Origin of the sequence: Nocardia sp. NPDC050712 (assembly GCF_040654295.1) — a bacterium.
Taxonomy (GTDB): domain Bacteria; phylum Actinomycetota; class Actinomycetes; order Mycobacteriales; family Mycobacteriaceae; genus Nocardia.
Genome location: NZ_JBFAHT010000002.1, coordinates 626,744 through 1,074,947, shown reverse-complemented (window position 1 = coordinate 1,074,947; position 448,204 = coordinate 626,744). Strand labels below are relative to the sequence as shown.

Genomic DNA, 448,204 nt, shown 5'->3' with positions numbered 1-448,204 from the left:
GGAACTCTGCGTGCCGACGGCTGACCGTGACGTCGTCGAGAAAGATGTCACTGTCGGGGTGGCGGCCGGCCGAGGTGGTCGGCTGATCCAGCAGGAACCGCGAGCCCGCGTTCGGGCCGCGCTTGACGACCAAGAGGGCCGCACCCACCGGCAGACCCTCGACCCCTTGGACCGGCTGCTCGCCGGTCGCCTCTGCGGAGCGCGACGCGTCGACCTCGTTCAGGAAATCCGCGCGGAAGACCGACGTCGTCTCGGCCGCGGTCTCCTGGTAACCCGGGTCTTTGTTCTCGCTCACCGTTTCTCTCCTCCTCGAACCTGATTATCCATGCAAGCAGGTGATGCCATCTTCGACCCGAACGCTGGGCTCGAGTCGCTAGTACGCCGATGTCGCGACCCCGGCGAAACTGTTGGCATTGACCGTACCCTGCCAGGGCGTACCCGTGCAGGTAGAACTGGGAAGGGACCTTCAGCCCCCGATAACTCCTTGATAACCTGCGGAATCCAGCAATTCGGCAAGTGTCTTGTCGAGTGCTTCGACGTCCTCGACCTCGAGCTCGAACATCCAACCCTCACCGTAGGGGTCGGTGTTCAGCGTCTCCGGCTCGGCGTCCAAAACCTGGTTCACCGCAACGACTTTCGCCGCCAAGGGAGCGTAGATATCGGAAACGCTCTTGGTGGACTCCACTTCCGCGATGCTGTCACCTGCGGCAACGTCGGAATCCGACTCCGGCAGCTGCACGAAAACGACATCGCCGAGCTGCGACTGGGCGTAGTCGGTGATGCCGACCCGGACCCGGGTGGGGGCCACGCGGCGCACCCACTCGTGCTCCTCGGTGTAGCGCAGATCATCGGGCAGATCGGTCACTAGCCGTCCTTTCCTATCGAAGGTTGCACGCAACTCTAATGGGGGATGGCATACCGACGCAGTCGGCGGGGTGGATTTAAGCGTCGAACTATGGGGTGCGGTGTGCCGCAGCGGGTATCGCCCGCGCCACGGCGACGGCCTTGGCGGTATAGAGGATGCCGGTCCAGACATACACCGCCGTACCCCAGACGAGGAAGGCCCAGCCGAAGGCTCGTCCGAAACCTGCCAGGGCCCAGTCCATCTGGCCGGCCAGCACCCACGGGAACGCCGACATCAGCGCGAAGGTGGCGGCCTTGCCCAGGTAGATCACGTCCGGCGGATCGAGGTCGCGGCGTTTGTAAACCACCAGGGTCAGGGTGAGGACCAGTTCGCGGGCGACCAAGATCACTGCGAGCCACCAGGGAATCAGGTCGCGCAGGACGAAGGCCAGCAGGGTCGCCACCATGTACAGCCGGTCCACGAACGGGTCCAGCAGCGCGCCCAGGCGCGAGGACTGATCCAGCAGCCGGGCCAGCTTGCCGTCCAGGAAGTCGGTGAAGCCGCTGGCGACCAGCAGCGCGAACGCCCAGCCATCGGCGTGCTGGACCAGCAGCAACCACAGGAACAGCGGCACGCCGAGCAGGCGGATCACGCTCAGCACGTTCGGGACGGTCACGATGCGGTCGGCCAGGACCGCCCGAATGCCGGTGGGTTCGGTTGTCACTGCCCGTGCATACCGCACCACACCCCCACAGCGCCATCCAGGCACGCCACGAGTGGCCGAACATCTCTATCGGTGAGAGACCGAGCGTGAAACCATCTCAGGAGATCGGCTCGCTGAGTGAGAGGAAGCCATGCCCGCCTTCGACTACGACGTGGTAGTGATCGGTTCCGGTTTCGGCGGCAGCGTGAGTGCGCTGCGGCTGACCGAGAAGGGGTACCGGGTCGGCGTGCTGGAGGCCGGCCGCCGCTGGACGGCGGCCGATCTGCCCAAGACCAACTGGAATGTGCGCAAATCGATCTGGGCCCCGCGCCTGGGCCTGACCGGCACCCAGCGGATCAGCCTGCTCGGCAAGTGCGCGGTGTTCTCCGGCGCGGGCGTCGGCGGCGGCTCGCTGATCTACGGCAACACCCTCTACGAGCCGCTGCCGAACTTCTACACCGACCGGCAGTGGGCGCACATCACCGACTGGAAAGCCGAGCTCGCGCCCTACTACGACCAGGCCAAGCGCATGCTGGGCGTGGCGCCCAATCCGCGCCTGTCCCCCGCCGACGAGGTGATCCGCGAGATCGCCGAGGACCTGGGCGTCGGCGAGACCTTCCACGCCACCAACGTGGGCGTGTTCTTCAACGAGGCCGACCCGGGCACCGAGGTGGACGACCCGTACTTCGGCGGCGTCGGCCCGCGCCGGCGCGGTTGCGTGCACTGCGCGCAATGTTTCACCGGCTGCCCGCACAACGCCAAGAACACCACCCCCACCAACTACCTGTACCTGGCCGAGCAGGCCGGCGCCGAGGTGCATCAGCTGACCAGCGCCACCGCGGTGCGGCCGCTGCCCGAGGGCGGCTACGCCATCGACACCGCGCGCCCGGACCGCTGGATCCGCAAGGAGTCCAGGACCTTCACCGCGCAGCAGGTGGTCTTCGCGGGCGCCGCGCTGGGCACCCAGAAGCTGCTGCACAAGATGCGCGACGAGCGGGTGCTGCCGGAGCTGTCGCCGCGGCTGGGCGAACTCGCCCGCAGTAATTCCGAGGCGATCCTGAATGTGGTGAGCCGCACCCGCACGGATTTCGCCGAGGGCATCGCGATCACCTCCTCGATCCATCCCGAAGCCGACACCCACATCGAGGTCTGCCACTACGGCAAGGGCCAGAACGCGCTGTTCCCGCTGTCGGCGCCGATCGTGGACGGCGGGGCGTTCCGGTTCCTGCGCTTCCTGCTCGCGATGGTGGTGCATCCGCTGGCGTTCCTGCGCAGCCTCAATGCCCGGCGGGCCTCGGAGAAGTCGGTGATCCTGCTGGTCATGCAGTCGCTGGACAACTCGCTGACCTCGTTCCGGCAGCGCGGTCAGCTCAAGACCAAGGCCGGCGGCGGGGAACCGAACCCGACCTGGATCCCGCTGGCGCACGATGTCGGCCGGCGGTTCGCCGACAAGGTCGGCGGCGACACCCACGGCATGATCATGGACGTCTTCAACATCCCGGCGACCGCGCACTACATCGGCGGCTGCGTGATCGGCGAGGGTCCGGAAACCGGAGTGGTGGATCCCTACCAGCGGATCTTCGGCCATCCCGGGCTGCACGTCGCGGACGGCTCGGCGGTCACCGCCAACCTCGGGGTGAACCCGTCGCTGACCATCACCGCGCAGGCCGAGCGGGCGATGGCGTTCTGGCCCAACAAGGGCGAGGCCGATCCGCGGCCCGCGCTCGGCACGGACTACCGGCGGATCGGCGCGGTCGCCCCGAAGCAGCCGACCGTCCCCGTCGCCGCGTTCGGTGCGCTGCGGCTGCCTATCACCCCAGTTTCGTGACGGGAACGACAGCGCGGCGGTGACGTGGGCACGCTAGCGTGATCCGTTGTGTCCGACAGTGGTATCGATCTACGCAGTTACGTCCCCGAGGAGGAGGTGCGCGCCCGCGGCCGCGCGCTGCGGGAGGCGACCCCGGTGGCGGCGCGCGACCGGGAGGCGGCGAGTCCGGATCGCCCGGAGGTGCTGGCGTTCCTGAAGGACGCGCACGCGAATCGATTGCCACACCTGGTGCCGTTGCGGGTCGGGCGGATGCTGTCGGGCCCGTTCAGCTTCTTCCGCGGTGCCGCCGGGCTGATGGCGGCCGACCTGCACCGCGGCCCGGTCTCCGGTCTGACCGCGCAGATCTGCGGTGACGCGCACGCCGCGAACTTCGGCCTGTTCGGCACGCCGCAGGGCGAGATAGTCATGGATATCAACGATTTCGACGAGAGCGTGCCCGGGCCCTGGGAATGGGATCTGGAGCGGCTGGCGGCCAGCCTGGTGCTGGCCGGGCGGGAATCCGGCGTGGACGCCGACGGCTGCCGCGCCGCCGCACGTGACGCGGCCCGCACCTACCGCCTGGAGATCGACCAGCTGGCCCGGATGCATTTCCTGCAGGCCTGGACGGCGCTGCCGGACGAGTCGGTGCTCGGCACCGCCAAGGCCGACGATCTGCTGGACAACTTCAAGAAGGCCGCCAAGAAGGCCCGCAAGAACACCAGCGCCAAGGTGGCGGCCAAGTGGACCCAGCTCGACGACCACGAGACCGGCATCCGTAAGCACCGCTTCGTCAGCGATCCACCGGTGCTGACCGGAGTCGAGGACCGGGTCGCCGAGGCGGTCATCGACGGCCTGCAGCGCTACGCGGACACGCTGCGGGATTCGCGCGCCAACCTGCTGGCCCGATTCGCGGTGTCCGACATCGCTTTCCGCGTCGTCGGCACCGGCAGCGTCGGCCTGCACAGCTATGTGGCGCTGCTGCACGGCAACGACGGCGAGGTGCTGGTGCTGCAACTCAAGCAGTCGATCCCCTCGGCGCTGACGCCGTACCTGCCGGTGCCGCCGGTGCCGCACGAGGGCGAGCGCATCGTGCGGGCCGCGGGGCTGGTGCAGGCGCAGAGCGACATCCTGCTCGGCTGGACCTCGGTGGAATTGGCCGATCCGCACGACGGCGCGCTCGAGGAACTGCCGTTCCTGGTGCGCCAGTTCCGCAACTTCAAGGGCAGCATCGACCCGGCCGAGCTGTCCGGCGACGATCTCGACGACTACGGCCGCCTCGCGGGCGCGCTGCTGGCCCGCGCGCACTCGCGCTCCCTGGATCCGCGGCTGACCGCGGGCTATCTGGACGGCGACGAGCGCTTCGACGACGCGATCGCCGCCTTCGCCGTGCGCTACGCCGACCGCACCGAGCAGGACCACGCGCAACTCGTCGCGGCCGTCGACGCCGGGCAGTTGACCGCCGAGCTGCCGGCGGATTGAACACGCCGGGCCGCGTGCAGCAGTGCAGCCGGGCATGGTCCTCGTATTCTTAGGTTGACGCCGCGGTGTGAGCTCAGCGCCCGGAGGCGGTAGCGCAGCGTGGCCATGGAGGGCGTTGTGAGCACCGCAAATTGATACTGAAGGGCGGTCCCCATGCTGGTACGGGTGCAGAATCCGGCGGGCACGAATGCCGAACGGGCGCTGATCGACTGGCTGCGCACCTGGAAGGAACCGGAGAACCCCAAGGGCGTCGCCACCATCAACTGCAGCCTGTTCCACAACGATCGGCTGCAGCAGTTCGACGCGGTGGTGTGGACACCGACCAGTTGCGTGGCGATCGAGGCCGAGGCGCTGGTCGCCCGCCAGGACGGCGTGCTGGAGATCCCGCTGAACGGTCCGTGGACCATCAACGAGGAACCCGTCGTCATGGAGGGCCGGGATCGGCGCACCCCGCTGGAGAAGTCCCGTGAGCACACCTTCGCGTTGCAGAGCTGGCTGGCCGCGCGCGGGCTCGGGCAGCGCGCGGTGCACGGTGTCGCGCTCATCGTCCCGTTGCGTGGCGCCGACCTGACCGTCGAACAGGCCTGGAGCGACCCGAGTTTCGATGTCATCCTCGGCAACGACCCGGTGGCGCTGGAGCAGTACTTCGAGGCGCTCGCCGAGTCCGAGAAGCATCTGTGGACGGCCAACGATGTCGCGGTCGCCTTCCGCGCGATGGGCATCCTGCCCTACCTGCCCGCGCCGCAGGATCTGCTGGCCGAGGGCTTCCTGGGCCCGATCGACATCACGCTGTGGCACGGCGGGCCCGCTCAGGCCCAGGCCGAGGCCTACGCCGAAGAGCTGGCCATCGCCGAGCGCGAGGCCGCGCGCGGCGGCCGGGTGTACACCGCGCCCTGGTACAGCCCGTGGAAGTTGTATCCGGTGGAGACCGGTCAGGTGAAGATGGGCAGCGGCTGCCTGCGCACCGCCCTGTTTCTCGGCATGCTCGTCGCGTTCGCCTGGGTGCTGTGGTTCGTCATCACAGCGCTGCTCACCTACGGGCCCTGAGCACCGTGCTCGGCCGGGTGCTCGTGGTCGCGCTGTGTGCGCTGGTCACGATGACCGTGCCGTTGAGTTTCCCGCCGGGCGGCGGCCCGACCGGCGTGGACCGCGCGGTCGCCACCGGGGTGCACGACGTGCTCGACGGCGACAGCGGCCTCTACCAGGCGCTGGCATTTCCCAGTAACGGCTATGTGGTGCTGCCGCTGCTGCTGGCCGCGGTGGCCTGGTTCGGCTTTCGCCGCCAATGGCGGCGGGCCGCAACGATGTTGGCGGTCCCCGAGCTCACCCTGGCGCTGAACACTTGGGTGCTCAAGCCGCTGTGGAATCGCCCCCTGGACGACTATCTCGCCTATCCCAGCGGCCATACCGTGCACCTGGTCGCCGTCGCGACAACCTTTGCCCTGCTGACGGATTCGGCGCGCACCCGCGCCGTGGTCGCCGCGGTGACCGCGCTCACCATGGCGGCGGTCACCGTCGGCATGATCGGCCTCGGCTATCACTACGCTACCGACGTGCTCGGCGGAATCGCGGCGGCCATCGCGCTGCCGATCGTAATGTGCTGGGCGGCAGCGGCTCTGGCGCCCGACCGTACCGGGCGCCCCCGGACGCCCGCTATGCCGTGATTCTTCGCACGACACGCTTCACTTACTGTGAAGCGCCTGGGAATTCATTGTCCCGGTGGCTCCCCCGCACGTACGGTGAAGGCGGGAAGGGAGCTCGATATGTCCGGAAAGACACCGTGGTGGGCCCTGGTGGCCGGCGCGTTCATGTTCATGCTGCTCGCGTCGAGCCTGCTCCAGGCGGTGCGTGACCTATTCACCTACGCGGTGATTCTCGTGCTGATCGTCGCGATCGCCCGGCTGGTGTACGTCATCCGGCACGAGCGCGCGGTCGCGGAACGGCGGGCCGCACGGGCGCGCCTGGAACGGCGCGGCCCGCGCCGGCAGGGCGCGATGCTGCTGGGCGGCCTGGACGCCGCCACCTACCCGTCCGCGCGCGAACCGCGCCGCCGGGAGTGGCGCACCCAGAGCTGACTCAGGACGGCTTGCGCGCCGGGAACTCCTCGGCGAGCTCGACGAACATCGCCGTGTTCATGGCGAAGGCGCGCTGTGCCTCGTCCAGGGCGCGGCGGCGGTCCAGGTCGTCGAGCGGGAGTTCGTCCAGCAGCGTGCGGTATTCGCGCTTGAACGCGGCCGGATTGCTGATGCCGTCGAAGACGTAGAAGCGCACGCCGTCGCCGCGGCGCGGCAGATCCCACAGCTTCTCGGCGGTGCCGCGGATGACCTGCCCGCCCGACAGATCGCCCAGGTAGCGGGTGTAGTGGTGCGCGATGTAGCCGGCCGGCCAGTCCCGCGCGCACTCCTCGATGCGGGCCGCGTAGGCGGCGGTCGAGGGCAGGGCCTGCAATTCGTCACGCCACCGCGGGCCGATCAGCGCCGTGAGATCGCGCTCCAGCTCGGCCGTGCGGGCCAGCTCCGGGCGGATGAACGGGCCCGCGATCGGGTCCTGGGCCAGGGTGTCCCAGTGCGCTTCCAGCGCCCGGTAGACGAACCACAGCTGGCCGGTGTAGCGATGGTAGGAGTCGATCGGCAGGCCGCCGCCGAGCATGTCGCTGATGAAGGTGGAGCTCTCCGCCTCGGCATGTTGCGCCTCGGTCGCGGTCCGGATCTGCGCCGAGAACGGCACCACCTCGGGAACTTCCTGCTGCACCACGAACCACCTCACCGATCACCCGACGCCCGGCAACCGACTTTGGTTACCCTAACTACTCGACCATACCGACCGGGCGCACTCGCCGGTATCCATCTTTCGGTGGAATCGGTTCGATCATTGGGCGGAGGGGCCGCGCCGGATGATCCGGCGCGGACGGCGGGCCACCCGCACCACGATGGGCCGGCGCAGCGACCCGAAGCGGCTGAGAATGACCGGGCGCAACTGCGTGCGGTCGAACCATTCACCCAGTGTCACACCGGCGGCCAGCGCGCAGCCGATGCCGAACGCGCCGATCAGCTGGTTCAGTCCGACGATCAGCTGATCGTTGAGCAGCCCGTACAACCCGCGATAGACGCTCAGGCCGGGCAGCAGCGGTGTGATGCCCGCGAGCGCGACGACCAGCGGCGGCGTCAGCGCGCGGCGCGCCATCAGACCACCGGCCAGGCCGACCACCGTCGCGGCCACACCGGAGGACACGACCGCGCCGAAACCGATGTACTGCACCAGCAGAAAGACGATGATGCCCGCCGCGCCGCCGAGCGCGGCCGCGGCCAGCGCCCGTTTCTCCGCGTAGCAGGCGAGCGAGAAGGCCAGCGCCGCGACGGCGCCGGCCAGGATCTTGACGGGCAGATCGGTGATGTCGCGGCCCGCGGCCAGATCGATCGAGGGCACCGTCGCGCCGAACGCCTCGCCCAGCCGCAGCGCGAGCGCGATGCCCGCGACGATGCCGCCGGTCATCATCACCACCTCGAGCATGCGCGCGGTCGCGGTGATCGGCGCGCCGGTGATCGCGTCCTGTACCGCGCCGAACAGTTGCAGACCCGAGAGCAGCACGGTGATCCCGGCCGCGACGATCAACGTGGGATTGGTAGATATTCCGAGCGGTTCGACGAAGGTCGCCAGCACGATCGCCGGCGCCACCGCGATCGCGCCACCGACCATGTGCTGGAAGAAGAACGGCAGGCCGAAGCGGTTGAGCACGCGGTTGGTCCGGTCGATCGCCGCGGTGGTCGCGAAGCTGACCGCGGCGACGAGCAGGTTGCCGCCGAGCAGCGCGGCGATCGAGGCGGCCAGCAGCGACCAGCCCACGGTGGCGGTCCAGCGGTGGTACGGATGGTCGGCCCTGGTGATGTCGTCGAGTGCCGCGCGGGCCTCGTCGGGCGGTACCACCTGGTTGCGGATCCGACGGGTGAGGCGGTCGACGGCGGCCAGGCGGGTGAAGTCCAGCGAGCGCTGCCGGACGACGCGCATGCTGCTGGCCGGGGGCAGTTGCAGGCCGCGGTCGGCCCAGATGCGGATCGCGTCGTAGGTGACGTCGACGTCGCAGCGCGCCAGGCCGTAGGTGGCGGCGATGAACCGCACCTGATTGGTCGTGTCCATCACGCCGGTGCCCGAAGCCAGCACCACCTCGCCCACCCGCACTGCCAGATCGAGCACCTCGGCCACCCGGGCGTCGTCGGTGAGATCGATCGGCTGCAGAGGCGTCGGCGCCGAGACGAGCGTGTCGACGGTGGCCTGGCGATCGCCGACGAGGACGCCGACGGCCTGGCTGAGCCCCGGAATGTGAGCGCGGCGCGGTCGCAACCGTTTACGCCACCCTCTCCGGTCGGCCGGCTCCTGTAGTTCCTCTCCTCCCGAGGCGGTATCCAAACCCATGACCGTCGAAGGTAGTCGAAGGCGTGCACCCCAACCGCCAACCGTGGTAGAACTTGTTCCAGTTTCGGTGATGGGAGTGCAAGCTGTGCGGTACGGAATTGTGTTGTTCACCAGCGATCGAGGCATCATGCCCGCGGACGCGGCGGCCACGGCGGAGCGGGCCGGTTTCGACTCGTTCTATGTCCCAGAACACACCCACATCCCGGTCGTGCGGGCCGCGGCGCACCCGACCACCGGCGATGCCACCCTCCCCGACGACCGCTACCTGCGCACGCTGGACCCCTGGGTCGCGCTGGCCACCGCGGCCGCGGTGACCGAGCGGATCACGCTGTCCACCGCGGTGGCGCTGCCCGCCGAGCACCATCCGATCACGCTCGCGAAAACGCTTGCCTCGCTGGATTTCCTGTCCGGCGGGCGGGTCAGCCTGGGCGTCGGGTTCGGCTGGAACACCGACGAGCTGGCCCACCACGGTGTGCCCGCCAACAAGCGCCGCACCGTGCTGCGCGAGCACTTGGACGCGATGCGCGCCATCTGGACCACCGAAGAGGCCAGTTTCGCAGGCGATTTCGTGAACTTCGGGCCGAGCTGGTCCTGGCCCAAGCCGGTGCAGAAGTCCATCCCGGTGCTGCTGGGCGCGGCCGGCGGCGAGAAGTCGTTCACCTGGCTGGCCAAGAACGCCGACGGCTGGATCACCACCCCGACCGAGGGCGAGCTGAGCGGCAAGATCGAACTGCTGCAGCGCATCTGGCGCGAGCAGGGCCGCACCGGATCACCGGAGATCATCGCGCTGGCCGGGCCGCACAATGCCGAGCAGCTCGCGCAGTGGGCCGATCTCGGCGTCACCGAGGTGGTGTTCGGCATGCCCGACCGCGACGCCGACGTGGTGCGCGGCTACCTGGGCAAGCTCGCGGGCAAGCTCGGCTTGAACTCCTGAACGCGAAGCACCGCTCGGACCACAGGGTCCGAGCGGTGCTCTGTGTCCGGCGTCAGCGCAGGTCGCGCCGCCGGAAGGCCGCCACACCGACCGCGACCAGCGCGGCCGCGATACCGGTCAGCCACAGCAGCGGCGCGGCCTGGAACGGCGCACCCGGCACCTTCGGCGGGTGCACGAACGGGACCAGGTCCACCAGCCACTGCGGCAGGCCGTCCAGCGAGCCGACCAGGAACAGCACGATGACCCCGCTCAGTACGCCCCAGGCGACCGGGGTGAACCGCGGCGCCAGGCCGTAGATCGCGACCGTGATGCCGGTGATCACCCACACGGCGGGCACCTGCACCGCCGCCCCGCCGAGGGCGTCGGGCAGTTTGCTCATCTCCCCCGTCGACGCGCCCCACACGATGCCGACGGCCGCGCCCGCCACCAGCAGCAGCACCGCCGGGCCGAGCAGCGCGAAACCGATGTGGCTCAACGCGTATCGTGACCGCGCGACCGCGCCGGCCAGCGTGACCTCGACGCGGCTGCTGGATTCCTCGTCGTGCAGGCGCAGCGCCGCCGAGATGGAGTACGCGGCGGCCGCCGCGGCCAGCATGGTGAGCGCGTAGCTGACGAACGAGTTCTCCAGCGCGCTGGAGCCACCCATGCGTTCGATCAGGTCGCGCACGGTGCTGTTCTCGTTGAGCATGTCGCCGACGCTGTTGACCGCGCCGCCGATCAGCATGCCGTAGAGCGCGAAGCCGACGGCCCAGCCCAGCAGCGAACCGCGTTGCAGCCGCCAGGCCAGCCCGACCGGACCCGACAGCGCGGGCGCCGCGGCGGCGGGGCCGGGCCGCTCGGCGATCAGCCCGGAGCCGGTGTCGCGGTTGCGCAGCAGGGTGTAGGCGGCGACGGTGCCGAGCACCACCACGGCCAGCAGCGGCAGCAGCACCCACCAGCGTTCCCCGGCGTACGGGCGGATCTGCAAGGCCCAGCCCAGCGGTGAGAACCAGCTCAGCACACCGTTTCCGGCGTCACCGACCGCGCGCAGCGCGAAGGCCGCGCCCAGCGCGCCGAAGGCGACGCCGCGAGCGACCCGCGCCCCGGCGCTCACCTGCGCGGCGATCGCCGCGACCGCGGCCCAGGCCAGACCCGAGGCGGCCAGCGCCGCGCCCCACGCCACCGAACCCGCGGCGGGCAGGTCGGCGCTGTAGAGCGTTGCGGTGCAGATGATTCCGGCCACGACGGCACCGCCGAAGGTCATGATCAACGCGGCGGTCAGGCCCGCGTAGCGGCCGATCGCGGTGGCGCCCACCAGTTCCGCGCGCCCGGTCTCCTCCTCGACGCGGGTGTGCCGGATGACGGTCAGGATCGTCGCGATGGCGATCATCGTGTACATCGCCCCGGCTTTCCAGGTGCCGACCGAACCGAGCGAGCTGTCGAACACCGGCCCGTACATGGCGGCCAGTGCCGGGCTCTTCTCCAGCGACACCGCGTACTGGTCCAGGTCCGCCTGGGTTTTGTACAGGCCCTTGATGCTGAGCACCTGGATGGCCGGCATGGCGCCGAGCAGGAGCACCCACAGCGGCAGCACGACGCGGTCGCGGCGCAGGAACAGCCGCAGCAGCTGCCCGGTGCCGGTGAAATCCGCTGCGGCACCGAAACTCGGTGTGGCCGCGGGACGTTCGGCGGTGATCGTGGTCATGCCCGTACCTTCTCCCCGGCGGCGGGAACCTCGCCGTCGACGTGGTAATGCCGCAGGAACAGCTCCTCCAGCGTCGGCGGCGCGCTGGTCAGGCTGCGCACACCGGTGTCGCCGAGCACCCGGATCAGCTCGCCGAGGTGCTCGCCGTCGACCTGGCAGCGCAGCGTCGATCCGTCGCGCTCGATGTCCTCGACGCCCGCGATCCGGCTCAGATCGCCCGGGTCGCCGAGCAATTCGGCGGTGATGGCGGTGCGCGACAGATGCCGCAGCTCCGAGAGCGACCCGCTCTCCACGGTGCGCCCGGCCCGGATGATGGTCACCCGGTCACACAGCGCCTCCACCTCGGAGAGGATGTGGCTGGACAGCAGCACGGTGGTGCCGCGCTCGCGCGCCTCGGCGGTGCACTCGCGAAAGACCTGCTCCATCAACGGATCCAGGCCGGAGGTCGGTTCGTCGAGCAGCAGTAGCGAGACGTCGGAGGCGAAGGCGGAGACCAGTGCGACCTTCTGCCGGTTGCCCTTGGAGTAGGTGCGGGCCTTCTTGCGCGGGTCCAGATCGAAGCGCTCGATCAGCTCGGCCCGGCGCTCGGTGTTGATGCCGCCGCGCATGCGCGCCATCAGGTCGATGGTCTCCCCGCCCGACAGCGACGGCCACAGCGTGACATCGCCTGGCACGTAAGCGATTCGGCGATGCAAGCCGACCGCGTCGGACCAGGGGTCGCGGCCGAAGAGGGTGGCCTGCCCGGAGGTCGCGCGCAGAATGCCGAGCAGCACCCGGATGGTGGTGGACTTGCCGGCCCCGTTGGGGCCGAGGAAGCCGTGGATTTCCCCTTCGGTGACGGCGAGATTCAGCCCGTCCAGGGCGGTGACGTGACCGAAGGTCTTGACCAGATCGTGGACTTCGATGACCTCGGACATCGGTCCTCCTATTGTCGAGATTCAGGTGGTAGCACCGTCTCCAGCAGGCTGGAATCGGTGAGCAGGCCCTGGGTATAGAACTCGAGGGCCGGTGGCGTGAGTTCTTCGCTGAGTTCACGAATCGCGGCGCCGTAGTCGGTTTTTCCGCTGCGCTGCTCGCGCATCTGCATCCACAGCACGGTGGCGCCGACATTGAGCAGCAGGATGTATCTGGCGCGGGCGGCCGGATCGCGGCTGGGCTTGATGGTCCCCGCCTCGACTCCGGCCTGCAGGTAGGCCTCGGCGTCGGAAACCATGTGCTCGAACAGGGATTCCGCGAGTGGGCCGCCGGCCTGCAGGCTGCGCACCATGTACGCCACCAGCGGGCCGTATTCCTCGATTTCGGCCAGGGCGGCCAGCATGCCCTTGCCGACGTTGTCGGAGGTGATCGTCTGGACCTTCTTGTCCCGGATCAGTTGCAGCACCCGGTCGTCGCAGACGGTGCGCAGGCCGTCCTTCGAGCCGAAGTGGTGGTTCACCAACCCGGGCGAGACGCCGGCGGCGGCGGCGATCGCGCGGACACCGACGCCGAAGCCGTGTTCGCCGAACACCTCGATCGCCGCGTCCCGGATGCGGGCCGCTGTCGACAGATCCGAAACGGTCATGGCAGCGGGGGGTCTTTGCGGAACGGGCTGTTGATTAAACACATGTTCAATATACTAAACACGTGTTCAATGTGTGACAAGGGTTGCATCCCGAATAACCGTCGCGCTCGGGGCTAATGTCGGAGGCATGACAGACGGCGCCTCGACAACGGCAGATCACCTACGCACGGCCCTGGACGGGCCTTGGGCGGCGGTCCGGGAGGAAGCCCGGCTCCAGCTCGCCGACGACCGTTTCACCGGCGATCCCTACCTGGACTACAAAGCCGCCCGGGCTCGCGTACTGGATCAGATGAAGGCCATCGCCGGCATGGGCCTGGCCGAGCGCGGCTTCCGCCGCGAGAACGGCGGCACCAGCGAACCCGGGGCGGCCGTCACCGGCCTGGAGATGCTCGCCTACGCCGATCTGTCGCTGTGGGTCAAGGCCGGCGTGCAGTGGGGCCTGTTCGGTGGCGCCGTGGAGAACCTCGGCACCGAGCGCCACCGCGACCACATCACCCGGCTGCTGTCGCTGGACCTGCTCGGCTGCTTCGCGATGACCGAATCCGGGCACGGCAGCGATGTGGCCAATCTGGAGACCACGGCCACCTACGATCCGGCCACCCAGGAATTCGTCATCCACACCCCGACGCCGTCGGCCCGTAAGGACTACATCGGCGGCGCCGCCGAACATGCCCGCATGGCCGCGGTTTTCGCGCAGTTGATCACCCAGGGCGAGAACCGCGGCGTGCACTGCCTGCTGGTGCCGATCCGCGACGAGCACGGCGCGGACCTGCCGGGCGTCACCACCTACGACGACGGCCTCAAGGGCGGGCTGCCCGGCGTCGACAACGGCCGCATCGTGTTCGACCAGGTGCGGATTCCGCGCGAGAACCTGCTCAACCGCTACGCCGACGTCGCACCCGACGGCACCTACAGCTCCGATATCGAGAACCCGAGCCGGCGCTTCTTCACCACCCTGGGCACGCTGGTGCGCGGGCGCGTCAGCGTCGGCGGCGCCGCGGCGGCCGGTGCGCGGGTCGGGCTGAGCATCGCGGTGCGCTACGCCCTCAAGCGCCGTCAGTTCTCCGATCCCGACACCGGCAAGGAAACCTTGCTGCTGGATTACCGCAGCCATCAGCGCCGGCTGCTGCCGCTGGTCGCCAAGTCGTGGGCGCTCTCGTTCGCGCAGAACGACCTGGTCCGGCGCATGCATCTGGTGCAGACCGGCCAGGATCTGGACTCGAGCTCACAGCGCGCCCTGGAGAAGCGGGCCGCCGGCCTGAAGGTCGCCCAGACCCGGCACGCCACCCACGCCATCCAGGAGTGCCGCGAAGCCTGCGGCGGCGCCGGGTATCTCACCGAGAACCGGCTCACCACGCTCAAGGCCGACACCGACGTGTTCACCACCTTCGAGGGTGACAACGTGGTGCTGACCCAGCTGGTGGCCAAGGAACTGCTCACCTCCTACTCCGACGAGGTCCGCGACCTCGACGCGCTCGGGTGGGTGCGCTTCGCCGCCACCATGGCCGGTGACGTGGTGCGCAAGCGCTCGGGCGTGCGCCAGATGATCCAGACCCTGAGCGACCGCAACGGCGAAAGCGTCGACGAGGCCGACCTGTCCCGGCGCTCGGTGCAGCTCAAGCTGTTCGCCGACCGCGAGGACTACCTCGTGCGCACCGCCGCGCATCGACTTCGGGCCCGCGCCAACGAAACCGATCCCTTCGAGGCGTTCAACAACGCGCAGGATCACATCCTCACCGCCGGCACCGCGCACATCGATCGCCTCGTGCTCGAGGCGTTCATCGACGGCATCGCCGATATCGAGGATCCCGAGGCCCGGGCGCTGGCCGAGGATGTCTGCGACCTCTATGTGTACTCGCTGCTCGAGGAGCACACGGCCTGGTTCATCATGCATCGCTTCATGTCGGTCGAGCGCGCGAAGACAGTGCGGCGCGGGGTCAACGAGCTGGTCGACCGGTTGCGGCCGCACGCGCTGACCATGATCGAGGCGCTGGGCGTGCCGGAGGGCATGCTGCGGGCCGCCATGCTGGACGACGCCAGCGTGTACGAACGGGCCTGAGCCACAGCCGTTTCCACCCCCGTCCGAGTTCGGGCGGGGGTGGTTTGTGTACTCAGGGTCGCGCTTCGGCGGCGGCCTTCAGATCCCGCAGCCAGGCCTCCAAACCCATGCCGAGGAATGCGGTCGAGGTGGGCACGTCGGCCTCGACCTGCGCCCCGCTCCAGTTCTCCTCCGTGCGGACGAGCACCTTGCCATCGACCTCGGTGAAATTCCAGACGTGCACGCCGTTGTCGATGCCGAGCCCTTCGCCCACCGCGGGCCCGCTCCAGCGGAGGCAGGAGTTGCCGCGATCCAGCTGCTGCACCGAGGACGTGATGGCCAGGGTGGTCGCGGGAGTGGTGGCGGTGGCGGGCACCGGAGTTGTCCAGTGGAATTGCGAGCCGGGCCGCAGCCCTGATCCAGGCGCTCGATGGTGGCGACCGCCGGCTGCCAGGCGGACCAGCGCTCCACGTCGGTCTGCAGCTCCCAGATCTTGTCCAGCGGCGCGTCGATCAACGCCTCGGTCCGGTACCGGATCTTCGCGTTGCCGTCGATGCCGAGGCCGCCGCAGGTCAACCCCGCCGGTGCGGCGGCCGTCGTGGTTTCGGGCGCCGCCACGTCGGCTTTGTCGTTGGCCGAGCACGCGGCGAGCGCGACGGCGGCCAGCGGGATCAAAACTGGGCGGTCCGGCGGGTGCGCGAACGGAACATGATGACTCTCCTCAGCAGGCGATTTATCGTCTCTCGATTTACTTAGACCCTATAAGCAGACTGAGTGACTGTCAATCGGAAATCCGAGATGCCGTCGAGACGGTGATAGCCTCTAACCTGTCGAGTACAGGAGGCTTCAGACGATGGCCGCAGGTGGAACGGGTTCCCGGGAGCGCTACCGCACCCAGGTGCGCGCGGAGATCAAGCAGTACGCGTGGGAGCAGATCGGCACGGCGGGCGTCTCGGCGTTGTCGCTCAACGCGATCGCCAAACGTGTCGGCATGAGCGGCCCCGCCCTCTACGGCTACTTCGCGAACCGCGACGAGCTGATCACCGAGCTCATCCGCGACGCCTACCGCAGCCTCGCCGACGCCGTCCGCGCCGCCTACGACACCGGCGGCGACATCGCCGCCGTCGCCCAGGCCATCCGGGCCTGGGCCCTGGCCGACCCCCAGCGCTACTTTCTCCTCTACGGCACCCCCGTGCCCGGCTATCACGCCCCCGAGGACACCACCGCGATCTCCAACGAGGTCATGACCGTCCTCATCGCGGCCTTCACGGCCTTATCCCCCGAGACCGCCACCCCGTTCGACAGCCACCTCGAAACCCACCGCCACTGGGCCCCCGACGCGGCGACTCCCACCACCCTGCGCCGCGCCCTGACCTTCTGGACCCGCCTGCACGGCGTCCTCTCCCTCGAACTCGCCGGCCACTTCACCGGCATGGGCTTCGACCCCGCCCTGTTGTTCGCCGAGGAACTGAGCGCCTTCCGCGCCGACTAACCGGTCGGCGCGTCCGGGGCCGGGGGGATGCGGACGGCGATTTCGCCACCGAGCTCGTAGCCGTCGCCGAGGCGGAGTTCGTCGCCGCTCCAGAAGCGGCCCGGGTCATACCAATTGGGGCTGCGGTCCTGTGGCAGCAGACCCATCGACTGGTAGGTGGTGGCCACGATTTCGGCGCAGTAGGCGCTTTCCAGTTCCCGAGGGGCCGCGCGGCGCAGCGGCAGGCGCGCGCCGCGGCCGCGGAGCCAGCGGCCCGCGAGGCTCGCGGTGGACGGGAAGGGCGTGCCGTCCAGGCGGGCGACGGTGCGCAGCAGCCCGTCTTCCATGGCCGGCGTGGCCGGGCGGTTCAATTGGCGCAGCCAGGCCTGCTGGCCGTAGCGGTGCGCCCACACCAGGACCGCGTCGCGCAGATTGTGTAGTTGCACGCCGCGATGCGTACTACCCGACCACATGTCCGGCAGTGAGTGGCCCAGCTCCGCGTGCCAGATCAGCGCCGGCAGATCATCGAGCACGACCGACATGCCGACATGATTCACCGGACTGTTCGTCGTCATCCGAATCGCCCGGTCAGCGGCCGAATGCCCACGAAACAACCAGATATCGCCAGTCCTGGTGAGCTCGAGCGCTCGATCGAGACTGATGCTCGTCCCCGTCATGGACGTAGCCTATGCGGTATGCGGTGGTGGAAGGCAGTGGGTTTGGCGGGTGCGGCCGGTGTAGTCGCCACCGGAGTGGTGGTGGTGCGCGCCGAACGGCGGCGCCGCGCCTACACCCCGGACGAGGTCCGCGAGCAACTCCATGAGCGATTCGCGCAGGCCACGGCGGCCGCGGCCACCGCCGCTCCCCCGGCTCCGGAGGCCGGCGGCTTCCGCGCGCGCCTGCGTCGCCTGTTCCGGCGCTGACACACGCATCGGCCGACCCCGGGTGGGGATCGGCCGATGCGGTGCTGTCAGTTAGTGATTCGCGACGATCGACAGGTCGCGGTCGAGCCCGCGGCTCGCGGCCGTGCTCTTACGCAGATCGGCGCCGGCCGGAATGCGGGGCAGCCGCGCACAATCCAGCGCCGCGTAGTAGGACGCCTCATATCCGGCGCCGAGGCGGTCGACCGAGAAGTGCTCGACGACCCGGCGCCGGCACGCCATCGGATCCAGGTGCGCCGCCGCGGCCATGGCCTCGGGCAGCTCGGCGGGATCGTCGCAGATGAAGCCGGTGACGCCGTGCTCGACGACCTCCGAGACCGCGCCGCCCCGCATCGCCACCACGGGGGTACCGCAGGCCATCGCCTCGATCATCACGATGCCGAACGGCTCCTCCCAGCGAATGGGGAACAGCAGGCAGCGCGCCTGAGATAGCAGCAACCTCTTGGCAATCGCATTGGCCTCGCCGAAGACGAAGTCTTTCTCGCCCAGCATCGGCCGCACGGTCCGCTTGAAATAGTCCTTTTCCGCAGGCTCGTTCATCTTCGCCGCCAGGACCAGCGGAATATCCGCGGTATGGGCGGCTTCCAGCGCCAGATCCAGGCCCTTGGTATGCGAGTAGCGGCCCAGGAACAGCGCGAAGTCCTGTTTCTCGCGCTGGAACGGCCAGTCGCTCGGCAGTACCGCGTTGTAAACCCGTCCGAGCCAATTCAAGTGGGTCGCCAGGCTGCGCTGCCGGTCGCTGATCGCGATCAGCTGCGCCGACTCGCCCAGTGCGCTGTAGTACTCCTGCTCCTCGCCGTCGACGGGACCGTGCACGGTCACCACCGTCGGGATGCCCATCGCCTCGTACACCGGCGCGTTCAGCGGCCCGGCGAACGTGTGATCGTGGATCACGTCGATGTGCTCGGTGCGCGCCAGTTCGGCGATGGTGTGCCGCACCTTGAGCGCGTTGACGACCTCGGGATACGGATCGCCCAGGCGATGGGCCAGGATCTCGTCCCACACCCGGATGAACCGGGTGGCGGTCGTGCCGGCTCGGCCCGCGCCGAGCAGGGTGACCCGGTGCCCGCGTGCGACCAGTGCGTCCACCAGCTGAGCAACCACCGCTTCCACGCCGCCGTAACCCGCGGGTGGAATTTCGAAATACGGTGGCGCCACCATCACGATATTGAGTGACTTACCGGATTCCCGGATGTTGTAAATCAGCGAATTGGAGCCGGACGGACTACTGATCATGGACTGCCTCCTCAACGGTGTGAAGCTGCGACCAAAACGGAATGCGGCGCGATTCGCCGCATTCCGCAACTCGGTAGGTTTCATCAGGGCACCCGCCAGGTGTGATACCCAGCAAGGTGCCAGCTAACCATTAGTGTCCGAATTCGATGGCGGACACCACGTCAGCGGTAGGTGTCGCGCGCGATTCGGACGAACGACCGGGTCAAAGGATTGGTATCGCCCAGGTTCCAGACCACGACAACCCGGCTCGGCGCCATGTCGGCCAGCGGCACGGCGACCAGTCCGTCCGGTACCGGATGACCCAGCGGCGTGATACCGACGGTCGCGTTCCAGAGCACGGCCTGCACACATTCCTGGACCACTCGCACGATCGGCCCGCCACGCGCCGCACCGCCGTGCCAATAGCGTTGCCACAGCGGGTCGGTGCCGTCCGGGAACCGGAACCAGCGGCGGTCGGCCAGATCTGCGAGCGTGAGGTGGGCGCGGCCCGCCAGGGGGTCGTCGGCCCGCAGCAACGCACCGACCGGGTCGGCGCGCAGTGTCTGGACGGACAGCGCGGTCTCGTCGAACGGCGCGCGGGTCAGCGCCACGTCTACCAGCCCGGCCCGCAGCCCGCAGGTGGGGTCGGTGAAATCGGTGTCCCGGATGCGAATGTCGACCTCGGGGTGGCGGCGGCGATAGGCGGCGGCCAGGGTGGTGACGTCCGGGTCGGTGCCATCGCCCAGGATGCCGACGGTGAGCTGCGCGGTTCCGGCCGCGGCGGCGACCCGCGACCGGACCTGGTCGGCATGTTCGAGCAGGGCGCGCGCCTCATCGAGCAGGACCGCGCCCACGCCGGTGAGCGTGACGCCGGAGGGCGACCGGGCGAACAGCGGTGCGCCGATCTCGGCCTCCAGGCGCTGGATCGCCCGGCTGAGCGGCGGCTGACTCATCCGCAGCCGGGCCGCGGCCCGGCCGAAATGGCGTTCCTCGGCCACAGCCACGAAGTAGCGCAGCAGTCGTAGCTCCACGCAGCGACAATACCCATTCGGTATCGGCGTGCCAGAACAGGTCTTGGACGGGACTACCGCGCTGACGCTGCAATTGGCAGGTGAGAATCGCCTTTTGGATCGCCGCCGCCCTGCTCGCCCTCTTCTATCTCTACGCCGGAGGCGTGAAGCTCGTCCGGAGCCGCGATCAGCTGCGGCCCATGATGGCCTGGGTGGACCGCGTGCCGCTCCCGGCACTGCGCGCCCTCGGCGCGGTCGAGGTGCTCGGTGCGCTCGGGCTCGTCCTGCCGCCGCTGACCGGTCTCGCGCCCGGGCTCGCGGTGGCTGCGGCCGTGGGCTTCGTGCTGCTGCAACTCGCCGCGATCCCGGTGCACCTGACCGGCGGCGACCGCCGGATCGAGCTCAATATCGCCCTGTTGCTCGTCGCGGCGCTCACCGCCTGGCTTGCCACCACGTGGTACTGACCACGAATCGGGTTAACGGCGAGCGAACGGGTACTCGCCGAGCATGACCAGCGTCAGCGATACGGCACTGTCTTATCTCCCCGAACCGCGCGGTGACCTCTCCGCAGCGGTGGTGGAGATTTTGCGCCGATCGCCCGACGACACCGCCGCCCTCCCGAGCGGCGCGAACGCCGACCCCTTCGGCGAAGACCTGCAACTGGCCCTGCACACGTGCTACGAGTTGCACTATCGCGGATTCGAGGGTGTCGATCCGGGGTGGGAGTGGAATCCCGATCTGCTGCGCTTGCGCGCCACCCTGGAAAAGCCGTTCCGCGCCGCGCTCCACGCGGAGGTGGCCGGCGGCGCCGATATCGACGCCGAACTCGACGCGCTGCTGGTCGAGCCGGTGGAGCCGACGGGGCTGAGCCAGTTCCTGCTCGACGAGGGCGAATGGTGGCAGGTGCGCGAGTATTTCGCGCACCGGTCCATCTACCACCACAAGGAAGCCGACCCGCAGGCCTGGGTGATCCCGCGGCTGCGGGGGCAGGCCAAGGCCTCGGTGGTCGCCGTCGAGTTCGACGAATTCGGTGGTGGACGCGGTGAACGGGTGCATGCCCGCCTGTTCGCGGAGCTGCTGACCGGCGCGGGCCTCGAGTCCGGATACCTGCGCTACTTGGACGTGGTGCCCGCGCCGATGCTGATCGAGGTCAACATGATGTCGCTGTTCGGCCTGCACCGGGAGCTGCGCGGCGCGCTGATCGGGCAGTTCGCGGAAGTGGAGATCACCTCGCCGACGGGGTCCCGGCGCATGGTGGGGGCGCTGGAGCGGCTCGGCGCGGATCCCGCCTGCTTGCGGTTCTACCAGGAGCACGTCGAGGCCGACGCCGTGCACGAGCAGGTGCTGCGCCGCGATGTCATCGGCACCTTGCTGAACGAGGAACCGGAGCTGACCGAATCGGTGGTCTTCGGCATCCAGGCGACGAACTGGATCGCCGATCGCTTCGCCGATCATGTGCTGGAACAGAATTGGCGCAAGGGCCGGACGTCGCTGCGGCGCGAGCTGCCCGCGGCCTAGTCCTCGGCGTCGCGCCGGGCGCGCTTGCGATGACTGGTGTCGCAGAACGGAAAGGTCTTACTGCGTCGGCACATACACAGGGCGACGAGGAATCGGTCGGAGGTGACGACGGTCCCGTCCTCGGTGACCACTTCGACCGGGCCTTCGATCAGCGCGGGTCCGCCCGCGACCAGGGTGACCCGCCGGCGATCGGGTTCAGTGTTCGATGCGGTCGGCACGGATCACCACCAATTCCTCGTGCCGCCGGCCGGGCGGAATGAGGCCGACGTCCTCCAACCAGGTTGCGCGACTGCGTAATACGGGGCCGAAGCCGATGGTCTGCCGGGCGACGATCGCCGCCTTCAACTGGTGCGCGCGCAGCAGATCCAGGGTGGTCTCGGAACCGCACAGCTCCGAGTGCACGATCAGCGCGACGCCACCGGGTGCCAGCAGGGTGGGCAGGAGACCGCAGAGCCGATCCAGAATTACCCGGCCGTCGCCGCCCGCGTCCCAGGCCCGGGCCGCGCCGCGCACGGGCACCGGCGCGGCGCACGGCACGTAGGGCGGATTGGCCAGCACCACGTCGAAGGTTCGCCCGTTCAGCACCTGGGAGAAGTCGCCGTGGATCAACTCGATCGGCAGACCTTGCCTGCGGCTGTTGGCCCACGCCGTCATGATCGCCCGCCGCGAAACGTCGACGGCGGCGACCTGCGCCGCGCCCCCGCGCGCCGCGGCCAGGGCGAGTGCACCGGTTCCCGTGCAAGGGTCGAGCACGCGGGCGTCGGCGGGCAATGCGGCATCGGCCGCCGTCCGGGCCAGCAGCCAGGTGTCCGATTGCGGACGGTAAACGCCCGGCACACGTAATAGTCGCATCGGTCGCGGAATACCTCGATCGGAAAGATCGAAACGTTCCGGCAAAACCCCTGCCGAACTGCGACGATGACGATCGCGGGCCAGTGCCCGGACCCGTGCGCGCGATTTGCCCGGAATGCGCTGATTCGGACGCGGCTTATCCGGGCAGCTCCGCGAAAATGTCGTCCAGCTTGCGTCGCGGTGTCTCCGGCAGCGGTGCCACCTGGGCGGTGCGCCCGGCACGAACCATGACCTGTGGATAAGCGCCCTCGCACATCGAGAACCGGATCTCGTCCCGCAGTTCGGGGAGCCCGAGCGGTTCGGTCTGGATGCAGGTGGCCAGTCCGAGATCGGTGGCCGCGAGCAGTAGCGCGCTCAGTGATTCGCCGGCGCGCAGCTGGGCCAGGCGGTCGTCGTTCGGAGTCGAGATCATCAGCCAGGTCGCCGCGTCCGGTGCGGGATCAGGGTCGATCAGGACGGGGTCGTTGAACGCACGGCCCGGGAGCTCGTCCGCGGTTCGAATGGCGGTCGAGTTCCGCGCGGGCACGCCCTCGCGGGTGCCGCGGCGGCCACTCCATTCCGCGAGTTCGATCTGGTAGAGCACGTCGTCCTCGTGGTGGCGGGCGGCCCGGCGGATCAGCGTGCGTAGCGCGGAGTGGTCGGCGGGCGAGACGGGGCGGACGGCCGCGCCGAACCGGGTGCCGTACTGGGCGGCCGCCTTCAGGTAGACCTCGGGCACCTCGACCGACGCGAACCGGCGGCGATCGCTGCGGCGGCGCATCATGGCCGCCGCCATGTCGATATCGGCCTCGCTGGACCGGCGCGGGGCCAGCCGCAGCACCGCGAGATGTTCGGGCACTTGGGGATTCGGGAGCCGCTCGACCGCGCTGCTCCACCCCAGCGCGCACAGCGCCACCTGGACGTGATGCAGCACCGCACCACAACTGAGGAGCAGCGCCCGCTGCTGCGGATCGGTGGCGGTGAGATGCCGGGACATGTCGGCGTAGAGATGCAGCTCGTCGTTGCTCAGCTGCCAGCGCCAGGGTTGTGAATTGTGTACCGAGGGCGCCCGCTGGGCCAGTCCGACGGCCGCTCTGATCGTCTCGAAACCGGGATAACCGCTGGTCATCGGGAACACTCATCCTTTCGCCTCGGATTGTTCCCTCCAGGGTGCCGCTCGGAGCGCAGTCGGGGCATCGGCCGATGGTCCCGGATCGGCAGGACCTTCGGCCTAGTGCGCGGAAGGATCGGCGGTACCAACGATCGGGATCGCTGCGAGCGCGCTGATCCGAGTCGGTGGAGTCGACGCGTGCGGTCAGGGCACCGTCGTTGGCGGATTCGGGGTGCTGATCGGCGGCTCGGGGGCTTCGGCGAGGATCGACTCTCCCGTGCGCAGGTAGTGCAGGACCGCGTCGTTCAAGACCGGATTGTCGCGGCTGAACTGGCCGTGGTCTCCCCCGCCGACCCAGGTGATGGTGCCGTTGACGGCGGCGGCCAAGGCCGGAGCACCGGAGGTGGCCGGGTCGTGACGGCTCTGCAACAGCAGTGGCCGGGTTGCCAGCCGGCTGCCGTCGACGGTGACGCGCCGGGTGGTCTGGGGCCAGCCCGCGCAGGTGATTCCGGCCCGCATCACCGCCGCCTGCTGCCGCAACGGGTCGGATTCGCTGAGCAGGGTGAGCGCCGCGCCCGCCAAGGCGGCGAGATCCAAACCGCTGTCCTCGTTGCACCGGGTCGCGTCGCGCATCCACCCCGAGGTGGCATCGGCGACGGCGGCCGGTCGCGCCAAATAGGTCAGGAACCGCAGCTGTTTCGGATCGTCGCGGTACTCCCGCATCCCCTGGGCCAGGTAGGGCCACATGTTGCGGGTGTAGGCGGCATAGGTGGTGGCCTGTAGCGTCGGCGCGAACCAGCCGCCGGGCTGCGCGTCGACCTGTCGGTTCCACTCGGCGAGCACCGTCTCGCGGGTGGCGCCGAGGCCGTAGATCGGGTCTTGCGCGGCGATCCACTCGAAGATCTCGACCATGCGATCGGAGATGGCGACCGGCACCCGGGCGGTCTGCTCGACCCAGCTCATACCCGGATCGACGTTGGAGTCCAGCACCAGCTTGTCGGTGTGTTCCGGGAACAGGGTGGCGTACACGGCACCCAGGTAGGTCCCCCAGGACACACCGAGAAAGCTGATCCGCTCCAGACCGAGTGCCCGCCGCACCTCATCCATGTCGCGGGCGACCGCCTCGGTCGTGACGGTCGCGGGATAGCCCGGCTGCCGCGCCTCACACGCCAACCGGATCGTGACCGGCGCGCCGTCGACCGGAGACGAGCACTGCAACGGCGTCGACCAGCGCAGCCCGCGCGGTTGCACGGCGATCAGGTCGAACTGCCGCAGCTGCGGCACGCGCTTGCTCGCCGCCGACCAGAAGCCCACCGCGTCACCGCCCGGACCGCCCGGATTACCGAACAGCGTGCCCTGCGCACGCCCCTGCGCCGGTATCCGGCTGACCATCACCTCGATCCGGGCACCACTCGGATCCGCGTAGCTCCTGGGCACCGAAACCGTTGCACACAAAGCACTTTCGGCACGCGCCTCAGCGGGGCAGGCCCCCCACTCCAGGCCCGCATCCGGCGCGGCGAACACGCTCGCGCCCGGCACGAGGACAACCACGAGAGCCGCGACCACCGTCGCCCGCCACACCACCCGTCGCCGCAACCGCACGTCCCCTCGTCGCATGTCGCGCCCATGCTAGTGCGGCGATCCGGCATCTCCAGGACGACATCGGCGTTTCGCGAGACGAACTTCCACGCGTGCTCGATGCCGCGGCGTGGCGGGCCGAGCCGCCGTCACCCTCCCCGCGTCCGCAGCCAACGCCGCCAGCCGAACACGCCCACCAGCGTCAACGGAATCGTCGCGATCGCGGCACCGGCGAAAAGCGCTGTGTAGTGGCCGTATTGCACCGCGGGCGCCCCGGCTGCCGTCGCGGCGGCGCTGCCGAGGAACAGGGCGCCCGCGAAGAGAGAGACAGCCGTGCCGCGTGCGCCGGGCGCGACCTCGGTCGACCACGTTTGCAGGGAGGAGTGCAGGAAGGCCCAGCCACCGCCGAGCAGCAGCGTGGTGGCGATGACGGCGGCGGGGTCGATCCGGGCGGCGGCGATGACGTAGCCCAGGCACATCTGGGCGCCGCCCAGCGCCATCAGAACCGCTACCGGCAGTGTCCGGGTGAGGGCCCGGACCACCCGGGAGAACACCAGCACGCCGACACCGTAGGCGGCGGTGGCCAGTCCGGCGAGCGCGGCGCGGGTGCCGTGCGCTTGCAGCGCCGCGGCGAGGAAGGTCATGACGCCGAGCAGGACCGCGCCCTCGACGAAGGCGAGCGCGAAAACCAGCAGGGCCCAGCGATTGCGCAGCACCGACCCCATCTGCGCGCCCATGGACGCGATCGGCGCCCGAGCGGGTTCGGGCAGGGCGCGCAGGGCGAACACACCGGCCACCGCGAGCACCGCCGGTCCCGCGAATACCGCGCGCCAGTCGAGCAGTTCGGCGGCGACCCCGGCCAGCCCGGTCGCCAGCGCGGTGCCGACGGCGGCCACGGCCATCACGTCCGACAGCGCCCGCTGCCGATGCGCGGAATCCACGGTGTCGCCGACGTAGGTGATCGACGTCGGCAGCACCGCACCGAAACACGCGCCCGCCACCACGCGTGCCCCGATCAGCACCGCCAGATTCGGCGCCGCCGCGGAGGCGAGGCCCGCGACCGCGGCGCCCAGCAACGCGACCCGCATCACTCGCAGCCGGCCGAACCGATCCGAGAGCAGCCCCCACAACGGCTGGGACAGACCGTAGGCGAGGAAGTATCCGCCCGCCAGCACGACCACCGAGGCCAGCGGCACCCGCAGCGCGAGGGCGATCAGCACCAGCATCGGACTGATCGCGAACCGATCGAAACTGCTCACGAACACCGCGGCCAGCAGTGGCGGCGCCGGCCGCTCCGTCCTCGGCAGCGTCTCGACCCGCACCGCGATCACCCTCGTTCTCCCATCACACGAGCCGACCACCGTGGGATCACGATCACCGCCGAAGTCGTCCTATGAATTCAGGCTAGGCCATGCGTGATTCACCGCCAGCGCAGGTCCCCCAGCGCCGCCGCCTCCGAACCCCCGTCGGCGAAAACGACCTGCCCGGTGACGAACCGGTTCTCCGGCCCGGCCAGCCAGCAGAGCAGTTCCGCGACCCACTCCGGCCGCCCCGGGAAGCCGCCGAAGGGTTGCGGCGCGGCGGTTTCCACGGCCGCGCGCACCTCCGCGTCGGTGAGGATGTACGCGGCCGCGGGCGTGTCGAAGCAGCGCCACGGTCGCGGCCCCGATGCCGGATGCGGAACCGGTGACCACATAGGTGCGCCCGGCCGGACTCGTGTTCGACGTCATCGCCTCATCTCCTTCTCCTCGCCCACCTTCTTACCTCGCTTTGTCATCGGCCTGTCCCGGCTTTCACCTGGGCACCGCACGATCGTCACAACGCCCGGGAGGCACCGGGCGACGAAGATCGGATGGGAGCGACTATGCGCACCGGTATGCGCTCGATACTGAGCCTGACCCTGGCGGCGGCGGTCCTCGGCGGCGTGGTCGCGGGCTGTGGGCAGAACGAAACCGGCACGGCGGGTGGGCAATCCGTGCGGCCCGAGTGGTGCCCGACGGTGCCGGACTACGCCGTGGACTGCGGGACGGTGCAGCGGCCGCTGGTCGCGGGGACACCGGAGCTGGGAACGATCGAGGTGGGATTCGCTCGCATCCGGCACAGCCGGAGCGAGGTGCCGGCGGCGGGCACGCTGCTGCCGAATCCCGGCGGGCCGGGCGTGCCGATGATCGCGCACGCGGCCGAGGCCACCATGCTGGCCGCCGGTCTGCTGGACGACCACGACGTCCTGCTCATCGACCCGCGCGGCACCGGAGTGTCGGCCGCGCTGGACTGCGGCGTGGACGAGAACAGCTATCAGCTGGGCACGCGGGCACAGCAGCAGGAGATGATCGGCCGCTGCGGCGAGCAACTCGGCCCGAAGGCGGCGGGATACACCTCCGCGGCCACGGTCGACGACTTCGACGCCGTCCGTGCGCAACTCGGCATCGACAAGGTGGTCCCCTACGGAATCTCCTACGGCACTTACCTTTTGCCCATCTACGCCCAGCGGCACCCCGAGCACGTGCAGTCGATGGTGCTCTCCGGCGCCTACCCGGCCGGATTCGATCCCCTGCAACGACCCAATGCCGAGGCGGTGTCACTCGCCCTGCAACGGATCTGCGAGCGCAGCCGAGTCTGCGACGGCGACACCGCCGTCCGCGATCTGCGGACCGTCGCGGCCCGCCTGCGCACCCAGCCGCTCACGGTCGAGGGCAAGGCGAGCATCGTGCTGGACGAGGCGAAGCTGGGCAATCTGATCTTCGAGGCCGCCACCAGCAATGTCGGCGCCGACCCGGGCGCGATGACACCGCTCGGCACGCTCCCGGCGGCCCTGCGCGCGGCCGTGCGCGGCGACGACGAGCCACTGCGCGAGTTCACCCGCGCCACCACCGACGCGGACGGCTACGAGAACATCGACCTGTACCTGACGGTCGCCTGCAACGACTACCGGACGCTGTGGTCGCCCGAAACGCCTGTCGCGCAACGCGAACAGCAGTATCGCGCGGCGCTGGCCCAGCAGGCGCCCGACGGCCTCGGGGCCTTCAGCGCCGAGGGCTTCGGCGGCGCACAGCGCGACGGCGGTGACGCCTGCCTGCGCTGGCCCGGCCTGCCCGGCCACGAGCGTCCGGACCAGCTGCGCGCGCCCATGCCCGATGTGCCCGTGCTCGTCCTGTCCGGCGACCTCGACGCGATTACCCCGGACGCCAACGGCAAACTCGCGGCGGCGAGGTTCCCGCGCTCGACCTTCCTCTCGGTACCCAACACCGGGCACGTGCCGGATCTGGAACCGACCGGCTGCGTCACCGGCCTGATCACCACGTTCGTCCGGACCGGCGCTCCCGGCCCGACCGCCTGCGTGGCCGCCGTTCCGCCCGTCGCCGTGGCCCCGGTCACCAACTGACCGGCCATGAGCAACACCGCAGCCGCCACCGGCCAGAATGAGCCCGTGAACCCAGTGACGACCGTGCTCGTGGTCGAGGACGACCCCCATGTGCGCAGCACCCTGGACCAGTTGCTGCGCTTCGAGGGCTACACCGTGCGGCTGGCCGCCGACGGCCAGGAGGCGCTCGAAATGCTGGACCGGGACCGCCCGGATCTGGCGGTGGTGGATGTGGTGATGCCGCGGCTGGACGGCCTGTCCCTGTGCCGCATGCTGCGCCGGCGCGGCGACCGGCTGCCGATCCTGGTGCTGACCGCCCGGCATCAGGTCGGCGACCGGGTCGCCGGGCTGGACGCGGGCGCCGACGACTACCTGTCCAAACCGTTCGACACCGAAGAACTCCTGGCGCGACTACGCGCGCTGTTGCGCCGCAGCGCACCGGATTCCGAGCTCGACAGCGAACTGCTGACCATCGCCGACCTGAGCTTGGATCCGGCCGCCCGCGAGGTCCGGCGCGGCGCGCGCCTGCTGGATCTGACCCGCACCGAGTTCGACGTGCTGGAGCTGCTGCTGCGCAATCAGCGCATCGTGCTCACCAGAAGCCGGATCTACGAGGACATCTGGGGTTTCGACTTCGACACCGAGTCGCGCTCGCTGGATGTCTACATCGGGTATCTGCGCCGCAAGACCGAGGAGGGCGGCGCGCCGCGACTCATTCACACGGTGCGCAATGTCGGCTACATCGTCCGGGTGCCGTGATGCTGCGCGCCCGGCTCACCCTGGTGGCCGTGCTCACCGCGGTCGCCGCCATCCTGGTCACCCTCATCGCGTCGTATCGGAGCGTGTCGCCCCTGGTCGCCGAGCAGGTGGACCGCGGCCTGGCCGATCGCGCCGATACGGTGCTGGCGCTGCTCGGCACCGATGCGCCGATACCGGTGCGACCGGACATGACCGAGCAGCTGCTGCTGGCCGACGGCACCGTGCGCGTGCTCACGCCCGGCCGTAATGCCTTGCCCGTCACCGAGATCGACCGCACGATCGCGCGCACCGGCGTCGGCACCGCGGACACCAACATCATGGTCGACGGCGTCGAACACGGCGTGGTCACCAAGCCCCATCCCGGCGGTGGCGCCGTCATGGTCAGCCAGAACTACGCGGACGTCATCCGGGTAGACCGCGAATTCTTCTGGCGCACACTCGGTATCACGGGAGTGGCGGTCCTGGCCGCGGCGCTGATCGGCTGGCTCGCCATCGGCCGCATCCTGCGCCCGATCCGCCGGCTGGCCACCGCGACCCGGCAGGTCGCCACCACCCAGGATCTCTCGACCCTGCTCCCCCGGACCACCCGCGGCGAGGTCGGCGACCTGACCGAGAGCTTCAACACCATGCTCGCCGCCCTGCGCCTGTCCCGCGCGCAACAGCGGCGCCTGGTCGAGGACGCGAGCCACGAACTCCGCACCCCACTCACCTCGGTGCGCGGCAGCGCGGAGTTGCTGCAACGCGCCGACGGCCGCCTGGACCCCGCCGACGAAACCCGCGTCATCGCCACGCTCGTCCAAGAGGCCAAGGCCCTGGACGCCCTGGTCGGCGAACTGGTCGACCTGTCCACGAACCAGCGCACCACCGAGGAACCGGCCGTCGTCGACCTGACCGAACTGGCCGACGAGCGCGCCGAACGCTGCCGCCGCCGCACCGGCCGCGACATCACCCGCACCGGCGCCGAGTCCGTGCTCGTCACCGCCCGCCCGCAAGCCCTGGCCCGCTGCCTCGACAATCTGCTCGACAACGTCGTCAAGTACAGCCCGCCCGATACCGCGATCGCGATCCATCTCGATGGCACCCGCCTGTCGGTCCGCGATCACGGTCCCGGCATCGACCCGACCGATCAGCGTTCGATCTTCGACCGCTTCTATCGCGCCGGCCGCACCCGCGCCACCCCCGGTTCCGGCCTGGGCCTGGCCATCGTGCACGACATCGTCACCGCCCACCACGGGACCGTCTTCGCCGGGAACCGCCCCGGCGGCGGCGCCGAAGTCGGCTTCCAGCTGCCACCGGGCGGCTGAGCGGCGGCGTGGCGCACGAGACCGAGGCCGGGCGGTAGCTGATAATCCCAGCCCATGACACCGCCTCCCGGACCCCGCTATCTCAGCGCGCGGGCGCTCGGCTTCACCACCGCCGCGGCCATCGTGACGAGTCTGAGCGGACTGCCCGCGATGGCCCAGGAAGAACTGACCATGTTCTTCTACATCGGGTTCTCGGTGCTGCTCTATCTCATTCCGGCGGGTCTGGTCTCGGCCGAACTCGGCAGCGCGTTCGGCCGCCAGGCCGGCGGGCTCTACGCCTGGATCGGCGGCGCGTTCGGGAAGCCGGTCGGGTTCGGCGTGATGTTCCTGTCCTGGATCCAGGCGATGGTGTTCCTGCCCGCGGGCATGAGCTTCGCCGCCGCGGGGGTGGCCTACGCGATCGATCGGCCGCAGCTGGCGCACAACCATGTGTTCGTGGGAGTGTTCGCGGTCGCCATGACCTGGGCCTGCACCCTGGTGGCGCTGCGCGGAAATCAGTTCTCCGCCAAGGTCGCCCAGGCAGGCTTCCTCCTCGGAACGGCGCTGCCCGGCCTGGTGCTGGTGGCCCTGTTCGCGGCGTGGCTGCTCGGCGGTCATTCCATCGGCTGGGAACACACCACCGACCCGGCCGTCACCGTCCAGCACGACGGCCACGACGCACCCCGCTGGCTGCCCGCGATCGTCGGCCTGGCGGGGCTCGCCTATCTCGGGAACATCCTGGAGAACTTCACCGGCGTGGAATCCCAGGCCGTGCACGCGAGCGAGCTGCGCAACCCGGGCCGCGAGTATCCGATCGCGATCCTGATCGCCGCGGTGACCTCGGCGGTGCTGTTCGCGCTCGGCGCGCTGGCGGTCGCGGGCATCCTGCCCTACCAGCAGATCACCCTGACCTCGGGCGTCTTCGATGCTCTGCGCACGGGTTTCAGCACGCTGCTCGGCATCGGCTGGCCGGTCCTGATTCTGGGCGCGCTGTGCGCCTACGGCACCTTCGCGGGCGCGCTGGCCTGGGTCGGCGGCCCCAGTCGCGGCGTGCTGGCGACCGCGCACGACGGCATGCTCCCGCCACTGCTGCAAAAGGTGAATCCGCGTGGTGTGCAGGTGAATATCCTGCTCACCCAGGCGATCATCGTGACGGCGCTGTGCGCGCCCTACTTCCTCGTGGCCGACGTCGGCACCGCGTTCTTCCTGATCATGGCGATGGCCGCCGGTCTGGACATGATCATCTATCTGTTCCTCTACGCCGCCGGTATCCGGCTGCGGCACACCCGGCCGGATCTGCCGCGCCCGTTCCGGGTACCGGGCGGCCGCGCGGGCATGTGGGTGATCGCCGGAATCGGTTTCGCCGCCATGGCTTTCGCCCTGACCACCGCCTTCGTGCCGCCGAGTCAGCTGCCGGTCGGCAGCCCCGGGCTGTACGTGCTGGTGGTCGCGGGCGGTGCGGCACTGTGCTGTGCCGCACCGCTGATCGTGCGTTGCTTCCGGAAACCCTCCTGGGCGCCCGCGCCGGAGGAGGTCAAGACGAAAGCGCTGGGGCCCGGCGCCGTCAGGACACCGTCGTGAGGTGGGAGGTGTCGGCGCTCGGCCCGAGCGCCTTGGCCTTCACCTCGTCCGGCGGCACCCAGGACGGCTTCTTCATCCGCTCGATGATCAGCGGAATCGCGCTGAAGACGACCGCGCCGCCCGCCACCAGTCCGATATAGGTGGCCTTGTTGCCGATCGGCAGCTGCGACGGCGGGACGAAAGCCAGCACGAACGCGAAAGCCACCGCCGCGAAACCGATTCCGGCGAAGATCCACATGCCGGCGGTGCCGCCCGGGATCTTGAAGGCGCGCGGCAGATCCGGCCGGGTGTAGCGCAGGCGGATGGCCGCCGCGTACATGACCATGTAGATGATCAGGTACAGGCTCACCGCCATCGCGGAGATCAGGAAGAACGCCGAGCTGACGTCGTCCATGAACAGGTAGATCGAGGACAGCAGGGTGACGATCACGGCCTGGATGAGCAGGATATTGGTCTGCACGCCACGGTTGTTCACCTTCTGCAGCACGGGCGGCAACATCCCGTCGTGCGCGGTCGCCAGCACGCCGCGGCTGGGGCCCATGATCCAGGCGAGCACGCCCGCGAGCGCGCCGTAGGCGATCAGCGCCGCCAGGATCCGCACCGGCCAGGCAGTGTGGATCAGCTCGGTGAAGCCGAGCGTGAAAGCGTCGAAGACACCGGTATTGAGGTCGATCTTGTCGTAGGGCACGATCCCGGCGACCGCGAGCGCGCCGAGGGTGAAGATGCCGAATGCCGTCGCCGCGGCGATCATGATGGCCGCGGGGTACCCCCGGGCCGGGTTCTTCAGCTCGGTCGAGTGCACGCCCTGGGATTCGACGCCGGCGAAATTCAGCAGAATGCCGGCCAGGAACGCCAGCCCGGACAGCCCCGCGAGATAGGGGAAGAACCGGGGCGAATCGTGGCCGTTCTCGGCCACGGTGACGGCCTGGTCGGTGGTGTGCTCCCAGCCGATGGAATGCCCGGTCGCGATCCACCAGAGGAAGATACCGACCAGCACCAGGCCCGGCAGTGCGGTACCGGCCAGGAACCCGGCCCGGGTCACCTTCAGCGCGAACTGATTGCTGACGAAGGCCACCGCCGTGCACACCCAGAACGCGACGATCGCGAAAATGCCTACGTAGATATGATTTTGGGCGAGTTCGGGCCGGTCGATGGCGAACGCCACGCCGGCGGCGGCGAAGCTCATGCCGGTCGGATAGAAGACGATCACCTGGATCCAGGACAGGAAGATGATGGCGAAACCGGTCCGCTTGCCGAACGCCCCGCTGATCCAGGCGTAGAGCCCGCCCGCCTTGTCGGCGAACATACTGCCGAGCTCGGCCGCCACCAAACCGGCCGGAATCAGGAACAGCACCGTCGAGAAGCCGATGTAGAAGAACATCGTCATCTCTTCCTTGGCCATCATCGGCAGGCCGCGCAAGCTCGTGACAATGGAGGCGGCCGTGGTGAATCCGAGCGCGGAGACGGCCAGGTACTTGGTCGGTGCCGGTGCTCGGTGCGCGCCGGTCATTTCTTCCCTCCGCCGGAAACCTTCGCGCCCACGGTCGATCCCGGCTCCGGCACGGCCGCCTTCGCGCTGTGGGTGAACCCGCCCGCGTCCTCCTTGGTGAGCGGCTTGGCCATCGGATTCTTCTGCAGCGCTGCGATACTGCGCTCGAAGTCGGCCAGCAGCATGTCGATGATGTCGACGGTGAAACCGTGCCGCAGCACCGCGCGCATGATCACCTGGTCCTCGCGGTCCGCGGGCAGCGGGTAGGCCGCGATGAGCCAGCCGCGGGTGCGCAGGCGATCGGACAGGTCGTAGAGATTGAACCCGGGGTCCTTGCCGGTCAGCTTCCACGACACCGCGGTGATCCCGTGCCGCGGATCGCCGTCATGGATCATCTCGAAGTAGCCGAGCCGCACCAGGCCCGCCGCCAAATGCTGTGACACGGCGTAGATCTGCTCCTGCACGCGCCGATATCCGGTCCGGCCCAGGCGGATGAAGTCGTAGTACTGGGTGATGGTCTGGCTGCCCGGCCGGGAGAAGTTCAGGTTGAAGGTGGCCATGCTGCCGCCGAGGTAGTTCACGTTGAAGATGAGTTCCTCGGGCAGGTCGGCGGCCTCGCGCCAGATCGCCCAGCCCGCGCCCAAGGGCGCGAGCCCGGTCTTGTGGCCGGAGGCGTTGATGGATTTCACCCGGGGCAGCCGGAAGTCCCACACCACCTCCGGCGCGCAGAACGGCGCCAGGAAGCCACCGCTGGCGGCGTCGACGTGCAGCGGGATGTCCAGGCCGGTCCCGGCCTGAATGTCGTCGAGCGCCTTGCTGATTGCCGCGACGTCCTCGAACAGGCCGGTGAAGGTCTGGCCGAAGGTGGCCACCACCATGATGGTGTTCTCGTCGACGTGTGCGGCGATATCGTCGGGGTGCATGGTGAGCCGGTCGCCGCGCAGCGGAATCTGGCGGATCTCGACATCGAAATAGCGGGCGAACTTCTCCCAGGAGAAGTTAAGTAACCCCGCCCATAATGTCCCCGCAGGTCACGGCGCTGATCGATCAATTCACCGGCGGAATATCTTCGACCAGCACGCGAGTCAGCGGCAGCACCTCGATGCCAGGGCCGGTGGCCAAGTGCTCGAACTCTTCCGGTGTCATCCGGCCCGTGAACCGGCCATTGACAGGCAGCCAGCTGCCGTCGTTCAGCCGCCGGGCACCGTGCTCCCACAGGCTGTCGTCGTCGAGCAGCCAGAGATCGCCTTGCGTGTCCCGGTAGGGTCCGGGCTCGGTAGGCAAGGACATCAGTCGACCAGCCCGGCCGAATGCGCAAGCGAGCGGTACCGATCCGTTGGCCGCCACAGCTTCTCGCCGGTCGACTCCACAACTACTTTCACCGCGCTGCTGTTCCGGAAGTGCTCAGGCGCAACAGCTCGACATTCCCACAACTCATCGATTGCCTGGTCCGGCATGCCCTTCAGCAAGGCCAAGCGGGCCCGGTCGAGCTGGCCGTAGGTCTGGCGTTCGCGCGGATAGTCCTTGGGCATATTGATGCTCGCAGAGATGTCGGTCGCGGTCCCAGCCTCGCCGAGGTCCACCTCCGCAGCGAGCCTGTACAGCTTGACGGCCGTCTCGCCGGCCACGGTGTCGTAGACCACCCGACCATCTGTGAATCGCCTTGCCAGGTCGGCCGCCTCGGTGAGGTGACTGCGAGTGAGGTCCGTGTTGCCGACCGTCGCGGCGATCGTCCCAGCCCGCATATGCAGCGTGCTGTAGACGGCGGCCGCGGTGACATCTTTGCCTACCAAGTCTTCGATCGCGGCCATCTCCCGCTCGAGGAGCTTGAGCGCCTTGCGGGTCAAGCCAATACGAGCGAGCGTGGCCGCCTTCAGGTACCCCACTGTTGCAACTCGTAGTGGATCGCCGGATAGCTTGGCCGCCCACTCCATACGCTCGGTAGCCGTCAATCCGAGATTGTGGTTACCGGTCTTGTGCGCCAGCGTGTTCGCCGCACGGTACACGTCCGTCAGCAAGGCATAAGCCTGCTCGCCGTCCTCACGGCCGCGCACCAGCAGGTGATCTACCAGTTCTGGAAGGATGGGAACGATCTTGCGGTACTGAGTTCCCCGACGCCACTTGCCCACTTGCACCACGCGGGAACGCAAAGCGTCCAGGGATTCCAGTTCGAGGTCGTCATCCATGAGATCCACGCTGGCGAGGGCCCGTTGGAGTGCCGGCACGATCTCGAGGGCCGCCTCTGGTTGGAGCCCTTTCCGTAGGCGTTCGGCGTCGACGCCGAGGCCATCAGCCAGCTTCCCGATCATGAACTGCGACGGGTTCATCTTGCCGATCGCGATCTTCTTGATGGAACTTTCGCTTACCTCGGAGCGCGCGGCCAGGTCAGCGTAGGTTAGGCCGCGATCCTTGCACGCCGTCTTTAGGCGATCGGCGAAGGTCTTGTCTTTGGTCACAGGTTCTACCGTACCAGGGACATTTTGAACTTTTATTGAACTTTCAGGGTCGTTCGGGCGCTTAACGTGATTGTTGCATCCAGTGCCGGACGGACTTCGCACAGCTTGTGACCTGCGAAGCGTTAGTAGCCATACTCTCCGTCCGCGCTGGGTGCCTCCTAACAAACACACACCCCTGGGGTACCGCCCATGCCCGCACTCATCATCACCTGTATCGCCATCGTCCTCGGCCTGCTGATAGTCGCCGCTGTCGGACGCCCGGTCCAAGAATGCAACCACCCGGCACCCGACCGGTCGTACACGGTCGACGAAGCCCACCACGCGATGCAGGCCTACCGGGACTGCGATCACCAAACGTGCGAAGCCAAGTTCGTTGCCTTTCACACCCTCGTCGACGCCGGCAAGCTCATCCCCGTCGAACGGACCAGCCGATGACCCGAGCCGTCACCGGCGCCGCCACCACCCTCCGCCTCCAAGCCATCGTCACCTCCGAGGCACCCCGCTACATCAGCCTCACCAGCCTGGCCCAGCGCAAGAAGGTCGAGGTGCCCGTCCTGACGCGGTGGCGTCACACCGGCTCGACTCCGGTACTGGGCGAAGACATTCGCCTCGGCACCGACCCCGGCTGGGATCCCGAGCGCGCCGACCCCTGGACGCCCGGCTGCGTCCCGGACGCACCTCCGACGCCGGTCCTCTACTGGCCCGCTGCGGAAATGCTGCGCCGCTACCACGTCTCGCTCGACACCTTGTGGACCATGATCATGCTCGACCGCCGGCTGCCGATGCCCGCGATCTGGCTCGACGACCGCCCCGGCTGGGAGCCGGAGCAGTGAGCGAGATCTGGACCACCGAGGCTGGCGGCGCCGTAGCCGATTGGTACGACGACGCAGGCGTGATTCGCGTCCGCGCCATCAAACACAACGGCACAACCACCACCCTGTCCGACGTCGCGCTGGGGCAGTGCCGCGAACTCATGCCCGACGCCCTCTGGAACATGATCCGCAGAGAACACGCCCGCGACGGCGACCCCCGCACCGCCGACTGCCTCGCCGTTCACAACCTGGCCTGGCATCCGAGCACAGCGCGACTCGCAGCACCCCTGAACCCCTGACGTGCTGGTGTGCCCCAGCACGTCAGGGGCCTAGCACGACAAGAGATTTCGTTGCGTGATGCGGAACCGCGCAGCGAGTAAGCGCCCCGGCACTGGGTGGCCGGGGCGCTCAAACTTCCAGCACAGAGCTGGGGAACGAGAAAAAGGAAAAGAACAATGGCTCAAGGCACCGTCAAGTGGTTCAACGCGGAGAAGGGCTTCGGGTTCATCGCCCAGGCCGCCGACGCTGGCCCCGACGTCTTCGTCCACTACTCCTCGATCACCGGCGGGGGCTTCCGCTCCCTCGAGGAGGGTCAGCAGGTGGAGTTCGAGATCGGTGAGGGCACCAAGGGCCCGCAGGCCACGGACGTCCGCGTCATCGCGTGACCAGCCGCCGCTAGACCCCGGGCATGACGAAACGCCCCGACCCTCACGTGAGGGTCGGGGCGTTGTCGTACCAGCCGGATAGTGTGGCCGGGTGGCATTTCAGGTGGGTGACAAGGTGCAGGTGAAAGCGTCGCCGGTAACGGTGTTCAAGGTGTTGGAGATCCTCGAGACCGACGAGAACCGTGAACCCACTCGGGTGCTGGTCGAACCAGTCCTGGACGCTCCCGGCGCCTACCCGTACAGCTACAAGGTTGCGGACCTCGTCGCGTACCAGCCTGAGGACTAGGGCGGGTTGATGCGAACACACCGCCGAAAGCAGGAGTGCCTCTAGCGCGTCGAGCATCGATGCTGGACTATGGCCGGGCGACGACTCCTGTCGGGGGGAGCCGCCCAGAAGGCGATGTCGCATCGAAGCTCAGGAGAGACACGATGAGAATCCGCCTCGCTGTGGCATTGATTGCCGTGGTCGCGCTAGCTGGCTGCGGCGCCGACAACAGCGCCTCTGAGCCCGCGCCTTCTACGACAACGTCGATCACAGTCAGCGAAGATGCGCTCGAGGCGATGGCGCGTGGCGTCATCAGCGGGCAAGCGACCGAGTCGGGCTTGGTAGTCGCCGACTACGGCCGGCCTGAATTCGTCAACGAGTTGCTCGTCTTGATGTGGGCGGAGGTAGTGCGCGTTTCAGACAGCTATCGGACACGCATGTGGTTTCAGGTCGCTTTCGCGAAGGCCGGCGACTCCGTTGTGCCTTTCGGAGGTGCCAAGGTCGCGCTCACTCGGGCTGATCTGGTGAAGTGACCGCGTTGCAGCTCGACCCTTATGCGGCGGGGATAACGATCGAGGACTCGATCCCGCCGACGCTGCTCAGCGTCCCCGACACGGTGAACGTCTTGGTGCCAGTCGGATTGGTCGGTCCATCCAATGAGGCCACGGACTGGGTGACCCAGGTCGTTGACTGCACGTCAGCGCGTTCGGTCATCCCCGCCGGCGGGGCGTAGCTGCACGCGGTGTTCTGCGGCTCGATCATCGAGTGGGCCAGCATGATCGCGCCCGTCCCGGCACCGGTCACGCTCGCCGCTACCCGGGAGGCTGCGGCCGCGGCGAACACGGGAGTCGCGAACAGCCAGGTGCCGGTGTTGGTGTTGACATTACGTAGCGTGACGATCGAGACGCACCCGTCGACTCCGGAGCCCTGCGGCCACGCGTACGTCGACGCCTCCGAGGAGCCTGCAACCTTCGACCATATTTTGAGGTGGAGGTTGTCACTGCCGCGATCCAGCCCGGTCAGCAAGGTCCACCCGGCGGGCGCGGTGAGCGCGGCGTAGGTCCCCCAGTCCGAGCACTGATACGCGATCATCACGTGACCCTCGAGGGTGCCCGTGGGCTTCGCGCAGGTCAGCGATGTAGTGCCGCCGCTGATCGACGCTGCGGCCACCACCGCCGCTGGAGCCGCGGTCGCCAGGGCGGGAGTGACCATGATGCACGGCATTACGCCAACCCGAGGATGTCGGCGATCAAACCCTTGCCGGGAGTGGTTCCGACGCCGGTGATCTGGACGGTCAGGATGTCGCCCGCTGCGAAAGCGTAGGTGCCGGTAGCGGTTCCGCCGGCGACCTGATTGGCGGCGGCGATCGTGGCGCTCGAACCCGAGACGGCCGAGCCATTCTTGCGCAGCTCAACCACGAGGTTGCCGGAGGCGTCCGCGGTCGCCACGCGGTAGGTGACGGACGTGAACGTCACGGCGCGTTGCAGCTTCAGCCCGAACGGATTGTCACCGGTGCCAGTCGCTCTGGTGGTGTCCTTGCCGAATGCAATGAAGCTGACGTCGTAAGGGACGGTGCCCGTCGTCGGCGTGCGGGTGTCGGTCAGGCGAGAGTCGCCGCTAGAGATGGTGCTGATCGCGGTGCGGACTGCAGCGGCGTCGGCAGCGGTGAGGATCGTGCGGCCGATCGACGTGGAGTCGGAAATGCCGGTCGCGGTGTGGGTGTGCGTGGTGGGCGTGCGGGCGTCGGAGAGCCGGGCATCATCGCCGCGACAAGCCGTCGTCGAGCTGGTGCCATAGGCGACCGCGAAACTGCGGTCCGCGGTGAGGTCGCCACCGCCGGTGAGGCCGGTCCCGGCGGTGAGGGTAAGGCTGGTTGCGACGGCGCTGATCACCGCGCGGGCGGCCGCCGCGTTGGCGCCAGCGGCAATGACCGCAGGCTTGTCGACGATGTCGGTCCACGAGTCGTGACCCGGATAGAAGATCGACCAGGTGCCCCAGCTGCCACCGAGCCGGAACCGCAGACCGTAGGGGCCGGTGACCGAGTAGGCCAGTTGGCCGCGCGCGGTGTCGTCTTCGTTTCTGAAGGTGCTCGATAGACCGTCGCCGAGGCTGGGGTGATGTGATACCGAGCCCTGCGCCCACGAGCGCCAGCCGAGGGACACCGAATCGAGATCGCCGGTATAGGTCGGCGCGGTGAAGATCGTGTCGATGTCGGCGTCTTCGCCCGGATCGCCTTGCGGCCCTGTGGGTCCGGTTGGACCTGTGGCCCCGGTCGCGCCGATCGCACCCGCGGCACCGGTAGCGCCTGTCGCGCCGGTCGGCCCGGCTGGGCCGCGGATGACGACACCGGAACCTTCGGCCGGCCAGCCGCCGCTGTAGATGTAGAGCAGGGCATCCGCCCCAACCGCCCAGGCTTCACCCTCGTCGGCAGTCCCCGGCAGCTCCGCGTAGGTGTCGACTTGTCCGTCGACGTGGAGCCCTTCGCCCTGCGGACCTTCGGGCCCTGTCGCGCCGGTCGCGCCTTGAATGCCTTGGATTCCTTGCGGCCCTTGAGCGCCTGTCGCACCGGTTGCCCCGGTGGGACCTGTCGCGCCGGTGTCACCTTGCGGGCCTTCGGGACCTTCGGGTCCTTCTGGTCCCGTCTCGCCCTGGGGCCCGGTGGCGCCGGCTGCTCCTGTCGCGCCTGTGGATCCGGTGGGACCAGCCACGCCCTGAGCACCTTGCGCGCCTGTCGCACCTGTCGAACCGGTGGCACCTGTCGGGCCGACGAACTGCGCGCCGGTACCGTTCGCGGGCCAAGCACTGCCGGTCCAGAAATACGCTTTGCCGTCCGCGTTGACGACGTAGCCCTTGCCCTCGTCGTCGACGCCGAGGCCTGCGGGCAGGGCGGCGTAGGTGGCGACAGCGCCGACGATTTCGACGCTGCGCCCGTCACGGCCGCGGGCAGGAACGAGGATCGCACCGGTTGGGGTTTCGGTCGCGCCGAGGATGATGGCGTCGGGAGTGGATCCGATTAAGGTCATCGCGGCTCGACTCTCCTCACCAGCCCGTACACCAGAACCGTCTCGGTGGTTGGGGTGGTGTCCTCTTTGAATAGAAGGCGGAACGGTGTCCGGTGCGCGACCACGTCAGCGACCGTGGATTCCTTCTTGATGGTGGCGGTGTCGCCGTCGATGACGAAGTCCCACTGCGCCGGACTGGGGTTCGACATGGCGCCGATCAGGTAGTACAGCTCGGCACCGTCGGGGAAGTCCGCCGCTTCACCGGTGTCGGGGTCGGTCCAGTGGAAGACGTACTGGTAGTCCGAGCCGGTGACCAGCGGTAGTTCACCCTTGGCGCTGGTCATGCCCAGTACCACTGTCACGGTGCCTCCTGCAGCGAATAGCCCAGCACGCCAAGTACTTCCGCGTGGGTCATGACGACATAGGTTTGATAGACGGCGACGACGTAAGCGCCCGGCACGAGCCCTTCGGCGGTGCAGCCGACGACGTCGACCCCGGCGTTCTGCCACTCCCCGCCCGCGACCGGATGCACGGTGATGGCCACGTGCTCGTGTCCCTCATACGGTGGGTCGAGCCGATAGATTTTCGCGTCGCCGATCCACGAATCATGCTCAGGGAAAACCAGTTCCGCGATCATGTGGTGATCTCCTCGTAGTAGACCCAGATCGCCGCCCCGCCGTTGGCGCCCGCCCCACCGGAGGGCCAGCTGGCGTTGCTGTTCTTGATGCCGCCACCGCCGCCACCGCCACCACCGCCAGGCGCGGCACCTGCTCCGCCGCCACCAGGTCGCTGTCCGCTAGGAAGACCGACGCCACCGGACGCGCTCGAGCCGCCGCCGCCACCACCTCCACCGCCTCCGGAGAAGATGTGCGCATCAGTGCCGGTCGTGCCTGCAGCGGAGCCATCCCCTGCGACGCTGCCGCCGGCGCCTCCCACGCCGAGGGCGGTGGACTGGCCGCGGTATCCGGGTGAGCGGTAGTTGTACTCCGACGAGTTGCCGCCTCCGCCGCCGGTGCCGCCTCTACCCGGTGCGGTAGTCGCGCCCAACGCCCCTTGGGAGGTCTGCACATTGGAGGTGGCGGGCACGCCGACAACGAGGCTGCCGACGCTGGTGACGCCACCGGTTGTCCCGGACGCACCTTGCCCACCACCGGACCCGCCCGCGCCGATCGTGACCGTCAGCGAGGATCCGACCGCGGAGTCGACGAATTCCTTGTAGAGGTAGCCGCCGCCCTCGCCGCCTTCGGAGCCGTCGCCGTTGCTGCCGGTGGGGCCGTTGCCTCCGTTGCCGCCGCAGATGACCGCGATCCCGATGCGGGAGATGCGTTTCCCTGACGCCGGTGTGGGTTTCGTCCATGTCCCGCCGGAGGTGTACAGGTAGCGGGTGACGGTTTGGCCGCCGATCACACCGGTCGTGACAGCGACTGCTTGGGTTTGCACGATCGGGGTTTTGATCTGCCCGTTGATGCCGGTCTGCACGCCGCTGAAGGAGACCTTGGCTCCGCCGGTGGCGATGGCCTTGATGGTGGATTCGTTCAGGTCATCGCCGAAATATCCAACCACGAACGCGTTCTCGGGCGGAGTGGGGAGATTCGGTGTAGTCACTACGCCTCACCTCCCCGGCAACTGCCGAGCTTCACGTACACCCCAATTTTTCGAGGCCCGCGATGATCGCGTCGGCGGCGGCCTGCCGGGCTTTCGCCTGCTCTGCCGTCAGATTGGGGCTCGGCGGGTTCACCTTCATGCTGGTGGCCAGCACGGCGTAGAGCGGGCACAGGATTTCTGTGGAGGTGCGCTCCTGCACCTCGCGAACACCGTCGGAGTTCGCGTCGACCCGGCCGTATAAAACCGCGACCGCCACGACGACGACAGCGACCACGCCCAGGATGATTCGGGTGGTGTTCAAGCCTTTGCGTTGCTGGTCCAGGCCCTTGCGTTGCCTCTCGATCTCGTCGAGCATCTTCTGCTGCTGATCGAGATTCTCTTGCTGTACGTCCAGGCGTTCGGATAGCTCGCCCACTGCCGCCGTCAATGCTTCGACGGCACCGACGAGCTCACTGGGTTCCATCACGCGGCACCTCCCTCTGGGGCTGATTGGCTGTCTCTGCCCGCAGGTCTGTGACCACCCGCGATAGGACGTCGATGAGCGCGCCCAACCTGCCGTGGGCTTCGCGTGTATCCGCCAAGATCGCTTCGATGTTGTCGTGATCTCGCGCGTACTTTTCCGGCATCATGGCCGCCTGCGGTCCCGCGTCATTTCCAGCGCCTCCCGGATGGCGTCTGTCGCGTTGGCCATCGCGCCGGCCAGCTTGTTATTGACCAGTGAGTTGAGATCCCGCAGGCCGGTTTCCATGCGGTCCCCGCGCGCGACTTCCTTGTCGTAGGCGGCGTCGGCGCGGGCGAGCGCGGCCACATGGGCGGCCTGCACTCGCTCCAGTTCAGATGCGTGCGCCGCCTGGAGCCGCTCGAGCTCCGCACTTCGAGATGCCTCAAGACTGCTGAACAGCCGGTACACGGCGTAGATGCAGACGGCCGCGATCGCACCGACAGCCCCGTATTGCCAGAGTGGTTCGACGGGCAACGCCGATCCGTTCTCGTTCTGGGCGTCAGTGATCAGCAGCCACGCCAGCACCGCCGGAGCCCTCACCCGCCTGCGGGATCATGCGGTCGAGCAGGTCCATCCACGGCGTGGCCTTCTGGAGAAATACCAGGATCGGCGTCAGGAAGATCGCGGCGGCGGCCGCCCAACCGCCGACTGTTGCGAACGTGCCGTCAGCGAAGGTAGTGGCGGCCAAGCCGAGAAGCGCCACGATCGAGGTGAGCAGCGCGATGAGGGCCTTTGCGATCTGAGAGGGCCGGTACTGGAACGGATTCTTGCTGTTCACTTCGCATCTCCCAGCAGTCGATCGAGCTTGTTCTCGATGACGGTCATCCGCTGAGCGCCCACCTCGATGTCGGCGAGGATCTTCGCGACGGCGTCGACGAGGGTGCGTTCCGGGACATCGCCGTCGCCGAGCTGCGGCCAGCCGTCGAACGGCTCAGGGCCGCCGAGCTGCTCGCGAACCTCGTTGAGGTGCTTGTCCACGTAATGCAGGACAGTGCCGACAGTGACGGTGTCGCCCAGGTAGTTGGTGAGGGTCTCCTCGAGCATGGCCATGTTCTTGCCTCCTTTGGATTTGCCGTCGATGAATGCTTGGACGTCGCTGCGGAAGTCGTCCATGTCGATGCCGGCGGGGTCGATTTTTCCTTCGCTGCTGTACTCGCGATGGGCCACACAGTCGTCAGCGTCGCGGCCGAGGCGTCGCAAGATGGCGGCGCATCCGCGCTTGTAGGCGTCGAGTTGCACTGGGGTCCAGTCGGATCCATCGCCGCGTGACACGGCCTCGATGCCGATGACGTGGAAGTTGGCATTGTTGGACGGCCAGCCGGGATGCCAGCCGCGGCCGGCATGCCAGCACACCCCGGCGGCGATCACGCGGTAGGTGCCGTCCTTTTCGAGGACCAGTTGCGCGAGCGGGCCGTCGAGATCGGGGCGCCCGTTCTGGACGATCTTCCAGTCATTCACCCCGCCGCCAGCGGTGTGGTGACACAGGACGCCGCGGATGTCGGCGAAGTCGCCGTGGCCGCGGTCGCGCCAGCCGTCGTGTTCGATGACCTTCAGGCCTTCAGCTCGCAGGACGTCGGCCAGCCAGGTTGGGTCAGCCATGGTCACACTCCCTTGTTGCGTTTGAGGATTCCGTTGCGCGCCTGACCGTTCCGTTCGGCGTGCAGGACACGGCCATACTCGATCCGGTCGTCGATGCCCCGCAGGTAGGCGTTGACCTCGGAGACGGTGTGGCCAGCGGGGTCGAACCGCGGTGGCTCGTCGAGGGTGTCGACGACCTGCGCTGTCGGCGCCTTCGGCTCGGGCTCGTTGATGCGGTAGCCCTGATACCGCAGCCGTTCCACGACCGCGTCGCGTTCGCGCACGGTCATCGAGGCAGGATCCTGAATCACCACCGGATCCGGGGCAGGGTCCGATCCCTTGGGCACCCAGCCGCCCATCCCGTTGAAGCGTGACTGCTCACCGCGGTACGGCGGCCGGTACTCGATCGTCGCCGTCTCCGGATCTATCGGGGGCACACCGGCTTCGGTCAGGTGTTTGGAGATGGCGCGGGCGATCGGCTCCGGCCAGATGATCCGGTTCTTACCGGCGGCATCGGACCCGAACCCGATCGGAATGCTTTGCAGCGCAGGGAGGAATCGCTCCTCCGGGTTGTCCGGGTCGATGTCCTCGAGCCGCCAGATCTTTCCCACTCAGCCTCCTACGCGACGCCCAGGTCACGGGCGATGGATGAGATTTCCTGGATCATTTCGAGGATCTGCATCATCGGGTCCTCGGGTTCGCGGTGGCCGACGACGATGTCCCAGTGCGGTGTGGTTTTGCGGTCCCACCACAGGGTCAGTTCGGTGATGCGGTCCACGTACACCCGGCCGGGTGCGCCCCAGTCCTGGACGGTGGTGCCGATGCGAGTTCCGAGGTAGGCGTTGCCTTTTCCGCGTTGGCCGACCCGCAGGTTCTCGACGCCGTCAGCGACGGTGACGGAGTGGGTGGTTTGCTCCCTGGTCCGCCACATCCCGGTGCGTAGCGCGATCAACGCGGACAGGGTGTAGGCGCGGTCTGCTCCGTCGCACCAGGTTTCGTGGTAGTGCGACCAGCCGAGCCGGTTCGCTCTCGGGATGTCCTGCCATTTCATGAACGCCAGGAACACATCCGTGTACAGCGGTTTCAGCAGGGCGTCGACCATGCCGCCGATGGGTGGCACGAACAACGCCGCGGCGATCAGGTCGCCGAGCATGTTGACCGCCGCGGAGATGGCTTCGTTGACTTGGTTTCAGGTTGTGGGTGCCCCTCCGGTTAGCCCGGAAGGGCACCCACAACCCCCGGCATCGAGTGCCCGCCTGTGACGAATTCCGTGTCCGTCGCCGGTTTCCAATGGAATGAATTCGATTGGATGCCGGTGCGTTCGCCGTCGCGCAGGATGATGCCGGGCGCTTTCGGCAGGGTGCCTTTCCAGCCGGGCTGGGAGTATTCCGGCGGGAAGGTGGGATCGCTGATCACGGTGGTGCCCGACGAGATACCATCGCCACCGATCGTGGTGAACGCCCGGATCAACCCGGTGAAGAGGTTGCCACCGAACGAGGTTTCGGTGTCCCACCCGCTGTTGTCGACGAGATCCCACACCAGACACCCGTGGCGTAAGTCCGCGCCAACCCATGGCGGGTCGTCGCCGTCGAGGTATCTGCGTGGCTCCCACGTCAGTTGAGCATCGGCGGCGATCCGTTTGCTGACGTCGTGGATGTATTTGAACCGGGAGTGCCCGAGGCAGAACTGGGAGTTGTCGTCCTCGATGGACAGCGGGGCGACGACCTGCGACCACGTCGACTGGTCCAGGTCGAACCATCCGGCGCCGTTGATCGGATCGTCGGGGACCGTCCAGAGGTTGCCTTCGAGGCGAAGAATGTTGAGGAACAGCGTCAACTTCAAAGCCCACTTCGCGGGCCCGAACAGAATCCAGATCCGAGGGAACTGAATCTCCGGCGGCAGGAACGGATTGCTGTACGCCAGAATGTGTTTCAGGTGCTCGTAGTCGGATTTGAATACCGCTTTGACGATGCGCTGGCCGGTGTCGTCCTTGTATTGCTCGAGGTCGTCGAGCATCCCCGCCCATCGGGATCCGTCTTTGTCGACCGTGATGAAGACATTGGCGGTGTCGCGGGCATCGTGGTCGGTGAGCCAGCGGGACAGGTAGTAGTGGGCGGGCATCTGGATTTCGCCGAGCCCGGTTTCGTTCTCCGGGAGTGTGAATTTCGCGCTGATTTCGTTGTGGACTTCGCCGCGCAGTACCCAGTCGCCGTCCCAGATCCGAACCAGCGGCGGTTTGATGCGGCGCTCGTTGTCGGCCTTGAGCCGGTCGGTGATCTCGGTGAAGACCTGATCGAAGTCGATTGTCGCGACCATCGTCTACTCCAATCCCCATGGGCGCGGCCACGGCCGCGGGCACTTCACCTGAATGCCGGCGCCTATCGGTGCTTTGCTGACGGTGACCGGGATCTGTGTGGCCGGAGTACGGCCGGGCAGGTGGTACATGAACCGCTTGCCGCCCATGCGCTGATACACCTCGGTGTCCAGCGAACTGTTGACTTGGCCGTTGCGGGCCATCTTGTCCGTGTCGATCAGCAGGTGCTCGCCGTTGATCAGCGGCGGCATCACGACCTTGCGAGCCACGTCGGTGGCGGCCCGCTCGAATTCGTCGTTGCCCCAAGAGAAGTCGGGGATCGTCCAGATGATGCCGGCGGTCCCAGCTTGCACGACCCACTGCAGCCAGATCTCGTAGTCCACCGGCAGCGGGTTGGACACGGTCACGTACCCGGTTTCGGTGCCGGAGACCGTGGTGTTGGTGACCGTGACGAACGAGCTGACCGCGGACTCTTCGATCCACCGCGGATACGCGCCCACCAGTGGCAGCAACACCAGGCCGTACTGTTCGCTGTCGGGGTCGTTGACCGCCTTGATCTTCGGCTTCGCACCCAGCCGGATCGGCAGATACCGGCGCGAATCCTCCGTGGTCACCCACAGTTTCGCGTCACGCTTGGCCGAGAGCGCATTGCGGAAGTTCGAGTCCACGTACCGCCACGGGTTCTCGCGAGTACCCATGATGTGGATCGCGAGGATGAAGTCGTACTTCTCTTCCCGGATCCCGCCGTAGGTGGCGCCCACCTCGAACGCCGTGCTGTTGTAGATGGCGGTGATCGGCGGGTCGTACATGGCATCGAAGTCGGTGCCGTCGTCCTCGTCGGCCAGGGCGACGCCGTCGTCCCACTGCCCCTCACCGGACAGCGTCCACCAACTGCCGTCGCAGCCCTCCAACTCGATCAGGACGCCACCGCGGGGTTCGATCACCGCGGCACCAACGCCCGGCTACGAGTCCGGCGCCCGATCTCCACCATCTTCATTTCCCGCTGGAACTCCCCCGCCGACATGCCGGTGTTCAGGTTCTCGATGATCAAGCGGTTGTCGACGTTCTGTGTGCGGCCAGCCTTCTGTGCCGCCGCCGAGCGCCACTGCGGGCCGGTGAGCATCCACTCCGTCTCGCCGGAGGTGTTGATGGCGACCGTGCCGTCCGGGACCGGTCCGCCCTGGTCGCGCACGACCGCAGGGATACGCAACGTCTTCATCAACTCCTCGAGCCAGTTCGCCGAACCCGGCACGACCGGGCCCTGCTTGGCCAGTTCTTCGGATGAGGGGGTCGCCGGTTTGGCCTTCTTCGCTTTCTCGGCTTCGCTGGCCGCGATACCGATCGCCGCGCCGGTGACACCGCCGATGTCCCCACCGAGGCCGACGACGTTGAGAACGTCGGAGACCTGGCCCTCCACGAACGCCTTGGCGACATTGCCGAGGAGGGTGACCGGACTGGAATATCCGGAGCTACCGCCGGAGGTGTCCGAGTCGTCTTCGCGCTGCTCCTTCTGCTCGGCGGCCAGTGAGTTGATGGCCTTCTGCAGGGACAGGTCCGCAGCGCGGCGTTCGTCTTCGCTGGCGGCGGGGTCGTCGTAGATCTCGTTGCGTTCCTCGCGGGCGTTGCGGATCGCCAGCTGCAGTTCTTCGAGGCGAATCTGGTCGTCGGTGAGATCACCGGTCAGCTCCGGCGCCTCGGGTACGGGCCCGAGGGTGGTGTTGGCTTGGTCGCGCTGCTGCTCGAGCTGCTGCACCCGCAGCTCGGCCTTCTGCACATCGATCTCGGCTTGGCGCTTGTCGTCGGCAGAGCGTTTCGGGTCCTTGAGTTCTTCGTCGCGCTGAGACTTCGCCTTGTTCAGGCTGATTCGCGCGGACTCCAACTCGAGGTCTTTCTCGGCGTCCCACTCATCGCGCGAGGAAGACCGCGAGGACCGCGAGGTACGGCTGTTACTCGAGGACTCGGGCGGGTTCCACGACGAGGTGGGCAAATAGAACTTGAGCGGCAGATCACCTGAGGCTGCGGACTGCGCGCCCGAGCCGACGCGGACGCCGTTGGATCCGGACTCCAGCGGGGTCCCGGCGAGGGTGCCGGCCATGTGCGAGTACTGGCCGCCGCCGCCGCGGTAGATGCCCACCGACAGGCCACGCCTGGTCGGGTCTTGGCCGGTCTTGAATCCCAGCCCGGCGAAATCGGATTCGGTGGTGAACCATCGGGTGTAGGGGCTCAAACCCTTGAGCAGCGCGTAGGCAGCGGAGATGAAGCCGGAGCAGTCCCAGGACGGGTTGCCGACGCCACCGTATTGGTAGTCCTTGCCGGACTGGCCGCGCAGGAATCCCATAGCCCGGGAGAGGGCGATACCGCCGTCGGCCATCTTGGTCAGCCCGAACCCGAAGTGCCCCGCGACCTCGCTCAAGATCTTCGTGGAGCGTGACCGTTTCGCCGGCGCCAGGGGGATGAAAGCCTCACCGCCGGTTTCGGGTTCGCTGACCTGGTAGAGCCGGGTTTGTGGCGTCCAGACCGTAGCCTCACCTGGCAGGTTGTCGATGCCGCCTTCGGCGCGTGGCGCGATCGGGATACCCGAGATGTCCTCATGCAACTTCTGGCGGGTCTCGACCGGCAGCGAGTAGTTGCTCGTGTCGTATTCGAGCTTGACCTTCTGCACCTTGTCCGGCAAGTTCTTCGCGATCAGCTCATTGAGCTTCGCGTTCACCGCGGGGAGATCGGGCGCACTGATATGGACGGTGCCCGGCTTGGCGTTGATGGTGTCGATGAGGACACCCGCTTCGAGCAGCTTGTCCCTCGCCTTATCGGTGAGCGCCTCGACCGGGATATCGACGCCTTCGCCGTTCACCCGGAGAAGCCCTTGCATCACAATGAGCTGCTGCTCCACCGAATCCGCGCCACGCAGCGACGCGAGGATCTCGATGTCCTTGGGCAGGTAGCCGAGCTGCGCCGCCATCACAGTCACCTGGTCGGCGGTGAGGCCGGCGGCTTGGGCGAGGGCAGCGAAGTCGCGTTCGTTCTGGGCGAGGATCGGTGCCATGTTCGCGCCGGATTCCGCCGCGCCGATCGTGGCGTCGCGGATCCCGTTGAGGCGGTCGGAGAGTAGCTGGCCGTTCTCGGTGACCGTGCTGACCTGACCATTCTGGCCGATGAGTGCGGCGCCGAATCCCTCGGCGGCGTCCCAGGCTTCGGCGGTGACCTTCGCGGTCTCGCGGACTTGGGCGTTGTATTTCGATAGCGCTTGCTGCTCGGAGATCGGCTTCCCGGACAGGATGTCCAAGGCGGACTTCATCGCGTCGATCCGGTCGGTAGCCGAGGCCGACTCGTCGGAGAGGACCTTCACCGCTTGCGACAGCGATGCAAAGCCGGGCGTTGTATTCTTCGCTACCGCTTGGGATTTGACGATCTCATCACGCAGCGCGGCGAGCTCGGACAGCGCGAACCGCCCGTGCGTGCCCATCCCCTGCAACTTCGTGGCCAGGGTGTCGAACGCGGCCTGATCGGACAGGGTCGCGGCGAGCTGCTCGGACGACATCTTCAGGTCGTCCATGACCTGCTTGGCGCCCTTCCACTGGTCGGCGCGCCAATTCTTGTCGAACTCCTCCTGGAGTTCGCCGGTGAAGAATCCCTTGGTCTTGCCCCAGAATCCGCTCGTGTTCTTGCCGGCGTCCTCCATGGCCTTTTCCATGGTGCCGATCTGGGCGGTGACATTGGAGATGGCGCGGTCGTCGAACGCGCCGCCGTTGAGAGAGAAGATCTCGGCCAGCGCGGCGCGTTCCTTGCCGATCTCGCTGAGCGAGGTCCGCAGGTTCTTCGCGTAGTCGGAACCCTTCTTCATCTCGGAATACAGGGTGTAGACGGCGACAGCCGCAGCGAGAACACCGACGACCAGCGGGCCGCCGAGCAGGCTGATCAGGCCGTTGGTTGCTGAGCGCACACCGACCGTGGCCGCGGCGAGCGCGCCTTGAGTGCGCGCCAGGTTGCTCGCTGCGACGGAGGTGTCCATGAACGCGGACTGCATCCGGCCGATCACTGGCACGTGTGTGCCGAGCTGGGCGATCACCGAACCGAATCGGCCCAGTGCGACCTGCCCGATCGTGGCGACTTGGATCATCCGGCCGGTCGCGGTCGCTACACCCACGGCGGCGGTTCCGAACCCGTAGAGCGCGGTGGCAGCGGTTCCGATTGCGGCGGCACCTGTTGCCAACCATGTCCCCAGCACGGTGGCGCGCAGCGCGACGAACGCGGCGGTTGCTACGTATAGGACCGGCGGCAGGTCGCCCAGTTGGCTGACTACCGGGCCGACTGCGCGTCCGACGCTGATCGCCGCGTCGGCGGCGCTGTGCATGACGGAGGTGATCTTCGGTGTCGCGTCGCCGATCCGTTCGGCCGCCCCGGTCGCGAAGTCTTCGAGCGGGCCTTTGATCAGGTCGTACACGCCGAGGGCCAGCACCTGCGCGGCGTTGGTCGCCTTCTGCATGGCGCCGGGCAGGCCCTCCATCTTCGCTGCGGCGACTGCGGCGGCCGAGCCTTGGCGCGACATGGCCTGGTGCAGGGAGTCGTATCCGATGACCCCCTTCTCCGCGGCGATCGACGCCAACCGCATCGCGTCCGAACCGAACAGGGTCGCGGTCGCGGCCTGGTACATCTCGGGCGTCATCTTCTTCGACGCGCCCTGTAGCTGGTCGAACAGCTTGCGCAGGCCAACGAACTTGCCCGACGAGTCGTAGACCGTCAGGCCGAGTTCGTGGATGGCTTCACGAGCGGGCTTGCCCTGATCTGTCAGCGCGAGCAGCGCGGACTTGAGCAGGGTGCCGGCGTCGGAGCCCTTGATGCCGCTGTTGGCCATGAGGCCGATCGCCGCGGCGGTGTCCTCGATCGTCAGACCGAACTGTTTGGCGACCGCGCCACCACTCTGCAACGCCCATGCGACGTCGGTGATTTCAGCGCTCGAAGCATTCGCCGTGTTGGCGAGAACATCCGCGACCCGGCCTGCATCCGCGGCCTTCAGGCCGAACGCCTGCAAGGCTTGGCTTTGGATGGTCGCGGCCTGGGCTGCGTCGATCTGCGCCGCGGCCGCCAACTGCAGGCTGCCCTTCGCGGCGTCCATCGACTGCTTCACCGAGAAGCCACCCTTGGCCAACTCGGTCATCGCCGCCGCGGCATCCGATGCACTGGTGCCGGGCAGGGAGGCGTCGTTGCCGAGCTGCTTGGCGCGTTCGGAGACCTTCGCCATCTCGTCGGCGGTCGCGGAGGCGACGGCTTTCATGGTGTTCAGCGAGGTCGTGAACTCGTTGCCGATCTTCACGATCTTCTCGAACGCCATGCCCGCGCCCATGGCCAAACCCAGGGATGCGCCGACCGCGCCGGCGGCCGCCACCGCGGGAGCAAGACCCGAACGCATCTGGGAGACGAAGTTTCTCAGGTCGGGGGCGACGAGGATGTCGATCCGTCCACCGGGCATTAGCTCACCTCCCCGCTTGTGCGCGCGCTTGAGTCAGTTGCGCGAGTTTGGATTTCGGTCCGGAATTGTTGGGGTCGGGGATCTCGTAGGGCTTGTGCGCGTCGCGGTAGCGCTGCACCAGCTCGGCGGTGATCTCCGGCGGCCGTTGAGCGACGGGTGCGAAGATCGGCAGCGGCGGCGCCTTGATGCCGTGCTTGGCGCGCAAGGCACGTTCCCGTTTGACTTCGGGGTCCTCGGGATCGGTGACGCCGGAGATGTAGTCGAAGGTCGTATCGAAGTCCGACCGGTCGACGAGCATGGCCAGGTTCTCGGAATCCCTGGCCTGCTGCGCGTCTCGCTTCTCCGCGTCTTCGATGAGAGCGGCGATGTCCAGGTGGGGCATCGTCACCAGTGCTTCGCGGAGGTTTACTCCGTGGTGTCGGTAGACAGCGGCGAAGGCTGCGCCCCAGCGAGATCCATCCCGTATCCCGGCAAGGGCGCGAGCAAGTTTCCCTCATGCAACTCGCTGAGGTTGATGACCTTGTTGAGGATCGCCGAGCAATGCTCGGGCGGGAGCTTTCCGACGAACTCCCACAGCCCCTCGCCGTCGGTGGTGATCAGCGCGAGCATGCCCGCGAAGTCCATCGCCGCGACGAGGCGGTAGAACTCGATGGCCTGTTCACCGGAGAATCCACGCAGAACGTCGGCTTCGATCGTGCCGAGCTTGATCGGTACCGGCGTCTTCTCCTCGGTGCGGAACTCGGCGAGCAGGTCCAGCGGTTCCGGGGTAGGGACGGCGGCGAGCTTGGGCCGGCGGGCAGCCGCGGACCGGTTAGGTCGCGCGGCTGCCTTCCGTGGAGTGGATGCGGCCATCAGGAGATGGTGACCGTTCCGGACGGGGTCAGGCTGGCACCGGAGCCGGTGAGGGTGCCGGGCAGGTCGATGGTGACCGAGTAGGGGCCACCGTTGGAGCCGGTGACGGTCGCGTTGCCGGAGCCGACGCTCGACAGGGCGATGAGCGCGGACTGCACCGCCGACGCCGCGGCGTTGTAGGCGATGGCCGAGGTGGTCTGGCCACCGAAGGTGAGCGTGAACGTACCGCCCGAGGGGCTGCCACCGATGGTGACGGTGCCCTCGGTCGCCAGCGGGTTGAAGCTGGTGAGCGGCACGAAAGGCTCCAGCGCGAGCAGTTCGAGCTCGAACCCATCCAGGTCCTCACCGCCGAAGGTGCGCGGCGGCGGCGTGGTCAGGGTGACCCGCTTGGAGTAGAACGCCTGCGAGGCGTCCTCGTCGCGCAGCACCAGCAGCAGCGCGAATTCCTCGTCGTCGCCCGGATTCCACTGGTAGACACCGGCGGTCAGCTCGGAGATCGAACCGCCCTGCAGCGTGGTGAGCACGGTCGCGACCGAGTAGTCCACGGGACGCAACTTCACGCGCTCCTCCGACGGGGACTTGATCACCTTGTACGGTGCCAACCTGCGGTTCCAGACCCGCTTCGGGTTGACGTCCCGGGTCGCGGTCACCTCGAAGCCCGCTTCGATGCCGCCGTAGGCCAGCCACGACACACCGCTCGTGACGGGCGACAGGGCGAACGGATCGGTGGGGATCGCGGTGCCGGCGGGGGCGCGGAATCCGTCGCCGTCCAACCAGATATATGCCTTTTCGGGATCAGCGTGAGTGCTCACGATGCCTCCAAATTCTGTGCAGCGCCCACGCGTTCGGGGCGGAAGGGGTTCAGGCGCGCGGGGCGCGCAGCTTCATCTCGACGCGGACCAGCGCCCGGTACAGGGGCTGGTCTTTGCCGCGAGTGGTGTCGATGTCGTTGATCGGTCCGTCGGTCCAGCGCGCCGTCCACGCCGAGCCCCGGAATTCCTGAGCCTTGGCGCGGCCGAGCAGGGTTCCCGCCATCGCGGCGATATCCCAGGCGGCTTCTTCGGGATCCTTTGTGTCGCCCGAGATTTGGAGTTTGGGTACCCAGGCGTCGATCTGGATCAGCGGCTTGCGCAGCATCGGATCCACGCCGACGTTCCCGGGGCCGCGGATGGTGACGAACGGTCCGACGATCGGGTCCGGCGCTTCGCGCGTCGTCACCGAGGCCGCAGGAACCAGGGCCGTGAACTCCGGATGCCCGATCAGGAACATTCGTGCCGCACCGGGCGCGAACGGCACCGGATGTGTGGTCATCCGCCGAGCCCGGTGTTAGCCCGGAACGCGCCGGCCTGGTTGTACTGGGCGAGGGTGCGGGCCGCGTCTGTGAGGATCGCGTGCGCCGGAGTATCGACGGTGCCGAACTCTTTAATGAACGCCAACGGGTCGTTGTCGACGAGGAACACCTTGTCGCCGTCGACCTCCACAGCGACACCATCGCGGTATGCGCCGGAGTGGACAGGGGCGATCTGGCGGGCCTTCGCGGCCGCCCGTTCCGCCATCACCTTGCGTTCAGCCGTCGAACCCTGACGGGCTCCCCGGTAGGTTTGGGCCGCGAAGATCTCCAGCCGCGCACGGCCGCCGGAAACCTCATTGGCTGAGGCCATCAGCCCGCGGCGGTCTCGTCGGTCTTGGTGCGCGCCCGCCGGGTGTCGGTGGGTTCGGCGGGCGTATCGACGACCACCGTCGTCTGCGCCTTCCCTTCGCCGGGTTCGGTGCGCTTGCGGTAGGCCTTGCTGTGCTCGTCGGCGTAGTGGGTGACGCCGGCCTCGTCGGTCCAGGTCTTGATCATGGATGCACTTCTTTCAGATCGCTCGAATGCCGCACCACGGCGGCGATGTAGGCGGGACGGCGAGAACCGCGGGCGGGGCGGCGAACTCGCGGAATGCCCTGCACGGTGACGGTGTCGCCGACCTTCACCAGATCCGACACCTCGGCGGGGCCGTCGAAACGGAACACGTCCCGGCGGTCGACTCCGCCCGGGAGTCCGGGGTTGAGCAGCAGCGTCAGCCGTTGAGTGACATGGCCGTCCTCGAACTCCTCGAGCACCGTGTAGTCGGTGAGGATCCGGATCTGCAGCAGACCCCACCACGGGACAACGACCGGATCGCCCGGAATCTTGTTGCCCGTCAGGAGGTCTTCGGTAGGCGTTCCTGCCCGGAGCAGGGTCCAGCGCTCAGGGAAACTCATGCTGCGGGGCCCGGCATGATCGTGAAGCTGTTGCCCTCGGACTCGGTGTCGACGAGATCGGCAACGTCGGCATCGGAGACGTACACCAGAGAACGCCCGGAATCGCTCACGGGCTCGTACTCGGTGGAGATCTCCGGGTACTCGGTGCGTCGCACACCGAGGCCCCTGCGGACGGTAGCGAGGGCGCGCATCACGATCTCGGCGCCGGCGCCTTTCACCAGATCGGCATCGAGGGTGCCGGCGGTGATCCGGTCATCGATCTTGGAGACCTTCGCCCGGATCTTCGCCGAGGCGATCGTGATGAACCTGGCCACCTGCGTGAGTTCCGGATCCACGAACGTCTCGCCCGAAATCTCCTGGACGTCCTCCAGGTCAAACAGCGGGGCTGCCATCGCCCTCGGAAGCCCGGATCGCGGCCAGAATGTCGGCCTTCTTCGTCGCCTCGCCCAGATCGAAATCGCGCAGATCGGCGTAGGCCTTCAAATCCGCGACGGTCCACGAATCCGACGGCCGTTCCTCCGACGGCTCGGGATCGCCACCGGCCCATACGCCCGGGTTGGTGATCGCCTTGACCGCCCATACGCCCGGGTTGGTGATCGCCTTGACCGCCCATACGCCCGGGTTGGTGATCGCCTTGACCGCCCACGCGGGGACATCGTCGTCCGGGCCGAAGACGTGGTATTCGCCATCGGCGTCGGGGACGTGCACGTAGGTGGCCAGCTTGCGGGACATCACAGCACCTTGGCGACAAACGTGGCGTTGGCGTTGAGCAGCATCGGCAGGCCGATGCCCGACGCCTTGGTCCACCGGGCGACCGGGTCGTTGTCGATGTAGGAGCCGACCACGATGCCGGGGGCGTCGTTGGCGTCGATGCCGTACTCCGGCTCGATCGCCTCCGCGGTGGTGCCCCACAGGGTTTCGCCGATCTTGTTCGCGCCGACGTAGATGATCACGTCGTCGGGGATCAGGCGAGTGGTGTTGCCCGCAGCGTCCTCGACCTGGGCGTCGAAGATCTCGAACGCCGGATGACCGAACGACGTGAACAGAGCGTTGACCTGGTCGCGGGTGACGATGCCCGCGGTCGAGCCCGGCGGCAGGGCGTAGGCGCGGATCTTGTCCTGCTTCATCAGCGTGGACATGACCCGCTGGGAGGTGATCGCCCGAATCGGGTTGCCGGACTGGGTCGCCCGGAACGTCGAGAACCAGGTTTCCTGGTTGGCGATCGGGTCCGCGGCGGAACCGCCGGTGACACTCCACAGAGTGCCCGCGGTGACCGAGTGGCCTCCCAGGCGGCCGAAGTCGGCCTCCAAATCCAAGCCGTTCTCCGCCAGGGTGATCTTGCCGTTCACCACCGCCGACGCCTTGGCCATGATGATGCGGGTCCGCAACGCCTGGGCCAGATCGACGGCGTCGTTGTAGATCAGATCCTGGATCGCCTGGTCCGCCTTGCGCAGACGCAGCCGGTCGTACTCGCCGAGTCGCCGCTTCTCCGACATCGGGGGCAGCTCGCCGGAAATCCGGGTCACACCCTTGCGGCCGGTGATCGGCGCCTCGGTGTCCCACGAACGGAACTGGCCGGCGCGACGAAGACCGTGCTGGGTGATGTTGGCCCGGAACTCGACGTCGTCGATCAGGGTGTCGGGCAGCAGGTTGTCGATCAGGGTCAGGTCGTTGATCGGGTTGTCAGCCAGAGCTTCCCGGACGTAGCCGGTCAGCTCGGCAGGACTGACGTAGTCACTGTTGATGACGAGAGCCATTGCTTACGCCTCCTCTCAGAAGTAGCTGATCTGCTGGGCCGTAGCCTGGCCAGCCGCGTTGACGGTGTGAGGGCACTTGGCCGCGATGACAGCGCCGTGCCAGAGCAGAGCGCCGGCGACCTTGGTGGCGCCAGTGGAGATCTTCACCGCGGTCAGCAGGTGACCGGCGATGATCTCGTCGTCGTGGTCGCCCGCGGTGAACAGCCCGTACTTGCCGGACACGAGCTTCTTCAGAGCGAAGCCGCTCTTGAGGTAGCCGTTGGGGTAGTGGGTGTTCGCGGTGAAGGTGGTCAAGTCGAGGGTGATCGTGCGTGCACGATCGGTGCCCTCGGCCGAGGCCAGCCAGGACTGATCGTCCTGACCGAAAGTCTCGGTGGTCAGCTTGAGATCCATTGCGCCCCTCCTTTTCTGGGGTCGTGAGAATTACTTGCGGGATTTGCGCGCTTCGTACGCCGCGCGGCCGGCGGCCATGGATCCCGCCGAGTCGGCCGCGCCGCCGCCTTGGCGACGGTCGGGCCGCGGTGCGGGCGGGGTGGCCGGTTCTTGGGTTGCCGGGGCGGTAGCACCGATGAGCGTCTTTAGCTCCTCGGCGTCGGCCACCATTTCCTCGAGGGTGGAGCCCTTCAGCCGACCGGCCAATGCCAATGGGATACCGGACTTTTCGGCGGCCTCGTAGCTGCGGGCTTTGACGGCGTCCTTCTCCAGTGCTGCGATCCGTTCGGCGGTCCGTTCGGCCTCGGTCTTCTGGGCGTCCTCGAACGCCTTGACCTTGGCTTGCAGGGCCGTCTGTTCCTTCTCGGCCGCTGCGCGGGCTTTGCGCTCGGCCTTCAAAGCGGCCAGGCCGGACTCGCCGAGATCACCGTCGGTCGAACCCGTCGCGGGCTCTACGGTCGGCGTCGCAGGTGGCGTGGGCTCTGTCGATCCGGGAACGGATGTTCCGGTGGCAGGTGCCGTCATTGGTGATCCTCCATCGCGGGGGAAATCCGTCCGGCCTCGCGCCGAGCGGGAGTGTGAGGGGCTACAGGATGTAGCCGTAGTCGCGGAGCAACTTGAGTGCTTCCGCCCGGTTGCCCTTGGCGATCTCGTAGATCGCCTCGGGCATGAGCCGTGGTGTAGCGCGGGTGTTTCGGCCGCGGCGCCGGGCGGCCGCGGAGGCGACACTGCGGCGGGTGGCGCCTTCGCGGGTGGTGAGCAGTTGCTGGCCGTAGACCTCGGTCCGTTGTGCGCGGCCGCCGATGACCGTCAGGCCGCGGCGAGCGTTGACTACCTGGTTCAGGTCGGCGCCGTCCCGGATCGCCTGCGCGCCAGCAACAGTGAATGCCCGGCGCTGCTCGGCCTCGGTCAAGCTCTCGAAGTACTTCTTCGGGTCGGTGGTCTTGTCCCCGGCGCGGTCCTCGCGCGATGGGATGTGTTTGCAGTTGCAGTTCGGATGCCGCCGAAACCCGCTGGACCAGTGGTAATACCGTCCAGCGAGAACGACGCAGCGTGCGCAGGAGGGCGGGACCAGCATCCGCACGTACCCGACGCCGAGCCGGGACACGATCCCCACCCCGGTGGCGGTCCGGCCGGCGTCGGCGAATTCGTTGCTGATCACCCGCCGCACCTCGAGGCCCGCTGCCTGCCACGCCTGGTAGGCGGGCATGCCCTCCGCGATCCGCGCTCTGGCGCCGATCACCGACTGCGCCAGCAGTCCTTCGATCGTGCGCCCGTCCGCGGTCACACCTACGAGCCGTGAGGGATTAGGTTCCGCGACTCGCGGTGCCCGGATGTTCTGCTCCTCCAGGGCATCCGAGACGTATCGGTCGGTGTTGCGCACCGCGGCCGCCTGCCCGGCCTCCACAGTTCGTGTCAGTCGGTCGACGTTGCGGGCGAACCAGGCGTCGAAGTCCTTGGGTGGCGTGCTCGCCCACTGCTTGGCGATTTCCTCGATCGCGGCGACCGAGGCTTTGCGCTGGGCCTCGTCGAACTCCGCCGCGGACTGCAGCACAGCCATCGGCTACTCGAGTACGCCGACCGGCAGCCCGTTGTCCTCCGGCTGCGAGCGGTCCGCGGCCAGCTCGGCGCGCAGATTGCGGACCTCGGGGTCGGTCTCCTGGTCGTCGAAGTAGCCGCGTTCGCGCGTCTTGCGGGCTTCGTCCCAGCCCATCTCATCCCAAGAACCCTCCCGGGACAGGACAGGGGTGCCGCCGTTCAACTTCTGGATCGCGTCCGCCATCTCGGCCTTCGTCGGCGTGGCCGGGTCGCGCCACTCGATCGCGATCTGCTCCCCCGCCTCCGGCCACGCGGTGGTGCGGAACCGTTCATAGAGGGCGAACACCCATGACAACCCGACGCCGAGCACGGCGTTCTTCGACTCCGCGTTGGAGATCACCCGGGACTCATCCGCCCGGATCGCGCCTTCGGCCGCCGGATTCGCTGTGTTGGCACCGAAGTAGCGGAACGGCAGGCCGGTCACGCTGGAAGCCAGCTCGGCGTACATCCTGACCGTGTCGTGAAAGTTCGACAGGTCCGCGCCGGGCAGCTGGCCGATAGACACATCCTTGGAGGACTTCTGGGTCGCCCACATCGCCTGGTAGTACGACTGCCACGCCGGCAACGGGTTCCCATCCTTGTCGACGAAGTCGCCCTTGCTGATGCCGATGGCGTACCGCTTCGGCACGGCCACCGTTTCCACGCCGTACTGCAGATCCGTCAGCGTGCGGGCGCAGGCGTCGGTGATGGGGATGATGTCGCGCATCTCCGTGGTGCCGGTCCACTTCCCGAGCCGACGGCGATTCAGGAACATCACCGCCGGCACCTTGCCTAGATTGTGCTGGTCGACACCGTTGTCGTCGCCGACCTCGTCGATATCCCAGCCATTGCTGGTCGCCCTCAGCTGAATCGTCTTGTCGGGCAGCATCAGCGTCGCGACGTGAGTGCCGTCCTCCTCCTGATACTTCCGCAGCGCAGCATCCATTCGGCGTCGCCGCTGGTTCACCAGACACGACATCTGCCGCGGCGACTCCACAGTGATGAGAGGGTGTTCCGGGTCGTCCTCATTGCTGCCGACGGTCATGAAAACCCGCCCGAAAATCATGTTCTCGGTGGCCAGAATCGGGATCTCCGCGGCGAGGTTATTGACGTCGAACGCCTCCTGCAGCGTCGAATCCACCTGCTCCGCGCCGGGGCGGTAGACGCGCTTGACCTTCTGCCGGCGTGCCACCTCGTCGAGGTAGGAGCACGGCCAGTTCACCACCAGCTCGAAGATCCGGAGATCTTCCGGCACGGCGAGGCCGATGTGCTTGAGGCGTTGCGCACCTTCGTAATACGCGTCGTACAGCTTGTCCTCACGCGACCGGTTGGCCAATCGGCCAGTCAGCTTGTTCACCATGTCGCGTTCGTCGTCAGCGAGCTTCGTACGCAGTACTACCGCCATGCTCACCTCCTCAGCTGAAGCAGAACATCCGGCCGTCGACGTCTTCCCAGCCCGCGGCGCGCGCATCACAGGCGGCTTCATGGGCGAGGATCGAAGTGATCGCGGCGTCGATCTTCTGGTGGTCGTTGGGTTTTCCGAGCACGTAGGTGTCGCCGGGCTTGGGCACCTTGCGGCAGTTGTCCATATGGGTTTGCGTGATCGGGCACCCGTCCTGGGTGATCCGAGTCTTCAGGTCGGCCTCGAACCGGCGGATCGACTCATACATCTGGCGGGGTCGGTTGGTCGCCCATTCGAAGACCTTTTCCTCGCCGTAAGTCAGTGCCCACTCGCTGATCTCGGTGCGCCAATCGTGCGGGTCCGCGTACAGCCGGGCTACCTCGTAGGTCGTGAACACCTTGTCGATCGCCGCATGAACCTCGCCGCGGCGAATCTGGCCGCCCGAGGTCGCCGGGTTCCAGATCGTCGGCTGCTCATCGGGCCCGAACCGTGGAGTGAACTGCAGTCCGTCGCGGGTCTCGCAGCGCAGAGCCGTCCAGTCGTTGTTCTCCGACCCGTCGAACCCCACACACACCGGCGTTCCCGGCGGCGGGTTAGGAAGCCACAGCGTCGACATGACGGCCCTCCCAGAGGCCTTGCGGCAGCCACGACCCGGACCGGGCCACCAGCCGGTTACCGAAGAACCGTTCCGCCTGCGCCGGGTCCAATTCGTTCAGCTCGAGCGCCTCTGCTTCGATCGAATCGAGGTTGACCCACGGGCTTCCGTCGTAGACGTAGCGCAGGATCTTGCGGCGGTCCCGCTTGTTTCCCCAGCTCAGACCCTTGGGAGGCTGCCGGAAGAACTTCCAGATATCCGGGGCCTGCGCCTCGTAGGTGCGTTGCGCGGTCGAATGCTGGGCCGGATCCCACGCGTTCGTGGTTTCCATCGTCCGCCCGCCCATGCCGGCCGCGCCGCGACGCTGGGTCTCAGCCACCCCGACCATCTTGTTCTGCTTCGTGTACAGCCCCGACTCGTCCTGGAACGCGAAACTAATCGGGTTACCGACACGGCCGGTAGCCGAGGACGTGACGGCGTCGATGCGGTCGAAATCATCGCCACCGACCTCACCCATAATCCGGATGAAGCCTTCCCGCACCGCCATCAGGTCCGAGAGCGGCCCGAGCTTGATCATCGCGGTGAGAGGCCGGTAGATGTTGGCGACCTGGTCTTCGTTGGTGGCAGTCAGCTGGATGACCGGTGACGGGTGACGCATCGCCATCGGCTCACCGGTCAGGTACTCGTACTCCCAGCCGCACCCGCAACCCCACTCGGAGCACGCCCACCCATCGCCCTTGTCCGCCCAGCCAAGGAACTGCGACGGGCCAACAGCTTCCAGGCAGGTGACCGACGCCGACCATGGGCCTTTGCCGGTCTTCTGCGGGGCGACGACCTGGCCGCGGCGGTAGGTGAATGCCTGGTTCAGCAGCGGCTCATCGTCGGTCCGCCATTGCGCGCCGGGCCGAATTCGGTAGAAGTTGGCGCCGTTCCAGAACTGCCAATCCGACCACACGAACTCCGCGCCGCGCCGGTAGCCGTCCGGGATGCAGCAGTGCCGCCGCGTCCACGCCTCCGCGATATCGCCGAGGGTCGGGAAGTCGACGACGAAGCCGTCAGTCGGCTCCACCGGCCACCGGCCTGAGCCGACGCGGTGTCGGTGTCGAACTCGGCGCCTTCGGCTTCTTCTCCGCTCGGGCCGCCGCCACTTCGTCCGCGGCGATTTGCCAGCAGTTCTCTTTCAGCCCGGCCGGGGTGAGTCCGATCTGATCGGCGAACCGGTGCAGCGAACCGCGGTCCGACGCCATGGCCTCATCGGATTCGCAGATGACCGAGGTCCGTACCCAGTGGGCGATTGCCTGCCACCGCCAGGATTCGTTGGCCCAGGCCACCGCTTGGGGTGTGGTCCAAGCCCACGCCCACAGCTGCGCTTCACGCTCGGCGACGAATGCCGTCGCTTCCTCGTCGACGGTTTGCCAGCGGGCGCCCTTCTCGCCGTACTCCCAGCGCATCACCCGCCGCGGCATCAACGGATACTCCGGCACGACGCCGGTGTAGCCCTCCGCCGGCAGCGCCGTGAAGCTCAGCTGGCGCCGGTCCGAGCGACCCGACTTCGGATCAGCTTGCGGCCCGGAACGATTCCTTGCGCCACCACGCATTTCAGTTACCTCCTGGCAGCATCGCGCCGCCCTGGACGAACCCCCGAACGGCATCGCGCCGGCCGGAGACAGTGACCCACCCAGTGGATGGGGAGAACATGAGCCGCGACCAGACCGTCGAGTCCTAATCAGGTCTGCGCGACCAACACCCGAATAGGACTGCTCGGTCCTAATGCGGTCTCCAGCACCAACACCCCATTAGGACCGGCCGGTCTTAATGCAGTGATGTTGATCGAGGCCCTCTGAACCCGTCGCGCGGGTGAGCGCCCTCCCCGAAGGTGGGCGGCGGGGCCCTGTCAAGGGGTGCCCCCCTGGGTCTTGTGGGGGTCTCGGCTGACGAGACCCGATTAGGACCGCTTGGTTCGGTTTCGCTAATCGGGCCTGGTCTGACTTCACTGCATTAGTGGTTACCGATCGGCTACCCCACGCGTCTGGCTCACAGCGTGCGGCCGGTGTCAACCTGTGGATAACCCTGTGCCTGTGGATAACTCGGCCGGCTGATTGGGCCTCGATGATGATGACCCGATTAGCGTTCGACCGATGTGTCTCGAGGTCATCGTGATCGAAGGTGTTGTGCATCGAGTTGCGACGCTTTGACCTGCACTTATGTAGATAGTGTGGCGTTCGTGCAGGTCAGAGGGCTGCGGTCACGAGAGGATCTGCGGTTCGGTCGACACTCACCTGATCGCACGGCTCTGACCTGCGGCTATGCAGCGCGCGTGTCATATGTGCAGGTCAGCGTGTTGCAACAGGGTGCGTGTGGCCTTGCTATCTCGCGCCCTTGCTGGCGTTGCATGCCCGGCACAGCACCTGTAGCGGGCCGTCTGGTCTGCCTCCGCCGGCGATGGCGTCGCGGTGGTCCGCTGTCAGGTCCGTACTCGGGTGGGCGGGTCGCTTCCATCCGGGGCACCAGTCGCCATGCTGTGCTCGATGGGCTGTGACCGCGGCTGCTCGGCGTGCCCGCTCGGCCCTGTCCCTCGTCGCCTTGGTGGGTGTGGTCGCCTGGTAGTAGCGGTCTCGCTCAGCCCTGTGAGTGGGACAGCGGGGCTCGTATTGGGTAGCGGGACAGCGAGGCTCGGAGCAGACACGGAGCCTTGCTCGAGCCATCAGCGCCGTGGTTGGTGCCGGACGACTAGTCCGTTGGTGCGGAGCTGGTCGAACCACTCGGTGTCGTGCTGCTCCATCGCATCCCAAAGCCATCCGGGGACGATGATGGGCGGCTGCTCTGTGCCGCAGACGTAGCGCTGCGGGTACGACTGGCACGCCTGTGCCCATTCCTCGATCTGCTCGGGCGTGAGTGGCTGCGTGGTTGTCATTAGACTGGCCGCCACTCCCGCACCGTGACTGTGAGCGCCGGCTGCGTGCAGTGTTCGCACTTGGCGCATGGCCCGGTCTTGTGCAGCGTCCAGTCATTCACCACACCCCATCGGCGCTGGCCGTTGTCGTCGACCGTGACATGCACGATCGGGTGGTCTTCATTGACGAGGAAGCGGGCGGCGTCGCTGTCCGCCGGGATCGTGAAGCTGAGACCGCCCTCGGCCAGGTAAGCGGTGAGGCCACCCATGTCGTAGCGGAGCTGCCAGGCGCCGTCCCACATGCACACTCGGGCGTTGGCGATGGCGAGCTGGGGCTCTGTGGTTGTCACAGCGCGCGTCTTTCACATAGGTCGACTGCCTGCCGTAGGTCCGTCAGCGCGCCGGCGAGGGGGTGATCGTGGCCTGTGCGGAGGAGGTAGTCGGCGAGGGCGGGGTTGGCGATCTCGCGGTAGTCCAAGACTTCCTTGGCCGCGGCGAGGAGAGTGCGGTACGGGATCGGCGAGGGCTCAAGGGGTTCGGTCACCGAAGCGTGCTGACGATCTCGATAGCGGCGCGGATCAGGATGGTCGCGATCGTGCCAGCGGTGAGGATGGTGTCCAGATCGACGCTACCCATCAGTTATCTCCTGTCACAAAACATACCGCCGATTCGATTGCGACCAGTGAACTCTCGGCACAAACAGCTGTAGCGCCCCGCCGGCGAGGGCGGGGCGACAGGGTCACTCGGTCGGTTCGGTCGGCTCCGCCGGCGGCGCGTCCGGGGTGAGCGCGTCCACGGCGTTGATGCCGTCCTTCACCGCCTGCAGAGCGGCCAGATCGTCGGCGTCCAGCTCGCCCTTGCGGCTCACCTCGGCCTGGATCTTGTCCAGCTGGTCCTTCACGCCGGCGAGCTGGTTAGCTACAGCACCCATTTTCTTATCCAATCTCTCTGTTGCGTAACGTGATTCGTTGACGGCGTCGATGACGTCAGCGTTAGTGAAGAATCCGAAGATCATTCGCGCCTCCTATCCGAGCTTCACGCCGAGGCGGTGGAGCAGCGCCTGCACGATCCGCAGCCAGACGGCTTCGAGGCGCTCGGTCATCGTCAGTCGTCCAAGCGGTCGAGCAGCGTCGCCCAGCGCTTCGCCTGCTTGTCAGCGATCCGCATGACCTCAGCAGGGTCAGCGAAGTGGATGGAGGAGACGGCCGGGCCTCCATGGCCACCCAGCCCCGCGGTGACGTCCACGGCGGGCAGGTAGGTCACCTGCGGCCTGTAGATGCGGTGGGCGAGGCGGATCAACGCGCCAGCCAACGCTTTACGCGTAGCCATGGGTGTGCATCCATCGCAACTCGTCCGCTGCCTGGCCCGCCTTGACGGGGTCCGGTTCGGACATAGCCACCTCGATCAGCTTGCGGCGCTTCCCCTCGTCCATCCAGCGTGCCTGCGCCAGCATGACGTCCTCGTAGACGGGCATTGCGGCCGCCGGCGCAGGCCCTGCGGGGGCGAACGCCTCGACATATGGCGTGGGCCGCCGTAGCCACCATGGGGGCAGGGGCGGGTCGATAACGTCCGCGAGGCGCTGCAGACGGATTACCCTGAGCCCTCGGCCTACCTGGCGGCGTGCGCGCCTCGCCAGCCATGCAAGGCGGCGGTCGCTCAGGGTGGGCTCGTCCACGCCGCCCCAATCGCTCACCATGTCCACCAGCCCATCGGGGCGGTGTACACCATCGGGTCCTGCAGTGTCCGTGGGGCGGGATGACACCAGGAGCGGATCAGGGCGGCGAGGTCGATCACTTGGTCCTCCAATGTCGTGTCGCGCCCTGCCCGACCTTCTCGACGGGGCCGAGACCGAGCGCAGCGCGGAGGCGGTTGAGCACGTCGGCCTCTGCGTCGCTGAAGCAGTCGGCCATCGACAATGCGACGTGCTCGATGTCGCGGCGGCTCAACATCACCTCATGCGATTTCGGCAGGATCTTGTCCGCGACAGCTGCAGCGAGCGTGTCGATGTCGATTTCGAGTGACGCGGTTGCCATCACGCCTCCTCGGGAAGGGGTCCGGGAATCCCGGACGGATGGGCGTTGCCGGGTCCGACCGCTTACGAGGGAGAGGTGGCAGCACCTCGGGATACCCGGCCAACGAGGGTCGCAGCGTTCGACCGAACGGCAAGGGAAGGCTGAGCGCTGCGAGATCAGGGGAGCCGGAACAACGTCCGGAGAATGGCACAGCTGTGCCCGCTGATCATCGTGCCTGGCACGCCCGCTATTGTCCAGCCGCCGCGCGAACAGGTGTGCCACTGCGGTGTCGCGCTTGGACAGCGAGGACTTCTCGCGGCAGGTAGCGGGGACCATGTGAGCCTCTGTGTTGGGGCAGCAACGGCTTCGAGGGGTCGTCAGGATCGCGGCGGCTTGCACGCGCCCAGCTGCGCACTGTGGACGCAGGGATGCCGAGGAGCTGCTCGATCTGGCCTGCGGTGAGTTCCTTGTCCATCGACTCCTCCACCGAGCCGACAGCGACCAAAGTGGTTCCGATCCAGCGTTGCCCGCGGGCGCGAGCCAAGGTGTCTAGCTCGGCGCATTTGGCGGGGTCGACTGCACGGAGGGCTGCTCGGTAGGCGCGGGCGATGTCACGGGCCCACTCGAGGTTGTTGCGGCGGATCTCGGTCATACAGGCCGCCATTCGGTTTCGTGGCGTTCATACATCCGCTCAACGACCTCGCCGGGTTGGGCCGACTCGCGGGCGTCCTGCTCGCTTGCGTCGAGGTCAGCCCGCGTCGTGCCGTCTGGTTTACGGATGCGGTAGCGGCGGGTGGCGTTCCACTCCCCCTGCTGTGCCGCGAACCATGCCGTGCGGGCCACGATGTCGCGGATGTCTTCGGGCTCCCACACGAGGTACCGGCAATGGTCCTGGTACATCCCCTCGCGGTCGGTGGCGAGGTCGACAGGGTAGGCGGCGCCCTGCTGCTCCATCTCGCCCTGGCGGTCGAACAGGACCTCCGTGCTTTCCGCGTCGGGGGTGCCGATGCCGATCATGTAGAAGTCGTCGATGTAGCCGCAGTCGCCGATGAACAGCGAGTCGGGCCCGAAGGGCCAACCCTTCTTGCCGTCCTCGTGGAACTCGGTGTAGAGCGTCCCGATAGGCATGGCCTTCAGCTCGGCGCGGGTGACGATTTTCATGCCGCAGCCAAGGGATTGTTGAGTCTGCTGAATTCGTCCTGATGCCATACGTTGTGGCAGCGGTGGCAGGTCACCAGCTGGGTCTTCACCGACACCGTGACCGCGGCCCACCCGCACACGTGGCAGGGTTCGTCCAGTTTCTGATCGCGTTCGGGTTCCAAACCGAGGACCTTGGTCGCCCGCTGATGCAGCGCGGCGAGGGCTAGGACAGCGTCGACACCGTCCATCACCGTCTCACGGATGTCGTCTCCGCCGTCGGGGTGAGGTGCCCACACAGTCACCCGTTGCGGCGGGAGACCTACCAGGACGCCGAGGTTTGAGGAGATCACGGTCAGTTCCCAGCCTTCGCCGGGTAGTCGACGCGCCCAGCGGGCGGACTCCTCCTCGATCGCGGTCACCAGGGTGTCAGCGGCGAGGTTGATCGGAATCGAGGGTTCGCTGGACCCGGACACTTTCGGGCCGCCGCGTTGCGATTGCGGCTTGCCGGATGCGGCGGCGAGCAGGCTGTAGTCATCGCCGAGTTCGCGGATGTCAGCGAACGCGGACTGTTCGCATGCCCGGCAGAGGGATTCGGGTTTCTCGACGCCTGCGCCGTGCCAGTGGTCGTCGGCGGTGCGGGTGCGGGCTTTGCAGCGGCGGCCTTGCCGGCATTCATGCTCCACCGTTTCCATCGCACACCCTCGCTACTCGATTAGCCGACCAGTAGCGAGCGTAGCGATTTCGGGCGCGGATCTCGAGCCGCCACACGCACAGGCGTTCGAGATGGTGAAGGCCGCCGGTGCGAATCACGAGGGAAGCACGTAGCCCCTCCTCCCGGTCCGCTGGAAGGGCTCGCCGGGAACCTTTCCGAGGTTGAAGATGACCTCGTCCTTCCAGGGCCTCCAGATGATCTCGGTGACGGTCTCGATCGCCACCTCCTCTGTCATCTGCACCTGGTCGCCGACACTCGGGGTCCAGGGCAGTGAGGTGAACGGGTAGCGCTCCTGGGTGGCCTGGTCGATGAAGATGTAGTTCATGCGCCGATGCTCGCAGGCTGTGGGCAAGCGTCGTTGCAGCTCAGGTCAGCTCGGGGATTCGTCTGCCGTCGCCTCGCACGCGACCCGATGTATCCCCACCAGCTCCCCCAGATCCGTCGCGGAGATCTGGCGGCCGTCGTACACCACCTCACCGCAAGCAGGGCACTCCCAATGAGTCCAACCGGCTTCGGCCGCAGGCTGGCTGGCGGTCTCGTCGCTCATGGCTTCTCCCGCATGGCCTGCACGACGGCGCGCATCTTCTCTATGGCAGCGCCGAACGCCGATTGAGCAGCATCACCCAACACCGACATCTTCGCGTTGAAATCAGCGCTGGCGGCGTCGATTCCGGCGTTGATTCCGGCGATCTGCTCGGCAGTGAATGGGGCCTTGAGGGTCATGGCTTCTCCTCGGTGGGGTCGGCCAGACGCCATTCGCCTACCGTTGGCGGATCTGTAGCGAACACGTCAACCATCGGCATGCCATCCACAATCGTGGTGCGGCCGTGGATCTCCCCGTACTGAGTATCGGGACAGGCGCGTAAGTCGAATGTTCGCCACGCCCCGTACACACGCTTCCAAGCGCCTTCGAACCAGTCGTCCTTGTAGGGACGCAGGCTGATGCACCGCCTCGATGCCAGCGTCCGAGATGGAGCGGTCAGTGAGAATTCCTCGACGTCGCGGTTGTGATCGGACCAATCCAGTTCGACTGGCGATCGCGGGTCCAGACGCCACCAGCGCGGCGCAATCGGGTAGCTCATCTCAGCTCTCCTCGGTGGGGTCGGGGTAGATGGAGGCCAGGATCTCCAGCGCGCGGCTGAGACCTTCGACGTACCCCCGCTCGTAGTCATCGACAACGACCATGTCATCGCGCTCCGCGATCAGCTTCCGTATCGCCTCTACCTGCCCCAGGACGCGGGCCGGGTCGAACGCCGCGATGTGGAGCGCCTCGGCCGCAAGCGGCCAGCCCTCGTCGTAGACGATGGTGTGCTCGCCGGCCTCGAGGATCCCCCACTCCGGGTCGGCGGGCGTGAACGGTCCACCTTCCACGCCCTTGCCGTCTGAACGCCACTCTGCCGCGCGCCCGGCCGCCGCCCGAGCGATGCGCTCGTCTGCGTCCAGGCCAGCCCGCAGCCGGGCCAGAACATCCTCAGCCGACATGAACCCTCCCCAGAAGGCGCGTTAAGACGATCAGTGCCGCCAGCGTCGCGGCGAGCACAGCAATCTCCCAGGCAGGCCGCTGTTCGATCACCACAGTCCAGACAGCGAACATTGCCCAGCCGAACAACATCCGCGCACGGTAGCCGGTCATGTCTCATCCTCTCTCGTCGCCAGCTCGGGCGGCAGGCAGTTGTCGAAGTACACCCCGGCCCTCCACTGCCACCACCGGGCGAGCACCAGCGGTCGGGCTTCCGGGGTACAGCGGGCGAGATGGGCTCGTTGCGCCGGCGTCAACCAATCGATGTCCATGCCGGGACTGGACGCGCCGCGCCGGCGGGGTGGTTCCAGGCGGCGGCGGGAATGTCCTCACGGTGTCCCCTCCTTCATGAGCAGGCGGAGTGTTTCGCGGGTGTAGCCGGTCCGGCGGGACACGTCGGCCTGTGCGCCTCGTTCGTCTGCGCGTTCGGTGAGCACCTTCCGGATGACGGCGTGTAGCTCTGCGCGCGTGTCGTTCTCGGCTCTCTTGGCGCGTTCGTGTTTGGCGACGGCGCGGTCTAGTTCGTCCACAGGTTTAGCATAACTGGTTGGCCAAACAGGGTTGCATATATGCCAATCTATTTGGCATACTGAGTTGGCACCCCCGCCGCAAGGAGAAGTCGATGACCACCACATACACCACCGATGAGCGCCAGGTAATCGCCCGCACGATCATCGAGCAGCTCGCCGGGAGCCAGCGCCGTCTGGTCGCGGTCGTTGCCGCGAAGGACTTCCTGGTCCTGGAGAACGGCGTGGCGTTCACGATCATGGCCAACGCAGGCAAGGTCCGCACGGTCCGGATCCTGCTCGCCGACGACGACACCTACAGCATGGAATTCGGCAACATCCGCGGCTTTGAGTTCAAGGTGCGCAAGTCCTTCGAGGGGCTGCACGTCGACCAGCTGCGCGGGGTCTTCGAGCAAACCACCGAGCTGTACCTCACCATCCTCTGACCGAGTCGTCTGCGTGGCGCCCGGCACGCTCCGGGCGCGGCGCTGACCACTAGGCCACCACGGGGCAGGCGACAACGACTGTCGCCATGGGGAGCAACGGCGCTCCCCCACGCCCAAACCCTCACCCGCCAACAACGATCCGAGGAGGATCCCCGTCATGCAACTCACCTACACCGGCGACTGGAAGTCGGACCGCCCCGAAGCCGCAGTCCTGGACATCGGCACCTACTTCGCTTCCGTGCACTGGAACACGGGCCGCGATGCGTGGACGTGGACAGTGCACTGGGTCGACATCGCCGCCGAGTTCGATATCGAGTCAGTGCAGATCGCCCAGGGTCACGTCGACAGCCAGGAACTGGCGCGGACTGCTGCCGAGGCGGCTATCCGTCAGTGCCACGCTGTCCAGTAGCCGGGTGTCCGCACGCCGCGCCTCCTCGTCGACGGCGTACGCCTCAGCCACCCGAGCCAGAATCAGTCGGCCGAAGGTCACCTCGAGCCGGGCCTCGCGGGCTTCCTCGTCACGCTGGAAGCTCACGGCTAATCCTCCGCCAGTAGTTCGTCCACCATGTCCAGCAGGATCAACGCCGCGCCCGGGAATCCCAGCCCGCCTGTCATGTGCGCCAGCATCGCGTCACCGATCGGTAGCGGCATACCGGCGGCCAGTTCTTTGTCCGCTGCTGCCGCGAGGGTGCGTAGGCTGGCCAGGGCTTCGGCCCCTTCGGGGGTGCGCAGGTGATAGCGGGCGGTCACGGCCGCACCTCCCGAGCGGCCAGCATGCGGGCCTTCCGCTGCTCGTCCGTCGGCTCGATCCACCCGTGCCAGTCGACCTCGGGCACCCAACGCTGCAAATGTGCATCGCGGTCGACGTCGCAGTAGCGGCAAGAATTCGGGCTCGGCACGGTCACGGCCGAACCTCCCGAACCTCGTACACGCGATACTCGGTCCACTCCTGCGCCTCTTGTAGCGTCTTCGCTTCAGCCTCGGCGCCTTCGCGCGTCGGGTGCACGTCCTCGATGTTGGGTGGGAACGGCGCGCTGGTGCGCGGCCCGACGGCGTACCCGAGCGGGGGACGCTGCGCCGCCTCCAACGCCGCGGTCATCCGCTCGATCTTCCGGTGTGCCTTGGCGAGCGCCTTGGCTTGCCGGGTGAGCTGCTGCTCGTGCGCGGTCTGCATGACCTCGATCGCGGCCAGGGCGTTGTCGCGCTCGGCCTCGAGCTCGGCGACCCAACGCAACGGATGGCCCGGGTCCCGGGATCCCGTGGGGAGCTGACTCATTCGCCGGCCTCGCTCTCCAGGCGGGCGACCTCACGCTCACGCTCACGCTCCCGGCACGGCGCCCAGTAAGCGCACTGCCACTCCGCCCTACCGGTTGCCGGGTTGGCGGCTCTCCGGAACTGCTGGGTGCCCTCACGGCCGCAGCGGACGCAGGTCTTGGTGTCGCTCATCGGTGCTCGCTTTCTGCGGCGTCGCCATCGGCGAAGTCCTCGGCCAAGAAGATCTCGCGGACGGGAGGACGCCAACCCGCCTCCAAGATCGCGGTAATGAATCGCAGCGCGAACGTCACAGGAGCGCGGAAGTGGTCCGACTGCAACACCTGCTCCGCGAGCGCTTCCAATGCGAGCCGGTCGGGATTGTCGAACGCCAGTGTGTCGCGGTCACTCGCCATCGGAACACCCGCAACCGCAGTTGACCGTGTACGCGGCCAGCTCCTCGGTGCTCCCGCTGTACATCAGCGCGGCCCCGCCGTCATCGCGGACGACTACCCAGTCCGCGCCGATCGCCTCGACGCGCTTGTCGGCGTACGAGTCGCGGCCGAACGCGCCATGGCAGAAGCCCTTCAGGAGGGTGCCGACCTGAATCTCAGCCATCGGAACGAACCTCCTCGGCGGCGCGGGCGACAACGAACAGGTCCCGGGCGAACAGTCCGGGCTGTCCAGGGTGGTCGGTCTCGATCTCGATCCGGCCGTCACCGAACCAGGAGATGTACTCGTTGATGCGGGCGGCGGCGGCCGCGAGGTCCGGGAGCGAGGTCATGTCGTCGCCGTCGACCTCGGGCGGCTGGTCGTCGGTGACGGTGTGCAGGTGCTCAGGCATTCGGCACCTCCGCCGCCTTGGACAGTGGACGCCACGACAGCATCGGACGCTCCTCAGCCACCCCTGCCGTGCCTGACATGGCCGACATTCGCTGCGCCATCTGCTCGGCATGCTCGCGCGTGTCAGCCTCGTAGCGGCGGTAGCCGAGACCGTCAGCGGTGGACACCCGGTAGGCGTACTCGACGCCCTCAACTTCGCAGCCATCGAGCGCGCCCTCCAGCTCGGCGATACGGGCGCGGGCCACATCGATTTCGTGCTGTTCGACCAGGAGGTCCGCAGGCTGATAGCAGGTGGCCAGCCGGTGCAGGCGGTCCGACTTCTGCTTGGTCGTATGCCCATCCCAAACCGTCCGACTACCGGGATCTTCGTCGTTCACCATGGCGTATCTGTCGGTGTCGAACAGGTCCAGATCCCCCGGGTTGATATGCCAGGACACCTGACCTTCAGGAGTGGTCAGGAACAGGACTGGCCAGTCGCCGGGGGCTTCCGGCCATGGCATCTGCGAGGGAAAGATCTGCGCGAGGACAGCAAGGACTTCGGCGCGGCCCCGGTAACCGGTGTCTCGCTCGCGCTCCAGCTCGGCGATACGGGCACGGGCGGCCACCAACTCCGTGACCGTGGCGCGAGGGTCCACCAGGGTCCAGTCCTCGGTCGCGATCACTTCGGCCAGCTGGTCATCGGTGGGGATGCATGGGTCAGGCATGGCCGGCCTCCTGATCGAAGAGCGCTAGGGCGGCGTCGTACTGGGCAGCGAACCGAGGCTCGGTGGCCCGATCTCGCCACCCCTGGACATCCGCGCGGGTGTCGGTGTTGCGGGCGACGAGCACTCCGCGGCCTCCGTGCAGTCGGATGTGGCCCTCGCCGTCGCGGGCGGCCTGCTGCCGCGGCTCGATCAGATCCCAGATCCGCCGAGTCAGCGGGCGGTGCTCCAGTGCGACCAGCTCGTCCCACGCCGGCACCAGCGCAGCCCATTCCGGTGATACATGGGCCATCACCGCGAGGTGCTCACGAGCTTCGGGCACGGCGCGCAGCAACTCCTCGCATCGCCAAAAGTCACCGGCGTCGCCTGGTGCGTCGGTGCCCGCGAAGACCCGCTTGCCGGGTAGTGCACTGTGCCCGGTCAGGGCGCGGACAATCGCGTTCGAGCTGAGTCCGCGGCTGCCGGACTCCAGCCAGTCACGAAACACGCTGAGCGGCATCGCCGCGCCGGGTTTCTGCGCGCCCTCCAGCGCGGCGATGCGGGCACGGGATGCGATCAGCTCGACGGCCATCGACCTCAGCCACGGTTGGACGTAATCGCCGGCCTCGTCGGTGTGGACGTAGGCGGTGAGCGCGGCCAGCTGCTCATCAGACAGGCGGTCAGGCATTGGCTTCGCCTTCCTCGGCGAGCAGGTACGCGGTCGCGGCCGGCTCGAGCACAGCCACATCCGGTGCGTCAGCATGGATCTGGGCGAGCCGCTGCAGCCGGTCGTGCCGGTACCCGGACCAATGCAGGTCCCCGACCGTGACCACGGGCAGCGACTGATAGCCGAGGGCCGTGACGGTGTCCGCCCACAGCGGGTCCTGGGTGACGTCGCGGTAGGCGTAGGGCAGCCCGAGGCGCGCGAGGTGGCGGGTCGTGGCGGTGCATTGCTGGCAGCCGGGCTTGCCGTAGACGTTGATTTCAAGCATTGGTCATCTCCGGGATTCGGGGGTGTCGGTCAGGTCGGTCTTGCCGGTCAGGCGGGCAAGGCAGGGCATCCGGGTGGGTCGGCTGTTGGACGGGTCCACGCACGCGTCGTTGGCCTGCGCGCGGCAGTGCGGGCACGGTCGGTTGATCGCGTCGTTCACCTCGTAGGCCGGCCACACCGGCTGCCCGATGGTCGGGATCGGCAGGCCGCCGAGCGCCTTGTTGCCGCCTATCCCGAGGCGTTGATCGCGGTGGTCCTCGAACGCGGCGCGGGCTTCGGCGTCGGCGTTCTCCCGCTCGGCGCGGTCGCGGCGGATCTGCTTGGCGATACCGATCAGGTGGGCGGGTTTGATCCGGTCGGTGTTGGTCTTGTGGTGCACGACAACGGCTTCCAGCGCCAGCGTCTTGTCTAGGTCGCCGATCACGGCGTGCCAGGCGATGATGTCGGCCTCGCCGATGGTGCGCAGGTCGAGCGAGGCGATGGCGGCGAGGACGTCGGCGGTCTCCAGTGGGGTCATGACATCAGCGCTTTCTGCTCGTTCTCCATGCGGGCGGCGAGGGCGGCCCCGGCGGCTTGGGCTTGGGCGACTCGCTGGTCAGCGGTCGAGCCGTTGGCCGGTGTGGCGGTCTTGCGCTCGTACTCGTCGAGCGCGTTGAGCCGAAGGCGGTCGTACTGCTCGCGAAACTTCGCCATCGACAGGATGTTCCTGCGCCAGAAGTGGTTCGACTGACTCCAGTCGATGAGGTTCAGGCACTTGCCCAGCTCATGCCCGTCCTTGTCGAGCAGTAGCCGCGCCTCTCGACGCCAGGCGTCGGTGACAGTCGCCTTCGAGCCGTTACCTCGGACCCCGTCGCGAAGCCGGGCGCAGAGGGCTTCGACGTCATCGCGTCTGGGTTCAGTCTTCCTCGGCGGTTTCACCGACGAAGAAATCTTTTGATCTTTCTTTGGTTCATCTGGCTTTAGTTCATGCGTCACCGGTGACGACACCCCTCTCGTCATGGGTGACGAGACCCCTTCTGTCACTGGTGACGACACCCTCTCGTCATGGGTGACGACAGGGGTGTCGTCATGGGTGACGACACCCCCCGACGCAGCGACGCGTCGGGCAGGGGCGCTATGCAGGATGTATCGGCTCGCAGCCCGCATCGGATGATCGGAATCTTTGGCATAGGTGAAGCTGGACAGGCTCGTATTCGTCCACCGGTGACGAACAGTGACCGCACCGATGGCCTGCAGCTCCGACAGCGCCCGATCCACCGAACTGAGGGACGTACGGAGGCGCGCGGCCAGCTTCTTCCGGGACGGACGCGCCTTCAAATCACCGCCGGCGAAGCGCCGCAACACCGCATACAGACGCACCGCCCGATCGGAGATGTCCGCGTCGATGATCCACTCCGGCAGGATCGCGAAGTAGCCGTCGACGGTGACATCGAACTCGTCGGTCTCACTCACTCGATGGACTCCAGCCCCGGCGAATCCTTCGCACGCCGGACCGCTTGCCGCACGGCGGGTTCGCTCATTGCGAGGACCGCCGCGATCTCGGCATGCGATAGCCCGTATTTGCGAGCGAGCAGCATGAGGCGAGGGCGATGGAATTGAATGTGCTCGGCCTGGCGACGGAGGTCATCGAGCATGCCGATGACTTGCCGTTGCGCTTCTTCAGGCTCAAGGTCAGCCAGAGTGGGTACACTCATGGACGCCTCATCTCCTGGTTCAAGGGATGTGCTGAGGTAAGACCCCGGAATTGGCGTGCCAGCGCCTCCGGGGTCATTCTCAATTCTACCCCAGTTACGTGACAGCACTCGACTTGCGATGTCACGAATGCGCGTGTCGGACAACATTTTTGAGGTACAGATCTGCACACGCTCGCACCCGCTAGCAACCGCCATCACGGCACCTCCGATGAATCACCAGATGGCCGCACGGAATTCGGTTCACTCCCCGGCGCAGACACATCGTCGATGCCTTGGCGCTCCATCTCTGGAGCGTCCTCGCGGTTGTCCGAATCCATATCCGCCGTGAGGACCTCGACGGCCTCCAGCACGAGTGGGCCGCCGATGCGTCGAAGCTCCAACGCCAAGCACTGCCGAAGAAACGGACTGGCCACATCCTGTGCCGAATTCAGAGCGCCCCGAAAATGGTTGGGATTACGCCACACTCCGCAGTCGCGAATGAAGTTGCGGATCAACACCTCGAACGTCTTCAGATCCACAACCACGCGGTCCACCGCGGACAACAGGGCGAGGTCTTCCATCGCCGACCGCTCGGTGGTGTCCAGCGAACCCGCGGCCCACTTCGCGGGCATCAGCGGAAGGACTCCCGCGCTGCTGGTCGGACCAAGGATGAGCATCTCGGCGAACAGGGCGCGCGCCGAGGCCGGCAGGGCGCGGAACTTGTCGTCCCGCAACGCTGCGCGGAGAACGTCATCGCGGGGCATCACGACACCTCGCAACGCCGGCGGCGCTCGTCGAGCAGGCCGACCTGACGATCGCGAATCTCAGCATCAGTGAGCCCCTGATGAGGGGCGGCTAAGATAGCTGGTACCTCGCCTTCTATTTCTGGCAGGAATGGAGCGTGGTAGGCCCCGGCATTGGTGTGTCCAGCACCGTCGGGGCCGTTCCTTATTCTAGCGGAGTTACCGCACAGCATTGTTTCCGCGAGTTTGTGAATCTTCGTATCTCGCAGGGGTTTTGCGGTCAACGGACTGTCCGCTGACCGGTTAACGGACAATCCGATATCCACCATCCAGCAACCCGCACAGAGGCCGGGCTCAGCGTTTCCTATTGCAGGCCACCATGTTTCCGCGTCCGCCGGAAACAGAGTGTCCTGCGGAACCAGTTTCGGAAATTCGAAAACCCGCGCCATCACGACACCTCCCGGTTGATGCACTCGGCGAGGCGCTGGCAATGCCCGTGCAGGACGTAGTCGTTGGTGTGGCGCCCGTCGACCACATAGCCGCGGGCGTAGGCGATAGCGCCGTTCCAGGAGCGCACGTTCTCCCACGACCACCAGCGCTGCCACCGCCCATGGATGGCGTCTTTCACAAGCTCCGCACCCCACCGGTGGGCGGCGACAGGGTCGTCGATCGCCATGAATTTGGTGAAGTCCGCGATGCTGCGCAACGGATTCCCCGCCGGCAGTGCGGTGATCGGATCGCCTTCAGCCGCGGCCCAAAAGGTCGGGACGCCACCGATCGCGCGAGGCCCGGAGATACCGAACCCCGACGCTGGCATCACACCGGGCATCCCGGCGCCGGGCATGCGCATCGGGTCCGCGATCAACGCACACGCCCGCACCCGCGACATGCTGTGACCGATATCCGCGGCAATGTCTCCAGCAATACCGGCACCTTGGCTGTAGCCCCCGATGACGATCGGGCCCGGACTCGACTTGATCGCCGCCCGCAACGCTCGGCGTCCAGCCGCACGGCTATCCCCGTAGGACTGGCCGGCGCCATAGGTAGCCGGGTACTCGATGAAACCGAACGCGAACCGCTTCGGGTCCAGGTGCTTGGCGAACGTCTCGGAGATCCCGTCGCCGCCGCGGCCCCAACCGGTGCCGCCCAGCCAGAGAACGTTGATGGTCATGATGCGGCTCCTTCGACAGGGCAGCAGCTGCCAGTCCGATCCAACGGTTGATGGCAGGTCCCGCAATGCCATCCCAGACACGGGGTTTCGGATGTTCGGTTGGCGTGGCGTGTGCAGCGCACGTCGTCACAGCCGGGTCGGCCCTGATAGGCGGTCATGACGGGGGTGGTCATGCCGCACCCCCAGATGCCTCGGTGTGCGCCACCAGCACCTCGAGCAGCCTCGCCAACGGAGGCAGTTGGTGGTCGTCGAGTCCGTCGAACACCAGGGTTTGTACGAGCTTCTGGTAGCCAGGTGTGGCCTCGGCGACAACAGCGTGCCCAGCCTCGGTGAGGACCGCGCGGACACCGCGCCCGAACGCTGGACGTTCACGCCGCACCCAGCCGGCTCGCTCCAACTTGTTCAGCACATGCGAGAGCCGCGACAGCGACCCGTGGGTTTGCTCCGCCAGCACGACAAGCCGCACGCGATGACCTGGTGTTTGCGACAGCGTCGACAACACGCGGTACTCGAAATGGGTGAGACCGTCGCTGCGGTGCAGGTGTGAGTCGATCTCCGCTGGCAGGCGGGATGTCAGTGTGACCAGGCTCTGCCACACACGTTGTTCGATCGGGGTCATGCGGCACCTCCGACCGGCTCCAGGCCGCCGTCATCGGAGAGCAGCACGACACCGTGCAACGCCGAGTGGATCGCTACCGCCGATGGTTCGGCGTTGCGCAGCACCAGCCAGCCGTCCTCACGGGCAGCGTTGCGGTAGGACTCGATCCATCGATGGCAGTCACCGCAGAGCAAGACCAGCGCGGACACGAGGTTGACGCGAGGGTCACGCGTTCCACCCATACCGCGCGGGATCCGGTGATGCACCTCGGCGTCGATCGGCACCGAACGGCCGCAGCGTTCGCAGCAGCCGCGGGCCCGATCCTTGACGAGGATGATCGTGGTCGGGTGCGCACCGGTGTAGCGGCGCTTCGGCTTCGGCGGGGAGACGGGTTTCGGGGCCGGCCTGTTGGCGAAGCCCATGACAGCGTCCTTGGCCATGTTCTGCAGGGAGGGTTGGACGCTCACTCCGGATCACCGCCCTCGGGGTCCGCCTCGACCTGGTCAGCCTCTTCGTCTGCCGACGGCGTCTCTTCGACCTCCACGTCCACCCACTCCTCGGCAGGCTCCGGCTCGAGCGCCTGTTCGGGTTCCTGCGGGGCGGCGATGATGTCGGCGGCCGTCACCCGCTCCGAGGTGGCCTGGGTGGGGCCGATGTCGCGCAGCTCGTTCGGGTCGTACTCGATGCCGATCAGCAGCTCCGGCGCGGTTCGGCGGCAGGTCTCAGCGAGCGCGCGGGCGTAGAGCATGTTCGTCGGCTCGGTGCGGTACTTCTCGTTGCGCTTCTCGTAGCCGGCCTTGCGGACACGTTCCATGTCCCACACCGATTCCTCGTCCTGCTCGTCGCTGTCGGCGTCGGCGCGGCGCCCGCGCACGACGGCTCGTTCGGCGGTGGTCTCGACGGTCCAGACCTTGTGGCCGTGGGCGAGGAGCACGGCGCGCATGGTGCGTGCCTCGAGGGAGGGTTTGCCGTGGATGACGATCACGTTCTGCAGCGACTGCACCGCGTCCAAGCCGAGCTTCTGCCCGAACAGGATCGCGACGGCACCGTCCTGGGGTTTGCCGCGGTAATCCTTCGGCGCGAAGGTCGTCTTGCACAGCGACTGCGCCAGCCGGTATGCGGCGTCGAGCGCAGCGACCTGGTCCTGCAGGCTGACCACCATCGCGCTGGTCAGTGCGACAGGCGAGTTGCGTTCGGGCACAGCGATGTCGGTGCTCACGCGAGCGACTCCTCATCTTGATAGGCCGACCACTTGGGCAGGCTCAGGTAATGGATCTCGTTCGGGTAGCCGGGCCATTCACCGGTGGTGTGGCACTCGGCGAAGATGTCGATGGCGCGCCGGTTCAGCTCGCGACCGCGCTGTATGTCGTGTTCTTCCAGGCCGATGACCGACACGAGGTAGGGCGGGTTCTTGTCCTGCACCACGAACAGCAGGTCCGGTTCGTAGTCCAGATCGAGGACCGCTTGCAGCCCTTCGCTGTACCAGGGTTGTTGCTGGTGGTAGCCGTATCTCGCTGCCGAAGCGGCGAACGCGCGCGGGTCGGCGGATCGGCTGGATTTGTAGTCGACGATCAGCTTGCGGCCGTCGCGGGTTTCGGTGATGTAGTCCGGTCGGAACCGCAACATGACACCGGTGGCCGGGTCGATGTGATAGCCGGACTGTTCGGCGAGGCCGCGGCTGAGCAGCGCACCGGCCAACGGATGCGCGCGGACCGCGGCGGCCATAGCGCGCACGGCGCTGTAGTCGTGGCTCAGCAGCGGCGTCGAACCCTCGGCGTAGCACTCCTCGCGTTCTTCCCTCGCCGCTTTGCTGCGCCAGTCCTCGTGCCGCACCTCGTGTATCGGCGCGCCGACACCGAGCACCAGCGAGTGCGCGGCATGGCCGACGTCGAAGTAGTCCCGGCGCTCGGGCGGGCTGTCCTGCATCCACCGGAACGACGCCGGCGAGTACGGGGGCAGCAGCTTCCGGGCACCCGAGGAAGACAGCGAACCGCGGTCCGCGTGATAGACCTCCTCGGGCACGGCATCGTAGAGGCCAGGTTCAGTGGGAGCCTGGTCCATCACAGCACCTCGTCTCGCGGATCGAATTGGTCGCGCCGGTAGTGGTCCGGCCGCGTGGGGAACAGGCGCGCGGGTCGGAGGAACGCGATGATCTCGGCGGTGTTGTGGCGGCCGGCGGTGAAGGTGCAGCCGGTCTCACCCTCGTCGCCGATGGTCAGGCGAACCGAGCCGTCAGGATCACGCGCCAAACGCAGACGCGAGAAGCCATCGGAGAGAAAAAGTTCGCTCATGTTGTCGCCCCGGGAATCTCGAGGGCGAGGATCCGTGCCTCGGTTTCCGGCGCGATATGCGTGCGCGCCAGGTGGACATCAGGGCTGCCGATGCGGCGGATCGTGTCCTCACTGAAGCCGGACATCGCCCTGATCTGTTTCAGCGTCAGGCGCGCTCGCAGCAATTTCACGTGCTCGCGGGCGGGACCGACTGGCACCTGTCCGAGCAGGCAGTGCGTGCAGCGCTGGTTGCCGTTCGCGCGGCGGGCGAACGTTGCTCCGCACTCGCACTCCACAATCGGCGGTGCGCAGTCCTCAACAGTGACAGCGAGGATCGCGTCCACCGTGCTCTGCAGCGAGGTCTCGCTACGCAGGATTTCGCCGACTGTGTGGTTTCGCAGGCCGGCGGCGAGCGCGATCCGTGCCAGCGAAATATCGTGCGCATCCCGCAAGGAGATGATGTGCCGCCGGGCCGGGCCGTTCCTGGCGAAGCGAGGAGTAGTCGGCGCCGGCGGGATGGGCGCGGGCTTCGGCTCGGCCAGCCCGAGCATCGCCAGCAGCTCGGCAGCGTCGGCGGTGTCGGTGGCGTAGTGGCAGACCGTCAGGGCGGCGCGTTCTCGCTCCTCGGCAGTGATGTGCTTCATCGGCCCCGTCACGGCGTCGAGATCCGCTGATCCGATGGTTGTCATTCGTGGCTCCCGCCTGCGCATGTGCCGCAAGAGATTTCGCCGTGCATGTCCAGGCCGCGGCGCACCGTCACCTGAGTCGGCCGCTGGCAGTAGAAGCACAGGATCGCGACGTTGGTGTCGAGGATCAGAGCGACGTTCGCGTCGGCCTGCTTCGAGGTCCGGCACGCCGGGCACTGACACGTCTTGCCTGCGGCGGTGTCATGGGTGACGTTGCGGTAGGTCTTGCCGGTGACGATGTTGTGGATCGTCGACGGGTGAGCTTTGAACAGGCGCGCGATCTCGGAGATATTCATCCGCTGGTGCTGGTCGATGATCTCGCGAACCTCGTCGTCGGTGAACCGGCGTTGCAGTTGCTTGCTCACCACACACCCGCCTCGTAGTCGAGACGTTCGGCGCGGGCACGGTCGCCGGCATCATCATCCGGATCGATCTCCGCACCGCTACCCCAGCAGGTAGGGCACTCCTCGTCCTCGAAACCGCCAGCACCAGCAGCGGATCCGCTGCCTTCGCAGTCGGAGCAGGCAATCGCGAACACGTGGATCTTGACCCACTCATGCCAGGCCACAGCACCGATCAGGCAGGCCGTCGCGACAACGACCACGAGGATCACGCCGTAGCAGAACAGGATCATCACAACGTCTCCTTCAACAGCAGGAGCGACAGCTCGCCACCGATCAGGCGATGTGTCGGAATTTCGCTGACCAGCAGCGCGTCCACATACCGGCGAACATGCTCGAGGCACTGCCGGATCGCGGCATCCTCGGCCACATGGGCGCGCTCGTAGGCGATGGGGTCGATCACCAGTTTCGACGGATCGGTCATGCGCCGACCTCCGATTGGAATTGGATCAGCCAGGTGCGCAGCGTGTCTCGCACCCAGGGCCCGATCGATGCTCCGTCGCCTGTGTATTCACGGTCGGCGATGATCACCGTGCCGCCCTCACAGGACAGCTGTGCGCGCCGGGCTTCACCGTCCGCCGTCCACTGCACAGCCAGCCAACGCCCGCTGTAGGCGAACACGGTGGCGTCGCTGGAGATCTGGTTCATCACCCAACCGAGTTCGACAGCCTCGGCCGTGATCGACACACGCTCGGTCAGCTCAACCATCACCGGGCTCCTGGTTCGCGGGTTGAATGATCTGGGACTGATCGACGGGGATGAACGATGTGCCGGCGGTGTGCATGACAGCGCCGAGCTTGGCGGCGGCCTCGCACGCGCTGAACCAGGGCGCACCATCACGGTCCGGCCGCGTCGAGGGCCGGCGGAGGCGGGCCTGCTCGGCGTCCGTCATCGGCTGCGGCTCATCAGGATCCGGCTCGCTGGCGGGCAGCGTGGCAGCGTCGCTGAGCAGCCGCTCCATCCCCACCGCGACGACGCCGGCCAGCTCCGCCGGATTCACCGCTCCTCCTCTACGAAATCGAGGAGATTGGTGACCTTGTCATTGCTGAACCGCCAGCGATCCGGGAAGTCCTCGGGAACCTCGCGGATCGACGGATCCATCGGGTTGAGGACCAACGGCTGTCCGCAGCGGTTGGTCAGCGGGCGTCCGCGGGCGGCTTGGCGCGCCAACTCCGGCATATCCCCCGAGTTCAGCGGTACCGAGTTGCCGGTGATGCAGTCCGTACAGCCGCAGCCGGCTGGGTCGATGCCGACGGAGTTGTCGATGAAGTCGGTGTAGTCGCGGATCACTGGTGGCTCCTTCCGGTGTGCTCGTCCTCCCACTGCTCCGGGGTCAGCCACTCGCCCCACCGAGCGACCGCGGCCGGGTCGATATGTGCGACTTTCGGCCGGGCCAGATGCAGGCGCGTCTCCACCAGGACGCGTGCAGCGACCTCGGCGATGTCGGGCAGGTGCGGATGAGGGAGATGCAGATGCCTGCTCATGCCAGCAACCCCCGCCTGCGCAGGAGCGCCAGAAAGCCAGCGCCGCCATCCGCATTCCGCGCTGTCCGGCCCGGCGTCGCCGCGTAACCGCCGAGCAGCAACCACAGCTCGTAACCCAGCTCCGCCTCCCGCGACTGCCGGGGGCCGGGCTCCCCGTACACATCCATCAACCCCTGCGCCGCCCACAGGGCGTCCTCGCGGGTGCCGTTGAAGATGGCCGGGCGGACCAGCTCACCAACGAAAAGCGGGACCGAACCGGCGGGCCTGCGCAGCAAGTCCGCGACGAACGCCAGCGCGTCCTCCGGGACCGGGTCGGAAGCGGTTGGGATGGGGACGGTTTCGGGTGCGCTCATGCCGTCACCGCCCCGTCCGCAAGGCGCTTCGCGCGTCCGATGCACGACTTGCAGTCGACCTGCCCTTCGACGGCGGCCGGCTGAACGGACCAGGAGTAGGCGTCCGCTCTGCCACACACCGCCGCTACGCGGTCATCGTTGATCACGTAACCGTTCTTCTCGATGACGAGCGGGACCAGGTGCAAGCCGCGTCCCCCGCGCTTGGCCGCCCACGTGTGGCCGTCGAGTTTCGGGCGCGGCTCCACACCCCACTTCGGCGTGTGGGTGGTGCAGTCGGCCATTTGGACGTCACTGCGCCGCTTGACCGTCATCCGGTAGCCGAGCTGCTCGTCCCGCCGACGAACGGCCGTAGGCCGCGAAAAGTCCTCCCACGCCTGGTCCTCGGTCGCGGTGTATTCCGTCAGCGCCCAGGCACACTCGCAGCCGCAGGGTGCGATGAGCACCCACATGCACAGGGATGCCGGGACCGGCTGGCCGTCGACCTCGTAATAGATGGTGGTGGTCATCGCGCCACCTCGGCGTTCAGCAGCGGCCACAAGCGGCGGGCACCGACCGTGTCCTGCGGCGCGTCCTCCAAGATCGCCGTCAGCACGAGCGTCCAGCCCTCGGCAGGCGAGTGAGCACGCACGTAGGCGGCGATGTCGTGGTCCACGGAACCCTTTGGAGTGGAAAGCAATTCGGCCAGTAGGCGCTGGCACGCGGGCGAATGAGTGCTCATCCGGTAAACTCGTTCCTCGTGTTGTGTTAGGCGGCCGTCGGGCGGGACCCCGGCGGCCAATCCCCGTTCAGGGGAGGTTGGGGGCACGCCCTGGCCCGCAGACGCCATCACCAGGTGACAGGCCAGGGCGTGCGACCTCACCGCGCGGAGCTACGTCAGCTCGCGGTGAGGGGGTCGGAGAGGTCAGCGCTTCGATAGCGCCTTGAGCGATGCAGGGCTTGCAGCAGGAGTTGATGCTCAGCCCGTCAGTGCAGCGGCCGGGCGCATAGACCTCACACGGGCCGGTGAGACGCTCCAGCGAATCCAGCACGATGAGAAGCGCATACGGGCGCAGCGCGGCGCAGTACTCGCCGACCTCGCCGCCGAGCATCCCGTAGACGTTGCCTGCCCAATCCCCCGAGCCGCCGAACGGCCATCCCGGTTCACGGGTCGCGGCCTCGGATCGCTCGGCCAGGTCCCGCAGGTGAGCAGTAACTCGCCTCGCATCGGCGCGACGCACAACCTTCGCAACTTCCTCGTCCGACACCGACGCACGAAGGCGACACGCTTCCGGGGTGCCGAGCGAGGACGCCTCGATCAGCTCCTCCATCGAGGGTCGGGGGTGGGACACATCCCGGGCGGGCGAAGGGGGGCCGCCTGCCTCGGGATGTGCCCCGTCCTCGCCGCGGGCGGGGTGGGGTGCCGCCGGCGAGGAGTCGATACCCGCACGCGACGCGTACGAGGAGCTGGAAAGACCTGTAGCAGCCCAGATGTCACGCAGAAGCTGACGCAGACTCATGCCGCACCGTCCTTGGGGCCGCAATCGCCCTCGTGGCCGCGCGGCTTCCGGCAGCTCTGCCGGTGACCGCAACAGCTGCACGGGTAGCCACGCGCGCAATCGCCATGGAGCGAGCCGTATTCATCGACCGCGATCAGGTCATGGCTGTGATGCTGCTGAGCGAACAGGAGTAGCCCCTGCGGGTACTGCAGGTCGTAGGCGTAATCACTCAAAAGGTCGAGCGCAGGCTCTGCCGCAGCAAGCGCAGCCAGGTGCGGGATCAGCTGTTGGATGGTGTCCCCGCCGTGGTTCCAGCCGAGGTCGCAGTCCGTCTCGCACGTCAGGCAGCGGAGATCCCAATGGTTGCTCATGAGACCTTCTCCTCGCCGTCGGCGGGCCACACGATGGGAGCCGAGCGCTGGATGATCGCGGTCGCGCCGTAGCTCTCGATCAGCCGCTTCAACCGCCGCGCCGAGGATCGCGCCCGATACTCACGCTCGGTCGACGGCCAAAAGAAGGCGTCGCCGGTGTCCTTGCCGTACCGCTCGACCCACTCCGGGGCCGGCGCCCAACCTTCGGGCTTCCAGTCGCGGTTGATCAGGTGGCAGATGTCCTCGACCGGGCAGACCGTGCAGGTCTTCACGCACTTCGCGTCGGGACGGAACGCGCCCTTGGGGTAGGCCGTGATGCGGACGCGGTACAGGTACTGCTTCATGCGGCATCGCCGCCGTCGAGTTGGAGCTGCATCGGCAGCCCGCATTTGCCGGCGATCTGCAACGCGAACTGCTGACGGACATACAGCGTCTGCCGGACCTGTCCGTTGTGATGGCGGGGTGCGTCATGCTGCGGACGCAGATCGAACCAGTCCAGATACTTCGCGTAGGCGCGGTACTCGAACTCTTCGACCTTGCGGCCCAGAGTTTTCGAGTAGCGCACCCCCAACGACACCCGATAGATCAGGCGGTACTCGACCAGCAGCGCGTACGCCTCCGGCTGAGTCAGTCCGTGCGGGGCACCCCACACCTTCACCGTCGCGGCGTCACCGTTGGCGATGTACCGATCGTGGTAGGCGATCGCCGGCGCGGCCGACTCCAGAGCGGCGGCCATGACCGCCTTCTCTTCCTCGGACTCCAACACCATGCGGGCGAGGTCGGCGCGCGTCAGCAACTCGGCACGAGCCTGCGGCGCAACCTCGGCCTCGCGGGTGCGGATTGCGAAATACTGTTGTGCCGCAGCAATTTTCGGCTTGCGGGGGTCGCCGTTCATCAGCACCATGTACGCGCCGAAGCGGGACAATTCGTAGTCTTCGCTGTGGATGCTGCCGCCCTGTGGCCGCTCGACCAGCTTGCTGGCGTCGACAACGTGGCTGGTCAGGTCCAGATTCTGGTTCTGGATGGCGATCTTGGCGCGGTCGATCGCGCCGACGAAGTTGCGCCACGACTCGTACTCCACGACCTTGCACAGCTCGCGGGCCAGCCAGTACTCAGAACCGTTGGGCCGGACACGGCGGATCTCATCGAACGAGGAGGCGTCAAACGGCATCAGGCCGGAGTTCATGCGGCACCTCGCTGCGCCGACTCCTGCGCGCGGCGGCGGTCGGACCGTTCGAAGGCGCGCATCATGCGCACGGCAGCGTCCATGCAGCCGGGCCGGTAGTTCGCGACCTGCGCGTCCAGCCAGTCCGGGTCGATCGCGATGCCGTCGCGGATGATGGGCGGGCGCTTCGCGGTGCTCATGACGCCCTCGCCCGGCGACGCGGCGGGAGGAAGTCCGCCGGGTCGACGTCGATGACCTCGGCGATGCCTTCCAGGTCGGCGATGGTGAGGGGGTAGTGACAGTTCATCCGCCGGCTGAAGGTCGCATTGGGAACGCCGATTTGATCGCCGACGAACTCTTCAGTCTTTCCAGCGGCCTTGATGGCTGAGCGGACTCGCGCTGTGACCTGTTGCGTCCAGGTCTGCCGTGTCTCCATATAGAGACTGTATCTCCATTTGGAGACGTTAGCAACCGTCCAGCGCGGTCTTCAGGCGACTAGGCGTCAATGATGTCCGCTTGCCCGCGTCTCCAAATGGAAACTAGGCTGGACCAATGGCTACCAACGCACGAGGCACGGGCGCGCTTACAGAGGCGGTCGCGGAGGAGATGCGAGCGCTACTCGGCGCACGTAACATGAACCAAGCCGCATTAAGCAGGGCCACGGGAATTCACAAAGCGACCGTGTCATCCATGCTCAACGCTCGGACCGCAATCGACGTAGAACAGATCGCGGCCATCGCCACCGCCCTCGGTGTCGACCCCTCTGAACTAATGCGTTCAGCCCTTGAGCGGTACCACCGCATCATCGGCAGCAACCCCGGCGCGGACGATTCGGATGTGGGGCCGCTGCTCACCTCTACAGGCAGCGTCATGGCCCGATCCACCGACGAACAACACGCGGAAATCACGGAGTGGGCTCGCTCCAGAGCGGAGCAGGCTCGAGGATCGAGCACGCCCAGCCCTCCCCGGGAACCCTCATCCACCGAGGACCCTTAGGTCCGTCGAGCCGAGCGACTTCCGCCTGCCGCAGTATCTCGCTGATCTGCAGGGCGGTCGCGTCTTCGCATGGCACCGCGACCACCCCGCCGGCGTCGAGGACCATGACGAATCCCACACGGAAGTAACGACACTCGCGCTCGGCCGTCACCCGGCCGAGCGGGGCCGCTACTTCGATGCCCGCCTCTGCCATGGCCGCGACGAAGCCCACGCTGACGTCGTTCAGTGATGGAGGCAGGGAGGTCACCAGCTCCCTGTCGCTGGATCCGGAATCTGCGGTCATGTCCTGACCTGTAAACGAGCGCTGCCTTGCGTCGGCATCGAAGTCCCTCTTCGCTGTACTGAAACCCAAACTGTAGCCGCCCATCTGGAGACTACTCGAACACTAGTGCGATGCGCCCAGGCGGCGCGGGTGCGCGCCGAAATCTCCTCGGACGACTGGCGAATGGACGGCGATGCGACAGGCGGAATCGGGCGGAGTCGGGGGCGGAGTGCCAGGGACTGGGACACTCCGCTATCAACCGGCGATGCCGCCCCGACGCGACATTGCCGTTTCGATTCAAATTCGATTCAACCCTGACACAACGACATTCGCGTCAGGTTATCTTCGTTAAGCTAAGGTTCCGCGTTCACGGACACCCTCCCAGTTACTCGGAAGATTGAGATGCATTATGCGTCAATCGTTTGACTCTGGATCATAGAACGCCCTTGGCACAGCGCCTAGAGGTTCCGCGCTTAAACCGCTGAAAATTTCCAACTGGCACATCGGTTGATCAACGGCAAACATCCAGCAAGACATCGCAATTGGGCGTTCGCCCGGACGTCTCAATTGCGACATGCCGTGCGCACCAGGCTGACCCCGGCGCACCGCAAGATCGAATAGAGGATATCCGGCAAAGGGCAGGACATCTTTAGCAAATAGTGGTGCGACTGTGCCGGTTTCGAGCAATTCAGGTCACCGTTCCATTACGTGGCTGAACCGTTACACCCACGTCGGCGCTCCGCCCCCGCGTCTCGCATGGGCGAATGGTCACCACGGCGGTCGCACGAATGACCGCGCGCTTCTCCATCAAGTTGCGAGTCGCCCAGCGTGCTCGCGCATCAGGTCCGAAGCTGTCGCGGACCAAGGTGTCCACCTTCGCGGTCGCCGACGAGATCCGATCCTGCGCTTCAGCGATCTGCGTCTCCAACTCCTCGACGTAGGTCGCCACCGAATCCGCTGACATCCGCCTGCGCGCGGCATCCCGCATGAATGTCGTCACCTCCGCACGCAATTGTTCGATCGTCGCCATCTCGACATCGACCGACACTTGCCCTCCGTCGCCCTCCTCGGCTGCCGAAAGCAGCGCCAATGCGTCGGGCTTCTCAAGCCACCGCATCAACACTTCCTGCACGTGCACGTCTACCTTCGCGACAGCCCGCGAAACATGGCTGGCTTCTTCGCACCGATAGATCTCCAAGTAGCGATCACCTGACTTGACCCGCCGGAAACAGATCGCCCCCCGCTTCTCAGCCTTCACGCACACACCACAGACCGCGATATAGCTCAGGAGATGCGATGGTTGCGTCCCCCGAGTGGTTGTCTTCTCCCGCTCGAGGGCGCTCGCCAGCCGTGGCATCAGGGCTGGATCCAGTGCAGGCTCCCACGTGCCTTTGCCAAGGACCTTTTCGTCGTGGACGTACATCCCGAACGTGCTGGGGTTTCGCAGTATCCGGGCGACATCCTCCGGACGGAACGCGCCGACACCACCAGCCTTGATCCATGCGGGTTTCAGCGTGCGGCTGATGTTGCTGAGGCTGGCGACCGTGATGTCGGGATCGAGTGCCATGTCGGCGGCTCTCGCGAGTACCCGCACCTGAGCCGGGACCGGTTTGCGGCCAAGCGATTTGCCGGTGCGTGGATCGCGGTCGATCCGATATCCGGCGCCGGCCTTTCCGTGCGGTTTGAGTTCGGTACGGTTGTCCGACAACGCCCTCAGCACTCGCTTGCGTGTCTTGCCGACCTGCTTCGCTCCATCAAGGATGTCCTGCCACACGCGGTTTCGATCATCGTCGTCGTCCATGTCGTAGACGTGGCCGCCGTAGTAGAGCAGGACGCCGCGGGCAGCGAGCAGGTCGCAGAAGGTGCTGAACTCGCTCATGGTTCGCGTGATGCGCGATGGCTCCCACACCACCAGTACGTCACCCGCGCGCAGGATCTCCGGGAGCTTGGCGAAGTTCTCGCGTTCGCGTTTGCTGAACCTCGAGGCACCGCGGTCGTTGTCCTGCAGGACAACACCGACGGTCCAGGCTTCGTACTCGCAGTCCCTCCTGCAGCTCTTGACTTGCTCGCGGCAGGAGCGCCCACCCGCCTCGTCTTTGCTGACCCGCGCGTAGATGATCGCCCGCAGGATGGAGATTGCCTTTATGCCCCCGGAACGTGCTGTCACGCAGCCGATTCTAACAGGCGGGGTTATCTAATTTCTCCCAGCACACCTGCACCGGGCCGCACACGAAATTCGGAATGCCCTTGCCGCCCCGCTTGCGCCAGCGGAACTTCGCCGCCAGCCCGCCGAGCATCGCGGCCTCGCTGGAGCCGGTGGTCGAGGTCCCGAGTGTGCCCAGTGGCTCGGGTGAATTCCACAGGTCCGCGATCATGTGCACGCAGCGCTCTTCGATTTCCGCGGTCTGCGGGTACTCGTCCTTGTCGACGATGTTCTTGTCCAGCGACTCGTTCATCAGCCGCCGGGCCTGGTCGTCGACCCAGGTGGTGCAGAACGTCGCGAGATTCATCCGCGAGACACCGTCGAGCATGAGTTCGTCGTGCACGAGTTCGTAGGCGACCTGCGGGAACATCTCCGGTTCGGGGAATTTCCCTTTGGGGGCGCTGCGGCGGATGCCGGGCATCGAGAACAGATCATCGGGCTCGAGCGGTTCGGACATCTCGCCTCCAAATAGTCGCGGCAAATTTGCTAACGCCGAGTAATGGCGGGCATCGCACCTAAAGCTAATGATTGACGTCGGTGTTTCCTTCGCATTTAGAAGTTGCTAAACGATTACTATTCGACGCCATGGACTATCCACATGTCGTCGAGCAGGTGCTGTCCGCGGTCCAGCCGCACATCGGCGCGGGCCAGGTCGCCGACTACATTCCCGACCTGGCGCGGGTGGATCCGAAGCAATTCGGCTTCGCCGTCGCCACGGTCGACGGGAAGGTCTTCAGCGGCGGCGACGTGGACGTCCCGTTCGCCATCGAGAGCATCTCCAAGGTCTTCGCGCTGGCGCTGGTGCTGTCCCAGCGCGACACCAAGATCTGGGATCGGGTCCGGCGCGAACCGTCCGGCCTGGCGTTCAACGATCTCATCGAGCTGGAGATCGAGGAGGGCATCCCGCGCAATCCCTTCATCAACCCGGGCGCCATCGTGGTCACCGATCAACTGCTGGCCGATACCGGCGACGCCGTGGCCGCCCTGCGCGCCCTGCTGCGCGCCGAGACCGGCAACGCCCATCTCGAAGTCGACAGTGTCACCGCCGAATCCGAGCTGCGCACCGGCGATCGCAACCGCTCCATCGCCTACCTGATGTCCAGCTTCGGCAATATGCTCAGCCCGGTCGACCTCGCGCTCGACCACTACTTCCGGCAGTGCTCGTTCAGCATCACCTGCGCCGAGCTGGCCAAAGCCGGCCTGTTCATCGCCCGGCACGGCGTGCGCGCCGACGGATCGCGACTGCTGGAATACGGCGACACCCGCCACATCATCGCCCTCATGGCCACCTGCGGGACCTACGACGAGGCGGGCAATTTCGCCTACCGGGTCGGCTTGCCCATCAAGAGCGGCGTCGGCGGCGGCATGCTCGCCATCGTGCCCGGCCACTGCGCGGTCGCGGCCTGGGGCCCCGGCCTCGATCCCAAGGGCAATTCCGTCGCCGGCGGAGTCGCGCTCGAAACCTTTGCCCAAGTCAGCGAATTGGCGGTGTTCTGATGACCGAGACAACCCCACTGGGCGCCACTGCCCGCACTACCCTGAGCAGCCTCACCGACCGCGCCCGCACCGACCGCGCGGACCTCTACGCCGTGCTCGACGGCAGCCTGGTCTGCCACCTCGGCGTGCTGCTCGACGGCGGCCCGATGGTGCTGCCCAGCACCTACGGCCGCGACGGCGACACCCTGTACCTGCACGGCTTCTCGCGCGCGGCGCATCTGCGGGCCGCGCTCAGCGGTGCCGTGTCGATCGCGGTCACCCTGGTCGACGGCATCGTCTACGCCCGGGCCGCCGTGCACTGCTCCCTGAACTATCGATCGGCCGTGATCTTCGCTCGCCCAACGGAAGTGACCGATTCCGAGGAGCGGCTGCACGGACTGCGCACGATCGCCGACCACGTCGTGCCCGGCTCGTGGGACGCCATGCGCGCCGCCACCGCGAAGGAGCTCGACGCGACGCTGGTGCTGTCCGTCGATCTCACCGAAGCCTCGGTCAAGGTGCGCACCGGCTTCGCCGGCGACGAACCCGCCGATATCGCCGCGGGCGGCGTCTGGGCGGGCGTGGTTCCGCTGCGCCAGATTCCCGGCACCCCGCAACCCGCACCGGATCTGTTGCCCGGCATCGAGATTCCCGCCTACGTCCGCGACCGCGAGGTCTAGACCTCGGCGAAGCTCCGCTGCACCTCGGCGGGGTCGGTGGTGCCGTCGGACAGCAACAGCTGCAACAGAATTCGGGACTTGGCCGGGTTCAGTCCGAGCGCGGAGACCGTGCCGAGCTGATCGTCGTTCAGCTCGGCATTGCGCACCACGCTGCCGGAACCGACTCGGCTGGACCGCACTATGAGCACGCCCTTCTTCGCGGCCGCGCTCAGGGCGTCGACCACCGGCTTGGCGGTGTTGCCGTCGCCGACGCCCGCAAGCACGATGCCCTGCGCGCCGTGGCCCACCGAGTCGTTGACCTGGGTGGCGTCCACGCCCGCGTGCGAGTAGACGATGTCGACGCGGGGCAGCGGCGCCTTGCCCGGCACCGGGAACGTCAGGCGATCCTGCTGGGTGGCGGGCTCGGCGAACTGCACGGCGGCGGCATCGACGTGACCGATCGGCCCGCTGTTCGGCGAGGCGAAGGTCTGCACGCTGGTGGTGTTGGTCTTGGTCACGTCCTTCGCCCCGTGGATGGTGTCGTTCAGGACGACCATGGTGCCGCGCCCCCGCGCCTCCGGGACCGCCGCCACCTGAACCGCCGAGCGCAGGTTGGCCGGGCCGTCGGCGCTGAGCGCGGTGGACGGGCGCATCGAACCGACCAGCACCACCGGCTTCTCGCTCGCGACCACGTGGTCGAGGAAGAACGCGGTCTCCTCGATGGTGTCGGTGCCGTGCGTGACCACGATCCCGTCGGCCTGATCGTCGGCGAAGATCTGGTTGATCTTGTTGGCCAGGTCCAGCCAGACCTGGTCGTTCATGTCCTGGCTGCCGATATTGGCGACCTGCACGGCGTCCAGCTTCGCGATCTTGTCGAGCCCGGGGACGGCGTCGATGAGGTCCTGGGCGCTGGCCTGACCCGCCGTGTAGCCGACCGCGGAGTTCGCGTTGGCCTTGCCGGCGATGGTGCCGCCCGTGGCCAGGATCGAGACGCGCGGCAGATTCGCGGGCGCCGGCGCGGCCGGTGACGACGACGCCGGGGCCGCGGCGGCCGATGATTGCGCCGCCGGGGCCGGGGTGCCGGCGTCGTCGTTCGCGCAGCCCGCGACCAGCACGGCCGCGCAGGCCGCCAGGCCCGCGATACGGAGAATTGAATGTCGCGCCATGGTGAACCCCTTCGGTGGATACCGCGAGCCTGGGAATCATTCAGCAGCGGTGGAAATGCTAGTGGAAAACACCGTCCTCGATATGACGACCCGGTCTCGATCTTCGGGAAACAGCCGCAAAGCCCATCGGACATGATCTTGTCGTGTCACGGTATCTGCTTCGGATACGGATCGACCGGACTTCGACATGCGGAGGGTTGGACGATGAGTATTGACCATGGGGTCGATCGCGCTACCGAGAAGAAGTACGAACAACTCAGCCCGTTCGAGCTGAAGGACGAACTCATCGAACTGGCCGATGAGAACATGAAGAAGACCGCGCACGCGATGATCAACGCCGGCCGCGGCAATCCGAATTGGACCTCCGTGGTCGCCCGCGAAGCCTTCTACCTGCTCGGCCGATTCGCCGTCGCCGAGGCCAAGCGCGACTGGGACGAATTCCCCGGCCTGGCCGGCATGCCGCAGCCCAGCGGCATCGCGGCGCGATTCGACGAATTCCTCACCGCCGAAACCGAAAGCGACGCGGTGAAACTGCTGCGCGGCGCGGTCGAGTACGGCACCGCGACCCTGAACTTCGAGGCCGACGCCTGGGTCGGCGAGCTGGCCGACGCCATCCACGGCGACCACTACCCGGTCCCGGACCGCATGCTGACCCACATCGAGCAGGTGGTGCACGCCTACCTCGACCTCGCCATGGGCGGTGCGCCGGCGGGCGGCTGGGATCTGTTCGCCACCGAGGGCGGCACCGCGGCCATGTGCTACCTGTTCGACAGCTGCGTGGTCAACGGCATCCTCGCCCCCGGCGACCGGATCGCGATCATGACCCCGATCTTCACGCCGTATCTGGAGATCCCGCACCTGGACCGCTTCCATTTCGACGTGGTCGAGGTGAAAGCGGAGAAGACGACACCCGAGGGCGTGCACACCTGGCAGTATCCGGCCGAGGAAATCGAGAAGCTGACCGACCCCAGCGTAAAGGCGCTGTTTCTGGTCAATCCCTCGAATCCCCCCTCGGTCATGCTGGATTCGGCCACGCTCGCGCGCATCGCCGAGATCGCGTCGAAGTACAATCCGAATATCACCATCATCACCGACGACGTGTACGGGACATTCGTCGAGGGTTTTCAGTCGCTGATGTCGGCGGCGGCGTCGAACACCATCGGCGTCTATTCGTTCAGTAAGTATTTCGGCTGCACCGGCTGGCGCCTGGGCGTCATCGCGGTGGCCAAGGACAATGTCTTCGACAGCCGCATCGCGAATTTGCCTGCCGCGGAACGGGACAAGCTCACCAATCGCTATTCGACCATCTCCCTCGATCCGGCGAATCTCAAATTCATCGATCGGATGGTGGCCGATTCGCGTGACGTCGCGCTCAATCACACCGCGGGGCTGTCCACGCCTCAGCAGGTGCAGATGGCGCTGTTCGCGATCGGGGACCTGCTCGACAAGAATCTCGAGCATCGGAAGAACTGCGAGGCGATCATCGCCCGCCGCTTGCGGACACTGTGCGACAGCCTGCAGATCCCGGTGCCCCAGGACGCGAACGCCGCCAACTACTACGTCGAACTCGACCTGATGGTGTGGGTGAAACAGCACTGGACCCCCGAGTTCGCGAAGTGGCTCGAGTCCGAGCACGAACCCGTCGACCCGGTGTTCCGTCTGGCCGAGCAGGGCTCGATCGTGTTGCTCAACGGCGGCGGCTTCGACGGGCCGCAATGGTCGGTGCGCGTCTCGCTGGCCAACCTGCGCCAGGAGGCCTACGCCGAGATCGGGCACTGGCTGCGCGAGATCATGGGTGAGTACCACCGCGAGTTCCAGAGCCGCACTACCACGCACTGATTCGGCCCGCTCTCACGGAGGACGACGCCCCATGCATGCGATCAAGGACTTCCTGCAGGACACTCCCGAGGCCGCGCTGTTCCTGTGCCTGGCCCTGGGCTACGCGATCGGCAAGATCCGGATCTGGAAGCTGTCCCTCGGCGGGGTGGCGGGCACGCTGATCGTGGCGATCTTCGTCGGCATGGCGGGCCACATCACGGTCAACGAGCAGGTGAAGAACATCGCGTTCGCGTTGTTCATCTTCACCCTCGGCTACATCTCCGGCCCGACCTTCTTCGCCAGCCTGAACCGGAAGAGCCTGAAATACGGCACGTTCACGGCCATCGAGGTCGCCAGCGTGCTGGCGGTCACCGCGGCCGCGACCCTGATCATGAAGCTCGACCCGGGCACCGCCGCCGGTCTGCTGGCCGGCGGCGCCACCGAATCCGCGGCGGTCGGTACCGCCACCGACGCCATCGCCCGGCTGGATCGGCCGGCGAACGAGATCGCGGACCTGCAAGCCAATGTCGGCACCGCCTACTCGATCTCCTACATCTGCGGTCTGATCGTCGTGGTGCTGCTGACGAGCCAGATCTTCCCGCTGATCATGCGGATCAACCTGCGCGACGAGGCCGACAAGCTCTGGAAGCAACTCGGTGGCGGCAGCGACGACGCCGAGGGGCAGGTGCCCGCCGCACCGGATCTCATCGGCCGCGCCTTCCAGGTCGAGCGGGTGAGCGGGCAGACCGTCGCCGCGGTGACCGCGGCGCTCGGCGGTCATCTGACCATCGAGCGAATCCTGCGCGGCGGCAAGGTCATTGCCGTCGCCGACGAGCTCACCCTGCGCAGCGGTGATCAGGTGCTGGTGGTCGGGCCGCGCTCGGCCATGGTGCCCGCCGAGGACTCGATCGGCCCCGAGATCGTGCCGGGCAAGGATCTCGAGACCACCCTCGAGGTCGACCAGGTGGTCCTCGATCACCGGCAGGACCCCTCCACCACCCTCGGCGATCTCGAGCGCAAGCTGGGCGACCGCCTGTATGTGACCGGCGTGGTCCGCGAGGACAAGGAGCTGCCGCTGCGGCCGAGCATGCCGGTGCAGCGCGGGGACACCCTCAAGCTGACCGGCGCGAAGAGCGATCTCGCCAAAACCGTTCCCGCCCTGGGCTATCGCCTCGATCCCACGGTCAAGGCCGACATCATCTACATCGCGCTGGGCGTCATGCTCGGCTTCATGATCGGCAAGATCGTGGTGCCGGTCGGCAGCATCCCGATGACGCTGGGCACCGGCGGCGGCTGCTTGCTCACCGGCCTACTGTTCGGCTGGTTCCGTTCCCGCAACCCCAAGATCGGCCAGTACGCGCCCGCCGCGGCCGACGTCATCAAAACGCTCGGCCTGTCGGTCTTCATCGCCGTCGTCGGCCTGACCTCCGGTCCGCAGGCGGTGGAGCTGGTCAAGAAGTTCGGCTGGGGCCTGCCGATCGCCGGTGTGCTCATGACGGCCATTCCCGCCTGCATTTCGCTGGTGGTCGCCTGGAAGCTGATGAAGCTGCCCGCTCCCTTGGCGCTGGGCGCCATTACCGGACAGCAGTGTTCGACGCCCGGTATCACCGCGGTGCAGCAGGTGGCCGGCAACGCCACGCCGCTGATGTCGTACACGATCGTCTACGCGCTCTCCAATGTCGCGCTGCCGCTGCTGGGCCCGATTGCCGTCGCGATGACCGAGGCCCTGTCGTAACCCGCGGACGGGCCCACTCCCCGTAGTGTGGCAAATGTTCAGCTATCACTTCGACAGCGATCCCGAAAGAGGTAGAACATGGCGAAGGCGTATCTGGTGGGCAGCGGTGTTGCCGCCCTCTCCGCGGCGGCATTCCTGATCCGGGACGGCGGTTTCGCCGGCTCCGACATCGTGATTCTCGAGGAGCAGAGCCGCGAAGGCGGCAGCCTGGACGCCGCGGGTTCCCCGGAGACCGGCTACACGATGCGCGGCGGCCGGATGTTCGAGATCCACTTCGACTGCACCTACAACCTGCTGCGCTCTATCCCGTCGCTGGACGATCCGTCGGTCTCGGTCACCGACGACACCTTCGCCTTCCACAAGGATTTCGCGTGGAACGACCACGCCCGCCTGGTCGATGACAGCGGTGTCCCGATCGACGCCCACACCATGGGCTTCACCGAGCGTGACCGCCTGGAACTGATCAAGTGCGTCGGCACGCCCGAGCGGCTGCTCGACGGCAAGCGCATCACCGACTGTTTCAGCCCGGAGTTCTTCACCACCAACTTCTGGTGGATGTGGTGCACCACCTTCGCGTTCGAGCCGTGGCACTCGGCGATCGAGTTCCGGCGCTACCTGAACCGGTTCATCCACCTGTTCAAGACCTTCGACTCCATGTCGGGGATCTACCGCACGAAGTTCAACCAGTTCGACTCGATCGTGCGCCCGATGCTGAAGTGGCTCACCGACCAGGGCGTCACCATCCGCCTCGGCGCGAGTGTCACCGACGTGACACTGGCCGAGGGCGACGACCTGACCGCGACCGCGCTCACCGTCGACAGTGGCGGCAAGACCGAGCAGATCACCGTCGGTTTCGACGACCTGGTGTTCATCACCAACGGCTCGATGACCGCGGACTCGACACTGGGCTCCACCGATTCGGCTGCGGCCCTGGACACTTCGCGCTCCTCGGGCGCCTGGAAGCTGTGGCGGACCCTGGCCGCCAAGCGCCCGGGCCTGGGCCATCCGGAGAACTTCGACTCCTCGATCAAGGATTCGACCTGGGAGTCGTTCACCGTCACCACCAAGGATCCGACCTTCTTCGCCGAGATGGAGAAGTTCAGCGGCAGCGAGGCGGGCAAGGGTGGGCTGATCACCTTCAAGGACTCCAACTGGCTGATGACGATCGTGCTCAATCACCAGCCGCACTTCCGCGAGCAGCCCGCCGACACCTTCGTGTGGTGGGGCTACGCCCTGTTCCCGGACAAGCCCGGCAACACCGTCACCAAGACCATGGCCGAGTGCACCGGCCGCGAGATTCTCCAGGAAGCGCTCTCGCACTTGAAGATCGAGAACCGCGAGCAGATCCTGGCGAACTCGATCGTCATCCCGGCGCTGATGCCCTACATCACCAGCCAGTTCCTGGTGCGCAAGCACGGTGACCGGCCCGAGGTGGTGCCGACCGGCTCGACCAACCTGGCCTTCATCGGCCAGTACGCCGAGGTGCCCGACGATGTCGTGTTCACCGTCGAGTACTCGGTGCGCACCGCGCAGACCGCCGTGGCGACCCTGCTGAGCCTGGATACCCAGCCGCAGCCGGTCTACAAGGGCAATCACGATCCGAAGGTGCTGGTCGAGGCGCTCGAAACCATGCACCGCAAGGGTAGTCAGCCGGTTTCGGCCCGATAGGCGAATCGGTGCCCGGGGCCACGCCCCGGGCACCGCTGGCACGCCCCGAAAACCAGGAGATACGCTGCGCCGCACCGTGCTACCGTTCGCAGGCGACCGCGACGGGGGGTCGCTGATCGGCGAAGGATTTCACGATGCGGCGTTGGATGATCGCGGGCGCCTGTGCGTTGACTCTGGTCGGCGCCACCGCCTGTGGCAGCGAGAATTCGGGCGGCGGCGGGTCCGCCGACTCCACCTATAAACCGCCCGCGGTGAGCAACGCCTGCGATCTGCTCGACCTTTCCGCGCTGAACAAGTGGGAGAGCACGCCCGGCAAGCGCGAGCCGAAGAAGCAGGAGAACATCCTCGGCACCGAGCTGAACTGCGAGGCGGAGAACGAATCCACCACGACGGGCCGGTTGGCGGCGTTCTTCCTCCAGACCACCACGCACAAGAACATCGGCGAGGCGCGCTCCGGCTACGAAATGGGCGTGCGGTTCGCCAAGAACGCCTCCGATGTCACCTCCAGCGGTGCGCTGCCCGGCATGGGCTCCGAGGCCTTCTTCGTCTGGACCAGACGGGACTTCGATGCCGACGGCATGCTGAATATGGCGTCCGCGTACCAGGTTTCGGTGCTCGATGGCGCGCTCGAGGTGCACCTCGTGCTCAGTGTCGCGGCGCCGGTCACCGAATCCGAGGCCGCGACGGTCGCGCAGCAACAGGTGCGGCGCGTCCTCGAGCAGTTGAAGGGATAGTCATGCGTCGAACCAGCTTCGCGGCGGTCGTCCTCGCCGTGGGCGCCGCCGTCCTCACCGCCTGTGGCGGTGGCGACGACGACGGTAGCGGCAAGTACTGCACCGCCCTCAAGGACATGGGCAGCGGCAGCTACGTACGCAATATCGCCAACTCCGAGAGCGCCGGCAAAATGCGCAAGGTCGCCGAGGTCTCGCCGGCCGACATCAAGGCCGACTGGCTCAAGCTCGCGGAATGGCAGGAACAGGCGATGAAGTCCGCCGACGCCGGCGATATCCCCAACGCCCAGCTCGATACCAGCGCGCTCGAGCGCATCGTGGCCTACAACGAGAAGACCTGCATGAAGTAGGGCCTGCCCGCGGTTACTCCCCGGCCAGTGCGGCCAGGACCGCCGTCGTATCGTGGTAGTAGGGACGGAACGCGGTGATCAGTCCGTCCCGGAAGGTAATCCACTGCAGCAGTGAGGTTTCCAGTGTTCGCCCGGTGCGCCGGGCGCGCAGGCGGCCCCGGCTGTAGACCACGACGCGTTCGGCGTCGCTGACGAAATGCTGCTCGTCGAACCAGAGGCCGTCCCAGTTCTCGCCCATCGCGGCGATGAAGTCGCGGAAGCCGTCGTGCCCTCGCCATTCGCCGCCGTAGGGCAGGCTCGACGCCTGGTACATGACGATGTCCGGATCCAGGTGCCGAGCCATGTGCTCGAATCCGGCGCCCTCGGTCAGGTAGGCGGCCTCGGCCGCGTAGAAGGCGCGCAGGGTGGTCATCACGTCGGCTGTCATGCGCACCATCCTGGTGACCGCGGTGGCCGGGCGCTGGCAGTAATCGGACGGGGCGGTCGGTCACCGACCCCGGACGCGACTGCCGCGCGCGCTGAGCGCGCGGATCGGCCCGATCAGCGACCGGTAGAGCGGTCGTACCGCGCGTCCGGGCAGGTAGCGGTGCCGCTCTTCGGCCCAGACCCGCGCCCGGGCGTGCGAGGCGATGAGCGAGAAGCGGTCCGGGCTGGGCGGCGCGACCGTATGAAACTCGATGCGGCACAGGTGCTTGGTGTTGATGAAGCCGTATTGACCGGGGCTGACCAGGCGCACGGGTGCGCCGTGGTCACTGTCCAGCGGTCGGCCGTCGAGCCGGTCGGCGAGTAGCACGTCGTCGGCCAGCGCGTCTTCCAGTGTCACGATCGAGCCGAAGCCGTCGAGACCTTCGAAGCTCACATGGCTGATCGCGGCGCCGGGTTCGAGTGCGGGTTCGATCCGTGTGCGATAGAAGGTCGCGAACGGGACGCCTTCCCACCGCAGGTTCGTCGCCGACCAGCCGGCGACGCAGTGGAAGTCGGCGCGGATCTCGCGCCGCGGCAGTCGCGCCAGGTCCGGCAGCGACAGCGTGAGCGGCTCGGTCAGGTGACCGCTGATCGCGATGGCCGGGTCCGCGGGGATGGCCGGCGGCGGGTGATGCAGGTGCGTCCCGAAGCGCGGGAAGCCCTCGACAGCGCGTTGACCCGGGGGCAGTGTCATGACGATCCTCCTCTTATACGGTACCGTATAAGAGGAACGCTACCGCCATCCAGGACCACCGCAAACAACCGAGATGGCATGTGTCGCAGGTCATTTCAGATACACAGCGGCGATCACGCGCGCCCTCGTCCGTTCACCCTCAGCAGAAATCCGGGCCGGCACGGCCTCCGGGCTCCTACCATCCGAGCATGGAAACGATCACCGGCACCGCCGCAGGCGTCCCCTTCACCGCGTTGCCGCCCGAAGGCGCCGCCGGCCCCGCTCCCCTGCTGGTGGCCTGGCACATGCTCGACGCACCACGCTCGGACGCCGCGTTCGCCGCCGCGCTGCCGTTGACGGGATTGCCGGTCTGGCGGGTGTATCTCGGCATGCCGATGTGCGGTGCGCGCATGGTCGACGGCACCATGGACGCCGGCCTCGAACTCGTCCGCCGGGATGCGCTGCGGTCCTACGCCGACATGATGATCAGCGACGCCGCCGCCGAGTTCCCGGCGGCCCTGGCCGCCCTGCGCACACAATTGCCCATCGCGGACGGGCCGATCGGCATTCTCGGCGGTTCGCTCGGCGGCGGCGTCGCCCTGCTGACGCTCGCGCGCGGCGAGATCCCGGTGCGCGCGGCGGCGCTGGTCAATCCCGCGATCCGCGCACGCTCGGTGGTCGGTCTGATCGAAGGGTTCCTCGGTAGTCCCTACCCCTGGGACGCGGAGGCCGAGACCGTCGCCGACCGGCTGGACTTCGTCGCCAGGGCCGATGAGATCGGCGCCCGCGCACCACTTCTGGTGGTCAGCGGCGAGCTGGACGCCCCGTCGTTCCGCGCCGACGCCGCCGACCTGGTGGCCGCGCTGCGCACCCGCGGCGCGGCAGCCGAGCTCGAGACCGTCGCGGACCTGGCCCACCCGCTGGCCGAGGAACCCGGCCTCGAGCCGGCCCCGCAGCTGCCGATCGCCAAGACGGTGGACGACATCCTCACGTCCTGGTTCGCCGCGAAACTCGGCGGGCCGAACTAGCGCCGCGGCCGCAGCGCGGTGGCGACCAGGTACCCGCCACCGCCGGCCACGGCCAGCACCCAGTACAGCCCGGCCCCGCCGAAATACAGGGCGATCGACGACGTCACGGCGAGCCACGCGCCGAGCACATACTGCGGCACATCGCGGTAGGCGAGCCCACCCGCGAGGTAGATCATGCCGACCACCAGCCCGGCCCCGGTCGGCCACAGCAGCGTCTGCACCTGCGGCTCGTCCAGTGCCGCGCTCAGCGCGCTGATCAGCACCGTCAGCGCGCCGAAACCCAGCACCCAGGCGGCTGCCAGCAATTTTCCGACAACCGCCGCGTGGCCGTCGGCCTCGCGGTGCGCGCGCACGGCGACCACACCGGTGACCACCAGTCCGGCCAGCAGACCGCCGAACAGGAGCACCCCGGCCACGGCGGCCGGGAACGGCGGATCAGCACCGTGGGTCAGCGCGAACGCGCCGTACCCCAGCAGCCAGGCCAGGCCGAAACTCAGATACGAGAGCCGGTTGTCCGGGAGAGCGGTCGCGCGGGACGTCGCGCGTACATTGTTCTGGGACATGGTGTCCTCCTTGTCCGACAGAACAAGTAGAACCCGGGCCCGCGGTGGCACTCCATGAGCGAGACCCTCGCACCCATGTCCCAGCGTCTACGCCCTACGCGGAGTCCACCGCCAGCATCCCGAACCGGCTGACATTCGCGTGATTGCCCCCGTCCGCGCTGGTGATGACCACCTCGGTCGGATTGGTCAGCGCGATGGCGCAGTAGTTCTCCCGATCCTGCTGCACGCTGATCTGCAGCAGCCGCTTGTTGTGCTCCTGCTGCCACTCCTCCATGTTGTCGTACAGCCCACGCATGGAAGCGTTTTCGAAGTAGATCAGATTCCGCTTGTTCATGTCCGACATGAGCCCGGTCTCCATTCATCTCGTAGGGCGCGTCCACAACGTCACCCTCGGTTCCACCGTAGAGTTTTGACCGGCCCCGCGTGACACCCTTGCGCTGCGACCGCTCCCGCGGAATTGCCTGCTAATCTCGGGCAAACATTCGGCGGCGCGGGAGGTTGGGCACAGTGGAGGCTTCTGACAATCCGTTCGGCCATCGACTATCGCGGCGCTGGGTGCTCGGCACGGCGGCCCTCGGCGGGTTCGGGCTGGCCGCGTGCGGGTCGAACGACCAATCCTCGTCGTCGCGTCCGGCGCCGGCCTCCGATGACTCCGAAGATCCGAAAGATATTGCGGCCGACGCCTATACGTTCGGGTATCCGCTGGTGCTGATGGATGCGACCCGGATCGCGGCCGGGGCGCCCAACCAGTTCGCCAACGCGGTCGCCCTGCCCGATCCGGACGAGCGGCTGGTCGTGCGACTGAACCTGGACACGCTCTACTCCCAGGCCTGGCTGGCGCTGGCGGCCGAACCGCTCGTGCTGCAGGTGCCCGCCGTCGAACCGGACCGCTACTGGCTGATGCAGCTGCTCGATGCCTGGAGCAATACCCGGCACAATCCCAGCAGCGTCCACGCGCAGGTCCGCCCCGGGGTCACCACGCCGCCCTACACCTATCTGGTGACCGGCCCCCAGTGGCAGGGCGAGGTCCCCGAGGGCATGACGCAGTTGGCGATGCCCACCGAGACGGCCTGGATCCTCGGCCGGATCGAGGTGAAGGACTCGCACGACGTCGCGAAGGTCCTGGGCTTGCAGAACGAGCTCAAGCTGGTCCCGCTCTCGGCCTGGCTGCGCGGGGAAACCGCGTCGACCGGCCGCCCCTACGCGCCGACTCCGGGTGCGATCCCGCCGCCCAAGCAGGTCGCGGCGCTGGACGGCCCGGACTTCTTCGACCGCATGTGCGCCCTCATGGCCGCCAATCCGCCCGCCGCCGAGGACGCCCCGGCACTGCGGCGCTTCGCGACCCTCGGTATCGCGCCGGGCGCGACCGTGGATCTCGCGATCACCGATGTGCTCGATGCCGGTGTGGCCCAAGCGAAAACGCGGATCCCGGAGTACGACGACCCGGGCACCAAGGACGAGAACGGCTGGGTGGTCGCCACCGATCTGGGCGCCTACGGCACGAACTACGCGCTGCGGGCCCGCACTGCCATGCAGGGCCTCGGCGCGAACCTCGCCGAGGACGCGATCTATCCGACGATCTACGCCAAGGCCGACAGCAACGGCAAGCCGCTGCGCTACCGGATGCGCTTCCCCGCCGGCCGGCTGCCCCCGGTGGATGCCTTCTGGTCACTGACCGCCTACGACACCGACAACTACCTGGTCCCGAACACCGCGGGCATCTACGCCATCGGCCACGAGATTCCGGTGGTGCCCGGCGCCGACGGCTCGGTCGACCTCGCCGTGCAGTGCGCGGACCCAGGATCGGCTGTCCCCCGGGGCAATTGGCTGCCGATCCCGGCCTCGGGCCAGTTCTCCCTCAGCCTGCGGCTCTACGAGCCCCGGCCCGAGGCGATCGACGGCACCTGGCAGATTCCGGCGCTCACCCAGGTGACCTGACCCGGGTGCGCGCCGGGATCGTCAGTACGCGCCCTCGCCCTTGGCGACGGCGCTGATCGTGCGGGCGATGAGCAGCAGATCCAGCACCATCGACCAGTTCTCGACGTAGGACAGGTCCAGCCGGACCGAATCCTCGGGGCTCAGGTCCGAGCGCCCGCTGACCTGCCACAGCCCGGTGATGCCGGGCTTCACCAGCAGCCGCCGGCGCATCTCGCCGTCGTAGGTGTCGACCTCGCGCTGCACCTGGGGCCGCGGCCCCACCACGCTCATGTCGCCGCGCAGCACGTTCAGGAACTGCGGCAGCTCGTCCAGGCTGAACTTGCGAATCACCTTGCCGAACGGGGTGATTCGCGGGTCATCCTTCATCTTCCAGGTGAGCGGGTTGGCGCCCTGCTGCTCGATCAGCGCCGCCGCCTCCAGGTCCGCCCCGACGAACATGCTGCGGAACTTGATCATCTGGAACGGCTTGCCGCCGCGCCCGATCCGCTCGGACAGGTAGAACACCGGTCCCGAGCTGGTCAGCTTCACCAGCAGGGCGATGACCAGCAGCGCCGGCAGGATCGCCAGCAGCACGCCGCCCGCGAAGCAGACGTCGAAGGTGGCCTTCTTGGTCGACTTGGCGCGGTCGTACTGCGGTTTGGCGATGTGCAGCATCGGCATGCCCGCGACCAGGCGGTTGGTCAGCCGGGTGCCGGCGATGTCCACCACGCCCGGCGTCACGATGAGCTCGATCCCGAGCGGATCGAGTTCCCAGGCCATGCGCCGCAATTCGGCCGGGCCGAGATAGTCGGTCGCGGTGACCGCCACGGTGTCGGCCCGGCTGTGCCGGACGGCCTGCAGGACCGACCGGTCGTCACCGACCACCGAGAAGCTCCGCCCGGAGGCGGCCAGCTCGTATTCGGTGGTCGAGGCCGGACCGTCCGGAATGCACACGCCGACAACGCGATAGCCGGAGGCCGGATCCTCGGAGAAGGCGGCCGCCATCGCCTTGGCCGCCGCCGGGGAGCCGACCACCAGCACCGAGGCCAGGTACTCCCCGCGGTCGCGCCGGCGCCGGCGGGCGTGCACCCGCCAGCCCAGCCGGCTGAGCATCAGCCCGAACAGGCCGAGCGGGAACGCGATCGCCAGATAGCCGCGGGCGAATTCGACATGCATGATCAGCGACAGGATCGCGATCAACCCGAATAGCCGCAGCGTCGCCGACACCAGGCGCCGATATTCCTCGGTGCCGCTGCCGACCACCTGCGGTGACCGGGTATTGCTGCTGGCCAGAAAGACCATCCAGGCCAGCGCCAGCAGCAGCGAGACCACGGTGTAGCCGACCTCGTAGGGCATCGGCATGGCCAGCGTCTCGGCGGCCGGACCGCCGAAGCGAATCACCTGCGCCAGACCCACGGCGGCGATGATGACAGCGAAATCGGTTGCGCCCAAACGTTTTATATACTCGGACTGCCAGCGTTCACGTTCCGAACGCGGCAGTACCCGCGAGCGTCTCGATACCTCGAGATCGTCGTTGTCGGTGAGCTCGAAGCTCATGGAACACGCACCTCCCCCTGGGAGAGAGAATTGTCACCCCCGATCACCATCGACCGGCCCGTGCGGCAAGCATCGACCGCCTGGGTGTTCGGTCATTCGGCGGCCAACAGGAAATTGTTACAGAACACAAACGGGTTCATCTATGGAATGAACTGGGGCGCAAAGTATCCCGCAAGGTAGCCAAAATGCGGACGGTCGGTTTCTAACCCGGCTCTGAAATGATCTTCGCGACGAAAAGTCGCCTGGTGACAGATCTTCGGTGTTGCGGGCAGCCGCTGGCAATAGGGGAAACCGCGGCGGGAATCCGGGTAGCGGCCGGTATGCTACTGGCCGGAACCACCCCCAACTCGTCCGGAACCCGCTATCGCCCAGTTGATTTCACCCCCGACACGCAGGGCGTTCGTTGTAACGTCTCACTGGATCGAGTCGAACTAACCGGCGTGCCGGCGATGCGCCGGGCGTACAACTTCTCCGGCGATGGTGGGTGCTGCATGCGTTGTCGACTGTGTGATTCCGAGCGGGTCTCGAGCGTGCTCGACCTGGGTGCCACACCGCCGTGCGAAAAGTTCCTCACGGCAGCCGAACTCGATCTTGCCGAGCCGACCTACCCTTTGCACCTACGCCTGTGCGAGGACTGCCTGCTATTGCAGATTCCCGCGCTGATCACGCCCGAGGAGACATTTACCGAGTACGCCTATTTCGCGTCGTATTCGGAAAGCTGGGTGCGTCACGCCGAATCCTTCGTCGCGCAAGCCATCACGAAGCTCGGCCTGGGCGCCGAGTCCTTCGTGGTGGAGGCCGCCAGCAACGACGGCTACCTGCTCCAGCACCTGGTCCGAGCCGGGGTGCCGTGCCTGGGCATCGAGCCCTCGGTGAACGTCGGCGCCGCCGCCCGCGCCGCGGGGGTGCCCACGGAAACCGCCTTCCTGGACGAGGATTCGGCCGCGAAGGTGCGCTACGCGCACGGCCCGGCGAACCTGGTGGTCGCCAACAACGTCTACGCCCACGTGCCCGACCTGCGCGGTTTCACGCGCTCGCTGCGCGCCCTGATGGCCGACGACGGCTGGCTCTCGATCGAGGTGCACCACGCCTACAACCTGATCCGGCTCGGCCAGTTCGACACCATCTACCACGAGCATTTCCAGTACTACACGGTGCTGGCGGCGCAACGTGCCCTGGCCACCGCCGGGCTCACCGTGGTCGAGGTCGAACTGCTCGGCACCCACGGCGGCTCGATCCGGCTCTGGGCCCGCCCCGAGACGGTCGCCGAGCCGCAGGCCTCGGTCGAGCAGGTGCTCGAGCTCGAGCGCGCCGCCGGCCTGCACTCCCCCGCCGGTTACGCCGACTTCGCCCCGCGCGCGCAGCAGGTCCGCCAGGACGTGTTGCGCTTCCTGCTCGACATGCGCGCCGCGGGCAAACGCGTGATCGGTTACGGCGCGCCCGGCAAGGGCAACACGCTGCTCAACTATTGCGGGATCCGGCCCGACCTGCTGGAGTACACAGTCGACCGAAACCCTTACAAGCACGGCCGATTCACCCCCGGCACCCGGATCCCGATCCACGCGCCCGAGCGAATCGATGCCGACCGGCCCGATGTGGTGCTGGTCCTGCCGTGGAATCTGGAAGCCGAGATCACCGCACAGTTGCGGCATATCACCGATTGGGGCGGCGAGCTCGTCTATCCGCTGCCCACTTTGCATCACGCGGACCTGACGGTCAGTGCTGACCGATACCCCGGTGCTGGGTCCACCGGAACCACCTAATTCCCGGGGAGGGAATACACATGAAGGTAGTGCTCTTTTGTGGCGGCTACGGCATGCGGATGCGCGACGGCTCCGACATGCTCCCGAAACCGATGCAACTGGTGGGTCCGCGCCCGCTGCTGTGGCACGTGATGCGCTACTACGCGCACTACGGGCACAAGGAGTTCGTGCTGTGCCTGGGCTACGGCGCCACCCACATCAAGAACTTCTTCCGCACCTACGACGAGTCGGTCTCCAATGACTTCGTCATCCGCGAGGGGCAGGTCGAGCTGCTGCGCGAGGACATCAGCGACTGGTCGATCACCTTCGTCGACACCGGCGTGGAATCGGCGATCGGTGAACGCCTGCGCCGCGTGCGCGAGCACCTCGACGGCGACGAGACCTTCCTGGCCAACTACGCCGACGTCCTCACCGACGCCCCGCTGGACCTGATGATCGACAAATTCGAGGCCTCCGGCGCGGCCGCCTCGATGATGGTGGTGCCACCGCAGCAGTCGTTCCACTGCGTGGACGTCACCCCGACCGGCGAGGTCAAGGACATCATGCCGGTCTCGCGGATGCCGCTGTGGGAGAACGGCGGCTACTTCGTGCTCACCCAGGAGGTCTTCGATCTGCTGCCGCCGGGCGGCGACCTGGTCGCCGACGCCTGCGGCGCGCTCGCCGGGCAGGGCCGGCTCTTCGGCTACCAGCACCTGGGGTTCTGGAAGCCGGCCGACACCTTCAAGGAACGCGCCGAGCTCGACGACGCCTACCGCACCGGCAAGCGCCCGTGGATGGTGTGGGAGCAGCACAGGTGAGAGCCCTCTCCGCCGCGCCCGTGGCGGAAATCGCGGTGCTCGGCGCGCATTGCGACGACATCGCGATCGGCATGGGCGCGACCCTGCTCACCCTGGCCCGGGCGCGGCCGGGCCTGCGGGTCCGCGCCCTGGTGCTCTCCGGGGCCGGAACACCGCGCGCCGACGAGGAACTGTCGGCGCTGCGGGCGTTCTGCCCCGACGCCGACCTCACGCTGACCGTGCTCGACCTGCCCGACGGCCGGGCGCCCGCGCACTGGGACCGGGTCAAGGACGCGCTGCACACCTTTCGCGGCCGCACCGCGCCCGATCTGGTGTTCGCACCGCATCGCGAGGACGCGCACCAAGATCATCGGCTGCTGGCGGAGCTGATTCCCACCGAATTCCGGGACCAGCTCATCCTCGGCTACGAGATACTCAAGTGGGAGACCGATACACCGCGGCCGGCCTTCTTCCACCCGGTGAGCACCGAAGTCGCCGAGGAGAAGGCGCGGCTGCTGCACAAACACTACCCGTCCCAGGCCGGCCGGGACTGGTTCGACGAGCAGGCGTTCACCGGGCTGTCCCGGTTGCGCGGGGTGCAGTGCCACGCACAGCACGCCGAAGCGTTCGTCGTGGAAAAAGCCGTTATCGCGTTGGGAGGCAAGTGAATGCGGATCTTGGTCACTGGACATCAGGGTTACCTCGGCACCGTCATGGTGCCGGTGCTGCGCGCCGCGGGCCACGAGGTGGTCGGGCTGGACACCGGATACTTCGAGGATTGCGTACTGGGTGAGCTGCCGGGCGATCCGCCCGGTCTAGCGGTGGATCTACGCGACGTCAGCGCCGAGCAGCTACAGGGCTTCGACGCGGTGATCCATCTGGCCGCGCTGTCCAACGATCCGCTGGGCGCGCTGGCGCCGCAGATCACCTACGACATCAACCATCACGCCTCGGTACGGCTGGCCCGGCTGGCCAAACAGGCCGGGGTGCGGCGGTTCCTGTACGCCTCGACCTGCTCGGTGTACGGCGCGGGCGGCGCCGACCTGGTCACCGAGGACGCGCCGCTGCGCCCGCTGACGCCGTACGCGGAGAGCAAGGTGCGCGTCGAGGACGACGTCGCGGCCCTGGCCGACGACAGCTTCTCCCCCGTATTCCTGCGCAACGCAACGGCTTTCGGTTTCTCGCCGCGCTTGCGCGCGGATATCGTGCTGAACAATCTGGTCGGCTACGCCGTGCTCACCGGCGAGGTGAAGGTGCTCTCGGACGGGACGCCGTGGCGGCCGCTGGTGCACGCCGGCGATATCGCCTGGGCCTTCGCCGCCTGCCTGACCGCGCCGATCGAGGCGATCCACTGCCGGGCCTACAACGTCGGCACCGAGGAGAACAATCTGACGGTCGCGCAGATCGCGGAGGCGGTGGTCGAGGCGGTACCCGGGTCCCGGTTGCTGATCACCGGGGAGAGCGGGGCCGACCCGCGCTCCTACCGGGTCGACTTCTCGGCCGCGCGCCGCGGGCTCGGCTTCAAGGCGTGGTGGAGTGTGCCCGCCGGGGCGGCACAGCTGTTCCAGGAGTACACGACTCGCGGGCTCACCAGCGCCGACTTCTTCCAGAAGTTCACCCGGCTGGCCCACCTGGAGCGGCTCCGCGACACCGGCGTCCTGGACGCCTCGATGCGCCGGCTCACCCCCTCCACACGGTCCTGAGCAGATGCTCCCAGCTACCGGCGGCGGCGTCGCGGGGCGAGACGATGCTCGCGGGCATCGGCCACTCGATGCCGAGTTCGGGATCGTGGTAGGCCACGCCCAGGTCCTCGGCCGGGTCGTGCGGGCGGTCGATGCGGTAGCAGACATCGGCCGTGGCCGAGATCGCCTGGAAGCCGTGCAGGAAGCCCGGCGGCACGAACAGGGTGTGGAAGTCGTTGTCGTCCAGGCGGAATGCCTGCTGCTGCCCGAACGTCGGGGAGTTCGGGCGGATGTCGACCAGCACGTCGTGCACGGCTCCGTTGGCGCAGCGCACCAGCTTCGCCTCGCCGCGCCCGGACCGGCCGTGCATGCCGCGGACCACGCCGCGGGCGGACCGGGATTGCGAGTCCTGCACGAAACTCGCGGCGGCGCCGGAGGTTTGCAAGTAGTCGTCGAAGATCTCGGCGTCGAAGGTCCGGGTGAACAGACCGCGGTCGTCCCGATGGGGCTGTGGGATCAGCAGCAGGACGTCCGCCAGATCGCATCGCTCGATACGCACCGGGTCATCGTCGCATGAGGAAGGGTCAGTTGTGGTGATTGTCTGCCGCGGATGCGGGAGCGGCGGTCTGACGCCGGTGCTGGATCTGGGGAAAGTTCCTGCGGCCGATCACTTTCCGGCGGCCGGATCACCTGTCGACGCGAGCGAGACCGCGCATCCGCTGCGCATGGACCTGTGCCTGGAGTGCGATTTGGCGCAGCTGGCCGAGGACGACACCCGCGCCGAGGAGCCGCGCGGGGTGGAGCCGCAGGCGTTGCGGGATCAGGCCGCGGCCGCGGTCGAGCGGGTCGCCGGGTCGCTGCGCGGGCGCACGGTGCGTGAATTCGGCAGTCCGCATGGCGGGACCTGGGTTCCGCTGCTGGCGGCACGCGGGTTCAGCGAGGTCACCGGCACCGCGGACGTGGTGCTCGACTGCTTCGGCATCATGCACGAGCCGGATCAGCGGGCGGCGTTCGCCGAACGGGCCGCGGCGACCGCGCCCGGGGGCCTGCTCCTGCTGCAATACCACTCGCTGGCCACGATTGTGGCGGCCGGACAGTGGAACGCGCTGCGACACGGCCACTTTGCCTACTATTCACTCGCGGCCGTGCAGCGATTGCTGGCCACCGCGGGCATGAGCGTCAGCGGCGCGTGGGAGTTCGACCTCTACGGTGGCACCGTGCTGCTCGCCGCCGAGCACGGGGCCGTCGAGCCCGGGGAAACGGTGGCCGCCGTCCTGGCCGCCGAGGCCGCGCAGCTCGACCTCGCCGCGCTGCGGCGCTTGCAACAGGTCACCGACGAGCATGCTCGCGCTCTGCGCGCGTGGCTGGAATCACAGTCTGCACAGGGTCTTCGGGTGTACGCCTACGGCGCGGCCTCGCGCGCGGTCGCCCTGTTCAGCCTGGCCGGCGTGCACGCCGGCCTGCTCACGGCGGTCGCCGACGCCTCGCCGGCCAAGCACGGCCGCCGCATGCCGGGCACCGATGTGCCCATCGTCGCCCCGGCCGAACTGCTGGCGGCGCAACCGGATTCGGTACTGCTCACCCTGCCCGACCTGCTACCCGAGGTCCGCGAGCGCTTTCCAGAACTCGCGGGCCGATGGTTTCTGGACGACCCGACCGGACCGGTGAAAGGAGTATGATCGCCCTGAATTCGCTGCACCGCAGCGGATTTGTAGCTCGCTCGGCTCATATCTGTTGATACGACACACACTATTTACTGTCACCCTGATGAAGCTGGACGATGGAATGTTGCCTCGTGTGCTCGAGGGCGGGGAGACAACGGGCGCGGCAGGGCGCCGGTCAGGCGCTCATCGGGGCGCGGGGATATTAAGGGGATTCAGATGAGGGAAACCAAGCTCCGGGTGCGGAGCGCGCGCATGTTCGCGTTGGCCTCGATCCTGGCAACAGGATTGACGCTCGGGAACGGGTCGGCCGTCGCGGCGGTCGACAGCTCCAACAGCATCGTCGATCAGAGTTCGCGTTCGGTCGAGGCGATTCAATCCGATACTCGCATAGATTTCGTGCCGCCGCTGGACGGCAACCCGCTCACCCGGGAATGGTTCCACAACGGCACGGCGGCGTACCGCATCTCCGGTCCGGACGCCGACAAGTGGAGCGGCCACATCACCATCGGCTATCAGGTCGGTTTCCCGGCCACGCTCAACGGCCGGCTCAAGTTCGAGTACTCGACCCCCGGCCTGGGCGTCGATCTCGGCAACGACTCGGTCCTGAAGATCGACAGCCTGATCCCGCGTGCGGGGATCGTGCTGGAGGTCGGCTTCGGGCCGGGCATCAAGACGGTCGAGGTGGCCGGCGCCGACGTGTCCGGGGCCGAGGGGTTCCTGCGGCTCGGCTCCTTCCACGGCACTGTGACCGGGGTGCTCGGGCCGACCAATATCCGGCCGTTCGTCGCGGTGTCCAGCTCCAGCGGCGACACCGTGATCACCTACGGGCAGCTCTGGACCATCTAGGCCCGGCTACCCGAACGATGGGCATCGCCCGGATCTCACAGGAGGTCCGGGCGATTTCGTACCGTCGCCACGGTGCGCACCCGCAGGCGATGCAGCGCCTGGCGGGCCAGCCGGGAATCACCGGCCAGCACGTCACCGCGGCTGACGAACTCCGGGTAGTCCCCGGCCAGGCGGTGGTGGAACTTGAGCATGTCGGTCAGCTTGCTCACCGTCGAAGTCTGGCTGCACAGGTTGAACGACGAATTGCGCCAGGCCGCCAGGATTTCGGTCATCCCGAAGAAGACGCCGAAGGAGGCGACGCGGGCGAACAGGTCGACATCCATCGGGAAGACCAGATCACCGCGCAGGCCGCCGACCTTGTCGAAGTGTGCGCGGTAGAACATGCCCGCGGCGGTCGGCCCGAAGTCGGCGGGGCCGCGGCGGACGATGGCCCGGGCCAGGGCCCGCGGAGATTGCCGGCCGAGCAGGCCGGGCAGCCCCAGGTCGGTTTCGAGCAGCTCGCCGGCCTCGCCGATCACCTCGAATCGACTGGAGGAGATGGCGATCGAGGCATCCGACATCACCTCGAGCTGCGCGGCCAGGGCGCCGGGACGCAGCACGTCGTCGGCGCAGACCACCTTCACCAGCTCGCCGGTGGACGCGCGGATCGCGGTGTTCCAGTTGTCCCCGATCGGCAGCACCGTCTCGTTGCGCAGCACCCGCACGCGCGGATCGTCGAATGAGTGCGCTACCTCGCCGGTCTCGTCGGTGCTGGCGTTGTCGAGCACCAGCAATTCGAAGTCGACGTCTTGTTCGAGCACGGTGCACAGCGTTGTCGCCAAGGTACGACCGGCGTTGTATGCCGGGACAACCACGGACAGCGTGGACATATCAGCCCCCTAAACGTTGCACCGGTCGCAGCGGCCCGTCCTCCACCAATCCGAAGACGCGCTCCAATCCGGCTCTGCTGGCGTCGATCTGGTCCATGGCCCGCTGTTGCAGCGGGTCACGCAGTGCGGGCGCGGTATCCCAGAGTTCGGTGATCGCGCCGGTCAATTGTTCGGACAGGTCCGCGTCGTCCAGATGCACGACGCGCAGCCCGGCGCCGAACATGCCCGCCAGGCCGTGGAACTTGTCGTCGTAGTACTCCGAGGCGGTGATCCCGACGGCCGGAATACCCTGGGACAGCGCGAACACCGCGAGGTGGTACGCGCTGGTGACCAGCACCCGGCAGCGCGCCACCTGGCGGGCCACGTCGTGGGCGTCGGCGCCGCGACCCACCGGCGCCGCGGCGCGTTCGGCCCCGTCCAGCAGCGGCAGCGTGGAAAGCCGGTCCTCGGAGGCGTATTCGGAGATGATCAGCGGGATCAGCCCGGCATCGAGCTCGGCGGCCCGCGCGCGCACGACCTTGCCGAGAGTGTCCTGCGCGGCGGCGCTGACCTTCGAGTAGTCGGCCACCCGCAGGCACAGCCCGATGTCGGCGCCGATCCGGGGATCGCGCAACCGGTAGGCGAATTCGACGGCGTCGTCACCGGTGACCAGCACCTGGTCCCGGGGAACACCTAGTTGCGCAAGCAGTTCCGGGCCCCGCCGCGCCTCGCGCAACCCGATGAAATCCACGCCGGGCAATACCTCCCCGGCCCGGCGCCACAGCTGCTTGTCGTGCATCGGGCCGAGCCCCTGGCCGACCAGGGCGGTCGGAATGCCCAGCCCGCGCGCGTGTTCGAGCAGATCCATGGTGCGGTGCGCCTGATAGCGATCGACATCGGTGAGATAGCCGCCGCCCAGGGCGAGCACCAGCGAGGCCGCTCGGACCGCGTCGGGAATCTGCACCGGGAACTCCTCTGGAATCTCCTCGGTGTCATCGGCGGAAACCGGCCCGGCATTACCGCCGGCGGCCCGCAGGGCCCGGAGCCGGTCCTTGGGGCCGTCGGTGGTCGCGCGCCACCAGAGCGCGGCGGGACCGACCAGTTTTGTTGCGGCCGTGCGGGTCAGCCAGCCGTCGGAGCCCCAGTCCCAGTCGGGACCGCTGATCGGCTCGACATCGGGCAGCAGGCCGCGCAGGATGGCGGGTTGATGGGTGAGCAGCCCGATGCGGGCATGCGGCCAGCGAGCGCGTATTCGCTCGATGGTGACCGACATCATCGCGATGTCGCCACGATTGCGCAGCCAGTACTCCCCGTTCTCGACGAGTACGCGAATTTCGCGCTCGTCGACGTCGGTTCGTTGCGCCACAGACGATCCAATCCCCACAGTTATTGATCCTCCCGCTGGCCCCCCGCGGGTCGGCTCGTCGGCGAGCTCGAACTCGCTGTGCAATTTACACCCGCAAAGCTCTTGCAGGCCAGAGTACTCGGACCTCCTTGTTGTCGACCCGAGCGCGCCGCATTCACCTAGACTGTTGCGCGGGAAGCTAGTTCGGCATTGTGCTGCGAAAACGTCCGCACGCAGGAACGATCGATGCGAGGGAATTAGGGGGCTGGGGTGTCGACAGGGCCCGAGTTTGTTTCTGTCCATATGACAGGTTCGGAATGGTTCGCCTCGGCTCCCGGCGGACTGAACCGGTATTTCACCGACCTGTTTCACGCGCTGGCCCGCAATCCCGAGGCATCGGTGTCCGCGGCGGCTTTCGGCACCGCTCCGGAACTGCCGGGCGCGAAATCCTGGGGGCCGCTCGGCGGTTCGACCGCACGGCGGGCGCGCACCGCCTTTCTGGATCGGCGCGCCCTGCATCCGGACACGGTGCTGGACCGGCATTTCTGCCTCTACGGTCCGCCCGCGGTCGACCGGCGCGGCGGCCTGCCGCTGGTGGTGCATTTCCACGGGCCGTGGGCGGCCGAGAGCAGGCTCACCGGCCAGCGTGAAATCGCCACGCGGGCAAAGTATCTCGTGGAGCGGCTGCGCTACCTGCGCGCGGATCGGTTCGTGGTGCTTTCGCACTACTTCCGCGATGTGCTCAGTAATGACTACGGCGTCCGCGCCGATCGCATCGAGGTGATACCTCCCGGCGTAGACCTGACCCGGTTCACCGCGGCCCCGCCGCCGAGCGACACCGGCTCCCGCACCGTGCTGTGCGTGCGCCGGCTGGAACGGCGCATGGGCATCGACAATCTGCTGCGCTGCTGGCCCGAGGTGCTGGCCGCGCATCCCACCGCGCGGCTGGTGATCGTCGGCACCGGCACCGCCGAGCCCGAATTGCGTGCGCAGGCAACGCCGCTCGGCGCTTCCGTGCGGTTCGCCGGGCACATCGACGACACGGAGCTGACCGCCCTGTACGAAAGCGCAGCCCTGACCGTCGTGCCCACCGTCGCACTGGAGGGCTTCGGCCTGATCGCGCTGGAATCCCTGGCCGCGGGCCGGGCCCCGATCGTCACCGACTGCGGCGGGCTCCCGGATTCGGTTCGCGGACTGGATCCTTCGCTGATCGTGCCCGCGGGCGACGCCGCCGCGCTCGGTGCGCGCATCGTCGACGCGCTCGACGGTGACCTGCCCGGAACCGCGAAATGCCGGGCGCACGCGGAGACTTTTTCGTGGGATGTCACAGCGGAGCGTCATCTGACGATGTACCGGGATATCAGACGATGACTCGGGTTCTCTTCCTGGCGCATACCGCCGCCCCCTCCGGTGCCGAGCTGGCCACGATGCGGCTGGCGTCGGCCTTGCGGGACCTCCCGGGGTTCACACCGAGCGTGATCTACACCGAGGACGGGCCGATGGTCGAGCGCATGCGAGCACGCGGGGTCGAAACCCGGGTGCTGCGTGGCGCTTTCGACAGCCGCGCGATGACGATCGGGGCGGGGCCGCTGCGCCTGCTGGCCGGGTTCGTCGCGCTGCTGCGGCTGGGCTGGTCGGTGGGTGACGCGGCGCGGTCCGCGGACGTGCTCGTCGCCGAGAGCACCAAGGCCCTGGTGATGGGCAGCATCGCCGCGCGCCGCGCGCGGATTCCCCTGGTCTGGCAGGTGCACGATCGCATCGCGGCCGACTACTTCGGGCGGCTGCCCACCCTGGTCATCCGGACGCTCGGGCGGCTGGTCGCGCAGGGCTACCTCGCCAACAGCAGAGCCACGCTGGCGACGCTGTCCACGGGGCGCAAGCCGGCCGTAGTCGCCTATCCCGGTGTGGAACTCGGCACCGAGCGCACCCGGGCGGCGCAGCGCGCCCCGCAGGACACGGTGGTCGCCGTCGTCGGGCGGCTGAGCCCGTGGAAGGGCCAGGATCTGCTGCTGCGCGCACTGGCCGAGACGAAGGTCCGCCCGCACCGGGTACTGCTGGTCGGCGGGACCTTCTTCGACGAGCAGCCCTACCGGGCCGACCTGGAACGCCTCGCCGCCGAACTCGCCCTGCCCGTGACCTTCACCGGGCACGTCGAGGATCCCGGCCCCTACCTGCGTGACGCCGACGTGCTGGTGCACTGCTCGGTGCTGCCCGAACCGTTCGGCCAGGTGGTCGTGGAGGGCATGCACGCGGGGTGCGCCGTCATCGCCTCCGGCCCCGGCGGCCCCACCGAGATCGTCGAGGACGGCGTCGACGGCCTCCTCGTCACCGGCGGCGCGCAAGCGCAGCTCACCGCCGCCCTGGACACCCTGCTACTGGATCCCGCCCTGCGCTCCCGGCTCGCCGCGGCGGGCCGGACCACAGCCGACGACTTCGCAATCGGCGCGACGGCGCGCACGGTCGCCTCTTTTTTGGAGCACCTGCGCCATGACTGAACCCAAGCACCGCCGAACCGACGAAGTCCGTGGCAGCGCGGGAGGTGGTACGCATCGCTCCCAGGGGGCGTTCGGCCTGCTCCGCGACATCGGCTTCGTCATGTTCGGCAAGTACGGCCAATACCTGATCACCATCGTGACGGTGCCGCTGATCGCCCGCCTGCTCGGCACGCACGGCATGGGCCTGATCGCGATCGGCATGTCGGCGTACTTCCTCGGGTCGCTGCTGGTCGACCTCGGGATCACGCAGTTCCTGGCCGCCCGCGTGCACGATTCGATGGACGGGCAGACCGGCGCCGAGCGGCACGCGCAGATCAACCAGTTGCGCGGCGACTACCTCGCGATCCGGCTCAGCATTCTGGCCGTCCTCGGTGCGGCCCTGCTGCTGAGCCTGGTGATCCGGATGCCCGAAACGCTCGGCATGGTGCTGCTGGGCCTGTTCGCGGGCGGCTTCTGGTCGATCTCGGAGGATTGGCTGCTCATCGGGCAGGGCCGGTTCGGCACCTCCACCGCGTATCAGGCGGTCGGCCGGATCGGCTATCTCATCCTGTTGGTCGCGCTGCTGCCGCGGCTGCCGAGCGCGCAGCTGGCGCTGCTGTGCCTGCTGGTGTCCTCGGTGCCCACCGTGGCCCTGACCTGGTGGGATTCGATCCGCACCTATGGCAGGCCGTCCCGGCCGCACCTGTTCCTGGGCGTATTGCGCACGGGCGCACCGGTTCTCACCTCGCGACTGCTGGTCACCCTGTACGGCCAGGGCGCGGCGGCGGTGTATTCGGCGGTGCTGAACACCGTGGCGCTCGGCCTCTACTCGGCCAGCGACCGGCTGGTCCGCGCCATCCAGTCCACGCTGGACCCGATCGGGTTCGCGCTGCTGCCCCGTATGGCCCGGCGCAGCGCCGATCACCGGTTCTGGCGGCACGCCCTGCAAGCCCTCGCGCTGTGCGTGGGCGCGGCGATCCTCGCGGCGGGCGCGGTGTGGCTGGCCGCGCCGATGCTGATCCATCTCGTGTTCGGCCACGAATTCGACTCCGCCATCGCGCTTTTGCGGGTGGAAGTGTTCATCCTGCCCGCCACCACGGTGACCTCGTTCGTCACCACCGCGCTGCTACCGGTCCGCCAGGACACCACCGGCGTGCTGGTCGGGGCGATCCTGGGTACCTGCGTCGCGGCGGTCGCGCTGGCGATCGCCTTCCGCACACACTCGGTGTGGACGCTGGTCTACGGGACCGTGGTCATCGAATTCACCGTCGCCGCCTGGTATCTCGCGCGCGTGCGCTGGCTCATCGTGCGCGAGCGCACCGCCTTGGCCGGCGCGGCACTGAAGGAGGGTTCGACGTGAAGATCCTCTACCTCGGCGACGACTGGGTCGGCAGCAACGCGCGCTCGCTGGCCGACGGGTTCCGCCAGGCCGGGCACGAGGTGGTGGCGCTCGATTCCACCCCCGTGACGTTGCCCGCGCGGGGGTCGGCCCCCTGGGTCTACTCGAAACTCGCGCACCGCCGAGCGCCGTGGCGGGTCGAGGCGCTGCACGCCGAGATCGACCGGGCCGCGGCGGAATTCCGGCCGGACCTGCTCTTCGTCTTCAAAGGCGTACACCTGGATCAGCGGCGGCTGCTGGACGTGCCGGCGCGCTGGCACGTCCACTACAGCCCCGACGATGTCGCCAACCCGGAGAACATCAGCCCGGCGTACCTGGCGCACGAGACCGGCTGGGACCTGGTGGTGACCACCAAGCGGCACAACGTGCCCGAGCTGCGCGCCCGCGGCGCCCAGCAGGTCCTGTTCGTGCGCAGCGCCTACGACCCGGCCTGGCACCAGCGCACCGCACGCCGCGGCACCCGCGAGTACCTCGCCGGATTCATCGGCGTGTGCCGCCCGGACCGGCGCGACCAGCTGGTCGACCTGGCCCGGCACTACGGCGACCGGATGATCGTGCGCGGCCCCGGCTGGCGCCGCATCCCCGAACTGCGCACCACCGGCGCGACCATCGCCGGGCCGGTCTACGGGCAGCAGTACTCCACCGTGGTCGCGAGCATCACCGCGAATCTGGTCCTGCTCAACTCCGGTAACCGCGACACCCACACCTGCCGCACCTTCGAGGTGCCCGCCGCGGGCGGACTGTTCGTCGGCGAGCGCACCGACGAGCACGCGGAACTGCTGCGTGACACGGTCGAGTGCTTCCTGTTCGACGAACCGGCGGAGCTACACGGCATCCTCGACTGGTGCGCGACCCACCCCGACAAGGCCGCCGCCGTCGCCGAGGCGGGCTATCAGCGCATCACCGGGGACGGGCACCGCTATGTCGACCGGGCCCGGGAGATCCTCGGCGCGCTGCCGCGGGGCGCGTCATGAGAGCCGCCGTCGATGTCGCCCTGATCGCGATCGCACTGCTCACCATTGTGGTTGCCGCACTGCGGATTCCGGGTGTGGCGCGAGTGTTCCTGATCGGGCAGGCCGCGTTCTGGTCGCTGTCCTACGTGGCGCGCCCGGTGGTACTGCTGGCGGTGCAGCCCCAGACCCATTACGGCGACAATGTCCCCGATCCGCGCCTGGCCGACCTCGGCTACGACCGGATCATGGCGCTGGTCCTGGATCACGTCGTCTTCGGGTTGTGGGTCTACGCGGGCCTGGTGCTGGCCTACGCGCTCTGGGCGCGCAACCGCCCGGCGCCGGCCGAACCGGCCATCACCGCCAACGCGGACTTCGTCCCGGCGCTGGCCACCATGTACGCCGTCGGGCTGCTCGGCCGGGGCGCCACCATGGCCACCGGCGCGGTCGGCCAGGCCGGTGATGTGGGCAGCGCCAACCCGATCCTGAGTTTCGTCACCATCCTGGCGACCATCGCCGCCATGGGGCTGATCATCTTCCTGCGGCCCGACCGCACCCAGACCACCGTGCTGATACTCGGCGGGCTGCTGGCCGTCGAACTGATGTGGACCGTGATCGTCGAGTCCAAGACCCCGGTCCTGGGCGCCGCCATGGCCGTGGCCGTGCGCTTCGCGATCGTCGGCTGGAATCGCGCCAAGGCGTACGGCGTCGGCGCGATCGGCGTGGTCGGCATCGTCGGCTTCGGCTGGTTGCAGTCGTTCAAGACCACCGAGTTCGCCAAATCCGAAGCCGCTCTCACCGATTCGCAGTATCCGGCGATGGTGCGGCCGTTCCTGTCCATCCTGCGGCGCTTCGATCTGCTCGAAGCCGCCACCGACGCCTACTATCACGGGCCCGACTACTGGCTGACCGCCACCGAGGTGCTGCGCCACGGCCTGCTCAGCCTGATCCCCGGGCAGCTGCTGGGCACCCAGAAGTTCCAGTCCGGCGTGGCCTGGGCCAACGACATCCGCGGCGCCTCGGTCGACATGAGTCAGGTGTCGGTGTCGCTGGCCGAGGGCAATGTCAACGAGGGCTATGTCATCGGCGGCTACACCGGGGTACTGCTCGGCGTCGGCTTCACCTTCCTGCTGCTGCTCGCCTGGGCGAAATCGCTGTACTCGCGCCATTTTCCGCTGGTCGTCCTGGCCCTGGCCATGACCGGATCCTCGGCGCTGTTCGAACGCGGCTTCCTCGGCAGCATGGAGAACCTGGGCAAGTTCCTGCAGGCCGCGGTCCTGGCCTGGCTGATCTACCTGGTGGTCAAGGAATTCCGGCGGCGCGCCAAGCCGCTGCCGCCGCGCACCGACGTTCGACCTGTTCCAGTAGGGAAAAGAGGTTCCGCGCAATGGGATTGACCGACTATCTGAAGATCGCGCGGCGGCGCTGGCTCATCATCGCCGTCGCGCTCGCGGTAGGCCTGCTGGCGGCGGGAGCGTATCTACGGAGTCAACCCACCACCTACGTCGCCTCCAGCAGCACCTACGTCTCGATGGCGACCGGAACCTCGGTCAACGACTCCTACCAGGGCGGGCTCGCGGCGCAGGGGCGGGTGCGGTCCTATCTCGGGCTGGCCACCAGCGCCACGGTGGCGCAGCGGGTCATCGACGACCTGAGCATCAAGATGTCGGTGGAGGAGGTGCGCGGCAAGATCACCGCGTCCTCGCCGCCGGCCACCGCCACCATCATCATCTCGGTCACCGACGAGAATCCGCAGCTGGCCCGCGATCTGGCCAATACCGTGGTGGCGCACTTCCGCCGCCTGGTCGCCGAGCTGGAGACGATCGAGCAGACCGCCGCGCCCGCCGCGCGGGTGGAGGTCATCGACAAAGCCGAGCTGCCGACCGATCCGGCCGGGCCGCAGGGCACCCGGATCTATCTCGTCGGGCTGTTGGCGGGACTCGCCATCGGCGGGCTGGCGGCGTTCCTGCGCGATCGCACCGACCGGACGCTGCGCACCTCCAATGATCTCGAAGGCGTACTGGGCGGCCGGGTTCCGATCCTCGGCATCATCGACGAGGGCCGGCCCGGCGCGATCGGCGAAACCCGTCGCCTGCGCACCCGGCTGCTGCGCGACGGGGAGGCGCGCACCGTCCTGGTGACCAGTCTGTCGCCGCATTCCCGGCCGGAAGTGGCGCAGACCCTGGCCCAGGCCTTCGCCGACACCGGGCGCTCGGTGGTGCTCGTGGACGCCGACACTTCGGGTGCTGGAAGTTCGCGGGAAGACACGAGTCCGGGGCTATCGGCGGTGCTGCGCGGGTCGACGCCGGTGCCCGAGGCGCTCACCGCGTGGCCGGAAACGGGGCTTACCGTGCTGCCGCTGGGCGCGGCGGACGGCCAGACCGCCGACCTGCTGGCCTCCGATCGGTTCGCGAGCACCCTGGCGAAACTGCGCACCGAGTTCGACCATGTGCTGGTAGAGGTCGCGCCGGTGGCTCAGGCCGCCGACGCTCTCGCGCTCGCCCCGCTCTGCGAGCAGACCCTGGGCATTGTCGAACTCGGCGCCACCAATATCCCCCAATTGCGCGGCGCGGTCGCGACATTCGGTGCCGATCGGCTGACCGGCGCGGTAGCGTACAGCAAGCCGGGCAACAGCCTGAAACGGTTGATCGGGAAGACAACACGGAGATGACAGACGATGGTCTCGGCCGCCGCAGAATGCTCGTCACCGCGCTCGGCGCTGCCGCCGCGCTCCCGCTGGCGGCCTGCGCCGCCCCGGAATCCCCGGGGCTCGAATTCCGGTCGCCACACGTGACCGATGCCCCCTCGGCCCGCAACGTCAAGGACTTCGGCGCCGTCGGTGACGGCGTCGCCGACGACACCGAGGCGCTCGCGCGCGCCGCCGAGGTGGGCGATGCCTCGCTGGTGCTGTACCTGCCCGCGGGCAAGTACCGGGTGACGGCATTCCCCAAGCTGCCCGATTACGCCACCGTGCTCGGCGACGGCGGCGATGTCTCGCTGATCACCTGCGACACCGACACCACCCTGATCGAACTGCGCAAGCAGAACCGGGTGCGTTTCTCCCGCCTCGGCATCTTCATGTCGGGGCCGGCGTCCACGGCGGTGCTGCTGTCGAACTGCTTCCGGTGCTCCTTCGACGCGGTGGTGCTGCGCGGTAATCACCTCAGCGACAATCATCCGAAGTTCGTGCAGCAGCGCGGGGTGGTGCTGGAGGGCGACACCGGCGGCACCGCGTTCATCAACTGCGACATCAACAACTTCGGCACCGGCATCGTCACCTCCTGCATCCAGAACTATGTGACCTCGTCCAAGCTGACCAGCAACTACGTCGGCGTGCTCGGCACCGGCAACGACCACAACGCCGGATTGGCGCTGACCAACGTGGAATTCGTCTCCGACCGGGACCCGCGCACCACGGTCAACCACATCCGGGTCGACGGCGCGGCCAACGACTGGTGGCTGACCAATGTCTGGTTCGAGGGCGCCGAGATCGCCTTGTCCATCGGCGATTTGAAGCGCGGCGGCCCGTCCCAGTTCGGCATGACCAATTGCAAGGTCGCGGCCCGCACCGTCGGCGTGGACCTGATCTATTGCCGCCAGCCGTACCTGGCGAACGTCATCTTCGACAAGGATCTGGACCGCGCGCCGACCGACGTCCGGGTGGATCCCACCGGCTGTCCCGAGGGCACCGCGATCAATCTCATCTCCACCAATACCGACGATCTACCACCGGGCATCTTCCCGGACGGCTGGACCGTGATCAGCCGCAACAGCATGCACACACCGCACTTCGCCGGGACGATGGTCGGGCGGGCCGGCGCCAGCGACGCCGATATCTTCCAGGCGCAGGGCCCGGACAACGCGGTGCGCTCGGCGATCTTGTCCAGCGGCGCTTGGCTTTCCGAACGACCGGAGGCCGGCGTCGTCCTGAAGGACACGGCCGGGGCCTACTGGCGGCTGACCGTGTCCACCGACGGGGCGCTGGGCGCCGCTCCGCTGGGCCGGCAGCGCCCCAGGGGGTGAGGCGTGCCCGACGGTGAGGTCTCGCTGTCCCGGATTCACCTGGGCCCCGCGCGGTTACCGAGCGCGGCGGTCGTACTACGCCCACCCCGATTCGACGACTACGCCCAGTGGCGGCGGATCCGGTTGCGCGATCAGCGCTACATCGAGCCGTTCTGGACCACCTCGCCCCTGCCCTGGGCCGAGCGGCACACCGGAAAGCTTTGGGTGCGTGAGGTTTTCGACAGCCGCGCCGATGCCCGCGCCGGGCGTCGGCTCGGCACCGTGATCGAGGTGGACGGACGGTTCGCCGGGCAGATCGAGCTCGGCTCGCTCGCGGCCGGCACCGGCGAACTGGGCATCTGGGTGGACGCGCAGCTGGCCCGGCACGGCATCGGCGGGCTCGCGGTCGCGATGATGCTGGACTTCGGGTTCCGGCGGGCCGGGCTGCACCGGATCACCGCGCCCATCTCCCCCGCCAACAAGGGGACCGCCGCCGGGGCCGCCGCGCTCGGGATGCGCCGGGAAGCCCGGATGACGCGATACTTCGACGTCGACGGCGAACGGCGCGATCACGATCTGTGGGCGGTGCTCGCCTCCGACCTACCGGCCGAGGGCGCGACCGCGAACTGGATCGCCCGCCATTCCGGCAGCGAGCCGCTGCCGCCCGTGCCCGCCGACGACACCGCGGCCCCGAGCCGTTCCACGATCGCCGTCGCCACCGCCCGCTACTACGCTGGCCGGACCCGGCACGCCGCCGACCCGCTGCGCACGTCCCCGGAGGTGCGGTTGACCGATCCGGCGCACCCGGAGGTGGTGGTCCGGACCCGCCGGTTCACGGACTGGACGCGGTGGCGCGAGAGCCGGGCCCGGGCCCGATCGACCTCGGCCGAGAGCCACGCGCCGCCTCGATATCCGCGGTGGCTCCGCGAATACCTGGGCGCCCGAGCGGGATTGCGCTCGCCCGCCGGGCTGGTGCTGGCGATCGAGGTGGACGGGGTGTACACCGGCGAGGCCCGCCTGTTCGAGCTGGACATGTTCGACCGCAACGCCCGGATGTTCGTCTGGACCGAGCCGCTGCTGAACCGGGTGCGGGAAACCGTCATGCGGCTGCTGATCGCGCACGGCTTCCAGACACTGGGCCTGCGCCGGATCGCCACCGAGATCGAGGCGGCCGACGCCGCCTCCGCCGAGATCGCCGGGCGGGTCGGAATGATCCGGGAGGGCCGGATGCGCGAATTCGTCGGACCGACCGGTCGCCGGGCGGACCACGATCTGTGGGCCGTCACGCTGCGCGAATGAACCGGTTACCCCGCCCGCACGTTCAGCCGAGTGTGTCGCGTGGCGCGCGGTGTCCCGGTAACGAAAGGACAGCGCCACCCGACGGGTTTACAGTGGTCCGTAGATCCTTCGCGCACAATGCGATTGGTGTTGCGGGCTTTCGAGTGCGCGTGTGTCACCCACCGTCGGAGGAGCCCCTCATGTCGTCTGTGTCCAGCGAAGAACCCCCCGCCCGCCCGCGCGGCTACACCCGCAGCAATCAGCTTCAGGCGCAGTTACACGCGCTGGTGCCCGGCGGCGCGCACACCTACGCGCGCGGATCCGATCAATATCCGGAGCACATGGCGCCGATCCTGGTGCGCGGCAAGGGCGCCCGGGTCTGGGACGCCGACGGCAACAGCTACGTCGAGTACGGGATGGGGCTGCGCTCGGTCACCCTGGGGCACGGCTTCGAGCCGGTGCTGACGGCGGTCGGCCACGCCATCGCCGACGGGGTCAGCTTCAGCCGCCCCACCGAGCTGGAACTACTCGCCGCTCAAGACTTCCTGGACCTGGTGCCCGGCGCCGACATGGTGAAGTTCGCCAAGAACGGGTCCGATGCCACCACCGCCGCGGTGCGCCTGGCGCGCGCGGCCACCGGGCGGACCGCGGTCGCGATCTGCGAGCAGCCGTTCTTCTCCGTCGACGACTGGTTCATCGGGACCACCGCCATGGACAGCGGAATCCCCGCGACCGGCAGCACGGTGACATTCCGATACAACGACCTGCCGTCCCTGGCGGCGGTGCTGGCGGCGCAGCCGGTGGCCGCGGTGATCCTCGAGGCGGCCACCGCGCTCGCCGAACCGGAACCCGGTTTCCTGCAAGGGGTTCGGGAGCTGTGCGATGAACACGGCGCGCTGCTCGTCTTCGACGAGATGATCACCGGGTTCCGCTGGTCGGCGCGCGGCGCGCAGACGCTGTACGGCGTGCGGCCCGACCTGTCGTGCTGGGGCAAGGCCATGGGCAACGGGTTTCCGCTCTCGGCGCTGGCGGGCAAGCGCGAGTACATGGAACTGGGCGGGCTGAACACCGACCGGGAGCGGGTGTTCCTGCTGTCCACCACGCACGGACCCGAGACGGCCGCGCTGGCGGCCTTCCGGGCGGTGGTGCGGGAGTACACCGACAACGATCCGATCGCGCGCATGGAGCACGCCGGGCGGCTGCTCGCCGACGGTGTCAACGCTGTCGCGGCCGATTACGGCATCGGCGAATACCTCCAGGTCCTCGGCCGCCCGTCCTGCCTGATCTTCGCCACCCGCGACCCCGAAGGCCAACCCTCCCAGCCGTTCCGGACGCTGTTCCTCCAGGAGCTGCTCGAGCGCGGGGTGCTCGGGCAATCCTTCGTGACCTCGGCGGCGCATACCGAGGCCGACATCGCCCAGACCGTCGCCGCCTGCCGGGAAGCGGCCCTGGTCTACCGCAAAGCACTCGACCAGGGCAGCGTGGACGGTCTGCTGAACGGCCGGCCGGTGGCGCCGGCCATCCGCCGCTACGCGGCGCCGCGAAGATTGGAATTCTGATGGGTTTTCCGCGCATGGCGATCGTGCACGAACGGTTCACCGAGCTCGGCGGCTCCGAGACCTGCGTCGCGCAATTCTTCGAGAACTGGCCGCGCGCCGAGGTTTTCGCACCGATCGTCGAACCCGACAGCGTGCGGCCGCCGCTGCACACGGTGCACGACACCTGGCTGAGCAAGGCGCACTCGGTCACCCGCTCGCACGCGCCGCTGATGCCCTTCGTGCCCCGCGCGCTGCGAAAACTGCCGCTGCGCAACCGGTTCGACGCGGTGCTCATCAGCCATTTCGCCTTCGCCACCCAGGCGGTGTTCGCCACCGACGCCCCGACCATCGCCTATGTGCACAGCCCCGCCCGCTGGGCCTGGGACCCGGCCTTCCGCGCGCAGGAGGCGGGCGGGCGCACCGGCCAGGCCGCGCTCTCGGTACTCGGCGAGTTCGCCCGGCGCAACGAACTCCGGGCCGCGCTGCACCTGAGCCACGTCATCGCCAACTCCCGCGCCGTCGCCGAACGCGTGCACGACTGGTGGGGCCTGCCCGCCTCGGTCATCAACCCGCCGGTGCACGTCGATCGCTTCACCCCCGCCCCCGCGATCCCCCGTGAGGACTTCTTTCTCTACGCCGGCCGCCTCGTCCCCTACAAGCGCGCCGACCTGGCCATCCGGGCCGCTCAGCAGGCCGGTGTGCGCCTGGTCGTCCTGGGCGACGGCCGCTATCGCCAGCACCTGGAATCGATCGCGGGCCCCGAGACCACCTTCCTCGGCGCCACCTCCTTCGAGGTCCTGCTCGATACCTACCGCCGGGCCCGCGCCCTGCTCATGCCCGGCGTCGAGGATTTCGGCATCGTGCCCGTGGAGGCGATGGCCTGCGGCACCCCGGTGATCGCGGTCGGCGCGGGCGGGGCGCTGGACACCGTCATCCCCGGGGTCAGCGGCGAGCACGTCCCGTTCGGCTCCGACGCGGCGGTGATCGAGGGCTTCGCCAAGGCCATGGCCGCCTTCGGGATCGCCGACTACGACCCGTCCACCATCCGCGACCACGCGATCACCTTCTCCCCCAACACCTTCCGCAATCGGATCGCCGCGACCGTCGACGAGGTGCTGGCCGGCTGACGGGTTACCGGGTGATCGTCACCGAGGGGCAGTAGTGCCGGATCGTGTGCAGGATGACATCGGAGCTGGCGCGGAGTTCGCCGGTGCGGATGGTGTGCAGGTCGCGGACGCCCGGCAGGATGGTGAGGCGGGCGCCGCCGGCGTGGATGAGGGCGATCTCGGGCCAGGCGAAGGCGGTGACCGCGCCGTCGGTGATGTGCGTCAGCCCCTCCGGCGTGATGATCAAACAGGTTGTCGTGCGCCGGATTTCGCGTGCCAGCCAGAGCGCGCCAAGGCCGAGGGTGGCCCACAGCAGCCCGAGCACCAGGCCGAAGGCCGCGCCGAAATGGTCGAAGGCGGGATCGTTGCGGTCCGCGACGGCGCCGAGCGCCGAGAGCACGACCAGGGTGCCGCCGCCAGCGAAGACAATCCCGACGAGCAGGCAGAACCAGTAGTCGAGCAGCATCGTGTGCGATTGCCGATACGTCGTGGACGCCCCGTACCTCACCGCCACCGCCGAACCACCCGGACGCGAACGGACCACCCGCCCGCCGATCGCCCAGTCTACGGGCGCACGGCCGACAGTTCAGCAGACCGCGGGTAACTGGAAAGTCTTGTCACACATACCCTCTGACCTGGGCCGACAGGGTGACCAGTTCCACACCGTGTCGTTTTGCCGCAGACTCCTCCGACCTATTACAGTTTCTTATCAGTCGGGCCGAAGGTGTTCCCCGGCTTCTTTCATCCGCATCCACTGCTGCATGTCGGATCGGCGTTGTGCCACAAGGCGATTCATGACAAGCAGGAGGAGCGATGGTTTCCTACATCGTTACGGGCGGTACCGGATTTCTCGGGCGGCGATTCGTGCAGGGCTTGCTCGACGCCGAACCCGAGGCGATCGTGCACGTGCTCATCCGCGCGGCGTCGCGGGCCAAGTTCGACGAGCTCGCGGCCGGCTGGCACGGCGGCGAGCGGGTGTTCGCGCTGCTCGGCGACCTGACGGCGCCGAATCTCGGGCTGCTCGACAACGCGCCCGCGGCCGACCACGTGGTGCACCTGGGCGCCGTATACGACATGAGCGCCGACGAGGCGACCGCGCACGCGGCCAATGTCGCGGGCACCGAATCGGTCATCGCGCTGGCGCGCGAGCTCGGCGCCGTACTGCATCACGTGTCGTCGGTGGCGGTCGCCGGTGACCACAAGGGCAAGTTCTTCGAGGAGGACTTCGACCTCGGACAACAGCTGACCTCGCCGTATCACCGCACCAAGTTCGCGGCCGAGAAGCTGGTCCGGCAGGCGGCGGGTGTGCGGTGGCGGGTCTACCGGCCCGCGATCGTGGTCGGCGATTCCCGCACCGGCGAGATGGACAAGATCGACGGCCCGTACTACTTTTTCCCCGCCATCGCGAAGCTGGCGGGGCTGCCCGCCGACCTGCCGATGCCGCTGCCGGATCTGGGCGCCACCAATATCGTGCCGGTCGACTACGTCGCCGCGGCGATGGTCGAACTGGTGCGCCGGCCCGGCCTGGACGGCCGCACCTTCCACCTGGTCAACCCGGATCCGCAGCCGTTCAGCGAGGTCTACCGCGCGCTGGCCACCGCGGCGGGCGGCCCGGCCGGCATCGGCGTCGTGCCCGGCAGCGGACGCGCGCTGAGCGGTCTCGGGCACCTGCCCGGCGTGCCCGCCGTCCGCGACTTCCTGTTCGAGCAGGCCGGGATTCCCGCGGCCGTCGCCCCGCACGTCGGCTTCACCGCCGAGTTCGTCGCCGACTCCACCCAGGCCCAGCTGCGCGAGTCCGGCCTGACCGTGCCGGCTTTCGAGAGCTACGCCGAGCGCCTGTGGCAGTACTGGCGGGAGAACCTGAACCCGGACCGCGGCCGTCCCGTCGCGGGTGACCCGTTCGCCGGGCGCATCGTGCTGATCACCGGCGCCTCCTCCGGCATCGGCCTGGCCAGCGCGCAGTCGGTCGCGCGCCGCGGCGCCACCGTGCTGATGGTGGCCCGCGGCCGAGACGACCTCGACGCCGCGGTCGCCTCGGTGCGCGCCGAGGGCGGTTCCGCCTACGGCTACCCGTGCGACATCACCGACCCCGAAGCGGTCGAACTGCTGGTCAAAACCGTGCTGCACGACCACGACCACATCGACTACCTGGTCAACAACGCGGGCCGCTCGATCCGCCGCTCGGTGCTCAACTCCACCGACCGCATGCACGACTTCGAGCGCACCATGGCGGTCAACTACTTCGGCGCGGTCCGTCTGATCCTGGCCCTGCTCCCCTCGATGCGGGCGCGGCGCTTCGGTCACATCGTCAACATCTCCTCGATCGCGGTGCAGACCAAGGTGCCCCGCTTCGCCGCCTACGTCGCGAGCAAGTCCGCCCTGGACAACTTCTCCGAGATCGCCGCGGTCGAAAACCGGGACGCGGGCATCACTTTCACCTCGGTCCGGATGCCGCTGGTGCGCACCCCGATGATCGCGCCCACCGACCTCTACCGCTCGCTGCCGGTACACGACCTGGACCAGGCGTCCGCGATCGTGCTGCGCGCGCTCGAGCAGCGCCCGCACCGGATCGACACCCCCGTGGGCACTTTCGCCCAGGCGGTCGATCTGCTGATGCCCTCGGTGAAGCGCTCCATCCTGCACCAGGGGTACCGGATGTTCGGGGAATCCCGTGCGGCACAGGGCGCGAAGCCCGAGGCGGATCAGCCCAGCGGGTCCCGCAGCCCGCTGGCCATGCTCGCGCCGGTGCTGCTCCCGCTGATGGCGCTGCCCACTCCCGCGGCGCGCGTCACGAGGGTGATTCCGGGCCTGCACTGGTAACCCCTGCGGTGGCAGAATCGTGCAATTTCCGGGCCATCCGCCCGCGCCCGCGCGCGTTTTCCCGGAGATCTGCACGATTCTGCCGATCCGCTCACCGGGACACCCGCTATCCGTCCTAGCTAGGAATATTTCTACTAGGCATATGGAAATCATGGGTCGCGGACAGCTGGACACGGTCGAGGTGGGGATTGCCGCGATCGCCGCGGGCGGGCTGGTGGTGGTCGTCGATGACGAGGATCGGGAGAACGAGGGCGATCTCGTGCTCGCGGCGTCGCTGGCCACGCCCGAGGCGATCGGGTTCATGGTCCGGCACACCAGTGGGGTGCTGTGCGTCCCGATGACGGGCGCCGAGCTGGATCGGCTGCGGCTGCCGCCGATGACGGTGGTCAACGAGGATCCGAAAGGCACCGCGTTCACGGTGTCGGTGGACGCGGCCACGGGGATCAGCACCGGGATCTCGGCCGCCGATCGGGCCCGGACCGTGCGGGTGCTGGCGGATTCGCGCACGATGCCGAGCGAACTGACCCGGCCTGGCCATGTGTTCCCGCTGCGGGCCGACCCGGACGGCGTGCTCGGCCGGCCGGGACACACCGAAGCCGCTGTCGACCTGACCCGGCTGGCGGGGCTACCGGCCGCCGGGGTCATCGCCGAGATCGTGCGTGACGACGGCGCCATGGCACGGCTGCCGGAACTGCGAGAATTCGCCCGGACCCATGGGTTGCCGATCATCTCCATCGCCGATCTCATCGACTATCGCCGCCGGCTGGAGCGCACCCTGCGCCGCGTCGTCGAGACCCGCCTGCCCACCAGATTCGGAGAGTTCCGGCTCCTCGGCTACTGCGACGACGTCACCGGAACCGAAACCCTCGCACTGGTTTTCGGCGAGCCGGGCCCGGAAGGCGCACTGGCCCGGTTGCATTCGGAGTGCCTGACCGGCGACGCGCTGGGCTCGCTGCGCTGCGACTGCGGCGATCAACTGGACGCCGCGCTGCGGCTGGTAGCCGAGGCCGGCAGCGGCGTCGTGGTCTACCTGCGCGGACAGGAGGGCCGCGGCATCGGTTTGCTGAACAAGCTGCGCGCCTACCAACTCCAGGATCACGGAGCCGACACCGTGTCCGCGAACCTGGCCCTGGGACTCCCCGTCGACGCGCGCGAGTACACCGCCGGCGCACAGGTGCTCGCCGACCTGGGCATCCACTCGGTGCGTTTGCTGAGCAATAATCCGGCCAAACAGGCCGGGCTCGAAGAATACGGCATCGAGGTGCTGCAACGGCTACCGCTCCAGGCAACCCCCACCGAACACAACATCCGCTATCTCCGCACCAAGCGGGACCGCATGGACCATCAACTGGGCGGCATGGACGTCGTCCACGAGCGCGCCACCTCGTAGAATTACTCGCCGGTCTCCCGGCCACGCTCGCAGATCTTCGGCACGTGCCGTGTCGGCGTCCAACGGCCCCGAGAGATGCTCGAACTCCCGGCCAAGCTCGCAGATCTTCAGCAGGTGCCGTGCCGTCGCCCAACCGACCTCCTAAAGTTGCTCGCGGGTCTTGCCGCCACGCTCACAGATCTTCGGCCGGCAGGTGCTGCGGCGTTGCCCAACGGACCTCGTAGGGTTTGCTCGCGGGTTTCCCGGCCTCGGTCGAGATCCTCCGGAAGATGCCGGTACGACGCCGACGTGGGTTTGGCTGGGTGGAGCTTTTCCGATTTTCGGTGGCACCGGCGGGTAGGCCTCGGGGCGATTTGCCCCGGGATTGCCGAATCGGCTCTGTTTCACACTGGAGTATTTACGTTCGCATCGTGCGCGCACGGCCCCCCTGGTTTCCTGAGCACGTCAGGATGGAGAGTCCGCGAGTTGGGTGAGCCGGAAGCCGGGGACAACGGTGCACCGAATACCTCTGAGGCAACATCACTTTCGCTCGGGCTGGGCTTGGACCGTGCTCGGCGCGCTGCTCGCCGTCGTCGGCGTGGTGGTCTGGGTCGCGCGGCCCGAACCGGTTGCCTGCGGGGCTGCCCGCACCGCCACCGACACCATGGCCACCACCCAGGTCGCGTTCCCGCCGAGCAGTTCCGGCGTCGCGACCAAGCGGACCACCACACCCCCGCCGACGGCCGCGCCGTCCGCCGCGGTGCCCGGTGAGGCGCGCTACTACTCCTTCACACCGAGCGTCGCCTGCTCCTATCCGGATCTGCCGCTGGACGGCTTCTACGCCGGCATCTCCACCCACGAGTACGGCACCGCCGATCTGTGCGGCGCCTTCCTCGACGTGCACGGCCCCAACGGTGACGTCCGCGTCCTCATCGCCGACCGCTGCCCGGGCTGCTCGCCGGGGCAGCTGGATCTGAGCACCGCCGCCTTCGAGCGGATCGCCGACCCGACCCACGGCGTCGCCGACATCCGCTACAGCGTGGTCCGCGATCCAGATCCGGCACCCGAGATGATCTACGAGGTGAAGCCCGACTCCTCGGCGAGCTGGCTCGCGATCCTGTTCAGCAATACCGGTAATCCGTTGCACCAGGTCGCGATCCGCGCGTCCGACGCCGACGACTGGCGGCCCCTGACGCGCGGCCCGGACAATCACTGGACCATCTCCGGCGCGGGCGAAGGCCCCTTCGCGGTCCGCGTCACCGACCTCTACGACCAGACCACCGAGATCTACGGCCTCACCCTCGATCCTGGGCCGCACCAGACTGGAGCCCGCCTCTACACGAACGAACCCCCGCCCGTGGAGCCCGCGCAGCCCATCGTCACGCCGGCCGCCCCGACGCTGCCGCCGCCCACCCCGGCCCAGGCGAACACCGGTCAGGCGCTCGCCGAATGCCGTGCGCGCTAACGCTTTAAATCGCGCGGCCTGGTTCGGCGCCGCGATCAGCGATCTCGCTTACGACATCCACCACACCGCCGCCGAGGGCGATCTCGTCGCGGTCAACTCCACGATGCGCGGCCGCCACACCGGCCCGATCGTCTTCTACTCCGAACAAGGCGAGGTCGAGCAGGCCTTCGCCACGACCGGCAAGCCTTTCGCCATCACCCAGTCGCACTGGTTCCGGATGCGCGACGGCAAGATCGGCGAGCACTGGGCCAACCGCGACGACCTGGGTATGGCCGTGCAGCTGGGCTGGGTGCCGCCGACGCCGATCTACCTGCTGCGCTGCGCCAAGGTGAAGCGCGCGGCGCGAAAAGCCTTGCGGGCCTGACATTCTGCCGATCAGCCGGCGCTGAGCCGCGCGGCCAGCGCCCGGCCCGCCGCGCGGCCCGAGAAGATGCAGCCGCCGAGGAAGGTGCCCTCCAGGGCGTTGTACCCGTGCACGCCACCGCCGCCGAAACCGGCGACCTCACCGGCGGCGTACAGGCCGGGGAAGGGCTCGCCGTCGGGGCGGACGACCTGGGATTCCAGGGTGGTCTGCAACCCGCCGAGCGTCTTGCGGGTCAGGATATTGAGGCGGACCGCGATGAGCGGCCCGGCCGCCGGATCCAGGATGCGGTGCGGCTTGGCGACGCGGCCCGCCTTGTCGCCGAAGTACTGGCGGGCGTTGGTGATCGCCATCAGCTGACTGTCCTTGCTGTACTTGTTGCCGATCTCGCGGTCCCGCGCGACGATCTGGCGTTCCAGCGCGTCGTAGTCCAGCCGGGGGCCGCGGGCGATCTTGTTCATGCCGTCCACCAGGTCGCGCAGGTTGTCGGCGACCACGAAGTCGGCGCCGTGCTGCTTGAAGGCCTCGACCGGTCCGGGCGCGCCCTTGGCGACCCGGCTCTTGAGCGTGAGCTTGAGATCCTTGCCGGTGATGTCGGGATTCTGCTCGGAGCCCGAGAGCGCGAATTCCTTCTCGATGATCGACTGGGTGAGCACGAACCACGAGTAGTCCTCGCCCGTGGACAGGATCGCCTTCATCGTGGTGTTGGTGTCGAATCCGGGGAAACACGGTGCGGGCAGGCGCTTTCCGTGCGCGTCGAACCACATCGAGGACGGGCCCGGGATGATGCGGATGGCGTGATCGGGCCAGATCGGATCCCAGTTCATGATGCCCTCGGTGTAATGCCACATCCGGTCGCGGTTGACGATCGCGCCGCCCGCGGCCTCCGTGATGCCCAGCATCCGGCCGTCCACGTGCGCGGGCACACCCGAGATCATGGTCTGCGGGCACGGCCCGAGGCGGTCGACCGGCCAGTTGCGGCGGATCAGTTCGTGGTTGTGCCCGATGCCGCCGGAGGTGACGACGACCGCCTTCGCACGGAATTCGAAGTGCTCCAACACCTCTCGCGAGGAGGCCTGACCGCGCTCCAGATCGGAGTCGGCCAGGATGCTGCCGGCGACGCCGACCACCGCGCCGTCCTCCACGATCAGCTCATCGACGCGATGCCGGAAGCTGAAGCCCACCAGTCCCTTTCGCTCCGCTTCCAGAACCGGCTCGGCGAAAACCCGCACCACCTCGGGCCCGGTGCCCCAGGTCAGGTGGAAGCGCGGCACCGAATTGCCGTGCCCGTCCGCGAAACCGCCGCCGCGCTCGGCCCAGCCGACCAGCGGGGTCACCCGCAAACCCAGCTCGTGCAGGTAATCCCGCTTCTCGGTGGCGGCGAAGCGGACGTAGGCCTGCGCCCACTGCCGGGCCCAGTGGTCCTCGTCCTCGCGGTCGAAGCCGGCCGAGCCGAGCCAATCCTGCAGGGCCAGCTCGTAGGAGTCGTGGATGCCGAGGCGGCGCTGCTCCGGGCTGTCGACGAAGAACAGCCCGCCCAGCGACCAGAACGCCTGACCGCCGAGGTTGTTGCTGTTCTCCTGATCCAGCAGGTGCACCTTGTGGCCGGCCTTGCTCAGTTCGTAGGCGGCGACCAGCCCGGCCAAGCCCGCGCCGACGACGATGACCTCGGCCGCGTCGGCGAATTCGGGAGTGCAGTTCTTCATTTCGATCCTTCGGTGGAGGGGATGCTGTACGCCAGCACCACGTGACAGAAAAGGTCGGTGCGCCGGCGCTGGACGCGGCGGCTGCGCGGTTCCATCAGGACTTGCACGGCGGTGCCGTCGTGCACGGCGACCAGCGCCTGCCCGAGCCCGGTGGGGTCGGGGACGGTGCGGCCGGCCCGCGCGAGCGCGGACACGATGGTCGGGATCAGCGCGGCGACGATGGCCTCCTCGCGCGCGGCCATCACCCGGCGCAGGGCCGGGTTGCGTAGCGCGTGCGCGGTGAACTCCGCGGTGATGCGGAACCAGGCCTCATCCAGCGGTACGGCGCGCACCAGGCGCGTCACCGCCGCGGCGATGTCCTCGGTGCCGTCGACGGAGATGTCGTCCAGGGTGGCGCGGACGTCGGCGAGCAGGTCGGCGGAGCGCTGCTCCCACATGGCCAGGAACAGTTCGTCCAGCGAGGTGAAGTTCGAGTAGAACGCGCCCCGGGTGAATCCGGCGCGCTCGCACACCCGCTCTACCGAGGCCCGGCCGAAACCCTCCTCGGCGAAGACCTCGTAGGCGGCCGTGAGCAGCCGGTTCCTGGTCTCCACCCGCCTGCGGGTGACCCGCGGCGCTCCCGTCGGCGACGCCATACGAACCTCCTCCGCCGTTCGATACAGAAGTGTATTCGATACAGGAACGTATCATAAGTGAACTGAGGTCGAGTCAAAACGCGGCAAGTCACCGTCGCCCGTGGATCGCGGAGCCGTTGCTCGGCGGCGGTGCCCGAGCCTCGAGCCACCGGCTCGAGGTGATCGCTCAGCGAGCAGCGCGCCGCGACATCGGATCAGCAACTTTGTGGCCACCTTGCCGCGTCGACATCGATTCTCGCGGTGTGATATTCACTCCACGGCTGCCGAACCACCGTGCCGAGCGCTGGATTTCAGTGCTTCCGTAGGCCGATTGGGAGATAGCTGATCGTGCGCGACGGCGCGGCCGGACGGTGACATATCGGCTCGGTATCGACTTGGCGCGCGGATGTTTAACGGCCGCAACACCTCTGGATGCGCAAGCAAAATGCCCGCATACAACGATTGCGTGCCGGGCGGGTCTCGCTTGGCTCGGATTGCTTGACGGTCGCTTCGCCGATTCTTACCTTCGCGGATATACAGCCGGGTGATAGTCATCGACTATCACTGCCCGGCATCTCACAACGGCGTGAGTTGGGTGATCACAATGGTAAACCGGAAGATAATTGGCTTCGAAAGGCGGCGACTGGTAAGGGCATTCGCAGTGCTGATGTTCATTACCGGAATCGCGACGGCGAGTCTGGGCAGCACGGCCTGGGCGAACCCCTGTACCGCGGTGGAGGTGATAGTCGCCAGGGGCACCAGCGAACCGGGCTGGCTCGGCAGCGCCGTCGGCGATCCGCTGTACGGCACACTGCTGCAGGCGCTTCCGGTGGACGCCACGGCGTACCGGGTGAACTACCCGGCGGACCTGACGGTTCCGACCTCGATCAGCGACGGCACCCGCGACATGGCCGCGCACCTCGCGCATCAGGCCGCGATCTGCCCCGGCCAGCGTTTCGTCCTCGTCGGATACTCGCAGGGCGCGCTCGTCGTGCACGGCGTGCTCGGCACCGGCAACGTCAGCTCGATGGGCGGCATCCACCAGATGCCGGGCTGGATCGAGCCGCGGGTCGCCGCGGTACTGCTCTTCGGTGACCCCAACCGGCTGGCCGGCTGGGGTGTACCCGGCGAATACGGCTGGCGCACCGGAAGTTACTGCACCACAGGCGATCCGATCTGCGGCGCGGGCCTGGACTGGGGCGCGCACGCCAACTACGGCTGGGCACTGTGGCCCGCGGCCAACTACGCGGCCGCGCGGGTATAGCCCCGATCGGGCAGTGGGGTCGGCGATTGCCGACCCCACTGTCGCGTGTGCCCCAGCACAGCCGTCGCCGGGGGCGCGTACCCGCTGTCGCGTCTACCCCTGCACGGACAGCGCCTGTGCCCGCCAAGCCCGCAGCCCGCGCCGCCGCTGCCGAATGACCGCCGCGACTTCGTCCGCACAGCCCTCGAGCTCACGAAACACATCCGCCGCCGCGTACCGCAGCACCAGTCGATGGCTCAGCACCAACCAGTTCTGCCGCCGGCGGTCCTGGCGGAATACCTCCGGCTGACTGTGGAACTCCCGGCCATCGATCTCGACCACGGTGCGAGTCTCCTCGTGCACCAGGTCGCAGACGAACGGACCCACCGGATGGTTGGCCAGCATCGGTAGCCCACGCCGCCGCATCGCCCTCGCGAACAACCGTTCCGGCTCCGAAGCCGCATGCAACGCGGCCTCGCGCAACTGCCGCCGCATCGCCACCGTGCCGTGTTTCCCTGATCGGCACAGTTCCACGATTTCGGGCGGGGAGACAGTCCGGCCGAGGTGTTTGTCGACCAGCCGATCCGCGGCTTCGCGCGGCAGGACCGATACGCAGTCGAACAGCGTGAGCGCCGCGGACGCCATCGGCACCTCGCGCGATTCATCGACCGAGCCCGCCGGCAACTCGCGCCGATACAACCGCAGCCAGTGGGGCGTCTTGCGATAGGAGCCGGGCGGAACCGTCGCCTCGAAGACCTCCGGCTCGGGCTGCATGTCGCGCAGCCAAGCCGCGGTCCGGTGACTCAGGACCGCCAGCGGCTGCCAAGCCACAATCGCCCGGCACCGGTCCCACCCGGTCGGCGGGCCGGAACAATACGTTCCGGGCAGTAGGCGGGTGTACATACCACGTCGGCAACGGTCGGTGATCGCGCTCTGCGACAACCCCTGGGCCAGTAGTTCCGCGCGCGTGACAACCATGCGGCGAGCCTGCCCCAGCGGCATCCGCATCCTTGGGCGCTCACCTGGAAAAAGTGATCGGTTGTGGATAGCTAGCCGCTTGTGGACAACGAAGACGGGACTGGCAAAACCGTGCACGGATGCGCTGATCGGACGCCGCCGGTCCGCGCAAGGCTTTGAAAATGCACGATTTTGCCCACCCAGCCCACAACCCCTCAGGACACCTTGCGACTCCTCGACCGCGGAGGCCGCTTCGGGGCGTCGGCGAGTTTGGCGATGTCGGTGAGGAGTTCCTTGGCGAAGTCGCGTTCGGCTTCGTAGTGGCGGACGCACCAGCGCAGGACGGCGCCGGGGTAGGCCCAGTCGGGGTTCTCGTCGGCGCCTTCGGCGTCCATCTCGGCCAGCTTGCGCATGCGTTCGGCGTAATCGATGTGCTCGGTGAGGATTCCGCGCAGGCGGTCCGGTTCGGCGAGGTGGCCGAGCCAGACGCGCAGCATGACGCTGTGCTTGAGGACGGGGGCTTCCACGGGTGCGTGGTTGACCCACTGGGCGGCGGCGGCCCGGCCGGCTTCGGTGATGGCGTACATGCGTTTGCCGCGGACGCCGTCGTCCTGGAGCACGGTGCGCGAGGTGGCGTAGCCGTGCTTCTCCAGGCGTTTCAGCTCGGCGTAGATCTGGCTGAAGGAGGGGCTCCAGTAGAAGAACTGCAGGCTCCAGTCGGCCCACTTCTTCAGGTCGTAGCCCGACAATTCCTCGGCGTGCGAGAGCATTCCGAGCACGGCCCAGCTCGTGGTCGGCAGCTCCGGCACCTTGGCTTCACTCATCGCTCACTCACGAATCGGACTATATCGCCCAGGCATATTCCTGACCAGAAGAATCTGGTCAGCGCCACCGGGCATGCCGCGGGAACAGGCTGCGGCCCGCTTCGTGCGCCACCTCCACCAGCACCCGGGCCAGCCGGGCGGTGTCCAGACCTGTTCGCTCCCCGGTGATCTGCGCGGTCAGCGAGAGCGCGGCGACGGCGGCGCCTCGGCCGCGCACGGGGACCGCGACGCAGGCGATGCCGGCCACCGCTTCCTCGTTGTCGACGGCCACGCCCTGGCGATGCCGGATGCGCGCCAGTTCGCGATGCAGTTCGGCGCGGTCGCAGATGGTGCGGGGCGTCAGCTGGGGTAGCGGATCCCGGAAGGAGGCTTCGACGATGCTCGGTTCCAGCGAGGCCAGCAGGGCCTTGCCCAAAGCCGTGCTGTGCGCGGGCATCCGGCCGCCCAGCCGGGTCGGCACGTTGGCGGTGCCGCGACCGCCGGCCTTGTCCAGGTAGAGCACCTCGCGCCCGTCGAGCACCCCGAGGTGCCCGACCATGCCGGTACGCTGCGCCAGATCGTGCAGCAGCGGGCTGACCACGTCGCGAATCTCGTTGTGGTCGGCGGCGAGTCCGCCGAGTTCGAGGGTGCGCATCCCGAGCCGGTAGCCGCCGGGCGCGTGCGCGAGCCAGCGCAGGCGAATCATCTGGTCCAGGATGCGGTGCACGGTGGAGCGCGGCAGGCCGGTGCGCTCGGCCAGTCCGAGCAGGGTGAGCGTCGGCGTGGAACCGTCGAACGCGTCCAGTATCAACGTCATTCGCTCGATCATGGACACCGGTGGTTGCGCCGGCTTGGCGGCCGCTCGACCCGTGCCCGTCCATGCTTCGCCGGACTCGGGATGGGTCAGCATCTCGACCGTCATGGTTACCTCCAGTGGTGTAGCGCGTCCAAGCTTAGGAGTATTTCGACTAGGCATATGCAGTTTCGACACTCCTTGTTGTGTCCCCCATCACAGTGCCGACCCGGGCGGGCCGCCGAATCCCGGAAACTACGTAGATCGCTACGGATCTTCTCGGTAGCCGGAATTCGTTGTTGACACCCCTGCGGCACCCCAGCTTACTTTCATGGCGAAAAGGAATATGTCTAGTCGAAACTTCGTCGTGAAAGGATGGCAGCCCGTATGGCCGTCGACCTCGACTTCAAGGCCGTCCTCGGCCGGTTCTGCACCGGCGTCACCGCCGTCACCGCCCTGGACGGCGACCGCCCGCTGGGCTTCGCCTGCCAATCGTTCTCCGCGCTCTCCCTCGATCCCCTTGCGGTGGCGATCTTTCCGGCCCGCACCTCGACCACCTGGCCGCGCATCCGCGAGGTCGGCCGGTTCTGCGTCAACATCCTGGCCGACGATCAGCAACAGGTGTGCCGGCAGCTGAGCCGCAGCGGTACGGACAAATTCGCGGATCTCACCTGGACCCCGTCCCCCAACGGCGCACCGCTGCTGAGCGGCGCGCTCGCCTGGATCGACTGCACCCTCGCGCAGGAGGTCGACGGCGGCGACCACACCATCGTGGTCGGGCACGTCACGGCGCTCGGCGAACTCCGCGAGGCTCCGCCGCTGCTGTTCTACCGCTCGGCCTTCGAGCGCCTGGCACCGCGCCCGTTGAGTGAGACCCCCGCTACCGGTCTCCGACCGGCCGTCACAGCATCGAAATAGCCCGGCCCGAAATAGACCTGACCGAAATAGCTTCGGAGGAAACACTCATGACCGACGACCAGGTCCGCGTGATCGACACCGGCGCGCCGCCCGCGCGGTACGCCCGCGGCTGGCACTGCCTCGGCCTCGCGGAGGCCTTCCGCGACGGAAAGCCGCATACCATCGCGGCTTTCGGCACCGAGCTCGTCGTCTTCGCCGCGAGCGACGGCACGCTCAACGTGCTCGACGCCTACTGCCGCCACATGGGCGGCAACCTCGGCGACGGCACCATCAAGGGCGACACGCTCGCGTGCCCATTCCACGACTGGCGCTGGAAGGGCAACGGCCGCTGCGCCGGAATCCCGTACGGCCGCCGGGTGCCGCCGCTCGCGCGCACCAAGTCCTGGCCCACGCTCGAGCAGAACAGGCAGCTGTTCGTCTGGAACGACCCGCAGGGCAAACCGCCCACCGACGAGGTCACCATTCCCCGCCTGGAAGGCGCGTTCAGCGACGAGTGGAGCGACTGGACCTGGAACCAGATCGTCATCGAGGGCGCCAACTGCCGCGAGGTGATCGACAACGTCGTCGACATGGCGCACTTCTTCTACGTGCACTTCGCCTTCCCGACCTACTTCAAGAACGTCTTCGAAGGCCATGTCGCCAGTCAGTACATGACCTCGCTCGGGCGCGCGGATGTCCAGGGCGAAACGGCCAAGGAGGTGGGCGGGCCGAACGTACTGCGCTCGGAGGCGCACTACTACGGCCCCTCCTACATGATCGACCACCTGGTCAGCGAGGCCGGCGGCGACACCGTCGAGGCGGTGCTGATCAATTGCCACTACCCGGTGACGCCGACGAAGTTCGTGCTGCAATACGGCGCGATCGTGAGGAAGCGGCCTGGCCTCGCACCCGAGGAGGCCGATGCCATGGCGGTGCGATTCGCCAGTGGGCTGGGCCGCGGCTTCGAGCAGGATGTCGCGATCTGGGAGCGCAAGACCCGCATCGACAATCCGCTGCTGTGCGAGGAGGACGGGCCGGTCTACCAGCTGCGGCGCTGGTACGAACAGTTCTATCGCGATGTCGAGGACATCGACGAGAACATGACCGCCCGTTTCGAATTCGAGGTCGACACCACCCGCGCGGTCAGCGCCTGGGAGGCCGAGGTCGCCGAGAATCTCGCCGCGCGGCAGGGCGTCTGACCGTGGCCACCGTCGCCTGCGGGCAGTGCGGGAACCAGGTCGGCGTGGTCAAGTTCAGCCCCGCCCACACCAGCGTGCAGTGGACCGGCGCCGCCGCGCGCACCTGCCCCGAGGCGGGCCCTGGGCCGTTCCAGGGTTGCCCGGCGCTGCGCCACAGCATCGACGCCGCCGTCACCGCGGGCGCGCTGGGCCTGCACACCCGCGAGCAGGATCTCCTGTGAGCGCCCCTCTCTTCTATTAAGGATCATCATGGCTGTCATCAGCTCGCTCGGTTATGTGAAGGTCGCGGTGAGCGATCCGCACGCGTGGCGCACCTTCGCCTTCGATGTCATCGGTTTCGCGGAAGGCGCCGGGCCGGACCCGGACGCCGTCTATCTGCGCATGGACGAGCGCGCCGCCCGGCTGGTCCTGGTGCCCGGCGAGACCGACAAGGTGCTCGCCATCGGCTGGGAGGTGCGCGACTACCGGGCACTGGCCGAGGTGCGAGCGGCGGTGCGGGCGTTCGGGATCGAGGTCACCGAGTTGCCGCTGGCGGAGGCCGATGCGCGCCGGGTGGAAGAGGTGATCAGCTTCCTCGATCCCTCCGGCACCACGGTCGAGGTGTTCCACGGGCCGGTGCTGGACCACTCCCCCGTCGTCAGTCCGCACGGCAATTGTTTCGTCACAGCGGGATTGGGTCTTGGCCACGCGGTCTTGCCGGTGCCCGATCTGGATGTCGCGTTCCGCTTCTACACCGAGGTGCTGGGCTTCCTGCCGCGCGGCGCGTTCCGCCTGCCGACGCCGCCGGAGTACGGGCCGATGCGGGTGCGCTTCCTCGGCGTGAATAGCCGGCACCACAGTCTGGCGTTGATTCCCTCGGGCGGAGAAGAAGGTTCGGGTCTGGTGCACATCATGGTCGAGGTGGACGCACTCGACGATGTGGGGCGGGCGCTGGACCGGGTCGGCAAGGCCGGATATCACCTGTCCTCGACGCTGGGCCGGCACACCAACGACAAGATGATCTCCTTCTACGTCCGCACGCCCGGCGGCTGGGACCTCGAATTCGGCACCGAGGGCATGCAGGTGGACGAGGCCACGTACACGGCGGAGGAGATCACCGCCGACAGCTACTGGGGCCACGACTGGTCACGCTGACCGGTCGCGGCCCCGGCCGCCGTCACCCCGGGACGGACTGCACGCGCTCCTCCGCGATCGCACGCAGGAATTCCCGGGTGTACCGCTCGGCCAGCAGCGGCAGGAAGTTGTCGAGGGTGGCGCCGGCGGCGAGATAGTTGTAGGCGGCATGCAGCATGCCCGCGACGGCGGCCTCGTCGGCCAGGCCGTGGAACTCCTCTTCCAGCCGGTCGGCGGCCACGCCCAGCGCGACCTCCTGATCGAGCGCGGCATCGGTGGGACGGGTGACGGGACTCTCGGTCACGGCGGTCTCCTCGGCGTGGACGGGATTCCGGGCGCGGGTCTCGCGCCCTCTAGGCGAGTACCCCCGCCTAACCGTCGTCCCAACACTCGATCGCGGGTCTATATCGATAGTTCACCGATTGTTCACCGTTTAGTTGCCACGCGCAGTCGCTCGCGCCGGTGGCGGTGCGCCGGTGAGACGGTGCGGCGGATAGGCTCTCATGGTCTTGTACGTGCGTCCCGGAAGTGCCCCGCTATGCCCGCCCACCCGGCACTCACCCGCCGCACGCTGCTCCGCGCGGCGCTGGCCGCCCCCCTGGCCGTCGCCGCGCCCCGTGCGCAGGCCGACGAGATTCCCTGGCCGCCGACGATCCCCGGCGTGCCGCTGATCCACCGGTCGCCGGTGCTGACCCCGTATGTCGACGAGTTGCCGATCCCGCCCACCCGCGGGCTGGGCGGGATCATCCCGGTGCGCGAGGGCCGGCATTCCTTCCATCGGGATCTGCCCCCGGCGCGCTCCTGGGGGTACGACGGGCTGGCGCATCTCGGTCCCACCATCGAGGTCCGCTCCGGCGAGCCCGCACCGCACACCGTCTTCGCGAACGAGCTGGGCGAGCACATTCTGGCCGGCGATATCGACCTCGATCTGCACGGCTCCGAGCACAGCGACCTGACCCGGCCGAAGATCGTGGTCCACCTGCACGGTGCGCCGAACGAACCCGGCAGCGACGGGCACCCCTACAACACCTTCACCCCCGGCGAGTCCGGCGGCTACGACTTCAACAACGACCTGCCCGCCACCACGCTGTGGTACCACGATCACGCCATGGGCGTGACCCGGCTCAACATGTACGCGGGCCTGGCCGGAATGTACTGGGTCCGCGACGAATTCGACACCGGGGCCGTCGGCAATCCACTCGGCCTGCCGGCCGGGGAGTTCGAGATCCCGCTGATTCTGCAGGATCGGCTGTTCTATCCGAACGGCGAGCAGCGCTTCCATCTGTCGGCGGTCCTGCCGCGCAACTTCTGGGGCGGCGGGTTCAGCGGTGACGTCATGTGCGTCAACGGCAAGGCCTGGCCGAAGCTCACCGTCGGCCGCGGGCTGTACCGGTTCCGGATGGTCAATGCCTCGGCCATGGACGACTACCACCTGTTCTTCGGCAACGGCATGCCGTTCTGGATCATCGGCGGCGACGGCGGGCTGCTGGCCGCCCCGCACCGGGTGACGAGCCTGCGGATCGGGGCGGGCGAACGCTACGACCTGCTGGCCGACTTCTCCGGCCTGCGGCCGGGCGAGCGGGTGGAGTTGCGCAACGACGCGCAGATCAACGCCTTCTCGCAGCTGTCGGGTTCCCGGCTGATTCCGAACATCATGCAGTTCGTCGTGGACGAGCGCCCGGCGTTCACCGGGCCGGTGCCCCGCACCCTGCGCGGCGAGCCGGGCTTGCCGCCGGCGATCGTGCCGATCGACCGCGCCGCGATCACCCGGATCCGCACGGCCACCCTCAACGAACCGGTCGAGGTCAAGCCGCCGTTCCTCTACTTCAACATCAACAACCTGATGTTCGACTCCGAGGACATCGAGCTGCCCGAGGAGGGCGCGGTCGAGCAGTGGAACCTGGTGAATGTCACCGAGACCGCGCACACCGTGCACATCCACCTGGTGCAGTTCCAGATCGTGGGCCGTCAGCTCTACGACGTCGCCGGTTACAAGCTCGCGCACCCGAGCCCGCCGCCGCACACCCGGTGGACCCCGGACGCGGAACCCTTTCTGCTGGGCGAGATGTCGGGCCCCGGCGGTCACGAGGCCGGCTGGAAGGACACGGTGCACTGCCCGCCGTTCCAGGTCACCAAGGTGCTGATGCGCTTCCCGACCCAGGCCGAGCTGGGTTTCGACCCGGATCGCGAATTCGGCGCCGACCGGCACGGCCGACCGCTGCGCGGCTACGTCTGGCACTGCCATCTCGGCGATCACGAGGACCACGACATGATGCTGCGCTACCGGCTGGTGAAACCGGGTGCCCCCCAGCCCGTTCCGCACCAGCACGGCCACGCGCACTGAGCGAGGATGGGCAGATGATCATCGCAGCAGCGCAGTTCGCCCCGGTTCCGGGCGCCGTCGTGCCCAACATCGAGACCATCGCGGCCCTGATCGCGGCCGCCGCGGCGGCGGGCGCGCGGGTCGTCGTCTTCCCCGAGCTGGCGGTGCACGGCTACGCGCCGGCGCTGATTCGCGACGAGCCGGACAGCTGGCTGGCGCAGGATGATCCGCGCCTGGATCCGATCCGCGCGGCCTGCCGGGCCGGTGCCGCCGCCGCGGTCGTGAACGCGGCCGTGCGCACCGCGGGTGGCCGGCCCGCCATCACCTCGCTGGTCATCGGCCCCGACGGCGCGCTGCTGACCCGCTACGACAAGCAGCACCTCTACCGTCCGGAGGACGAGATCTTCGCGACCGGGGACCGGGACGGCGGCTTCGAGCTCGACGGCCTCCGCTTCGCGCTGGCGACCTGCTACGACAACCGCTTCCCCGAGCTCGCGGCGCGCGCGAAAGCCGCAGGGCGCCAGGTCTATCTGGCGAGTTCGGTGCTGGATGTGGACAACGATTCGTTCGAGCAGGTCTACCCGATCCGGGCCCGCGACAACGGGCTCTATGTCGTGCTCGCCAATGCCACCGGAACCAACGCGGCGGGCGTGTGCGAAGGCGGCAGCGGGGCCTGGGGTCCGGACGGCGCGCGGATCGCCGACGCGGGCACCCAGCACACCGGGTACGCCCTCGTCGAGGTGCCGTCCTGATCACCGGAACGGCGCTGGTGAACCTGTTGTCCCGGCCGGGCGCGCGTGCGAGCCTGAGCGGATGGATCTCGCTGCCCTGGAAGCCATCCGCCGGCTGAAGTACCGCTACTTCCGCACCCTCGATCTGAAGCTGTGGGACGAGTTCGCCGACACCCTCGCCGTCGACGCCGAGGGCCGCTACGGCACGCACGCGCTCGGCAAGGCGCTGGTGCTGGACGGGCGCGCGGCGATCACCGACTTCATGCGGCAGAACCTCGGCCCGTCGGTGGTCACCACCCACGTGGCGACCCAGCCGGAGATCGATGTCGAGGGCGACACCGCCACCGGCTCCTGGCTTTTCGAGGACACCGTGATCGCGACCGAATACGGTGTGCTGATTCGCGGCTCGGGCTACTACTCCGATACCTACCGCCGCGACGGCGACGGGCAGTGGCGCATCACCAGCACCGGCTATCAGCGCATCTACGAGGCGTCGCAATCGCTCGCGGACACACCGAGTTTCCATCTGCTGACGAACATGTGGGCCACCGCCGGAACCGACTGATTTCGCGGCCCGATTGGCAGGAGATCGGTCCAGTTTGGCAGTAGTGGCGCTGGACGGTGCCGGGGCGCGGAGCCATGCTCGGGGTATGTCCCTAGCACCTGCCGAATTCGCCCCGGAGACCGCCTATCTCAATACCGCCTCGCACGGCCTGCCGCCCGCTCGGGCGCTGGCGGCCCTGCGCGAAGCCCAGGATCGTTCCGCGGCCGGACGCGGCGCGCCGATGGTGCACGACCACCTGGTACCCGAGCTCCGGGCCGGGTTCGCGCGGCTGCTGGACGGGGCCGCCGCCACGGATATCGCGCTGGGCGCCACGGTGTCCGCGCTCATCGCGCCGGTCGCCGAGGCCCTGCCCGCGGGCGCGGAGGTATTGGTGGCCGCGGGAGAATTCGCGTCGGTGACGATGCCGTTCCTGTTCCGCGGCGACCTCGCGGTGCGCACGGTGCCGCTGGAGCGGCTGGCCGCGGAGGTGCGGCCGGAGACGGCGCTGGTCGCGGTGAGCGTGGTGCAGTCCGCCGACGGGCGGATCGCGGACACCGCGCTGCTGCGCGAGGCCACCCGGGCCAACGGCGCGCGCCTGCTGCTCGACGCCACGCAGGCGGCGGGCTGGTTGCCGCTGCGCTTCGCCGAGGCCGACTACTGGGTGTGCGCGAGCTTCAAATGGCTGGCCGGCGCGCGCAGCGTCGCGTTCCTGGCCGCCACGCCCGAGGCCACCGCGGCCCTGCGCCCGATCGGGCCCAGTTGGTATGCCGCCGAGGATCGCTGGGCCGAGCTGTACAACCCGGTCGCCCTGGCCGCCACCACCCGGCGTTTCGATCAGACCCCGGACTGGCTGGGCGTGGTCTTCGCCTCGGCGGCGCTGGAATTGTTCGAGGAACTGACCATCGACAAGATCCACGCACACAACCTCGGCCTGGCCGAGCGCTTCCGCACCGGCGTCCGCGGCCTCGGCTACCAGCCGCTCGAGCAGGCGTCGGCGATCGTCGCCGTCCCCGATGCCGGCCCGGCAGCGGACCGCCTCGAACAGGCCGCGGTCATCGCCTCGGCCCGGGCCGGCGGCCTACGGTTCTCCTTCCACCTCTACAACTCCGACGCCGACGTCGACCGGGCGCTCGCCGCGCTGGGCGAGCGCCGGTAGCCGACTCACAGATCGGGCAGCGGGATGGCCAGATTGGGGACGATCAGGCCACCGTCGGGTTCCAGGATCTTGCCGGTGAGGTACTTGCCCGCCGGGGAGACCAGGTAGAGGGCCGCGGCGGCGATGTCCTCCGGTTCGCCGATGGTGTGCAGCGGCGTCTTGGTCTCGAGTTCGGTCCGCATGGCGTCGTTCCCGGCGACCACCTCCAGGGCCGAGGTGAGGATCGCGCCCGGCGCGATGCCGTTCACCCGGATCCGCGGGCTCAGGTCCGCCGCCGCGAGCCGGGTGTAGTGCGCCAGTGCCGCTTTGGCGGTGCCGTACGCCGCGAACGCGCGCCCGGGCAGTCGCCCCATGGCCGAGGTGATGTTGACGATCGAACCGCCGCCGGCGGTCTCCAAGATCAGTGGCACCGCGGCGCGGACCAGGGCGTGCGCGTTGGCCACGTTGAACGCGAACGCCTCCGAGAGCGCCGCCGGCGTCGTGTCCAGCAGCGGGCTCGGCATCGCACCGCCGACATTGTTGACCACGATGTCGAGCCGGTCGAATTCCTCGACGGCCGCCACGGCCAGCCCGGCCGCGGCCTCGGGATCCCGCAGGTCCACCGGCACCACGTGGGCCCGGCGGCCGAGCGCTTCGACCCGTTCGGCCACCTCGTCGAGCTGGTCCTTGGTGCGCGCGGCGATCACCACATCCGCGCCCGCCTCGGCGAATGCCAGCGCGATGGCCGCACCCAGCCCGCGACCCGCGCCCGTGACCACGGCGACCTGCCCGTCGATCCGAAACCGATCCAAAATCATTTCAGCTCACCACATCCACGTCGATGCCAACCGTGCGCCCCCGATTGTGCGCGACGGCATCGTGATGGGCGACTCGGGATCTCGGTAACCGGTCGCTATCCCACGCCGCGGGTGGCCCAGCCGCGCTCGATCATGGCCAGCAGCGCGGGATAGACCAGCAGATACCGGAACGGCAGGATCAAGGCCATGTACACCTTGCCGAACAGCCCGTTCGGCTTGGTCAGCACCGCCAGCTGGCCGCGGTAGCCGCCCGCGCCGTCGGGCACCCAGCCGATGTGCATGACGCCGTGGACGGTCCGGTTGCCCATCTCGGCCACCCATTCGGTGTCGGTCAGATACACCGAGGTGAACGGCACCGTGGCCAGATCCGGGCCGCGCGGTCCGTCGCGCAGATCCGCGGGCAGCCGGTCGCGCAGCGTCGGCACGCGGGCGCCGACACCGGAACGCTCGGAGTCCCAGCCGAGCAGTGCCCCCAGCTTCCAGCGCGTCGCGAACAGCGCCCGATAGACCCGCGACGGCTGGGCGCCGCGGTCGTCGGCGGCGAACCAGTCGACGAGTTCGCGCAGCTCGTCCGGGCCGCCCGGGGTGGGCAGCGCCCAGACGTCCTCGATCACGAAATCGCCGGCGACCGCGTGGATCCGCCACGGCAGGTCGGTGTGCGCGCTCTTGGGGAGTCTCATCGTGCGGCCTTCCGATCGAATGCAACCATGGACCCATGGTCGAGCTGGCCGGGTCCTGGCGTATTGAACGAAACGGCAACGCGGCCTTCGCCGCGGTCGGCGCCGAGTTCGCCTGCATCGGCGAGAGTTCCGCGGCCGAACCGGGCGGGTTCCGGCACCCGGCCTGGCAGCTGGTGCTGGCCACGGGCGCACCGATCCGGGCCCGCGGCGGTGCCGGTGCGCCGGTGACCGGGCCCGCGATCCTGGTGTCCCCCGGCCTCTTTCGTACCTTTCGCTACCCCGCCGGTTACGTCTCGCTGTGGATCGATCCGCATCGACTCTCGGGCCCGCCGGGCATCCACGCGCTCGACCACACCCAGGCCCGGCGGCTGTGCGCGGGCTTCGGCGGCGAACTCGAGCCGGACCGGCTGCGCGCGGCGATCGAGCACACCCTCGGCCCGGCCGCACCGCTGGATCCCCGCCTGCGCCACGCCCTGGAACTCCTCGATCACGACTTGCCCGCCGCGGCCATCGCCACTCGAGTGGGGTTGTCGCCCCGCCGCTTACGGCAACTGGGCGCGGCGGCGATCGGCTGCCCGCTGGCGACCCTGCGGCGCTGGCATCGGCTGCGCGAAGCAGTCGTCCAGCTACCGTTCCGTCCCGCCGCCGAGGTGGCGGCGCGCACCGGGTTCTCCGACCAGTCGCACCTGGTGCGCACCACCGTCGCGATGGGCGGGGTGACCCCGGGTTCGATGGGCGCGCGGTGGCGGGCGCTGCCCGAAATGTGTGTCCAGCCGCACACCTAAGGAAAAGTTAAGGTTCAGGACCACTAGTTTCGAAACTCTGTGATCTTGACCTAGGGCGTTGATATCGTCGCGCCATGTTGGACTCGCAGGACGCTCGATCGGGGGACGAGGCGTCGGCTGCGCGCCGTCAGTTACCCGAGCAACCCGAGCTGGAGAACGCCCCGCCCGGCCCGGACGAGCCGGTCGAACCCGGAAAGTTCGAGACCACGCGGATCGAATTGCCGGACGAGCCACGGCAATTGCCGGAAACGATCGAGGTCGACGACGAGGAGCGACCGGCCCGCGAACTGACCGGATGGGCCGAGCGCGTGGTGGCCACCGTGGCGTTCGCGGTGGCGCTGCTGGCGCTGTGGCAGGTGTTCCGCCCGCTGCCGCAGGGCAGTCAGTACTACCTGGTGGTGTTCCTGGCGGGCACGCTGCCGCTGGCGTTCCTGGCCTACCGCTCCGGAATCAAGCGCCTGGACCGCGAATCCGGCCCCGGGCCACTGGACTGGGCGCTGGCCGTGGTGACCCTGCTGGTGTGCCTGTACCCGATCCTGCCGTTCCAGATCGGTTCCGGCGGCGGCGGTTACGACGAGTTCCTGGATCGCCAGGCGCTGTTCGACCCGGTCGACGTCGCCATGGGCGCGATCCTGCTGGTCCTGGTGCTCGAAGCCTGCCGCCGCACCACCGGGTGGGTGCTGCCGCTGGTGTGCCTGGTGTTCGTCGCCTACGGCTACTACGGCGGGCTGATGCCGCAGAACTGGTCCATCGCCCATGCGGGGCTGGACTTCTCGCAGGTCATCGACGCGCTGTACAACTCGGCGAGCGGCTTCTTCGGCACCCCGCTGGACGTGGCGGCGACCTACATCGTCCTGTTCACCCTCTACGGCGCGGTGCTCGAATTCTCCGGGGCCGCACAGTTCTTCGTGGATCTGTCGGTCTCGGCGTTCCGGCGCTCGCGCACCGCCGCCGGGCGCACCACCGTCGCCTCCGGATTCCTGCTCGGCACCGTGTCGGGCTCGGGCACCGCGACCGCGGTCAGTGTCGGCGCGGTCACCTGGCCGATCCTGCGCAAGGCCGGCTACCCGCCCGAGCAGGCCGGCGGCATGCTGGCCGCCGCGGGCGTCGGCGCGATCCTGTCCCCGCCCACGTTGGGTGTGGCGGCGTTCATCGTCGCCGAGTATCTCGATGTCTCCTACGTGACGGTGCTCGGCTGGGCGCTGATCCCGACCCTGCTGTACTACTTGGGAATTCTGCTCGCGGTCGAGATCGACGCGCGCCGGCTGGGCACCCGGCCGGTGGAGGTCGCCACCACCTCGATCTGGCGGCTACTGGGCCGGTTCGGCTACCACTTCCTGTCGCTGATCGTCATCGTCGTGCTGCTGCTGGCCGGTGTCAGCGCCACCAAGTCGGTGGTCTACGCGACCGCGCTGGCCTTCGTCCTGGCGTTCCTGGACAGCAAGACCCGGGCCCGCGCGCGCTCGCCGCGGCTGATCTTCACCGCGCTCAGCTCCGGGGTGCGCTCGGCGCTGCCGGTGGTCGCGGTGTGTACCGCGGCCGGTGTGATCACCGCGATGACCACCAAGACCGGGCTCGGCGCGCAACTGGCCGCGCTGCTGGTCAAGGCGGCCGGCTCGATCTCGGACAACCAGACCGTGATCCTCGCGCTGACAGTGATTTTCGCGGCGATCGCGCTCGCCATGCTCGGGCTGGCGATTCCGGTGACCGCCTCGTTCATCATCGGCTGGGCCATCATCGGGCCCGCGCTGCTGGCCCTCGACGTGCCCGCGCCCGCGGCGGCGATGTTCGTCTTCTACTACTCGGTGCTCTCGGAGGTGACGCCGCCGACGGCGCTGGCCGCGGTCGGCGCCGCCGCGATCACCGGCGGGCGCACCATGCCGACGATGTGGCAGACGCTGAAGTACGCGCTGCCCGCGTTCCTGGTGCCCGTGGTGTTCGTGATGACCGACAACGGCGAATCCCTTTTGGGCCGTGGGCCTTTGCTCGGCGTGCTGTGGACTACGGTAGTCGCGTGCCTGGCCGTAGCCGCGCTTGCCACCGCCACCGGCGGCTGGATTCTCGGCGTCGGCCCGGCCGGCACACCGGCCCGCGTGCTCGCGGCGCTGGGCGGGCTTACGCTGCTGTACCTGGAGCCCGGCGCGATCATCGCCGGGCTGGTCGCGGTGGTCGCGGCCGTAGGGGTCACTGCCCTGTCAACAAGGAGGACGACATGAGCGCAGTCGCAAAGGGTTTCGTCAGGTCAAGACCGGCAGGGGTGATCGCCGTGCTGGCCGTGGCGACCCTGTCGGCCGGGCTGCTCACCGGCTGCGGTGGGCGCCGCGACGCGCCACAGACCGACGCGGGCGGGGAGGTGAATTGCGAAGTGCACCAGGAGACCCGGGTCGGCATCGCCACCGGCAACGCGACCGGCGTCTACTTCGCGCTCGGCAACGCCTACGCCGAGCAGATCTCGCAGGCCACCAACGGCACCGTGAAGGCGACCGCCGCGGAGACCGGCGCCTCGGTGCAGAACATCCAGCAACTGGTGGCCGGCACCTATCAGGTCGCGTTCTCGCTGGCCGACTCCGCCGCCGACGCCGTGCTCGGAGCGGGCAGCTTCGACGGGAAAAAGCAACCGGTACAGGCGCTTACGCGGCTCTACCCGAACTACACCCAGGTGGTCGTGCGCAAGGGCGCGAACATCAACTCGGTCGCCGACATGCGCGGTAAGCGGGTCTCCACCGGGTCGCCGAAATCCGGCACCGAGGTGATCGCGAACCGGGTGCTGCAAGCCGCGGGCCTGAACCCCGACAGCGACATCTCCGCCCAGCGCCTCGATCTCACCAAGACCGTGGATGGTATGAAGGACGGCTCCATCGACGCCATGTTCTTCTCCGGCGGCCTGCCCACCCCGGGCATCACCGACCTGTTCACCTCTGCGCGCGACCAGGTCAAGTTCCTCGACATCGCCGGCCTGAACCCGGCGATGCAGAAGATCAGCCCCGTCTACGAGGAAGGGGCCATCCCCGCCGCCACCTACGGGCTGACGGCCGACGCCAAAACCATCGTTGTCCCCAACGTGCTGCTGGTCCGCGACGATCTCGACGCCAACCTGGCCTGCGTCCTGGCCAAGACCGTGTTCGACCGCAAAACCCAGCTGGAGCAAGCGAATTCGGCCGCCAAGGGCATCGTCAAGGACGATGCCAAGAAGACCGAACCGGTCCCGCTGCACCGCGGCGCCACCAAAGCCCTGACCAGCTGACACCACACCCACCGAAGCCCCCTGCCCAGGTCGGCAGGGGGCTTCGTCGGGCCCGCGCCGGGCTACGAGCCCCCGAGCGCCCGGCGGAGTGCGGAATAGGCCGCGGCGGCAGCGACTTTCGCGTCCGGCAGGTGATCGCCCATGCTGAAGAAGCCGTGGAACTCGCCGTCGTAGCGAATCACCTCGGCCGCCACGCCCGCCGCGCGCAGGCGCGCGCCGTAGGCCTCGCCCTCGTCCCGCAGCGGGTCGTATTCGGCGGTGACGATGTGGGCCGGGGGCAGGCCGGTGAGATCGATGGCGCGGGCGGGGGCCGCGTAGGGGTCGTCGCCGTTGCCGTCCGGGCCGAGGTATTGCGCCCAGTACCACCGCAAATGGTCGGCGGTGACGAAGTAGCCGTCGGCGTTGTCCCGGTAGGAGCCGCTGTCGCACGCCGGGTCGAGCATCGGGTAGATCAGCAGTTGGTGTGCGAGCGCCGGGCCACCCCGGTCGCGTGCCAGGAGCGCGGTGACCGCGGCCAGGTTGCCGCCGGAGCTGTCGCCCGCGACCGCGATCCGGCCCGGGTCGCCGCCCAGCGACGCCTTGAGTTCGGCGACCCAGCACAGCACCGCGTAGGCATCCTCGGCGGCGGCCGGGAAGCGCTGCTCGGGAGCCTGGCGGTAGTCGACCGAGACGACGATCGCGCCCACCTCGTTGGCCATGGCGCGGCACAGCTGGTCGTGGGAATCCAGGCTGCAGATGGTGAATCCGCCGCCGTGGCAGAAGATTACGGCGGGCAGCTCGCCGGTGGCGCCGGCCGGGTGATAGATCCGGACCCGGACCGGTGGCGCGCCTTCGGGCCCGGGGACCAGTCGCTCCTCGACCTTGCGGACCGGTATCGGCGTCACCGCGGCGGCCGGGCGGGCGGCGAGCATCCGGCGCGCCTCGGCGGCGTCCAGGACCTGGGTGCCCAGTCGCGGGAACGACGCCGCGGCCGCGTCGACGATGACCTGGGCTTCGGGTTTCAGCGGCATCGGGTCACCGCTCGCCCGGCGGGAGGAACGGCCCCGCCGAGAGGCCGCCGTCGATGGCGAGTTCCGCGCCGGTGATGAAAGCCGCCTCGTCGGAGGCCAGGAAGGCGACCAGGCTGCCGACCTCGGACGGCAGACCGACCCGGCCGAGCGGCAGCGTCGGGAAGCTACCCGGACCGGTGCTCAGGCCGAGGTGGCCGATCATCGGGGTGGCGATCGGGCCCGGGTGCACGGAATTGACGCGGATACCGGCCGGACCCAGTTCCAGGGCCGCGGTTTTGGTAAGGCCGCGCAGGCCCCATTTCGAGGCGCCGTAGGCGGCATGCCCCGGCAGTCCTTGCAGCCCGGCCTGCGAGGAGATGTTGACGATGGACCCGCCGCCCGCGGCCGCCATCGGCGCGACCACGGCCTGGATGCCGAGGAACGAGCCGACCAGGTTGACCCGCAGGATCCGTTCCAGCTCGTCGGCCCCGGTCTCGGTCAGGGGTTTCGCGGTGTAGATGGCGGCGTTGTTGACCAAGACGTGCAGCCCGCCGAACTCGTCGGCCGCAGTGGCTACCACCCGCGCCCAGTCCTCGGCGCTGCCGACGTCGTGGTGCACGAATCGTGCGGCGGCACCGAGGGATTCGGCGACCGCCGCGCCCTCGGCGTCGAGAACGTCGGTCAGGACCACCCGGGCGCCGCGCGCGACGAACAGGCGGGCCTCGGCCTCGCCCTGACCCCGGGCGGCCCCGGTGATGACGGCGACTTTGCCGGTCAGATCGGTCATGTCGATAACTCCCTGTTACTTCGCACTGTCACGGAAATGCGGGATGACCTTCTCGCCCCAGTGGCGGATGGTCTCCAGGCACGCCTCCTGCGGCACCGTGCCCATCTGGATCAGGCACAGGATCTCGTCGGCGCCGGCCGCCTGGAGCCGCTCGACGTAGGCGATGGCGTCCTCGGGGCTGCCGTAGGCGTGTTCGGCGTTGAACACCGAGGTGGCGCCGGGCTTCACCGGGATCTTGGCCTCGTGCAGGTAGGCCAGGTGCTCCTCGGCGGCCTTCTGGATACCGGCCACCTCGTCCACCGTGGGGTCGATGGCCTCGTCCGGGACCGGGCCCGCGCCGTACCAGTGCTTGATGGACTGGGCGAAGAAGCGCTGGCCGCGCGCGCCGATCTGCTGGGCCCGCTCCCGATCGTCGAGCACGATGGTCGGGCACAGCGCCGCGAAGTGGTCGTTGACCACGGTGGAGACGAACCGCTCCCCCGTGCGCTCGGCGATGGCCGCGTCGTAGGTGCGGCGCAACTCGGCGATCTCCTCGATGCCCGCGAAGCCCAGCACCAGCGCGCCGATGCCGTACTCGGCGGCCAGCTTCAGGGTGTCCTTCTTGGTGCACGCCATGAACAGCGGCGGGTGCGGCAGCTGCACCGGGCGGGGCAGCAGCGGGTGCGGATCGATGTCGAGCAGCTCACCGTGCCACTCGAATTCGCCCTCCGGGTCCTGCCACGCCTTGCCGATGATCCGCAGCGACTCCTCGACCTCCTGATAGGTGCGGTCGGGGTCGACACCGCACATGGAGGTCTCCTGCGGGGTGGCGCCGCGGCCCGCGCCGAGGTTGACCCGGCCGCCGGAGAGCACGTCGAGCATGGCGGCCCGTTCGGCCGCGCGCACCGGATGGTTGAAGTTGAACGGCATGCACACCACGCCGTGCCCGATCCGGATCCGGGAGGTCCGCGCCGCGACCCAGGTCAGGAAGATCTCCGGGGCGCTCATGTGCGCGTACCACTTCAGGCCGTGGTGTTCGACGGCCCACACGGTGTCGAAGCCCATTTCCTCGGCCAGTACCGCCTGCTCGACACAGTCCCGCAACACCTGGCGTTCGTGATCGGCCGACGGGTTGGTCATCTGCGCCTCGAAGATCATCGAGAACTTCATGCACTGCCTCCAAGTCTGTATATGCCTAGTAGAAATATTTCCGATGCTTGCGTGGAGGTCAGGGGTATGTCTCGGTGGCTGAGACTGCACCCACCCCCGTCCCGAGCCCGGACCTAGCGTTCGAGGCGTCAGGGGTAGCGGAAAGGCAGGATCGAGTGGGTCGTCTCGCAGGCAAGGTCGCGTTGATCACCGGTGGCGCGCGCGGAATGGGCGCCGAGCATGTGCGGCGGTTCGTCGCCGAGGGCGCACGGGTGGTTTTCGGTGACGTACTGGACGACGCGGGGCGGCAGCTCGCGGCCGAGATCGGCGCGGACTGCCACTATCTGCATCACGACGTGACGAGCGAAAGCGACTGGGCGGCAGCGGTTGCCGAGGCGCGGGAGCGGTTCGGGCGGCTGGACGTCCTGGTCAACAATGCGGGGATCTTGCGGTTCCAGTCCATCGCGGAGATGTCCGTGCGGGATTTCAGCACGATTCTGAATGTCAATGTGACCGGCAGCTGGCTGGGCATCAAGACCGCCGCCCCGGCGCTGACCGCGGCCGGCGGCGGGTCCGTCGTCAACGTCTCCTCGGTCGAGGGGTTCGTCGGCGCGGCGGGGCTGTCCGCCTACAGCGCGAGCAAGTTCGCGCTGCGCGGTGTCACCAAGTCGGCGGCACGCGAACTGGGCAAGCACGGAATCCGGGTCAACTCGGTGCACCCCGGCGGCATCGCCACGCCGATGACCGAGGCCGCGGGCTCCGGCGTCGACGGCGGCACGTTCTTCGCGGGCCTGCCCATTCCGCGGTGGGGCCGGCCCGCCGAGGTCACCGAGGCGGTGGTCTTCCTGGCCTCGGACGCCGCGAGCTATTGCACCGGCACCGAGGTCGTGGTCGACGGCGGCATGCTGACCGGCGCCGGTTACTGAGCGAAGGAGCACAGATGGAATACGACGTTGTAGTGGTCGGCTCGGGCGCGGCCGGAATGACCGCCGCGCTCACCGCGGCCTATCGCGGGCTCTCGGTGGTGCTGATCGAGAAGAGCGGCAAGTTCGGCGGGTCCACCGCGCGCTCCGGCGGTGGCGTGTGGATCCCGAACAATCCGGTGCTGGTGCGCGAGGGCGTACCCGACAGTCCCGACCTGGCCCGGGTGTATCTCAAAGAAGTTGTGGGCGAACGGGTTCCGCAGGAAAAGCAGGACGCGTTCCTGGACAACGGCCCACGCATGCTGACCTACCTCCAGGCGCGCACCCCGCACCTGCGCTTCGTCTACGACCGCGGCTACTCCGACTACCACCCGGAGAAGCCGGGCGGCCTGGCACAGGGCCGCAGCATCGAACCGGAGATCGTCGACGGCCGCCTGCTCGGCGCGGATCTGGCCCTGATCAATCAGCCGACCATGTCCGGGCCGAAGGGCATCGCGTTCACGGTCAGCGATTTTCACGATCTGAACATGATCGGGCGCACCTGGAAGGGCAAGCGCACCGCGCTGCGGGTGGGCGCCAAGGCGGTCGGCAACCGGCTGCGCGGACGGATCCCGCTGAGCCTGGGTAAGGCGCTGGTGGCGCGGCTGTGGCTGGCGCTGCGCGACGCCCAGGTGCCGGTCTGGCTGAACACGCCGCTGTCCGAGCTGATCGTCGCCGACGGCGCGGTGGTCGGGGTGCGCGCCGAACGCGACGGCACGCCGATCGAGATCCGGGCGCGCCGCGGTGTCGTGCTGGCCGCGGGCGGTTTCGAGCACAACCTCGAGATGCGCCGGCAGTACTTCACCGGGCCCGTCAGCACGGACTGGACCGTGGGCGCGGTCGAGAACGTCGGTGAGGGCATCCGGGCGGGTGAAACCGCGGGCGCGGCACTGGATTTGATGGACGACGCCTGGTGGGGCCCGTCGGTGCGCAACCCGGACGGGCCGCCGTTCTTCTGCCTGGCCGAGCGGTCCCAGCCCGGCGGGATCATGGTCAACGCCGCGGGTGAGCGGTTCACCAACGAATCGGCCAGCTATGTCGACGTGGTGCACACCATGTACGAGAAGCACGCCACCGGCGTGGGGCACGTGCCCGCGCACTTCATCATGGATCAGCGCTTCCGGGACCGGTATCTGTTCCTGGGCACCTTCCCGAAACGGCCGGTCCCGCAGAAGTATTTCGACGCGGGCATCATCAAGAAGGCCGACACCCTCGCCGAGCTCGCCGCCCAGATCGGGGTGCCCGCCGACACCCTGACCGCGACCGTCCAGCGGTTCAACGGGTTCGCCCGCGCGGGCCGCGACGCGGACTTCCAGCGCGGCGAATCCGCCTACGACCGGTACTACGGCGATCCGACCGTGCGGCCCAATCCCTGTCTCGCGCCGATCGATCAGGGCCCGTTCTACGCGGTCGAGATGGTGCCCGGCGACCTGGGCACCAAGGGCGGGCTGGTCACCGACGAGCACTCCCGGGTGCTGCGCGCCGACGGCGCGACGATCCCGGGTCTCTATGCGGCGGGCAACAATTCGGCCGCCGTCATGGGCAACAGCTACGCCGGCGCGGGCGCGACCATCGGACCGGCCATGGTGTTCGGTTTCCTCGCCGCCCAGCATCTGGCCGACCTCGAGCAGTAAGGAACAGGACATGGACAGGGTCAACGGTAAGACGGTCATCGTCACCGGCGGTGCGCGCGGTATGGGTGCGGCCTTCGCGCGGCGCCTGGTCGCCGAGGGCGCGTCGGTGGTGCTCACCGACGTCCTCGTCGAGGAGGGCGCGGCGGTGGCGGCCGAGCTCGGCGCGCGAGCGGTGTTCCTGCCACTCGATGTCACCGACGAATCCGCCTGGCAGGACGTGGTTTCCGAGACCGAGCGGCGCTTCGGCCCGGTCTCCGGGCTGATCAACAACGCCGGCATCGTGCACGTCGATCCGATCGAGAAGCTCGCCGAGGCGGACTTCCGCAAGGTGCTCGACGTGAACCAGATCGGCGTCTTCCTCGGCATGAAGGCCGTGGTCGGCTCGATGCGCCGGGCCGGCGGCGGCTCGATCGTCAACATCTCCTCGATCGGCGGCATCATCGCCTTCAGCAACATCCTGGGCTACGTCGCCTCCAAGTGGGCGGTGCGCGGGATGACCAAGGCGGCCGCGCAGGAGTTCGGCGCCGACGGCATCCGCGTCAATTCGGTGCATCCGGGTGTGGTCGCCACCGAGATGACCTCCGAATCCGATCGCTCGCACTCGATGGTGCACGACCAGCCGCTGCCGCGCGCCGCGGACCCGGCCGAGCTGGCCAGTCTGGTGCTGTTCCTGATCTCCGACGAAGCCGGCTACTGCACGGGCTCCGAATTCGTCGCCGACGGCGGCTACACCACCAAGTAAGGGAACACCGTGAAGAACTTTCAGGACAAAGTCGCCGTCATCACCGGGGCGGGCGCGGGCATCGGGCGGGCGCTGGCGCTCGAATTGGCCCGCGACGGCGCGCGTTTGGCGCTGTCCGGGCGCAACCTGGACAACGTCGCCGAGACGGCCGCGCTGTGCGAGCAGGCGGGCGCGCGGGCCCGCGCCTACCGGCTCGACGTCAGCGACCGGGCCGCCGTCTACGCGCACGCCGCCGACGTCCAGGCCGATTTCGGTCCCGCCAACCTGCTGATCAACAACGCCGGGGTCTCGCTGACCGCGAACGTGGACGAGCTCAGCTGGGAGGACTTCGAATGGATCGTCGCCATCAACTTCTGGGGCGTCATGTACGGCACCAAAGCCTTTCTGCCCCAGCTGATCGCCTCCGGTGACGGCCACATCGCGAACGTCTCCTCGATGTTCGGCCTGGCCGCCTGCCCGAGCCAGAGTGCCTACAACGCCACGAAATTCGGCATCCGCGGCTTCACCGACGCGCTGCGCCAGGAAATGAAAATCGCCGACCACCCCGTCGGCGTCAGCTCCGTACACCCCGGCATGGTCAAAACCGGCATCGCCTGGAAGGCCCGCGCCGGCGGCGACCGCGACCGCGACGCCTTGGCCGCCAACTTCGACAGCCTCGCCAAGACCACCCCCGAATCCGCCGCCAAAACCATGCTCAAGGGCATCCGCAAGGACAAGGCCCAAATCCTCATCGGCGCCGACGCCCGCGTAATCGCCCTGCTCCCCCGCCTCTTCGGCGCCGGCTACCAGATGATCATCACCGCCCAGATGAAGAAGGAAGTCGCCTGAGCGACCTCGTCGCGGCGATCCCCTGTCACCCGTTGTGGTGGCCGTACTCGAAATCGAAGGAGTGACATGTCAACCGGAGTGGGCCCTGTGGCGTCGACGGAGACCGGTGCCGGCGCGCCCGCCGTGGCCGAGCTGGATGGGGGGTGCGCGCTGGCGCCGCGGCGGATCGGGGGGAAGGCGTGGAGCGTGAATCATATGCGGGCGCTGGGGTTGCCGGTGCCGCCCGCGTTCGTGGTGACCACCGAGGCGTGGGCGGAATTCGCGGCGCGAGGTGAGTTGAGTGCGGCGGTCTGGGATGGGGTGCGGGACGGGATCGTGGCGTTGGAGCGGGGTACCGGGCGCAGGTTCGGGGGTGCGACGCGGCCGCTGCTGGTGTCGGTGCGATCCGGGGCGGCGGTGAGCATGCCCGGGATGATGGACACCGTGCTCAATCTCGGGATGAGTACGCGGGCCGAGCAGGCGTTGCTGGCCGAGACCGGCAGTCCCGCCTACGCGAGCGATACGCATCGGCGTTTCCTGGCGCAGTATCGCGAGATCGTGCTCGGGGATCCGCGGGCCGACGTGCCGGAGGATCCGTGGGAGCAGTTGCGGGCGGCGATCACGGCCGTGTTCCGCTCCTGGGATTCCACGCGGGCCCAGGCCTACCGCCGCAATCGCGGCGTCTCCGATCGGCTCGGCACCGCCGTGACCGTGCAGGCGATGGTGTTCGGCAACCTCGACGCCCAGTCCGGGACCGGGGTGCTGTTCAGCCGGAACCCGAATACCGGTGCGCCGCAAGTCTTCGGTGAGTGGCTGGCCGGCGGGCAGGGCGAGGACGTGGTGTCGGGACGAACGACACCGCGCCCGCTCGACGACCTCGCGCAGGCCCTGCCCCAGGCACACGCCCAACTCCTCGACGCGGCCGCGCTGCTGGAACGCGACGGCCGCGATATCCAGGACATCGAGTTCACAGTGGAGTCCGGACGACTGTGGCTGCTCCAGTCGCGCCCGGCGAAACGCTCTGCGCGCGCGGCGGTCCGGGCGGCCGTGGCGATGGCCGAGGAGGGCCTGATCCGGCCCGAGGAGGCCCTGCGCCGGGTCACCGCCGATCAACTGCGCATCGTGCTGCGCCCGGAATCCGGCGCCGACACCGGCGCGATGCCGTTGGCGCGCGGCGAATCCGCCTGCCCCGGCCTGGCATCCGGGCTCGTGGTCACCGACCCCGACGAGGCCGAGGCCCGGGCCGCCGCGGGCGAGGACGTGATCCTGGCCCGCGCCACCACCAGCCCCGACGACCTGCCCGGCATGATCGCCGCCCGCGCCATCGTCACCGAACTGGGCGGCGCCACCTCGCACGCGGCGCTGGTCAGCCGGGAACTGGGGCGGCCCTGCGTGGTCGGCTGCGGGCCCGGGGTGGTCGCGGCGCTGGCCGGGCGCACGGTCACCGTGGACGGCGGCGCGGGCGTGGTGCTGCTCGGCGAGGTCAGCGGAAAACCGGTGGAGCGCGCCGTCATCGAGGACGTGGCGCGGCTCGCCGCGTGGGCCGCCGTGGATCCCGGCGAGCTGCCCGCCGTCCTGGCCGGGCGCACCGAGCCTGGCGAAAGCGGTTCATCGGCAGTCGATTCGGCCGACAATGGAACGATGACAGCAGGAACCCTGCCTGCGTCTGCTCTCGCTCTGCCGCGCAATACCCCGCCCGACAGCCAGACGCAGCCGACCATCGCCCACTCCGATCTGGCGCTGCTGCGGCTGATCGGCATCAAGGGGCGGGTGCGCCCGGAAGCCGTGGCCACCAGCCTCGGTGCCCCCGAATACGAAACCGTGTGCCGCTGCGCCGATCTCGTCGACCAGGGTTGGTGCGCGAGCACCCCGGCGGGTTTGCGCCTGACCCCGGAGGGCCGCGCACACGTGGCCACCCTGCTGGATCGGGAACGCCACGAGGTCGACGCGAACGAGGTCGCGACCATCTACACCGAATTCTGCGGCTACAACGGCGAACTCAAGGAGATCATCACCGCCTGGCAGATGAAGGACCCCGGCACGCCGAACGATCACAGCGACACCGGCTACGACGAGCAGGTGCTGGCGCGCCTGCGTGCCCTGCACGACAGGGTGACGCCGCTGATCCGGTGGATCGGTACGATCGCGCGGCGCCTGCGCCCCTACCCGGCCCGCTTCGACACCGCCATCGCGAATATCACCGCGGGCGAGCACCTCTGGGTGGCGCGCCCGATCATCGACAGCTACCACACGGTGTGGTTCGAACTGCACGAAGACCTGATCGGTCTGTGCGGCCTGAACCGCGCCGACGAAGCCGCGGCGGGACGGGCGCACTGAGATCATGCACAGCGAGACCAACGTTCGGCGCTGGATCGACTTCGCCGAGATCGACAACGTCCGTGACCTGGGCGGGCTACCGGCAGCCGACGGCGGCACCACCCGTTTCGGCGTCGTCTACCGCGCGAGCACCCCGCAGCATCTCACCGCCGCGGATCTGGACATCCTGCTCGGCCCGCTCGGCCTGCGCACCCTGATCGACCTGCGCAACCCGGACGAGGCGGAGCGAGAGGGCTACGGCCTGCTCGCGACCGCCGCGGTGGAGGTGGTCAATCTACCGGTCCGCAAGCCGACCCAGACCACGCTGACCCCGGCCGACCTGGTGCCCGACGGCCGGCACTACGACCTGGTCGGGCTCTATCGCGAATTGCTCGGCGGCAGCGCCGAATCCGTGGTGACCGCGGCCCGCATCATCGCCGACCCGGCCCGGCACTCGGTGATATTTCATTGCGCCGCGGGCAAAGACCGCACCGGCCTGGTCGCGGCGGTCCTGCTGGACGCGGTCGGCGTCCCGGCCGAGGCGATCGCCACCGACTACGCGCTGACCGGGCAACGCCTGGCCCGCATCCGGGACCGGCTGGACGCGCTGCCGTCGTATCACGGTCTGCCACCGGTCAATACCGGCATCCTCGCGGTGGATCCGGAGGTGATCGAGCAGTTCCTCACCGGCCTGCACGCCGCGCACGGCGGCGGCGCGGCCTGGCTGCGCGCGCACGGCCTGAGCGCGGCCGAGCTGACCCGATTGCGCCAGGTGCTGGTCCAGTACTAGCGGGTAGGGTCGGCCGCATGAGAGAGGACGACGACTACGCCGAGCTAGCCGCCCCTGCCGAACAGCGGAGCCGGGCCCAGCAGAACAACCTCGTGTACGGCGGGCTGATCGCCATCGGGGTGGTGATCCTGCAGGGCTTCCTGACCGCGGACCCGCTCGGGACCGCCGCCCGGATCTCGGTGCTCGCCTTCGCCGTCGCGCTGCCGCTGCTCGCGATGCTGATCATGCTCGGCGCGCGGCCGGGCGAGCAGTCCGGCCGCACCGGCGCGACCAGGAGCGTCGCGTTGGGCGCCTCGGCGCTCGGCGTGCTCGCCGCGTTCTGGCAGATCGACTGGCTGGCGGGCCTCGCGGTGCTCGTCGCGGGCGCTGTTGCCGCCGGGGTCTACGGCGCGCACGTCCCCGGGAGCCGATTCGGGCTGGCCACCAGCCGTTTCCGGCGCAGCCAAGACAGTCAGCCGCCGGCCGATCATCAGCCGCCCCCGCCGCGGCACCCCTACCCGACCGGCCCCGAGGCGCCCACCGCGTTCATTCCGCACCCGGCGCGGCAGGCACAGCAGCAGTATCCGCACGGGGCCACCGAACGGTTCCCGAGCCACCCGCCGCAGCACCCCGGCGCCCAGCAGTATCCCGGCCAGGGGCCGTCCAGCAGCTGACTCCCGCCCGGAATCGGCCCGGCGGCGGGATCATGGTCGGTATGGCGACGCGGGAAGAGGTGCGAGCGGGCCCGTTCGCGAAAATCTACGACCCCACCGTCGGCGAACATCGCCCCTGGTACATCAACGACCACACCATCGTCCGGGCCGACGACGGCCGCTGGCACCTGTTCGGGATCACCCATCCCGAACCCGCCGATCCGTTCCACGAGGTCGAGTTCGCCCACGCCGTCGCCCCCGAGCTACCCGGGCCGTGGACCAAACGCGCGCCCGCCCTCACCGTCGACCCCGGATACGGCGAAACCCACCTGTGGGCCCCACATGTGCTCCAATTCCGCGGCCGCTACTACATGTTCTACGCGGGCGGCGGCGCGGACCGCACCCGCGCCGCCATCAACCTCGCCACCTCCACCGACCTGTTCCGCTGGACCCGAGCCCCGCAGGGCCCACTGTTCCACGACGGCTACGACGCCCGCGATCCGATGATCCTGCGCCTCGGCGAGAAATGGGTGATGTACTACTGCGCCACCAGCGCGCCGCAGGGCGGTCACCACGTCGTCTGCTACCGGCTCAGCGCCGACCTCAGGCACTGGGGCGAGCGGCACATCGCCTACACCGACCCCAGCATCGGCACCGAGGCCGGCAACACCGAATCCCCGTTCGTGCTCCCGCACAACGGTTCCTGGTACCTGTTCATCGGGCCGCGCCCCGGCTACGTCGGCACCGATGTCTTCCGCAGCGACAACCCCTACCGCTTCCGCATCGGCGACAAGGTCGGCCACATCCGTGCCCATGCCGCCGAGCTGGTGCAGGACGCGCAGCGCTGGTGGATCACCAGCGCCGGCTGGGGTCAGGGCGGAGTGCACTTGGCCCCGTTGAGTTTTCCGACCCGGACTCCGGGCGCCGTCGTCCCGCGTTAACGCTGGATGCCGTACCACCATGCGGTGGTGGCGATGTCGGCGTGCTCGAGCGGCAGGTAGGTCTGCGGATCGCTCCAGCCGAGGGCTTGCAGGGTGACGCGCAGCTCCTCCTGGAAGCAGATCGGATCGCGGACGTGCCAGCGGTACATGCCGAAGCGCTGGTGCGGCCGGTAGATCTCGGTCGGCGGAAGGACCTGGTGCAGGCCGAGATACGGAGTCGAGTAGGTGCGGTACTCCCCCGCGAGATCGAAGTTCCAGGCGCCGCCGAAGTAGTCCTCGGTGCCGGTGCCGCACAGCGTGGGGTGGGTGGTGTCGCCGTCGAGATAGAACTTCAATTCGCCCTCGCCCCACCAGCCGGGCGCGCCGGGCTGGATGGCGAGGTAGGTGCCGACGTAGCGGCCGGGGCCCGCGACGTCGTCGAGGATCGTGTGAATCGCCGGTGTGCCCAGCGGGGAGCTGCGCCGCCACTGGGTGTGCAGGTAGGCGGCGGACTCGGGAATGTCTTCTTCGGTATAGGTGAACTGGTAGTACACCGGGACCGTGCGATCGCTGCCGTTGTGCAGGGTGATCCGCGCCCGGGAACGGAACGGCATGGGCCAGTAACTGTTCAGCCCGCCGGCCGGGGCCACGACCATCATCTCCGAGCCGAGCAGTGCCAGTTCTTCCCAGCCGTTGCAGAAGAAGTGGCCCAGCGGCAGATCGACGGCGGGGCGCGGGTCGTCGTCCCAGTGCATGCGCAGCGTCAGCCGGCGCAGCACCGCGCGATCGGTGGTCAGCCAGCAGTGCCGGAACACCCCGGGGCCGGAAACCGCTGCCAGCACGGCGTTTTCGCCCGGGGCGAGGTGAATCGAGGGCGAGACCTTCCAGCCCGGACCCAGCTCCCGGGCCGCGTGCGCGCCGGTGCCCGTGCTCGCCCGCGCACCCGCGCCGGGCGCGCCGGTCGGGTTCTCCGGGCTGATCGAACGGGTGCGCGCGGCGTCCAGGCGCCAGAGGTCGGCGGCGGGTCTCGCCGGGTTCACAAGCCCGGCCAGCCGTATCTGGCGGGCCCGGCGGCCAGGCCGCCGCGCACCTCCACCGCCGATTCCACGTGCGCCTCCCCCTCGCGGACCTGTGCCTCCGCCTGGGCCGCCGCCTGCCGCACGGCGTCCATGTCCAGCCACATGATCTGCTGCACCACCTCTTCCAGGTCGCCGGCGGGCAGGAAACCGGCCTGGTTGAAGACCAGCAGCCCCTCCCGGAACCCCATCAGCGTCGGGAACCGGTCGACCTGGGCCATCGCGGTGAGCTGTACCTCGGCCTCGGTGTCGACCTTGCCGTACACGATGTCGGAGTGCCGATCCGAGGAATCCTCGTACACGGGCGCGAAATGGGTACAGGGCCCGCACCAACCGGCCCACCAGTCGACGAGCACGATGTTGTTGCCGGCGACGACGGTGTGGAAGTTCTGCTGGGTCAAAGTCACGGTGGGCATGCGGATCCTCCCGGGTGTGTGCTGGTACGGCAACACCCAATCACGGTGAAAACAACCTTGCATCCTCGCATGGGGGTTTCACGCGCTGCCGGACCGGTGCGCCCGGTGTTGTTCCCGGGCCAGGAAGTGCGAGATGTCGGCGGTCGCGGTGTAGAGCTCGCGGTAGTGCCGGTAGAACGGTTCGTACAGCTCGAAGCGCCGCCGGTCCGGTTCGACGGTGTGCACCACGGGATTCCAGGGCGCGGTGTCGACCCCGGCGGCGGCCGCGGCGAACAGGGCGTCGCCCAGGCACGCGCCGACCGTCTCGGCGGTGAGCTGCTGGGGCAGGCCGGTGACGTCGGAGACGATCTGGGTCCACAGACCGCCCCGGGTGCCGCCGCCGACGGCGACCAGCCGCTGGGCCCGCCCGCCCGCCTCGCTCATCGCGGCCAGGTTGTGCCGCACGCCGTAGGCGATGGATTCCATTGCGGCACGGTACAACTCGGCGCGACCGTGCTCGAGGGTCAGTCCGGCGACCAAGCCGCGCGCGTCCGGATCGAACAGGGGTGTGCGCTCGCCCGCGAAATACGGCAGCATCAGCAGGCCGCGGCTGCCCGGCGGGACCCGCGCGGCTTCCTCGACCAGATCGGAGAAGTCACCGCCGACCAGCCGGCGCAGCCACTCGGTGACCGCGCCCGAGGTCGCCATGCCCGCCGCCACCGTGTAGGTGCCCGGCCGGGCGCCGCAGGTGGTCCAGAGGCCGGGATGCGGCTGCGGGTCGGTCAGTACCTGGACCAGGAACATGGTCGTGCCGTACATGACCATCGCGTCCCCGGGGGCGGCGACTCCGACGCTGGCGGCCTCGGCCCAGGCGTCGATGGTGCCCGCGGTCACCGGCAGCCCGGCCGGCAGACCCGTTGCCGTGGCGGCGGATTCGGTCACCTGGCCGACGATGTCGGTGGGCCAGGCGAGCTCGGGCAGTCGCAGCCACGGCGCGATGGTCTCGCACCAGTCCGCCGCCCACTCGCGCTTGCGCAGGTCGTACATGGGCACGCACTGGCTGGCCGACTGATGATCGAGCACGTAGCGGCCGGTGAGCCGGTGCACCAGAAAGGAACTCGCCATCAGCAGCAGCTCGGTGCGGGCCGCGATCTCGGGCTCGTTCCAGGCCAGCCAGCGCAGCTTCGGGCCGACCGCCTGGGTCGTCAGGGGCGAACCCGCGCGCTCGAGCACGGCCTCCGCGCCGAATTCCACGTTCAGTTCGGTGATCTCGGCGGTGGCGCGGGTGTCGACGCCGTAGAGGATGGCCGGGCGCAGCGGGTCGCCCGCGGCGTCGGCGGGCAGCAGGCACGGGCCGATGCCGGAGACGGCGAGACCACCGAGCCGGGTCCCGTCGGCGGCGGCCATCAGTTCGCGGGCGATCTCGACGAACTCGGCCCACCAGATCTTCTCCGCGTCGTGCTCGACCCAGCCGGGTCGCGGAGTCGAAACACTGTGGGCGCGTTCGGCTCTGGCCGCGATGCTGCCGTCCGGGCGGACCAGGACGCCCTTGGAACTGGCGGTGCCGATGTCGATACCGGCGAAGAGTATGTCCGTCACCGCGCACCCCGGCTGAACTCGTCCATGGTGACGCCGAGCAATCCGCAAGCCGCGCGGACGGTTTCGCGATGGTCGCCCGGGACCGCGTGGATGTGATTGGCGCCGAAGCGGGACAGGAAATCCGCCGCGTGCGCGTCCAGCCGGGCGAAGGCGTGCGGCCACTCCCGGGTCGACTGCCGCATCAATGTCTCGTTGGTGTCCGGGTCGTAGTTCTCGAACTCACCCAGCATCAGGTGCATTCGGTACTCGCCGTCCTTACGGGTGAGCCGCGCCAGGGTCATTTCCCCCGGTGCCGCGAGATGGTGCACGGCGGCGCCGCCCGCCGGGAAGAAGAACACCTCCGGATACAGGTGCACCTTGGCCAGGTTCTCCGCCGGGTCCGCGCTGCGGGCCGCGAACCAGGTGGCGTGCTGCCCGGAGTTGCACAGATCCCAGATGTCGCGATCGGCGTGATAGTGCCGCACATCCGCGAAGAGCACCGGGGTACCGGCGATCTGCTTGAGCAGCTGCATGGTGAGCGCGCCGTCCATATCGGCCTCGGTGGCGCACACGTGTGGTTCCTTCGGCCCGTTCCAGTCGTAGGGATCGTTGAGGAAGGCCTCGGTGACATCCATCGTGGCGAAGTACTGCGTCAGCTCGGGCTGCCCCTTGATCCCGCTGAAGTCCAGCCGCCACTCCGCGATCAGCTCGCGCACCGCCAGATACGAGCGGAGCTGCCGCTCCAGCAGTTCCGGGGTGAGTTTCGCGCCGTCGTAATGCACGGTGGCGTACTGCTCCAGCCATTCGCGCGCCCGCTTCGCCTCCGCGCCGTCGGCCAGCTCCGCGCGCCGCACGATCTCCCACTGGTCGATCTCCTCGACGTCGATGCCGAACAGCCGCTGCCACTGATCGGTATTGGCGACCGCGGTGTTCATCCCCATCGGCCGCCCGCCGAACCGCCCGAACGTGCTGCCCCGCAACGCCGCTACCGCGGCCGCCGCGCGCGCCCGGTGGCCGATCGCCGCGACCAGCTCGGCATCACCGGGATCGCCCCACAGCCGCGTGTGCGCCCGCCCGATCTGATCCAGCGCCCCACCCGCGGCCAGCATGCCGACCATTCCCGGCTGCACCGGATCGATGGTGGACAACAGCAGGACCGGTCCCGGCGTCGCGCCCGCCGCGAGCATCGTGAAGTGCGGGAAAGCCCAGACGGCGTAGTGGAATACGGTCAGCTCCACCTGCGCGGCCGCCACACTGCGCGCCACCGACCCGGCCAGCGCGTTGTCGCTGATCGGCGCCGACCCGCACACCACCTCGTGCCCCGCCGCGGTCAACGCCGCCACCAACCGGTCCTCGGTGGTCTTGATGAAATCCGCGATGCCCGCGTGCACATAGTCGCGGCCGTCGGAAAAACTGAGGACGCCGATGCGTGCCATGCCGTGCCTCCCGCAGCTGGGTGGTCGGAGATGTCGACTCGGATCAACAGATACCAGCCGTCGCGGACGGTTCGGGGTGGTTCGGTGGAACGGCGACCGGATCGCAATCGCGGAACGGACGCTCAGGCCTGGCCGTCGTCCTCGGGATCGACTGCGTCCCAATCCATTGCGAGCAGCTCGTCCGCGCGCGCCAGGGCGTCGTCCATGGTCGCGCCGATATCGTCGAGCACGGACATGCCGTCGAGCATGCCGGCCATCTCCTGGCGCAGGGCCTCGATGTCCGCGATCGCCGGATCGACCGGCGACCAGGCGACCCGGTCGAGCCACCACGGTTCCTCGTCCACCCAGGCCCACAGGATGTCGCGGACCAGGGTGGGATCGGAGGTGTAGAGCTCGAATTCCTCGTCCACGTCGTTGCGGTGCGTCAGCTGATAGACCAGATCCGGGAGCAGCCGCGCCCGAATCGACTGCCCGCTCCCCCGCTCGATCTCGATGAACGGATCCTGCGCGCGCGGCGACCCGCCGATGAGCTGATCCAGCACCGGATCGGTCAGTTCGGACAGCGTGCTGCCGTCGGTGGCCCGCACCTGGATCTCGGATTCGATATCCGCGTTCTCGCTCACGAGCGACCGCACTTCCGCGCGGTGCTCGTGACACGCCAGCGCACCGCGCTCGCACGACTGGGGACGCGGCGGTCGGCCCGAGATTCCTGGCTCATCGCGCCCCAGTGTGCCCGATCGCCGGAGGGCGCACAGCAGGCAGCGCGGTTCCAGGCGCTTGCACCTCTCGCTGCGAGCCGCCGATTTCGCAGGGGTGTGGACCACCCGAGCCCGTAGACGCGGCCGATGCCCACGGCGTCGCGACCCGGGCTGGGCCGAACACGGCGGCGCCGTCGAAAATGCGCCCGGGTCCGTGGACGCGGGTGCAAGGTAGGGATATGCGTGCGCTGGTGATCGAGACGCCCGGGCGGTTCTCCGTGGCAGAGGTGCCCGATCCCGTGCCCGGGCCCAAGGAAGTGGTGGTGCGGGTGGGCGCGGTGGGGATCTGTGGGACCGATGCGCACATCGTCGAGGGTGAGTTTCCGCCGACGCCGTATCCGATTGTGCCGGGGCATGAATTCGCCGGGGAGATCGTGACCGGCGGTGGTGGGTGGCGGGCCGGGGATCGGGTGGCGGTGGATCCGTCGCTGTTCTGCGGGGCGTGTCACTACTGCGGGATCGGGCGCGGGAATCTGTGTGAGCGCTGGGGCGCCATCGGGGACACCGTGGACGGGGCGATGGCGGAGTATGTCGCGGTGCCCGCGGCCAATTGTCATCGCTTGCCGGACGGGCTGTCGATGGCGCACGGGGCGCTGGTGGAGCCGCTGTCCTGCGCGGTGCACGCCTTCGACCGGTTGCCGCGCACGCTCGGCGCGCACTACCTGCTCTACGGGGCGGGAACGATGGGCCTGCTGATGGCGCAACTGGCGCGGCGGGCGGGGGCCGCTTCAGTGTCGGTGGTGGACACGAATACCACGCGACTCGAGGTCGCGGCGCGGCTCGGGGCCGAGGCGATCGCCGCGAGCGCCGAGGAATTCGAGCGCCCGCAGGGCTGGGAGGTCGTGATCGACTGCACCGGCGTGATCGCGGCGATCGAGGACGGGTTGTCGCGGGTCCGCCGCGGTGGTGTGTTCCAGCAGTTCGGAGTCGCCCCCGGGGCCGCGACGGCGGCGGTATCACCGTTCCGGATCTACAACGACGAGATCAGCATCATCGGATCGATGGCGGTACTCGGAAGCTTCGGTCGCGCAGTAGAACTCATGGGCAAAGGGGTGATCGACGCCGACGCCATGATCACGCACACCTTCGGGCTCGACGAATTCCCGGATGCGCTCCAAGCCTTCCGCGAGGGCGTCGGCCGGAAAATCCAGCTCTCCCCGGGGCGCTCATGAAGGAGATGACTCCGCCGAATCGGCTCAGGTCCTTCGGGACTCGCGCCCGGAGCGATCGATTTCGACGGGTACTGATCAGAAGACGATGAGGCGAGGTGTGCGATGACCTGGGTTGCGGGCGTGGATAGTTCGACGCAGTCGTGCAAAGTTGTTGTTTGCGAGGCGGAATCGGGGACGATCGTCGCGCAGGGGCAGGCGGCGCATCCCGACGGTACGGCGGTCTCCGCCGAGAAGTGGTGGGAGGCGTTGCAGGAGGCGAGTGCGGGGCTGCTCGATCGGGTCGAGGCGATCGCCGTCGCGGGTCAGCAGCATGGCCTGGTGACACTGGACGCGGGTGGGCGGCCGGTGCGGGATGCGCTGCTGTGGAACGACACTCGATCCGCTCAGGCGGCCGGTGATCTGATCGAGGAGCTCGGTGGGCCGCGGGTGTGGGCGGAGGCGATGGGTAGTGTCCCGGTGGCCGCGTTCACTGTCGCCAAGCTGCGCTGGCTCGCCGATCACGAGCCCGCGCACGCGGACCGGACGCAGACGGTACTGCTGCCGCACGACTATCTGACGTGGCGGTTGTGCGGGGCGGACGCGGAGCCGACCACCGATCGCGGGGATGCCTCCGGGACCGGCTACTGGTCTCCGGCGGCGAACGAATACCGCAAAGACTTGCTGGCCTCGGCTTTCCGCGATCGAGTACCGCGCTTGCCCCGGGTCTTGGAGCCGTCCGAAGTTGCCGGGCACACGCCCACCGGAGTGCTCGTCGCGGCGGGCACCGGTGACAATGCCGGGGCCGCCTTGGGTCTCGGGATCGGTCCGGGCGACGTGGTCGTCTCCCTCGGCACCAGCGGCACCGTGTTCGCCCGCACCGCGGAGCCCAGCGCGGACCCCACCGGCGCCATCGCCGGATTCGCGAGCGCCACCGGCGATTTCCTCCCGCTGGTGTGCACCCTGAACGCCGCGCGCGTGCTCTCGTACACCGCCGACCTCCTCGGGGTCGACCTCGAAACACTCGAAACCCTTGCTGCCCAGAGCGAACCGGGCGCCGCCGGAGTCACCCTGCTCCCCTACCTCACCGGTGAACGCACCCCCAATCTCCCGCACGCCACCGGCTCACTGCACGGCCTGCGCCCGGACAACATGCACCCGGCCCACCTCGCCCGCGCCGCCTACGAGGGCATGCTCTGCAACATGGCCGACGCCCTGGACCACCTGCGCGGCACCGGCGTCCCCGTCGAGCGCGTCCTGCTCATCGGCGGCGCGGCCCGCTCACCTCTCGTGCGCACCGCGGCCGCCCAAATCTTCGACACCGCGGTCTCGGTCCCCGAGCCCGCCGAATACGTCGCTCTCGGCGCGGCCCGCCAAGCGGCGTGGGCACTGGCGGGCACCCCGGATCCGCCGGAGTGGAGGTCGTCGACCGTCACCGAAGTCGCTGCACCGCACGATGGTTCCGTCGGTGCGTCGATCCGCGCCCGATACCAGGCCGTCCGCGAAACTCTGCACGGCTGATGGGTGTCTCGGCAGCAACGGCCCAACATACGGGCCGCGACAGCAGGTCGAGCCGACTCCGCGCGGGGCGAGACCGTGGACCCGCGAACACCATGCGTGGGACCATGTAGCGCATACCAGGGGTACCGGATATCCCGGCAAGCGTGAGGGGCTGCAATGACTCGCTACGACGTGGTGATTCGCGGTGGACTGGTGTACGACGGCACGGGCAGCGCACCGCGGATCGCCGACGTCGGAGTCCTCGACGGCAAAATCGCCGCGGTCGGACGGTGGCTGCCCGAGGGGGCGCGCACGATCGACGCGGCCGGGAAATGGGTGCTGCCGGGCATGCTCGACGTGCACACGCATTACGACGCCGAGGTGCTCGGCAGCCCCGGGCTGGGCGAATCGGTCCGGCACGGCGTGACCACGGTGATCTTCGGCAACTGCTCGCTGTCCACGGTGTACGCCGCGGCCGAGGATTGCGCGGACATGTTCGCGCGGGTGGAGGCGCTGCCGTGGGACGCGGTGCACGCGGCGGTCAAGGAGCACAAGGACTGGGACGGGCCCGGATCGTACGCGGCGTCGCTGGCCGCCCGGCCGCTGGGCGCGAATGTGGCCGCACTCCTGGGACATTCGGATATCCGGGTCGCGGTCATGGGCCTGGAGCGGGCGGTGGACGCGCACGCCGCACCGACCGGGCCCGAACTGGATCGCATGCGCCGCATGCTGATCGACGCGCTGGACGCCGGCTTCGTCGGCCTGTCGACCATCCGCAGCTCGTTCTCCAAACTGGAGGGCACCCGCTACCCGACCCGCCGGCTACCGTCCACCTACGCGAGCTGGCGTGAATACGCGGTACTCAACAAGGTTCTGCGGCAACGAAATCGGGTGCATCAGAGCACTCCGAATCTCACTTCCCGGGTCGAATTGCTGCGCTACTTCACGCAGAGCGCGGGCCGCCTGCGCCGTCCGCTCAAGACCACGCTGATCGCCGCCGCCGACGTGAAGGCCGACCGGACCGTCGCCCGCGCCGCCGTGGCCGCCGCCTGGCTGACCAACAAGCTGGGCGGCGCCCAGTTCCGCTGGCAGCACCTGCCGGTGCCGTTCGAGGTGTACGCGGACGGCGTCGACCTGGTGGTGTTCGAGGAATTCGGTTCCGGCGTAGCGGCTTTGAACATCCGCGACGTCATGCGGCGGGGCGAGCTGCTCGCGGACGAGTCCTACCGCCGCCGGTTCCGCAAGGATCTCACCAAGCGATTCGGGCCCCGGGTGTGGCACCGCGACCTCTACGACGCGGAGATCGTGGCCTGCCCGGCGGCCGAGGTGGTCGGCAAGTCCTTCGGCCGGGTCGCCGAGGAACGCGGCATCGAACCGGCCGACGCGCTGCTCGACCTCGCGGTCGAGCACGGCTCCGCGTTGCGCTGGCGCACCGTCATCGCCAACGATCGCGACGACGTGCTGGACCGCCTGCAACGCTCGGCCCAGGTCCAGGTCGGCTTCGCCGATTCCGGCGCGCACCTGCGCAATATGGCCTTCTACAACTTCGGCCTGCGCCTGCTCGAACGCGCGCATCAGCGCGGTTTCCTGCCGATCGAGCAGGCCGTGCACCGGCTCACCGGTGAACTCGCGGACTGGTACGGCCTGGATGCCGGGCACCTGCGCAAGGGTGCGCGCGCCGATATCGCGGTGATCGATCCGGCCGGTTTCGACGGCAGCAGCGCGGACTACGCCGAAGCCCCGATGCCCGGCATCGAGGTGCGGCGGATGGTCAACCGCAACGACCGCACCGTCGCGGCGACCCTGGTCAACGGGCAGATCCTCTACGAGTACGGCGCCTTCGCCGAGGGGTTCGGCAGCACCGTGCGGGCGGGCACGTTCCTGCGGGCCCGATGAATCCGCGCGCCCCGCGCCGTCCTATGTCGAGCACAGGTATACCGACAGCGAGGAGCCGGGATGAGCGAGACCGAGATACGCAAGGCCATCGAAGCGGAACGCCGGGACCTGGCCGACGTGCTGGCCGGGCTGGACGAGAGCGCCTGGGACCGGCCGTCCCTGTGCGCCGGGTGGCGCGTCCGGGAGGTCGTCGCGCACATCACCATGGCCTACCGGATGTCACTGCCCAAGTTCGCGCTGGAGATGGCCCGGTCCCGCGGTGATTTCAACCGGATGGCGGACCGCGTCGCACGCAAGGACACCGCGCGACTCTCGACCGCCGACCTCGCGCGCTCCGTCCAGGACAACATCACGCACCCGTGGAAGCCGCCGGGCAGCGGATACGAGGCCACCCTGGGCCACGACATCATCCACGGGCTCGACATCACCGTGGCGCTCGGCCTCGATCGCCGCGTGCCGGAGGATCGCCTGCGGTATGTGCTGAGCGACCAGACGACCAAGAGCATCGAGTTCTTCGGCGCCGATCTGGACGGCCTCGAACTGCGCGCCGACGACATGGACTGGACCTTCGGTTCCGGCACACCGCTCACCGGTCACGCCCAGGACCTGCTGCTGGTGCAATGCGGCCGCAAGCTGCCGGCGGGCCATCTGCGCGGCGCCGCCGCGGACCGGTTCACCTCCTGACAGCTCCGGGAGCGGCCGCGCCTCACGCCAGCAGCGTCACCGTGCCCGCGGCGCCGTCGATCCGGACCCGCTGGCCATCCGCGAGGCTGGTGGTCGCGGTCTTGGTGTCGACCACGCAGGGGATGCCGAATTCCCGGGCGACGATCGCGGCGTGCGAGGCCGAGCCGCCGATGTCGGTGACCACCGCGGCGGCGTAGGCGAACATCGCGGTGTGGCCGGTGTCGGTGACCGCGGCGACCAGGATGTCGCCGGGCTCGATGTCGTCGTCGAGGGAGAGCACGAGTTTCACCCGGCCCTCGACGACGCCGGGGCACACGCCGATCCCGGTGAGGCTCGCGCCGGTGGCGAGCGCGCCCGCGTCGGCGACCGGTTCCCAGTGCCCGGCAATGACATCGGGCATCCGGATGCCCTTCAGGCGCGCCCGCTCGGCCCGGCGGCGCGTCACCACCGCGGCGGCCTCGGCGGGCGGTCCGAAGATCTCGTCCAGCGTGAGGAAGCAGACGTCCTCCGCCTCGCGCAGCACGCCGGCGGCGACCAGACGGGTTCCGCGCTCCCGCACCGCGAGGCGCAGACAGTGGTTGACGCGGACCACGGCGTCGCGGGCGCGTTCGCGCGCGACCGTCGCACCGGCGGCCATGCGGGCCGTGCGCCCCGGGGCCGCGTCGACGGGTTCGCGCTTGGGCGCGGGCATTTCGGCGGCGCGCGCCGCCGCGGTGAGCAGCAGGGTGGGCTTGTCGCCGAAGGTGGGATTGATGAGTTCGCACTCACCCGGGCCGCGGTGCGCGATCTTCACCAGTTCCTCGTTCAAGGCCGCCGCGAAGGCCGGGGACTTCTCCCGGGCCGCGGCCAGATCACCGGCCCGGGCCAGCTCCCGCAGTCCCGTGTCGGTCCGGCAGATCTCGGCGAGCCGCTCCACCGCGAGCATCGGCTTGGCCGATTCGAGGCGTTGCAGATCGATCGGCACCTCGCCCGCGTTCTTGCCGCGGGCGTGCACGGCGGTCGCCGCGCCGGTCATCATGACGCCGATCGAGGCGGCCTGCCAGGCCTGATACAGCCGGTCGCGCCAGAGCAGGGCGCGCACGTGCAGCTGCTCGTCGCTGAGCTCGTGGATCGCGGCGGCGTCGAGGACTTCGGCCTGCGCGGCGGCGTTGATCAGCTCCGCGGTGGCGCCGAAGCGCCGGGCGGTGGCGATCACCCGGGAGGTGGCGCGCCAGGTGCCCGCGACGCTGCCCAGGCCGGTGGGCATGGGCGGTTTGCCGTGCGGGGTCAGCGGGATCTCGTCGGGGATGTTGCCGTAGGCGTCGCGGCGGATGCTCTCCTCGTCCCAGCCGGGCATGTTCTCCGCGGCCAGCACGCCGATCGAGGCGTTGATGTAGATGTGATGACCGAGCACGGTGGTGACCCGACTCGTCCAGTGCTCCAACGCGATTCCGTCCAGCGCGATCATCGTGCCCATGGCCTCGTTGGCCAGGCGGATGGCGCCGGCGTGCAGATCGATGGTGAGCGGGGTGAGCGGGCCCGGCAGCGCCTCGGAGGTGTTGGTCGCGGTGTGCACGGGATAGCGCGGGTCGACGCGGTCGTCGAACTCGCCCTCCAGCCCCTCGGGGGCGACATCGGCCAGCTCGTGGTTGTCGGAGGTGCGCGCACGGGCCGGAATCACCTGGCCCGGTATCGGAATCGCGCCGCGCCGGGTCCGGAAATCGCCGCCCGCCGGTGCGCGCCCGACCAGGCCGCGCACGATGTCGGCGGCGACCTCCGGCGCGGACCAGCCGCAGCGGAAGCCCCAGCCCTGCTGCGCCGCCGTCGAATCGAGCTGCGCGCGGCTTCCGGCCCAGCCGGGCACCCAGGCCGAATACCGGACACCTTTGTCGCGCATCAGGTCTCGCATCTGCGTGCTGGAAACCAGCCCGGGCGCGGCGAGTTCGACGACGCCGACGCGCGGCGCGGTGGCGGCCCGCACCAGGAACCGTTCCAGGTCATCGGTGTGCAGCAGCTGGAAACCGTCCGCCGAGCGCGAGCCCAGGAGGGGTTCCAGGGCGCGCCGGGTCTCGTGCCCGATGCGGCGGCCCGCGGGCAAGGCGGTCCGCACCAGCAGGTAGTCCGCGCCCGAATCTTTCAGCAACGCAACGATGTCGGATTCCGGCACGCCCGCCGAGCGCGCTCCCGCGACCACCGGCACGATCAGGTGCGCACCGGCGGCCCGTGCCGCCGCGGCGATCGCCGAGACATCGGGACCACCCAGATGCAGCACCGTCGCGCAGCCGGCCAGCGCCGCGGTGCACGCCGCCGCGTCGGCCGGGTCGCCGGCCGTGAATCGCACCCGCGGATCCACGAAGCGATGCCATCGCCGGTCCAGGCCCGCTACCTCGTGCCCGGCGGCCAGCAGCATCCGTGCCACAGCGCGACCGCTGGGTTCGGTAACTCCGGTGATCAGGACCCGCAGCCCAGCCGCCGCACCCATGTATCTGTCTCCTCACTGGCATCCTCACGTGAAAGTGACGCCGTTCACACACTGTCCCGAGTGCGTCCGGCGGCGACCGAAACCAGTCCCACTCACCGGTCCGCCGTCCCTGCCCACCGAGATGGGTTCCTGGTCGGCCGGACGGGACCGGCGACGCTGGCACCCATGAGCGAGATACCGGAGCAGGTGCGGGCCTTCGACCTCGAGACCGATGTCCTGGTCCTGGGGTACGGATGTGCCGGGGCCGCGGCGGCATTCGAGGCGGCGACCGGCGGCGCCGAGGTCCTGGTGCTGGACAAGGCGGGCGGCCCGGGCGGGGCCTCGGCCCTGTCCGGCGGCGAGGTCTACCTCGGCGGCGGCACCCCGATCCAGCGGGCCTGCGGATTCGACGACAGCCCCGAGCAGATGGCGGCGTTCCTGCGGGCCGCGCTGGGGCCGGACGCCGACGCCGAGAAGATCGAGCTCTACTGCGCCGACAGCGTCGCGCACTTCCACTGGCTCGCCGACCGCGGCGTGCCGTTCACACCCAGCCTGTGGGACGCGCCGGCCTGGGTGCCGCCCACCGACGACGGCCTGATGTGGCTGGGCGAGAACAGCTGGCCGTTCACCGAACTCGCGACGCCCGCGCCGCGCGGGCATCGGCCCACCGCACCGGATTTCGGCGGGAAGCTGCTGATGGACGTGCTCGTCGCGGCCGCCGAATCCGCCGGTGTGACAGCACAGTACGACACGGCGGCGACGAATCTGATCGTCGACGACAGTGGTTCGGTCCTCGGCGCGCGCGCCCGCCGATACGGGCAGACGTTCACCGTCCGGGCGCGCCGCGGCCTGGTCCTCACCACCGGAGGTTTCGTCGACAACGACCAGATGCTGGCCGCGCACGCCCCGCGCCTGCTGGGCCACACCAAGGTCAGCGCGGGCACCGACGACGGCAGCGGCATCCGGATGGCGCAGGCGGTCGGGGCGGCGGTGCGCCACATGTCCACCGGACAGGCCGGGATCGCCTTGGTCCCCGGCCTGGCGGCGCGCGGTCTGGTCGTCAACGGGCGGGGCGAGCGGTTCGTCACCGAGGACACCTATCCCGGCCGCATCGGCCAGGCCGCGCTGTTCGATCAGGACATGGACGTCTGGGTGATCCTCGACGAGCAGGCCTTCGAGGAGCTTCCCGAAGCGGAACGCTGGGGCGTGCGACCGGCCCACGTCGCCGAGACCGCCGGCGAACTCGGCGACCTGCTCGGGTTACCGCCGGGCGCGCTGACCGCCACCCTCACCCGATACAACGAATTCGCCGCGCACGGAACGGATCCCGACTTCCACAAGGCGCCCCGGTGGCTGCGGCCACTCGCTCCCCCTTTCGCGGCCATCGACGTCAAGGCCGGTGTCCGTCCGCCGGGCCGCGGCAGCGCCCGCCGCGGCACCGGCGCCTCGGTCTTCACCCTCGGCGGCCTGCACACCACCGTCGACGGCGCGGTCCTCGATCGCACCGGCACGCCGATCACCGGCCTGTACGCGGCCGGCCGCGCCGCCTCGGGCCTGCACGGCGCGGGCTATATCAGCGGCACCTCCCTCGGCGACGGCACCTACTTCGGCCGCCGGGCGGGCACCGCCGCGGCACGGCGCAGCTGAGCGCTGGTTCAACCGGGTACGCGCACGCAGAAGGCCAGCTACCGTTCCAGAAATGGGAATGCTCATCGGCATCGCGTGCGTCGCGCTCGTTGTCATCGGAATCATCGCGCTGATCGTCGGCGGCAGCTCGGACGGCGGCGACAGCGACTGGGACGCCGGCGGTGGTGACAGCGACAGCGACAGCGGAAGCGGCTGTGGCGGCGGGAGCAGCTGCGGGGGCGGCGGCTGCGGCGGGGGCGGCGACTGAGCGGGCGGTTCCGATCATCGGGACTGGCACCTGCCCCGGCGAATAATCCGGCATAGCGTCGGGGAATCGGCACGATCTGCGCCTCTGGTGCGCGATCCTGGCAATGTCGAATCCTATTCCCGGAGAACGCAGGAGGACGCCCGTCATGACCAACAAGGTGCTCGATCGGGTACGGGACCTGCTGCCGGCGATCCGGGAGCGGGCCGCCGAGACCGATCAGCAGCGGCAGGTGCCGGCGCAGAGCATCCAGGAACTGACCGAGGCCGGTGTCTTCCGGATGCTGCAACCGTCGCGGTTCGGCGGCGACGAGGCCTCGCCGGTGGCCTTCTACGAGGTCATCCGGGCGATCGCGGCGGCCTGCCCGTCGACCGGATGGGTGTCCTCGGTGCTCGGCGTGCATCCGTGGCAGCTCGCGCTGTTCCCGCTGCGAGCCCAAGAGGACGTCTGGGGCGCCGATCCGGACACGCTGGTCTCCTCGTCGTACGCGCCCACCGGAAAGCTGACGCCGGTCGAGGGCGGCTACGAGGTGAGCGGCCGCTGGAGCTTCTCCTCCGGCTGCGCGCACGCCGAATGGGTGTTCCTGGGCGCGATGGCGCCGGACGAGAACGGCAATCCCGCGGTCTATCTGACGATTCTGGTGCCGCGCGCGGACTACGAGATCGACGATGTCTGGCACGTGGTGGGCCTGTCGGGCACCGGCAGCAACGACATCATCATCGACAAGGCCTTCGTGCCGGACCATCGCGCCTACAGCGCGAGCGAGCAGTCCCAGCTGCGCGGGCCCGGCCAGGAGGCCAATCCCGCGGCGCTGTACAAGATCCCGTTCGCGGCCGTGTTCTCCAACACCATCGTCGCCCCCATCATCGGCGCCGCCGAGGGCGCCTACGAGGCGCATATCGAGCGGATGCGGGACCGGGTGCGGTTGTCCTACGGCGGGCAGAAGGTCGCCGACGACGGTTTCGCGCAGGTCCGGGTGGCGCGCGCGGCCTCGGAGATCGATGCCGCGATCCTGCAGATGGAGCGCAACATCACCGAGCTGCTGCGGTATGCCGAAGCGGGCGAGGAGATTCCGGCCCGGGTCCGGCTGCGTACCCGGCGCGATCAGGTGCGCGGCACCGAACGCTCGATCCAGGCGATCGAGCTGCTGTTCGACAACTCCGGCGGGCATTCGATCCGCAAACCCAATCCGATCGAACGGCATTGGCGGGACGCGCACGCGGGCAGCGTGCACGTCATCAACGATGTGGAGCGGGCGCTGGCGATGTTCGGGCGCGGCGAGTTCGGGATCACCGTCGAAGACCGGATGATCTGATGCACACCGCCGAGTCGACGACCCGGTGGGTGACCGCCGACGGGCTGAAACTCCGCTACCACGAGGCGGGTTCGGGCCCGCCGCTGGTGCTGCTGCACGGCTCCGGCCCGGGCGTCTCGGGCTGGGCGAACTTCGGCGGGAACCTGGCCACGCTCGCCGAGCACTTCCGGTGCCTCATCCTGGACCAGCCCGGCTTCGGGGCCAGCGGACGCCCAGAAGTGTACGAGCGCAACTACCTTCGCATCGCCGCGGACGCCGTGATCGGCCTGCTCGACCAACTGGATCTGCCCAGTGCGCACCTGCTGGGCAATTCCATGGGCGGCGCGGTCGCGACCCTGGTGGCGCTGGAGCACCCCCGGCGCGTCGACCGGCTGGTGCTGATGGCGCCGGGCGGTGTCGGCGTCAACGTCCTGGGACCCGAACCCTCCGAAGGGATTCGGCGCCTGCTCGACTTCACCGCCGACCCGACCCGGGATCGGGTGCTGGATTGGCTGCGCACCATGGTGTTCGATCAGTCGATCCTCACCGACGAGCTGGTCGAGACCCGGCTGCGCACCGCCGCCGACCCGGCCGCCATCGCGGCCCTGCGCGACGCGTACGCCACCTTCGCCGATCCCGCACTGGCCGAACAGGTTCCGCTGTGGGCGCAGTTGCGCGGGCTACGGCACGAGGTGCTGATGCTGTGGGGCCGCGACGATCGGGTGACCCCGGTCGAGGGCGCGCTGCTGCCGTCGCGGCAGCTGCCCAACGCGGATCTGCGGCTGTTCGGCCGGTGCGGGCACTGGGTGCAGATCGAGCGCAAGGCCGCGTTCGAACGCGCGGTCACCGACTTCCTCACCCACGGGCTGCACTGAACTTTCGCGTGTGGCGCACGGCCGGGTTAGGGTCGGCGGATGACGTGGACGGCACCTGATATCGATCGACGCGACACCCCACTCATCGGTGACGAGCGCAGCCAATTGCAGGCCTTCCTGGACTTCCACCGCGAGACCCTGCTGTGGAAATGCTCCGGGCTCACCGGGGAGCAGCTCAAGTCACAGGTGCTGCCCACCTCCACCCTCACGCTGCTCGGCCTGCTCCGGCACATGACCGAGGTGGAGCGCGGCTGGTTCCGGCGCACGGCCGCCGCCCAGGACATCAGCACGGTCTTCGATTACACCGACGACGTCGACGCCGACTTCAACGCGATCGAATCCACCGATGCCGCACACGATTACGCGCGCTACCTGGACGAGACCCGCAAGTGCGACGCCGCGGTCAAGGATCTGACGCTGGACAGCACCTTCCACCATCCGCGCCCGGACCGGCCGGATCTGTACAGCCTGCGCTGGGTCTACTTGCACATGATCGAGGAGTACGCCCGGCACAACGGTCACGCCGACCTGCTCCGCGAGGCACACGACGGGAAGACCGGCGAGTAGGCCTCAGGTCAGATTCCGCGTTGCCCAGCCGGCGATCTGGGTGCGCGAGGTGCAGCCGAGCTTGGTCAGAATGTGGTCGACGTGGCTCTCGGCGGTGCGGATGGAGATCACCAGCTCGGTCGCGATCGCCTTGTTGCTGTAGCCGGCCGCGACCAAGCGCGCGACATCCTTCTCCCGGCGCGTGAGCACGTCCGCCACTTCGGCTTTCGGTACCGGCGCGGGCTCCGGCTCGGTGCCCAGCGCGTAACTCATCGCCTCGTCCAGCGGCAACGCGACGCCGCTGTCGAAGGCCGCCTGGAACTCCCGGTCCCCCAGCGCGTGCGCGACCTGCACCCGCACCTTGTCGCCGACCGCCTCGGTCATCGCGTGCGCCAGCCGCTGCGTGCTGCCCCGCCGCACCGCCACCGCGGCCCCCATCAGCCGCGCCGCCCGCACCTGATCGCCCTGGGCCGCGGCCGCCCACGCCAGACCGTCGAACCCGGACGCGGTCCACACACATCGATCGAAGAGCCGGAACTGTTCGATGGCCCGGCGCAGCTCCGCGATGGCCTGGTCCTGGTCGCCGTTGCGCCACCGATCGGTGCCGACCGCCCAGCTGGCCAGGCCACCCAGCAGATGCGACCCGTGCGCGGCCGTCTTCATCGCGAACTGCTCGGCGATCTCGGTCGCCCGCGCGTCCTGCAGCATCATGGCGCACACGTAGCCGAAGGCCAGGCTCTCCACCTCCACGCCGTGGTGCGCGCACGCCGCGCCCTCCGCCGCCGCGCGCACGGCGATATCGAGCGCGCTGTGCGGATCACCGGCGGCGAAGGTCAGCAGCGCGGACAGCAGCCGGTGCTCCACGAGCACCTCGGTCGCGTCCAATTCGGTAGACAGCTCCAGGCATTCGTCCGCGAAGCGGTTCGCCTCGGCGATATCGGAGAGCATCGCGGCGATCACCGAGGCCGCGGCCAGCGCCCGGGCCCGGGCGACGCTGCGCGCCGGATCCTTGGCCAGGGCCTCTCCCAGCCAGCGATAGCCTTCGAGCAGGAAGCGATAGTGCTCCCAGAACGGCCGCAGCTCGTTCGCGATCTCCAGGGCCCGGTGCGCGCCCTCCGGGTCGGCCAGCGAAAACTGCAGCGCCGCACGCAAATTGGCATGTTCGCGGGTGACGTCCCGGAACCAGTCGGCGTCCAGGCTGCCCCAGTAGTCGGTGCGACCCCGATGGGCCAGCAGATAGTAGTGCTCGCGATGGCGGATCCGCACGGCCCGCTCGTCGCCGTGCGCCGCGAGCTCGGCCAGCGCGAACTGCCGCAGCGGTTCCAGCATGGTGTAGCGCCCGGTGCCGTCGCTGTCGTGCCGGTAGCTCAGCACCGACTTCTCCACCAGCCCGGTCAGCGAATCCAGTAGCACCGCAGGCGGTTCCAGGAAGCACACGGCTTCGGCGGCCTCCAGGTCGAACCCGCCGGCGAAGACCGAGAGCTGCTCCCAGAGCCGCTGCTCGTCCGGCCGGCACAGGTCATAGCTCCACCGGATCGCCGCCTCCAGCGTCTGCTGGCGGCGCGGCGCGGTGCGCAACCCGGTGGTCAGCAGCTTCATGGCGTCGTCGAGGCGGGCCAGCACCTGATCCGGGGTGAACATCCGCAACCGCAGCGCCGCCAGTTCCAGCGCCAGCGGAATGCCGTCGAGCCGGCGGCAGATCGCCGCCAGCGCACCACGATTGGCCGCGGTGACCCGGAACTCGGGGTTCGCGGCCGCGGCCCGCTCGATCAGCAACCGCAGAGCATCGCTGTCGTCCGGGATCGGGCCGCCGTCCTCGTCGACCGTGGGCACGGTCAGCGGCGCCAGCGGCATGATCTGCTCGCCGTCCACACCGAGCGGTTCCCGGCTGGTCGCCAGGATCCGCACCTCGGTGGTCGCCGGGATCAGCCGGCCGGCCAGCTCGGCGCAGGCGTCGATCAGGTGCTCGCAGTTGTCCAAGATCAGCAGCAGGCTCTTGCCGGCCAGGTACTCGGTGAGCCCGGCCAGCGGGGCACTGGTGTCATCGCGCAGGCCCAGGGTGTTCGCGACGCTCAACGCGACGAGTTCCCCGTCGTGCACGTGGGCCACCTCGACCAGCCACACGCCGTCGGGGAAGGCCCGCCGCACCGCCGCACCCACCTGGCGGGACAGGCGCGTCTTGCCGACGCCGCCGGGGCCGGTCAGGGTGAGCAGGCGGGTGCTGGACAGCAGCGCCTTGGCCGCGGCAACCTCGCCACCACGACCGACGAAGCTCGTCACCTCCGCCGGGAGGTTCCCTTGCACGTGCCGCACCACGCCGATTACCTTCGCACGCCCGGCCGACATCTCGGGCATTTTGCCCGAAGATGTCGGCCGGGCGGGAAGCGAGCTATCGACCGGCAGACTCCACCGGCGCCGGATACGCCGCGACGAACAGGTCCCGCAGTTCGGCCGCGGTGACCTCGCGGCCGGTGCCGTCCACGTGCGCCTGCACCCGCCGGGCGAAGTCGATCTGCCGCTCACGGGGCAGATCGATGCCGTACTCGGTCTCCAGCAGGTAGGCGATACCGCCCTTGCCCGACTGCGAGTTGACCCGGATCACCGCCTCGTAGCTGCGGCCCACATCGGCGGGGTCGATCGGCAGATACGGGACCTGCCAGTCCAGGTCGCGTTCGGCGATGCCGGTGGCGGCGGACCGGGCGCGATGCTCGGCCAAGCCCTTGCGGATCGCGTCCTGGTGCGTGCCGGAAAACGCCGTGTGCACCAAATCCCCGGCGTACGGGTGCCTTTCGGGCACCGGCATGCGGGTGCAGTACTCCACGGTGCGGCGGATCTCGTCGATATCGGAGAAATCGATCATCGGGTCCACCCCCTGGGCGTGCAGGTTCAGCGCCAGGGTGGCGATGTCGACGTTGCCGGTGCGCTCACCGTTGCCGAAGACACAGCCCTCCACCCGCTGCGCGCCGGCCAGCACCGCCAGTTCCGCGCAGGCGATCCCGGTGCCGCGATCGTTGTGCGGATGCACCGACAGGATGACGCTGTCGCGGCGGGCCAGCTGCTTGTGCATGTACTCGATCTGGTCGGCGTAGACGTTGGGGGTGGCGACCTCCACCGTCGCGGGCAGATTCAGGGTTACCGGGCGTTCGGGGGTGGCATCCCACAGCGTGGTCATGCGATCGCAGATGTCGAGCACGTAATCCGGCTCGGTCAGGTTGAACACCTCGGGCGAGAACTGGAAGCGCACGTTCGGCAGGTGCCCGGCCAGGTCGAGGATGCGCTGCCCGCCGGCCAGGATCAGATCCCGCACTTCGGCATCGCCCTTGCCCAGCACCATGCTGCGCCAGGTCGGCGCGGTGGCGGTGTACAGGTGGATGACCACGTTGCCGATGCCACGAACCGATTCCACGGTGCGCTCGATCAAATCCGCACGCGCCGGGGTGAATACGACGATCGTGACATCGTCAGGGGACAGTTCGGCCTCGGCGATCAGCCGGACGAAATCGAAATCGGCCTGCGAGGCCGACGGGTAGCCGACTTCGATCTCCTTGTAGCCCATGGCCACCAGCAGTTCGAAGAAGCGGCGCTTGCGGTCCGGGTCCATGGGTTCGGCCAGGGCCTGGTTGCCGTCGCGCAGGTCGACCGGGACCCACAGGGGTGCGGCCGTGATCCGGTTGCCCGGCCAATCACGCTGGGTCAGCGGCACTTCCACGCGATCGAAGACAGCGCGGTAGCGCTGCGAGGGCATCTGCGAATGCCGCTGCGGGTTCCAGGCCGGTCCGGGTACCCCGCCCCGGGGCGTATCGATGGTGGGAAAAACGCGCGTGCTCAAGGATCTGCTTCCTGTCACAAGAAGGGTGACCGGCCACGACGAAGCCCCACGGCGGGGGGCCGGTCGGTCAGGCCCCGCCGTGGCGGCTAAGCAGAAGCGTGCTGCGCATGTTGCTAGACTATACACAACTCCTCAGACAAGTAGAGAGGTCGTGATGGTTGCCCAGGTTCGCCGCCACCCCCTGGCGGCGCAGACGGCCGAGCTGCTGCTCACTCGCGTCCGGGCCGGTGAATGGCCGCTGGGGCATCGTCTACCAGGCGAAACCACGCTGGCCGCGCAGCTCGGCGTCGGCCGCTCGACCCTGCGCGAGGCGATCCGCGAACTTGCGGGCAAAGGCGTCCTCGACAGTCGCCAGGGCGCGGGCGTCTTCGTCATCGCGCTCGATGTCACCGAGGACTGGGATGTGGTGCTGCGGCGCGCCACCATCGCCGCGGTGATCGAAGCGCGCATCGCCATCGAAGCCGAGGCCGCCGCCCTGGCCGCCGCGCGCCGCACCCCCGCCGACCTGCGTGCCATCCGCCGTGCCCTGGCCGCCCGGGAAACGCCGCGCGACACCATCGATGACCATGTGGACGCGGACATGGCGTTCCATCGCACCGTGATCGTGGCCGCCCACAACGACGTCCTCACTCAGCTGTTCGACACCTTCCTGCCGCGGCTGCGGGTCGCGATGATCGACATGCTGAAGATCCGGCCGGTGCCCTCGGAGTCGGCCGATCACGACGCGCACATCCGGCTCACCGACGCCATCGCGCACCGAAACCCCGCCGCGGCAGCGGAATACAGCCGCGCGCATCTGAGTCGGCTGAAAGAGGCGTTCTCGTGAGCACCACCGGGCGGTGGCCCGCTCGGAACGGCATCACACTGATGGAGGTAACACGGTGACCGGTTCACCAGTCCTGCAACTCGACGACGTCACCTTCCGGCGCGAGGGCAATCAGATCCTGCACGGCATCTCGCTGACCGTGCGGGCCGGTGAGCACTGGGCCCTGCTCGGCCCCAACGGGGCGGGCAAGAGCACCCTGCTCGGCTTCTGCGGCGCGGTCACCTTCCCGACCACCGGCACGGTGCACGTACTGGGCGAGCAGATGGGCAAGGTCGACCTGGCCCGGTTGCGGCGCTCGATCGGGCACGTGAACCCGCGCCACCCCCTGCGCTACTCGCTGACCGTCCGCGAGGTGGTGCTCACCGGCATCACCGCCACCATCGACACTCCGATCCGGTGGACGCCGACGCCCGACGAACTGCGCCGCGCCGACGCCATGATCGAGACGATCGGCCTGAAGGGCAAGGCCGACAGCACCTGGCCCACCCTGTCCCAGGGCGAACGCGGCCGCACCCTGATCGCCCGCGCCCTGGTCGCCGAACCCCGCCTGCTCCTGTTCGACGAGCCCGCCACCGGCCTGGACCTGGCCGCCCGCGAACAACTCCTGAGCACCATCGACACCCTCGGCGAGACCCACCCCGACGTCGCCTCCATCCTGGTCACCCACCACCTGGAGGAACTCCCGACCACCACCACCCACGCCCTGCTCATCGCCGACGGCCGCACGGTCGCCTCGGGCACCGCCCACGACGTCATCACCACCGAATCGGTCAGCACCGCGTTCGATCACGCCGTCGAAGTCCGCCACGACCGCGGCCGCTGGTCGGCCCGCGCCCACGCGGACGGAATCACCGTGCCGCACTGACGAATCGGCAATTTCGTGCGGAATTACTGGTCCAGGGGCACAGCCGCTTGTCTCGAGGCGGTTAACCGCACGACTATGCCCATCCCACGGTGCGGGCCTCTCAGTGAGGCGCCGTTCCGATCAGGCGCGCCGGATCGGCTGCATGGTTTGTGGCGGGTCGGAGGTGAGGAAGTCGCCGACGCGGCGGTAGACCTCGGCGGGCTTTTCGACGACCAGGAGGTGGGAGGTGCCGGGGACGATCGACAGTTCCGAGTTCGGGATCGCTCGGTAGAGCGCGATGGTGTGTTCCAAGGTCATCGCGTCGTCGTCGGCGGCGAGCACCAGGGTGCGGGCGGTGATGGTGGCCAGGTCTTCGACGGTGAGGGTCGGGGCGCCGTTCGCCATGGTCAGGAGTTTGTCGGCGATCACGCGGAAATGCGCTTCGCCGTCCGGTGAGACCTCTCCGTAGCGCCCGGCCAGCCGGCGCAGGGGTTCCTCGTCGGCGAAGCCGTCCAGCACGCCGGGCACCAGGCCGTCGTGATGGAAGTTCGCGCTGATCAGGACCAGCTTGCCGACCAGGTCCGGCCGCCGCAGCGCCACCAGCAGGGCGACGATTCCGCCGTCGCTGTATCCGACCAGATGCGTGGGTCCGCCGACCACCTTGTCCAGGAACGCGATCGTGTCCGCGGCCATCGCGTCATAGGTGAACGGCCCCTCGACATCCGGCGTCCGCCCGTGCCCGCGCCGATCCGCCCGGAACACCTGAAAGTGCTCGGCCAGCCCCGCCACGGCCGGGTCGAACGAGCGCGAATCGACGAACCCGCCGTGCAGCAACAGCACGGGCTCCCCCACCCCGGTCTCGTCGTACCAGGTCCGGACATCCCCGAGCTGAACATAATTCGACATCCGCCGATCATGCGCCGTCCCACCAAGCGTCGCCAACCCCGGTGTGAACCTCGCCTCAGGCGGATGCCGCGAAGTAATGCCGCCGACCCGCGTCGGAGACTCCGCTCGTGGCCGCGCCGCCGACAGCGATCAGGCCTACCGAGTCAGCCTCGCACGCTCCAACTCCCGCCCCCGGCGGAATCAGGCCGCGGCGGCGATCTGGCGCATCATGCGGCGCATCACCAAGCGGTGGCCGCCGGTGCCGACGACCAGGGCGCGGTAGATCTTCCCGTGTGGCCCAGGGAATTTCGCCGAGCTCTGGGCGCGCACCAGGGTGCGGCCGGATCCCTGGTCGTCCAGGAGGAAGATCAGCTCGTATTCGGAGAACCAGTGTCGGCCGTGCAGTGCGAGGCGGGTAGGTTCCTCGGCGGCGGCCAGCACGAAGCCGCCGGGCACCGTGGCCGGATCGTCCAGGTCTTTGCAGAGCACCCGCAGTACCGCCTTCCAGGCTCGCTCGCGATTCGCGTCGATTACTGTGGAATGCTCATCGATATAGGGCAACCGCTCCATATAGAAGGAACGTACTAGTAGTGGCACCACCTCGCAAGCATGATTCGGATGTGATCCTCGACGCCGCACGCACTTTGGTGCTCGCCGAGGGCCCGCGTGCCGCGAGCGTGGCCGCCATCGCCGCCGCCAGCGGCGCCCCGGTCGGCACGCTGTACCACCGCTTCGGCAACCGCGACGGCGTACTCACCGAGGCGTGGCTGCGCGCGCTGGCCCGGTTCCAGACGGGTGTGCTGCGGGCCGGCGACCAGCCCGATCCGGTGGCGGCGGGCGTCGCCATGGTCCGCGCGGCCATCCGCTTCGGCCGCGAATTACCCGACGACGCAAGGCTTCTGCTGAGCTTGCGTCCCAGCGACCTGCTCGACGGCGGCCCGGACGACGGCTTCCAGTCGCGACTGGCGGGCATGAACGCCCCGCTGATCGAGCATCTGCGCCGCATCGGCCGCGAGCTGACCGGACGCGACGGCGAACGCGAGGTCGACGCGGTCAGCCGCGCCGTGGTCGATCTCCCCTACGCCGCGCTGCGCCGCCATGCCCACGCCACCAGGCTGCCCGACTGGCTGGAGGACGACATCGCGGCCGCCGCGCGCATCCTGCTGGAGTCCTACCGGGGCTGAGCCTCGTCGTCGACCAGCGCGGGACTGAGCTTGTCCAGGCCGTCGATCACGTGCGCCGCGAGCGCGCGGGCGTCGTCGTCGAGCGGATACTCCGGGCGCGGGGCGGCGATCACCCGCATGCCCGCGGCGTGCGCGGACCGGATGCCGTTGCTCGAATCCTCCACGGCCGCACAGTCCGTCGACTTCTTGCGCAGGAACGCCGCGACGGCCACGTACACATCGGGCGCGGGTTTACCCCGGTCCACCTCCTCGGTGGAGAAGGTGACGTCGAAGAATTCGATCAGCCCGGTACGCCCGAGCACCGTGTTGATCAGCGACCGCGGCGAGGAGCTGGCCACACCCAGCGGCCAGTTCTCGCTCATCCGCTGCACCGCCTCCACCGCGCCGGGCAGCAGCGGCACCGTCTTGTCGTAGTGCGCGGCCATCCGCTCGATCACGTCGTCGGCGACGGTATCGGGCGTCCTGCCCACGCCGAGTTCACCGCTGAGGTACTCCGACCATTCGCTGGTGCTCATGCCCATCAGCCGCTTCTGCGTATCCGGCAGCCACCGCCCGCCCTTTTCCGCGACATAGTCGCGCCGCACCTGCTCCCAGACCGGTTCGGAGTCGATCAGGATGCCGTCCATATCGAAGACGACCGCCGTAATACGCATCGGGACAAAGCCTTTCGCCGGCCGCGGGCACACGGGAACGGTGCTCGCGTGTGGTTGCTCGTCGAGACCTGATGGATAATCGGGTACCCAGACTAGGTGTATCGCATTCGACACCCATCGATGGGCCACCTCCAGCGCACCGCGCACGCGATCCGCCCCCAGAGGGTAGCGGTGTGACCGTCAGGATCCGGGCAACCGGCGAACGCGTCGGAAAACCGCCGCTGCCTTCGCGGGTTACAGCCGGGTCCCGTGCGCGAGCGTCCGGCGGGCAACCAATAACATGTTCTATATGAGCGAACTCAGCGCCGCGCTGCCCAGCGAAGAGCACCACGAGGGCGGGTTCCGGCCGATGGTGGAGGCGATCGACGCGGAACTGGCCAGCGGCCACGGTGCCCCGCGCGGCGGGCCGCACTACGGCGACCTGATCGAGCAGGTGCGCACCCTGATGGACCGCGCCCGCCTGCTCAGCCCCGACGACGAGCTGGCGCTCGAGGCGATCGGCGTCCTGGAGAAGCTCAACGACAAGCTCGACGCCGCGGTCGTCACCGAATGGTCGGCCCCCGCCTGGACCCGGCACGATCTGCCCGGCCGGGGCAACATCACGCTGCCGCCGTTCGTCATCGACACCGCCGACCGCGACGGCGTGCACGCGCGCATCACCTTCCGTACTTTCCACCTCGGTGGCAACAATGCGGCACACGGCGGGCACGTCTCGCTCGGCTTCGACGACATGATGGGTATGGCCGCCGCGATGTACACCGGATCGGTGACGCGCACGGCGTCGCTGACGGTCGACTACCGCTCGGTAACCCCCCTGAACACCGAACTCCGGTTGCACGCCTGGGCCGAGCGCCAGGACGGCCGCAAGGTCTACCTGCGCGCCACCCTGCACGACGGCGACCGCCTCTGCGCCGAGGCGCACGGCCTGTTCATCGTGCTCAAGCCCGGCCAGCAGTAGCACGCAGAAACCGGGCGCGCGGCACAGGTGCCGGGCGCCCGGTGCTCGATCAGCGGCCGGGGAAGTGCGCCGCGCGGTAGTCGCCGAAGCGCGTGTCGACCTGGTCCACGGTGAGCCCGAAGTCGTCGAGGGTGTACTTGTGCACCGGCCGGGCCGCACCGGAGGTGCTCTCGGAGTGCATCGCGACCATCGCGGCACGGGCCTCGTCGGTGAGTTCCAGCCCGAAATGCCGGTAGACCGCGGCGACCATGCCGATCGGGTCGTGGACGAAGTCCTCGTAGTAGATGTCGCAGAACTGGGACGGGTTGTGCCGCTTGCGATCCGCCAGGAATCGATCCGCGCCGCGCGCCCACAGATCCAGTTGCGTCTCGCCGACCACCGGGCCGCGGAACTTCTCCGACCAGCCGTCGGTGGCCTGCTCGTTCAGACTGCACACCGAGGCGATGATGGTGCGCGGGTCGCGATGCATCTGGATGACGAGCGCGTCCGGATACACCTCCATGATCGCGTCCAGGGCGAACAGGTGGCTCGGATTCTTCAGCACCCAGCGGCGACGCACGTCGTTGAGGCCGATCAACTGGAGATTGCGGCGGTGCCGGCGGTAGGCGTCGGTCCAGTCCTGCTCGCGCAGCCACTCCGAATAGGTCGGCAGGTAGGACAGGCACTCGTAGGACGCCGACAGCGCCGATTGGCGCAGCAGCTGCCAGCATTCCTCGACCTGGTCGGCCGAAATATGGTGCACGCCCATGAATTCCGGATGCTCGACGTGATGCTGCTCGTAGGCGGCCTCCAGCCGCTGATACACCGGGTCCCCGGCCCAGGTCTCGCGCGGCGGGCGGGGCTGCGGGAACTCGGTCAGCCACATCTCCAGGCCCTGATGGCCGGGATCGGCGTTCAGCAGCCGGTGCACGGCCGTGGTGCCGGAACGCGGCAGGCCGGTGACGAAGATGGGCCGCTCGATCGTGACGCCGGCGTGCTCCGGAAACCGTTGCCACGCCGACTCACTCAATAATCGTGCGATCAGCGCACCGCGCAGGAACGCCCGGTTGACCTTGTTGCCGAACGGAGTCAGCTGCGCGTCCCTGGCGTAGGACTCGAGCAGCACCTCCAGCCCCTCGCGGTAGCCGCCGTCGCCGAAGTCGTCCAGGCCGACGACCTTGGTCGCCGACGCGTGTAAGTCATCGATGGTGCCGACGTCGGGTCGACCGATCATCTGTTTTCTCCTCGGAAGTAGAGCCGTCTAGTGGTGGTACTCGCCGCAGTTCACGTCCAGGCACTGGCCGGTGATCGCCCGCGCCATCGGCGAGACGAGGAACACCGTGGCGTCGGCGATCTCGTCGGGTTCGGGCAGCTTGCGCAGGTCCAGGGTCTTCGCGGTCTCGGCGTAGACGTCCTCGGAGGTGATGCCGCGCTTCTTGGCCAGGTAGCCGAAGTACCACTTCAGGTTCTCGCCCCAGATATAGCCGGGCGCAATGGAATTCACCCGGATGCCCTGCGGGCCGAGCTCGGTGGCCAGGCTCTGCGCCAGCGCCAGCAGGCTCGCCTTGGCCATCTTGTACGGGCCGAAGCTGCGCCGCGAATGGCGCAGCACCGCGGAGTTGATCATCACTACCGCGCCCTTCGACTCGGCCAGCGCGGGCACGAACGAGCGCGTCATCCGCAGGGCGGCAAGCACATTCGTTTCGAAGGCGGCGCGGATCTCGTCCAGGTCGACCTCGCCGAGGTTCGCCATCGGCGGCATCGCGAAGGCGTTGTTCACCAGGGCGTCGACCCGGCCGAACTCCGAGCGCGCCGCCTCGACCAGGTGCGCCACCGCGGCCTCGTCGTTGATATCGGTCGGCACCGCCAGCGCGCGCCGGCCCAGCGCCTTGATCTCCTCGGCGACCTCGGTGAGCCGGGACTCGGTGCGCGAGGCCAGGACCACGTCCGCACCCGCCTTCGCGCTCTGCACCGCGATCGCGCGGCCGAGCCCCGGGCCGATGCCCGAGACCACAACCACCTTGTCCTGCAACACCATCAGCCGAGCATCCTCTCCGCGACGGCGACCTGGCGCGCCGCGATCCGCGCTCGCCACTCCTCGGGGGTGATCCGGGCCTCGTCGTGGAACGGCAGGCGCTGCGGCAGTTCGTCGACAGAGACCACCTCCACGGTCGGGCCGTCCTCCGGCTTCATGTCCCGCGCGACCCGCTGCCAGCGGAACTGCACGTACCCGCGGGCATGGCCGGTGCGCTCGATCCAGTTGACCAGACCGGGGTTTCGCTCGCTGACGATCAGCCGGATCTTGCCGTCCGGATCGACGCGCGCCTGGTCGGCGGTGAGGCTGGTCTGGTGGTTGATGTAGTCCAGCGACAGGTACCACATGCTGCCGAGCTGGAAACCCTGGTACGGGGCATCGGATTTCGGCACCGTGATGATCAGCGCCTGGTCGTCCTCGAGCTCGTAGTGCCCGGCCGAGGAGAACTGGGTGCTCAGGCCGCCGGGGGTGAGGCGCGGTTCGGTCATCGTGTTGACCGGCAGGTTCAGGTAGAACCACTTCGGGAACGCCAGGAAGGTGTTGAGCCGGGAGATCAGCATCTTGCCCGCGACGCCGTACCGCTTGGTCAGCACGTCCTTGGTCAGTGGCGGGGGCGCGTCGCCGATGGTGTCGACCCGCTGGATCCGGATGACGCCGGGCTTCTCGGTGGCCCAGTCACTGGATACCTCCCGCACCACCAGCATCGCGGCGTCGGCGCCCAGTTGGACGTAGCTCGGGCGCGGTTCGCCGGGGCCGAAGCGGATCTCGAAGCTGCCGTCGGCGGCGATCTCGAGCGCGCGGTCGTCGAAGGCGGTCAGGCTGTCGGGCACGTCCACCGGCGAGTAGTCGCCGTTGAGCACCTGGAAGCTCAGGTCGCGGGTGCTGCCGCGCTTGCCGGTGACCACGTATTCGGCGTCCGGGCGCAGGTAGGAGTGGAAGTAGAGGGTGTCCGGGTTGTCCAGGCCCATCTTCGTGTACGGCCCGGTGGACATCACGAAGAACGGGAAATCGCGCTCATACGCCCACGCCATCTGCAGCGAGGCGCGGATACTGCCCGCGAGGTAGTCGTAACCCTCGACCAGGTCCTGCTCGGTCCGGATGTGCGGGGCGGTGGTGATGATCTGCTCGGCCGCGGCGATCGCGGCGGCGAACGGCTGGGTCAGCGGGGCGGTCTCGGTCAACGGCATCTCCAACGTTCCAAATATGTACCGGTCTGGTACATTTCGATACGAGCAAGATTAGAACCTGTTCTAGGAGTTGTCCATGGTTGCCCGTCGATCCGCACCCACGACCCGGGTGGTGCAGGTGCTGGATTTCCTCGTCGAGCAGCGCGGCAAGCGCTTCGGCCTCTCCGAACTGGCCCGCGAACTCGACCTCGCCAAGCCCACCTGCCTGGGGATTCTCACCGAACTGACGGCCGCCGGATACCTGGTGCGCGACCCGCGCGCGCTCACCTACGGGCTCGGGCCGGCGCTCATCGCGGCCGGCCGGGTGGCACAGGACAGCTTCGCGATCTCGGCGATCGCGCGGACCGAACTGGCGAAGATCACCGCGCAATACCGCACCACCTGCACCGCGTCCGCCGTGGTCGGCGAGCAGATCATGGTGCTGGAGAGCACCGGCCCGGGCATGGTCAAGGTCGGGGCCGCGTACCACTTCGCGCCGCCGGTCGGGTTGATGTACGTGCTCTGGGACACCGACGCCGCCTTCGACGCCTGGCTGGCCAAGCCGCCGACGGTGCCGGTGCGACAGGACGAGACCCGGTTGCGGCAGGTCGTCGTGGAGTGCCGCGAGCGCGGCTATCTGGTCGAGAGCCTGACCGCGGCGGGCGGGAAACTCTACTCGCTGCTGGCCGGCGTCGCCGCCCGCGAATTGCCCGACGAGCTGCGCGAATTGGTCGCCGAACTGGTGACGAGCCTGGGCGAGCGGGTCTACCTCGGCACCGACCTGCGCCCCCGCAAGGAACACGGGGTCAGCCTGCTCGCCGCGCCCACCTACGGCGGGGACGGGCGGCAGAACATGGTGCTGACCATGCACGTCGGCGCGACCATCACCGGCGCCGAAATCGACCGCCGAGGAAAGGCTCTGGTCGCGGCGGCCGACGCGGTGACCGAGGCCTCCGGTGGCCGGCGCCTTCCGCGAACCGCCCATTGACCATTTGTCGAAACGTGTTCTAGTTTTGATCCGTGAGCCAGTACGCAAAGTCGACGGCGAGCACCTACGAGCTGCCGCATCTGGACGCGCTCGAGGCCGAGTCGGCATACATATTCCGAGAAGTCGCGGCGACGTTCCAACGCCCGGTGCTGTTGTTCTCCGGCGGCAAGGATTCGGTGGTGATGCTGCACCTGGCGGCGAAGGCGTTCTGGCCGGCGCCGCTGCCGTTCCCGGTGCTGCACATCGACACCGGGCACAATTTCGACGAGGTGATCGAGTACCGCGATCGCACCGTCGCGAAATACGGCCTGCGCCTGGAGGTCGGCAGCGTCCAGGAGGACATCGACGCGGGCCGGTCGGTCGAGGAGACCGGACCCCGCGCCTCCCGCAATCGACTACAGACCGCCACCCTGCTGCGCACTATCCGCGAGGGCGAGTACGATGCGGTGTTCGGCGGCGCCCGCCGCGACGAGGAGAAGGCACGCGCCAAGGAGCGGGTGTTCAGCTTCCGCGACGAATACGGCCAGTGGGATCCGCGCAACCAGCGGCCCGAGCTGTGGAACCTCTACAACGGCAAACACCGCCGGGGCGAGCACATCCGGGTGTTCCCGCTGTCGAACTGGACCGAGCTCGACATCTGGCACTACATCGCCGCCGAGCGGATCGACCTGCCGTCGCTGTACTACGCGCACCGGCGGCCGGTCGTGCAGCGCGACGGAATGCTGTTGGCGCACACCCGTTTTCTGGAACTCCTCGAGGGCGAGCAGCCCGTCGAGACCACCGTGCGCTTCCGGACGGTGGGCGACGCGACCTGCACCGGCTGCGTCGAATCCGCGGCCGCCACACCGGAAGAGGTGGTCACCGAGGTCGCCGCCACCCGGATCACCGAACGCGGCGCCACCCGGGCCGACGACCGGATCTCCGAGGCCGGCATGGAAGACCGTAAGCGAGAGGGCTACTTCTGATGACCACGCTGCTGAGACTGGCCACGGCGGGCAGTGTGGACGACGGCAAGTCCACCCTGATCGGCCGCCTGCTCTACGACTCCAAGACCATCTTCACCGATCAACTCGAAGCGGTGGAGCGCACCAGCCGCGATCGCGGCGACGCCTACCCGAACCTGGCGCTGCTCACCGACGGACTGCGCGCCGAGCGTGAGCAGGGCATCACCATCGATGTCGCGCACCGCTACTTCTCCACGCCCAGGCGGAAATTCATCATCGCCGACACTCCCGGGCACATCCAGTACACCCGCAACATGGTGACCGGCGCCTCCAACGCGGACTTGGCGCTGATCCTCGTCGACGCCCGCACCGGCGTGATCGAGCAGACCCGCCGGCACGCGTTCCTGGCCAGTCTGCTCGGCATTCCGCACCTGGTGCTGTGCGTGAACAAGATGGACCTGGTCGATTGGTCGCAGCAGCGGTTCGAGGAGATCCGGGAAGAATTCGCCGGTTTCGCCATGAAGCTCGACGTCTCGGACCTGACCTTCGTCCCGATGTCGGCGCTGCACGGCGACAACATCGTGCATCGCGGCGCCAGCATGCCCTGGTACGAGGGCACGCCCCTGCTGCACCATCTCGAAGAGGTGCACATCGCCTCGGACCGCAACCTGATCGACGCGCGCTTCCCGGTGCAGTACGTCACCCGCAGCCACGCCAAGGATTTCCGGGGGTACGCGGGCACGGTGGCGGGCGGGGTGTTCAAGGCCGGTGACGAGGTCGCGGTCCTGCCCTCGGGGCTGACCACCACGGTGACCGCGATCTGGGGTCCCGGCGGCACGCCGGTCGCCGAAGCCTTTCCCCCGCAGGCGGTTACGCTGCAACTGGCCGACCACATCGACATCTCGCGTGGCGATCTGATCTGCCGCCCGGCCAACCGCCCGCAGGTGGGCCGGGATCTCGACGCGATGATCTGCTGGTTCGCCGAGGACTCCCAGCTCACCCCGGGCGCCACCTACACCGTGCGGCACACCACCCGCGCGGTCACCGCCGAGGTGCGCTCGCTGGACTACCGCCTCGACGTGAACACCCTGCACCGCGACGAGCACGCACAGGCCTTGTCGCTCAACGAGATCGGCCGCATCCAGCTGCGCACCCGCCAGCCGCTGCTGTTCGACCCCTATCGGCGCAACCGCACCACCGGCAGCTTCATCCTGGTCGACGAGGCCACCGACAACACCGTCGCCGCCGGCATGATCACCGGCCCCACCCTGCCCTCGGCGCGCGTGGTCTGGCACTCCACCGCCGTCGACCGCGAGGAGCGCGCCACCCGCGGCCTCACGGTCTGGCTCACCGGCCTGTCCGGCTCCGGGAAGTCCACCGTGGCAGTCGAATTGGAACGCCGCCTGGTCGCGACCGGCCGCCCGGCCTTCCTGCTCGACGGCGACAACCTGCGCCACGGCCTCAACGCCGATCTCGGCTTCGCCGCCGAGGACCGCGTCGAGAACATCCGCCGCGTCGGCGAGGTCGCCCGCCTCTTCGCCGAGGCCGGTGTCATCGCTGTCGTCTCCCTGATCAGCCCCTACCAGGCCGATCGAGAACAGGCCCGCGCCGTCCACGATGCCGCGGGCATCCCCTTCGTCGAGGTCTTCGTCGACACTCCGCTGGAACTCTGCGAAGCCCGCGATCCCAAGGGCATGTACGCCAAGGCCCGAGCCGGCGAAATCCGCGGCTTCACCGGCATCGACGCCCCCTACGAAACCCCGCAATCCCCCGACCTCACCCTGCGCCCCACCGACGGTGACCCCGCCGCCATGGCCCGAACCATCATCGCCCTGCTCGCCGACCTCGACTGACCTACCCGCGCGAACGGCGGACAGCACATCGCTGTCCGCCGTTGTGCGTTCTCAGCTCAGCGAGCCGAAGAACTCGCGAATGTCGCCGGTCAGCAGCTCCGGCACCTCCAGGGCCGGGAAATGGCCGCCGGAGAAGAACTCCGACCAGTGCGTGATGTTGTGCGTCTTCTCCGCGAAGCGGCGGATGGCGTAGTCACCGTCCCGGAAGACCGCGACGCCCGTCGGAACGGTTCCCTTGGCCGCCGGGGCGAACATCGAGAAGTCGTGGAAGCGCTCGTAGTACATGTTCGCCACGCTGCGGGCGGTGTCGGTGAGCCAGTAGATGCTCACGTTCGCCAGCATCCGGTCCCGGTCGACCGCCTGCTCGGGCAGCTCGTGCGCCCGATCGGTCCACGCCTGGTACTTCTCCACGATCCAGCCCAGCTGTCCCGCCGGTGAATCCGCCAGCAGCTGCGCGATCGTGTCGGGGCGCGAACCCTTCAGGTTCATGTAGGCCGCACCGTCGTCCTGGAACTCCTTCATCGCCGCCAGCCGGGCCTGCTCGGCCTCGGTGAGCGCCGCGAAATCGGACGGCTCACCGATCGGGAAGGTCACCAGCGCGTTGACGTGCACGCCGGCCACATGCTCGGCATCGACGCGGCCGAGCACCGGCGCGATGAAACTGCCGTGGTCGCCACCCTGCACGCCGTAGCGGTCGTAGCCGAGGCGGGCCATCAGTTCGGCGAACGCGGCGGCGATCCGGCCGTCGTTCCAGCCGGTTTCGGTGAGCGAGCCGGAGAAGGCGTGGCCCGGCAGCGAGGGGATCACCAGGTGGAAGGCCGGGGCATCAGGTGCGCCATGGGTTTTCGGATCGGTGAGCGGGCCGATCATATCCAGAAAATCGACCACCGAGCTCGGCCAGCCGTGCAGCAGCAGCAGCGGCGTCGCGTCTTCCTCGACCGACCGCACGTGCAGGAAGTGGATATTCTGGCCGTCGATGGTGGTGGTGAACTGCGGGTGCGCGTTCAGCTCGGCTTCCAGCGCCCGCCAATCGAACTTCTCGGCCCAGTAGCCCGCCAGGTCCCTCAGGTAGGAGCTCGGCACGCCCCGCTCCCAGCCGGTGCCGGGCGCCTGGTCGATCCAGCGGGTGCGGGCCAGCCGGTCGCGCAGGTCGTCGAGGTCGGCCTGCGGGATCTCGATGCGGAAGGGGCGGATGTCGTTCGCGTTGTTGCTCATGCCAGTAATACTTCGAGTAAAGAGGGTGACCCCACATCACGAGGATTCGTTATTTCCGGGACCGAGTTGGCCGAGTCGCGCCGGACGAGGATGATCAGCACGTGGTGAGCGTTTCGGCCAGCAAGGTGTTCGTGGGCCGCGGGCAGGAATTGGCGGCGCTGCTGGCGGCTGCGCAAAGCCCCCAGGTGCGAACGGTTTTCGTGGCCGGGGAGGCGGGGATAGGGAAGTCGCGGCTGGTTGCCGAGTTCGTCGCTCGGCAGGGCACTGAAACCTTGGTCCTGGTCGGGCGCTGTCCCGAGTTCGGCAGTGCGGGTGTGCCGTTCGCTCCGTTCCTCGCGATCATGCGGGCGCTGCTGCGCGCGCACGGGGTCGCCGCGCTCGCCGAGTTGCTCCCGCCGCGACCGGCACTGGCCCGGTGGATTCCGGAGCTGGCCACCGAGAGCGCGGGTGATTCCGACCGGATGCGGTTGTTCGGCGAGCTGCTCACCGTGCTCGAGCGACTCGAGCGCTCGGTGCTGCTGGTGGTCGAGGATCTGCACTGGGCCGACGACTCCAGCCGCGAACTCCTCGCGTTCCTCACCGCCAATCTCGCTGAGCCGCAAGTGCTCATCGCCGGCACCTATCGTCCCTCCGGTTCGGCGGCGCTGCGCACGCTGATCGCCGAACTCCGCCGCAACCCGGCCGTGCGGGTGATCACCCCGGAACCGCTCAGCAAGCACGAGGTCGGCCGGCAGCTCGCCGCGCTGTTCGGGCGGGAACCGGAGCCGTCCCTGATCGCGCGCGTCTACGAACGCAGCGCGGGCAACCCGCTTTTCGTCGAAGCGCTGAGCCGGTCCCCCGACGACACCCCGGCCGAACTGAGCGATCTCCTGCTGGCCGCCCAAGCCGACCTGGACGACACACCCCGCGAGGTGCTCCAGCTCGCGGCCGTCGCGGGCTCCCCCGTCGATCACGATCTGCTCGCGTCCGCCGCCGAGCTGCCGGCCGCCCACCTGCGCAAGGCGCTGCGTCAGCTGACCGACCACTACCTGCTGCTCCCCACCGACACCGGCTACGAATTCCGGCACGCGCTCATCCGCGAGGCCGTCTACCAGGACCTGCTCCCCGTCGAGCGAAAACGCCTGCACGCCAGGCTTACCCAACTCCTGCGCGACCACCCGGCACTCCTGCCCGCGGAGCGCCGCAACGCGGAACTGGCCCGCCACGCCCACGCCGCGCAGGACCACGCGACCGCCCGCGCCTCCGCCCTCGCGGCGGCCATGGACGCCGCCCGTGCCGGCGCGCACCCCGAGCGCCTGCACCACTTGACGATGGCCCTCGACAACTGGGCGGAATCCGCCGCGGGACCGGTGCTCGACGTCGACAGCGTTCTCGCCGAATGGTATTCGCCGACCTCGGATTCCAGAGCACACCTCGAACGACTGGTCGTCCTGGAGCACATCGTCGACGCGTGCTGTCACACCGGCGCCGTCACCCACGGCATCGCCACCGCCGACGCGGCCCTCGCCCAGGTCGATCCGGCCACCGATCCGCTGCGCGCCGCCCGGCTGCACCGGCACCGTGCCCACCTGCACAACCACGGCGGCACCGGCGGCCGCGACGACCTGGAACGCGCCCTCGACCTGGTGCCACCCGATCCCCCCACCCTGCTGCGTGGCGAAATCCTCACCGAACTGTCCGTCACCCATGCCTTCGCCAACGAGGCCGCCGCCGCGCAATCCACCGCCCGCGCCGCCCTGACGATCGCCGAACAACTCCCCGACGCCGCGCACTCGCCCGACCCGGAAATCTCCGGGCTGGCCGCCCGCGCGCACGCCTATCTCGGTCTCACCGAGGATGATTCGACCACCGCGAAGCAGCACTTCGATCGCGCGCGGCGGGCGGCGGAAGCGGCGCAGGACGGGCCGATACTGGTGTCGGTGGCAACCTGGGAGTCCGCGGTGCAGGTCGGGCTCGGTGAGTACGAGGCCGCTATCGAGACGGTCCGGCACGGTTTGCGCATCGCGCACGAGACGTTCCAGTTCAGCGAGCGGGGGCCGATCCTCGTGGTGAAGTGGGCGCAGGCGCTCACCGCGCTCGGCCGCTGGACGCAGGCGGCGGAGCTGATCGCGGAGACGCTGTCCGACCCGCTGCCACCGCTGGCCACCGCGGCGCTGCACCTGTGCCGGGCCCGAATCATGGTGGCGCGCGGCGAGTTCGACAGCGCCGCGGGCGCGGCCGAGGCGGCCGCGGAGCGGCTCGGCGCGTCCGGCTGGGTCGGGCCGTATCGGCTGGAACTGGGCGGGGTTCAAGCCGCGGTATCGCGGGCGGATCCGCTGCGGGCGGCGCGCATTCTGGCCGATGCCCTCGGCTCGGACGACGCCCTGCGCTATCCGAGCGACACCTGGCCGCTGCTGGCGCTCGGTACCCGAATTCCTGAGCGCGCCATAGATTTCGAGCGGCTGGCGAAGGAATTGCCCTGCACCACGCCGGTAGACGCCGCCCACCGCGCGGTTTTCACCGCGACCACCGAACCGACCCCCGCGGCCTGGCGAATCGCCGTCCAGTCCTGGCAGGCGGTACCCAACCCGCTCGAGCAGGCGCACGCCCTCTACGACTGCGCCCGAGCCGAACTCGCCGCCGGTGATCGCGCAGCGGCGCACACCGCGCTGCGCTCCGCCGCGGACATCGCCGACAGGCTGGGCGCGAAACCCCTCGCCGAAGCTATCGGCACGGCCGCCCTGCGGGCTCGCCTGACGCTTCAGGAGACGGCGTCCGCCCGGGCCACCGCGCCACGCACCTTCGGGCTCACCACCCGCGAACTCGAGGTATTACGCCTCGTCGCACAGGGATTGAGCAACCGACAGCTCGCCGCCGAACTCTTCATCAGCGCCAACACCGCGGGCGTCCACGTCTCCCGCATTCTCACCAAACTGTCCGCCGCCACCCGCACCGAGGCCGCCGCCCTCGCCCATCGACACGGCTTGCTCGAATCCTCCGGAGCCTGAGCCGTCGCACACGGTACGAGCCATACGAACTCGCTAGGCAGCGGCTTCGATCAGCGCCACCAACGCGTCGGCGGTACGGGTGCAGAAGGTATCGATCTCGTCGTAGCCGTGCATGAGCCCGCGGACGAGGGTGCGGGCGATCAGGATCTCGACGACCAACTCGGCGGTGGCGGAGCCCGCCGGAAGTGCGCCGCGGACCCGGGCACACAGCGCCGCGTGGGCCGGGAGATCCGCGCGCTCGTACAGGTCGCGATAGCGCTCGGGGTCCGCGTGATACGCCGAGATGAGGCCCGGAAGGGCGGCACGGGTGGAGGGCTCGGCGATCCGGCGGACGAAGTGGCGGACCCACTCGGCCATATCGGCGTGCAGATCGGCGGTTTCGGCGGGGAGCCAGGCCGTGTCGGCGCTGAAGACCGCGTCTTCGATGAGGGCTTCCTTGCCGGGCCAGCGGCGGTAGATGGGGGCGGTGCCGACGTGCGCACGGCGCGCCACGGCCGCGATCGAGGTGTCCTGGTAACCGACTTCGGCGAGCAGGTCGCGCGTCGCTTCCAGGACCGCCCGATCGATCTGCGCATCGCGTGGCCGGCCTGCCGCCGGTCTGGTACTCGAAGATCCATTGGACGTCACATGGCGGGAGGTACCCGGGCGCAATCGCCGAAAACAGTTACGTTGCGGTTCATATCGAATCGGCATGACCGGCGGCGCGGGCCCGCGTGGCACGATGGGAGCACCCGCCGTCGTATAGATTCCTCAGCGACGAGCCACGAGGAGGAACAGTGACGGATTCCCTACTGCACCAGCGCTTTCCCGAGGTAGCGGCGGAGCTACCGTTCCTCCGGCTCGGTGACACGCCGACGCCGGTGCGGGAATTGCCGCTGGGCATCCGTACCCCGGTGTGGTGCAAGGACGAGAGCGGCTACGGGTCCGGCGGCTGGGGCGGCAACAAGATCCGCAAGCTGGAATGGCTGTTACCCGAGGCGCAGCGGCGCGGTACCCGCACCATCGTCACCGTCGGCGGCACCGGCACCAACTGGGGGCTCGCGGCGGCGCTCTACGGCCGCGAACAGGGGCTGGACATCGCGCTGGCGCTGGTCGACCAGCCCGTCGACGACCACGTCCGCGCCCAGCTGGATCGCCTCGAGGCCTCCGGCGCGACCCTGCACCACACCCGCTCCAAACTGCGCACCGTCCTCACCGCGCCCTGGCTGATGCTGCGGCATTCCAGCGGCCGCAAACTCCCCTACTACCTGCCCGTCGGCGGCTCCTCACCGATCGGCACGCTCGGCTACGTCGAGACCGCGCTGGAGCTGGCCGCCCAGGTTCAGGCCGGTGAGCTGCCCGAACCGGCCCACATCGTGACCGCGGTCGGTTCCGGCGGCACGGCCGCGGGCCTGGCGCTGGGCCTGCGGCTGGCGGGCCTGCGCACCCGCGTGCTCGGCATCGTCGTCAACGACACCCTGCCCCTGGAGGCCAAGCACATCATCGGCCTGGCCACCCGCGCCGAGGAGGTGCTGCGGGAGCGGGGCGCGGAACTGGAGCCGACCGGGCTCGAACCCGAGGACGTGACCATGCTGCGCGACTGGCTCGGCCCCGGCTACGGGCACGAGACGCTCTCCGCGATCGCCGCCCGGGACCGCGCCGGCACCGTCGGCCTGCACCTCGAAACCGTCTACACCGCCAAGGCTTTCGCCGCGATCACCGACCTGTCGGCGCGCGGCGACCTGGAGGGCCCGACGGTGTTCCTCAACACCTACGGCCCGCGCTGAGGATCTGGGGAACCCCATCCCCATTGGCGACACGGGCGTAGTAACGTATCAAATTAGCCCACCGGGGCTGGATACTGTGCGAGAGGATTGCCCGTGCGCTCGATGTTGCTCTCCCGCAGGGACCTGGAGTTCCTGCTCTACGAATGGCTGCGCGTCCAGGAGCTGACCGAGCTCCCCCGGTTCGAGGAGCATTCGCGAGAGACCTTCGACGGCTTCCTCGACCTCTGCGAGGATCTGGCAACCCAGTATTTCGCCCCGCACAACAAGCTCGGCGACGCCAACGAGCCCAGCTTCGACGGGGAGCGGGTCACCCTGATCCCCGAGGTCAAGGCCGCGGTCGAGGCGTTCACCAAGGCGAATCTGATCGGCGCGGCCATGGACGCCGAGATCGGCGGCCTGCAACTGCCCGCGACCGTAGAGGCCGCCGGCTTCGGCTACTTCCAGGCCGCGAACGTGGGCACCACCGGCTATCTGTTCCTGACCGTCGGCAACGCGAACCTGCTCGCCGCGCACGGCACGCCCGAGCAGATCGAGCGGTTCGTGCAGCCCATGGTCGAGGGCCGCAGCACCGGCACCATGTGCCTGTCCGAGCCGCAGGCCGGGTCCTCGCTGGCCGACATCGTCACCCGGGCCGAGCCGCAGCCCGACGGCACCTACCGCCTGTTCGGGTCGAAGATGTGGATCTCCGGCGGCGACCACGAGCTCACCGAGAACATCGTGCACCTGGTGCTGGCCAAGATCCCGGGCGGACCGGCGGGCACCAAGGGCATCTCGCTGTTCGTCGTGCCGAAGTACCTGGTCGAGGCGGACGGGTCGCTGGGCCCCCGCAACGACGTGGTGCTGGCCGGGCTGAACCACAAGATGGGCTACCGCGGCACCACCAACACGGTGCTGAATTTCGGCGAGGGCAAGCACACCCCGGCGGACGCGCCCGGCGCGGTCGGCTACCTGGTGGGCGAACCGCACCGCGGCCTGTCCTACATGTTCCACATGATGAACGAGGCCCGCCTCGGCGTCGGCTTGGGCGCAACCGCGCTCGGCTACACCGGCTACCTGAAGTCGCTCGACTACGCCCGCCAGCGCCATCAGGGCCGGGTCGTCACCGCGAAAGACCCGACGGCGCCGCAGCTCCCGATCATCGAGCATCCCGACGTCAAGCGCATGCTGCTGGCGCAGAAGGCCTACGCCGAAGGCGCGCTGGCGCTGCTGCTGTACTGCAACCGCCTGGTCGACCTGGCGCGCACCGCCACCGACCCCGAGCGCCGGCGCGAGCACACCCTGCTGCTCGAGATCCTCACCGGCGTGGCGAAGAGCTGGCCCTCGCAGTGGTGCCTGGAGGCCAACAACCTGGCCATCCAGGTGCACGGCGGCTACGGCTACACCCGCGAATACGACGTCGAACAGCACTACCGCGACAACCGCCTGAACCCGATCCACGAGGGCACGCACGGCATCCAGGGCCTGGATCTGCTGGGCCGCAAGGTGATCCAGCACGAAGGCGCGAGCCTGCGGCTGCTGACCGAGCGCATCGCCGAGACCGTGCGCCGCGCCGCGGACGCCGGCGGCGAAGCCGCGGAATTCGGCGCGCAACTGGACACGTCGTGGCAGCGCCTGCTGTCGGTGACCGCCGCCGCGTTCGCCGATCCGGCCGTCGCCCTCGCGCAGGCCAGCGGGTACCTGGAGGCCTTCGGCCACCACGTCATCGCCTGGATCTGGCTGGAGCAGCTGCTGGCGGCCGCGGGGCAGGACGGCGACTTCTACGCGGGCAAGCGCGCCGCCACCCGGTACTTCTTCGCCTACGAACTGCCCAAGACCGGCCCGCAGCTGGATCTGCTCGCCGCGGGCGACCGCACCACCCTGGAGATGCGCGACACCTGGTTCTAGCGCATTGGAATCCGTGTGATCCGAACTTCCACCGCCGCCGCCCCGGTGGCGTAAAGCACCGGGGCACCGGCGTTTCCCCAGGTCGTGCCGAGACCCGACCGGCGCAATGAAATTGGTGGGATGAGCTGGGCGTTCAGGACGGCGAGCGGGCCCGGCCGACGCCACTATCGTCACTGTTCATGCAGGTCAGGGACGCACACGACGATGAGAAGGCACCCGCGCCGGTACGGCGGCTCCGGGCCGATCAAGCGCGCCGGGTGGCGGATCTGGTGCGCCACCAGATCCAGGCGGGCGCCTTCGACGACGTACTACCCACCGAACAGGCACTGGCGGCCGAGCACGACGCCTCGCGCAACACCGTGCGCGAGGCGCTGACCCTGCTCAAGGACGAGGGCCTGATCGACCGGCTCCCCAAGGTCGGCACCCGGGTCGCCGCCCGGAAATACGATCACGGGCTCGACGCCCTGCTCGGCCTGCAGGAGACCTTCCAGGGGCACGGCACCGTACGCAACGAGGTGCGGGCCGCGATGCGGATCGGCGCGCCGCCGGCGGTCGCGCGCCGCCTCGGCCTGGATCCCGGCGCCCGCGTGGTCTACCTGGAGCGCCTGCGCTACCTGGCCGACCTGCCGCTGAGCCTGGATCTGACCTATCTGACGCCCGAGATCGGCGCCCAGGTGCTCGAGCACGACCTGGAGACCACCGACATCTTCGTCCTGCTCGAGCAGATCACCGGACAGCGCCTGGGCTCGGCCGATCTGTCCCTGGAAGCCGTCGCCGCCGACCCGCACACCGCCGCCACCCTGGACGTCCCCGCCGCCGCACCACTGCTGATGCTGGAGCGGCTGACCCGCCTCGACGACGGCACCCCGGTGGACCTGGAGTTCATCCGGATGCGCGGCGACCGAATCACCATGCGCGGCAATCTGACCCGCGCCACCCCCGAATGGAAGGTCATCTGATGGCACTCGCCGACCAGCGCACCGACATCCCGGTCACGATCGACGAATCCCTGTGTATCCAGGGCTGCACGCTCTGCGTCGAGATCTGCCCGCTCGATTCCCTGGCCATCAACCCCGAGAACGGCAAGGCCTTCATGCACGTGGACGAGTGCTGGTACTGCGGCCCGTGCGCGGCCCGCTGCCCCACCGGCGCCGTCACCGTCAACATGCCCTATCTGCTGCGCTGAAAACCGGAAAGACCAATGAAGAGAACACGTTTCGCCCCCGTCCTGCTCGCCGCCGCGCTCGCGCTCACCGGCTGCTCCCTGGAGCAGGCCGCGGCCGGTGACACCATCAAGGTCGTCATCGGCTACCAGTCCAAGACCATCAACACCGTCACCGCCGGAACGCTGTTGCGCGCCAAGGGTTTCCTGGAGGAGCGGCTGAGCCGGATCTCCGGTGCGAAGTACCAGGTGGAGTGGCAGGACTACGACACCGGCGCCCCGATCACCGCGCAGATGGTGGCGGAGAAGATCGACATCGGGTCCATGGGCGACTACCCGGTGCTGATCAACGGCTCGCGCACCCAGGCCAACGAGCGCTCCAAGACCGCCCTCGTGTCGGTCACCGGCTACAACCCCAGGGGTGCGCTGAACATGGTTGTAGTGGCGCCTAATTCGCCGGCGCGCACGTTGACCGACCTGTCCGGGCAGAAGGTCTCGGCCAGCGTCGGCTCGGCCGGGCACGGCACGCTGGTGCAGGCGCTGACCCGCGCCGGCATCGACCCGAAGTCCGGCGTCGAGGTGCTCAACCAGCAGCCGCAGATCGGCGCGTCGGCTCTGGAATCGGGTCAGGTGCAAGGTCTTTCGCAGTTCGTGGCCTGGCCTGGCCTGCTCGTTTTCCAGAACAAGGCCAAGCTGCTCTACGATGGCGCCGAACTCAACGTGCCTACCTTTCATGCCGTGGTGGCGCGCCGTGATTACTCCGCCAAGCACCCCGAGGTTCTCGATGCCTTCTTGCAGGCGCAACTGGACGCCACCCAGTTCCTCAACGACAAGCCTCTCGAGGCAGCCCAGGTCGTGGCCGAAAACTCTGGCCTCCCAACCGAGGTCGTGTACCTCTACAACGGCCCCGGCGGTACCTCCTTCGACACCACGATCAAATCGCGCCTGGTGGAGACGCTGAAGAGTGATGTCACCTATCTGAAGTCGATCGGCGACTTCGCCGAACTGGATATCGACGAGTTCGTCGACGACGCCGCGCTGCGCAAAGCGTTCGCCGACCGCGCCCAGGACTACGAGGCCGCGCTGGCGAACGCGGTCAACCCGTCGCTGATCAAGGGCACCGACAACCCGGCGCTCGCCGGTGAGATCTGGTTCGCCGGGCAGGACTCCACGCAACCGGCCGCCGATCCGACCGGCCTGCTTCGCGCGATCAAACAGGGCCGGGCGCAAGGCAAGTCGGTGCGCGTCGCCTATGTGCCCGACGCCGAACTCGGCACCCGCTGGTTCGCGGACAAGGCGATCTGGGTGCGCGACGGCGAGACCTACCTGCCCTTTACCACGGCCGCCGCGGCGGGGCGCTACCTGGCCGCGCACCCGGGCGGGGTGACGGTGAGCTTCGAGCAGGCCGTCACCGAGGTGCGGGTATGAGTACCGCGGCTCTGCTGGATGTCGAGGCGGCTCCGGTCGCCGAGCCCGTCGCGGCCGAATCCCGGCCGCGCTCGGGCGGGGCGGTGTGGCGGTCCCGGATCGTGCGCCTCGCTTCGGTATTCGCCGCGATCGCGGTGTGGCAGGTGGTCACCGCCAACGATCTGCGGCTCTGGGTGCGCTTCGACACCCTGCCGACGGTCACCGAGATCGTGCGCGCCTTCCAGACCCAGCTCGGCACCCAGAACTTCTACCTCGACCTCGGCCAGTCGCTGATCCGCATCCTGACCGGCTTCGGCCTGGCCGCGGTGCTGGGCGTGAGCACCGGTGTGGCACTGGGCCGTTCGCGCTGGTTCGCCGACACCATCGGCCCGCTCACCGAGCTGGCCCGCCCGATCCCGGCCATCGCCATCGTGCCGGTCGCGATCCTGCTGTTCCCCAGCGACGAGGCCGGCATCGTCTTCATCACCTTCATCGCCGCCTACTTTCCGGTCATGGTGTCCACCCGGCACGCGGTGCGCGCCCTGCCGACACTGTGGGAGGACTCGGTGCGCACGCTCGGCGGCAGCCGCTGGGACGTGCTGTGGCGGGTCGTCCTGCCCGGCAGCCTGCCCGGCGTGTTCGGCGGCTTGTCCGTCGGCATCGGCGTGGCCTGGATCTGCGTGGTGTCGGCCGAGATGATCTCGGGCCGGCTCGGCGTCGGCTACCGGACCTGGCAGGCCTACACCATCGTCGACTACCCCGGCGTGTTCGTCGGCATCATCACCATCGGCGTGCTGGGCTACACCACCTCCGCGGCCGTGGAACTGATCGGCCGCCGCGCCACCCGCTGGCTGCCCCGAGTGCAGGAGGTCGCGAAATGACCGGCGCCGGAACACATCTGCGCCTGGACCGGATCCACCTGTCCTACGGCGGCGCACCGGTCATCACCGACCTGACCCTGGACGTGCGGCCGGGCGAGATCCTCATCCTGACCGGGCCCTCGGGCTGCGGCAAGTCAACGGTGCTGCGCGCCCTGGCCGGGCTGCTGCCCCCGGACGCCGGGCGGGTGCTCGCCGACGACGTGGCCGTCACCGGCACCGACCGCGACCGGGCGGTGGTCTTTCAGGACAACGCCCTGCTGCCCTGGCGCACCGTGCGCTCCAATATCGAACTGGCGCTGAAGCTGCGCGGCGAACCGCGGGCGGGCCGCCGCGAACGGGCCGAGAAATGGATCGAGGAGGTCGGTCTCACCGGCTTCGCCGACTTCCTGCCCAAGAGCCTGTCCGGCGGCATGCGCCAGCGCGTGCAACTGGCGCGCGGCCTGGCCGGCGCGCCGCGCGCGGTCATGATGGACGAGCCGTTCGGCGCGCTGGACACCCAGACCCGCGCCACCATGCAGCGCCTGCTCGTCCAGACCTGGCAGACGCACCCGAGCACCGTCCTGTTCGTCACCCACGACGTGGACGAGGCGCTGCTGCTCGGCGATCGGGTGGCCGTGCTCGGCCGCGCCGGTCAACCGCTGCGCGCCCTGCTCGAGGTGCCCCGTCCCCGTACCCCGGGCGTCGACCGCGCCGCCGCGCGCGCCGAGATCATCGCCGCGCTCGGCCAGGCCGAGCTCGCCGCCCTCTGACCGAATGGTGTTGTCACCGATGGAAATTCCTGATCTGGCCGAGATGACGCGCCTGGACTGCGACGTCCTGGTGATCGGCGGCGGCACGGCGGGCACCATGGCCGCGCTGACCGCGGCCGAGGCCGGTGCGAACGTGCTGCTGCTGGAGAAGGCGCACGTGCGGCACTCCGGCGCGCTCGCCATGGGCATGGACGGCGTCAACAACGCCGTCATCCCGGGCAAGGCCGAACCCGAGGACTACGTCGCCGAGATCACCCGCGCCAACGACGGCATCGTCGACCAGCGCACCATCTATCAGACCGCGACCCGCGGTTTCGCGATGGTGCAGCGCCTGGAGCGCTACGGGGTGAAGTTCGAGAAGGACGAGTACGGCGAGTACGCGGTGCGCCGCGTGCACCGCTCCGGCTCGTACGTGCTGCCCATGCCCGAGGGCAAGGACGTGAAGAAGGCGCTCTATCGCGTACTGCGGCAACGCAAGATGCGCGAGAAGATCCAGATCGAGAACCGCCTCATGCCGGTGCGGGTGCTCACCGAGAACGGCCGCGCCATCGGGGCGGCCGCATTGAACACGCGCACCGGCGAATTCGTCGCCGTGGGCGCGAAGGCCGTCGTGCTCGCGACCGGTCCGTGCGGGCGTCTGGGCCTGCCGGCCTCGGGCTATCTCTATGGCACCTACGAGAATCCGACCAACGCGGGCGACGGCTACGCTATGGCCTATCACGCGGGCGCGGAGCTCTCCGGCATCGAATGCTTCCAGATCAACCCGCTCATCAAGGATTACAACGGGCCCGCCTGCGCCTACGTCGCCAACCCGTTCGGCGGCTACCAGGTGAACGCGCACGGTGAGCGGTTCGTCGACTCCGACTACTGGTCCGGGGCGATGATGGCCGAGGTGAAGCGCGAGATCGAATCCGCGCGCGGCCCCATCTATCTGAAGGTCTCGCATCTGCCCGAGGAGACCCTGGACACGCTCGAGGGCATCCTGCACACCACCGAGCGACCCACCCGCGGCACCTTCCACGCCAACCGCGGCCACGACTACCGCACCCACGACATCGAGATGCACATCTCCGAAATCGGCTTGTGCGGTGGGCATTCCGCCTCCGGCGTCTGGGTCGACGAGCACGCCCGCACTACCGTGCCCGGCCTGTACGCCGCCGGCGATCTGGCGTGCGTGCCGCACAACTACATGATCGGCGCGTTCGTCTTCGGCGACCTGGCCGGCGCGCACGCGGCCGGCACCCTTTCCGAGGTCGCCGCGCCGGTCGACCTGCCGCAGGATCAGCTCGCCGCCGCGCACGAACTGATCTACCGGCCGCTGCGCCAGCCGGACGGCCCGCCGCAGCCCCAGGTCGAGTACAAGCTGCGCCGCTTCGTCAACGACTATGTGGCGCCGCCGAAGACGGCCGCCAAGCTGTCGATCGCGGTGGAGACCTTCGAGCGGATGCGCGAGGACGTCGCCGGAATCGGCGCGCGCACACCGCACGAGCTGATGCGCGCCGCCGAGGTCTCGTTCATCCGCGACTGCGCCGAGATGGCGGCCCGCAGCTCGCTCACCCGCACCGAATCGCGCTGGGGCCTTTACCACGACCGCGCGGACCTGCCCGAGCGTGACGACAAGGCCTGGCGCTACCACCTGAACCTGCGCAAGAACGCCGACGGCGGCATGGAATTCCACAAGCGCCCGGTCGCGCCGTACCTGGTGCCGGTGCCCGGCCTGGACGATCTGCCCAGCGCCGACAGCACGGTGATCCCGGTCGAGCAGCCCGAACTGGTCGGGCAGCGCGCACCGCAGGCCGCGGACGTCCCGCAGAGCCCGCGTGTCCCGGCGACTCCGCCGTCACCCCGGCTGGTCAGCCTGCTCGCCCTGGATTCCCCCACCGTGCAAGACCTTTCGGAGTACCTCGCCGATACCGACGCGCAGGTGCGGGTCGCCGCGATCTCGGTGCTCACCGAGAACACCCCCGACGGATTCGCGCCGATCCTGGTGCGCGCGCTGGGCGATCCCGCGCCGGCGGTGCGCCGCACCGCGACCGAGGGCCTGCGCGAACTCGTCGAGGTGCTGCCCGCGGCGGACGGCTTGACCGGACATCTCGACTCCCCCGACCCACTGGTGCGCGCTACCGTCGTCGACCTGCTGCGCGCGCTGAAAGCGGGCAGCGCCGAGCAATTCAGCGCGGCGCTCGCGGACCCGGATCACCGGGTGCGCATCGAGGCGGTGCGCGCCCTGGTCTCGCTGGACGACCGGCGTGGCGTGGCGGCCGCGGCCGAGGACGCCAACCGCGAGGTGCGCATCGTCGTCGCGCACGGCCTCTCCTCGATCGGCAGCGGCGGGCACGAGGTCGTCCGCCGGCTCGGCGCCGACCGGGACCCGCTGGTGCGCGCCGCGGCGCTGGCCGCGTTCGGCGCCATCGGCTCGGAAGCCGCCGATCTCACCGAATTGGCCGCCGCGCTGCGAGATTCGGCGTGGCAGGTGCGCGTCGGCGCGGCCCGCGGGCTGGCGGGCGCGGACCCGGAGGCGGCCGTTCCCGTGCTCGCAGCCGCACTGGCGGATCCCCACCTGGATGTCCGCAAGGCGGTGGTCCTGGCGCTGGCCACCTGGCCGGACAGCGGCGCCGTGCAGGACGCGCTGCGCCGGGCGACCGAGGACACCGACGCCGATGTGCGCGCCTACGCCCGGCGCTCGCTCCTCGAGCCGCAACCGACGGCCTGCTGAGGCCTCAGTTGTACGAGCTCGACGCGTGCGTCCGGCCATGGGGTAGTCGCCGATGGCCGGACAGCAGGCCCGCCGACAGTTCGCCATAGGCGATCTCGAGTTCGGCGAGCCTGGTCCAGGCCTGATGCATTTCGTGGCTGCCCGGATCGATACTCATCAGCAGGCGAAAGGCGTACTCCGAGGCATCGGCCATCCGGTCGATCACCTCACCCAGCCGGTCCGGCGTGAGCCGGGCCCCGGGATGTGGCGTGGGCAACTCGAAGTAGGCCCAATCGTCGATCTGGGAGAGCAGATCGAGGCGGCGCGCCTCGATCTCCGCGGCGCGCCCGGGATCGTCGCGGCGCTGCCGGTGCAGTTCGGCCAGCTCGAAGGCCTGGGTGCACAGCGGGCCGAGTAGATAGTGGCCGCGCAGGGCAGCCAGCAATTGGTCCTTGGATGGCAACGGCTCTGGCACAGGGACATGCCTCGCTGTCATCCGCGGACCGCTCCCTTCACGTCGGCGCCGGGTATCCACACCCGGGGAGTACCACCGAACGCGTCGGCTAACTCACAGAAATCGGTGAATCTCCCCACCTTAACCTCACGTTAAGGCTCCGAGCGCCGCGCGACGACGGTGTCCAGCTGCTCGCCCAGCGCGATGACCTGGTCTCGAAGCCGAACCAGGTCCTCCACGGGCCACGCGATATCGGCCAGCACGACGTCGATCATTTCCTTCGCCCGCTCCTGCAACGCCAGACCCGCTGGCGTGGCGCGCAATTGGACCGCGCGCCGATCCTTCGGATTGCGCACGCTCTCCACCAGACCGCGGTCGGTCAGGCGCTGGATCAGCGGCGAGACGGTGCCGTAGTCCAGCCGCAGCTGCGCACCCAGCTCCTTCATCGTCATGCCCGGGCGCTCCCACAGCGCCAGCAGCGCCAGGTACTGCGGGTAGGTGATCGTCATCGCGTCCAGGTGCGGCCGATAGGCCGCCGTCATCGACCGCGAGGTGGAGTACAGGGCGAAACACAGCTGGGCGGCGAGCGAGAGCAACGGGTCGTCGTTCGCTTGATCGGGCATATCAGCACTGTACGACCGCGAGAGTGGGGCCGAAAGTCAATAGGTTGCCCCTGGTTTCGGGGGTTCTCCCTGGGACGGGCACGTTTTTCAGCCGAGCCCGCGGGCGGCGGCCAGCAGTTCGGCGATCTCGAGGGGCACAGCCTCGGCGAGATCATCGATATCGGGCAGCAAATCCTGACAGCCGATGAAACCCCAATCCATGTCGCCGTTATTGGACAGCGCCGCCGCGAGCAGCCCGTTACCCTCCATGACCTGCCCGAACGGATAGCTCGCCGTGATGCGCAGGCCGAAGGTGTACAGCGGCGCGAACCAGCCGGGGACATTGGAGACGGCCAGGTTCGCCGGCCCCGACATCCGGATGCGGTCGGCCACCCGCAGCTTGGAGACGATCCGGGTCAGCACCCGCAGGATGTTCGCGGGAAAATACTCCGCCCAGTTCAGCAGGAAGTCGACGCCGACGTAGGCCGACTTGGCGCGCTGGGTGTTCCCGGCGATGTGGCGCAACCGCTGGACCGGATCGGCGATATCGGTGCCCAGGCCCGCGCGCAGGACCCCGAGCCGGTTGATCACCTCCTTCCGTTCACTCATCTCGTGTCCGTTGACCGGCACGATGGCGACCAGGGACGCTTCGGGGAGCGCGTCGTGCTTGTCCAGGTAGCGGCGCAGCGCGCCGCCCACGACGGCGAGCACGACGTCGTTGACCTTGACGCCGAAGGCGTTCTTGATCTCCTTCACCTCGCCGAGATCGGTTTTGACGAAGGAGACGGTGCGCACGGCGGAGATGGCGCGATTCCAGGGCGCGCGGGGCGCTTTCAAGGAGATCCGGTCCGCGCGCGGCGTACGCAGCCGCCGCACCAGGCCGCCGGTGAGGATCCGCACGGAGGCGGCGAGCAGGGCGAACAGTCGCAGCTTCGGCGGCAGGCCGCGCAGCGTTGCCAGCAGCAGCTGCCACGCGGTCGGGGCCGGTGCGGGCACCCAGGTGTCCGGCGGGACCTCCGGCCGCGCGCCCGGCTCCAAGTCGCACAGGTGCACTCGGATCTCGGTGCCGGTGGCCCCGTCCATCATCGAGTGGTGGTACTTCTGGATCAGGGCGATATGCCCGTCGTCCAGGCCCTCCACGATCTGCCACTCCCACAGCGGGCGATCCCGGCGCATCGGCGTACCGGCGGCCGCGGCGACGAGGTCGGCCAGTTCGCGTTTGCCGCCCGGCGCCGGCGCCTGGAGGCGATGAATGTGGTTGCCGAGATCGAACTCCGGGTCGTCGGCCCAGACCGGGCGGCCGAGGTTGAACGGCACCCGATAGACCCGCTGACGAAACTGTGGCACAAGTGGCAGGCGGCGGCGCAGCTCCGATCGGAAGGATTCGAAGGTGTAGTCCGCACCTTCGGTGGCGGGATCGAGAATCGTCAGACCGACGATGTGCTGATGCTGCGTCGGGGTTTCGAAGAAAAGGAAGGTGGCGTCGTAACCGGACAGTCTTTCCATAAATGAATATTAATGGAACGCGTTCTAATAGCGCGGGTTACTCGACGGCGGAGTGATGCCGCTCACTCCGTGTCACAAGCGGCGCATCCGCGGTGTCCCATGCGCATGACCGAGCACAGTAGAGAAACCAGTGTCAGAGTTGTCGTCCTCGGCGGCGGCTACGCCGGGACCCTGGCGGCCAATCGGCTGCAGGCCCGGGCGGACGTGGAGGTCACCCTCGTCAACCCGCGACCGCAGTTCGTCGAGCGAATTCGCCTGCACCAGCTGGTCGCCGGGACCAGCGCGGCCAGCGTGGACTTCGGCGCCATCAGCCTGGGACGGCACGCGGGCACCGTGGCCTTCAGCCACCGGGACGACACCGCCCGCAACCTCTACCTGGGTGGGCGGGTGGGCGCGTTCCTCAAGGAGGAGGTTTGCAAGGCAACGGTTTCCGGGATCCAGCGGGAGGGCCGCAAGCCGGGCGCGTTCTCCAGCCTGAAAGGGGCGGGCGCGCGGGTGGGGTGACCGGGAGTGGGGCAGGCGTTGTTCGAGAACGCCTGCCCCGGGGCGTGCGCGGCCACCCGGTGCCGTATCGAAATGCCCGCCGAGAATCCATTGTTCAGTGCAGTCGGGGTAATCGCCGATGTCGTCGCGGCGTCGCACGTCGATACGAAATATAGCGGCCCGCGAAATGGAATCAATGGCACGTTACAGTTTTCGATTCCATTCTGCGCAGCCTCCGATATTCGCATCATGAATTCCCGGAAGGCACTTCTGTTTCGGCATCGCGAGCGTAACACGCACCGCCGACGTTGACAATGCTACAGCATCGTCAACGTCGTGCGCGGCAGCGTCGTTCAGTCTTTCGGGGCAGCCTCGTGCGCCGGTTCCGCACGCGAGCGCCGGCTGCGTTTGAGCTCGGCCTCGTGCAGGTGCCGCCGGCCGTCGGTGAGCTCGCGGGCGCGCTCCTCGAACGCCCGGAAGGTCCGGTAGTAGGTGTCCTCGTAGTCCTCGACCACCTGGAAGGTCCAGCGCCCGGGTAGCACGTTGCGCCCGACCAACTCGCGGTTCAGCTGTTCGGCCAGCTCGCAGTGGCCGGCTCGGGCCATCAGCTCCGCGGCCTCCTCGACGGCGAAGTCGGCGGTGCCGGTCAGCCGGTGGAAGTTGTAGAGATGGCCGCGCGCGACCTCGGCGATCTCCAGAGCCTCGGTCAGCTTCCCCACCGCGGCAACTGTCCGAGGGTCGTAGGCCGCGGCGGCCGGACCACTGTCATCGAGCCGATCATCGGAAGTATTGGTCATGTCCAGCAGATACCCGGCAAACCAGGATTGACGCGGGCCGGGCGAAAATTGGGTGGACCGCCGCCCGGGTCCACCGGATGATCGTCGAAATGACCTCCACACCACCGGAACGCCTTCGGCTCGTCGGCCGCGAGGAGCCGGCCGCGCCCGCGCTCTCGTGGGTGATGAACCTCGACGACTCGGACAACCCGCGCGACATCATCGACGCGCTCGCCCTCACGCCGTACCTGAACGGCGAACAGCCGCACGCGCTCTCGACCGAACTCGAGGGCGTCAAGCCGGACGCGCCGCTCCAGCCCGAGGACGCCCGCGTCCTGCGGACCAGCGACGACGGGCACACCCGGGCCACGCTCGCGGCCGGCGAGGGCTGGACGCTGCGCGTCATCCGCCGGTCCAGCGGCACAGCCACGCTCGACGTCTGCGCGGTGACCCCGGAGCTGGCCCGTACCGTGCTCGACGTGTGCGGCGCCGACGCCACGGTCGAACCCGAGACCGACGCGGCCCAGGTCTCGATGGGCTTCTGGCACAACGGAGCACACGGCCCGCAGCGCCGCGAGCGCGTCATCGCCGCACCCGCCTGGGCCGAGATCGACGGCAACTACGCCACCGAGGTCGGCGCCGCGATGCGCCGGATGATGGCCCTGCGCGCCGAGGACGTGCACGGGCGCCTACTGCTGTTGCACGGCCCGCCGGGCACCGGCAAGACCTCCGCGCTGCGCGCCCTCGCCCGGGAATGGGCCGAGTGGTGCCAGGTCGACTGCGTGCTGGATCCGGAACTGCTCTTCGCCCATCCCGGCTACCTGATGGAGGTCGCGATCGGCGTCGACACCTACGACGAGAGCAAGCGCCGCTGGCGGCTGTTGCTGCTCGAGGACTGCGACGAGCTGATCCGCGGCTCGGCGAAAGAGTCCACCGGCCAGGGCCTCTCACGCCTGCTGAACCTCACCGACGGCATGCTGGGCCAGGGCCGCGACGTCCTGGTGGCGATCACCACCAACGAGAATCTGTCCCGGCTGCACCCGGCGGTCGTGCGCCCCGGGCGCTGCCTGGCGCAACTGGAGGTCGGCCGGCTCTCGGCGGCCGAGGCCACCGCCTGGCTGGCGCGCGAACTCGGCGATCGGCCCGCACCGCCGGTGCCGCCGGAGGGGATGACCCTCGCGGAGCTGATCGAGGCCCGCGAGGAGCGCACCCGCATCGAGGCGCGGCCGATCGAGTTCAGCACCGACGGGGGCTACCTGTAGTCCGGCCGGAAAAGCCGGTCAGGGCGTGGTTTTCAGGCCGATCGCCGGGTCGACGAACCTGTTGGTGACCAGTGACTCGGCGGTCAGCCCGTCGCGCACCTCGGCCCCGCGCCCGCGCAGCAGCGGGGTGACGGCGGCGATGACGCGGTCCACCCGGGCGGTATCGAAGTTGCCCAGGGTGGCGTCGGGGCCGTTGCCGACGATCTGCTCGGCGAGCTGGACCCGGACCGAGTCGGTGTTGCCGGCCGCGGTCATCGGCGGGCCGTCCGGAATGGTCCGGGCGATCCGCAGCAGCGCCTGGTTCACCGGTTCGGGATCGCGCACGTAGTCGATCTGCGCCTGCTGCAGCATCGGCACCAGCTTGGTCAGGCAGGGCGCCAGGCTGTCGAGTTGCCCGGCCCGCACCGACCAGGCGTGCGGGTAGGTCTCGTACCCGGACTTGTGCACGAGCAGCGACCGCACCGGGGCGAGCCAGCCTTTGACGTCGTGTTCCCAGCGGTAGGGCTCGTTGGAGATGTAGCCCTGCTGCATCACCCGGCCGTGTTCGGCGACGAAGCGGCTCGGGGTGCCGTCGAACGACGCGTCGGCCTGCTCGCGTTTCACGTAGCCGGCGGCGACGAGGTAGTCCATGAAGATCTTGCCCTCGCTGTAGACCACGGGCGCGCCGGTTCCGGCCACGTCCTGCCACGAATTCACCTGATAGGTCTCGGGATCCCACATCACGATCTGCGGATTGACATCGAGCGAGGCGAAGACGCCGGTGACCGGGAACTTCGCGGCGGCGCGCACGGCGTCGTCGGTGGGCACGAAGCCCAGGGTGATCGACTGGTCCTGATACATCTGCGCGGGCACCGGCTGGCCGCCGAGGAACGGGCCGCCCAGGCGGACTTCGACATTCACGCCGGTGTCGCCGAGCGGTCCGGTGTAGGCGCCCTTCTTCACATCGACGGTGCCGTCGGGTCCGACCAGCTGATAGGCCGCGGCCCGTTCCGGGGTCGCGAACCAGTCGGTCTGGATGACGATCGTCGACGGGCAGATGCCGGCCAGCGCACCCTGACCGGTCGGCGCCGGTGTGGTGCTGGTGGCCGTGCAGGCGGTGAGGGCGGCGGCCCCGAACAGGGCGGCGGTGGCGAGCAGGTGTTTCTTCACGGGGGTTCCTTGGATCGAGCGAGGCGGAAATCAGTGCCGGGAGCGGGCGCCGTTGGCGCGCGCGACCCGGCCGGCGAGAAAGTCGAAGAACCAGAACAGGATCAGGCCGACCAGCGAGGACATCAGCAGCGCGGTGAGCAGTTCCTCGGTGGCCAGTTGCTGCCGGTAGACGTCGATCATCCGGCCGATCCCGGGATCGCCCTGCCGGAAGAAGAAGTCGGCGACGATCGAGCCGATGATCGCCATGCCGCCGGAGATCTTGAAGCCGGAGATCATCGCCGGCAGCGCGGTGGGCAGCTGGAGTTTCAGCAGGCGCTGCAGGCGGCTCGCGCCGTGCAGGGTGAACAGGTCGTGCTCGGCGGGCGCGACCAGTTTCAACCCGAACAGCGTGTTGGTGATCACCGGGAACAGCGCGACCATCACGCAGACCACGACCCGGCTGGAGAACTCGTAGCCGAACCAGAAGCCGAACAGCGGCACCACCGCCAGGATCGGAATCGTCTGCAGCACTACCGCATACGGGTACAGCGAGTATTCGGCCCAGCGGGCCTGGCTCATCACCACCGCGCAGGCGACGCCGAGCAGCATGGCGATGATCAACCCCGCGAGCGCCACCTGCATCGTCGACCAGAGCGCGGTCAGGATCGTCGTGCGCGCCAGCGGGTCCAGCAGGCCCTTGCTGATCACCTGCTCCGGCGCGGGCAGCAGGAACCGCGACTGTGGTGCGAGCAATCGGTGACTGGTCAGCGTCCACAGCGCCAGGACCGCCACCAAGACCAGCACGGGCGCCACGATCCGGATCGGCGATCCGCGAAACCATTTGCGCTGCCGCGCTTGCGCGGTCGCGAGGTGCTGGGCGGGCACCGGCTGGGCGGTCATGCCGCCACCCGCGCACCGTCGCGCAGCGCGTGCGAGACCTCGGCCGAGAGCGCGGCGAACTCGGGTGTGTAGCGCAGCTCCGCGGTGCGCGGAAAGTCGAAGGGCACCTCGATGTCCGCGGCGACGCGGCCGGGCCGGCCGGTGAGCACCACCACCCGGGTCGACAGGAACACCGCCTCCCCCACCGAGTGCGTCACGAACACCCCGGCGAACCGATCGCGCCGGAACAGCGCGCCGACCTCCTCGTTGAGGTGCTGGCGGGTGATCTCGTCCAGCGCGCCGAACGGCTCGTCGAACAGGAACAGCCGCGGACTCAGCGTCAGGGCGCGGGCGATCGAGGCGCGCATCCGCATGCCGCCGGAAAGCTGGGCGGGCTTGTGGTCTTCGAATCCGGTCAGTCCCACCCGCGCGAGGGCGTCCAGTGCCGCCGCGCGCCGGGTGGCTTTATCGATCCCGGCCAGTTCGGCGGGTAGTTCCACATTGCGCAGCACGCTGCGCCAGGCGAGCAGCGTCGAATCCTGGAAGACGTAGCCCAGCCGGCTCGCGTCGGCGCGCACCCGGCCGCTGGTCGGCTCCTCGAACCCGGCCGCCAGCCGCAGCAGGGTGGACTTGCCGCAGCCCGACGGTCCGACCAGGGCGACGAATTCCCCTGGCCGGACCGCGATGTCGATGTCCGCGAGCGCGGCGGTGCCGTTGCCGAACACCAGCGACACGCCCTCGAAGGCCAGCGCGGGGTCGTTGTTCGTATACGAGTCCTGCCCAGCGGATTGCGAGGCGGTGAAAGCCGTTGCACTCATGGGTTATTTGTACGAGGGCGGCGTTGCCGATCGCGGTCCGGACGATTACGAGCCTGTTTCGTATACGATCAATGTGCGAGGAGTTGCCCCGTGCGGGCGACGACCCGCCCGCGCTTCACGACCATCCGGCGTTCGGCTATCCCGGCTACCGCGGCCGCCGGGGTCTGCGCCGCGACCACCACGAGGTCCGCCGGAGCGCCGGCCGTGAGGCCGTACTCGCCGAGCCCGAGCACCTGCGCGCCGCCGTAAGTCGCCGCGTACAGCGCGAGTTCGAGGTCGGCGTCGATGACCAGCCGATCGCGATTGGCGACCGTGCTCGCCCGCCGCAACATGTCGCCGTCGCCGAACGGCGTCCACAGATCCCGGATACCGTCGTTGCCCAGCGCCAGCAGCGCACCGGCCGCGCGCATCACCCGCACCGGAACCACCGGGGCGGTACCCACCGCGCAGGTGATCATCGCGACGCCGGCCTCGGCGAGTTCCTCGGCGACGCGCCGCTGTTCGTCCGGCGCCTGCTCTCCCATCGCATAGGCGTGACTGATCACGACGCGGCCGGACAGGCCGGTGGCCCGGGTGCGCTCGGCGATCAGGCGGTATTGCCACACTCCGAGCGCGCCCCGGTCGTGCAGGTGGATGTCGATCTTGGCGCCGTAGCGGTCGGCCAGATCGAAGAGCAGATCCAGCTGCGCGACCGGATCACCGTCGTAGCCCGCCGGATCGAGCCCGCCGACCACCTCGACGCCGTCGGCGAGCGCGGCGGCGAGCAACTCGGCGGTGCCCGGGCGCGCGATCAAACCGCCCTGCGGGAAAGCGACCAGTTCCACGTCCACCAGGTCGGCGTTGCGTTCCGCCGCCGCGCGGACGGCCGCCACCCCGCCCAGGCCGACATCCGGATCGATGTCGACATGGCTGCGCACGAACGAGGTGCCGTGCGCGGCCATAATGCGCAACAGGTTCGCGGCGTAATCCGCGCTGGGCAGGCCGAGTTCGGCACGCCGGCGCTCGCCGTTGGCGATGCGATCGGCCAGGGTGGGCCCGCCGCTGGAGTGCGGAACCCAGGGCCCGCCCCACAGCGTCTTGTCCAGATGACAGTGCGCGTCGACGAAGCCGGGCAGCACCAGCGCACCGTCCAGGTCGATCACCTCGCCGCCCGCCGGAGCCGCGAGATCGGCGCCGACAGCGGTGATTCGACCGCCCGTCACCGCGATGTCGGCGACGGCGGGTTCCGCACCCGGAATCCACGGGCGTCCGCCCCGTAACAGCAGATCCGACATAATGGTCCTTTCGGTTGTCGAGAAATCAGGTCAGCAGCATGGCGATGCCAGCGCCGGTACCGAAGAGCACGACGACGGCGCGGAAGACACTGGGGTGCAGCCGGTCCGAGAGTTTCGCCCCGAGCACCCCACCGAGCAGGCAGGCCGGGGCGAGCACCGCCACCGACAGCCAGTGCACGGGCCCGAACAGCGCGACCGCGATCATCGATGTCGTCGCGATCACCAGCGTCAGCGCGCTTTTGAGTCCATTGAGGCTCGCGGCCGAGGCGTCCAGGCCGAAGGCCAGCGCCGTCAGCACGACGATCCCCATCCCGCCGTTGAAGTAGGCGCCGTAGAGCCCGGCGAGGAACACCCCGGCGTAGAGCGTGCGCGGCGAATCCGTCTGCCGCGCGGTCAGTCTGCGCGAGAGCCAGGGTTGCGCGGCGAACAGCGCGGTGGCGCCGAGGACCAGGAACGGCACCACGGCGGAGAAGACCGCGGCGGGTGCGGCCAGCAGCACGACGAGCCCGGCCAGCGCACCCGCGACGGCGGTGCCGGCGAGCCGGGGCAGCAGCGTCCGGAATTCCGCCGCGCGCTTGCGCAATGCCGCCGCGCCGCCCAGGTAGCCGGGCCACACGGCCACCGCATTGGTCACCGTGGCGGGGACCGGGCCGAGGCCGAGGGCGAGCAGGACGGGAAACGACAGCAGACTGCCGCCGCCCGCGACGGCATTGCAGAGGCCGGCGCCGACACCGGCGAGGAGCAGCAGCGTCAACTGCGCGAGGTCCATGGGATCCTTCCGAGATGAGTGGCTGGATCGTATACGAACTTGCGTGGACCGGCCCGGCGAGCCGATCGCGACCTCGGCCACACCAGGGAATCGAGGGCCATGGCGTAGATTCGAGGGCATAATCCACCCCGCCGGGCCGCGTATCGTATGCAACCCGCCCGGCCGCATCGGCGATCGAGGTCTCGTGAGCAGCACCGTCGGGCGGATGACGCCGCAGCAAGTGTGCCGAGCGGTCCGCGAGGACATCATCCGCGGCGAATTCGCGCCCGGGCAGCGGCTGACCGAGGACACCCTCGCCGAGCGCTACGGCGTCTCCCGGGTCCCCGTCCGGGAAGCGCTGCGCCTGCTCGAAGCCGAGGGATTCGCCTGGTCGCGCCCCTATGCCGGGACGTTCGTGGCCGAGCTCACCGAGGCCGAGGCCGCCGATCTGCTGGAGATCCGCGCCCGGCTCGAACCCCTGTGCGCGGCCCGGGCCGCGGTGCGGCGCACCCCCGAGCAGCTGGGCCGGCTCAAGGAGCTCACCTCGCTGGGCCAGGACGCCGTGCGCGAGGGACGCCTGGCCGACCTCACCCGGCTCAACAGCCGGTTCCACGAGGTGCTGGCCGAGGCCTCGGGCAGCACCCTGCTCGGTCAGCTCATCACCCAGCTCAGCTGGAAGATCGCCTGGGTCTACGCCGTGGAGCTGCCGCGCCGGGCCGAGGATTCCTGGCACGAGCACGAACAGATCTGCCACGCACTGGAAGTCGGCGATCCCGACCGCGCGGCGGCCGTCGTGGCCGAGCACATCGCCCACGCCACCACCGCCTATCGCCTGCGCGCACAACCGATCGATCCGTAACGCGCAGGCGGCGGCGCGCGTCATTTCGCGGAAATCTTTGTCTCGTATACAAAGTGACGTGACCGACCTTCTGCTCCGCCGCGCCCGTATCGCCGACGACTCCGACCTCGTGGACATCGCCGTCACCGCGGGCGTGATCACCGCGGTGGGCCGCGTCCCCGACACCCGGGCCACGACCGAGATCGATTGCGCGGCAATGGTCGTCGTGCCCGGGCTGATCGAAACCCATGTGCACCTGGACAAAGCGCTGCTGGATCTGGAGCACGCACCGTCCGAGCCCGGCCTGGCGGCGGCGATCGCCGTCACCGGAGCGCTCAAACGCGGCTTCACCGCGAGCGATGTCCGCGACCGGGCCCGGCGGGTGCTCGATCAGGCAATCGTCAACGGCACCACCGCGATGCGGGTACATCCGGACGTGGACCCGATCGTCGGACTGCTGGGCGTCGACGTCCTGCTCGGGCTGCGCGAGGAGTACCGCGGGCTGATCGACCTGCAAATCGTGGCCTTCCCCCAGGAGGGAATCCTGCGCGCGCCCGGCACGCTGGACCTGTTGCGCGAGGCGCTGCGCCGGGGCGCGGACGTGGTGGGCGGCTGTTCCTACAACGAAGCCACCGTCGCCGACTGCCGCGCCCACGTCGATCTCGTCTTCGACCTCGCGGCCGAGTTCGGCGTCGACGTCGACATCCACGCCGATTTCGCCGACGACGACCGCGACCCGCGATTCGCCCTGGCCGACTACATCGCCGACGCGACGGTGCGCGCGGGCCTGAGCGGCAAAGTGGCGCTGGGCCATATGACCGCGCTGGCCGGCCGCTCCCCCGACCGGCGCCGCGCCACCATGGCCCGCCTGGCGCACGCGGGGGTCGCCGTGGTGACCCTGCCCGCCACCGATATGCACCTGGGCGGGCGCGGCGACACCATCAACGTGCGGCGCGGAATCGCGCCGGTGCGCGAACTCTGGACCGCCGGGGTCACGACGGCCTACTCCTCCAACAACATTCGCAACGCCTTCACGCCCTACGGCAACGCCGATCTGCTCGAGCTCGGACTGTTCCTGGCGCAGACCGGTCATCTCTCGGGCGCGGCCGACCTGGCCCGGGTGCTGGACATGGCCACGGGACAGGCCGCCGCCGTGCTCGGCATCGCCGAGCGGCACGGGATCCGGCCGGGCGCGGACGCCGACCTGGTCGTGCTGTCGACCGAACGGGTGGCCGACGTGCTGCTGGATCGGCCGGACCGCCGCTGGGTGATCAAGGGCGGGCGGGTCGTGGCGACGACGACCCGGGTCAGCGAGATCGTGGCCCGGGTGCCGGCGTGAACGCCGCTCAGACCGCGACGGTGCCGTGCACCAGGGCGTCGATCCGGCGCCGGTAGCCGTTGAATTCCGTGGTGGTGGAGTCGCGTTCGCCGCGCGCGAGATCGACGGTGACGATCTCCCGGATCCGGCCGGGTGTGCCGTGCGCGTTGCCCCCGGCCATCACCACCACCCGGTCGGCCAGGTAGACCGCCTCTTCGATGCTGTGCGTGACGAACACGATCGTCACCCCGGTCTCGCGGTGGATGCGCGCCAGTTCGGTCTGCATCGCGGTGCGGGTGAGCGCGTCCAGCGCGCCGAACGGCTCGTCCATCAGCAGCACCGCGGGATTGTTCGCCAGCACCCGCGCGATCGCCACGCGCTGCTGCATACCGCCGGAGAGCTGGTGCGGGAACGAGGCCGAGACCCCGGCCAGGCCCACCACCTCGAGCCAGCGCGCGGTGCCGGTCGCGATCTCGTCGCGCGCGACCCGGGCCTGCTTGGGACCGTAGGCGATGTTCTCGGCCACCGTGAGCCACGGGAACAGGCCGTAGTCCTGGAACACGACGCCCCGGTCCGGGCCCGGCCCGGTGATCGGCTCGTCGCCGACGGTGGCGCTGCCCGCGGTGGCGGTCTCGAAGCCGGCGACGATCCGCAGCAGCGTCGATTTGCCGCAGCCGCTGGCCCCGACCACACAGACGAATTCGCCCGCGGCGATGTCGAGGTCCAGGCCGGACAGGGCGGGACCGGACGCGCCGGGGTAGGTCTTGGCGAGTCCGTCGATCACGAGCCGCGCGGGATGGCGCGGGCGGCGGCGAGTGGAGTAGATCTTCACTGACGATCCTGTCTGTAGGTCACGGCAGCAGTGGCCGCCGGCCGGCGCAGAGCCGGACGAGGAGCACGAGCAGCCGGTCGGCGAGGAATCCGGCCAGGCCGATGACGATCATCACCGCGATGATCAGGTCGGTGCGGGACTGTTCGCGGGCCTGGGTGATCAGGGCTCCGAGCCCCACCCGGATTCCGACGGTCTCCCCCACGACGAGGATCACCCAGGAAAGCCCCAGGGCGATCCGCAGGCCCGCCACGATCTGCGGGATCGCCGCCGGCAGCACCACTTTGTAGAGCGTGTGCGCGGGGCGGGTGCCCAGCATCGCGGCGGCTTCGAGCAGGCGCGGCGGCACCGACCGCACACCGGCCAGGGTGTTGAGCAGGATCGAGAACACCGCCGCCAGGAACACCAGGAAGATCGTGGACCGATCGCCGAAGCCGATGATCAACAGCGACAACGGCGCCCACGCGGTGACCGGGATCGGGCGCACCAGGTTGATCGTCGGCTCCAGCAGCCGGTACACCGGCGTCGAGCGGCCCATCACGATGCCCAGCGGGACCGCGATCGCCACCGCGAGCGCGAAGCCCTGGACCACGCGGATCGAGCTCGCGTACAGATGCACCCACAGGGTGCCGCTGTAGGTGTCCCCGATCAGGCCGCCGACGGCGAGGTCGGCCAGCCGCCGGCCGACCTCGAGCGGTGTCGGCAAGAACTGCATCTGAATGCCCAGGGGCAGGGTCCAGCCGCCCGCGACACCGCGATCCCAGAGCACGGCGAGCAGAATCGGCACCGGCAGCGCCCACAGGACCGCGCGGACCCGTACGGCCAGTCGGCGGACCGCACCGGGTGCCGACGCCGGCTCCGCCACCGCGGTCGGCTCCGCCGGGCGCAGTGTCGAAGCCGTCATCGGGCGATCCCCGCCCCGGCGAGGAAATCGGCGTCGATCAGGGTGGTCAGATCGGGGGCCTTGGCGATCTGGTCGAAGGCCCGCATCTGCTCGGCCAGCGCGCCGACCTTGGCCAGATACGCGTCGTCCAGATCCCAGCGCAGCCAGACATTCTTGGTCGCGGTCTCGGTGACCGCGCGGTCCAGCCCGAAGGTGGTGACCAGTCCCTCGACCCAGGCGCTGTGATCGCTCTTCATGAACTCGATCGCCTGCGCGAAGCTGCGCACCGTCTGCTGCACCCGGTCCCGATCCCCGGAGGTCAGCGCGCCCCGGGTGCCGAGCACGATGTTCACCCCGCCGATCGGGGTGTCGTAGGGCGAGACGATCGGGCGGGCCCCGGCCAGTTGCACGATCGAGGGCGCGGTCTCGGCGCTGAGGAAGGCATCGATGCGACCGGACTTGTAGGCGTTGGCCATATCGGCGTAGCCGAGATTGACCAGCTCGACGTCGGTGGCCGGGTCCAGGCCGTGCGCGCGCAGCGTCAGCTTCAGCAGGATCTCCTGCGAGGAACCGGCCGGGAAGCCGATCTTCCTGCCGCGCAGCCCCTCCGGGCCGCCGATCTCGGGCTTGCCGACGAAAGCCGAGCCGCCGTCGGCCGCGGAGGCCACGATCCGCACGTCCTGGCCCGCGGCGCTGCCGGCCAGCATCGACGGCGCCCCGAGGACGCCGAAGTCGATGGCGCCGGAGGCGAGGGCGTTCTTGATGTCGGGCGAGTTCTCGAACAGCACGATGTCGTAGGTCGTGCCTTCGGGCGCGAAGCGCTGCATGAAATACGGTGCGTACAAATGCGGTTGGCCGCGCAGGGTCCCGATGCGCACGGTGGCCGGGTCGCCACCGGCACTGTCGGGCGTCGCGAGGCAGGCGGTCAGGCCCGCCGCCGTCAACAGGGCGACGAGCAGCGCCGTGAGCAGACGTTTCATGATATTTCCTCACTGCTGGGTGGTGCGGGGTCGAGCAGATGCCCGAGGCGCCGCGCGGCCAGGCGCAGCACCATCCGATCCCGATCGGCGGGCCCGAGCAGGCACAGCCCCACCGGAATGCCGCCGATGCGGGACCACGGCACGGTGACGGCGGGCAGTCCCGCCAGCGCGGCCAGGCAGGTCAGCCGTAGCGTCCGGACCCGAATCACTTCGTGGACAGCGGGTTCGGCGGCCCGGTGCGGTGGCAGCGCCGCCGTGCTCGGCAGCACCAAGACTCGATCGCCGAGCGCGTCGCGCAGCCGGTGCCGCAGGCGCGCGAGCGTGGTCCGTGCCTGCTCGGCCTGTCCCGGATCCACCGTCGCCGCGTAGGCGAAGCGCGCGGCGACCTCGGGTTCCAGGGACCGTGGATGTCCGCGGATCCAGGGGCCGTGCGCCGCCCACGCCTCGGCCGCCTGGACCGTGCGAAACGCCGCGAGCCCCGCGTCGAGGTCGGCGCGCAGCGCGATCGGCCGTGCGCCGAGCTGTTCGGCGGCGGACCGGACGGCGGCGGCGATGGGTGCGTCGGCCTGCGCGCACAGTTCCGGGTCGACGACGAGTTCCGGTGCGGCCGTGTCTACTTCGCGGTCGTCCAGGAGGCAGTCGCCGACTGCGGCCAGCGTCGCGGCGTCGCGGGTGAGCCAGCCCACGGCGTCGAAGGACGGGGCCAGCGGCAGCACTCCGGTGCGGTCCACGCGTCCGGTGGTGGTTCGAATGCCCCACAGGCCCTGGTAGGCGCCGGGGACCCGGATCGACCCGGCGGTATCGGTGCCGAGCCCCACGGTGACCTCGCCGCGTGCGACGGCGACCGCGGACCCGCTGCTGGAGCCGCCCGGAATACGCTGCGGCGCAGCCGGATTCACCGGCATGCCGTAGCCACCGTTACCGCCGGTGATGCTGTAGGCGAATTCGTCGGTGTGCGCGAGACCGGTGATCTCCGCGCCCGCCGCCAGCAGCGCCGCAACCACGGTCGCGTGCCGGGCCTCGGGGGCGCGCTCGGCCAGGAAGTCGCGTACCCCGGCGCCGATCGCGAAGCCCGCGACGGCGTAGAGATCTTTCACGGCGACGGTCTGCCCGGCCAGGGGCCCGGATCCGGTCGCGGGCACCAGGGGCGAGCCGGTGACCCGCCAGACGGCTCGGTCGCGCCGCACGGCCGGGGCGGTCATCGTGCGCGCTCCAGGATCAAGCGGCCCAGGTCGGACTGCGCGGTGTGCGCGAAGTCGCGCACCCGGATCCGCCCGTGCACGCCGCGCACCAGGTCCACCGCCTGGGAGATGGTGAAATCGGTTGCCGCGCTGAGGTACAGGTACGCCGCACGCGGGTCGGCGTCGAACAGGGCCCCGAGCAGATCGACGGCGTGGCCGACACAGTGCGCGAGGGCGACGTCGAGATCGGCGTCCATCCCGGTGGGAACGACGAGCCCGTGTCCGGCCGCGAACGGGCCGACACCACCGGGCAGTGCCGCGCGGACCCGCTCGGCCGGGACGAGGTCGAAGGTCAGCGTGGCCCGCAGCGGCGCTTCCAGGGCGGTGAGGGCGACTTCGCCGTCACCCTGGGCGAAATGCGGGTCCCCGATGTAGAACAGCGCCTCGGGCACCTGCACCGGCAGGAACAGCGTGGCGCCCACGGTGAGCAGCTTGATGTCGATATTGCCGCCGTGCGGGCCGGGCGGGACCGAGTTCACCCGGTCCTCGGTATCGGTGGCCACGCCCATGATGCCGAGGAACGGAGCCAGCGGGAAGGCGGCGCGGCCGGGACCGATCGGCATTGTGCCGCACCAGGTCTCATCGATGCGCTCGACCCGGCAGAACTGTCCGTAGTCGGCATCTAGCGCGTGACTCCCGGCGAGCACACCGCGGCCGTGCCGGGTCGAGATCACGCCGTAGGGCGCCCGCATCGCCAGGTCCTCGACGCGCACGGCCAGCAGATCCCCCGGCCGGGCGCCGGCCACAGCGATCGGCCCGGTGACGATGTGCGATCCCGCGCCGGGCTCGCGGGTGCGGCGCGCCACCACCTCGACGGTGTCGGTGAGTATTTCGGCCGGGTCGACGCCGTGCGAGCCGAAGTAGGCCACCGGATCCGAGCCCTGGTCGGCGAGGATGCCTTCGTGGCTGATCGTGTCCAGCACCAGCGTCGCGCCCGCCTCGACGGTGGCCACCGGCCGGTCGCCGCGCCGCGGCAACCGGCCCCACAGCACCCGGTCCGGTTCGGCCGGTAGGTAATTCGTTCCAGCGGTGATGCCGTTGCCGGACTGGAGTGCCGGAAATGCCGGTGCCACTTGCGATCTCGTCAACGGATCACTGCCCTCTCCTCCGGTCCGGCAGATTGGTCGGACCACCGATGCACCGACCGTATAGTGGTATTCCACTATTTGCGCGCCCGGGAACAAGGCGTAACGGACGCTTTACGACGCGGCAATAAAGCGCCGGTGAACTCCCGGTTCGCAGTGCACCAGAGCAACATTCGCGGCCCGCGTGCACAATTGAGCCGAGGCTCGGGCACGCCGTGCCGCCGACCGGCGATCGAAGTGGTCGGACCAATCAGCCGCCTGCGTACCGAGAGGAACCCGAGCGTGACCGATACCGCGATACCTCCGCTGCGCCGCCGCACCGGCAGTGTCGGCGCCGAGATCGCCGCCCATCTGGCGCGATTGATCGCACAGGGGCACCTGCGCGCCGGTGATCGGCTACCGCCCGAACGGGAGCTCGCCGCCTCGCTGCGGGTCTCCCGCTCGTCGTTGCGGGAAGCCATGTTCGAACTGGAGACCAAGAAGCTGATCGAGCGCCGGCAGGGTCGCGGCAGCACGGTCGCCGAACCGCCGCGCGGGGCGGTGGAGCTGGCCGGTGGCCTCGGCGACCTCGACGCCGAGCTCGGTCACGCCCTCGAGCTGCGCGACCTGGTCGAACCGCGCATCGCCCGGCTCGCCGCGGCGCGCGCGGCCGAATCGACCCTGCTCTCCCTCGACGAGGTGCTGGCCCACGCCGGCGAGCAGGTCGGCGCCGAGGAATCGATGGCGCTCGACGTCGAATTCCACACCCTGCTAGCCCATACCGCGCAGAATCCGCTGCTGGTCACCTTGAGCACCATGACCGCCGAGTGGACCCGGCACACCCGCGTGCTCTCACACCGGACGGAACTGGGACGCCGGGTCTCCGCACACGGCCATCAGCGCATCCTGCACGCCGTGCGCGCCCACGACCCCGAGGCGGCCGGCGCGGCGATGGAACTGCACCTGCGCGAGGTGCGCCAGATCAGCGGACGCTGACCGGCCGGCGCCGGTCAGTGCTCGTCGGCCAGGTCCTCGCCGACGACGGCGCGGGCCCGGTCGGCGTCGTGCCACTCGCCGACGTACTTCTCCTGCTGCTCGATCTTGCGCTGGTACCAGTCCAGGGCGCCCTGCTTGCTCATGCCGAGCGCGCCCCCGATGGCGGTCCAGCTGCCGCCGGTCTCGCGAATGTCGCGCATGACGGCCCAGCGGCGGCCGATCAGCAGGTCGATCAGGCGGCGGTTGGATTGCAGCGCCTGGGTGGCGGTGATGACGGACAGGCCCGCCAGCTCCGCGCAGAGCCCCGCGCGTTTCTCCTCGGTGGCGCTTTCCGCGTCGCCGATCTTGTCCAGCACACCGTGCAGGAACTGGACACGGTGATAGGTGTTCCACAGCGCGAACAGCGCGTGTTCATCGCCCGATTCGAGGACCGCGTCGACATCGGTACCGATTGGGAGCAAGGCATCGACTATCTCGAAATGCTGGTATCCCATCCGGCAAGTTTACTTGACGACAAGTTTTCTTGACGCCGACGAACTATCTCTGCACGGTGCGGGCGAGGATGCCGAGGGTGGCCCGCAGGGCCGACTCGGGAATGATCGGGAAGATGGCCGCCTCCCGGTAGCGCGGCGCGATCTTGCTCCAGTCGTAGTACGAGGTGACCAGCGTGCCGGCGCCGCTGGGCGCCAGCCGATAGCCGTACCGGTGCTCGATCGGCGGCTTGATCGTGCCCACGATCGTCCATTCCAGCTGCACATCCTGCTCGAACGCCGTAATGACCACTGTCACATCGTATTTGCCCATCGGGAGGTCGTTGAGCGCCTCGCGATCCATGTGCACGACGAACTCGTCGCCGACCCCGGACACCGGCTTGCCCTCCGCCGATTGCAGCATGCCCGAACTGTCGATCGCCACATGCCCTTCGGGCGAGCACAGCAGCGTGAAGATGGCCGCGGGCGCCGCGGCGACCTGTCGCTGGACCTCGAACCGTTCTACCGTCATGTCCTTCACCCTCGCACGAACAACGCGCGATCCGGCGCCGGTATCCACATCTGGCCGGGCACGGTGCCGGCGTAGCTGTCGGCGAGGAAGTCGATCAGCGAGCTGAGCTGCGGATGGTTCGCGCTCGTCGCCCGGCACAGCAGCGCCATGGGGTAGGCGGGCGTGGGATCGACGACGGGGATGCGGCGGATATTCGGATGCCACGGGGTGGTGGTTCCCTCGCCGCCGAAGGTGACCAGCGTGGCCGAACCCGCGATGCGGTCGATGATTTTCGCGAACCCGATGCCGTCCGGATGCCGATCGGTATCGATGGTGACGCCGCAGTTTTCACTGAGCCTGCGATAGAAATCGCCCACCTCCGAGTCGAATCCGGCTCCGGGCACCCAGGCGGTGAGCCCGTCGAGTTCCGCGAGCCCGACATGGTCGCGGCCGGCCAGCGGATGCCCGGTGCCGACGAGCAGATGCAGGGCATCGAGGTAGGCGGGCAGCGCGGTGACATGGGCCGGCAGCGGATGGCCGGGCCAGTCCGCCCGGGCGAAAGCGACGTCCACGCGGCCGTCGATCACCGCGTTCCGCGATGTCGTCGACGGGCCCATCATGAGGAGTTCGACCTCGGCCTCCGGGTGCTTCTCGAGGTAGAAGCGCATCAGATTCGCGTCGGCGATCTGCGCCCCGTGCACCGCCACCCGCAGGACCTGTGACTCGAGCACCGCCGACACCGCGGCATCGGCCGAGGCGAGGACCGAGCGGGCGTGCGGCAGGAAGCGGGCGCCCTGCGCGGTCAGTGCGACGCTGCCGATCCGCCGTTCGAAGAGCCGGGAACCGAGTTGGCCTTCCAGCTTGGCGATCCGCTTGGACACCGCCTGCTGACTCACCCCCAGCACCGACGCGGCCAGACCGAATTGGCCTTCGTCGCTGATGACGACCATCGCGCGCACCGCGGCCAGATCCAGGTCCAAGCCCGCCACCTTCTCTCACATCTATTGGTTGTCGGTCACCGCGTGTCGCTTGTTCGACACAATGCCACTCTAGCTGGTCATATACCTGCCAATCAGCCGAGTTCCCAAAGGGATTCGACAACCAATACGCGTCCCATGGGTGGCAATCGTGGCTTCGTTCGTTCACTTGCACAATCACACCGAGTACTCGATGCTCGACGGCGCGGCGAAGGTCGGACCGCTGTTCCAGGAGGCCGCACGGCTCGAGATGACCGCCCTCGGCATGACCGACCACGGCAACATGTACGGCGCGAGCGAGTTCTACAACGTGGCGAAGAAGCAGGGCATCAAGCCGATCATCGGGATCGAGGCCTACATCGCCCCGGGATCCCGGTTCGACACCACCCGCGTCACATGGGGCGACCCGGGCCAGAAGTCCGACGACGTCTCCGGCTCGGGCGCCTACACGCACATGACGATGCTGGCCGAGAACGCGACGGGCCTGCGGAATCTGTTCACCCTGTCCTCCCGGGCATCGCTCGAAGGCCAACTCGGCAAGTGGGCCCGGATGGACGAGGAGATCATCGCCGAGCACCACGCGGGAATCATCGCCACCACCGGCTGCCCGTCCGGGGAGATCCAGACCCGGCTGCGGCTCGGCCAGGATCGCGAGGCGCTCGCGGCCGCCGCGAAATGGCAGGAAATCTGGGGCCGGGACAACTTCTTCCTCGAGCTGATGGATCACGGTCTATCGATCGAACGCCGCGTCCGCGCCGGCCTGCTCGACATCGGCAAGCGACTCGGCATCGCGCCCCTGGCGACCAACGACTGTCACTACGTGACCAAGGACGCCGCCGCGAATCACGAGGCGCTGCTGTGCATCCAGACCGGCAAGACGCTCTCGGACCCGACCCGCTTCAAGTTCGACGGCGACGGCTACTACCTCAAGTCCGCGGCGGAGATGCGGGCGCTGTGGGACGACGAGGTCCCCGGCGCCTGCGACAGTAGCCTGCTCATCGCCGAGCGGGTCCAGTCCTACGACGACGTGTGGACCCACCGGGACCGGATGCCGATCTTTCCCGTCCCCGACGGCCACACCCAGGAGTCGTTCCTGCATCACGAGGTGATGGCGGGCCTGCGGAACCGCCGATTCCCGCACGGTCCGGTGCCGGCGGAGTATCTCGCGCGCGCCGAATACGAGATCGGCGTCATCAACGACATGGGCTTCCCCGCCTATTTTCTCGTGGTCGGCGACCTGATCGAGCACGCCCGCACCGTCGGCATCCGGGTCGGCCCCGGCCGCGGTTCGGCGGCCGGATCGCTGGTCGCGTACGCGATGGGCATCACCAACATCGACCCGATCCCGCACGGACTGCTGTTCGAGCGATTCCTGAACCCCGAGCGGGTGTCGATGCCCGACATCGACATCGACTTCGACGACCGCCGGCGCGGCGAGATGGTCCGCTACGCCACCGACAAGTGGGGCAGCGACAAGGTCGCCCAGGTCATCACGTTCGGCACCATCAAGACCAAGGCTGCGATCAAGGACTCGGCGCGAGTCCTGTTCGGCCAGCCGGGTTTCGCCATCGCCGACCGGATCACCAAAGCGCTGCCGCCGCCGATCATGGCCAAGGACATCTCGGTCGCCGGCATCACCGACCCCGGCCACGAACGCTATCGGGAGGCCGCCGAGGTCCGGGCGCTGATCGAGGCCGACCCGGAGGTCGCGCAGATCTACCGGACGGCGAAGGGCCTGGAAGGCCTGATCCGCAACGCGGGAGTGCACGCCTGCGCGGTGATCATGTCGTGCGAACCGCTGACCGAGGTGATCCCGGTGTGGAAACGCGCGCAGGACGGCGCGATCATCACCGGCTGGGACTACCCGTCGTGCGAGGCCATCGGCCTGCTGAAGATGGATTTCCTGGGCCTGCGGAACCTGACGGTGCTCGGTGACGCGGTCGACAACCTGCGCGCCAACCGCGGTATCGACCTCGACCTCGACACCCTCGCCCTGGACGACGCGGCGACCTACGCGATGCTGGCCCGGGGCGACAATCTCGGTGTCTTCCAACTCGATTCGGCGGGCATGCGGGAACTGCTGCTGCGCATGGCCCCGACCGAGTTCAACGATCTCATCGCCTCGAACGCCCTGTACCGGCCCGGCCCGATGGGTGTCGGCGCGCACTGGGCCTACGCGGACCGCAAGAACGGCCGCGAGGCCGTGACGCCGATCCATGCCGAACTCGACGAACCGCTGCGCGACATCCTGGGTGAGACCTACGCGCTGATCGTCTACCAGGAACAGATCATGCAGATCGCCCAGAAGGTGGCCGGCTACACGCTCGGGCAGGCCGACCTGCTCCGGCGAGCGATGGGCAAGAAGAAACCCGAGGTACTCGCTGCCGAGTTCGAGAACTTCCGCAACGGTATGCGCGCCAACGGGTACAGCGACGAGGCGGTCACCGCGCTGTGGGAGGCCGTGCTGCCGTTCGCCGGCTACGCCTACAACAAGTCGCATGCCGCCGGATACAGCCTGGTCATGTACTGGACCGCCTACCTCAAGGCGAACTATCCCGCCGAGTACCTGGCCGGTCTGCTCACCTCGGTCTGCGACGACAAGGACAAGTCGGCGATATATCTGGCCGACTGCCGCGCCCGGGGCATCACGGTGCTGCCGCCGGACGTCAACGAGTCGGTCGCCGACTTCACCTCCGTCGGCGCGGACATCCGATTCGGCCTGGGCGCGGTGCGCAACGTCGGTGCCGCCGTGGTGGAGTCGATCATCGCGGCTCGCTCCGAGCAGGGGAAATACACCGGCTTCTCCGACTACCTGAACAAGGTCGACGCGCACGTCTGCAGCAAGAAGGTCACCGAGTCACTGATCAAGGCCGGAGCCTTCGACTCGCTGCGGCATCCGCGCAAGGGCCTGTTCCTGGTGCACGCCGCCGCGATCGACGCGGTGATGGGCACCAAGAAGGCGGCGGCCCGCGGCCAGTTCGACCTCTTCGGCGGCGGCGACGACGCCGTTGCCGCGGTGTTCGAGGTGAAAGTGCCCGACGAGCAGTGGGACGCCAAGCAGCAGCTGGCCCTCGAGCGGGAAATGCTCGGCCTCTACGTGTCCGGGCATCCCCTCGACGGGATCGCCGCGGCGCTCACCGCCCGGACGAACACCTCGATCGCCGCCGTCAACGCCGGGAAGGTCCCGCACGGCCGGCAGATCGTGATCGGCGGCATCGTCGCCGCGGTGGACCGGCGGGTGAACAAGAAGGGTGAACCGTGGGCCATCGTCGAGATCGCCGACCTCGACGCCGCCACCGAGATACTCGTCTTCGCCGCGGCCTACGCCGGTTTCCAGCACGCCCTCATTGAGGACGCCATCCTGCTGGTCACCGCAAACGTCTCCCTGCGCGAGGGCCGCAGGTCGGTCGTCGCGATCGATATCGCCATGCCCGACTTGGGCAATGGTGGCGCGCCGTCGGCCCCGATCACCCTCACCCTGCCGGTCCAGGCGTGCACGCCCCCGAACGTCGAAGCCCTTCGCGACGTCCTACGGCGTCACCCGGGAGACATCGACGTGCGCATCGATTTCCGGGGAAAGCAGACGACGACGCTGTTGGCGATCGACCCGCGGTTCCGAGTACACAAGAGCCCTGCCCTCTTCGGTGAACTCAAGGCCCTGTTCGGAGCCGATTGCCTGACAGCGGTCGCCGTTTCGGGACACCCGTGATCGGTTGTCGGGCGGGAACTGGCCGTAACGCCCAGGTCAGGGCGCCGCCACCGGGGTCAAGCAGCTGGCCGGTGGGTCGACCAGGATGCAGAGGACCGGGCCGCGGGTCGGGCGGTAATCCGCGGGGACGCCGCCTTCGCCGACGAGCTGGGTGTAGGTGCCGACCGCGTCGGTGGGGCGGCGAACCAGGCCCGGATCGGTGCGCACGTCGACGGTGTAGAGACCGAAACGGGGTGTGTAGCTACCCCACTCGTAGTTGTCGGTGATGCTCCAGTAGTTGTAGCCCATGACGTTCATACCGTCGGCCCGGGCCCGCTGGATCCAATAGACGGTGTCGCGCAGGTGATCGCTGCGGGAGTAGCCGTCGGCGCGGGGGCGGCCGTTGTCGGTGGGCATGCCGTTCTCGACGATGTAGAGCGGTTTGTCCGGGAAGCGGCGCGAATAGTATTGCAGCGCATAGTAGATACCCTCGGTGCGCAAGGGCAGATCCCAGATGTTCTGGCCGGGCAGGTTCGGAATCGAGGAGCCGAGGGCCCGGGTGATGGATCCGAGCAGTGACTGCGCCGGGTCGAAACCGAAGTAGTAGTCCACGCCGACATAGTCGAGCCGGTTCGCGACCCGGTCGAGGAAGCCGCCGTTGACCTCCCCCTCCGCACCCGCCACGTAACCAACGTTGCTGGTCACCTGCGCGCCCGGCTGAACCTGATGGATGTAGTCGTAGATGCCGTTGTGCGCCTGGGCGATTCGATCCTGCATCTCGCCCGCGTCGGCGGCGCCACGCCGGACCTCGTGCGAGATGTAGGCCGCGGGCTCGTTCACCGCGACCCACAGCGGATTGCGGGCGGCGTAGCGGTCGACCACCGTGCGCATATTGGTCAGCCAATCCTCGACCATGCCCGGATTGCGCCAGCCGCCGCGATCCACCGCCCAGCCCGGATACACCCAGTGGTCCAGGGTGATCATCGGCCGCATCCCCGCCCGCACGATATCCGCGATGACCGCGTCGTAGAAGCGCAGGGCCTGCTCGTCCCAGACCCCGGGCGCCGGCTGCACTCGGGCCCACTCGATTCCGATCCGGAACACCCGGACACCGAGCGCGGCCGCCAAGTCCACGTCCGAGGCGTGCCGGCTGTAGAAGTCGGCCGAGTCGCCGAGCGCGTCGTAGTCGGGATGCGAGGGAATGTAGCGCGTCCAATTGCTGTCGGGCGCATGTCCTTCGGACTGGAACCCCGAGGCGGCGACGCCCCAGAGGAAGCCGGGATCGACCGGCGCTATGGCCGCCGCGGCCCGAATCGGCGGTACCGCCTGAGAGTTCGTGCATAGCAGCAGAGTCGATGCTGCGGCGGCGAGTACAGCCAGGGCCTGTCTACGAAACTGGAACCGCATCACCTCAGGGTAACGAGGGCGTTCTGTCGCCGTGCCGTTTGCGTAATAGCCCCACGCCGCTACCGCTCCGTCGGTTACAGTGCCCGGCTCCGCCAGGGCCGCACAGGTTTTCGCCCGCGCCGGGGCGCTAGCTCTCCTCGGGTACCTGGCGGTGAATCCCCAGCAGGAGCCGGTCGAACGCCGCCACCGAACTCGGCGGGGTCGGCGGATTCTTCTGCACAGCGGCGATCAGCGCCTCGGCGATGTCGCGCAGTTCGGTGCCGGTCTCCTGGGACCGCCAGGTCAGCAGCCGGAACGCCTGATCGGCGGTGATCGAGTACATCAGGATCAGCACACCCTTGGCCTGCTCGATCACCGCGCGCGCCTCGACGACCTCGGGCACCACCGCGTCCAGGGTCTGGCGTTCGGCGTTGTCGATGGCTTCGCTCAAATCGATGTAATAGCCGCGCGTCCCGACCGCGTTCCCGCCGGCGTCCAGGATCCGCTCGGAAACGATCATCACCTGGTGCTCGTCGCCCGCGGTGTCGAGGAAACGGTGCTGACTGGAAAACGGCTGGCCTTCGCGAATCGAGCGGGCGATGGATTCGGCGACCTGGTCCCGGTCCTCGGGATGTTTGTGCGCCAGCAGCAGCTCGGTCGTCGGCTCGACTACACCGGGGCGGTAGCCGTGCATGATGTACACCTCGGGTGACCACTCCCAGCGCTGGGAATCGAACCAGAACCGGAAGGTCCCGAAACCCGGCCCGCCGGCACCGGACAGGTGCTCGGTGCGCGTCGGGTCCTGGCCGGGATCACTTGTTCCTGTCACGCCCGCGATTATCGCGCCCGCCGCCACGAGATCAGGTTCTTCGCCCACCGATGGCGTGGCGCGGCACCGTGACGTGCGGTTTCGTGACCGCAGGTGTGAGATCGGGCCGGATCGGGAACGCCAGTGGACAGGCGGCAACGGTGCCGGGAGCGGGGGTCACTGCGACCAGGAGAACTGACGATGATCCTTATGGCAGACAGGCTGACGATCAGAATCGAGGATGCCCACGACTACGGGCCGGTCCTGGTCGTCGCAGGCGAAGTAGACACGTATACGGTGCCCAGATTGGCCGAGGCACTGGCCCGGGCCCTGGATGAGCGACCGGCTCGGCTGGTGGTCGACCTCAGTGCGGTCTCGTCCATGAGCTCGGCGGGCGTCGAAGCGCTGACCGCCGCTCATGCCGCTACCGGCCGGAACACCCTGTTCGCTGTGATCGCCACCGGCACCGCGTTGCGGCCCTTGCAGGCGACCCACACCGATGCCACCATCGCGATCTACCCTTACCGCGCGCTGGCGTTGACGTGCACCGCCGCCGCGCTCGCCGCCGCCTGAACCGCTAGGCCCAGCCACATTTCTTCGAAGGCACCCTGACCCGTCGCGCGAAAAGGCGCGATATCGCCCTCGGGACCCGGGGCACAGCCGGCCGACGCGAATTGCGCAGCTCCGACCAGAAGACCAGCAGGACAGTGGAATACGCGGCGGCGACCGCCACCAGCGGCACACCGATCACGATCAGCAGCGTTGTTACCCACATGAGCGTCTCTCTTCGCCGGTCAGCAGCCCTCCCCGGCTTGCCCACCTCGCCGTGCCGCAGACCTGGATGGCAGCGCAATACCCACACCCACTGTCTTGCAACGCTTTCCGGTCACGCCACCACTGTGAGGCCGATCACATATCGGGGGCGGCGCCGACCTGGATGCCGACCACGCAGGTGTCGTCGTCGGTGTCGGCATCGCTGCCGTCGAGCAGGTGCTCCAGCCGGTCGTCGAGAGTTCCGGTGAACTCGGCCGAGATCGTCAGCAATCGTTCCACGCACTGGTCCAGCAGGCGGTCGCGCCGCTCGATGAGACCGTCGGTGTAGAGCAGCAGGGTGTCGCCGGGCTCGAGCCGGAGTTCACCCTCCTCGTAGGCCGCCTCGGGCACCGCGCCCAGGATCACGCCCCGCAGCTCGGCGAGCGGGGCCGCGCGCCCGGCCCGCACCAGCACCGGCGGCAGATGCCCCGCCCGCGCCCAGCGCAGCACCCGGGTCCGCGGATTGTAGAGACCGCAGATCGCGGTGGCGAAGATGCTGTCGGTGAGGTGATGGGCCACCAGGTTCAGCCAGGTCATCATCTGCCCGGGCCCCGCGCCGGTGGTCGCCAGGCCGCGCAGCGCGTTGCGCAGCACCACCATTCCGGTGGCCGCGGTGATGCCGTGGCCGGTGATGTCGCCGACCGACACCAGGATCTCCTTGGACGGCAGCACCAGGGTGTCGTACCAGTCGCCACCGACGAGGTGGGCCTGCTCGGTGGGCCGGTACCGCACCGCGATCCGCAATCCGAACGCGTCGGCGGCGGGCTGCGCGTCGGGCATGATCGCCTGCTGCAACTGCCGGGCCAGACTGCTCTGCTGGGCGGCGTGCACCTCGCTGTCGGTGAGCCGGTCCCGGGTGGCCGACAACGCGATCTCGGTCCAGTGCTGGGCCGAGACGTCCTGATAGGCGCCGCGCACCGCCAGCAGGTGCCCGGCCGAGTCGTGCACCGGCTCCGCGATGATCCGGATGTGGCGGGTCACGCCGTCGGACCGGACCAGGCGGCACCCGGTGGAGGCCGGGCGGCGGTAGCGCAGCAGGGTGCGCAGGAAGCGCCGCACCCCGTCGGCGTCGGCGTCGTGGACGTGGCCGGGTAGGTGCGCCAGCGGAATCGGATCGGCGGTCGGCGCCAGCCCGTAGAGCGCGAAAACCTGATCACTCCAGGTGATCTCGCTGGTCACCGCGTTCTCCTCGAAGCCACCGACCCGGCCCAGCCGCTGCGCGTGTTGCAGCAGCGCGGCCAGTCGCGCCGCCTCGTCCTCCATCCGCCACACCACCAGCACGGTGTCGCCGTGGCGGGTGATGCTCAGCGCGGCCGCGACGGTCAGCGGAACCTGGTCGACCAGTTCGGTCAGCATGAGATGGTCGGCGCGGAAGGTGTCGCCGGTGGCGAAGACGTGCTCGATCCGTTCGAACAACTGCCCCTCGATGGCGGCCATCGGGTACATCTCCAGCAGCGAGGACCCGTGAACCAGATCCCGCGGTCTACCGGCCAGATCGACGAAACAGGTGTTGACGTGGTGGATTCGGAAGTCGGCGAGCTCACCGTCCGCGTCGAGCAGGGGCAGCAGCACCAGCGCCGGGTCGAACAGCCCGTCCGCCAGCCGGGTGAGTTCGGCGAGGTCGGACCGTTCGGCGGCCCGTAGCGCGGCCAGATCCGATTCCAAGGTGTGCGCGCACAATTCGGCGAGCGCCTCCATCTGCCGCAGTACCGGCGGCGGCTGCGGCGCGACCGGGCGCGGCCAGCAGATCTCGAGCACGCCGAGCAACTTCCCGCCCGCGCCCACCGGAATGGCCGCCCGGCCACCGCCGCGGTCCCCGATCGACGGCAGCCCGGACACGCCCAGATCCTCGATCCACTGCGCGTCGCGCTGTGCCAGCGCCTGCCGCGCCAGCGTCGCCACCCCGGGCGGCACGTAGCGCCACCGTTCGGCCTCGTGCGCGCCGATCCCGGCGAAGCCCACCAGCGACAGCGACGCGTCGGTGCCCGCCGACCAGATCGCCACGGCCGTGGCGCCCAGCGGCGCGACGGCATGCTCGAGCACCGATTCCGCGACCCGCTGGGTATCGCCCGCGGCGAGCAACCCGCTCTCGGCAGTCCGCAGCCGCACCGCCGCGGTGGCCTCGCTCCCGGCGGCGGTGTTCAGCAGGAACTCCCCCACCGCCGCGCTGATCCGGTCCTGCGCCGCCTGATTGACCAGGTCGGCGGCCAGCTCCAGCACCGTGAAACCCGCTTGCCGCGACAGCGTTTCCAGCTGGGTGGCGGCCTGCGCGGGCCCGCACCGCAGCCGTTCGATCAGCACGCCCTTGGCCATCTCGATGAGCGCCCGCCCGTCGGCATTGGCCTGGGCTTCCCGGATCTGCTTGCGCAACCGCTCCACCGTCGCCGCGAGGCGCGTGATGGACGGCGCCGGGCCCGAGGGCCGCTCGAAAGCGAGATCGTGGGTATCGGAATCGGTCATCCGGTACCGAGCCAGTGTTCGATGCAGGCGAGCAGCGCGTCCGCGTCGACCGGCTTGGTCACGTAGTCGTTGGCGCCGGAGGCCAGACTCTTGTCGCGATCACCCAGCATCGCCTTGGCCGTCACCGCGATGATCGGCAGACCCTCGTACTGCGGCATCTCGCGGATCGTCGCGGTCGCGGTGTAACCGTCCATCTCGGGCATCATCACGTCCATCAGGACCAGATCGGTCTCCGGATGCGCGAGCAGCTTGTCGATACCCTCGCGCCCGTTCTCGGCGTGCAGGGCGCTGATGCCGTGCAGTTCGAGGATGCTGCTGAGCGCGAACAGATTACGGGCGTCGTCGTCCACGATCAGCACGGTCCGGCCCGCGAGCCGGCCGAACTGCCGCTGCGGGGCGGCCGTGGCGGTCTCCTCCCGGCGAACCAGCGGTAGCACGTCGCCCGGCGCCTCGGCGGTGACGTGCAAGGCGATACGCTCGCGCAATTCGTCCAGGCTGGACAGCAACTCGAGCGAATGGCGCGTACTGCGTTCTTGCAGCAGCCGCTCCTGTTCGGCATCCAGCCTGCGGTTGTGCACCAGCACCGGGACACCGCTCAGCGCGGCGTCGGCGTCCATCCGCTCCAGGAACATCAGCGCGGCGCTGTCGGGCATGTCCAGCTCCAGCACCACGCAGTGGAACGCCTCGGCGGCCATCGCCGTCGCCGCTTCCTCCACGCCGATCACGCTGACCACCTGGACGGGACCGCGCGGGTCGTTGCCGGCGGCGAGATCGGCCACCGCGCTCTGCGCGACCAGCGAGAGCAGCCCGCGCGGCCGCTCCTCCACGACCAGCAGCTTGCGCTGCTGCTGCGGCGCGGCCAGGGCGGCCCGCGCCGGCCGGCTGGTGCTGGGCCGGGCTTCGGCATCCTCCGGGTAGGGCGCCTCCTCGAAATCCGGGCGCGCGACCGGCAGGTAGAGGGTGAACGTACTGCCCTGGGCGAGCGCGCTTTCCGCGGTGATGGCGCCGCCGAGCAGGTAGGCGATCTCGCGGCTGATCGACAGGCCGAGACCGGTGCCGCCGTATTTGCGGCTGGTGGTGCCGTCGGCCTGCTGGAACGCGCCGAATATCGACTCGAGCTGGTGCTCGGCGATGCCGATGCCGGTATCGATCACGCGGAACGCGATGGCCGGGCCGTGCCGGCGCACCGCGGCGGGGAGTTCGCGCGCGTCGGCCGGCTCCATCCGCAGCTCCACCGAGCCGGTCTCGGTGAACTTCACCGCGTTGGACAGCAGATTGCCCAGCACCTGCCGCAGTCGTGAATCGTCGGTGAGCAGGTCCGCCGGCAGGCCGGGGGCGCTGCTGATCCGGAAGCCCAGGTTCTTCTGCGTGGTCACCGGCCGGAACGTGGCCTCGACGTAGTCCAGCAGCTTGCGCAGCGGCACCCGTTCGGGCGTGATGTCCATCTTGCCCGCCTCGACCTTGGACAGATCGAGGATGTCGTTGATCAGCTGCAGCAGATCCGAGCCCGCCGAATGGATGATGCCGGCGTACTCGACCTGCTTGGGCGTCAGATTCCGCGCCGGGTTCTGGGCCAGCAGCTGAGCCAGGATCAACAGGCTGTTCAGCGGGGTGCGCAGCTCGTGGCTCATGTTCGCCAGGAACTCCGACTTGTACTTCGAGGCGAGCGCGAGCTCCTGGGCGCGGGTCTCCAGCTCCTGGCGCGCCTGCTCGATCTCGAGGTTCTTCGCCTCGATGTCGCGGTTCTGCATGACCAGCAGCGCCGCCTTGTCCTCCATCTCGGCGTTGGACTGCTGCAATTCCTCCTGGCGGATCTGCAATTCCTCCGAGCGCGCCTGCAATTCGATGGTCAGGCGCTGGGATTCGGACAGCAGTTCGTCGGTGCGCGCGTTGGCGACGATGGTGTTGACGTTGACGCCGACGGTCTCCATCAACTGGTCGAGGAAGTCGCGGTGGATGCGGGTGAAGTGGTGCAGGGAGGCCAGCTCGATCACGCCGAGCACCTGGTCCTCCACCACGATCGGCAGCACCAGCAGGTTGACCGGCGCGGTCTGGCCCAGCCCGGAGGAAATGGTGACGTAGTCGCCGGGCACGTTGTCCACCGCGATGGTGCGGCGGCTGCGCGCCGCCTGCCCGACCAGGGACTGCCCGAACGCGAATCGTGTTGCCGCGCCCAGGGCCTCGGGGCTGCCGTAGGAGCTGATCAGCAGCAGTTCCGGGCGCTGCGCGGTGTCGTCGGCCAGGTAGAACGCGCCGAACTGCGCCGAGACCAGCGGCGCCAGTTCATCCATGATCAGCTCGGCCACGACGTTCAGGTCGCGCTGGCCCTGCATCAGGCTCGAGATGCGGGCCAGGTTGGTCTTGAGCCAGTCCTGGTCCTGGTTGGCCTTGGTGGTCTCGCGCAGCGATTCCACCATCGAGTTGATGTTGTCCTTGAGCTCGGCGACCTCACCGGACGCCTCGACGGTGATGGAGCGCGTCAGGTCGCCCTCGGCGACAGCGCTGGTCACCTCGGCGATCGCGCGGACCTGACGGGTCAGGTTGCCCGCCAGCTCGTTCACGTTCTCGGTCAACCGCTTCCAGGTGCCCGAGACGCCCTCCACCTCGGCCTGGCCGCCCAGCTGACCCTGCGACCCGACCTCGCGCGCGACGCGGGTGACCTCGGCGGCGAAGGCGGACAGCTGGTCGACCATCGTGTTGATCGTGGTCTTGAGCTCCAGGATCTCGCCGCGCGCGTCCACGTCGATCTTGCGGGTCAGATCGCCCTGCGCGACCGCGGTGGTGACCTGGGCGATATTGCGCACCTGGTTGGTCAGGTTGTTCGCCATCGAGTTCACGTTGTCGGTCAGGTCTTTCCAGGTGCCCGCCACGTTCGGCACCCGGGCCTGACCGCCGAGCATGCCCTCGGTGCCGACCTCGCGGGCGACACGGGTGACCTCGTCGGCGAACGCGGACAGGGTGTCGACCATCGTGTTGATCACCCCGGCCAGCGCCGCGACCTCGCCCTTGGCTTCCACGGTGATCTTCTGGCTCAGATCGCCGCGCGCCACCGCGGTGGCGACCTGCGCGATCGAGCGCACCTGGTTGGTCAGGTTCGAGGCCATGACATTGACGTTGTCGGTCAGGTCCTTCCAGGTGCCGGACGCTCCGCGCACGGTCGCCTGACCACCGAGGTTGCCTTCGGTGCCGACCTCGCGCGACACACGCGTGACCTCGTCGGCGAACGAGGACAGCTGGTCGACCATCGTGTTGATGGTTTCCTTGAGCGCCAGGATCTCGCCGCGGGCGTCCACCCGGATCTTCTGGGTCAGGTCGCCGCCGGCGACGGCCGTGGTGACCTGCGCGATCGAACGCACCTGCGCGGTCAGGTTGTCGGCCATCACATTGACCGACTCGGTGAGGTCCTTCCAGGTGCCCGAGACGCCCTTCACGTCGGCCTGCCCACCCAGGCGGCCTTCGGTACCGACCTCGCGCGACACACGCGTCACCTCGTCGGCGAAGGACGAGAGCTGGTCGACCATCGTGTTGATCGTGTTCTTCAGCTCGAGAATTTCGCCGCGGGCGTCCACCCGGATCTTCTGGGTCAGGTCGCCGCCGGCGACGGCGGTGGCCACCTGCGCGATCGAACGCACCTGTGCCGTCAGGTTTCCCGCCATGAAGTTCACCGAGTCGGTGAGGTCGCGCCAGGTGCCGGAGACGCCCTTCACGTCGGCCTGCCCGCCGAGGATGCCCTCGGTGCCGACCTCGCGCGACACACGCGTGACCTCGTCGGCGAACGACGAGAGCTGGTCGACCATCGTGTTGATCGTGTTCTTCAGCTCCAGAATTTCGCCGCGGGCGGAGACGGTGATCTTCTGACTCAGGTCACCGCCCGCGACCGCGGTGGTGACCTGGGCGATATTGCGGACCTGGTCGGTGAGGTTGCCGGCCATGAAGTTCACCGAGTCGGTCAGGTCGCGCCACACGCCGCCGACGCCGGGGACCTCGGCCTGGCCGCCGAGCTGACCCTCCGAACCGACCTCGCGCGCGACCCGGGTGACCTCGTCCGCGAACGAGGACAGCTGGTCGACCATGGTGTTGACCGTGTTCTTGAGCTCGAGGATCTCACCGCGCGCGTCGACATCGATCTTCTGCGACAGATCGCCCTGCGCCACCGCGGTGGCGACCTGGGCGATGTCACGCACCTGGCTGGTCAGGTTGCCCGCCATCGCGTTCACCGAGTCGGTGAGGTCGCGCCAGGTGCCGGAGACGCCCTTGACGTCGGCCTGCCCGCCGAGGATGCCCTCGGTGCCCACTTCGCGCGAGACGCGGGTGACCTCGGAGGTGAACAGCGAGAGCTGATCGACCATGCCGTTGAACACCGTGGCTATCTCACCGAGCAACCCGTCGGCGTCGGTGGGCAACCGGGTGCCGAAATCACCGTCGCGTACCGCCGTCAACCCGGCCAGGAGCTGACGCAGCTCGACCTGGTCGGTCGCCTCGGGCACAACGCGGGCTGGCGCCGCCGTTTCCGTCATTCCCAATCCTCGCTGGTCGACCGATCCCGAACCCAGCGCAGCCACAGGAAGATCGGTGGCGAGCGAGGGATTACCGGCTGCGGGCACTCGCCCGCCCCGAAACTTTACGCCCTGCGCGACCGCCGCGAATCCCGAACTTTCCAGCCGCCGGGTCGACGGACCCGCAGCCGGGACAGCACCTTTGGGCGCGCGGTCAGAGGTCGAGGTAGAAACGAATCGTGGTGCCCGCCGCACTGGTGTGCACGCGCACCAAATCGGCCATGTAGTGCACCAGGATCAGGCCTCGACCACCCAGTTGCCCTGGCGCGGGCGGCCTTCGGCCGGCCAGCGGATCGGGCATCTGCCCGCCGTCGCGAACGTCACACACCACCTGGCCGCGCTCGGCCCAGATCGCGCAGGTCCCACGGCCGCCGCCGTGTACCACGCTGTTGGTGGTCAACTCCCCCACCGCGAGTTCCGCGTCCTGGAGCCGGACCCCCGACAGGCCCAGCGCGGCGGCCTGCTCGACCGCGAAGGAACGGACCGCGCGTAACTCTGCCGCACCGAACGAAAAGGTGGGTGCGTGCGGAACCGGCGGCAGCGGCTCGTTGTAGCGGGCCACGATCGCCGGCCAGTCGTAGTGGTCACTCGCCTGCTCGTGTCCCTGAATGATCATGGTGGGGTGGGTGATTCGCGCGTCGGCCAGGACATCGGCGGCTAGTCGCGTTTCGTCATAGGGGCACAGGATCGTCATCGGACGGCCCGCGAACGCCGCGTTGATCAATGCTTCGTGCTGCGCGCACGCGGGGTACTCGACCGGGCTGCGTTCCGCCCAGATCGGCTGGCCGATGACGCGCACGCGTCTGTCCGGGTGGGCGTCGGCGAACCCGCGCAGCACCTTCGGAATGATCCGCCCGGGATTGCGCCCCGCCTCGGTCATATCCAGGAACAGGATGCCGTCGGCGTCCGCGCCCAATCCGCTCTGGATCAGTTCCAAGTTGGGGGCGGGCACCGCTACGGCCGCCGGCTCCCCCGCGGCCAGGCCTTCGCGCAGAAACGACACGGTGTGCCGGGTGTATTCCGCTGCGGTGCGGTAGAAGAGGGCAGGATGCTCGAACGCTTGACGCTCGGCTAACGGGCTCACCTGCACAGCGGCCCTCCTCGAATTCGCCGACCCGCCCACACTGTATCCGGACGACCCCGGCGGCAAGGCACCGCCTACGAGACCGGCTGCTATTCGGTCTCGTAGGTGATCACCGGCTCCTCAGAACGGGAGCACATCCTCGGCCCGGCGGCGGGGCGTCTCCGCCAGCGGGGCGGCGCGCGTGGCCAGCCCGGCGCGGACCATCACCTGGGGATGCTTCCCCGCGCAGATCGAGAAGCGGATCTCCTCGCGCAGCTCGGGCAGGCCGAGTGGTTCGGTCTGCACGCAGGTGGCCAGGCCCAGGTCGGTGGCCGCGAGCAGGAGGGCGCTGAGGGATTCCCCGGCGCGCAGCTGGGCCGCCCGCTCATCGCTGTCGGTGGCGATCACCAGCCAGGTCGCCGCGTCCCGGGTGAGTTTCGGGTCGGCCAGAGCGGGATCCGCGAACGCGCGGCCGGGCAGCTCGTCCTCGGCGCGGACGGCGGCGGTGTTGCGGGCGGGCACGCCTTCGCGGGTGCCGCGGCAGCCACTCCAGGCGGCGAGCTCCGTTCGGTAGGGCACATCGTGTGCGTGGTGGCGCGCGGCCCGGCGAATCAGCTCGCTCAACTCGGGCCGGTCGGCACTCGCCACGGTTTGCACACCCGCACCGAAACGGGTGCCGTACTCGACGGCCGTTTTCAAGGAGAGTTCGGGCATCTTGCCCCAGTCGAACCGGCGGCGATCACTGCGGCGATGTGTCATCGCGGCCGCCAGCTGGATGTCGGTCGCGGTCGGTCGCCGGGGCGCCAAATCGAGGACCGCGAGATACTCGGGCACCGCCGGGTTCGGCAGCGTCTCGACTTCGCTGTGCCACCCGAGCGCGCCCAGCGCCACCCGCGCGTGATGCAGCACCGCACCGCAGCTGACGATCAGGGCCCGCTGGTGCGGATCGGTCGCGGGCAGATGCCGGGACGTGTCGGCGTACAGGTGCAGTCGCTCATTGATCAGATGCCATCGCCAGGGCTGGGAGTTGTGGACCGAGGGCGCCCGCTGGGCCAGCCCGATCGCTGCCCTGATCGTGTCGACGCTCGGATAGGCGCAGTTCATCGCTGACATTCACCCTTTCGAGTCGGCTCGTTCGCACTCCACCGTGCCCGTCGAACAGTCCCGTGACACCGGGCCGAAGGTCACCACGATTCGGGACCTATTGCCTCATTCGGCGATCAGACTGCGGCCCTTCACAATTCCATCACGGTTTAGTAACGGGAGCCGGGGGTAGTCCAGTGCTACGAGCCACCGCCGAAAACATTCACCAGCAGGTGCACCACGGAGGACAGACAGCTCATGCAAACCACAGGTCGGCCGACCATTGTCCCCACGCAGGTGCCGGGCGAATCCGGGATAACCGAGATGACGCTCCCGCTGTCGCGGCTGCACGTTCAATGGCGGGCCAGCGACGGACATTTCATCGTCCAGCACCCCGACGACATGCCCACCCCCGACGGCGACGACGACGAATTGCTCTGGCGACCGTGGCTGGGGCGCAACGACATGGTGGTCGCGACCTCCGGCCCGCCGCAGCCGCCCGAGCAGATGTGGTGGGCGGTGTGGGGCGAGGATGTCGGCGAGCCGGTCGATGTCCAGGTCGGCGGTCACTACCATCCGACCATCCAGGTGCTGGGCAAGCTGTGGTTCACCGAGTGGACCGGGTGTGAACAATCCGCCCTGGTCAGCACGGCGACCCGGGTCAGTGAGATCCATTTCGCGCCACCGGCGCCCACGACGCCGCTGCCCGCCGACGTCGCCGCCAGCGGCTGGCGCCACATCGAGACCCCGGCCAGCTTCCGGGATATCTCGCTCACCACACCGATGACGCCGGCCGCGGCGAGCTGAGGCCAGACAAACGGGACGGAGGCGATGGACCGCAGCGGTCCCGCCTCCGACCAGGTATTGCTGTGCTTACGTCAGATCACTGCGTTCATGATGGTGCCCGCGCTGGTGGCAACGGCACCGCCCGCCATGGCGCTGGCGATCATCTTCGGGGACTGCAGGCCGCCGCCATTCCACTTCTCCCAGGCAAAGCGGCCGCCGCCGTAGGTGATAGCCGTGATGCCGGAGAGCTGGACCAGCCAGGTGAAGTAGCGGCCCATCTGCATCAGCTTGTCGGCCAGCGGCGGCGCCTCGGGGGCGGGATTGCCGACGACCTGGGCTAGGACGGTGTCTTGTAGCGCGCAGAGGATCAGGCTCACTGTCATGCTCCTTTATGGATGCCGAGGTGAAGAATTCGCCGACCGTGCGGTCTTGTTCAGGCCCATTCAACAACACGGAAAAGGGGGGACCGGGCCGACACACCGGTCCTGTCGCGCCCCCTTGTCACGGAGTTTGCGCACCTCACCCAGTTTGCGGTAAAACCAGCGCTCTTGCTTGGGCGATACCGGCCCGCTGGAGGTTCGCTGAACATATTCTGAGCGGACGCCCAAGGAAGGACTCTCGATGGCGCAACCCCAGGTCCATACCAACACCGGCTTGTCGGCCAAAATCGACACCAGCATCGCGCACGAGGCGCGGGTCTACGACTATTGGCTCGGCGGAAAAGACAATTACCCGGCGGATCGCGCACTCGGCGACGCGATCGCCGGCCATATTCCCGCCATTCAGACCATGGCCAAGGCCAACCGGGCCTTCCTCGGCCGCTCGGTGCGCTATCTGGTCCGCGAGTGCGGCATCACCCAGTTCCTCGATATCGGCACCGGGATCCCGACCGCGGGCAACACCCACGAGGTGGCCCAGCGGGCCGAACCCGGCGCCCGCGTGGTCTACGTGGACAACGATCCGATCGTGCTGGCCCACGCCCGCGCGCTGATGTCGAGCTCGCCGCAGGGTAAGACCGCGTTCATCCACGCCGATCTGCACGACCCGGACAGCATCCTGAGTGATACGACGCTGGCCGACACCCTGGATTTCGACCGGCCGATCGCGATCATGCTCGTCGCCGTCCTGATGTACTTCGAGAACGACGACGACCCGCACGGCATCGTCGCGAAACTGCTGGCGGCCGTGCCGTCGGGCAGCTATCTGGTGATCACGCACCCGACCGCCGATTTCGACGAACGCGCGATGGCGCGCGTGGTGCACTCCGCCGAGGACGCCGGGATCACCTTCCATCCCCGCACTCGCGCTGAGACCGAATCACTGTTCGCCGGAACCGAACTCGTCGAACCCGGCGTGGTGCCGGTGGTGACCTGGCGCCCCGACCTCGCCGAGCGCGCCGCCACCCTGGTCGCCGATCCGGAATCGGCCTGGTACTGGGCGGGCGTCGGCCGCAAGCCGTAGCGCTGTCCGGGAATAGCCACGGGAGCGATACGTTCGTTGGAAGAAGTTAGTCCAACGAACGAAAGGGGCCGCCCGGTGGCGACCGAGACCGTGCAGGCCATCGGGCTCCGATCCGAGCGCGGGGCGGTGCTGGGGGCACTGATGCTCTCGACCGGTTTGGTCGCACTGGATTCCACCATCATCGCCACCGCGATCCTGACCATCACCCAGAATCTCGGCGGGTTCGCCCAGTTCCCGTGGCTGTTCTCCATCTATCTGCTCGCGCAGGCCGTGACGGTGCCGATCTACGGCAAGCTCGCCGACACTTTCGGGCGCAAACCGGTCCTGCTGTTCGGCATCGCGGTGTTCGCCCTGGGCTCGCTGCTGTGCGGGCTGGCGACCAGCATGGTCGGGCTGATCATCTTCCGCGCGATCCAGGGCCTGGGCGCGGGCGCGGTGCAGCCCATGACGCTGACCATCGCCGGTGATCTGTACACGCTCACCGAACGCGCGAAGGTGCAGGGCTATATCGCGGCGGTCTGGGCGACGTCCTCGGTGCTGGGCCCGCTGCTCGGCGGACTGTTCTCCGAGTACCTGAGCTGGCGCTGGATCTTCCTGGTGAATCTGCCCCTCTCGGCGCTGGCCGCGTGGATGCTGCTGCGGCACTTCAAGGAGACCGCACCCAAGCGGCAACGAGCCGGCATCGACTATCTGGGCGCGGCGCTGCTCACCGTCGGCGCGGGCGCGGTCATCCTGGCGCTGCTCGAAGGCGGGCACGCCTGGGCCTGGGCCTCGCCGACCAGCATCGCGATCTTCGCGGGCGGCGGTCTGGTGCTCGTCGCGTTCGCCCTGGTGGAGCGGCGGGCCGCGAGTCCGATTCTGCCGTTGTGGGTTCTCACCCGGCGGGTGCTGGTGGCGAGCAGCGTGATCTCGCTGCTGGTCGGTTCGGTGCTGCTCGGATTGACCTCCTACGTGCCGACTTTCGCGCAGGGTGTGCTCGGCAGTACCGCGCTGGTCGCCGGTCTGGGCGTGGGCGCGCTGACGCTGGGCTGGCCGATCACCGGCTCGATGGCCGGAAGGGTGTACATGCGCATCGGGTTTCGCAACAGCGCGCTGATCGGCAGCGGTGTCGCGATCGCCGGGGCAGCCTCGTTGCTGCTGGCCGGCGAGCAGTCCACGGTGTGGCAGCTGGCCGCGTCGTGCTTCGTGATCGGGCTGGGCATGGGCCTGGTGTCGACGCCGTCGATCATCGCGGCGCAGTCCAGCGCGGAATGGCACGAGCGCGGCGTGGTCACCTCGACGAACATGTTCGCCCGCTCTATCGGCAGCGCGGTCGGGGTCGCGGCGTTCGGCGCGATCGTGAACTCGCGGGTGCACGGCGCCGACAACCCCGCGCCCGCCGTGCTGTCCTCGGCGGTGCATCTGGTCTTCGTCGCGGTCGCCGCCTCGGCGGTGGTCATGTTCCTCGCGGCGCTGATGATGCCCGGCAAGCCCTGGCTGGACGCGGAGTAACCCGCGCTCAGACCGGCTTGCGGGCCTCGATCAGGAAGCGCGTGGTGGTCGCGACGAACGGGCCCTCGGCCGCGATCCGGTCGTGCAGGGCGCGCAGCTGGTCGCGGTACTGCTCGACGGTGAAGCCGGGGACCATCCAGATCACCTTGCGCAGGAAGTAGATGACGGCGCCGATGTCGTCGAACTCGGTGCGCAGTTCTTCCAGGCGCAGGTCGACCACCTCGAGGCCGGCGGCTTCGGCCTCGACGCGCGCGTCCTCGGGGCGGCGGCCCTTGCGCGCCTCCGGCTGCGGGCCCAGGAAGTATTCGACGAGCTCGAACACGCTGGCCGGTCCGACATGCTGGGACAGGTAGCTGCCGCCCGGCCGCAGCACCCGGGCGATCTCACCCCACCAGGCCCGCACCGGGTGCCGGCTGGTGACCAGGTCGAAGGCGTTGTCCGCGAACGGAAGCGGCGGTTCGTCGGGATCCGCGACGACGACCGCGCCCAGCGGATGCAGCAGCCCGGTCGCCTTGGCGACATTGGGCGGCCACGATTCGGTGGCGACCATGGTGCGCGGCAGCCGCGCGGCGCCGGCCAGCACCTCGCCGCCGCCGGTCTGGATATCCAGCGCCGCATCGACCTCGGCCAGCCGCGCGCTCATCAGACGCTGATAGCCCCACGAGGGTCGCTGTTCGGTTGCCCGGCCGTCGAGCCAGGAGAAATCCCAGCCGTCCACCGACACCGATTCCGCCTCGGCCACCAGATCTTCGAACGCTCGCGACATATCAGCGATCCTCTCACCGCCGTCCAGTGAATTTCCGTCCGGAAACGCCGATGCTCAGGCGGTGCGCTTGCCGAGCCGCGTCAGCGCGAGATAGCCGAGCCCGACCAGGACGGCCCAGCCGGCGCCGACCACCAGCGCGGTCCGGCCGCTCTCGGTCAGGAACAGCAGCACGACCACCAGCGCGAGGAACGCGAGCGCGAGCCAGGTGGTGACCGGCGCACCCGGCAGCCGGTAGTCGCTGGCGGGCAGCAGGCCGCGCTTGACCCGGCCGCGGTAGACGAGGTGGCAGACCAGGATCATGCCCCACACGAAGATGATGCCGATGGTGCTCACCGAGGTGATGTAGGCGAACGCCTTGTCCGGGGAGATCACGTTCACCACGACGCCGATCACCATGACCGCGGCCGACGCGCTGATTCCGACGTAGGGCACCGCGCGCGAGCTGAGCTTGTTCAGCGCGCCGGGCGCCTCACCGTGCAGCGACAGCGTGCGCAGCATCCGCCCGGTCGAGTAGATGCCGGAGTTGCAGGAGGACAGCGCCGCGGTGAGCAGCACGAAGTTGATCAGGCCCGCCGCGCCCGGGATGCCGATCTGCTGGAAGACCTCCACGAACGGGCTCTTGCCCTCCTCGAAGTTGCGCCAGCTCGACACCGACAGGATCACCACGAGCGCGCCCACATAGAACAGCCCGATCCGGAAGGGCAGTGTGTTGATCGCCTTGCGCAGGGTCTTGCGCGGCTCGCGCGCCTCCCCCGCCGTGACGCCGACGAGTTCGACACCGACGTAGGCGAACAGCACGATCTGCAGCACCAGCAGCGACTGGCCGAACCCGTTCGGGAAGACGCCGCCGTCGGCCCACAGGTTGGTCACCGTCGGGTCGGCCGCGTGGCCGAAACCGATGGTGAGCACGCCGATGCCGAGCAGGATCATGCCGATGATCGCGGTCACCTTGATGGTGGAGAACCAGAACTCGCCCTCGCCGAAGAGCCGCACCGAGATCAGGTTCGCCCCGAACATGACGGCCAGCACCACCAGCGCGGTGATCCACGCCTCGATGTCGAACCAGTACTGCACGTATTTGCCGGCCACGGTGATCTCGGCCATGCAGGTCGCCACCCACACCGCCCAGTAGGACCAGCCGGTCGCGAACCCGGCGAAGCGGCCGAGGAACTCGTGCGCGTACTCGGCGAAACTGCCGGACACCGGGCGGTAGGTGAGCAGTTCGCCCAGCGCCCGCATGATCACGAAAATGGCCAGGCCCGCGACCAGGTAGGCCAGGATCAGCGCCGGGCCCGCCTGCTCGATGGCGCCGCCCGCGCCGTAGAACAGGCCGGTGCCGATGGCGCCGCCGATCGCGATCATCTGGATCGTGCGCGGGTTCAACCCCCGCGCGTAGCCCTCCTCGGCCGGTCCGGCCGAGTCGGATAGCTCCGCGCCCGCGTGTAGCTGACGGTCAGAGGCTGTCATGGATGGATCCTTCCCTCTTCTCTCGAGGCGTCACGCTACCGCCAGGCAAACAGCCGGTGGTCATGCCACTGCGGTCGTCGCCGTTCTCGCTGGTAGATAACTGAATTCGCCGCCCCGGCGTTTCGGTACTTTCGAGGGCATGGGGACCACCTCGGAGCGGCCACGCGCCACCCGGACCGACGATGCCGTGACCGCGCTGGTGTCCCTCTGGCTGATCGCCGGGTTGCTGCTCGACGCGTGGGCGCATTCCAACCGGCCCGGCCTGGAAACCTTCTTCACGCCCTGGCACGCGGTCTTCTACAGCGGCTTCGCCGCCACCGCGGGCTGGGTCGCCCTGTTGGTGTGGCGGCAGTGGCGGGCCGGGCGGCGCGGGCTCGCGGCGGTCCCGCTGGGCTACGGGCCGACGCTGCTCGCCCTGGTGGTCTTCGCGCTGAGCGGTGTCGCGGACATGGTGTGGCACACCGTCTTCGGCATCGAGGAGTCGATCGACATCCTGTTCAGTCCGAGCCACCTCGGGCTGGCGATCTCGATGGCCGTCATCGTCACCACGCCGGTCCGGTCGGTCTGGCGGGATCCGGCACCGGGCACGCTGGCGCGGTTGTGGCCCGCGCTGCTGGGCACCGGGCTGGCGATCGCCGAGGTCATGGTGTTCCTGGAGTACGGCAACGCGCTGCTGCTGCGGGCCACCTGGATCGTCACCGGATTCTCCGAGACCACGAACAACTCGGCCACCCAGATCGCGGTCCGCATGCTGGTGACCAACGCGGTCCTGCTGCTGCCGCTGCTGTTCCTGGCCCGGCGCTGGGGTCTGCCGCCGGGCGCGGCCACGCTCTGCACCGTGCCGCTGCTCATCCTCAGCGGCGCGGAGACCGGCGGCACGAATTGGAGCACCCTGTTCTCGATGCTGATCGCCGCCGTCGGCGTCGACCTGCTCGCGCTGGCGCTGCGCCCGAGCGCCGACCGGCCGCGGGCCTACTGGCTCTTCGCCACGCTCGCGCCGCTGTTCACCTGGTCGCTCTATCTCGGCGTCGCGTCGGCGGCGGTCGGCCGCCTGCCCGCCATCGTCGAATTGTGGACGGGCGCACCGGTGGTGGCCGCCGCCGTCGGCCTCGCGCTCGGCGCGCTCATGCTGCCGGGCGGACCGGTCCTCGATCCGGCGGCGCCGCGCTCCTGACCTCGGCCCGCGGCTGCTCGGCGAAGCCGGGCAGGTGCCGATTCACCAGCGGGATCAGCAGCTGGATGAGCGGGCCGATGCCGAAGGCGTAGACCAGCGTGCCGATGCCGAGGCTGCCGCCGAGCGCGAACCCGATCGCCAGCACCGTCACCTCGATCGTGGTGCGGATCAGCCGGACCGACCAGCCGGTGCGCCGCACCAGGCCAGTCATGAGGCCATCGCGCGGCCCCGGGCCCATGCCCGCACCGATATACAGGACGGTGGCGGCGGCGTTCAGCACCACGGCCAGCAGCATCGCGCCGATCCGCGCGGGCAGCCACTCCCAGGCCGGCAGCAGCCACAGTCCCGCGTCGACCGAGAGGCCGATCACGATGACGTTGCTGATGGTGCCCAGGCCGGGCTTCTGCCGCAGCGGGATCCACAGCAGCAGGACCACCACGCCGGTCACCGCCGTCACGGCGCCGAAGCTGATCGGGACGTGCTCGGCCACCCCTTGATGGAACACATCCCACGGATCGAGCCCCAGGTTCGCGCGAATCATGACCGCCATCGAGAACCCGTACAACCACAGCCCGCTGTAGAGCGCGACCAACCGACGAACCAGCATGAGACCAGAATGCGGACAACTGGTCCGCAAAAACAGAGCCAGTGATCAATTGCTGGCCTGATCACCCGATCTTCAGTACCGGTGCGAACGCGCCGGTGAACGGTGCCGTCAGCACGGTGTCGCCGCCCCGCATCGACACCGTGGCCGCGCCCTCCGCGCCGAGCAGTCGCGCTTCCCCCCGCAGGCCGACACCTTGCACGGTGATCGGCCCGGTGGGGCGGCCCAGCACGATGACGTAGGTGTCGGAACCCTTGCGGGTGAACACGACCCGGGTGCCGTCGGTGGTCGTCGCCGTGGACGTGTGCCACGGGCGCGTGCCGTCCACGGCCTCCCGGTTGACCGCCAGCCACGCGCCGATCGCGTCCAGCCGGGACCGCTGCCCGGGCACGATCACGCCCGCTCCCCCGCTCGGACCCGAATTCAGCAGCAGCGCACCGTTGTTCGCCGCCGCCTCGGCCAGGCTGGTCAGGAGCTCCTCCGGCTGCGCGTACTCGGCCTCGGTTTCCTGACGGTTGTAACCGAAGGACCCGCCGATCCCGCGGTCCTGCTGCCAGAACCGCTCCTGCACGGTGTCGTAGCCGGCGTACTCGGGGGTCCGGAAGTCGCTGTGCGGCACGGTGGGCGGATTGTTGACCCGGTCGGCCGCGCCGGGCTGGGCGAGCACCCATTTCATCAGGCGGTCGAAACCCCAGCGCAGCGGCTGCCGCCCCAGCACCTGCTTGGCGAACGACGCGGTCTGCCAGCGGTCGTTGACCACACCCTCGGGCACGGTGTTGTAGTAGTCGGCGAACAGCGCGTTCAGCCGCTGCTGACCGGTCGGCCAGCCGATGTCGTTCCAGAGAATGTCGGGCCGGTACCGCTGCACGAGTTCACGCACCTGCGCCTCGGCGTAGTCGGCGTAGTCCGCGCCGTAGGGCAGATAGATGTAGTCCCCGAGCGTGTTCACCACGCGCGGCTGGAAGGTCCAGTCGACGCCGCCGGAGTAGTAGAGGCCGAACTTCATGCCGCGGGCGCGCACCGCGGCGGCCAGTTCCCCGATCAGGTCCCGCTTCGAATGGAAGTCCGGCGCGTGCGGGTTGCGCACGGCCGACGGCCACAGGGCGTAGCCGTCGGCGTACTTCGCGGTCAGCACCACATACGAGGCCCCGCTGGAGCGGAACGTCTCGGCCCAGGCCACCGGATCCCAGTCGGCCAGTTCCGCTTCGAACTTGCGCGCGATATCGGCGTAGGTCGCCGTGCCGTAGGTGGCACGGTGGTAGGCGGCGGTGGGTGAATCCGGGTCTTTGATCTGGTTGGCGTAGTCCTCCGCGTAGGGGCTGCGGGTGAGGGCGTGGTCGTAGTCCTGGGTCAGGGTCTCGGTGAAGGTGCGCCCGGTCGGCGCGAAACCCGGCACCGAATAGGGGCCCCAGTGCAGCATGACCCCGAACTTGGCGTCCTGGAACCAGGCGGGCAGCGGGTGCGCGCGCAACGAGTCCAGCGTGGCGTCGTACGGGCCGGTGGTCGTCATGGCCGCCTTCGCGTCGTCGGTGCGGGCCCACTGCCACGACCCGATGCCCAGGGCCGCGGCGATCGCGACCCCGAGCGCCAGCACGACCAGGCCGGCGCGGAGGACGATCCGGCCGATCCGGCGGGGCCAGGATCGAGGTGTGGGCGGCATGGCTCAACGCTAGGGCCGGGTAAGGGCCGCCGTCGTCATCCGGAGGACCGATCGCGGGTCGTTCTCGGGTAGCACCGCCTGGTGTCACAGGTAGCGGGGCGCGCGCCGGTAACGTCGGGGCCATGAGCAGCCTCGAGGTCGCCGTGATCGGGTACGGACTGGCGGGATCGGTGTTCCACGCGCCGCTGATCGCCAGCGAGCCGCGGATGCGGGTGGCCGCCGTGGTCACCGGGTCGGCCGAACGCGCGGCGCAGGCCGAGCGGGAGCACCCCGGCGTGCGGGTGGTGCCCGACGCCGACGCGCTGTTCGCCGACCTGTCCGGCCTCGATCTGGTAGTCGTCGCGACGCCGAACCGCACGCACGCGCAATTGGCCCAGCGCGCGCTGGCCGCGGGCGTGCCGGTGGTGGTCGACAAACCGTTCGCGGTCACCGCGGACGACGCCGAAGCCGTTGTCGCGCAGGCGGAGCAGAGCGGGGTGCTGCTGTCGGTGTTCCAGAACCGGCGCTGGGACGGCGATTTCCTGACCGTCCGTCAGCTGGTCGAGAACGGAAAGCTCGGTGCGGTGCGGCGGTTCGAGTCCCGCTTCGAACGCTGGCGCCCGGTGCCCAAGGGCGGCTGGCGCGAGGTGGGCGACGCCGCGGACGGCGCGGGCATCCTGCTCGATCTGGGACCGCACCTCGTCGACCAGGCGCTGACGGCGTTCGGACCGGTGCGCTCGGTGTACTGCGAACTGGACCGCCGCCGTCCGGGCATCCAAACCGACGACGACGCCTTCTTGGCCCTCACCCATGAGTCCGGGGTCCGCTCGCACCTTTGGATGAGCGCGGTGACACCGCAACTGGGTCCACGGTTCCGGGTGCTGGGTTCGGAGTCCGGCTACGTCACCTACGGCCTGGACCCGCAGGAAGCAGCGCTGCGCGAGGGCAAGCGGCCCGGCGACGGACCTTGGGGCACAGTCGATTCCGCCGACTGGGGCACCCTCGGCGCGGACCCGGATCTCGCGCCCTATCCCACCCTCGCGGGCGACTACCTCGCCTTCTACACCGCCATGGCCGACGCGCTGATCGACGGCGCACCGGTTCCGGTCGATCCGCGCGATGCCGTCACCGTCCTGCGCATCCTCGAATCCGCCCGGGACTCCGCGACTTCGGGTGCGGCGCGAGCGCTCTAGTGGACGGTGCCCGAACGCGCCGATAGGGTGCGGCGGTGGACAGTGCGGATTTGATCGACCGGGGTGCGTCAATCGCCGATCGGCTCCAGACCACGCAGTCACCGCCGTCGTGGCAGCTGGTGGTGATCACCGGCTTGATCGCGCTGGTGCTCGTCGGCTACTCCCCGGTCTGGCGCCGGACACGCAATGTGGTGACCATCGCGCACGAGGGCGGCCACGCCCTGCTCGCGCTGCTCACCGGCCGCCGGCTCAACTGCATCACCCTGCATTCGGACACCTCGGGGCTCACCGTCTCCAGCGGCAAGCCGTACGGCCTCGGCATGATCCTCACCACGATGGCGGGTTATCCGGCGCCGGCCCTGCTCGGCCTGGGTTTCGCCGCGCTGCTCTACGCCAATCGCATCACCCTGATGCTGTGGGTCGCCCTCCTGCTGCTGGCCGCGGTGCTGATCAAGGTCCGCAACGTCTACGGCCTGATCACCGTCTTCGGTTTGGGCGCACTGACTTTCGCGGTCTCCTGGTTCGGCACCGACGTACTCCAGGCCGCCTTCGCCTACCTCGGCGCCTGGTTCCTGCTGCTGGCCGGCGCCCGTCCCGTCCTGGAACTCCAGCGCGGCCGCCGTCAGCGCTGGCGCAACCCCGGCGGCGTCGATTCCGACGCCGACCAGCTCGCCCGCCTCACCCATCTCCCCGGTCTGCTGTGGGTGCTGTTCTTCGGCGTCATCGCGGTCGCCTGCCTGCTCGTCGGCACCGGCTTCCTGCTCTCGGACGCGACCGGCGTCTGCATCCCGGTGGTCTCCGGCGACTGCCCGGCCCCGTCCTGGCTCAACCCGTAACGTTTCCCTCGGGCACGATGGATGCCATGAAACTGCGTATCTTCACCGAGCCGCAGCAGGGCGCGGACTACGACACCCTGCTGGCCGTCGCGAAAGCCACCGAGGACTTGGGGTTCGACGCTTTCTTCCGGTCCGATCACTACCTGGCCATGGGCGGCGCCGAAGGGTTGCCCGGCCCGACCGACGCCTGGATCACACTGGCCGGCCTCGCCCGCGAGACCAAGCGGATCCGCCTGGGCACGCTGGTCACCGCCGCCACCTTCCGGCTGCCCGGGCCGCTGGCGATCCAGGTCGCCCAGGTCGACCAGATGTCGGGTGGCCGCGTCGAATTGGGTTTGGGCAGTGGCTGGTTCGCCGCCGAGCACGCCGCCTACGGCATCCCGTTCCCGGACGACAAGTTCGCCCGGTTCGAGGAGCAGCTGGCGATCGTCACCGGACTGTGGGCGACCAAGCCCGGCGACACCTTCGACTTCGACGGCAAGCACTACCAGCTGACCGGCTCCCCCGCGCTGCCCAAGCCGGTCCAGGATCCGCTGCCCGTGATCATCGGCGGCACCGGCCCCAAGCGCACGCCGCGGCTGGCTGCGCGGTACGCAAGCGAGTTCAACGTGCCGTTCCACTCCGTCGAGGACACGGCCGCCGGCTTCGGGCGGGTGCGGGCCGCCGCCGAGGCCTATGGGCGCCCCGCGGACGAGCTGGTGTACTCCAACGCGCTGGTGGTGTGCGTCGGTGACAGCGATGCCGAGGTGGCGCGCCGGGCCGCCGCGATCGGCCGCGAGGTCGACGAGTTGAAGGCCAACGGCCTGGCCGGTTCGCCCGCGGAGGTGGTCGACAAGATCGGGCGCTACGCCGAGGTCGGCAGCTCCCGCATCTACCTGCAGGTACTGGATCTGCACGACCTGGATCACCTGGAACTGATCGCGGCGCAGGTGCAGTCGCAGCTCTGAGTGGCGAACCCGCTCGCGCGCTCGGTGATTCGCGCGCGTGAGCGGGCCAACGATGGCGCTTTGCTAACGATCAGCAGGCGGGTGCCGATGCAGACCGTGGGTCGGTGCACATCGACGACGCTGTGCGCCAGCTCACAACGACGGCCCCCACCGGGCCGCGCGGACCCACCTGCCCCGGAGGATGTCCGGCAGACAGCAATCCAATGGCTATTCGAATGCAAGCCGCCCCAGGAGTTCTCTTGAGACCGTTCCGTCGCAGCAACCGCCCTGTTCGATCGGCCAAGCCCGGCACCGTGGCCACCGCGATCCTCGCCTCGGGGGTCGCCCTGACCGTGGGTGTGGCAACCGCCAACGCCCGCCCCGTCGGGCCGTTCGACGTCGGCGGCGCGATCGAGGCGGAATTCGACCTGGCCGGTGGGCCGGGCGTGCTCGGCGAGCCCACCGCACCCGAGGCCGACGCGGCCGCCGGCGGCAAGTTCCAGACCTTCGCCAACAACGCCTCCATCTACTGGACCGACGCGACCGGCGCGCACACCGTCGCCGGCCCGATCCGCAACAAGTGGAGCGCCCTGGGCTGGGAGAGCGGCGCGCTGCGCTACCCGGTGACCAGCGAGGCCCAGACGCCGACCGGATCCGGTCGCTTCGTCCAATTCCAGAACGGTTCCATCTATTACTCGGTCGGCACCGACGCCCACCAGATCGGCGGATTCATCCGCGACAAGTGGGGCCAGCTCGGCTGGGAGAACGGCCTGCTCGGCTTCCCGCTCACCGACGAGGCCGCCGGCGCCAAGGGCGGCCGCTACAACCTCTTCCCAGGTGGGGCCATCTATTGGTCGTCCAGCACCGGCGCGCACGCGGTGTGGGGCTCGATCCGGGACAACTGGGTTCGGGCCGGCGCCGACAGCGGCCGCTACGGCTACCCGACCAGCGACGAATACGACTACGAAGACGGCAAAGCCCAGGACTTCCAGGGCGGGCGCATCACCTGGGAGCCGTGAGCATAGGTAGCCTGTCGCCTGTGCAACCGCTTGGCGTGAACGATCCGCGACGGATCGGCGACTACCGCATTCTCGGCGTGCTCGGCGCCGGCGGGATGGGCAAGGTCTATCTCGGCCGCAACGCGGGCGGGCGCACGGTCGCGGTCAAAGTCATCCGGCCGGACCTGGCCGACAGTGGCGAGTTCCGCGCGCGGTTCGAACGCGAGGTGACCGCGGCGCAGCGCGTCGGCGGCCGGTTCACCGCGCCGGTGCTCGACGCCGACGTGGACGCGCACCCGCCCTGGCTGGCCACCGGTTACGTCGCCGGACTGCCGCTCGACGACGCGATCCAGCGGTTCGGCACCTTCACCGAGGTCACCCTGCTGGTGCTGGCCCGCGGCCTGGCCGAGGCGCTGATCGCGGTGCACGGCGCGGGCGTGGTGCACCGCGACCTGAAACCGTCGAATGTGCTGCTGGCCGTGGACGGTCCGAAGGTGATCGACTTCGGTATCGCGCGCGCCGTGGAGGACACCGCGCTCACTACCACCGGAAAGGTCATCGGCTCACCGGGATTCATGTGCCCGGAGCAGGTCACCGGGGAAGCCGTGGTGCCCGCCAGCGACGTGTTCGCGCTCGGTGGCGTGCTGGTCTACGCGGCGACCGGTCACGGGCCGTTCGGCACCGGCGAGACCGTGCACATGCTGTGGCGCGTGGTCTACGAGGAGCCGCAGTTGGACGGGGTGCCCGAACGGCTGCGCCCGCTGGTCGCCGCCTGCCTGGCCAAGGATCCCGCGGCCCGGCCGACCCCGCACCAGATTCTCGACGAACTGTTCCGGCTCGGCGTGCCCGAGGGCGGCGGCTGGCTGCCCGGGCCGGTGCTGCACGAGGTCAGCACGCGCGCGGTGCAACTGCTGGACCTGGATTCCGGGCCCGCGGATCCGCGGGAATACACGCAGCCGACCCAGTGGCAGCCCAGCTACACGCCGCCGCACGGGCAGCAGTGGCCCGTAACCGCGCCGGGCCCGGATCAGTATGCGCAGCAGGGCTACACGGGCCGGACCGACCCGACGCAAATGTCCCAGCCCGTGCACTGGCAGGGTGAACCGCCGAAGCCGAAACGCCGCGGCGGACTGATCGCCGGGCTCCTGGTGGTGGCCATCCTGGTCGCGGCCGCCGCGTTCGTCGTGGGAAACCAGCTGCGCGACGACGATTCCGGGACCACCGCGAGTTCGAGCTCGCAGACCACGGAGCCGAGCACGTCGGCCTCGGCCACCACGTCCTCCGCGACGTCGACCAGCGCGGCCCCGTCCGGCGCGAGTGTGCCGAAGGCTTTCGTCGGCACCTGGAAGGGCACCGCGAACGACTCGATCTTCGGCTTCGATATCGAGCTGACCATCAACGAGGGCTCCGTCGGCGACGAGGTGGGCACGTCCTCCAACACCGGCAAGCTCTCCGGCCAACGCTGCTCGCGGGCCGAGCGTTTGACCACCGTGGGCACCACCCAGATCACACTGACCGCCCGCCTCACCGGCGGTGGCGGCTGCCTGGACGACGGCCACACCACCACGTTGACGGCCAATCCGGATGGTTCGCTGCTGTACAGCACGCAGGGCCTGACCGGGGCGATGACCGGGACACTGCGCGCGGTATAGCGGTCCGGCGCGCGTCCCGGTTTGCGTGGTTTGTGATCATCTCGGATACGCTTGCGCTGCCTCGCCTCTCGTTACCGCAGTTCGTGCCGGGTGGCCGACGCATTTCCAGCCGGACGACGGCGTCCTTCCGATGACTCGGCAGCTGCCGGGAGCTGACCCACACGGAGTATTGATGATGATCGCTGGTGCGCGCACCCGGAACCGGATCGCGGCGCTGATCCCGGTTTTCGCTGTACTCCTGGCCGGGGCCGGCCTGTCCGCGCCCACCGCGCACGCGGCCGTCGCCGACACCGTCTGCGGTACCGCGCTCAGCGGGGATGAGATCACCTCGATCGCACAGCTTTCCGACACCGGCGCACTGACCGGCTCGTCGATGCAGCGCCTGGAACAGGCCGTCGACAATCACCGGCAGATCACCGAAATCCTGGTGCGGCACCAGGATCGGCGCGGTGTGCTCGCGCTCGGGCTCAACGGTGTCGAGTACGCCGCCGTGATGCCCTTGCAGCGCGATCCCGCCGCCTTCGCGAATCCCGAATGGGCGCACCGGATCAGCCTCGACCTGCTCTCGCGCTTCCTGGACAACCTGCACGCCGAGTTCACCGGCGCGCCCGCCGAGGCCCACTGGGCGCACTATTTCGCGCTGGCCCGCCAGTGCGAGCTCTCCGCCGCCCGGGTCGCGATGGCCGGATACAACGCGCACCTCACCGTCGATCTCACGTATTCGATCGCGGCCGTGGGCAGCACTCAGGACAACGCCGCCGACTACTTCCGGATCGTCGACGGTATCGCCCAGCAGGGCCCCTTGATCGTGTCCTCCACGAAGCAGGTCTACGGCGGGGATCTCGGTCCGCTCTGGCGCTTCTACTTCGTCGGCGAAGGGCTCGACGCGGTGCTCGGTGCGGGTGTGGGCAGCGGGCCGCTGCTGCGTCTTGCCGACGCGGGCGCCAATGTCTTCATCTTCGGCAATGGTCTCGCCCTGCAAGACCCGGCGCTGGCTCCGTCCGTCCGCGCCGAGGTCGACGCGCTGTGGCCCACCGCCGACGCGGCGTTCGCGGTGTTGAGCGCCAACGGCGGGCTGTAGTCGCCGCACCGCGCATCGGCAGCGCATGATCGAAGGGTCATGCTGAGTGATCAGGCCGGGCGATCGGGTAAGGACCAAGGTATGAGTAGCCGAGGGCGTATCGCATCGATGGTTGTCGCACTGGTCGCCGGTGCGGCGCTGACCGCGTGCGGCGGGGATTCCGAACCGGATAGCCGTTCCAGCGGCACCTTGGTCAGTAGTACCGCGCCGAGTACGCCGTCGGGGGTGCCGGATCTCGGTGCGGCGGAGGAGATCGCGCGCGGGATCGACGTGCCGTGGGGGTTGGCGTTCCTGCCGGACGGCGCGGCGCTGGTCGCCGAGCGGGATACCGGGCGGATCGTGCGGGTGATGGCGGGGCGCGCACCGGAGCAGGTCTACCAGGTCTCTGGTGTGGTTGCGCGCGGCGAGGGCGGACTGCTGGGCTTGGCGATTCCCCGCGACTATGCCGAAAATCGTTGGGTGTACGCCTATTTCACGGCGGAATCGGACAACCGAATTGTGCGATTCCGGCTGGACGGCCCGCAGGAGGTCGTGTTCTCCGGGATCGCGAAGGCGGGAAACCACAACGGAGGCCGAATCCAGTTCGGTCCCGACGGGATGCTCTACGTGGGCACCGGGGATGCCGGGCAAACCGACCGGTCACAGGATGCCGGCGGCCCCAACGGGAAGATCCTCCGCCTCACACCGAAAGGCCAACCCGCGCCGGGCAATCCGACACCCGGCTCACCGGTCTACAGCCTCGGCCACCGCAACGTCCAGGGCCTGGCCTGGGACCGCACCGGCCGCCTCTTCGCCGCCGAATTCGGCCAGAACCGCCTCGACGAGGTCAACCTGATCGAACCCGGCCGCAACTACGGCTGGCCCACGATCGAAGGCACCGGCGGAGCCGACCGCGGCTTCACCGACCCCCTCCTGACCTGGCCCACCTCCGCCGCCTCCCCCTCCGGCATAGCCATCGCGGGCGACACCCTGTACGTCGCCGCCCTCCGCGGCGAACGCCTCTGGACCACGACGATCACCGCCACCACCACCCTCACCGCACCCAAACCCCTCCTCACCAACCAATACGGCCGCCTCCGCACTGTCGCGGTAGCACCCGACGGCGCCCTCTGGCTGACCACCTCCAACACCGACGGCCGCGGCGACGTCCGCGACGGCGACGACCGAATCCTGCGCTTCCCAGCACGGTAGGCATGGTCGAACCGATAGGTGCGACGAAGGGTTGTCCTATTCCGTGGGCGCGTTGAGCAGGTGTGCGACTGCCTCGTTCAGCGCTCCGGAGCGGACGAGTTCTTCGGCGGCTGCGATTTCGGGGGCCAGGTGGCGGTCGGGGCCGGGGCCGGGGACCTCGGTGCGCAGCAGGGCGACGGCCGCTGCCGTGACCGGGCCTGGGCGCAGCGGTGCGCGCAGGTCCAATGCCCTTGCCGCGGTCAGGTATTCGATCGCCAGAACGGTGGTCAGGCCGTCCACCGCCTTGCGGAGTTTGCGGGCTGCCGACCAGCCCATGGATACGTGGTCCTCTTGCATCGCGCTGCTCGGAATGGAGTCGACCGAGGCGGGTACCGCGAGTCGTTTCAGGTCGCTGACCACGCCGGCCTGGGTGTACTGGGCGATCATGTGGCCCGAGTCGACGCCCGGGTCGGCGGCCAGGAACGCCGGGAGGCCATGGGAGCGGGCGGTGTCCAGCATGCGGTCGGTGCGGCGTTCGGCCATGCTGGCGACGTCGGCGATGGGGATGGCGAGGAAGTCCAGGACGTAGGCAACGGGGGCGCCGTGGAAGTTCCCGTTGGATTCCAGGCGGCCGTCGGCCAGGACTACGGGGTTGTCGATGGCGGCGGCCAATTCGCGGTCGGCGACGGTTTCGGCGTGCGCCATCGTGTCGCGGGCGGCGCCGTGCACCTGGGGTGCGCAGCGCAGCGAGTAGGCGTCCTGGACCCGGTTGCAGTCGGGCCCACGATGACTGGCCACGATGTCCGAGCCGGCCAGTGCCGCGCGTATCCGTTCCGCGGACCGCGCCTGCCCCGGGTGCGGTCGCAGCGCTTGCAGGTCGGCCGCGAACACGCGGTCGGTGCCGAGCAGGGCCTCCACGCTCATCGCCGCGGTGAGGTCGGCGACATCGAGCAGCCGGTGCAGATCGTCGAGCGCCAGCACCAGCATGCCGAGCATGCCGTCGGTGCCGTTGGTCAGCGCGAGCCCTTCCTTCTCCGCGAGCACGACCGGCTCGATTCCCGCGGCGCGCAGCGCGTCCGAGGCGGGCCGCAGCACCCCGCCCGCGTCGACGACCTCACCCTCCCCCAGCAATGCCAGTCCGATCGCGGCCAACGGCGCCAGGTCTCCGGAGCAGCCGAGCGATCCGTATTCCGGCACCACCGGCACAATCCCCGCATTCAACAGCGCCGCCAGCGTCTGCGCCGTCTCCGGCCGCACCCCGGTGTTGCCGGTGGCCAACGTCCGCAGCCGCAACACCATCAGCGCCCGCACCACCTCCCGCTCGACCGCGGGCCCCGCCCCCGCCGCATGCGAGCGAATCAACGACCGCTGCAACGCCGCCCGGCTCTCCGGCGGAATATGCCGCGTCGCCAACGCCCCGAACCCGGTCGACACCCCATAGGTCGGCACGGCGCCCGCCGCCAGCGCATCCACATGCTCCCGCGCACCGCGCACCCGCTTCTCCGCGGCGGCACTCAACCGCACCCGCGCATCCCCCCGCGCGACAGCGACAACCAACTCCCTCGACAGCGGCCCATCCAATTCGACCTGTGTGGTATCCGGCATGGGTCTCATTCCACAACCGCGAAGCCCCCGGCAGAACGAGGCCACGCCGGATACAGTCTGGTATTTCAGACAATCGGAGGTGACAGCGTGCGCGAGCGCCAGCGAGCCCCGGCCATGCGCGGCGATCTCGCCGTGCCGCGACCGGCACGAGCGGAGGCACGGTGCGGCGATGAGTGATATCCCTGCCCTGCGCCGCGGACTTGCCGTGTTGCGGTTGCTCGCGACTCGGGCCGGGCCGATTTCGGCGGCCAGTATCGCGCGCGAGTTGGCGCTGCCTCGGTCTACGACTTACCACCTGCTGGCGGAACTCGAGCAGGCTCGGTTTGTCACGCATCTACCGGCTGAGCGGCGCTATGGGCTCGGGATTGCCGCGTTCGAGTTGGGATCGGCGTATCTGCGGCATGATCCGCTGGAGCGGTTGGCCGCGCCGCTGCTGCGGGATCTGGTCGAACAGGTGGGGCACAACGCTCATTTGGGGGTGTTGCACGGCAATGAGTTGCTCTATCTGATCAAAGAGCATCCGGCGCGGCCGGAGACGTTGGTCAGCGATGTCGGCGTCCGCTTGCCCGCGCATCTGACCGCCTCGGGGCGGGCGATTCTCGCGCATTTGCCGGCGGCGCATGTCCGCGCGCTGTTTCCCGCCGCGGGCGCTTTCGTGCATCGCACCGATCGCGGGCCCAGGACGCTCGCCGCTTTACGTGCCTTGCTGTCGACCGAACGGCGGCGCGGCTGGTCCTGCGAGGATGGTCACGTCACATCGGGTTTCGCGTCGGTGGCCCGTCCGATCTTCGATCACGCGCATCATCCGATCGCCGCGATCAGTGTCACGCTGCGACACCACTGCGACACCGTGCCGTGCGAGGCGGACTGGTCCACGCTCGCGGGCGAAGTCCGCTGGGCCGCGGATGAACTCACCCGCCGCATCGGCGGACGACCGAACTGAGCGCCGTCGGCACCACAGTGGTGGTAGGCAATTGCGTAGCAATCGGCGCGACCCGCGCGGTCGTCGGCACCGTCTCGGCGCCTGGTTTATGACCAGCACCGCACCCGGCCACACCGGCCAACAATAGGAATACCAGTAGCCCGCCGCCGATCCCGGCGCCTATTTTCAGGTTCTCTTACTCGCTACTTGCTGGACGGTATTCGGCTGCGGCCGGTCGCTCATATGGCTCTGTCTGTCTCGCAGGCGAATCCGTCGCCGTCGCGGTTGAGCTCTACCCGAAGATTCGGCTCGACTGCGATGGGCGTTACGCCTACGAGAGCGAACTGCTCTGATGCGAGCCCAGAACCCTTTCCATGGCCGCCTTTTCAGACGCGGCGACCTGAAGGCGGTAGCAGAATTTGATCTGAATCCGCTGTGTTCCGCCGCCGGCTACGATCTGCCGAAAACTCATCTCGCTCTTTCCCGCTCACTTCATCGACTGTGTACTACCAATGGTAGCGACCCCAGAGAATATCGAGCGACCGAAAGTTTTCCTAATCAGGCAATCCGGACCGGGTCGCGCAGCGGGATGGCCGAGGGCACGATCACGGCGAAGAGCCCGAAGACGCCGCGGCCGAAATCGGCCCGCCGCACGCCGAATTGCCGCAGCGCGGGCCCGTGGTCCACGGCTACGACCGCCGTCACACCGACCATCAGCACCCACCACACGGCGACGGCGAAAAGCCGTGCCGGACGGGAACTCGCGGCGAAAGCGACGCGCAGGCGCTGACAGTGGAAGGGAACGTGCCGTTGTTCGTCGGCGAGAATGAGCCCGGCCACCTGGGTGGTCAGGGCATCGGTGGTGCCGTCGCGCAGGGCGCGGTAATAGCGCAGCGCAACGACTTCCGCGAGCATCAGCACCATCAATTCGACGCGCAGGCCCAGCGCCCGCCGCAACCGCACGAACACCGCGTCGGTCCAGTGCCCGGAGAGGGTGGGCTGCCCGCCGGCCCGCAGCAGCAGCCCGAGCAGCCGTGCGTGGTTGCGCTCCTCGGCGATGAACAGCCGCACCGCCGCCGAATACACCGGATCCCCGGCCCGATCCGCCTTGCCGATCAGATTCGCGCCGTCGCCGCTCTCCCCGACCTGGAAGCGCTGCACGCTGCGCGCCACCGCCGGATCCAGGCGCGCGCCGCGGGCCCAATCCGGGTCGCCCGCGGCCGCTCGCGCGACCACTTTCGCTTCGAACTCGCCTGTCCACCGCGCGAAATCGGTGGCGCCGCCCGCGCCGACCTGCACCTCATCCATAGGCAAACCATAGGAAGCGGTTGTGCGGATCGGCGGGCGCGAACGTGGAGATTGTGTGCGGGCTAGGGCTTACGCCCGACCCCGCCCCAGACCGAACCGGGCCGGATGCCCTGCGCTTCCTCGTCGGTGCGCCAGTAGTTGAGGGGCACGACCCCGGGGTCGACCAGCTCCAGGCCCTCGTAGTAGGTCGCGATGTCCTTGTGCGGGCGCGGGTTGTAGGGAACGCCGCCGGATTTCGCGTAGTTGTGGCACAGCCGGACGTAGCCCTCGTCGACGTCGGTGCCGTCGTTGTGCGCGAGATAGCTGCCGGGAACGACGGCGTCCATCATGGTCTGGATGATGCGGCGCGCGTCCGCGGTGGTGGGCGCGTGACCGAGCACACCCATGAACAGCACCGCGATCGGTTCCTTGAAGTTCAGTACGTTGCGGGCGTCGGTGATGATCGCCTCCGGCTCGTTGAAATCGGCCTCCAGGTAGGTGGTCACGCCCTCGTCGGTCGTGTTCACCAGCAGTGCCCGAGCGTGCGCGAGCACCAGCGGATCGTTGTCGACATAGACGATCTTGGAGTCCGCGGCGGCCTGCTGGGCGACCTCGTGGGTGTTCTCCATGGTGGGCAGGCCGGTGCCGATATCGATGAACTGCCGGATTCCGGCCTCGGTCGCCAGGTACCGCACCGAGCGGATCAGGAACTGCCGGGACTGGACCGCCATCGTCTTGATGTCGGGGTACCCCTGCACCGAGGACTCCCCCACCGCGCGGTCGACCTCGTAGTTGTCGCGACCCCCCAGCCAGTAGTTCCAGATGCGAGCCGAATGTGGAATATCGGTGCGAATTAGGTCTTTGCGCTTGTTCGCCATAGCGGCTCCTGCGGGAAAGGAACGATTGCGTCGCGGTGACTGTACTGCCGATGGACCACCCACCGGAGCGGGTTCCGCGGACTGCCCTCGGCCGCCTAGGACTCCAGCACGGCCATTGCGGCGTTGTGGCCGCCGATACCGCTGACCCCACCGCCGCGCACCGCGCCTGCCCCGCACAGGAATACGGTCTTTCGGCCGGTCCCGACGCCCCAGCGGGTGGCAGGGTCGGCCGGATCCTCGTCGGAGTAGGGGAAGGCCAGGTCGCGATGGAAGATGTGGCCGCCCGGCAGGCCGATGTCGGTCTCCAGATCGAATGGGGTTTTGGCCTCCAGGCAGGGTTTGCCGGTGGCGTCGGCGGCCAAGCAATCCGCGATGGGCTCCGCCAGCACCGAATCCAGTTGCGCGAGAGTTGCTTTCACGGCCTCCGCCTTGATTTTCTCGGGGTCGGCGCTGAACAGCCTTGCCGGGGTGTGTAATCCGAACAAGGTGAGGGTGTGCAGCCCCGCCGCGGCGGCTTCCGGCGAGAGGATCGACGGGTCGGTCAGGGTGTGGCAATAGATCTCCGACGGCGGCGTCGACGGGATCCGGCCCGCCGCCGCGTCGCGGTAGGCCTGTTCGAGTTCGCTGTAGGACTCGGCGATGTGGAACGTTCCGGCGAAGGCGTCGCGCGGGTCCACCGCGCTGTCCCGCAGTCGCGGCAGGCGGCGCAGCACCATATTCACTTTCAGTTGCGCGCCTTCGGGTTTGACGGGTTCGGCAACACCGAGCAGGCGATTCAGCTCGTAGGGTGACGCGTTCACCAGGACATGACCGGCCCCGGTGGTTCCCTGCTCGTGCTGGACTTCGGTTGTGCCGCCGTCGGTTTCGATCGCGGTGACCGCGCAACCGGTGACGATCTCGGCCCCGGCGGCGCGGGCCGCCGCGGCCAAAGCATCGGTGAGCGCGCCCATCCCGCCGACCGGCACATCCCAGTCACCGGTTCCGCCGCCGATCACGTGGTAGAGAAAACAGCGGTTCTGCAGCAGCGCCGGATCGTGGGCGTGGGTGAAGGTGCCGATCAGGGCGTCGGTGAGCACGATTCCGCGCACCGTGTCATCGGCGAAGGTCGCTTCGATGGTTTCGCCGAGGGGTCGTTCGAAGACCGCCTCCCACATCGCCGGATCGTCGATCCGGCGCGCGAGCTCCGCGCGCGTGGGCAGCGGCTGGGTCAGGGTCGGGAAAACCCGCTCGGCCAGCCGGCCGGTGGCGGCGTAAAAGCCTTGCCACGCTTGGTAATCCCGGTCGCTGCCGGTGAGGCGGACGAAGCTGTCGCGGGTACGCTCGGCCGACCCGGTGTCGACCAGCAGTCCACCGGAACCCACCGGCGTGTAGGAGGAGATCCGCCGCCGGCGCACCTCGAAGCGCAGCTCCAGATCCCGAATGATTTGGGACGGAAGCAGACTCACCAGATAGGAGTAGCGCGACACACGCGCGTCGATACCGGGGAACATCCGCGCCGAGACAGCCGCGCCACCGGTCTCCGGCCGCTTTTCCAGCAGCAGCACCGAGCGGCCGGCCCGCGCCAGATAGGCGGCGGCGACTAGGCCGTTGTGGCCGCCGCCGACGATCACGACATCGTAGGTGGAGCGCGTCGGGGTCATCTGTCCTCGATAGCACGCCCGGCGGCCCGGGCACCGCCGACGCGCACTATTTGCCCGAAGTTGTCCGATATCGCGTCCAGCGCTCCTCCTGTCGCCCCGGCCCGGCGCCCGCGACCGCTCGCCCGGAGCTGCCCGCGCGGACCGTATCAGCACCCTCCGACAACTCGAATCAACTTGCCGGACAAGCCAAACGACCAGATAGGTAGACGTTTCGGCGGCCCGGAACTTGTCGGTGCCCTCGCGTAAATTGATCACCATGACAAGCAACGGGAGGGAAGGCGATGGAGCACTCTGAATGGGAGCGAGCGTCGGTGGTGCGGGTGTTGCCCACCGTCGCGCCCCGGAAGCTGGCGAAGGTGCCGTTCGTCGAAATGGCCGAGGGCCGGCTGCAGGGCGTGGTGTCGAGCGGGTCCGATATCGCACGCGTCTACGTGTCGTCGATCTCCGCCAAGACGCACGGCCTCAGCTGCAGCACGAACAACAATCGCCCCTGCGGCGGCCTGAACGGCGGCTGGCAGTGCAAGCATCTGGACGCGCTGATCACCGAGGCGGTCCTGCAATACGGGGTGGAGCGGGTGGCGAGTTTCCTGCGGGTCGAGGCCACCGACGCCCGGACGCTGAGCGCGGCCCTCGACGGCTCCCGCGAGCCCGCCCCGGCGGCAGCGGTTTTCAGCCGGTTCCTGCGGCACCTGTCCTATCTGGAACTGCCCGGCGGCGCCGCGCCGATTCCGGAGATGCAGTGGTTCCCGGCCACGGGGGTGGCGCGCTGATGCTGGCAACACAGTTGGCTCACCTGTTGGAAGAGCCCGCAGGGGTTCCCGAAGCCCTCGAGGTCATCGCCGGGTTCGACGACGCGCTCGTGCACGGTTTCGCCCGCATCGGCGACGAGCAGGCCGCGGCCTTGGCCGCGCTGGCCGCCGCGGTCGCCACCTCGCCGCTGGGCGCGCCGGTCGCCGCCGCCGTCACCGGCCTCGGCTCGGGTTCGATCGGCCCCGAAGAGCTATCGGCGCTCGCCGCCGGCCGCGCCGCGCTGCTCGGCGCCGTGCACGACGCACTCGCCGGGCATTTCGATACCGCTCTCGGGCGGTTGAGATACGAATGGGTGCAGTACGCTTCGGCCCCTACGACGCCGGGGAACCTGGTCGTGGGCAGCCAGTCCTGGCTCCAGGAGCTGGCGATCGCGGGCTGGCGCGGCGTCGACCACGACCTCGTCGCCGCGGCCGATCAAACGGTCGAGGCCCTGTGGGCCGAGCCGGAGCTGCGGCGGCTCGCGGTGCTGCTGGACGGTCTCACCGCGGAGCTGAGCGCGTCCAGTCCGGTCGCCACCATGGATCGGGTGCCTGCCAAGCGCTGGGCCGATCTGTGGGCCCGGGCGCTGCTGCTGACCTGGCGGGCGGAGGTATCCGCCGCGCCCACCACGGTTTCCGGCCGGCTGCTCGTTCTGGGCGTGGACGTGCACGAGCACGGCACCGCGGTCCAGGCCCAGGTCTACGGCGTACTGGAAGCCTCCGACGGCAGCACCCGGCGGGTCCGGGCCGCCGTCTCAGCGGCCAAGGTCGACACCATCGTCGGCCCCGCCGTCTGGCAGCTGTTCGGCGCTCATCCGCAGCTACTGAAGGCGCTCGCCGAGCACCGCTGCCTCGAGCTCACCGACATGCCGCTCACCGCGAGTGACGACCTGCTCTGGCACGACGACCGCGCCGCGCTCGGCGGCCCGGCCGATCCGTTCGCCACCGCCCGGATCCAGCTCGCCGCCGCGACCGCCCCGCCCGTGCCCCCGCTGGATCGCGATCCGGTGCACCTGGCCGAGCCGGTCCTGCTCGAGGGCTACCGGGTCAAGGACGGCGCCCTCGAGCTCGACGGCCACCGGCTCGCGATCGAACTGGACCGGCTGCCCAGCTGCGGTCCGCTGACCCCGAGCACGCTGACCGGTTCCGCGGCCTGCATCGGCCTGGTCCGCTGGGACGCCGGTCGCTGGAGTCTGCGGCCGCTGGCCGTGCAGAAGAAGGTCAAGGGCGTGGTCACCGAGACGCACGGCGGCGACTGGGCCTGTGGGCCGACCGATCCGAAAGTCGTGAAGGCACAGGCCAAATCGGGTGATTCCGTGGCTGTGCTGCGCGAACGAGCGGGACGGCTGCTGCGCAAATGACCGAGACATACGAGACCCAGCGGCAGATCCTCTACTGGCGGCTGCTCGCGGGCATCTTCGACAACGAACCACAGGCGGCCCTGGAATCCTCCAGTGTGGCCATCGTCGACGAGCACGGACTCCCGGCCGCGGTGCTGGATCCGGGCGTCTCGATCGACAATGTGGTGCAGCGCTTTCCGGAGCTCGAAGCCGACTTCGAGGCGCTGGGCACCGCGGTGCAACCGGACGAGGAGAGCAGCCTCGAGGCGGCCGACCTGACGAGCAGCGTTGACACGCACCAGGTTCGCAGCGCCGCGCTCGTCTCCAAGCTGCTGCTCAACGTCTTCGCCACCGGTTCCGGCAGCGTCAGCGCCACCCAGCTGGCCGGCTGGCAGCGTGACGCGGAGTGGCTGCGGCGCACACTGGGCGCGGAGTGCGGCGGCGAGATGCGCGCCGTGCTGGCCGGCCTGGAGGGCGATCTGGTCTCCCGGATGCGGCTGCGCGAGGTGCTGGCCGATCCGAGCCTGGCCGCCCAGCTGACGCCCAGCATGTCGCTGATCGAACAGCTGCTGCGCGACAAGTCGAACCTGTCCGGTGTCGCGCTGGCCAACGCCAAGTCGCTGATCCGGCGCTATGTCGAGCAGGTCGCCGAGGTGCTGCGCACCCAGGTGCAGCAGAGCACCGCGGGCACGGTGGACCGTTCGGTGCCGCCCAAGCGCATCCTGCGCAACCTCGATATCGACCGCACCATCTGGAAGAACCTGCCCAACTGGAACCCGCGGGACGAGCGCCTCTACGTCGATCGGCTGTACTACCAGCAGACCGCCAAGCGCACCACGCCCGCGCGCATGATCGTGGTCGTCGACCAATCCGGCTCGATGACCGATTCCATGGTGAACTGCACCATCCTGGCGTCCATCTTCGCGGGGCTGCCCAAGGTGGACGTGCACCTGATCGCCTACGACACCCGCGCCATCGATCTCACGCCCTGGGTCCACGATCCGTTCGAGGTGCTGCTGCGCACCAACCTGGGTGGCGGCAACGACGGCCCGGTCGCGATGGCCATGGCCCAGCCCAAGATCGCCGACCCGAAAAACACCGTGCTGGTGTGGATCTCGGACTTCTACGAGTTCGACCGCTCGCAGCCGCTGTTCGAGGCCATGCAGTCCGTGCACCGCAACGGCGTGAAGTTCATTCCCGTCGGTTCGGTGAACAGCTCCGGCCATCAGAGCGTGAACCCGTGGTTCCGGGACCGCTTCAAAACCATGGGCACCCCGGTCATCTCGGGCCGCATCCAGAAACTCGTCCACGAACTCAAGAACTTTCTCGACTAGGAGACTCCGACATGTCCGACACCTTGCGCGCCCCTGCCGAAGTCAAGTACGCCGACGAGCTGGCCTGGCTCGAATCCATCGACGACAGCCCCAAGCCGTTCTCCTGGCGGCTGAGCCCGAAGATGGTGCGGCTGTTCATCCTCGGCTCCGAGCGGGCCGCCGGCCTGGACCGCCAGATCGACCAGAAGTGGTTCGGTGACCGCAGTTTCGTCGAACGCAGCATCGTCACCCTGGCCTCCGATCGCGGCCTGCTGCTGATCGGCGACCCGGGCACCGGCAAGAGCTGGCTGGCCGAGCTGCTCGCCGCCGCGATCAGCCGCAACTCCACCCTGGTCGTGCAGGGCACCGCCGGCACCACCGAGGACCACATCAAGTACTCCTGGAACATCTCCATGGTCATCGCCAAGGGCCAGTCCCGGGATTCGATGATCCCCTCGCCCATCATGACCGCGATGGAGCAGGGCGTGATCGGGCGCTTCGAGGAGCTCACCCGCTCCACCAGCGACGTGCAGGACGCGCTGATCTCGATCCTGTCGGAGAAGTACGTGTCCATTCCCGAGCTGGAGGACGACAACATCGTCTTCGCCAAGCCCGGCTTCTCCATCATCGCCACCGCCAACAGCCGCGACCGGGGCGTGAACGATCTGTCCTCGGCGCTCAAGCGGCGTTTCAACTTCGTGCGGGTCCCGGTGGTGACCAACAAGCGCAGCGAGGCCGAGATCGTCCGCTTCCGCACCGCCGAACTGCTGCGCCGGCATCAGATCGAGCTGGAGGTGCCGCCCACCCTGCTCGACATCCTGCTGGATTCGTTCGCCGATCTGCGCGCGGCGGCCGCCGCCGCGTCCAGCGACGACGAGAAGCTGGAGTCGGCGTTGTCGACCGCGGAGCAGATCGGCGTCCTCGAGGACGCGATCCTGCACAGTCAGTTCTTCGGCGACAGCACGCTGCGGGCGAACACCCTGGCGAGTTCGCTGGTCGGCTCGCTGGCCCGGCGCGCACCGGAGGACCTGGCCATCCTCAACAAGTTCTGGCACGGCGTCGTCGAACCGAAGTCCAAGAACGGCGGCGGCGACTGGTCGCAGTTCCTGGAGGGCGGCCGCGACGCCATCGCGAGGCTCTCGTGACCACCTCGACCACCGCGTCGTTCACGGCGCTACGCGACCAGCTCACCACCGCCGCAACGCACTTCGCGGGCGATACCGACGCGGTGGCCGGCATCCTGACCGGTATCGTCGACGATGTCGACCGGGCGCTGCGCGAGCAGCTCGAGATCTTCCCGGTGTGCCACCACTCGCCCGCCTCCGCGCTGGCGATGGCCCGCCGTCTGCACGAGAAGCGGCCCAGCGTCATCTATCTGGAGCTGTGCGAGGATCTGCGCCCGATGCTCGACGAGCTGCGCAACTGCAAGCTGCCGGTCGCGGTGCAGGCCTGGGCCGGCGAGCTGGACGGGTTCCCCAAGGAGTGGGCGCCGCTGTCGGTGGTCGCGCCGATCACCGAGGCGTCCGCCGAGTACCAGGCCATCGCCTACGCACTCGATACGCCCGGGGTGGAGCTGGTGCTGGTCGACCGGTCCACCGATCACGTCTTCCAGTGGACACCCGCCGAACCGGCCGAGCCCGCCGAGCAGCCCGACAGCGCGGAAGCCGCCCTGCACGGCGACGCCGTCGGCATCGAAATCGGCGATATGCGACCGCATTTCGCCGAGCTGGAACAGCATCTGCTGCACCACGGCAAGGTCCGGCACTGGTCGGAGTGGTGGGACCAGTACGTCGAACAGCCGCTGGCCGACGCCGACTACGACACCTACCGCCAGGTGATGGTGTTGATCGGCAGCCTGTTCCGCCGGTTGCGGCGCACCGACCTGGACCGCGACGAGGATCGGGAACGCTACATGTGGACCCGGATGCGCGAGCACCTCGCCGCGACCGGAGCCGATCCGGCCGACTGCCTCTACATCTGCGGCGCGTTCCACGCCGCCAGCCGCGTCGAGCAGTTCGGCCTGGCCGCGCAGGCGCCGTTCGAGATCACCCCGCGGTCGGCCACCCAGTGGCAGTACGGGTTGATCCCGTCCAGCCATTCCGCGATCGAGGCGCAGTTCGGTCTCGCCTCGGGGTCGGTGTCGATCGCGGCGGCCACCTGGTCGAAGGGGTTGCGGCGCACCGGAATCAAGCCGTTCCAGCTCAGCGGGCAGGCGGCGAAGGCCAAGCGCGGCAAGGTGAAACCGCTGCCCGCGGCACCGGCGGCGGCCGACAAACTCACCGGATTCCTTTCCAGCCCTCCGCAACTCGACTCGCTCGACGAGGCCGAGCTCCTGGAGTGGTCGGTCGACATCGTGCGCCTGGCCCGGCGCAACGGCTACCTGGCCTCCACCGCCGACGCCATCGCCATCTTCGAGACCTCGATCCTGCTGGCGGGCATGCGGAATCGGACCCGGCCGACGCCGTACGACTTCCAGGACGCGGCGATCACCTGCATCGAGAAGGATCACACGCCCGGCCGCCGCGATGTGCGCCGGCTGTGCGAGATCCTGCTCGGCGGTGACCGCATCGGCCAGGTCGGCTACGCGGCGCTGCCGCCGCTGGCTCAGGACGTCCTGGATCGGCTGGCCCCACTCGGCCTGGACCTGAGCAAACGCACCGTGCAGCGCTGCCTGCTCGATCTGCACACCGACAAGCACCTGCAACCGTGCTCGGACCTGCTGTGGATCCTGCGCCGGCTGATGCCCTCGGACGCGGTGCGCCCGATCATGGGCGCGCGGGCGCTGGGCGAACGCTCGATCCAGGAGTCCTGGGATCTGGCGATCGGCAAGCACCAGCGGTCCCTGGTCCAGATCGGTTACGAGGGTGTCACCCTCGAGCAGGTGCTGGAGCAGCGGCTGCGGCGTGCCGTGAACGAGCCGGACGCGACGGCGGCGGTGGCGCTCGCCGCGGTCGAGGACGCGCTGCTGTATCTGGGCTCGTCCCGGCTGGCCGACGAACTCGGCAATCGCGCGGTCGAACTCCTGGCCGCCGAACGCTCGGTCGACGACGCGCCCGAGGTGCTGCGCCGAATCCGGTTGCTGCTCAACTATTTCCGCTCGACCGAAGCCGGTCTGCCGGAGTGGTGCGGCAGGTTCGTCACGGCGGGCTACGCGCACTACTGCACGCTGCTGCCGACCGCGTTCACCGACGAGGACACCGGTGTGCGCCCGGTGGCGGCCATGCTCGGCTTCCTGTTCGGCATGGAGAATCTGGCCCTCTCGCTGGGCTGCGACCACACGCAGCTGGAACTGGCCGTTCTGCAGTCGCATCCGGAAGCACCCGCGAAGGTCGCGCTGCTGTGGGCCACCCGCTATCAGCTCGGGCTGCTCACGCTCCCGGAGTTGCGCACCCGCTGCGACGACATGCTGGCCAATCCCCTGGTGGTCCCGGCATTCCCGCAGTACCTGAGCGGTTTCATCCAGGCGATGGACCCGGTCCCCACCTTGAAGCCGTTCATCGTGGAGGTGCTCTCCAAGGCCTTCGGCCGCCTGCCGGACTCGGTCCTGCTCCCCTGGCTGCCGAAACTCATCACCACCCTGAAAGGCCAAGCGGGCGAACTCATCCCGTCGCTCACCCGCGAAGCCGGCCGCACCTTCCCGGCGACCCTGCCCGCGATCGAGGCCTGGGTCCCGCCGTGGCTCGCGGCCCCGAAGCCGCTCGCCGTGCTATCGGTCGCCGACGGCGGCCCCGCCGCCGACCTGCTCCGCGCCCACCCCGCCGGCTGCGACGCGCTCGCCGATCTGCTGGGTTACGCGGGCGGGTGGCAGGAAGCCGGGCCCACTACCAGCAAGGCCCTGACCGCTCTGCTGGACAAGCACCCCACCACCGCCACCGCGCTCGCGGAGCTGCTCCCGAGCGCCTGACCAGAACAACGGAACAGCCTGCGGCACACCGGCCGTGGGCTGTTCCACGTTTCGGGCACGCGCCGGCGGTCAGCCGCCCGTGACGAGGCAGCCGTAACCGAGATGGGTACCTGTTCCGACCCGGACCTCGACGGCGGCGGTGATGACGTCGTCGGGCGCCTGCACGACGCTGATCGTGTGCGGGCCCGGTGTGGCGGGGACCCATTTCAGGAGGGCGGTACCGCCGGTCGGCCGCTGCGCGCTGAGCGGAATCCCGTTGTCGTAGAAGTACACCGGTGCGACAGCATCGGTGACCAACGCCTGGATCGTGTAGCTGCAACCGACGCCGTAGTTGGTGGACGAGCCGAAGTTGATGTCCGGCATGACCCGAATATGGGTCGCGGTGGCCTCGGCCCCGGGCGCACCCAGCAGCGCCACCGCCGCACACACGACAGCCACCACACCGACCCGAGCCCGCACTCGGTCGGCCGATATCCCGCTAACCCGCTCGCCCATCCTGAGGCCCCTCGTCGCGCGGCGCCGCCGCACGTCGATGGAACTGCGTCGGCCGGTCCAGTGCGCCTGATCGTATCCGCTGCACCCCCACCGGCAGGCCGGTTCGCGCCAGCGCGTCACGCGCCTGTCGTCCCGGTAGCCACGGGCTACCGGGACGCTGGGTGTTTCAGTCCACCAGGACCGCGAGCGGTTCCGCGACGCACGCGGGCTTCGCGGCGCCCTCGATTTCGATGGTGACGCGGGTGCTGACCTGGACGCCCGAGGACTTCCGGTCCAGCGCGACCAGTTCGATTCCGGCGCGAACGCGGCTGCCCACCGGCACCGCGGCCGGGAAGCGGACCTTGTCCGAGCCGTAGTTGATCGCCATCTTCAGGCCGTCGACGCGGTAGACCTCAGAGACCAGCATCGGCAGCAGCGACAAAGTGAGGTAGCCGTGCGCGATGGTGGTGCCGTAGGGTCCGTCGGCGGCCCGGACCGGGTCGACGTGGATCCACTGGTGATCGCCGGTGGCCTCGGCGAACAGATTCACCTGCTCCTGGGTGATGGTGTGCCAGTCGCTGTAGCCGAGGTGCGTGCCCACGGCCTGTTCCAGTTCGGCGGTGCCGTCGAAAATCTTCATGGCGTCAGCAGGTCGGTCCGCCCGCGACGTAGATGACCTGGCCGGAGACGAATCCGGCAGCCTCACCCACGAAGAAGGACACGGTGTTGGCGATGTCGTCGGGCTGGCCGACGCGCTGCACCGGGATCTGGGTGGCGGCGGCCGCGATGAACTGGTCGAACGGCACCCCGACCCGCTCGGCGGTGGACGCGGTCATGTCGGTCTGGATGAAGCCGGGCGCGATCGCGTTCACGGTGACGCCGAACTTGCCGAGCTCGATCGCGAGGGTCTTGGTGAAGCCCTGCAGACCGGCCTTGGCCGCGGAGTAGTTGGCCTGGCCGCGGTTGCCCAGCGCCGAGGTGCTCGACAGGTTGACGATGCGGCCCCACTTGGCCTCGGTCATGTACTTCTGGGTGGCCTTGCTCATCAGGAACGAGCCGCGCAGGTGCACGTTCATGACCGAATCCCAGTCCGACAGCGACATCTTGAACAGCAGGTTGTCGCGCAGGATGCCGGCGTTGTTCACCAGCACGGTGGGCGCGCCCAACTCGTCGGCGACCCGCTGCACGGCGGCCTGCACCGACTGCTCGTCGGAGACGTCCACCCCGACGGCCAGGGCTTTGCCGCCCGCGGACTCGATCTCGGAAACCACGGTCTTACAGGCGGATTCGTCGAGATCCAGGATGGCGACCGCGAAACCGTCGGCGGCGAGGCGACGCGCGGTGGCCGCCCCGATGCCGCGGGCGGATCCGGTGACAATGGCTGTTCGGGTCATGGAGACTCCTAACGTGAATGGTCGGCGTTCGAGACATACGTTACGAGCTGTATTATTCACCCGGTGCGCAACCCCCCGCCCACTCGTTCGCCCGGCCGCCCGGCCTCGGCGACCCGAGCACAGGTCCTCGAACTCACTCGCCGTGCCTTCCTGGCCGGCGAGCGCGTCGACGTGCAGGCGATCGCCGCGGAGCTAGGCCTGAGCCGCGCCTCCATCTACCGCTGGTACGGGTCCCGCGACGGCCTACTCGGGGCCATGCTGATCCAAGAGTACGAGGGCCTGATCACCCGCGCCGACGCCCGCTGCCAGACCCGGGGCGCCCAGCGCGTGCTGGAGGTCTTCGACCGTGTCGCCCGCTGGGAGTCCGACAACGAACCCTTCCGCCGCTACTTCGAGAACGAGCCCCTCTCCGGCCTGCGCATCATCACCGCGGGCGACGGCCCGGTCCAGACGAGAGCCGTTGCCGCCGTCGAAGAACTGATCGCCCGCGTCGAACACGAAGACGGCTACGAACCGCCGCTCGACCGCCCCCTCCTCGCCTACTCCCTGGTCCGCCTGGCCGAAGCCTTCCTCTACAACGATCGCGCCGCCGGCATCCGCGGCGACGTCGACCGGCTACGCCAGGTGGTCGCCGTCCTCGTCGGCGCCAACCCCGGCGTCAGCTGAGGCACCACTCGCGGTGCCGATCTAGGGAGCCGCTACCTGCTCGAGCAGTGGCGCTACGAACTGCTCGAGCAGCGCGCGTTCTTCGGCGGCGTCGCGGCCCGGCACGGTCAGCAGCGAGACGATCACCCGCGTGATCCAGCGGGCGAGCAGGGGCGGCTCGGCGCTGCCGTTGCCCAGGAAGTGCGCGGCCATCGACTCGATGACCTCCGACGAGTGCCCGATGTCGCCGGCGAACCCGGCGTTGGCCGGGGTGAACCAGGCGATGAGCAGCGGGTCGGCGCGCACCGCGTGCACCGCCGCGAGCATGGCGGCCACGATGCGTTCCGCCGGGTCCGCGACGGCGGCCACCTGCTCGGTCACCTCCGCGCTCAAGCGCCGGGCCTCGCGGTGGACGAACGCCAGGCGCAGGGCCTGGCGGTTGTCGAAGTAGCGGTACACCGTGGCGCGGGAACAGCCCGCGGCCCGGGCGACCTCCGCCATTCCGGTGTCGGCGACGCCGTGTTCGGCGAACAGCCGACCGGCGGCGTCGAGGATTCGCTCCACCGCCGCGTCGGTCCGCTCGTCGCGCAGCCAGCCGTTCATCCGGCGACCTGGAACGGGACGTTCGTGGGCCAGCGCACGTAGTTGCCCTCCGACCAGCGGACGCCGTCGAGGTCGACGGTGAACTCGGGGCAGCGGGCCAGCAGTTCTTCCAGCGCGACGCGGGCCTGCAAACGCGCGGCGGCCGCGCCGAGGCAGTGATGGTTACCGTGGCTGAATGTCATGATCTGGCGCGGCCTGCGCAGGACATCGAGTTCCCCTGCGGTGGCGCCGAATTCGCGTTCGTCGCGGTTGGCCGAGCCGTACAGCAGCAGCACCCGCCGGCCCTCGGGGATGAGGGTGTCGTGCAGTTCCACATCACGGCGCACCGTGCGGGCCAGGCCCTGCGCGGGCGAGGTGAGCCGCAGGAATTCCTCGACGGCGTCCGGGATCAGGCCCGGATCCTCGATCAGCAGCTGTCGCTGATCGGGCCGCTGATGCAGCAATTGCACCGCCCCGCCGAGGTTTCCGGTGGTGGTGTCGTTGCCGCCGGTGATCATCGTGAAGGCGAAGCCGATGATGGCCAGGATGCCCGCGAAGTCGCCGTCGGCGCCCATACCCGCGGCCACGAGGTGGGAGACGGTGTCGTCGGCGGGTTCGGCGCGGCGGTGTTCGATCAGTCCGGTGAAGTACTGGAGCAACTCCCCGACCGCCGCCTGCGCGTCGGCGACATTGCCCTGCGCGGAGGCCGCGACGATCGCTTCGGTCCAGATGTCGAAATTGGATCGATCCTCTTCCGGCACACCGAGATAGTGCGCCACCACCATGCTCGGCAACGGCTTGAACAACTCGGTGACGATGTCACCGCCGCCCGCGGCTTTGAGCCGCTCGATGCGTTCGACCACGAATTCGCGCACCGCCGGTTCGACCGCCACGACCTGACGCGGCGTGAACCCCTTGGCGACGTGTTTGCGAAATTCGGTGTGCTCCGGCGGATCCGTGAAGACGAACGGCTTGTTCTCGCCGAGGCCCACCTTTTCCAGATCCTGGTAATCCACGGTCAAGCCCGAGGCCGAGGAGTAGGTCGCGCAGTCGCGGGCCGCCTCGTAGACATCCGAATACCGGGACAGCACAAAGTAATCCGAGCCCGGATCCTGCTCCGGAATCACGTGGTGCACCGGATCGTGGTCGCGCAGTGCCGCATACATCGACCACGGGTCCTGCCACGTCACCCCCGATCGGAGTTCGAACCGGACGCTGCTGGACAACCCTGACGACATGTCGCCACGGTAAGACAGTTAATTGATTTTGTCTAGAACGTGTTTCAGGTTGCGGGCGACAGGGTGCCGCTGAGGTGGTCGTATGCCACATGGCTGTGCAGGCGCACGCCGGTGACCAGGGTGTCGTCGTCGGCGTAGAAGTGCGGATTGTGGTTCATGACCATGCCGCGGCCGCCCGGCACGGGCTCCGGCATGCCCTGTGCGCCGATCCGCGCGTCCTGCACGCCCAGCGTCACGTAGAGGCCGCCGTACTTGTTGACGAACTCCGAGACGTCGTCGTAGCCGAGCGTCGCGGCCGTCTCCAGCACCTGGTCCGCGCCCGCCACCCGGCGGAAGGTCGGCAGTCCCGCCTCGACCCACTGCGGCAGGTTGTGCACGGCCGGCACGTCCTGCAGGAAATCGACTGTGGCCGAACAGTTGTAGGCCGCGGCGGTGTTCGTGGCGAGGGTGTCGAGCCGCCGCTGCACCTCCGGCATGTCCGACTCGACGGCGCAGCGAATGGTGCCCCACAGGGTGACGGTCTGGCCGATGATGTTGAAGCGCCCGACATCCTCGATGTGCCCGATGCTGACCGTCACCGGATCGAAGGCGTTGAGCTGGCGGTACAGCTGGCCGATGCCGGTGAGGATGGCACCGGCCGGCGGCATAGGGTCGACCCCCATCCACGGCGTCGAACCGTGCACCTGCCGGCCGGTGACCACGATCTTCACCAGGCAGGACGCGCCGAACTGATTCCCGACGCGATAGCCGATGTAGCCCTTCGGATACGGGGTGACATGAAAGCCGAACGCCATACTGGGCACCGGATCGTCGAGCGCGCCCTCGGCGAGCATCTGCGCCGCCCCGCCCTTCTCGTCGACCGGCGGCCCCTCCTCCGCCGGTTGGAACACGAAAAGCACGGTCCCCGGCAGGTTTTCACGCACCCCGGCCAGCACCGTCGCCGCACCCAGCAGCATCGCCGTATGACAGTCGTGCCCACACGCGTGCGAGACCGGGAACGGCCCACCGGGATAGTCCTGGTCGACCACCTCGGACGCGAAGTCGACCCCACACAGATCAGGCACCGGCAGCGCATCAATATCAGCGCGCAACGCAATGACCTTGTCCCCCGACCGGCTACCCCGCAGCACCCCGACAACACCGTGCCCGGCAATACCGGTGCGCACCTCATCCACACCGAGCGAACGCAGATGATCAGCAATCAGCGCCCCGGTCGCCTCCTCCCGATTCGAAAGCTCCGGATTCTGATGCAAATGCCGCCGCCAACCCACCACCTGCTCAGCAACCGCAGCGGCCCGCTTGTCCAGTTCGGCATAGATCGGCTCCGACATCACAGCTCCGTTTCCAGCGCTTCGAGTAGGGACTGCCGCTGCCAACTATGCCCTAGACAGCGCCACCCAGGCGACCACTTCCCCAGTTGGCAATCATTCGGTTAATCCCACCGGCGGAAACGTGACCGCCGGGATAACTGGGCCGGCCTACCCGCAGTTGTCCCCCACCGGCGGGGGCCGACACTCAGGCGAGTGGGCGGGCAAACACCCCGGCGGTGGCGCGGGCGCGGGCGGGGCCGTGGTTGAGTCGAGGTATGTGCCGGACCATCAGCGAACTGGATGCCGCTGTCTCCGACTGCCGGGCCTGCCCGCGGCTGGTGGCGTGGCGGGAGCAGGTCGCGCGGGAGAAGCGGGCCGCGTTTCGGGACGAGACCTATTGGGGGCGGCCGGTTCCCGGGTTCGGGCCGGATGACGCCCGGCTGCTCATTGTCGGGTTGGCGCCGGCGGCGCACGGTGGGAATCGGACCGGGCGGATGTTCACCGGTGATCGCAGCGGTGATGTGCTGTATGCGGCGATGTACGCGGTGGGGCTGGCCAGCCAGCCGACTGCGACGCGTCGCGACGACGGCCTCGAACTCCTGGGCGTCCGGGTCACCGCCCCCGTGCACTGCGCGCCGCCGGACAACAAACCGCTGCCCGAGGAGCGCGACCGCTGCCGCCACTGGCTCGCGACCGAACTCGACCTCCTCGCCCCGACCGTCCGGGCAATCGTCGTCCTGGGCGGTTTCGGCTGGCAGGCCCTGCTACCGGTACTCGATCAGGCGGGCTGGGCAATCCCCCGCCCACGTCCGAAGTTCGGCCACGGCGTCCAGATCACGTTGTCCCCCAAGACTTCCAACCGCGCACCCTTACAGCTCCTCGGCTGCTACCACGTCAGCCAACGAAACACCTCCACCGGCCTCCTCACCCCCGCCATGCTGGAATCCGTTCTCACCCAAGCGAAATCGACCGCGGGATTGGCCTGATCAGCGCCGCCGCGTGACCGTAACTCGCTGCATCCCAAGCCGGTGGTCCTGGTCGGCTCCACCTTTCTCGCAGCATGTCGCCCAGCCGTATTCGCCGACCACGGTCGCGATGATCGGTAACGCGCTCGACCCGGAGCACCCGGTCACGGTGCCGTGCACGGTGGTTCCGTTATATCGCCTGGACTCGATCCGATGAACCAGCGGGAGACGTCGGTGCGTGTGCCCGTCGTGGAGGGGACACCGACGCATCCCATGCCAATTCCGCCTCAGCCGGGCTTGCGCAGCGCCAGTTGCAGTTCGAGCAGCAGCCGGTCCGCCGGGTCGGCCAGGCTCATCCCGGTCACGTGCTCGGCACGACGAATCCGGTATCGCAGGGTATTCGGGTGCACCCGCAGTGTCTGTGCCGCGGCACGGACGTCGCCGTGTGCCCGCAGATACACCTCGACGCTGGCGCCCAGATTCGCCGAATGCGCGCTGTCGTAGTCGTACAGCGCGTCCAAGCGTGGGTCACGCAAGTCCGGCTCCGCGCGCAGCAGGCCGAGGATCTCGCCCAGTAGCACCGCCGTCCGAGACTCGGCCAGAGTCGTGACCCGGCCTTTCGGGTAGGTCTGCGCCGTACTGTCGAGCACCCGGTCCACCTCCCGGCGCGCACCGGCCACCGCGGCGAGCTCACCGACCGGAATCGCGATCGCCGCGCGCAACGGGATCGACTGCTCGCCCTCGAAACGCTCGACCAGCTGCCGCACCCAGGCGGTGACCGAACCCTCGGAGCGAAATCCCGGCAGCAGCACATAGATCCGCGCGTCGTGGGCCATGGTGACGGCGTCCCGCCGAAAGGCGCTGGCGTGCAACCGGATCAACCCGGCGGCATCCGCACCGGCAGTCGAGGCGAATCCGAGCACCGCCACCGGGCCCTGCGCCGGAATATTCAACGCCCCCGCCACGGACGGAATGTCGACCCCTTCGCCGCGCACTCCGAACAACCGCTGCACCATCAGCGCCTCGGTCGACGGCGCGTCGAGAATGCGCGAAATGATCCGCGCGGCGATGGCGGCGGCCCCGCGCAACACCTCCGGCGCGCCCGGCTCGAAGGCCCGATCGCCCTGCTGCAACCAGATCGTGCCGAGCAGGCGGGGCGCGACCGCGGCGTCCACGGACGGCTGCCGGATACTGATCGCCAAGCGCCGCTTGATATCCAGCTCCGGATGCGCGGGCACGTCGATGACCTCGTCGGTGCGGTGCAGCCGGTCGAAGACGCCCCATTCGCGCAGCACGCGCAGATACTCGTGCGGCCCTTCCCGGCCCAGGATCGATCGGATCCGCAGCGGGTCGGCGGCCTCGCCGGAGGCCGAATAGGCCAGCACATGGGACTGCGGATCCTCGATCGAGACCATCCCGCCCGCGTTCTGCGCCACCAGTTGCGCCAGCCCGAACAGGTCGGTCTCACCGTCGAGCAGGACACGCATGGCAGGACAACCTTCGGCTGATCGGACAACAGCGACAGCCCATCTTTGTCCGATCGGCCGATCTTTCGCAGGACTTCGCGGAGTTGACTCGGCCTCCAGTGCTACCGCGCTACCCAGGAGGTATTCATGGACGCCATCGCGACCACACCCTCGCCCGTCAACGAACCGGTGCGCACCTTCGCGCCGGGCAGCCCCGAACGGGCCACGCTGCGAGCGAAACTCGACGAACTCGGATCCGAGCGGACCGAGGTGAACAATGTCATCGGCGGTGTGCACCGGCGCACGGACGGGCCGGTGATCGAGGTGGTGCAGCCACACCGGCACGCGGCGGTGCTCGGCACCGTCACCGCCGCGAAGGCGCGGGACGTGCGCGCCGCGGTGGATGCGGCGAGCGCGGCCGCACCCGAGTGGCGCGCACTGTCTTTCGAGGATCGCGCCGCGATCTTCCTGCGGGCCGCGGACCTGCTGGCGGGACCGTGGCGCGAGACCATCGCCGCGGCCACCATGCTCGGCCAGTCCAAGACGGCGTATCAGGCCGAGATCGACGCACCGTGCGAGCTGGTGGACTTCTGGCGGTTCAATGTGAGCTTCGCGCGGGAAATCCTGGCGCAGCAGCCGATTTCGGTGCCCGGGGTGTGGAATCGCCTCGACTACCGGCCGTTGGAGGGGTTCGTCTACGCGGTCACGCCGTTCAACTTCACCGCGATCGCGGCCAACCTGCCCACCGCTCCGGCGCTGATGGGTAACACGGTGATCTGGAAACCGGCACTGACGCAGTCGGTCGCGGCCTACTGGACGATGCGGCTACTGGAGGCCGCGGGGCTGCCGCCCGGGGTGATCAACCTGGTGCATGGTGCGGGCCCGAAGGTTTCCGATGTCGTGCTCGCCGATCGGCGACTGGCCGGGGTGCATTTCACCGGTTCCACCAAGACGTTTCAGCATCTGTGGCGGTCGGTGGCGGCGAATCTCACCGAGTACCAGTCCTATCCGCGACTGGTCGGTGAGACCGGCGGCAAGGACTTCGTGATCGCGCACAGCTCGGCGGATCCGCAGGTGCTGACCACCGCGCTGCTCCGGGGCGCGTTCGACTACCAGGGCCAGAAGTGCTCGGCGGCCTCGCGCGCTTTCGTCCCGAAGTCGGTGTGGGCGCGGATGGGCTCGGATCTGGTCGAGCAGGTCACCGAACTGTCCTACGGCGATGTCACCGATTTCGCGAATTTCGGTGGGGCGCTGATCGATCGGCGCGCCTACGAACGCAACGTCGACGCGCTGGAGCGGGCCAAGGCGACCGCGGGCCTGACGATCGCGGCCGGTGGGCAGGCCGACGACAGTGTCGGCTACTTCGTCGACCCGACGGTGCTGCTCGGCGACGATCCGGCCGACGAGGCGTTCCACACCGAGTACTTCGGGCCGATCCTGGCTGTGCACGTCTACGACGACTCGGTGCCCGGATCCTTCGACGCCGCACTGGATCTCGTCGACAAGGGCGCCGGTTACGGGCTGACCGGGTCGATCATCGCCACCGACCGCGCGGCCGTCGCCCGTGCCGCCGGGGCGTTGCGGTTCGCCGCGGGCAATTTCTACATCAACGACAAGCCGACCGGCGCGGTCGTCGGTCAGCAGCCGTTCGGCGGTTCCCGGGCCTCGGGCACCAACGACAAGGCCGGGTCTCCGTTGAACCTGCTGCGCTGGACCTCGGCGCGCACCATCAAGGAGACCTTCGTCCCGCCCACCGACCACCGCTACCCGCATCAGGAGCCGTGATGGTCACCGGATTGCTCCGTCCCGCCATGCTGGCCGCGGCCCGGTCCCCGCGCCTGGAACGCACCGTGCGCCGCCGCTCGGTCACGCGGCGGCTGGTCGACCGCTTCGTCGCCGGTGACACCGAGGACCAGGCGATCACCGCCGCCGCGGCTCTGCTCGAGTCGGGCCGCCGGATCAGCATCGACTACCTCGGCGAGGACACCACCGACATCGGTCAGGCCCGCGCCACCGTCGAGCACTACTCGGCGCTGTTGTCGGCCCTGGCGCGTGTGCCGGGGACCGGTGGCGGGAGCCCGCTGGAGGTGTCGCTGAAACTCTCCGCCCTCGGGCAGGCACTGCCGCGCGACGGTGGCCGGATCGCCCTCGACCACGCCCGCGAGATCTGCGCGGCGGCGCAGGCGGTGGGCGTCGCGGTCACCATCGACGCCGAGGACCACACCACCACCGATTCGACCCTGGCGATCGTCGCGGAATTGCGCGGCGACTTCCCGGAGCTGGGCACCGTCTTGCAGGCGTACTTGAAACGCAGCGCGGCGGACTGCCGCGACCTCGCCGGTTCCCGGATCCGCCTGTGCAAGGGCGCCTACCGGGAGCCGCCGAGCGTCGCCTATCAGCGCCCGGCGGAGGTCGACGAGTCCTACCTCCGGTGTTTACGGATCCTCATGGACGGGCACGGTTACCCCATGGTCGCCACCCACGATCCACGGATGATCGATGCCGCGCAGAGCTATGCCCGCGCGGCCGGACGCGCCGCCGGCGACTTCGAGTTCCAGATGCTCTACGGCATCCGCGACCCGGAACAGCGGCGGCTGGCCGAGGCCGGTCACCGGCTGCGGGTCTACCTGCCCTACGGCGATCAATGGTTCGGCTACTTCATGCGCAGGCTCGCCGAGCGCCCCGCCAATCTGGTGTTCTTCCTGCGCGCCCTCACCCCCGGCAATTTCACCGATTCCCCGCCCGCCACACCCGCCGGTCGGTTTAGCTGAGCACAGCTCACAGTGCTGTCCTGCCGCCCGCCCGGCCCGTACACCTGGTCCGGGCGGGCGGCAGCGAGGAAAGGAACTCGCATGTTCAACGCGGAGATGCGCCGTCAGATGTCGCGCCGCAAACCCATCCAGGAGATCGACGACGAGGTGCCCACCGACGAGCGCCTCGCCAAGCACCTCGGTCTCTGGCAGCTCACCGCGATCGGCGTCGGCGGCATCATCGGCGCGGGCATCTTCGCGCTGGCCGGGTCGGTCGCGCATTCGGTGACCGGGCCCGCGGTGCTGATCTCGTTCCTGATCGCCGGCCTCGCCAGTGCCGCGGCCGCGCTGTGTTACGCCGAGTTCGCGGGCATGATCCCCAAGGCCGGGTCGGCCTACACCTACGGGTATGTGGCGCTCGGTGAGATCGGCGGCTGGTTCATCGGCTGGGACCTGCTGCTCGAATACGTGGCCGTGGCTGCGGTCGTCGCGATCGGCGTCTCCGGGTACTTCAAGTTCCTGCTCGAACAGGTCGACATCGACCTGCCGACCTGGATGCTGGGCGCGCACGGCACCGGCGACGGGCGCGTCGTCGACGTGTTCGCGGTGGTGTTCTGCCTGGGCACCGCGTGGCTGCTCTCGCGCGGCATCCGCAGCGTCGGCCGGTTCGAGACGGTGGCGGTCGGCCTCAAGGTCGCGCTGGTGCTGCTGATCATCGTGCTCGGCGTCTTCCACATCGACAGCGCCAATTACACCCCGTACTTCCCGTTCGGTACGGCCGCCGTATTCACCGGCGCCGCAACGGTTTTCTTCGCGGTCTTCGGTTACGACGCGATGAGCACGGCGGCCGAGGAGTCGGTCGACGGCCGCAAGCATCTGCCGAAGGCGATCATCTACTCGCTGGCCATCGCGATGGTGCTCTACGTGCTGGCGACGCTGGTGCTCACCGGCATGCAGAAGTACACCGAGATCGACCCGGAGAGCGGGTTCTCCTCGGCCTTCAAGGCCGTCGGCATGCCCGGCGTCGCCAACATCATCGCGATCGGCGCGATCGTGGGCATCATCACCGTCGTGCTGACCTTCATGCTCGGCGTCACCCGGGTGTGGTTCGCGATGAGCCGCGACGGGCTGCTGCCGGCGTGGTTCGCCAAGACCCATCCCGTACGCAAGGTGCCGACCCGGGTCACCTGGATCGTCGGCATCGGCTCGGCGATCCTGGCCGGGCTGCTGCCGATCAACACCGTCGCCGAGCTCACCAATATCGGCATCCTGATGGCGTTCGTGGTGGTGTGCATCGCCGTGATCGTGCTGCGCTACCGCCGGCCCGACGCGCCGCGCTCGTTCAAACTTCCCCTCATGCCGGTGATTCCGATCGTCGGCGTGATCGCCTCGGTGTGGTTGATGCTGTCGCTGCCGTGGCACACCTGGCTGCGGTTCGGGGCCTGGCTGGTGGTCGGGCTGGTGATCTACATCGGGTACTCCCGCACCCACTCCAAGCTCGAACAGACCGGCCCCGAACCGGTCAGCGAGTCCTTGGCGAAAGACTGAGCAGCACCAGGCCGGACGCGAGAATCCCTAGGCCGCACCAGGATAGGAATGGCAGACGTTCCCCGAGAACGGTGACGCCGAGCATCGCCGCGACGGCGGGCTCGGCGAGGGTCAGCGTGGTCGCCGCCGCGACGGTGGTGTGACGCAGGCCGTAACCGAAGAGGCGGTAGGCGAGAAAGGTGGTGAACACCGCCAGGTGCAGTGCCACGACCAGGCCACGGGCGCTCAGGAGCCACGCGGCCTCGGTGCTCAGCACCACGGGGAGCACGAACAGTCCGGCGGCGCCGAACATCACGCCCATCACCCGGGCGGAGTCGTGGCCGCTGGTGATGAGTTCGCCGCCGACCAGCGCGTACACGACGTAGACGAATCCGGCCACGGCGGCCAGGCCGATGCCGAGGAGATCGATCTCGGTGCTGCCGCCCGTCAGCTGGTGGCCGAGTACCAGTGCGACGCAACCGGATACCGCCGCCGCGGTGGCGACGAGCCACCGCGCGGCGGGCCGCGAGCGTCCGGTGGCCCAGGCCAGCGCACCGGCGAAAATCGGTGCGCCGCACAGTGCGACCACCGTGGCGACCGCGACTCCGGTGCGCGCCACGGCGGGATAGAAGGTCACCGGATAGCCCGCGACGGCGAGCGCGCCGAGCAGCAGCAGGCGCCGCTCTCGCGCGGTGTAACCGCGATGTATCACGGTGTTCCGCAATGGATTCCAGTGACCGGTGAGGAATAGGAGCAGGCCGCCGAGGAACAGGCCGGCCGAGCCGATGGCCGCGGCGGGCGCACCGGCCGGTGCCAGCGAACTGGCCGTTCCGGTGGTCCCCCACAGCACGGAGGCCGTGAGGATCGGGGCGGCGCCGCCGGAGGTGGCGGCAGGGGTGGAGCAGACGTCGTTGGACACAGTCGTGAACTTCCGTTGTCGAAGACCGATGGGTTTCGAAACGGGCGCACGAACGACGCCCCGCTGATCAGCGGGGCGGTGCCGGATCTACCGCGGAAGTGCGCCCGGTCAGGCGACCGGGGGCGGCGTGACCGCGTGCCAATAAGTGGTGTCCACGGCGTCGATACTAGCGGGGGCGCGCGGAGAAGCACATGCGAATTCGCGAGCCTTATAGCGCATATCTATCGTCACAGCCCAGATCCGCGAACGATGATTCGAAGTCCGCGCATCCTGGCGAATCATTTTCGGTACGGTGACCCCTGTGAGCGAACATGGCAGGACCGAGCGGCGGCGCGGCGCAGTGTCGGCAGCGGGGTTACCGCCCGCGCCGGCCCGGCCGCGCACCCCGGTGCCGATCGACGACATCGATCGGGTGCTGCTCGACCATCTCGCGCGCGACGGGCGCATGACCAACAACGCGCTGGCCGCGGCGGCCGGGATCGCGCCGTCCACCTGTCTCGGGCGGGTGCGCTCACTCGTGGAGCGCGGCGTCATCCGCGGGTTCCACGCCGAAATCGATCCGGCCGCCCTCGGGCGCGGCCTACAGGCGATGATTTCCGTTCGGCTGCAAAGTAATTCGCGCAAGCACCTGGCCGAGTTCGGTCAGCAGCTCTCGGCGCTGCAAGAAGTACTGAACGTGTACTTCATCGCCGGCGGCGACGACTACCTGATCCACGTCGCCACCGCCGACACCGAAGAACTGCGCGGGTTCGTGCTCGAGCACCTCAGCGCGCATCCGGCGGTGTCCTCGACCGAAACGATCCTCATCTTCGAGCACCTGCGGCCGCGCACCACACTCGCCCAAGCCTGAGCGGTCGAGTTCAGGCGGCGACCAGGCGGCCGACCGGATATCCGTGGGCCGCGGCGACCGATTCGGACAGCAGCTTGCCCGCGTGGGTGCTCAGTCCGGCGGCCAGGCCCGCGTCCGCGGCGATGGCGTCGCGCCAGCCCCGGTCGGCCAGTTCGAGTACGTAGGGCAGTGTGGCGTTGGTGAGGGCGACGGTGGAGGTATTCGGTACCGCGCCGGGCATATTCGCCACGCAGTAGAAGACCGAGTCGTGTACCCGATAAGTCGGGTCGGCGTGGGTGGTGGGGTGCGAGTCGGCGAAGCAGCCGCCCTGGTCGATGGCGATGTCGACCAGGACCGAGCCCGGCTTCATCTGCGCGACCAGTTCGTTCGGCACCAGCGTGGGAGCCTTGGCGCCCGGCACCAGCACCGCGCCGATCACCAGATCCGCTTCGCGCACTGTGGTTTCCAGTTCCTGACTGTTGGACGCGATCGTGCGCACGTGCCCCCGGTACTGCTCATCGATCTCCCGCAACCGCGCGATATTCACATCCAGCGCGATCACCTCCGCGTGCATGCCGAGTGCGACGGCGATCGCGTTGCGGCCCGCCACCCCGGCACCGAGCACCACGACCTTCGCCGGCCGGACCCCCGGCACGCCACCCATGAGCACCCCGCGCCCACCTTCGCTGCGCATCAGGTGATACGCCCCCGCCTGCGGCGCCAACCGGCCCGCGACCTCACTCATCGGCGCCAGCAACGGCAACGAACCGTCGCGGCCCGTAACCGTCTCGTACGCAATAGAAGTGATCCCGGACTCCAGCAGCGCGTCGGTGCACTCCTTCGACGCCGCGAGATGCAGATAGGTGAACAGCACCTGCCCGTCGCGCATCCGCGAATACTCCTGCGCCACCGGCTCTTTCACCTTCAGAACCAGATCCGCACTCCCCCACACCGCATCCGCCGTCGCCAGCACCCGCGCCCCCGCGACCTGATACGCCGCATCCTCGAACCCGGAGCCCACCCCGGCCCCGGCCTCCACGACCACCTCATGCCCCCGCGCGACGAGCTCCCGCACTCCGGCGGGCGTACACGCCACCCGATACTCGTGATTCTTGACCTCCCGCGGCACCCCGATCTTCATCTTTCACTCCTGACACTCAGTCGACTGGACGGCCCGGGGCCCCGGACGCTTCACTATTGAGTGTGAACTTTCTGCGAGATCACATCTATATTTCTGAATATTATTCTTGAATACACGCAGGATACGTCGCTATCGGCGGAATTCGAGCCTTCTCGTGAGCGAGACACGAAACATCTTCGGAGCAAGGGATGGACCTCAGTCGCTGAACCCGGCAGCGCAGGGCAGCGCATCGAGCAGTTCAGCGGCGGCCGCACGCATCTCCCGGGTCAGCGATGCACGATCGTCCGGCCGCTCGTCCCAGTGGATAGTCGGCAACTCGAAATCCCATACCCGCCGACCGAGCACCGACTCCCACGGTTCACCGAAGTCGTGAAGTTCGACCAACCCCGCGGCAATGGCTCCGCCGTGGCACGCGGGGCACCCCGCACCGGCCACCAGCCGCTCGGCACGATGCCGAACTCGCCGCAGCAGCACCTCGACCGACCCACCGGGCCAGTCCGCCGCATCGGGATCGAGCAACCCCACTTCGACCAGCGCGACCCGGAACAACTCCGCCGCTCCGTCGCTGTCGTTGCGATGCAGTCCCGCGAGCTCACCCAGGGCCGGAGAATCCACGCCCCGCGCCAAGGCGTGCGCCGCGATCATCGGCAGGTCTTCCCGCCGCACTTCCCCACGCCCGAACTTGTCCGCGGCGTCACCGAGCTCCTCCACGAAGGACATCCTGCCCGCTCGACCAGACACCAAAAACCCCGACCGGCTTACCGGTCGGGGTTCAGTGGGGCGGCTCAGACCGAGATCGACTCCTCCAGCGGGAACCCGAAGGACTCGCGGGAGTCCGGTGCGGAGACCCGGATGGCGTCGGCTTCTTCGTCGGTGGCCTGCATGTTGGAGGCGATTTCGGCTTCCACACGCCGCCGGTAGATCTTGATCTCGCGGACGATGCGGAGGTCGTCCCAGCCGAGGTAGGGGGCGACGAGGGCGGCTACCTCGGGGGCGATGTCGACGCCGCGGGCGCCGGTTTCGACCGAGAGGCGGGTGCGGCGGGCCAGGATGTCGTCCAGGTGCAGGGCGCCCTCGTGGGTGACGGCGTAGACGATCTCGGCCTTCAGGTAGCGCGAGTTGCCCAGGCGGGCACCGAGTTCCGGTTCGGCGTCGATGAGTTCGCGGAGTTCGGTGACGGCGCTGCCGTAGCGGCCCAGCAGGTGGTCGACGGTGCCCATGTCGACATCGAAGACCTCGGCCAGCCGCGCGCGGGACTGCGCGAGTTCGCGGTACTGGTCGGCGCCGACCAGCGGGACACGCGCGGTGCAGGACTTGGCGACGCGACCGGGCAGATCCGCCACGGCCAGGTCGATCGCGTCCTCGGCCATCACACGATAGGTGGTGTACTTGCCGCCCGCCACGATGATCAGCCCGGGGACCGGGCGCACGACGGCGTGCTCGCGGGAGAGCTTGGCGGTCTGCTCGGAGTCACCGGCGGCCAGCAGCGGACGCAACCCGGCGTAGACGCCGACGATGTCGTCGTGGTCGATCGGCGTTTCCAGCAGCCGATTCACATGCGCCAGAATGTAATCGATGTCGGCGCGGGTGGCGGCGGGGTGCGCCAGGTCGTGCTCCCAGCCGGTGTCGGTGGTGCCGATGACCCAGTGCTCGTCGCTCCACGGGCACGGGATGACGAACAGCAGGCTCTTCTCGGTTTCGGTGATGAGCCCGGTCTCGGACGCGATCCGGTCGCGGGGCACCACGATGTGCACGCCCTTGGACGCCTTGATCTTGAATTGGCTGGCCCCGCCGAGCATTTCCTGGAGCTCGTCGGTCCAGGCGCCGGCGGCGTTGACGACCCGCTTGGCGCGCACCTCGATGTTGCGGCCCGATTCCAGGTCCTGCACCAGCGCGCCGACGACGCGGCCGCCTTCGCGCAGGAAGTCCACGACGCGGGCGCTGGAGGCGACGAGCGCGCCGTGCGAGGCGGCGGTGCGCGAAAGCATCATGGTGTGCCGGGCGTCGTCGAGCTGGCCCTCGTAGAAGCTGACGCCGCCGTGGATGGCGCCGCGCTTGGCGCCCGGGAACCGCCGCAGGGTCTTGGCCTTGCTCTGGTGCCGGAAGTGCGAAGGCACACCGCGGCCCGCGCCGAGCACGTCGTAGACGCCGACGCCGGTGCCGACCCAGGCGCGGTCGAGGACCGGCTTCTCCAGCGGGTAGACGAACTCGACGGGCTTGGACAGGTGCGGCGCCAGGGTTTCCAGGATCAGCCGTCGTTCGCGCAGCGCCTCGAACACCAGCCGGAAGTTGAGCTGCTTGAGGTAGCGCAACCCGCCGTGCACGAGTTTCGACGAGCGACTGGAGGTTCCGGAGGCGTAGTCACGGGCCTCGACCAGGCCGACGGTGAGCCCGCGGGTGACAGCGTCGAGGGCGGCGCCGGCGCCGACTACGCCCGCGCCGATGACCAGCACGTCGAGTTCGGTGGCGGCCATGGTGTCGAGCGCGCGCTGCCGAGCCTCCGGGCTCATCGCGACGGGTGCGGTGAGAGAACGCATTGCGGTTTCCTTCTTCACGATGGACACGCTCCTTAGTGAGTGGGCACCCAGTCGAGGGTGCGTCCGACGGCTTTGCCCCAGCCGTGGTAACCGGCGGCACGTTGCTCGTCGGTCCATTGCGGATGCCAGCGGGTGCGCTCCTGCCAGTTCTGGCGCAATTCCGCTGGGCTTTCCCAGAATCCGACCGCCAGGCCCGCCGCGTAGGCCGCGCCGAGGGCGGTCGTCTCCGACACCATCGGCCGGCTGACCGGCACGCCGAGCACATCGGCCTGGATCTGCATGCAGAGGCTGTTGGCGGTGACGCCGCCGTCGACCTTCAGGACCTCCAGTGGCACACCGGAGTCCTTGAACATGGCGTCGGCGACATCGCGGGTCTGGTAGCAGATGGCTTCGAGGGTGGCGCGGGCGATGTGGGCGTTGGTGGCGTAGCGGGTCAGCCCGACGATCGCGCCGCGCGCGTCCGAACGCCAGTGCGGGGCGAAGAGGCCGGAGAAGGCGGGCACGAAGTACACGCCACCGTTATCCTCGACTTCGCTTGCCAGCGTTTCACTTTGGGACGCGCCCTGGATGATGCCGAGCTGATCGCGCAGCCACTGCACGGCCGAACCGGTGACGGCGATGGATCCTTCCAGCGCGTACACCGGCTGCTGCCCGCCGAACTGGTAGCAGACGGTGGTGAGCAGCCCGTTGTTCGAACGTACAAGTGCCGCACCGGTATTGAGCAGCAGGAAGTTGCCGGTGCCGTAGGTGTTCTTGGCCTCGCCCGCGTCCAGGCAGACCTGGCCGATCATGGCGGCCTGCTGATCGCCGACGGCGGCGGCGACCGGCACCGCACCGCCGAGCGGGCCGCGCGGGCACGTGGTGCCGTACAGGGTGGGATCGGAAGAGGGCCTGATGGACGGCAACATAGCGCGCGGGACACCGAACAGCGCGAGCAACTCGTCGTCCCAGTCCAGGGTTTCCAGATCCATCAGCATGGTGCGGCTGGCGTTGGTGACGTCGGTGACGTGCACGCCACCGCGCACCCCGCCGGTCAGATTCCACAGCAGCCAGGTGTCGATGGTGCCGAACAGCGCGTCACCACGCTCGGCGGCGGCGCGCACACCCTCGACATTGTCGAGAATCCAGCGGATCTTGCCGCCGGAGAAGTAGGTGGCCGGCGGCAGGCCCGCGCGGTGGCGGATGAGCCGGCCGGCGTCGGTGGCGTCCAGGTCAGCGGCGATCCGATCGGTGCGGGTGTCCTGCCAGACGATCGCGTTGTAGTAGGGGCGGCCGGTGTGGCGGTCCCAGACGACGGTGGTTTCCCGCTGGTTCGTGACGCCGAGCGCGGCCAGATCGCTCGCGGCCAGGCCGTGCGAGTTCAGCGCGGTCTGGATGACGGCGGAGGTGCGCTCCCAGATCTCGACGGGATTGTGTTCCACCCAGCCCGGGCGCGGCAGGATCTGCTCGTGCTCGAGCTGATGGTGTGCCACCACCGTGCCCGCGCGGTCGAAGACCATGAAGCGCGTGCTGGTGGTGCCCTGGTCGACCGCTCCGATGAGGTCTGGCATCACATCTCCGTTGTCGTGATCCGGCTCCGGCCTCGATCCTGGGGAGCCATTACCGAACGTAAGGACCGGACGTGCGAGCTTCAACGGTCCCCGTTCGACAATGTCGAACGATTTCGCGCTACGGTGGGACCGTGCCCGGACCGATCCAGTCGATCGAGCGCGCCGCCGCGATCATGAGCGTGGTCGCCGACGCGCCCTTCGGCATCGGCGTCGGCGAACTCGCGGCGGTGCTCGGCTTACCCAAGCCCACCGCGCACGGACTACTGCGGACGCTGCAAGGCGTCGGCTACATCGACCAGGACCCGCATTCCGGCAAATACCGGATCGGGGCGGCCGCGCTCGGCATGGCGCCGCGGCCGTTCGACGCCAACGTGCTGCGCTCGGTCGCGATGAACTGGGGCGACACCTTGGCCGCACGGTCGGGGGAATCGGTCCGCATCGGGGTGCTGCGGGGTGTCCGCGTGCAGATCGTGCACCACGTGTTCCGGCCCGACGGGAGCGCCCAGCAGCTCCGCCTCGGAATCGAACTCCCGCTGCACGCGACGGCTTTGGGCAAGGTTCTGCTCGCGTATACGCCGGGGTTGACCGAACGGGCCACGGCCGCGTCCCTGCCGGCCTTCACCTCGCGCTCGATCACGGCGCCCCGCACCCTGCACAGCGAGATCGCGCGGGTCCGCGCGCAGGGCTATGCCGAGGACATCGGCGAATTCAACAGCGACCGGGCGGCGCTGGCCGCTCCGATCCGGGACGCGGGCGGCCGGGTCGTCGGCGCGATCGGCGTGGTCGTCGCGATCGACCGGGTCACCGAGCGGGCGGCCCGCGCGAAACTCGTGGATCTGGTGCACACCGCCGCGATGTCGATCTCGCGCGATCTGAGCGGCGAGCGGCCCCGGGTGCAGTCATGAGCACCGAGCGCGCACCGAAGGCGCGCTACGTGATGGCGATCGATCAGGGCACCACCTCCAGCCGGGCGATCCTCTACGACGCCGCAGGACACCTGGTCTCGGTCGCCCAGCGCGAACACCGGCAGTTCTATCCGGCGGCCGGGCAGGTCGAGCACGACGCGGTGGAGATCCGCAAGAACGTCGGCAATCTCGTCGGCCGGGTGATCGCGAAGGCCGCGATCACCACCGATCAGGTGGTGGCGATCGGTATCGCGAACCAGCGCGAGACCACGGTGCTGTGGGATCGGCGCACCGGCAGGCCGGTCGGCAACGCCATCGTCTGGCAGGACACCCGCACCGAAGACTTGGTCGCGCGACTGGCCCGGCAGCCGCTGGCGGCCGAGGTGGCCGAGCGCAGCGGCCTGCCCCTGCTGAATTACTTCGCCGCCCCACGCATCCGGTGGATGCTGGAACACCAGCAAGGTCTGCGCCGGCGCGCCGAACGCGGCGAGATCCTGTTCGGCACCATGGACAGCTGGCTGATCTGGAATCTCACCGGCGGCCCGGACGGCGGCGTGCACATCACCGACGTCACCAACGCGGGCCGCACCCTGCTGATGAACCTGCACACCCTGGATTGGGACGACCAGCTGCTCGACTTCTTCGGCATCCCCCGCGCGATCCTGCCCGGCATCCGTTCCAACGCCGAGATCTACGGGCACACCGAGCACGGCATCCCCATCGCGGCCGCGCTCGGCGACCAGCAGGCCGCGCTGTTCGGCCAGACCTGTTTCGACGCCGGTGAGGCGAAATGCACCTACGGCACCGGCAGCTTCCTGCTCACCAACACCGGTACCGAACCGGTGCCGTCCAAGCACGGCCTGCTCACCACCGTCGCCTTCCAAATCGGCCGGGAGCCCGCGCATTACGCGCTCGAAGGCTCGATGGCCGCCACCGGCACCCTGGTGCAGTGGCTGCGCGACCGGCTCGACCTGATCGGGGCCGCACCCGAAATCGAAACCCTGGCAAGCACTGTCGAGGACAACGGCGGCTGCTATGTGGTACCGGCGTTCTCCGGGCTGTTCGCGCCGCGCTGGCGCTCCGAAGCCCGCGGCGTCATCGCCGGACTGACCTCCTACATCACCAAGGGGCACCTGGCCCGCGCGGTGCTGGAAGCCACCGCCTGGCAGACCCGCGAGGTGGTCGACGCCATGAACGCCGACACCGGCCGCCCCCTGACCGAGCTCCGGGTGGACGGCGGCATGACCTCCAACAACCTACTGATGCAACAGATCTCGGATGCCCTCGGCGTGCCGGTGGAGCGCCCGCTGTATTCCGAAACCGTCTCCCTGGGCGCCGCCTACGCCGCGGGTCTCGCGGTCGGGCTCTGGCCGGACATGACCGGCCTGCGCCGCAACCGCCACACCGCCGGCCGCTGGCTGCCTGCCCTGCCCACCGCCCGCCGCGACACCGAGTATCGGCGCTGGTCGCAGGCCGCCGATCTGACCTATAACTGGACCGAGCCGGGCGAACCGTAGAACGCGCCCGGCCGATGATGCCATCATCGATGCCTGGTGCGGCGCGGCATCCGGTCCGGCGGCAACCTCGCAGCTACGGTGCTCACCGGACTGTTCCCGCAGCCCACGCCATCCCGCAGAGACCGATCCGAGGAGGCCCCGTGCTCGCAGTGGTGCAGATTCTGGCGGTCCTGGCCGCACTGATCCACGTCTACATCTTCAGCCTGGAAAGCCTGCGCTTCAGCGACCGCAAGGTGCACGCGGGCCTGTTCCTGGTCGACGACACCGAACTCGAGGCCGTCAAGCCGTGGGCGTACAACCAGGGCTTCTACAACCTCTTCCTGGCGATCGGCACCGTGGTGGGCGTCTTCCTCGTCCGCCCCTGCCCCGCCGCCGGCTGGGCGCTGATCCTCATGGGCTGCGGCTCGATGCTCGCGGCGGCGCTGGTCCTGGTCGGCACCGACCGTCGCATGCTCAAAGCCGCCGCCTCCCAAGGCACCATCCCCGCCTTGACGCTGCTCGCCGCGCTGACACAGCTCTGATCAGGTCAGCCACATCAGGCAGAAGATGTGCCCGACCGGGTCGGCGAAAACCCGGAAGTCATCGCCGGTGTCCTCCTGCACCAGCGTGGCTCCGAGCTCGAGCACCCGCTGGTGCGCGCTCTCGACATCGTCGACCAGCACGTCGAAATGCATCTGCTGCGACGCTTCGGGATCCGGGAACCGCGGCGGCCGATACTCGGGTGCGGTCTGAAACGCTATCCGCCGCCCCTCGGGATCCGCGGTCACGACCCAGTCGTCGTCCGCGTCCTCGATCACCTCGGCGCCGAGCAGCCCCGCGTAGAACTCGGCCAGCTTGCGCGGCTCCGGGCAATCCAGCACCACGCTCCGCAGTCTTCCGATCCCGTTCGCCATTGATCCTCCCTCGAAGTTCGAATTCAGACACTTCCCGGTTACCCGAAGACAGCGGTCTCAGACGTCCACCTGTCCGACCGACCCGGTAGCGTTGCGCCTCGCCGGAATCAACCGTGACACAGGAGTTTTCGATGGGTTTCTACGACTGCCGCTGCATGATCACCGGGATCAGCCTGAAGATCACCGACGCCACCGCGGTCGTGCTGCGGCGATCCGGCACCGAGTACCGCCCCCTCGCCCTGGGTATGCACGGCACCTACGATCGCCAAGGCGGCATCGATGGGATCGACGAGGATCGGAACACCGAACTGGTGCTGCGCTACTTCCACGAGCGGAGCCGCGAGGGCCGATTCACCGGGCTTATTTCCGGCGATGAGATCGAGGAGCTACTCCAGCGCATCGAGCGGACCCATTGCGATATCGCTGACGAAATTCTCTCTGCCGACTCGACCACGCTGGACGGCGACCTGATCGTTTTCGCGTTGATCGCCGAGCCGGTCTGGGCCGCCATCGCCACCGCGGGGTCCGAGCGACCCGTGGCCGAACGGCTCGAACGCCTCTTCGGCCCAGCCTCGGCCGGCGCCGATATCTATCGAGACCGGCTGCCGGAGCTGGCCGCCGCTCTGACCGAGACGGCCGCGGTCGCCGACTTCGTCGCCGCAAACGGCCTGCGCTGGGCACCGCCCTCCGAGCCCGCGCAGCGGTACCCCACCGACTACGGCGCCCAGCACTACGAGGAGGTCGTGGAATTCCTCGACGAGGCCCGGCGGGACTACCGGCACCACCCAACCATCCTGGCCGGGCTGCACGCCTACGAGCAGCTGATCGAAGAGGAGTAGCCGCCCTTACCCCGCCCCGATTCGACGGACCACGGGCCGCACCCAGGGCGCGAGGGCGAGTACCCCTAGGAGCAGGAGCCACGGGATCCGCCACCACCATCGGAGACCGTAGTCCCGCGCGGGCACGAACGGTGTGGTGAGCGGTCGCGCGGTGGCGGACCACACCACGAAGGCATCGCCGATCGGGACCAGCCCGAACGCGTAGCGTTTGCTGCCGGGCAGGGTGAGCGGCAAGCCCAGCAGTTCACCTTCCGAACCCAGCGCCGCCGCGAGTTCGGGATCGCCGTTCACCCGGGCCGCCCCGAGCGCGACGACGGTGGCGGACAGGCTGACCCCCGCCACCAGCGGGCCGGAATCGACATCACCCGCGCCGTCGCGACCATGCGGGTACTCGCGCAGGCCCGGGCCGAAACCGCCCGGGTAGGCGAGGAATTGCCGCCGGAACGCGGCGTATTGGGCACGGGCGAACTCCGCGTCGATCTCCGGGAGGAAGCGGTGGATCATCGTCTGCGAGGTGGCGCGGGCCCCGTCGGCAATCGAACCGTCCGGCGAAACCTCGTGCGGCAGTAGCCCGGTCGCCGGATCGAGCCGAGCCCGGGCGTCGCCGAGCCAGCGCGTGATCGTCGCCTCGAAACGCGCCCCGCGCAACCGGTCGTGCAACCGCAGCGAGGCGATCGCGACCGTCGCATCGACCGGCCACGCCTGACCCGGGTAGGCCTGCAAGAACGGCGTCGCCGAATCGGTGAAGGCCGCCGCGATTTCGGCACTGCTCTGCTCGAATCGCCGCACCAGCGCGGTATCCGCGCCGCCGTCCAGCGCCAGAACAGCACCGCGCAGCCAGTTGGACCAGCCCGCCCAGAACACGCCGTAGGCAGGCCGCAACCGTCGATCGAAAGCAGCCCTCCCGTCGGCTGACTCCACTCTGTCCAGCGCCCAACGGGATTCCCGCAGCGCCTGCGCCCGGCGCTGCGGATCGTGCTGCCCCGCCTGCGCCCACGCGAGGCCGTAGAGCGCGTTCAGGAAGAAATACCCTTCGGGAAACAGTCCCTGCGCCTCCTTATCGGCCCCGTCCTCGATCGCCGCCCGCACGAACGACAACTGCCGATAGGTACCCCCGGGCTGCTCGTCCAAATCCGTTGACGGCCAGAGGAACCGCGCGATCGAAACCACGCACGCGATCGTCACCACCACACCCATACCACGCAGGAACCAGGTCCCGAGCCGACGCTCTCGCAAGATAAATTTCCCCTCCCGGACAGCAAAAGATCCTTCGCTTCGCGGGATGCGCGAAGCGAAGGATCCGGAAACCCGCGCGGTCTACTCCGCGGCGTTCAGTCGCACCGGCAGCACCCGGTGCCCATTGGAGATGAAGCTGGCGACATGGCCGAGTTCGGCCGGGTCGGCGGCGAGGGTCATGTCCGGGAAACGCTCGAACAGCGCCGGCAGGGAGATCAGGGCTTCCAGGCGGGCCAGGGGTGCGCCCAGGCAGTGGTGCACGCCGTGGCCGAAGGCCAAGTGCTCCTTGGACGGTCGCGTCACGTCGAATTCGCCGGCGGTCTCGCCGTGCAGCTTCGGGTCGCGGTTGGCCGCGGCGTAGGAGGCCAGGATCGGGTCTCCCGCGGCGATCTTGATGCCGCCGTCGAGCTCGATGTCGTCGGCGGCGAAGCGCAGCGGCAGATGCGCGACCGGCGCTTCGAAACGCAGCGACTCCTCGACGAGATCGGACCAGGCGACATTGCCGTCGACGACGGCGGCGCGCTGGCCGGGCCGGGTGAGCAGGGCGTAGATGGCCTGATCGAGCAGGTTGACGGTGGTCTCATGACCCGCGCTGATGACCAGCAGCAGGGTATCGATCAGCTCCTGCTCCTGGAGCTGGGTGTCGTCTTCCTCGTCGCGGTGCGTGATCAGCAGGCTGGTCATGTCGTCACCGGGGTGCTCGCGGCGGTAGGCGACGAGCTCACCGAGGATCCGGTACATCTCCATGTAGTTGGCCTGCGATTCCTCCGGGCTCAGGGAGGTGTCGAAGATGCCGTCGACGCACCCGCGCAGGCCGTCGTTGAGGAACTCGGGCACGCCCATGAGTTCGGAGATCACCTGGATCGGAAGGGGATACGCGAATCCCTCGCGTAGGTCGACCGGCCCGTCGATGGCGGCCAGTTCGTCGAGCAACTTGCTGGTAATGCGTTCGATCTGCGGCCGCATGGCCTCCGTGCGTCGATGCGTGAACGCTGGCGCCACCAGCTTGCGTAGTCGGCGGTGATCGGCGCCGTAAGCGGTGAACATGTTGTTCACCGCGACCCAGAGGAACAGCGGCCAGTCCTGGGGCACCTCACCGTTGATGAAGGCCGGCCAGTGCTGACGCGGATCCTTCGACACCCGGGAATCGATCAGCAGCTTCTTCAGCACCTCGGCGTCGGTCACCGACCACGCACGCACACCGCCCGGCAACTCGACCAGGGTGACCGGACCGCGCTCGGCGATGCGCGCGGCCTCACCTTGAATGTCGGTGCCGGCGGGATCCAGGACAATGGGCTGACTGTCCATGACTTCACTCCTTAAAACACATGCAGCGGTGGGGATTTGGGAAAGGTGACCGGGAGGGACACCAGCGCGCGATGGAAAGGACCGGGCCGCCAGTTGAGCTGGGCGACGGTCGGAACTCCCAGGCGCATTTCCGGTAGTGCGTCAAGGATTTGGTCGATGGCGTCCTGGGCGATCAGGTAGGCCACCGACCGAGCGGGGCAGGCGTGCGGGCCCAGGCTCCACGCCAGATGTGAACGGTTGTCGGTGTATTCGCCCGCACTGATCGCGGGATCGTTGTTGCAGCCGGCCATGCTGATCACGACCGGCTGATGTGCGGGGAGCCACACGCCGTCGATGAGCATGGGCTGGCGCGGGTAGGAGACGCAGTAGTTGGCCATGGGCGGGTCGGTGAACAGCACCTCGTCCAGGGCGTCGCGCGTGGAAAGGCTGCCGCCCAGCAGGTTTCCGGCGAAACGGTCGTCGGTGAGCATGAGCAGCAGCGTGTTCACGATGAGGTTCTGCTCGGGCTCGATGCCCGCGCCGTAGAGGGTGACCAGCTGGTGGATCATCTCCACGTCGGTCAGGTTCGCCGGGTGGGCCAGCAGCCGCGAGATGATGTCGTCGCCGGGCTCCTTGCGCTTACGCAGGGTGACATCCATCAGCGCGTCCGCCAGCATGGCGTTGCCCTTGTCGGCGTTGACGCCCTCGAAGATGGCGGCCATGCCGGTGGCCACCTGCTGGCCGATATCGGGCGGGCAGCCGAGGATGTCGTTGAGCACCGCGAAGGTCAGCGGGAAGGCGTACTGGCTGATCAGATCGGCGAAGCCGTCCCCGCAGAAGGTGTTGATCAGCGGGATCGCCAGGCGTTCCACGGTGCTGTGCAGGGCGTGCAGGTCGACCGCGCCGACCGCGACCAGGTTGGCCTGCCGATAACGCAGATGCTCGATGCCCGCGCTGCGCAACGCGTTCGGGCGCCACTCCAGCATCGGCAGGATGGGGCACTCGCCGGGGACGTGCTGCTGCCAGGTGCGCGGATCGGCCGGGAAGTGGTCGGGATCGTTGAGGATCCGCAACGCGGTGTGATAGCCGATCACCAGGGTCGCCGGCACACCGGGCGACAGTTCGACCGGAACCAGCGAACCGTACCTACTGCGCATGTCGGCGTAGGTGCGGTGCGGATGGTTGGCGTACTCCTCGGAGAAAAGCGCGACCCGCGGGCCGTCGGTGTCGACCGGCGAACCGTGCGGGACGGGGCAGCTCGGCGCCTGGGGCGGCAAGGTCACAGCAGGGACTCCTGACGATGGAACAGGAATTCGACGAGCGTGACCAACGATTGCAGGCAGGTGCCGCGGTCGCGCGCGTCGAGCACGGTGAGCGGGGTCTCCGGCGTGAGATCCAGGGCGTCCCGAATCTCTTCCGGCGGAAAGCGTTTCGCACCCTCGAAGGCGTTGACCGCGACCGAGTACGGCACGCCGCGTTCCTCGAGCACCGAGAGCACCTCGTCGGAACGCTCGATCCGCCGGGTGTCGACCAGCACCAGCGCGCCCAGCGCGCCTCGGGCCAGCTCCTCCCACAGCGGCACGAAGCGCTGCTGGCCGGGAGTGCCGAAAAGGTACAGCGCCAGTTGCGGATTCAGCGTGATGCGGCCGAAATCCATGGCGACCGTGGTCTCGGTCTTCGAACCGAGCCCGGCCATGTCATCGATGCCGATACTGGCCTCGGTGATGGTCTCCTCGGTGCGCAGCGGCGTGATCTCCGAGACACTGCTCACGAACGTCGTCTTGCCGACGCCGAAGTTCCCGGCCACCAACAGCTTTACCGATCGGGTCACGGTCTCCGGCACATAATTGACATCAAGCCGGGAGAGCGCGGAGCCCATCCAGAACCTCCTTGAGAATGGCCAGCTGCGGCACATTGGCCGGCCTGGGTATGGCCAGGCATTCGTTGTCGAGCAGGTCGGAGACCACGATCTTGACCACCGATGGCGGCAGGTCCAGATACGCGGCGATCTCGGCGATCGAAAGCGCGCCACGATCGCACACCTCCCGCACGCGCCGGGCTTCCGGCCGTGCGCCCTGGGGCAGGTTGCTACCCGCTCCGACGACGAGAGTTACCAGGTCCAGCTCCCGGCTGGGACGCGAACGCCCTCCGGTGCGCACATACGAGCGGACGAGGTCGGGATCGCGTCGTGGCCTGGTCATCGCCGATCGCTGTCCGCTCTCCGATGCGAGTAATTGCCGAGCTCGTGGCCGACCCGGCCGGCGAGTTCGTTCATCCGGTGCGCGACCAGGCTGACATCGGCATCACTGGTGGTCGAAACACCAAGCAGCGCACCGTCTCCGGCGGCGGTGATGAAGATCATGCCCTCGTCGTACTCGGTCATGTTCTGGCGCAGGTTGCTCGCGGAGCCGCCGCAGAATTCCCCCAGCGCCTTGCCGAGCGAACGCAATCCGGAGGCCGCGGCGGAGAAGCGTTCGGCATTGTCGCGGGTGATGCCCTCCGAGTGCGCGATGCGCAGACCGTCCTCGGATAGCAGTACCGCGAATCTGACGCCGGGAATGGTGAGCTCTTCGAGTAACCAGCCGAGCTTGTTACTGGAATCGGTGGCGGTGCTCGTCAAGGCGTCGTCCCTTCCGTGCTGAATTGGCGGTGCTCGCTGGGCCCTTCATGATCATGCTGCGGCGGTGCCGCCTCCGGACCCGCGGCGCTGGGCGCGGGCTCGTCGTCGGCCGCGGCGGCGCGACCGCTCTTGGATCCGGTCTGCCAGGCGGCGGCGATATCCGGCCGGGGCAGGCCCGGCTCGGTGCGCTGCACCGACGGCCGAGTCGGTGCGGCGGACCCGCCCGGAGCGGCGACCGGGCGACGGCGGCGCTTGGGTAAGCCGCCGCTGGTGATCTCGTGCACCGCGAACGGCTGATCCACGCCTTCACTCTCACGTTCGACAGGCGCCGGTGCCGGGGCCGGCGCCGGCTCGGGCCGCGGCACGACGTCGGCGACCGGCGCGACCACCGCTGCGGCGAGCAGGGATTCGGGAATATAGACCATCGCGCGCATACCCCCGTAGGCGTTCGGTCCGTCGATGTAGACGGTGAATCCGTAGCGGCGGGCCAGGGCGGCCACGCCCGGGAAACCGACCTTCGGGGCCGGACCCAGTTGATGGATGTCCACGGTGCGCTCCCCCGCCAGGATCTGGCGCGCCTCCTCCATCTGCTCGGCATTCATCCGCACGCCCGCGTCGTCGATGATGACGGTGACGCCGTGGTGCCCCTCTTGGAAGCTGATGTCCACGAAGGAGGTCGGCGGCGAGTAGCGCAGCGCGTTGTCCAGCAGGGTTGCCAGCGTGTGCACGATCGGCTCGACCGCGCGGCTGATGACGACGCGCTCGGACTGGTTGGCTCGGACCCGTAGGTAATCGCGCACGCGGCCGGTGGCGCCACCGACGACGTCGGTGAGCGACTGGGCGGGCCAGCGCCGGCCGGGCAGGCCGCCACAGACGATGACGTAGGACTGGGCCTGGCGGATCATCTGCTGGACGGTGTGGTCGATGCGCGTGAGCGTCGCGTAGACCTCGTCATCGCGGTGCGCGCGCAAGGCGGCGCTGACCACCTGACCCGCGTCGGCGCCCAGGCTGACCACCGAGGTGCCGAAGGCGCGGACCGCGCCGCTGGTGGCATCGCGCGCGGAGGAGGTGACCTCGGTCCGGGCGGCCGCGTCGGCCTGCTCGATCGCGCCGCGCTTGCGATCCTCGGCGTCGGTTTGCACCTTCCGCAACTCGTCGGCATAGCGGTCGCCGAGCCACTGCAGGCACTGCACGAAGCGCGAGTTCTCCAGCCCCTCCGGGGCTTCGATCTTGTTGTTCGGGTTCTCGAAACGCCGGATGGCATCCGAGATCGCCGGAACAGTATGGACAGCGAACGATTCGAGGGTGTCCTCGTAGGCTCGCTGTTGACGGGATAGCTCGTCGATCCGCTGTTGCTGGCGTCTACCCGCGTTGACGTAATACGCCACCACGGCTATGACCAGCACCGGAGCGATGATCCACGGAAGTACCTCGGCCATGTCTAGGTTCATCCGGCTACGTCACGCCTTTCCTTCACACCCGCCGACAAACAAGGCTCTAGCCTCACATTGCCTGCGGGACAGGCGATCACACCACGCTCCCGCGGACCCGCCCACCCTAGCAGGATCCCGCCGTCGGCGTAACGTTCAGCAACTCTTACAGATTCGAAGGACCGCCGGTACCGGTTACCATGCGCGCATGGCGAAGCTGAAGGTTTCCGTTGATGTCCCGCTACCTCCCGAGCAAGCGTGGGCGCACACCTCGAATCTGTCCGAGCTCGATCAGTGGCTCACCATGCACGAAGCCTGGCGCAGCGAGGTGCCGGCCGAACTCACCGTGGGCAGCACGCTGGTCGGCGTCGCCTCGGTCAAGGGCTTCCGCAATCGGGTGACCTGGACAGTGGAGCAGGCCGATGCCCCGCGCCTGCTGAAACTGCGCGGCGCGGGCAAGGGCGGCACCAAACTGGGTCTGCAACTGCTGGTGGCGCCCAAGGGTTCGGGCTCGGAGGTCACCGTCGACATCGAACTCGGCGGGCGGCCGCTGTTCGGCCCGATCGGCTCGACGGTGGCGCGGGCGATCAAGGGCGATATCGAGAAGTCGCTGGACAAGTTCGTCGAGCTGTACGGCACGAAGTAACCAGGCCGGAAACGACTCGGGCCCACGATGCCGAAACATCGTGGGCCCGAGGAGTACCGGTGCTAGTGCACCAGCAATTTCGCGTCGCCGTCGACCGGCACCGCCGGCTTGGTGCGCGGCAGGAAGTACGCCGGAATCAGCGCGAGCACCATGAGCACCAGCGCCACCACGAAGGTGTTGCTGAACGAATCCGCGGCCAGGCTCAGCGCGTGCGCCTTCTGCGCCGCGAACTCCGCCGCCGCTTCCGGGGGCAGCGTGGCCGGATCCGGCGCGGCGACCGCCGGTTCCGCGGACGTGCCCGCGGTCGGCAGGCCCTTGTCCTTCATCTGGTTGGTCAGGATCACCGCGATGGTCGCGGTGCCGATCGAACCGGCGGTCTGGTTGATGATGTTCATCAGCGTCGAACCGCGCGCCACCTGCTGGTGGGTCAGCGTCTGGATGGCCGCCGTCATCACCGGCATCATGGTGCAACCCATGCCGAGGCCCATGATGAACAGGCCGCTGCCCAGCCACAGGTACGAGGTGTCCGCCTCGAGCTGGGTGAAGAACACCATGCCGATGCTGATCACCGTGATGCCGGTGAGCACGATCTTGCCGGGCCCGATCTTGTCGACCAGGCGGCCCGCGATCGGCATGGTCAGCATGGCGCCCAACCCCTGTGGCGCCAGCATCAGACCGGCCGACAACGAGTTCTCACCCTGCACCGAGATCAGGTAGGACGGCAGCAGCAGACCCGCGCCGAAGAACGCGGCCGCGAACAGCGTCATCGTCAGGACCGAGAACAGCAGCGACTTGTTGCGGAACAGGTATAGATCGATCAGCGGGTGCTTGGCGCGCAGGGCGTGGAAGACGAACGCCACCAGCAATGCCGCACCGATCAGCATGGTCACCCACACCTTGGGCGCGGTCACCTTGCCCTCATCCGGGATCGAGGACACACCGAACAGGAACAGCGCCAAACCCGGTGAGGCGAGCAGCATGCCGATGAAGTCGAAGGACTCCGCGGGCTGCGGCTTGTCCGAGGGCAGGATGAAGAACGCGTAGGTCAGCGCGATGATGCCCAGCGGGAGGTTGATCAGGAAGATCCACTCCCAGGAGAAATCGTCGATCAGCCAGCCGCCGAGGATCGGGCCGCCGATCGGGCCGAGCAGCATCGGAATACCGAGCACGGCCATCACGCGGCCGATCCGCTGCGGGCCGGCGGCGTGGGTCATGATGGTCATGCCCAGCGGCATCAGCATGCCGCCGCCGATACCCTGCACGACGCGGGCCGCGATCAATGTTTCGATGCTCCAGGCGAAGCTGCACAGCACCGAGCCGAGCACGAAGAACGCCAGCGCCGACATGTAGAGGCGCTTGGTGCCGAAACGGTCGGCCGCCCAACCGGTCAGCGGAATGACAGTGGCCAGAGCCAGCGTGTACCCGGTCATCGACCACGCCGTCAGGGCGTAGCTGGAGCCGAAATCCTTCTGGAACTCTGGGATTGCGATGGTAACGACGGTGATGTCGAGGATCGACATGATCGCGCCGAGCACGACAACGCCGGCAATTTTGAAAACGCCCGCGTCGAGCTTGTCGTCGGCCGGGTCTTTGTCGGCCTTGATATCCGGAGGTGATGTCACCGGTTAAGGGTGCCAGGTGTCCGGTCAAATAACCAGACATATCCCGACGGTCGGGAGGGTGACCGGCGCCACCCTCCCGCAGTCGGCTACTTCGAGATCGCGGCCAGCTCCTTTTGGACCACCGCGTCGTGCGCGGCCGCCTCGGCGGCGGCCTTCTTCGGGCTCCAGTGACCGGACATGACGAAGACGAACGGGATGAACAGGATCTGGGCGATCAGGCAGATCCACCACCAGCGGCCCCACTGGCCGGCCGAATCGGCCTTGGCCTGCTGGACTTCCGGGCCACGCTCGGCCAGGTAGGCCTGGTCGTCGGCCGAGATGCTGCTGATCGCGGCCAGTTTGGCGCCCGCGTCCTGCAGCTTCGGGCCGACAGTGGCGGCGACGGTGAGCTCGGCGCGCGGGACGGCCTGGGTGGCGGTGAGGCGGGCGATCGCGTCGTTCACCGGAATGTTGAACTTCTGCGCGACCTGGCCGACCGCGGCCAGGCCCGCGTTGCCGTCGTTCGGGTTGGCCGCCAGCGCGGCCTGGGTGTCGGCGTTGATGGCGGTCAGCGTCTGCAGTTCCTGCGGGTACTTGTCGCTGAGCGTCTTGGTGGTCACGATGTCGGCGACACTGGCGCCGGTCAGCTTCTGGATCGCGGCCAGCTGCGCCATCTGATCGTTCGGATTGGCCTTGAGTTTCGCCAGGGTATCCGTGCCGACGGTCTGGATGGTGGCGAGTTCGGAGGCGTGTTTGGCCTGGATCTCACCCAGGCGCGGACCGTAATTCACCAGCGGCCCAGCGGCATTCACCACGAGCAGCAGACCGAACAGCACCAGCGTGACCACGCCGCGCAAGGTGCCGCCCCAGACCGCGAGGCCGACCGCGGTGGCGGCGGGGTTCCGCTCCTCCACGGTTTCGGTGAAGCTCGCCATCCAGGTGGAGTAGGCGATGCCGGTGCCGATCGCGATCACCGCGAAAATCGCGGCCCAGGTGTAATACCCGGTATCGGGCTCGTCGTTGAACTGGATCAGGATGAACATGCCGGTGATCGAGATGAGCGCGCCGACAATCATGAACGGCTTGCGCACTTTCAACCAGTCCGACAGCAGCCCGGCGGTCACCAGCGCGATGGCATTGGCGCCCCAATACCAGTTACCCAGCGCATTGGCCTGGGCCGAGGTGAAGCCGAAGTTGGTGGCCATATAGACCGCGAGGAAAGAGACGATCGTATAGAAGAACGCCAGGAAAAGGCTGATACCCAGCGCGGATCCGACGATATTCAGTTTCAGCATCTGCTTCCACTGATCGCGTTCCAGCTCTTCGACATTCAGGCCGCGGGCCCGCGCCTCGATCAGCGCCTTGTCGCGCAGCGACACCATGACCTGGTCGCGCAGCGCGGGGCTCAGCTCACGCAGTCCGACGACCGCGACCACCGAGATCACCAGGCAGATCACACCGCAGAGCCGGTAGTGGTACTGCCAGTCCGGGTGCGCGTCCAGCGTGCGGGTGGAGATCGCGGTGGTGACCAGCGCGCCGATCACCGGCCCGAGGGTCCAGAAACCCATCGCCGAGGCCCGGCCCAGCTGCGGGGAGAAGTCCCGGATCAGCGCGGGTGTGGCCACCAGTACGGCGCCCTCGACCACGCTCACCAGGATGTAGACGATGAGGTAGGCCTCTTTGCTCGTGGTCGCCGGCACCGCGAACAGCGTCAGCGCCGACACGATCACCACGCCGTAGGCGACGATATTGGCTCGCCCCCAGCGGTCCAGCACACCGGCCACGAGGGAGGCGACCGCGCCGAACGCGGCGCCGATGATGAAGATCCAGACGAAATAGGCGAAGGACAGATCGAAATAGGCGATCAGCTCGTTGCCGACCGCTCCGGTGACAAACAATTGGTAGTACAACGCGATCGAGGTGATGACCACGACGGCCAGATACCAGGACCGCGCCGGCGTTTCGGGATAATGGGGAAGTTTTCGCTGCCAGAGCCCGGTGAGCAGGGTCGGCGGAGCGGGGATCGACGTCGAACTCATAGTCGAAATGCCTTTCTAGCCCGGCATCTCGCGCTGAATCACGGCGATGGCGAACGAGCGGCCGGGTGCAGAAACTGTAGCGACCGATCTTGATCCGCGAGCGGTTTTCCGCCACCCCGTCCCGCTCATCGGAATCTGCACTGTTCGAAATGAAAAACGCAGGTCATCGTTGCCGATGACCTGCGCTGTTTTCGAATATGCAGTTGTGCCGGCCCGCTAGGGTTGCAGGGCGATTTTCGCGCTGCGGCCCGGGGTCTCGCTGGCCACGGCGGCTTCGGCCGCGGATTCCAGCGGGTAGGTGGCCTCGACCTCCAGGCGCAGGGCGCCGGTGGCGGCCATGGTCACCAGTTCGGTGATGAGGCGGCGCATCTCCTCGCGGCTGGTCTGCTCGGCCCGCTTGGAGCCCCAGAAGCCTTTGATCACAGCCTGTTTGAAGATCATCGGGCCGGGATCGACGATGAGCGGCTTGCCGGCGAGCGCACCGAAGGAGATCAGCTCACCGCCCGGGCCCAGCAGGGCGAGGAGATCGTTGGCCGCGCTGCCGCCGACCTGATCGATCGCGCGCACGATCGGCGCGCCGCCGGTCAGTTCGGCCGCCCGCTGCTGCCAGCCCTCGGTCCCGGTGTCGACGACCGCCTCGGCGCCCAGCTCCCGCAGCGTTTCCACCGCGTCGGCCCGGCGCACCAGGCTCAGCACGTGCACACCCCGTTGGCTCGCCAGGGTATTCAGCAACCGGCCGACCGCGCCGTTGGCGGCGTTGATCGTAATCCAGTCGCCCGCCGCGACATTCAGGTCCTCGAGCAGCATGAGCGCGCTCAGCGGCATGGCGAGCAGCTGGGCGGCGGTCAGGTCCGGCACCGAATCCGGCAGCGGGACCACCTGCCCGGCCTTGGCCAGGAAGTACTCGGCCCAGGCCTCGTGAATGCCCGAAACGCTCACGCGCTGACCGAGTTCCAGGCCGGTCACCCCGGGGCCGAGGGCGTCGATCCGGCCGACGGCCTCGGTGCCCGGGATGGCCGGCAGCACCGGCTTGTACCCGTACACACCACGAATGGTGGCCAGGTCATGATTGTGGATCGGCGCGAGGATCAGGGCGATCCGCACCTGCCCCTCCCCCGGTTCCGGGGTCGGCCGCTCCCCCGCGGTCAGCACTTCCTTCGGTTCGCCGAAGGCCTCGATGACTACCGCGCGCACGGCTCAGTCCTCCGCGACGGTCACGGTGACGTCGATATTGCCGCGGGTGGCGTTGGAGTACGGGCAGACCTGGTGGGCCTTGTCGGCCAGCGCCTGGGCCTCGTCGCGGGACAGGTTCGGCAGCGTCACCTCGATGACCACGGCCAGCTGGAAGCCGCCCGCGTCGTTCTTGCCGAGGCTGACCTTGGCGCCGACCGCGGAGTCGTCGACGTTGAGGCTGTCGTTCTTGCCGACCAGGCGCAGCGCGCCGTGGAAGCAGGCGGCGTAGCCGGCGGCGAAGAGCTGCTCGGGGTTGGTGCCCTCACCGCTGCCACCCATCTCCTTGGGCGCGGCGAGGTTGACATCGACCTTGCCGTCGGAGGTGCGGGCGTGGCCGTTGCGGCCGTCGCCGGTGGCGAGGGCTTCAGCGGTGTACAGGGGGGTCATGATTTCTCCCGTTCTGAGGTGAGGGTCTCGGTCATACGCCGTAGGGCATCGCGCAGGGCCACGATTTCGTCCATGGACAGGCCGACGGCTTCGGCCATTTCGTTCGGAATGTCGCGGGCCTGGGCCCGTAGGGCGCGGCCGCTGCCGGTGAGCCGGATCTCGACCCGCCGTTCATCGGCCGTGCTGCGCTCGCGTTCGATCAGCCCGGTCGCCTGCAACCGCTTGAGCAGCGGGGACAGGGTGCCGGAATCGAGCGAAAGTGCCGTGCAGAGTTCACCGACGGAACGACCGTCGCGTTCCCACAGTGCCAGCATCACCAGGTACTGCGGGTAGGTCAGCCCGAGCTTGTCCAGCTTGGACCGGTAGACCGAGGTCATCGCCCGCGACGCCGCGTACAGCGGGAAGCAGAGTTGCTCGTCGAGACGAAGGCGATCGGTCACCTCCTGAACGGTAGTCCGCAATTAAGTTGTGCACAACCGAACAAGAGGTGGTCTGCGTCACTCGACCTCCGTCGCCCCGGGGCACGCCGGCACCCAAAGACGTAGTACTGGGCACCGGCGTGCGCCGGGGCGACGGAGGTCAGCGCGTCAGGCGCCCCAGCGCGCGGTGAGCTGCTCCTCGGCCGCGGCGGTGAGCGCACCGAACAGGCGCACCCGGGCCAGGCCGCCGTCCGGGTAGATGTCGACGCGCACATGGGTCGCGGCGCGCTCGTTGTTCAGGCGGAACCGGTGCGCGGTGTCGGGCTGCAGCGCGGTGCGCGGCAGCAACTCGAACCAGGCCGGATCCGCCGCGGGCGGCAGCGGCTCGTCGCCGTGGTGGTCGATGCCGAGCAGCCGGGCCTCACCGGGCGCGTTGAACAGCAGGTTGGTGGTGTCGAGCTCGAGCAGCTGCGGCACGCCCTGCGCGGCGAGACTGAAAGTGGCCCAGTCGTTTCCGCTGTCGCGGCGACGCTTGGTCTCCCAGCCTTCGGCCTGGTTGCGGGCCAGCCCGGGGCTGATCATGTTGTCGGGCGCGGAGTAGAACATGTCCGAGCAGCCGAGCGAGCGCGCGCCGTTGGCCAGCGCGATCAGGTCCACGGTGAGACCGGTGAGCAGCGCCGGATCGGGCACCACTTCACCGTGCACGCGCAGCCGCGCGACACCACCGTCGGGGTAGATGGTCAGGCGCACGTGGGTGAACACCCGATCGTCGGAGATCGGGAACTCGTGCACGGCGTCGCCGGTCAGCGGGCTGCGCGGCAGGATCTCCACCCAGTCGGCGTACTCCAGCTCGGCCACCGACGGGTAGCCGGACACCCGGCAGGCCTCGATGGAGGCGAAGGGCGGGTAGTTGCCCTTGAACCAGGCGGTGTCGATGACGACGCCGTGCAGCACACCCGGCATGCCCAGGCGCACGATGGCCCAGTCGTCGCCGGGGCCGCGGTGCCGGCGGGTCTCCCAGCCGTCGTACTCCTGGCCCTTGGGCCCGAAGGTCTCCGGGGAGAACTTCGGCGCCCACGGGTTGATGAGGTTCTCGCGCTCCTCGAAGGATTCGTCGCTGGCCGCGATCACGCTGCCGAGATTGGTGCGCAGGGCCAGGTCGGGTAGAGCGGTGAAGTCTGACATATGTTCTCCCTCAGCTTTTCTCGATGAAGTGGCCCGCGGCGGGACGTCCCCCGACGACCGTGCCGCGCAACCACGTGGACTGGACGACGCCCGACAGCTCGCGCCCCTGATAGGCGGTGATCTTGTTCTTGTGCTGCAGGGCCGCCGATTCGACGATGAACGGCGCGTCCGGATCGAAGGCCACCAGGTCGGCGTCGCAGCCGACCGCGATGCGGCCCTTGTGCGCCAGGCCGACCAGGTCGGCGGGCGCCTCGGCCATCCAGCGGATGACATCCGCGAGGCCGAAACCTCTGGTGCGCGCGGCCGTCCAGACCGCGGGCAGGCCGATCTGCAGCGAGGACACCCCGCCCCAGGCGCTGGCGAAGTCGCCCGCCTTCATGGCGGGCGGGCACGGCGAATGGTCCGAGACCACGCAGGTCAGCACGCCGTCGGCCAGGCCCTGCCACAGCGCGTCCTGATTCGCCGAATCCCGAATCGGCGGACAGCATTTGAACGCGGTGGTGTGCGCCTCGGCGGCCGCCAGGGTCAGGTAGTGCGGGCAGGTCTCCGCGGTGATCCGCACACCGCGCGCCTGTGCCGCCGCCAGCGGGGCCAGGCAGTCGGCCGCCGAGACGTGCAGGATGTGGGTGCGGGCGCCGGTCCGCTCCGCGAGCGCGATGATCGCCTGTACCGCCGCGCTTTCCGCCGCTCCCGGCCGTGATTCCAGGAAGGCGTCGTAGGAGCCGTCGGCCGGTTCGCCCAGGTGGCCCGGGTCCTCCGCGTGCACGATCAACAGCCCGTCGAAGGCGACGAGCTCGACCATCACCTCTTCGATCTCGGGCAGCGTCAGCGGCGGGAACTCGTCCACGCCGGACGGCGACAGGAAGCACTTGAACCCGAACACGCCCGATTCATGCAGCGGCCGAAGCGATTTCAGGTTCCCCGGAATCGCACCGCCCCAGAAGCCCACGTCCACCTGGCACTGCCCGCTCGCCGCCGCGCGCTTGGCTTCGAGGGCGGGCACGTCCACGGTGGGCGGCAGCGAGTTGAGCGGCATGTCGACGATCGTCGTCACCCCGCCCGCCGCGGCGGCTTTCGTCGCGGAGGCGAAACCCTCCCAGTCGGTGCGGCCGGGCTCGTTGACGTGCACGTGCGAGTCGACCAGGCCGGGCAGCAGCACCAGGTCGGCCAGATCGGTGGCCGCCGTCGCCGGCAGATCGGCGTCGTAGGCCTCGACCGCCGCGATGCGGCCGTCGCGCACCGCGATCGTCGCCGGCCCGATCCCCTCCGGTAGCACCACGCGCCGGGACCGGATCACCAAGTCATACATGGCTGTTCACTCCTTGCCCACTGCGGCTCGCGACGGTCGCCGGTGCGGCAGTGCGCCCCGCCGAGGCCATGGCGAGACCGATCGAACCCGCGACAACGCCCACCGAACCCGCGATCGCGCCCGCCAAGGCCGGAACCGCGCCCAGGCCCGCCGCGATGCCGGTCAGGCCCGCGGCGACTCCCAGCACGCCGGTGGCCAGGCCCACCGAATTCCCGGCGAGCGCCGGGATCCAGGTCTTAGCCATGTCCACCGGCCACTTTGCGAAGGGTGTTGTCCACCAGCCACTTTCCGGCCACATCCGCGGCCAGCCGTTCCAGCAGCGGTCCGGCGTGCGCCATGCACACCGCCGGGTCGGCGTCGATATCGGTCAGCGCGTAGGCCTGCTCGATGTCGACGCGCCGCAGCTGTTCGGCGGCGATGTCCCGGCGGCCGGAGACCGCGATGACCGGCACGCCGGCCGCCTTGGCGATCCGCGCGACGCCGACCGGCGCCTTCCCGTGCAGCGTCTGCTGATCGAGGGAGCCTTCCCCGGTGATGACCAGCCGCGCACCGTCGACCTGCGCGGAGAACCCGAGCTGATCGAGGATCATGTCGATGCCCGGACGCGCCTGGGCGTTGAGGAACGCCATCGCGGCGTACCCGACCCCGCCCGCGGCGCCCGCACCGGGCCGCTCGGCGACGTCGATGCCGAGATCGCGCTTGATGATCATCGCCAGCCGGGTCAGGCCCCGTTCGAGGTCTTCGACGTCGAACTGCTTGGCGCCCTTCTGCCGGGCGTACACATTGGCCGCCCCGCGCGCGCCGAGCAGCGGGTTGTCGACATCGGAGGCCACCGTCACCAGCGGCACCCGCACCATCTCACTGGCGTCGATGCGGGCCAGGCGGCGCAGTGCCGCGCCACCCGGCGGCAGCACCTCGCCGCGCTCGTCGAGGAACTTCACACCGAGCGCGGACATCATGCCCGCGCCGCCGTCGGTGCACGCGCTGCCGCCGAGCCCGAGCAGGATGCGCCGGGCACCGCGTTGCGCGGCGGCCTTGATCAGCTCACCGGTGCCGGTGCTGGACACGGTCCGCGACGTCGAGGACGTCGGCGGGTGCGGCATCTTGCGGATGCCGGAGGCCTCGGCGAGCTCGATCACGGCCGTCTGATCGCGCATGGCGAACGACGCGACGACCTGATCCCCGATCGGACCGGTGACGCTGGTGCGGAACCGGGCGAAACCCGAGGCCACCACCGCGTCGACGGTGCCGTCGCCCCCGTCGGCGACCGGAACGGTCACCATGGGGACGTCGGGACGGACCCGGCGCAGGCCGGCGGCGATGTGTTCGGCCACCTGGGGTGCGGTCAGCGAGCCCTTGAACTTGTCCGGCGCGATGACCACATAACCTTCCCGCCACCGGGGCCGTGGCGCTCGCCGAGGCGTGATCACCTGGCGCCCCCGACAGCCTCGGGCTCGGGCTGGTGGGCGGTCGCGGTGGGCGCGTCCTCCAGCGACTGGGCGAGCTCCTCGAACTCCATGATGTTGTCGATCTCGAGGCCCATCGACACGTTGGTGACGCGCTCCAGGATGACCTCCACGACCACCGGCACCTTGTGCTCGGCCATCAGGCTCTTGGCCTGCTCCATCGCCGAGCCCAGCTTGTCCGGCTCGGTGACCCGGATCGCCTTGCAGCCCAGGCCTTCCACGACCTTGACGTGATCCACGCCGTAGCCGGCGACCTCGGGGCTGTTGATGTTGTCGAAGTCGAGCTGGACGTAGTAGTCCATGGAGAAGTTGCGCTGCGCCTGCCGGATCAGACCCAGGTAGGAGTTGTTCACCACCACGTGGATGTACGGGATGCCGAACTGCGCGCCGACGGCCAATTCCTCGATCAGGAACTGGAAGTCGTAATCGCCGGAGAGCGCGACCACGGTCGCGTCCTTGTCGGCGGTGGCGACACCGAGCGCGGCGGGCAGGGTCCAGCCCAGCGGCCCGGCCTGGCCGGCGTTGATCCAGTGCCGCGGATGGTAGACGTGCAGCAGCTGCGCCGCCTGGATCTGCGAGAGACCGATGGTGCTGACGTAGCGGACATCGGGTCCGAACGCCTTGTTCATCTCCTCGTACACGCGCTGCGGCTTGATCGGCACCGAGTCGAAGTGCGTCTTGCGCAGGCCCTCGTTCTTGCGGTGCTTGCACTGCTTGGCCCAGTCGGCGCGGCTCGGCAGCGTTTCGGCGGCCTTGCGCTCCCGGGCGACCTCGAGGAAGATCCGCAGCGCGGCGCCGGCATCGGAGGTGATGCCGAAGTCGGGCGCGAAGACCCGGCCGATCTGGGTCGGCTCGATGTCGACGTGCACGAACGTGCGGTCCTTGGTGTAGGTCTCGACGCCGCCGGTGTGCCGGTTGGCCCAGCGGTTGCCGATGCCCAGCACGAAGTCGGACTCCAGCATGGTCGCGTTGCCGTAGCGGTGCGAGGTCTGCAGGCCGACCATGCCCGCGTGCAGCGGGTGATCGTCGGCGATGGTGCCCCAGCCCATCAGGGTAGGCACCACCGGAATCCCGGTCAGCTCGGCGAACTCCACCAGCAGCTCGGCCGCGTCGGCGTTCACGATGCCGCCGCCGGCCACGATCAGCGGGCGCTCGGCCTGAGCCAGCATGTCCAGGACCTTCTCGGCCTGGGCGCGGCTGGCCGCGGGCTTGTGCACCGCGAGCGGCTCGTAGGTGTCGATGTCGAACTCGATCTCGGCGAGCTGCACGTCGATCGGCAGGTCGACCAGCACCGGGCCCGGCCGGCCCTCACGCATCAGGTGGAAGGCCTTCTGGAAGGTGCCGGGCACCTGCGCGGGCTCGAGCACCGTGACGGCCCACTTGCTGACCGGCTTGGCGATCGAGGCGATGTCGACGGCCTGGAAGTCCTCCTTGTGCAGCTTGGCCACCGGCGCCTGACCGGTGATGCACAGGATCGGAATGGAATCCGCACTGGCGGAATACAATCCGGTGATCATGTCGGTGCCGGCCGGGCCGGAGGTGCCGATGCAGATACCGATGTTGCCCGCCTTGGCGCGGGTGTAGCCCTCTGCCATGTGCGAGGCCGCCTCGACGTGGCGGGCCAGCACGTGCTTCAGCCCGCCGTGCGCGCGCATGGCGCTGTAGAACGGGTTGATCGCGGCACCGGGCAGGCCGAAAGCCTGTGTCGCGCCTTCCTTTTCCAGGATCAGGACCGCCGCGTCGACGGCACGCATCCGCGCCATATCAGTTCTCCCTAGAGTTCGTCGCCGCGTACCGGCGGTCGGGCGCGTACGGCCCGTCGATGCGCACCCAGCCCGCCGGGATCCGCACGGCGCACGGCGCGTGCTGGACCGCCGGACGAGCTTGTGTTGCTTGGTTATTCACGCGTTGTCTCGCTTGGACAACGCCTCGGTGACCAGCAGCAGGCCGGAGTGATCCAGGTTGCCGTAGCCCATGGCGCGCGCCGCGGCGATGAGCTGCGCGGTGAGCGCGCCCATCGGGATGGCGACCTCGGCCTCGCGGGCGGCGGCCAGGATGATGCCCATGTCCTTGTGGTGCAGGTCGATCCGGAAGCCGGGGACGAAGGAGCGCTCCAGCATGGTCTTGCGCTTGAGCTCGAGGATCTTCGAGCCCGCCAGGCCACCGGCCAGCACGTCCAGGCCCTTGGCGGCGTCCGCGCCCAGGTTCTCCATCAGCACGATCGCCTCGGCGATCAGCGCGTAGGTGCCGCCAACGACCAGCTGGTTGGCGGCCTTGACGACCTGACCGGCGCCGTTCGGGCCGACCAGCTCGAAGGTCTTGCCCACGGCCTCGAAGATCGGCTTGGCCGTGTCGAAGTCCTCCTGGGTGCCGCCGACCATGATCGACAGGGCCGCGTTCTTCGCGCCCGGCTCGCCGCCGGAGACCGGCGCGTCCAGAACCCGCAGGCCCTTCTTCGCGCCCTCGGTGGCGGTCCACTTGGAGGTCTTCGGGGTGATGGTGGAGAAGTCGATGTAGAGGGTGCCCGACGCGGCGTGCTCGAGCACGTCGGCGAACACCGCCTCCACGTGCTCGTCCTGCGGGAGCATCGTGATCACGATGTCCTTGTCCCGCACGGCTTCCGCGGCGCCGGAGGCGATGTTGCCGCCGGCGGCCTTCAGCTTGTCGAGGGCGGCGGTGCTGTGGTCGTAGCCGGTGACCTCGTGGCCCGCGGCGACCAGGTGGCCCGCCATCGGGCCGCCCATGATGCCCAGTCCGACGAATCCGATTTTGCTCACGTTTTTAGTGCTCACAGCATCCAGCTCCAATCCAGGTCTGCGTCTTTGTATTCCAGGCCGATGCGGCCGTCGTAACCCACGGCTTCTAGGCTCGCGAAGAGCGCGTCGAAGTCGAGGTCGCCACTACCGGGGCGGCCGCGGCCGGGGTTGTCGGCGATCTGCACGTGGCCGATGTAGGAGGCGTAGGTCTTGATGACCTGATGCAGGTCCTCCCCCATCCGGGACAGGTGGTAGAGATCGCACAGGAACTTGATGTTCGGCTCGCCGGCGGCGTCGATGATGCGCACCGCGTGCTCGGCCGAGACCACCGGATAGTCCGGGGACTCCGGCGAATTCAGCGCTTCCAGCAGCACGACCGCGTCGATCCGGGCGGCGGCCCGAGCGGCCAGGCGCAGGTTCTCCAGCGCCAGCTCGTCCTGCTTCGCCGGGTCTTCGCCCTCCACCCGGTTGCCGTAGAGCGCGTTGAGCGCCTTGCAGCCGGTGCGCTCGGCGATGCCGACCGCGACGTCGATGTTGTCGCGGAAAGTGGTGACGGCACTGGGCACCGAGACCAGGCCGCGACCGGCCGGGATCAGGTCGATGAAGTTCAGCCCGACCAGCTGCACACCGGCGTCGGCGATCGCGGAAACGAACCCGTCGATCTCCTTGTCGCCCGGCGTCGGATCGGTGCCGAAGGGCCACCAGAATTCCACGGCGTCGAAACCGGCGGCCTTGGCCGCGGCCGGGCGCTCCAGCAGGGGCAGATCAGTGAAAAGAATCGAGCAATTGACGTCGAACTTCGGCATTTTCACGCTCCTTTCTTGTATTTCTTCCAGCTGCCGATCTCGGTGATGTCCTTGAGCTCCGGGTAGGAGGTGGGCGGCTTGCGCATCACCATGGACAGCACCGAGCGGTTGTCCTGCAGCTCGATCACGCCGAGCTCCAGCTCCGGCGGTTCGGCCGGCAGCAGCTTCTCGCGCAGCACGTCCAGCGAGATATCGAACAGTTCGCCCGAGATCGGCGCGCCGCCGTCGGCCACCGGCGCGAGGCCGGGGAAACGGTCGCCCACCGAATAGAAGCGGTAGCGCGCGGCGGTTTCCGCTTCGCCGGCGAACGGGGCGCCGCCGAGCAGATAATTCAGGGGTCCTCCGCGCATGGCGGAGCCATTCAGGAAAATCAAAGGCATAGCGATTGTCTTTCTAGTGACGGATATCGTCGTCGGACCGCTCGGCATATTCGTCGAGCCGATCCTCGGCCGCGCCGAATACCGACGCGCCCTTACGTTTACCGGCGCGGATCTCGTTGAACGCCACGTTCAACACGATCGCCACCGCGGCGGTCGCACTGATCCCGGACTCCAGGACCACGGCGATCGAATTCGGGAACGCGTGCCAGAAGTCCGGCGCCGCGATGGGAATCAGGCCCACGGCCACGCCGACCGCGACGATGACCATGTTCAGGTTGTCCTCGTAGTCCACCCGCGACAGCGTGCGGATACCACTGGCCGCCACCGTGCCGAAGAGCACGATCGCCGCGCCGCCGAGCACCGGATACGGAATCCCGGCGACCACCGCGCCGACCACGGGCAGCAGCCCGAGCAGCGCGAGGATGACACCGCCGACGGCGACCACATACCGGCTCTTGATCCCGGTCAGCGCGACCAGGCCGACGTTCTGCGCGAACGCGCTGCACGGGAACGAGCCCACCAGCGGCGCCACCGCGCTCGAGGCCATGTCGGCACGCAGGCCGCTGGCCAGCCGCTTCTTGTCGACCTTGGTCGGCAGGATCTCGCCGATGGCGAGAATGTCGGCGGTGGCCTCGGTCATGATCACGAACATCACGATCGTCATGGCGACGATCGCGCCCACCTCGAAGGTGGGCGTGCCGAAGTGCAGGATCTCCGGCAGCGCGACCAGTTTGGCCTCGCCGACTCCGGAGAAGTCGGCCTTGCCGGTGGCGACCGCCACCAGGGTGCCGATCACCAGGCCGATCAGGATCGACAGCCGCGAGATCGCGCCCTGGAACACCCGGCTGATCACCAGGATGATGAGCAGCGTCAGGCCGGCGTATCCGATGTTGGTCATCGAGCCGTAGTCGGTGGCCTTGGCGTCGCCGCCCATCGCCCACCGGAACGCCACCGGCATCAGCGACAAGCCGATCACCGTGATGATCGTGCCCGTCACCACCGCCGGGAACAGCCGCACCAGGTGCGCGAAGAACGACGAGGCGACCAAGCCGATGAGACCGGCGACGATGATCGCGCCGAACACCGGCCGCAGCCCGCCCTCGTTGGCGATGGAGACCATCGTCGAGACGCTGACGAACGAGATGCCTTGCACGATCGGCAATCTGGAACCGAACGGCCCCAGGCCCAGGGTCTGCAGCATGGTCGCCAAGCCGGAGACGAACAGTCCCGCGGTGACCAGCAGCGCCATGTCGGTGGCCGAGAGCCCGGCCGCCCCGCCGATGATCAGCGGTGGCGCGATGACACCGCCGTACATCGTCAGGATGTGCTGCAACCCGTAGGCGATCAGTTGCAGCGGTGGATATTTCGTGTCTTCCGGCCGGACCGTGGCGGTTGAAGCAGCCCCGTCGTCGGACGGGGTGCTACGGCGGTTGAACATGGGTGTCGCCTCTCCGCGATCAGCAAAATCCGGGCACGCTGTGCCAGGCGGAACCGGCGTCGGTGGCGTCGTCGCGCACCACCGAGGCCTCGATCAGGCCGTAGGGCCGGTCGGCGGCGATGAACACCTCGTTGTTGTTCTCCAGGGCGAACGGGCTCAGGTCGACCAGGAAGTGGTGCTTGTTGGGCGCGGAGAACTTGATCTCGGCGACCTCGCGGTGCTGCTCGAGCACGGCGCGGCCCATGCTGTAGAGGGTCTGCTGCAGCGCGTAGGAGTGCACGGCGGCGAACTGGCGCAGCAGGATCGAGCGGATCGAATCGAAGGACTTGTCGAAGTCCGAGATGTCGGTGGTGTCGTAGCGCCACTTGGCGACCAGCGAGGTGGCCATGATCCGGTCGTTGGTCGGCTGCAGCGTCGTGTACTTGTCCTTGAAATACCCGTGGAACTCCGAGCCGGTGGTCTTGAGCAGCACCAGGTCCTTGATGCCGGAGACCACGTGGGCGCGGCGGTCCGGGCCGACGCCGTCGACGTTCACGACGGTGGTGCGCACGCCGGCGCCGCTCTTGACGAACGAGTGATCGTGGCCGAGGCCGTCGACCGAGATGCGGTCCCAGGCGTACTCCTCGATCTCCACGCGGGCGCCGTCGGCGCCGGGGCAGCGGGCGATGAAGTGATCGGCCAGGGTCAGGCCGTAGTTCTCGATCGCGCCGATCTCCTTCTCCTTGGCGAAGGCGAAGGCGGTGTTCTTCTGGGTGTCGGTGGGGAGCACGTCCTTCTGATCACCGCTGATGTGCGCGTCCTCGAACCGGCCGCGCAGCGCCGAGGAGACATTCAGATCGCGGATCTGGTGGCGGGCGGTGTCGCGGTAGACGCGAACGACACGGCTCTCGGCCTTGCCGTACTGGTTGGTTCCAAGCTGGATGGCCATGGGTGAGGATCAGCTCCCTCGGTAGGTGGAGTAGGCGAACGGGCTCAGCAGAAGCGGAATGTGGAAGTGGCTGCCGACGGGGCCGCTGGGCGAGAAGGTGATGACGGCCTCGGGGAAGAAGCAGTCCTGCCCGGTGGCGGCGGCGTAGCTCGCGATGTCGAAAACCAGGCGGTACTGGCCGGTTTCGAGCTCGTCGGGGCCGAAGTCGCCGACGCGGCCGTCGGCGTTGGTGACCGCCTGGGCCAGCAGCACCGGCTGGCCGTCCTTGACGAATTCCAGCCGCACCGGCACGCCGGCGCCGGGCTTACCGAGGGCCGTGTCGAGCACATGCGTTGTAATCGCGCTCATGCGGTGGCCACCTCCATCTCATCGATTGCCTTGCGCAGCCGCAGGATCGCGATCTTGCGCAGCTCCTCGGCGACCACGGCCGCTTCGGTCACGTCGTCGTTGCCGAGCCGGGCCTGCAGGGCGGCCAGGATCTGCTCACCGGACAGCCCGGTGGCGCAGATCAGGAAGACCCGGCCGAAGCGCTGCTCGTAGGCCTGATTGCCGGACATCAGGGACGCCGCGGTCGCGAGGTCCTGGCTGACGCCGGACTGCTCGCCGCGCGACCACTTGGCGTCGACGGTGCTGCCGTTCGCCCGCTCCCCGATGCGGGGGTGCGCGGCGAGGGCACGGTCGACGTCGTCGGCGGTGAAGGTGCGGGCGGCGGCGTCGGCCACCTCCAGCAGGAGTTCCAGATCGGCGTACGGCCGGCCCGCCAAGACGGCGTCGGCCCAAGCCGGAACGTCGCAGCAAGCCAGCAGAATCGGCCGAAGTTGTTCACTCGCAGTCGAATTGAACGCTGCGGAAGTTCCCATTGCCTGCCTCTCTCGTGTAGCGGAGGTCACATCCGCTTACTCCGAGAAGAGTGGCACAGGTCTCAGTCAGAAATCAACAGTTTGTTGAATTTTGGGGTGAAGGTCCAAGTGGACGGCCTAGGACCGCGTTCGATTCAGATAGTTGTACACAGTGAACCGGGTTACACCGAGCGCTTCGGCGACGGTCTCCGCCGATTTGCGGTAGCTGAACGCGCCGCGCTCTTCCAGCAACCGCACCGCACGCTGTTTGTCGGCACGCTTGAGATCGGTGAGCGAACTGCCGAGTTCGGCCGCCACGTCCTCCAGCAGGCGCGCCAGACCGCCCTCGCTCACCGGCTCGGGTTCGGGGCTGCCGCCGATGCGCACACCGGCCAGCGTCGTCCCCTCCCACATCAGCGGGATGTCTTCGGGGCCACAGTCTCCGGGCGGCACGAGGCGGCCACCGACCCGCTGCAGCAGCGGCGTGATCGTCACCAGCACCGGATGGGTGGCGTCGAGGTGTGTCTCAGTCATCGTCGTCCCGCTCCACCTGCAGGGTCACCCGGGTCGCCCCGTGGGCGAAACCGGTGGCGAGTACGTCGCGCAGCAGATCCAGCAACTTCTCGCTCGGGCCGGACACCGAGGTGCCCAAAGGGCCGAAGTCGCAATCGAGTCCGGCCGCCTCGAGCACGGCCAGTGTCTCGGCGGCATGCGGCGGCGGATCGCCTTCGCCATGGAACGGCTCGGTGGTGAATTCAGCACGCAGCCACATGGGCATAGGCTACCTGCGCTTCCTGGGGTCGACGGACGGGATGGCACGCGCAAAACCTCGCGGCACGGCCGAAGCCGTGCCGCGAGGGTGCGCGGGTAGTGCTACGCGCCGAACAGCAGCTCGATCGCGTTGATACCGAAGTAGGCCAGGAAGACCGCGCTGACCGCGTACAGCAGCCAGTGCACCTCGCTGAACTTGCCGCGGGCCGCCTTGATCACCACGTAGGCGATCAGGCCGGCGCCGACGCCGTTGGTGATGGAGTAGGTGAACGGCATGAGCGCGATGATCAGGAAGGCCGGGATCGCGACTTCCAGATCGTTCCAGTCGATCTTGCGAGCCTGGGTCATCATCAGCGCGCCGACGAGCACCAGGGCCGGCGCCGCCGCCTGGATCGGCACCACGGCCGCGATCGGCGTGAAGAAGATCGCGGCGACGAACAGGGTGCCGGTCACCACACTGGCCAGGCCGGTACGGGCGCCCTCACCGACACCCGTCGCCGACTCGACGTAGACCGTCGCACCCGCACCGCCGGCCGCGCCGCCGATGATCTGGCCGACACCGTCGACGGTCAGCACCTTGCCCAGGCCGGGCATGGTGCCGTTCTCGTCGAGCAGTTCGGCCTCGTCGCAGACACCGAAGATGGTGCCCATGGCGTCGAAGAACCCGGTCAGCACCAGGGTGAACAGCACGATCGATGCGGTCAGCGCACCGGCCGAGGCGAAGCCGCCGATCAGGTCGACATCGAACATCAGGCTGAAATCGGGTGCGGCGAAGAGCTTTTCGGGCGTCTCCGGCACGACCGCGCCCCAGGTCTTGGGGTCGATGGTGGCGTTGGCGTTGATGATCACCGCGAGCACGGTGGCGATCGCGATGCTGATCAGGATGGCGCCGGGCACCTTGCGGATGAACAGCGCGAGCATCACCAGCAGGCCGACCGCGAAGACCACCACGGGCCAGCCGCTCAGATGTCCGCCGACGCCCAGGGTGACCGGCGGGCCGCTGCCCTCACCGTGCCCGACCACGCCGGCCGAGACCAGCCCGATCAGCGCGATGAACATGCCGATGCCGACGCCGATGGCGTTCTTCAGAGCCACCGGAATGGCGTTGATGATCATCGTTCGCAGGCCGGTGGCGGCCAGGATCACGATGACCACGCCCATCAGCACGACCAGGCCCATGGCCTGGGCCCAGGTCATGTGCGGGGCGGCCTGGAAGGCGACCACCGGGACCAGGCCCAGACCCGCCGCCAGCGCCAGCGGCACATTGCCGACCACGCCCATCAGCACGGTGCTCAGGCCCGCGGAGAACGCGATGGCGGTGGTCAGCTGCGCGATGGACAGCTTGTCACCGTTCACGTCGGTGACGCCGCCGAGAATCAGCGGGACCAGCAGGATGACGTAGGCCATCGCCACGAAGGTGGTGATACCACCTCGGACCTCCCGGGATACGGAGGTCTTGCGCTCGGTTAGCCGGAAGAACCGGTCGTGCCAGCCCTTTCGGGGAACCACCGGCTCTTCGGCGACGGGTTTGGTCTCGATCTGGGTCATCAGCTTGCCCTCCTCAGGGCGGGCCGACCTGCAATCCGGAGCGGTGTTCCGGTGCGCAGGATTCGGTTATGCGGTTGTGGGACGCCGCCGCTTCGTTGCGAAAGACGCGGCGCCCCCGTTGATCAACAGCTCCGGATGATGTCTTCCGGTGGTACCGGCACACGGATGATGTGCTCGGTGGCGGAGAGCGTGGGTGGCCCTCCGTGGCCACGCAACCCGTATGGGGCACGCGGATCGGGGTTGGCCGGAATCGCCGGCCGCTGTAGCGGCAGAGCGAGATTCCGGGCGGGGCGGTGGTGGTCGCGGGCTGCTTCGATGACCCCCTCAATAAGGTCATCGACGCGGGCCGCGAGCACCCTGGGTGAAACGGTGGTCATCGAGTCCCCTCCTGCAGCAAGCGTTTCCGGGCCGCTGCGCCGGCGCGGCCGGTCGCGTCGTGTGCCACGGTGCGCAGCTCGTCGTTCTCGACGACGGTGTGCCCGCCGACCAGCAGCCGGGCCAGCGGGGGCGTGGGGCCGAAAACCAAGGCGCAGACCGGATCTTCGATCGCCGCGCGGAAGCCGTCGACCCGCCAGAGCGCGATGTCGGCGAGCTTGCCGACCTCGAGCGAGCCGATCTCGTGCTGGCGGCCCAGGTTCCGGGCGCCGCCGAGCGTGCCGACCGCCAGCGCCTGGCGCGCGGTGAGCGCCTTCGGACCGTGCACGGCGCGCTGGAAGAGCAGCGCCTGGCGCATTTCCCCGGCGAGGGAGGTCAATTCGGCCGACGCGGCGCCGTCGACGCCGAGCCCGACCGGCGCGCCCGCGGCGAGCAGATCGGTGACGCGGGCGATGCCGGCGCCCAGGCGGGCGTTGGAGGTGGGGCAGTGCGCGACGCCGGTGCCGGTTTCGGCGAAGCGGCGAATGTCGGTGTCGTGCAGGTGGACCGCGTGCGCGAACCACACGTCGTCACCGAGCCAGCCCAGCTGCTCCATGTATTCGACCGGGGTGCAGCCCATTTGCTCTTTGCAGTGCGCTTCCTCGTCCAGGGTCTCGGCGAGGTGGGTGTGCAGGCGGACGCCCCGGGCGCGGGCCAGCGCGGCGGACTCGGTCATCAGCTCGGCGCTCACCGAGAACGGGGAGCACGGCGCGACCGCGACGCGCAGCATCGAGTCGAAGGACGGATCGTGGTACTTGTCGATCATCTCGGCGGTGTGCGCGAGGATGTCGTCGCGGGTCTCCACCACCTCGTCCGGCGGCAGGCCGCCGTCGGACTGCCCGCGGTCCATCGACCCGCGGCACGGGTGGAAGCGCAGGCCGAGTTCCCCGGCGGCGCGGATCTCGGCGGCGAACAGGTCGCCGCGATCCTTGGGGAAGATGTAGTGGTGGTCGGTGCTGGTGGTGCAGCCGTTCAGCGCGAGCCAGCCCAGCCCGGCCGAGGCCGCGCCGTAGACGACCTCCGCGTCCATCCGCGCCCACAGCTGGTAGAGCCCGGTCAGCCATTCGAACAGCGTCGAATCCTGGAACAGGCCCTGGCTGGCCCACTGGTACAGGTGGTGATGGGTGTTGACCAGGCCGGGGGTCACCAGGCAGCCGGTGCCGTTGATGCGCTCGGCGCCCTCGATGCGGGGTGCCGGGCCGGGCCCCAGCGCGGCGATCCGGCCGTTTTCCACGACCAGGTATCCCGACGGGATCTCCGGCCCGCTGACCGGAGCCAGGTACGCGTTCTCGATCACGATCTTCATGCAGCCGACGCCTTTCGCCACGCCCGGACGGATTCGCGTTCCATCCGATCATGCGCCCGGACGAAGGCCGGCAGCCGCGCCGACATCAGGCGACCACCGCGTTGCTGACAGGTTGCGTGGGAGCGCTGCCCGCGGGCCGGACAGCCGGTGCCGCCCTCGGGCCGCACCGCGCCGTCGACGCCGCCCGGAACCGGGTTTGCCCCGGTTCGGGCAGCTTGCGGCGCCAGCGCCTCGGCCCGGCATCCGGGTCGCGGTAAATCCATGTCGGTAAGTACAGCTGGCCGGGAAGTGAACAGGTAGGAACGAGAAATCTGAACTGTGGCCCAGTTCACACCGCAAGGTTTGTACGTATCTCCAAATGCGGTGGCACCGGGGAGCGCTGTTAGCGTAGAAAACTGTGCGATTACGTTCCCTGCTCACCATGACGGCCTTGGGTCTGGACCTCCTCACCGGGGAGGAAGACCTGGACCGCTTCGTGCGCTGGGTGGTAACCACCGACCTGCTCGATCCCAGCCGCTACCTCTCGGGCGGTGAGCTGGTGCTCTCCGGGCTGCAGTGGCGCGACGACCCGTCCGACAGCGAAACCTTCGTCAGCGCGCTGGCCCGGGCCGGCGTGGCCGGGCTCGCGGCCGGTGACGCCCGCTACGGCGGCGTCCCCGAGGACATCGTCGAGGCCTGTCGCCGGCACCGGATCCCGCTGTTCCGGGTGCGGGAGAACGTCGCGTTCGCGACGGTGACCGAGCAGATCACCCGCAACCTGTCCACCGGCCGGGCCGCCGACCTCAGCGCGGTGCTGGACCGGCATCGGCAGCTGGTGGCGGGCAGCGGCCTCGGGTCGGTGCTGGATCTGATCGAGCGCGATCTCGGGATGAGCTGCTGGGTGATGTCCTCGACCGGACGAGTGGTCGCCGGGTCGGCGACGCCGCCCGCCGATGTCACGACGGCCTTCCTCAAAGCCCGCCGACTACCCCTGGTGGTGCGCGAAAACGATGCTCCCTATTCGGTTTTCGCCGTCGACCAGGACAGCACCTCGCGGGTCGCGGACTGGTTCCTGGTGTTCCAGGGCGACTACAGCGAATGGTCGGAGGAACGGCGCGCGCTACCGGGTGAACTCGCCGCTGTGGTGTCGCTGGAACGCGCCCGCCTGGACGACCGGCAGAGCGCCGAGGGGCGGCTGGCCCAGGAACTCATCGAACTCATCGTCTCCGACGCCAAACCGGCGGAGATCATCTCCCGCCTCGAACTGACCGGGCTCGGCCCCGGCGAGACCTACATCGCGGTCGCCGCGGCCTCCGCGGGCGAGACCCTGCGGCCCGGCGAATTACGTGTTCTGTTGCGCGAAATCCTTTACGGCAGGCGACCCGCCGCCGGCGTGGTCGACGGCGAGGCCATCGCGCTGATCCCGGCCCGCAGCTCGGTGCTCGACGAAATCCAGCTGGCGATCGCCGAATTGGCGCCCGGGCTGGGACAGGGCCGGCTCTCGGTCGGCGTCAGCGGCGTGGTCGACGGCGAGGGCCTGCGCGGCGCGGTCGAAGAAGCCCGCTACGCCCGGCGCATGGCCGCCCGCAGCGAGCAGGCCGCCAGCGTCATCGGCCACGACCAGCTCGCCACCCACATGCTGCTCCTGGCCAGCGTCCCCGACGAAGTCCGGCGCATGTTCCGGACCCGGCTACTCGACCCGCTCAGCAGCTACGACCAAGACAACCGCGCGGATCTCGTGCACACGCTGGAGACGTTCCTGCAATCCTCGGGATCCTGGACCAAGTCCGCGGAGTTGCTGCACGTGCACGTGAATACGCTGCGCTACCGGATCCAGCGGATCGAAGAGCTCACCGAGCGCGACCTGTCCCGGCTCGAAGACCGAGTCGACTTCTTCCTGGCACTCGCCCTGCGCTGAGCTGCGCGCTGTCCCGGCCGGACGTGGAAACGCACACGGCGTTCGTGACCGCGGCGCATACCGCGATCATGACGAAGGCCTGAGTCGTCTTCGTGCCGAGCCCGGCGCCGCCGACCGTTGCCCAGATCGCGGCCACACCGGCGGCGGCGCCAACGGCAGCCAGCACGAGTACTCGCCCTGCCACGTGCCGGCGTGCGCGTCTCGGATCACCCGACCCCTGCGCCGCGAGTAAGGCTGCCGTGAGTGCGCCGACCAGCAGGATCGCCAGTAGGACGTCGCCGGGGCGGTGCCAGCCCGCGACCACGAGTTGGCTGCCGATCAGCGTTACCCAGGCGGCCGAGATGACCGCGATAATTGGCCGGAGCAGTCGTGGGGCAGTCATCGTGAGGACGACCGCGGTGGCCGCGGCGGCGGTGGCGTGGCCACTGGGGGCGGCGTTGGCGGCGTCCCAGCCGCCCGGGATCGAGGGGCGGGTCAGCACGGTCAGGCGCAGGAGGCGGGCGAGGAGGATCGCGGCGGGTGCGAACGCGAGGTAAGCCAGTGTGCGCCAGCGTAATCCGCGCAATAGGCCGAAGGTCGTGACGACGGCGGCTACGGCCAGCCACAGGGCCGGATTCGAGATCCAAGGGATGCGTGCCCATGGGGGCACCGTGAGCACTGAGAGGTCGGCGCGTGCGTAGCGCAGGACCTGTTGATCCCACTGCTGCCCGGCCGCCGTGCCCGCTGTCACGAGATAGGTTGCGACAGCGGCGATCCCGAAACTCAGCGCGGTCGCGACGCGCCACGGGACGGGTGCTCGGCGCTGTGCCGATGCGACCAGCGTGGTCCCGTCGGCCGGGTGGGTCCAGGGTTGGTGGGTCACGGACATAGCGACCGGACCTCGCCGCCGGAGTTGCGCGCGACGACGCACCCGGCGTCCACGGTGCCCAGTTCGGGATCGGTGTACGGCGCGGACCCGAAGTTGGCGATCACCGTCAGCCGGTCACCGAATTCGGTGCGCTGCACCAGCTTGTCGGTGGTCAGCCAGCGGAAATCGGTGAGCGCGTCGGTGCCCGCCGCGTCCTGGGTGAACCGGAAGAAGCGCGCCGCCTGCGCCATCGACGGGCCCCACTCCTCGATGGTGTCGAGGTTGAGGTTGTAGTTCAGTGGCGCGTTGTAGAGCATCGCGGCCAGGGTGCGCTGCTTGGCCAGCGCCGGGAACTTGTTCAGGCCCAGCTCCCACCGGTCGGTGCTGACCAGCGCGTCGTGGAACACCGCCTGGTACATCGGAATCCGATAGGTGAAGTCGAACATCTGCCGGGTGAGGTCCGCGGGCAGCTCGACCGGCTTCAGGAAGGTCGCGGGACCGTTCTTGCCGTACCAGGCACCCCAGAACTCCTTGTCCCGCTGGAGTTTCCAGAGTCCGTCGGCGATCGGCGTGGACGAGCCGTGACTGAAGGCGACGGCCGAATTCGCCCACGCGCCCACGGTTTCCGAGCCGACGACGAATCGGGGCAGCAGCGCGCGCATGCGTTCCAGGCGGTTGTCGCGGTCGCGCTGCTCGGTCATCGGATGCCGCGGCGAGTAGTCGCGGAAGGTCTCGCCGGTACCATCCACGTCGACGAAGTAGCTGTTCACTCCGTTGGCGCTCATCTGCTCCTCGCGCTGCCGCAGCAGCTCGGGCTGCTGGGCCAGCGCCTCGGAACTCAGATAGCAGCCGCGACCGCCGAATCCGGTCTCCGGCTTGCCTTCGGCGTCGCGCACGCAGCCATCGGGCCAGATCGGGTCGGGCCATTTCGAGGTGGGTGCGTCGATCTCGCCTGCGGGATCCTGCACGTTGGAGAAGGTGTCGTAGGGCCCGATCAGGTACCCGGCCCGCTCGGCGGCGTCGACGGCGTCCTTGCCGATCTGCGGGTCACCGGAGTCGTAACCGAGCCAAAGCTTCTCCAGGCCGGCCGCTTTCAGCGCTTCGACGCCGCGCGCGCTGCGGCCGTCACCCCACAGGTAGACATGGAACGCGCCGAGCAGTTTCGCCACGTCCGGGTTTTCGCGGGTCTTGCCGGTGAGCGAACTGAGTTGTCCGTGGCTGTCGAGCCACTGCCGGTAGTCCAGGGCGCTGTCGATCGGCCCGCCGCGGGTGGCATCGAGAACCACGGTGTAGGTGCCGGTTTCGGCGGCCGGGTCGAAGTCGTGCCGTACTCGCGCGCCGAGGCGCTGGTCGCGGTCGGTGAAGGTGAGGGTGCTGCCGATGTCGGTCGGGATGATGTAGCTCGCGCCGGTGCCCGGTGTCGCGCCGGTGAATCCTAGGCCGGGGAAGGTGAGGTCTTGGAGCCGGCGGCCGTCCTCGTTGACGATGCCGGTCTCGGGGTCGGTCCAGTGCGCGTCGCCGGTGGGGATGTTCAGGCCCTCGCCGTTGGGCAGTTGGATGGAGCGCACGCCGGCGGGCAGCACCGGCCAGGACAGCGCGGTCGTCTTACCGGCGGTGATGCTGAGGGCGAGACGGTCACCGTCGGGGCGCGCGGCGACGGTCAGCCCGGCCGCGGGCAGGGACCAGCGCAGGGTTTCCCCGTCGCGAGTGACCGCGCTGGGCGCGCCCAGGTTTTCGGCGGCGCCGTCGGAGAGCGGCCCGGTGTCGGAGTCGACTCGCAGCGTTGCGGGGTCCACATCGATGGTGTGCCCGGCGGTAACCAATCGTGGTTTTCCGTCCAGGAGCTGGAGCTTCTCCGGGCCGTCCGGGGTGGGGTTCAGCAGCGAGCAGCCGGATGCCGCGATGGCCGCGACACCGGTCAGCAACATCACCGCATACCGTGTGGGTCGGGTTCGAACTGTTGGGATAAGCACCCGGGCGAAGGTAGAGAGCGACGATGAGCGATTCATTAGAGTCACCGCGCGTACTGGTCGTGGACGACGATCCGAACGTGCGCGAGGCCCTGGGCGACGCCTTGGCCGCCCTGGACGGCTACCGGGTGGAGCGGGCCGCCGACGGACTCGCCGCCCTGCAGCTCCTCGACCGGCGGCGCGCCGACGCCATCGTGCTCGACCTGACCATGCCCCGCCTCGACGGTTCCGCCCTCTGCCGCCGCCTGCGCGCCGCCGGCGACGCCACCCCCATTCTCATCCTCACCGCCCGCGACACCACCGCCGATCGCATCCAAGGCCTCGACGCGGGCGCCGACGACTACCTCGGCAAGCCCTACGACCTGGGCGAACTCCGCGCCCGAGTCCGAGCACTCCTGCGCCGCGCGCCCACCCGGACCCCCGAGGACCCCTCCGGCATCGACCTCGGCGACCTGCACCTGGACCCGCACGCCCGCCAGGCCACCCGCGACGGCGCGGTCGTCGCCCAATTCACCATGACCGAATTCGCGGTCCTCGAACTCCTCGCCCGCAACACCGGCCTGGTCCTGTCCCGCGACACCATCGCCGACCGCGTCTGGGGCGGCACCCTCCCCCAAACCAGCAACGCCATCGACGTCTACATCCGCTACCTGCGCCAGAAGCTCGACGCCGCCGCCTGCCCACCCCTCATCCACACCGTCCGCGGCGTGGGTTACCAGATCCGAGTCCCGTGATGCGCGCTCAAATTTCCCCACCGGCTGTCAACCCGATCCTTTTGGCGCACAACAGCTTCAGTCTCTGCGCTGTCGCCAGCTCCTTCGATCCGGCGGGCACTCCTCAGACCTCCCCCAGGCGCTCTCGCCGCACCAGTGCGTCCAACACAGACCACGCCGCCATCGTCACGCACGCCGGCGTAGCCACTGCCGCGCACATCGGGCCTACCGCCGACACCGGCCCCCCGATTCCCGCGCGCGCTCGTTCCCGGCGGTTGACGCGTATCAACCCGACGATCCCGGCGCGGGGGCAGTGCTGATGTTGCGCCGCTTGTCTTTACGCCGACGCGTAGCCGTCCTCGCGGCCGCCGCCGCGGCGTTGCTGGCGACCGCGATGGCGGTCGGGGCGTTCCTGCTGTTTCAGCGCGAGGTGCATCGGCAGGTCGATCAGACTCTCGTTCAGGCGGCGACGTCGACGATTCGGGCCGAGCAGCACGATACGTGGGTTCCGGAGCAGGCCGGGACGTGCCGGTGGTTGACCTCGCCGCCGTGCAGCCGATTCGTTTCCGCCGCCGGCGATTCGGTGGTTCGCGGCGATCCCGGCGACGCTGCCCTGCCGGTGACCGAGGCGGAGCGGCGGGTCGCGCGCGACGGCGACGGGCGGACGTTCGAGGACCGCGAGTACCTCGGCTACCCGGTTCGGGTGCTGACGCTGGCCGTGGATGACGGCCGGGCGGTGCAGGTTTGGACGCGCACCGACAGCATGTCGGCCAGTATCCGTACCTACGCGCAGGTGCTTGCGCTGGGTGTGCTCGCGGCGGTCGCCGTCGCCTGTACGGCCGGGTATCTGGTGACGCGGATCGGCCTGCGCCCACTGGGCGATGTCGCGACCGTGGCCCGCCGGGTGGCGCGCACCGCCGATCCCGACGAGCACCTCCCGGTCCGTGGCGAGGACGAACTCGCCGATCTCTCCACCAGTTTCAACGACATGCTCGCCGCCCTCGGGAAAGCCCAGGCCGCGCAACGGCAATTGGTCGCCGACGCTTCCCATGAACTGCGTACACCGCTGACCGCCCTGCGCTCGGATGTCGAACTGCTCAGTGCCCCGGGGCTACCCGCCGACAGCACCGATCGCGCCCTGCGGCGGATGCGGTCCGGCATCGACAACATGACCGAACTCGTCACCAATCTCCTCGATCTCGCCCGCATCGACGAGGCCGGTCTGCGACCCGATCGCGAACTCCTCCCCCTCGACGACCTCGTCGACCAAGCGGTGGCCCGGTACCCGCATGCCGTGATCGAGCGCGACCTCACCCCGCTCGACGTCTACGGCAACCGCACGCACCTGCTGAGCCTGCTCAGCAACCTGCTCGACAACGCCCTGAAATACGGTGCGCCACCGGTGGTCGTCACCCTCCACAACCGCACGCTCACCATCGCCGATCACGGTCCGGGCATCGCCGAGGACGATGTCGCCCGGGTCTTCGACCGCTTCTACCGCTCCCCCGATGTCTCCGCGGTGCCGGGTTCCGGCCTCGGACTGGCGATCGTCGCCCGGGTCGCCCAGACACACGGAATCACCGTCACCACCACTCGCACCACCCCTTCCGGATTGACGGTCCGGCTCACATTCCCTACCCCACAACAGGATTGACCCCAGCCCCGGCGCACTCGGCGTTCGCGGCGGCCGACGCCGCTGGCCCGCGGCACCGCACCGTGCCACAGTGGTGGACGCCGCAACCGAACCGCCGACGGGAGCACGCCCCGATGACCAGCACCGCCACCCAGCGCATCTCCCGCTTGCGCACGCTCATCGAGCACCCGCGCACCGGCCCCAACGAGCGCGCCGCCGCCCAGCGCATGCTCGACCGCATCCTGGCCAAGACCAGCACGGCCGCCGGCCCCGCGGACCGGGTCTACGGCGAGCGGCACCACCGCCTCGGCAAGCACGCGAACCTCGACGCCATCGCCGAGATGCTGCGCGACGACATCCTGGTGGCCCGGATCGTGCACCCGCATCCCGCCGGAACCCTGTCCGCCGCCGACCCACTGGCCGAGGCCCCCGCGCTACTCACCATCGCGGTCGAGACGAATCCCGGCGCCATCGACATCACCATCGCCGACATTCCACGAGACTGGGGCTGGTCCGGCGAATCCCCTTCTCCCGCACTGCAATCCCTCGCGGCCGAGCTCGCCGACCTGCTCAACGCCTACAACCACACCGGCCCGGACCTCCCGCCCCGGTTCTTCGGCCGCGTCCGCGCAGGCGAGCACACTCTCATCTGGTAGCGAGGACCGTGACCGAACTGGTCAGTGCCGCAACGGATATCGTTCACGGTTGTTCACGACCGCGGCGGGCCGCCTGACGCTCAGACCGCGACCGGCCGATGCGAGTGCGCGACGATGCTCACCCCGATGAGCAACGCCATCAGCACACCCGCCACCGGCACCGGGTGCGGGGTGAAACTCGCCGCCAGCACCAGCACCCCGATCAGCGGCATGGTCCAGCCGTAGGGCGCGTTCGCGCCGTGCGGGCGCACCATCAGCCACCACACCACGAGCAGGTAGCAGAACACCGGGATGGTGACCGCCGAACCCGCTTGGGCGGTGGACAATACGGTGTAGTGCTCGACCTGGGCGATGTTCACCGACAGCCCCGCACCGACCGCGGCGCCGGCCGCGAAGATCACGTAGTGGCCGTAACCCCACAGGAAGGGCGCGGGCGTCGCCTCCAGCAGCGCCCCGGCGTCCATCGAGAAATACACCCACCACATGGCGAACACGATGAGCAGCCCGCCTGCCGCGATGAACAGCAACTCGGTGTTGATCCCCGTGCTCAAGGCGTCGCGAAAAGCGTTGGTGGCGGACAGGATCGTCTCGCCGAGCACGATGATGGTCAGCAGCCCATAGCGTTCGGCGATGTGATGCGGGTGCCACGGCATCCGCCAGGCCCGGTCCGCGAACGGCGGCACCAGCAGTTCGGCGAGCACCAGCACCAGGAAGCCCCACGTCCGCAGGGTGTCCGGCAGCGCGAAGATGACGACGCCCCAGCCCACCATGCACAGCGACTCCCCGGCCACGTATCGCAGCATGGTGGCCCGCCCCCGCGGATGCGCGGCCGCCGCGCGCAACTGCTGGGCGACCAGTCCGACGCGCATCACCAGGTAACCGAGGAACACGATCGCGTAGTCGCCGTCGTCGAAGGCGCGCGGCACGCCGGCGGCGAGCACCAGCACACCGGTCATCACCAGCAGCGTCGACAGCCGGTAGGGCACGTCGTCGGTATCGAAGGCCGAGGCGAACCAGCTGAAGTTCATCCACGCCCACCAGATCGCGAAGAACACCATGAAGAAACTCGGCACCCCCGCCGCGAAATGCCCCTCCGCCAGCGCGTGTTCGAGCCGCAGCGCGACCTGCGCGATCGCCACCACGAAGCACAGGTCGAACAGCAGCTCCAGCGGCGTCGCCGCCCGGTGCTGCTCCTCGGGGCTGCGCGGCGTCATCCGATGCCGCCAGGTCCAGCCGCTGATCCGGTGCTCGGTCATGTAGGCATCGTAGGATTCCGCCCGCGCACGATCCGGATACCGCGACGGCGATTCGCGGCCGGAAGCGCGCCGCGCTGATCCCCGACCGCGGCCGAGCTCAGAACGGGCGGGGTTGCGGGCGCGCCGCTTCCAACTGGGCGGCGACCGGCAGGATCGCGGTCTCGCCGTTGGTGGGCCCGACCAACTGCACCGCGAGCGGCAGGCCGTCGGTGCCGACACCGCTGGGAATCGAGGCGGCCGGATGACCGGTCACGTTCCACATACCCGTGTAGGCGGCCATCGGCATCGAGCGCAGCAGGGCGCGCACGCTGCCCGCGCCGTCGAGCACGCCGACGTGCGGCGGGCGAATGGCGATGGTCGGGGTCAGCAGCAGATCACAGTCGGTGAAGAGCTGGTCGACCCGGCGCGCGAGCGTTTCGCCCCGGCGGATCGCCCATTCGATCACCCGCGGACGCGCCCAGGTACCGAGCGCGACGGTCTCGCGGGTCCGGCGTTCCAGCCGGGACGGGTCGTCGACGAGTTCGGCTTCGGCGCGCACGCCGCCGAAGAACTGCGGGAGGAACGCCGGGGTCGGATCGGGGTAGTGCGGGTCGATCTCGAACACGGTGTGGCCCAGACCGCGTAGCAGTTCGGCGGTGTCGAGGACCGCTTGGACGTGTTGCGGATCCGGTTTCGTCAGGGGCACCGGCGAGTGCGTGCTGTAGCCGATGCGCAGCCCGGTACTCGGCCGCTCCGCCGCCGCGACGAAGGACATGATGGGGTCCGGCGCGTGGAAGCGGTCGCTGGGCGTGCTGCCCCGGATCACGTCGTAGACCAGGGCACTGTCGTACACGGTGCGGGTCAGCGGGCCGACCACGCCCAGCGCCCACCACAGGTGCGGGTGCGGCGCCGTGGGCACCCGGCCGCGCTGGGTCTTCAAGCCGAACAGGCCGCAGCAGGCCGCCGGAATCCGGATCGACCCGCCGCCGTCGCCGCCGATCGCGACCGGCACCAGCCCGGCGGCCACGGCCGCGGCGGAGCCGCCGCTGGAGCCGCCGGTGGACCGGGTGCGGTCCCAGGGATTGCGGGTCAGGCCGTACGTGGTCGATTCGGTGAACGGCCACTGCCCGAATTCCGGCATCGCGGTCTTGCCGACGATCACCGCGCCGGCGGCCCGCAGCCGCCGCACCACCTCCGAATCCGCGGGCGCGGGCCGGTGATTGGCGCGGGTGCCGAAGGTGGTGACCTCCCCGGCCAGGTCGAGTTCCTCTTTCACCGCGATCGGGATGCCGTGCAGCGGGCCCGGCGCCGCGCCGGCGGCCCGCTCGCGATCCCGGTCGGCGGCCTCGGCGCGCGCGCGTTCGTGCAGCACGGTGCTGAAGGCGTTGAGATCGGACTCGTCGATTCCCCGCAGCGTCGCCTCGATCAGCTCACCGGCCGAGATCTCGCCCCGGTCCAGCATGCCTCGCTGTTCCCGCACTCCGGCGGACACGATTTCGCGCATTGTCGACCCGCTTCTCCGGTCCGGACATCACGGCCGGATCACCTGTTTGGCAGCTGAGCCTAGTACCTGCACCGATGCTCGCGACACGCCATCACGGTTTCATAACGACGGCCATGGGGTACCCACTGGGCATGACGGATCACCGAACCACCCGGATTGCCGGTATGGAACCGGTGACCGCAGCACTGGCATCTTCGACGTGCCTGGCCTTTTCGGCTGGAATCGCCGCCATTACGCGGTCAACCGGCATAACTCTCGCAGCCTGCGCCAGCCTGGCGATCGGGCTCGCCCTTGTCCTGAATATCTTGCCGCGCAAGGGATAACACCGCTTCTCAGCCGGGTGCGTCACCGTAGATCGTCAACCAGATCGAACGACCGAGCGCCTCGGCCAGTACCGCATCGGCCACCGCGGCGCCGGTCGAGAAGTGCACCGCGATCGTGCGCTCCACCATCGAGGTCAGTACCAGCGCCGTCGCGGCGGGATCCAAGCCGGCGCCGACCTTGCCGCGCCGCTGATCGGCTTCGAGCCGCTCGCGCACCAGGTCGATGAACATCGCGACCCGCGCGCGCCAGTACGCGCCGACATCGCGGTCGTAGGCGGAAACCTCACTGAGCGCCAGCAGCAGATATCGATGCTCACGGAAGCCCGCGATCATCGCGTGCATCGCCGCGACGACACCGGCCTGCTCGTCGGCATGGTCGGCGCGCCACCACAATTCGGCGGCCCCGAACAGCTCGGTAGTGGCCAGCTCGGCCATGCGAATGAGCAGGCGGCTCTTGTCGGGGAAGTAGCGGTAGAAGGTCGAGCGCGCGATCCGCGCGGTGGCGGCGATGCGCTGCACGGCGATCTCGGTGAATGGAAGCCCCTCGGCCAGTAGCTGTTCGAGCGCGCCCAGGACGCGGCGCTCCAGATCCGCCCGGCGGTCGTCGTCGGGCGGCCGGGCGGCGCGGACGGGGCGCGTCAGCGAGGGCATCGCGGGTCCGGTGTCGAGTCCACCATGGCTGCCATTGTGCTCCTTCGGCTTCCGCGCCGACGGCCGAGCTTCTGACCCAGACAGGTGTTGACATTCGGTGCCGCGGCGCTCACTATCGGACACAGTGTCCGAGACATAGTGACCGAGGGCAATCATGATCGAATGCGCATCCCCCGCAAGGGGATTCGACGATGGCCGGCGATCATGACCGCGGTCGAACAGGTCGACGCGATCGTGGTCGGCACGCGCTGCGCCGGTTCGGCCGCCGCCATCGCCCTGGCCCGGGCCGGGCGCCGGGTACTCGGCCTGGACAGCGCGCGATTCCCCACCGACACCGTCTCGACGCATCTGCTCTGGCCCGCCGGCGTCGCCGAACTCGCGGCGGTGGGCGCCGGCGCGGCGGTGGCCGCACTCGGCGCACCGCGGTTGACCCTGGCCCGCGCGGGCGGGTCCGGATTCTGCGTCACCTCGCCCTTCAGCCCGGTCGACGGCATCGACTACGCGCTGTGCGTGCGCCGGCCCGGCCTGGATGCCGCGCTGGTCGGCACCGCGCGGGCGGCCGGGGCCGAGATCCGCGAACGCGCGCGTGTCACCGAAATAGTCTGGGACAGTGGCCGCGTCGCCGGTGTCCGTTACGTCGACCGCACCGGAACCACCGTGGAAGTCCGCGCCCCGCTGGTGATCGGCGCCGACGGCCGCCGCAGTACCGTCGCCCGGCTGGTCGGCGCGGCCGAACCCTATCTGCGCGCGCCGAGCGGACGGGACTGCTACTTCGCCTACTGGCGCGACGCCGACCCCACCCAGCGCCATGTCGCGGCCCAGTGGCGCGCCGGGGCCGACCTGGGCACCGCGTTCCCGTGCGACGACGGGCTCCTGCTGAGCCTGGTCCAGCCGCCCGCCGAACCCGCCGAGCCCGGAAGCGGCCACGCCGAAACCCGATATCTCGCGGCGATCGACCGCCTGCCCGAATTGGCCGCGCGCCTGGACGGCAGCACCAGGGTGGGCCGGGTGCGGTCGGCCACCGGCATCGAGTCCTACTTCCGCCGCTCCTGCGGGCCGGGCTGGGCGCTGCCCGGCGACGCCGGGCACTTCAAGGATCCCGTTACCGCGCAAGGGATTCGGGACGCGCTGCGCTACGGCCGGTTACTGGGGGACGCGGTCGCCCCGGTGCTCGACGACCCGGCGGCGCTGGACCACACCCTGCTCGGCTGGGAGCGCACCCGGGCGGGTGAATGCCTGGACATGTACCAGTGGACCAACCGCCTGGCCCGCGCCGAACCGATGCGGCCCTTGGAGATCGAGCTCTACCGGGCTGCCCAGCACGAGGCCGCCCTGGCGCTGGCAGCCACCGAGATCTTCTCGCGCACAACGACACCCAAGCAACTGCTGACCCCGTCCCTGGTCACCGGGCTGACCGCACGCGCCCTGCTGCGCGGCGATCGCACGGCGGTCCTGGTGAACCTGGGTCAGGAACTCCGCGACGCCGCCGCCGAATGGCTGCAGGCGCGCACCGCCGCCCAGGCGATTCCACTCTCCCCCGCTCCCGCGCCTGCACCCCGACCATCCGCGCAGGCCCGCGGTCCCGTCCCCAGGAGCTAGACATGCACGACTCCCGACCCGCGTCCGGTTTCGACCTCACCAGGACGCGAGGTGGTTCGCGGTGCCCTCGTCATGGGCGCGACCACCGGCCTGTTCGCGGGACCGGCCGCCGCCGGGCCGCGCCGCACACCCGCCCTGCACGGCACCGGCCGCTCGGTCGCCGTCTTCGGCGGCGGCGTGGCCGGATTGTCGGCGGCCCATGAACTGATCGAAAAAGGCTACGAGGTAACGGTTTACGAGCCCTCGCAGCTCGGCGGCAAGGCGCGCAGCATGGGCGTGCCGGGCACCGGGTCCGGCGGCCGGGCGGATCTGCCCGGCGAGCACGGCTTCCGCTTCTTCCCCGGCTGCTACCAGAACATTCCGGAGACGATGAGCCGGATCCCGTTCCCCGGCAACCCCGATGGCGTCGCCGGGAACCTGGTCCGGGTGGACGGCGCGATCGCCGGATTCCGGGATCTGCCACCGATCTTCACCCCCGTCGAACTGTCCGGGCTGCGCCATCTCACCCCCGAACTCCTCCAGACCAGCATCATCACCGCGTTCGCGTTCGTCCCGCAGCTACCCCCGCTGGAGCTGGCGTTCTTCGCCCGCCAGATCGCGCTATGGTTCACCTCCTCCGACGAACGCCGCTACGGCCAATGGGAATACGTGACCTGGGAGGCGATGCTGCGCGCCGAGGGCAAGTCCGCGGCCTATCGCGAATACCTGGTGAACGCGCTCACCCGGATCACCGTCGCCGCGAAACCGCACCTGAGTTCGGCGCGCACCATCGGCACCATCGGCGAGGCCCTGGTGCTCGCGGGCACCGGGCTGATCCCGCAGTTCAGCGGCGGCGTCGACCGGATCCTGAACGGTCCGACGAACGAGGTCTGGATCGACCCGTGGGTCGGCTACCTGCGCGCGCGGGGTGTGCGCTTCGTCCCGGGGCAGCGCGCGACCCGGCTGCATCTGCGCGACGGGATGATCACCGGCGTGACCGTCGCCGGGTCCGGCGGCACGGCCACGGCGCAGGCCGACTGGTACGTCTGCGCGATGCCGGTCGACAAGACCGTGGCGCTGCTGAGCGGCGACATCCTCGACGCCGATCCGCACCTGGCGGGCATGCTCGAGCTGGTCACCGACTGGATGGTCGGCATCCAGTACTACCTGCGGCAACCGACCCGGCTGCCGCAGGGCCACGTCGCCGCGCTCGGAACGCCCTGGGCCATCACGGCCTTGCGCCAAGCCCCCATGTGGCGCGGGGACTTCGCGGCCCGCTACGGGGACGGCAGCGTGCGGGAGTGCCTGTCGGTGGACGTGTCGGACTGGGACACCCCCGGCATCCTCTACGGCCGCAGCGCCAAGGACTGCACGGCGGACGAGATCGCCCGCGAGGTCTGGGCGCAGTTGCAGCGCTGGCTCAACACCTCGACCGACTGGCTGCGCGCGGAGGACATCCACTCCTGGCACCTCGATCCGGGCGTCTCCTGGTCCGGCGGCGCCATCCACAACGAGACGCCGCTGCTGGTGAACACCGTCGGTTCCTACGACTATCGCCCGCACGCGCATTGCGCGATACCCAACCTGTTCTTCGGCGGCGACCACGTCCGCTCGCACATCGACCTGGCCACCATGGAGAGCGCCAACGAATCCGGGCGCGCGATCGCCAACGCGATTCTCGACGCGGCCGGGGATTCCGGCCCCCGGGTGCCCATCCACCCGCTGGTGTCGCTGCCGGTCTTCGAACCACTCAAGCGGATCGACGCCGACCGCTTCCGTAACGGACTGCCCCACCTCATGGACAGCTAGGACCCGGGGTTGTAACGAATCGCACGGTGCCGGCGATATACCACCCAGCAGCTCTCTGCGCAGTCACGTCACCATGCGAACTACGCGAACTCGGCCCACCCGGCCGGGCTCGATCGTTAGGAAGGCGAGACACACCCGTGCCGGATATCTTCCCCACCGCAGGCGAAGCCGACTACGCTGGCCAGCAGACGCCGGTTATCGGCATCGAATCCGACAAAGAAGTCGTACCGCTTGCCGAGCGGAGCGCTCGAGCGTGGGGCGCCGCCGAAAATAACACCGATCGACCGATCACGGGTCACCCCTATCCCTACGAGAACCCCTCGCGTATCGACGTTTAGGCCCGAGCGGCACGGGAATTACTGCCGCCGTTCACATCTCGCGCATCGCGCCGGGTGTGCGGGGCGCGAAGCAGTCAGCACCTGAGACAAGTTCAGACACTCGGAGGAATCCAGATCGTGGCCAGTCTCGACAGTCGCACCAGCACCGTATCCGTCCGAAAAACGTCCGCCGCCGAAGCGGATTCCGAATCCCCGATCGTCTGGCCCCACCCGAGTCCGCTGGACTCCTGGTGGGAACAGGTGATGGGGCGCAACGCCCACCCGGCCCGCCGCAGCGTGGCCTGACATCACACCGCCGGCCCCTGTCCTCCTGAGCGAAGCGAAAGTTCGGACCCAGTCCTCGCTTCGCTCAGGACGACAAGTGCTAGCGCGCCGGTAGCGCCGGCGCCTTCTTCCGCAGCTCCAGCATGCGCGCGCCGATCGTGCGAAGTTGGTTACGCCCCACATGTTCTCGCACCTTCGGAAACCACTCGTTCTCCTCCTCGTCGATATGCCGATCGACGTAGTCGATGAGCACGGTCGCCTTCGCGGTGAAGCGCTCGTCCTCGGGCCGCATCGCGGCCAGTTCGGCCAGCAGAACCTCCGCCACGTGGTGCTCCTCCAGCGACTCCAGGATGTGGCGCTCCAATCCCGGCACCAGCTCCCGGATGTCCGGATACATGCCCTCGTTCTCGATATAGCTGTGCACGGTGAGTAATTCGATGATCTGCGTGATCAGTCGCCCCTTGACCGCGTAGGCCCGCTCACCCGCCCGCTCGAATTCCCGGAACAGTGCCCGCACCGCCCTGTGGTCCTCGCGCAGCACAACGATCGCGTCGGTGGACATCGATACTCCTCGCGGTAGGACCGGAACCGGGCCCGGTCATGCCTGCGCTGACGCACCGATCACGCGTGCCCGAGCAACTCGTCCCGAAGCTGCCGGCGCAGGATTTTCCCGACCGGGTTACGCGGCAGCACCGCGGCGAGTTCGAGCCGTTCCGGGAGCTTGAACGAGGCGATGTCGCGGGCCCGCAAATGATCGGTGAGCTCGCCGAGAGTGATGCTCGCCCCCGGCTTGGGCACGACTATCGCACAACATTTCTCGCCCAGGACGGGATCCGGATATCCGACGACGGCCACCTCGGCGATGACGGGATGATCCAGCAGCAAACCCTCGATCTCGGCGGGTGCGATGTTCATGCCGCCGCGGATGATGATCTCCTTCAGCCGGTCGACGAACCGCAGATACTGCCCGTCCGGGCCGCACAGCTCGAACACGTCGCCGCTGCACAGGTACCCGTCGGCGTCGAAGGGCGCGCTGGTGGCGGTGCCGGGCAGATAGCCGCCGAAGACGGCCGGACCCTTCAAGCGCAGTTCCCCGTGCGCACCGGCTTCGCGCACCTGCGCGCCGGTCACCGGATCCACCAGGCGCACGGCGGTATTGGCCGCCAGGCGGCTGGCCCAGGTGCGGCCGCTGCTGTAGTTGGGCAGATGCTGAGCGCGCAGCACCGGATCGGGGATATCGGCGGGCGCGCCCATCAGGCTCACACCCTCGTTGGAGCCGAAGAAGTTCAGCACCTCGATCCCGAACCGTTCCTGCCAGTCCCGCACCACCCCCGGCGGCAGCGGCGCCCCACCGGAGCCGACCCGTTGCAGCGAGGACAGGTCGGCCAGGCCGCGCAGGTCCTCGCGCTGCAACAGCATGGTCAGCAACGCCGGCGGCATGGACGTGTGCGTGACACCGTGCCGCTGGATCTGGCCGAGGAAGACCGGCAGGTCCAGCGGATGGTGCTGCACCAGGTGCCCGCCGCCGAGCAGCCACGGCAACAGCGAGCCCGCGAACCCCGCCATGTTCACCAGCGGGAACGGGTTGAGGATCACCGAATCGACGCCGGTTTCCAGGCCGTCCTGCGGACCCCAGCCGATGGCCAGCCAGTCGCCGTGGCAGCGCGGAACGCCCTTGGGCGCGGCCTCGGTGCCGCTGGTCCAGCAGATCGTCACCCGGTCGTTGATCGTGACCGCCAGGCCCGCAACATATTTCCGCATCGGCTCCCGGTCGGCGACGGCGTCCGGATGCAGGCTCGCGACGGCGGCCGGGTCGAAGGTGAACACGGTGCGCAACCCCAGCCCGGACACCTCGCGGGCGAGCTCGCGGTCCGGCAGGGTCTCGACGGTGATGATCGCGACGGCGGCGGACGCGGCGACGATGCCGGAGATCTCGTGCCCCCGATAGGACACCGGCATCGGCGTGGCGACCGCGCCCAGCCGCCACAGCGCCAGATACCCCGCTACCAGCGCGACCGAGTTCGGGACCAGCACCGCTACCACGTCACCCTGGCGAATCCCGTTGGCGTACAGGGCCGCCGCGGTGTGCTCCACGCGGTCGTGCAACTGGCGCCAGGTCAGTGCCTCGGGCTCGGCGCCGGTCAGCGCGGCCAGGTTCGCCGGATCGGTGAGGGCGGGTGCGTCCGGCCGGGCGCGCACCCAGCCGTCGAAGACGTCGAGGATCGTCTCGGCCTGCCACCACCCCTTGTCGAGGTACGCGCGCACCACGTCCTCGGGATGGCAGGGTGTGACGCCGCGGTCGTCCGCGACTGGGGAAAACGGTACGAAGGGCAGATCGGCCATGAGTGTGCTTCCTGGAGTGCGATATCGGGGTGGCTCAGCGGAGCCGGCGGACGACGACGGCCGAAGCCAGGCCCAGCGCGGCGGGAATGGTCAGCAGCGCGTGTTCGCCGTCGATCCGGTCCAGTTCGTCCAGGGCCAGGGCGAGCAGGTTGCCGCCGGTGGCGCCGAGCGGGTGGCCGACCGCGAGCGCGCCGCCGTTCGGGTTGACCCGCTGTGGGTCGAGGTCGAGCTCGCGGGCCAGCAGCAGCGGTGTGACCGCGAAGGATTCGTTGACTTCGACGACATCGAGCTCGGCGGCGGTGATGCCCGCGCGGCGCAGCGCCCGCGCCGCCGCCAGGGCCGGAGCGGTGAGCAGCGGCGAGCGAACCGCGGCCTGCGCGGTTCCGGCGATGACCGCCAGTGGCTTTCGGCCCAGCCGCGAAGCCGCGCCCGCACTGCCGAGGACCGCGGCCGAGGCGCCGTCGGCCAGTTGCGGCGCGGTGGCGAGCGTGTGCAGACCGGCGGCCGGTCGGGGCGCCTCGGGCAGGCGGCGAGCGACCCGTTCCCAGGCCACGGCGTCGTCGCCGAAAAGTGTTGGCAATTGCCCGAATTCCGCGAGGCTCGCGCCGGGCCGCGCGCCCTCGTCGGCGTCGAGCAGCACCACCTCGCCCTTACGCACGGGAACCAGCGAATCGCCAGCGGGGGCGGCCACGGCGCGCTGATGGGAACGCACGGCGTAGGCATCGAGCTCCGCGCGGGTGATGCCCGCGACCGCGGCGGTCAGGTCGGCCGATACGCCGATGGTGACGAATCCGGTGCGCTCCCCCAGATCCGGGTCGGTGGCGATGGCGGGCCGGTCGGCCAGCATCGGCACCCGGGACATGGACTCGACGCCACCCGCGACCACGATCTCCGCGATGCCGGAACCCACGCGGGCCGCCGCGCTTTCCAGGGCGTCCAAGCCGGAACAGCACAGCCGCGAGACCACCGCGCCCGGAACGGCATCCGGCCAGCCCGCCCACTGCACGGCCGCCCGGGCCAGGTCGCCGCCCTGCTCGCCCGTGACGGTGCTGACGCCGACGAGCACGTCGTCGACGAATTCGGCCGGGAGCGAGCGCTTTTCGAGTGCGGTGAGCAGTTGACCGAGTAGCTCGTACGGCGGTAGTTCGGCAAGGGTGCCGCCGTTCCTGCGGACCCGAGCCCGGGGCAGCCGGACGGCGTCGTAGATATAAGCGGTCATCGATACCTCCGGTCTCCGTCGTCGTGGATTCGAATGACGGTCTCCAGCGTGGCGAGCCCGGCGGGGTCGGCGGCCGAGGTCGCCGGAACCACCACCACTTCGTCCGCGCCCGCGGCTCGGTACTCCCCCAGGCGAGCCGCCAAAGTGGCGCGGTCACCGAACATTCCGACCGCGTAGGGCAGCTCGTCGGGGACGGCGGCCAGGATCTCGCGCGGGTGCGCGCCGGAGCGGGCCAGCTCGGTGATCGCGCCGAATCCCGCTTCGGCGAACATCTCGCGATAGCCCGGGGCGGCCAGATATCCGACGATGCCGCGCCGGACCGTCGCCGTCATCTCCGGTGCCGGATCGAGCGCGGCGGTCACCCACACCGCCACCCGTGGCATCGGGCGATCGGCCCGGTCCGCTTCTGCCCGAACCGTTTCCACGCATCGCCGGACCTGTGCCGGGGTGACCAGGTTCAGCACCACCCGGTCGGCGGCTAGGGCGGCGCAGGCCAGTGCGCGCGCACCGAAGGCCGCGATGGTGAGGCCGGAGCGCGGCGCGGGCAGTCGCAGCCGGTATCCCCGCGTCGACTCCACGCGGCCGGTGAAATCGACCTTCTCGCCCGCCAGCAATCCGCGCAGGATCTGCGCGGATTCTTCGAGATGCTTTGCGGGACTGCGCCGTTGCCTCCCATGCCACTGTTCCACCAGAACCGTGCTGGAGGTACCGATGGCGACGTCGACCGATCGACCGGTGAGCGCGGCGACGCTGGCCGCCCCGATCGCGATCGTCGCCGGGCTGCGCACATCGACCGCGAAAGGGCCCAGGCACAACGGTATTCCGCCCGGTCGCGAACCGACCGCGCTCGCCAGCGCGAACGCGTCGAAGGTCGCCATCTCGCCCACCCACAGCTGGTGGTAGCCGAGTTTCGCCGCGGCGTCGGCGACCTCGAGGGCTTGCATCGGATCCTGGTCCTGCCAATACGGCAGGCTCACACTCAGCGTCGGAGCCACGGCCGAGGCTCAGCCGTTGATCTCGGACGGCGCCGCGGCGGCGCGCATCCGCTCGCCGCTGACCCAGGTGGCGTGGAAGCCGAGCGGCACCCGCACCGGCACACCGAGTCGGCAGCTGGGCCCGGCCGCGAGATCGGCGGCGTCGTAGATCCACACCTCGGACGCGCCGGTTTCGATGTTGGTGGCGAACATGGTCAGCCACGCGTCGTCCTCACCGCCGCCGCCCGGTCGCGGCACCACGGTCACCTCGCTGCCCGCGATCCCGGGCCCGAATTCCTGCGTCTGCTTGGCGCCGGTGAGCACGTCGTATTTCACGATCGCGTCGAAGAGCATGGTGTGGTCGACCGAGAGCCGCATCTGATACGACCAGCGGCCGCGGTGGCCGGTCATGCCCTGGTCGATCGCCGGGAACTCGGTGTTCACGTCGTCCATGGGTTCCTCGGTGGTCGCACCGGTGCGCAGGTTGAACCGGTAGCGGTGCAACGTCGCCTCGGGCCGCAGGTAGGCCAGCAGCTGAGCCAGGGGGTTGGTGCGGTCGGTGACGGGGCTCGGCTTGGACACCCGGCAGGCGACCAGGACGATCTCGTCGCCGTCTTCCCAGGCGTTGACCGAGTGGTAGATGTAGCCGGGCGCGGCCTCGAACCAGCGCACCTCGCTCGCGTCGCCGTAGCGGGGCAGGATCGCGAATCGGCTGGGCAACTCCCGGTCGAAGAACAGTTTGAACCGGCCCGCGGCGGCGGCGCGCGGGTCGTTGTAGAGCGGCAGGTCCATCAGGATCGAATAGTTCTCGGTGACGGCCATATCGTGCGGCAGGCGCGGGCCGGGCAATTCGATGCCGGTGAAATGGGTGACGGTGCCGCCGGGGTCGGCGACGCCGTAGCGCAGGTACGGCGAGTGGATGCCATAGTCGAAGAAGATCAGTTCCTCGGTGCGCTCGTCGACCTTCGCGTGCGCCGACATCTCGCAGCTGAGTGTCGAGCCGAAGGTGTCGACGCCGCGGGTCTCGAGCGTGATCGGGTCCAGCGCATAGGGTTTGCCCGCGCGATACCAGGTGGCGAGCAGATTGCCGTGATGGAAGACCAGATCGGTATTGGCGGAGTTGCGTTCGCGGCGATCGCCCGGCGGGTTGTCGTCCCAGGGCTCGATCACGCCGCGCCACAGCGCGGTGCCGGCGGCCCGCTCGGCCTCGAATTCGGCGGTGCGCACATACCGATTGCGGTAGCTCGCCTTGCCGTTCTCGAAGTGCACGGCGTGCAGCATGCCGTCACCGTCGAACCAGTGATAGCGGCCCATCGGCGCGAACTGCGGGTTCGGGCCGTTGCGCACGTAGACCCCGTCCAGGTCGGCGGGCACCTCACCGTGCAGAACCGGCAGGTCGGCCACGGTGACCTCGTCCTGCGTCGGCGCGTAGGGCCCCGCCAGATACGGGTTGGCGAAAGCCGCCGCGGCGGGGGCGACAAGTTCTTCGTTCAGCGACATCAACTGCTCCTAGTTAGTACAGTTAATGAAGTGATACAGGTCTCATGGGTCAGGTGTCAAGGGTGAACACCGGGCGGTGGAGCGTGGGGCGGCAGTCAGCCGAGGCGGGGCTGCGCCAGGTCGGGCAGCGGCTCGAAAACGACTGCCGCACGGTCGACTCGCGCGTCGCAGCCGCGGCACCGCAGCGCCGGAACCAGCGCCTGACCGCAGGAACTGTGCCGGATCATGACCCCCGGCCGGGCCCCGGGGTAGGCCAGGGCCGACCAGGACAGCAGGAAGGCGTACACCCCGAACAGCGCCCGTCCGCGCGGGGTGAGCCGATACTCCCGTCCGCCATCGGCTTTGCGCAGGATCTGCGCCGAGCACAGGCGGTTCAGGCGGTCGGTGAGCGTGGTCGGCGAGATATCCAGGTTCGCCCGGAAGTCGCTGAACCGGCGAATACCCGCCAGCGCCAGCCCGGTGACCGCCGCGCTCCAGCGATCGCCGATCGCGACCATCACCTCGGTGAACATGTCCCGCCCCGACAGCGCCGCCTCGGGCGCGCGGGTGGACCGCCGGCGCCCGCTCGAGCCAAGCGCCCACACCGCGTCGGGCCGCAGTTCGACCGCGGTCTCGTGCGGCGTGACGGTGCGGTCGCAGCCCCGGCACAGCACCACGGCCGGGCCGCGGTGCCCGCACTCGGTGTGCACCAGCTCCGGTTGCAGCGCGCCCGAGGGCGACCACTCGCGGTGCCAGCCCCACAGGCAGATCAGGATCTCCCAGGTCGCGAAACCCAACTCGGTGAGCAGGTATTCGTGCCGGTCCGCGGCGGTCGGCTGCGGCACGCGGTGCAGTACACCGGCCTCGACCAGGGCGTTGAGCCGGGACGTCAGCATGGCGGGCGGCGCACCGGTGCGCTCGATCCACTGGTTGAAGCGGCGCGCCTCGTGCAGGAACGCGTCCCGCAGGATGGCCAGGGTGAGGCGATCGCCGAGCAGATCGAAGGTGGCGGCGACCGGATCCATCCCGGCGCCGACCTGCGCGTCCGGCGCGGCGGCCCGAACCTCCGACAGCGACACGCACACCCTCCTCCGCCGGACCCGCGCGCCGGCATTTCCCAGGCAGTCAATCACAGCCCGCGGCGCTGGCCACCCTTGCGTTCCTCGCCTCGACACTGTACTTCATTAACTGTAGTAAAAGTATTCCGCGGAAGGCGGTAGGTCGCATGAGTTCGGTATGGATCGCGGGCGGATACCAGTCCGACTTCGCCCGCAACATCAGCAAGGAGGGCGGCGACACCGCGACCCTCATGGCCGAGGCCCTCGAACACACCTTCGCCGGCACCGGTATCGCACCGGCCCAGGTACAGGTGATCCACGTCGGCAATGCCTTCGGCCAGTTGTTCACCGGCCAAGGCCAACTCGGCGGTCTCCCGGCCACGGTGTGCGCGGACCTGTGGGGCGTACCGGCCACCCGGCACGAAGGCGCCTGCGCGTCCGGCTCCTTGGCGCTGCTGGCGGCGATGGCCGATCTCGAATCCGGCCGCTACGACTGCGCGCTGGTGCTCGGCATCGAGCTGGAGAAGACCGTGCCCGGCGATATCGGGGCCCAGCACATGGGTGCGGCGGCCTGGGCCGGGCACGAGGGGCAGGCGGCGAAGTTCATGTGGCCGTACATGTTCAGCGCGATCGCCGACGAGTACGACCGCCGCTACGGGCTGGACCCCGAAAAGCTCTGGGCCATCGCCGAACTCAACGCCCGCAACGCCCGCACCAACCCGAACGCCCAAACCCGCGGCTGGGCCTACGGTCCCGAGAGCTTCACCGCGGACCCGATCGCGAATCCGGTCGTCGAGGGCCGGATGCACAAGGTCGACTGCGGGCCGATGACCGACGGCGCGGCCGCGGTGGTGCTGGTCAACCAGCGGTTCCTGGACCGGAATCCGGTGCCGGGGCCGCTGTCCAGGATCACCGGCTGGGGGCATCGCACCGTCGGACTTCCGTTGTCCGCCAAGCTGGCCCGCGGCGCGGACTATCTACTCCCGCACGTGCGCGGCACCATTCTCGACGCGTTCGACCGGGCCGGACTCACCGCCGTCGACGATCTCGACCTCATCGAGACCCACGACTGCTTCACCATCAGCGAGTACCTGGCCATCGACCACTTCGGCCTCACCGCGCCCGGTCAGAGCTGGCAGGCCATCGACAACGGCGACCTCGAGATCGGCGGGCGGCTACCGGTGAATCCCGGTGGCGGGCTGCTCGGCGGCGGTCACCCGGTGGGGGCGACCGGCGTCCGGATGCTGCTGGACGGCCACCGGCAGGTCACCGGTCAGGCCGCCAACCAGGTCACCGGCGCGCGGCGGGCCGCCACGCTCAACTTCGGCGGCAGCACGACCACCACCGCGGCCTTCATCGTCGAATCGGCCTGACCTCACAGGTGATAGCGCACGTTGGGGCTCCAGAGGATGTAGCTGTCGATGCCCGCGGCGGCCGTGGCGTCGATCTGGGCTTGCACCTGGGCGGGGCCGTAGGCCACGCCGAGACTGAAGTCCTGCAACCACGGAATCACTTCCGCGCCGGTGTTGTCGGTGAGCCGGATGAAATCGGCGAGCGAGGCGTAGATGATGTCGTACGGCTGGGAATTCGGGTTGCCGACACCGTATTCGCCGGGATTCCAGTGCGACGGATACAGCATCGGCGCGACATAGTCGACGTGCTTCGCGATCATCGGAATGTCCTGCGCGATCTGCTCCGGGCGGGTGGAGGCGATGCCGAAGACGGCCGCGCCGAGAACCGCGCCCGCCTCGTTCACCGGGTCCCGGCTCTCGCGCAGGAACTCCGCGATCGAGGTGGTCGGATCGGTTGTCGCGCCGGGGAACCGCATCTGCCCCAGCGGGCCGTCGGGCCGGCGCACGTAGTCGTACATGATGTCGTCGAAGCCCAGCTTCGCCGCTTCGGCCGCGAGAGCGATGTTGTATCCGCGGATTTCGGGGTTCGCGAAATTGGTGAACGCGATCGGCCCGTAGTGGCTGGAGTAGGGCTGCCCGCCCGCATTCTGCACCACCCAGTCGGTGCGCCCGCTGTGCCAGGCCCACTCGGCGACCTGCGGATCCCGGAAGGCCACGATCCGGCCCACCACCCGCAGGCCCATGTCGTGCAACTGGCGGAGCGCGGCGGGCGCGTCGTAAATCGGTGTCGCGGCGCCGGATTCGCGGGCCAGCGGCACCTGCGAGTCGTATCCGACGACGCCGTCCTCGTCCTTGATATCGAGCTGGACGGTGTCGATCCGGCCCGATCGCGCCAGCTCGAGCACGCTTTCCCGCAGCCCGTCGTGTGACCAGGCGTGCGCGGTGACATGCACGGCGCGGGTGCGGGGGATGTCGACACCCGCGGTCACCGGCACCGTGGTCACGTTGCCCGCCGCGTCCACGGCCCGGATCTCCGCGCCGACCGGCGGGCGCGGCAACGAGACCTCGAACGCGCCGTCCGCGGCGGGGGTGATCGGCTGGCTACCCAGGCTCACCTGCTGCGCACCCTGCACCGTGCCGCGCACGACGAAGGGCTGGCGGTAGGAGGTCGGCGGCGGCGCCGCGGCCACCAGCACCACCGGTGCCGTGACGTCGACGGTGAAGGCCCGGGTGGTCGCCGGGCCGTCGCGCAGGAATCCACCGGGGACCGTGGCGGTGAACTGGTGTGCGCCCTCGTGCAGCTGGCCCGGGCGGACCAGCACCGTCTCGCCCTCGACCGTGCCGGCGACCGGCTCCCCGTCGACCGCGAGCCGCACCGCGTGCGGATCGTGGCCACTCGCGTCGACCCGAATCACCATGTCCGCCAGCGCTTGCGCGTTGACGGGGCCCTCGGGCAGCCCGGCCACCGGAAGCTCGCCGGGTGAGCCGCGCATCGCGCCCACCGCGACCGAGACGACCCCGACCGCTACCACCGCCACCACCGCTACCAGTACCGTCCGCTGACGGCCGGACCGCGGAACCCGTTTCAGCAACGCGCACACCATCTTTCGTTTCGGGGGACTCTACTATCCCCGGCACCGCCGTTGCGCCGCCGGTTTTCCGCGATCTTGTGCAGCACATCGTTATGCCCGGATTGCGAATTGATCGCGGGTTGACCGAGCCGGTGCCGGAGCACGCGCTCGGCCCGTACCTTGAACCGGTGGCGCGTGGGTTGGTGCGAAGTGTTCTGGTGGCCTTGGTCTTCGCGGTCGCGGGGTGTTCGGATCCGGAACCCGAGGCCGCCGCGCCGCCGCCCCCGGCGCCCACCACCGTCCCGCCCGCGCCGACGGTGGACCCCGCCCAAGTGCGGGCCAATGAACTCGGCTCGGTCCCGGTGCTGATGTATCACCAGGTGCTGCCCGCACCGGCCGGCGAATACGATCAGACCCCCGCCGAATTCCGCGCGGAACTGGAGCGCCTGTACCGCGAGGGGTATCGCCCGGTGACGGCCGCCGACTACATCTCCGGCGTCCTCGATATCCCGGCGGGCACCCATCCGGTCGTCCTGACCTTCGACGATTCGACGCTGAGCCAGGTCACGTTCGGGCCGGACGGCAACCCCGCGCCGGACTGCGCGGTGGGCATCCTCGAGGAATTCCGGTCTCGCTACCCCGATTTCGGCGTGACGGCCACCTTCTACGTCAACAATCAGCCCTTCGGTGACAACCCGCGCGCTCTGGCCTGGCTCGCCGAACACGGCTACGAAATCGGTTCGCACACCGCGAACCATCCCGATCTCGCCCGCCTGGACAGCGCCGGTGTGCAGCGCGAGTTCGCCGAGAACGTGCACGCGATTCAAGCGGCGGTGCCCGGTAAACCGGTGCGCACCATGGCATTACCGCTCGGCATCTCCCCCGCGGACCGGTCGCTGGCCGCTGCGGGCAGCTGGGCGGGCACGTCCTACCGCTTCGAGGCGGTCATGCTCGTCGGCGCGAACCCCGCCCCGTCGCCGTTCGGCCGCGTCGACCCCACCGGCATCCCCCGAATCCGTTCCGGCAAAGGCGAAGTCCCGTTCGATTCCGCGTACTGGCTCGACTGGCTCGCCGCCAATCCCACCCTGCGCTACACCTCCGACGGCAATCGCGCCGCGATCAGCTTTCCGAACGCCGATACCGCGGAGTTGTCCGCTTCCTGGACCACACAGGCCAACCCCTACTGATCAGCACTGGCGCACCTCGGCTGCCAGTTCCCGATAGCAGCTCGGCAGGTAGTCACGAGGTGAGTTCGGCGCTATCGATGCGGTAGGTAGAACCGGCGGGGACCAGGACGGCGACGCGGGATTCGGCGGCGACATTGCCGTTGCCGTCGGTGAGCCGGAGCCGGTAGGCGACCGTCAGCCGGGCATCATCCGTGCCGAGCACCTGAACGTCGATGGCGGCGATGGTGTTCCAGAAATCCTGGTAGTTGGGGTAGCCGCCGATGTAGTTCTGGTAGCGCGGGGTGAGGCGGGCCCACGCGGCGGCCGGATCGCCGGGCAGCAACGCGTAGTGCTGCTGGACGAACTCGGCGAGGCGGCCGGCGGCCGGGGGCTGCGGTGGCGCTACCGCCGTTGTCGGGGTGGTCGCGGGTGCGGTGGTCGGTGCCAGCGCGGGTGCGGTGCTGGCTGTGGTCGCGGAACTGGAAGCGGTACCCGGCGGCGGCGGGCCGGGGGAGGTCGCCTGTCCCCCGCTCTCCCGAAGCTGGGTCACCAGAACCGCGCCGACCACCAGCACGGCGATCACAGCCGCTGCCGCCAAGAAGATGCCGGTCCGTCCGGGACGCTGCGAGCCTTCCGGCGACGGAGTGCGGTTGAGTTCGGTCGGGTCGAAGCGCGCGGGGTTGAAGACCGTGGCCGGAACCCGGGTCGGCGGCGCGGTGGCGGCCGCCCGCGCGGCCGCCGCCAACTCCCCCGCGGTCTGGTACCGCTGTGCCGGGTCCTTGGCCATGCCGCGCGCGATGACCTCGTCGAACGCGGCGGACACCGGCCCGTTCGAGGGTCGCGGCGGCGGTTCGGTCAGGTGCGCCGCGATCTGGCGCTCGGCGCTCTCGCCCGGGAAAGGCTTTGCACCGGTGAGGCATTCGTAGAGCACGCAGGCCAGGGCGTAGACGTCGGCCCGCCCGTCGTAGCTGCCCTGGGTGAGGCGCTCCGGCGCCATGTAGGCGAAGGTGCCGATGGTCGCGCCGGTCGTGGTGAGGCTGGTCTCCCCGGTGCCGGCCGCGATTCCGAAATCGATCAGATAGGCGAAATCGGCCGAGGTGACCAGCACATTGGACGGCTTGACGTCGCGATGCACCAGGCCCGCCGCGTGCGCGGCGTCCAGGGCCGCGGCGACCTGCTCGAGATAGGACACCGCCTTCGCCGCGGGCAGCGGGCCGCCGAGTGTCAGCAGGGAGCCCAGGTCGGCGCCCTCGACCAGGCGCATGTCCAGGTAGAGGCGGCCGTCGATCTCGCCGTACTGGTGAATCGGGATGACGTGCGGTTCGCTCAGCCGCGCCGCCGCCTGCGCTTCGCGGCGAAAACGTTCCCGATAGATCTTGTCGTGCGCGAAATGCGGTGGCAGCACCTTGAGCGCGACGACCCGATCGGTACTGGTATCGAAGGCCCGGTAGACCTGACCCATCCCGCCCTCGCCGAGTAACTCGACGAGCCGGTACCGGCCGAACGGTGTGCCATCCACCCTGTACGCCTACCACACGCGGGCTCGACAGGCCCGGGCGGAAGCCGAATTCCGCGGGCCGATCGACAGGTCCGGCGTCCCGATGGCGGTTTACCGCGCGTCCCGCCGGGCAGTCGACAGGGAGGACGCAATCGACCCGTGGAGGGAACTCCCATGTCCCAGTACCCAGCAGCAGTGGTGGAGAACGTGTTCGGCGTGGCGGCGCGTATCCGCCGCGCCCGCGTCTTTCATCCCGACGGCCTCTACCTGACCGGACGATTACGGGCGGACAGTGAGTTCGAGCACCTGTTCGGCGTGGGCGAGCAGCCGGTGACCGCGCGACTATCCAAGGCGACCTCCATGCCCGCGGGCCTGCCCGACGTGCTCGGCCTCGCCTTCCGAGTGCCGACCCGCGAAAACCGGCCCTGGGACTTCGCCTTGGCCACCACCGGCACCGGCGCGCTCACCCGGTTCCTGGTAACGCCCACCCGCGGCTGGCGCAACGCCCGCTACGGCAGCCTGCTGCCCTACCGTTTCGACGACTCCGACGCGACCTGGATGTTCGCCGAACCCGATCACGCGCAACCGGATTCGGCGTCGCTGACGGCGATCTCCGAGCATGTGCGCGAGAATGTGCTGACCTTCCTGCTCACCGCGGGCAGCTACGCCAAACCACACCGCAAGTTCGCCGAGCTGACCCTGCGCCAAGACGAGGCCGTCGAGCACCCCGTCGACTACTTCGATCCGATCCTGCACTGCCCGCCGGGCGTGCGCATGGTCCCGGACGTGGTCAGCACGATCCGCGAACTCGCCTACACCGGCAGCCGCCGCGGGCGGCATCAGATTCCGTAACGTGTACGGCCGCGGCGCTTTCGGGTGATCAGCCCGGCGCGCGCAACCACTCGGCGAGGACATCGAAGTCCGCCGCGGTCAGGCCCACGCGCGGATCCACCCGATGCAGCAGCGCGGGCGCGGTGGCGTGCACCGAAACCCACGCCCGATCGGCGGCGGTGATCTCGTCGTCCACCCACGCGAAGGGCCGCCCGTCCGCCCAGGCGACCAGGTCCTCGGTCTTCCAGTGCAGCCGGTGGTCCGCGTCGGGGTCGTCGAAATCCGGCCAGTGCACCACTGGCAGTTCAGGCAGGCCGAGGCGCGGGCAGATCAGATCGTTGGCGTCGGTGGTCCAGGTGGTGGCCCACACCAGCTCGCAGGGCAGCGCCGCCAGGCGTGGGCCGTGCGCGGGATCGACCCGCCCGAGAAGTGGATTCGCACCGGGTGCCACCTGCCCTCGCGCGTATTCGTTCGCGGAGCCCCCGAACGGAATGAGCGGACCATCGACGTCGAGAAAGAGCAGGGGTCGCACAGCCGAACACTAGCCCCGCCGTCGCTGGTCCCGCATTCGGATAACGATTAGCTATACGATTGCCCCAGGCAGGGAGCGGGCCGGTGCGGGCCGGGGATCGCTCCGCGGGCGGCGGCACGGAAGGCGGCGGCATGGATGTTCGCGTACGTGGGAGAGGGCTCGTGCTGCTGGTACTGGCCGCGGCCGGACTGGGCGCGGGATGCTCGATCTCCGAGACGCACATCGGCCGGGCGCATTTCGCCCAGCACAAAGTCCTCGCGGTCGCCGAGCTGTGGGATCCGTGCGTCGGCATTCCGGAGAACATCCTGAACGACGCCGGTTTCGACCCCGATACCAAGGATAACCAGGCCGAGAGCGCGCGCGGCAAAGGCGACAAGGGGTGCCGGTGGAGCGGGCTGCGCGGGGACTTCGACGCGTTCACCCACAGCCTGTCGCTCGATCAGCTGACCGGGACAACCGATTTCCTGAGCGACCCCGAGCCGGTCGTCATCGATGACCGCGCCGCCGCCGAAACCCGCGACCGGGCGCACAACACCTGCGGCGTCGGATTCGACACCGTCGAAGGCACCGTATTCCTGCAAGTAACCAGCCGTTCGCCACTGACCGTGGACGATTCTTGCGCGCAGGTCGCCGATCTCGCGCGCAAGCTGCACATCCACCTACCGGCGGCCTAGTTGCCGAATTTCTCGTCCACAAATTCCCGCGACGCCCGGTTTGCCCGGCTGTTTCCGGGATAGCTCCGACGTATGGCGTTTTCAGCTTCGATCACGGTGGCCCTGTTCGATCTCGACGGCGTCCTGACCGATACCGCGCAGGTGCACCGGCAGGCGTGGAAGGACACGTTCGACGCGTTGCTGGCGCGCCGGCTGGGTGAGGGCTACGAGCCGTTCAGCGAGGACGACTACCTGGCCCACGTCGACGGGCGTCCGCGCGCGGACGGTGTCCGCGAATTCCTGGGCTCGCGTGACATCAGCTTGCCGGAGGGCGATCCCGAGGACCTGCCCGGGGATTCGACGGTGCACGGGGTCGGCAATCAGAAGAACCAGTTGCTGCTGTCGCTGATCGAGCGGGACGGGATCCAGGTCTATCCCGAGTCCGTCGGCTATGTGTCCCGGCTGCGCGCCGCCGGACTCGGCATCGGGGTGGTGACCTCCTCGGCGAATGCCGAAGCGGTGCTGGCGGCCGCGGGGCTGACGGATCTGGTGGACGTGCGGATCGACGGTGTCGAGATCGCCCGCCGGGGCCTGCGCGGCAAGCCGGCCCCGGATTCGTTCCTCGCCGGCGCCGAGGCCCTCGGCGTGAAACCCGGGCAGGCAGTCGTTTTCGAGGACGCCGTCGCCGGGGTGGCTGCGGCGCGGGCCGGTGCCTTCGGCTACGTGGTGGGTGTCGATCGGGTGCGCGACGGCAGGCACGCCGATGCGCTGCGCGAGAGCGGGGCCGACGTGGTGGTCACCGATCTCACCGAGCTGGAGGAACAGCGATGAAACAGCAGTGCGGCGGCTTCGAGATCGCGCCCTGGGAATTGCGCTGGTGCGGATTGGATTTGGAAGCACTGCCGCGCACCGAATCGATCTTCGCGCTGTCCAACGGCCACATCGGATTACGCGGCAGCTTCGAGGAGGGCGAGCCGGTCGGCACCCCGGGCACCTACCTCAACGGGTTCTACGAGAAGCGCGAATTCCCCTACGCCGAAAGCGGTTACGGCTACCCCGGCCACGGCCAGACGATGGTCAACGTCACCGACGGAAAGATCATCCGGCTACTCGTCGGGGACGAGCCCCTGGACCTGCGCTACGGCAAAGCGGTGGAACACGAACGGGTGCTGGACTTCCGGTCCGGCACCCTGCGCCGCTCCACTGTATGGACCTCTCCGACCGGCCAGTCGGTGCGGATCAGTACCGAACGGCTCGTGTCGTTCACCGACCGGGCCCTGGCCGCGATCCGCTACGAGGTGGAACCGCTCGACGAGGATCTGGATCTGGTAATCCAGTCCGATCTCCTGGCCAACGAACCGATTCCGACGAAGGCCGACGATCCGCGGGTGGCGGCGAAGCTGGACCGCCCGCTGGTCTCGGACTTCGCCTCGGCCCGCGATTTCAGCGCCGTACTCGCCCATCACACGCGGCAATCCGGGCTGCGGATGGCGGCGGGCATGCATCACGAGCTGGACGTGGCGCAGACGCCGCGCTGCGATATCCACGCCGAGGACGACCTGGCCCGGCTGACCATCGCGGTCGACGTGGCCAAGGGCGACAAGCTCAGTCTGACAAAGTATCTCGCCTACGGCTGGTCCAGCCGCCGCTCCGTCCCGGCGCTGCGGGCCCAGGTGGACGCGGCCCTGGCCGCGGGTCTGGAGACCGGCTGGGACGAACTGCTGCACCGGCAGCGGCAATACCTGGACCGGTTCTGGGCCGAGGCCGACATCGAGATCGACGGCGACCCGGAACTGCAGCAGGCCGTGCGGTTCGCGATGTTCCATGTCCTGCAGGCCGGAGCCCGCGGCGAGACCCGCGCGATCCCGGCCAAGGGGCTCACCGGCCCTGGTTACGACGGCCACGCGTTCTGGGACACCGAGACTTTCGTGCTCCCGGCGCTCATCTACACCAACCCGATCGCGGCCGGTGACGCCCTGCGCTGGCGGCACGCGACCCTGGATCAGGCCCGCCAGCGCGCCCGCGAGCTGGGCCAGCCCGGGGCGATGTTCCCGTGGCGGTCGATCAACGGCGAGGATGCCTCGGGGTATTGGCCGGCCGGCACGGCGGCCGTGCACGTCAACGCCGACATCGCCGACGCCGTGGTGCGCTATCTCGCCGCCACCGGGGATGAGCAGTTCGAAACCGAGTGCGGTGTAGAGCTTTTGGTGGAGACCGCCCGGCTGTGGGCGGGCCTGGGCCACTTCGACGGGACGGGCGCCTTCCGGATCGATCGCGTGACCGGCCCTGACGAGTACTCCGCCCTGGCCGACAACAACACCTATACCAACCTGATGGCGCAGCAGAATCTGCACGAGGCGGCCGAGGCGTGTGTGCGCCGGCCCGAGATCGCGCGCCGCCTCGAGGTGCAGGACACCGAGCTCGCGAAGTGGCGCGACGCCGCGAAACGCATGGCGCTGCCGTACAACTCGGAGTTGGGCGTGCATGAGCAGTCCGAAGGGTGCACCCGCCACGCGCGCTGGGACTTCGCCGCGACCCCGCCGGAGAAATATCCGCTGCTGCTGAACTACCACTACTTCGATCTGTATCGGAAGCAGGTGGTGAAGCAGGCCGATCTCACGCTGGCGATGTATCTGCGGCCGGAGATGTTCACCCCGGAGCAGAAGGCCCGCAATTTCGAGTACTACGAGGCGCTGACGGTGCGCGACTCGTCGCTGTCGGCGTGCCCGCAGTCCGTGCTCGCCGCCGAGGTCGGCCATATGGGCTTGGCGTACGCCTACTTCGGGGAGGCCGCGCTGACCGATCTGCACGATCTGCACCGCAACGTCGCCAACGGGTTGCACATCGCGTCCCTGGCCGGCACCTGGCTCTGCTGCGTCGGCGGTTTCGGCGGCATGCGCACCAACGGCGGGCGGCTCTGCTTCGCGCCGCGGCTGCCCGATGAACTCGACCGCCTCGCGTTCCGGATCATCTGGCGGGACAGTCGCGTCGAGGTCGAGATCACGCCCGGCGCGGCCACCTACCGGCTGCTCTCGGGTGCGCCGCTCACCCTGCGGCATCACGGCGACAGCTTCGAACTCACCGAATCGCCTGTGACGCTGACGATTCCGGAGCTGCCGGAGAAGCCCGCGCCGCCGCTGCCCGCCGGGCGTGCACCCTACGACCGCAAGAAGCCCGAGGACAGCGGCACTAAGCCTTGACGTCGCGCCCGGTGGCGATCAGCAGCAGATCGACCACCGGGGCGCGCACCTCCTCCGGCCCGTCCCCGTAGCTCCACGGCACATCGGTAGCGATCAGCCGCTTGCCGCGCAGCCGCTTCTTCGCGCCGTAGAACATGCTGCCCAGCACATGGTCGAGCGACGCCACCACCCACTCGCTCGATGTCGGCAACTCCCGACCGAGCGGTCGCGCGATGTCCTGCCCGTGCACGATCAGATCCGCCAGCGGATCCAGCACCCCCGCCCCCGGTGACCGCCGATGACAATCCGCCCCGTCCCGCAACTGCCCGATCAACTCCGCCGGGCCGTACTCCCGCGCCCTCTCCACCGCCGCATTCGCATTGGCCCGATCCCAATTCCCCTTGGCCTTGACCACCCCCACCAGCGTCGACCGCAAAGTATCCCGATTCGACAACGTGACATGCGCGACCACCTCGTGCACGTTCCACTCCCCGCACAGCGACCCCCGCCCCCACTCCTCCACCGTCAACCCCTCCAGAAAGTCCGCGAGCCCCACCCGCTCCACCCGCACCTGCTCCTGAATCCGTTCACGGTCCATGATCTCGAATCTCCCGGTCGATGGTTATTGCCCATACAGACCGACCGGATCGCCGAAACTCATCGGGCGGGCCGGCCGGATCCCCTCGTGATCTCCTCCATCAGCATCCGCAGGGTGAGATGCATTTCCGGTGGGAGGGCGTCGATCCTCCGCTCACGGTCGGAGCAGCAAATCAGCCGCGCTGTGCACCCTCTGGCCAGACCACGTCTACACGCACACCTCGCCGTCGGGCGGAATCGACCACGGAGGCCGTCCCTCCGCGCTTGCCGGTGGCACCATCCCACACCGCAACTAAACGGTCACAGGACGACAGCACGGCCTCGTTTGCCGCTTCATACGCCTCGCGGCCAGCATTCTCGAACGGCATTGTCCGGACCTCAGCGGCCAGGCCGACCAAATTGTCGAACAGTTCGACGTGCTCCGGCTTCACCTTCTCTTGCCGGTAGTTCCTCGACGGCAGCACGACTTCCAAGCGCCCGGCGGCATCGAGAACCGCCTGCGCGAACACGGAATCAGCCCCGCGCGCAATGCAACTCACCCCGACGAGTTCAGCCGAATCCTCGCCGGCGAACAACCTTCTGATCGACTCGTACACCAAAGGCGCCGTGGCCTCCGTGATATTCATGTGGCCGGTGACACCGAACCGCACCATGACAACGCTCCCTTGGGCATCCGAAGAGGCGCCCCAGCCTAGTCCGCTGCGATGACCTCTATTTCGACCAGCCACTCGGTTTCCAAGAGCTGGGCAACGATCGCGGTGGTGGGGACGGGGCGGCCACCGAGGGCGGCGACTCGGGCTTCGGCGTTCACGGTCGCGCAGGCGGGGGTGGCTGGGTAGATGTCGGCGTTCGGGCTGTGTGCCACGATTTCCATGGGCCGATCATGCGGCTGATCGCGTTGGGCGTCAACGGCTTTCGCGGTGGTCAGGTTCTGGTGATCGGGGCGACGACGTAGGTCTGGTTCAGGACCGCTTCGGCGGGTTCGTACATGCGCAGCACCGGACGGAATTCGCCGGCGGGTGCGGGGAGCCAGTTGGCGCGGGTGGTGGGATCGGTGGGGGCGGTGTGGCTGATCGTGATCGTGAGGGAGCCGTCGGTGTCGTAGACGATGCCGGGTGTGCGGTCCCCGATCGAGTAGCGGTCGATCGGGTTGTCGACCAGGTAGAAGTCCGGGACCGAGTACATGGTGACCGACCAGAACGCGCCCACGGGCGGGGTGGGGTCCAGGCGCAGGGTGTAGGTGTGGGCGCCGGTGAGTTGTTCACCCCGCTCGTCGAGGTAGGTCATGATGTAGGCGGCCTCGTAGGCGTGGTTGCCCCACAGGCCGCCCTTGGCCGCGGCGGCGCGTTCGATGATCCGCAGCGTCGGATCGGCGATCTGGAATCGGGGGTCGTCGAGCGCCCCGACCTCGAAGTAGTCGAGGTTGTAGTCGAAGGCGTGCAGCGTGAGTTTCCAGCCGTTGACTTCCGGGCTGGACCCGTGGGTCAGCGCGGTATCGAGGTTCTTCTCCCCCGCCCGCAAACCCGCGCGCAGCGCGGCGGCCGTCGGCTCGTCCGGCGCGGTGTACGGCGATTCCTTCTCACCGATCCCGATCGGAGCGAACGAATCCTGGAGTTCGCGGTCGCGCGGCGCGGGCGGGAACGCCTGCGACCACAGCCGCAGCTTCTCCCAGAACAGCAGGCTCGCGTCGACGGCGGGATCCGGACTGGGCAGCCCGGCCGGACGGGCGCCCGGGTCCACCGGCGTCAACGTGGTCGCGTCCTGCAAGGCATGCACGACGGGCAGATCCGCGGTACCGGAGCAGGCCCACCGGCCGACGATCGAGGCGATGGTCGTGGGGAAGGCGATGACGGTGGTCCCGTCCGGAGCCTGCCCGGTCCAACCGGGTGGCACGAGCAGGAAGTCACCGGCGGCGGTGCCGGTGGCGCGATGCCCGACGTAGGCGAAGTTGTCGGTCCAGGCATCGACGAATTGCAGCACGTAATACCGGCCCGCGGTGTCGGGAACGTGCAGGGCCACCGGCCCGACCGACAGGTCGATCTGCCCCATCGAATACAGGGTGTCGTTGTTGATCGTGACGAACGTATCCGCAGGCCCGGCCAGGGTCCTGGCATGGGAGAAGGTGTTGAACGGCGCCGCCGGATTCGCCCCGACCCCCGCCCGCACGTAGCGGTCGACCTGGTCCAGATTGAACACGAGCGGAAATCCGTAGAGGTAGGCGCGCGCGGCGACCTCCGGCACTACCTGGGTCATCGGCTTCCCCTCGTTTCGTCCGGGCACGGCTACAACCTTCGACCACCCCCGGCTATCGGCGCCTCACCCGAACGGGATGAGTTCACCCGTTGCGGGTGAACTCAAAACGGCTTCGGGCGGGCACGGTGTGTGACAGCGCCCGCGATCCCCGGTGTTCCAGGAGGCAGATGATGACCGGTTCCACTCCGGAGAACCTCGCCGACCGGGCTGTCCACCGCCGCGCCGTGGAAGCGGCGGTGTGGGGCATGGCCGCGGTGAACTACGAGGTGATGCGGTCGGTGCTGGCACCGCACGGCAAGGTCGAGTTCCTGTACTGGTCGAAGCTGGTGGACTGGCGTAATCAGACGCTCACACCGAATCCGGATCTGATCTACTACATGGCGTTCATCGACCCCGGCCGCGACGGGCCGATCGTCCTGGAGATTCCGCCGGGCACCGAGCAGCACGTGCTCAACGGCAGCGTGTGCAACATCTGGCAGGTTCCGCTCGAAGATGTCGGCAAGTTCGGCGCCGACGCGGGCCAAGGCGGCCGCTACCTGGTTCTCCCGCCCGGTTTCGACGGCGAGGTCCCCGAGGGATACCTCGTGTTGCGCTGCGATACCAACCGGGCGTACGCGCTGCTGCGGTCGGTGCTGCCCGAAGCGACGCAGCAGGCCCTCGACAACGGTCTGGCCTTCTGCCGCGGCATCCGCGTCTATCCGCTGGCCGAGGCCGGCGATCGGCCCGAGACACCGAGGCGGGATCTGCACGGCGAGGTGATCGATACCCGCATTCCCTACACGATGGAATTCTGGCGGGCATTGGATCGTGTCGTGCAGGCCGAGCCGTGGCTGGCCCGCGACCGCGGCTTCGCCGAAATGCTGGCCACCGTGGGTATCGAACGCGGGACACCGTTCGCCCCGGACGCACAGCGGGTGGAAGTGCTGGAAAGCGCGGTGCGCGAGGCGCACGCGTGGCTGCGCGAGATCTACCGCACCGAGCCACCGTTCTACGAAGGCCGCCAGTGGTTCTTTCCCGCCGGCCGCGATTTCACCGACGGCCAGAGCCACAATTTCACCAATGGCCAGGTCTACCCCTACACCGACCGGGCGGTGATCTATCACATGGCGTTCATCGGGATCAAACGCCTCGGAATCGGCCAGTTCTATCTGGTGACCCTGCGCGACCGCGACGGGGCGATCCTGGAATCCGGGCGCACCTACCGCATGCGCGTGCCCGCGGGGGTGCCGGTGTCGCAGTACTGGTCGGTCACGATGTACGACGGCGCGGACCACACCCTCATTCGCGGCAACACCAAATACTCGGTGTCGTCCCAGCAGCCCGGCCTGCTGGTCAACGACGACGGTTCGGTCGATGTGTACTTCGCACCCCGCGCCATCGCCGGTTTCGAAACCAACACCATCGAGACCGGCGACAGCCAGACCTTCGAGCTGATGTTCCGGTTCTACGGTGTGGGCCCGGAAGTCATGAACAGGCAATGGCAACTCGACGACGCGGTACCGGTCGATCCCCACCCGTAGGGGTGCACTGCGAATCTCACCCGAACCGGGTGAGGCGATCCGGAGATACGCACGAGAAAGGACACCCACCACGATGTCTGACAAACCGGCAATCGTTCTGGTCCACGGATTCTGGGGCGGCGCCGCCCACTGGGCGAAGGTCATCGTCGAGCTCGACCAACGCGGATATCGAGATCTGCACGCGGTGGAGAACCCGCTGACCTCCTTGGCCGCGGACGCGGCGCGCACCCGGCAGATGATCGAACAGATCGACCGGCCGGTGCTGCTGGTGGGGCATTCCTACGGTGGCGCGGTCATCACCGAGGCCGGTGACCTGCCCAACGTGGCGGGGCTGGTCTACGTCGCCGCGTTCGCGCCCGACGCCGGGGAAAGTCCCGGACAGATCAGCCAGGAATTGCCGCCCGCGGCCTTCGACAACATCGCGCCCGATTCCGACGGCTACCTGTGGATCGAACAGGACAAGTTCGGCGAAAGCTTCTGTCAGGATCTACCCGCCGCGGAGCAACTCGTCATGGCTGTCACTCAAAAGGCCCCGCTCGCCTCCACTTTCGGTGATGCGGTCACCGATCCCGCCTGGAAGCGCAAGCCGTGCTGGTATCAGGTGTCCACCGAAGACCGCATGATCAACCCGGACAACGAGCGACGCATGGCCGCGCGCATGCGGCCGCGCGTCATCGTCGAACTGCCCGCCGGGCACGCCTCCCTGGCCGCACAACCGCAGGCGATCGCCGACCTCATCGACAGCGCCGCCGCCGAACTCGCCTGAGCACAGCGCGTCCCGCCTCGTTCGGGAAGACAAGGTCGTTGTCGTCCCGAACGAGGCGAGCGCCACCCGGGTCAGGGGAACCAGGTGTCCAGGCGCATCGCGGTCGGGATGCTGCCCGTGATGCGCATCTTGCGGGTCGCGAGCAGATGCACGCCGTTGGCTTGGCGGGCGATCAGCCGCAGGAAGGGGACGTCGCCGAGGGTGACGGTGACGACCGGCGTGGCGGGGGTGGGGCCGGGGGTGGCGGTGCAGGCGCCGTGGTGGATTCGCATGTCCCAGGTGTCGGGGGCAGTGCCGATCTGCCAGCGGATCAGCGCGTCGACCTTGCGGGTCTTCGCGGAATCGATTCCACCGCACCATAGTTCGAAGATCCGCCGCAGTATGCGGGGCCGCTCGGCGGGATCGTCCATGATCGCGGTCAGCTCGGCGTCGGTGGACCCGGTGACGAGCTGCTGGAATTCGGCCTCGGTCGTGTCGATATTCATATCGATTCTCGCTGTCTGTCGAGGGGGCGGCGCCGGACCTGGTCGAGCAGCCGCCCGCCCTCCGGTCCGACCACGCGCTGGTAGGCGGGGCCGAGCAGGCGCTGGGCCAGGTCCAGCAGCCAGGCGTCGCGGCCGACCAGCACCCGCGCCCGGCCCGCCCGGACACCGGCGAGGATGGTGCGCGCGGCCGCGACCGGCGAAACCCCGGGGTCGCGGTCGAACGCGGCCGCCAGGACATCGACGTCGATGCCCGCGGCCGCGCGCGAGTTCCGCACGATGGCGGTCTTGACGCCGCCCGGGCACACGCAGGTGACGCGCACCGGGTGACCGGCGGCGCGCACCTCCATCCGCAGCGCCTCGGTGAACCCGCGCACCGCGAACTTGGCCGCGCTGTAAGCGCTTTGACCGGGAAACGCGACGAGGCCGAAGATGCTGGAGATGTTGACCAGCCGACCGTCGCCCGAGGCGATGAGGTGCGGCAGGAACGCCTTGGTGCCGTGTACTACGCCCCAGAAGTTGACGTCCATGACGCGTTCCAGGTCGGCGAAATCGGTCTCGGCGATCTCACCGGTGAACGACACGCCCGCGTTGTTGATCACCAGGTGCACCGCACCGAACTGCTCGCGCACCCGGTCGGCGTAACCGAGCACCGCCGCGCGGTCACGCACGTCCAGGATCTCGGCGCGCACCTCGCCACCCAGCTCACGCACCTGCTGCACGGTCGCCGCCAACCCGACCTCGTCGACATCGGAGAGCGCCAGGCGGGCGCCGGCGGCGGCCAGTTGCCGCGCCAGCGCCTGCCCGATGCCCGAGCCCGCGCCGGTGACCACCGCGGTCTTCCCGACGAACTCGCTCATCGGCCGTCACCGCCGACCTCGACCAGCGGGGGCGCGCTGATCCGCGCGCCCTTGGCCGGCGCGAAGGCGACGTGCTTGGAGCTGGCCGCCTCCGGTGCGCGCAGATCGGTGGTGATCATCCGCCGCGCCAGCAGCACCCGCAGCACCTCGGTGGCCTCCATCAGCGCGAAATTCGCACCGACACAGCGTCGTGCGCCACCGCCGAAGGGCAGCCAGGTGGCCGGCGAAACCTCACCCTCTAGGAAGCGTTCCGGCCGGAAGCGTTCCGGCTCCGGAAAATTCGCGGGATCGTTCTGCACGATGCCGATCATCGGCATCACGGTGCTGCCCTTGGGCAACCGGTAGCCGTCGAGCGACACGTCCTCGGTCAGCGTCCAGGTCACCTCGAAGATGACCGGGTGCCGCCGCAGCGATTCCTTCACCACCGCTTCGAGATAGGCGGTGTCGTCCAGCACCGCGGCGGTGGCCGCCTTGCGGGCGACCTCCCGGTCCCGGGCCAGCTCGTGCAGCGCCCAGGCCAGCCCGGTCGCGGTGGTCTCGTGCCCGGCGATCAGCAGGGTGATCAACTGATCGCGAATCTCCAAGTCGGACAAGCCATCCCCACCCTCCCCGGCCAGCAGCAGCCGGGACAGGACGTCGGTGCGCTCGGTCAGATCGGAGCTGTCCCGCCGCTCCGCGATCACCTCGTAGACCAGCGCGTCGATCTCCCCGACCAGGTTCATCGCGCTGCGCCACGGCCCGACGCGGTGCGCGCCGGGCACATTGAGGCCCATCAGGATGACCAGGTCCATGCTGAGCAACCGGCCGAGCAGCTCGCGCATCCGGTCGAAGACCGGTCCGTCGGCCAGCCCGAAGGTCACCCGCGACATGATGTCGAGCGTCAATTCCCGCATCCGGTCGTGGCTTTCGAACGGCGCGGCCACCGGCCAGCTGTCCACCTCGGTCAGCGTGAGCTCACGCACCATGTCCATATACCCGCGAACCGCGTTGCGGGAGAACAGCGGCGCCATGAGCCGCCGCAACCGCTTGTGGTCCGCGCCGTCGGCCATGAACACCGACTGCTGTCCCATCACCGGCGCGAGCACCCGATTGCCTTCGCCGGCATGGAATTTGGTGGTCGGGGCGGAGAACATGGCGGCGATGTGGCGGGGTTCGTAGAGCAGGACCACCTTGCGCCACGGGTAGATGGTCATCGAGATGACATCCCCGTACTTGGCGCGCAGGCTCAGCGCCCAGCGGTGCCGCCACCAGGTGAACAGCACCGACTGCACGACGCCGGGCAGCCAGGGCCCCGGGGGCGTGGGCAACAGCGTCCCGTGCCCGGTTTCGATTCGTTCCATCAACATGCTGGGCTCCTTCACGCGAGAAACAGTCCGTGCTCTTCCATCTCGCCGATGCACTTGGCGAAGGCGTCGGCGATGTGGTCGAGATCGGCGGTGCTGTGCGCGGCGTTGAGGAACATGCCGTGCAGCTCGGGGAAGTAGATGCCGTACTGGCGCATGTAGTAGCACAGCGCCAGACTGGCCTTGATGTTCGTGCCGGCGATCTTGTCGCGCACCAGTTTCGGCGACGCGTAGTCGAAGGCGATGTTGAACATCGAGTGCGAGCCCTTGACCTTGCACGCGATGCCGAGTTCGTCGGCGGCGGACTTCATGTCGCCGATCAGGCGGCGGGTGTTGTTGTCCAGGTCGGTGTAGATCTCCTGGTGCGCGCCCAGGTATTCCAGCACCGCGTGCCCGGCCGCGGTGGTGATCGAGTTGCCGGACATGGTGCCGCCGACGAAGGCGCGCTCGTCCACGTCGCGGAACGGATCACCGGTGGTGCGACCGGTTTCCATGAACTCGGGCCGGCCCGCGACCGCGCCGCAGGGCAGGCCGCCGCCGATGATCTTGCCGAGGGCGGTGAGATCCGGCTGCACGCCGGCCAGATGCTGCGCGCCGCCGAAGTGCACGCGGAACCCGGTGACCACCTCGTCGAAGATCAGCACGATGCCGTGCCGAGTGCAGGTTTCGCGGAGCTGGGTGAGGAAGGCGGTGTCGTAGCTCAGCGTCGCGCCGGGCATCGGCTCGACGATGACCGCCGCCAATTCGTGTGCGTGCCGGGCGATCGTCTCGAAGGCCGACGGGTGCCCGTACTGCAACAGCACCGTCCCCTCGGTGACCGCCTTCTGCCCGCCGGCCGAATTGATCGGCGCCGGATCGTATTTGCCGCCGCTGAAGACGAACCAGGAACTGACCGTGCCCTGATCGGAGAACCCGTGGTAGTGGCCCTCGAACTTGGCGACCCGGTCCCGGCGGGTGTGCGCCCGCGCGATGCGCAGCGCCACCTGGACCGCCTCGGTGCCCGAATTGCACAGCACCACATTGCTCAGCGGATCGAAGGCGTCGGCGATGACCTCCGCGAGTTGCAGCTCGGACTGATTGCCCATCGCGTTCACGCCACCCTTGGCGGCGGCCTGCTGGATCGCCTCGACCGCCACCTCCGGCGCGTATCCGAGGATGTGCGGGCCGTAACCGCACGAGAGGTCGATGTATTCGTTGCCGTCGATATCGCGGATCTTGGAGCCCTTGGCCTCCTCGATGATCATCGGGAACTGGCTCGGCATCACATAGCGGTCCAGGTGCGTCGGCGCGATGAGCGCGCGTTCCGGATTGTTCTTGGCCGCCATGGATTTCGGGCTCATCGACCCGATCTTCTCGTCGAACTCGGCCTGTAGTTCGTCGTTCATGTACGGGGAGTACTTGTCGTTGAAGCGGCGCGCGTTGGCCCAGATGTCGATCTCCGGGTCGACCACGGTGATGAAGCCCTCGCCGGTGAGGAAGGCCAGCGACAGCAGCGTGAACCGGGTGGTGGGCCGGGCGCCGTAGCGGCTGAGCAGGTTCGAGGCGTCGTCGAAGAACGACATGGTCGACCAGCGGTCGGTCTGCGCGGAGAAATGGTGCTCCAGGATGCCCTCGAGGTCGCGGGCGTAGACGGCCCAGTGCGCGTCCAGCGTTCCCCGATCGGAGACGAAGGTGTTGGTGAACCGGGTGACCGCGAAGCTCCATTCCTGGCGGGTGCAAGCGAAGTAGAACGACGCCAGCCCCCACTTGTCCTCCTCGTTCAGCTCACCGACCAGGCCGAAGTCGATCATGATGATCTCGCCGTTGGCCCGGAACATGATGTTGCCCGGATGCGGGTCGACGTGGAACAGCCCGTGGAAGTAGGCCATGGTGTCGAACGCGTCCTGCAAGCGCCGGGCCAGTTCGGGGCGGCGTTCGTCGCCGAGCTGCTCGACGTGCTCGCCCGAGACCCCCGCCATGAACTCCATCACCAGCACCCGGTCGGTGGAGTACTCCTCGTAGACGCGCGGCACCCGCAGGAACGGGTGCGAGGTGAAGTTCTCCCGCACCGCCAGCTGCCGCTTGGCCTCGGCGCGCATATCGCACTGGCCGGTGACGAAGGGCCGCAACTCGGCGAAAAGCGCCGGGCCGTCCAGCTTCCGGACCGCGGGCACCAGCGCGTGCGCCGCACCGAGCAGCCCGCTCAGCACCGCGGCGCTGGCCTTCAGACGTTCGGGCACACCGCGTTTGACGACCTTGAGGGCGACCTCCTCCCCCGTCACCAGGCGCGCCTTGTGCACCTGGGCGACCGAGCCGACCGCGACCGGCTGCCAATCGAATTCGGCGAAGAGCTCCCCGACCGGTGCGCGCAACTCCTCGCGCAGGGTGTCGGCGAGATCCGCGCGGCTCATCGGCGCCAGACCGGAGAAGAAGTCCCGGAACTCGTCGGTGGCGTCCTTGGACAGCAGGCCGGTCTGGGTGCCCAGCACCTGGCCGGCCTTCACATAGAGCGGGCCCATGCGCAGCAGGTAGCCGCGCAGCAGCCGGGCCGCGGCCTGCTGGTTGTCGTCCCGGCGGCCGGCACCGCTCAATACGTAACGGGCGCCGTACAAACCGGTCCACCACAGCAGCCGGCCGGCTTCTACGGCGGCCAGGCCCGGGGTGGTGAGCGGGGAGGTGGATTTCGCGTTCATGTCTGTTCCTCCAGAGATTTCAGAGCCCGTAGGGCGCGCAGGCCGCGACGAAGTGGCCGTCGGCGGCGAGAAAGAGGGCGTGGCGGGCGCGGCCGCGCGGCTCGGCGTCCAGCCAGGCGCGGTAGGCGAACGGCAGTGCCGCGCTGTGCGGGTCGGCGGGGGTGTCCGGGGTGTGCACCTCGTCGATACCGGCTGCGGCGGCAACGGTTTTCGCGAATCCGGCACGGGGTTCCCCGGCCAGCAGGACGCAATCGGCGGGGTCCAGGCCCTCCTGTTCCAGGCAGCGCAGCACGACCTCGGTCGCGATATCGAGTCCGCGCTCGCGCGCCGCCTCGTCGGGCTGGTCCAGTCCGATGAAGCGGCAGCCCTCCGATCCCATCGTGGTCAGCGGCAGGTAGGCCACCGGCTCGGCCGGCGCGGTGGTGCGGGCCCGGTAGACCGGGCCGAAGCCGGTCTCGTCCGGGCTGGGGCCGAGCAGGACCGCCGCGGCGCTGGTCAGGTAGGGGAAGTCCGGGTGCTCGAGCCGGGACGGATGGCCCTCGCCCGAGACGATGACGGCCTTGCGCGGCCCCATCACGGCGGCAACCTGCACCGCGTCCAGGAATCCGCACGGACCGTTCATGATGTCGAAGGACAGCGCCGGGGACCGCTGCCCGTGGTACTGGAGATTGATGCCGGCCTTCTTCTGGATGAGCGCGGCGATGGCCGGCTCGACGATGTTGTCGTCGCGGTGGATGCCGGTGTTCAGCAGCAGCCCCACCGCACCGTTGTCGGTGCCGGACCGATCCAGCACCTCCCGGACGGCCAGCGCGGAACGTTCCACTGAACCCGCGCCCGCCGAGGCGCCGACAGTGACCGAGGAAATAATGGATACACGCATGATCAAGCCTTCAGTGCGGAGACACGAACGGACATGTGGCCGTACACCATTCCGGAGGCGGACGGCACGATGAGGACCTTCGACCCGGGCGCGATGGTGCCGCGCTTCAAATGGTCGTGCAGGGCGACGAAATGCGACGTGGAGGCGGTGTTGCCGTACCGCTCGAGCACCGTCAGGCTTTCCGGCGCCGGGCGGCCGGACTCGCGTTCCAGCAGTGCGTTGATGTAGTCCAGGGCCCGGGCGCTGAACTGATGGTGAATGATGAAATCGAGTTTCTCACCGTCGATATCGGTGCCCCGCTCGCGCAGGTAATCCAGATACCAGGTGATGCCCTGCAAATAGCGTTCTTCGGTGTGCATCGATTTGTTGTCGGTATACATCGCCAGACCCTGGCTGTAGCGGCTCGGGCCGCCGATGCAGAATTCCGCGTAGGACGCCGAGGTCATGAGATCGACGTATTCGATGATGTCGGCTTCGTCGGTGGCGCGATCCAGCAGTACACAGGCGCCGGAATCGCCGACCGACAGCGACGCGAATTGCGGATCGTATTTTTCCGTGATTTCCCGGACCGCGGTCTCGGCGATCGGCGTGATCTGCTCACCGCTGACCACGATCCCGGTGCGGGCGACGCCGGCCCGGATCATCCGATCCAGCACCATGATGCCGGTGACCATGCCCGCGCAGGCATTGCAGATATCGAAAGCGATCGCCTGCTCGGCGCCGATCTTTTCGGCCAGCAGCGCGGCGAACGAGGGTTCGAAGGCGTAGCGCTCCGGGCCGACCGTGCGTGTGATCGACACCGAAATAATGACATCGACCTCGCCCACCGAGTATTGCGAGCGGGCCAGGCAGTCCTGAATCGCTTTGGTAGCGAGGGTGAGAGAGTCTTCGTAATTTTCTTCGGAGTCGTCGTGCACCCGGCGCGCGCCGACACCGGTCAACTCTTCGAGCGGCGGCAATTTACCGGCGCTCAATCGCCCGGTATCGATTCGCGCGAGCAGATCGTCCGTGCTGACCGACTTTTCCGGTAGATAGGTCCCGATCGACTCGATCCTGCTGTGAGTTTCACTTTCCGAACGCATCGGATCAGCTCCGTTTCGAGTACTGGAGGTGGCTCAGATTTCCCGCGAGGCCAATCGTTGCCTCTGTGGTTCATTTTTCGATATCGGCCGGTCCCGGGTCAATAAAGCAGTCGATCGGCCATTCACAAGAATGGCCGATCGAAGTGCTGGATATTTTGTTCAGGAATTGCTAGCGATGGTCAGCGACTGCTCGTCGAGCCGATCACCGACGCGCGCCGCGAACCGGCGCCAGGTCTCCGCGTTCTGCTGTGCCAGTTCGAGAATGAGGTTGAGGCAGTGCTCGGGCAGCTGCTCGGCCAGCTCCGCCGACTCGGATGGCGTGCGCGGCGCGGCGTCGAGCCAGCGCAAGAGCTGACGCCCGGTTTCGGACAGGCGCAGGGACGGGTCCCGGCGCAGGCTGTCCATCATCGAGGGCACCGAACGCATGGTGGCGACCGGGTTTTCACTGGTCCGCGCCGGCGCGGGCGGCGCAAGGGGTGCCCGCAGCCGGCGCACCCGCCCGTCCCGGCCGAGCCGGCGCGAGGTCTGGGGAATTTCCCCACCTGCTCGCCGGCGGATGGCGCCGACGGTCTTGTGGTCCAGCCCGGCGACCGCCGCGACCCGGCGGTCCGACCACAGCGGGTACATCACCATCAGACGCAGTGCGGCCGCCTTGCGATCCTTCAGGGTGAGCGGCAGACCGTGTTCGGAATTGGCCTCGACCGCCAAAACGAATGCCTCCTCCGCGCTGCCCTCGAAAAATCTGACCCGAATGGTCTGCCGCCCGTTCGATTTCGCGGCGTGCAGCCGGTGCAGGCCATCGATCACCTGCATGGTGCTGCGGTGCACCAGAATCGGCGGTAGCGGCGATTCGACTTGTGCGAGCACCTGCGCGTGCGCGATATTCACCTCGCGCACCCGCAGGAATTCACCGCGGGCGAGCGCGGCGATGGGAATGTCTACTACATTCCGCGAAACTCCGACCCGGGCGAGCCGGTCGGAGGCATCGTTGCCGTGCGTAACGCGAGCCGTAGCCTGTCCGTTCATACGAAACCCCGAAACACTGTAGAACCAATAGTCCGTCACACACTCGGGCCATCTATCGCCGATATTCCTGGACGACACCCCGGTGTGCCGAACCGCCTGTTCGGGACCAGCCGACGCGAAAAGTATTGCATGCCTGTAACTTTCAGACAACAATTCGGCCGCCCCTAATTCCGGGACGGCCGAATTGTTTATAGGACCGAATGGTACGTGCCGGGGTCTCAGACAGTTGTACTTTCCCGGACGTTCACCGAGATGGTCTTCGGCTTAATTTTCGGGAACCACCAGTTCCACCGCCCGAATATCTGCATCAGCGCCGGCACCAGCATCAGGCGGACGATGACCGCGTCGATGGCGACCGCCACCGCGAGCGCGAAACCGATCTGCTTGTCCTCGAGCATGTGCGCGGTGACAAAGCTGCCGAACACCACGACCATGATGGCGGCCGCCGTGGTAATCGGCCGCGCGGTATGCGCCAGACCGGCGGCCACCGCGCGTTTGTTGTCGCCGTCGATATCGAAGATTTCCTTGATGCGGCCGATCAGAAACACCTCGTAGTCCATCGAGAGCCCGAACAGCACGGCGAACACCACCGTCGGCAGGAATACCTGGACGAACCCCCGGCTCTGGAAGTCGAACAGCGCTTCGCCGAGCCCCCATTGGAATACCGCGACCGTGATGCCCATCGCCGCCGCGATGGCGATCAGGTTCATCACGATCGCCTCGACCGGCAGCAGGATGCTCCGGAACACGACGACCAGGAAGACGAACGAACTGGCCAGGACCAACCCGAACACCCAGGGCGACTTGACGCCGATCTCCCGGGAGAAGTCCACGTACTCCGCGGTTTCCCCGCCGACGCGCAGGTTCGGCCCGCCGTTCGCGCTCACCCCCTTGGCGTCCGCGCGCAGGGTTTTGACCAGCGCCGTCGCCTCCGGCGAATCGAAGGGCACCTTCAGGATCACCGTCGCCACCCGCCGCCCACTATCCGAGGCTTCCGGCAGCACCGACGAAATCCGTTTGTCCCCTTCCAGTCCGGCGGCGAAAGCATCGAAGCGCTCGGCTTGCCGCACGGTCAGCGCGCCCTCGACCGGACCGGTGGCCACGATCTGCACCGGCGCCAGCAGGCCGGAGGCGAACTTCTGCTCGATCACCTTCGCGGCCCGGCCCGAGGGCTGATCCGAGAGCGCCGCCACCCCGGCGTCGAGTCCGAACTTGACCCCGGCCAGCGGGGCGGCGGAGAGCAGCAGCAACGCGATCGCCGCCGTCGCGAACACCCACGGACGGCGCATCACCAGCTTCGCCCAGCGCTCCCACATCCCGGCCGAGTGCTTCGAGCTCGCATCCGGCGGCAGGAATTTCGCGGGCAGCGCGCCAGAGTTGATGCGCGGACCGAGCCCGGCCAGGACCGCGGGCAGCAGCGTGAGCGAGACCAGCAGCGCCGCCGTCACCGCCGCGGCCACGCCGCCGGCGATAGCGCGGAAGATCGGCACCCGCACCACGAACAGCGCGCCCAGCGAGATCATGACGATCAGGCCGGAGGCCAGAATATTGCGGCCGGTCGTCTCCATGGTCACCGCGACAGCCTGTCTGGTGCGCTGACCGATGTCACCGATCGTGTTGTGCGCCAGCTCTTCCCGGAACCGGCTGACCAGGAACATCGAGTAGTCGATACCCACGCCGGTGCCGATCATGGTCGCCACCGCCAGCACCAGCGTGTCGAAGTGCATGACGTTGGACAATAGATAGATCAGGCCGTAAGCGCCCGCGATACCCGCCAGCGCCACCCCGACCGGGACCGACGCGGCCACCAGCGCGCCCATCGACAGGATGAGCAGCACCAGCGCCACGGGCATCCCGATCAGTTCGGCCTTGGTGGTGTCGTCCACGCCGACCCGCACCTGGTCGTTCTGCATGGGCGTGTGCCCGGACACGCCCACCCAGATCGGTCCGGAGCCGTGCTGGACGGCCTTGCGCGACAGCTCTTTCGCGAGTTCGGAACGTTTGTCCGCCGAGCCCTTGACGCCGACGATCGCGATCGCGGTGCGGTTGTCCTCGGAGACCAGCTTCGCGGGCAGGCCGTCGAAGGGCCCGATGATCTCCGAAACCCCGTTGATGCCACGGATTTCGGTCAGCACGGTCTTTACCTTGTCTTGAAACTCGGCCGTGTCGACCGTACGGTCACGAGAGTCGAAGACGACGACGTCCTGCTCGGCGCCGATCGCGGGAAAGTGCCGCGCCAGGATCTTGCGCGCCTCGGCCGATTCGGCCGCGTCGACACCGAATTCCGGAGCGCTCAAGCGGTGCTCGAGGGCCGGGACGGAAACCGCGCAGGCCGCGAGCAACAGCGCCCACACCGCCAGCGTCAGCCGCCAGTGCGAGGCGATGAACATGCCCCACCGGTGGCCCGCGCCGGGGCGCTCCGGCCGCGGCTCGACCCGTTCGGGTCTGGTTTCCACTTGTGTCATGGCCCCGCCTCCAACCTGGAAGTGACTCTCAGATATCCGAGAGTCTATGAGCCTTTCGCGCCATCCTGCAAGTCACTTTCCGATTTGTTCCACCGGTTGTACGCTCGACGGATGTCTCGTTCAGCGTCGAACGCTTCCACGCCCGCGCGCGGCACCTCGGTGTGGGAGCGCAAGAAACTGCAGGCCATGCGCGAAATCCAGCGCGCCGCGCTCGACCTTTTCGACGAGCACGGCTTCCGCGCGGTCACCGTCGAACAGGTGGCCACCGCCTCGCACGTCTCCCCCAGTTCCATCTACCGCTACTTCGGCACCAAAGAGGCCCTGATCCTCTGGGACGAGTACGACCCCCAGCTCATCGAGCTGCTCAGCCAGAACAGCGACACCGTGGTCACGCCGGAGGAATTCGTCGGCGAGATCCGGGCCTCGATGCCGGCGCTGGTCCGCGAACTGAGCACCGACGAGGACCGCATCCGGCGGCGCATGCGCTACGTGGCCAGCGAACCCGACGTGCGCGACGGACTCGCCCGCGAGACCCGCCAACTCGAGGACGTGCTGCGCCAGGTGGTCGGCGCGCGCATCGGCCGCGACTCCGACGACCTGCAGATCCGTCTGCTCGCCGCGATGCTGGCCTGGGGTTTCGACGCCGCGCTCGATTATTGGGTGCAGACCGACTTCGACCTGCCGCTGGCCGACGCGCTCGGCTACGCCATCGAGGCGCTGACCCGCAGCGCCGAGGCCGTGCTCGGCTTCCCGGTGCCGCGCGGTCAACGGCCGAATCACAAAAACTGAAAGTTCCTCGCAATTTTCCCGGGGAGACGTATAGTCGAATCAACCTGATAGTCACTGTCAGGTTTGACTTCGACTCTGGGGAGGTTCCGCGATGACGAAGATCTTGATGCTGGGTGGCGCCGGACAGATGGGACGGGCCGCCGCGCGGCTGCTCGCCGATTCCCCCGCGGTGGACCACCTGGTGGTGACCGACCTGCGCGCGGGCAACGCCGAGACCGTCGCCAAGAGCCTGGGCGACAAGGTGTCCGGGCTCGGCCTCGCTATCACCGACCGCCGGTCGCTGCGCGCCGCGCTCGAGGACTGCGATCTGGTTCTCAACACCGTCGGGCCCTACTTCCGCTTCGGCGTGCCGATCCTGGCCGCGGCCATCGAGGCCGGGCGCAACTACGCCGACATCTGCGACGACTGGGAACCCACCCTGGCCATGCTCGACATGCACGAGCGCGCCCGGGCCGCCGAGGTGGTGGCGCTGGTGGGGATGGGCGCCAGCCCCGGGGTCTCGAATCTGCTCGCGGTCACCGCGGCCCGCGAACTCGACACCGTCGACTCGGTGGTCACCGCCTGGAACGGCGAGGACGCCCGGGAATCCGGCAGCTCCAGCGCCAAGCGCCCGAACGCGGCCTACCTGCACGCGATTCACCAGATCACCGGCGCCATCAAGGTCACCCGTGACGGCGCGCTCACCGACCGGCCCGCGCTGGAGGAGGTCACCGTCGAGTATCCGGGCATCGGCACCGGAAGTGGCTGGAGCTTCGGCCATCCCGAGGCGGTCACGCTGCACCGCGCGTTCCCCGAACTGCGGAACAACACCAACCTCATCACCGGCGGGCGGCTGCTGATCACGATGTGCCGGGCCCTGCGCCTGGCGGTGGACCGCCGGCTGATCGGCCCCGAACGCGCGGCCCATCTGGCCTACCGCAGCATGGGACTGCTGCCCGAGGGCGCGATCGGGTCCGGCACGCTGCCGCCGCTGTTCGCGCTGGCCACCGGCACTCGCGGGGGCGAAACAGCCACGGTCGCCAGCGCACTCGCGCAGGTGCCGGGCCGCACCATGGGCGTGAACACCGGCGTCCCGCTGGCCGTCGCGGCGCTGCAGCTGGCGACCACGGAAGCCGCACCGGGCGTGCACACGCCCGAAACCCTGCTCGACCCCGACGCCTTCTTCACTGCGCTGGCGCCGCACTGCATCGGCAACCCGGCGCCCGCGGCGATGGTCGCGACGACCCGATCCTGGCGCAGCCCGCAGGACAACGCCGCCGCCCTCCAGGCCTCGCTACTGACGGCCTTCTTCGCCGCCGCCGACTGATCCTTCGACTGCGCTGCCGCCGGGATTTCTTCCCGCTTGCCGATCCCCCTCGCGCCGAATGCCATATCGTTTCGGCGGAATAGGACTCTCAGCAGCACAGGACAATTGAATGCTCCTCTCGAACCCCGCACCCCACGCCCGCCGCTCCCGACCGGGGTGGGCGCAGCGGTCGATCATCCTCACCGGCGTGGTGGCGCTGCCGCTGCTCGGCCTTCCCTCCGGCGGAAGCCTCTGGGCCGCACCGCATTCGGCGACCGACGTGCACGAGTTCAGCACCGTCCACCGCACCGCGGCGAGCCGGGCCGACTGTGGGCCCGGCTCGCTTCCGGAGACCGGCCTGCAAGGCGACGTCCCGGCCGCCGACCGCGAGAACGGCCGCAGCAAGCAGGGCTACCGGTGCAACCTGTCGCTGGTCGGCAGCTATGCCACCCGGGGCGGCGGCATCACCTCCACCACCTTCGAGCACTGCTCCTACACCGGTTCGCTGTTCCCCGGCGCGCTGGTGAGCGACGATCCGGGCGTGCAGGTGATCGATGCCGCCGATCCGGCCCGGCCACGCCGCACCGCCACGCTGGCCGAACCCGCGATGCGAGCGGGCACCTGGGAGAGCTTGAAGGTCAATACGGCGCGCAAGCTCCTCGCGGGCACCGCGGTGCCCGTCGCGCACGGCACCGGCTACCTGTCGATCTACGACATCTCCGACTGCGCGCACCCGCGGCTGCTCAACCCCGGCCCCGGCACGGATCTGGCCATGCCGCTGGGCATCACCACGCACGAGGGCGGCTTCTCCCCCGACGGGCGCACCTACTGGAGCGCCAGCCCGATCAACGGCAATTTCAATGCCGTGGATGTCTCCGACCCGACGCAACCGCGCGTGGTGTGGGAGGGCAACAACGGCGGCCGGGGCGCGCACGGGTTCGGCATCAGCCGCGACGGCAACCGCCTGTACCTGTCCACCGGCGGCGGGGTCACCGTCTACGACATCAGCGCGGTCCAGCGCCACGACCCGAATCCCGTGGTGCACCAGGTCAGCCGGATCAGCTGGCAGGACGGCACCAACACCCAGCACAGCGTCCCGGTCGACTACAACGGCACGCCGTACCTGTTCACCGTCGACGAAAGCAGCTCCGGCGGTGTGAAACTCATCGATCTCACCGAGGAGACGGCGCCGCAGGTCGTCAACACCATCAAGCTGGAGATCAACCTGCCTCAGCACCTGGACAGCGGATATGCCTCCTCGATGGGCGGATCGGTCTTCGCCTACGAGGCGCACTATTGCGCCGCCGACCGCGCGACCAACCCGACGGCGCTGGCCTGCGGATGGATCTCCTCCGGAGTCCGGGTCTTCGACGTGCGCGATCCCTTCCATATCCGGGAGATCGCCTACTTCAACCCGCCCGCCCAAACCGCCCGCAACACCGATCTTTTCAACTCCCCGCACGCCCTGATCTCGGTGATCGGCACACCCGCGCTGAGCCAGCCCGCCATCGACCGGGCCAAGCGCGACGGCGACTGGACCGAGGCCGAAGCGCAAGGCCCACGCGCGGATCTGACCGCCTTCGGCGATCTGTCCACCGACTGGTGCTTCTCCCCACCGGAATGGCACGGCACCCAGCTGTGGACCACCTGCGCCGACAACGGTTTCCTGGTCCTGCAACTGGACAACGGCGTCTACACCCCACCCGCCGACCAGGCCGGCACCATCGGACAGTCGTGAAACGCCCTGCGCCACGGGCATTTCTGGCCGTGCTGACGGCGCTGGCGCTGCTCGGGGCGGGCGTGATCGCCGGTCGCCTGACCGCCGCCCAGGCCGGCCCGGCCGGAATCACCCTCAGCGACACCGAAATCGGCTTCGCACAGGACATGACCGCCCATCATCAGCAAGCCCTGTCGCTGGTGCGGCGCCTGGACCCGGGGGCCGAGGCCACCGTCCGGCAGCTGGCCACCCAGATCGCGGACAACCAGCGGGTGGAGATCGGCATCATGCTCGGCTGGCTGCGCCTGGTCAACGCGCCGGCGGCGGCCCGGGTGCCGATGCGGTGGATGGGCGAGCACGCCGGGCACGACTCGGCCATGCCCGGCATGGCCTCGACCGCCGAGCTGGCCGCCCTGGCCGGGGCGCGCGGTCCGGACGCGGAAACCCGGTTCCTGCAATTGATGCTGCGCCATCACGAGGGCGGCATCAGCATGGCCCGGGCCGCGGACAACCTGATCGCCGCCGGGCCCGTGAAAGAGGCGGCCCGGTCGATGCTCACCGATCAGGGCAAGGAGGCGGGCCGGATCGGGCTGCTGCTGTCCCAGCGCGGGGCACAACCCCTGCGTTGATCACGCCTGTGCCATCATGCGGCATGACCGACTGGCGGCCCCTGTCCCGACGTTCCCTGCTGGCGCTGAGCGCGGCGGCCGCCGCGGGTGCCGGCTTCGCCGGGCGCGCGGCCGCCGACCCCGGTGACCCGCTGGCGGCCGCGGTGCAGGCGTTCGTCTTCGGCTACCCGCTGGTGCTGATGGACCTCACCCGGGCGGCGGCCACCGCGCAACTGCCGGTCAACCGGCTCGCCAATGTCGCGACCCCGCCGACCTCGGACAGCACCTATGTGGTGCGGCCCAACCTGGACACCCTGTATTCGCAGGCCTGGCTGGACCTGCGCGCCGAGCCGGTGCTGTTGCAGGTGCCGGCGGTGCGCGACGGCCGGTACTGGCTGATGCAGGTGCTCGACATGTGGACCAACAGCGAGCACGACCCGAGCAGCAGCGCCCCGCTCGGCGCCGCGCCGCACACCTACGCGATCACTGGGCCGGACTGGACCGGCAGCCTGCCCGCCGGTGTCGTCGAACTCCCGATGCGCACGGCCACCGCCTGGCTGCTCGGCCGGATTCAGATCGAGGGACCGGGTGGCCTCGCGGCCGTGCACGACCTGCAACAGCAGTTGCGGCTGAGTCCGCTGAGCGGCTGGGGCTCGGCCGGGCCCGGCACCACCATTCCCGTGCTGGGTGGCGGGCCGCGACCGCCGGACCTCGTGGCGGCCATGGACGCCGGCACCTTCTTCCAGCGGCTGTGCGCGGTGATGGCAGACAACCCGCCCGCGGCCGCCGACACGCCCGCGCTCGCGCGCTTCGCGGCAATCGGCATCACCCCCGGTCGCTACACCGCCACCGTGCCGGACGCCGTCCTGGATCGGGCGCTGCAACTGGCAAAGGCGCAGATCAGGGCCGGCCTCCTGGGACAGGTTCTAGTCGGTGCCCAGAATCGCTGGTTCACCCCCGAGGTGGTGGGCGTCTACGGCACCGATTATCTCGCGCGGGCCGTCATCGCCCAGGTCGGACTGGGCGCGAATCTGCGCCGCGACGCCATCTATCTCAACACCCAGGCGCTCGCCGCCGGACCGCTGCAACGCTACCGATTGCACTTCGCACCAGGCCAGTTGCCGCCCAACGACGCGTTCTGGTCGCTCACCGCCTATACCGAGGACAGCTACCTGGTACCGAACCCGGCGGGCATCTACGCCCTCGGCGGGGGCGGCGTGGTGCCGAACCCAGACGGTTCGGTCGATCTCGCGGTACAGGCCGAGGATCCCGGTCCGGCTGTGCCCCAGGGTAATTGGCTGCCCACCCCCGCGTCGGGCGGGTTCAGCCTGACCATGCGGGTTTACGCGCCGAAACCGGAGGCGCTGGACGGGCGCTGGCAACCGCCGGCGCTGGCTCCGCTGCTCTGACGGATTCCCGCCTGTCTGGGTCGGTTGACCCGAGAGAATGCAGGTCACAACGTTTTTCGATAGTTCATGTGATCAGATTCAAAGTCGCTTCGGAGTGCCGATTTCAAGATCACCGCTGTGATACGTTCTCGCCGCGGCCGGTGCTTCCAACCACACCGCCCCAACCACCCCTGTCGGCCGACGGCCGCCCGGCACCAAACCTGCTGCGGCGCACCGCCGGCTATGTTGCTATGCCCGAAAGAAGACTGTGTTCGCTATCCTCACCCGTTTTCTCACCCTGGCGCTGAGCATCGTCGCCGTGGGACTGTTCGCCGCGCCGAGCAATGCGAGTCCGCTATATCCCGAGCCGGACCCCGATCCCTTCTACACCGCACCCACCGATCTGCCCAGGCTCGCGCCCGGCGACGTGGTGCGCACCCGCAAGATCGACACCGGCCCCTACGTCGGCACCGAGGGCTGGCAGGTCGCCTTCCGGTCCACCAATTCCTCGGGCAACGCGATCATGGGCATCACCACCGTGCTGATGCCGATCGGCGTGCGCAACCCGCCGCTGGTCTCCTACCAGGCCCTGATCAATTCGCTCGGTTCGCAGTGCAACCCGTCGCGGTCGCTGTTCAACGGTGAACTGCAGGACGCGGCCGGCGCGATGCTGCCGATCGGACGCGGCTGGGCTGTCTCGCTGCCGGACTACCTCGGGCCCAACGTCGCCTACGGCGCCGGGAAGCTCAGCGGCATGGTCACCCTGGACAGCGTCAAGGCCGTGCAACGCGCCTCCGAACTGGGGCTGGGCACGTCCCCGGTCGCCATCGCGGGTTACTCCGGCGGCGGCATGGCCACCGGCTGGGCCGCCGCGTTGCAGCCCACCTACGCGCCCGATCTGAAGATTGCCGCGATCGTCGCGGGCGGCATCCCCGCCGACCTGGAGCAGATGGCCCTCGGCCTCGGCTTCGAGCCGCACCCCGGCTTCGGCCTGGCCTTCGCCGCGGCCATGGGCCTGGAGCGGGAATACCCGCAGCGCCTGCCGATCTCGGATCAGCTCAACGAGAACGGCCTGTGGTTCCGGGAATTCACGCACGACGCCTGCCGGCGCTTCCTGCTGTTCCACGGCGCCTTCCGCAGCGCCGACCAGCTGGCCGCTTCCAAGAGCCTGATGGACAGCCCCGTCGCCCGAGAGGTGCTGCACGAGAACAGCTTGCGCTTCTTCGACGGCGTGCCCACCGCGCCCACCTACATCTGGCAGGGCCGCTACGACACGTTGACGCCCTACAACAGCGTCGCCGAGACCGCCGACCGGTACTGCCGGGCGGGCGCGCCGGTCAAGCTCGTCACCTATGACATCGCCGAGCACATGACCGCCGCGGCGGCCGGGTTCGCCGAGGCCTGGAACTACGTGGAGTCGCGCTTCCGCAACGAGCCGGTGCCCACCAGCTGCTGAGCAGCTGAACTACCCGTCCGGGCGGGGTGCCGAGCAAGTAGCGGCACCCCGCCCGGGCGCATCTCGGGCCGACTTCGCCATCCCGGGCGAGGTTGCTGAATATTTGCTGACTGTCGGGAATACTGGTTCGGTGATCAAGACCGAACGCGAGCTCGCCGACGGCCGGACGATCCGGTATTACGACGCCACGCCGGTGGTCCGGGTCGCCGCCGACAGCCGTGACCTGCCCGTCGCCCATACCAGCTCACAGGCCCGCTTCGATCCGCTGCTGGGTGAGTGGGTGGTGGTCGCCTCGCACCGGCAGACCCGCACCTTCCTGCCGCCCGCGGACCTGTGCCCGCTGTGCCCGTCGACGCCGGACCGCGCCACCGAGATCCCGGAAACCGATTATCAGATCGCGGTTTTCGACAACCGGTTCCCGTCGCTGACGCTGACCCACCAGGACCTGCCCGAATCGGTCGAGGGCGCACCCCTGGCCCAGCTGCGCGACGGGTTCGGCAAGTGCGAGGTGGTGTGCTTCACCAGCGCCCACGACTCCTCCTTCGCCCAGCTGGAGCCGACCCGGGTGCGGCTGGTCGTGGACGTGTGGGCCGAGCGCAGCGCGGAGCTGGGCGAGGTCGACGGGATCGGGCAGGTGTTCTGCTTCGAGAACGCCGGCGCGGACATCGGGGTGACGCTCGCGCATCCACACGGCCAGATCTACGCCTACCCCTTCGTCACGCCCCGGGTCGCCAAGATCACCAGTAAGGTCACCGCGTACCGGAAAGCCCACGACACCAACCTGTTCGGCGATATCCTCGCCGCCGAACGTTCGGCCCGGCTGCGGGTGATCGCGGCCAACGAGGAGTGGACGGCCTTCGTGCCGCCGTTCGCGCGCTGGCCCTACGAGGTGCAGCTGTACCCGCACCGGCGGGTCGCCGACCTGCCCGAGCTCGACGACGCCCAGCGCGACGCCTTCGCCCAGCTCTATCCGGACGTGCTGCGCCGGTTCGCCCGCCGCTTCCCCGCCCCGATGCCATATGTGGCAGCCTGGAACCAGGCTCCCACCCCGAAATCCGGTGTGCCCCGCCAGGACTGGTGGCTGCACCTGCAACTGTTCTCGATCCGCCGGGCAGCGGACAAACTGAAATATCTGGCGGGATCGGAGTCGGGCATGAATGTGTTCATCAGTGACACCACGCCCGAACAGGTCGCGGCCGAACTGCGGGAGGTGCGGTGAACGTGTCCGAGGAACCAGCGGTGGACGTCGCGGCGATGCGCCCCGGCGGCATCTGGGCGGCGCCCGGCCGGGTCAACATCATCGGCGAGCACACCGACTACAACGGCGGCTACTGCCTGCCCATGGCCCTGCCGCAGGTGGTGCGGTGTACCGCGATGCCGAGAACCGACGGCCGGGTGCGGGTGGGCTCCCAGCAGCATCCCGCCGACCGGATCGACGTCCCGCTGGCCGGGCTGGCCGAATCCCAGGTCACGGGCTGGGCCCGCTACCCGCTCGGCGTGGTCTACGAGTACCACCGCCGCGGGCACCGCATACCCGGTGTCGACCTGGAACTGGACGGGTCGGTGCCGATCGGCGCGGGGCTGTCCTCCTCGGCCGCGATCGAATGCTCGGTGGCGATCGCCCTGCGTGACCTGTTCGAGCTATCGGTCTCCGACGCCGAACTCATCGACATCGCGAACAAGGCCGAGAACGACTACGTCGGCGCGCCGACCGGCACCCTCGACCAGACCGCCTCGATCCGCTGCATCGCCGGGCACGCGCTGTTCCTCGACGCCGGAACCGGCGAAACCGCCCAGGTGCCCTTCGATCTGGCCGCCAAGGGGCTGGCCCTGCTGATCGTCGACACGAACACCCCGCACGCGCTGGTCAACGGCGAGTACGCGCGCCGCCGACGCGAATGCGAGGCCGCCGCGGCCGAACTGGGCGTCGAGCGGCTGCGCGACGTCACCGATCTCCAGGCCCTCGCGGTGCTCACCGACCCGGTCCTGCGCCGCCGCGCCCGCCACGTGGTGAGCGAGAACGCCCGGGTGCTCGCCGTGGTCGAGGCCCTGCGCGACGGCTCCGACCCGCGCGCCATCGGCCCGATCCTCACCGCCGCGCACTCCTCGCTGCGCGACGACTTCATGGTCTCCACCGCGCAGCTCGACACCGCGGTCGAAGCCGCGCTCGACGCCGGCGCGCACGGCGCCCGGATGGTCGGCGGCGGCTTCGGCGGCAGCATCATCGCGCTGATCGACGCCCGCTTCACCGATCGCGTCGTCACCGAGGTCGAGAAGCGTTTCCGCGCGGCGCGTTTCGCCGAACCCCGGACGTTCACGGCGGTGCCGTCCGCCGGGGCGCGGCGGGTGGATCACCCATGACCCCACCGCCCTCGGGACAGCAGTACCGGATCACCTCCGGCGCGCAGGAGGCGGTCATCGTCGAGGTCGGGGGTGGCATTCGCGAATACCGGGTCGACGGCCGCGATGTCCTGCAGCCCTACGCCGAGGACTCGATGGCCGACGGCGCGCACGGCGCGGTGCTGATCCCGTGGCCGAACCGGTTGCGCGACGGCAAGTATCAGTTCGGCGGCGCCGACTACCGGGTGCCGCTGACCGAACCGGCCAAGAACAACGCGATTCACGGGTTCCTGCGCTGGCGGCCGTGGGATGCCTGCGGGTACAACGAGAACGAGGTCATCATGCGCACCTCGATTCATCCCCGGCCGGACTACCCGTTCCATCTCGATCTGGCCGTGCACTACGCGCTCGCCGAGGACGGCCTGACCGTGACCACGACCGCGCGCAACCCCGGGGCGGTCCCGGCGCCGTACGGCTGCGGCCATCACCCCTATCTGTCCCCGGGCACGGGCCGCATCGACGCGGCGATACTGCATCTGGACGCCGCCACCCGGATCCGGACCGACCCGTACCGCCAGCTCCCGACGGGCACCGAACCGGTCGCGGACACACCGCAATTCGACTTCACCAGCCCGCGCCAGATCGGATCGGCCACCATCGATCACGCGTTCACCGATCTGGCGCGCGACGAGGACGGCCGCGCCTGGGTGCGGCTGCGCGGCACCGATCATCGGATCGCCGAGCTCTGGGTGGACGAGACCTACCCGATCATCCAGCTGTTCACCGCCGACACCCTCGGCGCGGCCCATCGGCGCGCCGGCCTCGCCGCCGAGCCGATGACCTGCCCGCCCAACGCCTTCCAGAGCGGGGACCGCCTGATCCGGCTGGCGCCCGGCGCGTCTGTGACGACCCGCTGGGGCGCCCGGCTCAGCGCCGCGCCGTAGCGGGGATCCGTTCCAGCACACCGCCTGCGAACACGTCGTAGAGCGGCAGCGTTTCCAGGTGCACGTAGCCGATGTGGCAGTCGCACACGGCCAGTGGGCAGGCGCGCGGCCGCAGGGCCGCCCGATAGGAGCCGTCGTAGAGGTTGCCGAGCTCCGTACGGACGAAATGACAGCGGCGCACCGTGCCGTCGCCGTCCACCGAGATCACGGATTCCCCGGTGCGACAGGGCAATCCGCCGGATCGGTGGGGATGCAGGCTGTACTCGAACAGCGGGTCCAGTTCCGACCACGCGGCGGCGTCCGCGGCCGAGAGCTCATGTCCCTCCGGCGCGTTCACCCAGAGGTAGACATGCTCGGGCAGGTCCGCGCGCAACCGGCGGGCGGCGCCCAGATGCTCTGGGAAGCCGACCACGCCGACACTGAAGCGAATTCCCTTGTCCGCCAGATCCGCGCACTTGGCGGTGAAGCGTTCGTACGGGGTCTGGCCGGGGTGGTAGGTGCACCACAGCGCGAGCGTGCCGGGGTCGGCCTCGGTGAGCCAGTCGGTGCGGCAGCTCAGATTGGTCTGGATCGCCACCCGCCGGACCTGCGGCAGCCGCGACAGCTCGACCAGTGTCCGCCGGTACCAGGAACGCACCAGCCCTTCGCCCCACGGGGTGAACAGGATCGAGAGGCGATCGTCGGCAGGCTGATCGGCCACCCAGCCGGCGAAGCGTTCCAGCGCGGCGCGGTCGGCCCGCAGTTGCTCGCGGCTGTCCCGGCGCTTGGCGAAGGGGCAGTACGGGCAGTCGTAGTCGCAGGAGGCCAGCGGGCCGCGATACAGGATCGTCAGATCCGTGTGCCGCGTACCCAGTGCTAGCTCAACGGGGTTCATAAGCGGCCATCGCTGCGTGTACGGCGGGTGAGAACAGGCGTGGGCCGAGGGCGTCCGAGTAGGCCAGCCCCTCGGGTGTGAGGCGCAGTAGCGCCGGGCCCGCCGCCGGGTCGAGCCAGCCCAGTGCGGCGAACTCGTCGAGTTCGGCGGCGAAGTGCGCGCCCGGATCCGCGCCGAAGCGGGCGCGGTACTCGGCGACGTCCATTCCCTCGGCCTGCAACAGCGATTGCAGCAGATGCCGCCGCCGGGCCTCGTCCTCGTCGATCGCGCGGCCGACCTCGGCGCGGGTGAAATCCGTTGTCCGCGTGTAGTTGTCGATGATGCCGCGGACCTCGCGCGGTGCGACCGCGTAGTCGAAGGAGTAGTGCAGTCCCGCGGTGTAGGAGCGCGCGCCGCACCCCAGACCGATCATTCCGTCGGTTTGGCAGGCGTAATCGACCGGACCGGCCTCCGGCGCGCCGGGGCGGCGGAACATGCGCATCGAGGCCTGCTCGTAGCCGTGTTCGAGCAGCAGATCGCGACCGGCGCGGTACAGGCGCAGGCGCTGCTCGTCCCAGTCCGCCTCGGTGTCCCCGCCGAGTTTGCCGAGGCCGGTCAGCGGGCGCACGTACAGCGGGTACAGGTAGAGCTCCTCGGGCCGCCAGGCCAGCGCGGCCGCGAGCGAGGTGCGCCAGCTGCGTTCGGTCTGGCCCTCGATGCCGTAGATCAGGTCGATATTGAGCACCGGGATGCGCGCGGCCCGAATCCGAGCCAGCGCGGCCTCCACCTCCGCGCGGCGCTGCGGTCGCACCGCCGCCTTGGCCTCGCTGTCCACGAAACTCTGCACGCCGATGCTCACCCGGGTCGCGCCGCGCTCGGCCAGCACCGCGAGGCGGTCGGCCGTGGCGGTGGTGGGCGAGGTCTCCACCGAGAGCGGGACCGCGCGCAGATCCGCGCCCATCCGCTGCTCGGCGATATCGCAGAGCCGGGTCAGCTCGTCGGCGGACAGGTAGGTCGGCGTGCCGCCGCCGAAGGCCGCCGCCGCGAAGCGCACCGGCCGGTCCCCGAGCGCCGCGCGCACGGCGTCGGCCTGGCGCTCGAGGGCGTCCAGGTAGCGGCCGGTCAGGTCGTCGGGCGCGCCGATCCGGGTGAACAGATTGCAGAAGCCGCACCGGTATTCGCAGAACGGGATGTGCGCGTACAGCGACAGCGCGTCGACCGGTTCGCGCTCCCAGAGTGCGCGCAGCGGCGGCCGGTCGGGCAGGGGACGGTAGGCCGTCTTGTGCGGATAGCCGTAGACGTAGCTCTGGTAGGGGCGGGGACGAATCAGCGTGGTCATGGGTTGGCCTCTAGGAAGAACTGGGCATAGGGAACGGTCCATACCGATTCGTGGCCGAGGCGGTGCCCGGTGAAACCGTCCTCGCCGTAGGCGGTGCCGTGATCGGAGCAGACGATGGCGAAGCAGCGGCGGCGACTACGCAGCGCGGCGAACAGCCGGCCGATGTGCCGGTCGACGTATTCCAGTGCGGCGGCGTGAGTTTCGCGGGAGTCGCCGTCGGCCTTGGTCGCGCCGGGCAGATGGAACCAGTTCGGCTGATGCAGGGCGGAGACGTTGACGAACAGGAACAGCCTGCGCTCGCGCGGCAAGGCGGCGACAACCTGCTCGGCCCGGCGCACCTGCGCCTCGAAGGATTCCGGCGCGGCCACCGAGAACTCCGGGTCCCAATGGCTCTCCTGGAACAGCCCGGGCAGGGTCGACCCCATCGGGCCGCGCTTGTTGAAGAACCCCACGCCGCCGATACACACCGTGCGATACCCCTCGCCCGCGAGCGCGGACACCAGATCCGGGGTATCGAACACGAACGTGCGGCCCGCGGTGGTCTCGCTGCCCTCGAACCGGGCCGCGAACAGCCGCGGATGCGGGCCCGGCGCGGCGGGCGTCGGCAGGAATCCCGCGAACATCGCCTGGTGCGAGGCGTAGGTGAAACTGCCCGGCGCATGGCGCTGCTCCCACACCCCGCCCGGCAGGTGCCGGGCCAGATTCGGCAGCCGGCCCGCCGCGATCAGCTCGGCCGCGACATCGAACCGCAGCGTGTCCAGGGTGACCAGCAGCAGGTCGTCGCGCCCGATCACCTCGTTCATATCCGGATCAGGCATGTGCGACGCTCCCGGCCCGGCGCCGGATGGCGGCGACCTGCGCGTCGTAGGTGTCCCCGGATTCGGCGCCGCCGCCCGCGAAACCGCGCAGGCCCGGCAGCAGATCACCGAACGCGTTGACCTCGCCGACGGCGAACCGCCGCCAGCCCGGCGCGGGCAGCAGATCCACACCCACGCGGGAGAAGCCGGGGAAACAGGCCGCGGCGTGTTCACACGTCGCCAGCGCCTGCGCCCAGTGCTCGCCGATGACCGCCCGGGCCGCGGCCAGATCGCCCCGCGCACCGCCGAGATGCAGGTTCGTCATCGGCCAGCGGCTGGTCCGGACCACCGCGTGGGTGGCGCGGCCGTCGACCACGACGACCCGCAGATCGGCCGTGCGGCCGTGCAGGGCGGCCTTGGGCAGCCAGCGTTCCAGGTGCAGGCCGTCCGGAGCGAGCGCGTCGACGATCGCGGCGACCTCGGCCTCGGTGGTGTAGGTGGCGACGCGCAGCGAATTGAACAGGCCGCCCTCGGGATCGCGGCGGACCGAGGTGGTCGCGCGGACGCGCCCACCGCTCGCCGTCGCGATGGCCAGCACGCCGGAGGCCGAGGAACCGTGCGCGAGTTTGACGAAGACGCGCGTGAGTCCGGCGTCGGCCATCAGCGCCCGCACGTCGTCCCAGCCGCCGAGCGCCGGGTGCGCGGGCCCCGAGGTCGGCGAGAACGGCACGGGGACATCGGCTTTCGACAGCACGCCGTGGCACAGGCGCTTGTCGAAGAGCACGGCCAGATCCTCGGGGTCGTCCAGCAGACGCGCCGGCAACCCGCGCGCCGCGGCGAGGAACCGCCGGTACCAGAGTGCCGAACCCTCCACCCGGGTCGGATCGCCGGTCGCGCGCAGGATGCGGTCGACCGCCGCGTCCTCGCCGGGCGAATCCAGCCGCACCATCTCATCGGGGTCGAACTCGGCGCGCCCTTCGAGCACGTCGAGCCACGACACGACCCTGGCCTGCGGTAAACCGGCGCGCCGCAGGGCATCTTGGAATCCGGTGACGCGGCGGTTGCCGGGGATGCCGACGACGGCGAGCGCGGGTAGGGCGTTCACTCCCCTACCGAGACGTAGCGCCACTCCCGGTCGTCGTCTATTTCGGCCTCCTCCTCTTCGGAGAGGATCACCTCCACGCCGAACGGTTCCAGGGCCGCGGCCAGCCGCTTGCTCAGCGCCGAGCTGATGAAGTGGTGGTGCAGGTCGAGGGTTTTCAAGTGGGTGAGCGGCTGGCCCTCCAGCAGCGCGGCGGCGCCCTCGTCGCCGAGTGTGCCCAGGGACAGATCCAGCGTCGTCAGGCGCGCCACCACCGGCGCCGCGGCCACCGCGACCGCGACCTGGTCCTGAATCTCGCTGTTCCGCAGGCCGAGATGGCGCAGCGCGGGGAACCTGGTCCCGGACAGGAACGGCTCGAGATCGCTGATCTCGGCCGTGGCGCCGTATTCGGAGGTGCCGAGCCAGAGGTCCAGGCGCTCCACCGCGGGCAGCTCGCTGGCGGCGATCGCGCGCAGCACCTCCACGTCCAGGCCGCCGGTCTGCACCGACAGCGTGCGCAGCTTCGCGTGCTCGATCGGCCGCAGGCGCATGTTCTCGCCGCCGCGGAAGCCGAACTCGCGCAGCTTGGGGAACGCTTCGAGCAGTGGCGTCACATCGGATTGATGGATCCAGGAGCACTCGTTCTCGTCATAGGTGATGTCGCCGAGGAACACCGCGCGCAGCGCGGGCAGCCGATCCGCGGCCTCGACCAGCGCGGCCACCACCGGCTCGGAATCCTCGTCGCCCTCGCCCCAGACTCCGACGACCAGCGCGCGCACCGCCGTGCTCTCCACGGTGTCCAGGAAGCGGGCGAACGCGTTCACCCAGCTTTCCTTGCTGTCCCACGGTTCGATGGCGACGCGCCAGGCCACGTCGTCGGCCGCCGGCAGGTCGGCGGTCGAGGCGGCGTCGGGAAAATCGACCACGGGTAGCCCGTGGAATCCCTCCATGTGGTCGGAAATGGCCATGTCGCGGGCTCCCCATATCTCAACGATCCGATGTGCCAGCAAGTTCTACCAGGGGCGGCCGACAGCCGCGCGGGCCGCCGCGAATTGTCGTACCCCCGCGCTACTTTCGAATGCGGGAGCCGGCGCACGGGGCGGCGGCTCGGAGGGAGTAGGCGATGTTCCGACAGGGCGACGTATTGATCATGCCGATCACGAAGGAGTCCGTGCCCGAGCGCTTCCAGGCCGAGTCCGGTGAGCCGCGCGACGGTCGCGGGCGCCTGGTGCTGGCGCTGGGCGAGGTCACCGGCCACGCGCACGCGCTCAGCGCGCCCGGCCGGCTGATCCGCACCGGCACGGCCACCGCGCCGAAGCTGCTGCATCTGCCCGAGGGCGGGCGGCTGGTGCACGAGGAGCACGCGCCGATCGCCCTGCCCAAGGGCTGGTACCGGGTGATCCGGCAGCGCGAATACGTGCCCGGTTCGGTCCGCGTCATCGCCGACTGATCTTCGTAAACTCCAGCACAGAGCGGATTCTCATGCACACCATCGATTCTTGGCGCGGCGTCGCGGCCACCAGCGGGCGGGCCGATCGGCCGGCCGCCGAGGCCGGAGTGCGGCGCGCGTACACCGCCGCCGGGCTGGCCGAGCCCGCCCACATCCTCTGGGCCGACTCCCCGGTCGCGGGCGTCGCCGCGGTCCGCGCGCTGGAGCGGCCGGGCCGCAGCGTGCGCGAGACCGTCCGCACCCGGCCCTGGGCCGCCGAGCGCGAGCGGCGCTACACCGAACTCGGCGCCGAGGGCTGGAACGAGCTCTGGAACGCGACCGGCGGGCAGCTCTGGGACAGCACCCGGGCCCTGGCCGAACGCATCCGGGTCGGCGTGATCGAGGACATCCTCGGCCCCTTCGAAGCCGGCGCGGACGACGACACCGGCGACGCGCGCCGGGCCCGCACCGCCGCCGAACGCGAGATTCGCGGCGTGCTGCTCGATGCCGTCCTCGGCCAGCACGACGCACCGTGGCTGGCCGCGTTCGACGGCGCCGAGAGTCTGGCGGGCCTGGCCCAGGTCGCCCGGAGCGCGGGCTGGTGGTGGCCGTTCGAGCACGCCGTCGTCCTCTGTGAGCGGCCGCTGCATCTCGAGCGGGACGAAGCCGGGCGGCTGCACAGCGGCGAAGGGCCCGCGCTGGCCTTCCCGGACGGTTTCGCGCTGTACTCCTGGAGCGGAATGCCGGTTCCCGCGGGCTTTCTCAGCGAACTGAGCACGCTGACCCCGCAGCGCATCCGCGAGGAGGAGAACGCCGAGCTCCGCCGCGTCATGCTCGAATACTTCGGCTACGACCGCTATCTCGCCGAATCCGCGGCCGAGCCGGTGCACCGCGATGAGACCGGCATCCTGTGGCGGATACCGCTGCCCGACGACGAGGACGTGGTGATGGTGGAGGTGGTCAACTCCACGGCCGAGCCGGACGGCTCGTTCAAGACCTATTGGCTGCGGGTGCCGCCCAGCACCCGGACCGCCAAGCAGGGCGTGGCCTGGACCTTCGAATTGGACGCGGCGAGCTACGAACCGCTGCGCCAGACCTGATTTCAGGCCAGGAAGTGCGCCACGCTGCGCCGGATCTTGTCGACCGCGGCCGGATCACCGCACCGCAGGGCGGTATTCGCCGCGCTCAGCACGGCATCGATCTGGAAGGCGACGAGGTCGGCGTCACGCGCGCCGACCTCGCCCGCGGTCACCGCCCGCTGTAGCTGGTCCGCGAGCGCGGCGAGCCATGCGCCCTTGGTGGCGAGCAGGGCGTCGCGGACCGGGCCGGGCACGCTGTCGAACTCGGCCAGCGTGGCGTTCCAGAAGCAGCCGCCCGCGAACAGCGGCGCGACGGCGTAGTCGATCCAGCGTTCGACGAGCGCTCGGAGGCGTTGCGCGCCTTCGGGTTGCTCCTGCGCGGGCCGCACGACCGAATCCACAAACAGGCGCCGTGCGTGTTCGATCGTGGCCAGTTGCAGGGCTTCCTTGGTGCGGAACAGCGTTTGGATACCGGCTTTGCTCAGCCCGGTGTCGGTGGCGAGGCGGCCGAAGCTCAGGCCGCCGAGCCCTTCCAGCGAGGCGAGGTCCACCGCTTGGCGCAGCACCAGCTGCCGGGTGCGCGCGCCGCGTAGCAGGCGCTTGTCGGTGATCTGCTCCGCCGCCGCACTGTGCATGCGGTCGATCGTACTCTCGGTTCTCAGCGGGCCAGCCGATGTGCCAGCTGCTTCACCAGTTCCGCCGCGATCACCGCTTGGCCCGAGGTGGAGAAGTGGATGCCGTCCGCGCTGAGCAGGTTCGGCCGGTCGTTGAACTCGTGGTCCCAGAAGTCGGTCAGCACTGCGTCGTACTCCCCCGCCAGCCGGCGGGTGAGGTCGTTGAGCCGGCGCAGGCGATCGTGCCAATCGGCGAACACGGGAACGACGTAGGCGCGGCCCAGCGTGAACACCGAGAGCTGCGCGCCGGTGGCGGCCGCGAGCTCGTACATCGTCCGCAGATCGTGCTCGATCGCGTCGAAGTCGGGGTCGCGGCGCACGATGTCGTTCGCGCCGGAATTCAGGTGCAGCAGGTCGGGTTCGAAGGCCCGGATCCGTTCGAACTGCTCGACCAGCACCTCGGGCGTCTTCGCGCCCACCTGCGCCAGGTTCAGATAGGCCAGATCCGGCCGCACACTGCGCAGTATTCCCGCCATCCGCTCACCCCACCCGATCGGCGCGTAGCCGGGCGTGGGATCGCTGGTGCCCGCCGAGAGGCTGTCACCGATCACGCCGAAGCGCCGCCACGGCGCGTCGTAGAGCAGCGCCGCGGCCGCCTCCGGGCGCAGGCACAGCGGGTCCGTCTCTTCCGAAAGCATCGTCGATGTCATAAACTAAGCATACGGTCGACCGCACACTTACTGCAAGCAGCTCGGAAGGCGCTCGGCGAGACGGTGGATTAGGTTGATGCGCAATCGAACTGGAGGAATCCCCGAATGGCTCACCTATGAAGGTGCATCACCTGAACTGCGGCAGCATGCGCCTGCCGACCGTCGACCTGATCTGCCATGTGCTGCTCATCGAGACCGACAACGGCCTGGTCCTGGTCGACTCCGGGCACGGGCTGCGAGAGTCCGCCGACCCCGCCGGGCGGCTCGGCCCGATCCGCCGGTTCAACCGGCCCGCCTGCGACCCCGCCGAGACCGCCGCGAAACAGGTGCAGGCCTTGGGTTTTCAGCGCACGGACGTGCGCCACATCATCCTGACGCACTTCGACTCCGACCACGCCGGCGGCCTCGCCGATTTCCCGGACGCGCAGGTGCACCTGACCGCCGCGGAATTGCGGGGCGCCGTCACCGAGCCGACCTGGCAGGAGCGCGTGCGGTTCCGTTCACCCCAGTGGTCGCACCATCCGAAGTTCGTGGAGCACACTCCGGCCGGTGAACCGTGGCGCGGTTTCGCCGCCGCCCAGGAACTCACCGATATCGCGCCGGGCATCGTGCTCATCGCGATGCCCGGCCACACCCGCGGCCACGCCGCCGTCGCGGTGGATGCCGGGCATCGCTGGGTGCTGCACTGCGGTGACGCCTTCTATCAGCAGGGCACCCTCGACGGCCGCTCGAAGGTACCCGCCGTCCTCACCGCGATGGAGGCCTTCACCGCCGTGGACCGGAAGCAGGTGCGCGCGAACCACGCCCGCCTGGCCGAGCTCTACGCGCGCGCGGATCCGGATCTACTGCTGGTCTGCTCCCACGACCCGGTCCTGCTCGACCGGGCCCGGGCCACCGCGCACGCCTAGAACGCCTCGCCCTCGGTGCTGACCTCGAAGGTGTTGAGGAAGTTGCACACCAGCTGGTAGAAGCCCACGGTGAGCACGAAATCCGCCAGCTGGCCGACGCTGAACTGCCGCAGGGCCGCCGCGCGATCGGGCCCGCCGAGGGTGTGCTCGGCCAGCAGGCGATCGGTCCAGCGCAGCACCGCGGCCTCCGCGGCGGACAGGCCGTCGAGCAGGCCGGTCTCGGCGGCCTTGATCGCGGGTTCGCCGAGACCGACCGCGCGCGCGAACCTTTCGTGGTGATGCAGTTCGTAGGGTGCGCTATAGGCATGGCCGACGCGCAGGATGGCCAGCTCGCGCAGGTCCATCGGCATCGAATTGCGCTGCAGCATCGCGTCGGCCACCGCGTAGAAGCTCAGCGCCATGCCCGGCGAGTGCGCGATCATCCGGTAGACGTTCGCGTTGCGCGTGGTCAGCGCCGCGCGCACCGCGTCGGACAGGGTCTCGCTCTCGGGGTAATCCATCTCGTGCCTCCTCAGGCCGGCTTGTCGACTTCGCCGCGGATCGGGTCGCTGCCGTCCCAGGTGGCGGCCACCTCCCGGATGTACTGGAAGAACTGGCCTTTCGGGCCGCTGGTGTCGGAGATCTCGATGATGTGGCCGAACGATTTCTCGGTATCGAAGTAGGCGAAACGCCCCTGCGGGCCGCCGATGCACCCTTCGTGGCCCACCTCGTACCCGAGCCCGAGGGCCTTGTCGTACAGGCCCTGGAAATCGTCGGTCCAGTAGGCGATGTGCTGCAAACCTTCGCGCCCGGAGTCCAGGAACTCCCGGTACAGCGACGGCGCGTCGTTGCGCTGCTGGATCAGCTCGATCTGCAGATCACCCGAATTGGCCAGGGCGATACTCATTTCACCGCGGATGGCGCGCCCCGATGGGTGAAATAGTCGGTCGGCACGTCGTGGACGTAGAACCACGGCCCGATGCCCTGCTCGAGCCACCGCCGCATCTCGACCCGGATATCACGCACCACATAGCCCAACTGGGCGGGTTTTCCGAAGATCCGGCTCACAAGCAGCTCCATCCATCGACGACCTCCGGCGAGCATCGCCGCCGAGTACGACTTCCGTCAATCCCCGAATGCTGGTGGCCGGACATCGTCACCCGTTCCGGTGGTTTCGCAGCTGCCAGGGATCGTGCGCGTTGAACAGCGCGATCTCGGGGTTGGTGCGCGTCAGCTCCCGCAGCCGGGCCTGGGTGCCCAGGCGCAGATCCCGGTCGAACTCGGCGCTCTGCTGCAGGTAGTCCAGTACCGGATGCGGAGTCGGCGGCAGCTCCAGTTCGCGGTGGTAGTAGTAGGCGTCGCCGCAGTGCAGCAGCCACCGATCATCCTGTCGCACCGCGACTCCCATGTGCCCCGGGGTGTGCCCGCGCAGCGGCACGAGCCGGAAGTCCGGCCCGAGCCCCTCGGGAACGGCGGCGGTGAACCCGAACCACTCGTCGCCGGGTTCCGGGGTGTAGGTCACCCAGTTCGGCCCGTGCGCCCAATGCGCCGGCCGGTACCGGGTCGCCGCCGCTTCGGCCAGCGCCGTGTCGAGTTCGGCCGTGTGCACGTGCACCTTGGCCGCGGGGAAATCGGGCAGGCCGCCGGAATGGTCCACGTCGAGGTGGGTGAGCAGGATGTGCCCGACATCGCCCGGCGCGTACCCGAGCCGCTCGATCTGGCGCACCGCGGTCTCCTCCTCGTCGAGCGCCGGTTGCGCGAACCGCACCCAGTCGGCTTCCAGCGTCCCCTCCGGGTCCCGCACGTTCACCAGGCCGAGCCCGGTCTCGATGAGCACCAGGTCGTCCGCGGTCTCGACCAGGAGGCAGTGGTTCACGGTATGCGCCGGGTCCGCTCCCGCGGTGGTCGCTTCGATCTTCGCCATGGACCCGCAATTGAGGTGATGAATCTTCATGCCCGCTAGTCTGTGACTTGAAGCGCGCTTCAAGTCAAGGAGTGAATGTGCCCACCGCCCAGCTCGATATCGCCGAGGTCGCCACCCACGCCGGCCTGGCCGCCTCCGCCCTGCGCTACTACGAGCAGCAGGGCCTCATCACTTCCGTCGGCCGCAACGGTCTGCGCCGCACCTACGACCCCGAGGTGCTCCCCCGCCTCACCCTGATCAACTGCGCCCGCCGCGCCGGGTTCACCATCGCCGAAATCCAGCACTTCCTGCGCGCCACTCCCGGCGACACCGAACTCCGCACCCAGCTGGCCGCCAAGGCCCGTGCAGTCGAGGAGGACATCGCCCGCCTCACCCGGATGCGCGACGGCCTCACGCACGCGGCCGTCTGCACGCACGCCCGGCTGGTCGATTGCCCGGAGTTCAAACGCACCCTGGCGGCCCCGGACGCCGCCTGCTGATCCGCTCCGCTCAGACGTCGCCGAACAGGGAAAGCTGCTGCGAGGCAACGGTTTCGCCGAGTCGTCGCAGGCATCGGACACAGGTGACCGAGGCGCGGGTGGGCTGGAGCGCCGCGGGCGACCACCCGGCAACGCCGGTGTGGCAGACCAGCTCCGGCACTTCTTCCCCGCCCACCCAGTGACCGAGGCTGACGGCATGGACGGTCCGCCCGGCGCGCACCACGGCATGGACGCCGGCGTCACCGAAGGTCGCCCGCGCGGACGCGGCCAGCGGAGAGATATCGGTCATGCGACCAACCATACGAGCGCGCACCGACAGCACGCGGTGACGTGGCCGGTCAGCGTTGCTCGGCTGTCCCGTCGTGCCCGGCCAGCAGCTGGGTGAACGGGGCCGAGCGGCCGACGGCGTTGCCGGAGCGGCGCGGGCGCTGGCCGTCCTCGGCCATGAAGCCGCGGACCGCCGCGTCCTCGGTGACCAGCAGGCGGGCGAACTCCGCCGCCGCGCGGCCGACCCGATCCTCGGTGCCGGCGGTCTGCAGATCCTCGGTCGCGCAGAAGACACCGGTCGTCGCGACGTTGGCGCGCAGGTAGATGAACAGCGGGCGGATCGCGTATTCCAGCACCAGGGAGTGCCGGGCGGTGCCCGCGGTGGCGCCGATCAGCACCGGCATGCCGTTGAGCGCGTCCGGATCGAGCGCGTCGAAGAACATCTTGAACAGGCCGCTGTACCCGGCGGCGATGATCGGCGTCACCGCGATGACACCATCGGCCGCCGACACCCGTTCGCGGACCGCCGCGACGGTCGCGGTGGGCAGGCCGCCGGTGGTGACGCTGGTCGCCAGCTCGATCGCCAGCTCACGCAACTCCACGACGTCCAGCTCCACCGATTCACCGCGATTGCCGACCGCGGCACGCACCGCCTGGCCCAACCGGTCCGCCAGCAGGCGCGTGGTGGAGGGTTGCGACAAGCCCGCGGTCAGCACCACCACTCGGCGGGTCACGAACGGTTCCCGTCCGCCTCGTCGGCCGGGAGCTTGCTCATCGCCACTTCGCGCCCCGGCTCCACCTGATGGAACGGGTCGTCCGGCCCGAGTTCCGACAGCGTGGGATGGGTGGGCGGGTCGCTCGGCACCCCGGCGGGACGGCGGGACTCGAATTCCGCGCGCAGCACCGGCACCACCTCGCGACCCAGAATCTCGATCTGCTCGAGCACCACGCTCAACGGCAGCCCGGCGTGATCCATCAGGAACAGCTGACGCTGGTAGTCGCCGACATAGTCCGCGAAACCCAGCGTCCGCTCGATCACCTGCTCCGGCGTGCCGACGGTGAGCGGGGTGAGCTCGGCGAACTCCTCCAGCGACGGGCCGTGCCCGTAGACCGGGGCGTTGTCGAAATAGGGGCGGAAGAATTCCTTGGCCGTGGCCTCGGAATCCGCCATGAACACCTGCCCGCCCAGTCCGACGATGGCCTGGTTCGCCGCGCCGTGCCCGTAGTACTCGAAGCGTTCCCGGTACAGGCGCACCATCTGCTGGGTGTGCTCCTTGTTCCAGAAGATGTTGTTGTGGAAGAACCCGTCCCCGTAATAGGCGGCCTGCTCGGCGATTTCGGGTGAACGGATCGAGCCGTGCCAGACGAAGGGCGGGGTGTCGTCCAACGGGGCGGGTGTGGAGGTGTAGTTCTGCAACGGCGTGCGGAACTTGCCCTGCCAGTTCACCACCGGCTCGCGCCACAGTTTGCGCAGCAGGTGATAGTTCTCGATGGCCAGCGGGATGCCGTCGCGAATGTCCTTGCCGAACCAGGGGTAGACCGGCCCGGTGTTGCCGCGCCCCATCATCAGGTCGACGCGGCCCTCGGCCAGGTGCTGGAGCATGGCGAAGTCCTCGGCGATCTTCACCGGATCGTTGGTGGTGATCAGCGTCGTCGCGGTGGACAGCACCAGGTGCTCGGTCTTGGCGGCGATATAGGCCAGCATGGTGGTGGGCGAGGACGGCACGAACGGCGGATTGTGATGCTCACCGGTGGCGAAGACATCCAGGCCGACCTCTTCGGCCTTGAGCGCGATGGCGAGCATCGACTGGATGCGTTCCGCTTCGGTGGGGGCCACACCTGTGGTCGGATCGGGAGTGACGTCGCCGATCGTGAAGACTCCGAACTGCATCGTCCCTCCTGGGATGTGAGGCGGTAGCCGCGCGACCCAGGGTATAGCAAACTTCTGGCACACTGAATGGCGGCGCATCTCCGACGGAGGGAACGGCAATGACGACAACACCCGGTGACCCGCTGCCCGCTATCCCGTTCGAACCTTGGCGGCCCACCAAGGAGACACTGCACCGATTCTCGCAGATCATCGGAAAGGTGGCGCTGGCCAAGGGCATTCGGCGCAACCACTGGTGGCACATGACCTACCGACTGACCGCGCGCGGCTGGACCACGGTCCCGCTCGGCTCGGCCCGCACCGGCCCCGTCTTCACCTGCGCCTTCGACTTCTTCGACCACGAGCTGCAGATCAGCACCGACCGGGGTGCCCGCGCGGTGGTGCCACTCACCGGACAGTCGGTCGCCACCTTCTACGCCGCCGCGATGCGCGCGCTGCGCGATCTCGGCATCGAGGTCACCCTGGCCCGGCCCTACCCCTACGACCTGCCCGACGCGCACCGTCCGTTCGCCGAGGACACCGAACACGCCGACTACGTACCGGATCTCGCGCAGCACGCGTTCCGCGTGCACAGCCAGGTCGGCCGGATCCTGGAGGAGTTCAGCTCCACCTTCTCCGGCACGATCAGCCCGGTCCAGCTGTTCTGGCACACCTTCGACCTTGCGGTGCAACGGTTCTCGCCGCGCCACATCGCGATGACCGACAGCGTCGACCCGGTCACCCGGGAGGCCTATTCCCGCGAGGACATCTCCGCGGGCTTCTGGTTCGGCGACGACAACGTCCCGGCCCCCACCTTCTACTCCTACACCGCCCCCGAACCCCCGGGCATCGACCAGCAACCCTTGCGGCCGGCCGGTGCGCAATGGGTTCCGGCCGGCAGCGGCCACAACGCCTACTACCCCTACGACGCCGCCCGCGGCGCCGCCGACCCCATCGCCGCCACCCTGGAATTCTTCCAATCCGCCTATACCGCCGGTGCGAGCCTGGCCGGCTGGCCCGCCGAGGATCTCACCTGCTGGGGCGGCATCACCGATCCGATTCGCCGGCTGCCCGAGCCGCACTGGCCGACCGGAACCTGAGTTTCGTCAAATCGGTTGCCCGCGAGGCCGATAGCGTCGAAGATCTGCTTGCACAGGGGCGAACCTCCGCCCTGCGACGCTAGGCGATTCATGAACACGGATTTTCCGACAACGGCCCGACCCCTGCGCACCCGGGCCATCCTGGCGGCGACGGCAGGCTATCTCGCCCTGATCGGCCCGATCATCATGGTCACCGCGATCATGATCGCGATCAACTCCGACGCCGGCCGCGACAGCCCGGAAGCCGATCGCGTCGTGACCATGCTCGCCGCCGGCGCTGTCGTGATCGTCCTCAGCTGGCCGCTGCTGCTGATTCCGGTGATCCTCTGGACCGTCCGCGCCAGATCCAATGCCGAGGCGCTCTACCCGGCAACCCACCGCTTGTCGCGTGGATGGGCGATCGCGGGCTGGTTCATCCCGATCGCCAATCTGATCCTGCCCCTCGTGGTCATCGCCGACATCGCGCGCGCCACCGGCAGCGTCCCCCGAACGGTCTGGACCTGGTGGTTCGGCTGGCTCGCCGCCACGATCGTCTTCTGGGGCGCCATCGTCGCCGCCGGGCGCACCGAGTGGCCGGACTCCGCGCGAATCGTGTCCCAGGGCATGCTGGCCGGCGTGGCGTTGTACGTAGTCGCCGTCGTCGCGCTGAGCTCATTCGTGCGCACCGTCGCGCGCCGCCAGGACCAGTCCCTGGCCGACCGGACAACACACACCTGACGCACAGCATCGAGGGGTGTGTTGGCGCAACGATTCTCGCCCGGTTCGGGCAGAATGCGACGCCATGAAGTGGCCCTCATGGATCCGTGATCAGCAGACGAACCAGCGCGAGCATCAGCAGCGCATGCACCGAGCCGCCGGCGTCGCCACGGTCAAACTGGTGTGTCATCAGGACCTGTGGGACCAGCTGGATCTGTGGCAGATCAGCAGCGGCCATCGCCCGGCCGAGTGGGTCGCACCCGAATACGTCCGGCGTATCAGCCACGACATGGTCGAGGTGCCGCTGTCGGGTCTCAATGTCGCGGCGCTGCTGCGGATCACCCGCCGCCACCGCCTGATGACCGACGCCCGCCACCCGGAACTGCACGCGGTGGCCGGCAGCGTGTACGACCGGATCGCCGCGGCGATCGACGCCGTCGAGGACACCGACTCCGAGGGCCTGCTCCCGCCGATCGTGCTGGAAGACGAGTTCAGCCCCGTCGCCTGACCACGCGCAGCAATCCGAACGACCGTTGGCTACGACTAACTACTGCCCACGACAAACAGCCGAGCGAAGGAGCCGACTGCCATGCCCACCCTCACTACCGCCGGCGCCGAGCAACCGGGCGGTCCCGCCGCCCCGTTCGATCCGGTCGCCCACGCGCAGTCGATCGTGGGTCATCGGTTCCGCGTAGGCGACTCCTACGAGGTCGGTCGCGAGAAGATCCGGGAATACGCACGCGCGGTGCAGGACTCGCATCCGGTGCACCGCGACGAGCAGGCGGCCCGGCAGTACGGGCACGCGGGCTTGGCGGCGCCGCCGACCTTCGTGTCCCTGCTCGCGGACGCGGTGCAGGAGGCGCTGGCCGAGCTCCTGGTGGGCTACGACCTCACCGCCACGATGCAGACCGATCAGGTTTTCGACTTCCTGCGGCCGATCGTCGCCGGCGATCATCTCGTCAGCAATATCTCGCTGCACTCGTTCCGGCAGGCGTTCGGCGGTGACCTCTTCGTGGTCGAGAACGCCGTCACGAACCAGCACGGCGACGTCGTCGTCATTGCTCGAACGAGTCTGATCGCCCGCTCGGGCCCGGCCGAGGCCCACGCCGACATCGCGCAAGCGCTGACGCTGGTCCTGCGGCAGCAGCACGGCGCGGCCGGTCCGGTCGAGCCGGTCACCCTGAACGAGGATTCGGAATCCGCTGTGCCGCAGTCGCTCCGGGCGCGCCCGGTCGACTCGGTGACGGTGGGCGACGTGCTGCCGACCCGGGTCTTCGAACTCACCCTGGGCGATCTGGTGCACTACGCGGGCGTCTCGGGCGACTCGAATCCCATCCACTGGCACGCCCCCGCCGCCCAGCTCGTCGGCCTCGACGGCACCGTCGCGCACGGCATGCTGACCATGGGCCTGGGCGCGGGCTACGTCACCTCCTGGCTCGACGACCCGGGCGCGCTCCGCCAGTTCGCCGTGCGCATGACGAGCCCGGTCCACGTGAGCGCGGCGGGGCCGAGCACGATCGAATACCAGGGCAAGGTCAAGAACCTCGATCCCGACACCGGGCTCGCGACCATCGCGCTGTCGGCAATCCACAACAGCCGCAAGATCTTCGGCCGTGCGACGGCGACGGTGCAACTGTCGGGTTAGGCCAGCGCGCCACGCAACGCCGCGCACACCGCGACCACCGCCGGGGACCCACCGGTGCCGCGCCGGTAAGCGACCGAGGTGCGCCGCTGAGCCGGAAGCGCGGTCAGGACGACACCGGCGGGTGGCGCGGCGACCCCGAGTTCCGGGACGAGCGCGACGCCCTGACCGGCGGCGACCAAAGCCAGGACGGTCCCGAAATCGTCGGCGTGGTGCCGGATCCGCGGCGTGAAACCCGCGGCTTCGCAGGCGCGGATCATCATCGTGTGGCAGAGGGTGCCCGGGGTGCCCGCGATCCAGGCGGCGTGGCGGCGGGCCGAGAGCGGGTCGGGGGTGGTGGCGGCGAGGTAGATCGTTTCCTCGAGCAGTGGTTCGGCATCGATCGCCGGGTCCGGGGCGGCCGGGACATAGTCGTACTCCTGAACCAGTGCGACATCGAGGGTTTCGGTGCGCAGGGCCTGCGGAACGGTGGCCGGGTCGACCTCGGTGACCATCAGTTCCAGCCGCGGATGGTCGCGGCTGAGCGCGACCAGTGCCGGCGAGACGATCGTCGGCACCGCGGAGGGAAACGCGCCGATCCGCAACTGCCCCGCGAGTTCGGCGTGCCCGGCGGCCAGGTCGGCTTCGGCTTGGGCCAGCGCGGCGAAGATCGTCTCGGCGTGCTCGACCAGGGTCAGCGCGGCAGGGGTCAACTCGACGCGGCGGCCGGTGCGTTCCAGCAGGGCCACGCCGGTTTCCCGTTCCAGCGCGGTCAACTGCTGGGAAACCGCCGACGGGGTGTAGGACAGCGCTTCGGCCACCGCGGCGATGGTTTTGCGGTGGGCGAGTTCGCGCAGGAGACGCAGCCTTCTCACATCCAGCATCAGTTCAGCTTAATCTCAGCTGTAGATATGTGAACTGGACCTGATGTATTCATGCCGTCAAGCTGGGGGCATGACTTTCTCCGGCCTGTTCGTCCCGCTCGTCACACCGTTCACCGCCACCGACGAGATCGCCACCGAGGCCTTGGCCGGGCTGGCACATTCGGCCCTCGACGCCGGCGCGACCGGCCTCGTCGCGCTGGGCACCACCGCCGAGGCCGCGACTCTGACGGCCGACGAGCGCCGCACCGTTCTGGAGATCTGCGCCCGCGTCTGCACCGAACGCGGCGCTCCCCTGATCGTCGGCGCCGGTTCGAATTCCACCGCCGCGTCGATCGAATCCCATGCCGCCCTCGGCCCCTCGGTGGCGGCGGCCCTCACCGTCGTGCCCTACTACACCCGCCCCTCGGAAGCCGGTGTCCTGGCGCACTTCCGGGAACTCGCGGCCACCAGCCCCGTGCCGCTGATCGTCTACAACGTCCCGCACCGCACCAGCCGCACCCTCGGCGCCGACACGCTCTACGAACTCGCCCGAATTCCGAACATCGCGGGCTTCAAACACGCCATCGGCGGCATCGACGACACCACCGTCACCTTCATGAGCACCCTCCCGCCGGACGTCGACGTCCTCGCCGGCGACGACCTGCACCTGGCCCCCATGCTCGCCCTCGGCGCCACCGGCGGCATCCTCGCCTCGGCCAACGTCGCCCCCGCCGCCTACGCCGCCCTCATCTCCGCTTGGCGCACCGGCACCTCGGCCGAAGCCCGCGCCCAAACCCACCGGCTCACCGCGCTCTCGTCCGCACTGTTCGCCGAACCCAACCCCACCGTCATCAAAGCCGTCCTCGCCGCCGAGAAACGAATCCCGACCCCCGCGGTCCGGCTCCCGCTGCTGCCCGCCGGCGAATCCGCGACCAGCGCGGCACTCGACGCACTGAGCCGGCTCGCCTGATCATTAGCTTCCAGCGACGCCTTGTCAGATAATGCTGCCGAGCTAGCGCATCGGAAGGTGGCAACACGGCTTCCATTAGAAATCGGTACCGATGGTGCGAGCGTCATCGGTTTTCGCCAGCCCTTTCGGCAGACAGAGCCTTGCCGCGCCACCTCGCACAAAGAATATTCTTCATGACATCAAAGTGATCAAGGTGATGACAGTTGCGCCACCGACTACCGAGGAACCTGCCGCAATACAGCCGCGTATGAATGCCGCCGCGATACTTGCACCATCAATGCGATAAAGAATCCCGATTACTAGACCGACAATGACGGCCACCGCGACGGCGAGGCAGAGCGCAAGCACGAAAGCCGGGTGGTTATCGGTGAGGCGAGCATGTGTATCCACCGGTACAGCGACGGTAGCAATCGCATCAGAGGTATCGACCGTCAACTCCACGTTCCGTGCAGTCGCGAGGCTGGATGGAATTCCACCTTCGATCGCAGTAATCGAACTCATCGACATCAGCTTCTCCCAATTCGCAGTTATCCGACTCACCGCGATAGCCACTGACTACACACTCGCCGGCCGGACTTCCACAGCTGACGATCGAGCGACTCCCAAGGTGCTTGCCATGAACAGTAGCCGCCGAGAATAGCGGCGAACACTACGGAAGATGGGGCAACAACCTGGAATTTGATGAAAAGCAGAATTGACCTTCGACCCGAAGTGGCAAAATCGCAGGCAGAAGCCCTGCGCTAAAGGTGAAATACTAGCATGCTAGCATTCCGAAGCGCCAATATGATCTCCAACACAATCCGCTCAGTTGGTTTAATAAAAATAATTACCAATGCTCATGACGTCCAATTGATGCAGTAACTTGTGCATGAAAATTGTGGAACAACATGACCGGGGTGACGTAGCCACAGGCGGTTCACCGACGGTTTCCGCATCGCCACCACTGAGCCGGCTCGCCTGACCTACGGCTCCCGGGGTTCCGAGACGACCAGCAACTCCGCGCCGATGGCGAGTAGCGCGGCGCCGATACCGTTGCGGCCGCGCAATTCCGGCGCGAGCGCGATCTCGTTCAGCACCGTCAGCAGCGCCTGCACGCGGATCCGGATGGCGACCGGATCCCACTCCGAGTGCACCTCCCCGACCAGATACACCCATTCCGCGATGTAGGAGTGCTGAGCGGCGCGCGCACGATGTCGCTCGTCCTCCGGCAGGTAGATCGTCTCCGAGACGGTCAGGTGAATGATCCCGGGATTGTCGAAGACGAAGTCGCGGTAGCTGATCAGGAGACGACGCAGCCCGTCACCGGCGTCGGTGGCGCGCGCGAATACCCGGTTCAGATCCATCTGCAACCAGGCGACGCCCCGGTGCACGGCCTCGATGAGGATGTCGGACTTGGCGGGAAAGTGACGATAGAGCGCGGGGCCGGCGACACCGACGCCCGCGCCGATGTCCTCCATGCTCGCCCCGGCGAACCCGTCGCGGGCGAAACGGCGCGTCGCCTCGGTGAGGATCGCCTCGCGCCGGGAGCGAGGCGTGAGGGTGCCCCGGCGGCCGGTCTCGACCGGTCCCGGCTCGGGCAGGACGACCGGCGCGTTGACGACGAGGGTGATCAGATCGCCCAGCAGCCTGGTGATCCCCGGCTCGGGCAGCGAAAGATTGTGGTAGGAAACGCTGCTCGCGACCGACACCGCGCACCGGGCGAGCAGATCGGCCTCAGCCGCCCCGAGTTCGGGACGCCGCACTCCGAGCAACTCGGCGAAGCGCCCGACGATGCGTTGCAAGGCGATCTGCACCGTGCGCCGCGTCTCCGCGGGCAGGTGCCGGGACTCCCGCCGCACCAGCACGCCGATCCCCCGGTTCTCGACCGCGACGGCCGCCAGGTTCGTGTCGACGTTCTCCGGCGTGGCCACGGCGAGCAGGCTGTCGATAGTGTCCAGCGCTTCACTCACGACGGCGGCGAGCAAATCCTGCTTACCCCGGAAATGCCGGTAGAGCGCCGACGGCCCGATCCCGACCGCGTCCGCGACCTCCCCCATCCCGACATTCGCATAGCCCCGCTTGGCGAACAGCTCCGCCGCGGCCAGCTTGATCAACAGCCGCCGGTTCGCGGGCCGCGTCCCCCGGACCGGATCGCTCGTCACCCGGTTCACACCCGCCATGCCGTTCCGCCTCCGATCCGCAGCTGGGACAAAGGATCAATCTATCGCCACGCGGGCACTACTCCGGTCGGCGGCTCAGCAGTCGGTCGCGACTTGATAGGACATCGGTGGCCGCGCTCCCGGCCGGGGACTGTCGGGCACGAGGATCGTCGCGACGTTGCGATGAAACGCGCGGGCGCTAGGCGGACAACTGTTCGCGCAGTACATGTTTGAGGGTCTTGCCGGACGGATTGCGCGGGATCAGGTCGGTGACCACGAGCGTGTGGGGCAGTTTGTATGCGGAGATGTGCTCGCGGCAGAACTCGCGCAGTTCCTCGAGCGCGAGATCCGATCCCGCCTCGAGAACGGCGAATACCGCGATACTCTCGCCGTATTCGGGATGCGGTTGCGCGATCACGGCACAGTCCAGCACCGACGGGTGCGCGATGACCGCGTTCTCCACTTCGACCGAGTACACATTGCGCCCGCCGGTGATGATCATGTCCTTGAGCCGATCGACCAGGGTCATGTACCCGTCGGGGTCGAGCCGCACCAGATCCCCGGTGTGCAGCCAGCCGTCCCGAAGCGTCTCGGCGGTGGCCTCGGGTTTGTTCCAGTAGCCCTTCATCAGTGTCACACCGCGCAACAGCATCTCCCCGACCTCGCCCGGCGCGACATCGGTGCCGTCGACGTCGACGATGCGGACCTGGGTCATCCCCAAGGCCTGCCGGCCACTGGCGTCGGGGCGCGCCCGGACTTGATCGCGGTTGGAGAAGATGCCGCCCGGCCCCGCCTCGGTCTGCCCGCACAGCTGCATGAGGTTCACCGTCGGCAGCGCGGTGAGCAACTGCTCGACGGCGGTGCCCGGCATCGGGGCCGCACCGAACAGCGCGGTGCGCAGCGCCGACAGGTCACGGGTGGTGAAATCCGGTTGCCGCAGCAGGAATTGGTACATCGTGGGCACACCGAAGAACATGGTGATCCGCTCACGTTCGAGGGTGTCGAGCACCCGCACCGGATCGAATCCACGCTCCACGATGTGGGTCGCGCCGATCATCGTGCCGGAGATGAGCATGATGCACAGCTCGGCGGCGTGATACAGCGGCGCGACGTGCAGGAAGCGGTCACCGTCGGCCATTCCGCAGCTGGAAACACAGGTGTTCGCCGTCCACAGCGTGCGGTGCTGGTCGAACAGCGCCCCTTTCGGCAGCCCCGTCGTGCCCGAGGTGTAGAGGATCTGCGAGTCGTCGGACTCGAGCACGTCGGCCTCGACCGGATCGCCGGTGTAGGCCGCGGCCTGTGCGAACACGTCGGGGAAGCCCTCGACGGCATCCAGCGCGAACACCCGCGGGGTCGAACCCTGCTCGAGTGCCTTGCGGACCGCGGGCGCCACCGCGGGATCGAAGACCAGCACCGAGGCGCCCGAGTCGCGCAGCAGGTAGCCGAGTTCCGCGCCCGTGGATGCGGGATTGATCGGAACGAACACCGCCCCGAGCCGGTGCGCGGCATAGAAGGCGATCACGAAGCGGTCGGAGTTGGTCGCCATGAGCGCGAACCGGTCCCCCTTGCCGACCCCGTGCCCGGCCAGCACGCCGGCGAGGCGATCGACGGCCGCGTCCAGTGCGGCGTAGGTGTAGCGGGTGGCGCCGAATACCAGCGCCTCCCGGTCGGGGACGCGGCGTGCGGTCCAGCGCAGCGTTGCACCGATGGATACCAAGGGAACCTCCGAACGAGAAAATGTCAGGACAGGACGTCGGCGAGCAGGTCGACGACACCCGCGGGGTCTTGCACGTGCAGGTCGTGCACCCCGCCGGGCTTGACGCGCACGTCCCAGCCGGCGGCCCGCAGCCGGCCTGCCAGCGGGGCCGAGACGAACGAGCTCGGGTCGGCCAGCACGATGGTCGCCGGCACCGGCGGCGGCTCGACCCGATGCGGTGTGCGACCGCGCTGGCGGGCCAGTTGCGGCATCATCCGGCTGTCCCAGGATCGCCAGATCCCGTGTAATCGACGGGGTAGGTCGGGCGCCGCACCCGCCGGGAGCAGTTTGCGAATCACCCACTCCGGCAACCTTTTCTGCACGGGCGCGACATATCCCAGCAGCAGCCGCATCACCAGCGATGCTTCCAGCGGCGGGTCCAGCAGGATCAAGCGCCGCGGCCGCAGTGTCACAGCGGCGAGCATCGAACTCAACGCGCCGAGCGACTGACCGATCAGCAGATCCAGCTCCTCCGGCAAGGTGTCGATCAGATCGCCGGAAAAGTCTTCGAACGCATAAGTTTCGGCCCGCGCACTGGCGCCGTGACCGCGCTGATCGACCAGCAGTACCCGGACGTCGTAGTTGTCGATGAGCACCCGGGCGAACTCCCGCCAGATGTCCCCGGCGGCCGAGGCCCCGTGCACCAGGGCCACCGTCCGGGAACCGGATCCCATCTCCTCGATCGCCAATTTCATTGCACTACCTCCAGATATTCCTCGGTCTGCGACCAGTACTGCCCGGCGCGCAGGATCAGCGCGGCCGCGCCGACGAGCCCGGCCCGCTGGCCGAGCTGCGCGGGAACCACCCGGACGTTCCGGGTGAAAGTCATGCGTGCGTGCCGCCGCAAAGCCCGCTCCAGCGGGTCGAAAAGTAGTGCGCCCGTTTGGGACAGGCCACCACCGACCACGACTGTGTCCAGGTCGCAGAGATGCGCGGCGGAGGCGATCGCGATACCGAGCGCGGTCCCGGCCCGGTGCATCGCGGCGAGCGCGATCGCCTCGCCGCCACGGGCGTCGGCGGCCAGTTCGACACCGGTCGCCTCGGCATCGGCGCGCCAGCCTTGCCGCTGCGCCCAGGCGACCAGTGCGGGTCCGCTGGCGATCGCTTCGATACATCCGCGGCCGCCGCACGCACAGTCGGGACCGGCCGGGTCCACCACCACGTGGCCGATGTGGCCGGCGTTCCCCGAGGCCCCGTCGATCAGCCGGCCGCCGAGGAGCAGCCCGCCGCCGACCCCGGTCGAGACGACCATGCCCAGCACGTTGTGCGCGCCCCGGCCCGCACCTGTCCAGTGTTCGCCGATCGCGACGCAGACGGCGTCATTGTGCAGGCGCACAGGCACATTCGGGAACATTTCCCGCAGGCGCTGCCGCAGCGGGAAGTCGCGCCAGGCCACGATGTTCAGCGGTGCGACCACGCCTTCGGGCCAGGTCATCGGGCCACTACAGCCCACACCCACACCGTCCGGAGTCACACCGGCATCGGCGAGAACCTTCGCCAGCACCGATTCCAGCCGCTGCCAGAGACTTTCGGCATTGCCGGAACGCGGAGTCGGCTCGCGGAAGTAGCTCGATACGGTGCCCTCGGCGTCGACCATGGCCGCCGCCATCTTGGTGCCACCGATATCGATGGCGAGGACAGCGGTCATTGCCGCTCCTTCGGGTGCGCGGTCACGGCCGACTCCGATTCAGCGCGTCGGCGAAGGCCGCGAGAAAGCGGGGATCGACGGCGAGCTCATCGAAAATGCCTGCGGTAGACAGGAATCGGGACGGATCGTCGTCCAGGCCGGCGGCGGCTCGGAGCAAGTCATCGCGCCTCCGGTCGACGAGGTCCGGCCGGGTTCGGATATACCGAGCCCACGCCGCCACCGCGGCGATCGCCTCGGTCGCGGCGACACCGTCGTCCAGTCGCGCGCGGATGACCGGCAGCACGAAGGTTTGGATCCGATCGGAACCGAAGGCGCAGATCCGTTCGAGGGTGTCGGCCAGCTCCGGATTGGCGAAGCGCTCGAGGATGGTTCGCGCGTAATCGTCGAGGTCGATGCCGGGCAACGGCTCGATCGTCGGGATCGCTTCGTCCAGATACCGGGACAACTGCCCGGCCAGTTCCGGATCAGCCGCGGCCTCGTGGACGAAGCGGTAGCCCGCCAGCACACCGCTGTAGGCGATCACCTGATGACCGGCATTCAGCAGGCGCAACTTCATCTGCTCGTACGGCCGCACATCGGGCACGAACTGCACGCCGACCCGCTCCAGACCCGGCCGCCCCGTCGGGAAGTGGTCCTCGATGATCCACTGCCGGAACGGTTCCGCGAAGACCGGCCACCGGTCGCGAATACCGAAGCGGGTGATCAATTCGAGCCGGTCGGCCTCGGAGGTGGTCGGGGTGATGCGATCGACCATCGCGTTGGGGAAGGCCACGTTCGCCTCGATCCAGGCCGCCGACTCGGGGTCGCGGACGGCCGCGAACGCGGTCAGCGCCGACCGCGCGGTATCCCCGTTGCCTTGAATGTTGTCGCAGGACAACACGGTGAACGGCGCGATCCGAGCCACCCGCCGCCGCGCCAACGCGACGGCCAGGAATCCCAGCGCCGAGCGCGGCGGCCCACCACCCGCCAGATCGGCGCGCATGTCAGGATCCGACGGATCGAAATCGTTAGTGGCAGGGTCGATTCCGTAACCGCCCTCGGTGATCGTCAGCGTCACGATCCGCGTCGTCGGCGCCGCCAGCAGCCTCAGCAACGCCTCGGGATCGTCCGGCGCATGCAGATGCCCGGCCACCGACCCGATCGTCCGCGGCTGCCACGTCCCGTCCGGATGCTTGAGGACGAGGGTGTACAGGTGCTCCTGCGCCCCCATCACCTCATGCATCCGGCGCTGGTCATCGCGCAGTTCCGCGCCGACGATCGCCCAGTCCGACAGGTCCTCGAGGTGCGCCAGGTCATCCAGGTAGGCGGCCTGATGTGCGCGATGAAACCCGCCGAACCCCAGATGCACGATGCCGGCCCGCCGCCCCGTTCGGCGATACGTGGGCGGTGCGAGGCCGGGACTCATCGGGCTCCGCATTGCATTGCGCGGATCGGCGGCTCGGCAGCGGCAAGTGCTGGACGCAACACCCACTCCCTTCAAATGTGAATCTTCCCAAATGCGACCTGGGCCACACATGGGCAAGTGTAGCGATGCCAAGCTGGATTTCAAGACTCTAAGTGAAACTTGATTAACATCGCTGGTGGCAGGGCGCAGTGCGGCCACAGCTGAAGAATCTTGCTAGCGGTTTGATCACCGCGACCGGCAGGGCGTGCCTATCCGCAGCGCGATCCCCCGGGCTCGAGCTTCGAGCGAAGAATCCCTGCTAATCGGCGCGAACAACCACCGCGGTGGCATTGTCGTTGCCACCGGCCGCCTCGGCCGCGTCCAGTAGACGCCGCACCATCCGCTCAGCGGATTCCTTGCGTCCCAAGATCTCCAGGATCTCCTGATAGACAACCTGTTCGGCTACACCATCACTGCACACCAGGTACCGATCCCCCGCCCGCACCGTCACACTGAGCACGTCCGGCTCCGGCTGCGCCCCGTGCCCGACATACCGCGTCAGCTGATACCGTGCGGCCCCGGCTTCTGGCGAGTGGAACGGATACCACCCGTGCACCGCCCCGAGCCACGCCATCGTGTGATCAACGGTCATCAGCTCCAGCAGCCCGTCCCGCAGCCGATACACCCGCGAATCACCGATCTGCGCAATCCAGAACCCTGTCGTCGACTCCACCAGTGCCGTCAACGTGCACCCGGCCAGCCCCCGCACCTGCCGCCCGATCGCACCGACCCGCTGCTGCGCGAGGGCGACCGCACCCCGCAGCACGTCGGCGTCGATCACCCCGGCTGCACGCACCGATTCGACGAAGGTGTCCACCGCCGTCCGCCCGGCCCGCGCGCTCCCTTCCCCGTCCCCCATCCCGTCGGCGACCACCGCCAGCAGCGGCTCCCGCCCGAGATGCACCACGTCGAAGTTCGCCCGGTACCGATTCCCGATCTCGCTGCCGGCCGCGGCCTCGATCACCAGTTTCCGCACCCGCTCCACTCTGCCAGGATCACCACCACTGCGTGATGGCGCCGATCTGCCGACCCAGCTCCGGGGCGAGGGTCCGGGCGAAGCTGGCGGAGAGATGGTGCTCGTCGCGGTAGACCAGGATGTTGCCTTCGGCCGCCAGGCAGCGGTCCGGACGGCAGAGGGCGTCGGTGAGATCGAGGGGGAAGATGTTGGCTTGCGCGGAAGCCGGTTGCAGCGCCGGGTTCTCGGGCGACAACGCGGTATTGCGGTCCATACCGCAGCTGTAGGCGTTCCCACGATGGGCCAGGCAGTCCAGGGCCCGATAACTGACCCCGTCGCGGCGCGGCCACGGCGTGTCGCGCACGGCGAGCACGTTCAGGCTGCGATCCGACAGCGCCGACCAGATGTCGAGGTACTCGGGTGGGACGACATCGCCGTCGTCGGTGCGCGGACGGGTCGCGGTCAGGAACACCCAGTCCGGGCGCTGCTCGGCAAGCCGATCCAGCACCTCCCCCGACCATTCGCGGCATTCCGGGAACGGCGCCTCGGCATAGGACGGTTCATCGACGAGGGTGAGCGGGCAGCCCTCCTTGAGATAGGTGACGATACGGAATCCGTGTTCCGCGGCAACGACTTCCAGCGTCGGCAGCCAATGCTCGGAGTGCGACCCGCCGACCAGCGCGATGGTGCGCGCGGCGGCTTCGTCACCGTACGTGCAGACCCGCACATCCCGATTCGGGGTGATGCAGCCGTCCGATGTCGGCCGCGGCGCGTCCTTCTGGGCTTCGAAGACGGTGGGCCGCATCCGTTCCGGCTCGGCCACCGCACCCGCGAACAGCACCGCGGCACCCGGATAGTGGACAGCGTCCAGCGCCGTCGGCGGATCCGAGGGATTGGCCCGGAGCACCGCCTGCCAGCCGAGCGCCGCGACCAGCACGCCGACCCCGGCCATCGCGGTCACCAGCCCGACCCCGCGCCGATATCGCGCCCCGCCGGTGTAACCGCGCCGCCGCAGCGGAGTTTCGACGAACCGCTGGGTCAGCACCGCCAGCGCGACCGACACCGCGAGCACCAGCAACCCGCCCTGCACCCCGGGCGTCACCTTCCCGTACTCGGACAGGTAGAAGATCAGCACCGGCCAATGCCACAGGTACAGCGCGTAAGCCAGCCCGCCGAGCCGCACCGGCACCGGCGTGGCCAGCATCCGGTTCACCCACGGCGCCGGCCCCATCCCCGAAACGATCAGCGCGACAGCGGCAACGACCGGGAACAGCGCGGCGGGCCCCGGGAACCGGGATGCGCCGTCGATCAGCATTCCGCACGAAATCACCATGGCCAGACCGGCGGTCGCCAGCACCGCCCGCACCGACTGTGGAACCCTGATCCACGGCGCGGCGACCGCGAGCGCGGCGCCGGCCAGCAGCTCCCAGGCGCGGGCGCCGGTGTCGTAGTAGGTCCAGGCCTGATGCTGAGCGGTGCCGTCGGCGGCGTACCAGAACGACAACCCGCCCGCCCCGATCAGCAGCGCCAGCAACCACATTCGACGCCCCGAGCGCCGGGCCCAGATCGCGACGACGACGAGGATCACCAGATAGAACTGCGCCTGCACCGCCATCGACCACAGGTGCTGCAGCGGACTGACCGACGGATCCGGCGCCAGGTAGTCCAGCTCCGCACCCGCCAGGAACCAATTCTGGTAGTACAGCGCCGAAGCCAGCGTCTGCGCCGAGAGGTCACCCCACTGGGTGTAGGGCCGCACCACCACCGACACCCCGAGCACCGCCACCAGCACGACGGTGAGCGCGGGCAGCAGCCGGCGCCCGGTCCGTCGCAGCGTCTGCTTGATCTCGCTGCGGCGCAGCAGCATTCCGGTGAAGAAGAACCCGGACAGCACCAGGAACACGTCCACACCGCCGGAGACCCGGCCCATCCAGACGTGGAAGACCACGACCAACGCGATTGCCAGCCCGCGCAATCCGTCCAGATCGTGCCGATATTCCGATGCCACACTCGAATTCGCGACCCGCCGCGCGGGTTCCGCGCTGCCACGGCGCGGAATACGCGGCATCACCATGCGGGCCCGCAATCCGGGCCGGAGAGAGCAGCTCTTCGCGTGAACACCGTCCAACCCCTCATGCCAACCGTCCCCGACCCGCATTCCGGGCAGGGTTTCGACCAGACTTCCGAGCGCGAACATCACGATAACCCCGGTGTTGCCGGAGTCAGGGTAGGTGCAAGTTCCCTGGGACTCCAACATTCTCCCCACCCGGGGCGTCGCAGTCGTTAATTAGGCGGTATGTCCGATTTCAGAACCGCAACAGGTTCGCGGCACAAGCGGATGCGTGAAGTGTGCTCAGAGTTCGTGCGCCTTGCGCAGCCGGGCCTCCAGCCCATCCAGCACGCACAGCAGCCCGAAGTCGAACGCCATCGCACGGGCCGTGGCGGGCTCGATTTCCACCTGCTCGCGGTATTCGACCAGCATCTCGGGATACCCCTTGGCGAACTCGGCCATATGCTCGGAGATCCCGGACTCGGGATCGATCTGATCCGAGCCGTACGCCTTGCGGAACGCCAGCTCCGGAATCACCTGACCGAGCACGAAGCACATCACCGTGCCGCTGGCCATGTAGATGTCGATGCCGCTGAATCCGGCCTGCACGAAGGCGCGCCGCAGCCGATCGGTGGTCCCGAACGCGTTGGGCCCCAGGCTCGGGATCGCGCCGATCAGCTCCGTCGACCACGGGTGCGCGTACATCGTCGCGCGCAGGTTGTAGCCGAAGGTGGTGAGCACCTCACGCCAGGGCGCCTCGTCCGACTCGGGCAGCTCCACCATGCCCCAGAACTCGTCCAGTACCAGCTCGTGCAGTTGCTCCTTGTTGGCGACATACCAGTACAGGCTGGTCGCCCCCGAGCCGAGCTTCGCGCCGAGCTTGCGCATGCTCAGCGCCGGCGTGCCCTCCGCGTCGAGCAGCTCGATGGCAGCCCGGACGATCTGGTCACGCCCGAGCCCGGCCGTCTTCGCGGGCCGGGGTTCGCGGAGGAAGACCGACGAGAACTGTTTGGTCACGCCCATGATCCTATTTGACTCGCACAGTGTTCGAGGTCTGTCGTACAGTGTTCCAGTGGAATCGAACACTGTACGAGATCCCCGTCGCTGGTGGGTTCTCGGAGTTCTCTGTCTGTCCCTACTCGTCCTGATGATCGACGGCACCGTCCTCAACCTGGCCATCCCCTCGATGATCCGGGAACTCGGCGCCGGCCCGTCCGACATCCAGTGGATCCTCGACGCCTACGTCCTGGTATTCGCCGGTCTGCTGCTCACCGCCGGCAGCCTCTCCGACCGTTTCGGCCGCCGCCGCATGCTGATCATCGGCCTGAGCCTGTTCGGCCTCGCCTCCCTCGGCGCCGTCCTGGCCACCGACCCCTGGCAGGTCGTCGCCGCCCGCGCGGCGATGGGCGTGGGCGGCGCGCTGCTCATGCCCTCGACCCTGTCCATCCTCATGACCACCTTCGAAGAAGACGAACGCCGCACCGCCATGGCCGCCTGGTCGACCGTCTCCATGGTCGGCATCGTCCTCGGCCCCACCCTGGGCGGCTTTCTGCTGCACCACTATTGGTGGGGATCGGTGTTCCTGCTCAACATCCCCGTCGCCGTCCTCGCCATCGCCGCCGCCTACGTCCTGATGCCCGAAACCTACGGCGACCAGCGCCCCGTCGACCCGGTCGGCGTCGTCCTGTCGATCGTCGCCCTCACCTCGGCCATCTGGGTGATCATCGAACGCGAATGGAACCTGCCGGTGATCGCGCTCGCCATCCTCGCCGCGGCCGGCTTCCTCTACTGGGAAAAGCGCAGCACCCACCCGATGCTGCCGCTCGGCGTCTTCCGCAGCCGCGACTTCAGCGGCACCGCCGCCACCCTGCTGCTCATGGTGTTCGGCATGGGCGCCATCATGCTGATGCTCACCCAGTACCTGCAGTTCGTCCTCGGCTACAGCCCCATGAAAGCCGGCCTCGCCCTGCTGCCCTACGCCGTAGCCGCCGCCGTCTGCAACGGCCTCGGCGCCACCCTCGGCAAAAAGATCAGCAACAAGGCCCTCATCGTCTCCGGCCTGGTCATCATGGCCGGCGCCTTCGTCATCCTCGCCCTCGGCGAAAGCTACGTGATGATCCTGCTCAGCATGCTCGTCATGGGCATCGGCGGCGGCCTGGCCGGCCCCGCCGCCTACGCCTCCATCATGAACGCCATCCCCCTCGAACACGCCGGCGTCGGCTCCGCCATGAACGACACCCTCCAGCAAGTCGGCATGGCCATCTCCATCGCCCTCCTCGGCAGCGTCCTGGCCAGCGTCTTCACCAACAACATGCCCACCGACATCCCCGAGGCCGCCCGCGAATCCATCGGCAGCGCATTCCAACTCGGCTACCTCGACCCCGCCAAGGAAGCCTTCACCACCGCCATGTCCTACGGCGCCTGGATCAGCGCCGCCTTCAGCCTCGCCGCCGCCCTCCTCGGCACGGTCCTGCTCCGCACCAAACCCACCCCCGCCCACAAACCGGACAAACAGGAAGCTCCCCTCCCCCTTTAGCCCCGACACCCCCGTCGGAACCAGGCGATTTGGTTCTGACGGGGGGTAGTGCGCTAATCTCTTCAAGCACCCGCTGAGCGGGGGCAACGGGCTGTGGCGCAGCTTGGTAGCGCACCTGACTGGGGGTCAGGTGGTCGCAGGTTCAAATCCTGTCAGCCCGACCATGAAAAACCCTCTCCGACCTGCGGTCGGAGAGGGTTTTCTCATTTCACGATCCGGAGCCGTGGGACCAAGTTGGGACCAGGCGGCGCATTGAGATGGATCGACAACCTGTCTCCATCGTTTTGCAGGGCGGCTATCTCGGGATGCAGGTATCGCTGGGTGACCCGCGGGTCGGTGTGGCCGGCGATCTGCTGGAGACGGTGCAGCGGGACGCCGGCGTCGGCGAACCAGGTGAGTCCGGTGTGCCGGAGGTCGTGTCGACGCAGGTGCTCGTATCCGAGTTTGGCGACCACATCCGGCCAATGAGTGGCACGCCGAAGTACGCCCGTCTGGATCCGGCCCCCGCGGGGGCCGACAAACAACCGAGCCTCGGGGCGACCGTTGGCGGCGGCGATCCGGTTAGAGACGAGCGGACGAATCTCCGTAATAATGGGCACTTTTCGCGACCGCTTACCTTTGGTGCCCTTGCCCTGGAGCCCGCCCGGACCTGGTGAGGTCTGGCGCCGCAGCACCCAGATCCACTGATCGGTATCAATGTCCTGAACCCGGCAGCCCGACACCTCACCGATCCGAGAAGCCGTGCAGGCTGCGAAGATCACGACATCGCCCCAGACCGAATACTGGTCTGCTGAGGCCTTGACCAGAGTATCCGCGAGATTGGTCAGAGCTTCCCAGTTGGGCAGCGCGAGCGATCGAGGATCATCGAGTTCGTCCTCGTACCGGTCGTATTGGCGCTGCCACCCGGTCACCTCGACTCGGTTGCGGTCGAGGACTTCGTCGCGGACGGCTTGGTCGAGGATTCGCGAGAGCACGGCCAGGCTGTTCTTGACCGCGGATCGGCTGAATCCTTCGGTGATCCAGTTGTTGACGACCCGGTCGGCGACGCCGGCCGAAATCATGGTCACCGGAAAGTGACCGATCGCCGGGACAACCCGCAGGCGCCAAGCGGGCCTGTACGCGTCGCGGCTGGAGCTCCACCCCTCCGCCGGACGGATACCTCTGCTCAAGCACGAGATGCCACTGCCCGCGTGCCGGTGCACCCAGTTCGAATCCGCAGTCCGGTCGCCCACCTCAGCCCCCGGCTTCCCCGCCCGCGTGCCGGTCCTCCCTTCCATCCAGTCCATCTTCCATCTAGTCACTCCCCCTCAAGTCCCCTCCTTCAGTACCTGTTTCGTCCTCTCATCTGCCAACCCACCCAACCGTCTCTTGCCTGCCGCATGGACACTAAACGTGCCCGCAGGGTGTGTTTAGTGTCCATGCGGCAGGCAAGCAGACAGCACCGCCAAAACCCCAGATGAGAGGGTGAAACGGGTACGCGCTCCTACGTACGCACTGGAGTGAGTAGGCAGGAGTGCGTACTTTTAGAATCCACCGACGGTCAGACGCCCCTCGTCGAACTCATCGTTCCGGGCTGAACCCGGTCTTTCCGGCACCGAACTCGGCGGATGCCACCAGTGAGTAGTCATCGAGCGACAGTGCAGGCGATTCGGGACAACCGGCTGCCGAAACTCATGTGCGCAGGACGACGATGTCTGTTATCTATGAGCGAATGCACAGGAATGCCAATGAGGCCAGCGCAGACCAAGCCTTACTTGCTCTGCAAGAGATGATGCTCAACGCGGTTACCAACGGCGCGTTGGAGCGGATCGACCGGCGGGTTGAACGCGGTAACTCCTTGCGTCCTTGGGGAGTACATCTTCATGGGCCAGTGGCCGGCAGCCCGCTCGCCGCAGCTGACCAAACCTTCCTGACCACGTATCCGGATGCGATTCTCAGCCAGACTCCGGTTACCGATGCTGCGATGTATCCAGTAGCCGCCGCAACCGAAGGCCTCGCCGCAGTCGGTGTTCTGGCGAGGGAGCGAAAGAATCGTCAGCTGTTCGCTAGCGCGGCTATGCAGTTGTGCCGATCAGCGATGGAAGGATCCGCGCGTACGATTTGGCTCCTGAGTGACAGCTCCAACCAGGAGCGCGGGAGCCGGTGTCTTACCCTACTGGCACAAGAACTGAGCGAACAGAAGAAGTTTCTCGGCCATCAAGACGCCGTACTGCATGCGGTCGCGACTCCGCCGCCGCCCGAGAGGTTCACGGAGCTGACGGACCATCGTCAGAAGGTCGACGCGTTCTTAGCTCATCTCACAACAACATACAGCCCTACGAATTTCAAGGGATTCACCAAGACAGTCACACGGGCAGCAACTTGGATCGATGGACACCAGCCAGCACATGACACAGGTGAGCTGGCTTCCGGACCTCTTACGCCAGCTGCGGACACGTTCTACTCGTACGGCTCAAGCTTCGTGCACGGGCTTCAGTGGGCGATCGACTACGCCAAGGAAAATCGTCTGTACGGCATGATCGGTGACGGCCTCTTCAGCGCACTAATTATGACCGAATGCGCGATTGCCCTGTTCGAGGCGCTGTCCAGGGATCCCGCGGCGGCTGACACCCCGCACGAAGACTCGCGCGTGCCGGCATATCTTGAGCCGACGATTCAGGATTGGGCACAGATGTACAGCAAGCCCTGACCAGGTCGTCGCGCCTCCCAAGGCGAGTGAGTAGGAAGGCGCATTTCGAACCGCTCCCAGTAAGCGTCGATTTTCCCATAACCTGGTCATCCAATGTAGGGCAACAGTCCATTCAGCGCCCGGGCTTGCACTTCATCATTCACGCCCAACACCCGCAGAGCATGCACGCGGACGATGACCTGCAGCAATTGAGCCAACGTCAAGAGCTCGCGATCCGAATAGGTACGACTGCCGTGTGCAAGGTCATTTCGAACCTTCTGAATAGCAGAGATAGTTGTAGTGACGCCGGAATTATCGCGAATAACTTGAACAATAATATCCAAGTTGTCGAAATATGGCATCGGACTCACGGGAAGCGTTTCGAACATATCTCGCAATCTATCTTCCAGGGTTACTCCCGATGCCATCAGCTTATTCCTGATAAATTTTCTATTTGCGCCAGTAAGAACTTTCATGCAGGCACTAACGGCAACTCCGCGCTTCTTCTCGTGTGCCGATTGGCGATCAGATAGCCGGTTTTCATGGTTTGATAAACCCTCCAACGCCTGCAGTAATAGCAGAAACCTGGCGCGCGGATGCTGCTCTTCCCCAAGAGCGAATGGGTCATAAGTATAAACTATCGGGTTTTGCTCGACAGTCATTTGCTGCCAACTATCGACCATTTCCAGCAGCGATACTTCGTCTTGATGGCATCGCAAGAGAGCCCGCTCGATATTCGGAAGTTTATTCGACTCCGGCTGGTAAGGTGCCTGCCGAACAGGACGCGCAAAAACCTGCAGAAAAGGCATATCAGCCCCATCGGGCCTCATTTCTAGATATGTAACTTCCTCTTTGCGGCCGGTGATTATCGACAGAACTCGAACTATCGGCTGCACGACAGTGTTATATGCATCTAAGGCTTCGACGGGCTCTCGCAGGTCGATCTCAAGGTATGGTGTAAATTTTACACCATACTGATAATCTGCATGTACAGTCACACTCCCCGCATGCAGGACCCGCAACCGCATCTCCACATTTTCCCAGTCTTGCTCACCATCTCGACGCGTGGTTACGCTCCAAGTACTTTCAGGCATCTCAAATGTACGGGACGGCATGGTCATCGCCACGATCGGAGTCCATCCTGAAACTCGATCTAAGCCTGTCACTTGAACGCGAATACACCGAATCCGTGAATTTTCAAGCAGGTCGGCGCCCGGACCAACGAGAGCCATCGCGGCCCTGACCTCAGCGTTGCCGTCAGGGTATGAAATACCAGCTTCTCCGGGCTGGCCGAAAATTCTAAGAATCGCGTTTATAAAGAGAACGCCGGCGCCGTTCGATAATTCTCCGGCAAGTCTTTTGCATTCAACTACGTCGGGCCAGGCTGCCCCGCTGTTAGGACTGGGAACCTCCCCCGAGATCGACCCGGACGGACTCTGCTCCGACAGCAGGTTCGCCGTCCCGTGAGGTTGAGGGACCACCAAGTCGCCACGGTTGTTCACTAGATGCCATCGGCACGAATACGCACCGGGAGGCTGCAGGACCTTCAGTGGAACGTCGCTCGTGTCCATACCAGGGGATAGCTCGCAGCGCACAACCTGTTACCGCGCGGGACCAACTTGGGACCACACGGCGCGCGCGACCGCGCACGTGGCCAGGTCAACGACACCTGCTTCATCTACGGAAGTCGTGCGTGACGTGCGGAAACAGATATCAACCAGTCCTGGGGGTCAGGTGGTCGCAGGTTCAAATACTGTCAGCCCGACAGTAAAACCCTCTCCGACCTCGGCCGGAGAGGGTTTTAGTCTTTCAGAGGACAGCCCGGAACGGTTGTCGGGGATGTCGATGTAGTGGCGCGTGGCCACCGCGTCGTGTTGCCCAGCTGCCGGGCTGCCCGCTCGGGATCGTCTATGGCCTGATCGACTTCGGTCGCGACACCTTTGCGGAAGGTGCGCGGGGTGACCACGATGGTGGAGCTACAGCGCGGCTTGGTGCAGGGAGTCCAATTCCGCGCGCAGAGCAGCGATCTCGGCGGCCAGCTGCGCGCGGAGATGTTCTCGTTCATGCAGGCTCGCGCGCATGCTCTCGATGATGTCGTCCATGCCAGCGAGCTTGCGGTCCGCGCCGGTGAGGCGCCATTCGATGACAGCCCGGCGGTCCACCGAGAGGCTGGCAGTGCTGACCCAGCTCAGGGCGTAGTCGAGCCAGTTCGGGGGCTTGGGCATCTTTTCGGTGTCCCAGCCGCGGCGGTTCGCGAGCTTGGTGGACAGGGTGCGGTCGCCGCCCGCGTCCGTCATTCGGACTTCGCTGAGTTTGCCGGCACTGGTCACCACTGCGGCGAACCGGCAGCTGCCCGCTAGGTGCATACGCAGTTCGGCGGTGCCGCGGCCGTCGACATCCAGGTCGCCCAGCCATGGTCCGTCCGCTACCTCGAGGACCGACTCCAAGACCACGGTCTGGCCTGCACCACCGCGCAACCGCGTCGTCCGAGTGCGCAAGTCCTCGGGTGTGGCAGCCATCTGATCCCAGTGCATCGCACTTCACTCCACATCTACCCGGCATACGAACAGCAACCCTATGAACATAGCGACACAGTCGGGGCACATCCCAATACCGCCGCACCCATGGCGTGGTCGCCATGTCAGCTGCCTACCCATCCGCGCGAAGCCCGGGCCACGACTCCTGGCCGCTCAGGCCGTCAACGTCTTCGGAATCTTCAACCGCAAGGAGACATCATCCGTAACTCAGCCACAATCAACGCACGCCTTGCCGCATTTCAGTGCGTTCGACCTGGATCGACCTCAGACTGGTCTGACAGGAATTTCAAGACCAAGCCGCGCAGCTCTGGAACTTGCGCGCCGCCCTTCTCGGCGATCATCACATCCGCTCGCTGGGCAATGCCTCGCACTCTAGCCAAGACCTCGGCCGAATCTGACCATCGTTCCTCAGGCAGCCGCAGCACCGCCCACAACAGGTCACCCGGATAGAAGTGACCGGCGGCAAGCAGATTCGCCTCCAGCTGATCAAGCGCTCGAGACAGTATTGCCGTGGTTCCAACATTCTGCGACAACATGATTCGCAGTCCCTCGATATCCAGTTCTCCGATTGGAACCTGCCGCATCCGGTGGACTGTCCGAACCAGATACGTGTCCTCCGGGGCGGCTGCCGGCCAAACATCACCCTCGATGTCCTGCACCGATTGTGAGAACTCTTCGCTGCCAGCCACGCTTTTCACCGCTCTCATCTCAATGGCACTGCTCGTTCATGTGAAGCATCGACGTTGTCAGGACCTGCCCCACAGTGATGGTCACCATTCTGGTCGGACGCCGTCGTTGACACGCAAATCGGCTGCTTAGTTGTCAGGTGCGGAAACTCATCCGCGTGTCGTACTCCGACACGCGGACACACCGCAGCCCGTGCCCGCCGTCCGAGCACGTGCACTCCCCCCGCTTTTCGCTACCTACCAGACGAGCGCCCGAGGACGGAGCGGTGCCCGCGCGGACTCGATCCCCCCACAGAAATCCCACACTTTTGGTGGGTATCAACCGGTCGATGAGTCCTGTTCAGCAGTCTCGTTTCTCCGAAACCCGCTGCGACCAGTAGCGTTAGGTTCTGATGAGGCTTATCCAGGCAACTGGAACGGGTGTCAGTGGTCGCAGGTTCAAATCCTGTCAGCCCGACAGTAAACCCTCTCCGACCTCGGTCGGAAAGGGTTTCGTTCTTTCATAGCCCCGGATGACGATGGCAGGTGCGGGCCGGACATCGATCGACCGGCCCGCATCCGCTGCACTGATCAGCCGTGCTGGTGACCGGCTTGACGCGCCTCGTGCAGATCCGCCTCCGCGCGCGCCTTTTCCGCCGCCGCTTCCTTGGCTGCGGCCTCGCGCTGCGATTCGGCCTTGTCCTGCTGGGCCTGCCCCTCCCCCTTGAGGTTCTCGTTGCCGAGGACGGCGCCGAGCGCCTCCTTGGCCTTGCCCTTCACATCTTCGACGACACCTTCGATTCCCTCGCGGGGCCCAGACTTGTGCTCGGACACAACAATCCACCTTCCAGCGATCAAGACGATTCGACTTTCGCGACGTACCCCCACCTGGCCGGGTCAATCGACACAGTTACGCGGATCACCTCGAACCACGACCGGACACCTTCCGGACCAATCGCCTTGTCCCCAGGCGAATTCGACATAGGGCTGGGCGGCACAACCGTTGCATCGTTTGTGCATCGCTTGTGGCTAGGATGACCTCATCGACCAAGGAGGAACATCGTGGATCTCGCACGCTCGACCGCCACACTGACCATGCTGGCCACAGCGATCACCGTCGGGCTGTCCGCGCCGGCCGCGGCCGCGCCGCCCGCACCCGTCCCACAGCTGGAACTCGACCGCTACCTCGGCACCTGGCATCAGCTCGCCGCGATACCGCAGTACTTCAATCTGATCTGCGCGCGCGATACCCGCGCCGAATACGACCTGGATGCCGCCGGCGATGTCTCGGTACGTAACACCTGCACGACCTGGGGTGGGACGCTGAACGAAATCCGCGGCACAGCAACGGTCAACGATCCCGACACACGTGCGCAACTGCACGTCAGTTTCCCCGGCGTACCCACCCAGGACACGCGGTACGGCCCGACAAACTACATCGTCACCGCCCTCGGCGCGGACTACTCGTGGGCTCTGGTCACCGACCCCTACCGCTTGTCCGGCTTCGTGCTGTCGCGGACGCCCGAGCTGGACCCGGGCCAATGGGATCAGGTGCGCACGGCCATCATCGCCGCCGGCGAGGACTCCTGCCTGTATCTGACCTCGCCGACCACCGGCGGCCTGCAAAGCATCGCTCCCCTGTGCTCCAGCCCGGCGAGGACCTGAGGACTGCCCGCGGTCTTCCCAGGTAGTCGCGGCGCAGCGAGCACGGCACTGCTCGAATCCGGTTGTTTGCCATGCATCAGTAGTGGGCATGACTCGGCTGGCGGGCGGTTCTACCGCGTGATTGCGCGACGGACCCCCGCGGTTGTCTGCACGGAGTCATCGACATGGTTCGAGGAGAGGGTGGACGTGGACGAGATGTTCGGTAGGTTCAGCGCGGTACCCGAGATGCGGGTAGCGGATAGCGTCGCGCGCTTCGTCGAGGAGATCCTGACCCGCTATGGGTCGATCGAGGCATTCTGCGAGCGGCTGCACCTACTGCTCGACGCGCCTACCGACACCTATCCGGAGATCTTCATCAACTCCGAGGTTTCCGTGCCCGGGGGACGACACCGGCTGCGCGAAGCCTGACACCGATCGGGCCCCCGCGAAAGCACGAGCAACTCCTCGATGCCGCCGCGGGGGTACGGCATCGGCCGCCACGTCGAGCTACGCCGCCGAATCCTCGGTCACGCGATGGCTCGGCTGCGCGGTCTCGCCTGCTCAGTCCGAGCCATTTTCGCTGGTACTTGCCGACACAGTGGCAGGTGGATGTACTGCGGCACCCCGCCCGGGCCGGTCGTTGCCACGGCGGCGGCGCAACCGGCGCAGTACGAACCGCACCACGATGACGACGACGACGGCGATCACCACGTACTGCAGTCCCGCCGAATACGGTTCGACGGCATCCCAGTTGGCGCCCAGCAGATACCCCGCACCGATGAACACACAGTTCCAGATCAGGCTGCCGAGCAGCGTGAATAGGGTGAACATGGCGAAATTCATCCGCGCTGTGCCCGCGGGGATGGAGATGAAACTGCGGAACAACGGCACCATTCGGCCGAAGAAGACGGCCTTGGCGCCGTGGCGAGCGAACCACTCGGCGGTCCGGTCGATGTCGTCGACTTCGATCAGCGGGACACGCGCCGCGAGCTCACGCATCCGATCGTGCCCCAGCCATGCACCCAGTCCATAGAGGCACCACGCACCCAGCACCGAGCCGATCGTCGTCCACACCACCGCCTCGACCAGGGAGAAGTGGTTGAGGCGAGCGGCGAATCCGGCCAGGGGCAGCACTACCTCGCTGGGCACCGGCGGGAACAGGTTTTCCAGGAAGATGGCCAGGCCGGCACCTGGACCGCCGATGCGCTCCATCAGGCTCACGGCCCAACCGGCCAGGCCTCCGATCTCGGCGGTTCCTGTGGGTGACAACGAAATCAGACCTTTCGAACGGCTACGCGGGAACCTCTCTCGTCGAGAGGACCTCTCCAGTCGTCTGATACCCACTTATGCGGCCGAAACTCGTTACACCACAAACCCCCGACGACTACAAGTAGCCGCTAGACCCTTCCGAGCCCCGTCGAAACTATCCTTCTCCGGCCAGACCCCGAAGCAACCCCTCCAGATCGCGCTCACCCGCGCGGGTCTGGGCACCGTGCGCCATCCCGCCGCGGATCAACCGCTCGGCGGCGGGACGAGCGAACGTGCCCGCCCAGGCGAGGTGCTCGCGCCGCAGGCCCTCGCCGAGGTCCTCGGGGGCGACGGCGCGCTTGGCCGCCGCGATCACCCCCTCGGGCAGGGCCGCGATGTTGCGGGCGAGGCGGTCGACCAGGTCGTCGAGCTCGTCGGCGGGAACAGCCCGGTTGATCCAGCCGTAGCGCTGCGCGGTCTCGGCGTCGAACAGCTCGGCACCGAGCACCGCCTCCAGCGCGCGGTGCCGCCCGACTCGGGCAGCCAGGTACTGCGTGCCACCACCACCGGGGACGATACCCATGAGCGCTTCGACCTGCCCGATCCCCGCGCGGCCGATCGCCGCGAACGACATGTCCGCGGCCGCAACGAATTCCGCTCCGCCGCCGCGCGCCATCCCGGCGAGTTTGACGATGGTCACCTGCGGTTGGTGCCGGAGCATTTCACCGAGGGCTTGGAAGACGTTGACGCCGTCGGGCAGGTCGGCCGCGAGGTCGGCGAAGGCGTCCGGGGCGTCGATCAGTGACATGTCGACGTGCGCGATGAAGAACTCCGGGTCGGCGCTGTCGAACACGATCACCCGAATCGAATCGTCGTCCCGCAGTGCGGCCAGCAGCTTCCGCAGGTCGCTCATCAGGGCGACGTTCAGCACGTTGACCGGCGGGTTGTCGAGCGTGACGTAGGCGATGCCTGCCGCGCGGCGCACTCGCAGGGTGGTGTAGGCGTCATGGTTCACGAAGATCTCCGATCCGTACCCGATAGGCATCTAGGTTCCCGATGCATACTTACCCTGCGGCGACGGGAGACCGGCGTCAATAACGCACTTTCAGCATCGTAAGGATTGCGAAGGATACCGATATGACCAGCTCTGAGCCCGGCACCGTGTTCCGATCCGACTGCCCGAGCCGCCCGATCCTCGATCAGATCGCCGACAAGTGGTCGATGATGGTGATGACGATCCTCGACGAACCCCGCCGGTTCAACGAGATCAAGCGCCGCCTCGAAGGCGTGACCCAGCGGGTGCTGACCCAGACCCTGCGCCGCCTGGAGCGCAACGGGATGATCGTTCGCCGCGTGCTGGCGACCTCCCCGGTCGGGGTCGAGTACTCGCGCACGCCGCTCGGCGAATCCCTGCAAGAGCCGTTCGGCCGGTTGTACGACTGGACAGTCGACAATGCCGACGAAATCCAAGCGCGCCAAATGGATTACGACCGAAGAGACCCCGCGCCGAGCGCGTGACAGACAGCAATCCGAAAACCTGTGCGCGTTTCGTTCGGTCACCGCGGCATGCGGCAACTTTCACCTGCTGCCGTTGACCATTGGAACCCGGCCGTCTATTTTTGGTAAACATGTTTACCACTCTCCCTGTGAGGTGACGGGATGAAATTCCTGGCGAGCACCCTGGTTCCCAAGCACAGCACCGGACTGGATCAGCAAGCCCTGAGCCGACGCGATCGCTTCCGCGAACTCGTCGACCTGGCACGCTGGGCCGAGGACATCGGCTACGACGCCTTCGGGGTGGGCGAGCGGCACAATCCGACGCTGCTGTCGTCCGCACCGGCGGTCATCCTGTCCCACATCGCCGCGCGCACCAGCCGAATCCGGCTGGTGACCACCGTGGCCGTGCTGTCGCTGACCGATCCCGTGCGCGCCGCCGAGGACTACGCGACACTCGATCACCTCAGCGGCGGGCGGCTCGACCTGATCATCGGCAAAGGCGGCGACCGGGTCGCACCCACGGTCTTCGACATCGACGAGTCGGAGCTGTGGGATCGCCTCGAAGAGGCCTATGAGCTGCTGCGCAGACTGTGGCGCGAGGACGACGTCACCTGGCAGGGGCGGTTCCGGCCGCCACTGACCGCGGCGACCATCGAGCCCCGTCCGCTCCAGCAGCCCGCGCCGCGGGTCTGGCACGGCTCGGCGACCAGCCGCCGCTCCACCGAACTGGCCGCCCGCTGGGGCGATCCGCTCTACTCCGCGAATGGATTGGGACGCACCGACAGTTACCTCGATCTGGTCCGGCACTATCGCGAACGCCTGACACACCATGGCCACAACGCCGACGACGCGCTCGTCGCGGTCGGCGTGCACTCCCCGATCATCACCGATCGCTCCCAGGATGCCCTGGAGATCGCCCGGCCCATCTTCGAAGCCTCTGTGCGTGAACACTTCTCCCACCGCGACAGCTTCCCGTTCGACTCGCTGGAGGATTTCGTCGAGAACGGTTCGGCGCTCGTCGGCACCCCCGATCAGATCACCGACAAGCTGTTGCGCATGCAGGCGGCGTTCGGGAATCAGGTCTTCGGAGTCGGAGTCGAAGGGTTCTTCTCCACCTACACAACCGATCTCGCCACCACCAAGGGCTACCTCGAACGGTTCTTCGGAGAGGTCGCGCCGGTACTGCGAGCCGAGATACCCACCGCTCTATGGAATCCCGAGCCCGATGTCGAGCTGCCGGTCACCGCATGACCGAGGCCCGGGAGCCGATCGCGTCCCCGCGGGAGTGGGCGCTGTGGACGTCGTTCTTTCCCATGGAAGCCGAACTGTGGCAATGGCTCAGCCGTCGGCTCCGCGACGACGCGGACCTCTCCGAGGCCGACTGGCAGGTGCTCGACGCTCTCGGCAACACACCCGACCATGCCCTGCGCGCGTTCGAACTCGCCGCGCGCATCAGTTTCAGCAAGAGCCGTCTGCATCAACACGCCGGTCGCATGATCGCTCGCGGTCTCCTGCACCAGAATCCGGCCGCCGAGGACGGCCGCGGGACGGTCCTCGGCCTCACTCCCGAGGGCCTGGCCCACTTCCGGCAGGCGCAGATCCACCGCGCCAGGCACATCCGCGAAGCCCTGGTCGAGGTCCTCACCACCGAGGAGCTGGACACTCTCATCGACATCTCGACCAAGATCCGTCGCAACCTGGGCCACCTCGGGGACGCGGCTACACCGTCTTGACCCGAATTCCGGTCCCCACCACACGCGGTGGTGGGGACCGGCTCTCACAGTGCGAACAGCGCCCGCCAGCCGATACGTGAATCAGCCAAGGGACGCAGTGCGATTCGCAACAGCGCGAGCGCATTGTCATCTCCGGCAATACGATTCAGTTTCAATGTCCCGCACTCCAGGCACTGGTGGACCAGCGCCCATTCACCGTTGTCGCGCACGGTCGAACTGACCGCGAGCATGCGGCCGCGGCAGGTGTTCGCGCGGTCGCCGGGGGTTCGTCCGTCGACATGACGGCTGGCCAGACAGTGTGGGCAATGATTGCGGTGTGCAGTACCCGGTGCGGCGATCGGCACGTCCAGCCGACATCCGATACACCGGAAACTCGCACCGGATTCCCCACCGGGACCGCGCAAGACGGTTTTGCCGCGTTGCGGTCGTGCGGCGACGGTCGTGTTCCTTCGAGGCATCGCGGCCGCCTAGAGGTCGCCGAAGACTTCGAGCGGGAACGGCGGCTCCGCCAGCGGGCGTACCGCGAGTCGCATGAGAATCAACTGGTTGTCGTCTTCGCTGATCTCATGCAGTGCCAACTCGTAGCAGCGCGTGCACCGATGCACGACGGCCCATTCGCCGCCGCGGCGCACCGCGATCGACAATGGAGCCATGCGCCCGTGGCATTCGGATACGCCACCCTCGACGTGGTCGAGGGTGTGGCACGAGTGCAGGCAGCTCGGGCAGTGATTGCGCCGGCTGTTTCCGGGCGCGAGGACGGAAACGGTGAGCCCGCAACGGATGCAGGTGAAGGTGCCGGTCTTCACGGCCGGACTGGGCTCGTTCTGGGCGGAAATATGGTGGGGCAACCCGGATCACTCCTTGGCAGAAAGCTGATGTGCAAACGGCAGGAGTAGGCCGAGCGCGCCTCTACGACGCGGAAAAGCCGGTCAGTGCGTGCGGCTGGCGGAAAGGCAAGCCGAGTACGCACTCTGAGGCGCTCTCGGCGCGGGCTGGGGCATAAATCAGTCCTTCCACCAGTCGACTCGGATGCGCGTCGTCCGCGCCCGAGCACGGTAGCAACGGCCGACCGCTGTCCGCCACCGAATTATGCGGTCAGGGTCACGGCGGCGTGCGACCCAGTGGACGAGACGCGCGACGCGTTTGCGAACCTGCGCGGGACTATTCGACGCCCAGCGCAGCCAAGATCTGCGGCCGCGCGGCGGCCAGCTGGCTGCCCCAGTAGGGCCACGAATGGGTTCCCGTGGCCGGATAGTCGACCACCACAGCGATGTTCAGCGCCCGCAACCGTTGCTCGAACGACCGTGTGGATATCAAGGCTCCGGCCTCCAGCCCGATTCCGGCGATCGTGGCCGCGGCTGCCTCGGGGTTGTCCAGCGAGTCGGCCGGCCCGGGGATTCCGCTGGCAGCCGAGATATACATGGGCAGTCCCGCCAGTGCCGGTGCCAGCGCCGCGGGGTCCAGACGCTGCCAGCGCGGGGAGTCCGGCGGCGCGAGCGCGGTGAGGTCGTAGCCGCCGCCCTGTAGCGCGGCCAGACGCATCGCCTCGCGTACCCAGGGCAGACTCCAATCCAGCAAGCCGCTCAGGGCGGTCGCGTGCACGAATTGATCGCGATGATTGGCCGCCAAAGCCAGTGCGGCGCTGGCACCCATCGACAGTCCGGCGACGGCGGTGCGGGTGCGGTCGATGCCGTAGCGGGCCAGAAAGTCGGGCAATTCGGTGGTGAGGAACGTTTCCCACCGATACGGGACGGCCTGGCCGTTGAGGGACGACCTGGAGGACCAGTCCGCGTACCAGGAGGATTCACCGCCGACCGGCATCACCAGCGTCACGTTGTCGTGGCCGAAGAGCTCGGTGGCGTCGGTGTGCACCGCCCATCCGTTGCCCGACGGCAATGCGCGCAAGCCGTCGAGCAAATACAGCGCGGCCGCACCATCCCCGTCCGCCCACTGCACCTGCACCTTGACCGGGCCCATGCGCGAGGGCACCAGCAATTCCTCGAACTCGCCGTGGCGGTGTGACGGCTCAGCGACCGCGCTGGGCAGTACCGCCCCGACGGTGAAGGCCGCCACCACCGTCAGCAACACCGCGGCGGTTCGGCGGTGAGCCCAGACGGCGGAGATGGCCGTACGCAGTGATACGAGGCAATGGGGCTGAGGCATAACACAGGCCTTTCCCGCTAACGACAAGGATATGCAGGCCTCAGCCCTGACCAAAGGCGGTCAGCCCCAATTCCGGTCGTTGCCGCCATCATCCGGAGTCTCGGTGTGCGGCAACCGCACGATCAGCACATCGACGGGGCAGCGCCGCGCCATCTCCGCCGCAAACGACCCGAAGATGCGCCCCCACCCGGTATCGAAGACACGCTCGCCGACAACGATGAGGTCGGCACGGGCGCTCTTCGCTACGGCAAGAAGCGCATCGACAGGTTTGCCCGGCATGCTGCACCGAACGACGCGTGCCGCCCCTGCCGCGTGCGCTCGGCTCGCCGCCGCGGCGAGCAGCTCATCCATCGCCGAGACCGGCGTGACGTGGTACGCGTCCTCGCCCAAAAGATCGCTGGTGTGCGACCATTCGCTCGATGGCAGTCTGCGATAGGTTCCGGCGATCGTAAGACTGGCGCTAGGGTCCTGAGCCAGTCGCGCAGCCGCCACCACCGCCGAATTCGACCGCGGCGTGTTGTCGATACCCACCACGATCGAGCGATACCCGGTGCGGGTCTTGTGCGTCTGGCGTTCTTCCACGATCGTCAAGCGGACTCCCTGAAAAGTGATGGGGATGGATCCGGGGGACGCGGGACCACAGGGCGGTCTCCGCACAAACGAAAGGTATTGCGCTTCAGTTCTCGAGACCTTGGGCCCGTCGAGGCTACTGCATGCACCGGCGCGGAGGGCGCACCGCCTCCTTGGGCTGTTGCCAGCACAGCGCAAGCGGTGCTCGAATTGTCGTCCGACAGTGCACATTTCGGCGTATCGGGCTTTGCCGTCTGTTCGAGGACCGACAGCAGGCTCCGAAACCATCGACAATCCGACCCGTACACCAGATACCCAAGGGCGTACGGGTTCGAGACCGGATTCAGCCGACAATCCCGCATCCTGTCCGGTAAACGCTGCCGGGCCACAGTGTTATCGGCCAATTCGCGCATTCCCGTTGAAGCCGGTGCAACCGGTTCCTACCCTTGAGTCATGCGTCGGCGCCGGCTGGTCGCGGTGCGAAAGGAGTTACCCGATGGGTGGTCTCGTAGCCGCCTCACGCATCCGCACCGATCTGCCGCACTGCGCGCGGATCTGGAACTTCTGGGCCGGTGGTAAGGACTACTACGAGATCGATTCGGTCATCGGCGCAGAGTGCCTGGCGCGGTATCCCGGCATCAGCGCGATGGCGCGCGACGGGCAACGGTTCGGCGCTCGCGCGGTCGAGTTCTTGGCCGCGGCCGGAATCCGGCAGTTCCTCGATCTCGGCTGTGGTTTACCCGGGCCTGTCAACGTCCACGAGATCGCCCAGAAGGTGGATCCCGCCGCGCGGATCGTCTACGTCGACAACGACCCGCTGGTACTGACCCACGCCCGCGCGTTGATGAAACCCACCACCCCCGAGGGTGTGGTGGGTTACGTCGACGCGGACATCCATGACCCGGAGCGGGTGATCGCCGAGGCGAAACTGGTGCTGGATTTCGACGAGCCTCTCGCGGTACTGGGCATGTGCACGTTGGGATATGCGAGGACTTCCGGCGAAGCACAGCGCATCATCGCGACTCTGCGCGATGCGGTCCCGGCGGGCAGCTACCTCGCCGCCTGGGATGGGGCTGCCGTCGATCCGGGCTTCGTCGACATGTGGGGCTATTACGCCGGGACCGGTGCGGCACCCTACGAGCCGCGGTCCCGCCGCGAGTTGGAAGCGGTGTTCGAGGGCTGGACGCTGGTCGAACCCGGCTTCGCCCCGGTTCCCGGGTGGCGGCCTGCCGAACTGGTCGGACCGCGCAGGATCCGGGAAGCCGCGGGCTACTGCGGCGTCGCCCGGAAGCGATAAAGCCTCGGATCAGGTTTCTCGAGCTGCGGCACGCGCGTCGATCTCGTAGCGATCGCGCACCCGCAGCAGAGAGACCACGGACACGAAGATCGCCGGCACCAGGGCCAGCATGGCGAGCACGAGTGGTTCGCCGCCGTAGCCGGTGGCCCCGACCAGGTCGGAGGTGAGGCCGACGAAGAACGGGCCGAGCGCGCCACCGACGGTGACCAGGAAGGTGAGCAGCGCGAATCCCATGCCCCGGCGACCGGCGGGCACCACATCGGCCGAGACCGCGGTGAGATTCGGTATCGCACCGGCGAATCCGGCGCAGGCCACAGCAATCAGGGTGACGCGCGCGGGGACACCTGACGCGAGCAGAGCGCCCGCGAGGGCCAGGGCACCGATCAGCAGGAAGACGATCGCGACGGTGATCCGCCGACCGGCACGGATACCGTGGGCCCGGTCGCCGAATCTGCTGCCCGCGACGATGCCGACGACGATGCCGGTACCGCCGACCGCGCCCGCGAGTCCGGAAGCGGTGTCGTAGCCGAGGTTCTCGGTGCGCTCGAGCAGAGTCGGGAGCCAATAGAACACGCCGCCGATCCCGAGCGAGAGCAGCGCTTGGCCGAGGATGACTCCGGCCAGCGTTCTGATTCCCAGCAGTCCCCGCGCTTCGCGCAGCAAAGAGACCGGACGCGCAGGCACGGCGGTTGTCGGCGCTTCGCCGGTGCGGAGACGGTCGAGGCGGTCGCCCAAGCCGCGCAACGGTTCTCGGACCGTGAGCACCAGTGCGGCGATCAGCAGACCAGGAACCGCCGCGACGAAGAACACCATGCGCCAACCGAGCGCCTCGGCCAAGGCGCCGCCGAGGATGACCCCGGCCGGTAGGCCGAGGTAGTAGCCGGCGCGCTCGAATCCGTACGCTTTGCCGCGACTGCGGGCCGGGTAGTAGTCGGCGAGCAGGCTGGAGGCGGGCGGGTTGTAGAGCTGTCCGGCGGCGCCGATCAGCACGCGCACGAGGAAGAACAGCACGAATGTGGTTGCCAGCCCGCTCAAGACCGAACACAGTGACCACACCAGGACGACGATCGAGATCGTGGTCACGCGAGGCGCACGGTCGGCGAGGCGGCCGGCGGGCAACAGCAGCGCGGCGCCGGCGATGCTCGCGGCGGTCGGTATCGCACCCGCGGCGGTGTCGCCGAACCCGAAGTGGTCCTGGATCGCGGGTAGCGCGCCCGCGATCAAGTTGATTTCGAGCCGATCGATGAACGCGACGAGGCCGACGGCGATGGCCGGCCACCAACCCAGTGGCGCTGATTTCGTCAGGTCGACAATGCGGTTCGGGCGACCTTCGGACACGGCGACATCGACCAGGCCGGTCGAGCCGGGGGTGTCCACAGGCTCGTCCGCGGAATCATCTACTGCCCGGAAAGATCGACCGCGCCGCCGATCCGAGGACCGGTCTGTTCTGAAAGATTGTCGAATACCTTTGTTGAACAATACGTTTCCGAATCCTAGGTGCGCCGGTAGCACGGCACGCGTCCGCAACGGCGAGAACCAGCTCGCCACTTGTTTCGCATTAGGATACGTCGTATCCACTGCGACGGCAGGGCGATGGACGAGTGCACACAACCTTGACGGCACCAGCCGCGCCGTGTATCAATCTCGAATGAGCAGGTTTCCATAATCGAAACGATGTTTCCCTGAGACCGCACTCTCGAAGGACGCAGACCATGGCCCCCTCTCGCCGCCACCGCTGGTGGACCCCGATCATGTTGTCCGCGTTGGCCTTCAGTGCGTCGGCCTACCCGTTCCCGAGTGCGGCCGCGCCGGTCGCGCCGATCCGTGTCAGCGCGGAGATCGATATCCCCTGCGCCACAACGACATTGCGACACGAAGCCGACTGGTACTTCCCCGTCGAGCAGCCTCGCGGACTGGTCGTCCTGCTGCACGGTTTCGGCGCCGGCAAGGGGCAGTACCGCGAACTGGCCACAGCCCTGGCCGCCGACGGTGAACTGGTAGTGATCCCGACGCTGCAAGCCGTCGACCCGCGTGGCTGCGCGGTCTCGAGCCTGATCCCCAACACCGCGTACCTGGGCAGCCTCGCCGAAGTCTTCACCGATAGCGACGCTCTGCGCCGCGCCTTTACCGAAGCGGCCACCCGCGCCGGCCGCACCGAATTACAGCTGCCCGAACACTTGGTGCTCATCGGCCATTCCGCCGGCGCCGACGTGGCACTCGGCGCAGCCGCACAGCTCGTCGGCAACCACCCCGACACGTTCGGGCGACTGAGCGGGCTCATCCTGCTCGATCCCGTCCCCGGCCTGGACCGCACGGCAACCGGCCGCGCCCTGGCCGCCCTCGCCCCGACCGGCCTTCCCCTGCGCACCATCGCCACACCACCGTCGCTGTGCAACAACGGGCCGGACGGGGTTCTCGCCCTGCGCCGAGCGCTGCCGGGCCGATCCCTGGGCATCGAACTCAGCACCGGCAGCCACGTCGACGCCCTGGGCACCGACGACGCCGGAGTCGCCATGGCCGCCGGTCTGCTGTGCGGGCAGATCACCGAACCCAACGCCGCCATCACTCGCAGTTTCACCACCGCGTGGACCCGCGACGAACTCACCGCAACCCCCTCCCCCGAGTTCTATCCCGGCGGAGGGTATTACGAGGAGCTGATCCACACCGGTGCCATCCGACCCCTGTGAAAGCTTCTAGGCCGCCGTCGCAGCTCCCCGATACCCCTCGAGATCAGCCGAGAGCCGCGGTGATCTTGGCAGCCATCGCCACCACCGCCGGGCTCGGCGCACCCTTGACGAACTGGGCAGCTTCCACAGCGACCAGCACAGTGCTGCGGAAGTTGTCGACCTCGGCCGGGACCTGCTTTCCGAGCAGGTCCACCGCGGCGGTCAGGGCGGGTAGTACCTGCTCGGCGAGCTCGGCGACGTTCTTACCGGGCAGGGCAATGTCTTTGGACTTCGCCGAGAGCACATGCCCGGTCAGTCCGGTCGCCGAGGTCAGCGCGATCGAACCCTGGGTGATGGCCTTGTGTGGGGCGCCGGCGGCGGCCAGCAGGGCGACCGCGCCGTAGGCGGCGGTCCGCAGGGTGCTCTTGTCCTGGTCGTTCAGGGTGATGGTGGTGGTGTTCATGTCGTGTACTCCTCGGTTGTGGCTCCGGGTGTCGGTGCCGTTTTCTTCGATGTACACACTGTGGCCGGGTCGGCTGACACCGCCCTGACACCCGGCTGACACACCCACTGACACCGAGCACGGTGTGGCACGACCCCAGGAAATCGCTTCAGCCGGGGCCGTCGACGGAAGCGCGCTCGCAACGCACTGTGTAGAGCTAGATGCAGATGGCAGACCGGCCGCGCGAAGATCGGCGCCCGGCCGGTTCTCCACACGGATCGATGAGACGTCGCGATCATCACAGCGCTCTGGTCAATATAAAACGATCGCTCTAGTATGAGTGCATGAGCAATCGTGAAGTAGTCGAGAACTTCTACCGGGCAACGCAATCCGGTGACGGCGCAGCCCTCCTGGAAACGCTGCATCCGGAGTTCGAGGGGCATGTGGCGCCCGGTCTGCCCGCGGTGACCGGCACGGTGTTCCACGGGCCACAGGCCGCGCTGGCCGGCATCTGGGGGCCGGTGGCGCGGGCATTCGAGATCGCGCCCTATGCCGAGGAGTGGTTCGAGGCGTCCGGTGATGTGGTCATCGTGACCGGCCATTATCGCGGAGCCGAGCGGTCCACCGAACGTCCGGTGGAGGCGGAGTTCGCGCATGTGTGGCGGATCGTCGAAGGCAAGCTCGCCTATCTACATCAGTACACGGACACTTGGCACTGGCGTCCCGAGCAGGTGAGCGCCGCGGCAGAGCGCCGCGTTCACTAGTTCGGCTCAGCCGAGCGGAATCATCGGATTGCCGGCCCGGGTCGCGAATTTGACCACTGCGCTGCCCTGCCATCCCCCGGTGGCTGCTTGCCCGCTGGGGTTCAGGAATGTGCAGTAGACATTGCCGTATGCGGTGCTACCCGCGGGTGCCGATGCCTGGAGCGAGTCACTGATCCATCGCCCTTGGTGATTGGCGGAGCCTCCGACGGCGGAGTAGTCGAATTCCCGGTACGTGCCGGTGGTGTTGACGCTGTTCTCGACGGTCATGTCGCAGGCCGCCGTGTTGCCCGCGGGAACATAGACCCGCCAACCGAGAATTACCGATCCGACAGCAGGACTGCTGATGCTGCCCTCGACCCCATTGGTCGCGTTCGCCGCGGGCGCGAAGGTCGCGGTAAAGGCGGCGAATCCGGCCGTGATCAGAGTTGTCGCCGCGAACTTCCTGGCTGTGATCGACTTGGACATGGGAACTCCTAAGGTTGATGGACCCTGCCCCCTGGTACCAAGTCAACGTGCAGGGGAACTATCGAGCCACCAACCCCAGGAGTAATCAATCACCCTCCAAGGGGTGGATGTTTGCCACCTCGGTCATGTCTCCCAATCCTCCCGAGTGGGCATGGGTGTCGAAAGCACCGTGCCGCCCCGCGCCGTCGGCGAATCGCAGCGCTCCGGACAGGGTGTCGGCCGCCATGGAGATCAATCCGTGGCGGTACTCGTTCGCGAGGGCGTCGGTCTCGCTGAGCGAGTCCTGCTCGAGCAGCGAGACACGGTCGTGGCGCAGGCAGGTCTGGGGGAACAACGTCAGGGAACGCGCCAGTTCCTGTGCTGAGAACAGTGCGGCGCCGGCGGGGACCACGCGGTTGACCAGACCCATGCGAAGCGCCTCACCCGCGGCGACGGGGCGGCCGGTGAGCACGAGATCCAAGGCGTTGCCGGTCCCGATGAGCCGGGGTAGCCGGACGGTCCCGCCGTCGATCAGCGGTACACCCCAGCGCCGGCAGAAGACGCCGAAGATCGCGTCGGCGGCCGCGACCCGCAGGTCCGCCCAGATCGCGAGTTCGAGGCCACCGGCTACCGCATAGCCTTCGATCGCGGCGATCACCGGTTTGGACAGCCGCATCCGGGTCGGGCCCATCGGGCCGTCCCCGTGGGCGGACACCCGATTGCCGGCGCCCGCCGACATGGCCCGCAAATCGGCTCCGGCGCAGAAGGTTCCGCCCGCGCCGTAGAGCACGGCCACCATGGCGCCGGGGTCGGCGTCGAACTCCCGGAACGCCGCGGCGAGCAGATCGGCGGTGCCGCGGTCGACCGCGTTGCGGACGTGTGGCCGGTTGATACTGATCGTGGTGATCGGTCCGTCGCGCTGGACGTGGACCGGTGGTGGTGCGGTCACGAATTTCCTATCATCGGCGCGCGATGGCGGCCTGTTCGACGGGGTCGATGATCTTTATCCGGGGGCGATCGGCGGCCCGGCCACGGCGTCGTTCCTCGCGGTCCAGCCGGTGCCAATCGCGGCGATCCAATGCCCGCACACCGCGTTCGGCGAGCAACGCGTCGACGGTGCCGTTCGGCGGCGCGAGCACACCGGCCGCGAAGTCGTCGAGCAGTGCCGCCACGGTCTCCTGCGAGCAGAAGCGGTTCGTGCCGATGACGCCGCTGGCGCCTCGTTTGTGCCAGCCGACGGTGTAGAGCCCGGGAATCGCTGGGCCACCGGAGTATTGGAGTATGCGCCCGCTCAGGTGCGGAGTCCGCCCGGTGTTCGGGTCGAACGGAACACCGGGCAGTGCCCGGCTGTCGTGTCCGATGGCGTGCACGACCAGATCGGCGGCGAGCGTTCGGCGCTCTGTGCCGTTGTCGGTCCGGACCGCGATGTCGACGGCTCGCACGCGCTCATCGCCGAGAATCGCGACAACCGAAGTATGGAAGCCGAACCGGATGCGCTCGCCCGAGACCGTCCCGGTCTCGCGGGACCTGCGCAGCAAGGCGAGCTTGCGCCGCACGTGCGGCGGGTCGAACTCGGTCCACTCCAGGTCGCCGACGGCCAGGGAGTCGACCTCGATGTCGAGCGTCCGCGCCATGGTGGCGAGTTCCGGTTCGGTGAACGCCGCGAACCGCGGGCTGCGTCTGCCCAGTATCAGTACATCGTGGAACCTGTTGCGCGTCAGCGCTTCCAGTGCGTGATCGGCGATATCGGTCCGGTTCAGCCGCTCGGGTGCGGTGACCAGCAGGCGTGCCACGTCGAGCGCGACATTGCCGTTCCCGATGACGACGGCGTTGCCGCCGGACAGGTCAGCGACGCGACCGGCGTTGTCCGGATGTCCGTTGTACCACCGGGCCAGATCGGCCGCGGAGACGCTACCCGCCAGGTCGGTGCCGGGGATCGCGAGTTTGCGCCCGTCGGCGGCTCCGGTCGCGACGATGACGGCGTGGTAGTGCTCGCGCATTTCCTCGATGGTCAGATCACGGCCGATGTCGACGCCGAGCCGCAGCCGCAGATTGTCTTCGCGGGCAAGCGATTCGAACGTCGCGGCTACCGCTTTGGTCTCGGGGTGATCCGGTGCGACGCCGGATCGGATCAGGCCCCACGGAGTGAGCAGGCGCTCGTACACGTCGACCTCGGCGCGGCGATGCCGCAGCAGTTCCTCGGCCGCGTACATCCCCGCCGGGCCCGAACCGACGACAGCAACCCGGAGCCGGCCCCGGCCCGGCAGGACCGGGATCGCACGAATCGGCGCGATCGACTGCACGGCGGCCGGACGACCGGCGAAGTGGTCAGAGTTGATGGTGGCGTAATGCTGTTCCGCGAGCGGCAGTTTCGACAGCGGAACGATCGCGTCGACCGGGCAGGCGTCCGCGCAGGCCCCGCAGTCGATACAGGTCGCGGGATCGATGTGCAGCATTTCGGCCGTGGCGAAGCCGGGTTCGTCGGGGCGCGGGTGAATGCAGTCCAGTGGGCAGGCGGCAACGCATCGGGCGTCGCTGCAACAGGATCCGGTGATGATGTGTGCCATACCGCGCCCTCAGAGCACGCCGGCGGCGCGGCACACGGCATCGCCGAGGCGGTTGCGGATACCCAGTTCGGCGAAGGTGCGCATGGCTTGCTCCGAAGCCCACCGCTGCGATTCCCGCCAGTGCCGATTGCGCCGCGCCGCACGGGTAGCGGCCGCGCGGTCCAGACCGCAGTTCTCGAAGACATCGGCCGAGACCATGAATCGGGTCACGACGTAGGCGATGGGTCCGTAGAGCACGGAGAGCAAAGCCTTCTCCCAGGGCGAGTTCGGCACTCGCTCGGCCAGCTCGGCCCGGGCGAACTTCAGGTGCCGCGACTCCTCGATGACGTGGATGTGGCTGACCCGTCGCACCAGCGGCTGCACCGACTCGTCGGCGGCGGCCTCGCGTTGCATCGCGTCGCCGTACTCCTCGAAGAACATCGCCAGCGCCATCGCGATCACCGGTGGCGCGAAGGCGCCGAACGCCTTTCCCGCCTGCCGCACCCACCGGGGCGGGCCGTAGGTCGGCGCTCCGGTCGCGGCCACCATCCGGCCGAACATGGTCGAATGGCGGCATTCGTCGGCGATCTCGGTGTAGATGTGCCACGCGTAGGGTGTCGCGCCGTCGGCATTGTTGACCTGCCGGATCAGCATCTGCATCAGCAGCGTCTCCACCCACCACTCGATCGCGTGCATCGACGCCAGTTGATGAATCGAGAACTCCACCTTCTGTTCCCACGTCAACGCGTCCCAGATCGGTGTGCCGTACAGGGCACTGCGGTGTTCGGGCCCGTAGGCCATGCCGGGGACGAACCCGGCCTCCCAGTCGATATCGGTGTTCACATCGAACGACAGCTGCGCGGCACTGTCCACCAGCATCTGCGCGGTTTCGTCGATATCTGAAGCATGTAGCGCCATTGCCGGCTCCCCTGCTGACTATTGAACGAGCCAGGTATCCGTGACTCTCACTCACAGTATTACACAATCATGTCAGGCGCCAGGAATATGTAATAGATTGTCAGCTGCTCGACTCCAGTGCCCAGACCGCGTCCGCGTGAATCGGCCGACCGTGCCCGGGGAGCAGATGCGCGACCGGCAGGCCGCGCAGTCGGCGCCTGGTGCGGTGCGCGGCCGCGGCGTCGACGATGTCCGGGGCGAAACACGGCCGGCCGCGGATCGAGACGACGGCGTCGCCGGAGAGCAGGGTGCGCGTGCGCTCGTGCCAGAACACGATGCTGTCGTCGGTGTGCCCGGGGCTTTCGACAACGGTCCACTCGGACGCCCCCGGCAACGACATCCCGTCCGCCAGGCCACCGGCCGGCCGGGGCCCGGTCCACATCATGCCGCGCGGGCCACCGAATCCGGCCGTGCCGGTGGCCTGGAGCGACCCCAGCGCGCCCCGGCGATCGAAAGGCTGCCCGACCAGCAGCGGCCAGGCCCGCGCCATCTGCGCCGGCGACGGTGTCTTCGGCCGCGCCCCGTCGAGATAGGTCAGGGTGACCGCGGGCAGATAGATCGCCGCGCCGGTGCGGTGCGCCAGCTCCGCCGCACCGCCGACGTGATCACCGTGCCCGTGGGTGGCGGTGACGACTCGCACGCGACCGGGTAGCCCGGCCGCGATCGGAGCCAGATCCTCGGCAACCCGTGGCATTCCGGGATCCACCACCACCAGCGTGCCCGCATCCCCTTGCAGGAGATAGCAATTGAAAAACCACCGCGAGACGCGGGAAACCGCGAGTTCCGGCAGGTGTTCGATCACCAGGCTCACGGGAGCTCCCCGGCCGGCTCGGCACGGCCCAATCCGCGGACGGCCTGCGCGGTGAACGACCGGTGCAGCGGCCGGGCGATCAGCCGGGGTACCGGAATCCGCGGCGTCATCGCGACCCGCACGGTCAGTAGCGTGGAACCCTGTGCGATCGGCTGTAATTCGTAGGATTCCACCGCGGAGAGCAGGGCTGGAACCGACATCCCGACGAAGGTGTAATCCAGGCGTTCACCCACGCGGTAGGCCGTGAACTCCCCCCGGACAGCCAGCAAGGGATTGAGCAGCACCCGCGTCGCGCCGAGGCCACGATGGGGCGAGTCGTAGCGAAAGCCGGATACTCCCGAAAGCCAGGAGAAGCACGATTCGTCGATCAGGGCGTCGAAGACGGCTTCCGGCGGCATCGGCAGTTCGGCGTGCACGGACGCCGTGACGGGCGCGGTAGCGAGATAGTCGTCGCTGCGCCCGGCGGGTATCGGCTCCAGCTGGAACCGTGACGCCGCCTGCGGCGCAAGCCCTTTCGGTATGTACAACGCGGCCGCGGCTACCACCGCGCCACCGGGAAGCAGCCATTTGAGGACATCGGATCTCATGAATTCTCCTGAATGAAGCGCGCCATCTCGGTGATGGCCGGTCTCGACTCGGGCAGGACGCCGAAGACGGGAAATCCGTGCGGCTGCCGGTCCCACAGCTGCAGGCGGCACGGCACGCCCGCGGTGGCCAGGCGCCGAGCCATGAGTTCGGCGTCGCAGCGGAGGAGTTCGGTGGTGCCGACCTGGATCAGCACCGGCGGCAGCCCGCGCAGATCCGCGTCCACCGGGGCGTCGGCCGATCGGCCGCGCTGGTCGTCGACGAGGAAACGGCGGACCAGCCGCTGCACGGCGGCGGCCGAGAAGAAGACTTCGGTCCGGCGGTTCGGCGATTCCCTTCGGGCCGCGCCGTCGAAGTCGGTCCACGGCGACGCCGCGACGATGCTGCCCGGCAACGGGAGACCGGCGGCCCCGGCGGCCAGCGGCACCGCGAAAGCCAGACATCCGCCGCTGGAGTCCCCGGCGCAGACGAGGCGATCCGCCGCGAACCCGCGCGCCAGCAGGTACCGATAGGCCCGCACGCCGTCGGCGACGATCGCCGGAAACCGCGCGGGCAGCTTTCGATAGCCCACCATGCACACCGGCAGCCCGGTCGCGGCCGACAGTCGCG

460 protein-coding genes, 1 tRNA gene and 4 pseudogenes (2 of these 465 cut by a window edge) are annotated in these 448,204 nt (G+C 68.6%); 177 read left to right on the top strand and 288 right to left on the bottom strand.

What is annotated here, in order from left to right; genetic code table 11:
- The 3 genes from garA to AB0H76_RS15640 all read right to left on the bottom strand — a co-directional run.
- Positions 1-295 carry the 5' portion of a glycogen accumulation regulator GarA gene (gene garA, locus AB0H76_RS15650; RefSeq protein ID WP_357323332.1) on the bottom strand. 191 nt of this gene lie to the left of the window's left edge, so the window shows 295 of its 486 coding nt (coding positions 1-295); its start codon is at positions 293-295; the stop codon falls past the left edge of the window.
- Between the two features lie 171 nt (positions 296-466).
- Entirely contained in the window at positions 467-865 is a 399-nt protein-coding gene (gene gcvH / locus AB0H76_RS15645; RefSeq protein ID WP_357323330.1) for a glycine cleavage system protein GcvH, read from the bottom strand.
- Between the two features lie 88 nt (positions 866-953).
- Positions 954-1,568 (bottom strand): CDP-alcohol phosphatidyltransferase family protein, encoded by a 615-nt coding sequence (locus AB0H76_RS15640; RefSeq protein WP_357323329.1) that lies wholly within the window; start codon positions 1,566-1,568, stop codon positions 954-956.
- A 130-nt stretch (positions 1,569-1,698) separates the two neighbouring features.
- On the opposite strand from AB0H76_RS15640, the gene AB0H76_RS15635 reads away from it, so the two are divergent.
- From AB0H76_RS15635 to AB0H76_RS15615, 5 genes are all read left to right on the top strand, one after another.
- Complete coding sequence (locus tag AB0H76_RS15635; protein WP_357323326.1) at positions 1,699-3,375, top strand: GMC family oxidoreductase; 1,677 nt, start codon at positions 1,699-1,701, stop codon at positions 3,373-3,375.
- Positions 3,376-3,423: 48 nt separating this feature from the next.
- On the top strand, positions 3,424-4,833 hold the full coding sequence (locus AB0H76_RS15630; RefSeq protein ID WP_357323324.1) for a DUF2252 domain-containing protein: 1,410 nt from the start codon (positions 3,424-3,426) through the stop codon (positions 4,831-4,833).
- Between the two features lie 153 nt (positions 4,834-4,986).
- Positions 4,987-5,880 carry a nuclease-related domain-containing protein gene (locus AB0H76_RS15625; protein ID WP_357323321.1) on the top strand — a complete coding sequence of 298 codons (894 nt, stop codon included), beginning with the start codon at positions 4,987-4,989 and terminating at the stop codon, positions 5,878-5,880.
- The gene (locus AB0H76_RS15620) at positions 5,841-6,497 is read left to right on the top strand and encodes a phosphatase PAP2 family protein (RefSeq protein WP_357323319.1); all 657 of its coding nucleotides are present in this window, start codon (positions 5,841-5,843) and stop codon (positions 6,495-6,497) included. The genes AB0H76_RS15625 and AB0H76_RS15620 overlap by 40 nt, the downstream gene beginning before the upstream one ends.
- Before the next feature lie 99 nt (positions 6,498-6,596).
- Positions 6,597-6,908, top strand: coding sequence for a hypothetical protein (locus tag AB0H76_RS15615; RefSeq protein WP_357323316.1), 312 nt, complete (start codon positions 6,597-6,599; stop codon positions 6,906-6,908).
- 1 nt (position 6,909) lies between these two features.
- Here the strand turns inward: AB0H76_RS15615 and AB0H76_RS15610 are convergent, their stop codons facing one another.
- Both AB0H76_RS15610 and AB0H76_RS15605 read right to left on the bottom strand, forming a co-directional pair.
- Complete coding sequence (locus AB0H76_RS15610) at positions 6,910-7,584, bottom strand: biliverdin-producing heme oxygenase (protein WP_357323314.1); 675 nt, start codon at positions 7,582-7,584, stop codon at positions 6,910-6,912.
- Between the two features lie 117 nt (positions 7,585-7,701).
- Positions 7,702-9,243 (bottom strand): threonine/serine exporter family protein, encoded by a 1,542-nt coding sequence (locus AB0H76_RS15605; protein ID WP_357323311.1) that lies wholly within the window; start codon positions 9,241-9,243, stop codon positions 7,702-7,704.
- Positions 9,244-9,328: 85 nt separating this feature from the next.
- Here AB0H76_RS15605 and AB0H76_RS15600 point away from each other — a divergent pair, with 85 nt between their 5' ends.
- Positions 9,329-10,177, top strand: a complete 849-nt coding sequence (locus AB0H76_RS15600) for an LLM class F420-dependent oxidoreductase (protein ID WP_357323308.1) — start codon at positions 9,329-9,331, stop codon at positions 10,175-10,177.
- 52 nt (positions 10,178-10,229) lie between these two features.
- Here AB0H76_RS15600 and AB0H76_RS15595 read toward each other — a convergent pair whose 3' ends face one another.
- From AB0H76_RS15595 to AB0H76_RS15585, 3 genes are read right to left on the bottom strand one after another with little or no spacing between them, the layout of a single operon-like run.
- Entirely contained in the window at positions 10,230-11,861 is a 1,632-nt protein-coding gene (locus AB0H76_RS15595; RefSeq protein ID WP_357323305.1) for an ABC transporter permease, read from the bottom strand.
- The gene (locus AB0H76_RS15590) at positions 11,858-12,778 is read right to left on the bottom strand and encodes an ABC transporter ATP-binding protein (protein WP_357323302.1); all 921 of its coding nucleotides are present in this window, start codon (positions 12,776-12,778) and stop codon (positions 11,858-11,860) included. The genes AB0H76_RS15595 and AB0H76_RS15590 overlap by 4 nt, the downstream gene beginning before the upstream one ends.
- An 8-nt stretch (positions 12,779-12,786) precedes the next feature.
- Entirely contained in the window at positions 12,787-13,422 is a 636-nt protein-coding gene (locus tag AB0H76_RS15585; protein ID WP_357323299.1) for a TetR family transcriptional regulator, read from the bottom strand.
- A 127-nt stretch (positions 13,423-13,549) separates the two neighbouring features.
- On the opposite strand from AB0H76_RS15585, the gene AB0H76_RS15580 reads away from it, so the two are divergent.
- The gene (locus AB0H76_RS15580) at positions 13,550-15,481 is read left to right on the top strand and encodes an acyl-CoA dehydrogenase (RefSeq protein ID WP_357323296.1); all 1,932 of its coding nucleotides are present in this window, start codon (positions 13,550-13,552) and stop codon (positions 15,479-15,481) included.
- Positions 15,482-15,533: 52 nt separating this feature from the next.
- Here the strand turns inward: AB0H76_RS15580 and AB0H76_RS15575 are convergent, their stop codons facing one another.
- Positions 15,534-15,836, bottom strand: a complete 303-nt coding sequence (locus tag AB0H76_RS15575; protein ID WP_357323293.1) for a hypothetical protein — start codon at positions 15,834-15,836, stop codon at positions 15,534-15,536.
- Positions 15,837-15,890: 54 nt separating this feature from the next.
- Here AB0H76_RS15575 and AB0H76_RS15570 point away from each other — a divergent pair, with 54 nt between their 5' ends.
- Together AB0H76_RS15570 and AB0H76_RS15565 are read left to right on the top strand one after the other, a co-directional pair.
- On the top strand, positions 15,891-16,172 hold the full coding sequence (locus tag AB0H76_RS15570; RefSeq protein ID WP_357323290.1) for a hypothetical protein: 282 nt from the start codon (positions 15,891-15,893) through the stop codon (positions 16,170-16,172).
- A 141-nt stretch (positions 16,173-16,313) separates the two neighbouring features.
- The gene (locus AB0H76_RS15565; RefSeq protein WP_357323288.1) at positions 16,314-16,952 is read left to right on the top strand and encodes a TetR/AcrR family transcriptional regulator; all 639 of its coding nucleotides are present in this window, start codon (positions 16,314-16,316) and stop codon (positions 16,950-16,952) included.
- On the opposite strand, the gene AB0H76_RS15560 is transcribed toward AB0H76_RS15565, so the two are convergent.
- Entirely contained in the window at positions 16,949-17,608 is a 660-nt protein-coding gene (locus AB0H76_RS15560) for a hypothetical protein (protein ID WP_357323285.1), read from the bottom strand. The two genes, AB0H76_RS15565 and AB0H76_RS15560, sit on opposite strands and share 4 nt — an antisense overlap.
- A gap of 18 nt (positions 17,609-17,626) precedes the next feature.
- On the opposite strand from AB0H76_RS15560, the gene AB0H76_RS15555 reads away from it, so the two are divergent.
- The gene (locus AB0H76_RS15555; protein WP_357323282.1) at positions 17,627-17,854 is read left to right on the top strand and encodes a hypothetical protein; all 228 of its coding nucleotides are present in this window, start codon (positions 17,627-17,629) and stop codon (positions 17,852-17,854) included.
- 51 nt (positions 17,855-17,905) lie between these two features.
- Here AB0H76_RS15555 and AB0H76_RS15550 read toward each other — a convergent pair whose 3' ends face one another.
- Together AB0H76_RS15550 and AB0H76_RS15545 are read right to left on the bottom strand one after the other, a co-directional pair.
- Positions 17,906-19,108, bottom strand: a complete 1,203-nt coding sequence (locus AB0H76_RS15550; RefSeq protein WP_357323279.1) for a glycosyltransferase family 4 protein — start codon at positions 19,106-19,108, stop codon at positions 17,906-17,908.
- Between the two features lie 161 nt (positions 19,109-19,269).
- Positions 19,270-20,118 (bottom strand): LysR substrate-binding domain-containing protein, encoded by an 849-nt coding sequence (locus AB0H76_RS15545; RefSeq protein WP_357323274.1) that lies wholly within the window; start codon positions 20,116-20,118, stop codon positions 19,270-19,272.
- 80 nt (positions 20,119-20,198) lie between these two features.
- Here AB0H76_RS15545 and AB0H76_RS15540 point away from each other — a divergent pair, with 80 nt between their 5' ends.
- Together AB0H76_RS15540 and AB0H76_RS15535 are read left to right on the top strand one after the other, a co-directional pair.
- Positions 20,199-20,561, top strand: coding sequence for a DoxX family protein (locus tag AB0H76_RS15540; RefSeq protein WP_357323271.1), 363 nt, complete (start codon positions 20,199-20,201; stop codon positions 20,559-20,561).
- Positions 20,562-20,604: 43 nt separating this feature from the next.
- Positions 20,605-21,615 (top strand): iron-containing redox enzyme family protein, encoded by a 1,011-nt coding sequence (locus AB0H76_RS15535; RefSeq protein ID WP_357323268.1) that lies wholly within the window; start codon positions 20,605-20,607, stop codon positions 21,613-21,615.
- On the opposite strand, the gene AB0H76_RS15530 is transcribed toward AB0H76_RS15535, so the two are convergent.
- The 6 genes from AB0H76_RS15530 to AB0H76_RS15505 all read right to left on the bottom strand — a co-directional run bounded on the left by AB0H76_RS15530 (position 21,612) and on the right by AB0H76_RS15505 (position 26,831).
- Positions 21,612-21,833, bottom strand: a complete 222-nt coding sequence (locus AB0H76_RS15530) for a CDGSH iron-sulfur domain-containing protein (RefSeq protein WP_357323266.1) — start codon at positions 21,831-21,833, stop codon at positions 21,612-21,614. The genes AB0H76_RS15535 and AB0H76_RS15530 overlap by 4 nt on opposite strands.
- The gene (locus AB0H76_RS15525) at positions 21,811-22,467 is read right to left on the bottom strand and encodes a HemK2/MTQ2 family protein methyltransferase (protein WP_357323263.1); all 657 of its coding nucleotides are present in this window, start codon (positions 22,465-22,467) and stop codon (positions 21,811-21,813) included. The genes AB0H76_RS15530 and AB0H76_RS15525 overlap by 23 nt, the downstream gene beginning before the upstream one ends.
- Positions 22,468-22,603: 136 nt before the next feature.
- On the bottom strand, positions 22,604-23,575 hold the full coding sequence (locus AB0H76_RS15520) for an NAD(P)H nitroreductase (RefSeq protein ID WP_357323260.1): 972 nt from the start codon (positions 23,573-23,575) through the stop codon (positions 22,604-22,606).
- 186 nt (positions 23,576-23,761) lie between these two features.
- Positions 23,762-25,174, bottom strand: a complete 1,413-nt coding sequence (locus tag AB0H76_RS15515; RefSeq protein ID WP_357323257.1) for an alpha/beta fold hydrolase — start codon at positions 25,172-25,174, stop codon at positions 23,762-23,764.
- A gap of 110 nt (positions 25,175-25,284) precedes the next feature.
- Positions 25,285-26,466 carry an MFS transporter gene (locus AB0H76_RS15510; protein WP_357323255.1) on the bottom strand — a complete coding sequence of 394 codons (1,182 nt, stop codon included), beginning with the start codon at positions 26,464-26,466 and terminating at the stop codon, positions 25,285-25,287.
- Positions 26,467-26,555: 89 nt separating this feature from the next.
- Entirely contained in the window at positions 26,556-26,831 is a 276-nt protein-coding gene (locus AB0H76_RS15505) for an SDR family oxidoreductase (RefSeq protein ID WP_357323252.1), read from the bottom strand.
- A gap of 168 nt (positions 26,832-26,999) precedes the next feature.
- Here AB0H76_RS15505 and AB0H76_RS15500 point away from each other — a divergent pair, with 168 nt between their 5' ends.
- Genes AB0H76_RS15500 through AB0H76_RS15485 form a run of 4 tightly spaced genes read left to right on the top strand, consistent with a single transcriptional unit; the run spans position 27,000 to position 32,119 of the window.
- Complete coding sequence (locus AB0H76_RS15500) at positions 27,000-28,517, top strand: alpha/beta fold hydrolase (protein WP_357323250.1); 1,518 nt, start codon at positions 27,000-27,002, stop codon at positions 28,515-28,517.
- 54 nt (positions 28,518-28,571) lie between these two features.
- Positions 28,572-29,255 carry a response regulator transcription factor gene (locus AB0H76_RS15495; protein ID WP_357326188.1) on the top strand — a complete coding sequence of 228 codons (684 nt, stop codon included), beginning with the start codon at positions 28,572-28,574 and terminating at the stop codon, positions 29,253-29,255.
- Positions 29,255-30,559 carry a HAMP domain-containing sensor histidine kinase gene (locus tag AB0H76_RS15490; protein WP_357323247.1) on the top strand — a complete coding sequence of 435 codons (1,305 nt, stop codon included), beginning with the start codon at positions 29,255-29,257 and terminating at the stop codon, positions 30,557-30,559. Before AB0H76_RS15495 ends, AB0H76_RS15490 begins: the two co-directional genes overlap by 1 nt.
- 54 nt (positions 30,560-30,613) lie before the next feature.
- Entirely contained in the window at positions 30,614-32,119 is a 1,506-nt protein-coding gene (locus AB0H76_RS15485; protein WP_357323244.1) for an amino acid permease, read from the top strand.
- Here AB0H76_RS15485 and AB0H76_RS15480 read toward each other — a convergent pair.
- The 4 genes and pseudogenes from AB0H76_RS15480 to AB0H76_RS15465 form a co-directional block, all read right to left on the bottom strand.
- The gene (locus tag AB0H76_RS15480; protein WP_357323241.1) at positions 32,103-33,629 is read right to left on the bottom strand and encodes an amino acid permease; all 1,527 of its coding nucleotides are present in this window, start codon (positions 33,627-33,629) and stop codon (positions 32,103-32,105) included. The genes AB0H76_RS15485 and AB0H76_RS15480 overlap by 17 nt on opposite strands.
- A pseudogene (locus tag AB0H76_RS15475) lies at positions 33,626-34,594 on the bottom strand (pyridoxal-dependent decarboxylase); the annotation flags it as partial. The gene AB0H76_RS15480 and the pseudogene AB0H76_RS15475, both read right to left, overlap by 4 nt.
- Positions 34,595-34,655: 61 nt before the next feature.
- On the bottom strand, positions 34,656-34,892 hold the full coding sequence (locus AB0H76_RS15470; RefSeq protein WP_357323239.1) for a hypothetical protein: 237 nt from the start codon (positions 34,890-34,892) through the stop codon (positions 34,656-34,658).
- Between the two features lie 5 nt (positions 34,893-34,897).
- Positions 34,898-36,064, bottom strand: a complete 1,167-nt coding sequence (locus AB0H76_RS15465; RefSeq protein WP_357323236.1) for a helix-turn-helix domain-containing protein — start codon at positions 36,062-36,064, stop codon at positions 34,898-34,900.
- 189 nt (positions 36,065-36,253) lie between these two features.
- On the opposite strand from AB0H76_RS15465, the gene AB0H76_RS15460 reads away from it, so the two are divergent.
- The 6 genes from AB0H76_RS15460 (at position 36,254) to AB0H76_RS15435 (ending at position 38,339) form a co-directional block, all read left to right on the top strand.
- Positions 36,254-36,499, top strand: coding sequence for a hypothetical protein (locus tag AB0H76_RS15460; RefSeq protein ID WP_357323233.1), 246 nt, complete (start codon positions 36,254-36,256; stop codon positions 36,497-36,499).
- A complete protein-coding gene (locus AB0H76_RS15455) occupies positions 36,496-36,897 on the top strand; it encodes a hypothetical protein (protein WP_357323230.1) in 402 nt (133 codons plus the stop codon). Before AB0H76_RS15460 ends, AB0H76_RS15455 begins: the two co-directional genes overlap by 4 nt.
- The gene (locus AB0H76_RS15450; protein ID WP_357323227.1) at positions 36,894-37,175 is read left to right on the top strand and encodes a hypothetical protein; all 282 of its coding nucleotides are present in this window, start codon (positions 36,894-36,896) and stop codon (positions 37,173-37,175) included. The genes AB0H76_RS15455 and AB0H76_RS15450 overlap by 4 nt, the downstream gene beginning before the upstream one ends.
- Positions 37,176-37,331: 156 nt before the next feature.
- The gene (locus tag AB0H76_RS15445; protein ID WP_357323225.1) at positions 37,332-37,541 is read left to right on the top strand and encodes a cold shock domain-containing protein; all 210 of its coding nucleotides are present in this window, start codon (positions 37,332-37,334) and stop codon (positions 37,539-37,541) included.
- 91 nt (positions 37,542-37,632) lie between these two features.
- Complete coding sequence (locus AB0H76_RS15440; RefSeq protein ID WP_357323222.1) at positions 37,633-37,827, top strand: hypothetical protein; 195 nt, start codon at positions 37,633-37,635, stop codon at positions 37,825-37,827.
- Between the two features lie 143 nt (positions 37,828-37,970).
- Positions 37,971-38,339, top strand: coding sequence for a hypothetical protein (locus AB0H76_RS15435; protein WP_357323220.1), 369 nt, complete (start codon positions 37,971-37,973; stop codon positions 38,337-38,339).
- 19 nt (positions 38,340-38,358) lie between these two features.
- On the opposite strand, the gene AB0H76_RS15430 is transcribed toward AB0H76_RS15435, so the two are convergent.
- The 46 genes from AB0H76_RS15430 to AB0H76_RS15205 all read right to left on the bottom strand — a co-directional run bounded on the left by AB0H76_RS15430 (position 38,359) and on the right by AB0H76_RS15205 (position 69,940).
- On the bottom strand, positions 38,359-39,018 hold the full coding sequence (locus AB0H76_RS15430; protein ID WP_357323217.1) for a hypothetical protein: 660 nt from the start codon (positions 39,016-39,018) through the stop codon (positions 38,359-38,361).
- An 11-nt stretch (positions 39,019-39,029) separates the two neighbouring features.
- Positions 39,030-40,829, bottom strand: a complete 1,800-nt coding sequence (locus AB0H76_RS15425) for a hypothetical protein (RefSeq protein WP_357323214.1) — start codon at positions 40,827-40,829, stop codon at positions 39,030-39,032.
- Positions 40,826-41,170, bottom strand: a complete 345-nt coding sequence (locus tag AB0H76_RS15420; RefSeq protein ID WP_357323211.1) for a hypothetical protein — start codon at positions 41,168-41,170, stop codon at positions 40,826-40,828. The genes AB0H76_RS15425 and AB0H76_RS15420 overlap by 4 nt, the downstream gene beginning before the upstream one ends.
- Positions 41,167-41,445 carry a hypothetical protein gene (locus AB0H76_RS15415; RefSeq protein ID WP_357323209.1) on the bottom strand — a complete coding sequence of 93 codons (279 nt, stop codon included), beginning with the start codon at positions 41,443-41,445 and terminating at the stop codon, positions 41,167-41,169. The genes AB0H76_RS15420 and AB0H76_RS15415 overlap by 4 nt, the downstream gene beginning before the upstream one ends.
- Positions 41,442-42,413, bottom strand: a complete 972-nt coding sequence (locus AB0H76_RS15410; RefSeq protein ID WP_357323206.1) for a hypothetical protein — start codon at positions 42,411-42,413, stop codon at positions 41,442-41,444. The genes AB0H76_RS15415 and AB0H76_RS15410 overlap by 4 nt, the downstream gene beginning before the upstream one ends.
- A gap of 31 nt (positions 42,414-42,444) precedes the next feature.
- Entirely contained in the window at positions 42,445-42,876 is a 432-nt protein-coding gene (locus tag AB0H76_RS15405; RefSeq protein WP_357323204.1) for a hypothetical protein, read from the bottom strand.
- Positions 42,877-43,038: 162 nt separating this feature from the next.
- A complete protein-coding gene (locus tag AB0H76_RS15400; RefSeq protein ID WP_357323201.1) occupies positions 43,039-43,440 on the bottom strand; it encodes a hypothetical protein in 402 nt (133 codons plus the stop codon).
- Positions 43,415-43,693, bottom strand: coding sequence for a hypothetical protein (locus AB0H76_RS15395; protein ID WP_357323198.1), 279 nt, complete (start codon positions 43,691-43,693; stop codon positions 43,415-43,417). Before AB0H76_RS15395 ends, AB0H76_RS15400 begins: the two co-directional genes overlap by 26 nt.
- On the bottom strand, positions 43,690-44,514 hold the full coding sequence (locus tag AB0H76_RS15390) for an N-acetylmuramoyl-L-alanine amidase (RefSeq protein ID WP_357323195.1): 825 nt from the start codon (positions 44,512-44,514) through the stop codon (positions 43,690-43,692). The genes AB0H76_RS15395 and AB0H76_RS15390 overlap by 4 nt, the downstream gene beginning before the upstream one ends.
- Positions 44,515-44,516: 2 nt before the next feature.
- Positions 44,517-45,104: a DUF2744 domain-containing protein gene (locus AB0H76_RS15385; protein WP_357323192.1), complete on the bottom strand. Its 588-nt coding sequence runs from the start codon at positions 45,102-45,104 to the stop codon at positions 44,517-44,519.
- 8 nt (positions 45,105-45,112) lie between these two features.
- The gene (locus tag AB0H76_RS15380) at positions 45,113-45,646 is read right to left on the bottom strand and encodes a hypothetical protein (RefSeq protein ID WP_357323189.1); all 534 of its coding nucleotides are present in this window, start codon (positions 45,644-45,646) and stop codon (positions 45,113-45,115) included.
- 59 nt (positions 45,647-45,705) lie between these two features.
- Positions 45,706-46,809 (bottom strand): hypothetical protein, encoded by a 1,104-nt coding sequence (locus AB0H76_RS15375; RefSeq protein WP_357323186.1) that lies wholly within the window; start codon positions 46,807-46,809, stop codon positions 45,706-45,708.
- A 3-nt stretch (positions 46,810-46,812) separates the two neighbouring features.
- A complete protein-coding gene (locus AB0H76_RS15370; RefSeq protein ID WP_357323183.1) occupies positions 46,813-47,751 on the bottom strand; it encodes a phage tail protein in 939 nt (312 codons plus the stop codon).
- Positions 47,748-52,274 carry a phage tail tape measure protein gene (locus AB0H76_RS15365; protein WP_357323180.1) on the bottom strand — a complete coding sequence of 1,509 codons (4,527 nt, stop codon included), beginning with the start codon at positions 52,272-52,274 and terminating at the stop codon, positions 47,748-47,750. The genes AB0H76_RS15370 and AB0H76_RS15365 overlap by 4 nt, the downstream gene beginning before the upstream one ends.
- 4 nt (positions 52,275-52,278) lie before the next feature.
- The gene (locus AB0H76_RS15360) at positions 52,279-52,662 is read right to left on the bottom strand and encodes a hypothetical protein (RefSeq protein WP_357323177.1); all 384 of its coding nucleotides are present in this window, start codon (positions 52,660-52,662) and stop codon (positions 52,279-52,281) included.
- A gap of 17 nt (positions 52,663-52,679) precedes the next feature.
- Positions 52,680-53,126 (bottom strand): hypothetical protein, encoded by a 447-nt coding sequence (locus tag AB0H76_RS15355; protein ID WP_357323174.1) that lies wholly within the window; start codon positions 53,124-53,126, stop codon positions 52,680-52,682.
- On the bottom strand, positions 53,126-53,938 hold the full coding sequence (locus tag AB0H76_RS15350) for a hypothetical protein (protein WP_357323171.1): 813 nt from the start codon (positions 53,936-53,938) through the stop codon (positions 53,126-53,128). Before AB0H76_RS15350 ends, AB0H76_RS15355 begins: the two co-directional genes overlap by 1 nt.
- 49 nt (positions 53,939-53,987) lie before the next feature.
- Positions 53,988-54,437: a hypothetical protein gene (locus tag AB0H76_RS15345; protein WP_357323168.1), complete on the bottom strand. Its 450-nt coding sequence runs from the start codon at positions 54,435-54,437 to the stop codon at positions 53,988-53,990.
- On the bottom strand, positions 54,434-54,787 hold the full coding sequence (locus AB0H76_RS15340; protein ID WP_357323166.1) for an HK97 gp10 family phage protein: 354 nt from the start codon (positions 54,785-54,787) through the stop codon (positions 54,434-54,436). The genes AB0H76_RS15345 and AB0H76_RS15340 overlap by 4 nt, the downstream gene beginning before the upstream one ends.
- Positions 54,787-54,972 (bottom strand): DUF4124 domain-containing protein, encoded by a 186-nt coding sequence (locus tag AB0H76_RS15335; protein ID WP_357323163.1) that lies wholly within the window; start codon positions 54,970-54,972, stop codon positions 54,787-54,789. Before AB0H76_RS15335 ends, AB0H76_RS15340 begins: the two co-directional genes overlap by 1 nt.
- A complete protein-coding gene (locus AB0H76_RS15330) occupies positions 54,969-55,370 on the bottom strand; it encodes a hypothetical protein (RefSeq protein ID WP_357323160.1) in 402 nt (133 codons plus the stop codon). The genes AB0H76_RS15335 and AB0H76_RS15330 overlap by 4 nt, the downstream gene beginning before the upstream one ends.
- Positions 55,367-55,762: a hypothetical protein gene (locus AB0H76_RS15325; protein ID WP_357323158.1), complete on the bottom strand. Its 396-nt coding sequence runs from the start codon at positions 55,760-55,762 to the stop codon at positions 55,367-55,369. Before AB0H76_RS15325 ends, AB0H76_RS15330 begins: the two co-directional genes overlap by 4 nt.
- Entirely contained in the window at positions 55,743-56,102 is a 360-nt protein-coding gene (locus AB0H76_RS15320) for a hypothetical protein (protein WP_357323155.1), read from the bottom strand. The genes AB0H76_RS15325 and AB0H76_RS15320 overlap by 20 nt, the downstream gene beginning before the upstream one ends.
- The gene (locus AB0H76_RS15315; protein WP_357323153.1) at positions 56,102-57,127 is read right to left on the bottom strand and encodes a major capsid protein; all 1,026 of its coding nucleotides are present in this window, start codon (positions 57,125-57,127) and stop codon (positions 56,102-56,104) included. The genes AB0H76_RS15320 and AB0H76_RS15315 overlap by 1 nt, the downstream gene beginning before the upstream one ends.
- A gap of 15 nt (positions 57,128-57,142) precedes the next feature.
- A complete protein-coding gene (locus AB0H76_RS15310) occupies positions 57,143-57,520 on the bottom strand; it encodes a potassium transporter (RefSeq protein WP_357323150.1) in 378 nt (125 codons plus the stop codon).
- 30 nt (positions 57,521-57,550) lie between these two features.
- Complete coding sequence (locus AB0H76_RS15305; protein ID WP_357323147.1) at positions 57,551-58,084, bottom strand: hypothetical protein; 534 nt, start codon at positions 58,082-58,084, stop codon at positions 57,551-57,553.
- Positions 58,085-58,145: 61 nt separating this feature from the next.
- Entirely contained in the window at positions 58,146-59,120 is a 975-nt protein-coding gene (locus tag AB0H76_RS15300; protein ID WP_357323145.1) for a hypothetical protein, read from the bottom strand.
- 3 nt (positions 59,121-59,123) lie between these two features.
- The gene (locus tag AB0H76_RS15295; RefSeq protein WP_357323142.1) at positions 59,124-60,542 is read right to left on the bottom strand and encodes a phage portal protein; all 1,419 of its coding nucleotides are present in this window, start codon (positions 60,540-60,542) and stop codon (positions 59,124-59,126) included.
- Between the two features lie 10 nt (positions 60,543-60,552).
- A complete protein-coding gene (locus AB0H76_RS15290; RefSeq protein WP_357323140.1) occupies positions 60,553-61,155 on the bottom strand; it encodes a terminase in 603 nt (200 codons plus the stop codon).
- A complete protein-coding gene (locus AB0H76_RS15285; protein ID WP_357323138.1) occupies positions 61,133-62,203 on the bottom strand; it encodes a terminase in 1,071 nt (356 codons plus the stop codon). The genes AB0H76_RS15290 and AB0H76_RS15285 overlap by 23 nt, the downstream gene beginning before the upstream one ends.
- On the bottom strand, positions 62,190-62,732 hold the full coding sequence (locus AB0H76_RS15280) for a hypothetical protein (protein ID WP_357323135.1): 543 nt from the start codon (positions 62,730-62,732) through the stop codon (positions 62,190-62,192). Before AB0H76_RS15280 ends, AB0H76_RS15285 begins: the two co-directional genes overlap by 14 nt.
- 1,106 nt (positions 62,733-63,838) lie before the next feature.
- Positions 63,839-64,048, bottom strand: coding sequence for a hypothetical protein (locus AB0H76_RS15275; RefSeq protein WP_357323132.1), 210 nt, complete (start codon positions 64,046-64,048; stop codon positions 63,839-63,841).
- The gene (locus AB0H76_RS15270; protein ID WP_357323130.1) at positions 64,048-64,377 is read right to left on the bottom strand and encodes a hypothetical protein; all 330 of its coding nucleotides are present in this window, start codon (positions 64,375-64,377) and stop codon (positions 64,048-64,050) included. Before AB0H76_RS15270 ends, AB0H76_RS15275 begins: the two co-directional genes overlap by 1 nt.
- Positions 64,374-64,571 (bottom strand): hypothetical protein, encoded by a 198-nt coding sequence (locus AB0H76_RS15265; protein WP_357323127.1) that lies wholly within the window; start codon positions 64,569-64,571, stop codon positions 64,374-64,376. Before AB0H76_RS15265 ends, AB0H76_RS15270 begins: the two co-directional genes overlap by 4 nt.
- A gap of 195 nt (positions 64,572-64,766) precedes the next feature.
- A complete protein-coding gene (locus AB0H76_RS15260) occupies positions 64,767-65,042 on the bottom strand; it encodes a hypothetical protein (RefSeq protein ID WP_357323125.1) in 276 nt (91 codons plus the stop codon).
- Positions 65,043-65,131: 89 nt separating this feature from the next.
- Positions 65,132-65,356 (bottom strand): hypothetical protein, encoded by a 225-nt coding sequence (locus AB0H76_RS15255; RefSeq protein ID WP_357323123.1) that lies wholly within the window; start codon positions 65,354-65,356, stop codon positions 65,132-65,134.
- The gene (locus AB0H76_RS15250) at positions 65,343-65,501 is read right to left on the bottom strand and encodes a hypothetical protein (protein ID WP_357323120.1); all 159 of its coding nucleotides are present in this window, start codon (positions 65,499-65,501) and stop codon (positions 65,343-65,345) included. The genes AB0H76_RS15255 and AB0H76_RS15250 overlap by 14 nt, the downstream gene beginning before the upstream one ends.
- 316 nt (positions 65,502-65,817) lie before the next feature.
- Entirely contained in the window at positions 65,818-66,060 is a 243-nt protein-coding gene (locus tag AB0H76_RS15245) for a hypothetical protein (RefSeq protein ID WP_357323118.1), read from the bottom strand.
- Positions 66,061-66,687: 627 nt separating this feature from the next.
- Positions 66,688-67,200, bottom strand: coding sequence for a hypothetical protein (locus tag AB0H76_RS15240; protein WP_357323115.1), 513 nt, complete (start codon positions 67,198-67,200; stop codon positions 66,688-66,690).
- Positions 67,197-67,871 carry a hypothetical protein gene (locus tag AB0H76_RS15235; RefSeq protein ID WP_357323113.1) on the bottom strand — a complete coding sequence of 225 codons (675 nt, stop codon included), beginning with the start codon at positions 67,869-67,871 and terminating at the stop codon, positions 67,197-67,199. The genes AB0H76_RS15240 and AB0H76_RS15235 overlap by 4 nt, the downstream gene beginning before the upstream one ends.
- Positions 67,872-67,985: 114 nt before the next feature.
- Positions 67,986-68,216: a hypothetical protein gene (locus tag AB0H76_RS15230; protein WP_357323110.1), complete on the bottom strand. Its 231-nt coding sequence runs from the start codon at positions 68,214-68,216 to the stop codon at positions 67,986-67,988.
- A 218-nt stretch (positions 68,217-68,434) separates the two neighbouring features.
- A complete protein-coding gene (locus tag AB0H76_RS15225; RefSeq protein WP_357323108.1) occupies positions 68,435-68,614 on the bottom strand; it encodes a hypothetical protein in 180 nt (59 codons plus the stop codon).
- Complete coding sequence (locus tag AB0H76_RS15220) at positions 68,611-68,973, bottom strand: hypothetical protein (RefSeq protein WP_357323105.1); 363 nt, start codon at positions 68,971-68,973, stop codon at positions 68,611-68,613. The genes AB0H76_RS15225 and AB0H76_RS15220 overlap by 4 nt, the downstream gene beginning before the upstream one ends.
- A 1-nt stretch (position 68,974) precedes the next feature.
- The gene (locus tag AB0H76_RS15215) at positions 68,975-69,373 is read right to left on the bottom strand and encodes a DUF6221 family protein (protein ID WP_357323102.1); all 399 of its coding nucleotides are present in this window, start codon (positions 69,371-69,373) and stop codon (positions 68,975-68,977) included.
- Positions 69,363-69,524, bottom strand: a complete 162-nt coding sequence (locus AB0H76_RS15210) for a hypothetical protein (protein ID WP_357323099.1) — start codon at positions 69,522-69,524, stop codon at positions 69,363-69,365. The genes AB0H76_RS15215 and AB0H76_RS15210 overlap by 11 nt, the downstream gene beginning before the upstream one ends.
- A gap of 215 nt (positions 69,525-69,739) precedes the next feature.
- A complete protein-coding gene (locus AB0H76_RS15205) occupies positions 69,740-69,940 on the bottom strand; it encodes a hypothetical protein (protein ID WP_357323097.1) in 201 nt (66 codons plus the stop codon).
- A 92-nt stretch (positions 69,941-70,032) separates the two neighbouring features.
- Here AB0H76_RS15205 and AB0H76_RS15200 point away from each other — a divergent pair, with 92 nt between their 5' ends.
- A complete protein-coding gene (locus AB0H76_RS15200) occupies positions 70,033-70,362 on the top strand; it encodes a hypothetical protein (protein WP_357323094.1) in 330 nt (109 codons plus the stop codon).
- Between the two features lie 316 nt (positions 70,363-70,678).
- On the opposite strand, the gene AB0H76_RS15195 is transcribed toward AB0H76_RS15200, so the two are convergent.
- The 37 genes from AB0H76_RS15195 to AB0H76_RS15015 all read right to left on the bottom strand — a co-directional run bounded on the left by AB0H76_RS15195 (position 70,679) and on the right by AB0H76_RS15015 (position 86,953).
- Positions 70,679-70,897 carry a hypothetical protein gene (locus AB0H76_RS15195; protein ID WP_357323091.1) on the bottom strand — a complete coding sequence of 73 codons (219 nt, stop codon included), beginning with the start codon at positions 70,895-70,897 and terminating at the stop codon, positions 70,679-70,681.
- A gap of 2 nt (positions 70,898-70,899) precedes the next feature.
- Positions 70,900-71,112 (bottom strand): hypothetical protein, encoded by a 213-nt coding sequence (locus AB0H76_RS15190; RefSeq protein WP_357323088.1) that lies wholly within the window; start codon positions 71,110-71,112, stop codon positions 70,900-70,902.
- Complete coding sequence (locus AB0H76_RS15185; protein WP_357323085.1) at positions 71,109-71,267, bottom strand: hypothetical protein; 159 nt, start codon at positions 71,265-71,267, stop codon at positions 71,109-71,111. Before AB0H76_RS15185 ends, AB0H76_RS15190 begins: the two co-directional genes overlap by 4 nt.
- The gene (locus AB0H76_RS15180) at positions 71,264-71,638 is read right to left on the bottom strand and encodes a hypothetical protein (protein WP_357323082.1); all 375 of its coding nucleotides are present in this window, start codon (positions 71,636-71,638) and stop codon (positions 71,264-71,266) included. The genes AB0H76_RS15185 and AB0H76_RS15180 overlap by 4 nt, the downstream gene beginning before the upstream one ends.
- Before the next feature lie 166 nt (positions 71,639-71,804).
- Positions 71,805-72,029 (bottom strand): hypothetical protein, encoded by a 225-nt coding sequence (locus AB0H76_RS15175; RefSeq protein ID WP_357323079.1) that lies wholly within the window; start codon positions 72,027-72,029, stop codon positions 71,805-71,807.
- Positions 72,019-72,231, bottom strand: coding sequence for a hypothetical protein (locus AB0H76_RS15170; protein ID WP_357323076.1), 213 nt, complete (start codon positions 72,229-72,231; stop codon positions 72,019-72,021). Before AB0H76_RS15170 ends, AB0H76_RS15175 begins: the two co-directional genes overlap by 11 nt.
- Positions 72,224-72,457, bottom strand: a complete 234-nt coding sequence (locus AB0H76_RS15165; RefSeq protein ID WP_357323074.1) for a hypothetical protein — start codon at positions 72,455-72,457, stop codon at positions 72,224-72,226. The genes AB0H76_RS15170 and AB0H76_RS15165 overlap by 8 nt, the downstream gene beginning before the upstream one ends.
- Positions 72,450-73,160, bottom strand: a complete 711-nt coding sequence (locus AB0H76_RS15160; protein ID WP_357323072.1) for a hypothetical protein — start codon at positions 73,158-73,160, stop codon at positions 72,450-72,452. The genes AB0H76_RS15165 and AB0H76_RS15160 overlap by 8 nt, the downstream gene beginning before the upstream one ends.
- Complete coding sequence (locus tag AB0H76_RS15155) at positions 73,153-73,824, bottom strand: hypothetical protein (RefSeq protein WP_357323069.1); 672 nt, start codon at positions 73,822-73,824, stop codon at positions 73,153-73,155. The genes AB0H76_RS15160 and AB0H76_RS15155 overlap by 8 nt, the downstream gene beginning before the upstream one ends.
- A complete protein-coding gene (locus tag AB0H76_RS15150; RefSeq protein ID WP_357323066.1) occupies positions 73,817-74,128 on the bottom strand; it encodes a glutaredoxin family protein in 312 nt (103 codons plus the stop codon). The genes AB0H76_RS15155 and AB0H76_RS15150 overlap by 8 nt, the downstream gene beginning before the upstream one ends.
- Before the next feature lie 3 nt (positions 74,129-74,131).
- Positions 74,132-74,644 (bottom strand): hypothetical protein, encoded by a 513-nt coding sequence (locus AB0H76_RS15145; RefSeq protein WP_357323063.1) that lies wholly within the window; start codon positions 74,642-74,644, stop codon positions 74,132-74,134.
- Positions 74,641-75,579, bottom strand: coding sequence for a hypothetical protein (locus AB0H76_RS15140; RefSeq protein ID WP_357323060.1), 939 nt, complete (start codon positions 75,577-75,579; stop codon positions 74,641-74,643). The genes AB0H76_RS15145 and AB0H76_RS15140 overlap by 4 nt, the downstream gene beginning before the upstream one ends.
- Positions 75,576-75,821 (bottom strand): sigma factor-like helix-turn-helix DNA-binding protein, encoded by a 246-nt coding sequence (locus AB0H76_RS15135; protein WP_357323057.1) that lies wholly within the window; start codon positions 75,819-75,821, stop codon positions 75,576-75,578. Before AB0H76_RS15135 ends, AB0H76_RS15140 begins: the two co-directional genes overlap by 4 nt.
- A 194-nt stretch (positions 75,822-76,015) precedes the next feature.
- A complete protein-coding gene (locus AB0H76_RS15130) occupies positions 76,016-76,564 on the bottom strand; it encodes a hypothetical protein (RefSeq protein ID WP_357323054.1) in 549 nt (182 codons plus the stop codon).
- Between the two features lie 427 nt (positions 76,565-76,991).
- Positions 76,992-77,786, bottom strand: a complete 795-nt coding sequence (locus AB0H76_RS15125) for a cutinase family protein (RefSeq protein ID WP_357323052.1) — start codon at positions 77,784-77,786, stop codon at positions 76,992-76,994.
- A gap of 97 nt (positions 77,787-77,883) precedes the next feature.
- Positions 77,884-78,333, bottom strand: a complete 450-nt coding sequence (locus AB0H76_RS15120) for a MarR family transcriptional regulator (RefSeq protein WP_357323049.1) — start codon at positions 78,331-78,333, stop codon at positions 77,884-77,886.
- The gene (locus tag AB0H76_RS15115) at positions 78,330-78,779 is read right to left on the bottom strand and encodes an HNH endonuclease (protein WP_357323046.1); all 450 of its coding nucleotides are present in this window, start codon (positions 78,777-78,779) and stop codon (positions 78,330-78,332) included. Before AB0H76_RS15115 ends, AB0H76_RS15120 begins: the two co-directional genes overlap by 4 nt.
- The gene (locus tag AB0H76_RS15110; protein ID WP_357323043.1) at positions 78,776-79,531 is read right to left on the bottom strand and encodes a hypothetical protein; all 756 of its coding nucleotides are present in this window, start codon (positions 79,529-79,531) and stop codon (positions 78,776-78,778) included. The genes AB0H76_RS15115 and AB0H76_RS15110 overlap by 4 nt, the downstream gene beginning before the upstream one ends.
- Positions 79,528-80,373: a PD-(D/E)XK nuclease-like domain-containing protein gene (locus tag AB0H76_RS15105; RefSeq protein WP_357323040.1), complete on the bottom strand. Its 846-nt coding sequence runs from the start codon at positions 80,371-80,373 to the stop codon at positions 79,528-79,530. Before AB0H76_RS15105 ends, AB0H76_RS15110 begins: the two co-directional genes overlap by 4 nt.
- Positions 80,373-80,603: a hypothetical protein gene (locus tag AB0H76_RS15100; RefSeq protein ID WP_357323037.1), complete on the bottom strand. Its 231-nt coding sequence runs from the start codon at positions 80,601-80,603 to the stop codon at positions 80,373-80,375. Before AB0H76_RS15100 ends, AB0H76_RS15105 begins: the two co-directional genes overlap by 1 nt.
- Entirely contained in the window at positions 80,600-81,271 is a 672-nt protein-coding gene (locus tag AB0H76_RS15095) for a hypothetical protein (protein WP_357323034.1), read from the bottom strand. The genes AB0H76_RS15100 and AB0H76_RS15095 overlap by 4 nt, the downstream gene beginning before the upstream one ends.
- Positions 81,268-81,633: a transposase family protein gene (locus tag AB0H76_RS15090; RefSeq protein WP_357323031.1), complete on the bottom strand. Its 366-nt coding sequence runs from the start codon at positions 81,631-81,633 to the stop codon at positions 81,268-81,270. Before AB0H76_RS15090 ends, AB0H76_RS15095 begins: the two co-directional genes overlap by 4 nt.
- Entirely contained in the window at positions 81,630-81,905 is a 276-nt protein-coding gene (locus AB0H76_RS15085; RefSeq protein WP_357323028.1) for a hypothetical protein, read from the bottom strand. Before AB0H76_RS15085 ends, AB0H76_RS15090 begins: the two co-directional genes overlap by 4 nt.
- A complete protein-coding gene (locus AB0H76_RS15080; RefSeq protein ID WP_357323025.1) occupies positions 81,902-82,093 on the bottom strand; it encodes a hypothetical protein in 192 nt (63 codons plus the stop codon). The genes AB0H76_RS15085 and AB0H76_RS15080 overlap by 4 nt, the downstream gene beginning before the upstream one ends.
- Positions 82,090-82,377, bottom strand: coding sequence for a hypothetical protein (locus tag AB0H76_RS15075; RefSeq protein ID WP_357323022.1), 288 nt, complete (start codon positions 82,375-82,377; stop codon positions 82,090-82,092). The genes AB0H76_RS15080 and AB0H76_RS15075 overlap by 4 nt, the downstream gene beginning before the upstream one ends.
- On the bottom strand, positions 82,370-82,669 hold the full coding sequence (locus AB0H76_RS15070) for a hypothetical protein (RefSeq protein ID WP_357323020.1): 300 nt from the start codon (positions 82,667-82,669) through the stop codon (positions 82,370-82,372). Before AB0H76_RS15070 ends, AB0H76_RS15075 begins: the two co-directional genes overlap by 8 nt.
- A complete protein-coding gene (locus AB0H76_RS15065; protein WP_357323017.1) occupies positions 82,666-82,959 on the bottom strand; it encodes a hypothetical protein in 294 nt (97 codons plus the stop codon). Before AB0H76_RS15065 ends, AB0H76_RS15070 begins: the two co-directional genes overlap by 4 nt.
- Complete coding sequence (locus AB0H76_RS15060) at positions 82,956-83,153, bottom strand: hypothetical protein (RefSeq protein WP_357323014.1); 198 nt, start codon at positions 83,151-83,153, stop codon at positions 82,956-82,958. The genes AB0H76_RS15065 and AB0H76_RS15060 overlap by 4 nt, the downstream gene beginning before the upstream one ends.
- On the bottom strand, positions 83,150-83,506 hold the full coding sequence (locus AB0H76_RS15055; protein WP_357323011.1) for a hypothetical protein: 357 nt from the start codon (positions 83,504-83,506) through the stop codon (positions 83,150-83,152). Before AB0H76_RS15055 ends, AB0H76_RS15060 begins: the two co-directional genes overlap by 4 nt.
- On the bottom strand, positions 83,503-84,012 hold the full coding sequence (locus AB0H76_RS15050; protein ID WP_357323008.1) for a hypothetical protein: 510 nt from the start codon (positions 84,010-84,012) through the stop codon (positions 83,503-83,505). The genes AB0H76_RS15055 and AB0H76_RS15050 overlap by 4 nt, the downstream gene beginning before the upstream one ends.
- Positions 84,009-84,224: a hypothetical protein gene (locus tag AB0H76_RS15045; RefSeq protein ID WP_357323005.1), complete on the bottom strand. Its 216-nt coding sequence runs from the start codon at positions 84,222-84,224 to the stop codon at positions 84,009-84,011. The genes AB0H76_RS15050 and AB0H76_RS15045 overlap by 4 nt, the downstream gene beginning before the upstream one ends.
- Before the next feature lie 67 nt (positions 84,225-84,291).
- Entirely contained in the window at positions 84,292-84,813 is a 522-nt protein-coding gene (locus AB0H76_RS15040; protein ID WP_357323002.1) for a hypothetical protein, read from the bottom strand.
- 185 nt (positions 84,814-84,998) lie between these two features.
- Positions 84,999-85,352 carry a hypothetical protein gene (locus AB0H76_RS15035; protein ID WP_357323000.1) on the bottom strand — a complete coding sequence of 118 codons (354 nt, stop codon included), beginning with the start codon at positions 85,350-85,352 and terminating at the stop codon, positions 84,999-85,001.
- Complete coding sequence (locus tag AB0H76_RS15030) at positions 85,349-85,696, bottom strand: hypothetical protein (RefSeq protein WP_357322997.1); 348 nt, start codon at positions 85,694-85,696, stop codon at positions 85,349-85,351. The genes AB0H76_RS15035 and AB0H76_RS15030 overlap by 4 nt, the downstream gene beginning before the upstream one ends.
- Positions 85,693-86,538 carry a BRO family protein gene (locus AB0H76_RS15025; protein ID WP_357322994.1) on the bottom strand — a complete coding sequence of 282 codons (846 nt, stop codon included), beginning with the start codon at positions 86,536-86,538 and terminating at the stop codon, positions 85,693-85,695. The genes AB0H76_RS15030 and AB0H76_RS15025 overlap by 4 nt, the downstream gene beginning before the upstream one ends.
- Positions 86,535-86,717, bottom strand: a complete 183-nt coding sequence (locus tag AB0H76_RS15020; RefSeq protein WP_357322991.1) for a hypothetical protein — start codon at positions 86,715-86,717, stop codon at positions 86,535-86,537. The genes AB0H76_RS15025 and AB0H76_RS15020 overlap by 4 nt, the downstream gene beginning before the upstream one ends.
- Positions 86,714-86,953: a helix-turn-helix transcriptional regulator gene (locus tag AB0H76_RS15015; RefSeq protein ID WP_357322987.1), complete on the bottom strand. Its 240-nt coding sequence runs from the start codon at positions 86,951-86,953 to the stop codon at positions 86,714-86,716. Before AB0H76_RS15015 ends, AB0H76_RS15020 begins: the two co-directional genes overlap by 4 nt.
- Positions 86,954-87,069: 116 nt before the next feature.
- Between AB0H76_RS15015 and AB0H76_RS15010 the strand changes: the two genes are divergently transcribed.
- A complete protein-coding gene (locus AB0H76_RS15010; protein ID WP_357322984.1) occupies positions 87,070-87,513 on the top strand; it encodes a helix-turn-helix transcriptional regulator in 444 nt (147 codons plus the stop codon).
- On the opposite strand, the gene AB0H76_RS15005 is transcribed toward AB0H76_RS15010, so the two are convergent.
- From AB0H76_RS15005 to AB0H76_RS14995, 3 genes and pseudogenes are all read right to left on the bottom strand, one after another.
- A complete protein-coding gene (locus AB0H76_RS15005) occupies positions 87,422-87,880 on the bottom strand; it encodes a hypothetical protein (RefSeq protein WP_357326277.1) in 459 nt (152 codons plus the stop codon). The two genes, AB0H76_RS15010 and AB0H76_RS15005, sit on opposite strands and share 92 nt — an antisense overlap.
- Before the next feature lie 583 nt (positions 87,881-88,463).
- Positions 88,464-89,942, bottom strand: coding sequence for a recombinase family protein (locus tag AB0H76_RS15000; RefSeq protein WP_357322982.1), 1,479 nt, complete (start codon positions 89,940-89,942; stop codon positions 88,464-88,466).
- 31 nt (positions 89,943-89,973) lie between these two features.
- Positions 89,974-90,435: pseudogene (locus AB0H76_RS14995) on the bottom strand (pyridoxal-dependent decarboxylase); the annotation flags it as partial.
- 128 nt (positions 90,436-90,563) lie between these two features.
- On the opposite strand from AB0H76_RS14995, the gene AB0H76_RS14990 reads away from it, so the two are divergent.
- Both AB0H76_RS14990 and AB0H76_RS14985 read left to right on the top strand, forming a co-directional pair.
- Entirely contained in the window at positions 90,564-91,475 is a 912-nt protein-coding gene (locus AB0H76_RS14990) for a glutaminase (protein ID WP_357322979.1), read from the top strand.
- The gene (locus AB0H76_RS14985; RefSeq protein ID WP_357322976.1) at positions 91,475-92,134 is read left to right on the top strand and encodes a pyridoxamine 5'-phosphate oxidase family protein; all 660 of its coding nucleotides are present in this window, start codon (positions 91,475-91,477) and stop codon (positions 92,132-92,134) included. Before AB0H76_RS14990 ends, AB0H76_RS14985 begins: the two co-directional genes overlap by 1 nt.
- Here the strand turns inward: AB0H76_RS14985 and AB0H76_RS14980 are convergent.
- Positions 92,131-93,279, bottom strand: a complete 1,149-nt coding sequence (locus AB0H76_RS14980; protein WP_357322973.1) for an asparaginase — start codon at positions 93,277-93,279, stop codon at positions 92,131-92,133. The two genes, AB0H76_RS14985 and AB0H76_RS14980, sit on opposite strands and share 4 nt — an antisense overlap.
- A 204-nt stretch (positions 93,280-93,483) precedes the next feature.
- Here AB0H76_RS14980 and AB0H76_RS14975 point away from each other — a divergent pair, with 204 nt between their 5' ends.
- The 5 genes from AB0H76_RS14975 (at position 93,484) to AB0H76_RS14955 (ending at position 99,581) form a co-directional block, all read left to right on the top strand.
- Positions 93,484-95,118: a bifunctional aspartate transaminase/aspartate 4-decarboxylase gene (locus AB0H76_RS14975; protein WP_357322970.1), complete on the top strand. Its 1,635-nt coding sequence runs from the start codon at positions 93,484-93,486 to the stop codon at positions 95,116-95,118.
- 31 nt (positions 95,119-95,149) lie between these two features.
- Positions 95,150-96,832, top strand: coding sequence for an aspartate-alanine antiporter (aspT, locus tag AB0H76_RS14970; protein ID WP_357322967.1), 1,683 nt, complete (start codon positions 95,150-95,152; stop codon positions 96,830-96,832).
- Positions 96,833-96,910: 78 nt separating this feature from the next.
- A complete protein-coding gene (locus AB0H76_RS14965; protein ID WP_357322964.1) occupies positions 96,911-98,500 on the top strand; it encodes an oleate hydratase in 1,590 nt (529 codons plus the stop codon).
- A gap of 134 nt (positions 98,501-98,634) precedes the next feature.
- On the top strand, positions 98,635-99,234 hold the full coding sequence (locus AB0H76_RS14960) for a hypothetical protein (protein WP_357322962.1): 600 nt from the start codon (positions 98,635-98,637) through the stop codon (positions 99,232-99,234).
- A 2-nt stretch (positions 99,235-99,236) separates the two neighbouring features.
- The gene (locus tag AB0H76_RS14955) at positions 99,237-99,581 is read left to right on the top strand and encodes a hypothetical protein (RefSeq protein WP_357322959.1); all 345 of its coding nucleotides are present in this window, start codon (positions 99,237-99,239) and stop codon (positions 99,579-99,581) included.
- A 13-nt stretch (positions 99,582-99,594) separates the two neighbouring features.
- Here the strand turns inward: AB0H76_RS14955 and AB0H76_RS14950 are convergent, their stop codons facing one another.
- Both AB0H76_RS14950 and AB0H76_RS14945 read right to left on the bottom strand, forming a co-directional pair.
- Positions 99,595-100,008 (bottom strand): nuclear transport factor 2 family protein, encoded by a 414-nt coding sequence (locus AB0H76_RS14950; protein ID WP_357322956.1) that lies wholly within the window; start codon positions 100,006-100,008, stop codon positions 99,595-99,597.
- 60 nt (positions 100,009-100,068) lie between these two features.
- Complete coding sequence (locus AB0H76_RS14945; protein WP_357322953.1) at positions 100,069-100,740, bottom strand: molybdopterin-dependent oxidoreductase; 672 nt, start codon at positions 100,738-100,740, stop codon at positions 100,069-100,071.
- 188 nt (positions 100,741-100,928) lie between these two features.
- Between AB0H76_RS14945 and AB0H76_RS14940 the strand changes: the two genes are divergently transcribed.
- On the top strand, positions 100,929-101,747 hold the full coding sequence (locus tag AB0H76_RS14940; RefSeq protein WP_357322950.1) for a prolyl oligopeptidase family serine peptidase: 819 nt from the start codon (positions 100,929-100,931) through the stop codon (positions 101,745-101,747).
- On the opposite strand, the gene AB0H76_RS14935 is transcribed toward AB0H76_RS14940, so the two are convergent.
- Together AB0H76_RS14935 and AB0H76_RS14930 are read right to left on the bottom strand one after the other, a co-directional pair.
- Positions 101,744-102,310 carry an ABC transporter permease gene (locus tag AB0H76_RS14935; RefSeq protein WP_357322947.1) on the bottom strand — a complete coding sequence of 189 codons (567 nt, stop codon included), beginning with the start codon at positions 102,308-102,310 and terminating at the stop codon, positions 101,744-101,746. The two genes, AB0H76_RS14940 and AB0H76_RS14935, sit on opposite strands and share 4 nt — an antisense overlap.
- 94 nt (positions 102,311-102,404) lie before the next feature.
- On the bottom strand, positions 102,405-102,653 hold the full coding sequence (locus AB0H76_RS14930) for a hypothetical protein (protein WP_357322944.1): 249 nt from the start codon (positions 102,651-102,653) through the stop codon (positions 102,405-102,407).
- Positions 102,654-102,817: 164 nt separating this feature from the next.
- Here AB0H76_RS14930 and AB0H76_RS14925 point away from each other — a divergent pair, with 164 nt between their 5' ends.
- Entirely contained in the window at positions 102,818-104,248 is a 1,431-nt protein-coding gene (locus AB0H76_RS14925; protein ID WP_357322941.1) for a DUF1254 domain-containing protein, read from the top strand.
- Positions 104,249-104,269: 21 nt separating this feature from the next.
- On the opposite strand, the gene AB0H76_RS14920 is transcribed toward AB0H76_RS14925, so the two are convergent.
- Positions 104,270-105,784 carry a sugar transferase gene (locus AB0H76_RS14920; RefSeq protein WP_357322938.1) on the bottom strand — a complete coding sequence of 505 codons (1,515 nt, stop codon included), beginning with the start codon at positions 105,782-105,784 and terminating at the stop codon, positions 104,270-104,272.
- Positions 105,785-106,275: 491 nt separating this feature from the next.
- Here AB0H76_RS14920 and AB0H76_RS14915 point away from each other — a divergent pair, with 491 nt between their 5' ends.
- The 4 genes from AB0H76_RS14915 to AB0H76_RS14900 are packed head-to-tail and all read left to right on the top strand — an operon-like array spanning position 106,276 to position 110,026.
- Entirely contained in the window at positions 106,276-107,547 is a 1,272-nt protein-coding gene (locus tag AB0H76_RS14915) for a class I SAM-dependent methyltransferase (protein ID WP_357322935.1), read from the top strand.
- A gap of 20 nt (positions 107,548-107,567) precedes the next feature.
- Positions 107,568-108,344, top strand: a complete 777-nt coding sequence (locus AB0H76_RS14910; RefSeq protein ID WP_357322932.1) for a glucose-1-phosphate cytidylyltransferase — start codon at positions 107,568-107,570, stop codon at positions 108,342-108,344.
- Positions 108,341-108,991 carry a PIG-L family deacetylase gene (locus tag AB0H76_RS14905; protein ID WP_357322930.1) on the top strand — a complete coding sequence of 217 codons (651 nt, stop codon included), beginning with the start codon at positions 108,341-108,343 and terminating at the stop codon, positions 108,989-108,991. Before AB0H76_RS14910 ends, AB0H76_RS14905 begins: the two co-directional genes overlap by 4 nt.
- On the top strand, positions 108,992-110,026 hold the full coding sequence (locus AB0H76_RS14900; RefSeq protein WP_357322927.1) for an SDR family oxidoreductase: 1,035 nt from the start codon (positions 108,992-108,994) through the stop codon (positions 110,024-110,026). It begins immediately after the preceding gene.
- On the opposite strand, the gene rfbC is transcribed toward AB0H76_RS14900, so the two are convergent.
- A complete protein-coding gene (gene rfbC, locus AB0H76_RS14895) occupies positions 110,004-110,564 on the bottom strand; it encodes a dTDP-4-dehydrorhamnose 3,5-epimerase (RefSeq protein ID WP_357322924.1) in 561 nt (186 codons plus the stop codon). The genes AB0H76_RS14900 and rfbC overlap by 23 nt on opposite strands.
- 34 nt (positions 110,565-110,598) lie before the next feature.
- On the opposite strand from rfbC, the gene AB0H76_RS14890 reads away from it, so the two are divergent.
- Both AB0H76_RS14890 and AB0H76_RS14885 read left to right on the top strand, forming a co-directional pair.
- Complete coding sequence (locus AB0H76_RS14890; protein WP_357326185.1) at positions 110,599-111,684, top strand: methyltransferase domain-containing protein; 1,086 nt, start codon at positions 110,599-110,601, stop codon at positions 111,682-111,684.
- 201 nt (positions 111,685-111,885) lie between these two features.
- Entirely contained in the window at positions 111,886-112,515 is a 630-nt protein-coding gene (locus tag AB0H76_RS14885) for an MspA family porin (RefSeq protein WP_357322921.1), read from the top strand.
- A 35-nt stretch (positions 112,516-112,550) separates the two neighbouring features.
- Here AB0H76_RS14885 and AB0H76_RS14880 read toward each other — a convergent pair whose 3' ends face one another.
- Both AB0H76_RS14880 and AB0H76_RS14875 read right to left on the bottom strand, forming a co-directional pair.
- Entirely contained in the window at positions 112,551-113,384 is an 834-nt protein-coding gene (locus tag AB0H76_RS14880; protein ID WP_357322918.1) for a glycosyltransferase, read from the bottom strand.
- A 1-nt stretch (position 113,385) separates the two neighbouring features.
- A complete protein-coding gene (locus tag AB0H76_RS14875; protein ID WP_357322915.1) occupies positions 113,386-114,729 on the bottom strand; it encodes a polysaccharide pyruvyl transferase family protein in 1,344 nt (447 codons plus the stop codon).
- Positions 114,730-115,011: 282 nt separating this feature from the next.
- Here AB0H76_RS14875 and AB0H76_RS14870 point away from each other — a divergent pair, with 282 nt between their 5' ends.
- The 10 genes from AB0H76_RS14870 to AB0H76_RS14825 all read left to right on the top strand — a co-directional run bounded on the left by AB0H76_RS14870 (position 115,012) and on the right by AB0H76_RS14825 (position 127,476).
- Positions 115,012-116,079 (top strand): glycosyltransferase family 4 protein, encoded by a 1,068-nt coding sequence (locus AB0H76_RS14870; protein ID WP_357322913.1) that lies wholly within the window; start codon positions 115,012-115,014, stop codon positions 116,077-116,079.
- Positions 116,076-117,203 (top strand): glycosyltransferase family 4 protein, encoded by a 1,128-nt coding sequence (locus AB0H76_RS14865; protein ID WP_357322910.1) that lies wholly within the window; start codon positions 116,076-116,078, stop codon positions 117,201-117,203. The genes AB0H76_RS14870 and AB0H76_RS14865 overlap by 4 nt, the downstream gene beginning before the upstream one ends.
- The gene (locus tag AB0H76_RS14860; RefSeq protein ID WP_357322907.1) at positions 117,196-118,542 is read left to right on the top strand and encodes an oligosaccharide flippase family protein; all 1,347 of its coding nucleotides are present in this window, start codon (positions 117,196-117,198) and stop codon (positions 118,540-118,542) included. Before AB0H76_RS14865 ends, AB0H76_RS14860 begins: the two co-directional genes overlap by 8 nt.
- Positions 118,539-119,555 (top strand): glycosyltransferase, encoded by a 1,017-nt coding sequence (locus AB0H76_RS14855; RefSeq protein ID WP_357322904.1) that lies wholly within the window; start codon positions 118,539-118,541, stop codon positions 119,553-119,555. The genes AB0H76_RS14860 and AB0H76_RS14855 overlap by 4 nt, the downstream gene beginning before the upstream one ends.
- Entirely contained in the window at positions 119,552-120,928 is a 1,377-nt protein-coding gene (locus tag AB0H76_RS14850; RefSeq protein ID WP_357322902.1) for a hypothetical protein, read from the top strand. The genes AB0H76_RS14855 and AB0H76_RS14850 overlap by 4 nt, the downstream gene beginning before the upstream one ends.
- Positions 120,919-122,202: a protein tyrosine kinase gene (locus AB0H76_RS14845; protein ID WP_357322899.1), complete on the top strand. Its 1,284-nt coding sequence runs from the start codon at positions 120,919-120,921 to the stop codon at positions 122,200-122,202. Before AB0H76_RS14850 ends, AB0H76_RS14845 begins: the two co-directional genes overlap by 10 nt.
- Entirely contained in the window at positions 122,199-123,554 is a 1,356-nt protein-coding gene (locus AB0H76_RS14840) for a glycosyl hydrolase family 28-related protein (protein WP_357322896.1), read from the top strand. Before AB0H76_RS14845 ends, AB0H76_RS14840 begins: the two co-directional genes overlap by 4 nt.
- A 3-nt stretch (positions 123,555-123,557) precedes the next feature.
- Positions 123,558-124,832: a GNAT family protein gene (locus AB0H76_RS14835; protein ID WP_357322893.1), complete on the top strand. Its 1,275-nt coding sequence runs from the start codon at positions 123,558-123,560 to the stop codon at positions 124,830-124,832.
- 179 nt (positions 124,833-125,011) lie between these two features.
- Positions 125,012-126,370: a glutamate-1-semialdehyde 2,1-aminomutase gene (locus AB0H76_RS14830; protein ID WP_357322890.1), complete on the top strand. Its 1,359-nt coding sequence runs from the start codon at positions 125,012-125,014 to the stop codon at positions 126,368-126,370.
- The gene (locus AB0H76_RS14825) at positions 126,370-127,476 is read left to right on the top strand and encodes a glycosyltransferase (RefSeq protein WP_357322887.1); all 1,107 of its coding nucleotides are present in this window, start codon (positions 126,370-126,372) and stop codon (positions 127,474-127,476) included. The genes AB0H76_RS14830 and AB0H76_RS14825 overlap by 1 nt, the downstream gene beginning before the upstream one ends.
- A 4-nt stretch (positions 127,477-127,480) precedes the next feature.
- Here AB0H76_RS14825 and AB0H76_RS14820 read toward each other — a convergent pair whose 3' ends face one another.
- On the bottom strand, positions 127,481-127,969 hold the full coding sequence (locus AB0H76_RS14820; RefSeq protein WP_357322884.1) for a hypothetical protein: 489 nt from the start codon (positions 127,967-127,969) through the stop codon (positions 127,481-127,483).
- A 299-nt stretch (positions 127,970-128,268) separates the two neighbouring features.
- On the opposite strand from AB0H76_RS14820, the gene AB0H76_RS14815 reads away from it, so the two are divergent.
- The 4 genes from AB0H76_RS14815 to AB0H76_RS14800 all read left to right on the top strand — a co-directional run bounded on the left by AB0H76_RS14815 (position 128,269) and on the right by AB0H76_RS14800 (position 133,473).
- Positions 128,269-130,275, top strand: a complete 2,007-nt coding sequence (locus AB0H76_RS14815; RefSeq protein ID WP_357322883.1) for an SDR family oxidoreductase — start codon at positions 128,269-128,271, stop codon at positions 130,273-130,275.
- A 142-nt stretch (positions 130,276-130,417) separates the two neighbouring features.
- Positions 130,418-131,665, top strand: a complete 1,248-nt coding sequence (locus tag AB0H76_RS14810) for a bifunctional 3,4-dihydroxy-2-butanone-4-phosphate synthase/GTP cyclohydrolase II (RefSeq protein WP_357322880.1) — start codon at positions 130,418-130,420, stop codon at positions 131,663-131,665.
- A 547-nt stretch (positions 131,666-132,212) separates the two neighbouring features.
- The gene (locus AB0H76_RS14805) at positions 132,213-133,109 is read left to right on the top strand and encodes an expansin EXLX1 family cellulose-binding protein (protein ID WP_357322877.1); all 897 of its coding nucleotides are present in this window, start codon (positions 132,213-132,215) and stop codon (positions 133,107-133,109) included.
- Positions 133,099-133,473: an ester cyclase gene (locus tag AB0H76_RS14800; protein WP_357322874.1), complete on the top strand. Its 375-nt coding sequence runs from the start codon at positions 133,099-133,101 to the stop codon at positions 133,471-133,473. The genes AB0H76_RS14805 and AB0H76_RS14800 overlap by 11 nt, the downstream gene beginning before the upstream one ends.
- Before the next feature lie 11 nt (positions 133,474-133,484).
- Here AB0H76_RS14800 and AB0H76_RS14795 read toward each other — a convergent pair whose 3' ends face one another.
- Positions 133,485-135,176 (bottom strand): FAD-binding dehydrogenase, encoded by a 1,692-nt coding sequence (locus AB0H76_RS14795; RefSeq protein WP_357322872.1) that lies wholly within the window; start codon positions 135,174-135,176, stop codon positions 133,485-133,487.
- Positions 135,173-135,811 (bottom strand): TetR/AcrR family transcriptional regulator, encoded by a 639-nt coding sequence (locus AB0H76_RS14790; RefSeq protein WP_357322869.1) that lies wholly within the window; start codon positions 135,809-135,811, stop codon positions 135,173-135,175. The genes AB0H76_RS14795 and AB0H76_RS14790 overlap by 4 nt, the downstream gene beginning before the upstream one ends.
- Positions 135,812-136,457: 646 nt before the next feature.
- Between AB0H76_RS14790 and AB0H76_RS14785 the strand changes: the two genes are divergently transcribed.
- On the top strand, positions 136,458-137,054 hold the full coding sequence (locus AB0H76_RS14785; RefSeq protein WP_357322866.1) for a cutinase family protein: 597 nt from the start codon (positions 136,458-136,460) through the stop codon (positions 137,052-137,054).
- A gap of 93 nt (positions 137,055-137,147) precedes the next feature.
- On the opposite strand, the gene AB0H76_RS14780 is transcribed toward AB0H76_RS14785, so the two are convergent.
- The 3 genes from AB0H76_RS14780 to AB0H76_RS14770 form a co-directional block, all read right to left on the bottom strand.
- On the bottom strand, positions 137,148-138,035 hold the full coding sequence (locus AB0H76_RS14780; RefSeq protein ID WP_357322863.1) for a DUF559 domain-containing protein: 888 nt from the start codon (positions 138,033-138,035) through the stop codon (positions 137,148-137,150).
- Between the two features lie 170 nt (positions 138,036-138,205).
- Positions 138,206-138,814, bottom strand: a complete 609-nt coding sequence (locus AB0H76_RS14775; RefSeq protein ID WP_357322860.1) for a PadR family transcriptional regulator — start codon at positions 138,812-138,814, stop codon at positions 138,206-138,208.
- 58 nt (positions 138,815-138,872) lie between these two features.
- Positions 138,873-139,715 (bottom strand): IclR family transcriptional regulator, encoded by an 843-nt coding sequence (locus tag AB0H76_RS14770; RefSeq protein WP_357322857.1) that lies wholly within the window; start codon positions 139,713-139,715, stop codon positions 138,873-138,875.
- A gap of 258 nt (positions 139,716-139,973) precedes the next feature.
- On the opposite strand from AB0H76_RS14770, the gene AB0H76_RS14765 reads away from it, so the two are divergent.
- The 4 genes from AB0H76_RS14765 to AB0H76_RS14750 are packed head-to-tail and all read left to right on the top strand — an operon-like array spanning position 139,974 to position 142,816.
- The gene (locus AB0H76_RS14765; RefSeq protein ID WP_357322854.1) at positions 139,974-140,504 is read left to right on the top strand and encodes a flavin reductase family protein; all 531 of its coding nucleotides are present in this window, start codon (positions 139,974-139,976) and stop codon (positions 140,502-140,504) included.
- A gap of 47 nt (positions 140,505-140,551) precedes the next feature.
- The gene (locus AB0H76_RS14760) at positions 140,552-141,682 is read left to right on the top strand and encodes a Rieske 2Fe-2S domain-containing protein (RefSeq protein ID WP_357322851.1); all 1,131 of its coding nucleotides are present in this window, start codon (positions 140,552-140,554) and stop codon (positions 141,680-141,682) included.
- A gap of 2 nt (positions 141,683-141,684) precedes the next feature.
- Positions 141,685-141,903 (top strand): hypothetical protein, encoded by a 219-nt coding sequence (locus tag AB0H76_RS14755; protein WP_357322848.1) that lies wholly within the window; start codon positions 141,685-141,687, stop codon positions 141,901-141,903.
- 28 nt (positions 141,904-141,931) lie between these two features.
- Complete coding sequence (locus tag AB0H76_RS14750) at positions 141,932-142,816, top strand: VOC family protein (RefSeq protein ID WP_357322846.1); 885 nt, start codon at positions 141,932-141,934, stop codon at positions 142,814-142,816.
- Between the two features lie 22 nt (positions 142,817-142,838).
- Here AB0H76_RS14750 and AB0H76_RS14745 read toward each other — a convergent pair whose 3' ends face one another.
- Positions 142,839-143,099, bottom strand: coding sequence for a three-helix bundle dimerization domain-containing protein (locus tag AB0H76_RS14745; RefSeq protein ID WP_357322843.1), 261 nt, complete (start codon positions 143,097-143,099; stop codon positions 142,839-142,841).
- Between the two features lie 234 nt (positions 143,100-143,333).
- Here AB0H76_RS14745 and AB0H76_RS14740 point away from each other — a divergent pair, with 234 nt between their 5' ends.
- The 4 genes from AB0H76_RS14740 (at position 143,334) to AB0H76_RS14725 (ending at position 147,549) form a co-directional block, all read left to right on the top strand.
- A complete protein-coding gene (locus AB0H76_RS14740) occupies positions 143,334-145,139 on the top strand; it encodes a multicopper oxidase domain-containing protein (RefSeq protein WP_357322840.1) in 1,806 nt (601 codons plus the stop codon).
- A gap of 14 nt (positions 145,140-145,153) precedes the next feature.
- Positions 145,154-145,870 (top strand): carbon-nitrogen hydrolase family protein, encoded by a 717-nt coding sequence (locus tag AB0H76_RS14735; RefSeq protein WP_357322837.1) that lies wholly within the window; start codon positions 145,154-145,156, stop codon positions 145,868-145,870.
- A gap of 61 nt (positions 145,871-145,931) precedes the next feature.
- Positions 145,932-146,414 (top strand): nuclear transport factor 2 family protein, encoded by a 483-nt coding sequence (locus AB0H76_RS14730; protein ID WP_357322835.1) that lies wholly within the window; start codon positions 145,932-145,934, stop codon positions 146,412-146,414.
- Between the two features lie 85 nt (positions 146,415-146,499).
- Entirely contained in the window at positions 146,500-147,549 is a 1,050-nt protein-coding gene (locus tag AB0H76_RS14725) for an aminotransferase class V-fold PLP-dependent enzyme (RefSeq protein WP_357322833.1), read from the top strand.
- A gap of 5 nt (positions 147,550-147,554) precedes the next feature.
- Here the strand turns inward: AB0H76_RS14725 and AB0H76_RS14720 are convergent, their stop codons facing one another.
- Together AB0H76_RS14720 and AB0H76_RS14715 are read right to left on the bottom strand one after the other, a co-directional pair.
- Entirely contained in the window at positions 147,555-148,346 is a 792-nt protein-coding gene (locus AB0H76_RS14720) for an SDR family oxidoreductase (protein ID WP_357322830.1), read from the bottom strand.
- A 95-nt stretch (positions 148,347-148,441) separates the two neighbouring features.
- A complete protein-coding gene (locus AB0H76_RS14715) occupies positions 148,442-149,026 on the bottom strand; it encodes a DUF2867 domain-containing protein (protein WP_357322829.1) in 585 nt (194 codons plus the stop codon).
- 35 nt (positions 149,027-149,061) lie between these two features.
- On the opposite strand from AB0H76_RS14715, the gene AB0H76_RS14710 reads away from it, so the two are divergent.
- From AB0H76_RS14710 to AB0H76_RS14700, 3 genes are all read left to right on the top strand, one after another.
- A complete protein-coding gene (locus AB0H76_RS14710; protein WP_357322826.1) occupies positions 149,062-149,811 on the top strand; it encodes a helix-turn-helix domain-containing protein in 750 nt (249 codons plus the stop codon).
- Between the two features lie 74 nt (positions 149,812-149,885).
- On the top strand, positions 149,886-152,027 hold the full coding sequence (locus AB0H76_RS14705) for a TRAP transporter fused permease subunit (RefSeq protein ID WP_357322823.1): 2,142 nt from the start codon (positions 149,886-149,888) through the stop codon (positions 152,025-152,027).
- Between the two features lie 53 nt (positions 152,028-152,080).
- Positions 152,081-153,055, top strand: a complete 975-nt coding sequence (locus AB0H76_RS14700) for a TAXI family TRAP transporter solute-binding subunit (protein WP_357326182.1) — start codon at positions 152,081-152,083, stop codon at positions 153,053-153,055.
- Between the two features lie 62 nt (positions 153,056-153,117).
- Here AB0H76_RS14700 and AB0H76_RS14695 read toward each other — a convergent pair whose 3' ends face one another.
- The 3 genes from AB0H76_RS14695 to AB0H76_RS14685 are packed head-to-tail and all read right to left on the bottom strand — an operon-like array spanning position 153,118 to position 155,980.
- Positions 153,118-154,065: an alpha/beta hydrolase gene (locus AB0H76_RS14695; RefSeq protein WP_357322821.1), complete on the bottom strand. Its 948-nt coding sequence runs from the start codon at positions 154,063-154,065 to the stop codon at positions 153,118-153,120.
- Positions 154,066-154,069: 4 nt separating this feature from the next.
- Positions 154,070-154,831 carry a glucose 1-dehydrogenase gene (locus tag AB0H76_RS14690; protein ID WP_357322818.1) on the bottom strand — a complete coding sequence of 254 codons (762 nt, stop codon included), beginning with the start codon at positions 154,829-154,831 and terminating at the stop codon, positions 154,070-154,072.
- Positions 154,832-154,846: 15 nt separating this feature from the next.
- Positions 154,847-155,980 (bottom strand): LLM class flavin-dependent oxidoreductase, encoded by a 1,134-nt coding sequence (locus tag AB0H76_RS14685; RefSeq protein ID WP_357322815.1) that lies wholly within the window; start codon positions 155,978-155,980, stop codon positions 154,847-154,849.
- 155 nt (positions 155,981-156,135) lie between these two features.
- Between AB0H76_RS14685 and AB0H76_RS14680 the strand changes: the two genes are divergently transcribed.
- From AB0H76_RS14680 to AB0H76_RS14645, 8 genes are all read left to right on the top strand, one after another.
- The gene (locus AB0H76_RS14680) at positions 156,136-156,885 is read left to right on the top strand and encodes a glucose 1-dehydrogenase (protein WP_357322812.1); all 750 of its coding nucleotides are present in this window, start codon (positions 156,136-156,138) and stop codon (positions 156,883-156,885) included.
- Positions 156,886-156,899: 14 nt separating this feature from the next.
- On the top strand, positions 156,900-158,555 hold the full coding sequence (kstD, locus tag AB0H76_RS14675; RefSeq protein ID WP_357322809.1) for a 3-oxosteroid 1-dehydrogenase: 1,656 nt from the start codon (positions 156,900-156,902) through the stop codon (positions 158,553-158,555).
- 10 nt (positions 158,556-158,565) lie between these two features.
- Positions 158,566-159,297 carry a glucose 1-dehydrogenase gene (locus AB0H76_RS14670; RefSeq protein ID WP_357322806.1) on the top strand — a complete coding sequence of 244 codons (732 nt, stop codon included), beginning with the start codon at positions 158,566-158,568 and terminating at the stop codon, positions 159,295-159,297.
- A gap of 9 nt (positions 159,298-159,306) precedes the next feature.
- Positions 159,307-160,125, top strand: a complete 819-nt coding sequence (locus AB0H76_RS14665; RefSeq protein ID WP_357322803.1) for an SDR family NAD(P)-dependent oxidoreductase — start codon at positions 159,307-159,309, stop codon at positions 160,123-160,125.
- 66 nt (positions 160,126-160,191) lie between these two features.
- The gene (locus AB0H76_RS14660; RefSeq protein WP_357322800.1) at positions 160,192-162,441 is read left to right on the top strand and encodes a pyruvate, phosphate dikinase; all 2,250 of its coding nucleotides are present in this window, start codon (positions 160,192-160,194) and stop codon (positions 162,439-162,441) included.
- Between the two features lie 4 nt (positions 162,442-162,445).
- Positions 162,446-163,210 carry a tyrosine-protein phosphatase gene (locus AB0H76_RS14655; RefSeq protein ID WP_357322797.1) on the top strand — a complete coding sequence of 255 codons (765 nt, stop codon included), beginning with the start codon at positions 162,446-162,448 and terminating at the stop codon, positions 163,208-163,210.
- 17 nt (positions 163,211-163,227) lie between these two features.
- Positions 163,228-163,863, top strand: coding sequence for a hypothetical protein (locus AB0H76_RS14650; protein ID WP_357322794.1), 636 nt, complete (start codon positions 163,228-163,230; stop codon positions 163,861-163,863).
- 41 nt (positions 163,864-163,904) lie between these two features.
- Positions 163,905-164,783: a family 43 glycosylhydrolase gene (locus AB0H76_RS14645; RefSeq protein WP_357322791.1), complete on the top strand. Its 879-nt coding sequence runs from the start codon at positions 163,905-163,907 to the stop codon at positions 164,781-164,783.
- On the opposite strand, the gene AB0H76_RS14640 is transcribed toward AB0H76_RS14645, so the two are convergent.
- From AB0H76_RS14640 to AB0H76_RS14620, 5 genes are all read right to left on the bottom strand, one after another.
- The gene (locus tag AB0H76_RS14640; protein ID WP_357322788.1) at positions 164,780-165,802 is read right to left on the bottom strand and encodes a glycoside hydrolase family 172 protein; all 1,023 of its coding nucleotides are present in this window, start codon (positions 165,800-165,802) and stop codon (positions 164,780-164,782) included. The genes AB0H76_RS14645 and AB0H76_RS14640 overlap by 4 nt on opposite strands.
- Positions 165,799-166,254 carry a thioredoxin domain-containing protein gene (locus AB0H76_RS14635; RefSeq protein ID WP_357322786.1) on the bottom strand — a complete coding sequence of 152 codons (456 nt, stop codon included), beginning with the start codon at positions 166,252-166,254 and terminating at the stop codon, positions 165,799-165,801. Before AB0H76_RS14635 ends, AB0H76_RS14640 begins: the two co-directional genes overlap by 4 nt.
- 78 nt (positions 166,255-166,332) lie before the next feature.
- On the bottom strand, positions 166,333-167,832 hold the full coding sequence (locus tag AB0H76_RS14630) for an FGGY-family carbohydrate kinase (protein WP_357322783.1): 1,500 nt from the start codon (positions 167,830-167,832) through the stop codon (positions 166,333-166,335).
- Complete coding sequence (locus AB0H76_RS14625) at positions 167,829-169,247, bottom strand: L-fucose/L-arabinose isomerase family protein (protein WP_357322780.1); 1,419 nt, start codon at positions 169,245-169,247, stop codon at positions 167,829-167,831. Before AB0H76_RS14625 ends, AB0H76_RS14630 begins: the two co-directional genes overlap by 4 nt.
- Positions 169,248-169,369: 122 nt before the next feature.
- Complete coding sequence (locus AB0H76_RS14620) at positions 169,370-169,870, bottom strand: hypothetical protein (RefSeq protein WP_357322778.1); 501 nt, start codon at positions 169,868-169,870, stop codon at positions 169,370-169,372.
- 314 nt (positions 169,871-170,184) lie between these two features.
- Here AB0H76_RS14620 and AB0H76_RS14615 point away from each other — a divergent pair, with 314 nt between their 5' ends.
- From AB0H76_RS14615 to AB0H76_RS14600, 4 genes are all read left to right on the top strand, one after another.
- Positions 170,185-171,177 (top strand): zinc-dependent alcohol dehydrogenase family protein, encoded by a 993-nt coding sequence (locus tag AB0H76_RS14615; protein ID WP_357322775.1) that lies wholly within the window; start codon positions 170,185-170,187, stop codon positions 171,175-171,177.
- Between the two features lie 102 nt (positions 171,178-171,279).
- Positions 171,280-172,674 (top strand): xylulokinase, encoded by a 1,395-nt coding sequence (gene xylB / locus AB0H76_RS14610; RefSeq protein WP_357322774.1) that lies wholly within the window; start codon positions 171,280-171,282, stop codon positions 172,672-172,674.
- Between the two features lie 156 nt (positions 172,675-172,830).
- Entirely contained in the window at positions 172,831-174,549 is a 1,719-nt protein-coding gene (locus AB0H76_RS14605; protein ID WP_357322772.1) for an amidohydrolase family protein, read from the top strand.
- 60 nt (positions 174,550-174,609) lie between these two features.
- A complete protein-coding gene (locus tag AB0H76_RS14600) occupies positions 174,610-175,233 on the top strand; it encodes a maleylpyruvate isomerase family mycothiol-dependent enzyme (RefSeq protein ID WP_357322769.1) in 624 nt (207 codons plus the stop codon).
- 22 nt (positions 175,234-175,255) lie between these two features.
- Here AB0H76_RS14600 and AB0H76_RS14595 read toward each other — a convergent pair whose 3' ends face one another.
- A complete protein-coding gene (locus AB0H76_RS14595) occupies positions 175,256-177,694 on the bottom strand; it encodes a PEP-utilizing enzyme (RefSeq protein WP_357322766.1) in 2,439 nt (812 codons plus the stop codon).
- Positions 177,695-177,859: 165 nt separating this feature from the next.
- On the opposite strand from AB0H76_RS14595, the gene AB0H76_RS14590 reads away from it, so the two are divergent.
- The 5 genes from AB0H76_RS14590 to AB0H76_RS14570 all read left to right on the top strand — a co-directional run bounded on the left by AB0H76_RS14590 (position 177,860) and on the right by AB0H76_RS14570 (position 182,300).
- Complete coding sequence (locus AB0H76_RS14590) at positions 177,860-179,320, top strand: FAD-dependent oxidoreductase (RefSeq protein WP_357322763.1); 1,461 nt, start codon at positions 177,860-177,862, stop codon at positions 179,318-179,320.
- A 52-nt stretch (positions 179,321-179,372) separates the two neighbouring features.
- Positions 179,373-179,567 (top strand): hypothetical protein, encoded by a 195-nt coding sequence (locus tag AB0H76_RS14585; protein WP_357322760.1) that lies wholly within the window; start codon positions 179,373-179,375, stop codon positions 179,565-179,567.
- 145 nt (positions 179,568-179,712) lie between these two features.
- Complete coding sequence (gene hsaA, locus AB0H76_RS14580; RefSeq protein ID WP_357322757.1) at positions 179,713-180,879, top strand: 3-hydroxy-9,10-secoandrosta-1,3,5(10)-triene-9,17-dione monooxygenase oxygenase subunit; 1,167 nt, start codon at positions 179,713-179,715, stop codon at positions 180,877-180,879.
- On the top strand, positions 180,879-181,733 hold the full coding sequence (locus AB0H76_RS14575) for an alpha/beta fold hydrolase (RefSeq protein ID WP_357322754.1): 855 nt from the start codon (positions 180,879-180,881) through the stop codon (positions 181,731-181,733). Before hsaA ends, AB0H76_RS14575 begins: the two co-directional genes overlap by 1 nt.
- A 39-nt stretch (positions 181,734-181,772) precedes the next feature.
- The gene (locus tag AB0H76_RS14570) at positions 181,773-182,300 is read left to right on the top strand and encodes a DinB family protein (RefSeq protein WP_357322751.1); all 528 of its coding nucleotides are present in this window, start codon (positions 181,773-181,775) and stop codon (positions 182,298-182,300) included.
- Positions 182,301-182,303: 3 nt separating this feature from the next.
- On the opposite strand, the gene AB0H76_RS14565 is transcribed toward AB0H76_RS14570, so the two are convergent.
- A complete protein-coding gene (locus AB0H76_RS14565; RefSeq protein ID WP_357322748.1) occupies positions 182,304-184,625 on the bottom strand; it encodes a LuxR C-terminal-related transcriptional regulator in 2,322 nt (773 codons plus the stop codon).
- Positions 184,626-184,698: 73 nt separating this feature from the next.
- Positions 184,699-186,024, bottom strand: a pseudogene (locus tag AB0H76_RS14560) (2-isopropylmalate synthase); the annotation flags it as partial.
- Positions 186,025-186,262: 238 nt separating this feature from the next.
- Between AB0H76_RS14560 and AB0H76_RS14555 the strand changes: the two are divergent.
- Positions 186,263-186,934 carry an FCD domain-containing protein gene (locus tag AB0H76_RS14555; protein ID WP_357322745.1) on the top strand — a complete coding sequence of 224 codons (672 nt, stop codon included), beginning with the start codon at positions 186,263-186,265 and terminating at the stop codon, positions 186,932-186,934.
- A 55-nt stretch (positions 186,935-186,989) separates the two neighbouring features.
- Positions 186,990-187,799 carry an ATP-binding cassette domain-containing protein gene (locus AB0H76_RS14550; RefSeq protein ID WP_357322742.1) on the top strand — a complete coding sequence of 270 codons (810 nt, stop codon included), beginning with the start codon at positions 186,990-186,992 and terminating at the stop codon, positions 187,797-187,799.
- 120 nt (positions 187,800-187,919) lie between these two features.
- Here AB0H76_RS14550 and AB0H76_RS14545 read toward each other — a convergent pair whose 3' ends face one another.
- Together AB0H76_RS14545 and AB0H76_RS14540 are read right to left on the bottom strand one after the other, a co-directional pair.
- Positions 187,920-188,684 carry an alpha/beta hydrolase gene (locus AB0H76_RS14545; protein WP_357322739.1) on the bottom strand — a complete coding sequence of 255 codons (765 nt, stop codon included), beginning with the start codon at positions 188,682-188,684 and terminating at the stop codon, positions 187,920-187,922.
- A gap of 180 nt (positions 188,685-188,864) precedes the next feature.
- Positions 188,865-189,233, bottom strand: coding sequence for a hypothetical protein (locus AB0H76_RS14540; RefSeq protein WP_357322737.1), 369 nt, complete (start codon positions 189,231-189,233; stop codon positions 188,865-188,867).
- Between the two features lie 20 nt (positions 189,234-189,253).
- Here AB0H76_RS14540 and AB0H76_RS14535 point away from each other — a divergent pair, with 20 nt between their 5' ends.
- Entirely contained in the window at positions 189,254-189,847 is a 594-nt protein-coding gene (locus AB0H76_RS14535; RefSeq protein ID WP_357322734.1) for a TetR family transcriptional regulator, read from the top strand.
- Here AB0H76_RS14535 and AB0H76_RS14530 read toward each other — a convergent pair.
- Positions 189,835-190,500 (bottom strand): HAD family phosphatase, encoded by a 666-nt coding sequence (locus AB0H76_RS14530; protein WP_357322731.1) that lies wholly within the window; start codon positions 190,498-190,500, stop codon positions 189,835-189,837. The genes AB0H76_RS14535 and AB0H76_RS14530 overlap by 13 nt on opposite strands.
- Before the next feature lie 289 nt (positions 190,501-190,789).
- Between AB0H76_RS14530 and AB0H76_RS14525 the strand changes: the two genes are divergently transcribed.
- Entirely contained in the window at positions 190,790-191,458 is a 669-nt protein-coding gene (locus AB0H76_RS14525) for a PaaI family thioesterase (RefSeq protein ID WP_357322728.1), read from the top strand.
- A gap of 49 nt (positions 191,459-191,507) precedes the next feature.
- Here the strand turns inward: AB0H76_RS14525 and AB0H76_RS14520 are convergent, their stop codons facing one another.
- Genes AB0H76_RS14520 through AB0H76_RS14510 form a run of 3 tightly spaced genes read right to left on the bottom strand, consistent with a single transcriptional unit; the run spans position 191,508 to position 194,659 of the window.
- Positions 191,508-192,671, bottom strand: a complete 1,164-nt coding sequence (locus AB0H76_RS14520; protein WP_357322725.1) for a sulfotransferase — start codon at positions 192,669-192,671, stop codon at positions 191,508-191,510.
- Between the two features lie 27 nt (positions 192,672-192,698).
- Complete coding sequence (locus AB0H76_RS14515; RefSeq protein WP_357322722.1) at positions 192,699-193,475, bottom strand: SDR family oxidoreductase; 777 nt, start codon at positions 193,473-193,475, stop codon at positions 192,699-192,701.
- Complete coding sequence (locus AB0H76_RS14510) at positions 193,475-194,659, bottom strand: hypothetical protein (protein WP_357322719.1); 1,185 nt, start codon at positions 194,657-194,659, stop codon at positions 193,475-193,477. The genes AB0H76_RS14515 and AB0H76_RS14510 overlap by 1 nt, the downstream gene beginning before the upstream one ends.
- 76 nt (positions 194,660-194,735) lie before the next feature.
- On the opposite strand from AB0H76_RS14510, the gene AB0H76_RS14505 reads away from it, so the two are divergent.
- The 3 genes from AB0H76_RS14505 to cysC are packed head-to-tail and all read left to right on the top strand — an operon-like array spanning position 194,736 to position 198,423.
- On the top strand, positions 194,736-195,626 hold the full coding sequence (locus AB0H76_RS14505; protein ID WP_357322716.1) for a helix-turn-helix domain-containing protein: 891 nt from the start codon (positions 194,736-194,738) through the stop codon (positions 195,624-195,626).
- A 32-nt stretch (positions 195,627-195,658) separates the two neighbouring features.
- Complete coding sequence (gene cysD, locus AB0H76_RS14500; RefSeq protein ID WP_357322713.1) at positions 195,659-196,591, top strand: sulfate adenylyltransferase subunit CysD; 933 nt, start codon at positions 195,659-195,661, stop codon at positions 196,589-196,591.
- The gene (cysC, locus tag AB0H76_RS14495) at positions 196,591-198,423 is read left to right on the top strand and encodes an adenylyl-sulfate kinase (RefSeq protein ID WP_357322710.1); all 1,833 of its coding nucleotides are present in this window, start codon (positions 196,591-196,593) and stop codon (positions 198,421-198,423) included. Before cysD ends, cysC begins: the two co-directional genes overlap by 1 nt.
- 51 nt (positions 198,424-198,474) lie before the next feature.
- Here the strand turns inward: cysC and AB0H76_RS14490 are convergent, their stop codons facing one another.
- Positions 198,475-199,638, bottom strand: a complete 1,164-nt coding sequence (locus tag AB0H76_RS14490) for an epoxide hydrolase family protein (RefSeq protein ID WP_357322708.1) — start codon at positions 199,636-199,638, stop codon at positions 198,475-198,477.
- Positions 199,639-199,739: 101 nt separating this feature from the next.
- Between AB0H76_RS14490 and AB0H76_RS14485 the strand changes: the two genes are divergently transcribed.
- A complete protein-coding gene (locus AB0H76_RS14485; RefSeq protein WP_357322705.1) occupies positions 199,740-202,625 on the top strand; it encodes an AAA family ATPase in 2,886 nt (961 codons plus the stop codon).
- A 33-nt stretch (positions 202,626-202,658) separates the two neighbouring features.
- On the opposite strand, the gene AB0H76_RS14480 is transcribed toward AB0H76_RS14485, so the two are convergent.
- A complete protein-coding gene (locus AB0H76_RS14480; RefSeq protein ID WP_357322702.1) occupies positions 202,659-203,252 on the bottom strand; it encodes a TetR/AcrR family transcriptional regulator in 594 nt (197 codons plus the stop codon).
- Positions 203,253-203,401: 149 nt separating this feature from the next.
- On the opposite strand from AB0H76_RS14480, the gene AB0H76_RS14475 reads away from it, so the two are divergent.
- The 8 genes from AB0H76_RS14475 (at position 203,402) to AB0H76_RS14440 (ending at position 213,190) form a co-directional block, all read left to right on the top strand.
- Entirely contained in the window at positions 203,402-204,391 is a 990-nt protein-coding gene (locus AB0H76_RS14475; protein WP_357322699.1) for a pyridoxal-phosphate dependent enzyme, read from the top strand.
- Positions 204,392-204,484: 93 nt separating this feature from the next.
- The gene (locus AB0H76_RS14470; RefSeq protein ID WP_357322696.1) at positions 204,485-206,275 is read left to right on the top strand and encodes an acyl-CoA dehydrogenase; all 1,791 of its coding nucleotides are present in this window, start codon (positions 204,485-204,487) and stop codon (positions 206,273-206,275) included.
- A 179-nt stretch (positions 206,276-206,454) separates the two neighbouring features.
- The gene (locus tag AB0H76_RS14465) at positions 206,455-207,234 is read left to right on the top strand and encodes a GntR family transcriptional regulator (protein ID WP_357322693.1); all 780 of its coding nucleotides are present in this window, start codon (positions 206,455-206,457) and stop codon (positions 207,232-207,234) included.
- A complete protein-coding gene (locus AB0H76_RS14460) occupies positions 207,234-207,461 on the top strand; it encodes a ferredoxin family protein (protein ID WP_357322691.1) in 228 nt (75 codons plus the stop codon). Before AB0H76_RS14465 ends, AB0H76_RS14460 begins: the two co-directional genes overlap by 1 nt.
- A gap of 15 nt (positions 207,462-207,476) precedes the next feature.
- Complete coding sequence (locus AB0H76_RS14455; RefSeq protein WP_357322688.1) at positions 207,477-208,865, top strand: ABC transporter substrate-binding protein; 1,389 nt, start codon at positions 207,477-207,479, stop codon at positions 208,863-208,865.
- On the top strand, positions 208,862-209,725 hold the full coding sequence (locus AB0H76_RS14450) for an ABC transporter permease (RefSeq protein WP_357322686.1): 864 nt from the start codon (positions 208,862-208,864) through the stop codon (positions 209,723-209,725). Before AB0H76_RS14455 ends, AB0H76_RS14450 begins: the two co-directional genes overlap by 4 nt.
- Positions 209,722-210,474, top strand: a complete 753-nt coding sequence (locus AB0H76_RS14445) for an ABC transporter ATP-binding protein (protein ID WP_357322683.1) — start codon at positions 209,722-209,724, stop codon at positions 210,472-210,474. Before AB0H76_RS14450 ends, AB0H76_RS14445 begins: the two co-directional genes overlap by 4 nt.
- Positions 210,475-210,493: 19 nt before the next feature.
- On the top strand, positions 210,494-213,190 hold the full coding sequence (locus AB0H76_RS14440) for a fumarate reductase/succinate dehydrogenase flavoprotein subunit (protein WP_357322680.1): 2,697 nt from the start codon (positions 210,494-210,496) through the stop codon (positions 213,188-213,190).
- Positions 213,191-213,194: 4 nt separating this feature from the next.
- Here AB0H76_RS14440 and AB0H76_RS14435 read toward each other — a convergent pair whose 3' ends face one another.
- From AB0H76_RS14435 to AB0H76_RS14425, 3 genes are all read right to left on the bottom strand, one after another.
- Positions 213,195-213,644: a hypothetical protein gene (locus AB0H76_RS14435; protein ID WP_357322678.1), complete on the bottom strand. Its 450-nt coding sequence runs from the start codon at positions 213,642-213,644 to the stop codon at positions 213,195-213,197.
- Positions 213,645-213,775: 131 nt separating this feature from the next.
- The gene (locus AB0H76_RS14430) at positions 213,776-214,246 is read right to left on the bottom strand and encodes a MarR family transcriptional regulator (RefSeq protein WP_357322675.1); all 471 of its coding nucleotides are present in this window, start codon (positions 214,244-214,246) and stop codon (positions 213,776-213,778) included.
- A gap of 87 nt (positions 214,247-214,333) precedes the next feature.
- Entirely contained in the window at positions 214,334-215,731 is a 1,398-nt protein-coding gene (locus AB0H76_RS14425) for a wax ester/triacylglycerol synthase family O-acyltransferase (RefSeq protein WP_357322671.1), read from the bottom strand.
- A gap of 105 nt (positions 215,732-215,836) precedes the next feature.
- On the opposite strand from AB0H76_RS14425, the pseudogene AB0H76_RS14420 reads away from it, so the two are divergent.
- Positions 215,837-216,040: pseudogene (locus tag AB0H76_RS14420) on the top strand (FAD-dependent oxidoreductase); the annotation flags it as partial.
- Between the two features lie 527 nt (positions 216,041-216,567).
- Here the strand turns inward: AB0H76_RS14420 and AB0H76_RS14415 are convergent.
- Positions 216,568-217,011, bottom strand: a complete 444-nt coding sequence (locus AB0H76_RS14415) for a hypothetical protein (protein ID WP_357322668.1) — start codon at positions 217,009-217,011, stop codon at positions 216,568-216,570.
- Positions 217,012-217,100: 89 nt separating this feature from the next.
- On the opposite strand from AB0H76_RS14415, the gene AB0H76_RS14410 reads away from it, so the two are divergent.
- Positions 217,101-218,252, top strand: coding sequence for a DUF5925 domain-containing protein (locus AB0H76_RS14410; protein WP_357322665.1), 1,152 nt, complete (start codon positions 217,101-217,103; stop codon positions 218,250-218,252).
- Between the two features lie 18 nt (positions 218,253-218,270).
- On the opposite strand, the gene AB0H76_RS14405 is transcribed toward AB0H76_RS14410, so the two are convergent.
- From AB0H76_RS14405 to AB0H76_RS14385, 5 genes are all read right to left on the bottom strand, one after another.
- The gene (locus tag AB0H76_RS14405; RefSeq protein ID WP_357322662.1) at positions 218,271-219,401 is read right to left on the bottom strand and encodes an ABC transporter substrate-binding protein; all 1,131 of its coding nucleotides are present in this window, start codon (positions 219,399-219,401) and stop codon (positions 218,271-218,273) included.
- A 30-nt stretch (positions 219,402-219,431) separates the two neighbouring features.
- Entirely contained in the window at positions 219,432-220,280 is an 849-nt protein-coding gene (locus tag AB0H76_RS14400; RefSeq protein WP_357322659.1) for an ABC transporter permease subunit, read from the bottom strand.
- Positions 220,277-221,077: an ABC transporter ATP-binding protein gene (locus AB0H76_RS14395; RefSeq protein WP_357322656.1), complete on the bottom strand. Its 801-nt coding sequence runs from the start codon at positions 221,075-221,077 to the stop codon at positions 220,277-220,279. Before AB0H76_RS14395 ends, AB0H76_RS14400 begins: the two co-directional genes overlap by 4 nt.
- A 68-nt stretch (positions 221,078-221,145) precedes the next feature.
- A complete protein-coding gene (locus AB0H76_RS14390; RefSeq protein ID WP_357322653.1) occupies positions 221,146-222,351 on the bottom strand; it encodes an amidohydrolase in 1,206 nt (401 codons plus the stop codon).
- 25 nt (positions 222,352-222,376) lie between these two features.
- Positions 222,377-223,120, bottom strand: a complete 744-nt coding sequence (locus AB0H76_RS14385) for a sulfite exporter TauE/SafE family protein (protein ID WP_357322650.1) — start codon at positions 223,118-223,120, stop codon at positions 222,377-222,379.
- 205 nt (positions 223,121-223,325) lie between these two features.
- On the opposite strand from AB0H76_RS14385, the gene AB0H76_RS14380 reads away from it, so the two are divergent.
- Both AB0H76_RS14380 and AB0H76_RS14375 read left to right on the top strand, forming a co-directional pair.
- Positions 223,326-223,958 carry a GntR family transcriptional regulator gene (locus AB0H76_RS14380; protein ID WP_357322648.1) on the top strand — a complete coding sequence of 211 codons (633 nt, stop codon included), beginning with the start codon at positions 223,326-223,328 and terminating at the stop codon, positions 223,956-223,958.
- A 58-nt stretch (positions 223,959-224,016) separates the two neighbouring features.
- Entirely contained in the window at positions 224,017-225,276 is a 1,260-nt protein-coding gene (locus AB0H76_RS14375) for an amidohydrolase family protein (RefSeq protein WP_357322645.1), read from the top strand.
- Between the two features lie 7 nt (positions 225,277-225,283).
- Here the strand turns inward: AB0H76_RS14375 and AB0H76_RS14370 are convergent, their stop codons facing one another.
- Genes AB0H76_RS14370 through AB0H76_RS14350 form a run of 5 tightly spaced genes read right to left on the bottom strand, consistent with a single transcriptional unit; the run spans position 225,284 to position 230,261 of the window.
- Complete coding sequence (locus AB0H76_RS14370; protein WP_357322642.1) at positions 225,284-226,087, bottom strand: ABC transporter ATP-binding protein; 804 nt, start codon at positions 226,085-226,087, stop codon at positions 225,284-225,286.
- Positions 226,088-226,106: 19 nt separating this feature from the next.
- A complete protein-coding gene (locus AB0H76_RS14365) occupies positions 226,107-226,988 on the bottom strand; it encodes an ABC transporter permease (protein WP_357322639.1) in 882 nt (293 codons plus the stop codon).
- The gene (locus tag AB0H76_RS14360; protein WP_357322636.1) at positions 226,985-227,947 is read right to left on the bottom strand and encodes an ABC transporter substrate-binding protein; all 963 of its coding nucleotides are present in this window, start codon (positions 227,945-227,947) and stop codon (positions 226,985-226,987) included. The genes AB0H76_RS14365 and AB0H76_RS14360 overlap by 4 nt, the downstream gene beginning before the upstream one ends.
- Positions 227,944-229,149 carry an amidase family protein gene (locus AB0H76_RS14355; RefSeq protein ID WP_357322633.1) on the bottom strand — a complete coding sequence of 402 codons (1,206 nt, stop codon included), beginning with the start codon at positions 229,147-229,149 and terminating at the stop codon, positions 227,944-227,946. The genes AB0H76_RS14360 and AB0H76_RS14355 overlap by 4 nt, the downstream gene beginning before the upstream one ends.
- The gene (locus tag AB0H76_RS14350; protein WP_357322630.1) at positions 229,146-230,261 is read right to left on the bottom strand and encodes an acetamidase/formamidase family protein; all 1,116 of its coding nucleotides are present in this window, start codon (positions 230,259-230,261) and stop codon (positions 229,146-229,148) included. The genes AB0H76_RS14355 and AB0H76_RS14350 overlap by 4 nt, the downstream gene beginning before the upstream one ends.
- Before the next feature lie 294 nt (positions 230,262-230,555).
- On the opposite strand from AB0H76_RS14350, the gene AB0H76_RS14345 reads away from it, so the two are divergent.
- Positions 230,556-231,248 (top strand): GntR family transcriptional regulator, encoded by a 693-nt coding sequence (locus AB0H76_RS14345; protein ID WP_357322627.1) that lies wholly within the window; start codon positions 230,556-230,558, stop codon positions 231,246-231,248.
- Between the two features lie 14 nt (positions 231,249-231,262).
- Here AB0H76_RS14345 and AB0H76_RS14340 read toward each other — a convergent pair whose 3' ends face one another.
- The 3 genes from AB0H76_RS14340 to AB0H76_RS14330 are packed head-to-tail and all read right to left on the bottom strand — an operon-like array spanning position 231,263 to position 233,218.
- A complete protein-coding gene (locus AB0H76_RS14340; protein WP_357322625.1) occupies positions 231,263-231,742 on the bottom strand; it encodes a hypothetical protein in 480 nt (159 codons plus the stop codon).
- A 43-nt stretch (positions 231,743-231,785) separates the two neighbouring features.
- Positions 231,786-232,250 (bottom strand): polyketide cyclase, encoded by a 465-nt coding sequence (locus AB0H76_RS14335; RefSeq protein WP_357322622.1) that lies wholly within the window; start codon positions 232,248-232,250, stop codon positions 231,786-231,788.
- A 5-nt stretch (positions 232,251-232,255) separates the two neighbouring features.
- Positions 232,256-233,218, bottom strand: a complete 963-nt coding sequence (locus AB0H76_RS14330) for a LysR family transcriptional regulator (protein WP_357322619.1) — start codon at positions 233,216-233,218, stop codon at positions 232,256-232,258.
- Between the two features lie 136 nt (positions 233,219-233,354).
- Between AB0H76_RS14330 and dnaE the strand changes: the two genes are divergently transcribed.
- Positions 233,355-236,915: a DNA polymerase III subunit alpha gene (gene dnaE, locus AB0H76_RS14325; RefSeq protein WP_357326179.1), complete on the top strand. Its 3,561-nt coding sequence runs from the start codon at positions 233,355-233,357 to the stop codon at positions 236,913-236,915.
- Between the two features lie 36 nt (positions 236,916-236,951).
- On the opposite strand, the gene AB0H76_RS14320 is transcribed toward dnaE, so the two are convergent.
- Positions 236,952-238,301, bottom strand: a complete 1,350-nt coding sequence (locus tag AB0H76_RS14320; protein ID WP_357322617.1) for a family 1 glycosylhydrolase — start codon at positions 238,299-238,301, stop codon at positions 236,952-236,954.
- A gap of 127 nt (positions 238,302-238,428) precedes the next feature.
- A complete protein-coding gene (locus AB0H76_RS14315) occupies positions 238,429-239,109 on the bottom strand; it encodes a PAS and ANTAR domain-containing protein (protein WP_357322614.1) in 681 nt (226 codons plus the stop codon).
- Positions 239,110-239,298: 189 nt separating this feature from the next.
- On the opposite strand from AB0H76_RS14315, the gene AB0H76_RS14310 reads away from it, so the two are divergent.
- A complete protein-coding gene (locus AB0H76_RS14310; RefSeq protein ID WP_357322611.1) occupies positions 239,299-239,661 on the top strand; it encodes an STAS domain-containing protein in 363 nt (120 codons plus the stop codon).
- A gap of 336 nt (positions 239,662-239,997) precedes the next feature.
- Here the strand turns inward: AB0H76_RS14310 and AB0H76_RS14305 are convergent, their stop codons facing one another.
- The 4 genes from AB0H76_RS14305 to AB0H76_RS14290 form a co-directional block, all read right to left on the bottom strand.
- On the bottom strand, positions 239,998-242,361 hold the full coding sequence (locus AB0H76_RS14305) for a SpoIIE family protein phosphatase (RefSeq protein WP_357322608.1): 2,364 nt from the start codon (positions 242,359-242,361) through the stop codon (positions 239,998-240,000).
- Positions 242,358-246,878: a HAMP domain-containing protein gene (locus tag AB0H76_RS14300; RefSeq protein ID WP_357322605.1), complete on the bottom strand. Its 4,521-nt coding sequence runs from the start codon at positions 246,876-246,878 to the stop codon at positions 242,358-242,360. The genes AB0H76_RS14305 and AB0H76_RS14300 overlap by 4 nt, the downstream gene beginning before the upstream one ends.
- Before the next feature lie 193 nt (positions 246,879-247,071).
- A complete protein-coding gene (locus tag AB0H76_RS14295; RefSeq protein ID WP_357322602.1) occupies positions 247,072-248,007 on the bottom strand; it encodes an anti-sigma factor RsbA family regulatory protein in 936 nt (311 codons plus the stop codon).
- A gap of 114 nt (positions 248,008-248,121) precedes the next feature.
- Positions 248,122-249,093: a nitroreductase family protein gene (locus tag AB0H76_RS14290; protein ID WP_357322600.1), complete on the bottom strand. Its 972-nt coding sequence runs from the start codon at positions 249,091-249,093 to the stop codon at positions 248,122-248,124.
- A gap of 228 nt (positions 249,094-249,321) precedes the next feature.
- On the opposite strand from AB0H76_RS14290, the gene AB0H76_RS14285 reads away from it, so the two are divergent.
- The gene (locus tag AB0H76_RS14285) at positions 249,322-249,870 is read left to right on the top strand and encodes a hypothetical protein (protein WP_357322597.1); all 549 of its coding nucleotides are present in this window, start codon (positions 249,322-249,324) and stop codon (positions 249,868-249,870) included.
- Positions 249,871-249,941: 71 nt separating this feature from the next.
- Here AB0H76_RS14285 and AB0H76_RS14280 read toward each other — a convergent pair whose 3' ends face one another.
- Positions 249,942-250,226, bottom strand: a complete 285-nt coding sequence (locus AB0H76_RS14280; protein WP_357322594.1) for a hypothetical protein — start codon at positions 250,224-250,226, stop codon at positions 249,942-249,944.
- Positions 250,227-250,470: 244 nt separating this feature from the next.
- Here AB0H76_RS14280 and AB0H76_RS14275 point away from each other — a divergent pair, with 244 nt between their 5' ends.
- Both AB0H76_RS14275 and AB0H76_RS14270 read left to right on the top strand, forming a co-directional pair.
- Entirely contained in the window at positions 250,471-251,310 is an 840-nt protein-coding gene (locus AB0H76_RS14275) for an SAM-dependent methyltransferase (protein WP_357322591.1), read from the top strand.
- A 75-nt stretch (positions 251,311-251,385) separates the two neighbouring features.
- Entirely contained in the window at positions 251,386-252,801 is a 1,416-nt protein-coding gene (locus AB0H76_RS14270) for an MDR family MFS transporter (RefSeq protein ID WP_357322588.1), read from the top strand.
- Positions 252,802-252,808: 7 nt separating this feature from the next.
- Here AB0H76_RS14270 and AB0H76_RS14265 read toward each other — a convergent pair whose 3' ends face one another.
- Both AB0H76_RS14265 and AB0H76_RS14260 read right to left on the bottom strand, forming a co-directional pair.
- Positions 252,809-253,567, bottom strand: coding sequence for a class I SAM-dependent methyltransferase (locus AB0H76_RS14265; RefSeq protein ID WP_357322585.1), 759 nt, complete (start codon positions 253,565-253,567; stop codon positions 252,809-252,811).
- A gap of 54 nt (positions 253,568-253,621) precedes the next feature.
- On the bottom strand, positions 253,622-255,034 hold the full coding sequence (locus AB0H76_RS14260; RefSeq protein WP_357322582.1) for an amino acid permease: 1,413 nt from the start codon (positions 255,032-255,034) through the stop codon (positions 253,622-253,624).
- A gap of 139 nt (positions 255,035-255,173) precedes the next feature.
- Between AB0H76_RS14260 and AB0H76_RS14255 the strand changes: the two genes are divergently transcribed.
- The gene (locus AB0H76_RS14255) at positions 255,174-256,208 is read left to right on the top strand and encodes a hypothetical protein (protein ID WP_357322580.1); all 1,035 of its coding nucleotides are present in this window, start codon (positions 255,174-255,176) and stop codon (positions 256,206-256,208) included.
- Here the strand turns inward: AB0H76_RS14255 and AB0H76_RS14250 are convergent.
- On the bottom strand, positions 256,159-256,815 hold the full coding sequence (locus tag AB0H76_RS14250; protein ID WP_357322578.1) for a hypothetical protein: 657 nt from the start codon (positions 256,813-256,815) through the stop codon (positions 256,159-256,161). The genes AB0H76_RS14255 and AB0H76_RS14250 overlap by 50 nt on opposite strands.
- A gap of 61 nt (positions 256,816-256,876) precedes the next feature.
- Entirely contained in the window at positions 256,877-258,472 is a 1,596-nt protein-coding gene (locus AB0H76_RS14245) for an alpha-L-fucosidase (protein ID WP_357322575.1), read from the bottom strand.
- Positions 258,473-258,594: 122 nt separating this feature from the next.
- Between AB0H76_RS14245 and AB0H76_RS14240 the strand changes: the two genes are divergently transcribed.
- From AB0H76_RS14240 to AB0H76_RS14210, 7 genes are all read left to right on the top strand, one after another.
- On the top strand, positions 258,595-259,644 hold the full coding sequence (locus AB0H76_RS14240; protein WP_357322573.1) for a Gfo/Idh/MocA family oxidoreductase: 1,050 nt from the start codon (positions 258,595-258,597) through the stop codon (positions 259,642-259,644).
- 35 nt (positions 259,645-259,679) lie between these two features.
- Positions 259,680-260,480 carry a M50 family metallopeptidase gene (locus tag AB0H76_RS14235; protein ID WP_357322570.1) on the top strand — a complete coding sequence of 267 codons (801 nt, stop codon included), beginning with the start codon at positions 259,680-259,682 and terminating at the stop codon, positions 260,478-260,480.
- 26 nt (positions 260,481-260,506) lie between these two features.
- Positions 260,507-261,427: an LLM class F420-dependent oxidoreductase gene (locus AB0H76_RS14230; RefSeq protein WP_357322567.1), complete on the top strand. Its 921-nt coding sequence runs from the start codon at positions 260,507-260,509 to the stop codon at positions 261,425-261,427.
- 239 nt (positions 261,428-261,666) lie between these two features.
- Positions 261,667-262,425, top strand: a complete 759-nt coding sequence (locus tag AB0H76_RS14225; RefSeq protein ID WP_357322565.1) for a hypothetical protein — start codon at positions 261,667-261,669, stop codon at positions 262,423-262,425.
- Between the two features lie 20 nt (positions 262,426-262,445).
- Positions 262,446-264,056, top strand: coding sequence for a serine/threonine-protein kinase (locus AB0H76_RS14220; RefSeq protein WP_357322562.1), 1,611 nt, complete (start codon positions 262,446-262,448; stop codon positions 264,054-264,056).
- Positions 264,057-264,228: 172 nt separating this feature from the next.
- Positions 264,229-265,137, top strand: coding sequence for a DUF5995 family protein (locus AB0H76_RS14215; protein ID WP_357322559.1), 909 nt, complete (start codon positions 264,229-264,231; stop codon positions 265,135-265,137).
- Positions 265,138-265,218: 81 nt separating this feature from the next.
- The gene (locus AB0H76_RS14210) at positions 265,219-266,328 is read left to right on the top strand and encodes a PQQ-dependent sugar dehydrogenase (RefSeq protein WP_357322557.1); all 1,110 of its coding nucleotides are present in this window, start codon (positions 265,219-265,221) and stop codon (positions 266,326-266,328) included.
- Between the two features lie 36 nt (positions 266,329-266,364).
- Here the strand turns inward: AB0H76_RS14210 and hutH are convergent, their stop codons facing one another.
- Complete coding sequence (gene hutH / locus AB0H76_RS14205; protein WP_357322554.1) at positions 266,365-267,912, bottom strand: histidine ammonia-lyase; 1,548 nt, start codon at positions 267,910-267,912, stop codon at positions 266,365-266,367.
- 169 nt (positions 267,913-268,081) lie between these two features.
- Between hutH and AB0H76_RS14200 the strand changes: the two genes are divergently transcribed.
- Complete coding sequence (locus AB0H76_RS14200) at positions 268,082-268,855, top strand: IclR family transcriptional regulator (protein WP_357326177.1); 774 nt, start codon at positions 268,082-268,084, stop codon at positions 268,853-268,855.
- 537 nt (positions 268,856-269,392) lie between these two features.
- On the opposite strand, the gene AB0H76_RS14195 is transcribed toward AB0H76_RS14200, so the two are convergent.
- The 3 genes from AB0H76_RS14195 to AB0H76_RS14185 form a co-directional block, all read right to left on the bottom strand.
- The gene (locus tag AB0H76_RS14195) at positions 269,393-270,142 is read right to left on the bottom strand and encodes a ferritin-like domain-containing protein (protein ID WP_357322551.1); all 750 of its coding nucleotides are present in this window, start codon (positions 270,140-270,142) and stop codon (positions 269,393-269,395) included.
- Positions 270,143-270,204: 62 nt separating this feature from the next.
- Positions 270,205-270,999: an SAM-dependent methyltransferase gene (locus tag AB0H76_RS14190; protein WP_357322548.1), complete on the bottom strand. Its 795-nt coding sequence runs from the start codon at positions 270,997-270,999 to the stop codon at positions 270,205-270,207.
- A 95-nt stretch (positions 271,000-271,094) separates the two neighbouring features.
- Entirely contained in the window at positions 271,095-272,639 is a 1,545-nt protein-coding gene (locus tag AB0H76_RS14185; RefSeq protein ID WP_357322545.1) for an NAD(P)/FAD-dependent oxidoreductase, read from the bottom strand.
- A gap of 281 nt (positions 272,640-272,920) precedes the next feature.
- Between AB0H76_RS14185 and AB0H76_RS14180 the strand changes: the two genes are divergently transcribed.
- The 5 genes from AB0H76_RS14180 to AB0H76_RS14160 are packed head-to-tail and all read left to right on the top strand — an operon-like array spanning position 272,921 to position 279,984.
- Positions 272,921-273,409, top strand: a complete 489-nt coding sequence (locus tag AB0H76_RS14180) for a hypothetical protein (protein ID WP_357322543.1) — start codon at positions 272,921-272,923, stop codon at positions 273,407-273,409.
- A 26-nt stretch (positions 273,410-273,435) separates the two neighbouring features.
- Positions 273,436-274,788 carry a hypothetical protein gene (locus tag AB0H76_RS14175; RefSeq protein WP_357322540.1) on the top strand — a complete coding sequence of 451 codons (1,353 nt, stop codon included), beginning with the start codon at positions 273,436-273,438 and terminating at the stop codon, positions 274,786-274,788.
- Positions 274,785-276,101: a VWA domain-containing protein gene (locus AB0H76_RS14170; RefSeq protein WP_357322538.1), complete on the top strand. Its 1,317-nt coding sequence runs from the start codon at positions 274,785-274,787 to the stop codon at positions 276,099-276,101. Before AB0H76_RS14175 ends, AB0H76_RS14170 begins: the two co-directional genes overlap by 4 nt.
- 11 nt (positions 276,102-276,112) lie before the next feature.
- Positions 276,113-277,225 (top strand): AAA family ATPase, encoded by a 1,113-nt coding sequence (locus tag AB0H76_RS14165; RefSeq protein WP_357322535.1) that lies wholly within the window; start codon positions 276,113-276,115, stop codon positions 277,223-277,225.
- Complete coding sequence (locus AB0H76_RS14160; RefSeq protein ID WP_357322533.1) at positions 277,222-279,984, top strand: DUF5682 family protein; 2,763 nt, start codon at positions 277,222-277,224, stop codon at positions 279,982-279,984. Before AB0H76_RS14165 ends, AB0H76_RS14160 begins: the two co-directional genes overlap by 4 nt.
- 69 nt (positions 279,985-280,053) lie before the next feature.
- On the opposite strand, the gene AB0H76_RS14155 is transcribed toward AB0H76_RS14160, so the two are convergent.
- The 3 genes from AB0H76_RS14155 to fabG all read right to left on the bottom strand — a co-directional run bounded on the left by AB0H76_RS14155 (position 280,054) and on the right by fabG (position 281,852).
- A complete protein-coding gene (locus tag AB0H76_RS14155) occupies positions 280,054-280,479 on the bottom strand; it encodes a hypothetical protein (protein ID WP_357322530.1) in 426 nt (141 codons plus the stop codon).
- Between the two features lie 166 nt (positions 280,480-280,645).
- Positions 280,646-281,098 carry a MaoC family dehydratase gene (locus tag AB0H76_RS14150; RefSeq protein WP_357322527.1) on the bottom strand — a complete coding sequence of 151 codons (453 nt, stop codon included), beginning with the start codon at positions 281,096-281,098 and terminating at the stop codon, positions 280,646-280,648.
- 4 nt (positions 281,099-281,102) lie between these two features.
- Positions 281,103-281,852, bottom strand: a complete 750-nt coding sequence (fabG, locus tag AB0H76_RS14145; protein WP_357322524.1) for a 3-oxoacyl-ACP reductase FabG — start codon at positions 281,850-281,852, stop codon at positions 281,103-281,105.
- 63 nt (positions 281,853-281,915) lie between these two features.
- Here fabG and AB0H76_RS14140 point away from each other — a divergent pair, with 63 nt between their 5' ends.
- Positions 281,916-282,518 carry a QsdR family transcriptional regulator gene (locus tag AB0H76_RS14140; RefSeq protein ID WP_357322521.1) on the top strand — a complete coding sequence of 201 codons (603 nt, stop codon included), beginning with the start codon at positions 281,916-281,918 and terminating at the stop codon, positions 282,516-282,518.
- Between the two features lie 21 nt (positions 282,519-282,539).
- On the opposite strand, the gene AB0H76_RS14135 is transcribed toward AB0H76_RS14140, so the two are convergent.
- The 3 genes from AB0H76_RS14135 to AB0H76_RS14125 are packed head-to-tail and all read right to left on the bottom strand — an operon-like array spanning position 282,540 to position 285,648.
- On the bottom strand, positions 282,540-283,100 hold the full coding sequence (locus AB0H76_RS14135) for a helix-turn-helix domain-containing protein (RefSeq protein ID WP_357322519.1): 561 nt from the start codon (positions 283,098-283,100) through the stop codon (positions 282,540-282,542).
- Complete coding sequence (locus AB0H76_RS14130; RefSeq protein ID WP_357322516.1) at positions 283,097-284,317, bottom strand: cytochrome P450; 1,221 nt, start codon at positions 284,315-284,317, stop codon at positions 283,097-283,099. Before AB0H76_RS14130 ends, AB0H76_RS14135 begins: the two co-directional genes overlap by 4 nt.
- A gap of 44 nt (positions 284,318-284,361) precedes the next feature.
- A complete protein-coding gene (locus AB0H76_RS14125) occupies positions 284,362-285,648 on the bottom strand; it encodes an amidohydrolase (RefSeq protein WP_357322513.1) in 1,287 nt (428 codons plus the stop codon).
- Positions 285,649-285,902: 254 nt separating this feature from the next.
- Between AB0H76_RS14125 and AB0H76_RS14120 the strand changes: the two genes are divergently transcribed.
- The gene (locus tag AB0H76_RS14120) at positions 285,903-286,613 is read left to right on the top strand and encodes a uracil-DNA glycosylase (protein ID WP_357322510.1); all 711 of its coding nucleotides are present in this window, start codon (positions 285,903-285,905) and stop codon (positions 286,611-286,613) included.
- A gap of 266 nt (positions 286,614-286,879) precedes the next feature.
- On the opposite strand, the gene AB0H76_RS14115 is transcribed toward AB0H76_RS14120, so the two are convergent.
- On the bottom strand, positions 286,880-288,079 hold the full coding sequence (locus AB0H76_RS14115; RefSeq protein ID WP_357322507.1) for a helix-turn-helix domain-containing protein: 1,200 nt from the start codon (positions 288,077-288,079) through the stop codon (positions 286,880-286,882).
- A 126-nt stretch (positions 288,080-288,205) separates the two neighbouring features.
- Here AB0H76_RS14115 and pruA point away from each other — a divergent pair, with 126 nt between their 5' ends.
- The 3 genes from pruA to AB0H76_RS14100 all read left to right on the top strand — a co-directional run bounded on the left by pruA (position 288,206) and on the right by AB0H76_RS14100 (position 292,356).
- Complete coding sequence (gene pruA, locus AB0H76_RS14110) at positions 288,206-289,843, top strand: L-glutamate gamma-semialdehyde dehydrogenase (RefSeq protein ID WP_357322503.1); 1,638 nt, start codon at positions 288,206-288,208, stop codon at positions 289,841-289,843.
- Complete coding sequence (locus AB0H76_RS14105) at positions 289,843-290,829, top strand: proline dehydrogenase family protein (protein ID WP_357322500.1); 987 nt, start codon at positions 289,843-289,845, stop codon at positions 290,827-290,829. Before pruA ends, AB0H76_RS14105 begins: the two co-directional genes overlap by 1 nt.
- Positions 290,830-290,910: 81 nt before the next feature.
- On the top strand, positions 290,911-292,356 hold the full coding sequence (locus AB0H76_RS14100) for an amino acid permease (RefSeq protein ID WP_357322497.1): 1,446 nt from the start codon (positions 290,911-290,913) through the stop codon (positions 292,354-292,356).
- Here the strand turns inward: AB0H76_RS14100 and AB0H76_RS14095 are convergent.
- Positions 292,331-293,254, bottom strand: coding sequence for an EamA family transporter (locus tag AB0H76_RS14095; RefSeq protein WP_357322494.1), 924 nt, complete (start codon positions 293,252-293,254; stop codon positions 292,331-292,333). The two genes, AB0H76_RS14100 and AB0H76_RS14095, sit on opposite strands and share 26 nt — an antisense overlap.
- A 340-nt stretch (positions 293,255-293,594) precedes the next feature.
- Between AB0H76_RS14095 and AB0H76_RS14090 the strand changes: the two genes are divergently transcribed.
- The gene (locus tag AB0H76_RS14090; RefSeq protein WP_357326174.1) at positions 293,595-294,104 is read left to right on the top strand and encodes an Lrp/AsnC family transcriptional regulator; all 510 of its coding nucleotides are present in this window, start codon (positions 293,595-293,597) and stop codon (positions 294,102-294,104) included.
- A gap of 10 nt (positions 294,105-294,114) precedes the next feature.
- Here AB0H76_RS14090 and ald read toward each other — a convergent pair whose 3' ends face one another.
- The 4 genes from ald to glpK (AB0H76_RS14070) form a co-directional block, all read right to left on the bottom strand.
- Entirely contained in the window at positions 294,115-295,224 is a 1,110-nt protein-coding gene (gene ald, locus AB0H76_RS14085; protein ID WP_357322492.1) for an alanine dehydrogenase, read from the bottom strand.
- Between the two features lie 195 nt (positions 295,225-295,419).
- Positions 295,420-295,935, bottom strand: a complete 516-nt coding sequence (locus AB0H76_RS14080) for a hypothetical protein (protein ID WP_357322490.1) — start codon at positions 295,933-295,935, stop codon at positions 295,420-295,422.
- Positions 295,936-296,009: 74 nt separating this feature from the next.
- Positions 296,010-297,761, bottom strand: a complete 1,752-nt coding sequence (locus AB0H76_RS14075; protein ID WP_357322487.1) for a glycerol-3-phosphate dehydrogenase/oxidase — start codon at positions 297,759-297,761, stop codon at positions 296,010-296,012.
- A gap of 32 nt (positions 297,762-297,793) precedes the next feature.
- The gene (gene glpK, locus AB0H76_RS14070) at positions 297,794-299,311 is read right to left on the bottom strand and encodes a glycerol kinase GlpK (protein WP_357322484.1); all 1,518 of its coding nucleotides are present in this window, start codon (positions 299,309-299,311) and stop codon (positions 297,794-297,796) included.
- Positions 299,312-299,442: 131 nt separating this feature from the next.
- On the opposite strand from glpK (AB0H76_RS14070), the gene AB0H76_RS14065 reads away from it, so the two are divergent.
- The 3 genes from AB0H76_RS14065 (at position 299,443) to AB0H76_RS14055 (ending at position 302,254) form a co-directional block, all read left to right on the top strand.
- Positions 299,443-300,216 carry an IclR family transcriptional regulator gene (locus tag AB0H76_RS14065; protein ID WP_357322481.1) on the top strand — a complete coding sequence of 258 codons (774 nt, stop codon included), beginning with the start codon at positions 299,443-299,445 and terminating at the stop codon, positions 300,214-300,216.
- Positions 300,213-301,733: a glycerol kinase GlpK gene (gene glpK / locus AB0H76_RS14060; RefSeq protein WP_357322478.1), complete on the top strand. Its 1,521-nt coding sequence runs from the start codon at positions 300,213-300,215 to the stop codon at positions 301,731-301,733. Before AB0H76_RS14065 ends, glpK (AB0H76_RS14060) begins: the two co-directional genes overlap by 4 nt.
- A 140-nt stretch (positions 301,734-301,873) precedes the next feature.
- Positions 301,874-302,254 carry a DUF1304 domain-containing protein gene (locus AB0H76_RS14055; RefSeq protein WP_357322475.1) on the top strand — a complete coding sequence of 127 codons (381 nt, stop codon included), beginning with the start codon at positions 301,874-301,876 and terminating at the stop codon, positions 302,252-302,254.
- Here the strand turns inward: AB0H76_RS14055 and AB0H76_RS14050 are convergent, their stop codons facing one another.
- The gene (locus AB0H76_RS14050) at positions 302,255-302,626 is read right to left on the bottom strand and encodes a VOC family protein (protein ID WP_357322472.1); all 372 of its coding nucleotides are present in this window, start codon (positions 302,624-302,626) and stop codon (positions 302,255-302,257) included.
- A 131-nt stretch (positions 302,627-302,757) separates the two neighbouring features.
- Between AB0H76_RS14050 and AB0H76_RS14045 the strand changes: the two genes are divergently transcribed.
- On the top strand, positions 302,758-303,465 hold the full coding sequence (locus AB0H76_RS14045) for a hypothetical protein (RefSeq protein ID WP_357322470.1): 708 nt from the start codon (positions 302,758-302,760) through the stop codon (positions 303,463-303,465).
- Positions 303,466-303,471: 6 nt separating this feature from the next.
- Here AB0H76_RS14045 and AB0H76_RS14040 read toward each other — a convergent pair whose 3' ends face one another.
- From AB0H76_RS14040 to AB0H76_RS14010, 7 genes are all read right to left on the bottom strand, one after another.
- Positions 303,472-304,701: a hypothetical protein gene (locus tag AB0H76_RS14040; protein ID WP_357322467.1), complete on the bottom strand. Its 1,230-nt coding sequence runs from the start codon at positions 304,699-304,701 to the stop codon at positions 303,472-303,474.
- An 81-nt stretch (positions 304,702-304,782) separates the two neighbouring features.
- On the bottom strand, positions 304,783-306,009 hold the full coding sequence (locus tag AB0H76_RS14035) for a cytochrome P450 (RefSeq protein WP_357322464.1): 1,227 nt from the start codon (positions 306,007-306,009) through the stop codon (positions 304,783-304,785).
- 11 nt (positions 306,010-306,020) lie between these two features.
- A complete protein-coding gene (locus tag AB0H76_RS14030; RefSeq protein WP_357322461.1) occupies positions 306,021-307,271 on the bottom strand; it encodes a cytochrome P450 in 1,251 nt (416 codons plus the stop codon).
- Positions 307,268-307,867, bottom strand: coding sequence for an ATP/GTP-binding protein (locus AB0H76_RS14025; protein ID WP_357322458.1), 600 nt, complete (start codon positions 307,865-307,867; stop codon positions 307,268-307,270). Before AB0H76_RS14025 ends, AB0H76_RS14030 begins: the two co-directional genes overlap by 4 nt.
- Positions 307,842-308,189, bottom strand: coding sequence for a DUF742 domain-containing protein (locus AB0H76_RS14020; protein WP_357322455.1), 348 nt, complete (start codon positions 308,187-308,189; stop codon positions 307,842-307,844). Before AB0H76_RS14020 ends, AB0H76_RS14025 begins: the two co-directional genes overlap by 26 nt.
- On the bottom strand, positions 308,186-308,608 hold the full coding sequence (locus AB0H76_RS14015) for a roadblock/LC7 domain-containing protein (protein WP_357322452.1): 423 nt from the start codon (positions 308,606-308,608) through the stop codon (positions 308,186-308,188). The genes AB0H76_RS14020 and AB0H76_RS14015 overlap by 4 nt, the downstream gene beginning before the upstream one ends.
- On the bottom strand, positions 308,605-310,047 hold the full coding sequence (locus AB0H76_RS14010; protein WP_357322449.1) for an ATP-binding protein: 1,443 nt from the start codon (positions 310,045-310,047) through the stop codon (positions 308,605-308,607). The genes AB0H76_RS14015 and AB0H76_RS14010 overlap by 4 nt, the downstream gene beginning before the upstream one ends.
- Positions 310,048-310,246: 199 nt before the next feature.
- On the opposite strand from AB0H76_RS14010, the gene AB0H76_RS14005 reads away from it, so the two are divergent.
- Complete coding sequence (locus AB0H76_RS14005; protein WP_357322446.1) at positions 310,247-310,684, top strand: SRPBCC family protein; 438 nt, start codon at positions 310,247-310,249, stop codon at positions 310,682-310,684.
- Between the two features lie 62 nt (positions 310,685-310,746).
- Here the strand turns inward: AB0H76_RS14005 and AB0H76_RS14000 are convergent, their stop codons facing one another.
- The 21 genes from AB0H76_RS14000 to AB0H76_RS13900 all read right to left on the bottom strand — a co-directional run bounded on the left by AB0H76_RS14000 (position 310,747) and on the right by AB0H76_RS13900 (position 331,509).
- Positions 310,747-312,306, bottom strand: a complete 1,560-nt coding sequence (locus AB0H76_RS14000; protein WP_357322444.1) for a DHA2 family efflux MFS transporter permease subunit — start codon at positions 312,304-312,306, stop codon at positions 310,747-310,749.
- A gap of 86 nt (positions 312,307-312,392) precedes the next feature.
- On the bottom strand, positions 312,393-314,324 hold the full coding sequence (locus AB0H76_RS13995) for an MFS transporter (RefSeq protein WP_357322441.1): 1,932 nt from the start codon (positions 314,322-314,324) through the stop codon (positions 312,393-312,395).
- Between the two features lie 216 nt (positions 314,325-314,540).
- Positions 314,541-315,518 carry a zinc-binding dehydrogenase gene (locus AB0H76_RS13990; RefSeq protein ID WP_357322438.1) on the bottom strand — a complete coding sequence of 326 codons (978 nt, stop codon included), beginning with the start codon at positions 315,516-315,518 and terminating at the stop codon, positions 314,541-314,543.
- Positions 315,519-315,521: 3 nt separating this feature from the next.
- Positions 315,522-315,944 carry an organic hydroperoxide resistance protein gene (locus AB0H76_RS13985; protein ID WP_357322436.1) on the bottom strand — a complete coding sequence of 141 codons (423 nt, stop codon included), beginning with the start codon at positions 315,942-315,944 and terminating at the stop codon, positions 315,522-315,524.
- Entirely contained in the window at positions 315,941-316,384 is a 444-nt protein-coding gene (locus AB0H76_RS13980; protein WP_357322433.1) for a MarR family transcriptional regulator, read from the bottom strand. The genes AB0H76_RS13985 and AB0H76_RS13980 overlap by 4 nt, the downstream gene beginning before the upstream one ends.
- Positions 316,385-316,531: 147 nt before the next feature.
- Positions 316,532-317,548 (bottom strand): allantoicase, encoded by a 1,017-nt coding sequence (gene alc / locus AB0H76_RS13975; RefSeq protein ID WP_357322430.1) that lies wholly within the window; start codon positions 317,546-317,548, stop codon positions 316,532-316,534.
- A gap of 10 nt (positions 317,549-317,558) precedes the next feature.
- Entirely contained in the window at positions 317,559-318,857 is a 1,299-nt protein-coding gene (gene allB / locus AB0H76_RS13970; protein WP_357322427.1) for an allantoinase AllB, read from the bottom strand.
- The gene (locus AB0H76_RS13965; RefSeq protein ID WP_357322424.1) at positions 318,850-319,101 is read right to left on the bottom strand and encodes a hypothetical protein; all 252 of its coding nucleotides are present in this window, start codon (positions 319,099-319,101) and stop codon (positions 318,850-318,852) included. The genes allB and AB0H76_RS13965 overlap by 8 nt, the downstream gene beginning before the upstream one ends.
- On the bottom strand, positions 319,094-320,239 hold the full coding sequence (locus AB0H76_RS13960; protein ID WP_357322421.1) for a glycerate kinase: 1,146 nt from the start codon (positions 320,237-320,239) through the stop codon (positions 319,094-319,096). Before AB0H76_RS13960 ends, AB0H76_RS13965 begins: the two co-directional genes overlap by 8 nt.
- Positions 320,240-320,283: 44 nt before the next feature.
- Complete coding sequence (gene gcl / locus AB0H76_RS13955) at positions 320,284-322,086, bottom strand: glyoxylate carboligase (protein ID WP_357322418.1); 1,803 nt, start codon at positions 322,084-322,086, stop codon at positions 320,284-320,286.
- Between the two features lie 138 nt (positions 322,087-322,224).
- Positions 322,225-323,100, bottom strand: coding sequence for an NAD(P)-dependent oxidoreductase (locus AB0H76_RS13950; RefSeq protein ID WP_357322415.1), 876 nt, complete (start codon positions 323,098-323,100; stop codon positions 322,225-322,227).
- 11 nt (positions 323,101-323,111) lie between these two features.
- Positions 323,112-323,885, bottom strand: a complete 774-nt coding sequence (locus tag AB0H76_RS13945) for a TIM barrel protein (RefSeq protein ID WP_357322414.1) — start codon at positions 323,883-323,885, stop codon at positions 323,112-323,114.
- 2 nt (positions 323,886-323,887) lie between these two features.
- Positions 323,888-324,235, bottom strand: coding sequence for a gamma-glutamylcyclotransferase (locus AB0H76_RS13940; protein WP_357322411.1), 348 nt, complete (start codon positions 324,233-324,235; stop codon positions 323,888-323,890).
- Positions 324,236-324,278: 43 nt separating this feature from the next.
- Positions 324,279-325,703: a nucleobase:cation symporter-2 family protein gene (locus AB0H76_RS13935; RefSeq protein ID WP_357322408.1), complete on the bottom strand. Its 1,425-nt coding sequence runs from the start codon at positions 325,701-325,703 to the stop codon at positions 324,279-324,281.
- Between the two features lie 19 nt (positions 325,704-325,722).
- The gene (gene pucL, locus AB0H76_RS13930; RefSeq protein ID WP_357322404.1) at positions 325,723-326,631 is read right to left on the bottom strand and encodes a factor-independent urate hydroxylase; all 909 of its coding nucleotides are present in this window, start codon (positions 326,629-326,631) and stop codon (positions 325,723-325,725) included.
- A 9-nt stretch (positions 326,632-326,640) separates the two neighbouring features.
- Entirely contained in the window at positions 326,641-326,979 is a 339-nt protein-coding gene (uraH, locus tag AB0H76_RS13925) for a hydroxyisourate hydrolase (RefSeq protein WP_357322401.1), read from the bottom strand.
- Positions 326,976-327,491 carry a 2-oxo-4-hydroxy-4-carboxy-5-ureidoimidazoline decarboxylase gene (uraD, locus tag AB0H76_RS13920; RefSeq protein WP_357322398.1) on the bottom strand — a complete coding sequence of 172 codons (516 nt, stop codon included), beginning with the start codon at positions 327,489-327,491 and terminating at the stop codon, positions 326,976-326,978. Before uraD ends, uraH begins: the two co-directional genes overlap by 4 nt.
- Positions 327,492-327,608: 117 nt before the next feature.
- Positions 327,609-328,004, bottom strand: a complete 396-nt coding sequence (locus AB0H76_RS13915) for a helix-turn-helix domain-containing protein (RefSeq protein WP_357322395.1) — start codon at positions 328,002-328,004, stop codon at positions 327,609-327,611.
- Positions 327,997-328,242: a thiamine-binding protein gene (locus tag AB0H76_RS13910; protein ID WP_357322392.1), complete on the bottom strand. Its 246-nt coding sequence runs from the start codon at positions 328,240-328,242 to the stop codon at positions 327,997-327,999. The genes AB0H76_RS13915 and AB0H76_RS13910 overlap by 8 nt, the downstream gene beginning before the upstream one ends.
- A gap of 101 nt (positions 328,243-328,343) precedes the next feature.
- A complete protein-coding gene (locus tag AB0H76_RS13905) occupies positions 328,344-329,789 on the bottom strand; it encodes an NCS2 family permease (protein ID WP_357322389.1) in 1,446 nt (481 codons plus the stop codon).
- 373 nt (positions 329,790-330,162) lie between these two features.
- The gene (locus AB0H76_RS13900) at positions 330,163-331,509 is read right to left on the bottom strand and encodes an 8-oxoguanine deaminase (protein ID WP_357322386.1); all 1,347 of its coding nucleotides are present in this window, start codon (positions 331,507-331,509) and stop codon (positions 330,163-330,165) included.
- A 397-nt stretch (positions 331,510-331,906) separates the two neighbouring features.
- Here AB0H76_RS13900 and AB0H76_RS13895 point away from each other — a divergent pair, with 397 nt between their 5' ends.
- The gene (locus AB0H76_RS13895; protein ID WP_357322383.1) at positions 331,907-333,406 is read left to right on the top strand and encodes a PucR family transcriptional regulator ligand-binding domain-containing protein; all 1,500 of its coding nucleotides are present in this window, start codon (positions 331,907-331,909) and stop codon (positions 333,404-333,406) included.
- Here AB0H76_RS13895 and AB0H76_RS13890 read toward each other — a convergent pair.
- Positions 333,339-334,274, bottom strand: a complete 936-nt coding sequence (locus tag AB0H76_RS13890) for a phosphatase PAP2 family protein (protein ID WP_357322380.1) — start codon at positions 334,272-334,274, stop codon at positions 333,339-333,341. The two genes, AB0H76_RS13895 and AB0H76_RS13890, sit on opposite strands and share 68 nt — an antisense overlap.
- Positions 334,265-336,181: a glycoside hydrolase gene (locus AB0H76_RS13885; RefSeq protein ID WP_357322377.1), complete on the bottom strand. Its 1,917-nt coding sequence runs from the start codon at positions 336,179-336,181 to the stop codon at positions 334,265-334,267. Before AB0H76_RS13885 ends, AB0H76_RS13890 begins: the two co-directional genes overlap by 10 nt.
- Before the next feature lie 68 nt (positions 336,182-336,249).
- Between AB0H76_RS13885 and AB0H76_RS13880 the strand changes: the two genes are divergently transcribed.
- The 3 genes from AB0H76_RS13880 to AB0H76_RS13870 all read left to right on the top strand — a co-directional run bounded on the left by AB0H76_RS13880 (position 336,250) and on the right by AB0H76_RS13870 (position 339,225).
- Positions 336,250-336,957, top strand: coding sequence for a response regulator transcription factor (locus AB0H76_RS13880; protein WP_357322374.1), 708 nt, complete (start codon positions 336,250-336,252; stop codon positions 336,955-336,957).
- A 310-nt stretch (positions 336,958-337,267) separates the two neighbouring features.
- A complete protein-coding gene (locus AB0H76_RS13875; protein WP_357322372.1) occupies positions 337,268-338,590 on the top strand; it encodes a HAMP domain-containing sensor histidine kinase in 1,323 nt (440 codons plus the stop codon).
- A 113-nt stretch (positions 338,591-338,703) separates the two neighbouring features.
- Positions 338,704-339,225: a hypothetical protein gene (locus tag AB0H76_RS13870; protein WP_357322369.1), complete on the top strand. Its 522-nt coding sequence runs from the start codon at positions 338,704-338,706 to the stop codon at positions 339,223-339,225.
- A gap of 80 nt (positions 339,226-339,305) precedes the next feature.
- On the opposite strand, the gene AB0H76_RS13865 is transcribed toward AB0H76_RS13870, so the two are convergent.
- The 3 genes from AB0H76_RS13865 to AB0H76_RS13855 form a co-directional block, all read right to left on the bottom strand.
- Positions 339,306-340,481 (bottom strand): low temperature requirement protein A, encoded by a 1,176-nt coding sequence (locus AB0H76_RS13865; protein ID WP_357322367.1) that lies wholly within the window; start codon positions 340,479-340,481, stop codon positions 339,306-339,308.
- A gap of 97 nt (positions 340,482-340,578) precedes the next feature.
- Positions 340,579-341,964, bottom strand: a complete 1,386-nt coding sequence (locus tag AB0H76_RS13860; protein ID WP_357322364.1) for an amidase — start codon at positions 341,962-341,964, stop codon at positions 340,579-340,581.
- A gap of 332 nt (positions 341,965-342,296) precedes the next feature.
- Positions 342,297-342,938, bottom strand: coding sequence for a TetR/AcrR family transcriptional regulator (locus AB0H76_RS13855; protein WP_357322362.1), 642 nt, complete (start codon positions 342,936-342,938; stop codon positions 342,297-342,299).
- 204 nt (positions 342,939-343,142) lie between these two features.
- On the opposite strand from AB0H76_RS13855, the gene AB0H76_RS13850 reads away from it, so the two are divergent.
- The 3 genes from AB0H76_RS13850 to AB0H76_RS13840 all read left to right on the top strand — a co-directional run bounded on the left by AB0H76_RS13850 (position 343,143) and on the right by AB0H76_RS13840 (position 346,663).
- Positions 343,143-344,537 carry an FAD-dependent monooxygenase gene (locus AB0H76_RS13850; protein WP_357322359.1) on the top strand — a complete coding sequence of 465 codons (1,395 nt, stop codon included), beginning with the start codon at positions 343,143-343,145 and terminating at the stop codon, positions 344,535-344,537.
- 51 nt (positions 344,538-344,588) lie between these two features.
- A complete protein-coding gene (locus tag AB0H76_RS13845) occupies positions 344,589-346,325 on the top strand; it encodes an FAD-dependent oxidoreductase (RefSeq protein WP_357322356.1) in 1,737 nt (578 codons plus the stop codon).
- Positions 346,326-346,462: 137 nt separating this feature from the next.
- Positions 346,463-346,663: a hypothetical protein gene (locus tag AB0H76_RS13840; protein ID WP_357322354.1), complete on the top strand. Its 201-nt coding sequence runs from the start codon at positions 346,463-346,465 to the stop codon at positions 346,661-346,663.
- A 364-nt stretch (positions 346,664-347,027) separates the two neighbouring features.
- Here AB0H76_RS13840 and AB0H76_RS13835 read toward each other — a convergent pair whose 3' ends face one another.
- The 6 genes from AB0H76_RS13835 to AB0H76_RS13810 all read right to left on the bottom strand — a co-directional run bounded on the left by AB0H76_RS13835 (position 347,028) and on the right by AB0H76_RS13810 (position 354,021).
- Entirely contained in the window at positions 347,028-347,489 is a 462-nt protein-coding gene (locus tag AB0H76_RS13835) for a hemerythrin domain-containing protein (RefSeq protein ID WP_357322351.1), read from the bottom strand.
- Positions 347,490-347,548: 59 nt separating this feature from the next.
- The gene (locus tag AB0H76_RS13830; RefSeq protein WP_357322348.1) at positions 347,549-349,270 is read right to left on the bottom strand and encodes a class I adenylate-forming enzyme family protein; all 1,722 of its coding nucleotides are present in this window, start codon (positions 349,268-349,270) and stop codon (positions 347,549-347,551) included.
- Between the two features lie 34 nt (positions 349,271-349,304).
- Positions 349,305-350,489: an acetyl-CoA C-acyltransferase gene (locus AB0H76_RS13825; protein ID WP_357322345.1), complete on the bottom strand. Its 1,185-nt coding sequence runs from the start codon at positions 350,487-350,489 to the stop codon at positions 349,305-349,307.
- Complete coding sequence (locus AB0H76_RS13820; protein ID WP_357322342.1) at positions 350,486-351,484, bottom strand: LLM class F420-dependent oxidoreductase; 999 nt, start codon at positions 351,482-351,484, stop codon at positions 350,486-350,488. The genes AB0H76_RS13825 and AB0H76_RS13820 overlap by 4 nt, the downstream gene beginning before the upstream one ends.
- Positions 351,485-351,493: 9 nt before the next feature.
- Complete coding sequence (locus AB0H76_RS13815; protein WP_357322340.1) at positions 351,494-352,963, bottom strand: carotenoid oxygenase family protein; 1,470 nt, start codon at positions 352,961-352,963, stop codon at positions 351,494-351,496.
- 95 nt (positions 352,964-353,058) lie between these two features.
- Positions 353,059-354,021, bottom strand: coding sequence for a winged helix-turn-helix transcriptional regulator (locus AB0H76_RS13810; RefSeq protein WP_357322337.1), 963 nt, complete (start codon positions 354,019-354,021; stop codon positions 353,059-353,061).
- A gap of 146 nt (positions 354,022-354,167) precedes the next feature.
- Here AB0H76_RS13810 and AB0H76_RS13805 point away from each other — a divergent pair, with 146 nt between their 5' ends.
- Positions 354,168-355,373 carry an acetyl-CoA acetyltransferase gene (locus tag AB0H76_RS13805; protein ID WP_357322334.1) on the top strand — a complete coding sequence of 402 codons (1,206 nt, stop codon included), beginning with the start codon at positions 354,168-354,170 and terminating at the stop codon, positions 355,371-355,373.
- A 2-nt stretch (positions 355,374-355,375) separates the two neighbouring features.
- On the opposite strand, the gene AB0H76_RS13800 is transcribed toward AB0H76_RS13805, so the two are convergent.
- Positions 355,376-356,944, bottom strand: coding sequence for a putative glycoside hydrolase (locus AB0H76_RS13800; RefSeq protein WP_357322332.1), 1,569 nt, complete (start codon positions 356,942-356,944; stop codon positions 355,376-355,378).
- A 167-nt stretch (positions 356,945-357,111) separates the two neighbouring features.
- Here AB0H76_RS13800 and AB0H76_RS13795 point away from each other — a divergent pair, with 167 nt between their 5' ends.
- Entirely contained in the window at positions 357,112-358,110 is a 999-nt protein-coding gene (locus tag AB0H76_RS13795; RefSeq protein ID WP_357322329.1) for a polysaccharide deacetylase family protein, read from the top strand.
- 52 nt (positions 358,111-358,162) lie between these two features.
- On the opposite strand, the gene AB0H76_RS13790 is transcribed toward AB0H76_RS13795, so the two are convergent.
- On the bottom strand, positions 358,163-359,608 hold the full coding sequence (locus AB0H76_RS13790; RefSeq protein ID WP_357322326.1) for a serine/threonine-protein kinase: 1,446 nt from the start codon (positions 359,606-359,608) through the stop codon (positions 358,163-358,165).
- A gap of 153 nt (positions 359,609-359,761) precedes the next feature.
- Here AB0H76_RS13790 and AB0H76_RS13785 point away from each other — a divergent pair, with 153 nt between their 5' ends.
- Positions 359,762-360,439, top strand: coding sequence for a phosphodiesterase (locus tag AB0H76_RS13785; protein ID WP_357322323.1), 678 nt, complete (start codon positions 359,762-359,764; stop codon positions 360,437-360,439).
- 28 nt (positions 360,440-360,467) lie between these two features.
- Here AB0H76_RS13785 and AB0H76_RS13780 read toward each other — a convergent pair whose 3' ends face one another.
- Positions 360,468-360,950, bottom strand: coding sequence for an HAD domain-containing protein (locus AB0H76_RS13780; protein ID WP_357322321.1), 483 nt, complete (start codon positions 360,948-360,950; stop codon positions 360,468-360,470).
- Positions 360,951-361,111: 161 nt separating this feature from the next.
- Here AB0H76_RS13780 and AB0H76_RS13775 point away from each other — a divergent pair, with 161 nt between their 5' ends.
- The 3 genes from AB0H76_RS13775 (at position 361,112) to AB0H76_RS13765 (ending at position 364,803) form a co-directional block, all read left to right on the top strand.
- Complete coding sequence (locus AB0H76_RS13775) at positions 361,112-361,624, top strand: DUF3558 family protein (RefSeq protein WP_357322318.1); 513 nt, start codon at positions 361,112-361,114, stop codon at positions 361,622-361,624.
- Positions 361,625-361,696: 72 nt separating this feature from the next.
- Complete coding sequence (locus AB0H76_RS13770; RefSeq protein ID WP_357322315.1) at positions 361,697-362,434, top strand: beta-phosphoglucomutase family hydrolase; 738 nt, start codon at positions 361,697-361,699, stop codon at positions 362,432-362,434.
- Positions 362,431-364,803, top strand: coding sequence for a glycoside hydrolase family 65 protein (locus AB0H76_RS13765; RefSeq protein WP_357322312.1), 2,373 nt, complete (start codon positions 362,431-362,433; stop codon positions 364,801-364,803). Before AB0H76_RS13770 ends, AB0H76_RS13765 begins: the two co-directional genes overlap by 4 nt.
- Here AB0H76_RS13765 and AB0H76_RS13760 read toward each other — a convergent pair.
- The 4 genes from AB0H76_RS13760 to AB0H76_RS13745 form a co-directional block, all read right to left on the bottom strand.
- On the bottom strand, positions 364,793-365,380 hold the full coding sequence (locus AB0H76_RS13760; RefSeq protein WP_357322309.1) for a maleylpyruvate isomerase family mycothiol-dependent enzyme: 588 nt from the start codon (positions 365,378-365,380) through the stop codon (positions 364,793-364,795). The two genes, AB0H76_RS13765 and AB0H76_RS13760, sit on opposite strands and share 11 nt — an antisense overlap.
- A gap of 172 nt (positions 365,381-365,552) precedes the next feature.
- Positions 365,553-366,032: a hypothetical protein gene (locus AB0H76_RS13755; RefSeq protein WP_357322306.1), complete on the bottom strand. Its 480-nt coding sequence runs from the start codon at positions 366,030-366,032 to the stop codon at positions 365,553-365,555.
- 38 nt (positions 366,033-366,070) lie between these two features.
- On the bottom strand, positions 366,071-366,253 hold the full coding sequence (locus AB0H76_RS13750; RefSeq protein WP_357322303.1) for a hypothetical protein: 183 nt from the start codon (positions 366,251-366,253) through the stop codon (positions 366,071-366,073).
- A gap of 50 nt (positions 366,254-366,303) precedes the next feature.
- Complete coding sequence (locus AB0H76_RS13745; protein ID WP_357322301.1) at positions 366,304-367,632, bottom strand: DUF1254 domain-containing protein; 1,329 nt, start codon at positions 367,630-367,632, stop codon at positions 366,304-366,306.
- A 170-nt stretch (positions 367,633-367,802) separates the two neighbouring features.
- Here AB0H76_RS13745 and AB0H76_RS13740 point away from each other — a divergent pair, with 170 nt between their 5' ends.
- The gene (locus tag AB0H76_RS13740) at positions 367,803-369,152 is read left to right on the top strand and encodes a DUF1254 domain-containing protein (protein ID WP_357322298.1); all 1,350 of its coding nucleotides are present in this window, start codon (positions 367,803-367,805) and stop codon (positions 369,150-369,152) included.
- A 73-nt stretch (positions 369,153-369,225) separates the two neighbouring features.
- Positions 369,226-369,918 (top strand): alpha/beta hydrolase, encoded by a 693-nt coding sequence (locus AB0H76_RS13735; RefSeq protein ID WP_357322296.1) that lies wholly within the window; start codon positions 369,226-369,228, stop codon positions 369,916-369,918.
- Positions 369,919-369,989: 71 nt separating this feature from the next.
- Here the strand turns inward: AB0H76_RS13735 and AB0H76_RS13730 are convergent, their stop codons facing one another.
- The 8 genes from AB0H76_RS13730 to AB0H76_RS13695 all read right to left on the bottom strand — a co-directional run bounded on the left by AB0H76_RS13730 (position 369,990) and on the right by AB0H76_RS13695 (position 380,728).
- Positions 369,990-370,403, bottom strand: coding sequence for an SCP2 sterol-binding domain-containing protein (locus tag AB0H76_RS13730; protein WP_357322294.1), 414 nt, complete (start codon positions 370,401-370,403; stop codon positions 369,990-369,992).
- Positions 370,400-371,260, bottom strand: coding sequence for an SDR family oxidoreductase (locus AB0H76_RS13725; protein ID WP_357322291.1), 861 nt, complete (start codon positions 371,258-371,260; stop codon positions 370,400-370,402). Before AB0H76_RS13725 ends, AB0H76_RS13730 begins: the two co-directional genes overlap by 4 nt.
- A complete protein-coding gene (locus AB0H76_RS13720) occupies positions 371,257-372,606 on the bottom strand; it encodes a cytochrome P450 (protein ID WP_357322288.1) in 1,350 nt (449 codons plus the stop codon). Before AB0H76_RS13720 ends, AB0H76_RS13725 begins: the two co-directional genes overlap by 4 nt.
- A gap of 11 nt (positions 372,607-372,617) precedes the next feature.
- Positions 372,618-375,275: an aminotransferase class III-fold pyridoxal phosphate-dependent enzyme gene (locus AB0H76_RS13715; protein ID WP_357322286.1), complete on the bottom strand. Its 2,658-nt coding sequence runs from the start codon at positions 375,273-375,275 to the stop codon at positions 372,618-372,620.
- Between the two features lie 19 nt (positions 375,276-375,294).
- Positions 375,295-376,155 carry a hypothetical protein gene (locus AB0H76_RS13710; protein ID WP_357322283.1) on the bottom strand — a complete coding sequence of 287 codons (861 nt, stop codon included), beginning with the start codon at positions 376,153-376,155 and terminating at the stop codon, positions 375,295-375,297.
- 2 nt (positions 376,156-376,157) lie between these two features.
- Complete coding sequence (locus AB0H76_RS13705) at positions 376,158-377,237, bottom strand: 3-oxoacyl-[acyl-carrier-protein] synthase III C-terminal domain-containing protein (protein ID WP_357322280.1); 1,080 nt, start codon at positions 377,235-377,237, stop codon at positions 376,158-376,160.
- A 159-nt stretch (positions 377,238-377,396) separates the two neighbouring features.
- Positions 377,397-378,263: a ParB N-terminal domain-containing protein gene (locus AB0H76_RS13700; protein ID WP_357322277.1), complete on the bottom strand. Its 867-nt coding sequence runs from the start codon at positions 378,261-378,263 to the stop codon at positions 377,397-377,399.
- Between the two features lie 218 nt (positions 378,264-378,481).
- Positions 378,482-380,728, bottom strand: coding sequence for an MMPL family transporter (locus AB0H76_RS13695; protein ID WP_357322274.1), 2,247 nt, complete (start codon positions 380,726-380,728; stop codon positions 378,482-378,484).
- Positions 380,729-380,839: 111 nt separating this feature from the next.
- Here AB0H76_RS13695 and AB0H76_RS13690 point away from each other — a divergent pair, with 111 nt between their 5' ends.
- From AB0H76_RS13690 to AB0H76_RS13650, 9 genes are all read left to right on the top strand, one after another.
- Entirely contained in the window at positions 380,840-381,517 is a 678-nt protein-coding gene (locus AB0H76_RS13690; protein WP_357322272.1) for a TetR/AcrR family transcriptional regulator, read from the top strand.
- A 91-nt stretch (positions 381,518-381,608) separates the two neighbouring features.
- Positions 381,609-382,823: a saccharopine dehydrogenase NADP-binding domain-containing protein gene (locus AB0H76_RS13685; protein WP_357322269.1), complete on the top strand. Its 1,215-nt coding sequence runs from the start codon at positions 381,609-381,611 to the stop codon at positions 382,821-382,823.
- Between the two features lie 109 nt (positions 382,824-382,932).
- Positions 382,933-384,540, top strand: coding sequence for a hypothetical protein (locus tag AB0H76_RS13680; protein WP_357322266.1), 1,608 nt, complete (start codon positions 382,933-382,935; stop codon positions 384,538-384,540).
- The gene (locus tag AB0H76_RS13675; protein ID WP_357322263.1) at positions 384,537-385,148 is read left to right on the top strand and encodes a DUF305 domain-containing protein; all 612 of its coding nucleotides are present in this window, start codon (positions 384,537-384,539) and stop codon (positions 385,146-385,148) included. The genes AB0H76_RS13680 and AB0H76_RS13675 overlap by 4 nt, the downstream gene beginning before the upstream one ends.
- Positions 385,149-385,171: 23 nt before the next feature.
- A complete protein-coding gene (locus AB0H76_RS13670) occupies positions 385,172-386,536 on the top strand; it encodes a DUF1254 domain-containing protein (RefSeq protein WP_357322261.1) in 1,365 nt (454 codons plus the stop codon).
- Between the two features lie 256 nt (positions 386,537-386,792).
- On the top strand, positions 386,793-387,971 hold the full coding sequence (locus AB0H76_RS13665) for a lipase family protein (RefSeq protein ID WP_357326171.1): 1,179 nt from the start codon (positions 386,793-386,795) through the stop codon (positions 387,969-387,971).
- A 130-nt stretch (positions 387,972-388,101) separates the two neighbouring features.
- The gene (gene galT / locus AB0H76_RS13660; RefSeq protein ID WP_357322258.1) at positions 388,102-389,190 is read left to right on the top strand and encodes a galactose-1-phosphate uridylyltransferase; all 1,089 of its coding nucleotides are present in this window, start codon (positions 388,102-388,104) and stop codon (positions 389,188-389,190) included.
- Positions 389,191-389,225: 35 nt separating this feature from the next.
- Complete coding sequence (gene galK, locus AB0H76_RS13655; RefSeq protein WP_357326168.1) at positions 389,226-390,332, top strand: galactokinase; 1,107 nt, start codon at positions 389,226-389,228, stop codon at positions 390,330-390,332.
- Entirely contained in the window at positions 390,329-391,255 is a 927-nt protein-coding gene (locus AB0H76_RS13650) for an aldose 1-epimerase family protein (RefSeq protein WP_357322255.1), read from the top strand. Before galK ends, AB0H76_RS13650 begins: the two co-directional genes overlap by 4 nt.
- On the opposite strand, the gene AB0H76_RS13645 is transcribed toward AB0H76_RS13650, so the two are convergent.
- Genes AB0H76_RS13645 through AB0H76_RS13625 form a run of 5 tightly spaced genes read right to left on the bottom strand, consistent with a single transcriptional unit; the run spans position 391,239 to position 396,293 of the window.
- A complete protein-coding gene (locus tag AB0H76_RS13645) occupies positions 391,239-392,129 on the bottom strand; it encodes an STM4011 family radical SAM protein (RefSeq protein WP_357322252.1) in 891 nt (296 codons plus the stop codon). The two genes, AB0H76_RS13650 and AB0H76_RS13645, sit on opposite strands and share 17 nt — an antisense overlap.
- Positions 392,116-393,447, bottom strand: coding sequence for an STM4012 family radical SAM protein (locus AB0H76_RS13640; protein WP_357322249.1), 1,332 nt, complete (start codon positions 393,445-393,447; stop codon positions 392,116-392,118). The genes AB0H76_RS13645 and AB0H76_RS13640 overlap by 14 nt, the downstream gene beginning before the upstream one ends.
- The gene (locus tag AB0H76_RS13635; protein WP_357322246.1) at positions 393,444-394,265 is read right to left on the bottom strand and encodes an STM4013/SEN3800 family hydrolase; all 822 of its coding nucleotides are present in this window, start codon (positions 394,263-394,265) and stop codon (positions 393,444-393,446) included. Before AB0H76_RS13635 ends, AB0H76_RS13640 begins: the two co-directional genes overlap by 4 nt.
- Positions 394,258-395,349 (bottom strand): STM4014 family protein, encoded by a 1,092-nt coding sequence (locus AB0H76_RS13630; RefSeq protein WP_357322243.1) that lies wholly within the window; start codon positions 395,347-395,349, stop codon positions 394,258-394,260. The genes AB0H76_RS13635 and AB0H76_RS13630 overlap by 8 nt, the downstream gene beginning before the upstream one ends.
- Positions 395,346-396,293, bottom strand: a complete 948-nt coding sequence (locus AB0H76_RS13625; protein WP_357322240.1) for an STM4015 family protein — start codon at positions 396,291-396,293, stop codon at positions 395,346-395,348. Before AB0H76_RS13625 ends, AB0H76_RS13630 begins: the two co-directional genes overlap by 4 nt.
- Before the next feature lie 155 nt (positions 396,294-396,448).
- On the opposite strand from AB0H76_RS13625, the gene AB0H76_RS13620 reads away from it, so the two are divergent.
- Entirely contained in the window at positions 396,449-396,775 is a 327-nt protein-coding gene (locus tag AB0H76_RS13620; protein WP_357322237.1) for a hypothetical protein, read from the top strand.
- A 32-nt stretch (positions 396,776-396,807) separates the two neighbouring features.
- On the top strand, positions 396,808-397,854 hold the full coding sequence (locus AB0H76_RS13615) for a DUF6745 domain-containing protein (protein WP_357322234.1): 1,047 nt from the start codon (positions 396,808-396,810) through the stop codon (positions 397,852-397,854).
- 2 nt (positions 397,855-397,856) lie between these two features.
- Here AB0H76_RS13615 and AB0H76_RS13610 read toward each other — a convergent pair whose 3' ends face one another.
- Together AB0H76_RS13610 and AB0H76_RS13605 are read right to left on the bottom strand one after the other, a co-directional pair.
- Entirely contained in the window at positions 397,857-398,468 is a 612-nt protein-coding gene (locus AB0H76_RS13610; protein ID WP_357322231.1) for a TetR/AcrR family transcriptional regulator, read from the bottom strand.
- 23 nt (positions 398,469-398,491) lie between these two features.
- The gene (locus AB0H76_RS13605) at positions 398,492-399,157 is read right to left on the bottom strand and encodes an SGNH/GDSL hydrolase family protein (RefSeq protein ID WP_357322228.1); all 666 of its coding nucleotides are present in this window, start codon (positions 399,155-399,157) and stop codon (positions 398,492-398,494) included.
- Positions 399,158-399,273: 116 nt separating this feature from the next.
- On the opposite strand from AB0H76_RS13605, the gene AB0H76_RS13600 reads away from it, so the two are divergent.
- Positions 399,274-400,065, top strand: a complete 792-nt coding sequence (locus AB0H76_RS13600; protein ID WP_357322225.1) for an MBL fold metallo-hydrolase — start codon at positions 399,274-399,276, stop codon at positions 400,063-400,065.
- Here AB0H76_RS13600 and AB0H76_RS13595 read toward each other — a convergent pair.
- The 4 genes from AB0H76_RS13595 to AB0H76_RS13580 form a co-directional block, all read right to left on the bottom strand.
- A complete protein-coding gene (locus tag AB0H76_RS13595; RefSeq protein WP_357322222.1) occupies positions 400,062-400,565 on the bottom strand; it encodes a carboxymuconolactone decarboxylase family protein in 504 nt (167 codons plus the stop codon). The two genes, AB0H76_RS13600 and AB0H76_RS13595, sit on opposite strands and share 4 nt — an antisense overlap.
- 11 nt (positions 400,566-400,576) lie before the next feature.
- Positions 400,577-400,951, bottom strand: coding sequence for a VOC family protein (locus AB0H76_RS13590; protein ID WP_357322219.1), 375 nt, complete (start codon positions 400,949-400,951; stop codon positions 400,577-400,579).
- Entirely contained in the window at positions 400,948-401,124 is a 177-nt protein-coding gene (locus tag AB0H76_RS13585) for a hypothetical protein (protein WP_357322216.1), read from the bottom strand. The genes AB0H76_RS13590 and AB0H76_RS13585 overlap by 4 nt, the downstream gene beginning before the upstream one ends.
- A gap of 76 nt (positions 401,125-401,200) precedes the next feature.
- Complete coding sequence (locus AB0H76_RS13580) at positions 401,201-401,998, bottom strand: MBL fold metallo-hydrolase (RefSeq protein ID WP_357322213.1); 798 nt, start codon at positions 401,996-401,998, stop codon at positions 401,201-401,203.
- A 47-nt stretch (positions 401,999-402,045) separates the two neighbouring features.
- Here AB0H76_RS13580 and AB0H76_RS13575 point away from each other — a divergent pair, with 47 nt between their 5' ends.
- Positions 402,046-402,447 (top strand): MerR family transcriptional regulator, encoded by a 402-nt coding sequence (locus AB0H76_RS13575; protein ID WP_357322210.1) that lies wholly within the window; start codon positions 402,046-402,048, stop codon positions 402,445-402,447.
- A 10-nt stretch (positions 402,448-402,457) separates the two neighbouring features.
- Here AB0H76_RS13575 and AB0H76_RS13570 read toward each other — a convergent pair whose 3' ends face one another.
- The 3 genes from AB0H76_RS13570 to AB0H76_RS13560 are packed head-to-tail and all read right to left on the bottom strand — an operon-like array spanning position 402,458 to position 404,605.
- Complete coding sequence (locus tag AB0H76_RS13570) at positions 402,458-402,736, bottom strand: hypothetical protein (RefSeq protein ID WP_357322208.1); 279 nt, start codon at positions 402,734-402,736, stop codon at positions 402,458-402,460.
- A 49-nt stretch (positions 402,737-402,785) separates the two neighbouring features.
- Positions 402,786-403,448, bottom strand: coding sequence for a CE1759 family FMN reductase (locus AB0H76_RS13565; RefSeq protein ID WP_357322205.1), 663 nt, complete (start codon positions 403,446-403,448; stop codon positions 402,786-402,788).
- The gene (locus tag AB0H76_RS13560; RefSeq protein ID WP_357322202.1) at positions 403,445-404,605 is read right to left on the bottom strand and encodes an LLM class flavin-dependent oxidoreductase; all 1,161 of its coding nucleotides are present in this window, start codon (positions 404,603-404,605) and stop codon (positions 403,445-403,447) included. The genes AB0H76_RS13565 and AB0H76_RS13560 overlap by 4 nt, the downstream gene beginning before the upstream one ends.
- 98 nt (positions 404,606-404,703) lie before the next feature.
- On the opposite strand from AB0H76_RS13560, the gene AB0H76_RS13555 reads away from it, so the two are divergent.
- The 4 genes from AB0H76_RS13555 (at position 404,704) to AB0H76_RS13540 (ending at position 408,022) form a co-directional block, all read left to right on the top strand.
- A complete protein-coding gene (locus tag AB0H76_RS13555; protein ID WP_357322199.1) occupies positions 404,704-405,681 on the top strand; it encodes a DUF5996 family protein in 978 nt (325 codons plus the stop codon).
- A gap of 90 nt (positions 405,682-405,771) precedes the next feature.
- Positions 405,772-406,398 carry a DUF4328 domain-containing protein gene (locus tag AB0H76_RS13550; RefSeq protein ID WP_357322197.1) on the top strand — a complete coding sequence of 209 codons (627 nt, stop codon included), beginning with the start codon at positions 405,772-405,774 and terminating at the stop codon, positions 406,396-406,398.
- A gap of 64 nt (positions 406,399-406,462) precedes the next feature.
- On the top strand, positions 406,463-406,885 hold the full coding sequence (locus AB0H76_RS13545) for a hypothetical protein (protein WP_357322194.1): 423 nt from the start codon (positions 406,463-406,465) through the stop codon (positions 406,883-406,885).
- A gap of 81 nt (positions 406,886-406,966) precedes the next feature.
- Positions 406,967-408,022: a fused (3R)-hydroxyacyl-ACP dehydratase subunits HadA/HadB gene (locus AB0H76_RS13540; RefSeq protein ID WP_357322191.1), complete on the top strand. Its 1,056-nt coding sequence runs from the start codon at positions 406,967-406,969 to the stop codon at positions 408,020-408,022.
- Here the strand turns inward: AB0H76_RS13540 and AB0H76_RS13535 are convergent.
- Positions 408,019-408,882 (bottom strand): LysR family transcriptional regulator, encoded by an 864-nt coding sequence (locus tag AB0H76_RS13535; protein ID WP_357322188.1) that lies wholly within the window; start codon positions 408,880-408,882, stop codon positions 408,019-408,021. The genes AB0H76_RS13540 and AB0H76_RS13535 overlap by 4 nt on opposite strands.
- A 70-nt stretch (positions 408,883-408,952) precedes the next feature.
- Here AB0H76_RS13535 and dapA point away from each other — a divergent pair, with 70 nt between their 5' ends.
- Positions 408,953-409,831, top strand: coding sequence for a 4-hydroxy-tetrahydrodipicolinate synthase (gene dapA / locus AB0H76_RS13530; RefSeq protein ID WP_357322186.1), 879 nt, complete (start codon positions 408,953-408,955; stop codon positions 409,829-409,831).
- Positions 409,832-410,002: 171 nt separating this feature from the next.
- Here the strand turns inward: dapA and AB0H76_RS13525 are convergent, their stop codons facing one another.
- The 9 genes from AB0H76_RS13525 to AB0H76_RS13485 form a co-directional block, all read right to left on the bottom strand.
- Positions 410,003-410,332 (bottom strand): hypothetical protein, encoded by a 330-nt coding sequence (locus AB0H76_RS13525; protein WP_357322183.1) that lies wholly within the window; start codon positions 410,330-410,332, stop codon positions 410,003-410,005.
- A 461-nt stretch (positions 410,333-410,793) separates the two neighbouring features.
- Entirely contained in the window at positions 410,794-411,990 is a 1,197-nt protein-coding gene (locus AB0H76_RS13520; RefSeq protein ID WP_357322180.1) for a TetR/AcrR family transcriptional regulator, read from the bottom strand.
- Positions 411,991-412,168: 178 nt separating this feature from the next.
- Positions 412,169-413,686, bottom strand: coding sequence for an AMP-binding protein (locus tag AB0H76_RS13515; protein ID WP_357322177.1), 1,518 nt, complete (start codon positions 413,684-413,686; stop codon positions 412,169-412,171).
- A gap of 23 nt (positions 413,687-413,709) precedes the next feature.
- Positions 413,710-414,420: an alpha/beta hydrolase gene (locus tag AB0H76_RS13510; protein WP_357322174.1), complete on the bottom strand. Its 711-nt coding sequence runs from the start codon at positions 414,418-414,420 to the stop codon at positions 413,710-413,712.
- On the bottom strand, positions 414,417-415,373 hold the full coding sequence (locus tag AB0H76_RS13505; RefSeq protein WP_357322171.1) for an ROK family protein: 957 nt from the start codon (positions 415,371-415,373) through the stop codon (positions 414,417-414,419). Before AB0H76_RS13505 ends, AB0H76_RS13510 begins: the two co-directional genes overlap by 4 nt.
- Before the next feature lie 22 nt (positions 415,374-415,395).
- Entirely contained in the window at positions 415,396-416,976 is a 1,581-nt protein-coding gene (locus tag AB0H76_RS13500; RefSeq protein WP_357322169.1) for a mannitol dehydrogenase family protein, read from the bottom strand.
- A 100-nt stretch (positions 416,977-417,076) separates the two neighbouring features.
- Entirely contained in the window at positions 417,077-417,793 is a 717-nt protein-coding gene (locus AB0H76_RS13495; RefSeq protein ID WP_357322166.1) for a PP2C family serine/threonine-protein phosphatase, read from the bottom strand.
- Between the two features lie 19 nt (positions 417,794-417,812).
- The gene (locus AB0H76_RS13490) at positions 417,813-419,840 is read right to left on the bottom strand and encodes an acyltransferase family protein (protein ID WP_357326165.1); all 2,028 of its coding nucleotides are present in this window, start codon (positions 419,838-419,840) and stop codon (positions 417,813-417,815) included.
- 285 nt (positions 419,841-420,125) lie between these two features.
- Positions 420,126-420,839 carry a TetR/AcrR family transcriptional regulator C-terminal domain-containing protein gene (locus AB0H76_RS13485; protein ID WP_357322163.1) on the bottom strand — a complete coding sequence of 238 codons (714 nt, stop codon included), beginning with the start codon at positions 420,837-420,839 and terminating at the stop codon, positions 420,126-420,128.
- Between the two features lie 55 nt (positions 420,840-420,894).
- Here AB0H76_RS13485 and AB0H76_RS13480 point away from each other — a divergent pair, with 55 nt between their 5' ends.
- Both AB0H76_RS13480 and AB0H76_RS13475 read left to right on the top strand, forming a co-directional pair.
- Positions 420,895-422,358, top strand: coding sequence for an MFS transporter (locus AB0H76_RS13480; protein ID WP_357322160.1), 1,464 nt, complete (start codon positions 420,895-420,897; stop codon positions 422,356-422,358).
- An 87-nt stretch (positions 422,359-422,445) separates the two neighbouring features.
- A tRNA-Pro gene (locus AB0H76_RS13475) sits at positions 422,446-422,522 on the top strand.
- Positions 422,523-422,561: 39 nt separating this feature from the next.
- On the opposite strand, the gene AB0H76_RS13470 is transcribed toward AB0H76_RS13475, so the two are convergent.
- The gene (locus tag AB0H76_RS13470) at positions 422,562-423,419 is read right to left on the bottom strand and encodes a site-specific integrase (RefSeq protein ID WP_357326162.1); all 858 of its coding nucleotides are present in this window, start codon (positions 423,417-423,419) and stop codon (positions 422,562-422,564) included.
- A gap of 629 nt (positions 423,420-424,048) precedes the next feature.
- On the opposite strand from AB0H76_RS13470, the gene AB0H76_RS13465 reads away from it, so the two are divergent.
- Positions 424,049-425,047: a hypothetical protein gene (locus AB0H76_RS13465; protein ID WP_357322157.1), complete on the top strand. Its 999-nt coding sequence runs from the start codon at positions 424,049-424,051 to the stop codon at positions 425,045-425,047.
- Positions 425,048-425,133: 86 nt separating this feature from the next.
- Here AB0H76_RS13465 and AB0H76_RS13460 read toward each other — a convergent pair whose 3' ends face one another.
- The 4 genes from AB0H76_RS13460 to AB0H76_RS13445 all read right to left on the bottom strand — a co-directional run bounded on the left by AB0H76_RS13460 (position 425,134) and on the right by AB0H76_RS13445 (position 429,062).
- Positions 425,134-426,597 (bottom strand): HEPN domain-containing protein, encoded by a 1,464-nt coding sequence (locus AB0H76_RS13460; protein ID WP_357322154.1) that lies wholly within the window; start codon positions 426,595-426,597, stop codon positions 425,134-425,136.
- Between the two features lie 405 nt (positions 426,598-427,002).
- Positions 427,003-427,545 (bottom strand): hypothetical protein, encoded by a 543-nt coding sequence (locus tag AB0H76_RS13455; RefSeq protein WP_357322152.1) that lies wholly within the window; start codon positions 427,543-427,545, stop codon positions 427,003-427,005.
- Between the two features lie 257 nt (positions 427,546-427,802).
- Positions 427,803-428,252, bottom strand: coding sequence for a contact-dependent growth inhibition system immunity protein (locus tag AB0H76_RS13450; protein ID WP_357322149.1), 450 nt, complete (start codon positions 428,250-428,252; stop codon positions 427,803-427,805).
- A gap of 567 nt (positions 428,253-428,819) precedes the next feature.
- The gene (locus tag AB0H76_RS13445) at positions 428,820-429,062 is read right to left on the bottom strand and encodes a CsbD family protein (RefSeq protein ID WP_357322146.1); all 243 of its coding nucleotides are present in this window, start codon (positions 429,060-429,062) and stop codon (positions 428,820-428,822) included.
- A gap of 261 nt (positions 429,063-429,323) precedes the next feature.
- On the opposite strand from AB0H76_RS13445, the gene AB0H76_RS13440 reads away from it, so the two are divergent.
- Positions 429,324-429,893, top strand: a complete 570-nt coding sequence (locus AB0H76_RS13440; RefSeq protein WP_357326159.1) for a lipocalin family protein — start codon at positions 429,324-429,326, stop codon at positions 429,891-429,893.
- Positions 429,894-430,079: 186 nt separating this feature from the next.
- On the top strand, positions 430,080-430,301 hold the full coding sequence (locus AB0H76_RS13435) for a hypothetical protein (protein WP_357322143.1): 222 nt from the start codon (positions 430,080-430,082) through the stop codon (positions 430,299-430,301).
- 132 nt (positions 430,302-430,433) lie between these two features.
- Here the strand turns inward: AB0H76_RS13435 and AB0H76_RS13430 are convergent, their stop codons facing one another.
- Both AB0H76_RS13430 and AB0H76_RS13425 read right to left on the bottom strand, forming a co-directional pair.
- On the bottom strand, positions 430,434-431,141 hold the full coding sequence (locus AB0H76_RS13430) for a DedA family protein (protein ID WP_357322140.1): 708 nt from the start codon (positions 431,139-431,141) through the stop codon (positions 430,434-430,436).
- Positions 431,142-431,295: 154 nt separating this feature from the next.
- Entirely contained in the window at positions 431,296-432,165 is an 870-nt protein-coding gene (locus AB0H76_RS13425; RefSeq protein ID WP_357322137.1) for an enoyl-CoA hydratase/isomerase family protein, read from the bottom strand.
- A gap of 92 nt (positions 432,166-432,257) precedes the next feature.
- Here AB0H76_RS13425 and AB0H76_RS13420 point away from each other — a divergent pair, with 92 nt between their 5' ends.
- The 3 genes from AB0H76_RS13420 (at position 432,258) to AB0H76_RS13410 (ending at position 434,350) form a co-directional block, all read left to right on the top strand.
- Positions 432,258-432,638, top strand: coding sequence for a helix-turn-helix domain-containing protein (locus AB0H76_RS13420; RefSeq protein ID WP_357322134.1), 381 nt, complete (start codon positions 432,258-432,260; stop codon positions 432,636-432,638).
- A 141-nt stretch (positions 432,639-432,779) separates the two neighbouring features.
- A complete protein-coding gene (locus AB0H76_RS13415) occupies positions 432,780-433,868 on the top strand; it encodes an LLM class flavin-dependent oxidoreductase (RefSeq protein WP_357322131.1) in 1,089 nt (362 codons plus the stop codon).
- The gene (locus AB0H76_RS13410) at positions 433,865-434,350 is read left to right on the top strand and encodes a MarR family winged helix-turn-helix transcriptional regulator (protein ID WP_357322128.1); all 486 of its coding nucleotides are present in this window, start codon (positions 433,865-433,867) and stop codon (positions 434,348-434,350) included. Before AB0H76_RS13415 ends, AB0H76_RS13410 begins: the two co-directional genes overlap by 4 nt.
- A 44-nt stretch (positions 434,351-434,394) precedes the next feature.
- Here the strand turns inward: AB0H76_RS13410 and AB0H76_RS13405 are convergent, their stop codons facing one another.
- The 4 genes from AB0H76_RS13405 to AB0H76_RS13390 form a co-directional block, all read right to left on the bottom strand.
- Complete coding sequence (locus AB0H76_RS13405) at positions 434,395-434,754, bottom strand: RNHCP domain-containing protein (protein WP_357326156.1); 360 nt, start codon at positions 434,752-434,754, stop codon at positions 434,395-434,397.
- 63 nt (positions 434,755-434,817) lie between these two features.
- Positions 434,818-435,156, bottom strand: a complete 339-nt coding sequence (locus AB0H76_RS13400; protein WP_357322125.1) for an RNHCP domain-containing protein — start codon at positions 435,154-435,156, stop codon at positions 434,818-434,820.
- Positions 435,157-435,511: 355 nt separating this feature from the next.
- A complete protein-coding gene (locus AB0H76_RS13395; RefSeq protein ID WP_357322122.1) occupies positions 435,512-436,513 on the bottom strand; it encodes an alpha/beta hydrolase family protein in 1,002 nt (333 codons plus the stop codon).
- 60 nt (positions 436,514-436,573) lie between these two features.
- Positions 436,574-437,095, bottom strand: coding sequence for a universal stress protein (locus tag AB0H76_RS13390; protein WP_357326153.1), 522 nt, complete (start codon positions 437,093-437,095; stop codon positions 436,574-436,576).
- Positions 437,096-437,579: 484 nt separating this feature from the next.
- Between AB0H76_RS13390 and AB0H76_RS13385 the strand changes: the two genes are divergently transcribed.
- Positions 437,580-438,380: an SAM-dependent methyltransferase gene (locus tag AB0H76_RS13385; protein WP_357322120.1), complete on the top strand. Its 801-nt coding sequence runs from the start codon at positions 437,580-437,582 to the stop codon at positions 438,378-438,380.
- Positions 438,381-438,389: 9 nt separating this feature from the next.
- Here AB0H76_RS13385 and AB0H76_RS13380 read toward each other — a convergent pair whose 3' ends face one another.
- Entirely contained in the window at positions 438,390-439,757 is a 1,368-nt protein-coding gene (locus tag AB0H76_RS13380; protein WP_357322119.1) for an MFS transporter, read from the bottom strand.
- 335 nt (positions 439,758-440,092) lie between these two features.
- On the opposite strand from AB0H76_RS13380, the gene AB0H76_RS13375 reads away from it, so the two are divergent.
- Positions 440,093-441,067, top strand: coding sequence for an alpha/beta hydrolase (locus AB0H76_RS13375; protein ID WP_357322116.1), 975 nt, complete (start codon positions 440,093-440,095; stop codon positions 441,065-441,067).
- Positions 441,068-441,110: 43 nt separating this feature from the next.
- On the opposite strand, the gene AB0H76_RS13370 is transcribed toward AB0H76_RS13375, so the two are convergent.
- Complete coding sequence (locus AB0H76_RS13370; RefSeq protein WP_357322113.1) at positions 441,111-441,509, bottom strand: hypothetical protein; 399 nt, start codon at positions 441,507-441,509, stop codon at positions 441,111-441,113.
- 323 nt (positions 441,510-441,832) lie between these two features.
- Here AB0H76_RS13370 and AB0H76_RS13365 point away from each other — a divergent pair, with 323 nt between their 5' ends.
- Positions 441,833-442,252 (top strand): nuclear transport factor 2 family protein, encoded by a 420-nt coding sequence (locus tag AB0H76_RS13365; protein ID WP_357322110.1) that lies wholly within the window; start codon positions 441,833-441,835, stop codon positions 442,250-442,252.
- Between the two features lie 6 nt (positions 442,253-442,258).
- Here AB0H76_RS13365 and AB0H76_RS13360 read toward each other — a convergent pair whose 3' ends face one another.
- From AB0H76_RS13360 to AB0H76_RS13330, 7 genes are all read right to left on the bottom strand, one after another.
- Entirely contained in the window at positions 442,259-442,717 is a 459-nt protein-coding gene (locus tag AB0H76_RS13360; RefSeq protein ID WP_357322107.1) for a hypothetical protein, read from the bottom strand.
- Between the two features lie 85 nt (positions 442,718-442,802).
- On the bottom strand, positions 442,803-443,645 hold the full coding sequence (locus AB0H76_RS13355; protein ID WP_357322105.1) for a crotonase/enoyl-CoA hydratase family protein: 843 nt from the start codon (positions 443,643-443,645) through the stop codon (positions 442,803-442,805).
- Between the two features lie 10 nt (positions 443,646-443,655).
- Positions 443,656-445,263, bottom strand: coding sequence for an FAD-dependent oxidoreductase (locus AB0H76_RS13350; protein WP_357322102.1), 1,608 nt, complete (start codon positions 445,261-445,263; stop codon positions 443,656-443,658).
- Between the two features lie 9 nt (positions 445,264-445,272).
- A complete protein-coding gene (locus AB0H76_RS13345; protein ID WP_357322099.1) occupies positions 445,273-446,160 on the bottom strand; it encodes a diiron oxygenase in 888 nt (295 codons plus the stop codon).
- A 100-nt stretch (positions 446,161-446,260) separates the two neighbouring features.
- A complete protein-coding gene (locus AB0H76_RS13340; protein WP_357322097.1) occupies positions 446,261-447,010 on the bottom strand; it encodes an MBL fold metallo-hydrolase in 750 nt (249 codons plus the stop codon).
- On the bottom strand, positions 447,007-447,597 hold the full coding sequence (locus tag AB0H76_RS13335) for an SRPBCC family protein (protein ID WP_357322094.1): 591 nt from the start codon (positions 447,595-447,597) through the stop codon (positions 447,007-447,009). Before AB0H76_RS13335 ends, AB0H76_RS13340 begins: the two co-directional genes overlap by 4 nt.
- Positions 447,594-448,204: the 3' portion of an alpha/beta hydrolase fold domain-containing protein gene (locus AB0H76_RS13330; protein WP_357322092.1), read on the bottom strand. 358 nt of this gene lie beyond the right edge of the window; 611 of the gene's 969 nt are visible here — the last part of the coding sequence; its start codon lies off the right edge, out of view — the gene reads right to left on this strand; the stop codon is at positions 447,594-447,596. The genes AB0H76_RS13335 and AB0H76_RS13330 overlap by 4 nt, the downstream gene beginning before the upstream one ends.

Bases quoted from the DNA above. Each gene is read 5' to 3' on its own strand.
- AB0H76_RS15635 (WP_357323326.1), top strand. From the start codon at position 1,699: ATGCCCGCCTTCGACTACGACGTGGTAGTGATCGGTTCCGGTTTCGGC.
- AB0H76_RS15625 (WP_357323321.1), top strand. From the start codon at position 4,987: ATGCTGGTACGGGTGCAGAATCCGGCGGGCACGAATGCCGAACGGGCG.
- AB0H76_RS15615 (WP_357323316.1), top strand. From the start codon at position 6,597: ATGTCCGGAAAGACACCGTGGTGGGCCCTGGTGGCCGGCGCGTTCATG.
- AB0H76_RS15605 (WP_357323311.1), bottom strand. From the start codon at position 9,243: ATGGGTTTGGATACCGCCTCGGGAGGAGAGGAACTACAGGAGCCGGCC.
- AB0H76_RS15595 (WP_357323305.1), bottom strand. From the start codon at position 11,861: ATGACCACGATCACCGCCGAACGTCCCGCGGCCACACCGAGTTTCGGT.
- AB0H76_RS15590 (WP_357323302.1), bottom strand. From the start codon at position 12,778: ATGTCCGAGGTCATCGAAGTCCACGATCTGGTCAAGACCTTCGGTCAC.
- AB0H76_RS15585 (WP_357323299.1), bottom strand. From the start codon at position 13,422: ATGACCGTTTCGGATCTGTCGACAGCGGCCCGCATCCGGGACGCGGCG.
- AB0H76_RS15580 (WP_357323296.1), top strand. From the start codon at position 13,550: ATGACAGACGGCGCCTCGACAACGGCAGATCACCTACGCACGGCCCTG.
- AB0H76_RS15570 (WP_357323290.1), top strand. From the start codon at position 15,891: ATGGTGGCGACCGCCGGCTGCCAGGCGGACCAGCGCTCCACGTCGGTC.
- AB0H76_RS15565 (WP_357323288.1), top strand. From the start codon at position 16,314: ATGGCCGCAGGTGGAACGGGTTCCCGGGAGCGCTACCGCACCCAGGTG.
- AB0H76_RS15560 (WP_357323285.1), bottom strand. From the start codon at position 17,608: ATGACGGGGACGAGCATCAGTCTCGATCGAGCGCTCGAGCTCACCAGG.
- AB0H76_RS15555 (WP_357323282.1), top strand. From the start codon at position 17,627: ATGCGGTGGTGGAAGGCAGTGGGTTTGGCGGGTGCGGCCGGTGTAGTC.
- AB0H76_RS15550 (WP_357323279.1), bottom strand. From the start codon at position 19,108: ATGATCAGTAGTCCGTCCGGCTCCAATTCGCTGATTTACAACATCCGG.
- AB0H76_RS15535 (WP_357323268.1), top strand. From the start codon at position 20,605: ATGACCAGCGTCAGCGATACGGCACTGTCTTATCTCCCCGAACCGCGC.
- AB0H76_RS15525 (WP_357323263.1), bottom strand. From the start codon at position 22,467: ATGCGACTATTACGTGTGCCGGGCGTTTACCGTCCGCAATCGGACACC.
- AB0H76_RS15520 (WP_357323260.1), bottom strand. From the start codon at position 23,575: ATGACCAGCGGTTATCCCGGTTTCGAGACGATCAGAGCGGCCGTCGGA.
- AB0H76_RS15515 (WP_357323257.1), bottom strand. From the start codon at position 25,174: ATGCGACGAGGGGACGTGCGGTTGCGGCGACGGGTGGTGTGGCGGGCG.
- AB0H76_RS15505 (WP_357323252.1), bottom strand. From the start codon at position 26,831: ATGTGGTCACCGGTTCCGCATCCGGCATCGGGGCCGCGACCGTGGCGC.
- AB0H76_RS15500 (WP_357323250.1), top strand. From the start codon at position 27,000: ATGCGCACCGGTATGCGCTCGATACTGAGCCTGACCCTGGCGGCGGCG.
- AB0H76_RS15490 (WP_357323247.1), top strand. From the start codon at position 29,255: ATGCTGCGCGCCCGGCTCACCCTGGTGGCCGTGCTCACCGCGGTCGCC.
- AB0H76_RS15485 (WP_357323244.1), top strand. From the start codon at position 30,614: ATGACACCGCCTCCCGGACCCCGCTATCTCAGCGCGCGGGCGCTCGGC.
- AB0H76_RS15480 (WP_357323241.1), bottom strand. From the start codon at position 33,629: ATGACCGGCGCGCACCGAGCACCGGCACCGACCAAGTACCTGGCCGTC.
- AB0H76_RS15460 (WP_357323233.1), top strand. From the start codon at position 36,254: ATGCCCGCACTCATCATCACCTGTATCGCCATCGTCCTCGGCCTGCTG.
- AB0H76_RS15455 (WP_357323230.1), top strand. From the start codon at position 36,496: ATGACCCGAGCCGTCACCGGCGCCGCCACCACCCTCCGCCTCCAAGCC.
- AB0H76_RS15445 (WP_357323225.1), top strand. From the start codon at position 37,332: ATGGCTCAAGGCACCGTCAAGTGGTTCAACGCGGAGAAGGGCTTCGGG.
- AB0H76_RS15435 (WP_357323220.1), top strand. From the start codon at position 37,971: ATGAGAATCCGCCTCGCTGTGGCATTGATTGCCGTGGTCGCGCTAGCT.
- AB0H76_RS15430 (WP_357323217.1), bottom strand. From the start codon at position 39,018: ATGGTCACTCCCGCCCTGGCGACCGCGGCTCCAGCGGCGGTGGTGGCC.
- AB0H76_RS15425 (WP_357323214.1), bottom strand. From the start codon at position 40,829: ATGACCTTAATCGGATCCACTCCCGACGCCATCATCCTCGGCGCGACC.
- AB0H76_RS15415 (WP_357323209.1), bottom strand. From the start codon at position 41,445: ATGATCGCGGAACTGGTTTTCCCTGAGCATGATTCGTGGATCGGCGAC.
- AB0H76_RS15405 (WP_357323204.1), bottom strand. From the start codon at position 42,876: ATGGAACCCAGTGAGCTCGTCGGTGCCGTCGAAGCATTGACGGCGGCA.
- AB0H76_RS15390 (WP_357323195.1), bottom strand. From the start codon at position 44,514: ATGGCTGACCCAACCTGGCTGGCCGACGTCCTGCGAGCTGAAGGCCTG.
- AB0H76_RS15380 (WP_357323189.1), bottom strand. From the start codon at position 45,646: ATGCTCGGCGACCTGATCGCCGCGGCGTTGTTCGTGCCACCCATCGGC.
- AB0H76_RS15375 (WP_357323186.1), bottom strand. From the start codon at position 46,809: ATGGTCGCGACAATCGACTTCGATCAGGTCTTCACCGAGATCACCGAC.
- AB0H76_RS15365 (WP_357323180.1), bottom strand. From the start codon at position 52,274: ATGCCCGGTGGACGGATCGACATCCTCGTCGCCCCCGACCTGAGAAAC.
- AB0H76_RS15355 (WP_357323174.1), bottom strand. From the start codon at position 53,126: ATGGCCGCATCCACTCCACGGAAGGCAGCCGCGCGACCTAACCGGTCC.
- AB0H76_RS15345 (WP_357323168.1), bottom strand. From the start codon at position 54,437: ATGACCACACATCCGGTGCCGTTCGCGCCCGGTGCGGCACGAATGTTC.
- AB0H76_RS15340 (WP_357323166.1), bottom strand. From the start codon at position 54,787: ATGGCCTCAGCCAATGAGGTTTCCGGCGGCCGTGCGCGGCTGGAGATC.
- AB0H76_RS15335 (WP_357323163.1), bottom strand. From the start codon at position 54,972: ATGATCAAGACCTGGACCGACGAGGCCGGCGTCACCCACTACGCCGAC.
- AB0H76_RS15330 (WP_357323160.1), bottom strand. From the start codon at position 55,370: ATGAGTTTCCCTGAGCGCTGGACCCTGCTCCGGGCAGGAACGCCTACC.
- AB0H76_RS15325 (WP_357323158.1), bottom strand. From the start codon at position 55,762: ATGGCAGCCCCGCTGTTTGACCTGGAGGACGTCCAGGAGATTTCGGGC.
- AB0H76_RS15320 (WP_357323155.1), bottom strand. From the start codon at position 56,102: ATGTCCCGCAAGCTGGCCACCTACGTGCACGTCCCCGACGCCGATGGC.
- AB0H76_RS15315 (WP_357323153.1), bottom strand. From the start codon at position 57,127: ATGGCTCTCGTCATCAACAGTGACTACGTCAGTCCTGCCGAGCTGACC.
- AB0H76_RS15310 (WP_357323150.1), bottom strand. From the start codon at position 57,520: ATGGATCTCAAGCTGACCACCGAGACTTTCGGTCAGGACGATCAGTCC.
- AB0H76_RS15305 (WP_357323147.1), bottom strand. From the start codon at position 58,084: ATGACGGCACCTGCCACCGGAACATCCGTTCCCGGATCGACAGAGCCC.
- AB0H76_RS15300 (WP_357323145.1), bottom strand. From the start codon at position 59,120: ATGGCTGTGCTGCAGTCCGCGGCGGAGTTCGACGAGGCCCAGCGCAAA.
- AB0H76_RS15295 (WP_357323142.1), bottom strand. From the start codon at position 60,542: ATGGCGGTAGTACTGCGTACGAAGCTCGCTGACGACGAACGCGACATG.
- AB0H76_RS15290 (WP_357323140.1), bottom strand. From the start codon at position 61,155: ATGTCGACGCTGTGGCTTCCTAACCCGCCGCCGGGAACGCCGGTGTGT.
- AB0H76_RS15280 (WP_357323135.1), bottom strand. From the start codon at position 62,732: ATGCGTGGTGGCGCAAGGAATCGTTCCGGGCCGCAAGCTGATCCGAAG.
- AB0H76_RS15275 (WP_357323132.1), bottom strand. From the start codon at position 64,048: ATGACAACCACGCAGCCACTCACGCCCGAGCAGATCGAGGAATGGGCA.
- AB0H76_RS15260 (WP_357323125.1), bottom strand. From the start codon at position 65,042: ATGATCTTCGGATTCTTCACTAACGCTGACGTCATCGACGCCGTCAAC.
- AB0H76_RS15255 (WP_357323123.1), bottom strand. From the start codon at position 65,356: ATGGCTACGCGTAAAGCGTTGGCTGGCGCGTTGATCCGCCTCGCCCAC.
- AB0H76_RS15250 (WP_357323120.1), bottom strand. From the start codon at position 65,501: ATGCCCGTCTACGAGGACGTCATGCTGGCGCAGGCACGCTGGATGGAC.
- AB0H76_RS15245 (WP_357323118.1), bottom strand. From the start codon at position 66,060: ATGGCAACCGCGTCACTCGAAATCGACATCGACACGCTCGCTGCAGCT.
- AB0H76_RS15240 (WP_357323115.1), bottom strand. From the start codon at position 67,200: ATGAAAATCGTCACCCGCGCCGAGCTGAAGGCCATGCCTATCGGGACG.
- AB0H76_RS15235 (WP_357323113.1), bottom strand. From the start codon at position 67,871: ATGGAAACGGTGGAGCATGAATGCCGGCAAGGCCGCCGCTGCAAAGCC.
- AB0H76_RS15230 (WP_357323110.1), bottom strand. From the start codon at position 68,216: ATGAACTACATCTTCATCGACCAGGCCACCCAGGAGCGCTACCCGTTC.
- AB0H76_RS15225 (WP_357323108.1), bottom strand. From the start codon at position 68,614: ATGACCCTCAAGGCCCCATTCACTGCCGAGCAGATCGCCGGAATCAAC.
- AB0H76_RS15220 (WP_357323105.1), bottom strand. From the start codon at position 68,973: ATGAGCTACCCGATTGCGCCGCGCTGGTGGCGTCTGGACCCGCGATCG.
- AB0H76_RS15215 (WP_357323102.1), bottom strand. From the start codon at position 69,373: ATGTCGGCTGAGGATGTTCTGGCCCGGCTGCGGGCTGGCCTGGACGCA.
- AB0H76_RS15210 (WP_357323099.1), bottom strand. From the start codon at position 69,524: ATGACCGGCTACCGTGCGCGGATGTTGTTCGGCTGGGCAATGTTCGCT.
- AB0H76_RS15200 (WP_357323094.1), top strand. From the start codon at position 70,033: ATGACCACCACATACACCACCGATGAGCGCCAGGTAATCGCCCGCACG.
- AB0H76_RS15180 (WP_357323082.1), bottom strand. From the start codon at position 71,638: ATGAGTCAGCTCCCCACGGGATCCCGGGACCCGGGCCATCCGTTGCGT.
- AB0H76_RS15175 (WP_357323079.1), bottom strand. From the start codon at position 72,029: ATGGCGAGTGACCGCGACACACTGGCGTTCGACAATCCCGACCGGCTC.
- AB0H76_RS15170 (WP_357323076.1), bottom strand. From the start codon at position 72,231: ATGGCTGAGATTCAGGTCGGCACCCTCCTGAAGGGCTTCTGCCATGGC.
- AB0H76_RS15165 (WP_357323074.1), bottom strand. From the start codon at position 72,457: ATGCCTGAGCACCTGCACACCGTCACCGACGACCAGCCGCCCGAGGTC.
- AB0H76_RS15160 (WP_357323072.1), bottom strand. From the start codon at position 73,160: ATGCCTGACCCATGCATCCCCACCGATGACCAGCTGGCCGAAGTGATC.
- AB0H76_RS15155 (WP_357323069.1), bottom strand. From the start codon at position 73,824: ATGCCTGACCGCCTGTCTGATGAGCAGCTGGCCGCGCTCACCGCCTAC.
- AB0H76_RS15150 (WP_357323066.1), bottom strand. From the start codon at position 74,128: ATGCTTGAAATCAACGTCTACGGCAAGCCCGGCTGCCAGCAATGCACC.
- AB0H76_RS15145 (WP_357323063.1), bottom strand. From the start codon at position 74,644: ATGACCCCACTGGAGACCGCCGACGTCCTCGCCGCCATCGCCTCGCTC.
- AB0H76_RS15135 (WP_357323057.1), bottom strand. From the start codon at position 75,821: ATGAGTGTACCCACTCTGGCTGACCTTGAGCCTGAAGAAGCGCAACGG.
- AB0H76_RS15130 (WP_357323054.1), bottom strand. From the start codon at position 76,564: ATGCCCCGCGATGACGTTCTCCGCGCAGCGTTGCGGGACGACAAGTTC.
- AB0H76_RS15125 (WP_357323052.1), bottom strand. From the start codon at position 77,786: ATGGCATTGCGGGACCTGCCATCAACCGTTGGATCGGACTGGCAGCTG.
- AB0H76_RS15120 (WP_357323049.1), bottom strand. From the start codon at position 78,333: ATGACCCCGATCGAACAACGTGTGTGGCAGAGCCTGGTCACACTGACA.
- AB0H76_RS15105 (WP_357323040.1), bottom strand. From the start codon at position 80,373: ATGGACCAGGCTCCCACTGAACCTGGCCTCTACGATGCCGTGCCCGAG.
- AB0H76_RS15100 (WP_357323037.1), bottom strand. From the start codon at position 80,603: ATGAGCGAACTTTTTCTCTCCGATGGCTTCTCGCGTCTGCGTTTGGCG.
- AB0H76_RS15095 (WP_357323034.1), bottom strand. From the start codon at position 81,271: ATGACAACCATCGGATCAGCGGATCTCGACGCCGTGACGGGGCCGATG.
- AB0H76_RS15080 (WP_357323025.1), bottom strand. From the start codon at position 82,093: ATGACCGATCCGTCGAAACTGGTGATCGACCCCATCGCCTACGAGCGC.
- AB0H76_RS15075 (WP_357323022.1), bottom strand. From the start codon at position 82,377: ATGGTTGAGCTGACCGAGCGTGTGTCGATCACGGCCGAGGCTGTCGAA.
- AB0H76_RS15060 (WP_357323014.1), bottom strand. From the start codon at position 83,153: ATGAGCAGGCATCTGCATCTCCCTCATCCGCACCTGCCCGACATCGCC.
- AB0H76_RS15055 (WP_357323011.1), bottom strand. From the start codon at position 83,506: ATGAGCGCACCCGAAACCGTCCCCATCCCAACCGCTTCCGACCCGGTC.
- AB0H76_RS15050 (WP_357323008.1), bottom strand. From the start codon at position 84,012: ATGACCACCACCATCTATTACGAGGTCGACGGCCAGCCGGTCCCGGCA.
- AB0H76_RS15045 (WP_357323005.1), bottom strand. From the start codon at position 84,224: ATGAGCACTCATTCGCCCGCGTGCCAGCGCCTACTGGCCGAATTGCTT.
- AB0H76_RS15040 (WP_357323002.1), bottom strand. From the start codon at position 84,813: ATGGAGGAGCTGATCGAGGCGTCCTCGCTCGGCACCCCGGAAGCGTGT.
- AB0H76_RS15035 (WP_357323000.1), bottom strand. From the start codon at position 85,352: ATGAGCAACCATTGGGATCTCCGCTGCCTGACGTGCGAGACGGACTGC.
- AB0H76_RS15030 (WP_357322997.1), bottom strand. From the start codon at position 85,696: ATGAAGCAGTACCTGTACCGCGTCCGCATCACGGCCTACCCCAAGGGC.
- AB0H76_RS15025 (WP_357322994.1), bottom strand. From the start codon at position 86,538: ATGAACTCCGGCCTGATGCCGTTTGACGCCTCCTCGTTCGATGAGATC.
- AB0H76_RS15020 (WP_357322991.1), bottom strand. From the start codon at position 86,717: ATGAGCACCGCGAAGCGCCCGCCCATCATCCGCGACGGCATCGCGATC.
- AB0H76_RS15015 (WP_357322987.1), bottom strand. From the start codon at position 86,953: ATGGAGACACGGCAGACCTGGACGCAACAGGTCACAGCGCGAGTCCGC.
- AB0H76_RS15010 (WP_357322984.1), top strand. From the start codon at position 87,070: ATGGCTACCAACGCACGAGGCACGGGCGCGCTTACAGAGGCGGTCGCG.
- AB0H76_RS15005 (WP_357326277.1), bottom strand. From the start codon at position 87,880: ATGGGCGGCTACAGTTTGGGTTTCAGTACAGCGAAGAGGGACTTCGAT.
- AB0H76_RS14990 (WP_357322979.1), top strand. From the start codon at position 90,564: ATGGACTATCCACATGTCGTCGAGCAGGTGCTGTCCGCGGTCCAGCCG.
- AB0H76_RS14985 (WP_357322976.1), top strand. From the start codon at position 91,475: ATGACCGAGACAACCCCACTGGGCGCCACTGCCCGCACTACCCTGAGC.
- AB0H76_RS14980 (WP_357322973.1), bottom strand. From the start codon at position 93,279: ATGGCGCGACATTCAATTCTCCGTATCGCGGGCCTGGCGGCCTGCGCG.
- AB0H76_RS14975 (WP_357322970.1), top strand. From the start codon at position 93,484: ATGAGTATTGACCATGGGGTCGATCGCGCTACCGAGAAGAAGTACGAA.
- aspT (WP_357322967.1), top strand. From the start codon at position 95,150: ATGCATGCGATCAAGGACTTCCTGCAGGACACTCCCGAGGCCGCGCTG.
- AB0H76_RS14965 (WP_357322964.1), top strand. From the start codon at position 96,911: ATGGCGAAGGCGTATCTGGTGGGCAGCGGTGTTGCCGCCCTCTCCGCG.
- AB0H76_RS14960 (WP_357322962.1), top strand. From the start codon at position 98,635: ATGCGGCGTTGGATGATCGCGGGCGCCTGTGCGTTGACTCTGGTCGGC.
- AB0H76_RS14955 (WP_357322959.1), top strand. From the start codon at position 99,237: ATGCGTCGAACCAGCTTCGCGGCGGTCGTCCTCGCCGTGGGCGCCGCC.
- AB0H76_RS14950 (WP_357322956.1), bottom strand. From the start codon at position 100,008: ATGACAGCCGACGTGATGACCACCCTGCGCGCCTTCTACGCGGCCGAG.
- AB0H76_RS14945 (WP_357322953.1), bottom strand. From the start codon at position 100,740: ATGACACTGCCCCCGGGTCAACGCGCTGTCGAGGGCTTCCCGCGCTTC.
- AB0H76_RS14940 (WP_357322950.1), top strand. From the start codon at position 100,929: ATGGAAACGATCACCGGCACCGCCGCAGGCGTCCCCTTCACCGCGTTG.
- AB0H76_RS14935 (WP_357322947.1), bottom strand. From the start codon at position 102,310: ATGTCCCAGAACAATGTACGCGCGACGTCCCGCGCGACCGCTCTCCCG.
- AB0H76_RS14930 (WP_357322944.1), bottom strand. From the start codon at position 102,653: ATGTCGGACATGAACAAGCGGAATCTGATCTACTTCGAAAACGCTTCC.
- AB0H76_RS14920 (WP_357322938.1), bottom strand. From the start codon at position 105,784: ATGAGCTTCGAGCTCACCGACAACGACGATCTCGAGGTATCGAGACGC.
- AB0H76_RS14915 (WP_357322935.1), top strand. From the start codon at position 106,276: ATGCGTTGTCGACTGTGTGATTCCGAGCGGGTCTCGAGCGTGCTCGAC.
- AB0H76_RS14910 (WP_357322932.1), top strand. From the start codon at position 107,568: ATGAAGGTAGTGCTCTTTTGTGGCGGCTACGGCATGCGGATGCGCGAC.
- AB0H76_RS14900 (WP_357322927.1), top strand. From the start codon at position 108,992: ATGCGGATCTTGGTCACTGGACATCAGGGTTACCTCGGCACCGTCATG.
- AB0H76_RS14885 (WP_357322921.1), top strand. From the start codon at position 111,886: ATGAGGGAAACCAAGCTCCGGGTGCGGAGCGCGCGCATGTTCGCGTTG.
- AB0H76_RS14880 (WP_357322918.1), bottom strand. From the start codon at position 113,384: ATGTCCACGCTGTCCGTGGTTGTCCCGGCATACAACGCCGGTCGTACC.
- AB0H76_RS14870 (WP_357322913.1), top strand. From the start codon at position 115,012: ATGACAGGTTCGGAATGGTTCGCCTCGGCTCCCGGCGGACTGAACCGG.
- AB0H76_RS14865 (WP_357322910.1), top strand. From the start codon at position 116,076: ATGACTCGGGTTCTCTTCCTGGCGCATACCGCCGCCCCCTCCGGTGCC.
- AB0H76_RS14860 (WP_357322907.1), top strand. From the start codon at position 117,196: ATGACTGAACCCAAGCACCGCCGAACCGACGAAGTCCGTGGCAGCGCG.
- AB0H76_RS14850 (WP_357322902.1), top strand. From the start codon at position 119,552: ATGAGAGCCGCCGTCGATGTCGCCCTGATCGCGATCGCACTGCTCACC.
- AB0H76_RS14845 (WP_357322899.1), top strand. From the start codon at position 120,919: ATGGGATTGACCGACTATCTGAAGATCGCGCGGCGGCGCTGGCTCATC.
- AB0H76_RS14840 (WP_357322896.1), top strand. From the start codon at position 122,199: ATGACAGACGATGGTCTCGGCCGCCGCAGAATGCTCGTCACCGCGCTC.
- AB0H76_RS14830 (WP_357322890.1), top strand. From the start codon at position 125,012: ATGTCGTCTGTGTCCAGCGAAGAACCCCCCGCCCGCCCGCGCGGCTAC.
- AB0H76_RS14825 (WP_357322887.1), top strand. From the start codon at position 126,370: ATGGGTTTTCCGCGCATGGCGATCGTGCACGAACGGTTCACCGAGCTC.
- AB0H76_RS14815 (WP_357322883.1), top strand. From the start codon at position 128,269: ATGGTTTCCTACATCGTTACGGGCGGTACCGGATTTCTCGGGCGGCGA.
- AB0H76_RS14810 (WP_357322880.1), top strand. From the start codon at position 130,418: ATGGAAATCATGGGTCGCGGACAGCTGGACACGGTCGAGGTGGGGATT.
- AB0H76_RS14795 (WP_357322872.1), bottom strand. From the start codon at position 135,176: ATGAAGAACTGCACTCCCGAATTCGCCGACGCGGCCGAGGTCATCGTC.
- AB0H76_RS14790 (WP_357322869.1), bottom strand. From the start codon at position 135,811: ATGGCGTCGCCGACGGGAGCGCCGCGGGTCACCCGCAGGCGGGTGGAG.
- AB0H76_RS14785 (WP_357322866.1), top strand. From the start codon at position 136,458: ATGTTCATTACCGGAATCGCGACGGCGAGTCTGGGCAGCACGGCCTGG.
- AB0H76_RS14780 (WP_357322863.1), bottom strand. From the start codon at position 138,035: ATGCCGCTGGGGCAGGCTCGCCGCATGGTTGTCACGCGCGCGGAACTA.
- AB0H76_RS14775 (WP_357322860.1), bottom strand. From the start codon at position 138,814: ATGAGTGAAGCCAAGGTGCCGGAGCTGCCGACCACGAGCTGGGCCGTG.
- AB0H76_RS14770 (WP_357322857.1), bottom strand. From the start codon at position 139,715: ATGACGGTCGAGATGCTGACCCATCCCGAGTCCGGCGAAGCATGGACG.
- AB0H76_RS14765 (WP_357322854.1), top strand. From the start codon at position 139,974: ATGGCCGTCGACCTCGACTTCAAGGCCGTCCTCGGCCGGTTCTGCACC.
- AB0H76_RS14760 (WP_357322851.1), top strand. From the start codon at position 140,552: ATGACCGACGACCAGGTCCGCGTGATCGACACCGGCGCGCCGCCCGCG.
- AB0H76_RS14750 (WP_357322846.1), top strand. From the start codon at position 141,932: ATGGCTGTCATCAGCTCGCTCGGTTATGTGAAGGTCGCGGTGAGCGAT.
- AB0H76_RS14740 (WP_357322840.1), top strand. From the start codon at position 143,334: ATGCCCGCCCACCCGGCACTCACCCGCCGCACGCTGCTCCGCGCGGCG.
- AB0H76_RS14735 (WP_357322837.1), top strand. From the start codon at position 145,154: ATGATCATCGCAGCAGCGCAGTTCGCCCCGGTTCCGGGCGCCGTCGTG.
- AB0H76_RS14730 (WP_357322835.1), top strand. From the start codon at position 145,932: ATGGATCTCGCTGCCCTGGAAGCCATCCGCCGGCTGAAGTACCGCTAC.
- AB0H76_RS14725 (WP_357322833.1), top strand. From the start codon at position 146,500: ATGTCCCTAGCACCTGCCGAATTCGCCCCGGAGACCGCCTATCTCAAT.
- AB0H76_RS14720 (WP_357322830.1), bottom strand. From the start codon at position 148,346: ATGATTTTGGATCGGTTTCGGATCGACGGGCAGGTCGCCGTGGTCACG.
- AB0H76_RS14715 (WP_357322829.1), bottom strand. From the start codon at position 149,026: ATGAGACTCCCCAAGAGCGCGCACACCGACCTGCCGTGGCGGATCCAC.
- AB0H76_RS14710 (WP_357322826.1), top strand. From the start codon at position 149,062: ATGGTCGAGCTGGCCGGGTCCTGGCGTATTGAACGAAACGGCAACGCG.
- AB0H76_RS14705 (WP_357322823.1), top strand. From the start codon at position 149,886: ATGTTGGACTCGCAGGACGCTCGATCGGGGGACGAGGCGTCGGCTGCG.
- AB0H76_RS14695 (WP_357322821.1), bottom strand. From the start codon at position 154,065: ATGCCGCTGAAACCCGAAGCCCAGGTCATCGTCGACGCGGCCGCGGCG.
- AB0H76_RS14690 (WP_357322818.1), bottom strand. From the start codon at position 154,831: ATGACCGATCTGACCGGCAAAGTCGCCGTCATCACCGGGGCCGCCCGG.
- AB0H76_RS14685 (WP_357322815.1), bottom strand. From the start codon at position 155,980: ATGAAGTTCTCGATGATCTTCGAGGCGCAGATGACCAACCCGTCGGCC.
- kstD (WP_357322809.1), top strand. From the start codon at position 156,900: ATGGAATACGACGTTGTAGTGGTCGGCTCGGGCGCGGCCGGAATGACC.
- AB0H76_RS14670 (WP_357322806.1), top strand. From the start codon at position 158,566: ATGGACAGGGTCAACGGTAAGACGGTCATCGTCACCGGCGGTGCGCGC.
- AB0H76_RS14660 (WP_357322800.1), top strand. From the start codon at position 160,192: ATGTCAACCGGAGTGGGCCCTGTGGCGTCGACGGAGACCGGTGCCGGC.
- AB0H76_RS14655 (WP_357322797.1), top strand. From the start codon at position 162,446: ATGCACAGCGAGACCAACGTTCGGCGCTGGATCGACTTCGCCGAGATC.
- AB0H76_RS14650 (WP_357322794.1), top strand. From the start codon at position 163,228: ATGAGAGAGGACGACGACTACGCCGAGCTAGCCGCCCCTGCCGAACAG.
- AB0H76_RS14645 (WP_357322791.1), top strand. From the start codon at position 163,905: ATGGCGACGCGGGAAGAGGTGCGAGCGGGCCCGTTCGCGAAAATCTAC.
- AB0H76_RS14635 (WP_357322786.1), bottom strand. From the start codon at position 166,254: ATGCCCACCGTGACTTTGACCCAGCAGAACTTCCACACCGTCGTCGCC.
- AB0H76_RS14625 (WP_357322780.1), bottom strand. From the start codon at position 169,247: ATGGCACGCATCGGCGTCCTCAGTTTTTCCGACGGCCGCGACTATGTG.
- AB0H76_RS14615 (WP_357322775.1), top strand. From the start codon at position 170,185: ATGCGTGCGCTGGTGATCGAGACGCCCGGGCGGTTCTCCGTGGCAGAG.
- xylB (WP_357322774.1), top strand. From the start codon at position 171,280: ATGACCTGGGTTGCGGGCGTGGATAGTTCGACGCAGTCGTGCAAAGTT.
- AB0H76_RS14605 (WP_357322772.1), top strand. From the start codon at position 172,831: ATGACTCGCTACGACGTGGTGATTCGCGGTGGACTGGTGTACGACGGC.
- AB0H76_RS14600 (WP_357322769.1), top strand. From the start codon at position 174,610: ATGAGCGAGACCGAGATACGCAAGGCCATCGAAGCGGAACGCCGGGAC.
- AB0H76_RS14595 (WP_357322766.1), bottom strand. From the start codon at position 177,694: ATGGGTGCGGCGGCTGGGCTGCGGGTCCTGATCACCGGAGTTACCGAA.
- AB0H76_RS14590 (WP_357322763.1), top strand. From the start codon at position 177,860: ATGAGCGAGATACCGGAGCAGGTGCGGGCCTTCGACCTCGAGACCGAT.
- AB0H76_RS14585 (WP_357322760.1), top strand. From the start codon at position 179,373: ATGGGAATGCTCATCGGCATCGCGTGCGTCGCGCTCGTTGTCATCGGA.
- hsaA (WP_357322757.1), top strand. From the start codon at position 179,713: ATGACCAACAAGGTGCTCGATCGGGTACGGGACCTGCTGCCGGCGATC.
- AB0H76_RS14575 (WP_357322754.1), top strand. From the start codon at position 180,879: ATGCACACCGCCGAGTCGACGACCCGGTGGGTGACCGCCGACGGGCTG.
- AB0H76_RS14570 (WP_357322751.1), top strand. From the start codon at position 181,773: ATGACGTGGACGGCACCTGATATCGATCGACGCGACACCCCACTCATC.
- AB0H76_RS14565 (WP_357322748.1), bottom strand. From the start codon at position 184,625: ATGTCGGCCGGGCGTGCGAAGGTAATCGGCGTGGTGCGGCACGTGCAA.
- AB0H76_RS14555 (WP_357322745.1), top strand. From the start codon at position 186,263: ATGGTTGCCCAGGTTCGCCGCCACCCCCTGGCGGCGCAGACGGCCGAG.
- AB0H76_RS14545 (WP_357322739.1), bottom strand. From the start codon at position 188,684: ATGTCGAATTATGTTCAGCTCGGGGATGTCCGGACCTGGTACGACGAG.
- AB0H76_RS14540 (WP_357322737.1), bottom strand. From the start codon at position 189,233: ATGGAGCGGTTGCCCTATATCGATGAGCATTCCACAGTAATCGACGCG.
- AB0H76_RS14530 (WP_357322731.1), bottom strand. From the start codon at position 190,500: ATGCGTATTACGGCGGTCGTCTTCGATATGGACGGCATCCTGATCGAC.
- AB0H76_RS14525 (WP_357322728.1), top strand. From the start codon at position 190,790: ATGAGCGAACTCAGCGCCGCGCTGCCCAGCGAAGAGCACCACGAGGGC.
- AB0H76_RS14520 (WP_357322725.1), bottom strand. From the start codon at position 192,671: ATGATCGGTCGACCCGACGTCGGCACCATCGATGACTTACACGCGTCG.
- AB0H76_RS14515 (WP_357322722.1), bottom strand. From the start codon at position 193,475: ATGGTGTTGCAGGACAAGGTGGTTGTGGTCTCGGGCATCGGCCCGGGG.
- AB0H76_RS14510 (WP_357322719.1), bottom strand. From the start codon at position 194,659: ATGCCGTTGACCGAGACCGCCCCGCTGACCCAGCCGTTCGCCGCCGCG.
- AB0H76_RS14505 (WP_357322716.1), top strand. From the start codon at position 194,736: ATGGTTGCCCGTCGATCCGCACCCACGACCCGGGTGGTGCAGGTGCTG.
- cysC (WP_357322710.1), top strand. From the start codon at position 196,591: ATGACCACGCTGCTGAGACTGGCCACGGCGGGCAGTGTGGACGACGGC.
- AB0H76_RS14490 (WP_357322708.1), bottom strand. From the start codon at position 199,638: ATGAGCAACAACGCGAACGACATCCGCCCCTTCCGCATCGAGATCCCG.
- AB0H76_RS14465 (WP_357322693.1), top strand. From the start codon at position 206,455: ATGCAGGTCAGGGACGCACACGACGATGAGAAGGCACCCGCGCCGGTA.
- AB0H76_RS14460 (WP_357322691.1), top strand. From the start codon at position 207,234: ATGGCACTCGCCGACCAGCGCACCGACATCCCGGTCACGATCGACGAA.
- AB0H76_RS14455 (WP_357322688.1), top strand. From the start codon at position 207,477: ATGAAGAGAACACGTTTCGCCCCCGTCCTGCTCGCCGCCGCGCTCGCG.
- AB0H76_RS14450 (WP_357322686.1), top strand. From the start codon at position 208,862: ATGAGTACCGCGGCTCTGCTGGATGTCGAGGCGGCTCCGGTCGCCGAG.
- AB0H76_RS14445 (WP_357322683.1), top strand. From the start codon at position 209,722: ATGACCGGCGCCGGAACACATCTGCGCCTGGACCGGATCCACCTGTCC.
- AB0H76_RS14440 (WP_357322680.1), top strand. From the start codon at position 210,494: ATGGAAATTCCTGATCTGGCCGAGATGACGCGCCTGGACTGCGACGTC.
- AB0H76_RS14430 (WP_357322675.1), bottom strand. From the start codon at position 214,246: ATGCCCGATCAAGCGAACGACGACCCGTTGCTCTCGCTCGCCGCCCAG.
- AB0H76_RS14425 (WP_357322671.1), bottom strand. From the start codon at position 215,731: ATGGAAAGACTGTCCGGTTACGACGCCACCTTCCTTTTCTTCGAAACC.
- AB0H76_RS14415 (WP_357322668.1), bottom strand. From the start codon at position 217,011: ATGACCAATACTTCCGATGATCGGCTCGATGACAGTGGTCCGGCCGCC.
- AB0H76_RS14410 (WP_357322665.1), top strand. From the start codon at position 217,101: ATGACCTCCACACCACCGGAACGCCTTCGGCTCGTCGGCCGCGAGGAG.
- AB0H76_RS14400 (WP_357322659.1), bottom strand. From the start codon at position 220,280: ATGACCGCCCAGCCGGTGCCCGCCCAGCACCTCGCGACCGCGCAAGCG.
- AB0H76_RS14395 (WP_357322656.1), bottom strand. From the start codon at position 221,077: ATGAGTGCAACGGCTTTCACCGCCTCGCAATCCGCTGGGCAGGACTCG.
- AB0H76_RS14390 (WP_357322653.1), bottom strand. From the start codon at position 222,351: ATGTCGGATCTGCTGTTACGGGGCGGACGCCCGTGGATTCCGGGTGCG.
- AB0H76_RS14385 (WP_357322650.1), bottom strand. From the start codon at position 223,120: ATGGACCTCGCGCAGTTGACGCTGCTGCTCCTCGCCGGTGTCGGCGCC.
- AB0H76_RS14380 (WP_357322648.1), top strand. From the start codon at position 223,326: ATGACGCCGCAGCAAGTGTGCCGAGCGGTCCGCGAGGACATCATCCGC.
- AB0H76_RS14365 (WP_357322639.1), bottom strand. From the start codon at position 226,988: ATGACGGCTTCGACACTGCGCCCGGCGGAGCCGACCGCGGTGGCGGAG.
- AB0H76_RS14360 (WP_357322636.1), bottom strand. From the start codon at position 227,947: ATGAAACGTCTGCTCACGGCGCTGCTCGTCGCCCTGTTGACGGCGGCG.
- AB0H76_RS14355 (WP_357322633.1), bottom strand. From the start codon at position 229,149: ATGACCGCCCCGGCCGTGCGGCGCGACCGAGCCGTCTGGCGGGTCACC.
- AB0H76_RS14340 (WP_357322625.1), bottom strand. From the start codon at position 231,742: ATGGGATACCAGCATTTCGAGATAGTCGATGCCTTGCTCCCAATCGGT.
- AB0H76_RS14335 (WP_357322622.1), bottom strand. From the start codon at position 232,250: ATGACGGTAGAACGGTTCGAGGTCCAGCGACAGGTCGCCGCGGCGCCC.
- AB0H76_RS14320 (WP_357322617.1), bottom strand. From the start codon at position 238,301: ATGCGGTTCCAGTTTCGTAGACAGGCCCTGGCTGTACTCGCCGCCGCA.
- AB0H76_RS14310 (WP_357322611.1), top strand. From the start codon at position 239,299: ATGGCAGACAGGCTGACGATCAGAATCGAGGATGCCCACGACTACGGG.
- AB0H76_RS14305 (WP_357322608.1), bottom strand. From the start codon at position 242,361: ATGACCGATTCCGATACCCACGATCTCGCTTTCGAGCGGCCCTCGGGC.
- AB0H76_RS14300 (WP_357322605.1), bottom strand. From the start codon at position 246,878: ATGACGGAAACGGCGGCGCCAGCCCGCGTTGTGCCCGAGGCGACCGAC.
- AB0H76_RS14290 (WP_357322600.1), bottom strand. From the start codon at position 249,093: ATGTCAGCGATGAACTGCGCCTATCCGAGCGTCGACACGATCAGGGCA.
- AB0H76_RS14285 (WP_357322597.1), top strand. From the start codon at position 249,322: ATGCAAACCACAGGTCGGCCGACCATTGTCCCCACGCAGGTGCCGGGC.
- AB0H76_RS14275 (WP_357322591.1), top strand. From the start codon at position 250,471: ATGGCGCAACCCCAGGTCCATACCAACACCGGCTTGTCGGCCAAAATC.
- AB0H76_RS14265 (WP_357322585.1), bottom strand. From the start codon at position 253,567: ATGTCGCGAGCGTTCGAAGATCTGGTGGCCGAGGCGGAATCGGTGTCG.
- AB0H76_RS14260 (WP_357322582.1), bottom strand. From the start codon at position 255,034: ATGACAGCCTCTGACCGTCAGCTACACGCGGGCGCGGAGCTATCCGAC.
- AB0H76_RS14255 (WP_357322580.1), top strand. From the start codon at position 255,174: ATGGGGACCACCTCGGAGCGGCCACGCGCCACCCGGACCGACGATGCC.
- AB0H76_RS14250 (WP_357322578.1), bottom strand. From the start codon at position 256,815: ATGCTGGTTCGTCGGTTGGTCGCGCTCTACAGCGGGCTGTGGTTGTAC.
- AB0H76_RS14245 (WP_357322575.1), bottom strand. From the start codon at position 258,472: ATGCCGCCCACACCTCGATCCTGGCCCCGCCGGATCGGCCGGATCGTC.
- AB0H76_RS14240 (WP_357322573.1), top strand. From the start codon at position 258,595: ATGAGCAGCCTCGAGGTCGCCGTGATCGGGTACGGACTGGCGGGATCG.
- AB0H76_RS14230 (WP_357322567.1), top strand. From the start codon at position 260,507: ATGAAACTGCGTATCTTCACCGAGCCGCAGCAGGGCGCGGACTACGAC.
- AB0H76_RS14215 (WP_357322559.1), top strand. From the start codon at position 264,229: ATGATGATCGCTGGTGCGCGCACCCGGAACCGGATCGCGGCGCTGATC.
- AB0H76_RS14210 (WP_357322557.1), top strand. From the start codon at position 265,219: ATGAGTAGCCGAGGGCGTATCGCATCGATGGTTGTCGCACTGGTCGCC.
- hutH (WP_357322554.1), bottom strand. From the start codon at position 267,912: ATGCCGGATACCACACAGGTCGAATTGGATGGGCCGCTGTCGAGGGAG.
- AB0H76_RS14200 (WP_357326177.1), top strand. From the start codon at position 268,082: ATGAGTGATATCCCTGCCCTGCGCCGCGGACTTGCCGTGTTGCGGTTG.
- AB0H76_RS14195 (WP_357322551.1), bottom strand. From the start codon at position 270,142: ATGGATGAGGTGCAGGTCGGCGCGGGCGGCGCCACCGATTTCGCGCGG.
- AB0H76_RS14190 (WP_357322548.1), bottom strand. From the start codon at position 270,999: ATGGCGAACAAGCGCAAAGACCTAATTCGCACCGATATTCCACATTCG.
- AB0H76_RS14185 (WP_357322545.1), bottom strand. From the start codon at position 272,639: ATGACCCCGACGCGCTCCACCTACGATGTCGTGATCGTCGGCGGCGGC.
- AB0H76_RS14180 (WP_357322543.1), top strand. From the start codon at position 272,921: ATGGAGCACTCTGAATGGGAGCGAGCGTCGGTGGTGCGGGTGTTGCCC.
- AB0H76_RS14170 (WP_357322538.1), top strand. From the start codon at position 274,785: ATGACCGAGACATACGAGACCCAGCGGCAGATCCTCTACTGGCGGCTG.
- AB0H76_RS14165 (WP_357322535.1), top strand. From the start codon at position 276,113: ATGTCCGACACCTTGCGCGCCCCTGCCGAAGTCAAGTACGCCGACGAG.
- AB0H76_RS14155 (WP_357322530.1), bottom strand. From the start codon at position 280,479: ATGGGCGAGCGGGTTAGCGGGATATCGGCCGACCGAGTGCGGGCTCGG.
- AB0H76_RS14150 (WP_357322527.1), bottom strand. From the start codon at position 281,098: ATGAAGATTTTCGACGGCACCGCCGAACTGGAACAGGCCGTGGGCACG.
- fabG (WP_357322524.1), bottom strand. From the start codon at position 281,852: ATGACCCGAACAGCCATTGTCACCGGATCCGCCCGCGGCATCGGGGCG.
- AB0H76_RS14135 (WP_357322519.1), bottom strand. From the start codon at position 283,100: ATGAACGGCTGGCTGCGCGACGAGCGGACCGACGCGGCGGTGGAGCGA.
- AB0H76_RS14130 (WP_357322516.1), bottom strand. From the start codon at position 284,317: ATGTCGTCAGGGTTGTCCAGCAGCGTCCGGTTCGAACTCCGATCGGGG.
- AB0H76_RS14125 (WP_357322513.1), bottom strand. From the start codon at position 285,648: ATGTCGGAGCCGATCTATGCCGAACTGGACAAGCGGGCCGCTGCGGTT.
- AB0H76_RS14120 (WP_357322510.1), top strand. From the start codon at position 285,903: ATGTGCCGGACCATCAGCGAACTGGATGCCGCTGTCTCCGACTGCCGG.
- AB0H76_RS14115 (WP_357322507.1), bottom strand. From the start codon at position 288,079: ATGCGTGTCCTGCTCGACGGTGAGACCGACCTGTTCGGGCTGGCGCAA.
- pruA (WP_357322503.1), top strand. From the start codon at position 288,206: ATGGACGCCATCGCGACCACACCCTCGCCCGTCAACGAACCGGTGCGC.
- AB0H76_RS14105 (WP_357322500.1), top strand. From the start codon at position 289,843: ATGGTCACCGGATTGCTCCGTCCCGCCATGCTGGCCGCGGCCCGGTCC.
- AB0H76_RS14100 (WP_357322497.1), top strand. From the start codon at position 290,911: ATGTTCAACGCGGAGATGCGCCGTCAGATGTCGCGCCGCAAACCCATC.
- ald (WP_357322492.1), bottom strand. From the start codon at position 295,224: ATGAAGATCGGGGTGCCGCGGGAGGTCAAGAATCACGAGTATCGGGTG.
- AB0H76_RS14075 (WP_357322487.1), bottom strand. From the start codon at position 297,761: ATGCGTTCTCTCACCGCACCCGTCGCGATGAGCCCGGAGGCTCGGCAG.
- glpK (WP_357322484.1), bottom strand. From the start codon at position 299,311: ATGCCAGACCTCATCGGAGCGGTCGACCAGGGCACCACCAGCACGCGC.
- glpK (WP_357322478.1), top strand. From the start codon at position 300,213: ATGAGCACCGAGCGCGCACCGAAGGCGCGCTACGTGATGGCGATCGAT.
- AB0H76_RS14050 (WP_357322472.1), bottom strand. From the start codon at position 302,626: ATGGCGAACGGGATCGGAAGACTGCGGAGCGTGGTGCTGGATTGCCCG.
- AB0H76_RS14045 (WP_357322470.1), top strand. From the start codon at position 302,758: ATGGGTTTCTACGACTGCCGCTGCATGATCACCGGGATCAGCCTGAAG.
- AB0H76_RS14035 (WP_357322464.1), bottom strand. From the start codon at position 306,009: ATGGACAGTCAGCCCATTGTCCTGGATCCCGCCGGCACCGACATTCAA.
- AB0H76_RS14025 (WP_357322458.1), bottom strand. From the start codon at position 307,867: ATGGGCTCCGCGCTCTCCCGGCTTGATGTCAATTATGTGCCGGAGACC.
- AB0H76_RS14020 (WP_357322455.1), bottom strand. From the start codon at position 308,189: ATGACCAGGCCACGACGCGATCCCGACCTCGTCCGCTCGTATGTGCGC.
- AB0H76_RS14010 (WP_357322449.1), bottom strand. From the start codon at position 310,047: ATGGCCGAGGTACTTCCGTGGATCATCGCTCCGGTGCTGGTCATAGCC.
- AB0H76_RS14005 (WP_357322446.1), top strand. From the start codon at position 310,247: ATGGCGAAGCTGAAGGTTTCCGTTGATGTCCCGCTACCTCCCGAGCAA.
- AB0H76_RS13995 (WP_357322441.1), bottom strand. From the start codon at position 314,324: ATGAGTTCGACGTCGATCCCCGCTCCGCCGACCCTGCTCACCGGGCTC.
- AB0H76_RS13985 (WP_357322436.1), bottom strand. From the start codon at position 315,944: ATGACCCCCCTGTACACCGCTGAAGCCCTCGCCACCGGCGACGGCCGC.
- alc (WP_357322430.1), bottom strand. From the start codon at position 317,548: ATGTCAGACTTCACCGCTCTACCCGACCTGGCCCTGCGCACCAATCTC.
- allB (WP_357322427.1), bottom strand. From the start codon at position 318,857: ATGTATGACTTGGTGATCCGGTCCCGGCGCGTGGTGCTACCGGAGGGG.
- AB0H76_RS13965 (WP_357322424.1), bottom strand. From the start codon at position 319,101: ATGGCTAAGACCTGGATCCCGGCGCTCGCCGGGAATTCGGTGGGCCTG.
- gcl (WP_357322418.1), bottom strand. From the start codon at position 322,086: ATGGCGCGGATGCGTGCCGTCGACGCGGCGGTCCTGATCCTGGAAAAG.
- AB0H76_RS13945 (WP_357322414.1), bottom strand. From the start codon at position 323,885: ATGCCGAAGTTCGACGTCAATTGCTCGATTCTTTTCACTGATCTGCCC.
- AB0H76_RS13940 (WP_357322411.1), bottom strand. From the start codon at position 324,235: ATGCGCGGAGGACCCCTGAATTATCTGCTCGGCGGCGCCCCGTTCGCC.
- AB0H76_RS13935 (WP_357322408.1), bottom strand. From the start codon at position 325,703: ATGTTCAACCGCCGTAGCACCCCGTCCGACGACGGGGCTGCTTCAACC.
- pucL (WP_357322404.1), bottom strand. From the start codon at position 326,631: ATGGCCATCCAGCTTGGAACCAACCAGTACGGCAAGGCCGAGAGCCGT.
- uraH (WP_357322401.1), bottom strand. From the start codon at position 326,979: ATGAGCGCGATTACAACGCATGTGCTCGACACGGCCCTCGGTAAGCCC.
- uraD (WP_357322398.1), bottom strand. From the start codon at position 327,491: ATGGGAACTTCCGCAGCGTTCAATTCGACTGCGAGTGAACAACTTCGG.
- AB0H76_RS13915 (WP_357322395.1), bottom strand. From the start codon at position 328,004: ATGACTGAGACACACCTCGACGCCACCCATCCGGTGCTGGTGACGATC.
- AB0H76_RS13910 (WP_357322392.1), bottom strand. From the start codon at position 328,242: ATGTGGCTGCGTGCTGAATTCACCACCGAGCCGTTCCATGGCGAAGGC.
- AB0H76_RS13905 (WP_357322389.1), bottom strand. From the start codon at position 329,789: ATGACCCAGATCGAGACCAAACCCGTCGCCGAAGAGCCGGTGGTTCCC.
- AB0H76_RS13900 (WP_357322386.1), bottom strand. From the start codon at position 331,509: ATGAAGATCGTGATCGAGAACGCGTACCTGGCTCCGGTCAGCGGGCCG.
- AB0H76_RS13890 (WP_357322380.1), bottom strand. From the start codon at position 334,274: ATGTCCGTGACCCACCAACCCTGGACCCACCCGGCCGACGGGACCACG.
- AB0H76_RS13885 (WP_357322377.1), bottom strand. From the start codon at position 336,181: ATGTTGCTGACCGGTGTCGCGGCCATCGCGGCATCCGGCTGCTCGCTG.
- AB0H76_RS13880 (WP_357322374.1), top strand. From the start codon at position 336,250: ATGAGCGATTCATTAGAGTCACCGCGCGTACTGGTCGTGGACGACGAT.
- AB0H76_RS13870 (WP_357322369.1), top strand. From the start codon at position 338,704: ATGACCAGCACCGCCACCCAGCGCATCTCCCGCTTGCGCACGCTCATC.
- AB0H76_RS13865 (WP_357322367.1), bottom strand. From the start codon at position 340,481: ATGACCGAGCACCGGATCAGCGGCTGGACCTGGCGGCATCGGATGACG.
- AB0H76_RS13860 (WP_357322364.1), bottom strand. From the start codon at position 341,964: ATGCGCGAAATCGTGTCCGCCGGAGTGCGGGAACAGCGAGGCATGCTG.
- AB0H76_RS13855 (WP_357322362.1), bottom strand. From the start codon at position 342,938: ATGCCCTCGCTGACGCGCCCCGTCCGCGCCGCCCGGCCGCCCGACGAC.
- AB0H76_RS13850 (WP_357322359.1), top strand. From the start codon at position 343,143: ATGACCGCGGTCGAACAGGTCGACGCGATCGTGGTCGGCACGCGCTGC.
- AB0H76_RS13835 (WP_357322351.1), bottom strand. From the start codon at position 347,489: ATGTCCACCGACGCGATCGTTGTGCTGCGCGAGGACCACAGGGCGGTG.
- AB0H76_RS13830 (WP_357322348.1), bottom strand. From the start codon at position 349,270: ATGGCCGATCTGCCCTTCGTACCGTTTTCCCCAGTCGCGGACGACCGC.
- AB0H76_RS13825 (WP_357322345.1), bottom strand. From the start codon at position 350,489: ATGACCGCTTATATCTACGACGCCGTCCGGCTGCCCCGGGCTCGGGTC.
- AB0H76_RS13815 (WP_357322340.1), bottom strand. From the start codon at position 352,963: ATGTCGCTGAACGAAGAACTTGTCGCCCCCGCCGCGGCGGCTTTCGCC.
- AB0H76_RS13805 (WP_357322334.1), top strand. From the start codon at position 354,168: ATGAGTTCGGTATGGATCGCGGGCGGATACCAGTCCGACTTCGCCCGC.
- AB0H76_RS13785 (WP_357322323.1), top strand. From the start codon at position 359,762: ATGTCCCAGTACCCAGCAGCAGTGGTGGAGAACGTGTTCGGCGTGGCG.
- AB0H76_RS13770 (WP_357322315.1), top strand. From the start codon at position 361,697: ATGGCGTTTTCAGCTTCGATCACGGTGGCCCTGTTCGATCTCGACGGC.
- AB0H76_RS13765 (WP_357322312.1), top strand. From the start codon at position 362,431: ATGAAACAGCAGTGCGGCGGCTTCGAGATCGCGCCCTGGGAATTGCGC.
- AB0H76_RS13760 (WP_357322309.1), bottom strand. From the start codon at position 365,380: ATGGACCGTGAACGGATTCAGGAGCAGGTGCGGGTGGAGCGGGTGGGG.
- AB0H76_RS13755 (WP_357322306.1), bottom strand. From the start codon at position 366,032: ATGGTGCGGTTCGGTGTCACCGGCCACATGAATATCACGGAGGCCACG.
- AB0H76_RS13750 (WP_357322303.1), bottom strand. From the start codon at position 366,253: ATGGAAATCGTGGCACACAGCCCGAACGCCGACATCTACCCAGCCACC.
- AB0H76_RS13745 (WP_357322301.1), bottom strand. From the start codon at position 367,632: ATGACCCAGGTAGTGCCGGAGGTCGCCGCGCGCGCCTACCTCTACGGA.
- AB0H76_RS13740 (WP_357322298.1), top strand. From the start codon at position 367,803: ATGACCGGTTCCACTCCGGAGAACCTCGCCGACCGGGCTGTCCACCGC.
- AB0H76_RS13735 (WP_357322296.1), top strand. From the start codon at position 369,226: ATGTCTGACAAACCGGCAATCGTTCTGGTCCACGGATTCTGGGGCGGC.
- AB0H76_RS13730 (WP_357322294.1), bottom strand. From the start codon at position 370,403: ATGAATATCGACACGACCGAGGCCGAATTCCAGCAGCTCGTCACCGGG.
- AB0H76_RS13725 (WP_357322291.1), bottom strand. From the start codon at position 371,260: ATGAGCGAGTTCGTCGGGAAGACCGCGGTGGTCACCGGCGCGGGCTCG.
- AB0H76_RS13720 (WP_357322288.1), bottom strand. From the start codon at position 372,606: ATGTTGATGGAACGAATCGAAACCGGGCACGGGACGCTGTTGCCCACG.
- AB0H76_RS13715 (WP_357322286.1), bottom strand. From the start codon at position 375,275: ATGAACGCGAAATCCACCTCCCCGCTCACCACCCCGGGCCTGGCCGCC.
- AB0H76_RS13710 (WP_357322283.1), bottom strand. From the start codon at position 376,155: ATGCGTGTATCCATTATTTCCTCGGTCACTGTCGGCGCCTCGGCGGGC.
- AB0H76_RS13705 (WP_357322280.1), bottom strand. From the start codon at position 377,237: ATGCGTTCGGAAAGTGAAACTCACAGCAGGATCGAGTCGATCGGGACC.
- AB0H76_RS13700 (WP_357322277.1), bottom strand. From the start codon at position 378,263: ATGAACGGACAGGCTACGGCTCGCGTTACGCACGGCAACGATGCCTCC.
- AB0H76_RS13695 (WP_357322274.1), bottom strand. From the start codon at position 380,728: ATGACACAAGTGGAAACCAGACCCGAACGGGTCGAGCCGCGGCCGGAG.
- AB0H76_RS13690 (WP_357322272.1), top strand. From the start codon at position 380,840: ATGTCTCGTTCAGCGTCGAACGCTTCCACGCCCGCGCGCGGCACCTCG.
- AB0H76_RS13685 (WP_357322269.1), top strand. From the start codon at position 381,609: ATGACGAAGATCTTGATGCTGGGTGGCGCCGGACAGATGGGACGGGCC.
- AB0H76_RS13680 (WP_357322266.1), top strand. From the start codon at position 382,933: ATGCTCCTCTCGAACCCCGCACCCCACGCCCGCCGCTCCCGACCGGGG.
- AB0H76_RS13670 (WP_357322261.1), top strand. From the start codon at position 385,172: ATGACCGACTGGCGGCCCCTGTCCCGACGTTCCCTGCTGGCGCTGAGC.
- galK (WP_357326168.1), top strand. From the start codon at position 389,226: ATGCGCCCCGGCGGCATCTGGGCGGCGCCCGGCCGGGTCAACATCATC.
- AB0H76_RS13650 (WP_357322255.1), top strand. From the start codon at position 390,329: ATGACCCCACCGCCCTCGGGACAGCAGTACCGGATCACCTCCGGCGCG.
- AB0H76_RS13645 (WP_357322252.1), bottom strand. From the start codon at position 392,129: ATGAACCCCGTTGAGCTAGCACTGGGTACGCGGCACACGGATCTGACG.
- AB0H76_RS13640 (WP_357322249.1), bottom strand. From the start codon at position 393,447: ATGACCACGCTGATTCGTCCCCGCCCCTACCAGAGCTACGTCTACGGC.
- AB0H76_RS13635 (WP_357322246.1), bottom strand. From the start codon at position 394,265: ATGCCTGATCCGGATATGAACGAGGTGATCGGGCGCGACGACCTGCTG.
- AB0H76_RS13625 (WP_357322240.1), bottom strand. From the start codon at position 396,293: ATGGCCATTTCCGACCACATGGAGGGATTCCACGGGCTACCCGTGGTC.
- AB0H76_RS13620 (WP_357322237.1), top strand. From the start codon at position 396,449: ATGTTCCGACAGGGCGACGTATTGATCATGCCGATCACGAAGGAGTCC.
- AB0H76_RS13615 (WP_357322234.1), top strand. From the start codon at position 396,808: ATGCACACCATCGATTCTTGGCGCGGCGTCGCGGCCACCAGCGGGCGG.
- AB0H76_RS13610 (WP_357322231.1), bottom strand. From the start codon at position 398,468: ATGCACAGTGCGGCGGCGGAGCAGATCACCGACAAGCGCCTGCTACGC.
- AB0H76_RS13605 (WP_357322228.1), bottom strand. From the start codon at position 399,157: ATGACATCGACGATGCTTTCGGAAGAGACGGACCCGCTGTGCCTGCGC.
- AB0H76_RS13600 (WP_357322225.1), top strand. From the start codon at position 399,274: ATGAAGGTGCATCACCTGAACTGCGGCAGCATGCGCCTGCCGACCGTC.
- AB0H76_RS13595 (WP_357322222.1), bottom strand. From the start codon at position 400,565: ATGGATTACCCCGAGAGCGAGACCCTGTCCGACGCGGTGCGCGCGGCG.
- AB0H76_RS13590 (WP_357322219.1), bottom strand. From the start codon at position 400,951: ATGAGTATCGCCCTGGCCAATTCGGGTGATCTGCAGATCGAGCTGATC.
- AB0H76_RS13585 (WP_357322216.1), bottom strand. From the start codon at position 401,124: ATGGAGCTGCTTGTGAGCCGGATCTTCGGAAAACCCGCCCAGTTGGGC.
- AB0H76_RS13580 (WP_357322213.1), bottom strand. From the start codon at position 401,998: ATGAAGATTCATCACCTCAATTGCGGGTCCATGGCGAAGATCGAAGCG.
- AB0H76_RS13570 (WP_357322208.1), bottom strand. From the start codon at position 402,736: ATGACCGATATCTCTCCGCTGGCCGCGTCCGCGCGGGCGACCTTCGGT.
- AB0H76_RS13560 (WP_357322202.1), bottom strand. From the start codon at position 404,605: ATGCAGTTCGGAGTCTTCACGATCGGCGACGTCACTCCCGATCCGACC.
- AB0H76_RS13555 (WP_357322199.1), top strand. From the start codon at position 404,704: ATGACGACAACACCCGGTGACCCGCTGCCCGCTATCCCGTTCGAACCT.
- AB0H76_RS13550 (WP_357322197.1), top strand. From the start codon at position 405,772: ATGAACACGGATTTTCCGACAACGGCCCGACCCCTGCGCACCCGGGCC.
- AB0H76_RS13545 (WP_357322194.1), top strand. From the start codon at position 406,463: ATGAAGTGGCCCTCATGGATCCGTGATCAGCAGACGAACCAGCGCGAG.
- AB0H76_RS13540 (WP_357322191.1), top strand. From the start codon at position 406,967: ATGCCCACCCTCACTACCGCCGGCGCCGAGCAACCGGGCGGTCCCGCC.
- AB0H76_RS13535 (WP_357322188.1), bottom strand. From the start codon at position 408,882: ATGCTGGATGTGAGAAGGCTGCGTCTCCTGCGCGAACTCGCCCACCGC.
- dapA (WP_357322186.1), top strand. From the start codon at position 408,953: ATGACTTTCTCCGGCCTGTTCGTCCCGCTCGTCACACCGTTCACCGCC.
- AB0H76_RS13525 (WP_357322183.1), bottom strand. From the start codon at position 410,332: ATGAGTTCGATTACTGCGATCGAAGGTGGAATTCCATCCAGCCTCGCG.
- AB0H76_RS13520 (WP_357322180.1), bottom strand. From the start codon at position 411,990: ATGGCGGGTGTGAACCGGGTGACGAGCGATCCGGTCCGGGGGACGCGG.
- AB0H76_RS13510 (WP_357322174.1), bottom strand. From the start codon at position 414,420: ATGAAATTGGCGATCGAGGAGATGGGATCCGGTTCCCGGACGGTGGCC.
- AB0H76_RS13505 (WP_357322171.1), bottom strand. From the start codon at position 415,373: ATGACCGCTGTCCTCGCCATCGATATCGGTGGCACCAAGATGGCGGCG.
- AB0H76_RS13490 (WP_357326165.1), bottom strand. From the start codon at position 419,840: ATGCCGCGTATTCCGCGCCGTGGCAGCGCGGAACCCGCGCGGCGGGTC.
- AB0H76_RS13470 (WP_357326162.1), bottom strand. From the start codon at position 423,419: ATGATTTCGGCCGGCGTCGCCGACCGGGTCGTCAACAACTGGATCACC.
- AB0H76_RS13465 (WP_357322157.1), top strand. From the start codon at position 424,049: ATGTCTGTTATCTATGAGCGAATGCACAGGAATGCCAATGAGGCCAGC.
- AB0H76_RS13460 (WP_357322154.1), bottom strand. From the start codon at position 426,597: ATGGACACGAGCGACGTTCCACTGAAGGTCCTGCAGCCTCCCGGTGCG.
- AB0H76_RS13455 (WP_357322152.1), bottom strand. From the start codon at position 427,545: ATGGCTGCCACACCCGAGGACTTGCGCACTCGGACGACGCGGTTGCGC.
- AB0H76_RS13440 (WP_357326159.1), top strand. From the start codon at position 429,324: ATGCTGGCCACAGCGATCACCGTCGGGCTGTCCGCGCCGGCCGCGGCC.
- AB0H76_RS13425 (WP_357322137.1), bottom strand. From the start codon at position 432,165: ATGCCTATCGGGTACGGATCGGAGATCTTCGTGAACCATGACGCCTAC.
- AB0H76_RS13420 (WP_357322134.1), top strand. From the start codon at position 432,258: ATGACCAGCTCTGAGCCCGGCACCGTGTTCCGATCCGACTGCCCGAGC.
- AB0H76_RS13415 (WP_357322131.1), top strand. From the start codon at position 432,780: ATGAAATTCCTGGCGAGCACCCTGGTTCCCAAGCACAGCACCGGACTG.
- AB0H76_RS13410 (WP_357322128.1), top strand. From the start codon at position 433,865: ATGACCGAGGCCCGGGAGCCGATCGCGTCCCCGCGGGAGTGGGCGCTG.
- AB0H76_RS13395 (WP_357322122.1), bottom strand. From the start codon at position 436,513: ATGCCTCAGCCCCATTGCCTCGTATCACTGCGTACGGCCATCTCCGCC.
- AB0H76_RS13385 (WP_357322120.1), top strand. From the start codon at position 437,580: ATGGGTGGTCTCGTAGCCGCCTCACGCATCCGCACCGATCTGCCGCAC.
- AB0H76_RS13375 (WP_357322116.1), top strand. From the start codon at position 440,093: ATGGCCCCCTCTCGCCGCCACCGCTGGTGGACCCCGATCATGTTGTCC.
- AB0H76_RS13370 (WP_357322113.1), bottom strand. From the start codon at position 441,509: ATGAACACCACCACCATCACCCTGAACGACCAGGACAAGAGCACCCTG.
- AB0H76_RS13365 (WP_357322110.1), top strand. From the start codon at position 441,833: ATGAGCAATCGTGAAGTAGTCGAGAACTTCTACCGGGCAACGCAATCC.
- AB0H76_RS13360 (WP_357322107.1), bottom strand. From the start codon at position 442,717: ATGTCCAAGTCGATCACAGCCAGGAAGTTCGCGGCGACAACTCTGATC.
- AB0H76_RS13350 (WP_357322102.1), bottom strand. From the start codon at position 445,263: ATGGCACACATCATCACCGGATCCTGTTGCAGCGACGCCCGATGCGTT.
- AB0H76_RS13345 (WP_357322099.1), bottom strand. From the start codon at position 446,160: ATGGCGCTACATGCTTCAGATATCGACGAAACCGCGCAGATGCTGGTG.
- AB0H76_RS13335 (WP_357322094.1), bottom strand. From the start codon at position 447,597: ATGAGATCCGATGTCCTCAAATGGCTGCTTCCCGGTGGCGCGGTGGTA.